Source organism: Streptomyces sp. NBC_00090, assembly GCF_045160815.1.
Taxonomy (GTDB): Bacteria; Actinomycetota; Actinomycetes; order Streptomycetales; family Streptomycetaceae; genus Streptomyces.
Window position 1 is genome coordinate 8049501 of record NZ_CP108224.1, and the last position, 461373, is coordinate 8510873.

A 461373-nucleotide genomic window follows, 5' to 3' on the forward strand; every position below is an offset into this window, starting at 1 on the left:
GGACGGACCGGACGGGCCGGGTGAGCCGGCGGGCGAGCCCTCCCGGCCGGCGGGTCGGCGGACGGGCCCTCCCGGCCGGGCGAACGCCGGTCAATTACCGGGTGATTCGCGGACAGTGGGCGGGAGTGACCGTCACCAGGACCGATTCCCGGGGCCCCCTGGGAACCTGTGACAGCATGCACGACGTGCCGATCTCAGGCCCGGAGCGTGCCAGTTGCCGGTTCTGGCGATCACGAGCGGGAACACGAGGGAGCGGGAATGGACATCGAGTGGCTCCGACGATTCGGTGCGGCGCAGGAGGACACGGGGCAGGGGGTCAGACTGGTCTGCTTCCCGCACGCGGGCGGCGCGGTCAGCGCCTACGTGCCGCTCTCGCGCGTCCTGAGCCCGGTGGTCGACGTGGTGGCCGTGCAGTACCCGGGGCGGCAGGACCGGTACCGCGAGACACCGGTCGAGTCCGTCACGCGCCTCGCCGAGCTTGTCGCCGACGCCCTGGAGCCGGAGGAGGGCCGCCCGTACGCCTTCTTCGGGCACAGCATGGGGGCGCTGGTCGCGTACGAGACGGCGCGCAGGCTCGCCGCGCGGTCCGCGCCCGGCCCGCTGCGGCTCTTCCTCTCCGGGCGGGGCGCGCCGGGCCTGCGCCCCGAGGCCGCCGACCGGATGACCTGTGACGCGGATGTGATCGCGGCGATCCGCAGGCTCGGGGGAACCGGCGTACGCGTCCTCGACGACCCCGATGTGATGGAGATGGCGATGCCGGCCCTCCGCGCCGACTACCGGGCGATCGGCTCGTACGGCTGGGAGCCCGGCCCGCCGCTCGACTGCCCCTTCACGGTGCTGGTCGGCGACGCGGACCCGGTCGTACCCGTCGCGCGGGCGGCGGAGTGGAGCGGCTTCACCAGTGCGGACACCGACGTGCGTGTCTTCCCCGGCGGCCACTTCTACCTCGACGGTTGCACGGAGGAGATAGGCGACGTCGTCACCGCGGCGCTCGGCGTGCGCGTCTGACGTTCTCGGCGGCGGGTCCGGCGTCCGCGTCGACGCCCGCTGCCCACCTCGGCGGGTCCGGTGTCACTCACGGCTCGTGTAGCGGAACCGGACCCAGAGCGGCAGGGCGAACCAGCAGAGCAGGTACCAGGCGAGGACCCCCGAGACCAGCCACGGCACGTAAGAGTCGTCCGTGGCCACCCGGAGGATGAGGAGGAGCGCCGAGGTCAGCGTCGCCAGGAGCAGGACGATGCCGAGAAAGGTGAGCCGCGCGGCCCAGACGACGGCCTGGGGCTTGATCCGCCGCCCCGCCACGATCCGGTGGAAGGCGACAGGTCCGATCAGCGCCCCCGTCGCCAGGGAGCCGAGGACGACCGTGACGATGTAGATCGTCTTGTCGGTCTGCTCAAGGCCCTGGAAGTGCGGGGTGAAGACCACCGTGAGGAGGAAGCCCAGGAGGATCTGGACGCCCGTCTGGGCCACGCGGATCTCCTGGATGAGGTCCTGCCAGCGCCGGTCCGCCCGCTCCTCCTCGGTCTCGTTCCGTCCGCTGCCCCGCTCGGTCGTGTCCTGGTCGCTCCTCCGGCCTGATGTCATGAACGCTCCTCGGCGTCGGGGAGAGGTCGGGCACGGACGCCCTGGGCCGGATCCTGGTGGCCGCCGGTGGCGAGGACGCGCACCTCACCCTGGTCGCTGATCTCCGCGCGGATGATGCCGGTCGGATCGGTGTAGACGGGATGGCCGCCGGGCCCGGTGGCAGAGGTGCGCTCCACGGTGACGACGTCCCCGGCCGATGATCCTGAGTCGGTGCCCTCGGAGAACACCAGCTCGTATCTGAGTGTGTCCATCCGCCTCATTTTACGCCGGGAGCGCGGAGGGCACCGCGTCGACCAGGGCTGCCAGGGCCTCGCCGAGATCCGCCGCCCCGGGTCCCGCCTGCCCGCCCGGCTCGCTCATGTAGAGATCGCGACGGATCTCGACCATCAGCGCGCTGACCCGGGGATCGAGGCGGTAGTACGCCAGCGGCACGTACGTCCCGGCGAACGGGCTGTCCGTGCCGACACCGCCGAAGCCGCCGAACGCCTCCCGTGCCGCGTCCCGCAGGGCGGGCGGCGTGTGGAAGGCGTCGGTGCCGAGACAGACCGGCGGGCGGGGTCCGTCGCCGTGCAGTTCGTACGGCAGCGGTGCGGCCGGGTACGAGTGGACATCGACGATCACCGCGCGCCCCGTCGCCGCCAGGCGCTCGGCCACGGCGTCGGTCATGCCCTGGGCGTACGGCGTGAAGTACCGGTCGATCAGGGGCTCGGTGTCGAATCCGGCCGGCCGCAGCGCGGCGCGGTGCGTCGTACGCGTGTACACCGCACCCATTCCGACGGCAAGCATCTCCTCCCGCTCGTCCGGGAAGCGCTCGGGGTCGACGACCAGGCGGGACAGCCGGTTGACGAACCGCCAGGGGGCCACGCCGGCCGCCGCGGCGGCCACGGCGGCGATCTCCGCCGTGTGGGAGTCGGTGATGTGGTCCAGCTCCCGGGCCAGTTCTCCGTCGTCGAGCAGGAGGTCGGCGCGGACGTCCGGGGGCAGCGCGCGGGAGGAGTGCGGCACGTGGAGGAGGACGGGGGAGTCCGGTGCGCCGGGGAGGAGGTGGAAGGAGGACGAGGCGTCGTTCATGTGGAGATCCTTGATTCCTTCGGCCCTGGAGGCAAGGCCGCGTGGTGGCGGGCGCTGGGTGCCGGGTGCTGGGTGCCGCGTGGCGTGTGTCCGGCGTTCTGTGTTTGGTGCCTGGCGTCCGGTGCTCGATGCCCGTCGCGGGTCGTCCGCCGCTTCCTGCTCCCTCTCCCTCTCCCGCCCCGTCCCCCCGCCCGTTCCGTCGCGAACCCGCTGGTTAGAGTGGTGAACGGATGCGCCGCCGCACCGGGCTCAGGCGCAGGACCGGGCCGACTGTCGATCACAGAGTCCCGTACGACCGTCACCCCCGACTCCCGCCCCGTCCGGCCAACGGCCGCCCGTCTCGGAAACGCGCATCACATGAGTACAGACGCCGCCCTGCAGCCCGAAACAGCCACCGCGCCCTCCGCTGTCGCCACCGCCAGGGGCCCGCGCCGGCCGAGGATCGCCGGGCGGGCTCCGGCCCGGCCGACGCCCGTGGCCGCCTTCCACAGCGTCAGCGCCGCGACGGCCGCCCTCCTCGGGCTCGTCGCGATCGGTGCCGTGATCCACGAGCCGGTACTGATACCTCCGCTGGCCGCCAGCGCGGCGCTCGTACACTGCGCTCCCGCGCTTCCCCTGGCCCAGCCCCGCAGCGTGGTCGTCGGACATCTGCTCGGGGCCGCCGCGGGGTACGCGGTGGCCGCCGCGGCGGGCGGCAGCGCCTGGGCCGCCGCCGTCGCCGCGGGCGTCACGCTGGCGCTGACGACAGTGGCCCGGACCCCGCACTCCCCGGCCTGCGCGACCGCCGTCGTCATCGTGCTCCAGATGCCCGCACCGGCCCGGTTCGTCCCGCTCCTGTTCGGGGCCACGGTCCTGCTCGTGCTGACCGCGTTCGCGGCCTCCCGGATCCGCCGCGGCGCACCGAGGTACCCCGCCTACTGGTGGTGAACCGCCCGACGAGGGGCGGGAGTACGTGTGCCGGGGGTCGCCGCCGACGGGGGCGATTCCCTGATGCGGGGTCAGGGTGCGTTCAGGGTTCGGCCGGGGAGATCCCGGTCGAAGCGGGCGGCCCGGGCGGACAGACTCGAAGGGACATGATCACCGCCTTTCGAGTGGAGTCGCCATGCAGCGTTGCGCGCCCCTGTACCTGACCGCTGAGGGCCGCGTCGGGCGATCCGGCGCACGCCGCGTCCCGGGGGAAGGCCGGCGCCGGGCGGGCGGGCGGACGGTCGGCGGAGTGTCGGGAAGAGCCACCGCAGCGGCCTCCGTTGCCGTGTCGGGGCCGTTGTCAGTGGGCGGGGATAGGTTCTCTCTTGTTCCGCCGATCCGGCGTGAACACCCCCTTTGACGTGCATGGGAGAAGTGCGTTGTCGGTCTGGGAGAGGTCGAGCGTGGCGCGGGTGGTACCGCCCGCGCGACCGAGGAAGCTTGCCAAGGTGCCGTTCGTCGAGCTGGGCGACGGGCGGTTGCAGGGCGTCGTGTCCAGCGGGTCCGACATAGGGCGCGTGTACGTGTCCTCGATCGCCGCCGGGACGTTCGCGTTCGCGTGCAGCACCAACAACAACCGCCCCTGCGGTGGCGCTCGCGGCACGTTCTGCAACCACATCCGCGCGCTCGTCGGCGAGGCCGTCCTGCAGTACGGGGCCGAGCGCGTCGCCCGCTACCTGAAGGCCGAGACGCCCGGCGCGGAGCCCGACGCCCAGGTGCTCGTCTCCGCGATGACGGCCACACGGCCCGCACAGGGCGACACCTCGGCCGCCGCCCCGGTGTTCAGCCGGTTCCTGCGGCACCTGGCCTATCTCGAGCGGGAGCCGGTCACCGTGCCGCTGCCCGAGATGCAGTGGTTCCCGCCGACGAGGGCGGTGGCCTGATGCGTACGGATCTGCTCTCCGACCCCGTCGAGGGGCTCGACGAGGCGCTCGCGGCCGTGGACGCCTTCGACCAGGTGCTCCTCGCCGGGCTGCTCCGCCCGCAGCCCGCTCAGGCCGAGGGCCTCGCCGCGATCGTGGACGCCCTCGCCGGCACGCCACTGGCGTCGCGGGTCGCCGAGGCCGCCGAGAAGGCCGAGGCCGGGGCCGCGGGCGAGGAGCACTTCATCGCCCTCGCCGCCGCCCGCACCGCCCTCATGGGCTCCGTGCACGACGCCCTGACGGCCCGTATCGGGGACGTCACCGGCCGGTCGCCCGCTGCGGATACGGCACCCGCCGCCGACGGGCAGGAGCCCGCGGCGAACGTGCTGGCAGCCGCCCGCGCCTGGCTGTGCGACCTCGCCCGCGCCGGCTGGCAGGGCATCGACCACGAGCTGGTCGCCGGCGCCGGACCGGTGGTCTCCGCGATGCTCCCGGACCCACTGCTGCGCAGGCAGGCCACGCTGCTCGACGGCTTCGCGGCCGAACTCGCCGCGTCCTGCCCCGGAGCCACCCTGGAGCGCGTCCCGGCGCGCCGCTGGGCCGACCTGTGGTCACGGGCGCTGCTGCTGACCCTGCCGGGAGCCACTCGCGCCCCTTCGACATCCACCGCGACCGGGCGTCTGCTGCCACTCGGCGTCGATGTGCAGGAGCACGCGACGGCCGTGCAGGCCCAGATCCACGCGGTCTTCGAGCCCGCTGACGGCACGGCCTCGCGTCTGGTGCGGGCCGCGGTGTCCGCACCGAAGCCGGACACCGTCGTCGGCGCCGGACTCTGGCAGCTGATCCGACCGAGGATGTCGCTGTTCGCCGCGGTGAGCGAGGGCCGCTCCATGGAGCTCGACGCCATGCCCGTCACCGCCGAGGGCGACCTCGTCTGGGACGACGCGCGGGCCCGCGCGGGTGAGCCCGCCGACCCGTTCGCCACGGCCCGGGTGATCCTGTCCACCGCGACCGACCCCGTGACCGCCCCGCTGGACCGCCACCCGGTCCGGATCGCCGTACCCGTCCTCATCGAGGGGTACGGGGTGGAGCGCGAGGACGAGGGTCCGCCGGTGTTCGCGGTCGCCGGGCACCGGCTGGCCGTCGACACCGACCGAATCCCGTCCGCGGGTCCGCTCACCCCGGAGACGGTCGCCGCGTCGGGCGCCTGCATCGGCCTGCTCCGCTGGGACGCCGGCGAGTTCGTCCTCCAGCCGCTCGCCGTCGAGACGACCGTGCGGAAGAAGGCCGTCGCCGTCCACGCGGGCGCGTGGGCCGGAGGCACCACCGACAAGGTCGGTGTCCGCGCGGAGAAGGCGGCCACGGACACCGTCGCCGTCCTGCGCGAACGAGCCGGAAGGCTGCTGCGGAAATGACCGACCGCCCAGCCCCCACCGACCCGGCCGCCCCCGGCGACGCCGACTCCGACGACAACCGCCGTCAGGTCCTCTACTGGCGTCTCCTCGCCCGGCTCTTCGACCACGAGGAGCAGGCCGCCCTGGAATCCGCGAGCCTCGCCGTCGTCGAGGACATCGGCCTGCCGTCGGCGCTGCTCGACCCGGGCGCCTCCGTCGACTCCGTCGTCCAGCGCCATCCGGAGCTGGCAGACGAGTTCGACGGCCTGATGACCCCCGAGCCCGATCCGGACGGGGAGCGTGACCGGGCCGCCGAGGTGCGGCGCGCGGCGCTCGCGTCGAAGGTACTGCTCAACGTCTTCGCCACCGGCGCCGGGACGGTCTCCGCCGGTCAGCTGGCACGCTGGCAGTCGGACGCCGGCTGGCTGGAGCGCGCTCTCGGCTGCCCGCCCGGCGGTCTGCGCGGCGGACGCGCCACCGGAGCGGGCATCACCGGCGGCGGTCTCGGAGCCGAACTCGGAGCCGTCGAGGCCGACCTCGTCCAGCGCATGCACCTGCGCGAAGTGCTCGCCGATCCCGCCCTGGCCGCCCGCCTCAACCCGAGCATGTCCCTCATCGAGCAGCTCCTGCGCGACAAGGGCAATCTCTCCGGCATCGCCCTGGCCAACGCCAAGTCCCTCATCCGGCGATACGTCGACGAGGTCGCCGAGGTGCTGCGTACGCAGGTGGAGAAGGCCACTGTCGGCGAGCTCGACCGCTCGGTCCCGCCCAAGCGGGTCTTCCGCAACCTCGACATCGACCGCACCATCTGGAAGAACCTCACCAACTGGAGTCCGGAGGAGGAGCGTCTCTACGTCGACCGCCTCTACTACCGGCACACCGTCCGCAGGACCACGCCCCAGCGGCTGATCGTCGTCGTGGACCAGTCCGGTTCGATGGTCGACTCGATGGTCAACTGCACCATCCTCGCCTCGATCTTCGCCGGGCTGCCGAAGGTGGACGTCCACCTCATCGCCTACGACACGCGGGCGATCGACCTCACCCCCTGGGTGCACGACCCGTTCGACGTGCTGCTCCGCACCAACCTCGGCGGCGGCAACGACGGTCCGGTGGCGATGGCCATGGCCCGGCCGAAGATCGCGGAGCCGAAGAACACCGTCATGGTGTGGATCTCCGACTTCTACGAGTTCGACCGCTCGCAACCGCTGTTCGAGGGCATCGAGGCCGTCCACCGGTCCGGGGTGCGGTTCATCCCCGTCGGCTCGGTGACCAGCTCCGGACGCCAGGAGGTCAACCCCTGGTTCCGTGAGCGGTTCAAGGCGCTCGGCACCCCGGTGGTCTCCGGCCACATCAACAAGCTCGTGCACGAACTCAAGACCTTCCTCACCTGAGACGCAGCCCTCACGACCTGCCCAGAAAGGCCCTTCGCATGTCCGACCTGCTCCGCGCTCCCGCCGAGATCAAGTACGCCGAGGAACTCGACTGGCTCGAGTCGATCGACGACAACCCCAAGCCCTTCTCCTGGCGCCTCTCCCCGAAGATGGTCCGCCTGTTCATCCTCGGCTCCGAGCGCGCCGACGGCCTGGACCGGGAGGTGGCGCAGAAGTGGTTCGGCGACCGCAGCCTCGTCGAGCGCTCCATCGTCACCCTCGCCTCCGACCGGGGCCTGCTGCTCATCGGCGACCCCGGCACCGGCAAGAGCTGGCTGGCCGAACTCCTCGCCGCCGCCATCAGCCGCAACTCCACCCTCGTGGTGCAGGGCACCGCGGGCACCACAGAGGACCACATCAAGTACTCCTGGAACGTGTCCATGGTCATCGCCAAGGGTCAGTCGCGGGAGTCGATGATCCCCTCGCCGATCATGACCGCGATGGAGACCGGCACCATCGGCCGCTTCGAGGAGCTGACCCGCTCCACCAGCGACGTACAGGACGCCCTGATCTCGATCCTCTCCGAGAAGTACGTCTCCGTCCCCGAACTCGACAGCGACGGCGGCGGTGACAACATCGTCTTCGCCAAGCCCGGCTTCTCGATCATCGCCACCGCCAACAGCCGCGACCGGGGCGTCAACGACCTCTCCTCCGCGTTGAAGCGACGCTTCAACTTCGTCCGCATCCCGGTCGTGACGAACAAGAAGAGCGAGGCGGAGATCGTCCGCTTCCGCACCGAGGAGCTGCTGCGCCGCCACCAGATCGAACTGGACGTGCCGCCCACCCTCCTCGACGTCCTCCTCCAGAGCTTCGCCGATCTGCGCGCCTCCTCCGCCGCGGCCGGCAGCGACGACGAGAAACTGGAGTCCGCGCTCTCCACCGCCGAGCAGATCGGTGTGCTGGAGGACGCCGTCCTGCACAGCAACTTCTTCGGCGAGCGGGCCCTGACCGCCCGTACCCTCGCCGCCTCGCTGGTCGGCTCCCTCGCCCGCCGCGAGCCCGAGGACCTGGCCATTCTCAACAAGTACCTGCACGGCGTCGTCGAGCCGCGCGGCAAGGAAGAGGGCGGCTCCTGGCCGGAGTTCCTGGAGGGCGGCCGCGACGCGATCGCCAAGCTGGCATGAGCGCGGCCCCCGAGCTCCGCGCCGCCCCAACCCCCTTCGCCGCGCTGCGAGGTCAACTCCACCAGGCGGCGGCGGAGTTCTCCGGCGGAGCGGACGCCCTGGAAGGCATCCTCCTCGGCATGGTCGACGACGTCGACCGGGCGGCGGGCGAACCGCTGGAGATCTTCCCCGTCTGCCACCACTCACCCGCCTCTGCGCTCGCCATGGCCCGACGACTGCGCGAGAAGCAGCCGAAGGTCGTCTACCTGGAGCTGTGCGAGGACATGGCGCCGCTCCTGACCGAGCTGCGCAACTGCCGGCTCCCGGTCGCCGTCCAGGCGTTCGCCGGCGACATCGACGGCTTCCCGCCCGACTGGGCCCCGCTGTCCGTCGTCGCGCCGATCACCGAGGCGTCCGCCGAGTACCAGGCCATCGCGTACGCCCTCGACACCCCCGGCGTCGAGCTGATCCTCGTCGACCGCTCCTCCGACCACGTCTTCCAGTGGGACACCCGGCACGACCCGGCCGCGGACCCCGACCGCGCGGGCGAGGACACCGACGGCACGGCGGCCACGGGGACGAAGCCCGCCGGGACCGAACCGGAGGCCGCGCTCCACGGCGAGGCCGTCGGCGTCGAGATCGGCGACCTGCGGCCCCGGTTCGCCGAGCTGGAGGAGCACCTGCTGCGCCACGGCAAGGTCCGGCACTGGTCGGAGTGGTGGCACCAGTACGTCGAGGTACCGCTCGGCGACAGCGACCACGACACGTACCGCCAGGTGATGTTCCTCATCGGCAGCCTCTTCCGCCGGCTCGCCCCGGGCGACGGGGACCGGGTGCGCGTCGACGAGGACCGCGAGCGGTACATGTGGACGCGGATGCGCGAGCACCTGGCCGCGACGGGCACCGACCCGGCGGACTGCCTCTACGTCTGTGGCGCCTTCCACGCGGCGAGCCGCGTCGACGAGTTCGGCGTGCACGGAGCCGACGGCTTCGAGATCTCCCCGCGCACCGCCACGAGCTGGCAGTACGGGCTGATCCCCTCCAGCCACACGGCGATCGAGGCCCAGTTCGGCCTCGCCTCCGGCTCGGTGTCGATCGCGGCGACCCAGTGGGCGAAGAACCTCAAGCGCACCGGCGTGAAGCCGTACCGACTGGAGGGCCAGGCCGGTACCAAGAAGCCCCGACCGAGGAAGACGGCGGCGGGGACCGCCGTCCCCGCCACGCCGGTGAGCGCGGACGACCGTCTCTCGGGCTTCCTGCGGCGGCCACCGGTCGTCGACACCCTGGACGAGGCCGAACTGCTCGGCTGGTCCGTGGACATCGTCCGAGCCGCCCGCCGCAGCGGTTACCTCGCCTCCACGGCGGACGCGATCGCCGTCTTCGAGACCTCGATCCTGCTGGCCGGCATGCGCGACCGGGCCAAGCCGACGCCGTACGACTTCCAGGACGCGGCGGTCACCTGCATCGAGAAGGACTCCGTGCCCGGGCGCCGGGACGTGCGCCGCCTCGTCGAGATCATGATGGGCGGCGACCGCATCGGCCAGGTCGGCTACGACGCGCTGCCGCCCCTCGCGCGCGACGTGTACGACCGGCTGGCGCCGCTGGAGCTGAACCTCCAGCAGCGCGGGGTGCGGCGGGCCCTCCTCGACATGGCGTCCCGGCCGGAGCTGGAGTCCTGCTCCGACGTGCTGTGGATGCTGCGCCGCCTGATGCCGCCCGGCGCCGCCCGCCCCATCATGGGAGAGCGGCGGCTCGGCGAGCGATCGATCCAGGAATCCTGGGACCTGTCGCTCGGCACCCACCAGCGGGCCCTGATCGAGCTCGGCTACGAGGGCGTGAGCCTCGGACAGGTCCTGGAGCAGCGCCTGCGCCGCACCGCGTACGGGCCGCAGGCGACGACCGCGGAAGTGCTGGAAGCGGTCGCGGACGCGACGCTGTACCTCGGCGGCCGGCGGCTCGCCGAGGAGCTGGGCACCCGGGCCCTGGAGGTCCTGGCGGCCGAGCGCACGGTGGACGGCGCGCCCGAGGTACTGCGCCGGGTGCGCGGACTCCTCGCGTACTACCGCACGAGCGAACCGGTCCTGCCACCGTGGATCGAGTCCTTCGTCAGAACCGGATACGCGCACTACTGCACGCTGCTGCCCACCGCGTTCGGGGACGAGGACGCGACGGTGGGGCAGGTGGCCGCGATGCTCGGTTTCCTCTTCAGCATGGAGAGCCTGGCCCTGTCGCTGGGCTGCGACAGGACACAGCTCGAACTGGCGGTGGCGCAGTCGCACCCGCGGGACCCGGCGAAGACGGCACTGCTCTGGGCGGCGCAGGTGCAGCTCGGCACCCTCTCCAGGGGAGAGCTGAGGGCGCGCTGCGACGAACTCCTCTCCAACCCCCTGGTGGTGCCCTCCTACCCGCGCTACCTCAGCGGTTTCGTCCATGCGCTCGAACCGGTTCCGGGGCTGGCGGACGTGGTGGTGGAGGCCGTCTCCAACGCCTTCGGGAGACTTCCCGACGACGTCCTGCTCCCGTGGCTGCCGGTCCTCATCACGACCCTGCGGTCGAACGCCGCGGAGCTGGCCCCGCTGCTCATCCGCGAGGCGGGACGGATCTTCCCGGCCCGACTCGCGGCGCTGGACGCCTGGGTCCCGCCGTGGCGACAGCGACCGCAGACGGCCCCGACCGCGCGCGCCCGCCCGCACTCACCGACCCCACGCGGTGCGGCGCTGCTCCCCGCCTACCCGGCGACCTGCGACGCGGTCGCGGATCTCCTTGGCTGCGTGGACGGATGGGCGCCGACGGACGGGCCGCCCCGGGGTGCGCCGGGCGTGGCACTGCTGCCCGCCCACCCGGCGACCTGCGACGCGCTGGCGGAGCTGCTTGGCTGCGACTCCCCGTGGGCACCGGCCGGCGCGGCACCCCGTACCCCGTCCCTGACGGCCCGCCACCCGGACACCGCCCGAGCGGTGGAGTCCCTGCTGACGGGCTCGTGACCCCGGCCCCGGAGGATGCCGTCGATGTGATGCGCATCACTGCCCGGGTGCTTCGGGTCGGGCATGCGCGATCATGATCGGATGGACGCTCGTTTCCTTGGCATCACCGAGCTGGTCGAAGCCCCATCCGTGGCGGTCGTCGTCGACGTCATGCGTGCTTTCACGGTGGCTGCCTGGGCCTTCGCCCAGGGGGCGGAAAAGATCGTTCTTGCCGAGTCGCTGGACGAAGCCCTGGCGCTCAAGGCTTCCCATCCGGACTGGGCGGCGCTCAAGGACGGTCCGCCCGCGCCCGGGTTCGACATGGTCAACTCGCCGGGCCTGCTGCGGTCTGTCGACCTTGGCGAACGGACCGTCGTACAGAAGACCACGGCAGGCACCGTCGGCGCCCTTGCGGTGAAGGATGCGTCGCTGGTGCTGTGCGCCGGCTTCGTGGTGGCGGAGGCGACGGCTCGGCTCCTGCGGACACGCGAGTGTGCCGATGTCACGTTCGTGGTCACCGGCGAGGACGGGCACGCCGATGAAGATCTGGCGTGCGCTCAGTACATCGCTCGGAGGGCCACCGAGGCCGGGACGGACGCGGCTGAGTTCCTCCGCCGCGCCGGCGAGTCGCGCGCCGCGGCCGAGCTGGCGGAGGGGGTGCGTCAAGGAGTCCATCCTGATGACGTCGCACTCTGTCTTGAGCTCGACCGGTTCCCCTTCGCCATGGTGGCGACCTTGGAGGACTCGCTCATGGTCCTCCGTCCGTGCGCCGTGCCTTCGCTGACCGACGAGGCTTGAGCCGCCGGCCAACGACGTCACGTTCGCCGGACGCGGAGGCGCGGGTGGCCGAGACGCCGAGGGCGGACCCGCCCTCGCCCGCCCGCCCTCGCACCGACTCCGATCAGGACCTTCAGCGCCCCCCGCTCCGGGCCTCCGCCCCGGGCTCCACATCGGTCTCCGCCGCCGGGTCCGAGCCCGGGTCCGGGTCCGTGTCCGACGCGGTCGAGCCCTCCGGTGCCCGGCCGAGCGCGCGGATGGCGGGGACGGCGAGCATCACCGCGATGAGGACGAGGCCCATCACGGAGGAGAAGAGCAGGACCCGGTCGGCTCCGTAGGATTCGGCCGCCGGGCCGGCCAGTGCCCGGCCGAGGGGGATGACCATGATGGATCCGGCGACGTCGTAGGCCGAGACGCGGCTCAGGACGGTCAGCGGGATGTGGGACTGCACGCTCGTCGCCCACATGACTCCCCAGAAGGCGAACCCGCAGCCGGCCACGACACCGGTGACCGCCGTGAGGGTGAACGACCAGCCGAGGGCGGGCGCCAGGGGGTTGAGGGAGAAGAAGAACATGGCGCAGGCCCCCGCCACGAGCGGGCGACGGGGCCGCACGCGCATGCCGAGCAGACCCCCGACGATCGTGCCGGCACCATCGGCGGAGGCGATCCAGCCGTAGCCGCTGGCCCCGTGCTGTTCGGTGAGGAGCGCAGCGCCCAGCGGCAGGGCCGGGCCGAAGACGAACAGGCCATAGACGGCCCAGACTGCGATGACCCCCCAGAGCCAGGACCGGGCCCGGAACTCGTGCCACCCGGTGGCGAGCCGCTGCCACAGAGGGTCGGCGCTGTCGTCCTTGGCGGTACTGAGCTTGCGCAGGGGCGCGAGGCCCAGCGCGCTGAGCGCGTACGCCGCCGCGATGAAAAGGAAGGAACCCGCCACGTCCCAGTAGGCCACGAGCAGGCCGGCGAGACCGGGACCGAGCAGGGTGCAGATCGACTCGGAGATCCGCAGCAGCGCGTTGGCCCGCTGAATGTCCTCGGCGACCTGCGGGACCATGCTCGCCAGGCCGGGCTGGAACATGGCGGTCGCGGCCCCGCTGAGCGCCAGCAGCGCCATGATGTGCCAGAGCTTCACACCGTCGGTGGCCAGCAGCGCGGCCAGCGCGAGCATCGCCACCATGCGCACCACATCGGCGCCGACCATCATCACCTGTGGGGTGAACCGGTCGGCGAGCACGCCGCCGATGAGCACCAGCAGCACGATCGGCGCCATCCACGCGGCGAGCGCGTAGCCCACGCCGCTGGCCCCGTACCCCGCGCCGAGCACGGCGGTCGTCAGCGACACCATCAGCATGCCGTCGGCGAGCAGCGAGGTGCTGCGGGCGGTGAAGAACAGCCGGAAGCGGCTCGACCGCCACGGGCTGGGGAGCGGGTCCGGCTTCTGCCGGACGGTCACGTCATCCATCGTCATGTCACATCCGCCGGTCCCGGCCGGTCCCTTCGCTGAGAATCTGCTGCCGGAGCCACGCGCCGCTCCGGTCGGCCTCCGCCGGCGGGTCCTGGACGATCACGTACCGGCGGGGAGCCAGCAGTCCGGGGTGGCCGGGGAGGGCGTCCATGAGTGCGGCGTGGGCGCGCGCCGGTGTGAGTGGGGAGTCCCCGGCGGCCACGAACGCGGTGAGGACAGGCTCGGCGTCCCCGCCGTCCCCCGCCTCCCTGGCGTCCCTGGCGTCCCCGGCGTCCCCGGCCTCCCCTTCGCCCGGTCCGACGGACGGTCCGGATGCCGGTCCGACGCCCGGTCCGTCGGCCGGCGGGAGCTCCGTCGTGACGTGTACGGGTACGCCGTCGAGGGCCCGGCTCAGGGCGTCCGCGATGGCGGGCGGCGAGATCCAGGAGCCGTCCACCCGCTGCCACTCGGGGCCGCGCTCGACCGGGCCGACCCCCGTCACCTCGGTGAGCTCCGTGAACGGCACGTCCCCAGTGGCGGCGGCTTCGAGGAGCCGTACCAGGCCGGTGAGCAGGCCTTCCGCCTGGTCCCGCGTGAACAGCGCGGGGTCGGCCCACATGCCGAGGCGGAGCAGGGGGTCCGTCTCGTGGACGAAGGTCAGGACACGGGTCGGCAGAACCTGCTCCGGTCCCCAGCTCAGCTCCAGTTCCGGCCCCGCGCCGTCGCCCGTGGGCGCGTCGGCGAGGGCGGAGGGGAGGGCGGTGGGGAGCGTGCTCACGTCGTTGAACACGATGTCGCGCGCGAACTGGCTGCCGCGCTCGAAGGTGGTCCTGCCGATCATCTCCCACAGGCTCACCGAGTCGAACCGGCTGTGCCGGTAGGCGTCGAGAGCCGCACCCCACGCCTTGCTGAGGAGCGCGTCGAAGGAAGGGACCCGTATGTCGAGCGAGAGCAGCGCGTCCTGGGAGAGCGTGTTCACCGAGCGGACCAGCCGGGGCGCGTGCCGGTTGGAGGTCGGCACGGCGGCGACGCACGAGCTCTGGCCCGTACGGTGGGCGAGGAGCGCGCACCAGGCCGTCAGCAGCACGGTCGCCGGCAGACCGCCGGTGCGTTCCGCCACGCGGGCCAGGGCCCGGGCGCCGCGCCGGGACCGCAGGGTGAGCTGGGGCGTGTGGATGTCGGTGCCTTCGGCGCCCGGCTCGGCGAACATGGCCTGCGGTCCGCTGCTGATGATCCGTTGCCAGTACCTCAGCGAGGCCTCGGACTTGCGACGGCCGGCCGGGGTCGCCTCTTCGGCGGCCAGGTCGAGCGGGGTGAGCGCCGTCGAGTCCGGGAGCGGCTCGCCGGAGAGCAGCGTGAGCCAGTCCTCCTTGAGGACGCCGAGCGCGCTGACGTCCGTGACGGCGTGGCTGGCCGCCAGGGCGACGAACGCCGGTGCGCCGTCGAGGGCGACGAGGGAGATCCGGAGGGGGAAGTCCCGGTCCAGGTGGAAGCGTTCGTCGCGGGCCCGCCGCGCCAACGACTCGGCGTACCCGGCGGGGTCGGGGGGAAGTTCCCGGTGGTCGAGGACGGTGACCGTGAAATCGCCCTTGGGGGCGACGACTTGCTCTCGGGGCGCGGTGCCCGGGTCGTGGGGGAACGTGGTGCGCAGGGCCTCGTGCCGTTCCGCCAGTTCGCGCAGGGCGTCGATCGCGGCTTCCATCCCGGTTCCGGCGGGAACCGGCCACACGTCGTGGATGTTGATGTGCGCGGGCTCGTCCCGCAGGATGCAGCGGATCATGTTGGCCTGCCCCATCGTGACGGGGCCCCGCCGCTCCACGCCGCGCTCGTAGGTGACGGTGACGGCGCGTCCGTCCTCGAGCCGCGAGAAGTCTCGCTCACTCACCATGTGATGCCTTTCACGGACTTCGTGGAGCGGGTCAGAGGTTCCCAGGCGTCGATCAGGAGGGCGAACTCCTCCATGTCGCCCCGGGCCTCGTCGAGGAGTCGCTCGCGGTCGGCGGCGAGGACGTCCGCGGCCTCCGCGTAGCGTCCGCCGAGCTTCCGATAGGAACGGTCGACGACGTCGAGCCGCTCGGCGTTCTCGACGCGGTCCAGCGCGGTGCTGTCCCTGACGAAGCCGGCGACGACGGAGGCGCGGACCTGGCCCTCGGTGTCGAGCAACTCCTCGGCGGCCGCCGCCATCCGGGCGTACACGGCGTTGAAGTACGGGGCCGAGAGGAGGAACTTCGCGAGCCGCACCTGGTAGGCGAGGAAGCCGGCGTCGGTACGGCGTTCGCCGGTGTGGAAGTTGACGATGTGGCGGTTGTGCAGGACGCCGGGCAGCCGGGCGTCGTGGACCACGTGGATGAGGAAGTAGTCGCTGCCGATGGTGTCGGTGGCGGGCGGAAGCGGCACGCGCCCGTAGACCTCGCGGGTGAAGCCGATGTTGCACATGTCCACACGCATCGGGTTCACGCTGGTGAGCGTGGTGCGGTCGCCGGTGAAGGCGGCGGTCCCGGCGCCGCGGAAGGACTCCTCGATCAGGTTCCTGCGCCAGATCTCGGGATAGCCGTCGGGGACCGACAGACCGACGACGTCGTGGTAGACGGAGGGGTCGAGCCGTCGGATCTCCTCGACGTCCACGGACATCTCGCCGACGAAGGAGCCGCCGACCATCGCCACCGGCCGGTGCGCGTACGCGGGGTCGAGTCTGCTCCTGGACACGAGGCCCGCCACGTCGGAGGCCCGGCGTCCCAGGGTCGTCAGCTCGTGGTGGAGGGGGAAGACGGGCCGGCCGTCCAGGGACTGGTAGCGGCTGTCGGAGTCCCGGCGGTGCACCGAGTCGCAGCCCAGGGCCTCCGCGATCAGGAAGGCCCGGTTGGTGCAGGCGCCGTAGGAGACGCGGGACGGAAGCACGAGGTCGAGCATCCGGTCGGGCGCGTCGACGCCGGACCGGGAGATCACCTTACTCAGGAAGGTCCGCTGCTCGGTCTCGTCGAGGTGGTGGACGACGACTCCGGGGGCCGGGGGCAGGGCGGCGACCGCCTGCCGGTGCTCGGCGATCACCGGGGCCTCGGAGGAGTCCAGGACGAGGAGGTGCACCTCGACGTCGAAGTGGCGGGCGCCGTGGGCGGCCTCCTCGGCGACCGCCCTGATGGTCTCGGCGCAGGACCGGTTGGTGGGGAGGGTCAGACAGACGCGGCGCACGACGGGTCTCCGCTCTGACCGCCGGCCGTCTCGCTCGTGCCGATGGCCGATGCGGTGGCCGTGCCGATGGCCGTGGCGGTGGCCGTGGCGATAGCCGCTTCGGTGTCGGCGTCGGTGTCGCTGTCGTGCCACGAGGTGAGCCCGAGGAGGCGGCTGCCGAGCTCGGTCAGCTCCGCCGTGGGGTAGCGCTTGGACTCGTGGAGCACCGGGTCGCCGACCAGGGTGCGGTTCCAGCGGGGGGTGCGCAGGTGCCGCCAGGACTCGACGCGGGACCGCCGCAGCCGCTCGTGTTCCTCGAGGGCCGGCATCATCGACAGGTACTGGACGGCCCGCACTCCGTTCTCCGAAGTGTTGCGGGCCACGCCGTGGGCGAGCAGACCGTTCCAGATGAGCAGGTCACCGGGGTGCAGTTCGGGTCGTACGACGGGGAGTTCCGTCCGGTCCACGTCGGGGCGGAGCGGGTCACGGCCGGCCGGCTGGTCGACCTTCCACTCCTCGAACTGCCGGAACAGCTCGGGGTCGCACTGGAATCCGCCGGTCTCCGGCCGGGTGTCGTTGAGCGCGATGATGCCCTGCACGCGCTGCGGCGGGACGCCGATCGTGGTGTCGATGTCCCAGTGCAGCTCGATGTCGAAGCCCCGGTCCGTGGGCTCGATCAGGGCGCGGTCGCGGTTCCCGACGTTGGGCGGATTGAGGTTGAGCCGGTCCAGGGTGACCCACAGCTCCTCGCAGTCCCAGACGTCGACGAAGGCGTCGTACACGCGCTGGGCCTGGCGGCTGTTCCAGAGCAGCTGGTGGTGGTACGCCTCGACGAATCCGTAGACGTGCAGCTGCTGGTCCAGCTCGGAGCGGAACGGCCGGTCCTCGTACCAGCTCTCCGGCCGGTCCGGGTCGAGGCCCTGGAAGTCCCAGGTGAAGTCGAGCAGTTGCCGGGCCGCCTCCGCCGGGATGGCCTCCCGGACGATGACGTACCCGTACGTCTGCCAGTGCGCGAAGTCCTCCTCGGACAGTACCCGCAGGGGGCGCGACTTCTTCAGCTCCCGCAGGGTGGTCTGTGCGAGGTAGGACTCGCCGTCCGCGCTGAAGTACGGAAGGTCGGACGCCGCTCGGTGGAGATAGGGGCGGCGCGGGCGACCGTGGGGGGCAGGTGTCGTCATGTGGTCCCTCCAAAGCGGGAGTCAGGGCCTAGGGGGTGTCCGGCGGATCAGGGCCGGACACCCCCTAAGACGGTCACCGCCGGTTACGCAGAAGCATTGGTTTAGACCATAGCTGCTGTCAAGTGGCGTCTCGATATGCACAGTTGTGTCGCTTTCAAGATCAAAAAGACCGTCGGTTGGTGTTCACCACTCAGTCAACTTTGGTCTAGACAATGTCCGAACAGCTGACCTAGGGTCTTCCCTGAGCAGCTCCGGTCACCGGCCCGACGGGCCATGGGTCGGCCATCGCTGCGCCCGGTCGACGGCGATCGCTCCACGGCCGTTCGCACCGTCGTGATCAGGCAGCGGCGACTCCGTCCTGCCCACCCGGCCTGCCGGTCCCGGCCGACGCCCCCGACTGTTCGCCCCACGCTGAGAGGGAGCGGTTCCATGAACACATCCAGCATCACCGCCTTGCCGGACGGCGGCCTGAAGAACCCCGGCCCGGGCCTGCTCACGCTGGACCCGGTGCACACCGCCCTGCTGCACGGCCTCGACGCGCTGCTGACCGGGCTGGCCGCACGGCTCTCCGCCCCCGAGGTGGTGGGGCCGCCGCTGCTCTCCGTGGAGGGCCTGGCGCGCCTGGACTACTTCCGTAACTTCCCCCATCTCGGCGTCTCCGCCGGACGGTTCACCCCCGAGGCGCTCGACGGCCTGGCGGCCGGTGAGGCGCCGGGCGAGCTGCCGCTGAGTCCGACCGGCCACCTGCTGCCCTCCGCCACCTGCTACGGGCTGCTGCTCTCCCTGGAAGGCCGGGACGTCGGCGAGGACGGGCTGCGGCTCTCCGCGACCGGCCGCTGCTTCCGCAACGAGACCCACTACGACGGACTGCGCCGCCTGTGGGGCTTCCACATGCGCGAGGTCCTGTACCTCGGCACCAAGCAGGGCTCGGTCGAACACCTGGAACGGGGCGCCGAGTTCATCCAGGAGCTCGCGGGACGCCTGGGCCTGGGGCTGACCCGCGCCACCGCCGACGACCCCTTCTACGACAGGGGTGGCTCCCGGGCCCGGCTCATGGCGCTCGACCCGGTCAAGCACGAGTTCAGCGCCCCGGACGGCACGGCCATCGCCTCCGTGAACCGGCACCGCAACTTCTTCGGCGAGCGGCTGGACATCCGGGCCGGCGCCCAAGGGCCCGCCTACAGCGCCTGCGTCGCCTTCGGCGTCGAGCGCTGGGTGCACGCGATGATCCTCACCCACGGCACGCCCGAGCAGGCGCTGGAACGACTCCAGGACGCCCGGGCCTGACCCCGCTTCCCTCGACCGTCGGAAACACCCGTACCAGCAAGGAGTGACCCCGCACCATGGAACGCATCGCCGCGTGGCTCCACGAGAAGAACCCCGGTCTCGACGGCCCGATCGACGTCGACGAGGACCTCATCGAGGCCCGTCTCATCGACTCGATGGACTTCCTGGAGTTCATCGACCTCCTGGAGGAGATCTCCGGCGACAGCATCGACCTCCAGGACGTCACCATCGACGACTTCCGCACGCTCGGCCGTGTGGAGCGGCGTTTCCTGACGGCCCCCGGAACGGCCGCCGCCCCGGCCGCCGCCGGGTGAGCACGCGCCCGTGACCACGGCGCTGGCCGCGGTCGCGACCACGGCGGAGGTCCTGGCCCACCCGGAGCTGCACGAGGCCCTGCTCGAACCGTGGGAGCTGCGGCGGCTTGCCGCGATACGGGTGCCGAGCCGCCGCGACGACGTGCTGGCGGCGCGGCTGCTCCTGCGTCTGTGCGTCGCCCGGTTCACCGGGCGGCCTCCGGGGGAGTCGGCCCCGGCCCAGTTCTGCGACGGGTGCGGCAAGTCGGGGCACGGGCGTCCGTACCTTCCCACCCACCCCGGGGTGGGAGTCAGCCTGAGCCACGCCGACGGGCTGGTCGCGGCGGCCGTCGGACCCGGCCCCGTCGGCATCGACGTGGAGCCCTCGACACGCCGGCCCGGCCCCCTGTCGGTACTGAAGCGGCTGCTGCCCGCCGCCGAACTGCGTGAGGCCGGCGCGCGGCCGGACCCCGGCCCTGCGCTGCTCCGGCTGTGGGTACGGGAGGAGGCCCTGCTGAAAGCGGGGGAGGGTGACTTCGGGCTGCTGGAGTGGACGGACCGCCGGCGGTCGGCCGTGGTCACGGTGGCCAGCGCCGCCCCCGCCACGATCCTCGAGGTCGGCCCGTGAGACCGGGAGCCCGGGAGAACTTGGACGGCACGAACGGCTCGGACGGCACGAACGGCCCGGACGCCGCAGACAGCCCGGACGCCGCTGACGGCTCGGACGCCGCTGACGGCTCGGACGCCGCAGACAGCTCGGGCGACCCGGACGGCCCGGGCGTAGCGGATGTCGCCGACGCGTGGAGTCGGCCGCCGTACGGAACCCGGCCGGTCAGGCCGCCGAGCCCCACGCCGTGGTCAGCCCGTCCAGCCACGCGGGCGGCAACTCAGCGGCGTCCCACTCCTCGTGCAGCGCCGACGGCGCCACGGCGAGCCGCTCCAGCACGGCGACGCTGGTGGGGGAGTGGACGAGGGAGTAGCGGCCGTGGATCGCGATGGCGCTGCCGGGTCCGTACTCCGCGTACAGCCGCTCCAGGCGCGCGCGATGGGCCGAGGCGAACTCCGTCAGCCTCCCCGCGTACCCCGCCCGCTGCCTGGGGCTCATCGTGCCGAGGACGGCGGTGAGCACCTGTTCGGTGGCGTCGGGGTCGAGGTCGGAGACGGCCGTGTACGAGAGGTAGAGCGGCGTCACCGCCACCTTCGCCCGCTCCACTTCGGCCCTCCCCACGGGAGAACGGTCGTCGGGAGAGGCGACCGTGGGATCGGGGGCGATGGCGTGGCGCAGCGTGCGTTCGGCGATGTCGGCGAGCTCGTCGGCGACGGCCCGCCTGCCGTCGAGGCGGCCGGACGCGTAGGCTTCGGCCTTCTCGGCCGGAACGGCCTGCCGGCCCTCGCCGACCACCGAGTTCTCGGCTCCCCGTGCGCCCGTGGTGCCCGCCGTGCCTGCCGCGTTCTCCGTACTCTCCGCGTTCTCCGTGATCTCCGTGCGCGCCGCGTTATCCGTGCTCTCCGTGATCTCCGTGATCTCCGTGTGCGCGAGAGCGAGCGCGCCGGCCTCGACGAGCCCGATCAGCTCCTCCGCGTCGCCGGACCAGACTCCTGCCCTGGCAAGCAGCTGGAGGAGCGTCCTCCTGGCGTTGAGGACGCTGACGGCGTCCAGCTGCTGCCGTCCCTCTTCGGCGGCGTTCATGGGCTCCTCCTCGCCTCTCGCACACACCCTGTCAGGGGACGCGCGCCCCGCCCCGGACACTAGCAGCGGCCGATCAACGGAACGTGGGACCCGAAGGGCGCGGCCTTCACATGATGGTGGTGTCGCCGAGGGAGACCAGCAGGCGGCGCAGCTTCCCCGCCAGCTCCTCGCACTCCTCCCGGTCGAACGGGCCGAGCATGCGGGCCTCGTTGGCGAGGTGGTCCGCCATGTAGGCGCGGGTGACCTCGTGGCCCCGCTCGGTGAGACGGATCCTCACCGAGCGCCGGTCCTCGGTGTCCCGGACCCGCTCGACCAGGCCCTTGGCCTCCATCCGGTCGATCCGGTTCGTGATCGCTCCGGAGGTCACCATGGCCGCCTTGCGGAAGGCCCCCGCGGTCAGTTCGTACGGGGGGCCCGAGCGCTGCAGCGTGCTCAGTACGTCGAACTCGCCGAGCTCGAGCCCGCGCTCGGCCGCGAAGGTCCGGAACTCCTTCTCCAGCGCGACGCCGAGGCGCTGGAGCCGGCCGAGTACCTCTACGGGCCACAGCGCGTCGACCAGATCGGGGCGCTCCTCCGCCCACTGCCCGACGATGCCGTCGACGGCGTCGGTGTGCCCGTCCTTCGAGTCGCTCATGCCGCTCTCCTCCGTACCTTCCCTCGTACCTTTCCTCCGCGTCGGACCAAGGTATCTCAACGTTGAATCACTTGACGTTGAACGAGCGGCGATGTTTTTATCTCAACGTTGAAATTATCAACCTTGAACGGATGGAGTTCGTGTGTCCGCCGCCGTCATCTCCACACCCGGTACCACCGCTTCCGCCGCACCCCGTCGGCCGTCCGCCCTCTGGCTGGCGTTCCTCGCCGCGCCGATCGCCACCGGAGCCAACGCACCCGTCCTGATCCTTCCCGACATGGCCCGGTCGCTGGGCGTCTCCACCACGGCGGCGACCTGGACGGTCACCGTCTTCGCCTGGGCCATGACCGTCGGAACGCCCTTGTTCGCCGCCCTCGTCCGACGCCGCGGTCTGCGGGCCGCCCTCCTCGCCGGCGCGGTCCTCGCACTGGTCGGTACCGCGCTCGTCGCGAGTGCGCAGTCGCTGCCGTTCGCCCTCCTCGGCAGGGCTGCGCAGGGGGCCGGCGGGGCGGGGCTGGTGGCCGTGGCCATGAACCTCGCCGGTTCGACGCGTCGGATGGGGGCGATCACCGCCGGATTCGGCGTACTGGGCGCAGTGGGGCCGCTCGTCGGATCGACTCTCGCCGACGCCGTCGACTGGCGCGCCTCACTCGCCCTCTCGGCCCTCGCCCTCCTCGCCGTGCCCGCGGTCCGGCGTCACACGGCGACCGCCGCGCCGGATCGTGCCGCGCGGAGCCCGCGCGCCGCACGAAGTGGGTACGCCCCACAGGGCCCGCACGCCGTTCCGTTCGACGCCGTCGGTGCCGGGCTCGTCGTGGCCGTGGTGTCCGCGCTGGTCCTTCTTCCGACGGCTCCGCTCGCCGGCGCGCTCGCCGCCGCGGTCGCGTCCGTACCGCTCGTCCTCCACGTACGGCGCCGTCCGGACGGTTTCGTACCCGCCGCCGTGCTCCGCTCGCGGGCCTTCCTCGGCTCGGCCCTCCTCGCGTGCGCCTTCTCCACCTCGTACTTCGTGCTCCTGTTCGCCCTTCCCGAGCTGGTGCGGCAGCGGACGGGATGGAGCACCGAGGTCATCGGCGCGGGCCAACTGGCCGCGCTCCTCACCGGCTCCGCGCTCTCCTGGCTCCTCGCCGCCACGGCGGCGCGGCTGGGCCACCGAAGGGCGCTCACCCTGCTCGTCACCCTCGGCGCGGCGGCACCCGTGACCGCCGCCCTCGCCCCCTGGGGGCCGGCGCTGCTCGTGGCCGCCGCGGCCGCCGTGTTCGTCGCGACCGGCAGCAACGCGGTCCTGTCGGTGCACGTCGCCCGGCACGCCTCGACCGACCGACGCCCCGCCGCGATCGGTCTCTTCGTCCTCTTCTACCAACTCGGCGGAGCGCTCGGCCCGGCCCTCGCCGCCCTGCTGGTCCTGGCCTGAGTCACCGGAACGGGCGGGCGGCGTCCACGCCGAGGAGCGGCAGGTTCTCCTCGACGGCCGTCTTCCAGTGGCCTTCGGCGACCATCCGCTCCAGCGCGGTCTGGATCCTCGCCTTGAGCGGGCTGTTCTTCGGAAGGCCGACGCCGTACGTCTCCTCGGTCGTGCGGAACTCGGCGAGCTTGAACTTGCTCCGGAACGCGTCCTGAGTGGCGTACCCCGCGAGGATGACGTCGTCGGTGGTGACGGCGTCGACCGCTCCGGAGGCCAGGTCGCCGACACAGCGCGCGTACGTCTCGTACTCCCGGAGCTGGGCCTGCGGGGCGAGATTCGCCCGGATGTTCTGGGAGGCGCTGGAACCGGTGACGGCGCAGACCTTCTTGCCGTTCAGGTCCGCCGGGCGGCTGACCGCGGTGTCGTCCGCCCGCAGCAGGACGTCCTGGTGGGCCACGAGGTAGGGGCCGGCGAAGTCGATCCGGCGCTTCCGGTCCTCGGTGACCACGTACGTGGCCACGACGAAGTCGACGTCACCGCCGGTGAGAAGGGGCTCGCGGGTCGCGCTGCTCACCTCCTTCCACGTGACGGCGGCCGGATCGTGACCGAGAGCGCGGGCGAGGTACCTCGCCACGTCCACGTCGAGTCCCGAGTAGGTGCCGTCCGTGTTCTTCCAGCCGAGCCCGGGCTGGTCGAACTTGATCCCGATGGTGATCCCGGAGGCTCCGGCAGGCGTGGAGGAGGAAGGCGACACGGAGGACGAGACGGAGGACGACACCGAGGACGGCGCCGGGCTCGCGCCCTTGTTGCCGTCTCGTTCTCCGTCTCCGTCTCCGTCACCGTCTCCGTTGGGGAGCAGACTCCAGACGAGTACGCCGATCAGTGCCGTCGCGGCGACGGCCGCGGCGTACACCGGACCGTACTTCCTCCTTGCCGGGCCGGGTGGAGCGACCCGGTACGAGGTGGGGTCGCCGGGCGGCACGCGCGGCGGCGGCGGAGGCACGGGCATCGGCGCGGAATGCGGCACGGGCGTCGGCGCGGATGCCGGCGCGGGGTCAGGCCCGGCGCTCGGTGTGGGGCTCGCGGTCCGGCTCTCCACCTCCGCGAGCAGGCGGTCCAACGCCTCGGCGTCCGGTCGCGCCGCCGGGTCCCGCACCAGGACGTCCGTCAGTGCCCGACTGAGCGGCCCCGCGTTCCGGGGCGGCGGCACGTCCTCGCCAAGGACGGCCGCGAGCGTGGCCAGCGTGTTGGCCCGCCGCAGCGGATGGTGGCCCTCCACCGCGACGTACAGCATCATCGCCAGCGACCAGAGGTCGGCGGCCGGGCCGCCCTCCTCGCCGCCCACCCGCTCGGGCGCCATGTAGTCGGGCGTGCCGATGATCGATCCGGCGGCGGTGAGGGCGGTAGCGCCGTGCATCGCCGCGATGCCGAAGTCGGTGAGGACCGGCCGGCCGTCCGGTCGCAGCAGCACGTTCGCGGGCTTGATGTCCCGGTGCTGGATGCCCGCGGCGTGTGCCGCCCGCAGGCCGGCCAGGACGCCGCGCCCCAGCGTGGCCGTCTCGGCTGGAGTGAGCGGGCCCCGGTCGAGCCGGTCCTGGAGGGAGCCGCCGGTGACCAGTTCCATGACGAGCCACGGGTACGTGGTCTCGCCGCCGTCCACGATGTGATGGATGGTCACCACGTGCGGGTGGGCGATCCGGGCGAGCGCCCTCGCCTCGCGCAGGACACGGGTGCGCAGCGCGCGGGCTCCCTCGGGGTCGTACTCGGCCAGCGCCGGGTCGGGCGGGCGCACCTCCTTGAGGGCGACCTCGCGGTGCAGCGCCGTGTCCCGCGCCCGCCACACCGTTCCCATGCCGCCACCGCCGAGCCGTGCCACCAGCTCGAACCGACCGTCGACCACCCGCGCCACACAGCCCCCTCGCCCCGACGCGGCCCCCGGCGGGACCCGGTCCCGCGGAGTCGGCCGCCACCCCGCCCCGACTCTGCCACATCCGGTCGGAGGGAGGGGAGTCGATCGATGGGGTCGTCGTCGAGGACCTTGAGGCATACATACGTGACCCGATCCGGCACCACGGCCGACCCCCGGCTGACCGGGCGAATGTCGGGCCGGGCGCGTGGACCGGAGCGCCTCCGGTGGTACGTCGTCGCCATGCAGCCAGGCACAGCACCGCCGGTGACCCCGTTCCTCCGTACGGCCGCCGCGTACGCGTGGCGACTGCTCGTCGTCGGTCTGCTCGTCTACAGCCTCTTCGCTTTGCTCGGCCGCTTCCACGAGATCGGCGTGGCCGTGTTCCTGGGCCTGGTGATCACCGCGCTGCTGCGCCCGATCGCCGACGTGGTCGCCCGGGGCCTGCCCCGGCCGGTGGCGGTCGCCCTCACCCTGATCGGCGGCATCGCGCTCGTCCTCGGTGTGCTCGCGCTGGTCGGAGAGGCGGTGGCGGGGGAGCGGACGACGCTGGTGCGCGAGTTCCGGGTGGGCATCGGCCGGATCGAGGACTGGCTGGGCCGACCGCCGTTCCGGCTCGCCCCGGAGGCGCTGTCCGACGTCCAGGCCAGGATCGGACAGTTCCTCGCCAGCCATCGTTCGGCCCTGGTCAGCACGGCGCTGAGCGGGGCGGGTCATCTGGTGGCCGTCCTCACGACACTGGCCCTGGCGCTGTTCTGCGCGGTGTTCTTCATCCAGTCGGGGGACCGGCAGTGGGGGTGGTTCCAGGAGCAGCTGCCCGCGTCGGTACGGGACCGGGTGGGGATCGCCGGGCGCGCGGCCTGGCGCACCTTCACCGGCTACACGCACGGGATCGTGCTGGTGGCCGCGGTCAATGCGGTCCTGGTCGGCATCGCCCTCTGGCTCCTCGGGGTGCCGCTGGCGGTCCCGCTGGCCCTCCTGGAGTTCGTCGCCGCCTTCGTCCCGCTGATCGGGTCGCCGATCGCCCTCGCGGTCGCCGCCGTCGTGGCGCTCGCCTCACAGGGCCCGCTGGTGGCGGCGATCGTGATCGCCCTGATCGTGGTGATCGGCCAGATCGAGGGGCACCTGCTCCACCCGCTCGTCATGAGCTGGGCCGTGCGGCTCCACCCCCTGGTCGTCGCCATCTCGGTCATCGCGGGCTCGATCGCGGCCGGCATCGTGGGTGCGGTGGTCGCCGTACCGATGGTGTCGGTGGTGTGGTCGGCGCACACGGCGCTGCGGGAGGCGCGCGCAGCGGCGCGCGAGCGACCGGCCGACGGTGAGAGTTAGGGTCGATCGGGGCTGCCGGTGCTGCCGGGGCTGGGGCGGGCGGCCATGGATCCGACGGGGGGAAGCTCAGGATGACGAGCGGCACCACGGGCGACCCGACAGGCGATACGACGGGCGGCGCGACACGCGGCGCGACGGCGAGTGGCACGGCGACGACCGACTCGATCACGACCGACTCGATGACGCGTGAGCGGGTCCTCGCGGTCTGCCGGAGCAACTGGGAGTACCGGGGGATCGACGACGCCTCCGTACGCGCGATGCTCGCCGAGCTCGCCGTACGCCTCGACGAGGCGGCGGCCACCGGGCGCACGCCACGGGAGGTCGTCGGCGCGGACATCAAGGCATTCGCCGCGTCCTCGGCCAGGGCGCGGACGCCGCTGCGCCGGCGCGTCCTGCGGATGGCGGCGCTGGTCCCCTTCGCGGCGGGCGTCGTGCTGCTCTTCTCGCATCTGATCGGGTGGACCGCGGTCCTGGAGATCACCCCGGGCAGGATCGCCTTCTGGGCGGCCCTCGGGGTGGCCACGGTCGCTCTGGAACTGCGCCGCGGGGCGCTCGGGCTCGGCAAGGAGTGGCTCGTCGGCTTCGCCGCCGGCCTGCCGGCCCTGATCCTCGCCGAGTGGCTGGCGGGCCCCGAGCCACTGTTCGGCATGCCGCTCTGGGGCACGGTGCTGCTGACGATGCCCGGGATCGCCTGCCTCGTGGCCGAGCGCCGGAGGGGGAAGTCCGTGCCCGGAGAGCCCCCGCAGGCCTAGGGGCCACCGGGTTCGGGGGCCCCGCGCGAGGGGCCCGCCGACCCGAGAATCGAGTTGGTTCCGTGTCAAAGCGACTGCCCGGCCATTCCGTGATAGAGTAGATACCAGTTGCAGTTGTGGTTCCCATAGACTTCAAGTGCTTAGGTGGGTTCTTTACCGCCAGGCACTTTTTGTATTTTCGGTGCATTTTCCGGACGGGGCAATCATCGCGGCGACGCCGGTATTCACGCAGTGTGAATGCCGGGTAATGCCTCGAAGGAGATATCGCATGGCTACCGGCACCGTTAAGTGGTTCAACTCGGAAAAGGGCTTCGGCTTCATCGAGCAGGAGGGTGGCGGCCCCGACGTCTTCGCCCACTACTCGAACATCGCGTCCTCCGGCTTCCGTGAGCTGCAGGAGGGCCAGAAGGTGAACTTCGACGTCACGCAGGGCCAGAAGGGCCCGCAGGCGGAGAACATCACCCCCGCCTAAGCTTGACGCGTTCGACGTAGCCGGTGCCCCCCACCCCCAGGGTGGGGGGCACCGGCCGTCGCCGTTTACCGGGCCTTCATCCCGCCGCAGCCAGCTGTTCGGCGGGTCCCCCGGCATTCCGAGAGCGGGATGCCGCGACGTACCGCATCGCACGGATGTGCCCGGATCCGTACAGGTACTGTTCCCGGCCCGTTCCTGCAATTCCGTCGGCTCATTTCCGCCGTGGATTCCTTGATACGCGCCGCATCGAGGAAGGCACTCATGAACCGCTCGGACCGTACGAACGACACCCGTCGCCCTGCCCCGACCAAGGGGGAGTTCGCGCTGCCGGTCACCGTCACCCCGGGACTGCCGGCCGCGGAGACCTTCGACGCCATGGAGCTCCCCGCCGAGGTGCTGCGGACGCTCACCGACCTCGGCGTCACCACCCCGTTCCCGATCCAGGCCGCGACCCTGCCGAACGCCCTCGCGGGCCGCGACGTCCTGGGCCGCGCGCGCACCGGATCCGGCAAGACGCTCACCTTCGGCCTCGCGCTCCTCGTGCGTACCGTCGGCCGGCGCGCCGACGCCAAGCGGCCGCTCGCCCTGGTCCTCGTTCCCACGCGCGAGCTCGCCCAGCAGGTCACCACCGCGCTCGAACCGTACGCCAAGGCGCTGAAGCTGCGGATGGCCACCGTCGTCGGCGGTATGTCCATCAGCAGGCAGGCCGCCGCGCTCAAGGAGGGCGCCGAAGTCGTCGTCGCCACGCCCGGCCGTCTCATGGACCTCGTCGAGCGCCGCGACTGCCGCCTCGACCGGGTGTGGATCACCGTCCTCGACGAGGCCGACCAGATGGCGGACATGGGATTCATGCCCCAGGTCACCACACTGCTCGACCAGGTGGGCCCCGGCGGACAGCACATGCTCTTCTCGGCCACGCTCGACCACCACGTCGACCTGCTGGTCCGCCAGTACCTCAGCGACCCGGTGGTCCACTCCGTCGACCCCTCGGCCGGCGCCGTCACCACGATGGAGCACCACGTGCTCCAGGTGCACGGAGCCGACAAGTACGCCACCGCCACGGAGATCGCCGCCCGTGACGGGCGCGTCCTCATGTTCCTGGACACCAGGGCCTCCGTCGACCGGTTCACCCGGCACCTCCTCGGCAGCGGCGTCCGCGCGGCTGCCCTCCACGGCGACAAGTCGCAGCCACAGCGGACCCACACGCTGGAGCGATTCAGGACCGGCGCCGTCACCGTCCTGGTGGCGACCAACGTCGCGGCCCGCGGCATCCACATCGACGGCCTCGACCTCGTCGTCAACGTCGACCCGCCCGCCGACCACAAGGACTACCTGCACCGCGGCGGCCGCACGGCACGGGCCGGCGAGTCCGGCAGCGTCGTCACCCTGGTCACCCCGGACCAGCGCAAGGACATGGCGCGCCTGATGGCCGACGCGGGCATCCGGCCGCGGATCACCCAGGTCCGCTCGGGCGAGGCCGAACTGAGCCGCATCACCGGAGCCAAGACCCCGTCCGGAGTCCCCATCGGCGGCAACGCCCCCGTCACCCCGGAGCGTTCCCAGCGCGGCGCGGCCTTCCGCGGCATCGGCACCGTCCCCGGGAAGCCCGGCCGCGCCAAGAACGAATCCCGACGCTCGGCCGAAGCCCGCAAGCAGGCCGAAGCCCGCCAGGCGGCCCGCATCCGGCGCGGCGCCTAGGGCTTGTTGTGAAAGTGCTGGTCACGAGCGGTCTGGCATACATGGACGGCGTCGTTGTCAGTGGTTTCGTGGATGATCGGCGCGTCAGTTCTACTAGTGATCTGGTTCGGAGATCCTGTCGCAGTAGCGGCAGATCCGGTCGAGGATCTGGTCGGCGGTCTTGGTCCACTTGAAGGGCCGGGCTTCGTCGTTCCAGACCTTGATCCAGTTTTCGAGTGCGGCCTTGAGGTCGTCGAGGGAACAGAACACGCCGCGTTCAAGGCAGCGCCGTTCCAACTCGGCGAACCACCGCTCGACCTGGTTGATCCACGACGAGTAGGTCGGGGTGAAGTGGAGCTGGAAGCGGGGATGCGCCAGGAGCCACTTGTGCACCACCGGCGCCTTGTGGGCGGAGAGGTTGTCGCAGATCACGTGGACCGCCAGGTGCTTGTCGGTCTGGCGGTCGATCTCGTCGAGGAAGTCACGGAAGTCCACCGCCCGGTGCTGCGCGGACAGTTTCGTGATCACCTTGCCCGTCGCCGTGTTCAGGGCGGCGAACAGGTCGACGGTGCCGTGCCGGACGTAGTCGAAACTCCGCCGCTCGGGCACTCCCGGGACCATCGGCAGGACCGGCGCGGTCCGCTGAAGGGCCTGGATCTGCGGCTTCTCGTCCACCGCGAAGACCACCGCGTTGGCCGGCGGAGCGAGGTAGAGGCCGACGACGTCACGGACCTTGTCGATCAGGAACGGGTCCGGGGAGATCTTGAAGGTCTCCGTGCGCCAGGGCTGGAGGCCGAAAGCGTGCCAGATCCTCAGCACGCTCGCCGGGGAGATTCCCACGACCTTGGCCAGCTCCCGCTTCGACCAGTGCGTCCCGCCCGGGGGAGTCTGCTCCAGGGTGCGGACCACGACCTCTTCCACCTGGGCGTCGGTAATGGTCCGCGGCACCCCGGGCCGCGGCTCGTCCGCGAGTCCGTCCAGGCGCTGGGCCACGAACCGTGTGCGCCAGCGGCGCACGGTGCCTCTGCCGACATCGAGTCGCGCGGCGACCACGGTGTTGTTCCAGCCGTTCGCGCACGCCAGCACGATCCGTGCGCGAACGGCCAGCCCCTGCGCGGTCGAGCGGCGCTTGGCCCAGTTCTCCAGCGTCAGCCGCTCGGCCTCCGACAGCACGACAGGTTCCAGCCGGGTATCACCCATGCCCACAGGACAGCGCGAACGCGCGACCTGCCGCAGGCGAACACCGCAATCTGAAACAGGGGACGCCTCACGTGGCGACCCACGACCTCAAAACCAGATCACTAGGGGATGGGGAGCGCCATGCCGATCACAAACCAGCAGGTAGCAGGGCACGCGTTTCTGCGGCAGATGTACGAGGACTCGTACTTCCCCGATCACGTCGTCGACCAGGGCAGGGCGATCCTGCTGCGGCTGTGCGAGCGGATTGAGGCCGAGCAGCCGTCGGATCTGGAGGCCCTGTATGCGCTCACCAAGGCCGCGACGGAGGAGTTCAACCTTCTAGAGGCGGAGTTCGAGGCAGCCGGGAGTGAGATCGAGACGGTTGCGCGTGAGTGGATCGCCGAGGACTTCTGGTTTGTCGCGTCGGCATATGGGTTCGCGGATGCGGATGCAGAGGAGCTGATCGCCGGCCGGGACTGGTGAGCGAAGACCGGAAGGCCATCTGCCACGCCGGGCTCAGCCCCAGGTCTGGCCGGCCGGTTCCTTGATGGTGCGGTTGAGCCGGTTGAAGAAGTTGGTCAGCGCGATCTCCAGGTTGAGCGCGCCGATCTCCTCCTCGGTGAAATGGGCGTTGGCCTCTTCCCAGATCTCGTCGGTGACGCCCTCCGCACCATCCTGCAGCCGGGTGGCGGCCTCGGCCAGCGCCAGCGCCGCGCGCTCCGCATCGGTGTAGAACGGCGCCTCACGCCACGCCGCCACGTTGTGCAGCCGCTCGTCGGTCTCACCGGCCTTCCTCCCCCCGGCGACGCTGGCGTAGACGCACGCCGAGCAGCTGTTGATCTGGCTGACGCGCAGGTGGACCAGCACAAGCAGCTTCGGGTCGACGCCCCCGGCCGCGATCGCCTTGTGGAGGTGCTGAATCGCGGTCCACACATCGGGGTTGTCCGTGTTCTTGTTCTTGAGCCTGTTCTCCATGTGCGAGTGCTCTCCTCCATCGGGGTTACCTTCCGGGGCTTGTGCCCGTCACCCCTATGACGGAGCAGTTTCGAGGAAGGTAACAACATGCCCGACGCCCATCCCACGGATCCGATCGTCGATGCCTTCGAGTCCCAGCGCGACCGGCTCCGAGCCGTCGCCCACCGTGTGCTCGGGTCGCACACCGACGCGGAGGACGTGGTCCAGGAGGCGTGGCTGCGTCTCTCCCGTCAGGACACCGGCACCATCGACAACCTCGGTGGCTGGCTGACCACCGTGGTCGGCCGCATCAGCCTCGATGTCCTTCGGGCGGGCCGGACCCGCCCGGAGGTCACCCTCGATGACCAGCCGCCCGAATTCACCGTGACGCTCGACGACGCGTCTGCTCCGGAAGACCTCGTGGCGCTCGGGGACTCCGTCGGCCTCGCGCTCCTCACGGTCCTCGACACGCTGCGCCCGGACGAACGACTGGCGTTCGTGCTGCACGACGTGTTCGCCGTGCCCCACGGGGAGGTAGGCACGATTCTCGGCAAGTCCGCCGACGCGACCAAAATGCTCACCAGCCGCGCCCGCAGGAAAGTACAGGCCGCCCAGCGGCCGGCAAGCACCGGACGACAGCAACGCGAGGTGGTCCAAGCCTTCCTGGCTGCCGCCGGCGACGGTCGGTTCGAGCAGCTGCTGCAACTTCTTCACCCCGAAGTGAAGTTCACCGTCCACACCCCGAACGGTCAGTTCGTCACGCTCGGAGCCACCGAAGTCGCCACTCGCGCGCGAGTGGCCGGCGGCGCGGCTCGAGGACATGCGGCGACCGTCAACGGCCGGCCCGGCGTCATCTCCTGGAGCGAAGACGGCACCCCCCTCTCCCTCCTCGCCTTCATCGTGGCCGACGGCCGTATTGCCGAGATCACCGCTGTGATCGATCCGGCCGAACTCGCGCTCATGGACCTGCCGGGCCCGGTGTGACGCACCGCAGGGCATCAAGCCGGGCCGTCCGCCGGTGTGGACACGTCGGCAGCTGATAGACGGGGCGCGACGCGTGTCTATGCCGTCAGGTCCGGCTTCCAGTCGTGGGCGAGGAGCCCGAGCAGCACCTCGTCCAGGAACTCGCCCATCACCCAGGCCGAGGAGCGCAGCACGCCCTCGCGGACGAAGCCGTTGCGCTCGGCGGAGCGCAGCATCGCGGCGTTGTCCGACAGTGTCTCGATCTGCAGCCGGTGCAGGCCGCGTACGACGAAACCATAGTGGCACAGCACCGCGACCACGTCGGTGCCGTAGCCCTTGCCGCGGCAGGACGGCAGTAGTCCAAGGCCGATGTGCGCGGACCGGCTGTGGGTGTCGATGCCCCACAGCGTCGCGGTACCGACCAGTGTGCCGCCGCCCAGCTCCACCACGGAGAACGGGACGTGCCCCTCCTCCTCGTCGTCCCCCACGAGCCGTGGGTCCTTCGAGCCAGGCCTGATCGGCCGCCACGGCCGGCCTTCGGCCCGCGAGGCGCCGACCACGTCGTCGTAGAGCTCGGTCCGCAGGATCGGGATGTCGTCCTCGTGCCGGGCCCTGAGCCCGACCTTGCTACCCCTCAGCATGCAAGCTTCCTATCCGACCGGGCCGACCGGCGGCAAACCAATAAGACATCGGCCACGGAGCCGACGCGGGTCTCGCGATCGGCCCGTGATCGACACCCCGAAGCACTGGCCCCGCCGGGCGGCGGCGGGCCCCGTTCGGTCTTGCATCCGCGCCGGAGTCGTGGTCATATGACCCGTCTGTTTCATGATCATGACCATGGGGGCAACGAATGAGCGGGAACATGGACCGTCGGTCCGTCATACGCGGGATGGCGACGGCCGGCGCCGGTGCGGCGGGCGCGCTGGCGCTCGGTGGGGGCACCGCGTACGCCGCCGGTTCCGGGGACGACCCGTACAGCGTCGACGTCATCAGCAAGGGCGCCGACCCGACCGGTGCCACCCCCAGTGACGCCGCCTTCCGCGCGGCCGCCGCCGAGGTCCTCGCCTCCTTCCAGCCCGGCCCGATCTCGGGGGCGATCCCGAAGAAGGTGCTGGTCATTCCGCCCGGCACCTACCTGCTGACCCAGCCCGACTCGCTGCTGCCCAACGTGGACGGCGAGGGCGGCGGCGGAATCGTCGACGGCCTCTCGATCACCGGCTACGGCAAGCGGCTGTCCCGGATCGTGTACGCGCCGACCGCCGACGACACCACGCTGTGGACCAACTACCAGCGCTACAAGAACATCCGGATCTCCGGGCTGACCTTCACCAGCAACAACGCCACGTCGAGCTTCTGCTACGCGTACTCCTCCGCCGCCTACGGCGTGCAGGACACCTGGTACACCGACGTGGAGTGGCGCGGCAGCTGGAAGCGCGGCATCGGCCTGGACGGCCCGGCCACCACCTCCAACCTGAACAGCGAGATGGGCTGGGACCGTTGCCAGGTCGGCGGCTCCTACTCCGACGCGTTCCTCGTCATGGGGATGACCCCGGCCGCGACCCAGCAGGACCAGTTCCTCAACTACTGGTTCCGTGACTGCAAGGTCGAGTACCAGTCCGGCGTGTTCGTGAAGAACAACCGGGGCGGCTCGATGAACTTCGTCGGCGGCTCCTACATCCTCACCGACGCCGCGTCGAACGGCACCTTCTTCCAGCTCACCTCGGACGCGCCCACCAGGTCCGACTCCACCATGCGCCTCTACGCCCAGGGCATCCGCTTCGAGCTGCGCGGCCTCGGCCACAAGGTGATCGACTCCCGCTGGTACAAGGGGAACATCAGCTTCGTCTCGTGCGACGACACCGCCCTGAGCTTCAAGTCGTGGGCGCCGGACGCCGTCACGCACACGTACGCCTTCAACGCGAACGGCGACCGGGGCCCGACGGTCCGCTACACCGACTGCGCCCTCATGGGCTCGCACGCGGTCGAGACCAGCGGCACCGCCACCACCGCCGGCAAGCTCATCTACGACGGCTGCCGATTCATCGACATGTCGGCCGCGACCGGTGCGACCGGATTCCTGCGGTGGACCGGTGCGGTCGCCCCCCGTTACGACATCCGTGACTGCCTCGGTGGTGCGAACTACGTCGCCGACGTGAAGAACCCGGCCTGACGTACCGCCCCTTGATCGCCCTGTCCAGGGAGGCAACACCGTGATCGGCGAACTCGTGCCCGGGTCGGTCGTCACCGAGTGGCGTCTCGACGACGCCGAACCGGTCGCCCTCTTCCCCGAGGAGGCCGCGGTCGTCGCGAACGCGGTCGCCCGGCGGCAGCGGGAGTTCGCCACCGTCCGGCTCTGCGCGCGTCTCGCGCTGGGCCGGCTCGGTGTGCCCGAGTCTCCCCTGACGCCGGGGGCGCGCGGGGAGCCCCGGTGGCCGGTGGGGACGGCCGGGAGCATGACCCACTGCGACGGCTACCGGGCCGCCGCCGTGGCCAGGGCCAGTGACGTCGTGTCGCTCGGCATCGACGCGGAACCGTCGGGACCCCTGCCGGACGGCGTCCTCGAGCGGGTGTCACTGCCCGAGGAGCGCCGTCACCTGGGCGCCCTGGCGGCCCGGGCGCCGGAAGTGTCCTGGGAGCGGCTCCTGTTCAGCGCCAAGGAGAGCGTGTTCAAGACCTGGTACCCGCTGACGGGGCGCGAGCTGGACTTCGACGAGGCGACCGTCGAGTTCTCCCGAGACTCGGCGACCGAAGCCGAGGACGGAACCGAAGACGGAGGCGAGAGCGGGGCCGGTGGCACCTTCACCGCCCGGCTGCTGGTGCCCGGTCCGGTGGTCGGGGGTACTCGGCGGGAAGGGTTCACCGGACGCTGGCTCGCCCGCGACGGACTCGTGCTCACCGCCATCGTGCTGACCCGTTAGCCAGTTGGTCGGTTGGCCGGTTGGCGGTTGACCGTCGGGTCGTTGTCCGACGGTCCCATCGGCAGTCCCTTCATCCGAAATTCATGGGCTTCGGGGATCGTTGCTCCCGGAACCTTTCGGACGAGGGGGAGCACCATGTCGTACGGGGAGACACCTGGGACCGGGACGGAGCCGCCGGGGGAGGCGGAGCGGAGGGTCGCCTCGCTACGGCGTGCCGCGGCCGACGATCCCGCCCGGTTCCTTCCCGAACTGGCCTACGCCCTCCTGGAATTGGGCTCGGGTCTCGCCGGTGACCCGGACCGGCACGGGGAGTCGATCGGCCTTCTGGGGGAGGCGGCCGAGGCGTACCGGGGACTCGCCGAGGAGGACTCGGAGCGGTATCTCCCGGGTCTGGCCGTCGCGTTGCACCGGCAGGCCCTCAGCCTCGGTGTCACGGGTCGACGTGTGGAAGCGCGTGCTGTGGCGGGAGAGGCCGTCGACATCTGGCGCCGGATCGTGGAGCGGGGGACGGAGGGCAGCCGCGCCGAACTGGCCGCCGCGCTGGTCAACCTCGGCAACCAGCTCGCCGAGACGGGACGCCACCACGAGGCCCTCGACCGGATCCACGAGGCCGTGGAGATACGTCGTTCCCTCGTCGACCGGACGACCGGAGCGGGCAGCGGTGAGCTCGCATCCGCCCTCGGCGATCTCGGCGTCAAACTGGGGGAGATGGGGCGCCAGGCAGAGGCCCTCGACGTCCTGCGCACGGCGGTCGCCACGTACCGCGACACGGCCGGACGGGGGCGCGCGGCCGGAGAACGGACGACGGGGGAGTTGGGCGAGCACGCGGCGGTCGCCTTCGCCGCCGCGCGCACGCTCACCGGGCTCGGACGTGCCGACGAGGCCCGCCCCTACTTCGCGGAAGTGGCCGCGCTCCGCGCCGAGATCGGCAGACGCGAACCCGCCGCCACCGCATTCCTCGACCATCTCATCGACGCGAACAGTCACGGAAACAGCCAAGGGGAGGGGCACGGGGGCGGGGGCGGGGCCGGGGCCGGGGGAGCCGACCCGCTCGATCAGGTCGAGCGGCTGAACGTGCGCGGCCTTGCCCTGGCGGACTCCGGCCAGGTGGACCTCGCCGTCGAGACCCTCGAAGAGGCCGCCGTCCTCAGCCGCGCGGCCGCCGCCGACCGTACCGCCAGAACCGTCGTCGCCCTGGCCCGCACCCTGCACAACCTCGGTCTCGCGCTGGCCTGGGCGGGCCGCCGGGCGGAGGCGCTCGAAGCCGTCGACGAGGCCGTCCACCACTGCCGGCGCCATCTCGCCGACGCCCCCGAGGTCCTCCGGCCCCTCCTCGCGGAGGCCGTGGACAGCCTGGGCAGCCGGCTCGCGGTGCTCGGCCGCCATCGTGACGCCGTCGCACCGGCCACGGAGGCGGTGGAGCTCTACCGGCAACTCGCGCACGCCGACCCGGCCGCGTACGAGGGCGAGCACGCCCGGGCGCTGAACAACCTCGGCATCCGGCTCACGGACAGCGACCGGCACGTCGAGTCGCTCGCCGTCACCGAGCGGGCGGTCGACCTCCACCGGCGCCTCCACCGTCGTGACCCCGATGGTCAACTGGCCGGCCTCGTACACGCGTTGTCCAACCTCGGTCTGCGGCTCGCCCGCGTCGAACGCCCCGCCGAGGCGGCGCGCGCCACGGCGGATGCCGTTCGGTTGCTGCGCTCCCTGGAGCGGATCCACCCGAGCAACGACGTCGCCGCACTCGCCGACTCCCTGGCCTGGCTCGCCTGGTACCTCGGGAAACAGGGCCACCGCGGCGCCGCCCGTGACACGGCGCGAGCGGCGGAGGCGCTGCGCCGCCGCGCCCCGAAGCCGGGAAGGTGACCCGTCCGCCTCCGGGGGGCGGACCAGGTGGGGAACCGTGCGGCGGGGTCCGGCGTCCGTACCCGACATGAGCGGTCGGGACCGGGCGGAGGGCGCCGAGGGCGATGAGGTCGACGTGAGCGATGTCGTGGACGAGGGCGATGAGGTCGACGAGAGCGCCGGAGACGACGAGAGGGTGCTGAACGGCGTCGGTTGTGTGCTCGCCCTCGCCGGAGTCCTGGTCGCCGCCGCCTTCGCGGTGCCCCGAGCCGCGTACAGCTACGACGGCGGCTTCGAGGGACAGGACACCGACTGGGGCGTGATCCTCGTCGAACTGCCGCTGATCCTCCTCGCCGGTTTCGCCGTCCCGCCCCTGACCTGGGCGGCGGCCGTACGACGGGTAGGCCCGTGGGCGGCGGCACTCGTCTGTCTGGCCGTCGTCGCGCTCGGGCTCTGGGGGCTGGACGCGGTCTGGCACCCGAAGCAGGGCCCCGATCCCGGGTACGGGCCGGGGATCTGACGTTCGCCCGTACAGCCCGCTGCCGGTGCGGGTACGGTCTTGATCATGGACGGGACCGAGGCTGTCCCCGCGGGAGAAGAGTGAGGACGAGCATGGCTCAGGAGCGGCACACCCCGGAGACGGTCGTCTCGCACCCGGTGGGTCATGTCGTCGGAGGGCGCGAAGAGGTGCGGGACGACGAGTGGGGCGACGTCGTGTCGGTCGTCCGGCTGGACGCGGAGGCCTTCGGCCCCGAGGCGCTCGCCGGTCTCGACGCCTTCTCGCACCTGGAGGTCGTCTACCACTTCGACCGGGTGCGGCCGGACGCCGTTCAGACCGGCGCCCGCCACCCGCGTGACAACACGGAGTGGCCGCTGGTCGGGATCTTCGCCCAGCGCGGCAAGAACCGGCCCAACCGGATCGGCGTCTCGCGCTGCCGTCTGCTCCGCACGGACGGTCTGGACATCCACGTGCGGGGGCTGGACGCGGTCGACGGCACGCCGGTGCTCGACATCAAGCCGTACATGGCCGAGTTCGGCCCCCAGGGGCCGACGACGCAGCCGGCGTGGGCCGACGAGATCATGCGCCGCTACTACTGAGCGCGGGCCATGGGGCGGGGCCGGGAGGCGACAGCCCGGTGGTGAAGAGGAGTACGGAAGTCGAACTAGGGTTCCTTCCGTGCGTGTACTGCTGGTGGAAGACGACGAGCCGGTCGCGGAGTCCCTGCGGCGCGGGCTGCTGCGCTACGGCTTCGAAGTGGAGTGGGTGACCACGGGGACCGCGGGGCTCGCCGTCACCGCCCCGTACGACCTCGTCCTGCTCGACCTCGGACTGCCCGACACCGACGGGCTCGACGTCTGCCGGGCGCTGCGGCGCCGCGGCGACGTGCCGATCATCGTGATCAGTGCGCGCAGCGACGAGACCGACCGGGTGGTCGGCCTGGAGATCGGGGCGGACGACTACGTGTCGAAGCCCTTCGGGGTGCGCGAGGTGATCGCCAGGATCCGGGCCGTCATGCGGCGTGCACGGCCCGAGACCCGGCCGTCGGGCCCACAGCGGTACGGCGCGCGGCTGAGCGTCGACCGCAAGGCGGCGCGGGTGCGGGTGGACGGCGCCGAGGTGGCGCTGACGCCCAAGGAGTACGACCTGCTGGCCTTCCTCACGGAGGAGCCGGGCGCGTTGATGTCCCGCGAGCAGATCATGGAGGCCGTCTGGGACGCCAACTGGTTCGGGCCGACGAAGACGCTCGACGTCCATGTGGCGGCGCTGCGGCGCAAGTTGGCGGGGGCGGTGGTGATCGAGGCGGTGCGCGGAGTGGGGTTCCGGCTGATCGCCGGACCGGACGTGACGGAGCCGGCGGAGACGCCGGATACGGCGGAAGCAGTGGATACGGCGGGTGCGGTGGACGCGCCCGGTGTCGCCGCGGCCGACTCGACGGACGCAGCGGGCCGCTCGTGATCAGGCGGCTCATCGCCAGCTATGTGGCGCTCGTCGGCGTCGCGCTCGCCGCCTTCACCGTTCCGGTCGCCTTCACGCTCACCGCCCAACTGCGCGGGGACACCGAGGAGTCCGTGCTGCGGGAGGCGACCACGATGGCGCTGCTGCTCGGTGACGGCGACGAGCCCGCCCGGCAGGCGTTCGCCCGGATGGCCGGTGCGTACGCGGACGAGACGCCGGGGACGGTGGAGGTGGTGGCCGCCGACGGCCGGAGCGGGGTGCCACCGCTGCCCCTGGCCGAGCACCCGGACGACCCGGCCTTCGGCGAGGCCCTGAGCCGCGGGGTGACCACCGTGGACTGGGGTTCGCGGCTCGTCTGGGGGCCGGAGCTGGTGATCACCGTACCCGTGTACGCGGGCCGGGACACGGCGCGGGGCCCGTCGGGGGAGGACCGGATCGTCGGCGCCGTGCGCATCCGGTACGCGACCGCCGACCTGACGGACCGGCTCTGGCGGATCTGGGGATTCCGGGCGATCCTCGCCATCGGCGTCCTCGCCGTCGCGGCCGGGATCGGGGCCATCGTGGCCCGTCTCCTGACCAAGCCGCTGCGCCAACTCAACGACATGGCGAGCCGGTTCGGCGACGGTGATCTCACGGCCCGGTCCCCCGTCACCGGTCCGCGGGAGACGCGGACCCTGGCACGGACGCTCAACCAGGGCGCCGAGCGCCTCGACACCCTCGTCGCCTCGCAGCGCATCTTCGTCGCGGACGCCTCGCACCAGCTGCGTACCCCGCTGACGGCGCTGCGCCTCTCCCTCGACAACATCGCGGACGGCGTCGACGACGAGTTCGTACGGGAGGACGTGGACCAGGCGACCGCCGAGGTCGTCCGCATGAGCCGCCTGGTCAGCGGGCTGCTGGTGCTCGCGCGCGCCGAGGCCAAGGTGTCCGCCCCCGAACCGCTGGCGCTGCGCGAGCTCGTGGAGGAGCGGCTGAACGTCTGGCGCCCCGCCGCCGACGAGCGCGGCGTGACGATCGTCCTCGCCGGGCACGCGGACGACCGGCCCCGGGTGCTCGCGGGCCCCGGCAACCTCGACCAGGTCCTCGACAACGTCCTCTCCAACGCCCTGGAGGTCTCCCCGGACCGGGGGACGATCACCGTACGGGTGGAGACGGGCGGCCCGGACGAGGCGGTCCTCGAGGTCCTCGACCAGGGACCCGGCATGTCCGCCGCCGAACAGGCCCGCGCCTTCGACCGGTTCTGGCGCGGCCAGGGCCTGACCGGCCGTACGGGATCGGGCCTGGGCCTCGCCATCGTCAAGCAGCTGGTGACCGATGACGGCGGCGGGGTGGCCCTGCGGGACGCGCCCGGCGGCGGCCTGTGCGTACGGATCGGCCTGCGGACGGTGGCGGCCGACGGCCCCCGGTGGATCAGCCCTCGGCCGGGACCACCGAGGAGTGGTGGTTGACGATCAGCCACCGGCCGTCGCGCTTCTCGTACTCGTAGGTGTAGCGGGCGTCGACCGCCTTCGTGGCACCGGTCTTCGGGTCGGTGAGGTGGAAGCGGTAGAGCCCGGCGTCGATCGCCGAGTTCTGGTCCAGGACGTGGATCACGGAGCGTACCTTCTCGCCCCGCGGCTTCTTCTGGAGGAAGTGCGCGAAGTAGTCGGCTATCTCCTCGTGGTTGGTGCGGATCCGCGGCGAGGCGGTCGGCAGCAGCACCGCGTCCTCGGCGTACCGGTCGGCGACCTTCTCCGGATCGCCGGTCCGCAGGGCCGCGTTCCACTGATCGAAGAGCGCGGCGATCTCCCGCTCACCGGCCCGGCCGTGCTGCTTGCCGCTCTTCTCGTCCGCCACACCCACGCCGGCGGCGACGGTACCGAGCGCCGCCGCGGCGAGCGCGGCGGCGAGGACGGCACGGATACGGGAATTGCGCATCATCGGGGCTCCTGCTTCGAGTCGACGTCCCTCGAACGCTGGTCCGTTCGAGTGCTGTCACTCTCGCGGTCGACGGTTAAGCACCCGTACAGCGGACGGCAAGAGCACGGACAAGACTCGGGCAAGACTCGGGCAAGACCGGGGTCGCACCACGAAGCCCGCTGGGGATCCATGCCGGGCCCGGGGCCCCCTCTGCATGGTGGCGGCTACGGAGCCCGATCAGCGGGGCATGCGCCCGCCGTTCACCCGATGGGAATCATGACGCGGGTCGGGCGGGCGGGAAGGGGATCCCGGAGAGCAGCGGCAGCAGGGCCTCCTCCTCGTAGTCCAGGTGCGCCGTGAGCTCCGTCGACATCCGTTCCAGTTCGGCGCGGAAGCCTTCGGGGTCGGCGCCCGCGATGTCGGCGAGGAGCGCGCTCAGCCGGCCCTGGACGTCGGCGACCGTGCGGTGCTCCGTACGGAGCCGCTCGAAGACCTCGCCGAGGTGCGGGTGGTGCTCCGCCATGGCGGGGAAGAGGTGGGAGTCCTCGCTGACGTGGTGGAACTCCAGCGACCGACAGAACGCCAGGCACCGCTGCCGGATCTGGAACCCGAGCCCCGGCGCGGGCGGCTCGCCCGGGCCCCGGTGTGCCGCCCGCGCGGCGAAGTGGGCGTCGACCTCGTCGCGTACGTGTCGCAACTGGCCGCGGAGCCAACGGTGGACCTCCATGATCTTGTCGGCGAGGTTCGTGACGGGTGCCGAGTCCCCGCCGTCGTTCTCGTCCTCGCCCCGGGAAGTCACGGCGGGCTCCAGGACCACGACCGGCAGCACGCGGCTGGTGTTCCGCTGGTACTCGCCGTAGCCGGGCTCGGCGCGCACCACCTGGGCGAACAGCCGTTCCCTGCGCTCCCCTTCGGTGGGGACCGCGATCGCCTGGAACTCCTCGGTGCCGATCTCCACCCGGACCAGGGGGTGTGCCAGGAGGTTGTGGTACCAGTCGGGGTGCCGGTCGGAACCGAGGTTCGATCCGACGATCATCAGCAGATCGCCGTGGCGCACGTAGCCGAGGGGTGCGGTGTGCTCCGCACCGGACTTCGCGCCGGTGGTGGTGAGGAGCAGCAGGTCGCCGCCCTCGAAGTAGCCGCCGACCTTGCCGCCGTTGGCGCGGAACTCGTCGATGACGGACTGGTTGAAGGATGTGGGCATGGTGGTTCGCATCTCCGTCGCAGGCGCCGGTTCCCGCACGGGGGTGTGCCGGCGGCCGGGGAGGCCCGTACGTGCGGGCCGAGTCTGGGATCAGCCGTGCGAGCGCGCGGAGGCGGTCGGTCACGGCGTGGGGACGTCGGGTGCCTCGCGTGGGAATGCCGCGCGCGAGCGCACCGGGGTCAGGCGTTGCCTGTGAGGATCGGAATCGGACTCATGAGAGGTCCTCCGATGAGCGGGTGGTCGCCCGACTGCCGGCCGGCCCACTGCTCTTTGGCCGGTGCCACGCGCCACGGCTCCGATTAAACCACGGCCCCAAGACGGGTCGCGGGGATGGTGAGTGCTCTCCGGGGTCAACGCCCTCGGTGGTCAGGTCTGCCGAGGACGGCGTCGAGCTCCACCCCGACGAGCCACTCGGGATCGATGAAGCGTGACACCTCGACGAAGGTGGTGACCGGACGGATCGACGCGAAGAGCTCCCGGCGGGTCGGACCGTGATCGCAGAGCGCTGCGCGTTCGAGAAGGGCCCTGTGTCTATGTGGCAGCCGGGCCGGGGACGATGCCCCGGATGACGCCGAGGTCGAGGAGGTCCTGCGGACGCAGCCGGAGCAGGTCGGCGGTGGCGGCGGACTCCTCCGGGGTGCGTTTGAGGATGGCGGTGGCGAGCTCGGGTGCGATGACGGAGAAGTAACTGTCCGGGGTCGCCCAGGTGTTGCCCGGGGCGGCCAGGGCGAGCGCGCCGCCCGAGCCGCCCTCGCCGACGAGGAGGGAGGTGAGCGGGACCCGCGCGGTGGCGACGGCTTCGAAGAGGTCGGCGATGGCCGGGCCCGCTCCGTCGCGTTCGGCCGCCGGGTCGTTGGCGGCTCCCGGGGTGTCGACGAGGGTGAGGACGGGGATCCCGAGGCGGTCGGCTAGGCGGACGAGCCGGGCCGCGGTGCGGAAGCCGGCGGGCCGGGTGGCGGTGCCGCACTGGGCGGCGTAGGCGACGGTACGGCCGTCCGGCCGCTGTCCGAACCCGCAGAGCATGCCGGGGTCGGTGCCTCCGCAGCGGTCGCCGGAGATCTCGGCGCGGTGGGTGAAGTGGGCGTCGAGATAGGCGGGGGCCCGGGGGCGGTCGGGGTGCCGGGCGCGGGCCACGGCGTCCCGGCCGGAGCCGGCGGGCGCGGTGGCCGTCAGCGCGACCGTGGCGCCGAGGGCGGGCGGGGGAGGGACGGGGCCCTCGGCCGGGCGCGTGAGGAGTGTGAGCCAGCGTCCGAGCGTCTCGCGCAGCTCCCCGGGCGGCACGACGGCGTCGATGTGGCCGTGGGCGAGCTGGGCCTCCGCCGTGTACGCGGCGGGGTCGGCGTCCGGCGGTCGTACCCGCGAGCCGGCGAAGCCGACCTGGGCGCCGGGGAGGGCGAGGACGACGTCGGAGCCGGCCCCGAGCGTGGCCCAGCCGCCGCCGGTCGTCGGATCGCGCACCACCGCGACCTGGGCCAGCCCGGCGGCCCGGGTGAGGGCCGACTCACGGGCCAGTTTCTGGAGCTGGAGGAGCGCGCGCATGCCCTCGTGCATCCGGCTCCCGCCGGTGGCGGGAAGGACGACCACGGGCAGCCGCCGGGCGCGGGCGAGCCGGTGGGCGGCGACGGCGCGCGCACCCGTCCGCTCGCCGATCGAGCCGCCGAGGAACCGGAACTCGAAGGAGAGGAGCACCGCCTGCACTCCGCCGATCGAGCCCGTGCCGCAGACCACCGACTCGGTCTCGCCGGTACGGGCGGTGGCGCGGCCGTGCGCGGCGGAGTAGCCCGGCCAGCCGATCGGGCCGTCCCCGTCCAAGGGCCCCTCAGAGGTGGGGAGCTCGGTGAAGTCGTCGGTGACGAGGGCGATCGCCTCGCGTGCCGTCATCGGGTCGGTCATGTGCGCGCCTCGCCGCTCGTCGCCGGGTCCGTCCGTACGGGTGGGTCGGTGGTGCGCCCTCACCGTACCGTCGGCCGGTGGAGGCGGGGAGGAGGGCTCCCGCACGTCCCGGTGTCCCGGTGTCCCGGTGTCGTCATCGTGCGGGGGAGGGGAGTGCGCCGGTTCGCCCCCGGGTGGGTGGGGCGAGGATCACGGGACGGACGCCGGGTCCCCTGAGGGCGGGGCGCCCCGTCCTCAGGGGTCCCCGGAACCCGGCGCCGGGCCGCGTACGGACGGGCCAGGCGCCGGGCTGCGGGTTCGCCGCGGGTGAGGCGCCGGGTCGTGGGTTCGCCGCGGGTGAGGCGCCGGGGTGCGGATCCGCCGTGGGTCAGGCGTCCGGTCGCGGTTCCGCCACGGGTCCGGCCGCCGCACCGGCCGCCGACGGTGTCCCGTGTCCGGACGTCCCGTGTCCGGCCGTCCCCCGTTCCCGGCGCCCACGGAGCCAGCGGCGCCGCCGTGGGCGGTCGGGCAGCCAGCCGAAGGCGAGCGAGCTGCCGACGAGCCCCAGCATCATCCCGACGAAGAACCCGCCCAGGTTGGACGTCACCCAGCTCCCCAGGGACGCCAGGACGCCGACGACCGAGTAGAAGAGCCGCTGGCCGGGATTGACGACGACGAGCAGTCCGCAGATCACCATCAGGACGGGGAGGACGTAGCCCACGAGGCTGTCCGCCCCCGCCGTGAGGATCACGGTGATGCTCGCCCGCTGGGTCAGCAGGATCTCGGCACCGCCCAGGGCGAGCGCGAGACCGGCGCCGAACGGACGGCGGTACCGCCAGAGCCGGAAGGCCCGCCAGAGGCGGCGGGGGCGGCCGGACGCCACGCTCAGCAGCCCTTCGAGCTGAAGCGCATGTGCAGGTCGGGCAGGGTGAACCGGACGGCTGTCGTGGCGTAGTTGGTCTGTCGCAGGTCCTTGATGCGGACGGTGTCGGCCTGCTGGCCGAACACGCCCAGGGGACCCTTGACCGGGGGTTTCTCGAAGGTGCTGGCGTCGCCGCCGATCTCGATGTTGTCGAAGTCGGCTACCTTGCCGGAGATTTCGGTGGAGTCGGTGGTGAGCCCCGAGGCCTTGACCGGGGTGCCCTTGGCGCCGGCCGTGATGTGCAGATAGGTGCCGCCGAGCTCCACGCTCTGGCAGAGGTTGGTGAGTTGGGCCTCGCGGATCGCGGTGACGATGACCAGGACCTGACCGCCGGTGTCGCCGGCGTTCGGGCTGCCCTCCGCCATGTTGTCGAGGCCTCCGAACTGCCCGAAGCCCCTGCCCTCCAGACTGTCGGCGGTCACCGTGAACGGCATCCCGGAGATGGCGAACTGGGCGGCGAGCGCTCCTTGGGCGGTCAGCACCACGAGAGCGGCCGCGGCGGCCAGGGCGGGCCCGCCCATCAGGGCCGCGCGGCGGAACCGGACCCGACCGCGTCTGCCGGAACCGTCGTCGGGTAAGGGGGAGTTCACGCTGTCGGGGGTGTGTTCGGACAGGGCCATGCGGTGCTCCTGACGTGAGTGAGGAAACAGACCTGCGCGGCGGCGTCCTGGCGCGGACCGTTCCCCGAGCTGCCCGGGTCTTCCTCGCGTGGTGCGGAGGCAGACGTGCCGCAGGGAACCTTTCGGACCGTAAGGCTTGCTGTTACCCGCGGTCAACTCCCTGGCGAATGCGGGCTTTTGAGCGTCCGGCGATCGATCATTCGCAGGTGAACGGGACCACGACGACATGCACGAGACTGTCGAGCAGATGGGGAAGATCGGCGAACCGGCCCTCGTCGACCGCGCGGTGGACCGCCGCGTGTACGGCACCCACCACGATGTCCACCAGCTCGCCCCGCGCCACCCACGGCGGCCCCGGCGGCGCGTCCTCGAAGAACCGTCGAAAACTGGCCAGAAGTTCTGCACGGGCCCGGCGCCCCGCGGGCCCCACCGACTCGATCTCGACGACCATCGTGGCGAAGGCCGGGGTCTGCGTGAGCAGGGTCAGGAGCACCCGCAGCCCGGCCCGTACGGAGGCCGGCCAGTCCGCCGCGCCGCCCGCCTCGTCGTACGCCCGCTGCATGGCGCGCACCACCTGCTGCGTACCGCTCCGGTAGGCGGCGATGACGGCGTCCTCCTTGCCGGAGAACAGCTCGTAGAAGACGGGGCGGGTCACTCCGGCCGAGCGGCAGATGTCGCTGATGCGCGCGCCGCCGTAGCCGTTCGCCGCGACCGTCCGGGCCACTCCGTCGAGCAGTCGCTCCCGCTGTCGGGAGGCCACCTGTTCGGGGCTGAGCCGGCGCGGGCCCGGGCGCAGTGAGCGCTCAGGTTCGCGTCCCGATCGGGCCCCCGGCAGGACGAGCCCCTCCTCGGCCTCGCGGGCACTCGTCATCGGCCACATCCTTCCGGGCTTGTTGACGTCACATACTCGGCAGGATTACAACCCTCGTGGGTTTTCCTCTCGGTTCGCCGAGTGTCATCGGGTGTTCCCACGTGTTCGGTGGAGCCGCTCCCCGAGGGACGGGACGCGTCCTCACCGCGCACGGCACCGAGTATCACGCTCCCGCACCGTTCAAGAACACCGCTGCCGGACATCCGTGGCGCCGGATCGTTCCCGGCAGCGGCCGCACGCCGCTCCGCACCTCTTCGTGCGACGCGTCGTACCGCTCGGTTCGCCGCTCGGTACCGCTCGGTTCGCCGCTCGGTACCGCTCCGCACTCCGTACTGCTCCGCACGTCGCTCCGTACCGCTCGGGGCGTCGTTCCGTGCGGCCATGTACCCCTCCCACCCGTTCGTACGACGCCCATGCCCGCGCCCATCCCCACGCCCATGGGCACCGCCGAGTTCAGTGCAGTTCAGCCGATTTCCGCACCCCCACCTCCGTACGGAAGGAAGCATCCCCATGCGCAAGCGCACTCTCCTCGCCACCGTCGGCCTCGCCGTCACCGCCACGCTGGCCGCGACCACCCAGGCCGGCGCCTTCGGCTCCGCCGCCGGCGAAGTCCTGACCACCGGCAGCGCCGGCGGCACGGCCGTCGCGGTCGGCGACGTCCTCTCCGCCTCGCTCCCCACGGGGACCAAGGCCCGGATCGCCACCACGCAGGGCGGCAGCACCGGCATCACCTGCAACACCTCCGCGTTCACCGCCACCGTCACCGGCAACCCCGCCGCGCCCGGCACCGCCACCGAGACCGTCACGGCCCACACGCTCAGCAGCTGCACCACCAACATCATCGGGGCGACGGGCGTGCAGAGCATCACCGTCAACAACCTGCCGTTCAGCACCGCGGTCGTCTCCGGCGGGGCGCTCACCGTCACCGCGGGCGCCGCGGGCCCGATCCAGACCACCCTGAAGATCAACAGCATCCTCGGCCTGATGACCTGCGTCTACCGGGCCGCCAGCCTCACCGCCACGCCCTCCAACACCGACAACTCGCTCACCTTCACCGACCAGCTGTTCACCAAGGCCAGCGGCCCCGGCACCTGTCCGGCCAACGGCTACTTCTCGGCGAAGTACGGACCCGTCCTGGACACCAGCCAGGCCGGCAGTCCCGCCGTCTTCGTGAACTGACCCCCGTCGTGGCCCCGCCCTCCCCGCGCGTACGGGGGAGGGCGGGTTTCACGCGAAGATCCCGCTCCCGTGCGGGGCGTACAGGTCGAGGAGCCGGACCCGGGTCACGTTCAGGCGGTGGGCCATGATCGACCCCACCCAGAACGTGACCGAGACGCCGAACTCCGCGTCCGAGCGGCACATCGACCGGACGGCCGGGGCGTTGAACTCGTACGCCCTCACCGGCGTCATCGCCTCTGCGCCCGACTGGCACAGGTAAGGGGGGAACAGCCAGGAGAGACCGACGAGCTCGCCGTGGCGCAGGGTCTCGATCACCGGCGACCCGCGGCCCGGCACCTTGGCGTCGAGCGTCACCGCTCCCGTCTTCACGATCCAGAACCGGTCGGCGTGCTGCTGCTCCTCGAACAGCCGGTGTCCCGAATCGAAGTACACGTCCTCGGCGAAGGCCATCAGGCGCTCCCGGTGCTCCGGCGGCAGCGTGCTGACCTTGGGCGCGGCACTGGTCATGGCGGACCCTCCTCGGACACTCGGCTCCCACCCCCGGGGCTCGTCTCCCACCCCCAGTGTCCGTCCATCCGTCCGCTCCCGCGCGCAGGATCCGGCCGGATGGCCGGACCGACGTGCGGGGTCACCGTCGCGCACATAGCGTGGCCGCGGGGAGACGGGGCGGGATCAGGGGCGGGATCAGGGGCGGGAACCATCCCTCGCGCAGATCGGTACGGAAACCCATGGCAGACAAGCCCACAATCGTCCTCGTGCATGGATTCTGGGGCGGCGCCGCCCACTGGTCGAAGGTCATCGTCGAGCTCCACCGGCGGGGCTACGACAAGCTGCACGCCGTCGAGAACCCGCTCACCTCGCTCGCCGACGACGCCGAGCGCACCAGGAAGATGGTGAAGCAGGTCGACGGACCCGTGGTGCTCGTCGGGCACTCCTACGGCGGCGCCGTCATCACCGAGGCCGGTGACCTGCCGAACGTGAAGGCCCTCGTCTACGTCGCCGCCTTCGCCCCGGACGCGGGGGAGAGCCCGGGACAGCTCAGCCAGGAGACGCCGCCGGCCGCCTTCGACAACATCGTCCCCGACTCGGACGGCTACCTCTGGATCAAGCAGGAGGCCTTCCACGACAGCTTCGACCAGGACCTGACGCAGGAGGAGGCCCTGGTCATGGCCGTCACCCAGAAGGCCCCGCTGGGCTCCGCCTTCGGCGATACGGTCACCACCCCGGCCTGGCGCGTCAAGCCGTGCTGGTACCAGGTCTCGACCCAGGACCGCATGATCCACCCCGACAACGAGCGCCGCATGGCGCAGCGCATGAACCCGCGCAAGATCATCGAGCTGGACGCGAGCCACGCCTCGCTCGCCTCCCGGCCGGTCGAGGTCTGCGACCTCATCGAGCTCGCCGTACGGGAGACCGCCGGCTGACGTTCCCGGCCCGCCCCGCCGCGAGCCCCGCGCCGGGAGCCCCCGGGAGCCCCCGCCGGGAGGCTTGCGCCGGGAGGCCCATCCGTCCCGCGCCCGCCCCGCCCGCCCCGCCCGTCCCCCGCCCGCCCCGCCCGTCCCTCGCCCGCGTCCGCCCCGCCCCGCCCGGTGTGCGCGGGCTCCGGCGTGCGCGGGCCGGGCGGAGGGCGGAGCATGAACGTGAGGAGGGAGCGGCAAGCGGGGGCGTGACCCTGGATGGAGGGTGCCATGCCCGTCCCGGAAGGCGGAGACGCGCTCGTCGTGCTGCGCGCGGTGGACAAGCACTTCGGCGCCCTGCACGTCCTTCAGTCCATCAACCTGACAGTGCACCGCGGCGAGGTGGTCGTCGTCATCGGGCCGTCCGGCGGGGGAAAGTCGACGCTCTGCCGGGCGATCAACCGCCTGGAGACCATCGACTCGGGCGAGATCGTCATCGACGGACGCCCCCTCCCGGCCGAGGGGCGCGAACTTGCGGCCCTGCGAGCCGACGTCGGCATGGTCTTCCAGTCCTTCAACCTCTTCGCGCACAAGACGGTGCTCGGCAACGTCACCCTGGGCCAGATCAAGGTCCGCAAGAAGGACCGGAAGAGCGCCGAGGAGCGCGCCCGCGCCCTGCTCGACCGGGTCGGGGTCGCCTCGCAGGCGGACAAGTACCCGGCTCAGCTCTCCGGTGGCCAGCAGCAGCGCGTGGCGATCGCCCGCGCCCTCGCCATGGATCCGAAGGTGATGCTCTTCGACGAGCCGACCTCCGCGCTCGACCCCGAGATGATCAACGAGGTGCTTGAGGTCATGCAGCAACTCGCCCGGGACGGCATGACGATGGTGGTCGTCACCCACGAGATGGGCTTCGCCCGCTCCGCCGCCAACCGTGTCGTCTTCATGTCGGACGGACGGATCGTCGAGGAGACGACCCCGGACGAGTTCTTCAACAATCCGCGCAGCGACCGGGCCAAGGACTTCCTGTCCAAGATCCTCCACCACTGAGCCGCGGCCGTCGCCCGACCAGCAGCCCCCAGGGGTGATCCACATGAACACGCTCAGGACCGGCAGGGCCACCGTCGCCGTCGCCGCGGCCGTCGTCCTCTCCTTCACCTCCGCAGGATTCGCGTCCGGTGCGACCGGAGACGTACCCCGCGACCACGGCGGTGACGAGATCACCGTCGGTATCAAGTACGACCAGCCCGGCATCGGCCTGAAGACCCCCGACGGCACCTACACGGGCTTCGACGTCGACGTGGCGACGTACATCGCCAAGGAGCTCGGCCACGACCCGTCCGACATCGTCTGGAAGGAGGCCAAGAGCGCCGACCGGGAGTCGCTGCTCCAGCGCGGTGACGTGGACTTCATCGCGGCCTCGTACTCGATCAACGACGAGCGGGCGAAGAAGGTCGACTTCGCCGGTCCCTACCTCCTGGCACACCAGGACGTCCTCATCCGCGCCGACGACGACTCCATCACCAAGCCGTCCGACCTGAACAACAAGAAGCTCTGCTCGGTCACCGGCTCGACGTCCGCGCAGAACGTGAAGGACGAGATCGCCCCCGACGCCCAGCTCCAGGAGTACGGCGGCTACTCCGAGTGCCTGACCGGTCTGGAGAACGGTGTCATCGACGCCGTCACCACCGACGACTCGATCCTCGCCGGGTACGCGTCGCAGGACGAGTTCAAGGACAAGTTCAAGCTCGGCGGCTTCAAGATGAGCAACGAGAACTACGGCATCGGCGTCCAGAAGGGCAGCGAGCTCAAGGCGAAGATCAACACCGCTCTGGAGAAGATGGTCGCCGACGGCTCCTGGGACGCGGCGGTAGAGAAGAACTTCGGCCCCGCCGGCTACCAGAACGAACCCGCCCCGAAGATCGGCGTCATCGTCAAGTGAGCAGGCCGTCGTGTTCGACTTCCTCCAGGGGTACGACCTGCTCGGAGCCTTCTGGGTGACGGTGCAGCTCACCGTCTACTCCGCGATCGGCTCCCTGATCTGGGGGACGCTGCTGGCCGCCATGCGCGTCAGCCCCGTCCCCCTCATGAGGGGATTCGGCACCGTCTACGTCAACATCGTCCGCAACATCCCCCTCACCGTCATCATCGTCTTCACCTCCCTCGGCCTCTTCCAGACCCTCGGAGTGAGCCTCGGCGCCGACAGGTTCACCGTCATCAACTTCCGGCTCGCCGTCCTCGGTCTCACCGCCTACACGAGCGCCTTCGTCTGCGAGGCGGTCCGCTCCGGCATCAACACCGTCCCCCTCGGGCAGGTCGAGGCGGCCCGCGCCATCGGGCTCAGCTTTCCGCAGGTCCTGCGCATCGTCGTGCTCCCGCAGGCCTTCCGCTCCGTCGTCGGCCCGCTCGCCAACGTCATGATCGCCCTCACCAAGAACACCACCGTGGCCGCCGCGATCGGCGTCGCCGAAGCGGCCCTGCTGATGCGCGAGATGATCGAGAACGAAGCCCAACTCATCCTCATCTCCGCGATCTTCGCGTTCGGGTTCATCTGCCTCACCCTGCCCACCGGCCTCTTCCTCGGCTGGGTGGCCAAGAAGGTGGCGGTGAAACGGTGAAGAAGGACAGACCTACGGTCCTCTACGACGTCCCCGGGCCGCGCGCCCGGCGGCGCAACGTCCTCTGGACGCTGCTGTTCCTGGTCGCCCTGGCCGCCGTGGTGTGGTGGGTCCTGGTGAGCCTCGCCGACAAGAACCAGCTCGAATGGTCCAAGTGGGCGCCCTTCTTCACCGACGCCCGCATCTGGGAGACGTACATCCTGCCAGCCCTGAAGAACACCGTGATCGCCGCCGCGCTCGCCATGGTGATCGCGCTGCCGCTCGGCGCCCTCCTCGGCATCTCCCGGCTCTCCGAACACCGCTTCGTGCGCGGCGCGGCCGGCACCGGCGTCGAGTTCTTCCGGGCCATCCCCGTCCTGATCCTCATGCTCTTCGCCAACGCCGCGTACTCCGAGTTCACCGACATCAGCCCGGACATCCGCCCGATGTACGCCGTCGTCACCGGTCTCGTCCTCTACAACGCCTCCGTACTCGCCGAGGTCGTCCGCGCCGGCATCCTCGCCCTGCCCACCGGCCAGACCGACGCGGCGAAGGCCATCGGCATGCGCAAGGGCCAGACCATGACGTACGTACTGCTCCCGCAGTCGGTCACCGCGATGCTGCCCGCGCTGGTCAGCCAGCTCGTCGTCATCGTCAAGGACACCGCGCTCGGCGGCGCGATGCTCGGCTTCTCCGAACTCCTCGCCTCCGTACGCCCGATGAGCGCCAACTACGGCGCCAACACCATCGCCTGCTTCACCGTCGTCGCCGTGATCTTCGTCATCCTCAACTTCGCGCTCACCACCTTCGCCTCCTGGCTCGAAGGCCGGCTGCGGCGCGGCAAGAAGTCCACGGGCGCGGTCGTCGGCGCGGCGGCGGTCGAGGAACTCGCGACCCCGGGCGAGCACCTGGACAAACCCTAGGATCCCCCGTCAGGTGTGTCGGGCTGCGCCGCCCGGGTGAAGGGACCCATCCGGGCGGCGCAGCGTGCCGAAGTACTCACCATGAACGCCACCAGGGCCGCGCGCGAGCCGGAGTACACACCCACCCGCACCGACCGGCTGCTCGCCGCGGTCGGCGGCCTCGTCGCCGCGTACGTCTCACTGGCCGTCGCCGATCTCGTCGCCTCCCGCGTACGGCCCGAGGCCGCCCCCGTCCCGGCCGTCGGCGGCGCCGTCGTCGACCGGACCCCGGCGGCCCTGAAGGACTGGGCGATCCGCACCTTCGGCGAGAGCGACAAGGCGGTCCTCCAGCTCGGCATCCTGGTCCTCCTCGGCCTGCTCGCGGCCGCGATCGGTGTGCTCGCGCTCCGACACCGCGCACTCGGCGCGGCGGCGGTCGGCGCCTTCGGTCTCCTCGGAGCGCTCGCCGCCGTGACCCGCCCCGACTCGGACTCGGCCCTGGACGCCGTGCCGTCCCTCGTCGGGGCCGTCGTCGGCGTGGTCCTGCTGTACGTCCTGACCGGCCGCCTCCTCACCCCGAGGCCCGGCACGGCCCGGGCCGACCGGCGCGGGTTCCTGATCGTCGCCGCCTCCGCCGGGCTCGCCGCGACGGGTGCGGCGGCCCTCGGCCGTGCCGTCGGCTCACCCGTGGAGACGAACGCGTCCGCCTCCCGGGCGGCGCTGCGCCTGCCCCGGCCGGCGTCCCCCGCCCCGCCCATGCCCGCGGGAGCCCAGCTCCGCGTCCCCGGCATCAGCCCGTTCCTCACCCCCAACCGCGACTTCTACCGCGTCGACACCGCGCTGGTGGTCCCCAAGGTCGACGCCGACCGCTGGCGGCTGCGGCTCCACGGCAGTGGGGTGCGCGAGGAACGCACCTTCACACTCCGTGAGTTGACGGCACGCAGAGTGGTGGAGCGGGACATCACCCTGGCCTGCGTCTCCAACGAGGTCGGCGGCCCCTACGTCGGCAACGCCCGCTGGCTCGGCATCCACCTCGCCGATCTGCTCCGCGAGGCCGGCGTCCGGCCGCCCTCCGAGGGCGGAACCGCCGACCAGCTCGTCGCCCGCTCCGTCGACGGCATGACCATCGGCACCCCCGTCGAGGAGGTCATGGACGGCCGCGACGCCCTCCTCGCCTTCGGGATGAACGGCGAACCCCTGCCCTTCACGCACGGCTTCCCCGTCCGCATGATCGTCCCCGGCCTGTTCGGCTACGTCTCCGCCTGCAAGTGGATCGAATCGATCGAGCTCACCACCTTCGACGCCTACGACGCCTACTGGGTCCCGCGCGGCTGGGCCGCCGAGGCCCCCGTCAAGACCCAGTCCCGCATCGACACCCCCCGCCCCCTCGGCCGCCCCGCCGCCGGCACCGTCATGATCGCCGGGGTCGCCTGGGCGCAGCACCGGGGCATCACCCGGGTCGAGGTACGGGTCGACGACGGCCCCTGGCGGGACGCCCGGCTCGCCGCCGAGGACAGCCGCGACACCTGGCGCCAGTGGGCGTACCCCTGGGAGGCCGCACCCGGCCGGCACACCCTCACCGTGCGCGCCACCGACGGCACCGGGGCCACCCAGCCCGAACAGCGCACCGACACGATGCCCGACGGGGCCCAGGGATGGCACTCGGTCGTCGTGACGGTGGAATGACGAGTGAGACGAGGGAGGAGAGGGTCCGGCGGAGGGGGCGAGGGAGGGGAGGGGAGTCATGAGGGGCGAGGATGCGTAACGAAGCGGTTCCGTGGGTCCGTTCCCGCCGTCCATGAGGGAGACTGCTCCCGTGCGTGGACATCTGCCGGACGAGAACCCGGGGTTCGTGGGGCGCCGCACGGAACTGGAGCGAATATCCGCCGCGTTGGCGGAGCACCGCCTCGTCACCGTGACCGGCGTCGGCGGCGTCGGCAAGACGCGGCTCGCGCTGCGCGCCGCCCACCGCGTCGCCGAACGGTTCCCGGACGGCGCCTGGTGGACCGACCTGACCCCCCTCGACGGCGACCGGCTCCTCGTCGCGCTCGTCGCCGACTCCGTCGACCTCGCCGACCACACCCCCGGCATGGCGAGCACCGCGCTCTGCCGCAGGCTCGCCGACGACCACCTGCTCCTCCTCCTCGACTCCTGCGAGCACCTGACCGAACCCTGCGCGAGGCTCGTCTCCGAACTCCTCGCCGCCGCCCCCGGACTCACCGTCCTCGCCACCAGCCGCCGTCCCCTCGGCGTCGCGGGGGAGCGGATCGTCGCCCTCGACCCGCTGCCGCCCGCCGGCCGGGACGCCCTGGAGCTGCTCCGCCGGGCCGCCGGGGAGGACTTCCCCGCGGCCGGGCCCGCCGGGGAGATCTGCGTACGCCTCGAAGGGATCCCCCTCGCCCTGGAACTGGCCGCCGCGCAGATCCGCCTCCAGGGCGCGGAGGCCGTCCGGGACCAGCTCGGGACCCGCCTCGACACCCCGCCGGGAGCCCGCTTCGACCTGCTCGCCCACACCGAGCGGGTGTGGCCGAGCCGCCACCAGACCCTGCGCGCCGCCATCGGCTGGAGCCACGAGCTGTGCGCGCCGCTCGAACGCCTCCTCTGGGCCCGTCTCTCCGTCTTCCGCGGCCCCTTCGACCTCGCGTCGGCGACCGCCGTCTGTGCCGGCGGCCCGCTGACCCGCGCGACCCTGCCGGACGCCCTCGACGGACTCGTCCGCTCCTCGGTGGTCCGCCCGCCCGACGCCCGTGGCCGGCACCGGATGCTCGACACGATCCGCGCGTACGGGGCGACGTGGCTGGAGCGGACCGGCGAGACCGGGACGGTCGCCGACCGGCACGCCGCCCACTTCCGGGGCCTCGCCCGCCGGGCGGACACCGAGTGGCTCGGCGCCCGCCAGCTGCGCTGGTACCGGAGCGTCGACGCCCACCACACCGACCTCCGCACCGCCCTCGACCGGCTGCTGCGCACCGACCCGGACGCGGCCCTCGACCTCGTCGGCTCCGTCGCCTTCGCCTGGTCCTGCCGCGGCCGCCTCCGCGAGGCCCGCGACGGCCTCGAACAGTCCCTGCTGCTCAGCGGTGCCCGCGGCCGCGCCCGGGCCCGCGCCCTGTGGGCGCTCGGCGTGACCCTCGTCCTCCAGGGCGAGTTCGGCCCCGCCCAGGACGTCAGTGAACGCTGCGCCCGTGAGGCCCGGTACACGGAGTACGAGGAGGCACTGGAGGAGCGCGCGGACGACCCCGGCCAGGGACCGTACGCGGAGGCCGGACGCCCCCGGCCCGGTGACCTCACGCTGGACGCCGCCGCCCTCGCCGGGCTTCTCGCCCTGACCACCGGCCGTCCCATGGCCGCCTTCGTCGTGGTGGACCACGTCCTCGACGCCGTACCGGGCGGACCCGCCGACTCCGCCGCCCGGCTCCGCTGCGGCCTCGTACGGGTCTTCGCCCTCACCGGTCTCGGCCGGCTCGCCGAGGCCCGCGAGCGGGCGCTCGCCCTGCGGGTCCTGTGCGAGGAGCTCGACGAACACTGGACCCGCACCGCCCTGCAGTACCAGCTCGCCCTGACCGGACTCCTGGAGGGCGATCCGGCGGCCGCCGCGGGGCACGCCCGCGGCATGCTCGAAGGGACCCGGCGGCTCGGCGCGAGCCTGGGCGTCGCGCTCGGCCTCGACGTCCTCGCCACCGCCCTCGCGGCCGCCGGTGACGGCGAGCGCGCGGCCGACGTCTCCGGCACGGGGGAGGCGTACTGGCGCTCCACCGGCCAGCCCCGGCGCGGGCTGCCGGGTCTGCGGGCCCTGCGCGAGAAGTACACGGACACCGCCCGCGCGACGATCGGGGAGCCCGCCTACGAGGAGATCTTCGTGCGCGCCCTCACGGGCCTCCCGCAGGACGGCCTCGACCGGGCGCTCCGCAGCTCCTCGCAGTCCTGACGAAGCCGACCCCGGGCGGGGCCCGGACCCACCACCGCCCGGCGCCGCGGAGGGGCCCGGGAGTGGCGTCCGGGAGCGGGGCCCGCCCCGACAGGACACCCCGGGGCGCCCGGCGCACCATGAGGGCATGGACCGATCCCTGAGCGAACTGGGCGACATCAGCGCGCCGGGACGGCTCGCCGGGCCGGAGGAGGGCATCTCCGCGCAGGAGCTGGCCCTCGCCGCCCGCAACCACGGGCTGCCCCTGGAAGCGCTGCGGTACGACGTGACCCCGCCCGGCCTCCACTACGTCCTTGTGCACTACGACATCCCCGCGACGGACGCGGACGGCTGGCGGCTCACCGTCGGCGGCCGGGTGCTCCGGCCGCTCGCCCTGGACGTCGACGGGCTGCGCGCCCGGCCCTCCGTCACCCGCCGCGTCACCCTGGAGTGCGCGGGGAACGGACGTGCCCGCCTCAAGCCCCGGCCCGTCAGCCAGCCCTGGCTCGTCGAGGCCGTCGGCACGGCCGACTGGACGGGCGTCCCCCTCGCCGCGCTGCTCGCGGAGGCCGGCGCCGCCGAGGACGCGGTCGAGGCCGTCTTCACCGGCGCCGACCACGGTGTGGAGCGGGGCGTCGAGCAGGACTACCGGCGATCCCTGCCCCTGTCGGTCGCCGCGGATCCGGCCCGGGACGTCCTCGTCGCGTACGAGATGAACGGGGCACCCCTGCCCCCGCAACACGGCTCCCCGCTCCGGCTCGTCGTCCCCGGCTGGTACGGCATGGCCCACGTGAAGTGGCTCCACGACATCACGCTCACCGCCACCCCGTACACCGGCTTCCAGCAGAGCGTGGCCTACCGCATCCGGGGCGCGGTGCCGGACGCCGCGGCCCGGTCCGGGATGCACGCGGCGGCCGAGGACCCCGACCCCGGGGAGCCCGTCACCCTCATCGCGCCCCGGGCCCTGATGATCCCGCCCGGCTTCCCGGACTTCATGTCCCGCACCCGTGTCGTCCGCCCCGGGCCCGTACCGCTCGCCGGACGCGCCTGGTCCGGCCACGGACCGGTCACCCGCGTCGAGATCAGCGAGGACGGCGGGGCCGTCTGGACCGACGCCGAACTCGACCACGACCCCGCCCATCCCTGGGCCTGGTCCTCCTGGCACACCACCTGGACCGCGACACCGGGGCTGCGCCACCTCACCGCGCGGGCCACCGACGCCGAGGGCCACGTCCAGCCGCTCACCGGGCCGTGGAACCGCGGCGGCTTCGCCAACAACCTCGTCCAGCGGGTCGAGGTGCTCTGCACCCCGGAGACGGGCACACCCTGACGCCCACGTCCACGTCCACGTCCGCTGGACGGACGCCCATGCCCACGCCCACGCCCACGTCCGCCGGACGGACGGCCACGCCCACGTCCACGTCCGCGGACTGACGCCCACGCCCTGACGCCCCCGCCCGCGCCCGGCCGGCGACAGCATGGGGCCGCGGGCCACCGGGGCCGGGCGACACCCTGCGGCCCCGGTGCGTAGAGTCGACCCCGGTACCGATCCGACCCCGGTACGCACCCGATCCCGACGAGGAGACCCCCGTGACCGACCCGGCGTCCACCGCCCTCCAGCAGCAGATCGCCCGGGACCTCGAGGTGTCCGACACCTTCGACCCGGCCGTGGAGATCGAGCGCCGGGTGGCCTTCCTCGCCGAGCGCCTCACCTCCACCGGGCTGCGCTCCCTCGTCCTCGGCATCAGCGGCGGCGTCGACTCGACGACCGCCGGCCGGCTCTGCCAGCTCGCCGTGGAGCGGGTCCGGGCCGCCGGCCACGACGCCACCTTCTACGCCATGCGCCTGCCGTACGGCGTCCAGGCCGACGAGAGCGACGCGCAGACCGCGCTCGGCTTCATCCGCGCCGACCGGGTCCTCACCGTGGACGTGAAGGCGGCCAGCGACGCGGCCCTGGAGGCCGGCCTCGCGGGCGGGGTCACCTTCCGTGACGCCCACCACCAGGACTTCGTGCAGGGCAACATCAAGGCCCGCCAGCGGATGATCGCCCAGTACGCGGTCGCCGGCGCCCACGACGGCCTCGTCGTGGGCACCGACCACGCCGCGGAGGCGGTCTCCGGCTTCTTCACCAAGTTCGGCGACGGCGCCGCCGACGTCGTCCCGCTCACGGGTCTCACCAAGCGGCGCGTCCGCGCGGTCGCCGCCGAGCTCGGCGCCCCGGCCGAGCTGGTGTGGAAGACCCCGACGGCCGACCTGGAGACGCTGGACCCGGGCAAGCCCGACGAGGACGCGCTCGGCGTCACGTACGACGACATCGACGACTTCCTGGAGGGCAAGCCGGTCGCGGAGGCCGCCTTCGCCTCGATCGTCCGCCGCTACGAGCTCACGGAGCACAAGCGGCGGCTGCCGATCGCCCCCTGAGCGGTTCGCGGCCCGTCGGCGGATCCTGGAAGGGGGCCTCGGAAGAGTCCCCCGGAAGGGAGTACGTCATGTTCGGCGAGACCTCGGCATTCAGCGGCTTCTCGGTCGACGACCTCGACGCCGCCCGGCGCTTCTACGGCGAGACCCTCGGCCTGAAGGTGGAGGAGGCGGGCGAGGGCGAGATGCGGATGCTCTTCCTCACCCTGGCGGGCGGGACCCGGGTCTTCGTCTACCCGAAGGAGGAGCACACCGCCGCCTCGTACACGATCCTCAACTTCCAGGTCGACGACGTCGACCGGGCCGTCGACGAGCTGGCGGCGCGCGGGGTGACCACGGAGCGCTACCCCGGCTTCGACGCCGACGAGAAGGGCATCCTGCGGGGCGGTGACGGCCGGCCGACGATCGCCTGGTTCACGGACCCGGCGGGGAACGTCCTGTCCGTCCTCCAGGAAGACGTGTGAAAGACGCCGGAAAGACGATCTGAGCCCGCCGGAACCCAGAGCTCGCCCCGGGGCTCCCCGAAGCTGCCCAGCAGGGGGTCCGGGGGCCGGTTCCGCACCCGAACGGCCCGGCCGGATCGACGTCGTACCGGAGTACGCGGCCACCTTCGCCGACTGGCTGAACGCCAAGGCCAACGGGCCGGACGCGCCGACCGTCGGCTCGCCCGACCTGGCCGCCACCATGACCGCCCTGCGCGCGCTCGCCACCCCGCGCGGGCTCACCGTCCTCCACCCCGGGCCCGCCGTCGACCAGAGCGCCTTCGCCGTCACCGCCGCCTACGCCGCCGAGCACCGTCTGAAGACGCTCAGCGACCTCGGGGCCGTCGGCCTCCCCCGTCAGGATCGCGGCCGGGGACGAATGCGTCCAGCGGCCGTACTGCGCCCCCGGTCTCGAGAAGGTCTACGGGATCGACCTCCAGAACGCCGACCACATCGTCCCGGTCGTCAATCGCGCCCGCGCCGGGAGCGCGGGGGTCACGGGGCTCCTCGACCGGCTCAACACCGTCCTGACCACGGCAGATCTGGCCGAACTCAACGAACAGGTCGACAGCTGGCGCCGCCTCCCCGAGGACGTGGCGCGGAACTACCTCACCGGCAAGGGCCTGATTCCGCGCTGCCGGGTGGGGGCTCTGTCGTCAGCCCGCTGAACAGCGTCTCTTGTCATGACCCTTGCGGGGTGTTCCAGACCCCTGCTATTCATCCGTTAGGAAAGTTTCCTTCCAGTCCAACTCTCCGTCCCCCACCCCTCGTTCGTCGTTCCGTGGAGACCCCCATGACTTCGGCACGATCCGTACGACCCCGCCTCCGGCCCCGCGTCCGGCACCTCGGCGTCGCCGGCACCGCCCTCGGCGCCCTGCTCCTCGGCCTCGCCGCCGCACCGCCCACCGCGAGCGCCGCCCCCGTCACCCACGAGGCGGAGACGGCCACCGTCTCGCAGGGCCTCGCCGAGTCCGACCACGCCGGATTCACCGGCACCGGCTTCGTCAACTACGACAACGTCAGCGGCAGTTACGTCCAGTGGAACGTCAACGCCGCCCAGGCGGGCACCGCCACCCTCACCCTGCGCTACGCCAACGGCACGACGACCGACCGCCCCATGAACATCACGGTCAACGGCGCGACCGCCGCCTCCGGCACGTCCTTCGCCGGCACCGGAGCCTGGACCAGCTGGGCGACCACCCGGGTCACCGCCACCCTCAAGGCCGGCGCCAACACCGTCCGCGCCACCGCCACCACCGCGAACGGCGGCCCCAACGTCGACCACCTCACGGTCGACACCGGCACCACCACCCCGCCGCCCACCGGCACCACGCCCGCCGCGGTCAACGGACAGCTCAAGGTCTGCGGCACCAAGCTCTGCAACCGGTACGGCCAGCCGATCCAGCTGCGCGGCATGTCGAGCCACGGCACCCAGTGGTACGCCCAGTGTCTGACGGGCGGCTCCCTCGACGCCCTCGCCAAGGACTGGAACGCCGACGTCCTGCGGGTCTCCACGTACGTCCAGGAGGACGGCTACGAGACCGACCCCCGCAAGTACACCGACCTGGCCCACTCGCTCATCGAGCAGGCCACCGCGCGCGGCATGTACGTGATCGTCGACTGGCACATGCTCGACCCCGGCGACCCGCACCACAACCTCGCCCGCGCCAAGACCTTCTTCACCGAGATCGCCCAGCGCCACGGCTCCAAGACCAACCTGCTCTACGAGATCGCCAACGAGCCCAGCGGCGTCGCCTGGTCCCGGATCAAGAGCTACGCCGAGGAGCTCATCCCCGTCATCCGCGCCAAGGACCCCGAGACCCCGGTCCTCGTCGGCACGCGCGCCTGGTCCTCGTTCGGCGTCTCCGAGGGCTCCGACGAGTCCGAGGTCGTGTCCAGCCCGGTGAACGCGAGCAACATCATGTACACGTTCCACTTCTACGCGTACTCCCACCGGGACGAGTACCTGAACACCCTCTCCCGCGCCGCCGACAAGCTGCCCGTCTTCGTCACCGAGTTCGGCACGCAGAACTACGCCGGCGAGGGCGCCAACGACTTCACCATGACGCAGAAGTACCTCGACCTGATGGCCACGAAGAAGATCAGCTGGGTCAACTGGAACTTCTCCGACGACAGCCGCAGCGGCGCCGTCTTCAAGCCCGGCACCTGCGCCGCCGGCGGAACCTGGACCGGCACCGGCTCCCTCAAGCCCGCCGGAGTCTGGATCCGTGACCGGATCAGGACGGCGGACTCCTTCCCCACCTCCTGACCCGCCCCGCCCCGTCCCCGGGTACGGCCCCCGCCATGTGATCCACTGTCCTGGCGGGGGCGTACGAACAGGAGCAGGAGCAGCCTTGACCACCTACCGCCAGCCGGGCCTCGTCCTCACCGACCACCGCTTCCCCGTCCCGCTCGACCACTCCCGCCCCGACGGCGAGCGGATCGAGATCTACGGCCGTGAGCTCGTCGCGAGCGGGCAGGCCGGGAAGGCCGGGAACGCCGACAAGGACCGGGAGCGGCTGCCCTGGCTGGTCTACCTGGAGGGCGGCCCCGGCTTCGGCGCCCGCCGTTTCGTCGGCCCGCAGGCCTGGCTCGGACGGGCCGTGCGCGAGTACCGCGTCCTCCTCCTCGACCAGCGCGGCACCGGCCGCTCCACCCCCGCCAACCGCCAGACCCTGCCGCTGCGCGGCACCCCGCGCGAGCAGGCCGACTACCTCACCCACTTCCGCGCCGACTCCATCGTCAAGGACTGCGAGGCCATCCGGCGGCGGCTCACCGGCGGCGCCCCCTGGACCGTCCTCGGCCAGAGCTTCGGCGGTTTCTGCGCCACCCACTACCTCTCCACCGCCCCCGAAGGCCTGGAGACCGTCCTCGTCACCGGGGGCCTGCCCTCCCTGTACGCCACGGCCGACGAGGTCTACCGCGCCGCCTACCCCCGCGTCCGGCGCCGCAACGAGGCCCATTACGCCCGCTACCCGCAGGACGCCGAGCGGGCCCGGGCCATCGCCGCGCACCTCCTCGAACACGAGGTCACCCTCCCCGGCGGCGGGCTCCTCACCGTCGAGGCCTTCCAGTCGCTCGGCATCCTCCTCGGCTCCGGCGACGGCACCCACCAGCTCCATCTGCTCCTGGAGCACGCCTTCGTCCCGACCCCGGGCGGGCCCGCGCTCTCCGACGCCTTCCTCGAACAGGTCCAGGCCCACCTGTCGTTCGCGGGACACCCGCTCTACGCGGTGCTCCACGAGGCCATCTACGCGCAGGGGCAGGGCCCCACCGACTGGGCCGCGGAGCGCGTCCGGGGCGAGTTCCCCGAGTTCGACGCGGCCTCGGCCCTCGCCGACGGCGGGCCCCTCCTCTTCACCGGCGAGACCGTCCACCCGTGGCACTTCACCACCGACCCGGCCCTGCGACCGCTCCGCGAGACGGCGGAGCTGCTCGCCCAGCGGGCCGACTGGGCCCCGCTCTACGACCCCGAGCGCCTCGCCGCCAACGAGGTTCCGGTGGCCGCCGCCGTCTACCACGACGACCTGTACGTGGACACCGCCCACTCCCTCGAAACGGCGAGAGCCGTGCGCGGCCTGCGGACCTGGGTGACCGACGAGTTCGAGCACGACGGGGTACGGGCCGGCGGCCCGCGCGTCCTCGACCGGCTCCTCTCGCTCGCCCGCGACGAGGTCTGACCTTCCGGCGCCGGTGCTGATCGCCCGGGCATAGGATTCGGCGCGCAATCGACGAGCAATGCGCGCCGCGCCCGGCGCGGCGAGAGCGAGGGGGCCCGGATGGCGGGACGTGAGACACCGGCGTCCGGCCGGGAGCTGAAGTTCCGGGCCCTCATGGCCGAGCTGCGGCGCGGCATCCTCGACGGCACCTGGCCGCCCGGCAGCAAACTCCCCACCGAACGCGCCCTCGCCACCGAGACGGGCCTGTCGGTGACGACCGTCCGCCGCGCCTACGAGGACCTCGTCGCCCTCGGCCTCGTCGAGCGGCGCCAGGGCGCGGGCACCTTCGCCGCCCACCGCCCCGAGCGGGACAGGACCGGCCGCCGGATCGTCGGGGTCCTCGTCCCCGACACCACGTTCTACTACCCGCGCGTCCTCCAGGGCATCGAGAAGGAGCTCGCGGCGGACGGCGCACGGCTCGTCCTCGCCTGCTCCCACTACGACCCCGACGAGGAGGACGCCGCCGTCGAACGCCTCCTCTCCGCGGGCGTCCACGGGCTCCTCCTCGTCCCGAGCCTGCACACCGCCACCGACCCCGGCCGGCGCGCCGAGGAACTCCTCGCCCTGCCCGTCCCCGCCGTCCTCGTCGAGCGCCGGCTCGCCGCCCACGGCCCCGGCGACTCCACCGAGCACGTCTGCACCGACCACGAGGGCGGCGCCTACGACGCCGTACGCCATCTGCGCGGCCTCGGCCACGAACGGCTCGGCCTCGTCGCCCGCACCGACGCGCCCACCACCGCGCCCATCGAGTCCGGCTTCGCCCGGGCGCTCGCCGATCTCGGACTGCCCGAAGCCCCGCCGTACGAACGGGACGTGATGGCCCGCTGGGACCCGGACCGCGCCGACCGGGCCCTCGCCGCCCTGCGCGCCGCCGGTGTCACCGCCGCGCTCTGCTTCGGCGACCGGGAGGCCGCGCTGATGCTCGGGGCGGCCCGCCGCGCCGGGCTCCGGGTGCCCGAGGACCTCGCCCTGATCAGCTACGACAACGAGTTCGCCGATGTCGCGGAGACCCCGCTGACGGCCGTGTCGCCGCCCAAGTACCAGCTCGGCCGGCTCGCCGCGCAGATCCTGCTCCGGCGCCTCGCCGAGGGGGACGCGGCCCCGCTCCACCAGGTGCAGCTGCGGCCCCGGCTCGTCGTCCGCGCCTCCTGCGGGGGCGGACGCGGGGGAGTGCGGGGAGCGGGGGACGAGGAAAAGTCCAAGCAGTGAGTGCGTATTGCTCATGGTGTGCTCTTGCCCGATACCGGTAGAACTCGGTCCGGACCCCATGTGGGAGCCTGCGAGGAGAGGACCCGGACCATGAGCACCCATGTCACCGCGGAGATCGCCAGTCAGCCCGACTGCTGGCGCCGCGCCGCCGAGACCGCCGAGGGCCATGCCGCCCGGCTGCCGCTCCGGGGCGAGCGCATCGCGGTCGTCGGCTGCGGCACCTCGTACTGCATCGCCCGCGCCTACGCCGCCCTGCGCGAGTCGCTCGGCGCGGGCGAGACCGACGCCTTTCCCGCCTCCGACAGGACCCCGCTCGGCCGCGGCTACGACCGGATCGTCGCCCTCACCCGCTCCGGCACCACCACGGAGGTGGTGGACCTGCTCGCCGCCGCGGCCGGCCGCGTCCCGACCCTTGTCCTGACCGGCGTCCCGGACAGCCCGGCCGGGCAGCTCGCGGACGAGGTCGTCGACCTCGGCTTCGCCGACGAACGCTCCGTCGTCCAGACCCGGTTCGCCACCACCGCACTCCAACTCCTGCGAGCGGGGCTCGGGGTGGACCTGGCGCCCGCGATCGCCGACGCGGAGCTCGTGCTGTACGAGCGGCTCCCCGCCGTCTGGGAGCGGTGCGCCCAGTTCACCTTCCTCGGCACCGGATGGACCGTGGGACTCGCCGACGAGGCGGCGCTGAAGCTCCGCGAAGTGGCCCGCGCCTGGACGGAGTCGTACGCGGCGATGGAGTACCGGCACGGCCCGATCTCCATCAGCGACCGGACCAGCCTCGTCTGCTGCCTCGGCCCCGCCCCCTCCGGCCTCCGGGACGAAGTGGATTCCACGGGCGCCGTGTTCGCCGCCGACGCCATCGACCCGGTCGCCGCGCTCGTCCGTGTCCAGCGCCTCGCGGTCGCCCTCGCGGAGCGGCGCGGCCTCAACCCCGACCGCCCGCGGCACATCTCGCGCTCGGTGATCCTCGCCGGTGCGTTCCGCCCGACGGTCGCGGAGGCGGCCCGTATCCTGCGCTCATGATCGAAACCGGAGTCACCGACCTCGCGGAGATGCCCGGCGACTGGCAGCGCGCCCTCGCCGTCGTCGCCCACCCCGACGATCTGGAGTACGGCTGCGCGGCGGCCGTCGCCGGCTGGACCGACGCCGGGAAAGAGGTCGTCTACGTCCTCGCCACCCGCGGCGAGGCGGGGATCGACACCCTCGCGCCGGACGTCTGCGGCCCGCTGCGCGAGCGGGAGCAGCGGGACAGCGCGGCCGTCGTCGGCGTCGACACCGTCGACTTCCTCGACCACCGCGACGGTGTGATCGAGTACGGGCTCGGGCTGCGCCGCGACATCGCGGCCGCGATCCGCCGCCACCGCCCCGAGCTCGTCGTCACCCTCAACCACCGCGACACGTGGGGCGGGGGGCCGGGCGCCCCCTGGAACACCCCCGACCACCTGGCCGTCGGCCGCGCCACACTGGACGCGGCGGCCGACGCCGGGAACCGCTGGATCTTCCCCGAGCTGACCGAGCAGGGCCTGGAGCCCTGGGACGGCGTGCGCTGGGTGGCGGTCGCGGCCTCCAGCACCCCGACCCACGCCGTCGACGCGGGCCCGGGCCTGGACCGGGCGATCCGTTCGCTGCTCTGCCACCGGGCCTACATCGAGGCGCTGACGGACGAGGACCCGGAGGAGTACGTCCGGTCCTTCCTCACCGCGACGACGAGCCGCGCCGCCGACCGCTTCGGCGGCCGTCAGGCGGTGACCTTCGAGCTCTTCGCCCGCTGACGGGGGCGCCGGGGGGTGCCATGAGGGGTCCTCCCGCTCATCCCATCGGCGCGGGCTTCAGCACGGCGAAGGGTGCGTCGAAGGGGTCGGCGAGCCAGGCGATGCGGCCGACGTCGGGGATGTCGGCCGCGGGCATGAGGACCGAGCCGCCGTTGCCCTGTGCCGTGCGGGCGATCGCGTCGACGTCCTCGACCGCGAAGTACGGGATCCAGTGGGGAGTCTCGCCCTGGAGCTCCGCGACACCGCCGAACGAGGCGTCCTCCTGGTTCCCCTCGGCCGTGGAGATCACCCGGTAGGTCATGCCGGGCGCGTCCATCGCCGCCCACCGCCAGCCGAACAGCTTCTGGTAGAAGGCGAGGACGGACTCCGGGTCGGCGACGTGGAGTTCGGCCCAGACGAGGGTGTTGGTCGAGGAGGTCCGCTCCAGGCCCTGGACGGAGCCCGGCTGCCAGACGGCGAACTGGGCGCCGCCCGGGTCGGTGAGCGCGGCCATGCGACCCGCCTCCATGACGTCCATGACCGGGACGCGGACGGTGCCGCCCGAGGACTCGGCGGTCTTCTGCGTGGCGTCCGCGTCCGGCGTCCGGAAGTACACCGTCCAGGCGCTGCGGGCGCCCTCCTCGGTGAGCGGTCCGAGCGCGGCGACCGTGCTGCCGTCCTGCTGGAAGAAGCCGTAGCCGCCGGCTTCCGGTCCCGCCGACCGGAACTCCCAGCCGAAGACGGCGCCGTAGAACGCCGCGGCGGCCTCCGTGTCGGGGCTGCCGAGATCGATCCAGCTGGGGGATCCCGTGGTGAACTGCGTACCGAGCATGGGGGTGTCCTGTCCTTCCGTCGTCCGTGACTGCCGGAGCTGCGCCGCCGGTCCCACCGGCTTCCGGCCACCATTGCCGATCCTCACCCCTGCGGCCCGGTGGCGCAGCCGCAGTACCCGGGGTTCATCCGCACGGCCGACCGGCCACCGCGTCCTCCAGGTCGGCGAAGCGCAGTTCGCCGTTGATAGCCGCGCCCGCCCGGTAGCCCCGGCTGACCGCGTTGACCACCTGCTCCTGCGGGCCCGTCACGTTCCCGGCCGCCCAGACGCCCGGCACGCTCGTCCGGCCCGTCTCGTCCACCGTGACGAACTCCCCGAACGGCGTCTCGCACAGCGCGGCTCCCAGCTGCCGCAGGACTCCGTCCCGGGGCGCGAGGCGATCGGCCCCGACGAAGACCACGGAGCGGGGGACCGTCCGGCCGTCGGCGAGCCGGACCCCGGTCAGCCGGTCGTCCTCGGTGACGAGCCCAGCCACCTCGCCGGCGACGACCTCGACGCCGGCCGCGTCGAGCAGCGCCGCGTCATGGGCGGAGAGCTCACCTGCGGTGTGCAGGAAGAGGGTCACGTCCGTGGACCAGTGGGAGACCATCAGCGCCTGGTGCGCGGGCATCCTCGGGTGCGCGATCACACCGAAGGCCCGGTCGCGCACCTCCCAGCCGTGGCAGTACGGGCAGTGCAGCACGTCGCGGCCCCACCGCTCGGCGACCCCGTCGATCCCCGGGAGCTCGTCGACGAGCCCGGTCGTGACGACGAGCCGCCGCGCGCGCACGGCCGCCCCGTCCGCGAGGGACACGGCGAACCCGTCCCGCCCGTCGGGCGCCGCGCCCGTCACCCGACCGGCCCGCCACTCCACCCCGTACGCGGTGAGCTCGCGCCGGCCGACCTCCAGGTACTCGGCGGGGCTCACCCCGTCCCGGGACAGGACGCCGTGCATGTGCGCCGCCGGGGCGTTCCTGGGCTCGCCCGCGTCGACCACCAGGGTGCGCCGCCGTGACCGGCCCAGGATCAGTGCGGCGCTGAGCCCGGCCGCACCCCCGCCGACCACCACGACGTCGTACCGCTCGTCCGTCTTCGTCATCTCCGTGCTCCTCATTCTGTGCCGGTCAGGTGCGCGATGTCTGTTCCGGTCGGGTTCGCGCTCATGGGGTGAGCGTCACTCCTGGCCGGATAAGGCGGCAAGAAATCTTGCCGTTCCTGCAACACTGGATCCATGACCGAAGACGACCGCATCGACGCCGTGCTGAACGAGGTGGGTCCCCGGCTCCGCCGGGTCCGCCGCGACCGCGGGGTGACCCTGGCCGAGCTCTCCGCCGCCACCGGCATCTCCGTGAGCACCCTCTCCCGGCTGGAGTCCGGGCAGCGCAAGCCCAGCCTCGAACTGCTCCTGCCGCTCGCCCGCGCCCATCAGGTCCCGCTGGACGAGCTGGTCGGCGCCCCCGCGGTGGGCGACCCCCGGGTCAAGGCCCGGCCGATCGTCCGCCACGGCCGCACGATGTACCCGCTGACCCGGCAGCCCGGTGGGCTCCAGGCGTACAAGGTGATCGAGGAGAAGCCGCACGAGCCCCCGGAGCCCCGCGTCCACGAGGGGTACGAGTGGCTGTACGTGCTCTCCGGGAAGCTGCGGCTCGTCCTCGGCGAGCACGACGTCGTCCTCGCCGCGGGCGAGGCGGCCGAGTTCGACACGCGCGTCCCGCACTGGTTCGGGCCGACGGCCGACGGCCCGGTGGAGTTCCTCAGCCTCTTCGGACCGCAGGGGGAGCGCATGCACGTCAGGGCCCGGCCGAAGAAGTCCGGCTGACCCGTTCCACGGGATGCAAGCGACCGCTTAGTATGCAACCGACCACTCGGTACGGAGGAGGCTCGCGGATGCAGGCATGGCGTGTGTACGAGAACGGCGAACCGGGCGCGGTGATGCGCCGCGAGGAGGTGGAGCCGCCCACGCCCGCGGACGGGCAGCTCCTCCTCAGGGTCCGCGCCGCCAACGTCAACTTCCCGGACGCGCTCCTCTGCCGCGGCCACTACCAGGTCCGGCCCCCGCTGCCCTTCACCCCCGGCGTGGAGCTCTGCGGCGAGACCGAGGACGGGCGCCGGGTGATCACCACGGCCGCCCTCCCGCACGGCGGATTCGCCACCTACGCGCTCGTCGACGCCGCCGGACTGCTCCCCGCCCCGGAGAGCCTGGACGACGCCGAGGCCGCCGCGCTGCACATCGGCTACCAGACCGGCTGGTTCGGCCTGCACCGCAGGGCCGCCCTCCAGGAGGGCGAGACCCTCCTCGTCCACGCGGCGGCGGGCGGCGTCGGCAGCGCCGCCGTCCAGCTCGGCAAGGCGGCCGGCGCCACCGTCATCGGGGTCGTCGGCGGACCGGAGAAGGCCGCCGTCGCCCGCGCCCTCGGCTGCGACCTCGTCGTCGACCGCCGCTCCGAGGACGTCGTCGCCGCCGTCAAGGCCGCGACCGGCGGCCGGGGCGCCGACGTGATCTACGACCCCGTCGGCGGCGAGGCCTACCAGCAGTCCGCCAAGTGCGTCGCCTTCGAGGGTCGGATCGTGATCGTCGGCTTCGCGAGCGGCACCGTCCCCACCCCGGCCCTCAACCACGCCCTCGTGAAGAACTACTCCGTCCTCGGCCTTCACTGGGGCCTCTACGCGGCGAAGGACCCGGCCGCGATCGCCCGCTGCCACGAGACCCTGACCGCCTACGCCGCCAAGGGCCTCATCAAGCCCCTCATCGGCGAGCGCGTCCCCTTCGCCGGCGCGGCGGACGCCGTCCAGCGCGTCGCCGACGGCACCACCACCGGCCGCCTGGTCGTCCTCCCGGAAGGAGCCCGCGCATGACCGACGCCGTACGCACGGCCGACGCCGAAGAACTCCGCTCCCTCACCCGGAAGCTGCTCGCCGACCACCCGCCCGCGACCACCGACCGCACCGACTTCCTGCGCGCCCGCTTCGACGCCGGACTCGCCTGGGTGCACTACCCGGTGGGCCTCGGCGGACTCGACGCGCCCCGCGCGCTCCAGGCCGTCGTCGACGCCGCACTCGCCGCCGCGGGCGCCCCCGACAACGACCCGCGCCGCATCGGCATCGGCCTCGGCATGGCCGCCCCCACCCTCCTCGCGTACGGCTCCGACGAGGTCAAGCGCCGCTTCCTCCGGCCGCTGTGGGTGGGCGAGGAGGTGTGGTGCCAGCTCTTCAGCGAGCCCGGCGCCGGGTCCGACCTCGCCGCGCTCGGCACCCGCGCCGTCCGGGACGACGGGGGAGACTGGGTGATCGACGGGCAGAAGGTGTGGACCTCCAGCGCCCACGTCGCCCGCTGGGCCATCCTCATCGCCCGCACCGACCCGGACGTGCCCAAGCACCGGGGCATCACCTACTTCGTCTGCGACATGACCGACCCCGGCGTGGAGGTCCGGCCGCTGCGCCAGATCACCGGCGAGGCCGAGTTCAACGAGGTCTTCCTCACCGGCGTCCGGATCCCCGACGCCCACCGCCTCGGGGAGACCGGCGACGGCTGGCGGGTCGCGCAGACCACGCTCATGAACGAGCGGGTCTCCATCGGCGGCGCCCGCATCCCGCGTGAGGGCGGCATGATCGGGAAGGCCGCCGCGACCTGGCGCGAGCGCCCCGAGCTCCGCACCCACGACCTGCACCGGCGCCTCCTCGACCTCTGGGTCGACGCCGAGGTCGCCCGGCTCACCGGCGAACGGCTCCGCCAGCAGCTCGTCGCGGGCCAGCCCGGCCCCGAGGGCAGCGCGATGAAGCTCGGCTTCGCCCGGCTCAACCAGGCCATCAGCGGCCTCGAAGTGGAACTCCTCGGCGAGGAGGGGCTGCTGTACGGGGAGTGGGAGATGCGCCGCCCCGAGCTCGTCGACTTCACCGGCCGGGACGCCGGCTACCGCTATCTGCGCTCCAAGGGCAACTCGATCGAGGGCGGTACGACCGAGGTCCTGCTCAACATCGTCGCCGAACGGGTCCTCGGCCTGCCGTCCGAGCCCCGCAACGACAAGGACGTCGCCTGGAAGGACCTCGCCCGATGACAGAGACGACAGAGCAGACGGAGAAGTACGACCTCCTCTACTCCGAGACCGAGGACGACCTGCGGACCGCCGTCCGCTCCCTCCTCGCCGACCGGGCCGGCCCCCAGGACCTGCTCGGCCGGATCGAGACGGACAGCCCGTACGTCCCCGGGCTCTGGAAGGCGCTCGCCGGCGACATGGGCGCCGCCGGACTCCTCGTACCCGAGAAGCTCGGCGGCCAGGGCGCGAGCCACCGCGAGGCCGCCGTCGTCCTGGAGGAGCTGGGCCGCGCGGTGACCCCGGCGCCGTACCTCACGAGCGCGGTCGTGGCCACCGAGACGTTGCTCGCCCTCGTGGGGGAGAGCGCCCCGGCGGCCGAGCTCCTCGCCGGGCTCGCGAGCGGGCGCACGGTCGCCGTGCTCGCCGTCCCGCTCTCCGCCGCCCCGGACGCGGAGTCGCCCACCGCGTCCACCGTCACCGGGGTCGCGGACGCCGGCGCCGCCGACGTCCTGCTCGTCCCGCGCGCCGACGGCCTGTACGCCGTGCCCGCCGGCGAGGCGACCGTCGAGCCGCAGACCCCGCTCGACCTCACCCGCCCGCTCGCCCGGGTCACCACCCCGGCCGGGAGCGGCACCCGGCTCGCCGGGCCGGACGCGGCCCGCGCCGCGATCCGCCGGGGGCTGCTGGTGGGCGCCGGACTGCTCGCCTCCGAGCAGCTCGGTCTCGCCGAGTGGTGCCTGGAGGAGACCGTCCGGCACACCAGGGAGCGCCACCAGTTCAACCGGCCGGTCGGCTCCTTCCAGGCGCTCAAGCACCGCATGGCCCAGCTCTGGCTGGACGTGGTCGGGGCCAGGGCGGCGGCCCGCGCCGCCGCCGACGCCCTCGCCGGCGGGAGCCCGGACGCCCCGCTCACGGTCGCCGTCGCCCAGGTCTACTGCTCCCGGGTGGCGGTCCGCGCCGCCGAGGAGTGCGTCCAGCTGCACGGCGGGATCGGGATGACCTGGGAGCACCCCGCGCACCTCGCGCTCAAGCGGGCCAAGTCCGACCAGATCGCGCTGGGTTCGGCGGGCCGGCACCAGGACGTGATCGCCGGCCTGGTGGGCCTCCCCGCCCCCGAGTAGGAGAGTGTCGTGGCCCGGTAAGGGGTCACCGTGTCCGCACCCCTTTACATACTGTTTAATTGCAAGCCGTTCGCAATAACAGTTGATCTCCAAAAAGGGGTGTGGACACGATGACCGCCCGATCCATCCGGGGCGCGGCCGCCGCGATACTCGCGGGGGCAGTGGCCCTCACGGCGGCGGCCTGCACGAACCCCGGCTCCACCGCCGGGGACTCCGGCGGCCCCAAGGATTCCGCGGTCGTCGGCATCGCCTACGAGCCCGAGACGCTCAGCCCGCTCCTCGGCTACGGCAAGGACGGCAACTCCAAGATCTTCGACGGGCTCCTCGCCTTCGACGCCGACATGAAGCTCCGGCCGGCCCTCGCCGCCGAGCTTCCCCACATCAGCGCCGACGGCCTCACCTACACGTACACCCTCCGCGAGGGCGTCACCTTCAGCGACGGAGCCCCCTTCACCTCGAAGGACGTCGTCTTCACGTACAGGACGATCCTCGACCCGAAGACGAACAACGCCTCCCGCACCGAGCTCGACGCCATCAGGAACGTCGAGGCCATCGGCGACGACACCGTCGTCTTCACCCTGAAGTACCCCTACGCGGCCTTCGCCGAGCGCACCGTCCTCGCCATCGCCCCCGAGCACGTCGTCTCGAAGCAGGACGTCAACACCGGTGCCTTCACCACCAGGCCGATCGGCACCGGACCGTACGTCCTCACCGGCTGGTCCAAGGGCGAGAAGCTCAGCTTCAAGGCCAACCCCACCTACTGGGACGGCGCGCCCCCGGTGAAGAAGTTCACCATGGCCGTCGTCAAGGACGACGACGTCCGCGCGACCCGGCTGCGCGCCGGCGACCTCGACGGCGCCATCCTGCCGCCCAACCTCGCCGAGGGATTCAAGGGCGACAAGGGGAGGAAGACGTACGCGGCGAAGACCTACGACTACCGCACCGTCACCCTCCCCACCCACCACGCGGTCACCGGCGACACCGCCGTCCGCCGCGCCCTCGACATCGCCGTCGACCGCCAGGCCATGGTCGACAAGATCCTCGAAGACGCCGGGAAGCCCGCCTACGGGCCCGTCCCGACCGACAGCCCCTGGTTCGCGAAGGGAACCGAGCGCCGCCACGACCTCGCCGGCGCCCGGAAGATCCTCGACGAGGCCGGCTGGAAGCCCGGCCCCGACGGCATCCGCGTCAGGAACGGCGTCCGCGCCGAGTTCCCGCTCTGGTACCTCTCCGGCGACAAACTCCGCCAGGACCACGCCCTCGCCTACGCCTCCGACGCCAAGAAGGCCGGCATCGAGATCAAGACCCAGGCCGGCACCTGGGAGGTCATCGAACCCCGCATGAAGACCGACGCCGTCCTCGCCGGCGGCGGCTCGCCCGGCGACCCCGACTTCGACCAGTACCTGCTCCTGAAGTCCTCCCTCGCGGGCGACGGCTTCAACAACATGGCCTGGTACGACAACAAGACCGTCGACCGCGCCCTGGAGGACGGCCGCCGGACCGACGACCCCGCCGAGCGCCGCGCCGCCTACGACACCGTCCAGCGCGAACTGGCCAAGAACCCCGGCTACACCTTCCTCACCCACATCGACCACCTGTACGTCGTCAACGACAGCTGGGACGGACTGAGCACCCAGATCGAGCCGCACGACCACGGCCTCGCCTCCGGCCCCTGGTGGAACGTCGAGGGCTGGAAGCCGAAGTCCACGGGGGACAAGGGCAAGTGAAGCGCCGCCTCCCCTGGGGGGCCATGGCGCGGATGACGGGACGGCGCGCCCTGGCCGCCGTCCCCGTCCTCCTCGCGGTCACCTTCGCGGTGTTCGCCGTCGCCGCGGCCTCCCCCTTCGACCCCGTGAAGGCCTACGCCGGCACCGCCGGACTGACCGCCTCGCAGGAGAACCTCGACCAGCTCCGCGCCAACCTCGGCGCCGACCGACCCCTCCTCACCCGCTGGTGGGAGTGGCTCACCGCCGCCGTCACCGGCGACCTCGGCGACTCCTCGGTCATGCGGCGCCCCGTCGCCGAGGTCATCACCGAGCGCCTCGGCTGGTCCGTCCTCCTCGCCGTCTCCGCCTTCCTGATCGCCATCCTCCTCGGCACGCTCCTCGGCGTCCTCGCGGGCCGCCGCCGCGGCGGCCTCGTCGACCGGGCCGTCAGCTCCGCCGCGTACACCCTGGAAGCCGCGCCCGCCTTCTGGCTCGGTCTCCTCGCGATCTGGTTCTTCGCCCTGGAACTGGGCGTCCTCCCGGCCGGCGGGCTCACCGACACGGCCAGCGACACCGTCACCGCCGACCAGGTCGCCCGCCACCTCGTGCTGCCCGCGCTCGTCCTCGGGACCTCCCAGCTGCCCTGGTTCTTCCTCTACGTCCGCCAGGGCGTCGGCGACGCCCTCGACGAGGACCCGGTGCGCGGCGCCCGCGCCCGCGGTCTCAGCCGCCGCACCGTCCTCACCGGCCACGCCTTGCGCTCCGGGATGCTGCCGATGCTCACCCTCGTCGGCTCCCGCGTCCCCGAGCTCATCACCGGCGCCCTGCTCGTGGAGACCGTCTTCAGCTGGCCCGGCATCGCCGCCGCCACCGTCCAGGCCGCGACCTCCGTCGACTTCCCGCTGCTCGCCGCGCTCACCGTCCTCGCCACCGGAGCCGTCCTCCTCGGCAACCTCCTCTCCGACCTCCTCTACGGACTCGCCGACCCGAGGGTGGGCTTCGATGGCTGACCCGCGCACCCACCGCCTCCGGCTGTGGAGCTCCGCCGCGACCGTCGGCGTCGTCCTCCTCGCCGTCCTCCTCGTGCCCCCGCTCGTCCACCTCGACGAGCAGGCCGTCGACCTCTCGCGCAAGCTCCTCCCGCCGTCCTGGGGCCACCCCTTCGGCACCGACGACCTCGGCCGGGACCTGCTCCTGCGCTGCGTCTACGGGCTGCGGATCTCGCTCCTCGTCGGGCTCGTCGCCGCGCTCGTCGCCACCGTCGTCGGCACCGCCGTCGGAGCGGCCGCCGGAGCGCTCGGCGGCTGGACCGACCGCTGCCTGATGCGGCTCGTCGACGCCTTCTCGTCCGTGCCGCACCTGCTGCTCGGCATCTTCGTCGTCGCGCTCTTCCGGCCCGGAGTCTGGCCGGTCATCGCCTCCGTCGCCGTCACCCACTGGCTCTCCACCGCCCGGATCGTCCGCTCCGAGGTCCTCTCGCTGCGCACCCGGCCCTTCGTGGACGCCGCCGTCTCCGGCGGCGCATCCCGGTGGCGCGTCGCCGTCCGGCACCTGCTGCCCGCCGTCCTGCCGCAGGCCGGACTCGCCGCCGTCCTCATGGTCCCGCACGCCATGTGGCACGAGTCGGCGCTCTCCTTCCTCGGCCTCGGCCTCCCCAGCCACCAGGCGAGCCTCGGCAACCTCGTGCAGAACGCCCGCTCCTCGCTCCTCGCCGGGGACTGGTGGCCGACCCTCTTCCCGGGCCTCCTCCTCATCGTGCCGACCCTCGCCATCGCGGGACTCGCGGGCGTGTGGCGGGACCGGCTCAACCCGCGCCGCCGATCGGAACTGATGCTGTGAACGCCGCCGACCGCACGGTCCTGCGCGCCCTGGAGGCCGTCACCGCCGAGCGGGCCGAGGACGCCCTCCTCAGCGTCCGCGACCTCACCGTCCGCTTCCGGCTGCGCGGCGGCCGGACCGTCGCCGCCGTCAGCGACGCCGACTTCGACCTCGCGGCGGGGGAGTGCCTCGCCCTCGTCGGCGAGAGCGGCTGCGGCAAGTCCGTCCTCGCCTCCGCCCTCCTCGGCCTGCTCCCGGGCAACGCCGAGACCAGCGGTACGGCGCTCCAGGACGACACCGACCTGCTCGCCGCCGACGAGAAGACCCTCGCCCGCACGGTACGGGGCCGGCGCGTCGGCCTCGTACCGCAGAGCCCCGCCGCCCACCTCACCCCCGTCCGCACCGTACGGTCCCAGCTGGAGGAGACCGTACGGGCCCTCACCGGCACCCCCCGCCGCGCCCGGCGGAAGGCCGCCGAGGACGCCGCCGAACGGGCCGCCTTCCCGGCCGGACACCTCGACCGGTACCCGCACGAACTCTCCGGCGGCCTCGCCCAGCGCGCCGCCACCGCCCTCGCCCTCATCGGCGACGCCCGCCTCCTGCTCGCCGACGAACCCACCACCGGCCTCGACCGCGACCTCGTCGACCGCACCGTCGACGAGCTGCGCCGCCACGTCGACCAGGGCCGCGGCCTGCTCCTCATCACCCACGACCTCGCCGCCGCCGCACGCATCGCCGACCGCGTCGCCGTGATGTACGCGGGCCGGATCGTCGAGATCGCCCCCGCCCACCGCTTCTTCGGCTCCGCCGGACCCCGTCACCCCTACGCGCGCGGGCTCCTCGACGCGCTCCCCGAACGGGCCTTCACCCCCATCCCCGGGATGCCCCCGGAGCTCTCCGCGCTGCCCGAGGGCTGCGCCTTCGCCCCACGCTGCCCCCTGGCCACCGACCTCTGCGCCACCCGCCCCGAGCCGCGCGCCGGGGTGGCCTGCCACCACCCGGAGCACCCCCGTGCTTGAACTCGACAGCATCACCGCCGGCTACGAGCGCCGCGCCCCCGTCTTCCGGGGCGCCTCGCTCACCGTCACCCCCGGCGAGTCCGTCGGCCTCCTCGGCCCCAGCGGCTGCGGCAAGTCCACCCTCGCCCGGGTCGCCGCCCTCCTCCACCGCCCCGAAGCGGGCCGCCTCGTCCTCGACGGCACCGAGATACGCGCCTGGCGCCACCGCGCCCCGCGCGACCTGCGCACCGCCGTCGGCGTCGTCTTCCAGCAGCCCCGCACCGCCGCCGACCCCCGGCTGACCCTCGCCGAGATCGTCGCCGAACCGCTCCGCGCCACCGGCCGCCGCGCCGAGGCCGAGAGCCGGGTCGCCGAACTCGCCCCGGCCGTCGGCCTCACCGCCGACCTGCTCACCCGACGGCCCCACGAGGTCAGCGACGGCCAGCTCCAACGCGCCTGTCTGGCCCGGGCCCTGACCCTGCGCCCCCGCTGGCTGATCTGCGACGAGATGACCGCCATGCTCGACGCCTCCACCACGGCCGCGCTCGTCGCCGCCGTCGAGACCTACCGCGCGGAGACCGGCGCGGGCCTGCTCGCCGTGGGCCACGACCGCGTCCTGCTGAACCGCTGGTGCGACCGTACGGTGGAGTGGAAGGACTGCCTGCCGCCCGAGGAGAGCCCGTGACCGGCCCCTGGACGCCGCTGACCGCCGAGGACCCGCTCGACGGGATGCGCGCCCGCCTGACGGAGGAAGCGGCGCTCCTCGGGTACGAGCCGCAGGACGGTTACGAGGACCGCTGCTGGGTCCTGCACACCGTGTACGAGGACGGGCGGCCGGTCCGCTGGAGCGAGCTGTTCGCCCGGACGGGCCACCGGATCGAGGAGTGGCGCTGGACCCTCTCGTACCTGATGTTCGAGTCCCTCGGCCTCCCGGACGAGCTGGACGGCCCCTCCGGCGGGGAGATCGACCGGGACTGTCTGGCCCGGCTCGTCGAGATCCTCGCCCTGTACAGCCCCCACGGCCCCGACGAGCCCGTCCGCGCGGCCCAGGCACCCATCGAGTCCACGCCCCGCCCGGCAGGGGCGTGGCAGGGGCGTCTCGGTGACGCGGTGGCCCACCTCGACGCCCGCCGGGAATCCGACATCGGCGAGAACTTCCCCGCCAACTGGTGGGCGGTGGAAGGCTCCTGGTTCGTCCTCACCGACTGGGACCTCAGCGCCACCGAGGTCTTCGGCAGCGCCGCACTCGTCGCCGCGCTCCTCGCGGACCCGGGGCTCGAAGCCGTACGGCATCCGCCCGTCTCCGCGCTGCCGTCGGGCACCCCGCGGTGGCCGCGGAGCTGACCGGAACGGGGCCGGGAGCGGGGCCGGGGCGGGACCCGAAGTGTGACCGGGGCGAATCTCACCCGTATGGCCGCCCCGCCATACGCCCGGACGGACCGCGCATTCCGCCACACTGTCCGCCGAACGCCGCAATTCCGGTGCGGCGACGGAGGGACGTGAAGGCGATGGCCGTTTCCATTTCTGTCGTGGTGCTGCTGCTGGTGCTGGCCGTGATCTTCCTGCGCAGCGGCGGACTCAAACTCACCCACGCGCTCGTCTGCGCCCTGCTCGGCTTCTTCCTCGCCGGCACCAGCATGGCGCCCACGATCCACAACGGGGTCGCCGCCACCGCCAACGTGGTCTCCAGCCTCAGGCCGTGATCATTGCGCGATCGTGAACTGCCTGTGAAACACAGGGCAGTTGCATGTACATCTCACAGACTCGGGCCTAGCGTCGGCGGCTGCGCGACAGATTGTCAGCAACCCGAGGAGCCGCAGTGACCACGCACCCGCCCCGAAGACGAGCACGCGCGCTCGCGCTGATCGCCGCGCTGAGCGCGACCCTCCTCGCGGGCGCCGCCCCCGTCGCACAGGCCGAGGAGATACCCCTCGCCATCGGCCACCGACTCGTCGACCACTACGACGGAGCCCCCGCCACCGCCCGGCCTGTACCCGGCAAGGCCCCCGCCCAGCACCCGTACCTCGCTCCCAACGGGCGCAGCGGTATGCACGCCGACGGGTCGGGCAGCGGCACCCACCCCTACTCCGGGCCCCTCGGCCGCGTGCCCGAGGTCGACAGCGAGCAGATCGCCCCCGTCGGCGGCGAGTGCGCCACCGTCACCTTCGACACCGGCGGCCGCCTCGTCACCGTCTGCGGGACCTTCAACGGCTTCCTGCTCAAGCTGCTCGACCCGCGCGGCCTGGACACCCTCGCCGAGTACAAGCTGCCGCAGCGCTCCTCCACCGTCGAGGCCATCACCCGCCTCGACTTCGAGAAGATCTTCAAGAAGTCCTCGCCCTCAACCCGCTGACCTGCACAGATGGCCGTGTGAGGCTTGCTGACCTGCGAGTTTACTCATTCCCGGAGCTTTCACTGTGACGTCATTTTGCGCGGTCGATTCTCCCCAGCCGCTCCCCAGCGACGTTGATTCTCCCCGGGTTCTCCCCAAGGAGTGCCGCATTATGAGGGCCGAGCCGCTGACAGTAGGGCCGTTCTGCCCTGCGAAGCCGACTACGTAATGTGGCCACCCTGGGGCTGGTGTTGGCGGAAGGTGGCCGGGTCCAGGAGAGGAACAGACCACCGAGACCTGGGGGATTCAAGGGGCGGACGGAGCTTCGTGGAATCCCACCGCACGCTCTGTTCCATCCGAGCCGCTCACGCCAGAATCAACGCGTCACGGACGGTCCCTCTACGATCATCAGGATCCACTGTCTCAGCGATCGCTGCGGTCTCCTCTGCTCAAACCGTTGGCCGCAGCGGCCGCGTCCTCCTGATCGTGCACGCGAAGGGATTCCGCACCAATCGCGGTGACGACCTCGGGGGCGAGACGGACCAGTGCCGGCAGGCAGATGCTCCAGTGACCGGCGCAGAGGGCCTGCGCCACCAGCGCTGTCGCATGGTCGGCATTGGAATCGAGCGCGATCGTCGTCAGGGCCCTGGAGCGCTCAGGCCTGGCGCTGGTGACACAGTCGACCGGCACGGCGGGCATCAGCCTCCGCAGGGGTGTTTGCGGCATCACGGAACCGTGATCCGGCAGTTGTCACCGGAATCGGGCCACCGGGACAGGTGTCGCACCTCCGCAGCGATCCGCGTGAGGGCTCGGACTTGCCCAGGCGGCACGGTAAGAAGGACTCTTCCGCCGACTTCGCCAGTTCACCGGCTCGGACTCGGACCTTGTTTAGGTCGCCGATGACGCGCAGGAGGAGAGCCAGCTGTCCTCGAACGAGGCTCCACGCCCGAGGGCGGTTCCCACGGAACCGCTGACGACCGGCCATTTCCCGGGCGGCGCGGGGGCCGTGTCCACCTGGGCCACCGCTGACCGCCCCTATGTTTCCGGAGCCGTGTGGGACCGCCTGGCGGTGTAGTTCTGCCGCCACTGCTCGGCGGCTTGGAGCATGGCGTGCCCGACGTGCTCGAAGAAGTCGCCGATGTCCCGCAGCCGGGCGCCCGCGGGGGTGGTGGCGCCGAGGGTTTCGGCTCCCGTACGGGCGAAGTCGGCCAGGGCGGTGTTCTGGCGGGCGCTGGCCATCCAGCCGCGGAACCAGGCTTCCGCGTCGATGACGTAGTGGTCGCGCCGCTGCCGCGGGTCGCGATCACGGCGGATCAGCTCGTGTTGTTCGAGCTCGCCGATGGCCTTGGAGACGGACGCGGGGCTGACACGCAGCCGTTGGACGAGCTCGGCGGCGGACAGGCTTCCGCTGTCGGTGAGGTAGAGACAGGTGAGTACGCGGGCGGTCATGCGCGGCAGCCCCGTACCGATCATGATCGCGGTGAACTGCTCCTCGAGCGCGTGGACTGCTTCACCGCCGGGTGTCTCCGGTGTCAGGTCCTTGGGGGTGGGGTCGGACGTGGGCCTGCGCCGGCGGGCGCGCTCCTCAGTGGCGCGTTGCGCTTGGTCGGCCCGGTAGTCGTCGGGGCCACCGTTGCGCGTGACCTCCCGGGTGATGGTGGACAGCGGTCGTTCCAGCCGGACCGCGATCTCGGTAGGGGTGAGCCCCGCGGCCAGTCCCTCGGCGATGTGCCGACGGTCCTGGTGGGTCAGCCTGCCTCCGGGCATGGGTGGGACCTCCTGTCATCGAGGGAGCCAGTCTGACGTTCAACTTCATCTCATTGCAAGTCTCGGAGGGGCGAACCTTGCATTCAGTGCCACTCTCATTGCAAGTGCGCGCGAAATCTGCCTGCAAATAAGCTTCTCCGGCTCTCATTTATTGTTGACGATTTTGTGAATGCAAGTTAGCTTTCGTGGAGACGTGAACGCTTACCGCCGCAGGGGGACCCCGTGATGTCGTTGCTCGATTCCGCACACTCCGCCCGGCTCGGCGCCTGGCGCACCTGGCACCGCCCGCTGGTGATCTGCGCGGCCCTGCTGGCGGCCCTCGTGGTCGTCTGCGGTGCCGGCACGGCCGTGGACGGCCGGACCCTGCTGGGTGAGTCGGTATGGGTCAAGCCGTTGAAGTTCGCCTTCGCCTTCGCCCTCTACGCCGGCACGCTGGCCTGGCTGCTGACCAAGCTGGACAAGGGCAGACGTCTGGCCTGGTGGGTCGGTACGGTCTTCGCTGTCGCCGTGGCGGCGGAGGTCGGGGCCATCACCCTTCAGGCGGCGCGTGGCACGTTCAGCCACTTCAATGCCGGCCAGAGTGACCCGGTCACCCTGGCCCTGGTGCCGATCCTCACCCTTGGTGTGATGATCATCGTCATTGCGCAACTGGTTGTCGCTGTGGTCGTGTTGATCCAGCGGACGGGCGGGCGGGACCTGAACCGGGCGATCCGCGCCGGGCTCGGCCTCGCGACCGCCGGCATGCTCATCCCGGTCTTCTGGATGGCCACCGAGATCCACCCGCGTACCGTTACCGATGCCAACGGCGCCGAGATCCCGATGTACCAGGGCCACGGCATCGGCGACCCCGACGGCCACGGCATGCCCCTGACCAACTGGAGCACGACCGGGGGCGACTTCCGGGTCCCGCACTTCTTCGCCCTGCACGGCATCCAGGTCCTCCTCGTGCTGACCGTCGCCCTGATCGCCCTCTCGGCCCGGCACGCCTGGCTGCGCGACGAGCGGGTCCGCGCCCGCCTGGTGGGCAGCGCGGCACTGGGCTACAGCGGCCTGGTCGCGGTCGTGACCTGGCAGGCTGGACGTGGCCAGTCGCTGATCCACCCGGACGGCGCGACCCTCGCCGCTCTCGCGGCTGTCCTCCTGCTCACTGCCGCGGCGACTGTACGCGTCGTCGTCACGGGCCGACGTGGCACCGCCGCCGCACACTGTCCGGCGACATGAACTCGCCATAGCCGACGACCAGTAGTACCCGGTGGCCGCGCCGAGGGAGACCCCGCCGACCGTGATCGGGTAGTGGTAGCGGAAGCCGGGGACCAGCCACCCGATGAGTGCGAATCCCCAGCTGAGTACCGTGGTTCAGGAGGTGTCCGGGCCCCCGCCCGCGTCCCGCCGTCCGCAGTCGGCGACGAGGACGACACCGCTCACCAGGGCGATCCGGTCCAGCTGGTAGGCCCGTACCAGTCTGGAAAGCATGCTTCCCGCAGTGCGTCTCAGAGCAGGCTCTTCACGGGCGTCCCACCGGCGAGGCCCTGAGGCATGGGGCGCCCGGGCAAGTCCCTGCCATGTCCTCGCCGGAGCCGTGCTCGCCTCAGCGCGTTGTCGCGGGATCGGGCCCGAGCCGCCCCTCCAAGGTCCATGCCGATCAGGCCCGCGATCGGCTGCGCGTAGGGGACCCGATCTGCACGCGAACGGGGCGGCGTACCCGACGAGGGATCTGAGTCCGCCGCCCTCGGGCGGGACGGGCTGCGGGAGGCAGCCCGCGCACTCATTCCGGGTCGCGGTTGAACTGTGCCGTCGACCAGCGGTAGCCGAGGGCGATCAGGCCGACGCACCAGGCGAGGGCGAGCCAGCCGTTGTGGCCGATCTCGGTGCCGAGCAGCAGGCCGCGGAGCGTCTCGATGGCGGGGGTGAAGGGCTGGTACTCGGCGATCGGCTGGAACCAGCCCGGCATCGTGTCGGCCGGGATGAAGGCGCTGGAGATGAGCGGGAGGAGGATCAGCGGCATGGCCATGTTGCTGGCCGCCTCCGGGTTCGGGCTGGCCATGCCCATGCCGACCGCGATCCAGGTGAGGGCCAGGGCGAACAGCGCGATCAGACCGAACGCCGCCAGCCATTCCAGGGCCGTGGCGTCCGTGGACCGGAAGCCGATGGCCACGCCGACGGCGCCGACGAGGACCACGCTGGCGATCGACTGCAGCACGCTGCCGACGACGTGTCCGACGATCACGGAGCCGCGGTAGACCGCCATCGTGCGGAAGCGGGCGATGAGGCCCTCGGTCATGTCCATGGAGACGTACACCGCGGCCCCGATCACGGTGCTGCCGACGGTCATCAGCAGGATGCCCGGGACGATGTAGGCGATGTAGTCGGAGCGGTCGGCGCCGCCGGCGATGCCGGCGCTCATCACGTCGCCGAAGATGTAGACGAAGAGCAGCAGCATCATGATCGGCGTGAGCAGCAGGTTCAGGGTCCCCGACGGGTAGCGCCACGCGTGCAGCAGATTGCGGCGCAGCATCGTGTTCGAGTCGCGGACGGCGAGGGAGAGGGAGTTCATGCTCATCGGGCGTCCTTCCTGGGCTGGCTGGGGACGTTGGTTCCGCTGGTGAGGGCGAAGAAGACGTCGTCGAGGTCGGGGGTGTGCACGGTCAGTTCGTCCGCCTCAACGCCGACCGAGTCCAGCCAGTCGAGGATGGAGCGGAGTTCGCGCTGGCTGCCGTCGCTGGGGATCTGCAGCGACAGTGCTTCGTCGTCCCGCGTGACCTCGCGCAGGGCGTCAGCGGCGGACTGGTACGCGACCGGGTCGGTGAAGCGGAGCCGGACGTGTCCGCCTGGGATGAGCCGCTTGAGCTCCTCGGCGGTGCCCTCGGCGGCGATCTTTCCGTCGTTCAACACAGCGATGCGGTCGGCGAGTTCGTCGGCCTCATCCAGGTACTGGGTGGTGAGGAAGACGGTGACGCCGTCGGAGACGAGGCCGCGGATGATGCCCCACATGTTGTGGCGGGAGCGTGGGTCGAGCCCTGTCGTCGGCTCGTCTAGGAAGATGATCCGCGGGCTGCCGACCAGCGTCATGGCGAGGTCGAGGCGGCGCTTCATGCCCCCGGAGTAGGTGGAGGCGGGCTTCTTCGCGGCCTCTACCAGGTCGAAACGCTCCAGGAGTTCGGCGGCGACCCGCCGCCCCTCGCTCTTGGAGAGGTGGTGCAGATCCGCCATGAGGAGCATGTTCTCCTCACCGGTGATCAGACCGTCGACGGCGGAGAACTGGCCGGTGACACCGATCGCGGCGCGGACCGCCTGCGGGTCGGCCGCCAGGTCGTGGCCTCCGACGCGCAGATCGCCGGCGTCGGCGGTGATCAGGGTGGAGAGGATCTTCACGGCGGTGGTCTTGCCGGCGCCGTTCGGGCCGAGCAGCGCGAAGACGGACCCGGCCGGGATGTGCAGATCGATGCCGTCGAGCACAGTCTTTTCGCCGTATGACTTGCGGAGCCCGACGGCGGAGACGGCGGTCGGCGACGGATGACCGTCACCTCGCCTGGATGTGGGCATGACAGATGAAGGCATGGCGGCTTCCTTTCGGAGGCTGAAGACGCAGGGGGAGTGGTAGCTGTTTCGGAACCCGGATCGAGTGACTGTCCGTACTGCACGTCAGTCGTGTCGTCCTGGGGATTGGTGTCGACCGGTCCGCCCCGGAGACCTGCCCGCCGGGTGCATGGGCAGGGCTGAGCCAGGTATCGCCAGCCTGCTCGACCACCTCGGTGGACAGGATCTGCGGCGGCTTCCGGTAGCAGTTCGGCTCGCGCCTGTACGCGCTGCGCCGAGGCGAACGAACCGCGCGTGCGGGCCGCTACGCCCGCTGGCATGAGGTGACGAGTGTTACTTCTCCGCGGTTCCGTGTTCCCCGCTGATGGACTCCTGGTAGACGTCCGCGTAGGTGGGCGAGTCCTTGACCAGCTCGTCGCAGAACGCGGCGACGTCGTTGCCGATGAGCTCCAGGACCCCGTTGCCCGCGGCGACGCCCTCCTCGAAGAAGTCGACGATCCCGGGGAGCAGGGGCCCGTCAGGCAGGTCGACCGGTCCGACCTTGAAGAAGTACTTCTGCATCTCCTTGTAGACGATCTGGTAGTCCGGCGGGAGCGCCTTGACCCGCGCCTTGTGCGCCCGCCACTGCTTCTTGCCCTCGATGATGTCCTGGATGCCCACGTCAGCCTCCCAGCCGGCTCAATTTCCTTGCGACGTTCCTGTTCAACTGCTCGCGCCACCGGTCGCGATAGGTCCGAGCCCCTTCTCCACCGGCCAGCGCCGCGCAGAAGCCCCGGACGTCGTCGCCGAGGACCTCGTGGACGCTCTGCCCGTCCGCCGCCGTCTCCTCGAGCAGCCCCAGGGCGGAGTCGAGAATCGGCATCAGGTTGCGGCCGGTGAAGTCACCATGGGGAAAGAGGTGACCCTTGATCTGTTCCCACGCCGCCCGGTAGTCGTCCGGCAGGGCCTGGGCCCGGGCTTCGAACGCCTTCCAATCCCTGGTGAGATCGCTGCCTGTGATGGTCTCCCAGAAGTTCATCTCCCGCCCTCCTTGAGCCTGTCGATGCGTGATGAGACGTACTGCCACCTCGCCCAGAACTTCGCGAGTTCCTCGCGTCCGGCGTCGTTGAGCGCGTAGAACTTGCGCGGCGGACCGACCCCGGACGGTCGTTTCGTCACCTGGACGAGTTTGTTCCTCTCCAGTCGCAGCAGGATGGTGTACACCGTCCCCTCGACGACGTCGGTGAAGCCGAGCTCGTTCAACTGACGAGTGATGGCGTACCCGTAGGTTTCCTCGCCGCCGATGATTTCGAGCACGCACCCTTCGAGCGTGCCCTTCAGCATCTCCGTCAGGTCGTCCATCGCGAGTCCTCCTCGGCCCTAGTGGTACTCCGTAGTACCGAGTACCACTGCACGGTAGCACTGAGTACCGCTATGCGGTATCACCGAGTAGTAGAGGGGGGCAGCGCGACAGTCTTGCCTCCTGCGGGCTTGGGGCTTCCTCTACCGCAACACGCTGAACTTGACAGAGAAGCCCTCGGTGACGAGCGATGTCAGCGAGGGTCCGGGGCGCCGCCGCAGAGTGCTGGTTGTTCCCTGGCCGCTTTCTGGGTCGGCATCTCGGTGGTGGGTGGTTGGTCAGCCGCCTCCGGCTGCTCGGCGTCCGGCCGCTAATGGCCCGCATGTCGCCCTGGTCGAACTGGCCTCCGAGCTGTCCGCGGTCGTCGTCAGCCGCCGTGCGGCATTCATCAGACCAACGCCGACGCCTGGCGGCGCCTCGTCGGTCATGGCCATACCTACGCCGCAGAGATCGCCCATCGACCATCCACGGTTATCTGAATTCAGGATTCGATGTACTGTCGTGGCGTGCTCACTCTTGCCGCTGACATCGAGGTGCTGGCGCGGTTCGGCCGTGCCCTCGCCGACCCCATCCGCTGCCGCATCCTGCTTACCCTGCGCGAGGCCCCGGCCTATCCGGCCGACCTCGCCGACGCCCTGGAGATCTCCCGGACCCGGCTGTCGAACCACCTGGCCTGCCTGCGCGACTGCGGCCTGGTCGTCACCGTGCCCGACGGTCGGCGCACCCGCTACGAACTCGCCGACGAACGCCTCGGCCACGCGCTCGACGACCTGCGGGCAGCCGTGGTCGCCGTCGAGGCCGACAAGACCTGCCCGGACACCGCGGAGAAGGGCTGCTGCTGAATGACCGCGATATCCCTCGGCCTCAGCCCAGCCCGCCGCGACACCCTCACCCGGCGCATACGCCTGCTCGTCGCCGCGACCATCACATACAACGTCATCGAAGCCGTCGTCGCGATCACCGCCGGCACCCTGGCCTCTTCCACCGCCCTCATCGGCTTCGGCCTCGACTCGATCACCGAGGTCTCCTCCGCCGCAGCCGTCGCCTGGCAGTTCTCCGCCAGAGACCACGCCGTCCGCGAAGCCCGCGAACAGCGCACCCTGCGGATCATCGCCGTCTCGTTCTTCGCGCTCGCGGCCTACGTGACAGTCGACTCCGTCCGGGCGCTGACCGGCGCGGGCGAAGCCGAGCACTCGATCCCCGGCATCGTCCTCGCCACCCTCTCCCTGGCGATCATGCCGTTCCTCTCCGCAGCCCAGCGCAAGGCCGGCCGCGAACTCGGCTCCGCTTCGGCCGTCGCCGACTCCAAGCAGACCCTGTTGTGTACCTACCTCTCCGCCGTACTCCTGGTCGGCCTGCTGGCCAACCTGCTGCTCGGTTGGTCCTGGGCAGACCCGATCGCCGCCCTCGTCATCGCCGTCATCGCCGTCAAGGAAGGCCGCGACGCCTGGCAGGGCAAGGGCTGCTGCGCACCCATCCCCACTCTCACCGTGAGCACCACGGAATCCTGTGGCTGTGCCAAGGGCTGCAGCTGCTGCTGACTGGCGCCGCCCACGGCGGCTCAGATCACTGTTTCCACGAGAACGAGCGCCACTTCGGTCGAGGTTCGGAAAGTGTTCGTCGACTCCGGTCCTCGTGAAACGTTCACAAGCTTCGACAGCACCGGGCGTGCCTGTGCCGTCGCGGAGAATGCCCGGGCGTCGAATCCAGTGCTCGGAGGTCTGAACAAGCCCCGAGCGGACGGCCGGTGCCTTTGCCTGAAGGTGGGGGCGCGCTGCGGTTGGCAGGGACGGCCACCAGCGAGGATGCCCGTCATGGCTACTGACCAGAACCTCGCCCTCTTGCGCTCGACACACTCCGCACCCGTGGTGTTCGGTGCGGGAGCGTCCATCGGCGTTCTGGGGGGAATGATCGGACTGGGCGGCGCGGAGTTCCGGCTGCCACTGTTGATCAGCCTCTTCGGATTCGCCGCGCTCTCCCCCGTCATCCTGAACAAGGCAATGAGCCTGGTCGTGGTCCTGGTCGCCTTGCCCGCCCGTCTGGCAGCCGTTCCGGCCGCCGAAGTGGCCGCTCGCTGGCCGGTAGCGGTCAACTTGCTCGCCGGCAACCTGCTCGGAGCCTGGGCCGGGGCGGCCTGGGCGGTACGCATGCGCGCCGCCACCCTCTACAAGGTGCTGGCCGCCCTGATGGTGCTCATGACAGCCGCCCTGGTCGTCACCCACACCACCACCCTCGACTCGCTCGCGCTGCCGTTGTGGGCTCAGGTGCCCTGCGGAGTCGCAGCCGGGTTCGGCATCGGAGTCGTTGCGGCCGTCATGGGCGTGGCCGGAGGGGAGCTGCTGATCCCGACGATCGTGCTGCTCTTCGGGGAAGACATCAAGACCGCAGGAAGCCTCTCCCTGTTGGTCTCCCTACCGACCATGCTCGTGGCCTTCGCCCGCTACAGCCGCGACGGCAGCTTCGCTGTCCTCGGCACCAACATTCGATTCACCACGATCATGGCGGCAGGCTCGATCGTCGGCGCGGTGCTGGGCGGACTGCTCATCGGCGTGTTCCCGGACCTGGCCCTCATCCCCGCGCTGGCCGTGATCCTTCTCGTTTCCGCGGTCAAGCTCGCCCGCCACAACTGACATCGCTCGATCGCCCTGCGGGACCCCATTGCACAACTCCTGCTAGCCAGAACTACCAGCAACGGCCAAGAAGGCTCCCAAGGAGGCGAGTGACGTGGATGGGAGCGAGGGGGCAGGCTGGGCCAGCTCAGCGAACAAGCGGTTGTTCGGCGCAGGGTGGACCGGCGCCGTCCGGTCAGCGGTCCCGGCCGCGGCCTGCTGTCGGTGAGAGGAGTGGGTCGGTCAGCGTGTGCTGCACGTCGTGCGCGGTCAAATGCACCGTTCCCGTTTCTCGTTCCGCGGTACGCCCCACCGGAATCGGCGGGGCGCGGTCGCGGATCGCGGGTGCAGCTGCACTGGACCTGGCGTTCTGCCGGATCTGGCTCTGGGGCTGGTTCCGGTGTCAGCCGACGTGGACGCGGGGGCGGCGGTCGCGGTCCGGCTCCGCCTCGCGCAGAACCTCGCGGGTGACGGGGGCGACCTCGCCCTGGCCGAGCAGGAAGAAGCGGAGGAAGTTCGCGAAGGGATTGCCCTCGGTCCACTCGAAGTAGACGTGGGGGCGCGTGCCGGTGGTGTCGCGAGCGTGGAGGAGGAGGGCCGCGAGGGCGTTGGGGACCGAGGAGGACTCGACCGTCAGGACGCGGTAGCGGTCGTGGAGCACTTCACCGCGGACGGTCAGGCCGGCTTCGAACTCGGAGGGGTCGGTGACGGTGACCTCGACGAAGACGAAGTCCTCGGTGGTCGGCAGATCGTTGTCGGCGCGGATCTGCTCGATCTTGTCGCGGTACTCGGCCACGTCCCGGTTGTCGGGTTCGTTGGCGATGAAGCGCGGCGTGCGGCGGGAGATGTCCTGGATGAAGCGCTCGGCCATCTCGTCGAGGTCGACGTGGGTGACGCGCAGTTCGAAGGCGCGGCCGAGGCGCGAGAGGAGGGAGATGAGGATGATGCCGGCGATGAAGCAGGCTCCGATCTTCACGCCGTCCGGGCGCTCGATGACGTTGACGACGGTGGTGTAGAGGAAGACGGCGGAGATGACGCCGAAGCCGATGGTCCAGCCGCGCTGGCCGGCCTTGCGGGCCGCGATGGTCACGGCGATGGCGGCCGAGCAGATCAGGACGAGGACACCGGTGGCGTACGCGCCGCCCTGGGCGTCGACGTCGGCGTCGAAGATCCAGGTGACCAGGAACGCCACGAGGGTGAAGACGATGACCATGGGGCGTACCGCACGGGCCCAGTGCGGGGCCATGCCGTACTTGGGCAGGTAGCGGGGCATGAGGTTGAGCAGGCCGGCCATGGCGGAGGCGCCGGCGAACCAGAGGATGGCGATGGTCGAGACGTCGTAGACCGTGCCGAAGGTGTTGCCGAGGTACGCGTGGGCGAGGTAGGCGAGGGCGCGGCCGTTGGCGTCGCCGCCGGACTCGAACTCCTCGTGGGGGATGAGGACGGTCGTGATGAAGCTCGTGGTGATCAGGAAGACGCTCATGATCAGCGCGGCCGTCGTCAGAAGCTTCTTCGTGTCCCGGATGCGGCCGGTGGGCTTCTCCTCCGTGTCCCCGGGGTCGCCCTGGACGTGCGGCATGACGGCGACGCCGGTCTCGAAGCCGGACAGACCGAGCGCGAGCTTGGGGAAGACGAGCAGGGCGACGCCGATCATGGCGAAGACGTTGCCGTGTTCCGCTGTCAGGGCGGCGGTCCAGTCGGTGACGACGTGGCCCTCGGTGAGGACGTGCCAGAGGCCGTTGACCACGACGACCGCGTTGAGCGCGAGGTAGATCCCGACGAGGACGACGGCGACGCCGATGGCTTCGAGGAAGCCCTTGAGGAACACCGCGCCGAGCAGTGCGATGAGCACCATGGTGATCACGACCTGCTTGTCGTGCAGGGCTTCGGCCAGGTGGGGGTTCTCCACCAAGTGGGTGGAGGCGTCGGCCGCGGACAGGGTGATGGTGATGAGGAAGTCGGTCGCGGCGAAGCCGAGGAGGGTGAGGACGAACAGCTTGCCCTTCCAGAAGGAGAGCAGCCGCGACAGCATCGCGATCGAGCCCTCGCCGCGCGGGCTCTCCTCTGCCACCCGCCGGTACACGGGCAGGGCGCCGGCCAGGGTGACGATCACGAGCACGATTGTCGCGATGGGCGAGAGGAGACCGGCGGCCAGGGCGGCGATGCCGGGCTGGTAGCCGAGGGTCGAGAAGTAGTCGACGCCCGTCAGGCACATGACCCGCCACCAGCGCTGGCCCTTGTGTCCGGCGTCCGGCGCCGCCTCCCTTGGCCGGGAGGGTTTGCCCTTCCCCATGTCGGAGAGGCCCTCCAGCATCCACGCGCGCAGTCGTCCGGTGCGCGCGTCCGGTGTGGTGGCCATGGGGGTGCTCCTGAGCTGTGCTGGATGAGGGGTTCCGCCCGTCGTGCTGACGGGCCGGGCCAGCGTAAACAACGCGCCAACGACCGATCGGGGCGGGCGCGTCAGGAATGCGTCAAGATGCACCGGTCGGGCTCATCCTTGGTTCCCACCCACCGAGGGCGCCGGCGCTCTGTGAGACCGGAAGGCGCTGACGCGTGCCTCTGGGGGACCGATTCTCGTCCTTGACGGCAGGGCCCCGACGTCTGGATCACGGTCGGTAGACGAGCTCGATCAGGATGGCCGCGATGAGGAACCAGGCTCCTACGCCGAGCAGCCACATGGTGCCGTAGACGACTCCGAGGACGCTGACGGGCAGAGCAGCCGAGGCGAGCGACAGCGACATGCGTCGCATGCGGCTGTCGGCGGACGTCCGCGCGCTGTTCCGGTTCATGTCATGACCGTAGCTCCGTGGGCGCCCATGGTTCCTGAGCGCTCGCGTCAAGAAGGTGTGAAGAGAGCACCGTCGGGCGGCAAGAACCCGACAGGAAGCGCGGGGAGCCTGCTGACCGGGGCGCACCCTGAGCGGACCTGAGTACGAAGGAGACCACCCGCATGTCCGCTCTGACCACCGAGAACGGTGCCACGCCCGTCGTCGAGGAGCCCCCGGATTCCGGCGCACGCCACAAGCTGACCGCCGTCACCGGGCTCGCCGCCCTCTCGCTCGACGCGATGGCCTCCGTGGCGTACGGCCCCGAAGCGATCGTCCTGGTCCTCGCGGCGGCCGGCGGATACGGGCTCGGCTTCACCCTCCCGGTCACTCTGGCCATCGCGGGCCTGCTGGCCGTCCTCGTGGCCTCGTACCGGCAGGTCATCGCCGCCTTCCCGGACGGCGGCGGATCGTACGCGGTGGCGAAGGCGCACCTGGGCCGTCGCACCAGTCTGGTCGCCGCCGGTTCGCTCGTCCTGGACTACGTCCTGAACGTCGCCGTGGCCGTGACGGCCGGTGTCGCCGCCCTGACATCCGCGTTCCCCGAGCTGTACGGCGACCGGCTGTGGATATGCCTGGCGGTTCTCGTGCTGATCACGGGGGTGAACCTGCGGGGCATCGTCGAGTCGGCCCGAATGTTCATCGCCCCGACCGCCGTCTTCATCGGCGCGATCCTGGTGCTGATCGTCGTCGGCCTCTTCCGTGACGCCCCGGTCTCCACGGCCGCGTCCGCTGGCCACGCCTCCGCCCTCGCCGACAACGCCACCACCGTCGGCGCGCTGCTCCTGCTGAAGGCGTTCGCCTCCGGCTGCTCCGCCCTCACGGGCGTCGAGGCCATCGCCAACGCCGTGCCGTCGTTCCGTGCCCCCGCCGCCAAGCGGGCGATGCGCGCGGAGGTCGCGCTCGGCGCGCTCCTCGGCGTGATGCTGATCGGTCTGTCCGTCCTGATCTCCCGTTTCGGTCTTCAGCCGGTCGAGGGAGTCACCGTCCTCGCCCAGCTCGCCGACGCCTCGCTCGGCCACAACTGGGCCTTCTACGTCATCCAGTTCGCCACCATGGTGCTCCTCGCGCTCTCCGCGAACACGTCCTTCGGCGGTCTGCCCGTCCTGCTGAAACTGCTCGCGCGAGACAACTACCTTCCGCACGTCTTCGGCCTGAAGGCCGACCGACAGGTCCACCGCCACGGCGTCGTCTGGCTGGCCGTCGTCTCGGCCGGCCTCCTGGTCTTCTCCGGCGGTGACACCAACACCCTCGTGCCGCTCTTCGCGATCGGCGTCTTCGTCGGCTTCACGATCGCCCAGACCGGGATGGTCCTGCACTGGCGCCGCGGACGAGGCCCCCGCTGGGCGGCGAAGGCCCTGCTCAATGGCCTCGGTGCCGTCCTCACCGGGGTCTCCGCGATCGTCGTCACCGCCACCAAGTTCCACGACGGCGCCTGGCTGATCGTGATCGCCCTGCCGGTCCTCGTCCTCGTCTTCGAGTCCGTGCACCGGGCGTACGGGCGGATCGGCGAGCGCCTCGGTGTCGGCCGGGTCCCCGAGCCTCCACATCGGGAACGCTCCCTGGTCCTCGTGCCCGTGTCCTCCCTGACCCGACTCACCAGCGAGGCCCTCACCGCCGCGGTCTCCCTCGGCGACGAGGTCCGCGCCCTCACGGTCTGCCACCCGGACCCCGAGGACCTGGCTGCCACCGAGGCGCTGGAACGCGACTGGGCCCTGTGGAACCCGGGCGTCACCCTGGTGCGGCTCCCCTCGGAGCGCCGCTCTCTCGGCCGGCCCATCACCGCCTACGTACGCGACCTGGGGACGACCGAACCGGGAACCCGCGTCACCGTCCTCATCCCGGAGGCCGAGCCCGAGCACCTGTGGCAACGCGCACTGCAGAACCAACGGGGCGCGGTCGTCGCCCATGCCGTCCGCCGCGACACGAACGCCGTCGTGTGCCGACTCCGTTTCCGCTGCTGACCGCTTCCCGCTCCCGACCGTCAGAGATCCATCAAAGACGCCTCCGCCCGGTGCCACCCACGCCGCACCGGGCGGAGGCTTGACATGACAGAGGGAGAGTGGGGGCCGGATCCTGCGAGGTGGGTCATGAAGGTTCCGCTTCGGGACGCAGCCGCGGTGGCGGCCGGAGCCCTGGCACCGTTTGCCGCGGCCCTTGTGTTGATGCCGCTGCGGACGTCCGTCACGCACACCAATGTCGCGCTGCTGCTCGTTGTCGTGGTCGTGGCTGTTTCGGCGTTCGGCAACTGGTTCGCCGGTGCGCTCGCCGCTCTGTCGGCCGCCGCGTGGTTCGACTTCTTCCACACCGAGCCGTACCAGAGCTTCCACATCGAGGACCGGGCCGAGATCGAGACCGCCGTCCTGCTCCTGGTCGTCGGCCTGATCGTGTCCCAGCTGGCCGCGCGCGGTCGGACCATGAAGCGGGTCGCGGTCACGGATGCCACACATCTGGAGCGGCTGCACGGCACGACCCGCCTGGCCCGATCGAGTACGTCCTCCGACGACGTCGTCCAGCAGGTGCGGCAAGAGCTGGTCGAGGTGCTGGAGCTGAGGGCGTGCCGTTTCGAGTACGGATCGCTGCTCGGGCGCCCGCCGCGTCTTGACCCGGACGGGACGGTGAAGGTGGACGGCTGGATCTGGGACCTGGAGCGGCAGGGCTGGCCCGAGGGTGAGATCGAACTGCGTGCCATCGTCCACGGGCGGCATCAGGGCCGCTTCCTGCTGACCCCCGAACCCGGCACCGTACCGCCGTCACTGGAGGCCCGGCTGGTCGCCGCCGACCTGGCGGCTCAGGCCGCCGCCGCGCTGGACGACGAGGTGGTCAATGTAGGCCCGAGATCGTGAAGACCGAGTGAGCCGTGTCCCGCTCGACGCGGCGCGCGAGCCGGTCGAGGTCCCGCACGCCTTCCTGGAGGGTGCCCTCCTCGTACGAGGTCCGTGCGTCGGTTTCCAGGAGCAGCCAGAGCGGCGGATTGGCGAGGAGGACGCGCACGTCGATCTGGGCCCTGCCACCCTCCGTGTCGGTCAGCACGAGGCGCTGTTCGATCCCGTCCGGCCAGCGGACGACGGCGAGCCGGTCCGTGCGTACGGTCGTCCGGGTCCACAGGCCCTGAACGGTCAGCCGGCCCGGTGCCGCGACGACCCTGGCGGGCAGCAGGACCACGAAGAGTGCGACGGAGAGGGAGATCCACAGCAGCGCGGTCGGCAGGGCCAGACCGCCGTCGCAGGCGTCCACGATCAGTGACAGAGCCAGCAGGAGGCCGGCGCAGCCGACGGCGGCGTAGGCCTCGTCGGCCCACTTGCTGTCGTGGACGGTGAGGTCACAGTGTTTTGGCTGCGGGACGAATCGGGGCTCCATGGAACGGACGCTAGATCCACGGCCGCCTGCTGTCGGTGTGCCTTGACGGGGTGTCTATGCCGCCTCGGCCAATTTTGACGCGTGGCTGACGGGTCCGGCGATGTGGTGGACGTATTCGTGGGCCAGCCGGAAGCCCGCGGTCCAGGCGAGGAGGCGGCTGGGGCGGTTGTCGCGGGAGCAGGACCAGCTGGCGAGGTGGCCGCGCGCCGCGATGTCGGCGGTCAGCCCGGAGACGCAGGCCAGGGCCAGGTGTTGACGGCGCTCGTCGGGCGCGGTGGCGCAGGCGACGTCCTCGTAGCGGCTGCCGACGTACCGGCTGCACGCCACGGCGAGGACCCGGCCCTTACGCACCGCGACCCAGCCGGCGCCCGATGCGGCGAGGGCGGTGGGTCCTTCCCAACTCCCGTGGATCCAGGACATGGACGGGTCGAGCGCGGCGAGCGCCGGGGCGTCCTCGGGGGTCAGGCGGCGGACGGTCACGCCTCGGGGGACGCGGGGCGCCATGGCTTCGGCGCGGTGGATGTAGAGCATCCGTTCCCACGGTACGAGCTGCTCGAAGGCGGCGCCCAGGGCGGGCAGGAAGCGGTCGGCCGTCTCGATGTAGTGCCCGGCGAGCGGGGCCAACTCCGTCGGAGTCACGGCGGTGGGATCGCCGGCCAGGAGGGCGTGATCGCCGCACGAGACCGCCACCACGCGCGGACGGTCGGCCCGGTCGGTCCACCACTGTCCGTGGCCGGTCGCGAGGACGTGCTCGGCGAGAGCCGCCGTACCGGGAGCACCGGTGAGGAACGCCCGGGCGTGGGACGGGTGCGGGATCACAGGACCTCCTGGTACGGGAAGTACGGAATGGGAAAGGGGGGCGGCCCGGATGCGGGGCCGCCCCCCCTTTGAGTCAGCGCTGTCCGGCCTTGCGGCCGTGGTTCGCCTTCTTCTTGCGACGATCCCGCCGCTTTCTTGCGCGCTTCGACATGAGGGGTTGTCCTTTCAGGTAGGTCAGGCGCTCTGACCGACGAGGAGGTCGGCGAGCTTGGTGAGGCGCTTGACGGTGCGGGCCTCGGAGGCGGCGGGCGCGGGAGCGACCCGGTGATCGCGGTCGTAGTAGGCGCCGTTGACGATCTCGACGGCCGGGTCGCAGAGCCGCACGACGTGGGCGGCACCCTCGGCCGGCGCGGCGCCCTCGTGGGCGTACAGGGGGAGGAGGCTGGTGGTGCAGATGCCGGGGTGGACGGAGACGGCGGTGACCCGCGGGTCGGCCGCGAAGACCGTCAGGGCGAGCTGCGACTGGGCGTAGGCGGCGAGGCGCGAGTAGCGGCGGACGCGGTTGGGGTCGTTCCACGCGATGGAGCCGGTGCGGTGCAGCGAGGACGAGACGTTGACGACCCGGCCGCCGGGGTCGGTGGTCAGCGCCGGTTCGAGAAGGTGGGTGAGCAGGTAGTGCGCGAGGAAGTTGACCTGGAACGCGATCTCGTTGCCGTCGGCGGTGACGGTGTGCCGCTCGGGCGCCGCCATGCCCGCGTTGTTGACGAGGACGTCGAGGTGCGGATGCTCGGCGAGAACGCGGGCGGCGAGCCGCTCGACCTCCTCCAGGCGGGTGAAGTCCGCGCCGAACGCGCACAGCCGGGACCCGTCGACGTCGGCGAGGGTGACGAGCCGGTCGGTGGCGGCGTGCGCCTCCTCGGCCGTGCGGCCGTGGACGAGCACTGTGGCGCCGCGTTCGGCGAGGAGCCGTGCGGTCTGGTAGCCGATGCCGGAGGTGGCGCCGGTCACCAGGACGGTGCGGGAGGAAAGGTCGGATACGGACATGACTGGTCAGTCCCTCGGGAGTGAAAGGTGTGTACGGGTACGAAGAAGGGGCGCCGGACAAGGGATGTCACGACGCCCCGGGGTGATGCGGAGGTACGTCAGCGGCGGGCGGACGTCTCCGGACAGCGGGGCTCACGACGGGGCGCCCGATGGGGCGGCCGGTCGGTCAGGAGCCACGCGCTGTTCATGGTTCCCATCGAACCCGCGCCGGAGGTCTCGGACAAGGCGAACGACGGTTCCCTGACGCCCTACTGATGAAGGTTCACCCGAGGCCGGGGACGGTGGAGACGAGCAGGTCGATGACCTTGATGCCGAGGAAGGGCAGGACGAGTCCGCCGAGGCCGTACACCAGGAGATTGCGGCGCAGCAGGTCGTGCGCGGAGGCGGGCCGGTAGCGGACGCCGCGCAGCGCGAGGGGGATCAGGGCCACGATGATCAGGGCGTTGAAGATGATGGCCGAGGTGATCGCCGAAGTGGGGCTGTGCAGCCCCATGATGTTCAATGCTTCGAGCCCCGGGTACGCCCCCGTGAACATGGCCGGGATGATGGCGAAGTACTTCGCCACGTCGTTCGTGATCGAGAAGGTCGTCAACGCGCCTCGTGTGATGAGGAGTTGCTTGCCGATCTCGACGATCTCGATGAGCTTGGTCGGGTTGGAGTCGAGGTCGACCATGTTGCCGGCCTCTTTCGCGGCCGACGTGCCCGTGTTCATGGCGACACCGACGTCCGCCTGGGCCAGCGCGGGTGCGTCGTTGGTGCCGTCGCCGGTCATCGCGACCAGCTTCCCTCCCTCCTGCTCCTTCTTGATGAGGACAAGCTTGTCCTCGGGGGTGGCCTCGGCGAGGAAGTCGTCGACGCCGGCCTCGTGGGCGATGGCGCGCGCGGTGAGCGGATTGTCGCCGGTGATCATCACCGTACGGATGCCCATCCGGCGCAGCTCCGCGAACCGCTCCTTGATGCCGTCCTTCACCACGTCCTTGAGGTGGACGATCCCGAGGACACGGGGCCCGTCCCAGTCGTTGACGGCCACCAGGAGCGGGGTGCCTCCGGCGCCCGAGATCTGGTCGCTCCAGGCGCGCGCCTCGCCCGGCACCTTGCCCCCGTACATCTCGACCCAGGCGATGACCTGCGCCGTCGCGCCCTTGCGGAGGTGGCAGGCGGCGCCGTTGTCCCAGCGCAGGTCGACGCCGCTTATCCGGGTCTGCGCGCTGAACTCCACGAACCGGGCATTCGCCAACTCGCCCTCGGCGGGAGCCCGCAGCCCGTACCGCACCTTGGCCAGGACCACCACGGACCGGCCCTCCGGGGTCTCGTCGGCGAGTGAGGCCAGCTGCGCGGCGTTCGCGAGCTGCGCCTCCTCGACCCCCGGCAGGGGCACGAAGTCGGCGGCCTCCCGGTTCCCCAGGGTGATGGTCCCCGTCTTGTCGAGGAGCAGGGTGGTGATGTCCCCCGCCGCCTCGACCGCGCGCCCCGACATGGCGAGGACGTTGCGCTGCACGAGCCGGTCCATACCCGCGATGCCGATCGCCGAGAGCAGCGCGCCGATCGTCGTCGGGATCAAGGTCACGAGCAGGGCCACGAGCACGGTGGTGGACGGGACGGCGCCCGCGTACGAGGCCATCGGCTGGATCGCCACGACCACCAGGACGAAGACGACGGTGAGCGCGGCGAGCAGGATGTTCAGCGCGATCTCGTTCGGCGTCTTCTGCCGGGACGCACCCTCGACGAGGGCGATCATCCGGTCCATGAAGGAGTGGCCCGGGCGGGAGGTGACCCGTACGACGATCCGGTCCGACAGGACCGTCGTCCCGCCCGTCACTCCCGTCCGGTCGCCGCCGGACTCATGGATGACGGGCGCGGACTCTCCGGTGACGGCTGACTCGTCGACCGCCGCGACCCCGTCGACGACGTCACCGTCTGCCGGGATCAGCTCGCCCGCCTCGACGAGCACGAAGTCGAAGAGCCTCAGGTCGGTGGCGGCGACGGCCTCCGTCTCCGCCCGGTCGAGGTCCGTCCCGTACCGCCAGTGGCGCAGCCGCAGCGCCACCGTGTCCGTACGCGCCCGGCGCAGCGACTCGGCCTGGGCCTTGCCGCGGCCCTCCGCCACCGCCTCGGCGAGGTTCGCGAAGATCACCGTCAGCCACAGCCAGACGCTGATCACCCAGGTGAACACGGACGGGTCGAAGAGTGCCGACAGCGTCGTGAGCACCGAACCGACCCCGACGACGAACAGCACGGGATTGCGCACCAGAGTCCGCGGATGCAGCTTGCGCACGGCCTCGGGGAAACACTTCACCAGTTGTACGGGATCGAGCAGGCCACTGCTCCGTGCGGAGCGCCGCCGCTTCGGCCCGGGGGCCGGGTTGCGCGGCGGAGCGGACGGCGGAGCCGACATGGGTGGAGCGGAAGGCGCCTGCTGGGGCGCGCGGGAATGCATCGCGGAAGACCTTCTGATGAAGCCCGGCAGCCCGATCGGCGCAGGCCGGGAGAGCACGGGCCGTCCTCGTCCGCGCCCCGTGGGCGCACGGGGAGTTCCCGGCACCCACAGGACGGCTGCGGACGGACAGCGACGCTCATGGTGCGGGGGCACGGCTGCCGGATGGGAGGGGCTGCCGTGCCCCCGCGGTCCGGGACGATCAGGCCACTGACGTCCGCGGCCCGGTGAGCGACCGAGAAGAAAGCTAGGCCCACCAGGAGACGGAAGTCGCATCAGAACACCCGAATTGACGCCTCTCTGACGGCTGTTGGCCGCCGCCGTCAAGGCCACATCAAATCGGACCGAAGGAGCGTCAGGGCCACGTCAACGCCGTCGGGCGGTGGCCGGAACCGACCGCAGACTCCTCACCACGGGGGATTGGACAGCCGTCCGAGGTGTGAGGTGGGAGGGATGCGTGGCCACCACTGCCGGTAGCGCACACGGTCCGGAAATGACGGCCCGGACCGTCACCACCACACCCACGACGGCTGGACGACCGGTGGGCCGTTCCGGTCCGCGACAACGCGGGGGTCGCGGACCGGACGGCCGTCCGTCAGCCCTGCCGGCAACGCGAGCAGGACGCCACCGACGAGGAATGACGCCCGGCGCCTGCCCCGGGCTCTTGTCTCTGACCCCAGCCGCGAGGTAGCGGTCGAGCTCGTTGTCAGTCGATGGCCTGGTAGAGCGTGGTCCAGAAGTCGTTCATGGCGCGCGGCGAGTCCGGGGTGGACAGTCCGACCTGGGTGAGCAGGACTCCGGTGAGCTGGTTGGTCCTGTCCGCGTAGGCGGTGGTGCCGGTGCCGCCGAACCAGCCGAACTGGCCGATGGGCGCGTAGTCGCCGCGATGTGTGCGGACCGCCATCCCGAAGCCCCAGCCGCCGTGCGACCCCTGGCCGGACGACAGGTGGGCGACGTTGCCGAACATGGCGTCCCGGGCGGCTAGTTGCTCGGACGAGAGACGGTTGGTGGTCATCAGCTCGACGGCGGCCCGGGACAAGATCCGTTCGCTCCCGTGCATTCCCTGGTTCAGCAGCATCTGGAAGTAGGCGTGGTAGTCGTCGGCGGTGGAGACCAGCCCGCCGCCGGCGCCCTGGAACGCGGGGGGCACGCTGGACCTTCCCCCTGCCGCCTCGTCCCACACGACGAACTCGCCGGTCTGCGGGTCGGGCCCGTACAGGGGCGGCAGTCGGTCGATCTTGTCGGCGGGCACGTGGAAGGCGGTGTCCTTCATCCCCAGCGGATCGAGGACGCGCTCGCGCAGGAACGCCTCCAACGACTGTCCTGTGACCCTGGAGACAAGCACGCCGACCACCTCGTTGCTGAGGTCGTACTGCCACCGCACTCCGGGCTGGTACTGCAGCGGCAGCTCACCGAGGCGGCGCATCCACTCGTCCGGCTCGGGCGCCGGCCCGGAGGCCACGCTGTAGTCGAGACGCTCGAAGGTCGCGGCCCTGATCGGGGAAGCCATCGACTCGAAGTCCACCCCGAGACCGAACGTGGAGGTCAGCAGGTCCCGTACGGTGATCGGGCGCTGTGCCGGCACGGTGTCGTCCAGCGGCCCGTCGGGCCGCTTCAACACCTGCCGGTCGGCGAGTTCGGGCAGCCACTGATCCACCGGGTCGTCCAGCCGCAGCCGGCACTCGTCGAGCAGGATCATCGCCGCCGCCATCGTGACCGGCTTGGACGTGGACGCCATCCGGAAGATCGTGTCCCGGCGCATCGGCGAGCCACCGTCATGACGCATCGTCCCGATCGCTTCGACGTGCGTCTGGCCGCCGCGGCTGACCAGGGCGACAAGGCCGGGAATCTTCTTGGACTCGACATGCCGTGCCAGCACCTCGCGCAGTCGGCGCAGCCCTGCGTCGGAGAAGCCGCTGTTGCTTGTTCCCATGATGAAGCTCCTGTTCACGGTGTGAGTTCTCACGGCGGCCCTGGTGGCTGCCTGGCCCTTCGACCGGCCATGTGAAGAGCCTGCAGCCTTGACCCACGGTCAAGGTCAACCCCCTGTCGCGATCAAGGGGTGACCAGTACCGACCGAGGGCGTCCCGGACCTCCTCGGCGGCAGGAGGGATGGGCTGGAACTGGTGCGCGCTATCCTCGCCCCTGTGATCGTCCGGACTTCCCGGCCGTCGCCGACGCGGTTCGCGAGACCGCGGCCGCCCACGACCTGGAGGTGTGCCGAGCCGATGGCAGACGGGCTCACGATCGGTCAGGCGGCGGCGTTCGTCGGTGTCACGATCAAGACCGTGCGGCACTATCACCGGCTCGGCCTGGTCGCCGAGCCGGAACGCGCCCGTTCCGGCTACCGCCGTTACGGATCGGGCGAACTGTTCCGGCTGGTCCAGGTCCGGACCCTGGCCGCGGCCGGCGTGCCACTGGCCGAGATCGGTGACCTGCTCGACGCTGATCCCCAGACGTTCGCCACCACCCTGGACGACGTCCATCACCAGCTCACCGAACGGATCGACGACCTGATCGCGCGCCGCGACAGGCTGCACCGTCTCGACCACGGCGACCGGGCCCTGCTTCCCGACCGGGCCTGCGCGGTCTTGGACCGACTCGCCGAACTCGGCTTCGGTCCCGACTATGTGGCCGGTCAACGGGAGGCTCTGGTCCTGACCCGGGCGCTGGTCCCGGAGATCTTCGACAGCTTCCTGAACCGGCTCGAACACTCGCTTGGCGATCCCCAGTCTGTCGAGCTGACCAAGCGCGGCTGGGACGCGAGGTCCTGGGACCCGGACGACCCGCGGATCGAGGAGCTGGCATCCACGCTGGCCGACAAGCTACTGGCCAACCGCGCGCTGCTGGCGATGCCGACCGAGTTCCGGAACCAGTCCGACGCCGCCTCCCGGTACGGAATGGTCAACCACCACCGGGAAGACCAGTCACCGTCCATCGCCCGGTTGAACACGCTGATCGAGGCGAAACTGCGCGCAGCCGGCATCGCCGTTCCGCGTCAGTGAAGGCCGCCCAGCGGGCCCGGCACTGCGGCGAGACGGGGAGCGCCTCGGCACACAAGCGGCCCTGCTCCTGGCCCTCGGCTTCACACTGCTTGCCGTACTCGTTCTGCTCCAGTGGTAGATAGCGCGCCGCTTTCAGCGCAGCCTCAACCCGGGCCTGGTCGCCGCCACCGCCTGCGCCCTCCGTGCCGTCTTCCTCGGCTCCCAGGCGCTCACTGCCACCTCTGGCGGGAGCTGTACAGAATCACCTTCCCCGGGGAGCGGCCGCCGCGGCGTTTGCGGGGTCCCAGCGGGACGACCGCACCGTCCGCTCCATGGTCGCCGCCGGTAGGCGGGAGGCCGTCTCGTTCGCATCAGCTGGGAACTGGAGAGGTTTAACGCCCACTTCGGCGCGTGGATGAAAGCCCTCGACGAGGTCACGGCCATCAGCAGCCGGGCCTTCGGCACGGCCGCCGACGACGGCAGCGCGCTCGCCGGGTGCCTGCCCTGGGCGGTCGCCTGCCCTCTCGCCGCCATCCTGGCCGTCCTGGGGCTGCGACCACGCATTGCCGAGTTCCGCTGATCGAGCGGCTCCGCGCAAGGGATCCGACAAGACGCCGTCAGCATCCGCCGGGACCGCGCAAGGGACCCGTCAAGGTGCTCGTACGCGCGCCGCGCGCCGGGTTTCCTCGCAGCAGGACACCCGTCGGGAATCACCAGGGAGTGAACCGCTCATGAGCGTGGAGAACGTGGTCGGACTGATCGTCGCCGTCTGCCTCGTCGGCTATCTGGTGGCAGCACTGATCCGACCGGAGAAGTTCTGAACCTTCCCGCACCGTCGGAGCCTGTCGACCCGGAGGTCCGTCCGGGGAGGCTCAAGGTCTTCGTCGGTGCCGCCACCGGGGTCGGCAAGACTTATCGCATGCTGGACGAGGGCAGACGCAGAGCCGCGCGCGGCGCCGACGTCGTCGTCGGCATCGCCGACTGCCGCCGTCGCCCTCACACCGAGGCGATGCTCGCGGGCCTGGAGACGTTGGAGCCTGCCCGCGCCGTCCACGGCAGCCGGGTTCGCCCAGAGCTCGACCTCGACCTCGACCGGGCCCTGCGTCGCGGACCGGCCCTGATCCTCGTCGACGACCTCGCCCACACCAACGCGCCGGGCCACCGCAACGCCCACCGCTGGCAGGACGTCGAGGAACTCCTCGCCGCCGGCATCGACGTCGTCACCACGGTCAACGTCCAGCACCTGGAGTCGCTCAGCGACGTCGTCGAGAAGATCACCGGGGTGCCGCAGGGAGAGACCGTGCCCGACGCGGTCGTCCGCCGTGCCGACCAGATCGAGCTCGTGGACATGGATCCGCAGGAACTGCGACGCCGGATGGCCCACGGCAACATCCACCCACCCGAGGACGTCGACGCGGCCCTCGCCAGTTACTTCCGTACGGGCAACCTCATCGCGTTGCGTGAACTGGCCCTCCTGTGGGTGGCCGACCGGGTCGACGAGGCCCTGCGGAAGTACCGCTCCGAGCGCGGGATAGGTGGCGTATGGGAGATACGCGAGCGGATCGTCGTCGCCCTCACCGGCGGCCCGGAGGGCGACACCCTGATCCGGCGCGCGAGCCGGATCGCCGCGCGGACCGCCCAGGGCCGGCTGCTCGCCGTGCACGTCGTCCGCAGCGACGGCCTCGCGGCCGGTACGTCTTCCGCGGCCCTCGCCCGCCAGCGGCAGCTGGCCGAGAGTCTCGGCGGCACCTTCCACACAATCGTTGGGGACGACGTCCCCACGGCCCTGGTGGAGTTCGCCCGGGCCGAGGACGCCACCCAGCTGATCCTCGGTACCAGTCGGCGCGGCCGTCTCGAACGCTTCCTGACGGGCCGGGGGATCGGCGAGACGACCGTCGCGCTCTCCGGCGACATCGACGTCCACACAGTCACCCACGAGCGCGCGGGGCACGGCCGGCTGCTGCCCTCCCGCCGTCGTACGCTGCCGGTCTCTCGCCGCGTCGCCGGGCCGCTCACAGGGCTCGTCCTTCCAGTCCTGCTCACCCTGCTGCTGGACCACACGCGGGGAGTGTTCAACCTGACCAGCGAGGCGCTCCTGTTCCTCGCCACCGTCGTCGGCGTCGCCTGCCTCGGTGGGGTCGTCTCGGCACTCGTCGCCGCGGTCACCGCGTCGCTGCTGCTCAACTACTGGTTCATCCCACCCGTGGGCGCCTTCACCTTCGCCGACGCGGACAACATGCTCGCCCTCGCGGTGTTCGTCCTCGTCGCCGCCGTCATGGCCGGTGCCGTCGACCGCTCCCTCCGCCTGTCCAGACGCGCGGCCCGGGCCACCGCCGAGGCCGAGACCCTCTCCTCGCTCGCCGGTTCGGTGGTACGCGGTGACCACACGGTGGCGGCTCTGCTCGCCCGTACCCGGGAGATCTTCGGCGCCGAGTCCGCCGAACTCGTACCGGCCGCACAGCTCCCCGCAGCCCATGCGGGCGAAGCCGCCGTCAGCCAAGTCACCGTCGGCGACGGCCACTTCCTCGTCCTGCGCGGCCGGACCCTGCCGTCCTCGGACCGCCGTGTCCTCGCCGCCTTCGCCGCCCACGTCACCGCGGCTGCCGAGCGCGCCCGGCTCGCCGAGGCCGCCGCCGAGGTGGAGCCCGTCCGGGCCGCCGATCGCATGCGCACAGCCCTGCTCGCCGCCGTCAGCCACGATCTGCGCACGCCTCTCGCCGCCGGATGGGCAGCCGTCGCCTCCCTGCGTAGTACCGACGTGGAGTTCACCCCGGACGAGCGCGACGAACTGCTCGCCACAGCCGACGAGTCCATGGCCCGACTGGCCCGGCTCATCGACAACCTCCTCGACATGAGCCGCCTCCAGGCAGGCGCCCTGAACCTCTCACTCCGCCCCACGGCTCTGGAAGAAGTCCTGGCCGCAGCCCTCGACACCCTGCCCGCCGACGCGCCCCGACCTGTCCTGCGCGGCTTTGAGCAGGCTCCGCAGGTCTTCGCCGATCCACCGCTGCTCGAACGCGTGATCGCCAACCTTGTGGGCAACGCCAGCCGCTACGCACCACCCGCCCACCCCGTCCTGCTCACCGTGAGCGCCCTTGCCGGCCGAGTGGAACTGAGGGTCGTCGACCGCGGCCCCGGACTGCCTCCCAGCGACCGGGAGCGGGTCTTCGAGCCGTTCCAGCGCATGGGTGACACGGACAACACCACGGGGGTCGGCCTCGGCTTGGCCCTCGCCCGCGGCCTCACCGAGGCAATGTCCGGCACGCTGACCCCGGAGGACACCCCGGGCGGCGGCCTGACGATGGTCGTCTCGCTGCCCTGCGCGGTCTGAGACGGCAGACGGTCGTGGAGCGGGTGATCGATGACACGCGGGCAAGGTTCGGCGGCACGGGATGGACGTGCAGCAAGAGTGGTCGCCTGAGGAGCTGTTGGTGAACTGGAAGCTGGTAGACGGCGATTGGGACCTGGTGGCGAACAAGAGCGGGGCGACCCGGCTCGGCCGGCTAAGTGGTCCAAGACCGGCAACTGAGCCGCTCACGGGGTGGGCTCGCGGTTGTAGAGCTTCTTGGCCCACAGGTAGCCGCCCAGGGTGATCAGGGCGCACCAGCCGATGGCGAGAAGAGCGTTGTTGCCGATCGGGGTACCCATCAGCAGTCCGCGCAGGGTCTCGATGAAGGGGGTGAACGGCTGGTAGTCGGCGAACCATTTGAGCCCAGCGGGCATCGAGTCGGTGGGGACGAATCCGCTGCCCATCATCGGCAGGATCATCAGTGGCGTCAGCATGTTGCTCGCGGCCGCGACGCTCTTGGCCATGATGGCCAGCGCGACCGACAGCCAGGTGAGCGCGAAGATGATGAGCACGAGCATGCCGATCACGCTGAGCCATTCGCCGAAGTCCGCGGTCGGCTCGAAGCCCACCAGAAGTGCGACGCCGGTGACGACGGCCATGCTCAGCAGGGTCTGGGTCAGGCTGCCCAGCACGTGGCCGGTGAGCACCGAGACCCGGGCGATGGCCATGGTGCGGAACCGGGCGACGATGCCCTCGGTCATGTCGATGGCCACCGAGATCGCGGTGCCCTGGGCCGCGGTGGCCGCGGTCATCAGGATGATGCCGGGGACGACGTAGTTCACGTAGGTGTCCCGGCCGCCCGACGGACCGCCGAGGCCGCTGCCGAGGATGCCGCCGAGGACGTAGACGAACAGCAGCAGGAAGATCACCGGGACCCCGGCGGCGGTGAGGGTGAGCGTCGGGTAGCGCAGCATGTGCCGCAACTGGCGGCGAAGCATGGTCGCCGAATCGGTGAAGGCGTGGGTGGCGGTGCTCATCGGGCGGGCTCCTGTTCCGCGACGCGGTTGTCCGTGAGCGCGAAGAAGACGTCGTTGAGATCGGGGGCGTGGACCTGGAGTTCGTCCACGGTGAGCGAGGCGCGGTCGAGCCAGTCGAGGAGTGCGCGCAACGACCGGACGTCGCCCTGGCTGGCGACCTGCAGAGTGAGTGCCTCATCGTCGCGGGACACCACGTCCAGGGTCCGGGCCGCATAGTCGTGGCCGCGTGCGTCGGCGAAACGCAGGGTGACGTGGCCGCCGCCGACCTGCCGCTTGAGCTCCTCCGGCGTGCCCTGGGCGACGATCTTCCCCTGGTGCAGCACCGCGACGCGGTCGGCAAGCTGGTCGGCCTCGTCGAGGTACTGGGTGGTGAGGAAGATCGTGACGCCCTCATCGGTCACCAGCCGGCGGATGATCTCCCACATGGTCTGCCTGCTGCGCGGGTCCAGCCCGGTGGTCGGCTCGTCGAGGAAGATCACCCGGGGTCGGCCGACCAGCGTCATCGCGAGGTCCAGGCGGCGGCGCATCCCGCCGGAGTACGTCATCGCGGGCTTGCGGGCCGCGTCCACCAGGTCGAAACGCTCCAGCAGGTCGGTGGCGCACTGCCGTCGTTCCCGGCGGGGCAGGTGGTGCAGGTCGGCCATCAGCAGCAGGTTCTCCTCGCCGGTGAGGAAGCCGTCGACCGCGGAGAACTGACCGGTGACACCGATCGTGGCACGGACCGCGTCCGGATCCCGCACCACGTCGTGGCCGGCGACCCGCATCTCCCCGGCGTCGGCGCGGATGAGCGTGGACAGGATCTGCACCATCGTGGTCTTGCCCGCGCCGTTCGGGCCGAGCAGCGCGAAGACCGATCCTGTGGGGATGTCGAAGTCGATGCCGCTCAGCACCACGTGGTCGCCGTACGCCTTGTGTACGGCGGTCGCCGTGAGCGCGGGGTGAACGAGGTCGGTAGGCATGGGATTCGCTTCCGTCGATGAGCTCCGGACCTTCACGTCTCTATGAAAATTACGTTGCATGCATCAAATCAGCAATCACGTTAACGTGAAGCAACGGAGTATTCCCAGGTAGATGAGGTAAATCGTTGCATGAGGCATGAGGACTAATGCAACGGATTGCGTTGCATTAAGCTGGCTCCGACGGCAACAGCGGAGGACACTCGATGCCTGGTGACAGACTCACCCTCCAGGACCGGCGGCAGATCGCCGCGGGACTGCGCGAGGGACTGACCTACGCCGCCATCGGCCGCCGCATCGGGCGGCCGACCTCGACCGTCACCCGCGAGGTGGTGCGCAACGGTGGGCCGCGCGGCTACCACGCCGAGGCGGCCCACCAAGCCGCCGCACGGCACGCGCGTCAGGACAGGACCACTGCGCCGACAACCTCACCGGGAAGAGTCGACCTCGGCGGGCGCGATCCACGGCTCGTGGACGAAGTGAGCGCGCAGAGCGTGGAACTGATGGTTCAGGCCGGGCTCCCGCAGATGATGGCCAAGGTGCTCGCCGCGCTCTTCACCACCGACAGCGGCAGCCTCACCTCGGCGGAACTCGTGCGACGCCTGCACGTCAGCCCCGCCTCCATCTCCAAGGCCATCGGCTACCTGGAAAACCAGGCACTCGTCACACGCGAACGCGACCCCCACAGTCGCGCCGAACGCTACGCCATCGAAGACGACGTGGTGTTCCAATCGATCATGGCCAGCGCGCGCAACCAAACCCAGATCGCCGAGGCTTGCACGACCGGAGCCCGGAAACTCGGCGCCACCACCCCCGCCGGCGCTCGACTGGACAACACGAGCCAGTTCCTCCTCCACGTCATGGATGACCTGGTCCGCTCGGCCGAGTACTGGCACAAGATCTACTCCACCCGCCCTCGAGAGACATCCGAAACCGACTGAGCGGGTCATGCCGCCCTGCGCATGCGCGACGACGAACGCCTCTCGCTGCGCGAGATCGCCTCCCGCCTCGTCATCCGAACCGGCAAGAAGGGCGGCCAGCACCCAGCCCCGGCCACCGTCATGCGCATGCTGCGCGAACACGACGAGCCCCGCGCGGCGAGAACCTCGACATCGCGATGGCCGCCCGGGAGATCAACCCGACGATCCGGTGGTCGTGCGGCTGTACGACGACGACTTCGCCGCCACGGTCTCCGCCACGATGCGCGCCTCGTATCCCGGCGCGCTCACCCGCAGCCGCAGCGTCTCCGCCCTCGCGGCGCCGGCGTTCGCCGCCGCGATGATGGGACGCCACGTGCTGGGCGTCATGCCGGTCGAGCGCGGTTCGCTGCTCTTCACGGCCGTCGACGTGGCCGGCCACCCCGAGCTGGAGGGCCGCTCGGTCCACGAAGCGTTCCGGGGGAACGAGTGGCGGGTACTCGCGGTAGGGGCGGGGGCCGTGCCCCGGCGCCAGCCGGGGACACCCTGGCAGGGTTCCGCCTCGACCGGATGCCCGGGTTCGACTGGCGGCCGGTGCACGGCAGGGTACTGCGTGCCGGGGACCGGGTCGTCATGGCGACGAGCCGCCAGGGGTTGGACGTGCTGATGTCCGGGGTACAGCCGCACCCTCCGGGGCGCCGGGGGGGGGGCGGGGGAGTGACCTGGTTCCGAGCCGGGAGCCATGAAGCCGTAGGGGACGCGTCAAGAGCACGCTGCGGGGCGTAAGAGGGACGTTAACGAGAGCCGTTCCTTGGCTGAAACGCGGTTTTCTCGTCTCGTCCGAGAATCCGTTCTTCCTTCTTCCTGCATCCGGGAGCTCACGATGGCCGACGTGGCCTTCGTCGTCATCACGGTCGCGATCTTCGCGCTGGTGGCCTTCATCGCCAAGGGGGTGGCCAAGCTGTGAGTGCCGAAAACATCATCGGTCTGCTGGTGGCCGCCGGTCTCCTCGGCTATCTCGTCCTCGCCCTCGTCAAGCCGGAGAGGTTCTGAGGCACGACCATGAGTCCTGTTCTTGCTGGGGTTCTCCAGCTCCTCGCGCTGATCGTCGCGCTCGGCCTCTCGTACCGCCCGCTGGGTGACTACATGGCGCGGGTCTACTTCTCGGAGAAGCACTACAAGGCCGAGAAGTGGATCTACAAGTCCATCGGCGCCAACCCGGACACGGAGATGCGCTGGCCTGCTTACCTGCGCGGTGTCCTCGCGTTCTCCGCTGTGAGCGTTCTCTTCCTCTACCTGCTTCAGCGGGTGCAGGGTTCGCTGCCCGGCTCGCTCGGCTTCGTCTCGATCGACCCGGACCAGGCCTTCAACACGGCCGCGTCCTTCGTCGCCAACACCAACTGGCAGTCGTACTACGGCGAGCAGGCCATGGGCCACGTCGTGCAGACCGGCGGCCTCGCGGTGCAGAACTTCGTGTCGGCGGCGGTGGGCATCGCCGTGGCGGTCGCCCTCGTACGGGGCTTCGCCCGGTCCCGCACCGGTGAGCTGGGCAACTTCTGGTCCGACCTGGTCCGTGGTGTCGTCCGCATCCTGCTGCCGATCTCGGTGATCGGTGCGCTGGTGCTCGTCGCCTGCGGCGCGATCCAGAACTTCGCCGGCATCCACGAGGTCGGCCAGTTCATGGGGGGCAGCCAGCAGTGGAACGGCGGGGCGGTGGCCTCGCAGGAGGTCATCAAGGAGCTGGGCACGAACGGCGGCGGTTACTTCAACGCCAACTCGGCCCACCCCTTCGAGAACCCCAACGGGCTCTCCAACCTCTTCGAGATCTACCTGATTCTCGTCATCCCCTTCGCGCTCACCCGCACCTTCGGCCGCATGGTCGGTTCGCTCAAGCAGGGTTACGCGATCCTCGGCACGATGGCGACGATCTGGCTCGTCTTCACCGGCCTGATGCTGTGGACCGAATTCGCGGGCAAGGGCCCGGCGTTCGAACTGGCCGGCGGCGCGATGGAGGGCAAGGAGACCCGCTTCGGCATCAGCGCGTCGGCGATCTTCTCGGTCGCCACCACGCTGACGTCGACCGGTGCGGTGAACTCCTTCCACTCCTCGAACACCGGCTTCGGCGGCGGGATCAACCTCCTGGGCATGCAGCTCGGCGAGATCGCGCCCGGCGGTGTCGGCTCCGGCCTCTACGGCATGCTGATCATGGCGGTCATCGCGGTGTTCATCGCCGGTCTGATGGTCGGCCGCACCCCCGAGTACCTGGGCAAGAAGATCGGCACCCGCGAGATCAAGTTCGCGGCCTGCTACATCCTGGTCACCCCGGCGCTCGTCCTCGGTTTCACCGCCGTCGCCATGGCGCTGGACACGCCGTCGAACTCGATGACGAACTCCGGCGCGCACGGATTCTCCGAGATCCTGTACGCCTACACCTCGGGCGCCAACAACAACGGTTCGGCCTTCGCCGGTCTGAACGCGGACACGCAGTGGTTCAACTCGACGATCGGCATAGCGATGCTGCTCGGCCGGTTCCTGCCCATGGTGTTCGTGCTCGCGCTGGCCGGTTCGCTGGCCGAGCAGACGCCCGTACCGGAGACGGCGGGCACCCTGCGGACCGAGAAGCCGCTGTTCACCGGCCTCCTCGTCGGCACGATCCTCATCATCACCGGTCTCACCTACTTCCCGGCCCTCGCGCTGGGACCGCTCGCCGAAGGGCTCGCGGCATGACCAACGACGTGAAGAACATCGACGTGAAGAAGCAAGAGGACAACGTGTCCACCACGACTCCGACCCCGACGAAGGCGCCCCACGGCGACCTGGCCGCCGGACGCGTCGGCGCGGGACTGTTCGATCCCAAGCAGCTGATCAAGTCCTTCCCCGACGCGATCAAGAAGCTCGACCCGCGGGTCATGGTCAAGTCCCCGGTCATGTTCGTGGTGCTGATCGGCTCGGTGGTCACCACCGTGCTCGCCGTAAAGAACCCGGGCGACTGGTTCGGCTGGGCGATCACCGCCTGGCTGTGGCTCACCACGATCTTCGCCAACCTGGCGGAGGCGGTCGCCGAGGGCCGCGGCAAGGCCCAGGCCGACACCCTGCGCAAGGCCAAGACCGACACCGTCGCCCGCCGGATCATCGGCACGAACGAGGAGCGGGTCCCCGGCACCGAGCTGCGCATCGGCGACCTGGTGGTCTGCGAGGCCGGCGACATCATCCCCGGCGACGGTGACGTCGTCGAGGGCGTGGCCTCCGTCGACGAGTCCGCCATCACCGGCGAGTCGGCCCCGGTCATCCGCGAGTCCGGCGGCGACCGCTGCGCGGTCACGGGCGGTACGAAGGTCCTCTCGGACCGGATCGTCGTCAAGATCACGACGAAGCCCGGCGAGACGTTCATCGACCGGATGATCAGCCTGGTCGAGGGCGCCGCCCGGCAGAAGACCCCCAACGAGATCGCCCTCAACATCCTGCTGGCGTCCCTCACGATCGTCTTCCTCCTCGCCGTCGTCACGCTGAAGCCGTTCGCGATCTACGCGGGCGCCGACAAGCAGACCTCGCTCATCGTCCTCACGGCGCTGCTGGTGTGTCTGATCCCGACGACGATCGGTGCGCTGCTCTCCGCGATCGGCATCGCGGGCATGGACCGGCTGGTGCAGCGCAACGTCCTCGCGATGTCGGGGCGTGCGGTCGAGGCCGCGGGCGACGTGTCGACCCTGCTGCTCGACAAGACGGGCACCATCACCCTCGGCAACCGGCAGGCTTCGGAGTTCGTCCCGGTCAAGGGCACGACGGAAGCAGAACTGGCCGACGCCGCCCAGCTCTCCTCCCTCGCGGACGAGACGCCCGAAGGCCGCTCGATCGTGGTCCTCGCCAAGCAGAAGTACGGCCTGCGCGAGCGCCACCAGGGCGAGCTCTCCCCCGCCACGTGGATCGAGTTCACCGCCCAGACCCGCATGTCGGGTGTCGACGTCGACGGCAGGCAGACCCGCAAGGGCGCGACCGGCTCGGTCGTCGCCTGGGTCCGCGAGCAGGGCGGCACGGTCGCCGCCGACGCCGAGACCCTGACCGACCGGATCGCGCAGGCCGGCGGTACGCCGCTGCTCGTCGCGGTCAAGGACGGCAAGGGTGCGCGGGTCCTGGGAGTCATCCACCTGAAGGACGTCGTCAAGGAGGGCATGCGGGAGCGGTTCGACGAGCTGCGCCGCATGGGCATCAAGACGGTCATGATCACGGGTGACAACCCGCTGACCGCGAAGGCCATCGCCGAGGAGGCGGGTGTCGACGACTTCCTCGCCGAGGCCACTCCCGAGGACAAGATGGCCCTCATCAAGCGGGAGCAGGCGGGCGGCAAGCTCGTCGCGATGACCGGCGACGGCACCAACGACGCCCCCGCGCTCGCGCAGGCCGACGTCGGTGTCGCGATGAACACGGGCACGTCGGCCGCGAAGGAGGCCGGCAACATGGTCGACCTCGACTCCAACCCGACCAAGCTCATCGAGATCGTCGAGATCGGCAAGCAACTCCTCATCACCCGGGGCGCGTTGACGACCTTCTCGATCGCCAACGACGTGGCGAAGTACTTCGCGATCATCCCCGCGATGTTCGCCGTCGCCTACCCGAGCCTCGACAAGCTCAACATCATGGGCCTGGCCTCGCCCGAGTCCGCGATCCTCTCGGCCGTCATCTTCAACGCGCTGATCATCATCGCCCTGGTGCCGCTCGCCCTCAAGGGCGTCCGCTACCGGCCGTCCAGCGCGGACTCGATGCTCCGGCGCAACCTCGGGATCTACGGACTCGGCGGCCTGATCGCCCCGTTCATCGGCATCAAGATCATCGACCTGCTCATCTCCCTCATCCCCGGAATCGGCTGACCACGATGAACAACTCAGCAGCGAACACCGGCCGCGTGCTCTGGGCGGGCCTGCGTGCCCTCCTCGTCCTGACCGTGATCACGGGTGTCCTCTACCCGCTGGCCGTCACCGGGATCGCCCAAGTGGCCTTCCCCGGCAAGGCGAACGGCTCCGAGGTGAAGGTGGACGGCAAGGTCGTCGGCTCCGAGCTCATCGGCCAGACCTACAACCTGCCCCTCAAGGAGGGTGAGGAGACCGCAGCCCCGGACCTGAAGTGGTTCCAGCCGCGCCCGTCGAACGGCCTGGGCTCCAACAGCGTCAACACCCAGTACTCGATCATCCTCTCCGGCGCCACCAACCGGTCCGGTGACAACGAGGACCTGATCACCTGGGTCAAGGACGCGAAGGCGGCCGTGATCAAGGACAACTTGGTGAACGGCTACACGGTGCAGCCGTCGGACGTGCCCGCCGACGCGGTCACCTCCTCCGGCTCCGGCCTGGACCCGCACATCTCCCCGGAGTACGCGAAGCTCCAGGTCCACCGGATCGCCGAGAAGAACAACCTCGACGTCAAGCAGGTGGAGAAGCTCGTCGCCGACCACACCGACGACCGGATCCTCGGCTTCATCGGTGAGCCGCGCGTCAACGTCCTCCAGCTCAACATCGCGCTCAAGGAATTGACCAAGGGCTGATGGCCTTATCGAAGCGGCATGGGAGCCGGTGGACCCGGGAGTGCCCCGGGTCCGCCGGCTCCCGCAGCACGACGAACGACACGAACCGCACGTACAAGAGGAAGGCAGCACGCCGATGACGCGGGTGCTGGTGGTCGAGGACGACGCGCAGCTCGCACGAGCGCTGGTGATCAACTTGCAGGCGCGCCGATACGTGGTGGATGCGGCACCGGACGGTGCCACGGCACTGTCCCTCGCCGCCGCCGAACCACCGGACGTGCTGATCGTCGACCTGGGGCTGCCGGACATGGACGGCATCGACGTCATCAAGGCGTTGCGGCGCTGGAGCCGTTCCCCCGTGCTCGTCCTTTCGGCGCGTAGCGGTTCCGAGGACAAGATCCGTGCCCTCGACGCCGGCGCGGACGACTACATGACCAAGCCGTTCAGCATGGACGAGCTGCTCGCCCGGCTGCGGGCCGCCACCCGGCGTACGGCCGAGGCGCCGGCGGAGTCACCGGCCACGGGTGGCGGCCGGGTCGTCACCGACGAGTTCACCGTCGACCTGGTGGCGAAGAAGGTGAAGCGTGTGGACCGGGACGTACGGCTCACCCCGACCGAATGGCATCTGCTGGAAATCCTGATCTGCAACCCGGGGCGGCTCATCAGCCAGCGCCGACTGCTCCAGGAGGTATGGGGCCCGAGTTACAGCACCAAGACGAACTACTTGCGGGTCTACATGGCCCAGCTGCGACGCAAACTGGAAGTGGACCCGTCGCACCCTCGCTATCTGATCACCGAACCCGGTATGGGCTACCGGTTCGAACCGTAGGAGAGACGCAGTACATGGGACGCGGAAAGCTGCGCATCTACCTGGGAGCGGCGCCGGGCGTCGGCAAGACGTACTCCATGCTCTCCGAGGGGCACCGGCGCGTCGAACGCGGTACGGACTGCGTCGTCGCCTTCGTGGAGCACCACAACCGGCCCCGGACCGAGGTCATGCTGCACGGCCTGGAGATGATTCCGCGCCGGACGATCGAGTACCGCGGCACCTCCTTCACGGAAATGGACGTGGACGCCGTCCTGGCCCGGCGGCCCGCCGTCGCGCTCGTCGACGAACTGCCGCACACGAACGTGCCGGGCTCGCGGAACGCCAAGCGCTGGCAGGACGTCGAGGAGCTGCTCGCGGCTGGTATCGACGTCGTGTCGACGGTCAACATCCAGCACCTGGAGTCCCTCGGGGACGTCGTCGAGGCCATCACGGGTATCCGGCAGAAGGAGACCGTCCCGGACGAGATCGTCCGGCGCGCCGACCAGATCGAGCTGGTCGACATGTCGCCCCAGGCGCTGCGCCGCCGCATGGCGCACGGCAACATCTACAAGTCGGACAAGGTCGACGCGGCCCTCTCCAACTACTTCCGCCCCGGCAACCTCACCGCCCTGCGTGAGCTGGCCCTGCTGTGGACGGCCGATCGGGTCGACGAGTACCTCCAGGAGTACCGGACCGAGCACCGCGTCTCCAAGATCTGGGGCTCCCGCGAGCGGATCGTCGTCGGCCTCACCGGCGGCCCGGAGGGACGGACCTTGATACGCCGCGCGGTGCGGCTGGCCGAGAAGGGCGCGGGTGGCGAGGTCCTCGCCGTCTACATTTCGCGCAGCGACGGTCTGACCTCGGCCTCCCCGAAGGAGCTGGCGGTCCAGCGGACCCTCGTCGAGGACCTGGGCGGCACCTTCCACCATGTCGTCGGCGACGACGTCTCCGCGGGGCTGCTCGAGTTCGCGCGCGGGGTGAACGCCACCCAGATCGTGCTCGGGGTGAGCCGGCGCCGTTCCTGGCAGTACCTTTTCGGCCCCGGTGTCAGCGCGACGGTCGCTCGCGAATCCGGACCCGACCTCGACGTCCACATCGTCACCCACGACGAGGCGGCGAAGGGCCGCCGGCTGCCCGGTCCCGGGGGCGCCAGGCTCGGCCGGTCCCGGACCATCTGGGGCTGGCTCGTGGGCCTGGCCGGTCCGGCGCTGCTCACTCTGCTGCTCAGCACCGCCGCCCCCGACGTTGGCCTGGCCAACGACGTCCTGCTCTACCTCACGCTTACTGTCGCGGCAGCGCTCCTGGGCGGGCTCAAGCCGGCCCTGGCCTCCGCGGCCTTCGGATCGCTGCTCCTGAACTGGTTCTTCACCCCGCCGATACACCAGCTCACCATCGCCGACCCGCGCAACATCGTCGCCCTGGCGATCTTCGTGGGGGTGGCGATCTCGGTGGCCTCGGTCGTGGACCTGGCCGCGCGCCGGACGCATCAGGCCGCCCGCCTGCGGGCCGAGTCGGAGACCCTGTCCTTCCTCGCCGGGAGCGTCCTGCGGGGCGAGACGACGCTCGAAGCGCTCCTCGAACGTGTCCGGGAGACCTTCTCCATGGAGTCGGTCGCGCTCCTGGAACGTCCCGAGGAGACGGAGCCGTGGTCCTGCGTGGCCGTCGTCGGCCACCGACCGGCTGATCGCCCGGAGGACGCGGATGTGGACATGCCCGTCGGTGACCACCTGGCCCTTGCCCTGTCCGGCCGGGTGTTGCCAGCCGAGGACCGGCGCGTGCTCGGCGCCTTCGCCGCCCAGGCCGCAGTCGTCCTCGATCGGCAGCGGCTCGTCGGCGAGGCGGAGGAGGCCCGGAAGCTCGCGGAGGGCAACAAGATCCGTACGTCGCTTCTCGCGGCCGTCAGTCACGACCTACGAACGCCGCTCGCCGGCATCAAGGCCTCGGTCTCGTCGCTGCGCTCCGACGACGTCGAGTGGTCGGACGACGACCGGGCCGAACTCCTCGAAGGCATCGAGGACGGCGCCGACCGCCTCGACCACCTCGTCGGCAACCTCCTCGACGTCTCCCGCCTGGAGACCGGGACCGTCACCGCCGTCATTCGGGAGACCGACCTCGACGAGGTTGTCCCGATGGCCCTGCTCGGAGTCCCCGAGGACAGCGTGGATCTCGACATTCCCGAGACGCTCCCGATGGTGGCGGTCGACCGCGGCCTGCTGGAACGGGCGGTCGCCAACGTCGTCGAGAACGCCGTCAAGTACAGCCCGCCCGGGCAGCCCGTCCTCGTCTCGGCGAGCGCCCTGGCCGACCGGGTCGAACTGCGAGTCGTCGACCGCGGCCCCGGTGTACCCGACGAGGCCAAGGACCGCATCTTCGGCGCCTTCCAGCGGTACGGCGACGCCCCGCGGGGTGAGGGCGTCGGTCTTGGCCTGGCGGTGGCGCGGGGCTTTGTGGAGGCGATGGGCGGCACGGTGACGGCGGAGGACACCCCCGGAGGCGGGCTGACCATGACGGTCACGCTGCGGATGGCCGACGGGGCCCCGCCGTCCGTTCCGGACCTGGCGGCCGGCGCGACCACCTGATGCCAGTGGACGGGCGGGGCCTGAGAACGCGGACGGGGCGGCGTACGCCGACGTGGTGTCGGGGGTACGCCGCCCTCGGGTGGGACGCGTTGCGAGTGGTGGCCCGCGTGTTCACGGCTCCTACTTGGGGTCGCGGTTGAACACCGCCTTGGACCAGAAGTAGCCGAGGGCGGCGAGGCCGAGGCACCAGGCGACGGCGAGCCAGCCGTTGTAGCCGATCTCGGTGCCCAGGAGCAGGCCGCGGAGGGTTTCGATGGCGGGGGTGAAGGGCTGGTACTGGGCGATGGGCTGGAACCAGCCGGGCATCTGGTCGACGGGGACGAAGGTGCTGGAGATCAGCGGGAGGAAGATCAGCGGCATCGCGTTGTTGCTGGCGGCCTCGGCGTTCGGGCTGACCATGCCCATGCCGACGGCGATCCAGGTGAGAGCCAGGGCGAAGAGGGTGAGGAGTCCGAAGGCGGCGAGCCATTCCAGGGCGGTGGCGTCGGTGGAGCGGAAGCCGATTGCGACGCCGACGGCGCCGACGAGGACGACGCTGATGACGGACTGGATCACGCTGCCGATGACGTGGCCGGTGATGACGGAGCCGCGGTGGATCGCCATGGTGCGGAAGCGGGCGATGATGCCCTCGCTCATGTCGGTGGAGACGGAGACCGCGGTGCCGATCGTGGTGGAGCCGATCGTCATCAACAGCAGGCCGGGGACGAGGTAGGCGATGTAGTCGGAGCGGTCGCCGCCGCCGATGCCGGCGCTCATCGTGTCGCCGAAGATGTAGACGAAGAGCAGGAGCAGCATGATCGGCGTGAGCAGGAGGTTCAGGGTGAGGGAGGGGTAGCGCCGGGCGTGCAGGAGGTTGCGGCGCAGCATCGTGGACGTGTCGCGGGCGGCGAGTGACAGAGAGCTCATCGGACGGACTCCTTCGACTGGGCGGGGACGTTGGTGGTGGCGGTGAGGGCGAAGAACACGTCGTCGAGGTCGGGGGTGTGGACAGTGAGCTCGTCGGCCTCGATGCCGGCGGAGTCGAGCCGGTCGAGGACGGCGCGCAGTTCGCGCTGGCTGCCGTCGCTGGGGAGCTGCAGCGCGAGGGCCTCGTCGTCGCTGGTGGCGTCGTGGAGGGTGGTGGCGGCGGTGCGATAGGCGTTCGGGTCGGTGAAGCGGAGGCGTACGTGCCCGCCGGGGATGAGCCGCTTGAGTTCGTCGGCGGTGCCTTCGGCGGCGATCTTTCCGTCGTTGAGGACGGCGATGCGGTCGGCGAGCTGATCGGCTTCTTCGAGGTACTGGGTGGTGAGGAAGACGGTGACCCCGCCGGTGACCAGCTCGCGGATGATCTGCCACATGTTGTGGCGGGAGCGGGGGTCCAGGCCGGTGGTGGGCTCGTCGAGGAAGATGATCCGCGGGCTGCCGACCAGGGTCATGGCGATGTCCAGACGGCGCTTCATGCCCCCGGAGTAGGTGGAGGCCGGCTTCGACGCGGCCTCCGTCAGGTCGAAGCGGGCCAGGAGTTCGGCGGTGACCCGGCGTCCCTCCTGCTTGGAGAGGTGGTGCAGATCCGCCATGAGGAGCATGTTCTCCTCGCCGGTGATCAGGCCGTCGACGGCGGAGAACTGCCCCGTCACACCGATTGCGGCGCGCACGGCCTGCGGTGTGGTGGCGAGGTCGTGGTCCGCGACCTGGGCCTGTCCGCCGTCGGCGGTGATGAGCGTGGACAGGATCTTCACGGCGGTCGTCTTGCCCGCGCCGTTCGGGCCCAGCAGGGCGAAGATCGTTCCCTCGGGGACGGTCAGGTCGATGCCGTCGAGGACGGTCTTGTCGCCGTAGGACTTGCGCAGCCCGTTCGCCGCGATGGCCGGGGTGGTCATGGTGAGGTCTCCTCAGAGGCTGACGGTCGGGGACTGCGGGTCAGGAGTTGCGGGTCAGAGGCTGCGGGCGGTGATGTCGCCGTACGCGGCGGTGGCCTGGATGCTCAGACCGGGGGTGCCGTCGTTCTTGAGGGCGTTGCTGATGTGGCCGTAGGCGGTGCCGGCGTCCAGGGAGGCGGAGACGTCGGCGGCGGCGCCGACCGAGATATCGCCCTTCTGGGTGCTCAGGGTGACCGTGCCACTCACTGCCTCGGCGATGCGGATGTCGCCCCGCGCGGTGCTGATCTCTGCGGAGCCGGCCAGCCGGCCGACCTCGACGTCGCCGTCGGTCGCGGTGAGGCGGAGGCTCGCGGCCTCGTCGATCTTGATCTGGCCGTAGGCGCCCTCGAAGCTCACGTCGCCGAGCCGTCCGACGCCGCGGAGTTCGGTGGCGGCGGCCTCGGCCTCGACGCGGGAGCCGGCGGGCAGCTGGACCGTCACCTCGATGGATCCGGTGTTTCCGAAGATCCCGTTCTTCGTCTTCGGGACTTCGATCCGCAGGACACCGTCGGCGTAGGCGACTTCGGTCTGCTCGGCCGTCTTCACGTCGCGGCTCTTGGACGGGTCGGCGGGCAGGATTTCGACGGTGGTGTCGGCCCGGTCGGCGGCGATGAGCCGGATGCGTCCTGCGGGGACGGCGAGGACGGTGACGATCGCGGCGGCGGTGTCGAACTTCTGCATGGTGCTTCTCCTTCGTCTGTAGCGGGCGCTTCTTCGCCTCGCTGTTTCCGATGAAGGAAAAGCTACGTTGCGTTCAATGAACCGGCAAGCCTCCAGTTGCGCAAAATAGCCATAATTGCAGGTCAGTTGCGAGATTTCATTGCAACGGTTCTGAATCTAACGCAACGACCCTCCCTCGTTTCGTTGCAATGAACTGCCGGTGAACGCTATGCTCGCGGCGCCACGGAGGCCGAAGGCGACCGTGATGCCGGGAGGCGGACTCACTCAGCCCGAACGTCACCAGATCGCGCTGGGACTGGCTGGCGGCCTCGCGTACGCGGAGATCGCCAGGCAGTCCTCGCTAACGCGGATTGACTGACGGCTTCCCGCCGTTCTTCCCATGCCTGGCAACCGCCTGGCACCGGCGCGCGGAGGCCAGCCCCGGTTTCGTCAGCCGACGCCCCCCTTCAACAGCCGCTCCAGCTCGTTTCCGGCCGATGCTCGCTTTCCAGCCCCGCAAGCGGTTCGCGAAAGGCACCGTACTCATCGTGGACGGCACCCTGGTCCCCGCCCGAGACCACTCCATCGCCGAGCGGTCGAAGAATTACCGGTACTCCACCAACCACCAGGTCGTCATCGACGCCGATACCCGCCTGGTCGTCGTGGTCGGCCGGCCGCTCGCCGGGAACCGCAACGACTGCAAGGCATGGGAAGAGTCCGGCGCCAAGGCTGCCGTCGGCAAGACCCTCACGATCGCCGACGGGGGCTACCCGGGCACCGGACTCGTCATCCCGCACCGCCGCGATCGCGGCCAGACCGAGCTCCCGGCTTGGAAGGAAGCCCACAACATCTCCCACCGCAAGGTCCGCGCCCGAGTCGCGCACGTCTTCGCCCGCATGAAGACCTGGAAGATCCTCCGCGACTGCCGCCTCAAGGGCGACGGCGTACACCACGCCATGCTCGGCATCGCCCGCATGTACAACCTCGCCCTCGTCGGATAGGCAAGCGGGCCGCACAGCGGGCCACCCCCGTGGCGGCTCGGAGATCATTTACGGGACAGCCCTTACGAGCTCGTGCATGGGTGGCGGTGCAACGCTGGTTCTTGATCCCTGATCATGTTCGTGTGGTGGGGAACGGGTCTCGTGCAGCGATCATCAGCGACCGGAGGATCACAGGGCTGTCGGCCGATGTGATCGTCGAACTCGTCGCCGAGGTCGGTCCGTTATGGCACGAGCGACACCAGGCGAGGCTGGAGTCCAGACCGCGGAAGCGGGCCGTCGGCGCTGGCGCAAAGCACCGGCTGGTCTTCATCGACCGGCTCCTGGCCACGCTTGTCCATCTCCGTCACGGTGCTACTCACGACGTGCTGGCCTGCTGGTTCGGTGTCGACCGCTCCACGATCACCCGGGCGAGCATGCTCCCGGAGGAGCCTCGCTGGTTAGTCGGCGAGGCTCCCTTTTCGTCCTTCATCGGCTCACCCGGGTGCGCAGATGAAGCATTGAGCTTCTTCGGCGCTGACGCTCTCGGGTGAGGGTGGCTGCAGTGATGGTGGTCATGCGGTTGGGTCGCAGCGGAGGACGGGAGTGCGGGAGCTGCTGGGGGTGCCGGACGGCCGCCCCCGTGCTCAGACTCGTCTGATGAGCTGCGCGCGGGACGGTGCGGTTCGGATGATCAGGCTGCCTTGGGCTGGGAGTCGGCGAGGTCGTTCAGGACCGCGTTGACCACGGGCCAGCACATGTCCAGGGTGTCGCGGTCCGGGGCGTGAGCCTCCCGGATCTCGGCGCGCGGATGGACGAAGTTGCGGTACTTGCGCAACTCGTGGCAGAAGCGTTCGACGTCGGCCCCGATCCAGCCGGCGTCGTGACAGGTCTTGATCAGGAAATCCAGGCTCACCCTGTCGGGGGAGGTGCGGCCGAGCAGGGAGGCGTCGCGCTCGTGAACGACGTGGACGAGGACGCCTTCGAGGAGGCTGCCGAGCATGATGATGGCGGCCACATGGGCGCCGTTGGCGTAGCAGGTGTGGGCCTCGTCCAGGCGGTGCTGGAGTAGGCCGGCCATGTTCTGGTCCGTGATGAGGTCGGTCATGGTGGCTCTGAGCTCGGCTGGGCCCTGGCTGCCCGGATGGGCGAGAGAGGGGTCGCAGGCGACGAGGCGTGGGCGGCCGCCGGGGTTCTCAAGGCGTACGCCCTCATGGATGAGGAAGGCGTTGACGGCGGAGATGACGGCGGGGAGCTGTTCGGGCTCGTCGAGGTACTCGCGCGGGTCGGCGAGCCGGTGCAGGACCTTCTCCAGCTCGGTGGGGTCCTCGCGGCGCTCGGTGAGCCGGGCGTGGGCCCACTCCCTGCGGTACTCGCCGTCGTACTCCGGCACGCGCTGCCAGCCTGCGTGTTCCAGGAACCGGGCGATCTCGTAACCCTTGCGGTAGTAGAGGTGTTCGTCGCCGCAGATGACGCGGGCCAGTTCCTCCAGGGTGTTGGCGTCCAGGATGCCGAGAGGGGAGTGCGGGGTCATGCCGAGCCTTCCGTGATGTCTTCGGGTTCCTCGTCCTCAGCCGGTTGCAGAACAGCGAGGGGATCTGCTGCGTCGGTGGTGTTCGCGGCTTCTGTCGTGTCCTCGGTCAGGTCCCCGTCGGAGGAGAGGTCGAGCGGGGTCCACCGCACAGCGGAGGGCGCGGTGGATGGCGTGGGGGAGTGGGCGTCGTCGAAGGTGGCCGGATGGATGCCCAGCCGGTGCAGCTCCGCCCACAGCCCGGTCAGTGATTCGTCGGGGTCAAAGCGGAACTCGCTCTCGCGGATACGCCAGAACGTCCAGCCCACCCGCTGGAGTTCACGGTCGCGCCGCTGGTCGCGCCGGATCTGCCCGGGCGTGGAGTGGAATCGGTCGCCGTCGCACTCCACCGCCAGACGGCTGCGGGCACCCACCACCACGAGGTCGATGCGTCTGTTCCCAGCAGGGAATTGCGGGACGACGTGATAGCCGCGTGCCTTCAGGCGCAGGTAGACCTGCTGCTCGAAGAGGGACTCGAACGGATCCTGCGGGATGTCCGCCGAGACGTCACCGATCTGGTCAGTGCTCGCCAGAACGGCGGGCGGGTTCTCCATGTAAGCGAGGAGATTGAACCGGAGGTCTTCCTTCTTCAGGCGGTCCGGCGGAATCGAGTAGAACAGCCGCATCTGGTCCTGTGCCCGGGAGGCGGCGACGTTGTACGCCTGCCGTTCGCTGCGTGCACCGCCCGCGATGCGTGGCGGGTTCGTCGCCACCATCGACAGCAGGATGACGTGCCGCTCGTCTCCCTGGAACGAGGCGGGATTGCCCACCCGAATCTGGTGGTGTTCGCGTACCGGCGCCGGAACCCTCTCGTTGATCAGCTGTTCCAGGAGCTTGACCTGCCCCACCGGGCCCTGCAGGGCAATGACGCCCATGGTCTTGTCCTGGTAGGCGGGATCCTCGACCAGCCGGGCCAGGCAGTCGGTGACGGCCTCGGCTTCCTTGGGGTTGCGAAGGCGACTGTCGCGGCCCTGGGTGACCGCTCCCTCGACGAAGTGCGTCACGAGCGGGTCGAGACGCTCGCCGCCGAACTGCCGAAGCGGCTGCAACTTGTCGTTGTAGAAGGTCCGGGAGGACCAGCCGATGATCTCGGGCATGCAGCGGAAGTGCTCTTCCAGCCGGATCACCTTCGGGAAGAACGTGGACAGGAGCTGGTAGAGATTGGTGGCAGGCGTGTAGAGCTGGCGCAGCATGGGCGGCATGTCCGGCAGATGTGAGAGGAGCCGGTCCTGGATCGCCTGGAGCCGGCCCATGCCGCTGATCGGAGGCGCGCACTGCTTGTCGTCGCCGACGACAATCACACGGGGAGCGAGCCACAGCAGGAACAGCGCGTCCATGCCTGCCTGGCTGGCTTCATCGACGATGACGACGTCGAAGGCGTCGCGCTTGGGCGCCACCATCTCCGCCACCTGAGAGATGGGCATCACCCATGCAGGCACCGCTCCCTGCGCCGTCCGCATCGCGTCGTGCGCTGCGGCACGATAACGGCCCGCGTTGCGGCCCTTGCCCTTGCCGTACGAAGCCATGTGATTGCGGTATGCCTGCAGCGCCGAACGCTGCTCCTGTGTCATGCGCTCCAGGCAGTGCAACCTCCCCCAGGTGGCGGCGAGATCACCGGTCAGTGCCTCCAGGCGGCGTTCGCACTCGGCTAGCTCGCCCTCCAACTTACGCTCTCGCCCAGGAGTGCGCCGGCGCTTCACGAACGCGGAGGCCGTTGCCCAGGCCCATGCCTCAGCCAGGGAGTCCAGCCGCTTCTCCCAGGCTGGATCGTTGGCCTCCTCCGTCAGCTGGTCCGCGAGCAGCGGGTGCGCCCGGCGCACGCTGTCCAGGAGTACGGCGCACCGTCGCCGGCGGTGCTCGCGCCGATGCGCCTCCCGCAACGCGTCAAGTTCCTTGGAATAGCGCTCGGTGTCCTGTTCCCGGATGGCATGTGCTGCGGCCAGTGCCTCAGGGGCGGGACGTGAACCCTCCGACGGTGTACGCAACTGCTCTTCCCACGTTGCCAGTCGGATCAGTGCCTCGTCCGCGGCCCGCCGATCCGAAAGCGCCGCAAGTGCATCGGCGAAGTCCTGCCAGGCCATGCGTGAGGTGAGATCGATGTGCAGGCCGTGGTGGATGAGGACATCGTCGATGCGCTCGCGGGCGGCACCGAAGGCGTCGACCTGCCTCAGGCGCGTGTACGCCTCCGTCAAGGACGCCAGTCGGAGTTCCAGGGGACCGTCGGAGAGGGGGGCACCTGCCTGCGCCCACCGGCGCGCGATTGCGTCCACGGTGGCGAGAGCCCGCAAGTGTGTGAGGACGACATCGAGTTCGTCCGGTGTACCGGGCGAATGACCGTCGACAGAGCAGACGTCTAGGAGGTCCTGGGCGTCCTTCTGCGCCTTCGAGGCCAGGAGGCTGCCCCGCTTGCGCAGCCTGCCGCCCCCGGCGAGATGGGCTCGCAGGGCGGCGCCGACGGTGCTGAACGCGTCGGCCTGCTGCCCCGTGAGCGCCTCGGGCAGGAGCACACGCCGTGTCACGACGGCTTCCAGCTGTTGTGACACCTCGGTGAGCTGGTCGTTGAGGGCGTACACCTGGCGCCACATGGCGGAGTCTTCGCGGGACAGGCGGGCGGTCAGAGCATTCGTGGTCCACTTGTTGGTGTCCCAGCGCCTGGAGTTCGGTGGCAGGCCGAGGTGGTGCAGGGCCGTACGGCAATCGCTCGCGAGTGAGACCAGTTCGTCGGTGACGGAGGTGTCGAGTTGCGCGAGACTGTCGCGGATATCGACCGCTTCGAGGGACAGGCCGTCGTCGGTGATCCCTCCCGCCTCAATCGCCTGACTCAGGTCCTCGGGGGAGGGGAGGGTGTCGGGATCCGGCAGAGTGCCTCCGGCCCGGGGTTCCGCGGCGCCCTCGCGCAGCAGGCTCAGCAGTTCGGCCGCCTGAGCGGGTGACAGCGGAGGGGAGGAGGGTGTCGGTCCGTCCTCCGGGACCAGGCCGATCCAGGAGTGGGGCTCGGCGTTGTCGCGGACGCGCTGCACGATGGCGGCGAGGACACCGCCGTACCCGGGAGCGATCTCCGGGTGCCGGTAAACCTCTGCCTCCCGCAGTGAGATCACCTCCTCGGTGAGCGTGGTAATCCGTTCACGTACCTCCTCGCGCTGTGCGGCAAGCTGGCGGATCTCGTCCCGCAGCTGCTCCGGGTCGCTGGCGGCGACCTGGTCGGTCAGGGCGTTGATCGTCCGCTCCAGTTCGTCCGCCCCGTCCTGGCGGGCGGAGCTGAGCAGGAGGACGCACAGGTCGCGTACGGCAGGAGGAAGTTTGTCCCGCAGGACGGTCAGGGCCTGGTCCCGGGCGCTGGTCACCAGGACCCTCTGCCCCTGGGCCAGCAATGCCGAGACAAGGTTGGCGATGGTGTGCGTCTTGCCGGTGCCTGGCGGACCCTGCACGACCACGCCGGTGTCGTGTTCCAGGCGCCGCAGCACACTGCGCTGGCGTTCGTTGGTCTTGCCCGGGAAGAGCGGGTCGTCCCCGAACAGGGGAGGGATCTCTCGCCCGTCCCAGTTCGCACGAGCCTCGGCGTCCAGGGGCAGCACCAGCTGTGCCAGTGCCAGCGGCGCGTGTGCCTCCGAGGCCACGCTGTCGGCGATCCGTTCGTAAAAATTCAGCAGGGCGTTTCGGTCCCGGGGGCGCAGCACCAGCGCCGGGGCGTACGTGAGGCGTGCCCCCGGCTCCGGCTCGCGGGGAGGCTGCCACTCGGCGCTGAACGTCACGGGACGCTGCAGCACGCGTTCCTGCCACTGGGCCAGGTGTTCCAAGGTTTCCGAGCCGAGGAGGTGCAGCGACTGGGCCGCGATCTCCTCGGCGAGCGCGGCCGACCGCTCGGGGACCCATCCGTCGTCGGTGTCGAGAAACGCCTGGTCCTCGAGCCGTACCGCCCCTTCGGCCGTCAGCCGGACAGTGAGCCGGGCGGTTTTGCGGTCCACCGAAGTCTCCACCCGGTGGGTGAGGATGTGGCGATGGACGGCGTCGCCGCGTGGGTCACTCCATGTCAACAGGCCCGTGACGAGGACGAGTTCGAGCTGGTCGTCCTGCTGGGTCAGTTTCTGGTGCCAGTGGTAGACCTGCTCGTACAGCTCCCGCAGGGCCCGCTCGGCCCGCTCCCGCTCGGCCCAGCGGCGCCACCGCGCCAACCACGGTCCGTAGGCCCGCAACACCTCGGCCGCGTCCTCGCGGCGGACACTGTGGTCGTCGGCCTCCTCCCGCCATTGGCGCCCGTCCTCGGCACGCACCAATCCCTTCCCCGGTCCCTCGCTCGCGAGCGGCGGATCCTCACCGTCCACGTCCCGGCACAATTCAGGGGACACCCAGCCGTCCAGCACCTCCGGCAGTGGCGGCGGGGCAGCCTGGGGCACGTGGTCGAGGGTGAACAGGATGCCGTCGGGCCGGTCGACGGGGCGTCGTACGGAGGCCGGCAGACTGGCGAGCCACAAACGCTCCCGCGAACGCCGGTCGTCCCGTAGACGCTGGTGGCTGCTTTGGACGACCTCTCGCAAGAAGCCGATCAGTCCGGTGGTCTGCCCGATGACATCAGGGCCGTTCGCGGCGTGTCGTGGCACCTTCACCTGTCTCCCCTCAGCTGGTGACGAACGTTCCAGAATCGGGTGGCCGAGGAGGCACGACAACGCAGTCCGGGAGAATGGCGCGATCTACACACTGTATAGGCTGGATTGACGCACTGTAGTTGGACGGCGAGGGGTTCCCTTCTGAGGGGCCCGTGCAGAGCGTGGGGCCGTTGCATAGCGATTCAGGTCCTTGCACCGCCCTCCCTTTGCGGCCCTTCTCGCGTTGTCGTCCGAGCACGCGTTGTAGAGAGCTGAGCTTGCAGGGGGGAGCCGCGCAGTGCCCGGCGGCACTGCGCGGCCAATGTCGGTGGCAACGTCTAGAGTCCGGCGCATGTCTGCTTCGTCAACTGAGCTCAAGGCTGAGGAACCCCTGGCGCCGGTGTACCCCTTCAATGCGCCAGGGGAGCCGATCACCCTCTACGACGGACCCATTGGACCGGCCGGGGCTGAGGTGCCCGGGGTTGTCCAGTACGGCTGCTCCCCGAAGCCCGGGATCTCTTGGCGGTTGCGTACCGAGGACTCTGACCCCACCTCTATGGACAGGACTGAGCTGAGTCTGCTCGACCTCGGTATCGAACTACCGGTGTCCGCCAGAGACGCTGTGAGCGGCTGGTCCAACGGCACTTCCTACGGAGACCCCACCGCCCCGCTCGACCGTGTCGTTGCCCACTGGTTCAATCTGCCCCGATGGCGTGGATCAGCCCACCTTGAGGCGCATGTCACTGATGGAGGGCCGCGATTGGTGTCGGCCGGGCGCAGTGTGTACGAGGCGGACGGATGGAGGATCACGCTCGACGTCCGCCCCGACCACGAGGCCGTCTTCTCTGATGTGCGCCAGGCCGACGTCTACGTCATGACCCATGTGATGGAGATCCGTCGGCTGGACGGAACCACGTTCACGTCCGCCGAGGTCACCCCGGTTCTCAGCGCTCTGCACGTGGGGCTGTCCTTCGCGCTCGGCCGGTGGGTCGCCCCCGCCCTGCCCGTCGGCCTGAACGACCAGGAGCATGCGGTGTGGGGCCAGTGGGGTCCGATGCTCTGTGACCCGGCGCGCCGCATCAGCTCCGGCTGGTGGTACCCCGAAGACCAGGAGTCCTTGGCAGATCTGCTGGCCTGCCTCCTGCCTGCCTTCCGCGATTCCGGCAAGGGGCAGGCGCTTCGCCTGCAGATGCAGTACGCGATCACCGCCCTCGCCGATCGAGGATTTGTCGAACAGCGGATCATGAGCGGAGCCGCCGGATTGGAGCATGTGATGTGGCAGGAACTCGTGCTCAGCGGCCGGCTCACGGAAGCCGAGTACACATCCCGCGCATGGCCTGCCCACAGGAAGCTGCGCATGCTCCTGACGGAGTCCAGGGTCGATCTGAGGGTGCACGTAGACCGTCTGCCAGCAGCCACCGCCTATGCGGCCCGGCAGCAAGTAGACGCAGCCCGGTCGGCGGACGGCGCCGACGTGGTCACACGAGTCCGTAACCGTCTCGTGCACCCCAAGGAGACACAAGAGCCCGTCTACGGAGTCAAAGGACTAGTCACCGACACCTGGCTCCTGACCCGCCACTACCTTGCTCTGCTGGTACTCCGCTCGATCGGCTACCGAGGTTCCTACCAGGACCTCTCCAGGACCAACAGATGGGTCGGCGAGACTGAACCCGTCCCATGGACGTGAGATCGAACAAGACCTCAGGAGCGGATGGCCGTCCTTCCGACTCGGGAGACCTTGCGGTCATACGAGGCGCTGGGCCACGTCGTTGCGGTTGATGTCCTGCGAATTCGAGGCTTGCGGATCGTGCGCTACGGCATCGTCTAATAGTCCTTCCTGGACGACGGCGGGCTCTCCTGCAGGCTCCCTGGGCGCAACCAAGCCCAGGGGGCTCTGCTGTACCTCGTCGACGGAGACGGAACAGCCCTCCTGGGGTCTGCCCCCAGCACGAACGGAAGTGCCCGCCGCTCCGGCACATTGGAACCACCGCACCGCGTGCCGCCAGGAGCGCTCTCACCCGTGAGCATCCACGGCGCCAGGCAGCCCGCCCTGTCGACTCGGTCAAAACCCCTTACCGACGGTGGGCGGGCCCCGGACTCCAGCTGCAGGATCTGCGCTACCGAGCGGCGCGGTTTGCTTTCCGGAGTCGGAAACGGCCCGCTGTCACTCACGGCGACTTGCCCTGACATCGATGAGCCGTCCAGGGGGCGGCGAACTATGGCGAACGGGCTTGATGGCGTAGGTGTCAGGTGCTGCTGACAGCCGCGTTCTCCCCAGATTCTCCCCAGCGCTTCCGGATCCCTAAAAAGGCCAGGTCAGAGGGCCTATGCAGGGAAGGGCGAGGAGATCGCCCGCATCACTTCTCCCCAGCGCCCCGCATGGGCGGTTCGCGCGGCGATGCATGCGCAGACAGTGCGCGGCGCGTGTTTGAGACAGGTGCCCGCTACAGCCAGCCTCTTCGCTTGAAAATAACGTACAAACTGCCCCATACCACCCCCATCGAGCCGATGGTGAACGGTGCCCGAGGCCCCAGCGCAGCTCCGGCATAGAGTCGAAGCTCATGCCATAAATAGTTCCCACCAGTGTGGGAGCAAAGGGAATCGCCGCCCACGAGAAGATCTTCAAGGACACCTCCGGCGGCGCCTACTTCTACCTGGACAACCAGGACCGGGTCGTCCTCGCCGACTCCCGCCAGCACGTCCTGCGCATCGCCCACCGCCAGAAGGCCGACGGCGCCTGGGAGTTCGTCGTCGAGGACGACTGGGACCTCACCTCCCTCGTCCCGCACGACTGCGTCTCCTGGACCAACCTCTTCCCCAGCGGCGTCTGCGACCCCGTCACCTCCGTCATGCCCGACTGGGACGGCCGCGTCTGGTGGGTCACCCGACTCGGCCGCGTCGGCACCATCGACCCCGCCACGGGCGCGCTCCGCGCGATCAGGCTCGACGGGGAGGAGATCCAGAACTCCTTCTCCGTCGCCGAGGACGGCGTCTCCATCGTCACCGACCACGCCCTGTACGCCTTCCGCGCCGACGCCGACGGCACTCCGCGCGTCCGGTGGCGCGAGGCGTACGACCGGGGGACCGGGACCAAGCCCGGCTCCGTGAACCAGGGTTCGGGCACCACCCCCGACCTGTTCGGCGACCGGGACCAGTACGTCGCCATCACCGACAACGCCGACGACCGGATGAACGTCCTCGTCTACCGCCGGGGCGCCGCCGTCCCCGCCGCCGAACGGCTCGTCTGCAAGGTGCCGGTCTTCCGCTCCGGGGCCTCCACCACCGACAACTCCCTGATCAGCTGGGGCAACAGCCTCGTCGTCGAGAACAACTACGGCTACGAGAACCCGAGTACCCTCGCCCTCGGCCGCAGCGTCGTCGGCGGCGCCACCCGGATCGACGTCCGCGCCGACGGCAGCGGCTGTGACACCGTCTGGGAGAGCGACGTCCGCTCGCCCTCCACCGTGCCGAAGCTCTCCACCGCCAACGGGCTGCTCTACTTCTACGAGAAGCGGCCCAACGGCCTCGGCATCGACGCCTGGTACCTGACGGCCGTCGACTTCCGCACCGGACAGCGGGCCTTCTCGCGCTTCACCGGCACCGGTCTCGCCTACGACAACAACTGGGCCCCGATCACCATCGGCCCCGACGGCACCGCGTACGTCGGCGTCTTCAACGGCATCGTCGCCGTCCGTGACACCGCCTGACCGGACGCACGGAACCGCCCCGCGACCTCGGAGGCGCGGGGCGGTTCGCCGTACGGTCAGACCATCTCGGGCATGTCGCCCACGGTGGTCTTCATATCGATCACCGCGAACGCCGCACCCTGCGGGTCCAGGATCGCCGCGAACCGGCCGTACGGGCTGTCCATGGGGCCGAAGACCTTCTTCCCCTTGAGGCGCTCGGCCGCCTCGACGGCCTTGTCGCAGTTGTCGACGGCGAAGTAGATCTGGACGTAGGACGGGATCTCCGGCGGGAAGTCCTCCTTCGTCATCAGCATCCGGCCCAGGACGGGCCGGTCCTCTCCTAGGTCGAAGACCCGGTAGTCGACGTGCTCGTCCTTCATCTTCTTGGAGTTGTAGCCGAAGACCTCGGTGAGGAAGGCGTCGGACTTCGCCGACTCCCGCGTGAAGACCTCGGCCCATGCGTACGCGCCGGTCTCACCCTCGAGTTCGAAGCCCTCGTGAGTGCCCGGCTGCCAGATGCCGAACGTCGCACCGGTCGGATCCTGCGCGATGCACATGGACCCGAACTCGCCGACCTGCATCGGCTCCATGAGGATCGTGCCGCCCGCCGACCGGATCTTCTCCGCCGTGGCGGCGACGTCCGGGGAGGCGAAGTACAGACACCAGGCCGACTGCGGCGACTCGCCCTGCCCTGGCATCGGGGGGACGACGGCCGCGACCGCCTTCCCGTTCTTGTACGCCTGCGTGTAGTTGCCGTATTCCGAAGAGGCCTCGCCGAAGGTCCAGCCGAGCACGTCTCCGTAGAACGTCTTGGCGCCCTCCACGTCGGTGAACATCGCGTCGGCCCAAACCGGCGTGCCTTCAGGTCGTGCGGCCATGACGGTGACTCTCTCTCTTGCGATCGATGTCGTGTTCCTGTGAGCCACGCTAACCACGCCCGCCCCACCTCGCTCGGCGACGCTCCGTGACGCGACCCCGGTGACGTGACCCCGGTGACGTGACCCCGTGCCGCGACACGCACGGATGGAGACCGGTGCGGAGGACAGGACGATCGCCGTCCGGCCGGGGGCCGGGCGGTGGGTGTCACCCGGGCAGGCGGCTCATCGCGTACCGGTGGAAGGGGCCGTCGGGCACCGGGAGTCCGGGCCGCCACATCCTCAGCACCTGGGCGGACGGCAGGAACAGCGCCGTCGGCAGGTGGTCCGGGTCCGTCCACTCCCAGCGCTCGATCCTGTCCGGCTCGGCGACGGCCGGCGTCCCCCGGGAACCGGCCACCACCGTGGCCGCGGTCATCCGGGTCAGCTCCGTGGAGGTGACCGAGTCCAGGATCAGCCCGAGGACCTCCACGTCGGCGGCCTCCGCGACGAGGGTGGTCTCCTCGGAGAGCTCGCGCACCGCCGCGCTCTCGATCGACTCGCCCGGCTCGACCTTGCCGCCCGGCAGCTCCCACACCCCGGAGCGGTGCAGCCCCAGGAGGACCCGGCCCGCCTCGTCGGTCACGACGACCCCGGCGCCGAGAGAGGCCTGGGCGGGGGGCGGCCGGACGTTGCGGAGGGCTGCGGCGGCCTGCTCGGAGGTGGACATGGTCCCCCTTGTACCAGCGGGCGACACGTACGACAAAGAGACCGGAACAAAAATCCTGAAACCCCTTGAATCGGGCGAAAAAAGGAGGAAACTCTTGTTTTACACCGGACAACCGGAAAGAGCCGCACCCGCCGACGGAGACGTCCGACGGCCCGCGTGACCCTTGACACGGCTCTGGCCAGGCCCCCGGCGGGGCCGGTCGGGCACGGAGCCGTCGGCGACGGCCGACGACCGCGCGAACCGACTCGGACCGCCGGGGACTGTCATGTCCCGGGGGCGTCCCCGGCCGGCGGGACCACCGAGACCGGACAGTGCGCGTGGTGCAGCACCGCGTGGGCGACCGAACCGATCAGCAGCGAGCCGATGCGATGCCGGTGGTGCCGACCCACGACCACCAGACCGGCGTCCCGCGAACCCTCCACGAGCCGCCCCGCCGCGTCCCCCGGCACCACCGAAGGGACCAGCTCGACATCCGGCCACCGCTCCGCGAAGGGCCGGAGCCGCTCCGCCTGCTCCCGCTCCGCCTCCCCGATGAGCTCCGCCGAGTCATCGGCCTCCGGCACCGGCGGCGGCACCTGGAGCGCCGGGGACGGGGCCGCGAGCAGCGTTTCCGGCTGCGGAGGAAACCGGAAGGCGGTCACGGCCTCCAGCGGCACACCGCGCCGGTGCGCCGCCTCGAACGCGAAGGCCACCACCTCGTCCGAGGTCTCCCCGGAATGCAGGCCCAGCAGGATCCGGCCCGCGTCCGGGTCGCCCGAAGCCCCGGCCGCGCGGGCCTCGTGCGGTACGACCACGAGCGGGCAGGGCGCGGTCATCGCCAGCGTGCGGCTGGTCGAGCCGAGCAGCAGGGTCATGAAGCCGCCGTGCCCCCGCGAGCCGGTCACCAGCAGCCGTCCGCCCCGCGCGGCCGCCCGCAGCGCATCGGTCACGCTTCCGTCCAGGGAGACGTACCGCACGGGAATCATGTGCCCGCGCTCCTCGACCACGGCCCGGGCGGCGTTCAGGACCGTGTCGGGCAGCTCCGGTTCCTTGCCCAGGGAGGCGATCCGCGCGGCGCCGAGCTGGAGCGCGTCGGAGCGGACGTGGGCCACCACCACGGGCGAGCCCAGGCTCTCCGCGGCGCTCAGGGCCCACTCCAGGGCGCGGAGGCTGTGCTCGGATCCGTCCACGCCGACGACGACCGGCGGCTCGGACGCGGTGCTCATGTCACTCATGGGGACATGACTCCCGCACCCGCCCGCACGCCACACCGGCCCGTACCGAATCGCTTCGGTACGGGCCGGTGGGAAAAGAAGGGGGGTGTGTCAGGCGCTCTGCTCGCGGCGCGCCCGCTCCGCGTCCCGCTCCTTGATGCGGACGGTCTCCGCGCGGGTCTCCGACTGGGTGGCCCGCTCCTTCCGCAGCCAGGCGGGGAGCTCCTCCTTGATCGCTTCGATCTGCTCGGTGGTGAGCGGCTCGGTGATCCCGCCGCGCGCGAGGCCGGCGATGGAGACGCCGAGCTTGTTGGCGACGACCGGGCGGGGGTGCGGACCGTTCTTGCGGAGCTCCTGGAGCCAGGCCGGCGGATTGGCCTGGAGCTCGGTCAGCTCGGCGCGCGAGACGACACCCTCCTGGAAGTCGGCGGGGGTGGCTTCGAGGTACACACCCAGCTTCTTCGCCGCGGTCGCGGGCTTCATCGTCTGGGTGTTCTGGTGCGACGTCATGGAGTCAAGGGTATCGAGCATGCGGGCGACCTCCGACCACGTCCGCTACCGGTAGCCTTGCGGGGTGACAGGCTCGGACGTTTCCCCCGCGGATTCCCCTTCGGTTTCCCCCTCCTCCACCCCCTCCTCCTCGGCTTCCCCGGCGTTCCGCCTCGCCTACGTGCCAGGAGTGACGCCCTCGAAGTGGGTCCGGATCTGGAACGAGCGGCTGCCCGACGTCCCCCTCACCCTCCTCGCCGTGAGCCCGGCCGAGGCCTTCGGCGCGCTCCGGGAAGGCACCGCGGACGCGGGGCTCGTCCGGCTGCCCGTCGACCGGGACGACCTGAGCGCCATCCCGCTCTACACCGAGACCACGGTCGTCGTCGTCCCCAAGGACCACCTGTTCGCCCAGGTCGAGGAGATCTTCGCGACGGACCTCGCCGACGAGCTCGTCCTGCACCCCCTCGACGACACCCTCGGCTGGGAGCAGCCGCCGGGCCGCCCGGCGATGGAGCGCCCCGAGACGACCGCCGACGCGATCGAGCTCGTCGCGGCGGGCGTCGGCCTGCTCGCACTCCCCCAGTCGCTCGCCCGGCTCCACCACCGCAAGGACCTCACGTACCGGACGCTCAACGACGTCCCGCAGTCGCGCGTGGCCCTGTCGTGGCCGGCGGCCGACGAGGCCCCCGATCTGGTGGAGGAGTTCATCGGGATCGTGCGCGGCCGGACGGTGAACAGCACCCGGGGCCGTCGCGCCGAGGAGCGTAAGGGCCAGAAGGAGCCGAAGAAGGACCCGAAGAAGTCCGGCAAGCCCGCCCGGTCCGCCAAGCCGGGCGGCGGCTCCCGCACCGGGGGCCGGCCCGCGGCGGCCCGCAAGGGCGGCGCCACCGGGGGCTCCGGCCGGGGCAAGAGCGGAAAGCCCCGCCGCCGTTCCTGAACGGACCGGCCCTCCCGGGGCCCCGTGTCCGCACGGCGGACGTCCCTCACCGGGCGCGGGGGCGCCTCGGCATACTGACCCCTCCTGATCATCGAGATCACACAGGAGGAGTTTTGGCCGCCAGTTTCAGGACCGTCGTCGAGGTGGGACCGGACCATCTCGAACAGGCCCGGTCCATCGACCGGGTGTTCCAGGAGGCGATCGCGCCCGCGACCGTCAACTTCGACTTCGAGGCGATACGGGAGGCGGCCGCCGCCGTCCCCGACAGCACCGTCGTGCGGATGGTCCGGGGCTGGGGGCTCCAGGAGCACGCCCCCGTCCTGGTCATGGTGCTCTCGCTCAAGGAGGCCGTCCGGCAGGCGCTGCCCCCGGAGTACGCGGACGCGGGGTTCTGGGGGACCGTCGAGCGGGAGCTCGTCCAGGCCTTCACCGGCCTCGCCGCGCAGGAGGGGCAGCCCGGACTCTCCTTCTACGAGGAGTCCGAGCACCGCACCCGCTTCTACCGGGACCTGTTCTTCGCCCTCCAGGACGAGGGGACGGGCGAGCACATCTACGCCCTGGCCTTCTGCGTCGACGTGACCGTCGAGCTGCCGAAGGCGGAGGCCACCGCCCTGGAGCTGACGGACGTCGTTCCCTTCGCCGTCCGGCTCAACGCGATCGTGGTCCGCCAGGAGACGGCGGGCGTCGCTGCCTGAGCCGTACCGGCCCGCCGTCCCGGGCCGGACACCGTAGACCTCGGTCCGCAGATATCAGTCCGCAGGCCTCAAAGCCCCAGACCTCAGAACCCCGGACCTCAGACCGGTCGGCGCCACCGGCCGCCGCGTGCCGCCGCGACGAGCTCCGGCACCGTCGCCAGCTTGACCCGGGGACGTCCCGCCTCCCTGCCACGTGCCCGCTCGGCACGGTCGATGGCCGCGAGACCGCGCGCGTCGACGAGACCCCGGCTGCGGCTCCGCAGCAGTTTCCGGAAGGCCTCCGGAGAGCCCGTGGGCGCCGGCAGCGCCCCCGCGACCGCGTCCGCGAGCAGTGTCCCGACCGTCTCCTCCGCGCAGGCCCTGTTGGCCCCGATACCGCCCGAGGGCCCCCGCTTGATCCAGCCGACGACATAGCCGCCGGGCAGCCCGGTGATCCGTCCGGCCTCGTGGGGCACGGTGCCGGCGGCCTCGTCGAAGGGCAGCCCCGCGAGCGGCACGCCCCGGTAGCCGATCGCCCGGACGAGCAGGCCCGCCCCGATCTCCGCACCGGCGGACGAGCCCTCCTCCGACACGCGGACCGCCCGTACGGCGCCGGTGCCGAGCGCCTCGACCGGGGCGGAGTGGAAGCGCAGGACGATCCTGCGCCGGTCCCGCGCGGGCTCCCGCGACCAGTCCACCGTCTCGCGGGTCACGTCCCGCAGGAGCGCGGCCTTCTCGCCGGACGCCGCGCTGTCGATGGCCTCGCCGGTGCGGGCGTCCCGGCCGTCGACGACCAGCTCCACCCCCGGGAGGTGCTTCAGGGCGAGCAGCTCGGACGCCGTGTACGCGGCGTGCTCGGGGCCCCGGCGGCCGAGCAGCACCACCTCGCGCACCCGCGTGCCGCGCAGGGCGGTGAGGGCGTGGTCGGCGATGTCGGTGCCGGCGAGGGAGTCGGGGTCCGTGACGAGGACGCGGGCGACGTCGAGGGCGACGTTGCCGTTGCCGACGACCACGATCCGCTCGGCGGAGACGTCGACCGCGTCCGCCCCGGTCTCCGGCTGGGCGTTGTACCAGGAGACGACCGAGGTCGCGGAGACGCTCCCCGGCAGCTCCTCGCCGGGGATGCCGAGCCGTCGGTCGGCGGGCGCGCCGACGGCGTAGATCACCGCGTCGTGGTGCGCGGCGAGCTCCTCGGCGGTGACGTCCCGGCCGATCTCCACGCCCAGCCGCAGCCGGACGCGGGGGTGGGAGTGGAAGCGGGCGAAGGCCTCCCCGGCGCCCTTGGTCGCCGGGTGGTCCGGTGCCACGCCGTACCGTACGAGTCCGCCGGCCACCGGCAGCCGGTCGATCAGCGTCACCTCGGCGTTGGTGTGCAGGAGCAGGTCCTCGGCGGCGTACATGCCCGCCGGGCCCGTGCCGACGACCGCGATCCGCAGCGGGGCGAAGTCGGCGGGCAGCGAGCGGTGGAAGGCGGGCGCGCCCCAGGTGTGGAAGGTGGGCGAGGCCACGGCCGGCGGGGGCGTGCGGTGGGCGTAGTACTCCGCGTTGATCGCCTCGTACTCCCGCAGGCGCCCGGTGAGACGGTCCGCCGGGAAGATCGCGTCGACCGGGCAGGCGTCGGCGCAGGCACCGCAGTCGATGCAGCTCTTCGGGTCGATGTAGAGCATCTCCGTCGTCCCGAAGTCCGGCTCCTCCGGCGTCGGGTGGATGCAGTTGACCGGGCAGACGGCGATGCACGTGGCGTCGTTGCAGCAGGTCTGGGTGATGGCGTAGGTCATGTCGTCGGCTCTGCTCTGCTCGGCTCGGAGGGGTCAGACGAGGTGGGCGCGCTGGTAGAAGAAGAGCGCGGGCCGGGTCAGCATCCCGACGTCGGCCAGGAACTCCATCAGTCCGGAGCAACTGGCGCGCAGCTGTGCCTTGTAGTGCTCGTTGGCGGCCGCCTCGCGGCGGGCCCGCTCGGGGTCGAGTCCGACCCGCACGTACACCTCCGGGTTCACCAGGCTGGTGATGATGTAGTACGCGGCGATGGCGACCACGAGGGCCTGGAGGTGACGGCGCGGCCTGCTCGCGCGGGCGAGGTGGCGGCGCGTCTCGTCCCGGGCGAACTTCATGTGCCGGGACTCCTCGACGACATGGATGTTGTTGATGGTGCGGACGAAGGGGACGACCCGCTCGTCGCGCATCCAGTCCCGCTGCATGACGTCGAGGACCTCCTCGGCGACGAGGATGCCGGCGTACGCGGCTTCGCCGAAGCCGACGGTCTTCATGAAGCGCCCGAGTTCCAGCACGGCCCGCCTGGGCCGGTACGCGGGCGCGCCGAGCTTCTGGGAGCCCCGGGCGAACATGATCGAGTGCCGGCACTCGTCGGCGATCTCGGTGAGGGCCCACTGGAACCGGGGATCGGTGTGGTCCATGAGGTAGATGTCGCGGAGCACCATCTGCTGGAGGATCATCTCGAACCAGATGCCGGTGCTGGCGACCGAGGCGGACTCCTGCCGGGTCAGCTCCTTGCGCTGCTCCTCGGTCATCTCGTTCCAGTACGCGGTGCCGTAGAGGGAGTTCCACTCGGGGCTCTGCCCGTGGAAGTCCTTGTCGAGGGGGGTGTCCCAGTCCACCTCGACGGCCGGGTCGTACGACAGCTTCGCGGCCGACCGGAGCAGTCGCTCCGCGACATCCTGATCCTCGTCGTCCGGGCGAACGGTGCTGCTTGCCATGGTTGCGGCTCCTCGGGTCGCGCGATCGGCTCGGGCACGCTTGTTAGACGTAGCGTCTAGCAAGCTTGTTAGACGGAACGTATAGCAAGGGGGCGGCGCAGGCCTACCCCCCGGTAAGGACTTGTTCTCCGAAGGCACTTCGGGCGGACACGCGAACGGGGCCGGAGCCGAGTCGGCTCCGGCCCCGTCATGGGGACGCGCGGTACGGGCGCCGGTGGGGGCGCCGTGACAGCGTTGTGAGGGTGCTGTCCTAGAAGGTCAGGTTCCAGGCGTCGATCTTGCCCGTGTCCTGGTTCGCGTTGTCGTTCACGCGGAGCTTCCAGACGCCGTTGGCGACCTCCGCCGAGGCGTTGACCGTGAACGTCTGGATGATGTTGTCCGTGCCGCTGCCGGTCCGGTTGTGGACCGTGTAGACGGTGCCGTCCGGGGCCACCAGATCGACCTTCAGGTCACCGATGTACGTGTGCTTGACGTCCACGCCCACCTTGAGGGTCGCCGGGGCGTTGCCCGTCACCCCGCTGACCGTGATCGGGCTCTCGACCGTCGCGTTGTCGGAGATCGCCACGTCGGTGAGGTTCTCGAAGTACGCGCCGGGCGGCGGGGTGGTGCCCCCGACGGCCTTCAGGGCGTCGACCGCGCCTTCGCCGAAGAAGCCGTTCTTGGTGGTGGTGCCGGTGCAGCGGGTGTCCGAGGGGCACGCCCGGTCCGTGGCCTGGACGCCGAGCTGGTCCCGGATCTGCGCCGGGGTGAACGCCGGGTTGGTGCTCGCGATCAGCGCCGCGACGCCGGCCACGTGCGGGGAGGCCATCGACGTGCCGTTCATGTTGCCGTACTTGCCGCCCGGGAGCGTCGAGTAGACACCGGAGCTGCCGTCGCCGCCGGGGGCCGCGATGTCGATGACGCCGTTGCCGAAGTTCGAGTACGAGGCCTTGGCGCCGCCGTTGCCCTGCGCGGCGACGGTCACGACGCCCGGGAGCTCCGTCGGGATGTCGATGCAGGCGTTGGTGATGGTGCGGGTGACCGGCGTCGAGTCGTTGGGGGACTCGGAGTCGGTCGTCTTGTTCGCCAGGTCGTAGTTGGAGTTGCCGGCGGCGGCCACCTGGAGCGAGCCCTTGCCCTCGGCGTACGCCTGGGCGCGGCGGACGCCCTCGATGATGGCGGCCTGGTCCACGTTGTCCGGGCAGTTGAACGCCCACGGGTCCGTGTAGTAGCTGTTGTTGGTGACCTTGAAGCCGTGGTCACCGGCCCACACGAAGCCGCAGATCGTGTTCTCCGCGAAGAACAGGCTGCTGGTCGGCTCCGCGATGCGGACCGAGGAGATCTTCACGCCCGGCGCGACGCCGATGACGCCCTTGCCGTTCTTCGCGGCCGCGATGGTGCCCGCGACGTGCGTGCCGTGGGTGCCGACGTCACGCCACGCGCCGGCGCGGGTGTCCGCCTTGCCGTAGGCGCAGGAGGCCGAGTCGGCCGCGTTGAAGTTGGGCGCGATGTCCTGGTGCTGGTCGTCCACGCCGGTGTCGAGGACGCCGACCTTCACCGAGGCCGAGCCGGTGGTGACGGCCCAGGCCTGGTCGGCCTTGATCTGCGTCATGTCCCAGCGGTTGGACTCCGTCAGCGTCGTCGCCGACTGCGACGGGTTCGCCGGGAGCGCCGGGTTGTAGGCGTCGGCGGGGACGTCGGACGTCCGGGTCGCGCCGACCTGCTGGACGCCGCCGACCGTGCGCATCGACGAGGCGAACGACGCGGACGTCGAGTGCGCCACGATCACGCCGATCGCGTCGTACGTGGCGAAGACCGAACCGCCGTTGCTCGCCACGGCGCCGCTGACGGCGGAGGTGCCGCCGGGTGCCGTGATCACCAGGTAGGCGCGGGTGCCCGCGGCCCAGGCCGCCGGTGCGGCGACGGCCGCGGTGGGAGCCTGCGCGGTGGTGGCCTGCGTCGCCCCCGCCGAACCGGCCGCGACGGGCGCGGTGTCCGACGGTGCTGCCTGGGCGAATCCGGCGGGAGCGGCGAGCGCCACGGTCGTACCGAGGGCCGCGACGGCGATGGCCGAGCTTCTCAACCGGGTGGATATGTGGGAAAACAATGCGTCCTCCGATGACCCGGTGGCGCGGGTGGCGCCCGCCGGGCCCTGTGATGTGTGGGGTGGACGCAAGATCCCAGACTCGCCCGACGGAGGGAAGCATTCTGTCCGAGAAGCCTGTTCGCGTTACGCACTGTTGACCTGTCGGCGCCGGGAAGGCGTACGAATCGGCCTTCCTGTCCCCTTCGTTCTCCGGAGGTGCGGCAGGACGAGAGGTCGCCCACCGCCGAGGACTTCGACCCCGCCGTGCAGCTGCTCCTGACGGAACGACCAGCCCTCTCCTGGACAGATGTCCATGTATCCTGGACGCCTGTCCAGGAAGTACACACCACGGTGGGAGAGCGCGATGGAGACGACGGCGAACGTTCTGGTGGGCCTGGTGGCCGCCTTGCACGCGTACATCCTGGTTCTGGAGATGTTCCTGTGGGAGCGGAAGCCCGGCCGCGCCCTGTCCGGCTTCGACGCCGACATGGCCCGCGCGACCGCGCCGCTCGCCGCGAACCAGGGCCTCTACAACGGCTTCCTGGCGGCCGGGCTCGTCTGGGGCCTCGTCGCCGAGGACCCGACGGGGTTCCGGGTCACGGTGTTCTTCCTGGGCTGCGTGGTCGTCGCGGGCCTGTACGGCGGCGCCACCGCCAACCGCCGCATCTTCGTCGCCCAGGCGCTCCCCGGCGCCCTGGCCCTCGCCGCCGTCCTGCTGAGCCGGTGACCCCGATGCCGGGAGACGCGATGCCGGGCGGTGCGATGAAGCGAGGTGCAATGCCGGGAGGTGCGATGCAGGGAGACGCGATGCCGGGAGACCCCCGGGCCGCCCGCACGCGGGCCAAGCTGCGGCAGGCCCTCCTCGACGAGTGCGCGGAGCGCCCGTTGGCGGAGGTCACCACCGCCGCACTGGTCCGCAGGGCCGGGGTCGGCCGCGCCACCTTCTACGTCCACTACGCCGATCTGGAGGCGCTGGCCGTCGACGCCTGCGCCGACGTGGTCCGCGACGCGGTGGACGCCCTGCACGCCTGGCGCGGTGTCCCCGATCCGGCGTCGCCGCCGCCCGCGCTCATCGCCTTCTTCGAGGGCCTCGCCCCGCACGCCCACCTCTACCGGGCCCTGCTCAGCCCGGGCGGCGGCGGCCCGCTCGGCCACGTCCTCCATCAGGACCTGCGCGCCCGCAGCCTCGCCGAACGCACCCTGGTCGGCGCCCCCGAACCCGAGCTGATCGCCTCCGCCGTGGCCGCCACCTTCGCGGGGGTGCTGGCCGACTGGCTGCACGGACTCGTCGAGGGCACCCCCGCCCGCGTCTCCGGGCGGATCTGGCTCCTCCTCGTCACCCTGCACCGCACACCCCTGCGTGAGCCGTGAAGCGGGTGTGACCGTACGGGGCGGGTGGGGCGGGTAGGTCCTGCTGGGGTGTCCGTGGGGAGGTGATTCCCGGTCAGGGGCGGGGCCAGGGGCGGCCCTCCAGGCGCTCGATGTCCCGGTTGAAGCGTTCGAGGAAGTCGGCGAAACGGGCCACGTCCTCGGGCGACCAGTGCTCCATCACCCGCTCCAGGCCCTCGATGTTCGAGGCGCGGTCGGCGTCGAGCCGGTGCTCGCCCTCCTCCGTGATGCGGAACTTGCGGGCGATGCCGCCGTCGGGGTCGGGGATGCGCTCGACGACCCCGGCGCGGAGCATGGCGGCGGTCTGCCGGTTGAGGGTGGAGGCGTCGAGGCCGAAGGCCTCGCTGAGCTGCCCGATGGACATCGGCCCGTGCATGCGGATGCGGCTCAGCAGGACGTACGCGCTGCGGTCGAGGTGGCCGCCGGCGGCCCGGGAGCGGGGCGCGTACAGGTGGGCGTGCCGGCCGAGCAGCATGGTCTCGAACTCGACCAGATGAGTGGGCTTGTCCACGGGCTTGTCCATGGGGGCATTCTCTCTCGCGGTGTGGCGCTGTGCATCATGCACGACTTGTGTATACCGCAAGAGATGTGCATGATGCACACGACTCACTGTGGAAGACCGAGGGAGAACCCGTGGACGGCTCCAAGCCCGAAGCCCGCACCGGAGGCGTCGTCGGCGTCCTCGCCCTGGCGGGCATCGTGGCCGCACTCATGCAGACCCTGGTGGTGCCGCTCATCGGCGACCTTCCCGAACTCCTCGACACCGCCCCCTCCAACGCCTCCTGGGTGATCACCGCCACCCTGCTCGCCGCCGCCGTCGCCACCCCCGTCGCCGGGCGCCTCGGCGACACCCTGGGCAAGCGCCGCGTCCTCCTCGCCTCCGTCGTCCCGCTGATCGCCGGATCCGTCGTCTGCGCGCTCGCCTCCTCCGTCGTCCCGATGATCGTCGGACGCGGCCTCCAGGGCCTCGGCATGGGCGTCGTCCCCGTCGGCATCAGCCTCCTCCGGGACGTCCTGCCGCCCGAGAAGCTCGGCGGCTCCATCGCCCTGATGAGCGCCTCCATGGGCGTCGGCGGCGCCCTCGGCCTCCCCTTCTCCGCCGCCGTCGCCGAGAACGCCAGCTGGCGCGTGCTCTTCTGGGTCGCCGCCGCCCTCAGCCTCCTCGTCGGCCTCCTCATCTGGCGCGTCGTGCCCGCAGGGCCGCGCAACCCCGCCCCCGGCCGCTTCGACCTGCCGGGCGCCCTCGGCCTCGGCGCGGGCCTCGTCGCCCTGCTGCTCGCCGTCTCCAAGGGCGCGACCTGGGGCTGGGGCAGCGGCACCACCCTCGGCCTCTTCGCCGGCGCCGCCGTCGTCCTGCTCGCCTGGGGCGTCTGGGAGCTGCGGACCCGCGACCCGCTCGTCGACCTGCGGGTCACCGCCCGCCCGGTCGTCCTCATGACCAACGCGGCCTCGGTCCTCGTCGGCTTCGCGATGTACGCGCAGTCCCTGGTCGTCCCGCAGCTGCTCCAGCTGCCCGAGGCCACCGGGTACGGCCTCGGCCAGTCGATGATGGCCATGGGCCTGTGGATGGCCCCGGCGGGCCTGATGATGATGGCCCTGGCCCCGCTCGGCGCCAAGCTCTCCGCGGCCCGCGGCCCCAAGGTCACCCTCTCCCTCGGCGCCCTCGTCATCGCCGTCGGGTACGCCTCCTCCCTCGCCCTCATGGGCACCACCTGGGGCCTGCTCGTCGTCACGCTCATCTGCAACACCGGAGTGGGGCTCGCCTACGGAGCTATGCCGGCGCTCATCATGGGCGCGGTGCCGCAGGCGGAGACCGCCTCCGCCAACAGCTTCAACACGCTGATGCGCTCCATCGGCACCTCGGTCTCGGCCGCCGTCATCGGCGTCGTCCTCGCCCAGATGACCACGACCCTCGGCGGGCACGTGCTGCCCTCCGAGGACGGCTTCCGCGCCGCCATGATGATCGGCGCCGGGGTGGGCCTCGTCGCCGCGGTCGTCGCCGCCCTCATCCCGGCCGGCGCCGCGACGACCGACTCGGACGGCGCGCCCGGGGCCGGTACCGACGCCGAGGGCGAGTCCGAGGGCGCCCCGCGGGCCGCCCTGCGGTAGCCCGTACACCGCACCCCCCGAGAAGAGAGCCACGCCGCGCCGACGGGTACGTGGGGACGGACCCGGCGACGGCGCCACCCGTCCGGCGGGCGGAACCCAGGGGCACGCCGACTCCCGGAGGGCCCCGGCGGTCGCTCAACCGCGACCTCCGGGGCCCTCCGGCATGTTCTCGGGAATCTCCTCCGGAGTGTTCTCGGGGACGTCCTCGGGGACGTCCTCATCCGTCGGCGCGTCGAGCGTGAACAGCGCGCCGTCCGGGTCCCTCACCACCACGCGCTGCTCGTCCGTGCCCTTCGGAGCGCGGACCCCGCCCCACTCGCCGCCCGGCACGACCGACCCGCCGTGCTTGACGACCGCGGCCGTCGCCGCCTCCAGATCGGGCACCCGGAACCGTACGAGCCAGCGCGGCCGCAGCTGCGGCCGCGCCGAGGCGGACTCGACCGGACCGCTGTTCAGCCGGGCGACGGCCTCGCCGTGCCACCGCAGCACCACCTGGTCCCGCTCGTACGAGACCTCGACGCCGCTCGGGCTCCCGTCCGCCCAGCCCAGCACCCCGCCGTAGAACACGGCCGCGTCGAACGCGTCCCGCGTATGGAGCTCCAGCCACGCGGGCGCCTGCCGCTCGCCCACGCGCCACCGCGAGATCAGCCGCCCCTCCCACACGGCGAACGCGGCGCCCTCCCGGTCCGTGGCGAGCGCCGCACGCCCCCGGGGCGGAAAGGCGACCGGCCCCACGCCGACGGTGCCGCCGCGCTCCCGGATCCGCGCCACCGCCGTGTCGGCGTCGTCCACGGCGAAGAACGGCGTCCAGGCCACCGGCACCGCCATCTCGGCGGCCACCGCCGCGATCCCGGCGACCGGGACCCCGTCCCGCTCGCCCACCGCGTACTCCTCGCCGAGAGCGCCCCGGCGGAACGTCCAGCCCAGCACCGCCCCGTAGAAGCGCTCCGCCGCGTCGAGATCGCGCGCGGCCAGACTCAGCCAGCACGGCGCGCCCACTGCCTCAGCGCTCACCGTCACCCTCACCATCTCCTCGGTTCACCGTCCTCAGCGGGTCGCGCGACGCCGCCACGCGCCCCTTCCCCGCCACGCCGCCCCGCATGCGCGCGTTCACCCATGTGCCACCGATCACCACGCACGCGAGTGCGCCGGCGCGCGGGATACGCGGTTCAGGGCGCCTCGCGGGTCCCCCGGGACGCGTAGGCGCGGACATCGGCGTCCGGGTCGTCGGCGACCCCGACGAGGGCGGCGCGGGCCGCCGGGTCGTCGCCGTGCCGGAGCAGCGAGAGCACGGCGGCCTTGCGGACGTCCGCGTTCGGGTCGGCCAGCGCCCCGGCGAGGGCGGGGACGGCCGGCGCGGGCGGCGCGGCGCGGAGAGCGGTCGCCGCGCCGGCCCGGACCTGCCAGGCCGGATCGGCGAGCGCCGCCACCGCCAGTGCCGCGTACTCCGGCGGGCAGCCGGTGCCGGCCAGGGCGGCCAGTGCGGCACCCCTGACCAGCGGGTCGGCGTCGTCGAGCAGCGGGTCCAGCGGCTCGGGGGCGGGGACGCGCACGGCGGCGAGACCGCGGGCCACCGCGACCCGCACCTCGCGGGCCGGATCGGCGGCGGCCCCCGCGAGTTCGCCGACCGCGTCCACCGACACCAGCGCCCGCACGGCCTGGATACGGACCTCGACCTCGGCGTCGCCGAGCGAGGCCGCGTACAGCGCGGCGTCACCGAGCCGCAGGGCCCGCAGGACGTCGAGCGCCGCGCCCCGCACCGCCGGATCGGGCACGCCCAGCGCCTCCCGCAGTCCCGCCCCGAGCCGGGGCTCGGCGGGCAGGACCTCGACCAGCTCGCGCAGGGCGGCCGAGGCGGCGGCCCGGACCTCCGGCGCCGCGTCCCGCAGATGCGCCGCGAGCGCCGGACCCGCCCCGTCCGGTGCGGTCTCCCCGAGCGCGGTGACGGCGGCCGCCCGGACCGCCGGATCGCCGTCGTCGAGGTACGGCCGGAGCGCGTCCAGGTCGGGGGACTCCTCGACGAGCGCCAGCAGGCGCAGCAGGGGGAGGCGGGGCGTCGGGGCGGCGGCGGCCCCTGCCGGGTCCTTCCGGTCCGGCGACGCGGTCGCGGCCGGGCGGGCCGCCGGGACCCCGTCCCGTGGACCGGCCGTGGCCACCGGCACGAGCGCGACCTCGCCGAGCAGCCGCTCGGGACCGGCCGGCGGCGCGAACTCCGCCACGGGCACCACGTACGGCTCGACCGGCCGCGCCGTGAACTCCATCGCCCCGGAAGGGGACTTGCGCAGGTCGAGGTGGTGCAGCCAGCCGGTGTCGTCCCGCTCCGGATGGTCGAGGCGCTCGTGGTAGAGACCCCACCGCGACTCGGTCCTGGCCAGCGAGGCCCGCGCCGCCATCTCGGCGCAGTCCCGGATGAAGCTCACCTCGGCGCACCGCATCAGCTCGTGCGCGGTGCGCGCGCCCATGCCCGCGATCTCGTCCGACATCCGGGTGAACGCCTCCACCGCCAGGGAGAGTTTCGCCCCGGTCTTGGGCGGAGCCACGTAGTCGTTGACGAACCGCCGCAGTTTGTACTCGACCTGGGGCTGCGGCGGACCGTCGGGATGCCGGAGCGGCCGGTAGACGAGCTCGTGGGCGGCGGCCAACTGCTCGGCGGGCAGCTCCCCTTCGTAGGCCCGGTACCGTGCCGCGTCCTCGCCCGCCAGGTCGCCGAAGACGAAGGCGCCGATCATGTAGTTGTGGGGTACGGAGGCCAGGTCGCCGGCCGCGTACAGCCGGGGCACCGTCGTGCGGGCGTGGTCGTCCACCCGTACCCCGGAGGCGGAGTGGCCGCCGCACAGGCCGATCTCCGAGATGTGCATCTCGACGTCGTGGGTCCGGTAGTCGTGCCCGCGCCCCTCGTGGAAGGTGCCCCGGGTGGGCCGTTCCGTGGTGTGGAGGATCGACTCCACCGCGCCGATGGTCTCCTCCGGCAGATGGCTCATCTTGAGGTACACGGGGCCTCGGTCGGAGGCGAGTTCGGTCGCGAACTCGGCCATCATCTGCCCCGACCAGTAGTCCGACTCCACGAACCGCTCGCCGTGCCGGTTCACCTGGTAGCCCCCGAAGGGGTTGGCGACGTAGGCGCAGGCGGGCCCGTTGTAGTCCTTGATCAGCGGGTTGATCTGGAAGCACTCGATCCCGGTGAGCGCGGCCCCCGCGTGGTACGCCATCGCGTATCCGTCGCCCGCGTTGGTCGGGTTCTCGTACGTCCCGTACAGGTACCCGGAGGCGGGCAGACCGAGCCGGCCGCACGGCCCGGTCGCCAGGATCACCGCCCCGGCCCGGACCGTGACGAACTCTCCCGTACGGGTGTGGAACCCGGCGACGCCGACGGCCCGCCCGTCCTCCGGGTGGGTGAGCACCCGGACCGGCATGACCCGGTTCTCGATCCGGATCCGCTCCCGCATCTCCCGGCGCCTCAACTGCCGGTAGAGCACCTTCTTGACGTCCTTGCCCTCCGGCATCGGCAGCACGTACGAGCCGGACCTGTGCACCTGGCGGACCGCGTACTCGCCGTGCTCGTCCTTCTCGAACTTCACCCCGTACGACTCCAGCCGCTGCACCATCGCGAAGCCGCGCGTCGCGGTCTGCCGGACGGTGGACTGGTCGACGAGACCGTCGTTGGCACGGGTGATCTCGGCGACGTAGTCGTCGGGTTCGGCCCGTCCGGGGACGACCGCGTTGTTGACCCCGTCCATGCCCATGGCGAGGGCGCCCGAGTGCCGCACGTGGGCCTTCTCCAGGAGCAGGACGTTCGCCCCGCGTTCGGCGGCGGTCAGCGCCGCCATGGTGCCGGCGGTCCCGCCGCCGACGACGAGCACATCGCAGGAGAGCTCGGTCGCGTCGGCGAGGGCGGGAACGGCAAGGAGGGTGCCGGCCGGACCGGTGGCGGCGAGGGGGGTACTCACGGGATGCCTTTCGCAGGGAACTGCCGGTGGGGTTTCAGAGGGAGTCGAGGACGCGGCGGCGCAGCGCGACCGTGGCCGGATTGGAGCGGGCCTCCCGCGACCGCGGGTGCGGCACGTCCAGGACCTCCCCGGACGCGAACAGGGCGACCCGGTCGCCCAGATGGAGGGCCTCGTCGACGTCGTGGGTGACGAAGACGACGGTCGCGCCCGTGCCGCGCAGGATCTCCACGAGAAGGTCCTGCATCCCGGCGCGCGTCTGCGCGTCCAGCGCGCCGAACGGCTCGTCCATCAGGACCGCGCGGGGGCGGCCGGCCAGGGCGCGGGCCAGCTGTACGCGCTGCCGCTGCCCGCCGGACAGCTGGTGCGGCAGCCTGTGCGCGTGCCCGGCGAGCCCGATCCGCTCCAGCCACTCCTCGGCGGAGCGCCGCCGCTCGGCCCGGGGGACCCGGCGGATCGCCAGCGGCAGCTCGACGTTGGCGCGGACCGACCGCCAGGGCAGCAGGGCGTCGTGCTGGAAGACCAGCGCCCGGTCGGCACCCGGCCGGACGACCGGCCGCCCGTCCTGGGTGACCCGCCCGGCGAGCGGGGGCAGCAGCCCGGCGAGGGTCCGCAGCAGCGTCGTCTTGCCGCAGCCGGAGGGACCGACCACGGTCAGCAGTTCGCCGGGCGGGATCCGCAGGTCGACGGGGCCGGACACGGCCGCGCCGCCCGGGTGGCCGAGCCGGACGCCGTCCAGGGCGAGTTCCGCGCCGGTCGACGTGGACGCGCCGGTCGACGTGGACGCGCCGGTCGACGTGGACGCGGTCGACGTGGACGCGGTGGGCGGGCTCACGGTGCTCATGACACCGGCTCCTTCTCGGCCAGGGGGGCGGGGGCGGGAACGGGGGTGCGGCGGAAGGCCGCGGCAGGGGCGCCGCCGGGCACACGGGCGGGGCCCGCGGCTCCGCGCGCGGCCGGGCGGGGGAGCCAGGCGGTGACGCGCCCGCCGAGCACCTCGACCGCGGTGGAGGTGAGCCAGCCGAGGGCGCCGATGGTGGCCATGCCGACGAACACTCCCGGGTAGTCGACGACCGTGTAGTCCTGCCAGGTGCGGTAGCCCACCCCGTACTCGCCGGAGATCATCTCCGCCGAGATCACACAGATCCACGAGACGCCGATGCCGACCGAGAGGCCGCCGAAGATCCCCGGCAGGGCCCCCGGCAGCACCACGGAGAACAGCACCCGGAGCCGGCCGCCGCCCATCGTGAGCACGGCCTCCTCCCACGCCGGAGCGAGCGCCCGCACCGCGTGACGGGTCGACACGAGCACGGGGAAGAAGGCCGCCGTGAAGGTGATGAAGACGATGCCCTGCTCGTTGGTGGGCAGCAGCAGGATCGCCACCGGTACCAGGGCGATGGCCGGCACCGGCCGCGCCACCTCCACCAGCGGGCCGAGCAGGTCGGCGGCCCACCGGGAACGGGCGACGGCCGTCCCGGCCGCCACGCCGAGCACCGCGGCGAGGACGAAGCCGACCGCGATCCGCCGCAGACTGTGGCCGAGGTCCTGCCAGTACGCGCCGGTGCCGAGCCGGTCGGCGAGCGCGGCGGCCACCTCCCCGACCGTGGGGAACTGCTCGAACCGCAGCCACAGGGTGACGTCGAGGGAGGTCAGCAGCTGCCACAGCCCGAGGGCGGCGGCGAGCGAGGCGACCCGCAGCAGCCGACGGCCCCAGCTCACGGCGCGACCCGAGCTCACCACGCGACCCGAGCTCACCACGCGGTCCGAGCTCACCACGCGGTCCGAGCTCACGGCGCGGCCCGCGCTCACGACGCGGCCCGCAGGGCGTCCGCGTACCCGACGATCCGGGCACCGGCGTGACCGGAGACGTACCGCTCGGCCCCCGCCCGGGTGACGAAGGCGCGCGGGCCCGAACCGTCCGTGACCCACACCGCCCGGTCGGCGAACCAGAGCGTCCCGGTCACCGCGTCCGGCACGTACGCGGCCCGCACCGTTCCCTCGCCCGCCTCTCCGACGGCCTTCAGAAGCTCTCCGGGCGTCGCGAACGTCAGGGTCGCGCTCCGGCCCTTCAGCCAGAGCTCGGACCTGGCCGCGCCCGCCTTCGGGTAGGCGGGGTCCTTGACCGCCCGGCGCAGCGGTGCCGGATCGACGAAGGCGTCCACGTCGACCTCCTTCACCAGGCCGGCGGCCTTCAGCACCGACACGTCGTCCTTCAGCGCGGCGATCAGCTCCGGGCGGAGGGCCGGGTCGAAGGTGGCGATGCCCTGGGCGCCGTTGTAGAGGTAGACCACCTCGGCGGGGAGTCCGGTCTCCTTCGCCACCGACTCGGCGGCGGCGACCGGTCGGGCGCGCAGCTGGTCGGTGGCCCGTCGCTGGGCCCGCAGGAAGTCGTCGAGGACCCCGGGCCGCCGCTTCGCGAAGCCCTCCCGGACGGTCACGCCGTGGAAGGTCGGCAGGTTCAGCTCGGCCCCGTCGTACAGGGCGGTGGCGCGGCCCTGGAAGGCGAGGAGGCCGGGCCAGGCCACGAACTGGGACAGCGCGTCGACACTGCCCGAGGCCAGCGCCGAAGCCCCCACGCTGGGCTGCTGGTTGAGCTTCCTGATGCCCTTGTCCGGGTCGATTCCCGCGCGTTGGAGGGCTCGTACGAGCGTTCCGTCGGCCGCCGATCCGACGCTGGTGGACACCTTCCTGCCGCGCAGGTCGGAGAGCGAGCGGAGGGGCGAACCGGGCGCTGTCACGACGGTGTTGAGCCCGCCGCGGGGGTTGTAGCCGGTGACCGAGACCAGCCGCGTCGGCTCCTTGAGCTGGACGCCGCGCGCCGCGTTGATCAGCAGCGGGAAGTCGCCCATCGAGCCGATGTCGATCTTCCCCGCGGTCATCTGCGCGGTGATGGGGGCCCCGGTCGCGTAGTCCTGCCACACCACCCGGTAGCTGACGCCGTCCTTCTTGCCGCGGGCCGCGAGCTCCTCCTCGAAGTAGCCGAGGGAGCGCAGCAGCGTGCCGGCGGTGACGGTGTTGATGGTCTTCGACTGGTAGCCGACGGTCACCGTGACCGTCTTCCCGCCGCCCTCGCCGTCGGCACCGGCCGCGCCGCCGCAGGCGGTGGCCAGCGGGATCAGGAGGGCGAGGGGGAGGGCGAGCGGGAGGCGGGGGCGGATTCTCTTGCTGTTCATGGGAGTCGGTCCTTTCACCGGAGCAGGTAGGGCATGTTGACGGTGACCGCACCGGTGGGACACCGGGCCGCGCACGGGCCGCAGTACCAGCACTCGTCCACGTGCATGTACGCCTTGCCGTTGTCCTCGCGGATCGCGAGCGAGTCGAGCGGGCACATGTCGACGCAGAGCGTGCAGCCGTCGATGCACTTCGACTCGTCGATGGTCACGGGCACGTCGGCGCGCTGGGGGACGAGAGGCACGGCTGTCTCCAGGAAGGGGGGTACGGGAAGGACGGAAGGGAGAGGGAGGGAGAAGGCGGGGAGGCGGGGCGGGGGTCAGAGGGAGCGGCGGAGCACGCCGCTCATCGTGATGCGGTCGCCACGGAACCGGATGAACTCCAGGTCCACCGGCCGTCCGTCGGGCAGGTGGGTGAGCCGCTCCAGCATCAGGACGGCGGACCCGCGCGGAGCCTGGAGCACCGCCGCCGAATGGGCGTCGGCGTTGACGGCTTCGAGGGTGATCTCGGCATGCCCCAACGGACCTCCGGTGAGCTGCTCCAGGAGCCGGAACACGTCCGTGTTCTCGAGGTCACAGCCGAGCAGCTCAGCGCCGATGTCCATGGGGAGGTACGACAGGTCCAGGGAGAGCGGCAGCCCGTTCAGGCGGCGCAGCCGCTCGACGCACAGTACGTCCGCGTGGTCGGGCAGCCCGAGACGGTGCGCCACCGGCCCGGGCGCCGCGACGGGCCCGACGGTGCGGACCTCGTTGGTGACCCGGCCGTGCTCGTGCAGCGTCTCGGCCAGACCCTGGAGGCGCTCCAGGCCGTGCGGGTACTTCTCGCAGACCACCACCGTGCCGACCCCGGGCTGCCGGGCGACGATCTGCTCGCCGCGCAGCAGGTCCAGGGCCTGCCGGACGGTGTTGCGGCTGGCCCGGAAGTCCACGGCGAGAGCGTCCTCCAGCGGCAGCACCCCGTCGGGGAAGCCGCCCGCCAGGATCTGGTGGCGCAGCAGGTCGGCGAGCTGCCGTGCCCGGTCCGCCCGCAGGCGCCGACGGCGGGCGGCGGCGAGCGGGAGGGCGACGGAGGCGGGTTCGGCTGGCATGGAACGGAACGTAGCGGGGGACGGGCCCGGGTGGTGTTGCCGCAGTATTGCGCCACCTGACGAACCCTCCGTACGCCTCTGACCTGCGACGACGGCGCGAGGGTGTCGAGATCCGCCACTTGCCGGCCCACTCCGTGGACGACCGGCGCCCACGATGCGGACGGGCGTCAGCCGGCCCGCGACCCTACCTGGGCGTGCAGGGCGACGGAGAGGTGGTGATGGAGGGCGCCGAGTACCGGCTCGCCCGGGGCGAAGAGACCGGCGGCGAGCTTCCAGTAGCGGTGGACCACGGGGCCGTCGCTCCGGGCGAGCAGACCGACGAGACGCCGCCGGAAGGCAGGGGTGTCCGCGGTGCCGAGGGCCGCCGCGTAGGCGGCGACGAAACAGTCGAGCGCCTCGCCCTCCCCGAGCGCCTCGTCCACCCCTCGCGCCGCCAGGGCGTACGCCTCGGCGAGACCCTCGTAGAGCACCGTCGGGCGGTACTCCCCGGCGGGCAGCGGAGGCGCGGGGCGGAACTCCCCGCTGTCGAGCCGGGGATCGGAGACGAGCCCGTGCAGCCGGGCGAAGGCCAGGACCTGCGGGGGCGTCGGATCCGCCGGAGGCGGCGGGACCACCGAGTCGAGGACCGTCGTCACGAGTCGGGCCGGCAGCCGTGCGGGAAGGACGCGTCGCCAGAACCGGACCAGGGCGCCGGAGTCCGGCGGCAGGGACACGGCGCCGAGCAGCCGGAGCCGCTCGGCGCGCTCCCCGGCCGCGCAGTCCTGGACGAGCCGCAGGGCGGCCTCCCGCCAGCGCAGCACGGCCAGTTGGGAGCCGACCTCCCGCAGCCGCGCCGCGAGCACCTCCTCCAGCGCCTCGTCCCGCTCGATGACCCGTCGCACCTCGGGCACGCCCAGATCGAGCGAGCGCAGCGAGCGGATCAGCCGGAGCCGGTCGAGCGCCTGCGGTCCGTAGCGGCGATGGCCGCCACCACTGCGGGCGGCCTCGGGCAGCAGTCCGCGATCGGAGTAGTGGCGCACCGTCTTGACGGTGACGCCCGCCCGCGCGGCGAGCTCCCCGATGCTCCACAGACCGTCGTCCGTCACGACTTGAACCTCCCCCAGAGGGAGCTCCTAGCGTAACGACGGGAGATCACCCCAGGAGTCGCGAGGAGACGATCATGACGGTGTTCGTGCTGGTGTCGGGCCCCTTCACCGGTGGCTGGGTGTGGGAGGAGACGGCCGGCCGGCTTCGGGAGGCGGGCGCGGAGCCGTACCCGGTGACGCTCACCGGCATGGGCGAGCGCGGCGGGGAGGGCGGGCCCGGCACCGACCTGGAGACGCACATCGAGGAGCTGGTGCGGCTCATCGACGGGACCGACGCCACCGAGCTGGTGCTCGTGGGGCACGGCTACGGGCTCCATCCGGTGTTCGGCGCCGCCGACCGGCGCCCGGAGCGGATCGCCCGGATCGTCGCCCTGGACACGGGCCTTCCCCGGGACGGCGAGGCGGCCGCGCGGTCGGTACCCGATCCGGAGACGAGGGCCCGCCTGGAGCGCGGCACCGGGACGGGGACGGGATCCGGCACCGGCACCGGCACCGGCACCGGGACGGGGGCCGGTTCCGTAGTCCACGGCGGACCGGTTCCGCCGCCGACGCGCGGCACCTGGCACCGCTGGGGAAGCACCGAAGGCATCCCCGCCGAGGCCCTGGAGCGGCTGGAGCGCCGCGCCGCGCCCCAGCCGTCGGCGACCCTGACGCAGCCGCTCCGGCTGACCGGCGCGGCCGACGCCCTGCCGACGACCGGCGTCCTGTGCACCGCCAACGGTTCGAGCGTCGATCTGGTCCGGATGCTGGTGGAATCGGGCCCGCCGCAGTTCCGGGCGCTCGCCGACGAGCGGATACGGTTCCTCGAACTCGCCACCGGGCACTGGCCGATGCTCTCCGCCCCGGCGGAGCTGTCCGGGGTACTGCTCCGCGCGGCGGCCGGAGAGGGCCATCGGCTGACCGCACCCGCGCGCGACCACGAGAACGGTCACGGACACGCGCCCGGACACGGACACGGACACGGACACGGACACGGACACGGACACGGTCACGACCGCGAGCAGCCGACGCATCTGCTGCCGTTCCTCATGGACGTACCCGAGGGTCCGCGCGAGCGGCTGGTCCGGGTCGACCTGCACCTGCCGGAGGCCGACGGGCCCGGAGAGCCCGCCGGACGTCCCCGGCCGGCCGTGGTCTTCGTACACGGCGGGCCGATCGCCCCCGACCAGCGGCCCACTCCACGGGACACGCCGTTCTTCCTCGGCTACGGCCGGTACGCGGCGAGCCTCGGAGCGGTCGGGGTGACCCTGGACCACCGGCTGTACGGTCTCGGCGACTATCCGCGGGCCGCCGACGACCTCGCGGAGGCCGTCGAGCTCGTCCGCGCCGACCCGCGCGTGGACGGTGACCGCATCGCCCTCTGGTTCTTCTCCACCGGTGGGCTGCTGGCGGCGGACTGGCTCGCCGCGCCCCCGCCATGGCTCCGGTGTGTGGCGGCGAGCTACCCCGCCCTCGCCCCGCTGCCCGGCTGGGGCGCGGTGGAGTCCCGGTTCCGCCCCGTCGACGCGGTGGGCTCGGCGGACGGGCCGCCGATCGTCCTCACCCGGGCCGGCCGGGAGCACCCGGCCTTCGCGGAGACGGTCCGGGAGTTCCTGGACGCCGCCGCGAGGAACGGAGCCGACGTCGAGGTCGTCGACGTGCCGCTCGGCCACCACGGCTTCGAACTGGTCGACCCCACCGACGAGTCCCGCGCCGCCGTGGAGCGGGCGATGCGGTCCGTCCTCGGGCACCTCGGCGACTGACACCGGGTCGCATCGGCAGCGGAACGCTCAGTGGGGGTCCGTCCCGGGACGGACCCCCACCGCGTCGCACGGATCACCGCCCCGCCGGGAACCCGCCGCGTCGGGGCACCGAGTTCAGGAGCAGCCGGGTGTACGCGTGCTGCGGGGTCTCCAGGACCCGCGAGGTCGGGCCCGACTCCACGACCTGACCGGACTTCAGCACCATCACCTCGTCCGCGATGTGCCGGACGACCGCCAGGTCGTGGGTGACGAAGAGGTAGCCGATCCCCGAGTCGCGGCGGATCGCGCCGAGGAGTTCGAGGATCTGCGCCTGGATCGACACGTCGAGCGCGGCGACCGCCTCGTCGAGGACCAGCACCCGGGGCTCCACGGCGAGGGCGCGGGCGATCGCCACGCGCTGCCGCTGCCCGCCGGAGAGACCGCGGGGGAGCGCGGCGGCCTCGCGGGCGCCGAGCCCGACCTGGTCCAGGAGTTCGGCGACCCGCGCGGCGCGGGCGGTCCCGTCGAGACCGGTGTGGAGGCGGAGCACCTCGTCCAGACAGCCGGACACGGTGATCCGGGGGTCGAGCGAGAGGTACGGATCCTGGAAGACCATCTGGATCTCCCGCGCCCTGGCCAGGCGTTCCGCCCGGCCGCGGGGCCGCGTCGAGCGGTCCCGGCCGTCGAGACGTACGGTGCCGCCGTCCGGGCGCTCCAGACCGACGAGCATCCGGACCGTGGTGGTCTTCCCGCTGCCGGACTCCCCGACGATCGCCAGGGAGGACCCGGGCGCCAGGGCGAAGGACACGCCGTCGACCGCCGTGTGGTCCCCGTACCGCTTGTACAGGCCTTCGACGACCAGCCCTTCGACGACCGGTGCCTTCGTTGCTGAGACGGTCACAGCGTGATCCCTTCGTCGGCTCGGTGGCAGGCGGCGAGTCCGTCGCCGTGCCGGGCGAGAGCGGGCTTCTCCGCGGAGCAGCGCGGCAGGGCGTGGGCGCAGCGCGCGGCGAAGGCGCACCCCGTCGGCGCCTCGGCGAGCGAGACGGGACGCCCCGGGATGGGCCGGGGCGCCGGGGCGCCCGGTTCGATGCCCGGGGTGCAGGCGATCAGCCCGGCCGTGTACGGGTGGCGCGGGCGGTCGAACAGCTCGTCGGTGGACCGTGCCTCCACGATCCGGCCCGCGTACATGACGTACACCCGGTCGCAGACCGTGGCGGCCAGTTCGAGGTCGTGGGTGACGAAGAGCATGCCCGTGCCGCGTTCGGCCCGCAGCCGGGTGAGGATCCCGACGATCTCGGCCTGGGTCGTCACGTCCAGAGCGGTGGTCGGTTCGTCGGCGACGAGCAGCGCGGGTTCGGAGGCGAGCGCGGCGGCGATGACCACCCGCTGGAGCATGCCGCCGGAGAACTCGTGCGGCCGGCGGCGCAGCGCGCCGCGCGGGTCGCGGATGCCGACCGCCTCGAGGAGCTCCAGGGCCCGCGCGGTCGCCGTGGCGGCCGGTGTCCCGGCCGCGCGCAGCCCCTCGGTGAGGAAGTCGCCGACGCGGCGCAGCGGGTTCACGGAGGCCCGCGGGTCCTGGAAGACCATCGCGACCTGCCGGGCCCGCAGCGCGGCCAGTTCCGTGCGGTTCATGGTGAGCACGTCCCGGCCGGCGACCCGGACCTCACCGCTGGTGCGCGCGCCCCCGGGCAGCAGTCCGAGGACGCTGCGGCAGGCCACGGACTTGCCGGAGCCGGACTCGCCGACCAGACCGACGCTCTCCCCGGGGCCGACCCGCAGGCTGACGCCGTCGAGGATCGGCCGCGCGGCCCGGTGGTCGGGGAGCCGGACCCCGAGGCCGTCGATCTCCAGGACCGGGGTCGTGTCCCGCTGTTCCCTCATGCCGTTCACCGCTCACGCTTCGCGATCCGGTCGGCGAGCCCCTCGCCGACGATGCCGAACGCCACCACGGCGAGCACGATGCACGCGGAGGGCGCGAGGGCGGGCAGCATCGCCCCCTGCTGTACGGCCGACTGGCCTTCGTTGATCATCGCGCCCCAGTCGGCGGTCGGCGGCTGCACGCCGAAGCCGAGGTAGGAGAGCGCCGCCAGGTCCATCAGCGCGTACCCGAAGTTCATCGCGGACTGGGCGAAGACCGTCGGGGCGATGTTCGGAAGCAGGTGGCGCAGGCAGACGGTCCACCCCGACCAGCCCTGCACCCGGTACGCCTCGATGTACGGACGGGCCTTCTCCTGGCGCGCGATCCCGCGCACGAGGCGGCCCACGTACGGGGTGTAGGCCACCGCCATGGCGATCACCGGCGCGGTCATCCCGGAGCCGACGACGGTCACGAGCAGGATGGCGAGCAGCAGACCGGGAATCGCGAAGACCATGTCCATCGAGCGGGACAGGATCGTGTCCGCCCAGCCGCCCCGCCAGGCCGCCACCACACCGATCAGGGTGCCGAGGAGGGTGGAGACGGCGACGACGAGCAGCGGTCCGAGGAGTCCGGTGCGGGCGCCGTGGAGCAGCCGGGACAGGATGTCCCGCCCGGACTGGTCGGTGCCGAGCACATGGTCGCCGCTCGTCCCGGCCAGGCTCGCCGAGAGGTCGAGGGCCTCGGGGTCGTACGGGGCGAGGACGGGGGCGAGCACGGCGACCAGGACGAGGACGGCGAGCACGGCGACCGAGACGGTGAAGAGGGGGCCCTGGCCGAAGAGGCGCAGCCGGCGGAAACCGGGCCTGCGGTACGGCACCGTGGAGGTGGTGGTGGTCATGAGGAGCCTTCCCCGTGGAGCGACAGCCGGGGGTCGATGAGGGGCGCGAGCAGGTCCACGGCGAGGTTCACGAGGACGAAGGCGGCCACGCTGAGCAGGGTGATCGCCTGGACGACGGCGAAGTCCTGGGCCGTCACCGACGACACGAGGAGGGAGCCGAGCCCGGGGACGTCGAAGGCGGTCTCGACGATCGAGGTGCTGATGAGGAGTCCGGCGAGCATCGTGCCGCCGACGGTGACGACCGGGCCGAGCGCGTTCCGCAGGACGTGCCGGCGGACCACGGTCCGTCCGGCGACGCCCCGGGCGCGCGCCACCTCGACGTGCTCGCGGCCCAGCTCGTCGAGCATCGCCGAGCGGGTCACCCGGGCGAGCAGTCCCGCGAAGGTCAGCGCCAGGGCGAAGGCCGGCAGGGTCAGGTGGTACAGCTGGTCGGAGAGGCCCGCCGGGGTGCCGCCGGGGCCCGGGAACCAGCCCAGCTGCACCGAGAACAGCGAGACGAGCGCGATGGCGGTGACGAACGACGGGGTCGCCGTGGCGATGCCGGTGCCGATGAGCACCGCCCGGTCCAGCGCACCGGGACGGAGGGCGGCGAGGATCCCGGAGCCCACGCCGATGAGGGCGACGAGCAGCGCCGCGTACCCGACGAGCAGGGCCGTGCCGGACAGCCGGGAGGCGATGAGGTCGGTGACGTCCTGGTGGAACTGGGCGGAGGTGCCGAAGTCGCCCGTGAGGACGCCGCCGAGCCACTTCGCGTACTGGACGGCCAGCGGGTCGTCCAGGTGGTACTGGGTGCGCAGGGCCGCCACGGCCTCGGGCGTCGCGGGGCGGCCGTGGAGCAGGAAGGTCACCGGGTCGCCGGGGGCCAGGTGGATGGCGCCGAAGACCACGAGCGAGGTCACGAACAGCACGGCCACCAGCCCGAGGAGCCGGCCGACGAGGTAGCGGGTCATTTCTGTGCGGCCCCGATCGTCGCGGCCCACGGGTAGTACAGCTGGGCGATGCCGGTGGGGGCACCGGTGATGCGCTTGCCGAGGAAGACGTTGTAGGGCGCCTCGTAGACGGGGATGCTCGGGAGTTCGCGCACCACGATCTTCTGCAGCTCGGCGGTCAGCTCGGCGCGCTTGGCCGCGTCGGGCTCGGAGTTGGCCCGGTCGAAGGCGACGTCGTACTCGGCGTTCGACCAGTTTCCGTAGTTGCCGAAGTCCCCGGTGCGGAAGTACTGGTAGAACTCCAGCGGGTCGGGCGTGTTGTCGTAGCCGTTGGTGATGACCAGGTCGAGGCCTTCGCGCGCGTTCGGGTCGACGAAGATGTTGCTGTACGCCTCGGGGGCGACGGACTTCAGCTTGACGTCGAGGCCGATCTGCCGGCCGGCGGCCTGCACCGCGTTGGCGACGACGCTGATCTCGGGTGCGAGCGTGCTGGTGGCCAGGGTGATGGTGCGGCCGGTGGCCCCGGCCTCCTGGACGAGCTTCTTCGCGGCCGCGACGTCGTACACGGGCTCGGGCAGGGTGTCGTAGAGCTCGGCGGTCTTCTCCGGGGCCAGCGCCCAGGCGCCGCGGGCGGCGGGGGCCTTCGCGGGGACGCCGACACCGCCGGCGGCGGCCTTGATGATGTTCTTCCGGTCGAGGGCCATGGAGAGGGCCTGGCGGACCTTGACGTTGCCGAGCGCGCCGTGGAGGTCGAGGACCGCGAGGTCCGCGGCGGCGGTGTTGGGGCCGAAGAGGACGGTGCCCTTGCCGCTGGTGCGCAGCTGCTGGATCGAGGACGTGGGCAGCATGTAGCCGCCGTCGGCGGTGCCGGACAGGAGGGCGCTGGTGCGGGCCGCCGGGTCCTCGATGAAGGTGAACTTGACGGACTCCGACTTGGGGGAGAGCTTCGGGTCCCAGTAGGCGGCGTGCTTCTTGAGCGTGATGCCGGAGCCCTGGTCCCAGGAGTCGAGGGCGAAGGGTCCGGTGCAGTTCACGCCGCCCTTGGAGGTGCCGTAGTCCTTGCCGGCCTTGGCCAGGTAGGCGGCGCTCTCGATGGTGCCGGGGGAGGCGGCCATCAGCTCGTGCAGCAGGACGTCGGCCTTGCCGAGGCGGAGCGTGACCTCCAGCGGGCCGGTCTTCTCGATCGCGTCGACGTTCTTGAAGGCCGAACCCCAGGGCGAGCCGGTCGCCGGGTCCATCTGGCGCTTGAGCGAGGCGACGACGTCGTCGGCGGTCATGGTCGTGCCGTCGTGGAACTTCACCCCGGAGCGCAGGGTGTAGACGAGCGTGCGCGGGTCGGGCTGCTTGTACGCGACCGCGAGACCGGGCTCGATCCTCATGTCGGGCGTGACGCGGAAGAGCTGCTCGCACACGTTGGCGAGCACCGTGTTCGGCGGGTAGTCGTACGCGAGGGCGTAGTCGAGCGTGTACGGCTCGGCGTACAGGGACCAGGTGAACGAGCTGAGGGTGCCCTTCGCCGGCGGCGAGGTCGGGGTGACCTGGTAGCCGGCGCCGCCGGGAGCGGCCTGGGGCTTCGTCGCGCCGGAGCAGGCGGCGGTCGTGGCCGCGAGGGCGGCGGTACAGGTGAGGAGCGCGATGGTTCTCGACATGCGCATGCAGACCCACCCCTTTACGGGTGTAGTGACGGGCGCTGGGGGGATGGAGCGAGTATTAATGCGGGAACGTTCCCGCACAAGGTCCTGCGGGAACGGTTTTGCAAAGGTCAGGAGGGTGGCACCATCGCTCCATGACCTCTGGATCACGGCACGGCGGGCAGCACTCGGAACCCACCCCGCGCGTCCGTCTCGTCGACGTCGCCCGCGAGGCGGGCCTGTCCAAGACCACCGTCTCGGCGGCCCTCAACGGCACCGGAAGGCTCTCTCCCGCCGTACGGGAGAAAGCCCGCGAGACCGCGCGCAGAATGGGCTACCGGCCCAATGCCACCGCGCGTCAACTACGCGCGGGTAGAGCGAAGTTGATCGGTTTCGTGGTCGGGGAGGCGGTCGACGCCGACTCGGTCTTCCTGGAGTCGCCGTACTTCGCCCGGCTGACCGGGGCCACGGCGGCCACCGCGCTGCGACGCGGCTACGCCATGGTCCTGCTGCCCACCGGGTCCTTGCAGAGCGAGTGGGCCGACCTGCCGCTCGACGCCGTCGTCGTCACCGACCCCGACGCCGACGACCGGATCGTCGACGACGTGCTCGCCGCCGGGATCCCGGTCTTCAGCGACCGTTCCGTGGAGGGGCGGCCCGGGGCGTACTGGGTGGACGTCGACACGAGCGAGGCCGTGCGCACCGCCCTGGACCACTTGCGGGAGCAGGGCGCCCGGAGGCCCGTCCTCGTCGTGCCCGACAGCACCACCCGCTTCCATGCCGAGGTCTTCGCCGCCCACCGGGAGTGGTGTGCGGAGCACGACCTGCCGGAGCGGGTCGTACGGGTCGGGGAACCCGGCAACGGACCGGTGGTGCGCGCCGTCGAGACCGCCCTGGCGGGCGGCCCGACGGCCGGGGGAGACCGGCCGGACAGCGGTGACCGGGCGGACAGCGGAGATCGGCCGGACAACGGAGACCGGTCTGACGCCGGAGGCCGGCAGCCTGACGCCGGAGACCGGCCGGACGCCCTCCTCGTCGTCGCCGAGGCGAGCCCGCCCCTGATCCTGGAGGCGGCACGCCGCCACGGATACGCGGTCCCCGACGACCTGCTCCTCGTCTGCGTGAGCGAGGACGTGACCGCCGAGCACACCGCACCACCCGTGACCACGCTGAGCCTGCGGCCCGAGGCGATCGCGGAGGCGGGCATCGAACACCTGGTGGCCGTCCTGGAACACGGCCTCCGGCAGCCGCTCGGGACGCTCGTCCCGACCCGACTGGACATCCGGGTCTCCTCTGTACGACGCGGTCGGCCGGCCCATCCCGGTCAGACCGAGTGCACGAGTCGGCCGCCGACGTAGGTCCGCTCCACCCGGGCCCGGCCGATCTCCTCCGGCGGGGCCGTGAGGATGTCGCGGTCCAGGACCACGAGGTCGGCGAGGTTGCCGGGGCGCAGGCTGCCCGCGTCGTCGTGACCGTTCACATGGGCGGTCCCGGCGGTGTAGGCGGCCAGCGCGGTCGGCAGGTCGAGGCGCTGCTCGGGGAAGAAGACCGGCGCGTCGGCGGAGTCCGGGTCCCGGCGGTTCACGGCGACGTGGATGCCGGCGATCGGGTCGGGGCTGCTCACGGGCCAGTCGCTGCCGGCCGCGAGCGTGGCCCCGGCGCGCAGCAGATCGCCGAAGGGGTACTGCCAGGCGGCGCGCTCCGGACCGAGGAAGGGGATGGTCAGCTCGTCCATCTGGGGCTCGTGGGCCGCCCAGAGGGGCTGGATGTTGGCGATGGCGCCGAGGGCGGCGAAGCGGGCGAGGTCGTCGGGGTGGACGACCTGGAGGTGGGCGAGGTGGTGACGGTTGCCGCGGCGCCCGTTGACCTCCATCGCGGCCTCGATCGCGTCGAGGGCCTCCCGGACGGCCCGGTCGCCCAGGGCGTGGAAGTGGACCTGGAAGCCCAGCGCGTCGAGCTCGGTCACGTACCCGCGCAGCGCCTGGGGGTCGACGAAGCTCAGACCGGAGTTGGCGGTGGCGCAGCCGCAGCCGTCCAGGTAAGGGGAGGTGAGGGCGGCGGTGAAGTTCTCCGCGACACCGTCCTGCATGATCTTCACCGAGGTCGCGCGGAACCGGCCGGCGTTCAGCTTCTCGCGCCGCGCCACCAGCTCGGGGATCTGCTCGGAGCCCCGCTCGCGGTCCCACCAGAGCGCCCCGGTCACCCGGGCGGTGAGCGAACCGTCGAGGGCGGCCGTCAGATAGGCGTCGGACGGGTCGGGCTGCCCGTGGAACTCGCCGAGCATCGCGTCCTGCCAGCCGGTGACGCCGAGGGAGTGCAGCAGCGACTGGGCGCGGTAGAGCCCGGCGAGGCGGTCCGCGTCCGTGCTCGGCGGCACCAGGTGGCCGACGAGGCCGGTGGCGCCCTCCTGGAGCATGCCGCTGGGGGTGCCGTCCGGCTCCCGCTCGATGCGGCCGTCCGCGGGGTCGGGAGTGGCGGCGGTGATCCCCGCCAGTTCGAGCGCGCGCGTGTTGGCCCAGGCGCCGTGGTGGTCGCGGTTCGACAGCAGGACCGGGCGGTCGGGGACGACCGAGTCGAGCAGCTGCCGGGTCGGCAGCCCGCCCTCGAAGCTCTCCATCGACCAGCCGCCGCCGGTGATCCACTCACGCTCCGGGTGCGCGTCCGCGTAGGCGCGGACCAGCTCCAGGTAGTCGCGGACGCTGACGGTCTCGGACAGGTCGCACTGGGCCAGCTCCGCCCCGGCGAACACGGCGTGCACGTGGGCGTCCTGGAAACCGGGGATCAGGAGCTTCCCGGTCAGGTCCACCACTTCGGTGTCCGGACCGATGAGCTCGCGCACCTCGTCGTGGCCGACGGCCGCGATCCGGTCGCCGACGACGGCGAGCGAGGTCGCCCGGGTGCGGGCCGGGTCCACCGTGAAGACGGGACCGCGGGTGAAGACCAGATCGGCCTTGGCCATGCGAATGCTCCAGAACGTGAGGCGGCGGGTGGTTGGGCGCTATGGAAGCGGCAAGGCTGTTTACACGTCAATGGCGTTGACGTAAGGTCCCGGCCATGTCCGAAAGAGTGGTTCCCGAAGGAAGGCGGCAGCGCCGCAGGCCCACCAAGCAGGGCGCCGTCCTCTCGGAGCAGCTGATCGTCGACACCGCGCTCCGCCTCGTCGCCCAGCACGGCGCCGAAGCGCTGTCGGTACGGCGCCTGGGCGCCGCGCTCGGCGCCGACCCGAGCGCGCTGTACCGCTACTTCCGCAACACCGACGCCCTCCTCCTCGCCCTCGCGGACGAGCTCATCGGCCGGGCGCAGGACGGCTGGACGGCGACCGGGGACTGGCGGACGGACCTCCGCTCGATGGGTCTGCGGGTCCACGCCTGCTACCTCTCCCACCCGCAGGCCGCCGTCCTTGCCGCGTACCGCACGACCGGCCGCCCGCACGAGACCCGGGCCGTCGAGAGGATCCTCGGCATCCTGCGCTCCGGGGGCTTCCCCGACGCCCTCGCGGTGCGGATCTACCACGCCTTCGTCGACCAGGCCCTGGCGTTCGCCGCCCAGGACGCTGCGGCGGCGGCCCTGCCGCCCGCCGCCCGGAAGGGGGACGAGGAGGTGTGGCAGGAGGTGTACGGCAGACTGTCGCCGGACACCCACCCGAACATCGCCGCGACCTATCCGCTCCTCGCCGCCGACATGCGGGACAGCGGCTACCCCTTCGCGCTGGAACTCATGCTCAGCGCGGTGGCGGCGCTCCGCCCTCCGGAGGCCCCGCTTGCGTAACGCCACTCTTCCCGCCGCCCTCGCCGGTCTCCTGCTGCTCACGGCCTGCGGCACGGAGCGGCCGGGCGACGCCTCGGCGAAGCCGTCCGGCTCTGCGTCCGGCGGCGGATGCGCGGCACGGCCGGGCGACGCGCCGGCCGAACACGGCGTCACCCTCACGGGATCGGGGACGAGTACGGGCGCCGGCAGCAGTACCGGCACCGGCACCGGTACGGGCATCGGTACGGGCTCGCCCACCGACGACCCCTCCGGCGGCACAGCCCGACCCTGCGCCGAGTACACGGTCACCAACAAGGAGACCGAACCCCTCACGTACACCATCACCTTCGAGTTCCTCTCGGAGTCCGGCCAGGCGATGACGAACGCCGAGGAGACGGTCGAGGCCCTCGCCCCCGGGAAGACCGTCCGGCGCACCGTCTCCGCCGCCGACGTCCCCCCGGACGCGGCCGGTTGGGGCCGCGTGCGGATCGTGACGGTGAGGAGCGTCCCGACCGCCGAAGCGCCCTCCGAGGCCGGCCCCTGCCCGGCCTCGGGCGTGCGTGTGTACGCCGACGACGGCGACGCCGCCATGGGGCTCCGGGTCGTGGGCCTCCATCTGGAGAACTGCGGGACCACGCCGTACCCGCTGCACGGGTACCCCCGGATCCAGCTCCGCGACGAGGACCGCGGGCCCGTCACCGGGGTGGAGCTGCTCCAGGGCGGCGAGACCATCGCCGGCGGCACCGGGGCCGAGGGCCCGGCGCGACCGCTCGTCCTGCGGCCGGGCGAGCGCGCCCACGCCGGCCTGGTCTGGCGCAACACCGTCGAAGGCGGTGTCGGCGATCCGGTGAACGCCCCCTACGCGCGCGTGTGGGCCAAGCCCGGCGCCGCCCCCGTCACGGTGACGCCGGAGCTCGACCTCGGCACGACGGGGAAGCTCGGCGTCGGCCCCTGGAAGAAGGACGGGACGGGCTGACACCATGAGCTGCTCCGCCGAGGGTCGGTGAGCCGCGAGAGGGCGTTCTTGTTCGCGTAGAAGCCGCTCTCCAGGAGCTTGTACGAGGTGCCGTCCTGGTACGCGTCGGCGCGGCCCGGCCGGGAGGGTCCCCGGACGCGCCCCGGCGGCGCGGCGACACGAGCCGCGGCTCGATCCCGGTCCCTTCCGGCCTCCGCTCAGTAGCCGACGCGAACCCCCGTCACCGTGTGACGGTCCGTCAAGCCGCCCGTCGCGCCGCCGAATCCGACCAGGACGTTCCGCGGCAGCGTCACCGCCACGTCGATGACCTGGACCCCGTCGACGAGGACGAGGAGCCGCCCGGCGGCGGTCACGTTCACGTCGATCACGTGACTGCCCGTCCGCAGCGCGGGGACCGCGGTCGAGGTCGCCGCGTACCGCAGGGTGGACGCCGAGCCGCTCGTGGCCACGCCGACGAAGTTCGACGAGGGCTCGCCGGGGTTGCGGTAGGTGTCCAGGGCGACGGCCACCCCCGGCAGCCCGCTGTAGCCGAGGCCGCCGCCTCCGGCGCCCAGCGACTTCGGTGTCGCCCGGGCCGCGTCGAGCAGCATCAGCGCGAGCCCGTCGGCGCCGGTGCCGCCCGAGAGCGTCGCGGTGAACCGGGCCCGCAGCCGGGCCGAGGGCACCGACGTGCCCTGGATCGCCGAGCCCCTGACGTAGGTCTGGGCGGGGTTGAGGACGAGGCTCGCGCCGGATCTGACGGCGGTGCCGTTGTAGGTCCAGCCGTTCGGGCCGGGCGGCGGCAGGGCGTACGAGGGCGAGGTGATGGCCGCGCCGCGCACGGCGTGGATGTCGGTCAGGCCGCCCGTCCCGCCGGTGAAGGCGAGCAGGGCCGCCGGCGGCAGCGAGGCCACTGTGGTCCGCAGCCGCTGGGTGCCGTCGACGGAGACGGTGACCGTCTTGCCGGTGACCGCCACGGAGACCGTGTGGGTGCCCGCGCGCAGGTTCGGGACGCTCGACGTCGTCGCCGCGTACGTGAGGGCGGAGCCGCTGCCGCCGGTCGCGACGCCGACGAAGTTGGCGGACGGGTCCCCGGGGTTGCGGTACGTGTCGAGGGCGACGGCCACGCCCGGCAGTCCGGCGTAGCCGAGGCCGCCGCCGACCCCGCCGAGCGCGGTGGGAGTGGCCCCGGCCGGGTCGAGCAGGGCGAAGGCGAGGCCGTCGGCGCCGGTGCCGCCGCCGATCACCGTGGTGAAGGAGGCCCGGAGGCCGTCGGTCAGCACGGGGACGGGCCAGACCGCCGAACCGCGCTGGGAGGGGCTCGCCTGGGTGAGCTGGAGGTCGTCGCCGGAGATCCCGGCGGCGCCGTTGAGCCGCCAGCCGCCCGCGCCGGGGGAGGGCACGGTGACGCCGGTGCCGGCCACCCCGGTACCGGTCAGCGTCTCGTTGCGCGGGCCCCGTCCGTCGTCCGAGGTCAGCTCGTACGCGGCCGTCACCGCCCCGATCGAGGTGGGCGAGAAGGTCACCGCCTGGTGGACCACGTCCTCGGGGCCGAGGACCTGGCCCTCGCTGATCGGATCGGTCACGTGGAAGGGAGCCGCGGGCGCCTTCGCCTTGGTGATGGTGAGCGGGATGTTGCCGGTGTTGCTGATGTCGAAGGTTCTGGTGACCGACTGACCGACCTTCACCTCGCCGAAGGCCGTCGAGGTCGGGGTGATCGTGAGCTCCGCGCGCCCGGTCACGGCCGTGCCGGTCAGGGCTGCGGACGCCGTCCCGCTGTCGCTGCCCACGGCGACCGTCCCCGTGTGCTCTCCGGCGACGGTCGGGGCGTACACCACCTGCACGGTGACGGACTGCCGGGGCGGCACGACCGTGCCGACGGCCGGCGGGTCGACCGCGCGGAACGGGGCGCCGGGGACCGAGACCGCCGAGATCGTCTCGTCGGCCGTCCCCGTGTTCGTGAACGTCACGCCGAGCGCCTTGCTCGTCGTCGTCGCCACCGTGCCGAAGTCGAGCGCGCCCGGCGAGACGAGGAGCCCGGGCCGGGTGCCGTAGCCGGTCAGGCCGAGCGCGCTGTCGCCGAGGTCGGTGGTGAAGGTCAGCGCCGAGGTGTCGGGGCCGGGGGCCGTCGGCGAGAAGGTCACCCGCGCGGTGTGGGTCTCGCCCGCCCGCAGCGTGCGCGGCAGACCGTCGGAGCTCGCGGAGAACGGGCCGCCCGCCGGTGTGCGCACCCCGGTGATCGTCACGTCCCGGGTCGCCGTGACCGTGGCCGTGACGGTTCCCGACGCCCCGACCGCCACCTCGCCGGCGTCCACCGGCGCACCGGTCAGGGCCGTGTTCGCCGGCCGCCCGAAGGCCAGCACGTGCCCGTCCCTGGTACCGACGTAGATCCGCCCGCCGTCGGTGGCCGGCACGGCGAACTTCGACGCCACGCCGATCGGCGCCGACCAGCGCAGCCGCAGCGACCCGTTCACCGGCACGGCGTCGTACGCGCGCAGCTGCCCGTTCGCGCCGCTCGCCCCGTCCGAGGCGACCGCCCACACGAGCGCGGACCCGGGATCGGTCCCCGTGGAGGTCACCACCGGGGAGCCCGAGGTGTAGCCGAACCGCTGCGCGCTGCTGCCCGTGTTGGTCAGCCCCGGCAGGCCCGAGCCGGTGAGCCCGTACGCGAAGGCCCGCAGCGGGCCGCCGCTGCCGATCGTGTAGACGTAGCCGCCCTGACCGCCGTACACGGCGGGATGCCCCCAGACGCCCTCGTACGGACCGAAGGAGCCGAGCACCTTGTCGGTGCCGCCCGGGCCCTGGCTCCGGCCGCCGAGGTCGTCCCGGTCGAGCAGGAACAGACGGCCGTCCTTGCCGATCTGGACGAGCAGCCGCGGATACCGGGCCGTGCCGAAGACCGGGCCCGGCAGGGCGACCGGGCCGCCCGAACCCAGGTCGGTGTCGTTCAGGTCGAGCTGGGAGGCGTTGGCGGGGCTGAAGAAGTCCTGCGCCGACATCGTGCCGTCGCTGTTCACCCCGAGCCTGACCACCGACTCCGCGAGCTGCCCCGGCGGCAGGCTGCCGGGACCGGGCGCGGGCGAGACGCCGTTGCCCGTCGAGAAGAGGATCCGGCCCGGCCCGTCGGAGACCAGACCGCCACCGCTCATCCAGATCCCCGCCATGCCGTTGGCGGAGGAGTCCTCGGTGGCCCACAGCGTCGTCCGGCGCGTCGTGGTGCTGACACCCATGACGTACCCGACGTACGGCCCGCGATCGCAGTGCGAGGCGAAGGCCGCGTAGACCGAGCCGCCCATCAGCAGCAGCCCCGGCCGTTGCCCCGCCGTGTACGGGTTGAACGCCCGCCCCGGGTCGTTCACCGGCGCCCCCGCCACCTTCACCGGCCAGCCCGCGCGCTCGGCGCCGGTCGCCGGGTCGAGGGCGTGCACGTACCAGTTGGGGTGCTGGAGGTCGGGCCCGTCGTTCACCTTGGCGGTGAAGTAGACGGCGTCGCTCGCCGGGTCGTAGACCGGTGTGGCCGTCACCCCGACGTTCGGCACCAGGTCCCCGCAGCTGATCGCCGAGGCGGGCCAGGGGGCGCCGAAGTCCTTGGTCCAGCCGATCCGCCCGGTGGCCGCGTCGATCCCGTACACCTTGTTGTTCTCGGTGGCCGCGACCAGCGTGCGCCCCACGACCAGCGGCTGCGCGTAGACCTGTCCGTCGACGGTGGTCGAGAACTGCAGCCCGAAGTCCGAGCTGGACACCTGATCCGGGGCGAGGCCGGGCTCGTCCCGGTCCCAGCCGGTCCGCAGGTCGTCGTAGGAGATCGTCGTCTGGTCGGCCGGGAGCGCGTCCCGCACCACCGGAGGCCGCGCCACCGCGGCGGAGGCCGGCGCCGTGGCACCGCCCGCGACCAGACACATCGTCAGCAGTCGGGCGATCGCCCTGCGTCGGCCGGCCATCTCTCCCCCTTCACCTGGTCGCGCGGGCGCGGAGCCCGAGGCGCTCCGCCGAGGCCATCGTGAACCGGGGCCCGGGGGAGGGACGCCGCCGACCTGACCCTCCCCCCGAGGTCCACCCGATCGGCCTCCGGAGCCGCCGCGTCAGGGGGAAGGGCGGCGACACCGAGGGGGCCTCAGTCCTTCGTGCCGAACTCCCTCGACAGTTCGCCGAGCAGCTTCCACGTACGGCGGCGGTCGGCCTCGCCGCCCAGGTCCGTCGCCGTGAACACCACCTCCGTCGCCCCCGCCTCGCGGTAGCGCCGCACCTCGGCGGCGACGACCTCCTCGTCGCCGATCACCGCCAGGTCGGCGGCCCGCGTGCCGCCGGAGCGCTCGATGACACGCTGGTAGGACGGGATCCGCTCGTAGAGCGCGAGGGCCTCGGTCGCCTTCTCCCGTACGGCCCCGGCGTCCGCCGTGACCACACCGGGGACGAGGGCCACGATCCGCGGTGCGGGCCTGCCCGCCGCCTCCGCCGCGGCGGTGACGGCGGGGACGATGTCCTCGGCGAGGGCGCGCGGACCGGCCAGGAACGGCAGGATGCCGTCGGCGAGTTCACCGCTGACCCGCAGGGCCTGCGGTCCCATGGCGGCGACGAGGAGCGGCACCGGCGGCTGGGCCCCGGGAACCGCCGCCGGCCAGGGCGTCGTGGCCGTGAGGAGCTCGCCGTGGAAGTCCGCGGCGCCCGTCTCCACCAGCTGGCGCAGGGCCGTGAGGAACTCCCGGAGCAACCCGACGGGCCGCTCGTAGGGGATGCCGAAGCCCTCCTCCGTCAGGTGCTTGGTGCCGAGGGCGAGCCCGAGGTGGTAGCGGCCGCCGGTGGCGGCCTGGGCGGTCTGGGCCTGGCTGGAGACGATCAGCGGATGGCGGCCGAAGACGGGTATCGCCGCGGTCCCGACCTGTAGTCCCGGCACCTCGCGCCCGACGATCGCGGCGAGCGAGGGCGAGTCGTACGCGAAGGACTGGCCGAACCACGCGGAGTGCAGTCCGGCGTCGCGGGCCTCCCGCGCGAGTCGCACCGTGTCGTCGATGGGCAGCTGGCGGGAGGTCGAGCTGAGGATTACTCCGAGAGTCATGTCAGGGCCAACGGGCCCGTTCGCGAACGGCATTCCCGCTCCCGTACGACAGTCGTGTGTCGGCCGCGTGAACGCCGCGGGGGAGCGGGAGGCCGTGGCGGGCCGGGTCGGCTACAGCGTGACCGGCTTGCCGCCGAGGGTCACGGCGAGCCGGCCGTCGGTGGCGAACGACCAGCTCAGGGCGCCGGAGTAGGAGGCGCACCGGGAGCCGTTCGTGCCGGACCAGAACTGGTTGGAGCCGTCGACGTCACCGATGGTCCGGTCGTTCGTACCGCTGCCGCTCCGGCACGAGGTGTTGTTCCGGAACACCGAGGTGCCGGCGTCGAAGGAGTAGTTGCGCTGGGCGTTGTCGACGCTGAGGTTGTTCGACACCGCCATCGAGCCCGGGTTGCTGTTGTACGTGAAGCCGTGCTTGCCGTTGCGGAAGGCGATGCTGCGCCGGACGACGTGGTCGACCGCGATGTCCTCACCGCCCAGCTTGTAGCCGTTGCGGTCGCCGCTCGCGTTCTGCGTGCCGTCGGAGAGGGTGCCGTTCTCGTAGGCGAGGGAGTCCTCGACGGTCACGGGGCCGATGGGGCCGGTGTCGGTCTTGGTGTAGAGGTCCCAGCCGTCGTCGATGTTGTGGTGGGCGACGGCGTAGCGGAAGACGTTCCCGGGGCCGACCGTGAGCTTCGCGGCGAAGCCGTCGGCGTCCTCGCCGTCGGAGTCGGCGTTGTCGTGCGACTCCGCGCTGAGGACGAGGTTGTGGGACGGCCACTGGCTCTGGGGCGTGGTGGAGGCGATCCGGGAGAGCTGGAGCCCCGAGTCGCGGTTGAAGCGCGTCACCGTGCGCTCGATGACGTTGTCACTGCCGCCGACGAAGATGCCGTTGTCGCCGGCCCGCTCGACGGTGATGCCGTTGACGTGCCAGTAGGAGCCGTTCACGGCGAGCCCGCGGTTGGCCGGGTCCTCGGTCATCGCCGAGAAGTTCAGCACCGGCTTCTCGCCGGGGTAGGCGGACAGCTTCGTGCGGGCGGCGGCCGTGCCGTTGTTCCCGGCCGGGATGGTGATCGTCTGGGAGTGGTTGTAGGTGCCGCCGCGGAGGTAGATCGTCCCGCCGGGGGCGATACGGGCGATGGCCGCGGTCAGGGTGGTCGGGGCCGACACGGTGCCGGCGGCGGAGTCCGTGCCGTTCGGCGCCACGTAGAGCGCGGTGCCCGAGGGCGGGGTGGTGGTGCCGGCGACCTCGGCGTCGAGACGGTCGATGTTGGGCAGGCCGACGGCTGCGGTCGGGTTGAACCGGACGGTGTTGGCGCCGGCGTTCACCGGAACCGTGAACGTCTTCGTCGCCCAGGTCGTCCACGCGCCCGTTCCCTCGTAGGAGGCCGAGGAGACGGCGGATCCGTTCACCGTGAGGGCGGCGGGCCGCGCGGTGGTGGTGCCGTTGGCGTAGCGGACCGTGAGCGTGGCGGTGCCCGCGGCCGGGGCGTTCACGGTGAACTGGGCGTAGGCGCCGACCGCGTTGGTGCCGTTGCAGAATCCGGTGCCGGAGAATCCGGCCCAGTCGGAGTCGATGGTGCCGGTGCAGACCGCGGGGGAGGTCTCCGCCTCGTAGGCGGTGGTAGCGGCCTGCGCCGTCGTACCGGCCAGGGTGACGAGCGTGCCGGCCAGCAGGCCGACGCACGCGATGACGGGTCCCGTTCGCATCGTTGATCTCCAGAGTGAGGGGGCTCATGCGGGTTCAGTGACATGAACGGGCCGGACGAGTGCCCGCATCCGGCCCGAGAAAGCGCTTTCTCCGGGACGCTAGAGCTCCGACGTGGACGCGTCAATAGACTCGTATTTGATTTCTGTTCATGTATGTGGACGATGGGCGAGCTCCTGGTGGCGCGGCCACCGCCTCCGCGTACGGTGTTCGGGTGATCAGGACACCAGAGGCCTTCGTGCGGACGACCGTCGACCGTGAGGGGGAGCCCGGGGCGAGATGGATCTCCGAACTCCCGTACATCGTCGACGAATTGATGGATCGATGGGGATGTGTTCCGGACGGTGACGTCATGCACGGAGGCGTCGGGGTCATCGTCCCGGTGCGGCGGAGCGACGGGAGTGCCGCCGCGCTGAAGGTGTCCTACCCGCACCCAGGCAACGTCCACGAGCCGGACGCCTTCGCCGCGTGGCGAGGGCGCGGCGCCGTCCTGCTCCACGAGCGGGACGACGAGCGCTTCGCGATGCTCCTCGAACGGGCCGGCGCCTCGTCGCCGACCTCGACCCTCGCGGAGGTCGAGGACGGCGACGAGATCCTGGCCGTCGCGGGACGGCTCGGCCGACGGCTCGCGGTCCCCGCCCCGCCCGGCCTGCCCCGGCTGCGGGACCGGGCCGGCGCCTGGGAGGAGGAGCTGCGGAAGGACGCCGCCGAGCTGGCGCACGCCCTGCCGCCCTCCGTGGTGGCCGCGGCGGCGGCGACCGTCCGCGAACTCGGCGCCGTCCAGCCGGACATCCTCATCCACGGCGACCTCCACCCCGGCAACATCCTGCGGGCCGACCGCGAACCGTGGCTCGCCGTCGACCCCAAGGGGTACGTGGGCGACCCGGCCTACGACGGCGGCACGCTGCTCAAGTCCCGCGCGCTCGCCCTCCTCGGGGCGGACGACCTGCGCGCGGCCGTCGACCGTGCGCTGGACGTCTTCGTCGAGGCCGCCGAACTCGACCGCGAGCGGGTCCGGCGCTGGGCTCAGCTCCACGCGGTCCAGGCCGCCTTCTGGGGGCGGCGCCATGGCTTCCGGGGGGCTCGGGGAGGCGCGGAGCTCGACTGGATCGTCGCCTTCGCGGACCACCTGGCGACCCTCCTCGCGGAACGGCCCTGAGCCACACCTCCCCCGTCTATGGTCTGGACCTATCGGTGAGGGAGCGTCAAGCTCTCCGTATGGACTTGGAGTTGAGGCACCTCAAGGCGATACGGGCCATCGCGGACGCAGGCAGTCTCACGCGAGCCGCCACCGCGCTCGGTCTCGCGCAGCCCGCGCTCAGCGCCCAGCTCAAGCGGATCGAACGGGCCCTGGGAGGCGCGCTGTTCGAGCGCGGGCGGGAGGGGGTGCGGACCACGGCCCTCGGGGACCTGGTGCTCGACCGGGCCCGTGTGGTGCTGCCCGCGGTCTGCGAGTTGCAGGAGGAGGCGGTGCGGTTCGCGCGGGAGGGCGCGGGCGGCTACCGGCTCGGCGGCACGCACGGCCCGCTGCTCGGCGGCCTCGTCGACCGGCTGGCCCGGACCGAACCCGGCTCGCCGGTGACCACGTACACCTCCTGGTCGGAGCGGGAGATCGCCCGCGGGGTCGCCGCCGGCCGGCTGGACTTCGCCCTCGTCGGCGTCTGCGGCGAGAGCGCGCCGCCCGAGGCGGGGCGGCTCGCGTGGACCGAGGTGGCCCGCGACCCGGTGTACGTGATGCTCGCCGCCGACCATCCGCTGGCCTCCCGCGCCGAACTCGACCTGGCCGAACTGGCGGTGGAGGCCTGGACCGACGTCCCGGGCGACGGCTGCTTCGGCGACTGCTTCGCCGCCGCCTGCGTGCGCGCGGGCTTCACCCCGGCCTGCGTGTACGAGACGGACACCGCCTCCTGTGTGCACCTGGTCCAGGTCGGGCGGGCCGTCGGCCTCTGCCGGGCCACCTTCCCCGTGACGCCGGGCATCGTGACCCGTCCGCTGGCCGGTGCCCCGCTGGTCTGGCGGCACCTCCTCGGCTGGCACCCCGAGGGGCGGGCGGCCGGCCGGGCGGCCGCGGTGCTCCACCACACCCGGGCGGCACACGCGGAGGCACTGGCCCACAGCGCGGGCCGAACGCCGGTCGCGGCGGTCGGGGCGGTCGCGGTTCCGGTGCCGACCCAGGTCGTGGCATCGACTCCGGTCGGGGCATCTACTTCGGTCGTGGTGCCGACTTCGGTCGTGGTGCCGCTCCCGGTCGTGGCACCGACCCCGGTCGTGGTGCCGCTCCCGACTCCGGAGCAGCCGTCGACCCCGGCGCGGCCCCCGACCCCGGCGCGGCCCCCGACCCCGGCGCGGCCCCCGACCCCGGCGCGGCCCCCGGCCTCGGCCACGGCGCAGCCCCCGGCCTCGGCTCAGCCCCCGGCCACGGTCGCGTCCTCGTTCCCCGCCCCGGAGCGCCCCGGGGCATAACGCGGTGGCAGGGGCCGACTGACAACTCCCGCCGCCCCCTTCGGGATCCCTACGGTTCGGGCAGATCCCCCACCGAGAACCGAGGAGACTCCCCATGCTCCGACGACACGCCCGCGCGGCCTGTACCGCGCTGGTCGCCGCCGGGATGGCGCTGGCCGGCCTCCAGGCCGGAACCGCCACCGCGGCCCCGGACCGGAACCCGACCGCGAAGACCGCCGCTCAGACCCTTGCCGCCACCGCCGCCCAGCCCGAACTCCTCTCCGCCATGCAGCGCGACCTGGGACTCACCCGCCCCCAGGCGCTGACCAGGCTCGCCAACGAGGCGGAGGCGGGCGCCACCGCCGCCCGCCTCCGCCAGGGGCTCGGCGCCGCCTTCGCCGGGGCCTGGGTGGACGGGGCCGAGTCCGGCACCCTGACCGTGGCCACGACCCGCGCCGCCGACGCGGCCGCGATACGTGCCACGGGCGCCGACGCCCGGCTCGTCCCGCACGGCCTGACGGCCCTGGAGCGGGCCAAGCGGGCGCTGGACCGGGCCGCCACCGCCGAGGCGCCCGTCCGGTACGTCGACGTACGCGCCAACGTCCTGGTCGTCGAGGAGGCCCGGGCCGGTGCCGGGGCGCGGCTCGTCGCCGCCGCCGGCGTCCCGCGCGAGCTGGTGCGGGTCGTCAGGACGGCCGAGGCACCCCGCCCGCTGTACGACATCCGGGGCGGCGACGCGTACTACATGGGGGGCGGGGGCCGTTGCTCCGTGGGCTTCGCGGTGACCCGCGGCACCACGCAGGGCTTCGCCACCGCGGGGCACTGCGGTCGCGCGGGCACCACGACCAGCGGCTTCAACCAGGTGGCCCAGGGCAGCTTCCAGGGCTCGATCTTCCCCGGCAACGACATGGCGTGGGTGGCCGCCAACACCAACTGGACAGCCACCCCGTACGTCAAGGGCTCCGGCGGGGCGAACGTGCAGGTGACCGGGTCGGTCCTGCAGCCCGTCGGCGCGTCCGTCTGCCGCTCCGGCTCGACCACGGGCTGGCACTGCGGCACGATCCAGCAGCACAACACCAGCGTCACCTACCCCGAGGGCACCATCTCCGGCGTGACCCGTACGACGGTCTGCGCCGAGCCCGGCGACTCCGGCGGCTCGTACATCTCCGGCAGCCAGGCCCAGGGCGTGACCTCGGGCGGCTCGGGCAACTGCTCCAGCGGCGGCACGACCTTCTTCCAGCCGCTGAACCCGCTGCTGCAGAACTACGGCCTGACCCTGAGGATCACCGGAAGCGACCCGGGCCCCGGGCCCGGTGAACCGCAGCCGGGCGGCACCTGGGCGGCCGGCAAGGTCTACGCGGCCGGGGCCACCGTCACGTACGGCGGCGCCACTTACCGGTGCCTCCAGGGCCATCAGGCCCAGACCGGCTGGGAGCCGCCGAACGTCCCGGCCCTGTGGCAGCGGGCGTGACCTCCTCGGCCTCCCCGACCTCCTCCGGGTGGTGACCGGGGGTGCCGCGGCGCCGAGGGGGGTGCCACGGCACCCCCCTCGGCGTCATCCGTCCGCCGGAGCCCCCCCGTATGATCACCGCGACCTTGATCATTTTCGGTACTTCTCGGGGGAGTCGGCACGTGAGCAGGTTTCGGACAGTGGTGGCCGCGGTGGTCCTGGCGTCCGCCGTGACGGGTTGCGGCTCCGCGGAGCCGTCGGGCGGGGGAGGGACCGCAGGGACGGGCACCTCCGCCGGGTCGAACGGGTCCAACGGGTCCGAAGAGTCGAACGGCTCCGCCGGGTCGGGCGGGTCCACCGGAGAGAAGCTCGCGGCGGACTCCGGCACCCGCTACACGGACATCGCCGTGCCGCAGATCGAAGGCCTCGTCTGCGACGAGGGCGACGGCGGGATCCGGTGGGGCAGCGGCCTCGACATGCGCGTACGGGGAGACGAGGGTCTCAAGGAGATCGAGGGCGTCGGCGACACCGACGAGATCTCCTGCTTCGGCAGCCCCAGGATCATCCTCCGCAAGGGCGCCATGTCGGTGTCGGCCCCGGTCTTCACCGCCCGGACCACCCTCTACGAGAAGGTGGCGGACCCCACCGCCTCGCTGAACACGATCTACGACGCGTCCATGGACACCGCGGTCGACAACGGCCGGAACGTCACCGGCGAGCCCCGGCTCGTGACCAGCCGCGACCTGGTGGTGAAGTGCGGGCAGAACGTCACCGACACCTTCCCCACGACCACCTGCTTCTGGGCCGACTACGGGGCCGTCGGAGTGCTCGACTTCAACCCGCCCGAGGGGCAGTACGTGCCCGTCGAGTCGGCCGTCAGGCTGACGACGGACTTCGTCCGCGGCGCACTGAAGGCCGGGACCGCCTCCTGAGCCCGACGGTCCGCCAGGCCTCGCCGCCCCTTCCTCAGGCGTCGAGGCCGCCCCGGGCGATCACCTCCGCGTACCAGCGGGCGCTGTCCTTGAGGGTCCGGCGCTGCGTGGCGAAGTCGACGTGCACGATGCCGAACCGCTTGCTGTAGCCGTACGCCCACTCGAAGTTGTCCAGGAGCGACCACAGGAAGTAGCCCCGCACGTCCGCCCCGTCCGCGAGCGCTCGGTGCACGGCCGTCAGGTGCGCGTGCAGATAGGCCACCCGCTCCGGGTCCTTCACGTTCCCCGACGGGTCGGCGTAGTCCTCGTACGCCGCCCCGTTCTCGGTCACCACCAGGGGGACGCCCGGCAGTTCGTCCCGCAGCCGGACCAGCAGCTCGTGCAGACCGGTGGCGTCCACCGGCCAGTCCATTGCGGTGCGCGGTCCCGGGGCCGGTTCGAACCGTACGTGCCGCTCCGCACCCGCCCACGGCGAGGGCGACTCGGAGGTGCCCGCCGCGACGACCGAGGGGGAGTAGTAGTTGATGCCCAGCGAGTCGATCGGCGCGGACGTCGTCGCCAGATCGCCGTCCTCGACGAAGGACCAGTCGGTGATCCCGGCCGTGTCGCGGACCAGGTCCTCGGGGAGCCGGCCGTGGAAGACCGGGTCGAGGAAGATGCGGTTGCCGACGGCGTCGATCCGGCGGGCCGCCTCCCTGTCCTCGGGGGCGTCGGAGAGCGGCCGTACCGCGTGCAGGTTGAGCGTCAGGGACACCTCGGCGGAGGCAGGCAGCGCACCGCGCAGTACGCGCGTGGCGAGCCCGTGCGCCAGGTTGAGGTGGTGGGCGGCGCGCAGCGAGTCGAGGGCGCTGGTCCGGCCGGGGGCATGCACGCCGTTGCCGTAGCCGAGGAAGGCGGCGCACCAGGGCTCGTTGAGTGTGGTCCAGGTCGCCACCCGGTCGCCGAGGGCGTCCGCCATGACGCCCGCGTACTCGGCGAACCGGTACGCGGTCTCCCGCCGCGGCCAGCCGCCGCCCGCGGCGGAGTCGCTGACGGACCCGGTCTCCAGCTCCTGCGGCAGGTCCCAGTGGTAGAGGGTCGCGACGGGCCGGATGCCCGCGTCGAGGAGCCCGTCGACGAGCCGCCGGTAGAAGTCGAGCCCCTTGGAGTTGACCTGGCCCCGCCCCGCGGGCAGCACCCGGGGCCAGGCGATCGAGAAGCGGTAGTCGGTGACGCCGAGTTGCCGCATCAGGGCGATGTCCTCGTCGAGCCGGTGGTAGTGGTCGGCGGCGATGTCACCGGTGTCGCCGTTGCGCACCTTGCCGGGGGTGCGGCTGAAGGTGTCCCAGACGGACGGCGTGCGGCCGTCCTCGGCGGCGGCACCCTCGATCTGGTACGCCGCCGTGGCGGTGCCCCAGCGGAAGCCCTGCGGGAAGCGGAGGGTGGTCGGGCTGTCGGGGCGTGCGTCGATCGCGGTCATGAGGTGGGAACTCCCGTGAGTGAGAAGTCTGTTGGGGAGGCGGAGGCGGAGGCGGAGGCGGAGGGGGAAGGGGAAGGGGAGGGCGGGGCGATGTGCTTCCGGGGCGGCTTCAGCCCTTGACCGCGCCCTGCATGATGCCGCCGACGATCTGCCGGCCGAGCAGGCCGAAGACCAGTAGCACCGGCAGGGTGCCGAGCAGGGCGCCCGCCATGATCACCGACTGGTCGTGGACGTAGCCGCCGCCCAGCTGGCGCAGGGCGACCTGGACGGTCGGCTCCGAGGAGGAGAGGGCGACGATGGGCCAGAAGAAGTCGTTCCACGCGGCCATGAAGGTCAGCAGGCCGAGGACCGCCATGCCGGGCCGGGCGATCGGCACCACGATGGACCAGAAGATCCGGGCGGTGGAGGCCCCGTCGACCCGGGCCGCCTCGATCAGCTCGTCCGGCAGCGTCTGCACCAGGTACTGCCGCATGAAGAACACGCCGAAGGCGGAGACCAGGCCCGGCAGGATCACCGACTGGAGCTGGTTCACCCATCCCAGCTCGGCGATCATCATGAACAGCGGGATCACACCGAGCTGGGGCGGGATCATCATGGTGCCCACGGTGATCGTGAGCAGCGCGCCCCTGCCCCGGAAGCGGAGCTTGGCGAAGGCGAAGCCGGCCAGGGTGCAGCACAGCACGGTGCCGAGCGTGATGGATCCGGAGACGATGAGGGAGTTGAGCAACGCCTTGCCGATGTCGGCCTCTTCGAGCACGGCCTCGAAGTTGCGGATCAGGTTCGGGCCGGGCAGCACGGACGGCGGGACCTGCGCGAGGTCGGCGTTGGAGCGGCTCGCCGCGACGAGGGTCCAGTAGAACGGAAACGCGGAGACCAGTACGGCGACGATCAGGATCGCGTAGGCGACGGGCCCCGCGTGCAGGGTGCGACCCGCCCGGGAGGGACGGCCGCGCCGGGACGGGCGGTCGAGCCGCGGCGGGCGGGCGTCCCGCGGCGGACGGTCGTCCGAGGACGGGCGGGGCGGGACCTCTGTGGTGCTCGGCGCGGTCATCGGCCGGCCTCCTTGCGCGAACGGCGGTGCGCGATCAGTGCGTTGACCCCGACGACCACCACGATGAGCAGGAACATGACCCAGGCGATCGCGGCGGCCCGGCCCAGGTGGAAGAAGCCCCAGCCCTGCTCGTACATGTAGAGGCCGAGCGTCTGGTACTGGTGCGAGATGCCGCCCGAGATCGAGCCTTCGAGCAGCAGCGGCTCCCCGAAGAGCTGGGTGGCGCCGATCGTGGAGACGATGACGGTGAAGACGATGGTGGGGCGCAGCCCGGGCAGGGTCACATGGAAGAACTGCCGCCAGCGCGACGCTCCGTCCATCGCGGCCGCCTCGTACAGCTCGTCGGGGATCGACTGCATGCCGGCCAGGTAGATCAGCGCGTTGTAGCCGGTCCAGCGCCAGATGACGACGGTCGAGACCGCGATCTGCGAGGCGACCGAGCCGGTCTGCCAGTCGACGGGACCGATGCCGACGACTCCGAGCACGTAGTTGATCAGCCCGAACTCCTGGCCGAAGAGCTGCGCGAAGACGAGGGTGGCGGCGGCGACCGAGGTCGCGTACGGCAGCAGGACCGCCGTCCGCAGGAAAGTGCGGCCGCGCATGCGGTAGTTGAGCAGATGGGCGAGCCCGAGGGCCATGACCAGCTGCGGCACGGTCGAGAGGAGACCGATGGTGAAGGTGTTGCGCAGCGAGTTCCAGAAGAAATCGTCACTCAGGAGCGCCGTGTAGTTGCCGAGGCCCCGCCACTCCATGTCGCCGGGCGTCTGGAGCTCGACCCGGTACAGCGAGACGTACGCCGTGTAGATCAGGGGGAAGACACCGAAGGCGGCGAAGAGAGTGAAGAACGGGGCGATGTAGGCGTACGGCGAGGCCTTCTGCCACGCCCGCCGGACGGACGGTCCCCGCCGGGGCGCGGGGCGGGACTTCGGCGGCTCCGATGCCGATGCCGGTGTCGGAACCGGCGGCGGTGTCGCGGGTGCGGTGAGGGTCACGGTGCGGCCCTTCGGGGAGGAATCGGGGGAGAGACGGGGTGTACGGCGCCGGTGCACGACGCCGTGCACCCGGGTGCGTCGGGGCCGGACGGGTGTGCGCCGGGAGTGGGCCACCCGTCCGGCCCCGGGATCAGCCGAGGGTGTTCGCGACGCCCTTCCGCGCGTTCTCCCACGCCTTCTCGGACGAGACGCCCTTGCGCTCGACCTCGCTCAGCGCGTTGGTGATCTGCTGGGAGATGTTCTGGTCGTGCACCCCGAGGACCTGGACCGGGGCGCCCTTCGCCGCGTCACCGAAGATCTTCCCGATCGGGGCGTTCGAGAAGTACGGGTCCTTGGCGGCGGCGACCTTCTCGATCGCGCCGGTGGAGGAGGGGAAGTTGCCCTGCTTCTCGAAGAGCCTGGTCTGCTGCTCGGGCGCCGTGAGCCACTTGATCAGCTCGTACGCCTCCTTCTTGTGCTGGGCGGCCTTCGGCACGGCGAGGTAGGAGCCGCCCCAGTTGCCGGCGCCGCCGGGGAGCGTGGCGATGTCCCACTTGCCCTTGCCGCCCTCGCCGGCCTGGCCCTTGATGTAGCCGAGCATCCAGGCGGGGCAGGGCATCGTGGCGAAGGATCCGGCGGCGAAGGCCTGGTTCCACTGCGGCGACCACTGGTCGAGCTCGGCGCTCAGCCCGTCCTCCGCCGCCCGGACGGAGTGGTCCCAGGCGGCACGCAGCGCCGGGTTCTGCTCCCAGATCAGCTTCCCGGAGGCGTCGTAGTACCGCTCCTTCTCCTGCCCGATCATGATCGAGTAGAGGCTGCCGACGCTGTCGAGCCAGGTGCTCTTGCCGGGGGTCTTCGCCTTGTACTGCTTCCCCAGCGCCAGGTAGCCGTCCCAGGTGGCCCAGCGCTTGGCCAGTTCCTCGCGGTCGGTCGGCAGCCCGGCCTTCTTGAAGAGGTCCGTGCGGTAGCACATCGCCTCGGGGCCGACGTCCGTGCCGAGTCCGAGGACCTCGCCGTTCTTCCCGGTGGCGGCGGCCCACTTCGCCTCGGCGAACTGCGCCTTGAGACCGTCCGCGCCGTACTTCTTCAGGTCCTCGAACTTGTCGGACTGCTGCTGGACGACGGAGGCGATCCGGCCCACCTCGACGCCCTGGACGTCCGCCAGGCCGCCGCCGCCGGCGAGCCGGGTCTGGAGGGACTTCCAGTAGTCGGCCTCGTCCTCGGTGTCCGTCTGCTTGATGGTGACGCCCGGGTGGAGCTTCTCGTACTCGGCGTAGAGCCCCGCCTCCTTGTAACCGAAGGAGCCGAAGAGGTCCACGGTGATGGTGACCTCTCCGCCCGCGCCGTCCGTGGCCGCCCCGTCCGAGGAAGCTCCGCAGGCGGCGAGCAGGGCACCGGTCAGGACGACCGCCCCGAGACGGACGGCTGCGGTGCCGACGGTCGACCTGGCGGTGGGCCTGGCGGCGGTTCCGGTGCTGGATCCGGCGGATCCTGCGGCTCGGGCGATGGGCATGGGAAGCCTCCCTTGGCTCCGGGGCGAGCGAGAGAGCTGATTGAGAGCGCTCTCAAGAATGCGGTTGGAGCGTGCCCGCGCTCCGGGTGTCCCGTCAAGACTTGAAGGCGTAACGGCTTGGACTCGGGGCCCAACTGCCTTCCCTGTCCCCTCTCTTGACACCCAGGTTTCGAGAGTTTTACGTTTTCGGCCATCCGGAGCGTTTGAGAGCGCTCTCGAAAGGCCCTTCCCGGCCCTCGGAACCCCTCCGCGACTCCGCACGCATGCCGCACCACCCCCATCCCCCGTCCGTACTCGATCCGTCGTGACGACATGAGGTGCCGTTCATGCCAGCCCCCCGCACCCGGCCCGCCGCCGCACTGGCCCTGGTCTCCGCCCTCGCCGCCCTGGGACTCGGCCCCGCCGCCGCACCCGCGGCCGCCGCCACCGTCCCCGTGGGCGCCGGAAGCTACTCCGACACCCGACCCGCCGGTACCTCCGGCCCCACCACCAACACCGGCGCACCGGTCACCCCCAAGGTCACCGCCGCCGCCCAGGGCAAGCCGGTGCCCACCAACGACTGGTGGTCCTCCCTCGCCTTCCAGCGGTACGGGGACAACCCGTACTCCACCCCCATGTACGGCCATCCGCTCACCTACCAGGCCGTCGCCGGCGGCCTGGACATCGGCTACCCGACCAGCGCGGCCGTCGTCGGCGACGGCCGCCAGTACGAGTACGCCCACAAGCGCGACCTCACGCTCGGCCTCACCGGACTCAACTCGCCCGACACCAAGGTCGACGCCTGGTCGGACTGGACCGTCACCCCGTACTGGTCGGACGGCGCGCGCACCCTGCGCACCACCATCGGCCACGGCATGCCCTTCGTGTACGCCAAGGGCACCGGCGGCGACGCCCGGATCACCACCGCCACCGCCCCCACCGTCTTCGCCGACCAGGGGAACGTCCTCGGCATCACCGTCGCGGGCCACCACTACGCGCTCTTCGCCCCCGGCGGCAGCGACTGGACCGTCTCCGGCTCGACCCTCACCGCCGGCCTCGGCGGCAAGGACTACTTCTCCGTCGCCGTCCTGCCCTCCACCGACGCGCTCGCGACCTACCGGAAGTACGCCTACAGCTTCGTCACCGGGTCCACGGTGAACTGGAGCTACGGCGCCGGCACCGTCCGCGCCACCTACGGTCTCACCACCGAGGCGAAGGAGGGCACCGAGCGCGGCACGCTCCAGGCGCTCTACCGGCACCAGTGGCTGCACACCACCGACGCGCTCACCCCGTACACGTACGTCTCGCCCCGCGGCACCATGAAGGTCCGGGAGTCGGCCTCCTTCACCACCACCCAGCGGGCGGCCGCCACCCTGCCCGGACTGCCGGGCGGCGGAGGTGTGGACACGGCCCGGCTGCGCGGCTACCTCAACGAGGTCGCGAACTCCTCCGACCCCTTCTCCGGCGCCGTCGACACGTACTGGACCGGCAAGGCGCTCGGCAAGCTCGCCCAACTGGTGCCGCTCGCCGACCAGATCGGCGAGGGCGCGATCCGCGACAAGCTCCTGGGGCTCATCAAGGGCCGCCTCCAGGACTGGTTCACGGCGGGCGGAGCGAGCGAGTTCTCCTACGACCAGGCGTGGAAGACCCTCACGGGCTACCCGGCCTCCTACGGCAGCGACACCGAGCTCAACGACCACCACTTCCACTACGGCTACTACGTCTACGCGGCCGCGATCGTCGCCCAGTACGACCAGGCCTGGGCCGCCGACTCCGCCTGGGGCTCCATGGTGAAGACCCTGGTCCGCGACACGGCCAACCCCAGCCGCACCGACGGCTCCTTCCCGTTCCTGCGCGGCTTCGACGTCTACGCCGGACACAGCTGGGCCAGCGGCCACCAGGGCTTCGCGGCGGGCAACAACCAGGAGTCGTCCTCGGAGTCGACCAACCTCAGCGCCGCGCTCGTCCTGTGGGGTTCGGCCACCGGTGACACCGCGCTGCGCGACCTCGGCACGTACCTCCTCACCACGGAGGGCGAGGCCATCGCCCAGTACTGGTTCGACGCCGACCAGCAGGTCTTCCCCGCCGGCTTCCAGCACGACACGGCCGGCATGGTGTGGGGCAGCGGCGCCGCCTACGCCACCTGGTGGACCGCCAACCCCGAGGAGATCCACGGCATCAACGTCCTTCCCGTGACCGGCGGTTCACTCCACCTCGGCGGACACAAGGAGGCCGTCCGGCGCAACATCGCCGAGCTGGAACGCGAGAACGGCGGCCCCGCCGTCGAATGGCGCGACATCCTCTGGGAGTTCCAGTCCTTCGCCGACCCGGGCGCCGCGAAGGCGAAGTGGGACGCGGGCCACGCCGGATACACCCCGGAGGCGGGGGAGTCCAAGGCCCACACCTACCACTGGCTCACCACTCTCGACGCGCTCGGCGCCCCCGACGCCTCCGTCACGGGGTCCATCCCCACCTCGGCGGTCTTCACCAAGGGCACCACGCGCACGTACGTGGCCCACAACCACGGCGCGACCGCCCGCACGGTCACCTTCTCCGACGGCAAGTCCCTGACCGTGCCCGCGCGTTCCACCGCCACGGGCAACGGCACGGGCGGCACCGACCCCGACCCGGGTCCGCAGCCCACCGGGAACACCTTCCAGCTCCGCTCCGGCGGCAGCCTCACCACGGCCACCGGCGCCGCCGAGGGCAGCGACACCGTTCCCTCGGCGCAGGGCGCCAACCACGACGGCACCCCGAGCCGACCGCTGGTGTACGAGATCAAGGGCGTCAACGGCACGCTCAGGCCGGGCGGCCTCACCGCCTTCCGCCTCCACGTCGACGCCGGCACCGCCGTCGGCCTCGGCCAGCAGGCCCGGATCAGCTACGACCTCACCGGCGACGGCACCTTCGACCGGACGGAGACCTACCACTACTTCGCCACCGACCCCGTCGTGGGCTGGGAGGAGTACGCCCAGGCCCGCGGCCTGAAGGCGGCCACCGGCACCCTCGGCGACCTGCGCGGCGGCACGGTCCGCCTGGAGGTCTGGAGCGCGATCGGGAACGCGGACGCACGCCTCCGGACGGGCACGGACAAGTCCGTGGTCGTCATCCCGTACGACTGACCCGACACCCCCACAGGAGCGGCGGGCCCGGAGACACCTCCGGGCCCGCCGCCTCGCGCTCTCCGTCAGGCCGACGCGCGGCGGACCAGCGACGTCGGGGTGATCACGGAGGCGGGGGCCTCGCCGTCCACCCCGTCGAGCAGCCGCATCAGCAGCTTGACCATCAGCCGTCCCATGCCCTCGATGTCCTGGCGCACCGTGGTCAGGGCCGGGGAGGTCCGGTCGACCACCGAGGCCATGTCGTCGAAGCCGACCACCGCCACGTCCTCCGGGACCCGCACCCCGCGCTCCCGCAGGGTGCGCAGCGCGCCCGTCGCCATCAGGTCGTTCGCGACGAACACGCCGTCGAGGTCCGGCCTCCGGTCGAGGAGCTCCGCCATGGCGCGGGCGCCGCTCTCCTCGGTGAAGGCGCCCTGGCACAGGAGGGAGGGGTCGGCGTCGGGCAGGACGTCGTGATAGCCGTGGAGCCGGTCGATCGCGGAGGTCTGGTCGCCGGGACCGGAGATGTGGGCGACGGTGCGACGGCCCAGACCGACCAGATGGCCCACCGCCTCCCGGGCGCCGCCGCGGTTGTCGCAGTCGACGAACGGCACGGCCGGGTCGATGCCCGGGGCGGGGCGCCCGCCGAACACCACGGGAATCCGGGCCCGGTCGATGAGGGCGGGCAGCTCGTCGTCACTGTGCAGCGAGAACGCCAGCGCCCCGTCCACGTGCCCGCCGCCCAGATAGCGGGCGATCCGCTCGTGGTCGCCCGGACCCTCCACCCACAGCAGCACCAGCTGGGAGTCGTGCGCCGTCAACTCCCGGCTGATGCCCCGCACCTGCTGCTCGAAGAACGGGTCGGAGAAGATCCGGAACTCGGGCTCCGCGATGATCACGGCCACCGCGCCGTTGCGCCGGGTGACCAGGGTGCGGGCCGCGTGATTGGGGACGTAGCCGAGCTCCGCGACCGCCCTGTTCACCTTCTCGACCAGCGGAGCGCGTACCCCCGCACCCCCGTTGACGACCCGCGAGGCCGTGGCGCGGGAGACTCCGGCGTGTGCGGCGACGGCTTCCAGAGTGGGGCGGGATCCCGTGGTCTGCTCGGGCAAGGCGGTCGCTCCTCGTCTGCGCTGCGGTCCGACGCTGACCAGGATATCCACAGCCCGCACCGCTTGAGAGCGCTCCCAGAGGGTCGATGTGGTGCACATGCAGTCCACACGGGCCCACACGCAGTCCACACGTGCCCCACGGTCCACGTACCGGGGTGGGGCGGGGGCGGGGGCGGTCACGGCGGGGCTCCGCCCGTACCCCGATCGACACTGTACGGACAGGCCGCCGGAACCGCCCCGGTCGGCTCAGGCGAGGAACTCGCCGTCGCGGGCCACCACGACTCCGCCGTGCACCACCATGTCCCGCTGAGGCATGTCCACGACGACCTGCGGCAGGCATTCGCCCCGCACGAGGACGAAGTCCGCCGGTGCGCCGGGCGCGAGGTCGGCGTGCGCGAGCCCCATGACGTCCGCACCGCCGTGGGCCGCGACGCGGTAGCAGTCCGCCAGATCCTCGTCGAGGCGTACGTCCCGCACCCAGCCGAGGAGCTGCGCGCGATGCAGCATGTCCGCGTTGCCGAAGGGGCTCCACGAGTCGCGCACGCCGTCCGAGCCGAGCCCGACCCGCACCCCGTGCTCGCGCAGCCGGGCGATCGGCAGCACCAGGGCGTCGGAGGGCGCCACGGTGGTGAGGGCGATGTCCTGGGCGCCCAGGTCGGCGGCGATGGAGCCGAGTTCGCGATCCGACAGTTCCGGCAGGCAGAAGACGTGGCTGACGGTGACGCGGCCGGCGAGGGAGAGGGCGCGTGTGCGGTCGATGATGCCGCGCATGGCCTTCATCCCCTTCTCGCCCCGGTCGTGCAGATGGATGTCGACGCCGACTCCGTGGCGGTCCGCGATGCCGAAGACGAGGTCGAGCTGCGCGTCGAGTGCCTGGTCGAAACCGATCGGGTCGATGCCGCCGATCATGTCGATGGTGCCCTCGCGGGCCGCCTCCTCAAGGAGCGCCGCCGTGCCCGGCGTACGGATGACGCCGTGCTGCGGGAAGGCCACGATCTGGACGTCGAGAGCGTGGCGCAGCCGCTCACGGGCCTCCGCGACGCCCTCGACACCGGCCAGGCCGTAGGCCGGGGCCACGTCGGCGTGGGCGCGCATCGCCCGGGTGCCGCGGGTGACGGCGTGCGCCATGAGTCCGTACGCGCGTTCCGCGACGGGGCGGCGCTGGGCGTGGAAGAGCTCCACGTCCTGGGCCACGTAGTCGGCGATGCCGCTCGCCGGCCGCCGCGAGACCCAGGAGCCGCCCCAGGTCGTCTTGTCGGGGTGGATGTGGGCGTCCACGAGGGACGGGAGCGCGATCCTTCCACCGCCCTCGACGACCTTCGCGCCCCGCGGCGCCGGGCCGTCCGAGACGCGGCCGTCGACGACCACGAGGTCCGTGGCCCTCGCCGCGCCGAACGGACGGACGTCGCGGAAGACCGTGGCCCTGGCACGGCGCCCGGCGGCGCCGGATGCGGCGGTCTCGGGGGCGGATCCGCCGGACGCGCCGGACGCGCCGGATGCGGCGGTCACGGCCCGGGATGCGGTCGTGGCGTGGGCGGAGGCCGCCGTGGCGGCCAGAGTGGCCGTCGTGCCGGCCAGGGCGGCGGCGCCGGCCAGCACGGTGCGGCGGGAGAGGGGACCGGGGACGGCGGACGGGGGCGGGGTGGCTTCGACGCGCATGGGAGCTCCTTGGGGAGGGGGCCGGTGGCTCCCCGTTTTTGTATACCAAGTCGCGGGCGCCGGACAAGGGTGATGATCGCGAGCCCCATAGATCTGGACTTCGCCATGATTTGGCCCGCGAGGGAGGCGTGATGGCTCGTTCTTGGTATACAAATACTCTCAGGCGTCGCCGAAGAGGGAACGCAGGGCGACGGCTCTGCTGTCCCGCACGTGCAGCAGCGTGCCGGCCGCCGCGGCCTCCGCGTCCCCGGCCGCGATGTGCCGGAACATCTCGGCGTGCTGCGCCCGCATGTGTGCGGGCTCCTCGCGCAGGCCGAACAGCAGCCGCAGCTGCCAGCTCAGCTGTTCCATCGTGCGGGCGAGCAGCGGGTTGCCCGCCATCGCCACGACGTTCTCGTGGAACGCCGTGTGGGCGGCCACCTCGCGCGCCCCCTCGCCCGCCGCGGCCGCCGACTCGGCCTGCCGAAGGCTCGCCTCCAGCGCGGCGAGCCCCTCGGCCCCGCCCGCGCCCTCGGGCACACCCGATCCCGCGCCCTCGGCCCCGGCAGCAGCCCTGCCCGCGCCCGCAGCCCCGCCGACAGCCCCGCCCGCGGCCACGGCCCGCGCCGCGAGCCGCGAGGCCTGGACGGCGAGCGGCTCCCACACCTCGTACAGATGCTCCACGTCGACGCGTTCGAGGCGCCGTACGCGGACGCCGCTGTGCGGAAGCAGTTCGAGGAGCCCTTCGGTGGCGAGCGCGCGCAGCGCCTCGCGCACCGGTACGCGGGACATGCCGAGCTCCTCGGCCACCTCCCGCTCCACCAGCCGGGCGCCCTGCGCGTACCGCCGGTCGACGATGCGCTGCAGCACGGCCTCGCGCGCCCGCGCACTGAGCGAGGCGGCTCCGGTCCTGCCGGTTTCCGTCACTGGCGTGTTCCTTTCCTGTCCGCGCCGGGCGTCCCCACCAGGCGTCCCCGTCGGGCGCCCCTGCCGTGCGCCCCGTCGGGCGTCCCTCCCGTGTGCCCCTCCCGTGCGTCCCTACCGGGCCGCGGGGCCCGTGGAGGCGCGGATGACGAGCTCCGGGTCGAAGAGGAGCTCGCCCGTGGGCACCTCGCGGTTGCTGACCAGGGCCAGGACGCTGCGGCCGACCTCCAGCGCCAGCCGGTCCGCGGGCTGGCGGACCGTCGTGAGGGCCGGGTCGGTGAACTCGGTGACCGCCGAGCCGTCGTAGCCCACCACGGAGACGTCGTCCGGGACGGACAGGCCCTGGCGGCGGATGCCGCGGACGGCGCCCAGGGCCATGAAGTCGCTCGCCGCGACGATCCCGGTGGCGCCGAGGCCCACCAGGGAGTTGGCCGCCGCCTGGCCGCCCTCCACGCTGTAGGACTGGCGGACGACCCAGCGCTCCGCGTCGTCGATGCCCCGTCGGACCATGGCATCGACGAAGCCCCGGACCCGCCGGTCGGCGGGCCGGTTCCCCGCCGGGCCCGAGGCCATGCCGATGCGCCGGTGGCCGAGGCGGTGGAGATGGTCCACGGCCAGTTCGGCCGCGAGCGCGTCGTCGGTGGAGAAGACCGGGGCAGGCACCCCGTCCGCGAACTCGCCGTTGATCCCGACGTACGGCACGCGGCGCTGGCGCAGCAGCTCGTAGCCGTCCGTGTCCGCGCCCTCCACAGTGTTCGACGCGGAGAGGAAGACGACGGCGGCGACGCCCTTGTCGACGAGGGAGGTGAGGAAGTCCAACTCCTGCACCCCACCGGGGAAGACGGGGCAGAGAACGGTCTTCAGGCCGTGCGGGGCGAGCGCCGACTCGATCCGCTCGGCCACGTCGGCGAAGAACGGGTTGGAGACGAACTCCGTCACGACGGCGACCAGTTGCCCCTGCGTGACCCGCTCGTAGCCGAGCTCGGCCATCGCCTGCTCGACCGCCTCGCGGGTCTTCTTCGACACGCCCTGCCGCCGGTTGATCACCCGGCTGACGGTGGCCTCGCTGACCTGTGCGTGGGCTGCGACGTCGGTGATGCCGACCTTCATCGCGGTCCTTCCGTGAGTACGAGCGAAACCAGACCGCCACGCGGGACGGCCAGGGGACGGGGCCCCTCCGGCAGGAGCGTCAGCGGATCATCCATCATACGGCCGTCCGGCCCGTGGACCCGGGCGGCCACCCGGCCGCCGCCCCCGGTGACCTCCACCATCAGCCGGTCCCGGTCCGAGCCGTTGACCAGGTGGAAGCTGCGGTACGCGGAGAAGTCGAGCTCCACCACCCGGTCGGCGTGCACGCTCACCAGGCACTCGTCGCCGCGCGCCGCCACCACCAGCGGATACAGCTCGTCCGGCCGGCCCGGCTCCACCCGCCCGTCGAGCAGCAACTCCCGGTGCCGGTGCCAGCGCCCGAGCCAGAACCGTACGGCCGACAGCTGCTCCGGCGGCGTCGCGTCCAGGCGTACGGAGATCTGCGGGACCGCGTGCAGCGCCCCGATCAGCTGGCGGGCGACCGCCTCGACCGGCGCGGAGCGGGACCACATCACCATGTCGGAGTGGACGGCCCCGCCCACGGCGAGCAGCGAGGTGTCGAGGGTCCGCACCCGGTTGGCGGTCGCGTCCGCCGGGCAGTCGAAGGAGCGCAGCATGTTCCCGAAGGGAGCCATGCCGGGCCCCACGTACGGCTGGCGCAGTTCGAGCAGCAGCCCGGGCCGTACGGATTCCAGTGCCCGGCGCACCTCGGTGAGCAGCTCCGTCATCGCCCGGCCGACGTCTCCGCCGCCGTCCGCCGCGTACACCGCCGCCTCGTCGAGGAAGTCCAGCTTGAGCCCGTCGACGCCGTACTCGCGCACGAGCGAGACACACAGTCCGACGACGTGCCGGCGTACCTCGGGGAGGCGCGGGTCCAGCACGTGGGCGCCCGGCACGGTGGCCGGGGCGGGTGCCGAGGACGCCCAGCGGTCGTGGCAGTCGGCCTCGGGGCCGAGCAGCAGCGGCGCCACCCAGAGCAGATAGCGCAGGCCCCGCTCGCGCACCCGGGCCACATGGCCGGCGAGGTCGGGGAACTTGGCGGGGTCGGGCCGCCAGTCCCCGCAGCCGGCGTACCCCCGGCCGTTGCCGAACAGCTGCCAGCCGTCGTCCAGGATGAGCACCCCGCAGCCCAGCTCGGCGGCCGGTCCCGCCTGTGCCTCGACGGCCTCGGCCGTGACGTCCTGGTTGAAGGCGTACCAGGTGGAGTACACCGGGAGCCGGGCCGTGTCCGGCACCGGCATCGGCGGGTGGGCGGCGGCGAACCAGGTGCGCAGCGGCCGCATGGCGGCGGCGACGGACGGGGCGCGCGGGACGAGCAGCAGACGGTGCGGCTCCGTCGAGGCCGGAAGGCTCAGATGGACGACGTGGATGTCGTTCTCCTCCGAGACCCCGAAGCGGACGGTGGTCTCGGGGACGGGGTCTGCGGCGGCGAAGGTGAGGAGGGTGGCGCCGGAGTGCTCGTACAGGCAGCCGGCGGCGGGCCCGTCGACCAGGCAGACCCGGCTGAGGCCCTCCCAGTCGGCCACCAGCGTGCGCCGCCAGCCGCCCTTCGGGTGCCAGTAGCCCGCCGCGTCACCGAGCGGCACCGAGAGACGGAGCTCGACGGGCACCCCGTCGGCCCGAACGGAGAGCATCCGCAGCCCGTCCGCGAGGGTCGCCAGCTCCCATCGGGGGCGTACGCCGGGGTGGCCGGGGGAGAGGACGGCGATCGACACGTCGTCGAGCAGCGGCTCGGCGGGGGCGGGGGCGGCGTGCGCGGTGGTCACCACCGCGGGGGCGTGGTCGGTCATCTGTTCTTTCATCGAACTGCTCATTCCTTCACCGCGCCCGCGAGGAGGCCGGAGACGAAGTGGCGCTGGAGCGCGAGGAACACGACCGCCATGGGTACGGCGGCGATGGCGGTGCCGGCCAGGATGGCTCCGTAGTCGGTCTCGTCCAGCCCCTGGAGGGAGGCGAGCGCCACCGGGATGGTGAACGTGCTGTCGTCGCGCAGCACGATCAGCGGCCAGATGAAGTCGTTCCACTGGTACAGGAAGAGGAACAGGGCGAGGGCCGCGAGGGCCGGGCGCATCGGGGGCAGCGCGACCCGCAGGAACAGCCGGAACTCCCCGCAGCCGTCCATCCGGCCCGAGTCGAGCAGCTCCTTCGGCAGCGCGGCCATCGACTGGCGCATCAGGAAGATGCCGAAGGGCAGGGCCAGGTTGGGGGCGATGACGGCCTGGTAGGTGTTGAGCCAGTGCAGCTCGGCCATCATCTTGAAGAGCGGCACGAGGGTGATCTGCGCCGGCACGACCAGGCCGAGCATGAGGAGCCCGAACAGCGCCTCGCGGCTGCGGAAGCGGTAGGTGGCGAAGCCGTATCCGGCGAGGGTGCAGACGACGCCGGCGAGGAGCGTGTACACGGCCGCGATGCCCAGGGAGTTGAGCACCACCCGGCCGAAGTCGGCGGTCTCGTGGAGCGTGGCGAGGTTCTCCGCGAGGTGCCCGCCGGGCAGCAGGGGCGGTGGACTGTCGAAGATCTCCTGCGAGCTGTGGGTGGCGCCGATGGCCAGCCAGTAGAAGGGGACCGCGACGGCGGCCAGGGCGATGGCGAGCCCGGAGGTGAGCATGATGCTGCGGCCGGGGCGGCGGGTGGTCACGACTTCTCCCCGAGGAGGCGGAACTGGATCAGGCCGAGCAGTCCGACGAGGACGGTGAGGGCGTAGGCGACGGCGGAGGCGTAGCCGAAGTCGAAGTACTTGAAGGCGTTCTGGTAGAGGTACACGCCGATGGTCAGGGTGGCGTTGTCCGGCCCGCCGCCGGTGAGGACGTACGGCTCGTCGAAGAGCTGGAGCGTGCCGATGGTGGAGAGGACCGTCGTGAGCAGCAGCGCGGGGCGCAGCCCCGGCAGCGTGACGTGACGGAAGGAGCCGAGTGCCCCGGCGCCGTCCACGGCCGCCGCGTCGTAGAGCTCGCGCGGGATCGTCTGCAGCCGGGCGAGCAGGATCACGGCGTTGTAGCCGGTGTAGTGCCAGGTCAGGGCCAGGCCCAGGGAGATGCGCGCCCACAGCCCCTCGGTCAGCCAGGGCACCGGGTCCACGCCGACGCGGCCGAGCAGCCAGTTGACGAGTCCGTACTCCTCGTTGAGGAGGACGGAGAAGACGATGCCGTACGCGACGAGGCCGGTGACCATCGGCAGGAAGAAGCCGAGGCGGAAGACGGGCCGGCCGCGCAGCAGGGTGGAGTCGAGGGCGACCGCGAGACCGGTGGCGAGCGCCAGCATCAGCGGAACCTGGACGACGAGGATCACCCCGGTGTTGCGCAGCGCGGTCCAGAACAGCGGGTCGTCGGCGAGGCGTACGTAGTTGTCGGCGCCCACGAAGGTCTCGGTGCCGCCCACCGTGCGGTGCAGGCTGAGCAGGAACGACCAGCCGATGGGGTAGAGCTTGAACGCGGTGAAGAGCAGCAGCGCGGGCAGCACGAAGAGGTACGGGGCGGCCCGGCCCGGCCGCCGTCGGCGGCGTGCGGAGGGCGGGGGCGCGGCCGCGGCCGGTCCGGCCCCGTTTCCGGTTGCCGCTGCGGTTCCGCCCCCCGGTCCGGCCCCCGTTCCGTCCGCGGTTCCGCCCCGGCCGTCGGCCGCGACGGGCCAGGGACGTCCGGCCGTCGGGGTCTCGCTCGGTGTCATCGCACGGTCTTCCTGCCGGTCTGGCGGGCCAGCTCGCTCGCGGCCTCGGCGAGCACCTTCGCCGGGTCGGCGCCCTTCAGCAGCACCTTCGACTGGGCGTCGGTGACGAGCTTCAGGGCGCGGGCGTAGTCGGCGGTGTAGTTCACGGCGGGGCTGGGAGCCTTGAGGGCGGAGAGGAAGATCTCCCCCTTGCGCTGCCCGCTGAAGAAGGCGGAGGGCTCGTGGAAGACGGAGTCGTCGTACGCCTTGAGGAGGGCGGGGGCGATCCCCTTGCCCCGGTAGATCCGCACCTGCGAGGCGGGGCGGGTCAGCGCGAACTCGACGAAGGACCAGGCCGCCGCCCGGTGCTTGCTGCTCCCGGCGACGGCGAGATGGGTGGAGTTCACCGTGGCCGCGGTCGGGCCGCCGCGACGGACGGCCGGGGGAAGGCGGACCTTCCACTTGCCGGCCTCGCCGGGCACCTGCTCCTCGATGATTCCGCCGAACCAGGTGGGCCAGGGCAGCACGGCCGCGGTGCCCCGCTTCAGGGAGCTCATCAGGGCGTTCCAGCCACCGGCCAGATTGCTGACGAGTCCGGCGTCGTTCATGGTCTTGATGAGCGTCATGGCCCGGACGGCCTCGGGGGAGTCCAGGGTGATGCGGCCCTCCAGGTCGAAGTAGAAGGCGCCCTGGAGCTGGAGCAGCATCTGGAAGAAGTTGGCGGCGTCGGGCTGTGAGGCCGGCTTGTCGATGCCGAGGAGGTGGGCGCCCGTGCGTGCCTTGAGCTGCTTGCCGGCCTCGATGGTCTCGTCCCAGGTCTGGAGCGCCCCGACATCGACCCCGGCTCGTTCGAAGAGGTCGGCCCGGTAGTAGAACCCCGCCGAGTTCGCCTCCCAGGGAAGGGCGTTGACCCGCTTGCCGTCGGGGGAGACGGTCTGCCAGAGGCCGGCGGCGAAGGCGTCCTTGTGGGCCGTGGCGCCCAGCGGGGCGAGGTCGGCGAGGCCGCCGGGGAAGCGCTCGACGTATCCCGGCAGGTAGTCGACACCGATGTGCAGGACGTCGGCGAGGCCCTGGCCGCCGGCGGCGAGACCGGCCGTGATCTTGTCCCAGATGGCCGGGTTGCCGATGTCCTCGACGGTCACCTGGATGTCCGGGTAGGTCTTGTTGAACTCCGGTATCAGCGCCTTGAGTTCGGCGGCCGGGCCCTGCCATGACCAGACGGTGATCCGGCCCTTGCGCGGGTCTCCCGTGGCGCCCGAACCGCCCGCGCCGGTGTCGCCGCTGCCCGAGCAGCCGGTGAGGGCGGCCAGGCCGGTGAGGCCGAGTCCGCCGAGCCCGGCCGTCGCCAGGGCGCCTCCCCCGCGCAGTACCTGCCGGCGTCCCGGCTGTCTCCCACTCTGCTGGTCCGTCATGTCGGATCCCTTCGCTCGCACCGTTGCGGAAGCTGACGGGGTCGGACATTACAAGGACGATCGGTCGACTTGCAATGTCTCGATGAAAACTTTCAGTTTGATGAGTCATCGATCTCTGACGGGATCATTGCAATCCTTCATCGGCTGTTGCTAGCGTGCCGCGATCCCGCCAGCCCCGACCTGATCCGAACCGAACCGAACCGACCTGATCCGACCTGATCCGACCTGATTCGGGAGAGACCCTCATGACGCGTTCCCGCTTGTCGCTGCTGTCCGCCGTCGCGCTGCTCGCCTCACTCGCCGCGGGCGGCGCCCCGGCGGCGGCCTCCCCGTCCGCCTCCCCGTCGGCCCCCGCGGCCGGCTCTGTCCCCGCCTCCGCCCCCGGTGCCCCCGCCGTGCTGGCCGTGGTCGACCCCGGCTTCGAACAGGGGGGATCCGGCTGGGAGTTCACCCCCGGCACCGGCGTCGCGACCAACTACCCCCACGCCGGAAAGCGCCTGGCCTACCTCGACGCCGGCAGCGGCATGAAGGTCTCCCAGACCGTGACGGCCACCGGACACGGCGGCTATCTCGTCTCCGCCTGGATCGCCACCGGCGGCCCCGGCGGCCGCTACGTCCTGCGGGTCAACGGCGCCACCGTCGCCGAGCGGACCCTGCCCGCCGCCGCCAACTACCGCCGCCACACGCTCGGCAGGATCACGCTCGCCCCCGGGGACCGGCTGGAGATCGCCTTCGAGTCGGGGGAGAGCTGGGTCAACGTCGACGACGTGATGGTCTCCCCGGCCTCCCCCGCCGACCCCCGGATCACCTCCAGCGACCCCGAGATCGTCGAGATGTTCGACTGGGCCAAGGGCAAGGCCAACAGCTGGGTGCACCTGCCCGGCACCCAGGGGCCGCTCGACGCCGACGAGCGCCAGACCGGCGGCACGGGCACCGGCGTCTACGCCCCCTCCTACTGGGCCGGTTACGCCAACCGCAGCGGCTACTACTCCCGCGACATGGCCCACCAGCTCGCCGGCGCCGGCGTGCTGGGCCTGCACGCCGAGAACAGGGAGATGCTGCGCTCCTTCGCCGCCTCCGCCACCGCCGAGCACGCCTACTACCCGGTGTGGGCCCTCAACTTCGACAACCGCTCCTACCTCTCCATCGACTACCGGGGCCCGAGTCTCTTCGTCCGGGAGGTGCCCGCCCCCTTCGAGCTGGTGCAGAAGGCCGAGGAGGCGTACCGCTGGAGCGGTGACCCCGCCTACCTCGACGACCCGGCCCTGTGGGAGTTCTACCGGCACGCCACCGAGGAGTTCGTCACCCTCCACGACGGCCAGAAGGACAACGGCGGAGTGAACGTGGCCGAGGGCACCGGCCGGGGCATCTTCCAGGGCGTCGCGAGCTACAACGAGCAGAGCGACGAGCCGCTCGCCGAGGCCGGCGACGCCATCGGCTCGCAGTACCAGGCCTACCGGGCGATGGCCTCCCTCGCCCGTGCCAAGGGCGACCACCCGCTAGCGGCCCGCTTCGAGCGCCGGGCCCGCGACCTCAAGACGTACTTCAACTCCACCTGGAGCGGCAGCGGTTCCGGCGCCGACATGGTGCGCGGCTACACCACCGACGGGCGCGCCCTGACCGGCTGGGGCAAGGAGAACAGCTGGTTCATGCCGATGAAGCAGATCATCGCGCCCGGCGCCCGCCGCGAGGCCTACCTCGACTACATCGACGCCCAGGCCGAGGGAGCCGGACGCCCCGACAACATCGAGGCCCTGACCTACCTCCCCGACACCTTCCTCACCAACAACCGCGCGGACACCGCCTGGAAGTGGATGCGCCACATCTACGCGCAGAAGGACGTCCAGCACGTCAACTCCCGCCAGGGCACCAACGGCGACTACCCGGAGGTGTCCTTCACCCTGGTCGGCCAGACCGTCCAGGGCCTCATGGGCGTCACTCCGAACGCCCCCGCCCGAGCCCTCACCACCCAGCCGCGGCTGCCTTCCGGCATGGAGTGGCTGGGCATCGAGGACCTGCGCGTCGGCGAGTCCGTCTTCACCCTGCGCCACGACACGGACCGCCGCTCGACCCTCACCCACACCTCGGGCACCGCCCCGTACACCTGGGAGGCGCGTTTCCCCGGCGCCCACACCGCGGTCGCCGTCGACGGAGTGCTCCGCCCGGCCCGTACCGAGGTGATCGACGGGGCGACCTACACCGTCGTCCGCACGCGCGTGGCCCCCGGCCGGACCGTCTCCGTCGAGGTCCGGTGACCACGTCCGCGGCGTACCCGGCCCGCGCTCCCTGCTGAGCCGCGGCTGAAGCAGGCCGAGGAAGGCGCGGGCGGTACGGCGGGCCGGGTGGCGTTCAGCGACTGGCTCGCCGTCGGGCGGCTCGCCGCCGGTTGGAGATGATCAGTCCGAGGGCGATGCCCACGAGGAGAGTGCCCGTGAGCACGACCCAGAGCGGCAGTGTGACGGTGGGGATCCACAACCGGATGCTGACCGAGCCGGTGTTGACCGCGATGAACCAGATCGCGAGACCCGCGAGCACGATGAATCCGAGGGTGCGGATCCGCATGTCCCGGCCCTTGACGGTCAGCGTCGAGGGGCCGGGCTGTGGAGGTGCGTTCTGTGCTGCCATGTATCCCATTGTCTGCCGATATGGGCGGATGCTCGACCGGAAGGCCCCTCACTCGCGGTACACGCGCAACTCCGCCACCTCGTAGGACATCGCCGACGTCCCGGCGTCCGGCGCCGGGTGGTAGCGGCCGGCGCAGACCGAGAGGTTCACGATGAGGTGCGCCCGCCAGGAGCGGCCCACCCCGCGCCGGTCGTCGAAGACGCGTGCGCCGTTGACCCACCAGACCACGGAGCGGGAGCCGAACTCGACCCGGAGATCGACCCAGGCCCCGGGTCGGACGGCCGGATCCCGGAAGTAGTGGTGGCGCCCCCGGATGCGGTTGGACAGCTCCAGCAGGTCCGGGTTGTCGGGGTGGTACTCGAAGACGTCGATCTCCTGCCCGCCGTCGAGCCAGGTCCAGATCGCCGGCCAGGCGCCCGTCTCCTCGGGCAGGCGCACCCGGGCCTCCAGGACGTCGCCGGCCCGCACCAGGAACCCCTCCGGGCTGCCCTCCGTCGTGAGCAGGCCGGCGTCCCAGTAGCCGTCCGTGCGCCGGGTCGCCCGGAAGACCCCGGTGCGGCTGTACGCGGGATCCTCCACCAGGTAATCGAGTTTGTTGTCGCCGGGATTGGTCGGTCCGCCGTCCGGATAGGCCCAGGAGCGGCCCGCGGCCCACTGTTCGGCGGAGGAGAAGTCCGCGTCCAGGACGAGGGTCCCCGGCGCGCGCGGCGGCCCGTGCGTACCCGCTCCCGCACCGGAACCGGTACGTCGGCGCAGCAGGCGGTCGAAGAGGTCGGACAGCACGGCGGACTCCTTTCGCGCCGGCGTCCACCGGCCCATGGGCGATCTGCCCCACCTTGCGCCGATCATTCGCGGAAAGTGACCACGTGGCGACAATTCGTCACCGGCGAGACTCTCGAACGATAGTTTCGGATACGCTGTATCCGTTAATTCTTGGCGGGTCCGACGAGGGGCAGCGGAAATGAACGAGACACCCGGCAGCGCGGTCGACACCGCCGTCATCGTCGTCGGCGCGGGACCGGTAGGGCTCGCCCTCACCCTCGACCTGGCCCGCCGCGGACTCGCGGTACGGCTCCTGGAGCGCGCCGAGAACGGCTTCGAAGGCTCGCGTGCCAAGGGCATCCAGCCGCGCACCCTCGAAGTGCTCGACGACTTCGGTCTGGCCGACGCGGCCCTCGCGGCAGGGGGCGCCTACCCGCCGATGGGCCTGCACGTCGGCCCGTTCACCAAGACCTGGCGGATGCACGCCACCGCCCCCGACAGCGCGGGAACCCCGTACCCCGATGTCCTCCTGCTCCCGCAGTACGCCACCACCGAGCTCCTCCGCACGGCCGTCGAACGCCTCGGGGTGACCATCGACTGCGGCGCCCGCGCCGTCGAGATCACCCAGGGCGACGAGTCCTGCGCGGTACGCCTGGAGGACGGCCGGCTGCTGACCGCCCGATACGTCGTCGGCGCCGACGGCGGGTCCAGCACCGTGCGCAGGGCCGCGGGCATCGCCTTCGAGGGCACCACCGACGAGGCGGACCGGATGCTCCTCGTCGACGCCACCGTCGACGGCCTCTCCCACGACCACTGGCACATCTGGCCCCGGACCCGGGGCCGAGCCATCGCGGCCTGCCCCCTCCCGGGCGGCGGCAACCGGTTCCAGATCATGATCAGGACGCGACCGGGCGACGCCCTCGGCGGACCCGGCGGCGGTGAGCTCACCGAGGCAGATCTCACCGCCCTCCTGCGCCGCCGCGCCGACCGCTCCCTCACACTGCGCGACACCACCTGGACCTCGGCCTTCCGCCCCAATGTCCGTCTCGCCGAGCGCTACCGCAACGGCCGGCTCCTGCTGTGCGGCGACGCCGCCCACGTCCACACCCCGGCCGGCGCGCAGGGCCTGAACACCGGCGTCCAGGACGCCCACAACCTCGGCTGGAAGCTCCAGCAGGTCCTCGCCGGCGCCGACGACTCGCTCCTCGACAGCTACGAGGACGAGCGGCGCCCCGTCGCCGCGCAGGTCCTGGGCCGCTCCACCGAACTGTACGAAGGCCTGCGCGGCACCCGTCCCGGCAAGCTGACCCGGGGCCAGGACGAACACCAGCTGGGCATCTCCTACTTCGGCGGCCCCCTCGCCCCCGTCGACGGACCCCGCACCGCGGCCCTGCGCCGCGGCGACCGGGCCCCCGACGCACCCCTGCCCCACCCCGCCGGGGAGGCGACCAGGCTCTTCGACCTCTACCGGGGCCCGCACTTCACCGCCCTCGCGTTCGGCGCCCGCGCCGCGGCCGCCGTGGACCGGCTGGCCTGGCCGTCCGGCGGTGTCCCGTTGCGCCGCCACACCGTGCTGACGCACACGAAGCCGCGGACGCCGGGCGAAGCGGCCCTGCTCACCACGTACGGCATCACCGAGGACACCGTCCTGCTCGTCCGCCCGGACGGCTACATCGGCGACATCGACGACCTGCCGATGACCGCCTGAGAGCCTGAGAGCCCAGCAAAGCACGAGCACGCGGCCGGGGTCGGAGCCGAGGCCGGACGGACCGGTACGGTGTCCACCGCACCACCGCACCACCGCACCACCAACGGTCGCCGGCAGCCGTACGCGTCTCCCGGCGACCTCGCGCAGCGGACCGCACAGCGAGAGGGAGCCCGACCGCATGGCCGCCACCCCGCCGCCCCCCGGCAGCCCCGCATGGTGGGCCGGACGCTCCACCCCCGCCCCCACGGCGGAGCCCCGGCGCGGCCGCCCCTCGCTCGACACCGGGCACATCGTCGACACGGCCCTGCGCCTCGTCGACGAGCACGGCAGCCAGGCCTTCTCCCTGCGCATGCTTGCCGAGGCCCTCAACTCCGGTACGGCCACCCTCTACCGCCATTTCGACGGCAAGGACGAGATCCTGGCGTACGTCGTCGACCGCGTCCTCGGCGAGACGGCCCTCGACGATCTCGCCGCCCGGGCCGACTGGCGGGAAGCCGTCACGGTCACCGCCCACAGGTTCCACGACACCCTGCGCCGCCACCCCCACACCCTGCCGCTGCTGACGGCCCAGGTACCCGTCGGCCCCCATGGACTCGCCCAGCGCGAGCGGGTCCTGAGCGCCCTCCTGGCCCACGGGCTGCCGGTGGACCTCGCCGCCCGCGCCTTCACCGCCGTCACGCACTACGTCATCGGCTTCACCGCCCAGCAGTACGGCCCCGCCGCGGCGCCCGACAACGGCCCCGAGCTCGCCGCCTTCTACCGAGGGCTCGACCCGGCCGCGTACCCCGCTCTCCTCCGGGCCGCCGGGACCCTCACCTCCGTCTCCCTCGACGAGGAGTTCGACTTCGGGCTCGGCCTCCTCGTCCACGGTCTCGCCCGCCTGCACTCCGCCCCCGCGGAGAACGGCTGACGCGGCAGGCCGCGGCGGGAGTCCGGCGGCGCAACGCTCGCCACCCCGACTCGTTGATCACTCCATGAAGAACCCCTTGAACCACGTCGCCGTCCGAGGGCGGTTCCGCCTCCTGACCGCCACCGTCGCCGCCCTGATGCTGACGATGTCGGGTGCGCAGAGCACGTCCGCGAGCTCCGGTGAGCAGGGCAGCCACGCGAGCTCCGGTGAGCGGAACACCCACGCGAGCTCCGGCGAGCAGACCACCTACGCGAGCTCCGGCGGGCAGGGCTGTCCGACGGCGGAGATCTTCGCCACCGACAACACCTCGATCATCACGGATCCGGACGACCCCCGGCTCGACACCCGCCTGAAGCGGTTCGGCCGCGAGGTGCGCGAGATCATCCGGGTCAACGGCGCCCGGCCCGGCGCCTCGCAGCTCCTGGACGGCGTCTTCTGGTCCGCCGATCTGGGGCAGGCCACGTACGAGCGCTCGCGCGAGTTCGACGTCGAAAGGGTCGGCCGCGAGGGGCTCCACCACATCGCGGGCCTCATCGCCAAGCGGTACGACCAGGAGTCCGTGCTCACCTTCCGCTGCCTGCCGCGGACGTCGCCGGAGACCGACGCCGTCGAGATCGAGGTACCGGGCGTCTCCGCGAGCGGCCTGCGCGAGGCGCTGCTCGCGGACGCCGAGGCCCGCGAGAAGCTCGGCGGCGGTTCGGTCACCCTCGACGGCCGGCTGGTGCTCATCGCCCCGGTCGCCGACCTGCCGCTGGCCCGTTCGTTCACGGCCGAGCTCGGCGCCGACTGGAGCGAAGCCCAGGTGCGTTACGGCGACCGGGAGTTCGTGAGCTGAACCGGGACGCTGCGCTGCCCGCCGGGCCGGGGGAACCCGGGCCCGGCGGGCAGTGAGGCGGCGCCGCTATCCGGCGTACGTCTCGAATTCGGCGACCTGCGGTGTGGCCGACGAGCCGGTGATCTCGAAGGTGATCTTGCTCAGGGTGGTCCGGGCGAAGGTGATGGTGCCCGCGCCACTGCCGGAGGAGAGGACGGCGCCGGAGTCGGCGTTGACGACCTTCCAGGCTCCGATCCGGCCCGCGGTACCGGCCGTCTCCTTGATCACGATCTTGGATACGGCGGTGGGGGAGCCCCACTTGATCGAGACGGAACCGGTCGTACCGGCCGGCGACCAGTAGGTGCTCGGGTTACCGTCCCGCACGTTGCCGTAGCTCGTTCCGTCGGCCTTGCTGGAGCCGTCGGAACCGGCCCCGATGCTCAGGTTGGTGCCGCTGGGCTGGGTCGGGGTGGGCGTAGGGGTGGTCGTGGTCGGGGTCGGGGTGGGGGTAGGGGTCGGGGTGGGAGTGGGGGTCGGCGACGGGTTCTGGGGGGAGCAGGAGCCGTTCGACACCTGCAGGCCCTTGTTGGCTCCCGCCGTCTGGCTCACGACGCCCGGCACGCAGCTCGCCGCGTCCAGGCTGTAGGAGTAGGGGATGGTGACCGTGGTGTTGGACTGCGGGTTCGGGCCGGCCGGGTTGTTGTCCGTGCCGGGGCTCGACCAGGTCACGTTGTCGAAGATGTTGCCGCTGACCTGCCAGTAGCCGGCCGCGTCGGTGTAGAAGGTGCCGAGGACGTCCTTGGAGTCCTCGAAGTAGTTGTTGTCCACCTTGGCGCGCGCCCCGGCCCGGGAGTTGATTCCGGACTCGTTGAGGCTCACGTAGTGGTTGTTGTAGATGTGGGCCGTGCCACCGCGCAGCAGGGGCGCGCGGGAGTCGATGTTCTCGTAGTAGTTGTGGTGGTAGGTGATGAAGCCGTTCGAGAGGTCGGTCTCGCTGGACCCGACGAGCCCGCCACGGCCCGAGTTGCGCAGGATGCTGTAGGACAGGGTCACGTACTGCGTGTTGTCCTTCATGTCGAAGAGGCCGTCGAACCCCTCCGACTCGCCGCCCGACGCCTCCAGAGTGACGTGGTCGACCCAGACGTTGCGGACGTCGCTCTCCATGCCGATGGCGTCGCCGCCGTTGGAGAGGGGCGAGCCCGACTTCTTGACGTTCCGAACGGTCACGTTCTGGATCACGATGTTGCTGGACTCGCGTATGTGGATGCCCAGCTGGTCGAAGACGGCTCCGGAGCCGACCCCGACGATCGTGACGTTGCTGATCTGCTTGAGCTCGATCACGGCGTCGGCGGTGCTGCAACTGCCGCCGGACACCTTGCTGGTGTTGCCGTGGTTGATGGTCCCTTCCACCTCGATGGTGATCGGGGTGCTGCTGGAGGCCCGGCCGCACAGGGCCGCGTGGATCGCGGTTCCCGTGGTGGCCCTTACCGTCTGTCCACCGGCGCCGCCGGTGGTCCCTCCGTTCTGCGTCGCGTAACCGGTGGCACTACCGGTCGCCGCGGATGCTTCGGGTATCGAGAGGACTGCGCCGGTCGCGGCCGCGAGGGCCACGGTGGCCAGCGCCGCCTGAAGTCGCCGTGCGAGTGGTTGCTTCATGATCGCCTTCCCTTTCCGTCGTCGAACGACGGGAGTTGCTCCTACGGGCTGTGCTCGTACGAAACGAGGAAAGCGCTTTCTGTCGGCGAGGATAGGGTTGCGCCGCGAGGCTGACAAGGTTCCGCGCAACGTCTTCGTTCATGTCGGACACCCGCGCCGAGCTCGAAGCGCTCGAAGCGCGCGAAGGGCCCTGATCGCGCCCGCGCGCCCGTGCGCCGGGGACACTGGCGGGGCCCGGCCGCCCGTGGGACGATTTGTATGAAGCGACAATGGGCTCACGCCGGGAAAGAGCGACCGGCGAGGTCTCCCGTCGGACGAAGAAGTCATCATGACTGCCATCAAGGAAACCATCGACATCTCCCGCAGCCCCGCGGAGGTCTTCGCCTACGTGACCGACCCGACGCACCTGCCCCAGTGGCAGGAGAGCGCGGTGGCGGTCCGCAGGATCGGCGACACCCCCATCGCGGTCGGCTCGAAGGTCGCCGTCACACGGCGGCTCGGCCGGCGGGAGTTCACATCGACCATGCAGGTCATCGAGTTGGACCCGCCGAAGCACTGGCACGTGCACGGCATAGACGGCCCCGTACGGGGCGACGTCCAGGGCACGATCGAACCGCTGGGCGGCGGTGAGCGGTCGCGGCTGACGCTCGCCGTCGACTTCGAGGGGCACGGCCTCGGCAAGGCCCTCGTTCCGCTCATGGTCCGCCCGCACGTGCGGAAGGAGATGCCGAGGGACGAGCGGACCCTCAAGGGCATTCTGGAGAGCGACGCGGCCCGCTGATCCGCTTCCGAAGTGGCGCTGACCGGTCGTTCCGGGGCCGGCCGGTAGGTGGAGGCCGGTCGCTCGAAGAAGGTCTCCATGGACAAGGCCGCCGGTGTGCCGCTCACTCCCTCGATCGCGTACAACCGCCTCAGTGCATCCTGGGGTTGGACCACGGTGGGTACCTGCCTGCCCGGCGGCAGCTGATCCGGAGCGACACACCCGACGACCGGGCGGGCATCGTGCGGGCCGGGAAGGCCTGTTGATCCATCGAGTTCGGCCTTGCCTGTGGTACTGCCTTACGGATACATCGTCACGTATCTCCGTAATGCCGTGAAAGGTGCCATCTGTGTCGCAGGAAGACGAGAGGCCGGACGGCCGCCGAACCGGCGCCGAACGGGGAGGCAGGGAGGGGCTGCCGGTGACGGCGGACCTCCCCGGCCGCCCCGACCACCACCACCGCGCCCGTACCGACCGGATCGTGTTCGGTGTCACCGCCGTCCTCACCCTGGCCTTCGTCGTCTGGGGAGCCACGGCCACGGACAGTCTGGAGAGCGTCTCCAGCAAGCTTCTCGACGGGCTGATCCGCGACGGCGGCTGGGCGTTCATGCTGGCCGCGTCCGGCTTCGTCGTCTTCGCGCTGTGGCTCGCCATCAGCCGGTACGGCCGGATCACCCTCGGGCAGGAGAGCGAGGGACCCGAGTTCCGCACCGTGTCGTGGATCGCCATGATGTTCAGCGCCGGCATGGGCATCGGCCTGATGTTCTACGGCGTGAGCGAGCCGCTCGCCCACTACGGCACCCCACCGCCCGGCACCCACCCCGTCGACTCGGCCGAGCGGATGCAGACCGCCATGGCCACCACGCTCTTCCACTGGACGCTCCACCCGTGGGCGATCTACGCCGTCGTCGGACTCGCCATCGCGTACTCGACGTTCCGCCGCAGGCGCCGCCAGACCATCAGCGCCGTCTTCGTCCCCTTGATCGGCGAGCGGCGGGCGTACGGCGGCCCCGGCCGGGTCATCGACATCCTGGCCATCTTCGCCACCCTCTTCGGCTCCGCCGCCTCGCTCGGCCTCGGCGCGCTCCAGATCGGCAGCGGCATCGAGGAGCTGGGCTGGATGGAGAAGACCGGCACCGGGCTGCTCGTCGCCATCATCGCCGTCCTCACCGTGGCCTTCGTCTTCTCCGCCGTCTCCGGCGTGGAGAAGGGCATCCAGTGGCTCTCCAACATCAACATGGTGCTCGCCGGGGTGCTCGCCCTCTTCGTCTTCGTGGCGGGCCCGACGATCATCGTGCTCGACCTGCTGCCCACCTCCCTCGCCGCCTACATCGACCAGCTCCCGCAGCTGGCCGGCCGCACCGAGGCGACCAGCGGTGCGAACATCCATGACTGGCTGGGCAGCTGGACCGTCTTCTACTGGGCCTGGTGGATCTCCTGGACGCCCTTCGTGGGCATGTTCATCGCCCGCATCAGCCGCGGCCGGACCATCCGCCAGTTCGTCGGCGGGGTCATCCTGGTGCCCAGCACCGTCAGCCTCGTCTGGTTCGCCGTCTTCGGCGGTACGGCGATGAAGCTCAGCGAACAGGGCGACCTGGTGGGGGAGACCACCCCCGAGGGGCAACTCTTCGGCGTGCTGCAGCAGTTCCCGATCGCCGGGGCCATGAGCCTGCTCGTGATGATCCTCGTCGGGATCTTCTTCGTGTCGGGCGCGGACGCCGCCTCGATCGTCATGGGCACGCTCTCGCAGCGCGGAGCCTTCGAACCCACCCGCCCCGTGGTGGTGTTCTGGGGCGTGGTGACCGGAGCGGTCGCGGCCATCATGCTCCTCATCGGCGACGGCCAGGGCGACGCGCTGGCCGGCCTCCAGAACCTCACCATCCTGGTGGCGGCACCGTTCGCGCTCGTGATGATCGGCATGTGCGTGGCCCTCATGCGGGACCTGCGCAAGGATCCGCTGATCGTTCGCGGAGAGGTGGGGCAGGAGGTCGTCGAGGTCGCCGTGATCGCGGGGCACGAGAAGTACGACGGGGACTTCGAGCTCAGGATCGGCCCGGGCTCGCCCGGTGCGGACGGGCCGTGAGACGGGGGCGGGGCGCGGACCGCTCGGGTCCGCGCCCCGCCCGCCACGACGTCCAGCCCTCGGGCCCGGGTCCGTCGAGGCCCCGCCCATTGGGGCCAGGGTCCGTCGCGGCCCCGCCCGTTCAGGCTCGGCCCGCGGCCTTCTGACTCCTGCGGGACAGCGAGTCGACCACCACGGCGGCCAGCAGCACCGAACCCGTGATCATGAACTGGACGGCGTTGCTGACGCCCATGATGTTCATCCCGGACTGGATCGACCCGATCACCAGCGCGCCGAGCAGGGCGGACCAGACCGAGCCGCGCCCGCCGAAGAGGCTCGTGCCGCCGATGACCGCCGCGGCGATGACGTTCATGAGCAGGTTCCCGCCGCCGGAGGTCTGGCTCGCCGACTGGATCTGCCCGGCCAGGAAGAGGCCGCCGACCGCCGCCATGGTCCCGGAGATCGAGAAGACGGACATCCGGACGAACGGCACGCTGATGCCGGCCCGGCGCGCGCCCTCGATGTTGCCGCCGACCGCGAAGATCCGCCGGCCGTACGTGGTGCGCCGCAGCACGAAGTCGAGGAGCACCAGCACGATCAGGAAGATCAGCAGCGCCAGGGGGAGGCCCTGGTACTGGTTGAGGATGTACGCGGTGACGAACGCGATCGCGGCGAGCACGGCCGTACGCAGGACGATCTCGGCGATCGGCCGGGACGGCACTCTGGCCACCCGCCGGCGCCGCGCGTCCAGGAGCTGGGCCGCCAGGAACAACCCGACCCCCACCGCCGCGGTCACGTAGGCGGCGGCCGGGCTGTGGTAGATCGTCGAGTAGAGCTTGGAGACGATGCTCTCGCTGGGGATGTTGACCGTGCCGCTGGTGCCGAGCACCTGGAGCATCAGTCCGTTCCAGGCGAGGTTTCCGGCGAGCGTGACGACGAATGCCGGTACGCCGACCTCGGCGAAGAAGAATCCCTGGATGAGCCCCACGGCGGCGCCGCCCCCGATGGCGATCAGCAGCGCGAGCCACTCGTTCATGCCGTTCAGGACGTTGAGCACGGCGAAGATGGCGGCGCACAGGCCGCTGACCGAGCCGACGGAGAGGTCGATCTCGCCGAGCAGCAGGACGAAGACGATGCCGACGGCGATCATGCCGGTGCCGACGATCTGCTGGCTGAGGTCGGAGAGGTTCTGGGCCGACAGGAAGGTGCTGTCGAGAGTGCCGAACACCGTCCAGATGATGATCACGGCCAGAATGACGGGCAGGGACCCGAGCTCCCCGCTGCGGAGCTTGCGCCGGAACTCCCCGACGTACCCCTTGACGCCCTCCTCGCGGACGAGGAGACGGGTGTCCACGGCCGGCATGGCACCCTGTGCCGGTTCCTGGCTGCCGGAGTCGGAGGCGCGGTCTCTTTCGCGGCTCATCGCTCCTCCTCCCGCTTGCGGGCCTGGCGACGGGTGACGGCGCTGTCGGTGGCCCCGGTGATGGCGGAGATGATCTCCTCGGTGGTGGTGGACCGCTTGTCGAAGAAACCGTTGTTGCGGCCGAGCCGCATCACGGCGATCCGGTCGGCGACCGCCATCACGTCCACCATGTTGTGGCTGATCAGGATCGTTCCGAGGCCGCGCTCGCGGAGCCGCTCGACCAGGTCGAGCACCTCGGCGGTCTGCTCCACGCCCAGGGCGGCCGTGGGTTCGTCGAGGATGACGACCTTCGGATCGCCGATCAGGGAGCGGGCGATCGCCACCGTCTGACGCTGGCCGCCGGAGAGCGAGGCGACCGGGATGCGGACGCTCGGGATGCGGATCGACAGGGTGTCGAGCAGCTCGCGCGAGCGCTGGTCCATGCGGACCTCGTCGAGCACGCCGAAGTGGCGCAGCTCGCGGCCGAGGAAGAGGTTGGCGACCACGTCGAGGTTGTCGCACAGGGCGAGGTCCTGGTAGACGGTGGCGATGCCGAGGTTCTGGGCGTCATGGGGCCGGTCGATGGAGACCGGGTTGCCCTGCCACTCGATGACGCCCTCGTCGGGCGGGTTCACCCCGGCGATGGCCTTGACGGCCGTGGACTTGCCGGCGCCGTTGTCGCCGACGAGGGCGACGACCTCGCCGGAGTGGACCTCCAGGTCGAAGCCCTTCAGGGCCTGGACCGCGCCGAACCGTTTGGAGATCCCCCGCAGTGTGAGCACGGGTGATTCCGGCAAAGGAACCGCCTCCTCCGCTGGCCCGCTCGTACGGGCCGTTCAGCCCCACCGGGATGAAACGCCTCATGGCTGCCCGGGACCGGCCGACTCTGGAGGCCGGCCGACTCCCGGAGATCGGCCGTCTACTGGAGACCGGCCTCCTTGCAGGCCGCGGCGTAGGTCGGGGTGCAGATCTCCTCGACCGTGTACAGCCCGTCCTTGACGACGGTGTCCTTGATGTTGGTCTTGTCGACGACGACCGGTGTCAGCAGGTTGGCCGGGACCTTCTCGCCACTGCCGCTGGTGACGGTGGTCGGGACCAGGTCGGCCGGGAGCTTCTTGCCCTCGGCGAGGTCGACGGCCATCGTGGCGGCGATGTCGGCCTCCGGCTTGTACGGCTTCATCACCGTGATCGTCTGGGTGCCGACGAGGATCCGCTGGATCGCGTCGAGCTGGGCGTCCTGGCCGGTCAGCGGCACGTTCATGCCGGCCGACTTGAGGGCGGTGGCGATGCCCGCGGCGAGTCCGTCGTTGGCCGAGTAGACCCCGACGATCTGGTCCTTGCCGAGGGCGCTGATGGCGCCGGACATCTGCTGGTTGGCGTTGTTCGGGTCCCAGTTCGGTGTGTCGTACTCCTTGCCGATCTTCACCTTGCCGTCGAGGACGGAGTGCGCTCCGGCCTTGAACTCGGCGGCGTTCGGGTCGGTCGGCGACCCGTTGTGCATCACGATCTGGCCGGTCCCGGCCTTGTCCCCGAGCGCGTCGAGGAGCGCCTGACCCTGGAGCTGGCCCACCTTGCGGTTGTCGTACGAGACGTAGGAGTCGACGGGGCCCTGCGCCAGGCGGTCGTACGCCACGACCTTGACGCCCGCGTCACGGGCCTTCTGTACGGAGGACTGGATCGACTTGGCGTCCACGGCGTCCAGGATGAGGACCTTGTCGCCCTTGGCGAGCGCGGTGTTGACCTGCTGTTGCTGCGTGGTCGCGCTCTCGGCGGCGTTGTAGTAGTCGATCTGCGCCCCTGGCGCCAGTTCCTTGATCTTGGCCTCGATGTAGGGCCGGTCGAACTTCTCGTACCGCGTGGTCTTGCTCTCCGGCAGCAGCAGGCCGATCTTCACCTCGTCCTGCGCCGCGGACCCCGCACCCGGCTGGGCGGCCCCACTGACGGACACCGCCCCGAGGGCAAACGCCGCGGCTCCGGCCAGGGCTATCGCGCTCCGCAATGTTCGGGTCATGGAAGGCTCCTCTCGTACGTCCCCTTCCCCTCGCCCGGTCGGCGCGGGAGCGGGATGCACTCATGGCCTATATATCGACATTAGCGTCAAGCCGGGGACCGGCAAGCGGGTGACTGAACCGGCCGGTAACCTGACGGCTGAGCGACCGGCTCCCGCGCGAAGCGTGATTGATCAGAAAGAGGTCAACGGTGACCAATCTGGCCCTCAACCTGTCCCGTACGGCGGCTGCGCAGCCGGGCAGCACCGCGATCCAGCTGGACGACCAGGCACTCGACTACCGGGCGCTGGACGAGCGCAGCGCCCGCGTCGCCGGCTGGCTGGCCGCCCAGGGCATCGGGGCGGGCGACCGGGTCGCGATCCTGCTGCCGAACATCCCGCACTTCGCCGTCGTCTACTACGGCGTCCTGCGGGCGGGTGCGGTCGCCGTGCCGATGAACCCGCTGCTCAAGTCCGGCGAGATCGGCTACAGCGCCGGCGACTGCGGAGCCCGGCTGATCCTGGCCTGGGGCGCGGCCATGGCCGAGGCCGGCGCGGCGGCGGCGGAGTTGGGCATCGAGTGCGCCGACGTGACCGACCCGGGCTTCGCCGCGGCACTGGCCGCCGCCGAACCGCTCGACGCGGTCGTGGACCGGGACGTCGACGACCTCGCGGTGCTGCTCTACACCTCCGGCACCACCGGCCGCCCCAAGGGCGCCCGGCTGACCCACGGGAACCTCGGGTCCAACACCGCCACCGTGGCCCGGGTCCTCGGCATGTCGGCTACGGACACGGTCTTCGGCGGGCTGCCCTTCTTCCATGTGTTCGGCCAGACCTGCGGCCTCAACGCGGCCGTCCTCACCGGCGCCCGCATCACCCTGCTGCCGCGCTTCGACGCGGCGAAGGCGCTGGAGATCCTCTCCCGTGACCGGGTCACGGTGATGGAGGGCGTGCCCACCATGTTCCTGGGCCTGCTCGCCGCCGCCGACGCGGCCGGCTCGACCGGCCTCGGCGACGCCCCGGCCCTCCGGCTCTCCGTGACCGGCGGCTCGGCGATGCCGGTCGAGGTCCTGCACCGCTTCGAGTCGGTCTTCGGCTGTCCCGTCGTCGAGGGCTACGGCCTGTCGGAGACCGCCCCGGTGGTCACGTTCGGCTCGCTCGACGGCCCCCGCAAGCCCGGCTCGATCGGCACCCCGATCGAGGGCGTGCGGGTCCGGCTGGTCGACGACGAGGGCAAGGACGTCCCGGAGGGCGAGGTCGGCGAGATCGCCGTGCAGGGCCCGAACGTCATGCCCGGCTACTGGAACCGGCCCGAGGCCGACGCGGCCGCGTTCACCGACGGCTGGTTCCGCACGGGCGACCTCGCGCGCCGCGACGAGGACGGCTTCTACTTCATCGTGGACCGCAAGAAGGACCTGGTGATCCGCGGCGGCTACAACGTCTACCCGCGCGAGATCGAGGAGGTCTTCTACGGGCACCCGGCCGTCGCCGAGGCCGCCGTCGTGGGCGTCCCGCACGAGGTGCACGGCGAGGAGATCGCGGCCGTCGTCACCCTGAAGCCGGGCGCCGAGGTCACGGCTGACGAGCTGCGCGAGTTCGTGAAGGCCCGTGTGGCGCCGTACAAGTACCCGCGGATCGTCCAGCTGGTGCCGGGCCTGCCCAAGGGGCCCACGGGCAAGATCCTCAAGCGCGAGATCGCGATCGAGGACTGACGCACGGGCTCACCGCCCGCCGCGCCGATCGCCGTCTTCCACCCGGGAGGCGCGGGCCGGGTCGAGCCCGGCTCGGCGAACCAGGTCTCCATGCCCGTCGGTTGGCGGCGGGCGGCCTCGGTGCGGTGGTGACCCCGGCAGTCGGCGAACGCCCGCGCACACTCCGCGCGCGCCCGCCCGCGTCATCGAGGAAGGGTCGTCACCAGCCGAAGCGCCGGTCGACCACGGCCGCGAACTCCTCGAACGACAGGACCTTGTCGCCGTTCTGGTCGGCCGCGTCGAACAGCGCCGCCGAGTCGTCGTCGCCTCCCACGCCCCAGACGGGGATGACCCCCTGGGCGGCGAGGGTGGGGCCCTTGGAGCGGAGGGCGTTGATGACCTCGGCCAGGGTCAGGGTGCCGTCCTGGTCGAGGTCGAGCGCGTCGAAGAGTATGCGGGCCTTGTCGCTCATCGCGTGTCCTGCTCCCTGTTCCCTGTGGCAGTGGGCGGTGGCGTCCTGCCGGCCGACGCCCTCCGTACGGAGGGACGCGGAATCCGCCCGCCGGGTTGCCTCCGCACGTGCGCCGCTCCAGGGCCGGTCCGAAGCTCCGACCTGCCAATCCCTACGATACGGTGGCCTTCCATGGCTATGAGTACCGTGCTGTGGTCCTTCGCCCTCGTCGTAGGGCTCCTCACTCTCACCCCCGGCCTCGACACGGCCCTCATCCTCCGCACCGCCGCCCTCGGCCGGCGCACCCGCGCGTGGGGAGTCGTCCTCGGCATCCAGACCGGCACCCTCGTCTGGGGCGCCCTCACCTCCCTCGGCGTGACCGCTCTCCTCACGGCCTCCCACCTCGCGTACGAGATCCTGCGCTGGGCCGGCGCCGCGTACCTGCTGTGGATGGCGGCCCGCATGGTGGGCGACACCTTCCGGGGACGGGGCACGCACCACGAGGAGGTAGCGGTCGGGGCCGCCGCCGACACGCTGTCCGGCGGCTGGCGGCAGGGAACCCTGACCAATCTCCTCAACCCCAAGGTGGGCGTCTTCTACGTCGCCGTCCTGCCCCAGTTCATCCCCGCCGACGCGCCCCACTTCACCACCGGCCTGCTCCTGACCGGCGTCCACATCACCCTCGGCATGATCTGGTCCACCGTCCTGATCGCCTCGGCCACCGCCCTGGGCGCGTGGCTGCGCAGGCCCCGCTCCCGTCGTGTGCTCGACCGGGTCACCGGCACGGTCATCGGCGTCTTCGCCGTCCGCCTTGCCGTCAGCGACTGATACGGGTTCAGGAGACGCGCAGCGGGGACCAGCGTCCGACCGCGGTGAGGTCGGCGCTGATCTCCGCCGCCGTGCCGAGGAGGTGGGGGAGGATCGTGGCCAGGCTCTCCTCCGGCGAGCGGCGGCCCGCGTGCAGAGCGACGTTGACGGCGGCGACCACCCGACCGCCGCTGTCCGTCACCGGTGCCGCGAGTGAGCGCAGGCCCTCCTCCAGCTCCTGCTCCACCCAGCCGTAGCCGCGCCGCGCGGTCTCGGCCACCGCCTCGGCGAGCGCCTCGGCCGTGGTCACGGTGTGGGGCGTGAGCGCCTCGGGCGTCACCTCGGAGAGGAGGGCCGTGCGCTCGTCCTCGGGCAGGGCGCCGAGCAGGACCCGGCCCATCGAGGTCGCGTAGGCGGGCAGCCGGGTGCCCACCCTGATGTCGATGTGCATGATCCGGGAGCTCGCGACGCGGGCGACGTAGCGGATGTCCTCCCCGTCGAGGACCGCGAGGGACGCCGACTCGTGGACCCTGCGCACCAGTTCGGCCAGGTGCGGGGTGGCGATGTCGACGAGCGTGAGCCCCGAGACACGGGCGTGGCCGAGCTCCAGGACGCGGGGGAGTACGCGGAACCCGTCCTCGTCCTCCCGGGCGTACCCGAGGTGGCGCAGGGTGATGAGGGACCGCCGGGCGGTGGCCCGGGGGAGTCCCGTCAGCCGGGCCAGCTCCGACAGCCTGACCGGACCCCGGACCGCCCCGAACGCGCACAGCACGTCCAGGCCCCGTGCGAGCGACTGCAGAAACCCGGAGCCCAGCTCCTCCTTGAGCGCCGCGACGCCCGGACCGGCGGGCGGATCGGCGGTCTCCGAGCCGATCCCCGCCCCGTTCGCCGCCCCGTTCGCCGACCCGTTCTCCGCGGCGGTCTTCGCGGCGGTCTTCGCGGCGAGAGCCGCCGCCAGGGCAGCCTCCATGGCGCCGACGGCCGCGCGCAGCGGCGGCAGCGCGAAGTCGGCCAGGGAACCGATGTCGTGACGGCTGGTGTGGCTGACCACGCTGACCGCGCAGACCACGGCGCCCTTCGGATCGCGCACGGGGAGGGCGACGGCGATCAGACCTGCCTCGATGAGCTGGTCGTCCACCGCCCACCCGTCTGTACGGCTCCGGCGCGCCCGGTCGCGGAAGTCGCTCTCCACGGCGTCCGGCGCCGATGGCGAGTCGGTAGCCGAGGTCGAGTCCGGGGTCGAGCCCACGGCCGAGGCCGGGCTCGCAGCCGAGGGCGTACGCGGAGGTACCGCGGGGAAAGCGGCGTCCAGTGGGTCCTTCAGGTGCCGTGCCCGCCACGCACCCCACTCCGCGTCGCCCCAGCCGGCGGCGAACAGCGCCCCGGGCGCGCAGCGTTCGGCCGGCAGGACGTCACCGGCGCGGAACGAGATCGCCATGGCCCGCCGGCGCGCCGCCTGGGCCACGAAGCGCACGCCGTCCCGGTCGGGGACGGCCACGGACACCGACTCGTCCAGCTCGTCGGCGAGGGCGACGGCATGCGGCCCGACGGCCTCGGGCAGTCCGGTGGAGGAGAGGTAGGCGTTGCCCAGCTCCGCCGCGCGCGGCGCGAGCAGCAGGTCCCGCTCCTCGGCCCGTACGTACCCGAGGCGCAGGAGTGTCGTGGCGACCCGGTCGACCGTCGACCGGGCGAGCCCCGTGGTGCGGGCGAGATCGCCGGGGCGGTGGCGGCCACCCGGCCCGGCGGCCATGGCACGCAGGACGGAGAGCCCGCGCTCCAGCGGCCCGACGAGCTCCTCGGGGGGCCCGACGGACTCCGCGGGTGGCCCGACCAGCTCCTCGGAGGGTTCGACCGACTCCTCGGGCGGCTCGACGAGCTCCTCGTTCGGCTCGGCGTGCTGCGCCATCGTCTGGGCTCCTCCGGCTGGTCGCGGACCGTGGTCGCGGGTCGATCACGATGCGGAAACCGTACCCGGCGCCGTTGACACGACCCGAAGCGCGGGCGGACACTCACCCCCGCGTTCGTTGATGAACATAAGTTCACCAGGCGAACGCATGGGTCGTCAATCCTCGGTGAAACGGGTCGTGACATGGACAAAGTGGTGGCATCCGCCGCGGACGCGGTGGCGGACATAGGAGACGGTGCCTCGCTCGCCGTCGGCGGTTTCGGGCTGAGCGGGGTGCCGGACGCGCTGATCCGAGCGCTGCACACCCAGGGCGCGGGCCGACTGAGCGTCGTGTCGAACAACTGCGGCGTCGACGGCGGCGGCCTCGGCATCCTGCTCGCCGAGGGCCGCATCGTCCGCGTGACGGGCTCCTACATCGGCGACAACAAGGAGTTCGCCCGCCGTTATCTCGGCGGCGAACTGGAGCTGGAACTCACCCCGCAGGGCACCCTCGCCGAACGGCTCCGGGCCGGCGGCTGCGGCATCCCCGCCTTCTTCACCCCCGCCGGCGTCGGCACCCAGGCCGCCGACGGCGGACTGCCCTGGCGGTACGCCCCCGACGGCGGCGTGGCGGTGGCCTCCCCGCCGAAGGAGGTCCGCGTGTACGACGGCCGTCCCCACGTCCTCGAACACGGCATCACCACCGACTTCGCCCTGGTCCGCGCCGCCCGTGGCGACCGCCACGGCAATCTCGTCTTCCGCCGCTCCGCCCGCAACTTCAACCCGCTCGCCGCGATGGCCGGCCGCGTCACGATCGCCGAGGTCGAGGAGCTCGTGGAGCCGGGCGAACTGGACCCCGACCGGATCCATCTGCCCGGGGTGTTCGTCCAGCGCGTCGTGGCGCTGACCCCCGAAGAGGCCGCCGCCAAGGGCATCGAGCGAAGGACGGTACGCACGCGATGAGCTGGACCAGGGACGAGATGGCGGCCCGCGCCGCCCGCGAGCTGACCGACGGCTCGTACGTCAATCTCGGGATCGGACTGCCGACCCGGGTGCCGGGCTTCCTCCCCGAGGGCGTCGACGTCGTCCTCCAGTCGGAGAACGGACTCCTCGGAGTCGGCCCGTACCCCTACGAGGACGAGGTCGACCCCGATCTGATCAACGCAGGCAAGGAGACGGTCACCGTTCTCCCCGGCGCCGCCTTCTTCGACTCAGCGCTCTCCTTCGGCATGATCCGCGGCGGCCACATCGACACCGCGATCCTCGGCGCCATGCAGGTCTCCGCCCGCGGCGACCTCGCCAACTGGGCCGTCCCCGGCCGGATGGTCAAGGGCATGGGCGGCGCGATGGACCTCGTCCACGGCGTCCGGCGGGTCGTCGTCCTCACCGAGCACACGGCCAAGGACGGCACGCCGAAGATCGTGGACACCTGCACGCTGCCGCTCACCGGCCGCGCCTGCGTCCACCGGATCATCACCGATCTCGGCGTCCTCGACGTCACCGAGGACGGACTGCTCCTCGTGGAGACCGCACCCGGAGTGAGCGTCGACGAGATCACGCGCCGCACCGGCGCACCGGTATCCGTGCCCCCGGCCGTCGTCACCGCGGCCGTCGCCGCCAACGTGGAGGGAACGTCGTGACCAAGGACGTCTATATCGTCGACGCCGTACGGACCCCGGTCGGCCGCTACGGCGGAGCGCTCTCGGGCGTCCGCCCGGACGACCTCGCCGCCCACGTCCTGCGCGCCCTGCTGGACCGTACGCCCGCACTCGACCCCGCCCGCGTCGACGACGTGGTCCTCGGCAACGCCAACGGCGCCGGTGAGGAGAACCGGGACGTCGCCCGGATGGCCGCGCTGCTCGCCGGAGTGCCGGTGACCGTCCCCGGCGTCACCGTGAACCGGCTGTGCGGCTCCGGTATGGAGGCCGTGATCCAGGCCTACCGCGCCGTCGCCGTCGGTGACGCCTCGGTCGTCCTCGCCGGCGGCGTCGAGTCGATGAGCCGCGCCCCCTGGGTCCTGCCCAAGCCCGACCGCGCCTTCCCCGCCGGCCACCAGGAGCTCCACTCCACCACCCTCGGCTGGCGCATGGTCAACCCGCGCATGCCCGCCGAGTGGACCGTGTCCCTCGGCGAGGGCGCCGAACTCGTCGCCGAGAAGCACGCCATCGGCCGCGAGGCGCAGGACGCCTACGCCCTCGCCAGCCACGCCAAGGCCGCCGAGGCATGGGCGACCGGCGCCTTCGACGCCGAGGTCGTCCCCGTCGACGGCACCGGCCTCGACCGCGACGAGTCCGTCCGCGAGGACACCTCCCTCGCGGCCCTCGCCCGCCTCAGGCCCGTCTTCCGCGAGGGCGGCACCGTCACGGCGGGCAACGCCTCCCCGCTCAACGACGGAGCCTCCGCCCTCCTGATCACCGACGAGGCCGGGCTGCGCGCCACCGGCCGCGAACCCCTGGCCCGGATCACCGCCTCCGGAGTCAGCGGCATCGAACCGCAGTACTTCGGCCTCGGCCCCGTCGAGGCCGCGCGGCGTGCGCTGACCCGCGCCGGCCGCACCTTCGCCGACCTCTCCACCCTGGAACTCAACGAGGCCTTCGCCGCCCAGGCCCTCGGCTGCCTCGCCGAGTGGCCGGAGCTCGACCCCGCCGTGGTCAACCCGTACGGCGGAGCGATCGCGCTCGGACACCCTCTCGGCTCCTCCGGGTCCCGGCTCGCCGGAACCGTGGCCCACCAGCTCGCCGCCCTCGGCTCCGGCACCGGCCTCGCCACGCTCTGCATCGGCGTCGGCCAGGGACTCGCCCTCGTACTGGAAAGGTGACGGAACGTCATGACGCTGACGCAGCAGGACATCTCGCGCGAGATCGAGGGTGAGCGGAAGGACTACCTCGCCGCCGGCGAGGTGCGTCACCACCCCGCCCGGGACTACGCCCCCTACCGCAGCAGCGCGCTGCGACACCCCCTCCACCCGCCGGTCACCGTCCACGACCCCGAGGCCGTCGAACTCTCCGGCCCGGTCTTCGGCGTCACCGACGTCACCGAGACCGACGGCGACCTGACCCTGGCCCACGCGGGGGAGCCGCTCGGCGAGCGGATCACCGTCACCGGCCGCGTGCTCGACCGTGCCGGGCGGCCCGTCCGGGGCCAGCTCGTCGAGCTGTGGCAGGCCAACGCGGCCGGCCGGTACGCCCATCTCCGCGACCAGCACCCGGCGCCGCTCGACCCGAACTTCACCGGCTTCGGCCGCTGCCTCACGGACGACCGGGGCGCGTACACGTTCATCACCATCAAGCCCGGGGCCTACCCCTGGCGCAACCACGACAACGCCTGGCGCCCCGCGCACATCCACTTCTCGCTCTTCGGCACCGCCTTCGCCCAGCGGCTCGTCACCCAGATGTACTTCCCCGGCGACCCGCTCTTCGCGTACGACCCGATCCTCCAGTCCGTCACCGACGACGCGGCGCGCGAGCGGCTCGTCGCCACCTACGACCACGACCTGTCCACCCCCGAGCGGTCGCTCGGCTACCGCTGGGACATCGTCCTCGACGGCCCCGCCGCGACCTGGATCGAGGAAGGCCGATGAGCCGCGACCCGATGCCCCTCCTCCCCACGCCCTCGCAGACCGTCGGCCCCTTCTACGGCTACGCCCTGCCCTTCCCCGGCGGACCCGACATCGCACCCGCCGGACACCCCGACGCCCTCACCGTCCACGGATACGTGTACGACGGCGGCGGCGCCCCGATCCCCGACGCGATCGTGGAGATCTGGCAGCCCGGCCCCGACGGCGACCGCTCCGGAGCCCCCGGCTCCCTGCGGCGCGACCCCGTCACCGGCGGGTACCTGGGCCGGGACGGCGTCACGTTCACCGGCTTCGGGCGGATCGCCACCGACGCCGACGGCCACTGGGCGGCCAGGACCCTCCCGCCGGGAGGCGTCCCGTACCTCTCCGTCTGCGTCTTCGCCCGCGGCCTGCTCCACCACCTGTACACCCGGATCTACCTGCCGGGCCCGGCCACCGACGCCGACCCGCTGCTCGCGGAGCTGGCGCCGGAGCGGCGCGCGACCCTGCTCGCCACGGAGGAGCGGCCGGGCGTCCACCGCTTCGACATCCGCCTCCAGGGGGCCGAAGAGACGGTGTTCCTTGACTTCCGCTGAGACCACGCGGAGTGACCCGTACGACTCCGACTCGTACGACTCCGACGCGTACGACACCGGCCTCCTCGCCCCCGTCAGCGCGGGCACCGCGGCCGAGCGCGCCACCGGCGACCGCGCCTTCCTCCAGGCGATGCTCGACGCCGAGGCCGCCCTCACCCGGGCGCAGGCCGCCCTCGGCCACGCCCCCGGCCCGGCGGCCGAGGCCGTCACGGAGGCGGCCCGCGCCGACCGCTTCGACGCGCGCGACCTCGCGCTGCGCGCCCGCGCGGGCGGCAACCCGGTCATCCCGCTCGTCGCCGCGCTGACCGCCGCCGTCCCGGTGGACACCGCCCCGTACGTACACCGGGGCGCGACCAGCCAGGACGTCCTGGACACCGCCGCGATGCTGGTCGCGGCCCGTACCGTCCCGCTGATCACCGCCGAACTGCACCGGGCGGCCGAGGCGTTCGGACGGCTCGCCGCCGCCCACCGGGACACCCCCATGGCCGGCCGCACTCTCGGCCAGCACGCCGTGCCCACCACCTTCGGGCTCAAGGCGGCGGGCTGGCGCCACCTCGTCCTCGACGCGGCCGAGCGGCTCGCCGCGCTCAGGCTCCCCACCCAACTGGGCGGAGCCGCAGGCACGTTGGCGGCATTCGAGTACCTGGCCGACAGCCCCGGCAGTGGCCCCGCGCTCACCGAGCGGTACGCGGCCGAACTCGGACTCGCCGCACCCGTCCTGCCCTGGCACACCCTGCGCACCCCGGTCGCCGACCTCGCGACGGCGCTCGCGTTCACCGCCGCCGCGCTCGGCAAGCCCGCCGCGGACGTCCTCCGGCTCGCCCGCACCGAGACCGCCGAACTCGCCGAGGGCAGCGGCGGCGGCTCCTCCGCCATGCCGCACAAGAGCAACCCCGTCCGCGCCACCCTCGTCGCCTCGGCCGCCCGCCAGGCCCCCGCGCTCGCCGCCGTACTCCTCGGCTCGCTCGCCGCGGAGGACGAACGTCCCGCCGGCGCCTGGCACGCCGAATGGCAGCCGCTGCGGGAGCTGCTCAGGCTGGCCGGGGCCGCCGCCCACCACACCGCCGAACTCGCCGAAGGGCTCAGCGTCCACCCGGACCGGATGCTGGAGAACCTGCACCGCACCCGCGGTCTCGTGACGAGCGAACGCCTCGCCGCCGCCCTGGCGGACGTCCTCGGCCGGGCCGAGGCCCGCGCCCTGCTCGACCGGGTCTCCCGGCGGGCAGCGGAGGAGGACAGGGAGCTCGCCGAGCTGCTCGTCGCCGCCCCCGAGCTGACCGGCCGGATCGACCCCGAGCGGCTGCGCGCCCTCGCCGACCCGACCACCGCCACCGGCGCCGCCCCCCAGCTCGTCGACCACGCCCTGCGGAGGCAGCCCTCCGCCGACCACGCCCTGCGGAGGCCGCCCTCCGCCGACCCGGAAGGCCGCCCGTGACCCGCGTTCTCCACCACCGGATCGACGGTCCCGCCGACGCGCCCGTCCTGATCCTCGGCCCGTCCCTCGGCACCTCGCTCGCCGTCTGGGACGCCCAGGTCCCCGCCCTGGCCCGCCGCCACCGGGTGATCCGCTTCGACCTGCCCGGCCACGGCGCCACCCCCAGCGGGGTGCTCGGCGACACGGCCCCCGGCACCACCACCACCATGACCGACCTGGCGGCCCTCGTCCTCGCCCTCGCCGACCACCTCGGCGTCGAACAGTTCGCCTACGCGGGGATCTCCCTCGGCGGTGCCATCGGCGCCCACCTCGCCGCGCGCCACCCGGAGCGGGTCACGCGCCTCGCCCTCGTCTGCTCATCGGCCCGCTTCGGCGAGCCCGCCGGATGGCGGGAGCGGGCCGCCCTCGTACGCGAGAAGGGGACCGACGCCGTGGCACCGGGGGCCCTCGGACGGTGGTTCACCCCCGACTTCGCGGGCACGCACACAGCCGACCGCCTCGTGGACGACCTGTGCGCCGCCGACGCCGAGGGGTACGCGGCCTGCTGCGACGCCCTCGCCGCGTACGACCTCCGCGACGAGCTGCCCCGCATCACCGTGCCCACCCTCGTCCTCGCCGGGCGCGCCGACACGGCCACACCCCCCGCGCACGCCCGCGAGCTCGCCGACGGCATCCCCGACGCGAGCCTGCTCGAACTCGCCGGCGCCGCCCACCTCGCCCCCGCCGAACGGCCCGAAGCGGTCCTCTCCGCACTCCTCGGCCACTTCGGCACCCCCGACTCCGACGACAGCCGGTACGCCGAGGGCATGGCGGTCCGCCGGGCCGTCCTCGGCGACGCCCACGTGGACCGGGCCGTCGCCCGCACCACCGACTTCACCGCCGACTTCCAGGACTACATCACCCGCTGCGCCTGGGGCGAGATCTGGACCCGTCCCGGCCTCGACCGGCGCACCCGCAGCTGCCTCACCCTCACCGCCCTGATCGCCCACGGGCACCAGGAGGAACTGGCGATGCACGTCCGCGCCGCGATCCGCAACGGGCTCACCCCCGAGGACATCAAGGAGGTGCTGCTGCACTCCGCCGTCTACTGCGGGGTGCCCGCGGCCAACTCCGCCTTCGCCACCGCGCAGCGCGTCCTCACCGAGGACGGCACCCCGCTCGACCTGTGACCCCTGCCCACCTCCATCACGCTCACGGAGACCACCTCATGCCCCGTACCACCGTCGGCATCATCGGAGCCGGACCGGCCGGCCTCCTCCTCTCGCACCTGCTGCACCGGCAGGGCGTCGACAACGTCGTCCTCGAACTCCGCGACCGGGCGTACGTCGAGCGGCGCCAGCGCGCCGGCATCCTCGAACAGGACACCGTCGACGTGCTGCGCGCCTCCGGCGCCGGCGCCCGCATGGACCGGCAGGGCCTGGAGCACCACGGCATCGAGCTCCGCTTCGACCGGCGCTCCCACCGGATCGACTTCCCGTCCCTCACGGGCGGCCGGTCGGTCATGGTCTACGCCCAGACCGAGGTGGTCAAGGACCTCATCGCCCTGCTCCAGGAGGCCGGCGGCACGATCCTCTTCGAGGCCGAGGCCCTGTCCGTCGACGGCATCGAGACCGACCGGCCCGGCATCCGCTACCGCCACGAGGGCGCCGAGCACATCCTCGACTGCGAGTTCGTCGTCGCCTGCGACGGCTTCCACGGCATCGGCCGGCGCTCCCTGCCCGAGGACGTCCTCACCGTCACCGAGCGCACCTACCCCTTCTCCTGGCTCGGCATCCTCGCCGACGTCGCACCCTCCTGCGACGAGCTGATCTACGCCCACCACGAGCGCGGCTTCGCCCTGCACAGCATGCGCTCGCCCGAGGTCAGCCGCCTCTACCTCCAGGTCGACCCGGACGACTCGACGGACAACTGGCCGGACGAGCGGATCTGGGACGAGCTGGAGGCCCGCTTCGCCGTCGACGGCGACTGGCAGCTGAAGCGCGGGCCCATCACCGAGAAGAGCATCACCCCGATGCGCAGCTTCGTCGCCGAGCCCCTGCGCCACGGGCGCCTCTTCCTCGCCGGGGACGCGGCCCACATCGTGCCGCCCACCGGGGCCAAGGGCCTCAACCTCGCCGTCGCCGACGTGACCCTGCTCGCCCAGGCCCTCACCCGCCACCACACCCGGCGGGACGAGTCGCTGCTCGACGCCTACTCGGAGACCGCGCTGCGCCGCGTGTGGCGGGCCGAGCACTTCTCGTACACGATGACGACCCTCCTCCACACCAGCCCGGACGACACCGCCTTCGACCGTGGTCTGCGCCTCTCTCACCTGCGCTACCTCGCGAACTCGGGGGCGGCCTCGGCCTCGCTCGCGGAGAACTACGTCGGTTTCGGCGACAACTGACGACCGGTGGCGTAAGGCGCGAGCGCCTTACGTCAACACCATTGACCTTGAAGTGCCGGGGAGGGTGTCATGGCGGCACTTCGGAGGCCCGCACCTCACCTCCGCGATTCCAAGGAGCCCGCCGTCATGGACCCCCTCGCCTCGCTCCGGGACGCCGAACCGATCCCGTTCTGGCTCGACAGTCCCGAGAAGCCGCAGTCCACCCCCGCGCTCGTCGGCGCGACCACCTGTGACCTCCTCGTGGTCGGCGGTGGCTACACCGGCCTCTGGACGGCCCTCGTCGCCAAGGAGCGGGACCCCTCGCTCGACGTGGTCCTCGTCGAGGGTGACGAAGCCGGTGGCGCCGCCTCCGGGCGCAACGGCGGTTTCTGCGAGGCCAGCCTCACCCACGGCCTGGACAACGGTCTCTCCCGCTGGCCCGACGAGATCGGGCTCCTGGAGCGCCTCGGCCGGGAGAACCTCCAGGCCATGGAGGACACCCTCGTACGCCACGGCATCGACTGCGACTGGGAGCGCACCGGCTCCCTCGCCGTCGCCACGGAGCCCTACCAGGTCGAAGGCCTCGAGGAAGAGGCCGAGACCGTCGCACGGTACGGCGGCGCATCCGTACTGCTCGACGCCGACGCCGTGCGCGCGGAGATCAACTCGCCGACCTTCCTCGCCGGTCTGTGGAACAAGGACGACGTGGCCATGGTCAACCCGGCCCGCCTCGCCTGGGGCCTCAAGCGGGCCTGCCTCGAGCTCGGTGTCCGCATGCACGAGCACACCCCCGCGCTGTCCCTCGACGAGCAGGGGCACACGATGGCCGTCCGCACCCCCTACGGGCGGATCATCGCCCACAAGGTCGCCCTCGCGACCAACGCGTACCCCTCCCTGCTGCGACGCCACCGCCCGTACACCGTGCCCGTCTACGACTACGCGCTCATGACGGAGCCGCTCAGCGCGGAGCAGCTGGCTTCCGTCGGGTGGCGGAACCGGCAGGGCTTCGCGGACATGACCAACCAGTTCCACTACGTCCGGCTGTCCGCCGACAACCGGATCCTGTGGGGCGGCTACGACGCCGTGTACCACTACAACGGGCGCGTGCGCCCGGAGCACAACCAGCGGCACGAGAGCTTCGCGACCCTCGCACGCCACTTCTTCCAGACCTTCCCCCAGCTGGACGGGGCGCGCTTCTCCCACGCCTGGGGCGGAGCCATCGACACGAGCACCCGCTTCTGCGTCTTCTTCGACACCAGCCACCGGGGGAAGGTCGCCTACGCCGCCGGCTTCACCGGCCTCGGCGTCGGGGCGACCCGCTTCGGGGCAGAGGTCATGCTCGACCTGCTCGACGGTGCCCGCACCGAGCGCACGTCGCTCGAACTCGTCCGCCGCAAGCCGCTCCCGTTCCCGCCCGAGCCGGTCCGCTCGGTGGGCATCGGCATCACCACGTGGTCCATGGCCCGTGCCGACCGCAACGAAGGCCGCCGCAACCTCTGGCTGCGCACGCTGGACCGTCTCGGTCTCGGATTCGGCAGCTGAACCCGCGGTCGGCCAGGGGACGGCCCGCTCACGTGTCGTCGGTGACCGTCGGATTGACCGCGTCGAAGACCATCGTCCCGGTGACGGGGTCCAGATGGAACGTCGCGGAGTACACGTCGCCGGTGACGGCCGAGGTGAACGCCTCACTCGACCGCCACGCGATGCGCTTGGACGCGGTGGACCCCGTGGGCGTCTTGGGCGCCTTGGAGGTCTCGGATTCCTCGGGCACTCCGGGAGCGATGATCGCCAGAACGTCCGGCGGTTCCGCGGCCGGCGTCCAGGCGTACTCCTTCAGCAGCCGCCGGACATCCGCCTTCGCGAGGGTCGCCACACCGGAGAGCCGGTAGTCGGTGGGCCCCGGCACCCGGGAATCGGCCTTGCCGAGGGGAGCCGAGGCCCACTCGACGCCGGTGACGGTCCCGAACTGCGGGAATCGCCTCAGGATCGGAGCGGTGTCGCGTCTGATCTCCGCCTGCGGGGTGCTCTGCTCCGTCGATCGGCTCGACGAGGCGGTGGCCGGGCGGCCGTCGGACGGTCCGTCCGCGCCGCCGCCGCACCCGCTGATCAGCGTGGTCGACAACAGGAACAGGACTCCGGCCGCCGTACGGCGGGGGTCGGTGAGGCTCATCGGTCACCACCGGTCGGCTCGGTGCCGGAGTCGACGTCCTTCGCCGCGGCGTCGAGATCGTACCGGTGCCGCGTGCCGCCGAGGAGTCGGGCCCTTGTCGCGCGAGCGGGGGCAGCCGGACGTAGGGTCCGAATATGGGTGACGTTCCCGCTGCCGACGGCGCCGACGACGTCTTCGGCGGCGGATGGATGGACGCGGCACTCACCGAGGTCATGCGCGCGACCGGGGCGTCGATCGGACTGGTGTACCTGCGGGTGCCGGGGGACCGGGTGCTCGGGCTCGCCCTCGTGTCGGGCGTCTCCCGGGAGATCGCCGCTCCCTGGGTCCGGGTCCCGGCCGACGCCCCGATCCCGGTGGCCGATGCCATGCGGGACCGGAGAACCGTGTGGCTGTCGGGCCGGGAGGAGATCGCCCACCGCTACCCCCGGCTGGGGATCGTGCTGCCGTACGACTTCATGCTGGCGGCCGCCCCGATCGCCGACACCACGACCATGTGGGGCGGCGTCGTCCTGCTGTGGCCGGTCTGGCACGCGCCCCAGCTCGACGAGCGCGAGCGCGCGACGCTCGACGCCTACTGCCACAGGTCGGCGGAGCTGCTTCGGTCGGCGGAGCTGCTTCGGTCGGCGGCCGGACAGGACCCGAAACCCTTCCCCCCGGAGCCGCGTGTCGTCCGTGCGGCGCGCACCTCCGAGGCCGATCCCGCCCGTGCCCTGGCCGCCGTCGACTTCACGGAGCGGCTGCCCGTCGGCTGCTGCGCCATGGACCTCGACGGGCGCATCACCTTCGTCAACACCGCCGCGGCCGAGCTGGTCGACGCCGGTGCGGCCGCCCTGCTCGGCAGACGGCCGTGGGAGGTGCTGCTGTGGCTGAACGACCCCGCCTTCGAGGACCGCTACCGCGCGGCGGTGGTCACCCGCCGGCCGGTGTCGTTCACCGTCCTGCGACGGCCGGGGATCCGGCTGCTGTTCGTGCTCTATCCGGACTCCACCGGCATCAGCGTCCACATCACCCGGGTGGCGGGGCCCGCCACGACGGACGAGGGCGCGGACGGGGAGCCGTCGGAGACCGCCGGAGCGGGAGCCGCGCGGGCGGTCGCCGACGGCTCCCCGTCCGCGTCACCCCCGCAGCACGTCGAGCCCGTCGGCGCCGCCGCCGTCTACCACCTCATGCACCTGGCGGCGACGCTCGCCGAGGCGGCCGGCGTCCATGACGTCGTCGAACTCGTCGCCGACCAGATCGTGCCCGCCTTCGGCCCGCAGGGCCTCGTCCTGATGAGCGCGGACGAGGGACGGCTGCGCATCATCGGCCACCGCGGCTACAGCCAGGAGTTCGTGGACCGCTACGACGGCACGCCCCTGACGGCGGAGGTCGCCGACGCCCAGGTGCTCGTCAGTGGCGTGCCCGTGTTCTTCCCCACGCCGGAAGAACTCTTCCGCGCCCACCCGCACGCCCCGCGCTACGAGGACCGCAGCGCCTGGGCCTTCCTGCCGCTCATCGCCTCCGGCCGCCCGGTGGGCTCCCTGATCCTCTCGTACGACCGGCCGCGGCCCTTCCCGGGGGCCGAACGCGCCCTGCTCACCTCCCTGGCCGGGCTGATCGCGCAGGCCCTCGCCAGGGCCCGTCTCTACGACGCCAAGCACTCCCTCGCGCGCAGCCTCCAGACCAGCCTGCTCCCGCACGGCCTGACCCCGCTCCCGGGAATCGTCGTCGCCGCCCGCTACCTGCCCGCCGGCCACGCCACGGAAATCGGCGGGGACTTCTACGACCTCATCCACGCCACGCGCGACACGGTCATCGCCGTCATCGGCGACGTCCAGGGGCACGACACGAACGCGGCGGCCCTCATGGGGCAGGTCCGCATCGCGGTCCACGCGCACGCGACCGCCGGCGCCTCCCCGGGCGACATCCTCGCCCGTACCAACCGGCTCCTGAACGACCTGGACCCGGACCGCTTCACCAGCTGTCTGATCGTCGAGCTCGACCTCGCGCACCACCGGCTCCGGCTGGCCACCGCGGGCCACTCCCCACCGTTGCTGTGTCACCCCGACGGCCGTACCCACCTCCTCGAGGTCCCGCCGGGGCTCCTCCTCGGGATCGACGCGGAGGTCGAGTACGCCACCGCGGAGGTCCCCTGGGAGCCGGGTTCCGTCCTCGCGCTCTTCACCGACGGGCTGGTCGAGGCCCACGGTGTCGACATCGGCACCGCTACGGCGGAGCTGGCCGACCGCCTCGCCCGCTCCCGGAACGAGGACCTCGACGTGCTCGCGGAGGGCCTCATCCGGCACGTCAAGGACCCCGCGCACCGCACCGACGACGTCGCCCTCCTGCTCGTCCGCCGACAGCTCCCCGACCCCTGACCCACTTGCCGCTTCTATCGAATATCGATAGCTTGTTATCGCTATTCGATAGTCGATCGCTGGAGGGGTCATGGGGAAGATGACGGTGCTCGCGCTACGGGCCGTACTCGCGACGCTGTTCGCCGGTTCGGTCTTCGTGGAAGCGGTGATGGTGCCCCTGCTCGCCGCCGACCTGGACGGTCTCGCGCCGGAGTACGCGTACCTGCGCACACCCCTGCTCGTCATCACCGTCCTGGGCGTCGTGGCGGCTCAGGTCGTCCTGGTCTCCGTCTGGCGGCTGGTCACGATGGTGCGGCGAGGGACGGTGTTCTCGCACGCGGCCTTCCGGTACGTGGACGTCATCACCGGCGCCTTCGCGGCGGGCACCGCCCTCGTGTTCGCGTTCGCCGTCGTCCTGGCACCCGGCGAGGCCGTCGCCCCGGGCGTCGTCCTCCTGATCTGCGGGGCGAGCCTGGCGGTGCTCGGCGTCGCGCTGATCGTGCTCGTCCTGCGGATGCTGCTCGCCCAGGCCGTCGAGCGCGACGTCGAGGCGACCCGGATGCGCGCCGAGCTCTCCGAGGTGATCTGATGCCGATCGTCGTGGACATCGACGTGATGCTGGCCAGGCGCAAGATGTCCGTCGGCGAGCTCGCGGAGCGCGTCGGCATCACCCCCGCCAACCTCGCGGTGCTCAAGAACGGCCGCGCCAAGGCGGTCCGCTTCACGACGCTCGCCGCGCTCTGCGAGGTGCTCGACTGCCAGCCGGGAGACCTGCTGCGCTGGGAGACGGACGGCGCGGCCGACTCGCTGGCGGCCGTCGGCGAGACCGCGTAACGACCCCCTCGGACACGCCCCCCAGGTACGGCAGCGCCGGGCCCGCGGAACCAGGGGGTGTCTAGCGCGGAGTCTCGCGGTCCGGCAGCAGGCCCTGGTCCAGGGCCACGACCACCGCGCGCGTACGGTCGCTCACGTCCAACTTCGCGAAGACACGCAGCAGATGGGTCTTGACCGTCGCCTCGGCGATCACGAGGCGCCTGCCGATCTCGGCGTTGGACAGCCCGTCGGCCACCGCACCCAGTACGTCCTGTTCGCGCGCGGTCAGGACGACCGGGGCGGGGCGGCGCATCCGGGCGACCAGGCGTTCGGCGACGCGCGGGGCGAGGACGGTCTCGCCGCGGGCGGCGCCGCGTACGGCCTCGGCGAGCTGCTCGGCGGTGGTGTCCTTGAGCAGGTAGCCGATGGCGCCGGCCTCCACCGCACGCTCGATCTCGACGTCGGTGTCGTACGTGGTGAGGATCAGCACCCGCGTCGGGGCGGGGCCCGCGGTGATCGCGGCGGTGGCCGCGACCCCGTCCATGACCGGCATGCGCAGGTCGACCAGGGCGACGTCGGGGGCCAGCCGCTCGACGAGTTCGAGGCCCGCGCGCCCGTCGTCGGCCTCCCCGACGACGGCGATGTCCGGGACGGGCGCCAGGAGCGAGATCACTCCTGCGCGCATCACGGTGTGGTCGTCGACGACCACGACCCGGATCGGGGCCCCGGCGGCGTGCGGTTCGTGTGCTGCGGGCATGTCAGGCCTGTCCGTTCGTGTGGAAGGTCGCGAGGACGCGGGTGCCGTCCCCGACCGAGCTCGTCACCGTCAGCTCGCCGTCGAGCTCGGCGAGCCGCTTGCGCATGCCGTCCAGACCGAAGCCGCGCGACTCCTCGACCGCGAACCCCCGTCCGTCGTCGGTGATCTCCAGCTCGATGGCGTGCGGATACTGGGCGAGGACCACGCCCACGGTGCTCGCGTCGGCGTGCTTGCGGACGTTGGCGAGGGACTCCTGGGTGCAGCGCAGCAGCGCGATCCGGGTCTGCTGGTCGCAGTCGACGTCCTCGGGGAGCTCCGCGTCCACCGTGACCCCCGTGTCCTGGGCGAACCGCTCCAGGGTGCGGCGCAGGGTCGGCACCACCGAGCCGGGGGTGAGGCCGCTGTGCGGGGCCGAACCCACCAGGACCCGGGCCTCGGCGAAGTTCTCCCGGGCGGTCCGCTCGATCGAGCGCAGTTGCCGGGCGGTGCGCTCCGGATCTCCGGCGAGGCCGGTCCGGGCGGCCTCGGCCAGCACGATGATGGAGGCGAAACCCTGGGCGAGGGTGTCGTGGATCTCGCGGGCCATGCGTTCCCTTTCGTCGGCCGCGCCCTGGCGGCGGTGGGCGTCCGCCAACTGCTCCTGGGTGAGGGACAGTTCCGCGGCGAGTGCGGTGGCGCGGGCCTCGCTGTCCGCGACCAGGCGGTGGAGCAGGACGCCCGCAAGGACCGACACCGCGTACCCGGTCAGGGCCGCGACCGCGTTCCCCGGCGAGTCGCGCAGCAGGCTCCCCGCGGCGGTGGCCGCGGCCGCGCAGCCGCTGAGCAGTACGGCCGCCCGGCGCCCGCGGGTCTGGAACCAGAACTGGGGGAGAGCGACGACGAGCAGGGCCGCGCCGCCGCCCGGGAGAGCCGCCATCACCCCCAACCCGGCGGCCAGGGCCACCAGATAGCCGGTCGGGTGGATCAGCGCGCGGTGGGTGGCCGTGTAGGCGAGGGCCAGTGCCACGAGGACCAGGGAGGCCCATTTCGCGGGCCCCGAGTCGTTGCCGACGGCGATGACCGAGGGGATCAGCCCCAGCAGCAGCCAGGCGGCGGTGTACCAGCGCCGGAGGGCCGTGAGCGCCGGCCGCTCGGCGGCGCCGTCGGCCGCCCGCTCGGCCATCCGCGTCCCTGTCCCGTCGGTCATCCGCGTCCCCATCCCGTCGGTCATCCGATCAGCCTACGGACATCGGCTGACGCTCCGTCCGCTCGGGCCTCCCGGTGGGGCGCGTTCCGCGCGCGGGCCACCAGTTCGCCTCGCCGAGCAGCAGCATCAGGGAGGGCAGCACCAGGATCCGGATCACGAAGGCGTCCAGCAGGACCGCGACCGCCAGGCTGAAACCGATCTGCTTCATCTCGATCAGGTGCAGCGCGGCGAAGCTCGCGAACACCGTCACCATCACCACGGCCGCACTGGTGACCACCCCGGCGGAGGAGGACAGGCCCCCCAGGACCGCCTGCCGGTTGGAGGCGCCGGCGAGGCGCGCCTCGCGGATCCGGCTGATCACGAACACCTGGTAGTCCATGGACAGCCCGAAGAGGATCACGAAGAGGAACAGCGGGACACGGGAGCCGATCGAGCCGGTGGAGGTGAAGTCGAGGATTCCCTCGGCCCATTCGTTCTGGAAGACCAGGACCAGCACGCCCAGCGAGGCGAACGCGGAGAGCAGGTTGAGGACGACGCCGACGAGTCCGAGGACCACGGACCGGAAGGCCCACACGGTCATCGCGAAGGTGACCAGGAGCAGCGCCCCCACGATGAGCGGCAGCTTGCGCTTCTGGTGGGCGGGGTAGTCGGCGTAGCGGGCGACCTCGCCGGTGACGGCCACCTCGGCGCCGGCCAGTGCGCCGACCGTCCCGGGTACGAGCTCGCCGCGGAGTCGTTCCAGCGACTCCCGGGCCTCCGGGCTGTTCACGGAGCGGATCACGGGCATCTCGAGGAGCGTGGTGCGGCCGTCGGCCGAGGCGCGCAGTACGGGTGTGCCGCTGATCGCCGGGTCCTCGGCGGCCGCGCGGTCGGCCAGGGCGCGCAGGGCGCCGGTGACCGACCCGGCCCGCTCGGCGTCCGCGCGGACGACGACCTGGTGCATGGACCGCAGCTCGGGGTAGGCGCCGAGGAGCCGGTCGTAGGTCTTCATCGCCGGGATGGCGCGGGAGTGCGTCTCGCGGCTCATCTCCGTGACGTTGATGTGCAGCACGGGCAGGGCGAGGGCGACGAGGGCGAGGCCGGACACGGCGAGGGTCACGGCGGGGTGCTCGGCGACGGGACGGAGGATCGCGGCGGTGATCCGCCCGCCCCCGGTGCGGCCCGCACCCGGGGTGCGGGAGGCGCGGCCCCGTACGGGCTTGCCGGCGGCGGCGCGCTCCGCGGCCACCCGGGCCTTGCGCGCCGCGCGGCGTTCGGCCCGCTCGCCCAGCAGGGCGAGGAGCGCGGGCAGGACGGTCAGCGAGCTCAGGACGGCGACCAGGGTGACGACGACCGCTCCGGTGGCGATCGAGGAGAAGATGACGTCGTCCGCGAGGTAGAGGGTGGCGCTGGAGACGGCGACGGCCAGCCCGGACACGACCACGGCCCGGCCCGAGGTCGCCGCGGCGAGCTCCACGATCGCCTGGGTGGTCAGGCGTCCGCCGTCGGCCCGGCCCCGCTCCTCCCGCTCCCGCTTGAGGTAGAAGAGGGTGTAGTCGACGCCGACGGCGAGACCGATCAGCAGGATGACGTTGGTGCCCACCCCGGCGTCGGGGAAGACGTGCGAGGCGATCATCGACAGGCCGACGGCGGCCACGATCGAGGAGATCGCGAGCAGCAGCGGTACGACGGCCATGACCACCGACCCGAAGACGATCAGCAGCGTGATCAGGGTCACGGGCAGGGCGATGATCTCGGTACGGGCGAGGTCCTCGCCGCGCAGCTCGTCGACCCCCTTGCCGATGGAGGGGCCGCCCACCTCCTCGACGATCAGCCGCGGGTGCGCGGCCCGGACCTCCGCGGTCTGCGCGAGCAGCGCGTCGACGTGCTGCTTCCCTTCGAACTCCGCACCCTTCATGGTGACGTCGACCCGCAGGGCGGTGCCCCCGGCGTCGGCGACCGGGGCGGACACGGACAGCACCTCGGGCAGCTGCCGCATCCGGGCGCCGATGTCCCGCGCGGCGGCCTCGGCCTCGGCCCGGTCGAAGGGGCCGGTGCCGGGCGCGGCCTGGATGAGGACCCGTTCGAGGGGCTTCTGCTGGAGACCGCCCTCGGCGGCGAGGGCCTCGGCACGGCCGGCCTCGCCGATGCGGAAGTCCTCGGTGGTCGCCGGGTTCGCCCCGAGGGCCAGGCCCGTACCCAGGCAGAGGGCCACGAAGAGAATCCAGCCGACCAGTGCGCGCCAGGGATGCCGGGCGCTGTGGCGGGCCATGCGTACGGTGGGGTTCGTCATGCGTCCCAGACTCGTCGTCGGGGCCGTCTCGCCGACAGGCTCGGCCGGTTGAACCTCGTGTCCACCGACCGGTGGACAAGGGGCCGCGCCGGCGGTCCGTGCCCAGGGTCGTGCCCACGCCGTGACCCCGTCCCTCCCCGCCCTCGCGCCACGGTAGATTTGCCGGGGTGGGGTCGGCGCGCGGCCGTCCCGCCCTTGCCGTGTCGGGGCCGACGCAGCCCCCGGCGAAGATCCATTCTCCCGTACGCCCCCCGCTGAATCGGGTGTGCCCGATCACGACAGGTTCCAGTTCCCTTGTCCTCTTCTGCTTCCGCCGTGAACCCGGTCGCGCGACTGCGCGCCCTGAAGCCGGACTGGCTGCGTGACCCGAGGGTCTGGCGCACCGAGGTGCTCGGCGGCCTCGTCGTCGCCCTCGCGCTGATCCCCGAGGCGATCTCGTTCTCGATCATCGCCGGGGTGGATCCGGCGATCGGCCTGTTCGCCTCCTTCACGATGGCCGTGGTGATCTCCGTCGTCGGCGGCCGGAGGGCGATGATCTCCGCCGCGACCGGCGCCGTCGCCCTCGTCATCGCGCCGCTGAACCGCGAGCACGGGTTCGGCTACCTGGTGGCCGCCGTGATCCTCGCCGGCGTCTTCCAGATCGCCCTCGGGGCGCTGGGCGTGGCGAAGCTCATGCGGTTCATCCCGCGCTCGGTGATGGTCGGCTTCGTCAACTCCCTCGCGATCCTGGTCTTCATGGCCCAGGTCAAGGAGGTGCGGGACGTCCCCTGGGCCGTCTATCCGCTGATCGCGGCGGGGCTCGCCCTGCTGGTGCTCTTCCCGAGGGTCTCCACGGTGGTCCCGGCCCCGCTGGTCTCGATCGTCATCCTCACGGTCATCACCGTGGCCGCCGGGATCGCGGTCCCGACCGTCGGCGACAAGGGCAGCCTGCCGTCCTCCCTGCCCACGCCCGGCCTGCCGGACGTGCCGTTCACGCTCGACACGCTGACGCTGATCGCCCCGTACGCCTTCGCGATGGCGCTCGTCGGGCTGATGGAGTCCCTGATGACGGCGAAACTGGTCGACGAGATCACCGACAGCCGCTCCAGCAAGACCCGCGAATCGATCGGCCAGGGCGTCGCCAACATCGTGACCGGCTTCTTCGGCGGCATGGGCGGCTGCGCGATGATCGGCCAGACGATGATCAACGTGAAGGTCTCCGGCGCCCGCACCCGCCTGTCGACCTTCCTCTCCGGTGTGTTCCTGATGGTGCTGTGCATCGTCGGCGGCCCGGTCGTCTCAGAGATCCCCATGGCGGCCCTGGTCGCCGTCATGGTCATGGTGTGCATCGCCACCTTCGACTGGCACTCCCTCGCCCCGAAGACCCTCAAGCGGATGCCCGCCGGGGAGATCGCCGTCATGGTGATCACCGTCGTGGCCGTGGTCGCCACGCACAACCTCGCCGTCGGTGTCGTCGGCGGCTCGATCACCGCCATGGTGATCTTCGCCAGGCGCGTCGCCCGCCTCGCCGACGTCACGGCCGTCATCGACCCGGACGGGTCCACGGTCGTCTACCGGGTCACCGGAGAGCTGTTCTTCGCCTCCTCGAACGACCTCGTGGGCCGCTTCCAGTACGCCACCGACCCCGACAGGGTCGTCGTCGACCTGTCCGCCGCCCACATCTGGGACGCCTCCTCCGTCGCCGCCCTCGACGCGATCGAGACCAAGTACGCGCAGCGCGGCAAGACCGTGGAGATCACCGGACTCAACGCGCCCAGCGCCGAGCTCCACCACAAGCTCAGCGGCGAGCTCACCGCCGGGCACTGACCCCCGACCGGGTGAGCCGGGTGCCGTCGCGGTGGTGCGGCGGCCACCCACAGGGTCTATCTCTTGTCGGAGACAACCGACTCATCGGGAGTAAGCCATGGGCCTCATCCACATCGAGCTGTTCGCGACCCTCGACCTCGTCGGGCAGGCGCCCGGCGGCCCCGACGAGGACCCGGTGGGATTCCCGTTCGGCGGCTGGCAGGCGCCCCTGCTCGACGAGGTCGCCGGGGCGCAGATCGGTGCCGCGTACGAGGGCACGGACGCCCTCCTGCTCGGCCGGCGGACGTACGACATCTTCGCCGCCTACTGGCCTCACCAGGAGGGCGGTGAGGACAACGAGATCGCCACGCTCTTCAACAGCGTCCCGAAGTACGTGGCCTCCCGCGGCAGGCCCGACCTCTCGTGGGCCGGGTCCACGCAGCTCGGCCCGGACCTCGCCGACGCCGTGCGTGAGATCCGTGACCGGCACGAGCACGTGAAGGTCGTCGGGAGTCTGAACCTCGTGCAGACCCTCCTGCGCGAGAAGCTCTTCGACCGTCTCGACCTCTGGCTGCACCCGATCGTGCTCGGCGTCGGGAAGAAGGTGTTCGACGACGGCGCGGTGCCCACCAACGTCACGCTCCTCGCGCCCCCGGTAGCCGGCCCGAAGGGCACCGTGTACCTCCGCTACGGGATCGCCGACGGCATTCCCGCAACGGGGGACATGAGCCTGCCCGACCGCGGTGCCGGAAGCGACGGCTGAGGCGCTCGCCCGGCTGCATTCGCATGCTCCATGTGTGGTGGCGGTGGTTGTCACATGTGCGGGCCCGGCGGTGTCTTCATGGCAACCAGCCGGACACACAAGGAGAAGCACCATGGCGCTACGCGTCCCGAAGGCCGAGCTCCCCACCGAGCTCAGCGAAAACATGATCAAGCAGCTCGGTGCCGTGCCCGAGCCGGTCGAGGCGGTGTGGCACAGCCCCGAGGTCGCCACCTCCAACCTGGAGTTCTCGGCCAGGCTCAGCGAGTGGGACGCGGCCGACGCGAGTCTCAAGTCGTTCGCGCACATGGCCGTCGCGGCACAGGTCGGCTGCGGCTGGTGCCTCGACGTCGGCTACTTCCAGGCGCAGAACGAGAACCTGGACCTGGCCAAGGCGAGCCAGGTGCCGCGCTGGCGGGAGTCGGAGGTGTTCACGCCGCTGGAGCGGGACGCGCTGGAGTACGCCGAGGCGATGACGAACACGCCGCCGACCGTCACCGACGAGTTGTACGCGAGCCTGCTCGAGCGCCTCGGTCCGGCGGCGATGGTCGAGCTCACCGCGTACATCGCCTTCGTCAACATGGCGACCAGGAACAACAACGCGAACGGGGTCACGTCGCAGGGCTTCTCCGATGCCTGCGAGATTCCCCTGGCCACGCCTTCTGGGACGGCCCGGGGAGAGTCGGCGGCATGACGGAGGACCCGTTCGTCGCCCATCGCGGTCTTCTGTTCACGGTTGCCTACGAGATGCTCGGGTCGGCGGTCGACGCGGAGGACGTGCTGCAGGAGTCCTGGCTGCGGTGGGCCGGCATCGACCGGTCGCAGGTGAGCGATCCGCGCGCGTACCTCGTTCGGGTCGTCACACGGCAGGGTCTCAACCGGCTGCGCACCCTGTCGCGCAGCCGCGAGGAGTACGTCGGCGAGTGGCTGCCGGAGCCACTGCTGACCAGCCCTGATGTTGCCGAGGACGTCGAACTCGCGGAGAGCGTCTCGATCGCGATGCTGACCGTCCTCGAAACCCTCGGGCCCACCGAGCGGGCGGTGTTCGTGCTCCGCGAGGTGTTCGAGATGCCGTACGGCGAGATCGCCGAGGCGGTAGGGAAGACCGCGGCCGCGGTGCGCCAGATCGCTCGGCGGGCCCGCGAGCACGTGGCGGCCCGACGGCCGAGGGTGCAGGTGGACCAGGCGGAACAGCAGGTGGTGGTGGAGCGTTTCCTGGCCGCGTTGCGCACCGGGCAGTTGCAGGAGCTGATGGAGGTCATGGCGCCCGACGTGGTCCTGATCACCGATGGCGGCGGGATCGTGCCCGCCGCTCTGGCTCCGATCCACGGTGCCGAACTGGTGGCGCCGTTGCTCGCGCGCGCGCATCGCGTGGTGGCCGCGCTCAGGACGACGACAGTTCCGCTCAACGGCGCGCCCGCGGGCCGGATCGAGTTCGACGGCGAGCCCACGGCCGTGAGCCTCGTGGTGGAGGACGGGCGGGTCACCCGGATCTACGTCGTGCGGAACCCGCAGAAGCTGACGCGTCTTGACGAACCGACCGAGCTCGCGAGGTAGGCCCGCCGCTGTTCGGGCGTCGTGAGTGTCCCGGGCGGTCGCAACCGCCCGGAACACTCACGGCCGTCCGCTGTCCAGTGGTCAGACCCCGATCCGTCCGGGCGGCACCCCAGGTGCGCCGCCCTTCGGCGTTCCCGGACACCGGCTTCGTTCCCGGAGGCCCGGACCGGGCCTCCCGTCAGGTCCGGTCAGCCCGCGTGGACCTTCAACGCCGTCCGGACCGCGGATTCGAGGGCGCCCTCGATCCAGGCCGGCTTGATCGACGTGTGGCAACCCGCGAAGTGGAGCGCACCCTCGGACGTGGGGACGTCGGGGAAGAGCTCCGTGTGCTGGCCGGGGGAGAGCACGGAGGCCTCCCCGTACGCGTAGTGGTCGCGCATCCAGGACTGGGTCTTGCACTTGTTCGTGAAGAAGACCTCACAGCGGCGGCCGAAGACGGCCTGCACCCCGGCGAGCGCGCGCAGGTACCGCTCCTCGTCGGCGAACGCGTCCCATTTGAGGGCGTCGTCGGCCCAGCTGTAGGAGGCGAGCATGATGCCTCCGTCGCTTCCCTCCAGCGGGTGCGCGTGCTCGAAGTACATGAACCGGTTGGCGTTGTCGCTCACGGTCCCGCCGCCTCGGACGTGCGAGGCCTCCGGCTCGGAGCCCCTGCCCGGCGGCCGGAAGACGGCGAAGCACTCCTTGAGGTCGTCGGGGATCGTCACCCCCAGGTCCTTCACGGACCGGTGCGCCCCGAGGTACTCGCCGTGCCCGACCCCGCCCGACCGGTACTTCTCGTAGAGCCCGGCCTCGATCGAGTCCAGCGCCTCCTTCCACTCCGCCTCGGTCATCTCCCACCAGCGGCGGGAGAACTCCAGCAGCACCTTGGTCGCGGCGTCGTAGTGCAGTTCGGTGATGGCCCGGCGCTTCCCGTAGGTGAGCGGAGGGTCGAAGGTCACGTGGCGCAGCCCGGAGAAGGGCACGGTGATGATCGCCTCGTCGCCCTCGAAGACCTCCGTGACCCCCCCTTCGCCGTTCTGGAAGCCCTCGGAGACGGTGTGCACCCTCACCTTGCCGTCGCCGTGGTCGACGCGTACGGCACGCCGGTCGAGCCGCACCTTCCCCTTCACCGGTGCGTAGAGCGCGTCGGCGAGGATGCCGGTGCCGCCCTTGAGCTCCCAGAACCTGGTACTGGGGTCGATCAGCGCGCTGGACAGGAAGCTGTGCATGAAGGAGAGGTGCAGCCGCGAGGTCAGGTTCTGGATGGTGCCGACGAGGTCGATGGTCCGCGTGTCGAGCCGGGCGACCTCGGTGAGGTACCGGTACATCGACCAGTGGCCGTACTTCTTCAGGATCTCGACCCATCCCTCGACGAGGGCCGTCCCCTCCTTGCCCCGGACGAGCCGGCGTGCGGGTTCGAGGGCCTCCGCGAGGATGGTGGCAGCGGTCTTCGTACGGTTGGGGCCCCTGACACCGAAGGTGTCGTTGATCGGGGCGGGGTTCCGCTCGTAGTCGGCCCTGCGCATGTGCGTGCCGTTGACGTGGATCCAGGTGCGGTTGGCCTTCTTCGTCGGGTCGTCGACGTCCACGTCCACCAGGTAGAACTCCTGGCGCGGCAGGTCGAACCTCTCGATCAGCGCCATCAGGAGCGGGTGGCTCTCGGGCAGCCGCATGGCCCCGCCCTCGGCGTACTGCAGGGGGTCGGCGAAGGGCTGCTCGCCGTTCTCGTGGCCGCCCTTGCGGAAGGTCTTGATGCGGCCGCCGACGCGGTTGCCGTTGGCCTCGATCACGACGACGTCGTGGCCCGCCCGGTTGAGCAGGTCGGCGGCGAGCAGGCCGGCCGGGCCGGCGCCGACGATCAGGACCCGCTTCGTCGACTTCGCCCGGCTGGCGGGCAGTCCGTTCTCGACGGCCCTCAGATAGGCCGGGACGAGGGACTCGTCGTGCTCGTCGTAGACGGCGATGGCGCGCGCGACCGTGGTGTACGAGCGGGGATCGGTGCCGGGCGGTGCGGCGGCCGGCACCGCCGAGGGGGCGGTCGCGGGGCTGAACGCGGTCGCGGGCGCGACGGTGGCGGCCGTGAGCCCGGCCGCTAACGCCGAGGCGCCGGTCACCGTGACCACGGAGCGCCGCGAGGGCAGCGCGCCGCTCGTGCTGTGGGAGGTGTTCGTGTCTGGTGTGGGGGTGTTCTGAGTAGTCATCGCGCCACACACTTGGCGTAACAGCATCGCGTGGCCAGCGACTTCACACGGACGAGGACGCTAAACCACTCGAACCGTTACTTGACGCGCATGCCGGTCCGCGTGGCCGCCGCCCCGACGTCCTGGCCGCCCAGCGCCGGGAACGCGCCCGCATCCGCACCGAGAAGGCATCCGCTGGGGCGGCCGCCCTCTCAACCCGGCGGTCTGACCGCCCGCCCTGTGATCGTCGGCGGTCAGCACGAGCGGCCTCACCCCGGGAACGAGCCCCGTCAGGGCCTTTCGGGCTTGCGGGCCAGGAGGCAGGCGCGTGGTCGGTTCACCCGTCCGCCGGGCTCCTGCTCCAATCTCGCGGTGAGGACGAGTCCGGCCTGGTCCAGCAGCTCCACGATGCGGTCCAGGGGCAGAAGGTACGACTCGTAGGACACCGGACGGCCATAGCCGTGGGTCGGCTGGAGTCGCTCATTGCCGACATAGTCCCCCCAGAGCAGGTAGCCGCCGGGCGCGAGCGTGCGGTGGAACTCGGCGAACACCGCCGGCAGCCACTGCGGGGGCGTGTGGTGGGTGGAGTACCAGGCCAGAATGCCGCCGAGGTCGTCGTCCCTCATCTCCAGCGCGGTCATCGAGCCCTCGGTGAACCGCAGGTTCGGATAGGCGTGCCGGGCCAGCCCGATCATCTTCGGCGACAGATCGACGCCGAAGGCGGACACCCCCAGCCCGGCCAGGTGCGCCGTCACGCGGCCGGGGCCGCACCCCAGGTCCGCGACCGGCCCCAGAGCGGCGGTCCGCACGAGTTCGGCGAACCCCGCCAGCATCGCGCGTGACAGCGGGTCCATGTCGGCTGGAGGCGGGACGCGTTCGAGGTAATCGGCGGCGACCGTGTCGTACGACTCGCGGACGGCGGTCAGGAAGGAGAGCTCAGCCATGCCGGCGACCCTAGAGCAGGCAACTGGCAGGCCGTGGCCCCACCTTGAGTTGACCTGCGCGGCGTCCACCGCTCGAGGCCGAGCTCCGGCGCTCCTGATCGGGAGCTTGTCCGGGGGCGGCGGGGGATGCAAGATCGATCCATGATCGACAAGGGTGGGGACGCGAGGGGAAGGGCGGGCGCGCCGTGGGGGCGATGATCAAGGGAGACAACGGCTTCGTGCCGTCCGTGCCGCTGCGGATCGCGGTCCGGGGTGGCGTGGACACCATGGCGTTGCTGCTCACGGAGGACGGTCGGGTGCGGGGGGACGGCGACGTCGTCTTCCACGGGGCGCCGACGCATCCGTCCGGCAGCGTGCGGCTCACGGAGACGGGCCACGGCACGTCGTGGCTGGAGCTCGGCCTCCCGGCCGTCGAGCCGCGGATCGCGCGCGTCCTCGTGGTCGGCTCGACCGAGCACGGTGCGATACGGGACGTCGTCGGGCTGTCCGTGGAGGCCTTCGCCCCCGACGGCACGTCGGTCGCGCGGTACGACGTGACGGACGGCGCGGGGGAGACGGCGATGGTGCTGGCCGAGCTGTACCGGCGGGCGGGGGGCTGGAAGTTCCGGGCGGTGGGTCAGGGGTACGCGAACGGCCTCGCGGGCCTGGCCACGGACCACGGCGTGGACGTGGCCGAGGAGGGAGCGGGCGCGGGCGCGGGGGCGCAGGCTCCCGCCCCTGCGGTGCCGTTCGCCGTCCCGTCGGCTTCCGCTCCCGCGGTGCCGCCCGCCATCCCGCCCGCGGTCCCGCCCGCCACGCTCCCGTTCCCGCGGTGCCGTTCGCGGTCCCGTCCGCGCCCGCTCCCGCGCCCGCACCCGCTCCGGCGGTGCCGTTCGGCGCCCCGCCCGTGGTCGCTCCCGCGCCCGCCGCCGCGGCCTTCTGGTCGTACGGGCCCGTCTTCGAGCCGTACACGCGGGCCGGGCGGGACAACGACGTGATCACCGTGAAGGGGCTCCCGCCCGGCCCGGCGGTCGTGGGGCTCGACGTGCGGGGCGACGGGTACACGGGTCTCTCGGTCCTCGACCGGCGCAACAAGGAGGGGGACACCCTCGTCAACAGCACCGAGGAGGACTTCCGTGGCCGGGTGCTCGCCACCGTCCCGGGGAACGGGACCCTGCGCCTGAAGCTGGAGGCGGAGGGCCCGTGGCGGGTGGAGGTGTCGCCGCTTGCGACGGCCCTGCGCCTGACGGCGGAAGAGGTGGAGTTCCGCGGCCCCGAGGTGCTGCTGCACCTGGGGGGCGTGGCCGACCTCGCCATTCACTACCGGGGTGACGACAACCTCATCGTCAACATCTACGAACTCGGAGGCCACGACGACCACACGGCTCTCCCCGAGGACGAGAACGTGGTCAACGAGATCGGCGAGCGGCGCGAGACCGTTCCGCTGCCCGAGGGGCCGCTCGTGGTGCAGTTCGAGATGGCGGACGGCCCGTGGCGGGCCCGGCTGGAGCATCTCTGAGCCGGTCCGGTCCGGCCGGCCACGCCCCGCGTCCGGTCCGGCCGGCTCCCCGGCGGTCATCCGCCCCCGAACTCCCCACGACCGCGCTCAAGGCGCGAGGGAATCCGCGCTGACCTCGGGCCCTTTCCGCCACCGCGTTCTCGGCATTCCGAATGTGGCTGAATCGCGGTAGCGGAAAACGGGAAATCACTCACCCGCTTCTCCTTCCATTCACAAATGGAAGGTGATCCACTCTCAATTCCCGTTTCGGCGAGGGAATGAGGCCATGTGGCGCTAATACCTCGTCTTCTCGCGGTGGATCCGGTCAATGCGGCGAGGCATCAAGCCATTGGGGGAGGGGTTGTTGTCGTCCGGGGTTTCGCGCGTGCAGGGTTCCTCTGAACAGCGCGACCGTCCCCGTTGGCACGGGGGAGCGGTGCTTCGGGGGGAGCTTCAGGAGACTTCGAAGAGCCGTGCCCCGAAGTCCCGAAAGGCTACGACGTGTTCACTGACGACATCCGCAGGCAGGTCGACACGGCGCTCGACGCGGTGCGAGAGCATTCCCTGGTACGGGCAGCGGCGGACGGCACGCTGCCGCTGGAGAACGCCACCCGCTGGATCTTCTGCGCGGGCCGGGAGAGCCGCAGTTTCCCCTGGATCCTCCAGGACCTGCTGAGCTGGACCAAGAACGAGAAGGTCCGCCGCATCCTGCGGGAGAACCTGGACGACGAGCTGGGCTCCGGCGACCCCTCCCACGCCCACTTCCTGCACTACCTGCATCTGCTCGACGACCTGGGCGTGCCGCGCCGGGCCTTCGACGACTACCGGGAACGCAGCGGAATCAAGCTCGCCCTGCAGCTCGCCTTCACCATCGCCCGCGGGGCCAACACCGGCCGCTCGATCGGGTACATGCTCGTCAACGAGGCCATGACGCCCGTCACCTACACGGCCGCCAAGCAGGCGCTCACCAAGTACCACCCCGACCTCGACACCAACTTCTTCGATCTGCACATCGAAGTCGACGACCAGCACGTGGCCGCCCTCTACGAAGCCGTCGACGCCCTGCCCGAGGAAGACCGCGCCGACCTTCAGTACGGCATCGCCCTGGGGCAGCGCGGCATGGAGATCCTCCTCGACGAGGCCTACGGGATCTTCGACAGCGTCGACGAGGACATCGACATCACCGCCGAGCGCTGGAACCCGCTCTCGGTCACCGCCACCCCGGACAACTGAGAGCCGACACCCCTCCATGCCCGACACAGCCGGCCCGGCGCCACACCGGGGCGCGATGACACGGGGGATACCCGCGCTGGGCGCGTACGCCGCGCTCAGCGCGGGCTTCGACGTGTACGCGGGGGAACGCGTCCAGCAGTACAGCCCGATGACCCTGGCCGCCGTGTCGTTCGGACTCGTCACCGCGGTGTTCCTCGGCTGGGACCTCGTGGTGCGAGGACCGTCCGAGGTACTGCGGCCGGTGCGCGCCCGCCGGGCGGACGTCCTCGCCCTCAACGCCACCACCGCGGTGGGCTGGCTGACCATGCTGTACGCGCTGGTCCGCCTGGAGCCCGCCGTCGTCAACGTGGTGGGCCTCGCCGTGGGGCCGGTCCTCACGGTCCTGCTGGAGCCGGTCCTGCGCCGCCGCGCGCGTCCGCTGCGTACCGAGGTCGTCGTCTCGGTCGCCATCACCGTCGTCCTCGCCGTCCTGGTGTGGGGCAGCCTCGCCGGGCGCAGCGCCGTCGGCGGACTGGGAACCGGGGACGCGGTGATCGGCCTGGCGCTGACCCTGGTCTCGGGCGTCGCGTCGACGGGCAACCTCATCTTCTCGAAGCGGCTCAGCGACGCCGGGTTCGGACCCCGCGCCGTCATGTCCGTCCGCTTCCCGGTGACGCTGGTGACCGCCTGGGCCGTGGTCCTCCTGAGCGGACGGTCGGGCGAGCTCGGTCCCGCACTGCCGTCGGCCGCGGTCCTGGCCGTGCTCGGCGTCGGCCTGCCCCTCTACCTGATCCAGGTGGGCCTCCGCCACACCGAACCCATCACCGCGTCGCTGTTCTCCGCGCTGTCACCGCCGCTGGCCTTCCTGCTCCAGCTGACCGACGCACGCCTGTCGGTCGCCCCGCTCACCCTGGTCTGCGTCGTCGCGATCACCCTGCTGATCGGCGTGGGCGTGCTGGCGCGCCACCGTCACGAGCAGCGGGCCCGGCCGAGGGAGCACGACCCCGGCGTGATCCCGCACCATCCACCCCCCATCCCCGATCCCGACCCAAACCCCAACCCCGAAGGGGCCCGACCACTGTGATCTGCGCCGTCGTCGACGCCTACGGCATCGCCCGCTACCTTCCCGAGACACTGCGCCGCTACGGCGTGGAGCCCGTCCACGTCCGTTCCCAGAGCCCGGACATCCACCTCGCCTACCGCCCCGAGGACTTCGGCACCGACATCGAGCACCTCGGTGACCCGGCCGCCACGGCGAGGGCGCTGCGTGACCTCGGCGTCGACGTGGTGATCGCCGGCGCCGAGTCGGGCGTCCTGCTGGCGGACGCCCTCTCCGCCGCGTTGGGCACCCGGGGCAACGGCATGACGCGGCCGACGGTGCGCCGCGACAAGTACCTGATGGCCGAGGCCGTGGCGGCTGCCGGTCTGGCCACCGCGCACACCCTGCGCACCGACGACCCGGAGAGGGCCGTGGCCTGGGCGCGCGGGCTGGGCCTGCGGCCCGTCGTCCTCAAGCCCGTGGCCAGCGCGGGCACGGACCGGGTGTTCTTCTGCGACACCGACGACGAGATCCGCCGCGCGCACGCGTTGATCATGTCCGGACACGACCGCTACCGCAGCCCTGACACCGCCGTGCTGGTCCAGGAGTGCCTGGTCGGCGCAGAGCACTTCGTGAACACGGTGAGCGTCGACGGCGTGCACCGTACGGTCGAGGTCTGGCGGTACAACAAGCGCCCGGCTCCCGGCGGCCGTTCCATCAACGACTTCGACCAGCCGCTGCCGCCCGGCAGCCCCGCCTACGAGGCCCTCTCCGCGTACACCGCACAGGTGTTGGACGCGCTGGAGGTGCGCAACGGCGCCGCCCACACCGAGGTGATGCTCACCGAGGCCGGTCCGGTCCTGGTCGAGTCCGCCGCCCGCCCGGGCGGCGCCCAGCTGCCGCACGTCGTACGTGCCTGCCTCGGTACCGACCAGCTCGACTGCCTGGCGCAGTCGATCGCCCATCCCCAGCGCGTCCTCGACGGCACCCTGCGCACCAGCCGCATCGAGCGGTACCTGCGTTACGTCAACCTGATCACGCCACGCGACGGCGTCGTTCCGGACCACGACGGGTGGGCCCCGGTCCGCGCCCTGGAGTCCTACACGGACATGGTGCTGACGATCCCCTCCGGTGACCCGGCGCCCGAGACGGTCGACCTGGTGACCTCCGCCGGATACGTGTACCTCACCTCGTCCGACCCGGCCCGGATCGAGAAGGACTATCTCCGGCTGCGTGCCCTGGAATCCACCGGCCTGTACGAGACACACGCGGCGGACCGGCCGGGTACGGCGGCCGAGGGAGTGCCGAGGTGATCATGGCGACCCTATGCTGGCCTCCGGCTTGCACGGTCGCCACTGACCCCGCGGACCCCGCGGGAGCCGGCCCGGCGCCCAGGCCCGATCCGAAAGGCACCACCATGACCCAGCAGGCCGTCACCCCCGTCGTCCGGAACGTGGACCCCCGGCACCGGTACGAGATCCTCGTCGCCGGGGAGCGCGCGGGTCTGACGGCCTACCGCGACCGCGGCGAGCAGCGGGTCTTCTTCCACACCGAGATCGACGACGCCTACGCGGGCCAGGGCCTGGCCTCCGTCCTCGTCGAGGAGGCCCTGACCGATGTGCGCGCCGCCGGCAAGCGCATCGTCCCGGTCTGCCCGTACGTCGCGAAGTTCCTGAAGAAGCACGAGGAGTTCGCCGACATCACCGACGAGGTGACGCCCGAGATCCGGCAGTGGCTGGACGCCGCACTGGCGCGCTGACCCCCGCCCCACCGCCCGGGGAGAGTGCTTCTCAGGGGGTGGGAACGCCGCCGGGACGCAGGCTCGGGCGCCCGAACTCCACCGGGACGCCGGGCGAGTACAGCACGCTCACGGGCGCCCCGACCGGTCGTGGCAGCCCGGCCGCGGCCACCAGGTCCTCCTCGCACGCGACCAGCTCCGCGCGGTGCAACGGCCAGCGCGGGTGCGAGTTCGGGAGGTAGAGCGACCGTCCGAAGAGGGCGGTGTGCATGCCCCAGCGGGCGGTCAGGAAGTGTTCGAGCTCGGTGGGCTCCTCGACGCGGTCCCCGACTCTCAGGACGATCCGGCTCCGCGCGCCGCGCGGTCCGGGCAGCCGCCGGCTGCTGGAGTACGTGACGGTGGCGCCGTCGTGCCGGACGGCCATCCGCGACCAGACGTACGGGAGCCGGAACAGGGCCCGCCCGAGGGCGACGGGGACGAGGCGGGAGGCGTCGAGCGAGCGGAACACCACGCCGCGTCGGCCCTGCGAGTCGACCGAGTAGAGACGGACGTTGGTCTCGGGGAAGCTGCCCAGGTAGGGGACGCCGGGCAGGCGGAACCATCCGACCCGGTGCATCCGGAAGGCGACGAGCCCGACGTACGTCACCCCGTCCAGGGTGTCCGGAACGGTCCCGGGCGGCAGCAGCGGGGCGACGTAGCCGGGGTCGACGGGCCAGTGGAGGAAGGCCAGGTCGAGCCAGGACTGCGTCAGCAGCGGGTTCGGTGTGCCGTGCGGTGGGTCCGGCGTCACGGGTTCCGGGGCGAGCGGCGCGAGCGTCACACCGACAGCATCCCAGAGCCCCGGTACCGGGGCGGCGAACGGGGTCCCCACACGGAAACGGGCCCCACGCGGAAACGGGCCCCCGCGCCGAACGGGTCCCTGCTCCGAGGGAGTCCCCGCTTCGAGCGGGTCCCCGCTCCGGGACGGCGTCACCAGGTGGGGCCGAGGCGGAGGAGATGGTCGCGGACCAGGGTGACGTGCGGGTTGCCGGGGGCCCCGGGGCGCTGGACGAGGTAGGCGGTGTTGATGGGCGGGTCGTCGGTCTCGTGCAGGGTGACCAGCGCGCCGGAGGTGAGTTCGTCGAGGCAGAGGTAGCGGGGCAGGACGGTGAAGCCGGCGCCCGCGGTGACCGTCGACAGGACACCGCGCAGATCGGGGACGGTGACGGCGGCGCGGCGGTTCAGGCGCTCGCCGAAGACGTGCCGCCAGTAGCGGCGGGCGATGGGCAGGTCCTCCGCGTACGAGACCAGCGGAACGCCGTGCAGGACGCCGGGCCCCTCGGTGGTCACCCGGCCGCCGAGGCGCTCGGCCCACTCGGGCGCGGCGACCAGGACGAACTCCTCGTCGAGCAGGGGTACGGCCGTCAGGGCCCGGCCGCGCGGGCGACCGGTGGCGACGACGAGATCGTGGCGGCCGGCCCGGAGCTCGTCGAGGAGGTGGTCGGTGAGACCCGTGGCGACCCGGAGCTGGACCCCGGCCGCCACGAGCGGCGCGAGGGAGGGGAGGACACGCGTACAGAGGAACTCGGCGGGTCCGGCCAGATGGACCGCGGCCGCGGTGCCCGCCGCCGGGCCGTGCCCGGTGGCCGCCAGCAGGGCATCGAGCGGCCCCATGACGCGCGCCGCCAGATCGTGCGCGTACTCCGTCGGGGTGACCCCCCTCGGCAGCCGCGCGAACAGTTCCCGGTCGGCCTGCCGCTCCAGCGCGCGGACCTGCGTGGTCACCGTGGGCTGCGAGATGCCGAGCAGCTGCCCGGCCGCCGTGAACGAGCCGGAGCGGTAGACGGCCAGGAACGTGCGTACGAGATTCAGGTCCAGCGGCGCCGAGTGCGCCGACGGAGGCGCGGCCGCTGCCTCTGACTCGTCGGAATCCCTGTGGCTCACGGATCGAACTCTCCTCGCGGGCGATGGCGGAGGCCGTCCTGCCCCAGGGCCCGGCGCCGTTCCCGGCCGCCGCACGACGGCGCGGGACCGCCGAGCCGGCGGAGGGCGTCGTCCTTGCCGTGTACGGACGGGCGGGCCACTGACCGGGACTCCTGGTCGAGCCGGTCGGCGGACACGGGTCAGGCCAGCTTCTTGAGGACCTCGGCCGCGAGAGGGGCGGAGGAGGCCGGGTTCTGGCCGGTGACCAGGTTGCGGTCGACGACGACGTTCGGTACCCACGGCTCGCCGACCTGAACATCGACTCCGGCCTCGACCAGACGGGTCTCCAGGAGCCACCTGGCCCTGCCGGCGAGCCCGGCCTGCGTCTCCTCGGCGTTGGTGAAGGCGGCGACCCGGTAGCCGGCGAAGGCGTTGGTGCCGTCGGCGTTCGTGGCGGCGAGCAGGGCGGCGGGGCCGTGGCAGACGACGGCGAGGGGCTTGCCCGAGTCGAGGGCGTCGATCAGGATCCGGCCCGAGGCCGGGTCGACGGCGAGGTCCTCCATGGGGCCGTGGCCGCCGGGGTAGAAGACGGCCGCGTACGCGTCGAGGTCCACGTCCTCCAGCGGGATCGGGTGCTGGAGCTCGGAGAGGGAGGCGAGTGCGGCGGCGACCTCGTCGGCACCTTCCTGGCCGCCGTTGACCTCGGGGGCGAGGCTGCCCCGGTCGACGGTGGGGACGACGCCGCCGGGGGTGGCGACGGTGATCTCGTGACCGGCGGCCTTGAACGCCGTGAACGGCGCCACGGCCTCCTCGGCCCAGAAGCCGGTGGGGTGCTTGGTTCCGTCGGCGAGCGTCCAGTGGTCGACGCCGGTCATCACGAAGAGGATCTTGGACATGTGAGTGACTCCGAGGGTGTGGACCGCTTCCGGCCCGGAGGGGATGGGACGCCGCACGGCGACGCCGCTGCGCGGACCGACGCTCCGGACGCGGATCGTCGGTGCGGCGATGTCCTCGAAGCTATGCCCGTTGCCGCCGGGTTTCCAATGAACAATCCAATGCCGGCCATGGGATCTCCGATGGGTTCCCGGGGAATATCCGGCCCACCGGTCCCGACCCGCGGAGCCGTTCACTCGTTCGGCGGTGGAAACCCCGTGGCGGCCGTGTCGGCGGCGCCGGTATCGTCCGGTCCCCCGGCCGGCCGCACCAGCGGCCCGCCCTGCCTCGGAGAACGATTCGCATGACCGCCCGACGAGCGACGACGACCCTGTGGCGCCCCACCGGCCCCGAGGAGCTGGAGCTGGTCCGCGAGCTGGAGTGGCGCGCGTGGCCGCCCCGCCTCCCCGAGCAGCCGATCTTCTACCCGGTCCTCGACGAGGAGTACGCGATCAGGATCGCGCGGGACTGGAACGTGAAGCACAGCGGCGCGGGCTTCGTCACCCGATTCGAGGTCGACGCGGAGTTCCTCCGCCGGTACCCGGTCCAGCAGGCCGGGGGACGGACCATCCTCGAACTGTGGGTGCCGGCCGAGGAGCTGGACGACTTCAACGCCCACATCGTCGGTGAGATCCAGGTCGTCCACGAGTTCCGCTGAGGGGCGCCCCGGCCGTGGCCGGGGCCCCGTTCGGCCGATGGGCGCGGGAGCCGACCGTGTCCGTTGGCACGGCGGTCCGTTGTGAGGGTATGACCTCAACACGACGCATTTCCTCGGTCCTCGCCGTCGCCGCCGCCTTCTCCTGCCTCGGCGCCTCCGCCGCGACCGCCGTCGCCGTCACCGGCCCGCTCGGCCCGCCGGTGAACCCCATCAGCGAGCTCGACGCCCTTGCGACGACCGGCATCCCCGAGGAGTCCCGCGCGCAGTTCCCCGGCATCGCCGAGCAGCTGGGCGGACTCAGCCGGGTGCACGAGCTGCACCAGCTGCACCAGCTCACCGACCAGGCGGCACCGGTCACGGGCCTGCTCCCCGAGATCTCCTGACCCATCCCACGCGTCTCCGGGACACCTGACGTGCCCCACGAGAGAACGGCCGGTGCCCGCAACAGCGGGCACCGGCCGTTCTTCTCTGCGGGACGACCCCGCTGAACCGATCGACGGTCGCCGACCGGCCCGGGGCGACCACGACGTGATCCGCCTCCTGGTCCAGGACCGCGGCTTCGCCCGGTGCCGCTCGTCGTCAGGGCGTCAAGGGCAGCCGTACCGCCTCGATCTCGGAGTCGTTCAGCAGCGCTTCGATCAGGGCCGGGTGTCCGGCGACCTTGGTGGCCCACAGGTCGTAGTCGGTGCACAGGGACCATGAGCGGTCCTCGGCCCAGAGGTTGGACGGGCTGAAGTCGGACTCGGGATTGTCGTACAGGATCGCGGCATCGCCGAGGCGACCCGCACGCACATGGAGGTTGTCGAAGTCGGTGGCCCCGAGCCCCAACGGGTTGTAGTAGGCCAGGCAGCGGGTGTCCGGGCCCGTGGGGCTGTGCTCGGTGAGAATGCCGATCAGCCGGTTCCAGGTCTCGCGGTCCAGGCTCCCCTCGGTGGGCGGGACGATGCCGAGCGGCCAGCTGCCCTCTTTCTTGGCCGAGGGGAAGCAGCGGTACGAGGGCAGCAGCCCGTCGGGCACGACAGGGTCGCCGGTCCGCCGGGCGAGTTCGGCCCAGCGCAGCCGCCGCCAGCCGGGGCCGGGGTGCTCGGCGCGGCCCAGCCCGCCGCCCGTGGCCACGCCCACTGCTTCGAGATCGATGCCCGCGAGGATGTGGGGCCGGCCGCTCCCATCCGCCAGACGCGCCTGCTCGTACTCGTGGTACGACACCTCGGTCGGGCCGTGCTCGTGCTCGTACATGGCGTTGAGCACCCAGGCCGCATCGGGCATCGCCGGCGGCATGAACCCGGTCAGTCCGTCGCCGCACAGCTCCAGCAACCAGTCGGTCACACCGGACCGCGCGAGCGGCCACAGGCCTGACAGCAGGTTCGACTCCTCGGGCATGTGTTCATGATCCCAGTCGCGACCGAGGCCCCGCCAGGGCCCCGGCCGAGGTCCCGGCAGACCGAGGACTCGACGGACGGCCCGCCCGGATCAGCAGGCGCCGCAGCGCGCCCGGATCTAGCGTGGACATGCGACCGATCCACTAGGAAGGATCACTGGCATGAGCAGCGCCATGGACAAAGCCAAGGGCAAGCTCAAGGAGGTGACCGGAAGGATCACCGGCAACAGGCGACTTGAGTCCGAAGGCAGGACCGATCAGGTGAAGACCAAGATCCGCGACACGGTGAAGAGCGCTCGCGAGCACGCCGAGGGCATCAAGGAATCGCTCAAGCGCGACCACAGGTGACTCGGGCGATCTGCCTGTCAGGCACCTCGTCGGCTGCGGCGCGCGAGCAGCAGGCGCTTCCCACCGCATCGCCACGACGAAGGCCGGTACCCCTGTGACCCCGCAGGGGTACCGGCAGGTTCGCGTCTCAGGTACTCGCCATCAGTGGGCGGGAGTGCTCGCGCTGCGTCGAACGGCCGAGATCCCGTCGGCCTGTGACCCATCGAGTCGATGTTTGAAGCGATCTTGGATTTGCGGGTAGTGAATGATGGTGGGCATCCATCCATGCGGTCGGGGGCTGAGGTAGCGGTGACGACTTTCGAGGAACGGACCACGGTGCACGCCTTCCGGGACGACGCCCTGGGGGAGTACGACGCCGTCGGTCTCGCCGCGGCGATCCGGCGGGGCGAGGTCGGGGCCGCCGAGGCCGCCCGGGACGCGGCCGAGCGGGTGAGGGCGGTCGAGGGCCGCCTCCACGCGGTCCAGGTGCACGCCGACCCGGCGGGGCGAGCGACCGGGACGGGGCGCGTCGCCGGAGCGGGAGACGTCGCCGGAGCGGGCGGTGCCTTCGCCGGGGTGCCGACCTTCGTCAAGGACAACACCGACTACCGCGGGCTGCCCACCGGGCACGGCAGCGCGGCCTTCACGCCCCGAGCCGCGCGGCGGGACGCGCCGTTCGCCCGGCAGTTCCTGAGCAGCGGCGTCACCGTGCTCGGCAAGACCCGGCTGCCCGAGTTCGGGTTCAGCCCGACCACGGAGTACGAGGGCGCCGAGCCCGTCCGCAACCCGTGGAACACGGACTACTCGGCGGGTGGTTCGTCGGGCGGCAGCGCGGCGCTCGTCGCGGCCGGCGCGGTCCCGATCGCGCACGCCAACGACGGCGGTGGCTCGATACGCATACCCGCGGCCTGCTGCGGACTCGTCGGCCTCAAGCCGACCCGCGGTCGCGTCGTCGCGAACGCCCAGAGCCGCCAACTGCCCCTGGACATCGTCTCCGACGGCATCGTGAGCCGCTCCGTACGGGACACCGCCGCGTTCCTCGCCGCCGCCGAGCGGTACTGGCGCAACCCGAAGCTGCCGGCCCTGGGGCTGGTCGAGGGCCCCTCGGAGCGACGCTTGCGCATCGGGTACCTGCTGGACTCGCCGAGCGGGGTCCACTCGGACACCGCCACCCGGGCGGCGGTCGCGGAGACCGCGGCGACGCTCGAACGGCTCGGCCACACCGTGGAGCCGGTGGAGATCGCCATCGACCCCCGCTTCACCGACGACTTCCTCACCTACTGGGGCATGCTGTCGTTCCTCGTCGGCGCCGCCGGCCGGACCCTCGGCCCGGACTTCGACCGGCGCCGCATGGACGGCCTCAGCCGGGGGCTGCGCGAGACGTACCGGGAGAACTGGCTGCGCACCCCGGGCGTGCTGCGGAGGCTGAAGCGGACGAGGGAGGCGTACGCGGCGGCGTTCCGCGGGCTCGACCTGGTCCTCTCCCCGGTGCTCGCCCACACGACGCCGCCGATCGGCCGCCTCGGTCCGGACGTTCCCTACGCGACACTGATCGAACGGATCCTCGCGTACGTCGCGTTCACGCCGGTGGACAACGTCGTCGGCACCCCGTCGATCTCGTTGCCCACCGCGACCGCCACGCGGGACGGCCTGCCCGTCGGCGTCATGTTCGCCGGCCGTCCGGGCAGTGAACGGACGCTGCTGGAGGTCGCGTTCGCGCTCGAGGCGGACCGTCCCTTCCGGCGGATCCAGGACGTGTGACGCCGGCCCGTCCGAGGGGGATCACGCGCCCTTCTGCTGAGGATCCATGGACTTCATGGCCTCCTCGGCGCGCTTCCCCATCTCCTCCTCGGGGACGTCCTCGATGTGCGAGGCGACGCTCCAGCGGTGGCCGAACGGGTCCTCGAGCTGACCGGTGCGGTCCCCGTAGAACTCGTCCTTGACCGGGGACAGTTCCTTCGCGCCCTGGGCGAGTGCCTTGGCGAAGACGGCGTCGACGTCCGCCACGTACACGTGCAGGGTGACCGGAGTGCCGCCGATCGCCTTCGGCGAGCGGAATTCCATGTCCGGGTACGGGTCCGCGAGCATCATCACCGAGTTGCCCAGGGCCAGCTCGGCGTGGCCGATCTTGCCGCCCGGGGCGGGCATCCTCATGCGCTCCTCCGCGCCGAGCACGGACACGTAGAAGTCGATCGCGGCCGCGGCTCCGTCGACACAGAGGTACGGCGTGACGCGAGGGTATCCCTCGGGGATGGGCTGGACGGTCACGGTCTCCCGCCTTTCCGGGCAGTGGCGGCCACCGCTGACCGCCGCCTCCGAGCACTGTTATCCCGAACCCCGGGCCGTGCGCCGACGCCGCGCGGCCGGGGGGCGACGGGATGCCCCGAAGGGCGGCGGGCGGCGGGGCCGTTGCCTACTTCGGGCAACCGCTCCAGACAGCTGCTGGGCGCGAGGCGCCGTACCGATGTCGTCCGAACCTCTTGTCGAGGTGACTTGATCTCTCTACTGTGAACCTTCAAATCCCAAGCACGCCACACAGAAGGCTCCTTGAGGGGCAAATTTTGAACGATCAAATTCATCCACGGGCACCCGAGACCGCCACTTGCGCGACTCCGGGTCCGGCCCTCGGTCCGGCTCACGCTCCGGCCCCCGGTCCGGCTCACGCTCCGGCCCTCGGTCCGGCTCACGCTCCGGCCCCCGGTCCGGCCCACGCCCATGGCCCGACGGCGGGCTACCTCGACCACGCGAGGGTCGGCCCGCTCTCCCGCCCGGTCACCACCGCGCTCGCCACCGCCACCGCGCTCGCCACCCGTGCGGCCCCCGCCGACATCGACCGGCTCTTCGCGCTCGGCGACGCGGCCCGGGTCTCGGCGGCCCGGCTCCTCGACGCCCGGCCGCACGAGATCGCGCTCGCCCCGTCCACCAGCAACGGCCTCTTCACCGTGGCCGCCGCGCTCCACGGTCCCGGGACCGTACTGGTGCCCCGGGTCGAGTTCCCCGCCAACCTCTACCCCTGGCTCCGCTTCGCCGGACGCGGCGGACCGGACGTCCGCCTCGTCGACCCGGTCGGGTGGCGCCACATCACCCCCGACCTCCTCCGCCGTCACCTCACGCCCGACGTCACCGCCCTCACGGTCAGCGCCGTCGACTCGCTCACCGGATACGTGGCACCGCTCGCCGCCCTCAAGGAAGTCCTCGGACCGGACCGGCTCCTGATCGTCGACGCCATCCAGGGACTCGGCGCCGTCCCGCTCGAAGCCGACGCCGCCGACGTCCTGGTCGGCGGTGGCCAGAAATGGCTCCGGGCCGGCTGGGGAGCCGCGCTGCTGCTGATCCGCGACCGGTGCGCCGGGCGACTGGCTCCCGGGCTCGGCGGCTGGGCCGGCGTCACGGACCCCTTCGCCGCGCGGCACCCCGCGCCCCCGCTGCCGGGAGCCGCCGCCCACCTCGCGACCAACCCGGACTTCCCGGCCGCGGCGGCCATCGGCGCGGCCGTCGACGACCTGCTCGACCGGGGTGGCCCGGCCGCGGTCGGTGCCCGCATCCGCGCCACCCTCGGCGAGCTGCTCGACCGCGCGCGGCAGGCCGGCGCCGACGTCCTCCTGGACGGGCTCGGCCACCACGAGCGTGCCGGCATCGGCACCTTCCGTCTGCCCGGCCACGACCCCGCCACCGTCCACGGCGCGCTCGAAGCGGCCGGCGTGATCGCCACGCGCCGCGGTGAGTGGATCCGACTCTCTCCCCACGCCTCCACCACGGCCGTGGCGGCGGAGCTGCTCGCCGACGCGCTGCACACGCTCACCCACCCCAACACGCTCACCCACCCCCACACCCTCACCCGCCCCAACGCCCAGTCCCGCCCCAACGCCCAGACCCAGGAGCCGATATGTCCCACCACCTGAGCCGCCGCCAGATGCTCCACCTCGCCACCGCCTCCGCCGCCGGGTTCGGCCTGGCCGCCTGCGGCAGCGGCGGATCGGGCGGCGACACCGCCGGCGCCGACGGCGACAGCGGTCGGATCACCGTCTGGAGCTGGACCACCGCCGCCGAGGCCCTGCGCGGAGTCGTCCCCTCCTTCGAGCGGGACAACCCCGGCATCAAGGTGGAGATCCAGGACGTTGGTGAACCGGCCATCTGGGACAAGATCACCGTCGGACTCGCCTCCGGCGGCAAGGGCCTCGCCGACGTCCTGCACATCGGCGTCGACTACCTGCCCGGCTACATGGAGAAGTTCCCCGAAGGCATCGCCGACCTGTCCAGACTCGGCGCCGACAAGCACAAGGACGCCTTCGTCCAGGGCCTGTGGCCGACCGTCATGGGCAAGGACGGAGCCGCCCACGCCCTCCCGTGGGAGGTCAACCCCCTCGGGCTGTTCTACCGTCACGACTACTTCGAGAAGGCCGATGTCGACCCCGCCTCCATCAGCAGCTGGGACGACCTGATCGCCGCCGGACCGAAGATCCGCGCCGCCACCGGCGCCCAGCTGCTCGGGCTGGACAAGCCCGGCACCACCCAGGACATGGACTTCTTCCAGAACCTGATGCAGCTCCAGGGCGCCTTCTACTTCGACGGCGACGGCAAGGTCACGCTCGCCTCCCCGGCCGCCGTCCAGGCCCTCACCGTCATCAAGCGGCTCAACGACGGCGGCCTCCTCGCCGACACCGCAGGCCAGGGCACCTGGAAGCGTCTGGTCGGCCAGGGGAAGCTCGCCACCGCCCCGGAAGCCGCCTGGGCCGTCGAGTACATGGCCGACAAGTTCTCCGCCCAGAGCGGCAAGTGGCGTGTCATGCAGCCGCCCGCCGCCGTCCCCGGGGGAGGGCGCAGCGCCATCGTCAACTCCACCTACCTGGCCGTCTCCGGCACCAGCAAGCGCCGCAAGGCCGCCTGGCGCTTCATCGAGTACGCGCTCACCAAGCCCGCCGAGATCAACCGGATGTTCAGCTCCGGCGGTGTCTTCCCCGCCCTCAAGGGGGCGTACGCCGACCCGATGTTCAGCGCGCCCCACCCCTTCTACGGCGGTCAGAGCGTGCTGAAGTCCCTCGTCGACTCGCTCGCCTCCGGATCCGGAACGACCAACTTCACCAGCGACTACAGCCGCGCACTGAAGCTCGCCAGCGACGCGCAGAGCCAGGTGCTGCTCAAGGGCGCCGACCCGGCCGAGGCGCTCAAGGCCGCGGCCGCGCAGCTCGCCCAGCAGACCGGCCGGCAGCAGGCGGCCTGATCATGTCCCTCGCCCCATCCGAACGCGCTCCCGCCACCGGGCCCGCGACCGACCTCGCGACCGCCCCCGCGACCGGAGGTCCCGCCGGCCGCGCCGGCCACCGGCGTGCCGGCCGCACCCGCCCGGGCCGGCGCCGGGTGCTGACCCGCGACTCCGTCCCGTACCTGCTGATCATGCCCGCCGTCCTGGGCTTCGCGATCTTCAAGGCGTACCCCATCGCCGCCTCGTTCTGGATCAGTCTCACCACCGGCAACGGCGACGCCTCGCGGTTCGCCGGACTCGCCAACTACCGGCGCCTCCTGAACGACCCGCTGTTCTGGACCGCGCTCAAGAACACCGCGCTCATCCTGGTCGTCCAGGTGCCGCTGATGCTCGGCCTCGCACTCCTCGTCGCCCTCGGCCTCAACTCCACCAAGGTCTGGCTGCGCCCGCTCTGGCGACTCGGCGTCTTCGTCCCGTCGCTGACCGGCCTGGTCGCCGCGGGCGTGATGTTCTCCGTCATCCTCAACCGCGACGCCGGACTGCTGAACTGGGTCCTCTCCCTGTTCGGCATCGACCGGGTGAACTGGCTCGGCAGCTCCTTCTGGGCCCGCGTCGGCGTCGTCCTCGTCATCACCTGGCACTACACCGGCTACAACGCGGTGATGTACCTCGCCGGACTGCAGGGCATCCCCAAGGAGCTGTACGAGGCGGCGATGGTCGACGGCGCCGGACCGGTCCGCCGCTTCCTCTCCATCACCCTTCCCCAGCTGCGGCCGATCCTCCTCCTCACCGTGGTGCTCTCCACCATCGGCACCCTGCAGCTCTTCGACGAGCCGTACGTCCTCACCGGCGGCGGCCCCGACAACGCCACCCTCACGGTCACCATGTACCTCTACAACAACGGCTTCAAGTACTTCGACTTCGGCTACGCCTCGGCCCTCGCCTACGCGCTGGCGCTGATCGTGTCCGTACTCGGCATCCTCCAGGTCCGCCTGATGGGAGAGCGCCGATGAAGCCCCGCGGCCTGTTCCTCACCCTGCTGCTCGCGGGCGCCTTCGGGCTCTGCGTCGGACCCTTCTACTGGCTCGCCATGGCCGCCACCCAGGACGACAAGGACGTGTTCTCCTGGCCGCCGAAGCTGCTGCCCGGCGGCCACCTCATGGAGAACCTCCAAGGTCTCCAGGAGTCCATAGGCCTCACCCGCGTCCTCTTCAACACCGTCCTGGTGGCGGGCGTCCAGACCGTCGGCGCGGTGGTCGTCTCCGTCCTGGCCGGTTACGCCTTCGCCAAGTTCGACTTCCGCGGGCGCAACCTGTTCTTCGTCCTGCTGCTCAGCACCCTGGTCATCCCCGACACGGTGATGCTGATCCCGATCTTCCAGATGATGATGGAACTGGGCCTGATCGACAGCTACCAGTCCGTGATCCTGCCCGGCCTCGTCACCCCGTTCGGCATCTTCCTGATGCGGCAGTCGCTGCGGTCCATGCCCGACGAGCTCCTGGACGCGGCCCGCGTCGACGGCGCCGGCGAACTGCGGGTGCTGTGGCGGATCGTCATTCCCGTCAACCGGCCGATCATCGCGGCGCTCGCGCTGTTCGTCTTCCTCGGCGGCTGGAACCAGTTCGTCTGGCCGCTGATCGCGCTGCGCAGCCCCGAGATGTACACGCTGCCCGTGGCCACCGCCACCCTCCAGGGCCTCGCGACCACCAACTACGCGCAGGTCCTGCTCGCCGGCGCCATCGCCGCGATCCCCGTGATGGCCCTCTTCCTCGTCCTGCAACGCCAGTTCATCTCCGGCCTGCTGGCCGGGGCCACCAAGGAGTGACCACCGTGACCACCGCACCGGACGCCTCCGCACCGGACGCCGCCGCACCGGAGCCCGCCCCCCAGCAGCCCGTCCCGGCCTGGCGTCCGAACGCGCCGACCGGGGAGACTCCCGGCACCGTCGTCCACCGGCAGCTCGCCACCGGCCTGCTCCACTCCACCGGAGCCCCGCTCACCGTCCACTTCACCGGCCTCGGCGGCGACCGGTGGGAGAGCGCCGTCACCCGAGTCGACGGCGGCGTGGCCCTGATCGAGGTCACCGCGGCGGAGCCGGTCACCGTCCGCGCCGAATGGCGGGTCCCGTGCGTCGGGGCCACCGCCTACTGGACCCCGGACACCAACGCCTCCCGCTGGCTGCCGCAGTCCTGGATCGTCCCCCGGACCGTGTCGCTGGCCCTGGGCGCCCCCGTCGCCAGCCTGGTCGGCACCCACGACCGCGCCCTGTGCACCGCCGCCGCGGGGGAGACGGCCGCGCCGGTACGCGTCGGCGCCGGCGTGGTGGAGGAGAGCGGCGAGTTCGCCTTCACCGTCGAGCAGGAGCTCACCCCGGACGGGCCGCCGATGCGCTTGCGCATCGACATCGGCGGCCGTCACTTCGCCGCCACCCTGCAGGCCGTCAGCGACTGGTGGGGCGAGGGGCAGCAGCATCCCGGCGTCGCCCCCGCCGCGCGGATGCCCGCGTACTCCACCTGGTACAGCCTCCATCAGAACGTCGATGCCACCGTCGTCGAACGCCAGGCCGCCCTCGCCGCCGGCCTCGGCATGGAGAGCATCATCGTCGACGACGGCTGGCAGACCGCCGACCGCACCCGCGGCTACGGCCACTGCGGCGACTGGGAGCCCAACACGGCGGCCTTCCCCGACCTCGCGGCGCACGTCGCCGAGGTCCACCGGCTCGGTCTCGCCTACCTCCTCTGGTACGCGGTGCCGTTCATCGGCCGGCACAACGACGCCTGGGACCGCTTCAAGGGCATGATCCTGCGCGAGGTGCCGCAGCTGGACGCGGCCGTGCTCGACCCCCGCCACCCCGAGGTCCGCTCCCACCTGATCGAGAAGATCTCCCGCGCCGTCGAGGAGTGGGACATGGACGGCGTGAAGCTCGACTTCATCGACCTCTTCGCCGTCGCCGACGTGCCGCCCGCGCCCGCCGGCGCGGACCACGACACCATCCACGAAGGCGTACGCCGACTCCTCGCCGACCTCGACGCCCGACTGCGCCGCACCCGGCCCGACGTGATCGTCGAGCACCGCCAGCCGTACGTCAGCCCCGGCCTCCGGCCGTACGCCACCATGGTCCGCACCGTCGACTGCCCGCTCAGCCCCGCCGAGAACCGCCAGCGCATCGTCGACTGCCGGCTCACCGCGGGCCCGCTCGCCGTCCACGCCGACATGATCATGTGGAACTCCGCCGAGACGCCCGAGTCCGTCGCCGTCCACCTCGTCAACGCGCTCTTCTCGGTGCCGCAGATCTCCGTCGACCTCGCCGCCCAGACCCCCGACCAGCTCGCCACCCTGCGCTTCTGGCTCGGCGTCTTCCGCAGGTACGCCGAAGTCCTCCAGCTCGGATCCCTGGAACCCGCGCGCCCGGACCTCGGCTACCCCCTGGTCCGCGCCGGCGACGACCGCACCACCGTGGTCGCCCGCTACGCGCCGCTGCCCGTCGCCCTCCCGGACCGGAACGCCACGGACGGCGCGCAGACCCTGCTCGTCGCCAACGCGGACGGCGACCCCGTCGTGTTGCTGACCACCACCCGGCCGGAACGGGCCCTCGCCCGCGTCCAGGACTGCCGTGGTGAGATCCTGTCCGAGACCGTGCTCGACCTCGTCGCCGGGGCGAACCCGGTGACCGTGCCGACCGGCGGCCTGCTCACCCTGACCCGCGAGCACTGACGACCGGGGGCTGTGGGCGGCCGCCCGCCGCCCACAGCCCGCCGCCGACAGCCGACAGAGGAACGATGACCGCTCGACAGGTGACCATCGAGGACGTCGCACGCACGGCGGGAGTGTCCCGCCAGACCGTCTCGAACGCCCTCAACGCCCCCCACCGGCTGCGCGCCAGCACCCTCGCCCGGGTCACGGCCGCCATCGACGAACTCGGCTACCAGCCCGACCAGTCCGCCCGCAGCCTGCGCACCGGCACCCGCAAGGTCATCGGCTACCCCGCCCCCGCCGACAACCCCGCCGACCCCAACCCCCTGATGGGCGGCTTCCTCCAGGCCCTGGTGACCGCCGCGGACGCGGTCGGCCACCGCATCCTGGTGTTCCGCTGCGATCCCCAGCAGGGTGCCGGCGCGGTCGCCAAGTCCTTCAACGGCCTGATCGCGGCCCGTCAGGTCGACGGATTCGTCCTCTCCGACGTCATCCACGACGACCCCCGCGTCGACGCGCTGACCGAGGCCGGGTTCCCGTTCGCCGCCTTCGGGCGGACCGCCCCCGGCCGCCCGCAGAACTGGGTGGACATCGACTCCGTCGCCGCCACCGCCGACCTGGTCGGACTCCTGCTCGACCAGGGCCACCGCCGGATCTGCTACGTCAACTCCGCAGCCTCCCTGCCCTGGCTCGCCGACCGCAGGTCCGGTTTCCTGCAGGCCGCCGCGGCCGCCCCCGACGGCGCCTTCGAGGTCGGCGTCCCCGACGACGACCCGGCCGCGCTCGCCCATGCCGTACAGCGGCTGCTCATCGGCCCCGACCGCCCCACCGCGCTGGTCTGCGCGAGCGACTGGCTCGCCCTGACCGCCTACCAGGCCGTTCGCGCGGCGGGCCTCACCGTCGGCGACGACGTCGCCGTCACCGGCTTCAACGACATACCGCTCTGTACGCTCCTCCAGCCCCCGCTCAGCAGCGTGCGTCTGCCCCTGGCCGGCATCGCCCACGCCCTCGTCACCCGGCTGATCGCCGCCGTCGAAGACCCCGCCACCATCCCGGCGGACGGGCTGCTGCTCCCCGCGGAGCGGGTCGTACGCGGCAGCACACCGGAACGGTAGCGGCCCGCCCATCGGGCACCCACCGGCCACCGCACCCGCACCAGGCACCGCCTCGGACGCCCTCCGGCCGGGCCCCGTCACGCCCGGGAGACGTGTCAGACCGTGGGAGCCCGGCCGAACCAGTGCGGTCCCGTGGTCCAGCCGAGGAAGCGGCGGCCGGTGCCCGAATCCGCCGAGCCACCCGCCGCGGCCTGCCGCAGGCCGGTCAGGGCCGGGGCGAGACGGGCCGCGACATGGGCGGGGTGCCGGGCCGCCTCCTCGTCGAGCCGGGCGATCGCCCGCGCCTGCTCCTCACCTCCACAGAGCGACAGGTGGAACACCATGTGGCGCCAGGCGTAGGCCGCGTCCTTGATGGTGGACAGCGGGCGGGGATGGTGGGGCAGCCGCTCGGCCAGCCGGCACACGGTGGCGAAGCTTCGCAGGGCCAGGTCGTCCCAGCCGGGCGCGGGGCTGATGCCGATCGGGCCGGCCAGGGTGGCCAGGTTGTGGGTCGTGAGGATCTGGGCCTGCTCGATCACCATGCCGTTGGCCGCCACCGACCAGCCCCCCGAGTCGCCGGCGCGCTCGGCGCACAGCTTCGCGAAACCGGGAGAGGTACGCGGCCGGTCGCCTCGGGCCCGCGCCGCGTCGGCCTCGACGATCGCGAGCTCGTGGACCGCGGCGTAGTCGACGGCGTAGTAGCGCTCGTACAGCGTGCCGCCGAGCAGCTCCCCGGCGACCTGGGCCGCCGTGAGGAACTTCGGCGAGAAGGCGCCCATGAAGATGTCCGCCGCCAGCTCCTCCACGAGCGGCGCCCCCACATCCGCCTGCCGTGCGAGCACGCCGAGTTCGCGGACGAGCGGGTTGGGCAGCAGCGTGCCGGGGAACGCCTGCACGGCCAGCTCACCGAGCCGGCGCAGCGCGGCGCCCGCGGGCTCCCGGCCGTCCTTGTCCGCGCGATGTCCCGAGACCGCTCGCACCCAGGGCAGCTCGTCGACGCGTACCTGCTGAGCGAGATCGAGCAGGAGCAGCGACCGGCGGTTGCGGAACGCCCGGTAGTGCGCGGACATCAGCGTCCGCAGTGCCTCGTCCGGGTAGGCCAGCGCACTCGTCGCGGCGACCAGCTGCGGCACCAGCTCGGCCAGGACCTCCGCCGAGGGCACCACCCCGCGCTCCACGAGCGTTTCGATCGGCGCGCTCAGCGCGGCCTCCACCACCTGCCGGACCGCCGCCGGGACCGCCGCGCCGACGGGCAGCCCCGACTCCGCCGCCTCGCGCGCCGAGACGTCCGCGACCAGCGGCGCCACGTCGGCCACCCCCACGTCCTGCGGAAGCCCGGACAACCGGCGCAGCACCACCTGCGCGAGCGCGTGGTACGAGGGCGCGGCCGCCTGAGCCGCCTGCCGGGTGCGCAGCTCCGTGTGCCGCCCCGAACCCGGCAGGCCCCGGCGCCGCACCATCGAATCCACCGCGTGCCGCAGCAGCCCGAGCCGGCGGGCGTCCAGCGGCCGACCGGCGACGGTCTCCTCCAGGGCGCCCCGCAGAATGCCCAGGTTCTCCTTCGGATCGCGGTGCTTGGTACAGCGCGGGTGGGCGGCGGCGAGGTCCCGGTACCGGAGCAGCAGGGCAGCGCCGCGCTCCCGCCAGGCGTCGTCCGGCCCGAGGGCCGTCACCCGGCCGTCTCCGAAGGCCTCCGGCGTCCGGCCGTCCCCGACGGTCTCCGGCACCCGGCCGTCGCCGGCCGTCTCCAGCCAGTGCGAGAGCAGTTCGTCGCCGAACGGCTGCCAGACGGTCAGCGCCTCGGTCTGGGCCTCCACCGCGGGGTTGGGCCTCCGCCGCGCCAGCGACGCACCGGCGTCGCCGACGGTCCGGCGGTGCACGGCGGGGGCGTCCGCGGTGGGCTGCGTGCCGGGCCGGGGCGTGAAGCGCAGTCGGCCGGCGAACGGTTCGAGTACGTCGACGAGCTCCACCGCCCGCTCGATGTCCCCGGCGCGGGCCAGCCACGCGACGGTGAGCAGGGCGCCCTCCTCGGGCACGGTGATCTCGTAGCGGCCGCTGTCGAGCAGGCCGTACAGCCGCTCCAGGCCCGCGTCGGTGAGGCAGTGCGCGAAGAGCGCCGCGCGCTCGGCGGGCACCCCCGCCCGGACCGCGAGCTCGCGCTCGTACGGCTGGAGCGGGCCCTCGGCGCTCGCGGCCGAGGTGGCGAAACCACCCCGGACGACCTCCGGGGTGACCCAGGCGGGGAGCCCGGCCACCGGGGTGCGGGAGCCGATCGCCAGCCGGCCCTCGGCCATTCCGGCGAGTACGGAACGCCAACGCCCGGCACGGCTCGCGGCCCGGCGCCGGGTCTCGGCGTCGCCGTGGGTGTACGAGGTCAGAAGGGCCCGGGCCAGCTGCCCCTGCGGGTAGGCCGTGGAGGTGCCGGATCCGGTCGAGTGCTGCTGCTCAGCGTCGTCATCCATAAGCCGACGTGGCAGGTTCCGCCCCTGCGCCCTCCGGGTCCAGAGCCCGGTGCTCTCCTGACTGAGCTACACGCCGATGGACGTGACACTAGGAGCCCCCCGGAGTGCGGACAACCGGTTTTCCCGGTCCCCGCTCCCCGGCCCAATACCGTTCCCTCCCGGCCACGCGCAAGGCGTAGCCGAGGATTTCGTTGTTGACGCACTAGACTGACGGGCTGTTTGGCGCCTGAGCGGAACAACCTGGGCAAACCCGGGCTCCGCGGGCGACCCGGACGTTCCCGGGAGCGAGACGCGAGGGCCGATGGCAGCCACACCTGAGCGCGGTGAAGACACTCTGCTGGACGAAAGGGAGTCGCCCGAGGAATCCGGCAAGTCCGCCCGGTTCACCGCCGGACCCGCCGCACCGATGCGCACCCTGGTCGACGTCTTCGAGGCATCCGTACGGGCGTACCCCGACGAACTCGCCCTGGACGACGGGACCGAGCAGCTGACCTACCGGGCGCTGGCCGCCGAGGTCGAGCGGCGCCGGCGCGCCCTCGCGGCCGCCGGGGTGGGACTCGGTGACCGGGTCGGCGTCCGTGTGCCGTCCGGGAGGAACGAGCTGTACGTTGCGGTCCTCGCCGTGCTCGCCGCGGGCGCCGCCTATGTGCCGGTCGACGCCGAGGACCCCGACGAGCGGGCCGAGCTGGTCTTCGGCGAGGCGGGGGTACGGGCCGTGCTGGGCGCCGAGGAGCGCATCGACGCCTTCCACGCCATCGATGCCACAGACGCCACAGAGGCCATCGACGCCATCGACGCCGAGCACCGCGACGGCGGCGCGCGGCCGGGCGCCGCGCGACCAGGCCCCGAGCACGACGCCTGGATCATCTTCACCTCCGGCTCCACCGGCAGGCCCAAGGGCGTCGCCGTCAGCCACCGCAGCGCCGCCGCCTTCGTGGACGCCGAGGCCGCGCTCTTCCTCACCGACGACCCCATCGGCCCCGGCGACCGGGTCATGGCCGGGCTGTCCGTCGCCTTCGACGCCTCCTGCGAGGAGATGTGGCTCGCCTGGCGCTACGGCGCCTGCCTCGTGCCCGTACCCCGCTCCCTGGTCCGCAGCGGCGCCGACCTCGGCCCCTGGCTGCTGGAGCAGGAGATCACGGTCGTCTCCACCGTGCCCACGCTGGCCGCGCTCTGGGAGCCCGAGACCCTCGACGAGGTCCGGCTGCTGATCTTCGGCGGCGAGGCCTGCCCGCCCGAGCTGACCCAGCGTCTGGTCACCGAGGGCCGCGAGGTGTGGAACACCTACGGTCCCACCGAGGCCACCGTCGTCAGCTGCGCCTCCCTCCTCACCGGCGAGGAGCCGATCCGGATCGGTCTCCCGCTCGACGGCTGGGAACTGGCCGTCGTCGACGAGTCCGACGAGCCGGTGCCCATGGGCGGCAGCGGCCAGCTCGTGATCGGCGGCGTCGGTCTCGCCCGCTACCTCGACGCCGAGAAGGACGCCGAGAAGTACGCCCCCCTGGAGTCCCTCGGCTGGCAGCGCGCCTACCGCAGCGGCGATCTCGTCCGCGCGGAGCCGGAGGGGCTGGTCTTCCTCGGCCGCGCCGACGAGCAGATCAAGCTCGGCGGCCGGCGGATCGAGTTGGGCGAGGTGGACGCCGCACTGCACGCCCTGCCCGGCGTCGCCGGCGCCGCCGCGGCCGTGCGTACGGCCCGCGGCGGGAACCAGCTGCTCGTCGGCTACCTGGTCACCCAGGAGGGCTGGGACCACGCGGCGGCGGTCGAGCGGCTGCGCGCCGAACTGCCCGCGGCCCTCGTGCCGCTGCTCGCACCGGTCGACGAACTGCCGACCCGCACCTCCGGCAAGGTGGACCGGAACGCCCTGCCCTGGCCGCTGCCCGAACTGGAGACCACCGGCCCCGCCGAGCAGCTGTACGGCACGGAGGCGTGGCTGGCCGAGCAGTGGAGCGAGATCCTCGGCGTGACCGTCACCGGCCCCGCCGACGACTTCTTCGCGATCGGCGGCAACAGCCTCGCCGCCGCCCAGCTCACCACCCGGCTGCGCACCCGCTACCCGAGCGCGGCCGTCTTCGACATCTACCAGCAGCCCACCCTGCGCAAGCTGGCCAGGAGGCTGGAGAAGTTCGTCCAGGACGACGGCGTCGCCCGGACGGTGGCGCCGGTTCCGCTGAGCTCCCAGGTGGTGCAGTCGCTCCTGCTCCTCCCGCTGTACACCCTCGTCGGTCTGCGCTGGACGGTGTCCCTGCTGGCCCTGGGCAACGTCCTGCACTGGTTCGGTCCCTACCCGTGGGCGCCGACCGCTTCGTGGTGGCTCGTCGCCGCCGGTGCGGCCGTGCTCCACAGCCCGCCCGGCCGCCTCGCGATCGCCGCGGGCGGCGCGCGCCTGCTGCTGCGCGGAGTGAAGGCGGGACGGTACCCGCGCGGCGGGAGCGTCCATCTGAGGCTGTGGACGGCCGAGCGGCTCGCCGAGTTCGCCGGCGCCACCTCGCTCACCGGATCCTGGCTCGAGCGGTACGCGCGCGCTCTCGGCGCCAGGATCGGCCCCGACGTGGACCTGCACTCCCTGCCCCCGGTCACCGGCATGCTCAAGCTCGGCCGAGGCTGTGCCGTGGAGTCCGAGGTGGACCTCTCCGGGCACTGGCTCGACGGCGACCGCCTGGAGATCGGCCCGGTCAAGGTCGGCGCGGGCGCCGTGGTCGGCACCCGCAGCATCCTCTTCCCCGGCGCGCGGGTCGGCAAGCGGGCCGAAGTGGCGCCCGGATCCGCGGTGGTCGGACAGATCCCGACCGGCCAGCGCTGGGCCGGAGCGCCCGCGGGCAAGCTCGGCAAGGCCAAGCGGAACTGGCCCAAGGAGCGCCCGCCGCGTGCCTTCCACTGGCGTGCCCTGTACGGAGCGGCCGGCTTCGGCCTCACCGCCCTGCCCGTGCTCGCCGCGCTGCCCGCCCTGCTCGTGGCGAGCCGGTTCGTACCGGCCGACGCCGGGCTCGCCGAGGCGCTGCGCGGTGCGCTGCTCGCCGTCGTGCCCGGGGCGCTCGCCTTCGGGTTCGCGTACGCGCTGCTCCTGCTGGTCTCCGTACGGCTGCTCAGCGTCGGGCTGCGGACCGGGATCCACCCGACGCACAGCCGGGTCGGCTGGCAGGCCTGGACGGTGACCCAGCTGATGGATCTCTCGCGGGAGACCCTCTTCCCGCTGTACGCCGGGCTGATCACCCCGGTGTGGCTGCGGCTGCTCGGGATGAGGATCGGGCGCGGCGCCGAGGTGTCCACGGTCCTCGCGCTGCCCAGCCTCACCACCGTGGGCGACGGCGCGTTCCTCGCCGACGACACCCTGACCGCACCGTACGAACTGGGCGGTGGCTGGGTGCGGATCGGGCACTCCGAGATCGGCCGGCGGGCGTTCCTCGGCAACTCGGGCATGACCGCGCCGGGGCGGACCGTGCCGGACGACGGGCTCGTCGGCGTCCTGTCCGCCACCCCGAAGAAGGCCAAGAAGGGCAGCTCGTACCTGGGCCTGCCACCGGTGCGGCTGCCGCGGTCCGCCGCCGACGCCGACCGGAGCCGGACGTACGACCCGCCCGCACGCCTGCTGTGGGCGCGGGGTCTGGTGGAGCTGTGCCGGCTCGTCCCCGTGTTCTGCTCGGCCGCGCTGGCCGTCCTGACCGTGGCGGCGCTCTGCGCGCTGGCCGCGGCGAGCGGTTCCGGCCTCTGGGGAGCCGCGCTGCTGTCCGGGGTGACCCTGCTCGCCGCCGGGGCGGCCGCGTGCCTGGTCTCCATGGCCGCGAAGTGGCTCCTGGTGGGCCGGCACAGGACGGGCGAGCACCCGCTGTGGAGCGGCTTCGTGTGGCGCAACGAACTGGCCGACACCTTCGTCGAGGTCCTGGCCGTGCCCTGGCTGGTCGGCTCGGTGCCCGGCACTCCGCTGCTGACCCTCTGGCTCCGCGGGCTCGGGGCCCGGATCGGCCGGGGCGCGTGGTGCGAGAGCTACTGGCTGCCGGAGACCGACCTGGTGGTGCTGGGTGATGCCGTCAGCGTGAACCGCGGTTGTGTCTTGCAGACGCACCTCTTCCACGACCGGATCTTGAGGACGGATACTGTGGTCCTCCGTGAGGGCGCCACCCTGGGTCCGGGCGGAATCGTCCTCCCGGGGAGCACGGTCGGGGCCCGCAGCACACTGGGTCCCGCCTCTCTCGTGATGGCCGGGGAATCCGTCCCCGCCGACTCCCGCTGGCTGGGCAATCCGATCGAGGCGTGGCGGTCCTGAAGGGGGCCACGGCGTACGAGCACAGCACAGCGCAGGGAGCGGAAGCGGCAGTGAGCGGCCAGCAGGCAGGGGCATCGGACCCGTACTTTCCGGCCAGCGGTGACTCCCGCTACCGGGTGCACCGGTACGAGATCGCCCTGGAGTACCGTCCCGGCCCCAACCGGCTGGCCGGGACGGCCCGGCTCAGCGTGATCGCCGGACGCGCGCCGCTCACCGAGTTCCACCTCAACCTGGCCGAGTTCAAGGTCGGCCGGGTCCTGGTGGACGGCCGGGCGCCGCTCTACTCCCACCGGGGCGGCAAGCTCCGCGTCCGGCCGGTCAAGCCGCTGCCGGCCGGCGCCGCCTTCACGGTGGAGGTGCACTGGGCGGGCAACCCCAAGCCGGTGCGCAGCCCCTGGGGAGGCCTCGGCTGGGAGGAGCTCACCGACGGCGCGCTGGTGGCCAGCCAGCCGGTCGGCGCGCCCTCCTGGTACCCCTGCAACGACCGCCCGGCGGACAAGGCCTCGTACCAGATCTCGGTCAACACACCGTCCGCCTACACCGTGGTGGCCGGTGGACGGCTCCTCACCCGCACGACGAAGGCCTCCACGACCACCTGGGTGTACGAGCAGCCCGCGCCGACCTCCAGCTATCTGGTCGGCCTCTCCATCGGCATGCACCACACGGTGCTGCTCGGCGACCCGGGGCTCGGCGGTGTGCCGCAGAGCGCCCACGTGCCGGCGCACCTCCTCGCGCGCTTCTCCCGCGACTTCGCCCGTCAGCCGGCCATGATGCAGCTGTTCGAGGAACTGTTCGGGCAGTATCCCTTCGGCGAGTACGCGGTGGTCGTGGCCGACGAGGAGCTGGACGTCCCGGTGGAGGCCCAGGGCCTCTCCCTGTTCGGCGTCAACCACGTGGACGGCGCTCGGGGTTCGGAGCGCCTGATCGCCCACGAGCTCGCGCACCAGTGGTTCGGCAACAGCGTGACCATCGCCGACTGGCGGCACATCTGGCTCAACGAGGGCTTCGCGAAGTACGCCGAATGGCTCTGGTCCGAGCGCTCCGGCGGCCGCACGGCGCACGCGCTGGCGGTCTCCGCCCACCGGATGCTGGCCTCGCAGCCGCAGGACCTGCGGCTCGCGGACCCGGGACGCAAGCTGATGTTCGACGACCGCCTCTACGAGCGCGGGGGACTGGCCGTGCACGCGATCCGCCGCGCCCTGGGTGACGGGGCCTTCTTCCGCATGCTGCGGGACTGGGCCACCGTGCACCGCCACGGAGTGGTGAGCACCCGCGACTTCACCACTCACGTGTCCCGTTACGCGGCGGAGCCCCTGGACGAGCTGTTCGCGGCCTGGTTGTACGAGCCGTCCCTCCCGCCGCTGCCCTCGCCGCCCTCGCTGGCGTAGCCGTCGGTCTCGTCGCAGGTGACGGTGTTGGGCAGGAGCCATCCGGCGAGCCGGCCGCCGTCGTTGCCGGCCCGTCGGAGCGGGCCGACGGCGTCGGCCGGGGGTCAGGCGCGGAGCCACACGGCCGTGTCCCCGGGCAGCCGGCCCTCCGCGTCGAGCGGACCGCTCGTCAGGAGCACCCGCTCGTGCGGGGGAAGGCCGGCGGGCGCGTCGGAGAGGTTGACGACGCACATCAGCCCCTGTGTGCGGGCGAAGGCGAGGACACCCTCCCCGGCGGGGAGCCAGGTCAGCGGGCCGTCGCCGAAGCCCGCACCGGTACGGCGCTGCCGGAGGGCCTCGCGGTAGAGCGCCAGCATCGAACCGGGGTCCGTACGCTGCCGGTCCACCGCGTACGGGGCCCAGTCCCGGGGCTGGGGCAGCCACGGCTCGGAGGCCGGGCCGAAGCCGTACCAGGGCGCCTCACCGGCCCACGGCAGCGGGACGCGGCAGCCGTCACGGCCGGGGTCGGTGCCGCCGGAGCGGGCGTGCATGGGGTCCTGGATGCGGGCGAGCGGGATCTCGGCCTCGGGCAGGCCCAGCTCCTCGCCCTGGTAGAGGTAGACCGACCCGGGCAGGGCGAGGGTCAGCAGCGCGGCGGCCCGGGCGCGCCGGGTGCCGAGGCCGAGGTCCGTGGGGGTGCCGAAGGTCTTCGTGGCGAAGTCGAAGCCGGTGTCCTCACGCCCGTACCGGGTCGCGGTGCGGGTCACGTCGTGGTTGCAGAGCACCCAGGTCGCGGGGGCGCCGACGGGGGCGTGCTCGGCGAGGGTGTCGTCGATGGTGCGGCGGAGCCGGTCCGCCTCCCAGGGGCAGGAGAGGAAGTTGAAGTTGAAGGCGGTGTGCAGCTCGTCGGGGCGCAGGTAGCGGGCGAAGCGCTCGGAGTCCGGCAGCCAGACCTCACCGACGAACACGCCGCCGTACTCGTCGGCTATCGCCCGCCAGGAGCGGTAGATGTCGTGGAGTTCGTCCTGGTCGATGTACGGGTGGGGGTCGACGCCCTCGACGAAGTCGGCGAGCGCCGGGTCCTTGGCGAGCAGCGCCGCCGAGTCGATCCGTACGCCGGCGACGCCCCGCTCGAACCAGAAGCGGAGCACGTCCTCGTGCTCGCGCCGGACGGCGGGGTGGGCCCAGTTGAGGTCGGGCTGCTCCGGGGTGAAGAGGTGGAGGTACCACTCGCCGTCCGGGACGCGGGTCCAGGTGCGCCCCGAGAACTGCGACGGCCAGTCGTTGGGCGGGAGTTCGCCGTTCTCGCCGCGGCCGGGACGGAAGTGGAAGAGCTCGCGCTCGGGGCTGCCGGGACCGGCGGCGACGGCGGCGCGGAACCACGCGTGCTGGTCGGAGACGTGGTTGGGGACGATGTCGACGATCACCCGGATGCCCAGTGCACGGGCTTCGGCGATCAGCTTCTCGGCCTCGGCGAGGGTGCCGAAGGCGGGGTCGATGGTGCGGTAGTCGGCGACGTCGTAGCCGCCGTCCACCAGCGGGGAGAGGTACCAGGGGGTGAACCAGACCGCGTCGACGCCCAGTTCGGCGAGGTAGGGCAGTCTCGCCCGGACGCCCGCGAGGTCCCCGGTGCCGTCGCCGTCGCCGTCGGCGAAACTGCGGGGGTACACCTGGTAGATGACGGCGTCGCGCCACCAGTCGTCGGTGCGATGCGAGTGAGGGGCTGCCACGTGACGGTCCTTTCGGGCAGGTCGGGTTTCCTCGTCGCCGGCCCGTTCGCTGCGGGGCGGGTGGTCGGGCCGGCGACGAGGGATTCGGGGTGCGGAGGCGGGTGCGGCCGGGGCGGGGTCCGCCCGGTCAGCCCTTGAGCCCGCCGGCGGTGAGGCCGCTCATGATGTTGCGCTGGAAGACCAGGAAGATGAGGAGGGTCGGTACGGACGCGATGGTCAGGGCGGCGATCAGCACGTTCACCGGGACGCCGTTGGAGAGCGAGTAGATGCCGACGTTGAGCGTCTGCACGGACGGGTCGGGCAGCGTCAGCATCGGCCAGAGGAAGTCCTTCCAGACCCCCACGACGGCGAAGATCGACACCACGCCCAGGATCGGCCGCGAGATGGGCAGCACGATCGACCAGAGGATCCGTACGGGGGAGGCGCCGTCCATGGACGCCGCGTCCAGGAGCTCCTTCGGGATGGAGTCGAAGAAGCGCTTGAGCAGGAAGATGTTGAAGGCGTTGGTGACGGACGGGAGCCAGATCGCCCAGGGGGTGTTGAGGAGGTTGCGCTCCACGATCGGGACGTCGAGCACGGTGAGGTACTGCGGCACGACGAGGACGGTGGCCGGGATCATCAGGGTGGCCAGCATCATGCCGAGGACGGCCTTGCCGAGCACGGGCCGCAGTTTGGAGAGCGAGTAGGCGGCCGCCACGTCCAGGACGAGCTGGAAGGCGAGGGCGCCGAACGCGTAGTAGAGGGTGTTGAAGAGCAGGGTGGCGAGGTCCATGACCTCCCAGGCCCGCGTGTAGTTCTCCGGGGTGAAGCTCCCGGGGACCAGGGTCGGCGGCGTCTGGATCACTTCCTGGGCGTCCTTGAAGCCGCTGGACACCAGCCAGTAGAGGGGGCCGAGGAAGGCCAGGGTGAACCCTCCGACGACCACGGCGAAGACGATCCGGTAGACGGCCCTCCCGCGGGGGCGGGCGAGCTGCGCGGGCGAGATGAGTGTGCGTGTGGACATGCTGGTCTCCCCGGTCCTACTCGTCCTCGGCACGGCTGAGCTTCACGTACGCCGCCGAGAATCCGGCCAGGAGTACGAGGAGGAGCAGGCCGAGCGCCGCCGCGGCACCGTAGTTGTTGAAGTTGAAGGCGTACTGGTAGATCAGGTAGACGACGGTCGTGGTCGATCCCTCGGGGCCGGCGCCGCCGGTGAGCAGGAACGGCTCGACGAACACCTGCATGGTCGCGATGACCTGCATGAGCAGCATCAGCGAGAGGATGAGCCGGGTCTGCGGGATGGTGACGTGCCAGACCTTGCGCAGCAGGCCGGCTCCGTCGAGTTCGGCCGCCTCGTACAGCTCCCCGGGGATGCTCTGGAGGGCCGCGAGGTAGATCAGCGTGGCGCCGCCCATGTTCATCCAGGTCGAGGCGATGACGACGGAGAGCATCGACAGGTCGGGATCCTGGAGCCACTGCTGTTCGGGTAGGTGGAGGACGGCGAACAGCTCGTTGAGCAGGCCGTAGCCCGGGTCGTAGAGGTACTTGAAGAGGAGGACCGAGGCGACCGGCGGGAGCATCACGGGCAGGTAGACGAGGAGCCGGAGGTAGCCCTGGCCGTGGTGGAACTCGTTGATGACCAGGGCGACGACGAAGGGGACGGCGAAGCCGAAGACCAGCGCCAGCGCGGTGAACAGCAGCGTGTTCCGCCAGGCCTGCCAGAAGGCGGGGTCGTTGACGACCGTGACCAGGTTGTCGAAGCCGACCCAGGAGGTCTGGCCGCTCTCGGTCTTCTGGAAGGCAAGGAAGAACTCCCGGACCATCGGGTACCAGGAGAACACCGCGAAACAGAGGACGGCGCCGATGAGGAAGCCGTGGGCGGTGAGGTTGCGCCGCAGGCTCTTGGCGAAGCGGCCACCGGGGGGTACGGGTCCCGCCGTCCGCGGCGGGGAGGGGCGGGGGGAACCCGCCTTGCTCGGGGTGAGGCTGGGGGCCGACATCGTCGCTCCTTGGTGCTGGTCTGCCGGGTTGTCGTCCTGTCGAGGGGTGGTTCCCGGCGGGGGCGGCGGGACGGTCCGCCCCCGCCGGGCTGCCGTCACTGGTTGGCGAGGACCTGGTTGACCTGCGCCTCGGCGGTGGAGAGGAGCTTGTCGATGTCGGCGTCCTTGTTGGTGAGGAGGCCCGACATGACGTTGTCGAGGACCTTGTAGACCTCCTGCGCCTTCGGCGGCTCGGCCTTGCCGGCGACCGGGGCGTCCATGAACGCCTTGAAGTTGGCGACCGGCATGGTGGCGTTCTGGATCCGCGAGGCGTCGTCCGTCGTCTTGGACGCGTTCAGCCAGAAGTTGGGCTGCGGGACGCCGACGGGCAGACCGTCCTGCTTGGTGCGGGCCCAGTCGAACTGTCCCTTGCCGACGGTGAGGTTCTTGAAGTTGAGCCAGGCGACCGCGGCCTTGATCCTGTCGCCGGAGATCCCCTTCTTGACCATGTAGTTGTTGCCGCCCGCGAGGGTGTTCTTCGCGCCGGGGATCGGGCCCATGCCGAAGTTCTCGTACTTCGCGCCGAGTTGCTGGACCATGTACGCGATGTCGTCGGGCGCGGCGAGGAACATGCCGAGCTTGTCGGTGGCTATCTGCTTCTGCAGGTCGCCCCACTTGAGCAGCTGGGTCTTGCCCATGCTGTCGTCCTCCCAGCGCATCGCGTGGAGGTTCTTGGCGACCTGCTTGCCGAGGTCGTTGTTGAACGCGGCCTTCCTGCCGCTCGCGTCGACGACGTCACCGCCGACGCTGTACATCTGCGCGGTGAAGTGCCAGCCGCCGGTGTTGCCGGCGCTGTACTCGCCGAAGCCGGAGATGCCCTCGCCGAGGCCCGCGATCTTCTTGGCGGCGGCCCGGACCTCCGCCCAGGTGCGCGGAGGGGCGTCGGGGTCGAGGCCCGCCTGCTGGAAGAGCTTGCGGTTGATGAGGAGGCCCATGGTGTAGTTGCTGGTGGGCAGACCGTAGAGCTTGCCGTCCTGCTTGAGGGAGCCGAGGACGTTCGGGTCGATGTCCTTGAGGAGCGGGACGCTCTTGTCGTTGACGTACGCGGTGATGTCCGCGGCCCCGTCCTCGGAGAGCACCTGCGCGAGGTCGGTGAAGTACGTGTAGAACACGTCCGGTTGCGACTTCGCCTTGAGCATCGCGGTGAAGCGGGGCGGCTCCAGACACTGGCCGGGGGTGGAGCGGCCCTCGATGGTGACGTTCGGGTACGTCTTGTTGAACTCGGCGACGTCCGCCTTCCACTCCTTGAGCTCGGCCGCCTTCGCCGCGGGGGGCATGCAGTCGATCGTCAGCGTCACCTTGGTCTTCGGGTCCAGCGGGGTGGTGGGGTCGGACGACCCACCGCCCTCGGAACCACCGCTGCCGTTGTCGCTGCTGCTCGTACCGCAGGCGGCGAGAGCGGTGAGCGTGAGCGCGGAGACGAGGGTGACCGCGCTGACGCGGCGGGTACGGCGGAACCGGGCACTTCTCATGAGTGGTCCCCTTCGGGCCATGAACGTGGAGGTCCCCACCGCCGGTGCGTTGTGGGGCGCGGCACACTCAACCACCCCCGACAAGTGAACGCAAGATATCGCGCACGTTTTGAAATTGTCTGACAGAAAGAAGCAGGACGGCGAGGAGTCCGCCTGCGTGGCGGACAGTTGACACGCGCGGCGGCCTTCCCCTGCGGCTCTCCCGGCGCCCCTGTGGGGCCGTCAGGAGCCCCCAGGAGGGGTGAACTCCCCTCCTGGGTGGAGGAAACGCGCGCAAGGCCGGTGCAGACGGCTGCAAGCCGCCTGCACCGGCCTCGCCGGCTCCCTCCGTGCGGTCCCGCGGATGGCCGCGGAAATCCCTTACGGGTTGATGTCGATCTTGAAGGTGGATGTCGTGTTACGGACGTCCACCGCGTTGTTGCTCAGCTCCAGGCCGTTGAACGTCACCTCCCCGACGGCGGGACCCTGCCCCGACTCGGGCATCTCGTTGGCCCAGAGACCGAAGCCCGACCTGGCGTCGAACGCGTCACCGCTCTTGCGCGCCCCCGTGATCGAGACGTCCGTGAAGACGGTGTCCTTGATCGGGAACTGCGGCTGGCCGCCCACGTAGTTCGTCTGGAACATCACGCCGCTGTACGTCGGATCCACGATGTCCACATGGTTCACCCGGATCCCCTGGAAGACCTTAGAGGCGGAGAACACCCAGATGCCGGGGAAGGTCTGCGAGCCCCAGAAGTGCCCGCCTGCCCGCACGATCGAGATGTTCTCGAACGTCGTGGGCGAGGTCCCGAAGCCGTTCATCGGGTAGCCGAAGTCCAGCGACGAGATGGTGATCCCCGAGTAGACGAGCGTGTCGGCGATGTGGATGTTGCGGAAGACGTTGTCGTAGCCGCCGTAGACCGCCACGCCCGCGGCCCGCCAGGTCAGCGTCGAGGTCAGGTTCTCGTAGACGTTGTTCTTCATGTCCGCGCCGCCGGCGTCGATCGCCGAGAACAGCGCGAAGCTGTCGTCGCCGGTCGCCCGGGCGTCGTTGTTGGTGACGAGGTTGTCCGTGGAGCCGTTGGTCATGTTGATGCCGTCGGCGAACAGGTTGCGGATCCGGGAGTTCTTGATCGTGATCCGGTCCGTGTTGGCTCCCCAGTACAGGCAGACCATGTGCTCGTTCCAGATGTCGTCGATCACGATGTCCGACACGTTGGCGAAGTCGAACACCTTGCCCGGACCGTCGATGCGCGAGGTGTAGTTGCCGAAGTACGCGAAGCCCTTGAAGAGCGAGCCCTTCGCCGCCGCCTCGGCCCGGAAGCCGACGTCGGTGTTGTCCTGCGTCGAAGGCGCGTGGAACTTCGTGTACCAGGGACCCGCGCCGACCACCTTGACGGGCTTGCCGTACACCTGGAACTTGCTCGCCGTCTGGTAGTCGCCCGGCGGCAGGTAGACACCGACCAGCGTGCCCGTGCTGTCCATCCGCACCCGGTCGAGCGCGTTCTGCACGTCCTGGTGGCCGAAGCCGGCCGGCACGGCGTACGTCGCCGGATCGGGGTTCGCCACCGGGGCGACCTGCTCCAGGTTCACGAAGTCGATCGCGTACGTGGAGGTGTTCGCGGAGTCCTTCTGCAGCCGGATCCTCGCGCCCGCCGGGATCGTCTCGCCGAGCAGCAGGTGCGCCTCGTCGTAGATGTGGCGCGGCCCGCCCGCCCCCGGCGAGTTGCCCGGCGCGGTCTCGGAGCCGTACAGCCAGGCGTACTTCGAGGTCAGCGGCATCGCCTTCTTCAGGACGCCGTCGACGTACACGTTGATCGTGGAGTCGAGGCCCCCGCCGCCCGGCGCGTCCGGTATCGAGAAACGGGTCACCAGGGTGTTGGTCGAGCGCCGGGCGGTGAACTCGACGTACTCGCCCGTCGCGTCCAGGCTCACGGCCTTGCGGCCGGAGGCCTCGCCCGCGATGTCGCCGACGGTCCGGTTCGGGCCCACGACCTGGGCACCGCCACCGGTGACGCCGTCCTCCGCCTCGTACATGTCGTACGGCATGTTCGCGCCGCGTCCGACGAAGAGCGGCTGGGCGGCGGCGTTGTTCTCCCGCTTCACCGGCAGCTCGTTGGCGTCGTCCGCGACGACCGTCCTCACCGTGTACGAGCCGTTGGCCGCGGTCCAGGGACCGAGGGTCACCTCCGCCGTGGCGCCGGCGGCGAGGACACCGGTGTGCGCGCCCGTCAGCGTCTTGACCGTGGTGCCCTGGGAGTTGACCAGCGAGAGCGTGACGCCGTGGCTCCCCGCGGCGCTCGCCTGGGTCCCCTGGTTCCTCACCGCCACCTTGAAGGTGACCGTGTCCCCGGCCGCCGGGGAGGACGGCGAGGTCGTCACGGACGCGGCGAGCAGGTCCGAGCTTGCGACCGGCTTCACCACCAGTGCGATGGCGCTGGTGAAGGTGTTGTCGGACTCGTTCTGCTCGATGACGGCGTTCGCCTCGTCGGCGACGGCGCTCAGCTGGTACGAGCCGGCGTCGCGGGCGCCGATGGAGGCGCTGACCGTGGTCTCCGCGCCGGCGGCCAGGGCGCCCACCGGGACGGTGGCGACCTTCGTACCACCGAGGCGCAGCGCGACGGCGCTCGCCGGTGCGGCCGCCGGGCCGCTGTTGCGGACGGTGGCGCTCACCGTGATCGGGTCGGACTCGACCGGCGCGGCGGGCGTGGTCGTGAGCCCGGTGACCTCCAGGTTCGGGTTGGGCGCGGCGACGCCGACGACCTGGAACTCGGCGAGCTGACCGGCCGCTGAACCGGAGTTGGCGGTGAACCGCAGCTGGACGTCGGCGACGCGGGCCGAGACGGGGATCGTGACGGTGTTGCCGTTCGCCGGGTCGAAGGTGTAGCTCTTCGCCGCGACCAGGCTGCCGAAGCCGGACGCGCTCTGCTCGCGCCCGAGGACCTCGACGGTCTGGCCGCGGGTGGCCCACGACGAGTCCGGGTTGAGCTTGAGGACGAGGCTGCCGACGTCGGCGTTGGAGCCCAGCTTGACGGTGAGCGTGTTCGGGTAGCTGCCGCCCGCGCCCTCCCAGTAGGTGCTCGTGCTGTTGTCGTTGGCGTTCGCCGCGACGAAGGTGTGGACCGTGGAGGAAGCGCTGATCTCCTTGCCGACGGCGAGGTTGGACCCCGTGCCGCCGGAGCCGTTCCGGGTCACCGTGTTGCTGTTGGCCGACCGGTTGCCCGCCGCGTCCTTGGCACGTACGTGGTACGTGACGGTGGCGGAGGCCGGCTGGGTGTCGGTGTACGTGGTGACGTCGCCGACCACGCTGCCCCGCAGGGTGTTGTCGGCGTAGACGTCGTAGCCGGTGACGCCGGTGTTGTCCGACGAGGCGTTCCAGACCAGCTTGACCTGGCCGGAGGCGGGCTCGGTGAACGCGAGGTCCGCCGGTGCGGTGGGCGCCTGGGTGTCCCCGGTGTCGCCGGTCCGGGTGACGGAGTTGCCGGCGGCGGACTGGTTGCCGGCCGCGTCCTTGGCACGGACGAGATAGGTCAGCGTCTGGTTCGCCGGCCGGGTGTCGGTGAAGGTGGTGACGTTACCGTCGACGCTGGTCAGCAGGGAGCCGTTGGCGTACACGTCGTAGCCGGTCACGCCGACGTTGTCGGTGGCGGCGTTCCAGACGAGCCTGACCTGGTCCGTGGCCGGCTGGGTGAGGGCCAGGTTCGAGGGCGCGGTCGGCGCCTGCGTGTCCCCGGTCTGCGGGCCGTAGACCTCCAGCTCGGACACCTGGGCGGCGGGCTGGACGCTGTTCGCCGTGACCAGGACGCGGACGTACCGGGTGGTGGCCGCGTCGAAGGTGATCGTCGCGGACCGGCCGCCGGCGGCGTCGAAGGTGTACGCCTGGGCGGCGGTCAGGTCGGTGAAGGCGGTGCCGTTCGTGCTGCCCTGGATCTTGAGGGTCTGGCTGCGGGCCCCCCAGCCGTCGGGCAGCCGCAGCACGACCCGGTCGACGCGGACGGCGGAGCCCAGGTCGGCCTGGATCCACTGGGGGAGGGCGTTGTTGGCGCTCTCCCAGTAGGTGGCCCGGTTGCCGTCGTTCCCGTTGGCCGCCACGTACACCTCGGTGTGGCTGCTCGCGGTCAGGGTGCGGCCGCTCGCGAGGTTGACGGAGGACCCGTCGGCGGCGTGCACCTCCAGCTCGGAGAGCTGGGCGGCCTGCCACCCGCTGTTGGCGGTGATGTCGACCCGTACGAACCGGGCCTGGGAGGCGGGGAAGCTCACCGTCACCGTGTTGGCCGCGCCCGGGCTGAAGGTGTAGGCGGCGGAGCTCTTCAGGGTGGTGAAGCTGGTGCCGTCGGCGCTGCCCTGGACGGAGAGCGTCTGGTTGCGGCTCTCCCAGCCGGCGGGCAGTTTCAGCACGACCTCGTCCACGCGGGTCGTGGTGCCGAGGTCGGCCTGGACCCACTGCGGCAGGGTGCTGCCGGAGCTCTGCCAGTACGAGCCTTGGTCGCCGTCGGTGATCCGGGCGGCGCCGTACTCGGCATGGGCGCTGCTGGCCGCGGCGGCGTCGCCCAGCGCGATGTTCGGGCCGCCCGCAGCCTCGGCGGTCATCAGCGGACCGCCGAGGGCCAGCAGGCTGGTCGCGATCGCGGCGCTCAGGCATCGTGATCTCCAGTTGGGGATGGTCATCTGTCCTCTATCTCGGCCTCGCGCCCGACGGCGGCGAGGCGCGGCTCAGGGGGACTGTGGGGAGGGGTGGACGCGCGGGGGCGCGTTCCTGCGACGGCGGTCCGCCGGAGCGGACCGCCGTGCCGGTGCGGTGGGGTGTGTCAGCCGGTCCCGTTGACCACGAACTGCGAACCGGGCTCGATGAGGACATTGCCCTCGGCCGAGTCGGTGATGGTCACGCCCGTCAGCGTCGCGCTGCCGCGGGCGCCGCTCATCGCGAGGATGCCGGAGCCGTTGACCGACTTGTCGATGCGGACGTTGGTGATCCTCACGTCCGGCATCTCGCCGCCACCCGTCTTGAACTGGATGCCGTCGTACGTCGAGTCGTGGATGTCGGTGTCCCGGATGGTGACGCCGGGGATGGGCTGGCCCTGCGCGAAGAGCGTGATGGCCCCGAACTCCTGGTCCTCGTTCCAGAACGCGCCACCGGTGCGGTGCAGGGCGTTGTTGGAGATGAGGGTCTGCCCGGAGAAGGGCAGCGGGTCGTGGTCGGTCGCCAGCATGATCCCCGGGTAGTTCATGGTGTCGGAGATGATGTTGTTCTCGATGGTGTTCCCGTAACCGCCGTACACCGCGATGCCGTTGGCGCGCCACGGCAGCTGGATGGTGTTGTTGCGGAAGTGGTTGTCGTGGCCGACGTCCACCGAGGTGTCCTTGACGTACTTGCTGGCCCAGACGGCCAGGGCGTCGTCACCCGTGTTGCGGAAGGAGGAGTTGAAGACGGTCGAGTTGCGGGTGCCGTTGGCGAAGTTGACGCCGTCGGCGTAGGTGTTGCGGACGCGCATGCCGCTGAACTCGAGGCCGTCGCCCGGACCCCAGAGCTCGGGGAGGTTCGAGTAGTCGCGGCCGGCCCAGACACCGACGTTGGCGTGCTCGATCCAGACGTTGCTGATCTTCGTGCCCTTGCCGAAGCGGCCGTTGAGGCCGACACCTCCCTCGGCGTTGCCGTCGCCGCCGCGGATCGTGCCCGACCCGAAGATGGCGATGTCCGAGATCTGCGTGTTGTGGTCGATGTCGAAGCCGAAGTTGCCCTCGTGCGGGTGGTTGATGCCGCCCGCCTCGTGCGGCGGGGTGAGGGTGTACAGCTGCGCGTGCCACATGCCCGCGCCCCGGATCGTGACGTCCCGGATGCCGACCTGGTTGAACTGCCCGCGGTTCAGCGGGTCGTCGGTGAGGATCTTCTGCTCCTGGCGCCACTGGCCGGCCGGGATCCACACACAGGCGATCTGGCCGTTCTGGTCGGCGGTGACGGCGCGCTGGATGGCGTCGGTGTCGTCGATGCCGTCGTTGGGCACGGCGCCGTACTCGGTGATGGAGGCGCAGTTCGCCGGCTTCGCGGCCGGGGGCGCCACCTGCTCCAGGTCGATCAGGTCGACGATGTAGAAGGAGGCCCGGTCGTCGGCGTCGCGCTGGAGCCGGAACTTCGTGCCGGCCGGGTACGACTGCGCCAGCAGGGCGTGGGACTCGTCGAACAGGCGCCGGGCGTCACCGCCGGGCCGGTTGGTGAGCCCCTCCGGGTCGTCGGTGCTGCCGTAGAGCCAGCCGTGCTTGGACGACAGGGCCAGCTTCCGGACGAAGACGCCGTTCGCGTAGAGGCTGATCGTCGCCTCCGCGCCGCCGCCGGCCGCGGCGTCCGGGATCGAGTTGCGCACGACGATGGAGTTGGACGGGTTGGTGGAGGTGAACTCGACGTACTCGCCGGTGGAGTTGAGGCGCACCGACTTGCGGCCGGAGGACTCGGTGGCGAAGTTGGTGTGACCGAAGGTCCGCTTCTGGTCGGCGGTGAGCAGGGTGCCCTGGTAGCGGGCGTCCTCCGCCTCGTACTCGGTGTAGGGCACGGCCGCGCCGCGGCCCACGACGAGCGAGCGGGCGAAGACGTTGTTGTTCTCGTCGGTCTCGGCGACGGCGCCGGTGGCGTCGGCGGTCGCGGTGAGCGTGGCGCCGCCGGTCGTGGCCGTCCAGCTGCCGGAGATCGCCACGTTCACGGTCTGTCCCGCCGCGATCGCCCCCGCGGTGCCGTTGAGGGTGGTGGTGCCGGCGGTCAGCCGGGTCACCGTCCCGGCGGCGACACCGGCGGTGCCGCGGTTCTCGACCGCCACGGTGAAGGAGACGGCGGAGCCGACGGCGGGGCTGCTCGGGTTGGTGGAGATCCCGGTGACCCGCAGGTCGGGGCCCGGGCTCTGGCCGACGACGAGCTTCGCGGAGGCCGTACGGCTGTTGTTGCCGTTGTCCTGCTCCGCGACGGTGTCGGTCGGGTCGACGACGGCCGAGACGGTGTACGAGCCCATGGGGCGCTTGCCCACGGTGACGGGTACGGTCGCCGAGGCGCCGGCGGCGAGGGCCGCGACCGGGGCGGAGCCGGCGACGGCGCCCTCCAGACTCACCTCGACGGTGGTCGCGGCGGCGGCGGCCGAACCGGCGTTGCGCACGGTGGCGTTGACCGTCACGGCGTCCGTCTCGGAGGGGGAGGACGGCGCCCAGGTCAGGTCGGTGACGGTGAGGTCGGGGTTGGGCGCGGCCGCGCCCACGACCTGGAACTCCGCCACCTGGGCGCCGGGGGCGCCGGTGTTGGAGAAGAAGGTCAGTCGCAGGTCCGCGTAGCGTCCGGTGACCGGGATCGTCACCGAGTTCTGCCCCGCGGACGGGCTGAACGCGTAGTCGGCCCGCGCCTTGAGCGAGGTGAATCCGGAGGCGGCCTGCTCACGCCCGAGGACCTGGACGGACTGGGTCCGGGGGCCCCACGCCTGGTCGGGGTTGAGCTTGACGACCACGGCCTCGACGTCGGCGTCGGCGCCCAGCTTCACCGTCAGGCTGGACGGGAAGCCTGCGGACTCCCAGTAGCTGGCGGTGCTGTCGTCGTTGGCGTTGGCGGCGACGTAGGTCTGTGTCGTGGACGTCGCCTCGATGGGCTTGTTGCGGGCCAGGTTGGTTCCCCGGGTCGGCGGGTCGACCGGGTCCTCGCCGCTCTCGCCGTAGACCTCCACCTCGGAGAACTGGGCCGCGTTCCAGCCGGAGTTCGCCGTCACCTGGATCCGGAGGTACCGGGTGGTGGCGGAGGTGACGCCGAGGGTGACGGCGTTCGCGGCGGAGGGGTCGAAGGCGCGGGCCTGGGGCGCGACGAGGGTGGTGAAGGCGCTGCCGTCGGTGCTGCCGAGCACGGCGACGGTCTGTGTACGCGCCTCCCACGTGGTCGGAAGCTTCAGTACGACGCTGTCGACGCGGGTTCCCGCGCCGAGGTCGATCTGCACCCACTGGGGGAACGAGCCGACCGGGCCCTCCCAGTAGGACTGCTGGCTCCCGTCGGTGACGTTGCCCGCCGGATACGCCCCGTGGGCGCCTCCGGAGGTCGCCGTTCTGCCGAGGGCGAGGTTCGGGCCGGCCGCCGCGTAGGCGGTGACCGGAAGGAGTCCGACGGCGATCAGTCCGGCTATCAGCATGCCGACCGTCAGCCGCCAGCTGAGGATTCTGCCTCTCATGTGGGCCTCTCCACGTGCTGGGACCCGGCTCCGTGTTCAGCGACTTGGCCAGGAACCCAGCAGGACTCTGACAATGAATGACGACGTCCTACCGACTTCTTGAGCATTTCAGTTAATCCTTTGCGTCGTCGGGGTGTCAGGTTTCTATCAGGTCACCGCTTTGTCAACAGCCGCGACAGAAACCGCACTTGGGGTGCACGGAAAACGGCTCCGGCTCCGGGAGGCCGTGGGGCCTCCCGGAGCCGGAGCCGGGAAGAAGGAGGGGAAGGGAGGTCAGTCGAGCGGCGGCGGAGCCGTCGACCCCCGCACGACGAGCTCGGGCTCGAAGAGGAGCTCACCGGGGTCCGCCTGTGAGCCCTGGATCTGGGCGCACAGCAGCTCGACCGCCGCGCGCCCCATGGCCTCGATGGGCTGGCGCACGGTGGAGAGCGGCGGCTCGGTGCAGTTCATGAAGGCGGAGTCGTCGAAACCGACGACCGACACCTGGGCCGGCACCGAGAGCCCGCGCCTGCGCGCCGCCCTTATGGCGCCGAGGGCGAGCGGGTCGCTGGCGCACAGGATGCCGGTGACCCCCCGCTCCAGCAGACGGTTCGCGGCGGCCTGGCCGCCTTCGAGCGAGAAGATCGACCGTACGACGTGCTCGTCCGGCAGCTCCGTGCCCGCCGCCTTCGCCACGGCCCGGGCCGCGTCGAGCTTGCGCCGCGACGGGACGTGGTCGCTGGGGCCGAGGACGAGACCGATCCGCTCGTGCCCGAGGGAGGCGAGGTGACGCCACGCCTGCTCGACGGCGACGGCGTCGTCGCAGGAGACGCAGGGGAAGTTGAGTCCCTCGATGGAGGCGTTGATGAGGACGACGGGGATGTTGCGCTCGGCCAGCTGGTGGTAGTGGTCGTGAGGCGCGTCCGCCTGCGCGAAGAGTCCGCCGGCGAAGACGACGCCGGACACCTGCTGCTGGAGGAGGAGGTCCACGTAATCGGCCTCGGAGACGCCCCCCTTGGTCTGCGTGCACAGCACGGGCGTGAGCCCCTGCTGCGCGAGCGCCCCGCCGATGACTTCGGCGAACGCGGGGAAGATGGGGTTCTGCAGCTCCGGCAGGACGAGGCCGACGAGGCGGGCGCGCTCCCCGCGCAACTGTGTGGGCCGCTCGTAGCCGAGCACGTCCAGCGCGGTGAGGACGGACTGCCGCGTCGCGTCGGAGACACCGGGCTTGCCGTTGAGGACACGGCTGACCGTGGCCTCGCTGACTCCCACCTTCTTGGCCACCAGAGCAAGTCGTCGCGTCATGAGCGCAAGAGTATCGCAAACTCCGCAAGAAAGTTGCGTCGATCCGCGATCCGCATGCAAGACCCTCCGTACCAGCCATCGGAGGCCGGACCCGCCGCGATACCGACCCCCCGACCGCCCGTCGCCCACCCCGCCGGCCGGCATCCGTGCGCAAGCGTTTGCTATTCGCCGAAGTCCTCGCCCAGGTCGCCGAGGTCGACCGGATCGTCCTGGACCCGCAGCCCCGCCACCCACAGCGGCATCATCCAGTGCGCGGCGAGCACGCCGACGAGGAGCGGGGTGACGGCCGCCTGGAGCGGCGCGTCGGTGAGGACGCTGTACGTGCCGGCGCCGAACGCCCCGGCCACGAGCAGCCACAGGGTGATGCGGTGGGCCAGGGCCCGCACCCGGTCGCGCTCGACGAGCTGCCGCTCGTCGAGCATCCGGCCGCGCAGCTCCAGCAGCCCGCGCGTGGAGCCGTTGAGCATGCCGGTGAGAAGGACCCACGGGAGCATCACCACGGCGATCGCGGCGGCCGGGCCGAGTCCGGGCCCGAAGACCGTACCGATCCAGGCGCCGACCCCGACGGCGGTGAGCGCGAAGTGGGTCCCCACCAGGAGTCGGCGCCGTCCCGCTGTCGCGTAGACGGCAGCCGCCCGGCGGTCGTTCATCACGGCGTACATCCGCCGGTCGTAGCGCGTCGCGGTCATCACTGCTTCCTCCCGTAGACCTCGTCGGTGAGCGGCTGGAACGGCTCCAGGGAGAACAGCGCCTCCACCGGGAGCTGGAAGAACCGGGCCACTTTCAGGGCCAGGTCGAGGCTGGGGTTGTACTGCCCGCGCTCGATGTAGCCGATGGTCTGGTAGTGGACACCCACTGCCTCGGCCAGTGCCTGTCGAGACACCTTCCGCTCGGCGCGGACTACCGCCAGCCTGTTGTGCACCTGCTCGCTCATGTATAAGAAGTACTACATCCGAGTGGAGGACTGCAACATGTACTCGAGTGTCTCCGGGCCGCTCGCGGCGCCACCGGAGGGTCGGGCGCGGTACGCGGCAACCGCCGGCCGCCAGGGGTTCGGGCCCGCGACCGGGCGCGAACCCGTGCGTGTTGCCGAGGCTTGGGAGCGATGCCCGGGCGTCAGAATGTGATCGGTTCATTGCACTTTCACTGCGGTGATTGGTCGTTTTATGGGCCCGGAGTGACCGGTGGCGGCTGTCCTTTCGGCAAAGTCACATGGCGAACCCGAACTGGCTATGCTCCCCGATGTGTTGCGACGCGCTCACAGCGAGTCATGACCGCTGGGTGCGCGCGGACGGAGCGCGGCTGCGGAGGGAAGCGACCATCGGCGCGATCCCGAAGCGGCCCGGCCGGGCCTCATCGGAACACACGTAGGTGCCCGAGTGAGGTCCGACTCGTTCCTCTCGGCGCATCACAGCACCTCAGTCCGCTCATTTCAGACTGTTTAGGGACCCTTGATGGTTGGTGCAGGTTCAGTTTCCAGACCCCGGCCAAGCGCGGCCGCGCGGGTATGGCTCCTCCCTCCCGGAGTTCTGGCCGGAGCATCCGCGATAGCGCTGCTCTTCTCCCCTGCACAGATACGGACACCGGTTGTCTGGTGCGGCCTTGCCGCGGTCGTCCTGACGGTCATCACCTCGGCCGGGACCGTGCGTCGGCTGCGATCGGCCGAAGCCGCCCGCCAGGCACGGGCGAGTGCCGAGGCGGAGGAGTACTACGCGCAGCGCGAGGCCGCCCTGATTGGGCGCCTGGCCGATCAGCGGGCCACCACCGTATGGCTCGCAGAGGAGCTCCTCCCCGCGGCCGTCGCCCGGCTGCAGAAGGGTGACCCCGCCTCGGAGATCCTGCAGGCCGTCAGCTTCGGGAAGCACCTCGACGGCGAGTTCACCGAAGCGCTCAAGGGGGCCCTGCAGACGCTCCTGGAAGCCGTCGAGGCCGAGGAGCACACACGGGACGCCTCCCAGCGGGCCCTGGTAGCGGTCGCGCGCCGGGTCCAGGCGATCGTGCACCAGCTCGCCAAGGACCTCCACGCCATGCAGATCCTCCACGGGACCGATGTCGTGGTCTCCCGCGGTCTGCAGAACATCGACCACCGGAACGCCCTGATCGGCCGCCTCGCGGCCAGCATCGCCGTCCTGGGCGACGCTCGCCCCGGGCGTCAGTGGTCGAAGGCGATCCCGCTCTACGACGTCCTGCGCGGGGCCATGTCCCGCATCGTGGACTTCCCCCGCGTCAAGCTGCAGTCGGTGACCGAGGTGGCGGTGATCGGCCCGGGTGCCGAGCCGCTGATCCACCTGCTCGCCGAGCTGCTCGACAACGCCACGACGTTCTCGCCGCCGCACGCCCCGGTGGAGGTGACCGCGAGCGAGGTGCCCTCCGGCATCGCGATCGAGATCGAGGACCGTGGCGTCGGACTCACCGAGGAGGTCCGGGAGCGTGTCGAACGCGTCATGGCGAACGCGCTGACGGGAATTCATCTGGCCAGCCTGGGCGAGGTGACACAGCTCGGCCTGCCCGTCGTCAGCAGGCTGGCCCGCGAGCACGGCTGCGAGGTCGACCTGCGCACCTCCGCCTATGGAGGCGTACGGGCCGTGGTGCTCGTCCCCCGGCGTCTGATCACCACGGTGCCGCCGTCCGTCATCCGGATCCCCCAGCCCGCCCGCAGGCGCGCGGGTGGCCCGACCCCGCCCAGGCCGGTGATGGTGCGCGATGCCGCGCCGGAGCCCGCCGAGGTCAGGAAGACCCCCAACGGACTTCCGCAACGACGACGGGAGTCACCCGTCCCGACGCCGATCGTCATGGCGACTCCCACGCCCCCGGCCGCTCCGGCCGCCTCCCGGGGTACCTCCGGCACACCCCGCCAGCCGGGTCTGATGTGGGAGGCGTTCAACGGCGACAAGAGATCGGTCGCCGAACCTTCCACTCCCCACAGCGAGCCGTCAGATGAGGTTGAGTAACATGCAGCCACTGCCCAACATGGACTGGATGCTCACGGAGCTCGTGGGCAGCGTCCCGTACGTGCGACACGTGGTCGTCCTCTCGTCCGACGGCCTGTGCATCGGGCAGGCGAACACGGCTCCCGACACCGCCGACGCGATCGCCGCCGCCTGCTCCGGCATCCAGAGCCTGGCGAGGGCCATCGCGCAGATGTTCCCGCTCGGGGACGGCTCGACGCGGATGGTCGGGATCGAGGCGGACGGTGGGTACTTCTCGCTGATGGCGGCCGGCCCCGGTGCCTATCTCGCGGTCCTCGCCGACCAGGAGGTGGACGCCGGACTCCTGGGCGACCGCATGCGCACGTTGGTGGTCCGCATCGGTCAGCACATGACCAGCCCGCCTCGTGAGGACGTCGGGCAGGCGATGTGACATCAGAGAACCAGGACCGTTGGGACGAGGGCAATCCCGTTCCGCTCTACGTCATCACCGGTGGCCCGGGTTCCTCGGCCAAGACCTTCAACCTGGTCACCCTGATCGCGACGAGGTCCGAACCCGAACCCGCGATGCAGCCCGAGCAGGCGGCCATTCTCACGATGTGCACGTACCCGCTCTCGGTGGCCGAGCTCTCGGCGTACCTCAGTCTTCCGTTCAGCGTCGTCACCGTACTGCTGTCCAAACTCGTCGAAGACGAGCGGGTCGAGGCCATCGCACCCGTGCCGGTGGCGGCATACCCCGAACGCGGCCTACTGGAGGCGGTGATCCATGGACTTCGCAAGCTCTGACGCACCTGATGTCGGCCCAGTTGGCACCGACATGCTGCTGCCCCACGGCGCCAGGGGAGTCAAGGTCGTGATCGTCGGCGGCTTCGGCGTCGGCAAGACGACCATGGTCGGGTCGGTGAGTGAGATCCCGCCCCTGACCACCGAAGAGACCATGACCCAGGCAGGCGTCGGGATCGACCACAACCCCGGCGCCGAAGGCAAGAACACCACGACCGTCGCGATGGACTTCGGTCGGATCAGCATCAACCGGGAGCTGATCCTCTATCTGTTCGGGACCCCGGGACAAGAGCGCTTCTGGTTCCTGTGGAACGGCATCTTCGAAGGCGCGCTCGGCGCCGTGGTCCTCGTCGACACCCGCAGGATCGAAGTCTGCTTCGAGGTCATCACCCGTCTCGAGGACCGCCGCGTCCCGTTCGTCGTGGCCGTCAACACCTTCCCGGAGGCCCCGCAGTACCCCGTACCCGATCTGCGCACTGCTCTGGCCCTCAGCGAATCCGTGCCCATCGTCGCCTGTGACGCACGGGACCGGGCGTCCTGCCGCGACGCCCTGCTCTCGCTGATGGTCTACCTGTGCACCCTCGCCGCCGCCCAGGAGACCGTATGACCGTCCCACCCGCCGAACACGCCACCGCGCAGCACGGGGCGGCCCCGCCCCCGGGCTGCCCGGCCCACACCGCCACGGGAACCGGTGGAGCGACCCGGCTCTACGGCCCCGCGGCGTCGACGGACCCCATGGGTCTGTACGAGGAACTGCGCGCCGCCCACGGTCCGGTGGCCCCCGTACTGCTCGACGGCGACGTACGCGCCTGGCTCGTCCTGGGGTACCTGGAGAACCGTGACGTGGCCAGCCGCCCGACCCAGTTCTCCCGCGACCCCCGCGTCTGGCACGGCTGGCGGAGCGGGGAGATCGACCCCGCCACCTCGCCGCTCGTACCGATGATCGGCTGGCGTCCCGACTGCGTCTGCGCGGACGGCGAGGAACACCAGCGGCTGCGCGGTGCCGTCACGGCCGGCCTCAGCCAGTTCGACCACCGGGGCATCCGTCGCCACATCACCCGCTTCGCCCATCAGATCATCGACACGTTCTGCGAGAGCGGCGAGGCGGAACTGGTCGGCCAGTTCACCGAGCACCTGCCCATGCTCACGCTCACCCACCTGCTCGGCATGTCGGAGGAGGCCGGCCCCGGGCTCGTGCACGCCGCCCGCGACCTCTTCAAGGCCACCGAGACGTCGCTCGCCAGCAACGCCTACGTGCTGGAGAGCCTCGAGAGGCTCGTCGTCGCCAAGCGCTCCCGCCCGGGGCACGACATCGCCTCCGCGCTGATGGCCCACCCCGCCAACCTCACGGACGAGGAGGTCCAGCACCACCTGCGCCTCATCCTGCTCGCGGGTTACGAGACGACGGCCAACCTGATGTCCAACGTCCTCCGCATGGTCGTCACCGACCCCCGGTTCCGCGGCTCGCTGGCCGGCGGCCAGATGACCCTGCCCGAGGCCGTGGAGCAGGTCCTGTGGGACGAACCGCCGCTGATGGTCTGCCCCGGCCGCTGGGCCAACGGTGACACCACCCTCGGCGGGCAGCAGATCAAGGCGGGGGACATGCTCCTGCTCGGCCTGGCCGCCGGCAACGTCGACAAGGCGATCCGCCCGGATTCCTCGACGCCCGTGCACCACAACCGCGCGCACCTCTCCTTCAGCGCCGGTACCCACGAATGCCCCGGCCAGGACATCGGCCGCATCATCGCCGACGCCGGTATCGACATCCTGCTCACCCGGCTTCCGGACATCGCCCTGGCCGTCCCCGAGGAGAGCCTCACCTGGCGTTCCTCCACCTGGGCCCGGCATCTCACGGCACTGCCCGTGAACTTCGCCCCCCGCGCTCCCAAGGCCCTCGACGTCCCGGCCCCGCTTCCGGCGCCGCCCGTCCAGAGCAACGGGATGCCGACGGCACCGCCGAGGACGGCGACCGGCCCCGGGACGGCGCGCGTTCCCGAGCCCCGGGTCTCGTGGCGTACCCGCATCGGACGCCTTCTGCGCAGGCGGTAGGAGTGAACGGCAGGGGGGTGCCGACCGGGCTCGGCCGGCACCCCCGGTGCCGAGGTCAGGCGTCATTCCTGGAACGAGACGTCCGAGGAGGCGTAGCGCGGCGCTCCCGTGTACCAGGCGTGAAGGCCGGAGAGGAAACCACAGGCTCCCCGGAGCCACGTCTCCAGCTCGGCCCGCTCGTCGTGGTGCAGCCCGGATCGCTGGACGAGCAGCGGCAGTTCGCTCTGCCGGAGGTGCTCGAAGTCGCGCAGCCGGGCGTTCACCAGGTGGAGGGCGGCGGGCACGGCGTCGCGAAGACTGATGCCCAGGGATGTTCCGACGACCAGCACGAGGTTGTTGACATCGCGCTCCTCGTGCACCTCCCTCTCGTACGAGGCGATGTCGTTCGCCAGTCCCATGAAGTCCATGAAGGCGTCGAGCAGGGCGCGCACGGTCCGGCAGTGCCGTATCTGCTCGGGTATTCGCGCTCCGGTGGCCAACTCGACGGAGTAGGGGGCGGTGTAGGCGGCGAAGCTCTCCCGTCGGAACGGGGCGTAGTCGATCAGGTGGGGGATACGGCCGCTGCGACTGTTGGCCAGTTCCTCGACCCCCGCGTCGATGTACCGCGCCAGGGCTCGGTTGAACTCGCGGCGCCAGTGCGCGAGTCGCGGAGGGAAGAGGCGCTGCTGCAGGTCGGCGATCCCCCTCTCGACGGCGTTCGTCGGTTCCGGCAACCGGGCGCCGTACTCCGGGCGGAGGAAGGCGTGCAGCCGATCGGTGAAGACCAGCGCGCCGGGGAGGTCACCCGTCTGCTTGAAGGCGGAGGCGAAGTAGTCGTCCCAGGCCAGGGCCCAGACGTTGAACCGGTGGTTGAGCCGGAGGTCGGCGAGCGAGGCGTCGGGAAGGGTCCAGGCGGTCAGCTGGTCGACGGTCATGGCGTGGAACGTGGACCGGGTCCATATCGCGCGGCGCGCCGACCGCCCGTTGTCGCCGCCCAGCATGCCCATCTCGCGCGCCCAGTCCTCGCTCTCCTCGTGCAGGGCCGACAGGTACGGATTCACACGCAGCGGATAGGGCATCCGCAGCTGGGGGAGCTCGACGGCGCGCACTGTCATGGGACCAACCTCCTTCTCGCTGCCGGGAGTTCGGGCAGGCATTCGGACGGCATGCCAGAGGGGGTGGGAATCACGCTGCCCGTCCTACGGCTCTCCAAACCTGCCCGCCACGGACGACCGGCAACCCCGCGACTGCTCCTGGCTGGATCAGAACAGGTTTACTTGCGGAACGGAACGATCCTTCGGGGGTGCTTTCCGTAAGCCCGAGTAAGCGTCACGAGGTGACGGCCACGACCGGGAGGCCTCGCCCTCCGGGGCGGGTGCAGCGGCCCGAGAACCGGAGTCCCGGACAAACGCCTGATTTCAGTGCCGACGGTGAACCCCGGAAGGCTCCGTCATCGCGCGTCGCGCATCCGGAGGAGGTACGCGGCGGTCAACGCGACGGCACGGTCCTCGTCGTGCGACAGATCCGCGAGGGCCCGTGACGCGGTCGCTCCCGGGATGTCCGCGAGGGCCTGGGTGAGTCGTCGGCGTGCGGACGCATGGGCTCTGCCGTGGGCGAGGCGCTCGACGAGCCCGGCGGCGATCCGGTCCGCCGACGCGGCACGGCTCGCCAGCACACCCAGCGCATCGGCCGCGTCGACGTCGTTCGCCGCCTCGACGATCATGTCGATGAGCGTCGGGACCGCGTCGGCCACCCCACGGGCCCCGAGCGTCAGAGCGGCCTGCCTGCGGACCACGGTGTCCGGGTTCGCGAGGGCGTCCCGCAACAGGGCGGTCGCCCCGTCGTCCGGGATCTCGGCGATGGACCGGACGGCACGCTCCCGCACCTCGGCCGAGGGCGAGCGCAGGCCCTCCGCCAGCAGGACCAATCCACCCTCGCCCAACCGCGCCAGCGCCCATCGAAGCGCACCGGCGACGATCGGGTCGGTCTCGCTCAGCACCGCCTCGACCAGCGCTTCCACCGGCACCGGAACCTCTTCCACCGCGGACAGCGCCGCGCGCTGGCGCGTCCCGGCGCTCTTCGACGCCAGGGCCTGGAGAAGAGCGACCGTCCGCAGGACGTCCTCCCAGTCGGCGGGCTCCGCGGCTCCGATCCGCTGGAGTCGCGTGAGCAGCTCCGTCTCGACCGCGATGCGCTCCCGCGTCCGGCCGACGAGGTCGTCGACGAGCTCCGAGGGCGCGAAGCCGGGATCGTCGAGCGCGCGCCCGACGTCGCGCAGCGACAGCCCCAGCGACCGCAGGCTCTCGATGTGGAAGATGCGCCGGATGTCCTGCCCGGAGTACTCGCGATACCCGCCGTCGGTACGACCCGTCGGCCTCACCAGGCCGAGCGCGTCGTAGTGCCTGAGCATGCGGGCGCTGACCCCGGACCGCCGAGCCACATCACCGATCAACACCGTCTGTCACCCCTCCTGGCCGTTCGTGCCCAGGGCTACGATGCGCTTCGCCTCCTCGATCGCGAAATCGAATCCGGCATCCGGGTCGCGCCACAGCCGTTCCGTGGCGATGGCGTGCTGACGCCGGCGAGGGTCGGGATCCGTCGTCGCGGCGCGCAGCGTCGGCTCGGCCACCTCACCGAGCGCGATCAGAGCCCGGCTGAGGCTCAACCGCATCTCACGCCCGCCGCGCCCGAGTTGCGTCGCCAGCACCCCGGCCAGCTCGGCTTCCCGCCCCTCGGGAACCAGTACCACCGCCGCCCGCCAGGCGCTCCTCGCCACCTCGTCGTCGGCGTCGGTCAGCAGCGCCCGCGTGATCGCCGGCCACGCTCGGCCGTCCCCGATCTTGGACAGGGTGTGCAACGCCTGGCTGCGTGCCTGCGCATGTTCCGAGCCGAGTTCGTCGACGAGCTTGGGGACCGTCGCCGACGGCGAGTGGCGCATCAGTGCCCAGGTGAGCATCTCCCGGACGGAGAAGTCGGGCTCGATCGCGCATCGTCCGATCAGCCGGTCGACGAACAGCGGGTCCGGGCCGGTGCCCACCGCCAGCGCCGCCCGCAGTCGCACCGACGGGCTGCCGTCCTCCAGCCCCTGAAGGGCACGCATGGTGTCCGTCGCCGTTTTCGGCATGGTCATCGGGACCACCTCCTCGGCCACAGTGAAGACGTTGTCACCGTGTCAAGGTCAAGCGCTCTCACCCGTCCGGCACCGGTGTGCCCGCGAGAGCGCGTATCGGTGGAATGACCGATGTGCGGGGTGCGGGGGCCTCGACATAGTCCTCGGGAGATCGTTCACGGGCGGCCGGCCCTGGTCCGCCCGACTCCCGAAAGGACTTCAGTGGACACGTATGCGGATCTGGTGTTTCTCGGCGGACAGGTGGTCACGGTCGACGCGGAGTTCTCCGTCGCCTCGGCCCTGGCCGTGACCGGCGGGGTCATCACCGCCGTCGGCGGGCGGGACGACGTGGCGCCGCTGGTCGGACCCGCCACCCGCGTCGTCGACCTGCGAGGGGCGACGCTGCTTCCCGGGATCAACGACTCCCATCTGCACGGGTGCGCCTTCGGCATGGCGACCCCGCCGCTCTCCCTCGACCTCGGCCACCCCGTCGTGACCTCCCTCGCGGATGTCGCCGCCGCGGTACGGGAGGCCGTCGGGCGGGTTCCGGACGGGCAGTGGATCACGGGGCACGGCTGGGACACCGGCTACCTCGACGAGTGCGTCTCCGATCCGGCCCGGCTGCCCTCGCGGAGTGACCTCGACGCCGTGAGCCCGGACCACCCCGTCGTCCTGTACTCCTTCTCCGGGCACGCCACCTGGGTCAACTCCCGGGCACTGGAGCTCATCGGGATCGACCGGGACACCGTCGCGCCGCCCGGCGGGGCCATCGTCGTGGACGAGGCGGGAGAGCCCACCGGACTGCTCCACGAGGGCGCCCAGGCCCTCGTACAGAACGCCCTGCCGCCGCTCGGCCGGCAGGAGCGGACCGACGCGATCCGGGCGACCCTCGCCACGCTCGCCCGGCTCGGCGTCACCAGCTACACCGAGCCCGGGCTCGGCCCCGGCGGCGACGGCATCATGCGGGGCGCACTCGGCGCGGAGACCCTCGACGTCTACCGGCGGCTGCTGGCCGACGGCGAACTGACCGCCCGCCTCGGCGTCCTGCTCCTGCCCACCGGAATGGCCGGCACCACCGAGGAGTTCGCCCGCACCCTCACCACCCTCGGTGATCCGGCCGATCGCGGCGACGCCGATCCGCGCCGCCTCGCGATCCACGGCGTCAAGATCTTCGCCGACGGCATCGTCCCCAACAAGACCTCCTGGATGCACGAGCCGTACATCGGCGGAGGCTGCGGCTCCCTGTGCGTCGGCGGCGAGACCGACGCCGAGCGGGTCGCCGAGATCGGCTCCATCATCCGGCACGCCCACGCCGCCGGGCATCAGGTGGGCGTCCACGTCACCGGCGACCGGGCCGCCGACACCGTCGCGGACGCCTTCGCCGCGGCCATGGCCGAGCACCCGAGGTCGGACGCCCGCCACTACGTCATCCACGGCGACTTCCTCACCCCGCACAGCATGAAGGTGCTGGCCGAGCACGGCTTCGGCGTCAACATGAACCCCACCATCAAGTGGACCGTCGCCGACATGGAGGAGGAGTTCGTCGGCGCCGGACGCGCCGCGTACGCATGGCCCTACCGCGATGCCATCGACGCGGGCGTGCGGGTCGCGAGCGGCTCCGACGCCCCCGTCACGTACCCGGACTGGCGCCAGGGAATCGCCACCATGATGCTGCGCGAGTCGAAGGCCGCCGGCCGGGTCAGCGGTCCCGAGCAGCGCATCGGCCTGGCCGAGGCGATTCGTACGTACACGATCGACGCGGCCTGGCAGGACTTCGCCGACGACTGGAAGGGCTCCCTGGAGCCGGGCAAGGTCGCCGACCTCTGCGTGCTCGACGGGGACCTGCTCACCGCCGACCCCCACGACATCCCGGAGATGCCCGTCGTCCTCACCGTCATGGACGGGCAGGTCGTGCACGACACCCTTCGCGATTGACGTATTCCGGGCACATGATCATCCTTGGGGGATGACAGCGCAGCGGAGCACGGCGGACATCCTGGACGCGGCCGTCCATGTCCGTGACGCCGCCAGGGGTGCCGTGAGCGGCGCGATCGGCGTCGACACGGTCCTGGCGGCGCTGTCGGAGGTGATGGAGTACGACCACGCCTCCCTGGCCCGGTGGGATCCGCTGCGCCGGCGCCACACGACCCTGGCCGGGAGCTACCCCGACGACGCCACGGCCTACATCGAGACCCGCCTCCACCACGACCCCGTGTTCCCCGTGCTCCGCAGCCCGGCCCGAGGCGGTCTCTGGATGAGGGACGTTCCCCGGCGGCTCCTGGCGGCATCCCCGGGCTTCCAGGAGGTGCTGTTCCCCCTCGGAATCGAGGACGGCGTGGCCCAGTGCCTGTTCGCCGGCGACGGCCGGTACGTCGGCATGCTGAACATCAGCACCCGTCGGCCGCGGCACACCCCCGACCCGGCGCGCGCCGTGGTCACCCTGCTCACCGAGGCCCTCGCCGCGGCCGTGGACTCCCGCGCGTGCCCGCCACCCGAAGCGGGCGCCCCGGCCGAACGCGCCTCGGTCGTCCGGGCCTCGGCCGAAGCGGGCGCCTCGGCCGAACGGGCCGCGGACGCCCGGGCCTCGGCCGAAGCGGGCGCCTCGGCCGAACGGGCCGCGGACGCCCGGCGACCGGACGCGCGCCGGTCGCCGGGCGGACTCTCGCCACGGGAGCTCCAGGTCCTGGCCGAGCTGACCGCGGGTCGTACCAACCGGGAGATCGCCGAGCGGCTGTACATCACGCCCCGCACCGTGGGCACCCACATCGAGCACATCCTCGCCAAGCTCGACCTCCCCAACCGCGCGGCAGCGGCCGCCCGAGCCGTCGCCTGGGGAATCGAACCCGCCGGCTGACGCGTGCCCCTACGCGGCCGCGGCCGCGGCCGCGGCCTCAGGCGGACCGGAGCGGACGGCGGCCGGACGGTCGGCCTCCTGCCTCGGCCGGCAGACCCGCTTCCTCGGCACCCTTAACCGGACCTGGGGCCAGGCCTGCCGCCGAGGGGCCTGCACCGACTCGGAGCCCCCGTCGTCAGGGCTGCCGCGGGGCGCAGGCGTTGTCGTACTCCTGCCCGTTCTCGATACGGGCGACCGGGGTGCCGACGAGTCGGCCCAGGAGCGTGCGCAGTGCCTGCTGGGCCGACGGATCCAGGTCGGAGAGCAGGCTGTCCTCGATCGCCCGGACGTCGTCGCGCGCGGCGTCGAGGACGCGGCGGCCGGTGTCGGTCGCCTCGACGATCCGGGCCCGCCGGTCCGCCGGGTCGGGCCGGCGCCGGACGAGCCCGGCCGCTTCCAGTTCGTCGAGGACGAGGACGAGCTTGCTCTTGTCGACCGAGACGGCCTGGGCGAGGGCGAGCTGGCTCCTCGTGGGCGCGTCGACGATCGCCATCAGAACCGTGTAGCCCCACAGGGACAGGCCGTGCTCACGTACGGCCGAGGTCTCCGCTGTCGCCAGGCCCTGCTTGAGCCTGGCGAAGAGCCAGTGCAGATCGCTGTGGAGCCGGCTGCCCGACGCCTGGTCGTCGGCGGGAGTGGTGAGGGACATGTCAGCAGAATAGCAAAGGATCAATATCGTCTTGACTTGAGATTATCTCGACCTACTCTGATCTAGATGTCGGATCGTCTTGCTTGGAAGGGATCGTTGTGCCGCAGCTGTTGCATCTCGACGCAAGTGCCCGAAGCGACTCGTTCTCCAGGGAGCTCGGCGTCGCCTTCGTCGACCACTGGAAGGCAGCCCACCCGGAGGGCGTGTACACCTACCGCGACCTGGTGGCGGACCCGGTGCAGCCCATCGACGAGGCCCGGGTGAAGCTGGCCACCCAGTCCTCCCTGAACGGGGTGAACGACCTCGCGGCCATGGACGAGGTGGCCACCGCGCCCGAGCTCGCCGGGGCGTGGGCCGCGACCCGCCCCCTCATCGAGGAGCTCCTCGCGGCGGACGTCCTGGTCATCGGGACGCCCATGTACAACTTCACCGTCCCGGGCGCCCTGAAGACCTGGATGGACCGGGTGACCCTGCCGTGGCTCCCGCTCGCGGGCAAGTCCGCCGTGATCCTGAGCGCCCGCGGCGGCGCCTACGGCCCCGGCACCCCCCGGGAGGAGTTCGACTTCCAGGAGCCCTTCCTCCGCGCCTACTTCTCGGTGCTCGGTCTGGAGGACCTGGAGTTCGTGCACACCGAGCTCACGCACGCAGCGGTGATGCCGTTCCTCGCGCGGTTCCGGGACGTTCACGAGGCGTCGAGTGGCACCGCGCTGGACCGGGTCAAGGCACTGGCCGCCCGCGTCCCCGCCGAGACCCCCGCCGTCTGAGACGCCGTGTCGGGCGGTGAGCCGCCCGTTGGCGTCACACCGCGCACTTCCGTAAGAGAGGACACCCCGCACGATGGACACCGCACTCAAGGACCGTGTGGTCCTGGTCACCGGCGCCTCGACCGGCATCGGCGCCGCGACCGCCCGCGCGTACGGTCAGGAGGGCGCACGGGTCGCCATCACGTACCGCAACAACCCGGAGAAGGCCGGGAAGGTCGTCTCCGAGATCGAGGCCGCCGGAGGGCGGGCGCTCGCGGTCCGGCTCGACCTCGAGGAGCTGAGCACCGTCGAGGAGGCCGTGAACACGGTCGTCGAGAAGTGGGGCGGGGTCGACGTCCTCGTCGCCAACGCCGTGCGCTGGGGCGGCGACGGCCCTCCGGACCCGAGCGTCCGCTTCGAGGACGTGCCGCTCGAGGAATGGCAGGCCATGATCAGCGCCAACCTGATCGGAGCCGCCGCCCAGGTGCGCGCCGTCCTGCCGGGCATGCGCTCGCGTGGCTGGGGCAGGATCGTGCTGATCTCCTCCAGCGTCGCCGAGGAGGGCCTGCCGGGCCCCGGCCCCTACGGGACGGCCAAGTCGGGACTGTACGGGCTGGCCCGCAGCCTCGCCTGGGAGGCGGGCCGGGACGGCGTCCTCGTCAACGTGGTGGCCCCCGGCTTCACGCTGACCGACAGCCGCCCGGCCATCCCCACGTTCATCACCGACAAGCTCGCCGCCGGCACGCCCACGCGCCGTCTCTCCGACCAGGACGACGTCGCCAAGCTGGTGCTGTTCCTCGGTTCGGGAGCCAACGGCAACCTCACGGGCGAAGTGGTCCGTGACGGCTCGTCGGCCGCCCGCGCCCCCCACGTCGGCCCCTGACGCGCCCCACCCCGGAACCACCCCTGACCGGGGTGACGGAGATTGCGAAGCCGGAGGAGTACCCGGCCCTGGAGGACTGCCTGGTCGCGCGGGAGGCCAGGGCCGTCACTTCGACATGATGAAGTCGAGGGCCGCGCCCGAAGCGGTCGTCCAGTAGGTGACGAGCTGACCGTCGTCCGCGTACAACGTGTTCACGGGCTTGGGGACGTCGATCGGCTCGCCCGCCTCGCTGCCGGGCTTCTTGCCCTGGAGGGTGAGGGAGATGCTCTTCGCCTCGTACTCGTCCCTGGCGCCACCGCTGACCAGCAGAGCGGCGTAGGCCTCCTCGCCCGGAGCGATGGTGACGGGGACCCCCGGGTCCATGTTGCTCTCCTCGATCACGGGAACCGTGGTCTGGGCATCGGCACCCAGCTGTACGTGGGGGGTAGTGGTAGAGGTTGCAGCGCGTACCACTCGGCTCCGCCGAACTCGTCGCGCTCGGCCGGTCCGAGGGCCTGGCCCCGTCCGGACCGCCGTCCGCGCCCGACTCGCACGCCGTGGACGAGAGCAGCGCGGCGACCACCGCGGCCCCGACGGCGTAGGACTTCCAGCCCCGTGGGCTCTTGTGGCTCCTGTCGGACATGCGGGCAGGACTGCTCATGTCGTTCCCCCGTGGTCGGCCGTTCACGACCGCTCTCGGTACTCGCCGGCAAGCAGAGGGTGACCCGGAACGGCCATCAACACGCTTGCGTCGGGCGTCTGTTACCGAGGAGGTACAGGGAGGGGACGATTCCGCGGACGGCGCGGGTCAGGGACCGGATCCCGGTGCGGCAAGCTCGGTCTCGGAGCCTACTCCTTCCGCTCCGCGTCGATCCCGGCGATGAGGCCCTCGACGAGGCTCTTGATCTCGTCGCGGATCGGGCGCCCTGGACGTGGCGGCGGAGAAGGCCGTACCGGTGTCGGATGACCCCGCCGTGGGCGCCAGGTGGATGGGGTTGCTCCAGGCTCGTCCGCCGGTGTCGTCCTCGACCGTGACCCGGCAGAATCCGCCGCGGAACATCGCCAGCGGCAGGGTGCAGTCCGTCAGGTCCCTGCCCTGTACGACCTGGGCCCCGGGGGCGCCGCCGGTGATCAGGACCTTGCGGACAGGGGAGCATCGGACGGTGATGTGCTCGTTCGCCAGGCTGATGTCGAGCAGCTCGGGACCGGTGGACGAGTAGTAGTGCCCGGCCTTGAGGGCGGTCAGCAGCTGGTCAGGGTCGAGGGACTCGGCGCGGACCTGGATCCAGGCGGCGCAGCCCGGCGGGTCCTGGGGCTGGAGGTGGGCGTCGTCAGCCGCGTAGGCGTGCAGCCGGTGGCCCCGGTTGAGGAGGACATCGGTCAAGTGCCAGCTGTCCCCACGGTCCTCGCGGGCGGCGAGTGCGTTGTAGACCTCCACGGCGTGCGCGGCGTCCAGGCTTTCGGCGTCCGCGATGCTCAAGAGGGAGGCGGCCGGGTGGGCCATGCCCACGTACGCGCCGGCGGCTCGTGCCCTGCGGGCCAGCTGGGGTCCGCTCTCCTCGGGCCCGGGCGGTGCGAAGCCGAGTGGGAGCCCGGCGGCGACGATGTGCCACGAAGGACCGGCCTCCGTACGGGGCGCGTGCAGCTCGGCGCCGAGCAGGGTGGTGAATCCCTCCGTGCGCAGGGGCGTGGTGTCCGTCAGTGGGAAGCCGTACTCGGATCGGAAGTGGTCCGTGACGGCCAGGAAGTCGTACCCGGCGTCCCGGTAGTACTGCACCGTCGCCGCAGGGGACAGGGCACCGTCGGACTGGTCGGAGTGCGTGTGGAGATTCCCTCGCCAGAAGCGGCCCAGTTGATCAAAAGGCAGGCTCTGCATCCAAGTCCTCCTGGGGTTGATCAGACAGGTGGTCTGTCGGCGGGCCGGCCGTGCGGGCCCACACCGGGGGAGGTACTGCTCCTCGTGACAGCTATCCGATCACGCGCAGCCGGCAGCACATGGGTCACAGGGCTGGGGGGCCGGCCCGGTGTCGTCAACGCCGACATGGAATACGCGCCGTCCGCCACATCGGTGGTAGCTGTAGCAGGGCGGATGGACTACTGAACGAAGTCCTGCCAGAAGGCGACGGTGGCCTGCGGGTTCCAGGTCTCGGGATGCTCGTGCCCCTCTTCGAACTCGTGGCTGATGTACTCGGCGAGGTCTTCACCGTAATAGATGATGTCCGTGCCCCAGATCGACAGGACCGGGTGCCCGGAGGTTCCGCCGCCTGCGGGAAGGAACCGATGTGCGTAGAGCGGCACCAGTCGGGGCACACCTGCCAGGTGCTCCTCTGCCGCCATCCGGGCGGCCTCTGGTTCGGCGGGGCGTGTGCCCCACGAGGTATGCCAGTAGCCGTGCTCGACGGCCGACACTACTCCCTCGGTCGGCCACGCGAGGTGGGAACGGAGATCGTCGGGGTTGCCGTTGCGCCAGTCGGGCCAGGGCTTGTCCCAGGTAGCGCCTTCCTGGGGCGGCGAGCAGACGGGCAGACCGACTGCCAGGAACGCGCGGTGGTCGTCGGAGAACCGAATGCCGTACTCGGCCTCGATGCGCTCGAACTCGTCGTCGCTGAGGCCGGGTTCAATGGTGCAGCAGTCGGCCTGCCGCAGGCGTCGGGCGGCTTCGGCCCCGAGGCGGGCTCCTTCGATGTCGATCACAGCCGAAGAGTAGTTCCCTTGTAGGCCCAGAGGTTCAGGTGGGGCCGGTCGGGCTGCGGCGGCAAGAAGGCAAGGACCCTGGTTACGCAGGACCCCCATCGGACCGCGACAGCAGATGAACTCCGATCACCAGAACACAGAGCCCCGGCCCTCCCTCGGAGGGGGAGGGGGACGGTGATGACCTTGCGGTCGAGGGGTGTCGACTTCGGCGTCCTCCGTCGCCCTGGAGCGAGGTCACCGGACCGGTCGCGGAGAGGCCCTTCCCCGAACTGTCCCACCCCGAGCCGGACGTCTACCTTGTCGGCATGAAGTCCTCCGGCCGCGCACCGTCGTTCCTCACGCTCACCGGTCACGAACAGGTTCGCTCGGTCGTCGCCGCGATCGCCGGCGACCGCGCGTCCGCCGAGCGAGTCGGGCTCGTCGTCCCCGAGACCGGGGTCTGCCGCGGCTCGGGCCTCTTCGACCAGCCCGACTCCGGCTCCGGGACCGACGCGGGCGGGTGCCGTGCCACCAGCCCGACCGTCGATCAGCTCGGCACCACCACCCCGGCACCCGCCTGCGGCTCGTGACCGACCTCCATCCCCGGACGGGCGGGGCCGCGACCGGGACCGGGGTCCGGTCGCGGCCGCGCGCCGCGCTGCCGGCGCTCTGCGCCACGCAGATCACGAGCTGGGGAGTCGTCTACTACGCCTTCCCCGTCCTGAACCCCCAGATCACGGCGGACACGGGCTGGTCCACCGGCGCCACCACGGCGGCGTTCTCCCTCGCCCTGGTCGTCTCCGGACTGACCGGCATCCGGGTCGGCCGGATCATCGACCGGCGCGGTCCGCGCACGGTCATGACCGCGGGCTCGGCCGTGGGCACGCTCAGCCTCGTCATCGTGGCAACGGCCCCCAACCTGCCGGTGTTCTTCCTCGGTTGGGCGCTCGCAGGGCCGGCCATGGCCACCACCTTCTACCAGCCCGCCTTCGCCGCCCTCACCCGCTGGTGGGCGCCCGACCACGTCCGCGCACTCACCGTCGTCACCCTTGCCGGCGGCCTCGCCTCCACCGTCTTCGCACCGCTCACCGCCGCCCTCGCCGACCACCTTTCCTGGCGCGCGACCTACCTCGTACTCGCCGCGATCCTCGCCGTGGTCACGATCCCCGCCCACGCCATCGCCCTCAAGGCCCCGTGGCCCCCGGCCCCGGACACGCCGACCGACACGGAGGAGACGCCCCGGGCGGTGGTGCGCAGTCGCCCGTTCCTGATGCTCGCGGCCGCCCTCACCCTCTCGGCCTTCGCGATGTACGCCGTCGTCATCACCCTCGTCCCGCTCCTGATCGAACGCGGCTACACCAGCGGCCAGGCCGCCTGGGCCCTCGGTCTCGGCGGCGCGGGCCAGACCCTCGGCCGCACCCTCTACGCCCCGCTCGCCCGCCGTACCCGACCCACGACCCGGGCGGTCGTCCTCATCACCCTCGGAGGTCTGACGACCGCCGCACTCGCCGTCACCCCCGGCCCGTACGCGCTCGTGGTCGCCGTGTCGATCGTGGCGGGGACGGTCCGCGGCAACCTCACCCTCCTCCAGGCCACCGCCGTCACCGACCGCTGGGGTGCGCGGCACTACGGCAGGCTCTCCGGGACCCTCGGCGCACCCGCCATGACCGCATCAGCCCTCGCGCCCTTCGCGGCAGCCGTGCTCGCCGTACCGCTGGGCGGTTACCCGGAGCTGTTCGGCGTACTCGCCGGTCTCGCGGCGATCGCAGCGGTGGCCGCCGCCGGGGGCGACCCACGGCCGGCCACCACGCGCGCGGATCCCTGACACTTCCCAGCGGCCGAAGGCCGCCCGGGTGCTGATGTGTGGTCAGGTCCCGCGCCGAACAGGGGAGGTTCAGGTGGGCTTGGCCGCGCCCGCGCCCGCGCCCGCGCCCGCGGCCACAGCCACGGTCTCGGCGCCTGCACGGTGTCGCCGGAGCCCGGGATGTCAGTGCCGGGCGAGAGGATGCGGGCATGATCGACACCAGCCTCATCGCCGACTACTGGGACGCCGCCGCGCCCTCCTTCGACCAGGAGCCCGACCACGGGCTGCGAGACGAGCACACCCACCGCGCGTGGGACCGGCTCCTGCGCGAGTGGCTGCCGCCCTCGCCGCAGGACGTCCTCGACGTCGGCTGCGGCACCGGCTCCCTCTCCGCCCTGCTCGCACGGGCCGGACACCGGGTGACCGGCGTGGACCTCGCACCGGCGATGGTCGATCGGGCGGAGGCGAAGCTGGCCGCCGAGGGGCTTCCCGGACGCTTCATCGTCGGCGACGCCGCCGCGCCTCCCACCGGCGACGAACGCTACGACGTGGTCCTCGCCCGCCACCTCCTGTGGACCCTGCCCGACCCCGAGGCCGCGCTGCGCGCGTGGGTCGCGAGACTCCGCCCCGGCGGCACCCTGCTCCTGGTCGAGGGGCGCTGGCGCGAGTCCGACGGGACCGGGCAGCCGTACGTGACGGGGGCGGAGTCGCTGCCCTGGAACGGCGGGGTCCTCCCCGACACCCTGGCCGCCGCGGTCGAACCCCTGGTCGGCGACGTGCGCGTCGAGCCGTTGTCCGAGCACGCGGATTTGTGGGGACGCCAGGTGGACGACGTCCGTTACGCGCTGATCGCCCGGCTCTGACGCTCCGGCCGGGCCTCGATGGAGCGGGCGTGCCGAGGCGGAAGGGCGTACTCGACACGGGAGCACAGGGCGGGGCGCCGACCTCGATACCGGCCCCGATGTCGGTCGAGACGGGTGCGCTGAACGGGGCGGCCACGAGCTGACCGCCCCGGGGGAGCGGTCAAAGCGGGTCCGGTGCCGGCAAACGGGGGAGTTGGCGGCACCGGACCCGTATCCACCACGGTACAAGGAGTGGGACGGGAAGGGGGCCGGAATCGACCAGGAGGCGTACCCGGTCCTGCGCGACCGCCTCGTCGCGCAGGCCGGGGTGTCGACCGGTGCGGTCGAAGCCCGGGTGAACGCGTGAGGTCCCGGTCCGCCGATCAGCGGCCGACCGGGACCTCGCGCTCAGGCGAGGTCGAACCGGTCGAGGTTCATCACCTTGTTCCACGCCGCGACGAAGTCACGGGCGAACTTCTCTCCCGCGTCCGCGGACGCGTAGACCTCCGAGACCGCCCGGAGCTGGGAGTTCGAACCGAAGACGAGGTCGACGGCGGTGGCCGTCCACTTGGCCTCGCCCGTGGTGCGGTCCCGACCTTCGAACACGTTCTCCTGCGAGGCCGACGGCTTCCACTCCGTGCCCATGTCGAGCAGGTTGACGAAGAAGTCGTTGGTCAGCGTCTCCGGCCGGTGGGTGAGGACGCCGTGCGGGGATCGCCCGAAGCCCGTGTTCAGCGCCCGCATGCCGCCGGTCAGGACCGTCATCTCGGGAGCGGTCAGAGTCAGCAGGCTGGCGCGGTCCAGCAGGAGGGTCTCCGGCGACAGCTTCTCTCCCGCCCGGAGATAGTTGCGGAAGGCGTCCGCCCTGGGTTCGAGGACGGCGAACGACTCCACGTCCGTCTGCTCCTGCGAGGCGTCCGTGCGCCCCGGCGCGAACGGGACCGTGACGTCGTGCCCGGCGTTCCGCGCGGCCTGCTCGACGGCCGCGCATCCGCCCAGGACGATCAGGTCGGCGAGTGAGACCTTCGTTGCGCCTGAGCGGTTGAAGTCCTGCTGGATCCGCTCGAGGCCCTGCACCACCTCGGCCACTTCCGGCAGGTCGTTGACCTCCCACTCCCTCTGCGGGGAGAGCCGGATTCGTGCCCCGTTGGCCCCGCCCCGCTTGTCGGTGCCGCGGAAGCTGGCCGCCGACGCCCAGGCGGTGGTGACCAGTTGGGGGACGGACAGCCCCGACTCGAGGATCCTGGCCTTGAGGGCCGCGACGTCCTCGTCCCCGACCAGCGGGTGATCGACCTCGGGGACGGGGTCCTGCCACAGCTGCGGCTCCGGGATCCACGGGCCGAGGTAGCGTGAGAGGGGGCCCATGTCGCGGTGCAACAGCTTGTACCACGCCCTGCCGAACGCGTCCGCGAGCTTCTCCGGGTTCTCGTGGAAGCTCTTCGCGATCGGCCCGTAGACCGGATCCAGCTTCAGCGAGAGGTCCGTCGTCAGCATCATCGGAGCGTGCCGCTTCGACGGATCGTGGGCATCGGGCACCGTGCCCTGCGCCGCGGGATCCGTGGGAGTCCACTGCTTCGCACCGGCCGGGCTCGTGGTCAGCTCCCAGTCGTACCGGAACAGGTTGTCCAGGTACCCGTTGTCCCAGGTCGTCGGCGCGGAGGTCCACGCGCCCTCCAGCCCGCTGGTGAGCGCGTCGACGCCGCTGCCGGTGCCGTACGTGTTCCGCCAGCCGAGACCCTGCTGTTCGACGGGACAGGCCTCGGGCTCCGGACCGATGTACTCGGGATCGACCGCCCCGTGGCACTTTCCGAAGGTGTGCCCGCCGACGATGAGCGCTGCCGTCTCCTCGTCGTTCATCGCCATACGCGCGAACGTCTCGCGAATGTCCTTCGCGGCCGCGATCGGATCGGGGGTGCCGTTGGGCCCCTCGGGATTGACGTAGATCAGGCCCATCTGTACGGCGCCGAAAGGACCGGAGAGATCTCTGTCGCCGCTGTAGCGCTCATCTCCGAGCCAGGTGTCCTCGGGCCCCCAGAAGATCTCCTCGGGTTCCCAGATGTCCTCTCGGCCGAAGCCGAATCCGAACGTCTTGAATCCCATCGATTCCATGGCGCAGTTACCGGCGAAAACCAGAAGATCGGCCCAGGAGATTTTCCGGCCGTATTTCTGCTTGACCGGCCAGAGCAGACGGCGCGCCTTGTCGAGACTCGCATTGTCCGGCCAACTGTTGAGGGGTGCGAAGCGCTGGGCGCCGGAGCCTCCACCACCTCGGCCGTCGGCGATGCGGTACGTCCCGGCGGCGTGCCAGCTCATCCGGATGAAGAGCGGCCCGTAGTGGCCGTAGTCGGCCGGCCACCAGGCCTGCGACGCCGTCATCAGCTCGATGACGTCGCGCTTCAGCGCGTCGACGTCGAGGGTCGCGAACTCTGCCGCGTAGTCGAAGTCCTCGTCCATCGGATCGGACTGGGGAGAGTGCTGGTGGAGAACCTGGAGGTCCAGTTGATCGGGCCACCAGTCCCGATTCGACCTCGGCCGGGTCGGCGTGGGCGTGGGGGCGGGGATTACCGGGTTCTCGCTTTCGCTGCCGGACACGTCCGTCCTTCTTCCTGTCTGGGGTTGTTCCACGGGGCGGCTCTGGGGTTGTTCCACGGGGCGGCGTCCGTATGGTCGCGCACGACGGACCGCACCGTCGCGAGAACACGCAGAGCACCTCCGCGTAACTGACAGTCGTATTCCGAATGTGTCGGGGAATCGCTCGAGGAATGACGGCTCTCCCGGCTCCTCGGTGGTAGGGCGGCCCCTGGAGTGGGACGCTGAGGGGTGAGGTCCCGGGCCGACGAGACGCGGGAGGGCCGAATGGGACGCGACGTCCCGGCGCTGGTTTTCACTCGTGACGACCGCCGCCAGTTCCGGAACAAGATGCACACGTGCCTCGACGTGTTCGCACGGATGCTGCGAGAGGCACGTTTCGATTTCGAGCGGCCGCAGGTCGGTCTGGAGATCGAACTGAACCTCGTGGACGCCACCGCCGAGCCGGCCATGCGCAGCGCCGACGTCCTGGAGGCGATCGCGGACCCCATCTGGTCGACCGAGCTCGGCCGGTTCAATCTGGAGATCAACATCGAGCCGCGACGGCTCACCGCGGGTGGACCCGACTCCTGGGAGCAGGAGATCCGCGACGCGCTCAACCATGCCGAGGAGAAGGCCGCGGCGATCGGCGCGCACCTGCTCATGATCGGGATCCTGCCGACGCTGGAGACCAAGGACGCGGGCGCGGCGGCGCTGTCCGAGAACCCGCGCTACCACCTGCTGAACGAGCAGATCTTCTCCGCGCGGGGCGAGGACCTGCTGATCGCGATCGACGGGGTGGAGAGACTGCGGACCTACGCCGACACGATCACGCCGGAGGCCGGCTGCACCAGCACCCAGTTCCACCTGCAGGTCTCGCCGGACGACTTCGCGGACCACTGGAACGCCGCGCAGGCCATCGCGGGCGTGCAGGTGGCCCTCGCCGCGAACTCTCCCTTCCTGTTCTCCAAGGAGCTGTGGCGCGAGACGCGCATCCCGCTGTTCGAGCAGGCCACGGACACCCGGCCGGACGAGATCAAGGTGCAGGGGGTCCGGCCCCGGGTGTGGTTCGGCGAACGGTGGATCACCTCCGTCTTCGACCTCTTCGAGGAGAACGCGCGGTACTTCCCCGCGCTGCTGCCGCTGTGCGACGACGAGGACCCGGAGGAGACGCTCGAGCGCGGGGGCATCCCCGAACTGGCCGAACTCACCCTGCACAACGGGACGGTGTACCGCTGGAACCGCCCCGTCTACGCCGTGGTCGACGGCGTACCGCACCTGCGCGTGGAGAACCGCGTGCTGCCCGCGGGTCCCACCGTGGCCGATACGCTGGCGAACGGCGCCTTCTACTACGGGCTGGTCCGTGCCCTCGTCGAAGAGGACCGGCCCGTCTGGTCACGGATGTCGTTCGCGGCCGCCGAGGACAACCTGCACGCCGCCGCCCGCCACGGGATCGACGCCCAGCTGTACTGGCCCGGAATGGGTGAGGTTCCGGCGACCGAGCTGGTCCTGCGGCGCCTGCTCCAGCTGGCGGACCGCGGGCTGGACCGGCTGGGCATGGACGCCGCCTGGCGGGAGCCGCTGCTGGGGATCATCGAGCAGCGGTGTGTGAGCGGCCGCAACGGCGCCGTGTGGCAGTCGGAGATGTTCCACCACATCCACGACATCGACCACTTGAACCGGCACCAGGCGCTGAGGCGGATGACCCAGCAGTACATCGAGTACATGCACCTGAACGCTCCGGCCCACACCTGGCCGGTCGACTGAGAGTAGGAGCGGCACCGTGGAGGGCCGACGACGTGACCCGCGCAGAGTGGCTACTGCTACCCGGTGAACGCGGCAACACCGCGACCCGCCTGGACGAGCGCCGCACGGACGGCATGACCTGGTCCGCGGGGAACCAGGCACAAGCCCTCGTCCACGGAGCCGCCTACTTCGCGGAACTCCTCGCGGCCGTCCGCGCGATGCGCTCCGGCGACCTGCTTCTCTTCACCGACTGGCGCGGCGATCGCGACGAGCGGCTCGGCGGCCCGGGAACCGAGGTCGGCTCGGTTCTGTGCCAAGCGGCCGGGCGCCACGTCATCGTCAAGGGGCTGCTCTGGCGCTCCCACCTGGACGGCCTCCGGTTCAGCGAGCAGGAGAACCGCCGCCTCGGCGCGGAGATCGCGGAGGCGGGTGGCGAGTGCCTGCTCGACCTGCGGGTGCGGCCCGGAGGCTCGCACCACCAGAAGATGGTGGTGCTGCGTCACCCTGGCCGCCCGGAGCTGGACGTGGCGTACGTCGGGGGAATCGACCTCTGCCGCAACCGGAACGACGACGTCACCCACCGCGGCGACCGCCAGTCCCTGCCCATGGCCGCCGCCTACGGTCCGCACCCGCCGTGGCACGACGTCCAGCTCGCCCTGCGCGGCCCGGTCGTCGGCGACGTCGAAGCGGTGTTCCGCGAACGATGGGAGGATCCCTCGCCGCTCAGCCGCAGCCCGGCCACCCGCCTGAGCGCCCTGCTGCACCGGGAGGACACCGACGTGGGCAGGCTGCCGCCGCAGGCCCCCGATCCCGTTCCGTGCGGCACGCACACCGTGCAGCTGCTGCGCACGTATCCGAACCGGCTGCTGAGCGGGTACCCCTTCGCTCCCGACGGAGAACGGAGCATCGCGCGCGGCTACCTCAAGGCGCTGGGACGGGCCCGGGCCCTGATCTACGTCGAGGACCAGTACCTGTGGTCCCCGAGGGTGGTGGCCTGCTTCGCCCGGGCTCTGACCAGGCACCCCGGACTCCGGATGATCGGAGTCGTCCCCAAGGTCCCGGAACAGGACGGCAGGCTCACGCTTCCCATGAACCTGGTCGGGCGGGTCAGGGCCCTGGAAGAGCTGCGTCGCGCCGGCGGCGATCGCGTCGCGGTCTACTGGCCGGAGAACCACGCCGGGACCCCCGTGTACGTGCACGCCAAGGTGTGCGTGATCGACGACGTATGGGCCTCCGTGGGCTCCGACAACATCAACCTCCGCTCGTGGACCCACGACTCCGAACTCAGCTGCGCTCTCGTCGACGAGAGCCCGGACCCGCGTCCGCCACGTGACCCCGGAGGCCTCGGGGACGGCGCGCGTGTCTTCGCCCGGGAGCTGCGCCTGGAGCTCATGCGCGAGCACCTGGACGCCCAAGAGACCGAGGGGCGGCAGGCGGCGGCGCGGACGGCGGCGCCGGACGCACTGTGCGACCCCGCGTTCGCCTTCGGCGCCTTCGAGGAGGCCGCCGCCGCACTCGACGCATGGCACGCGTCCGGCCGGCGTGGCCCACGGCCGGCGGGACGTCTGCGCCGGTACACGGCTCCGGAGATGTCCGCGGCGGAGCGGGCGGTGGCGACGCCCCTGCACCACGTACTGGTCGACCCGGACGGCCGGCCGTTCGGGATGCGGCGCCGCAACACCTTCTGATCGGACCGGCGAGCCGTCAGGTGCCGAGCGGTGTGTCTTCGGCCGTCGGGCGCCCCGGGTACCAGACCGGACCGGGGTCGGCCACCGCCGGACGCCCGGAGGAGTCGCCGCCCTCGTGGGCGGGTTCTGACACGGATGTCGGCGAGTCGGGCGCGGTCCGACGGCAGGTAACGGCGTATGAAAGGGTCGGTCGTCATCCGTGTCGCGTTGCCAGAATGGGAGCGCTCCCGGGTGGAGTTTCACCGAGCCGGGAGCCCCCCTGTCCCCGTCGCCCCCCGTAATTGTCGGGCTTGCGTGGTGTGGGACGGGCGTGCGCGGGAAACGCGATGGTCAGGGTGGGGAGAACGACAGTGGCGTGAGGGAGGTAGAGCGATGGGTGAGGTGATCACCAGGAGGGGCGCGGTGTGCGGTCCGTCGCTTTCGGCGAGCGTGACCTACGAAGGCGCCGACGCGGGGGAGCCGGGGGAGAACGTGATCGCGTCCGCCCGCGACTTCACCGCCGGATTCCTCGCCGCCGCACCGGCCGTGGGAGGGGGAGAGGTTTCCCGGGACCGCGTCGACCTGGCGCGTCTGGTGGTCAGCGAGCTGGTGACCAACGCGGTGCGGCACGCGCCGGGCCCCTGTCGGCTGCTTCTCGAACTCTTCGAGGACGCGCTGGACATCTCGGTGTTCGACGGGCTCGACGGCGCTCCCGTGGCCCGGCCCCACGATCCCCGGCGCATCGGACAGCACGGTGTCGAGATCGTCGTGGCGGTGTGCGAGAGCGTGAGCGTGGAGCCGCAGCGAACCGGGAAGCGCGTCCGGGCCCGTCTCTCGCTCACGGACGCCCCCTCCCCTTGAGCCCTTTCTGACATGCCCCGTGGAAGTCGGGGTAGGCGAGGTCTCCACGGGGGCAACGGCTGCCGACGGAAGAGAGAAGGTCATCAAAGTGCCGACTGCGGTGACGACGGAGACGAGGGCCGGACTCGAGACGGGTACGGGAGACCTTCCCGTACTCGATTCTCCCCGCGAGGTCGCTCCAAGGGACGCGCGCGAGCTGTCGAAGGTGTTCTTCGACAAGCTGGCGGTACTGGAGGAGGGCACCCAGGAGTACCAGTACGCACGTAACACCCTGATCGAGATGAACACCTCACTCGTGCGCTACGCCGCCGGCCGGTTCCGGGTGGCCCGCGGGGACGAGCGGGAGGACATCGTCCAGGTCGGCACCATCGGTCTGATCAAGGCCATCGACCGGTTCGACCTGTCCCGGCAGGTGGAGTTCACCACCTTCGCCGTCCCCTGCATCGTCGGCGAGATCAAGCGCTTCTTCCGTGACACCTCCTGGGCGGTCCACGTACCCCGCCGGTTACAGGAGGCCCGGGTGGAGCTGGCCAAGGCGACCGAGGAGCTCAGCTCCCGGCTCGGACGCGCACCGACCGTGGCGGAGCTGGCGACCCTGATGGACCTCTCCGAGGACGAGGTGATCGAGGCGCGGATCGCCTCCAACGGGTACAACTCCACGTCGCTCGACGCCGCCGTGATCGGCCCGGACGGCGACGAGGACGACGCGGCGCTCGCCGACTTCATCGGAGTCGAGGACCCGGCGCTCGAGCTCTTCGAGAACTTCCATACGCTCGCGCCGCTGCTCGACGAACTCGACGAGCGCAGCCGCCGGATCCTGCACTGGCGGTTCGTCGACGAGCTGACGCAGTCGGAGATCGGCAAGAAGCTGGGCATCTCCCAGATGCACGTGTCGCGACTGCTCTCCCGCAATCTGGAACGCCTGCGCGAGGGCATGCTGGACCAGGCGTAGGCGCCGAGCAGGCGTGGACACCGACCAGGCGTGGAACAGCAGTGCGGGCCCGGACTCCAGGAGTCCGGGCCCGCACACGACCCTCCGGCCCCTTCACCCCGGGACGGGGGACGCCGTGGTCAGGACGAAGGAGTGGCCGGCCGGGTCCGTGTAGCGGCGGAAGTCCGTGCGCCAGTCGGTCCGGGTCCCGTCGCGCTCGGCCGCGATGGGCCGTGCGCCGAGCGAGATCGCCTCGCGCTCCGCCTCGTCGAGGGAGTCGGGGGCCACGAGCACGTGCAGGTGGGCCTGTTGGGAGTCCTCCGTGCGGGGCCAGCTCGGCGGCGCCTGCCCGAGGTCGCGGCGGATCCCCAGCACCACACCGGAACGGCCGGAGACGAGCAGCAGGTCGCGGTCGCCTCCGGCCGGTTCCACGATGGCCCCCAGCAGGGTCGCGTAGAACCGCGCCAGGGGTTCCGGGTCGATGGAGTCGAGGACGAGGACACTGGTCTTGGGGACAGTCATACGTCCCCGTCTGCCCCGCGGCTCCGCAACCATGCCCGGAGCGGTCCGGTGAGGATGCCCCCGGGCGCTGCTACGGCCGGCCGTCGACCCAGCTCAGCTTGTGCCCGTAGAGCACGCGCTGGCAGTAGTCCGTCCCCGCCGGATCGGCGGTGTCCCGGTTCGACGTGCAGTCGGACGCCGCTCCGGGGCGGTGCTCGGAGAGGGACCACAACCGGCCCGTGCCGCGTTCGACGTAGAGGTCCTCGGCGCCCCGCGCGGTCTTGACGGCCTCGCCGTTCTGGACCAGCAGGCCGTTGCTCCAGCGGTAGCGCCAGAGGTTGCCCGGCTCGTCCGTGCCCTTCGACTCGTTCACGTACAGCGTGCCGTTGTGCGCCGCCGCGCCCTGGGCGCCGCCGTTGGACAACGGCAGGTAGTTGGCCCAGCCCTCCGCGGTCACGTCGGCGGAGCGGCCCTCCAGCGCCGCGACCGGGTACGAGGCGATGCGGCCGGTGGACGGATAGCCGCTCTCCGGACGGCAGTACTCACCCATGATCAGGCGGTCCGGGGTGGTGCTGCGGTCCAGCGAGACGTAGGAGGCCTTCGGGGCGCCGGTGGAGACACAGGCGTAGGAACCCTTGGGGTTGTTCTGCGTCGCCTTGAACTTCCACGCGGCGACCTGCGGCATCACGTAGCGGTAGCCGAAGCTGTACCAGACGTTGTCGTGCCGGCCGACCTTCGTCTTGTCCTCGACGTTCGCGGTGGTCTTCACGCCGTCGGTGTCGGTCCCCATCGCGTCGTGCGTGCCGGGGTCGCCGTCCGGGTCCAGGTCCATGATGGAGCGCATGTCGAAGACCCGCAGGCCGTTGCGGGTGTCCGCGACGTAGAGGTAGTTGCCGTACCAGACGATCCCGCCGGCGTGGACGCCCTTCTGGATCGGGTACTCGGCCGCGTGCAGCCCGTCGAAGGAGACGTGGTCCGCGGAGTTCACATAGGTCCAACCCAGCAGGACGTGGCGGTACTTGACCTCGGGGCTGCCGGTGGCCGGGTTGGTCCGGCTCTGTACGAAGGTGATCCGGACGCCCTTCTGGTTGCAGGCGTCGTCGGCCTCCAGCTCGGCCGCGGTGCAGTCGCCGGTCGCCGGGTTCGGGTCGGTCTCCCGGCCCGGGTCCCAGCCGTCGTAGGAGGCGAACAGCTGGATGTTCCCCGCCTCGCCCCACAGTTCGTCGTCCTTGGCGTCGGAGACGCCGGTGACGCCCTGGGGGACCCACTCGCGCGAGACGGAGTCGTCGTTCTGCAGGCAGTACTTGATGTCGGGGTCCGGGGCGGTGCCGAACGGGTCGCGGGAGCACCACGGCACGGCGGTGCGGTTCGCCCCGGCCAGCAGGTTCTGCACACCGGACTTGGGCAGCACCGCGTCCAGGCGGGCCACCCGCGCGGTGGTCTCGGCGTTCAGCGCGCCGGGCGACATCGTGAAGTCACCGGGCGAGGCCGCGCCGCCGGGCGCGGTCCAGGCGCGGGCCGTCAACGGCGAGGGGGTGGCTTCGGTGGTACGGGGTTCCTGGATCCAGCTGTCCGGAACGCCGGGCGGAAGGTTCTCCGCCTGGGCCGGTGCCGCGAGGCCGGTGAACGCGAGCGAGGCCGCGGCGGCCGCCGTGAGCCAGGCGCGACGTATTCGCCTTGTGGGCATGTGGGGTTGCCTCCGTTGATGACGCGTGGGGTACGTCGAATGGAGGGTTCCAGATCGCCCGAACGAAAGGCAAACTCGATCGTACTGTCGCCAATGAGGCCTGCAAAGCACACAGTTGAGACATCGCCAACACCGATGAAGCGTAAGGAAATTGACTGGACAGACGCCCACGCGAGAGGCCAGCGTGGGGAGGATGCAGGAGAACATCTGGGACACCGAAACCGCGCAGCGCTACGACACGCCCGGTTCGGGCATGTTCGCGCCGGAGGTCCTCGAACCGACCGTCGACCGCCTCGCTCTGCTCGCGGGGGAGGGAGCGGCACTCGAGTTCGCCATCGGCACCGGCCGGGTCGCGATCCCGCTCGCCGCCCGGGGCGTGCCCGTCACCGGCATCGAGCTGTCACCGCCGATGGTGCGGCAGCTGCGCACCAAGGCCGACGAGGCGACGATCCCGGTGGTCGTCGGCGACATGGCGACGACCACCGCCCCCGGGACGTACAGCCTCGTCTACCTCGTCTTCAACACGATCTCGAACCTGATGACCCAGCCCGAGCAGGTCGAGTGCTTCCGCAACGCCGCCCGCCACCTGGAGCCCGGCGGCCGGTTCGTGATCGAGCTGTGGGTACCCGAGCTGCGCAGCCTCCCACCGGGGCGGACGGCCACCGTCTGGCAGTCCGACCCCGGATACATCGGCCTGGACACGTACGACGTCCTGAACCAGCAGGTCGTGTCGCACCACTTCCACTTCGACGACGAGACGAGCCGGGCACGGCTCTTCCGAAGCCCGCACCGTTACATCTGGCCGGCCGAACTCGACCTCATGGCGCAGCTGGCAGGGTTTGAGCTGGAGACGAGGGACGCCGACTGGGCGGGCGCCGCCTTCACGGCCGATTCGAGGTCCCACGTCTCCGTCTACCGCCTTCGCCCGTGACGGGGCGCCCGGCCTGAGCCGTCGCCCGACGGGCGCCCCGTCACGGGCGAAGGCTCAGTACGGCAGGTCCGCCGATTCCCGGGGCCGACGATCGCGGATCGCCCCGGCACCAGCGGTGCGCAGGCGCGGTCCGTGCGACTTGACGGGTGATGTCCGTGCGGGTCGGACGGCCGCTGGGCCGCCGCACGGGCACGCGCGGCCGATACTCCCGCCATGCCAACAGCCCGTTCCACCGCGCGGTCGCGCCTTGCCGTTGTCACCGCGCTCACCGCACTCATCGCCCTCAGCCCATCGGTCACGGCCGCCGGCCCCGCGGCGGGTGACGGCGGCCACCGTCGGCCGTGCACCGGTTCCCGGCTGCCCGACCACGGCACGCCACGCGACGTCCTGCGGATCGCCGAGCGGGCCAAGGCCGACCTGGGCCTCAAATCCGTGATCCTTCGGGTCACCGTCGACGGCCGTGAGGTCGTCACCACGGCTCTGGGCGACTCGATGACGGGGGTGCCGGCCGACCCCGCCATGCACTTCCGCAACGGCAACGTGGCGATCAGCTACATGGGAACGGCCCTCCTGCGCCTCGTCGACCAGGGCAAGGTCGGTCTCGACGACCCCGTCGCGCGCTGGCTGCCCGACCTTCCGCACGGCGAGAAGATCACGCTGCGGATGCTGGCCGCGTCCACCACCGGTCTCGTCGACTACGTTCGCCTCCCCGCGTTCCAGCAGGCCGTCACCGCCGACCCGTTCCGCCAGTGGACGGCCGGGGAGGTGCTGGCCCTCTCGACCCGAGAGCCGCGGTGGTACGACCCGGGCACGAACTGGAACTACTCGCACGCCAACTTCGTCCTCCTGGGCGCCGCCCTGGAGAAGATCACCGGGACCCGGCTGGACGTCCTGCTCCGGCGGCAGGTCACGGGCCCGCTCGGGCTGCGCGAGACCCGCAACAGCTTCACACCCGACATCCCGGGGCCCGTCCTGCACGCCTTCACCGCCGACCGGGGGACGTACGAGGAGTCCACCTTCTGGAACCCCTCGTGGACCACCGCCCCCGGGGCGGTCCAGACCACTGACATCTGCGACCTGGCCCGCTCGGCCGCCGCCATCGGCTCGGGCGAGCTCCTGTCCCCGTCCTCCTACCAGCAGCTGCTGAACCCGGGGACGGTGGGCCTCGGTCACCCCACCGCCACGTGCCCGGCGACCGTCTGCCTCGCGAACACCGAAGCCACCCACTACGGGATGGGCGTCGTCGTGCTGGGCGACTGGATCTCCCAGCACCCCCTCTTCTTCGGCTACTCCGCCTCCATGGCCTACCTTCCGTCCGAGCGCCTGGCCATCGCGGTCTCGACCACGCAGGGCCCCACGACCCCGGACGGCCACACCGCCCACGTGATCGCCCAGCGCATCGCAGCCGCGCTCGCCCCCGGGCACCCCATCCCCGACTTCGGCTGACCCGCACGGCCGCACGCCCGCCCCGCACGTCCGCGGTGGCGGGCGCCGCCCCTCGATGCCGGAAGCTTCGGAGCGGCTAGTTCATCGCGGGTCCGGAGTCGTTCAGCCAGCCCCATTCCGACCAGGTGGTGAATCCGGTCTGCCACCGGTGATACACGCCGTCGCGGCTGGTACCGAAGACCTCGATGCGACCGTCGGCGTTGTTGCTCGCACCGATCTCGGTGCCACCCCCGCCGAAGGTCTCCCACTGCGAGAACGACGCGTTCGGGCCGGTCTGCCAGGCGTGGCTCGCGGTGTCGGCGTTGATCGCGAACACCTCGACCCGGCCGTCGACCGACCGCGAGGTGGTCAGCTCGGCGTTGGAGATCCCGCCGGTGCCCGTCCACTCCGACCACGAGGTCGGGCCGGTCTGCCAGCGGTGGAACACACCGTCGGCGTTGGAGGCGAACACCTCGATACGGCCGTCGGCGTTGTTGCCCGCAGCCAGCCGGTACCCTCCGGTGCCGAAGTTCGCCCAGCCGGACCAACCCGCACTGGGCGCCGTCTGCCACATGTGGTCGAACGTGCTGTCCGACAGCGCGAACAACTCCAACCGGCCGTCCGCGTTCGCCGCCACCGCCAGCTGCGCGTTGCGCGGGCCACCCTCGAACCGCCACTGCGACCAGGCGCCGTTCACCGAGGTCTGCCACGAGTGGTACACGCCGTCGGCGCCGGCGGCGAAGGCCTCCAACCGCCCGTCCGCGGACCGCCCCGACACCACCCGGCCCGAGGCGTACGGGTGCTTGGGGCCGGCGCTCGTACCGGACCACAGCGCGTTGGCGATGAGCGTCGCGTCGTCCGCCTCGATCGCGTACAGGCCGCGCAGGTCCTCCCTCGGTCGCTGAACGTGCCAGCACACCTCGCCGATCGCCTCGTTGTTCCACGAGCCGCCCGGATACTGCTGTTCCATCGCGTCGAGGAAGGCGTTGGTGGCATGGGCCGGATTCAGGCGTTCCTCCCGGGTACCCCACCAGTCCTGCTGCTGGAACAGCCCGAGGCTGGTGTAGTCGACGGCCTGGGAGTAGTTGTTCATGCTGCTCTCCACGATGATCGTGGCGATGGCGATCGCCGCGGCCCTCGGGTTGAGCCCCCGGTCCTTCACCGCCTGGGTGACCATCCGCGCGCAGGACACCTTGTAGGCGTTCAGGTAGCCGGCCATCTTCGCGCGCAGCTGTGGATTGAGCTGGCCGGCCATGATGCCGTCGGTGGCCGACGGGCCGGCCGGATCACAGGGCTCGGTCGGAACGGCGAACCCCTGGGGTCCGGTGAAGTACCGGGAGACGCCGGACCGGTCACCGCCCGCGCCGGGAACGGGAACGGGCTCGGGACGGGCGGTGGCGGCCGAGGTGGTCATCCCGATGACCAACGCCCAGACGCCGGCCATGACGGCCAGTCTGGTGAGCACGCGGTGCAAGCCGTTTCTTGCCATGGTGTGCCTTTCCGTCGCGAAGTGAAGTGCGCGGAACTCAGGGCCCGCATCCCCCGGGTTCCGGGCCGGTCGGGCCGGGTCGGAACGGCCCGACCGGCGGGCGCCGTCGACAAGGTAGTGGGGGGAGCGTGGGGCAGGGCATCCGGAACGATCGGGAGTGACACGCGCGGCCGGAACCCCTCGACACGCGCGGCCGGACCCCCTCGACGCTCGCACGTCGTACGCGCCGCGCAGCTCTACGCGAACGACGACAGCCGGCCCGGGTCTCGTCTTCGAGACCCGGGCCGGCTCCTTCTCCGTCACGCACTCACGCACTCACGCACTCACGCGCTCGTCACGCGAAACGCGTCACCGGGGCAAGGTCACTTGCCGTGCCACGCGTTGTGGATCGTCAGCGTCGACTTGTTGCCCTGCTTGTCCGCGACCTCGGCGCGGAGCGAGATGCCCGCGTCCTTGGCCGGGTTCTTCACGGAGATCCCGCCGTTCGCGACGTTCACGAGCTGCCAGGTCTTCCCGTCGTCGTAGCTCACGGACACCGCGAGCGACTTGAGGTTCTTTCCGGCCGCCGAGCCCTGCACGGTCACCGGGACCAGGACCGACGCGCCCGCCGGGGCACGCGAGGCGAGGTCGACGGGGGCCGCGAAGCGGACCGTGGACACCGGGAGCGCCGTGGTGGCCGCGACCTGCTTCGAGCGGAACGTGAAGTCGGCGTCGATACGGGTGGAGGCGGCGGCGACCTTCGCCGAGCGCTCCACGGAGGTCGTCAGCCGGTACTCGGCGTCGGAGGCGTCGACCGTGAAGGGCTGCTCGCCGGTCAGCGGGTCGTCGTTCTCGGCGACCTTGACGCCGTCGCGGTACAGCGTCGTCGTGGCCGAGGTGTGCTTCGTGCCACCCGCGTGGCCCTTGCCGTCGGCGAACAGCGGCAGGGAGCCGATGATCTGCTGCTCACCGGTGGCCGGGTCGGGCGCGGTGCGGAAGACGCCCTTGTTCTCGCCCAGAAGCGGGCCGAAGACGCCCGTGTTGAACGTCTCCCGGTACGTCTTGCCGGCCACGTAGCTCTTCGGCCGGACCATCTCGTAGGAGCCCTCGTAGGCCGGGTGGCCCCGCTCGTCGGGCTCGCCGAACTGGTGGAACCTGGTCAGCCAGGAGACACCGCCGGCGGTGGAGACGAGGAGGGTGCGGATCCCGGGCGCGGCCTGGTACGGGGAGAACGCGTTGCCCTCCGGAGCACCCGGCAGGCGGGGGCTGGGGAAGACGAGCGTGCTCTTCCCGGGTGCGGGCGCGCCGAGACCGACCTTGAGCGTGGCCAGCTCGTTCGCCTTCACGTGCTTGGTGTAGCCGGTCGCGACCTTGCTCGCCTTGGCGCCGAAGGCCACCGCGTACTGGGTGGTGGCGTCCTTGACGAAGTGCGCGTCCCAGGTCTGCAGGAGCGAGCCGTCGGTGACGGCCGGACCCAGGTGGGCGGTGCGGAAGCCGGTGAAGCCATCGAGGACCCAGCCGTTGCCGACGCGACCGGACTCGGTGGCGACCTCGTAGTACGTGCCGGCGGAGTCCGCCGTGTCGAGGCCGGGCACGGTCAGCTCCACCGGCTTGGTGGTGCGAGCGTCCGCGGTGAGCGTGGTGGGGCCGGAGATCTCCAGCTTCGGCTGGGCGATCCAGTCGGTGCCCTTGGTGTAGTCCGAGGGGTCCTGGTAGACGGCCGTGTTGAAGGTGTACGAGCCCTTGGGCACACGGATCGTCCGGACGCCCGGCTCGTCGTCGATACGGGCGTCGAACCCCTTGGCGCCGCCGCCGACGCCGGTCAGGGTGTTGGAGAAGTACGCGGCGTCCGTGCCGTCGCGGCCGATGGTCCTGAGCGTGATGTCGTAGGACTCCGCCTCGCGGACGGTGACCGCGGCCGTGCGGACGGACTGGCCCGCGCCGGTGGCGGTGACATGGCCCGAGTAGGTGCCGTCGGCGTCGCCGACCCTGGTGTCGGCGATCAGGTCGACCTCGGCCCTGCCGCCGGCCGGCACGGTCACCTTGGTGGCGCCGAGCGTGAAGAACCCGGCCGGGGCCGGCTTGCCCGTCGGGTCCAGCGTGGACACCGACAGGTCGAGGGTGACGTCACTGGTCCCGAGGTTGCGGTAGCCGACCTTCTTGGTGACGAGCTGGTCGTCGGCGTGAGGCCACTGCGCCTCGCCGAAGGTCAGCGAGACCGGATCGGCGATCACGCTCTGGGCCAGGGCCCTGTCGACCTGGACACGGCCCGAGCCCTGCTGGAAGGCGGTGTAGCCGCCGTCCTTGGTGGACGCGATCAGCGCGCCCTTGAGCTCGGTCGACTTCCACTCCGGATGCCGCTGCTTCAGGATCGCCGCCGCGCCGGCCACGTGCGGGGTGGCCATCGAGGTGCCGTCGATCTGCAGGTAGCCCGGGGCCGGGTGCGGTGTGCCGGGGCGCATGTCGATCGCGCTGCCGGGGGCGGCGGCCGCGGTGATGGCCACGCCGGGCGCGGTCACGTCCGGCTTGATCGCACCGTCGCCGAGGCGCGGGCCGATGCTGGAGAAGGCCGCCAGCTTGTCGTCCTTGTCGACCGCGCCGACGGTCAGCGCGGCGTCCGCACTGCCCGGCGAGCCCACGGTCGAGTCGCCGTACTCGCCGTCGTTGCCCGCCGCGACGGCGAACAGGATCCCCTTCTCGGAGGTCAGCGTGTTCACCGCCGATTCCACGGGGTCGACGCCGGGGCGGTCACCGCTGCCGAGGCTGAGGTTGACCACGTCCGCGCCTTCGGCGGCGGCCCACTCCATGCCCGCGATGACGGCGGAGTCGTCCCCGTAGCCCTCGTCGTCGAGGACCTTCCCGCTGATCACCTTGGCGCCGGGGGCGACGCCCTTGTACGCGCCGCCGGACCTGGCACCCGTACCGACGGCGATCGACGCGACGTGCGTGCCGTGTCCTACGCGGTCCACGGCGTCGGGGGAGGCGGAGAAGTTCTTCTCGCCGACGACCTGGGTCCTGAGGTCGTCGTGGGTCTTGTCGACACCGGTGTCGAGGACGGCGATCTTGATTCCGCTGCCGTCGTAACCGGACTCCCACGCCTTGTCGGCGCCGATCTGCTTGACGCTGCGGTCCAGGCTCGCCTTGCGAACCCCGTCCAGCCACACCTTGCCGATGCCGGAGGCGGTGGAACGCGCGCCGCTCTTCTGCTGGTTGGTCAGCGCCTCCCACACCCTGGCCACGTCGTCCTGCGACGTACGGAGGGCGTCGGCGTTGATGGTGGGGAAGGTGCGCCGCAGCTGGGTGTCACCGGCCGAACGCACCTCGGCCCGTGCGGCGCCGGCGCCCCCGTCGTACTGCACGATCAGTTTGAGCCCGTCGCGGTGGCTCTTGCGCAGCAGCGGATCGGTGAGCTCGTCGAGGTCGAAGAGCCGCTGGTCCAGCCTGCCCGTGGCGATCAGGCGCTGCGCGTCGCTGGGCACCACCAGTGTGTGGCCCTTGGTCCGCTGTATCTGTACGGGTATGTGCTCACGGCCCTCGGCGGGCTCGAAGCCCACCATCCGGCCCTTGGTGTCGACCGTCACGCGGTCGCCCGTGATGAGCTGGATCCGCTGGTCGCCGTTGAAGAGTGTGGTGCTCGGTGTGGCCGTCGTGTTCGCGATGATCGCTGTGGCGGGGCCGGTCATGCCTGCCACGAGGGCCACTGACGTGGCCGCTGCGATGGTGAAGGCGCGTGCTCGCTGCACTTTTGCGCGCAAGTCTCCCCCAGGAGCTTGGGATGAGGTCGAGTGGTCGATTCCAGTCGGGGCGCGATGGCGCCCGCCGCTGGTCAGCGCAGTATGTGAGGTGAGGAGGACGTGATCAACGGCGGTACGGGCGTGGGGGATCGATCCGCGTGACTTCAAGCCATCTTGAGGGCCGCGAGTTCGATGGGACGACGATGGCAGTGTGACCACCGTGTGACACCCGAGCGATGCTTGCGCGACAGCGGCTCGCGCCGATCCTCCGGATCGCGGTCCAGGGCTGGGCCCGCACGTCCTCGACGACCCGGCACCCCCAAGGACGGAGCCCGTTCTTCCCATTGGCCTTATCCGCACCCCTCATGGAACCGATCGCCGTGCGGGCCCCGGGAGCCGCGCTCGTCGTCCCGTCCTGGGTGTCTGAAGGAGCTTCCGCTGAGTACCTCGCCGTGAACGGCATGCGGTCCGTCAACTCGTCAGTCCTGTAGGAGGGTTGTCGAACCAGGGGTCATGACGGGTGCATGACATACAGGGTCGTGGGGGTATGACGTCGGAAGCCCCGGAAGGTCGGCAGTCCGACCATCCCGGTCGTCGACCGGGTGCCGGCGCCGCTCTTCCCGCACTCTCGGTTCCGCCGGGTTCCGAGCCCCCACGAGTGAAGGAGCAGCAATGCCGCTCAGTACATGGCTGAAGGCAGGCGTGACGGCCGCGGCGGCCGTCCTCGCCACGACCACCGCGGCGACCGCCGCGCCCACGTCGGAGTCGTCGGCGCCGAGCCCGTCCGCGGTGGTGACACTTCGTTACGACGACAGCCGGGCCGGCGGTTGGGAGGCCGCGATCGCGGCCGGAGTCGCCTCGTGGAACGCGAGCGTCGACAACGTCGAGCTGGTCGAGGCCGCGCCGGGCACCCGAGCCGAAATCGTCATCGTGGCCACCACAGGCTGGCCCCAGGCCACCCTCGGCCCCGTCCGTCCGGGAGGCAGGCAGGTACGCGTCGAACTCGGGAGTCAGGCGGTGGCCCAGGGGTACGACAAGACCCGCATAGCCGCCCACGAACTCGGCCACAGCCTGGGTCTCCCCGACACCAAGCCGGGCCCGTGCACACAACTGATGTCGGGTTCGAGCGCCGGTACGGCATGCGTGAACGCGGTCCCGAACGCGACCGAGCGGGCCCGGGTGGAGTCCGCCTACGCCAACGGCGCCGCAGCGAGCATTCCCGCCGACGGACGGATCCTGGTGGACATCCCCTGACCGAGCCCCCCGGCCACGGGACTCCCGTGGCCGGGGGCGCCGGGCTCGGGCGCCCAGGCACGACGAGGCGCCGGAACTCCTGCTTCCCGGCTGACCGTTCCCGCCGCCCGCGCTCACGCGCGCCGTTCCGCCTCCTTCGCGGGTCCCGGCGGTGCGACGGTGCCGAAGGCGCGGCGGTAGGCGGCGGGCGAGGTACCGAAGGCCGTACGCATGTGTGCGCGCAGGGAGTTGCCGGAGCCGAGGCCGGCACGGTGGGCGACGAGGTCGATGGGGAGTTCGGTCGTCTCCAGCAGCTGCTTGGCCAGTTCGAGACGCTGTGCCGTGAGCCACTGCACGGGGGTCATGCCGACCTCGTCGCGGAACCGGCGGGTGAAGGACCGCAGGCTCATCCGGGCGTGCTCGGCGAGCCGGGCGAGGGTGAGCGGTTCCGCGAGGTGCTCCAAGGCCCAGGCGCGGGTCGCGGTGGTGCTGGCCAGGGTGGGCTCCGGGACGGGCCGGTCGATGAACTGAGCCTGCCCGCCGTCCCGCCACGGAGGTACGACGCACATACGAGCGGCGCGGTTCGCGGCCGCGGCACCGTGGTCGCGGCGGATCATGTGCAGGCACAGGTCGATACCCGCGGCCACGCCCGCGGAGGTCAGCACATCGCCGTCGTCCACGAAGAGCACGTCCTCGTCGACCTTGACCTGGGGGTAGGCCCTGCGGAACTCCGGGGTCAGGTTCCAGTGGGTGGTGGCCGGCCGGCCGTCGAGAAGGCCGGCGGCGGCGAGCACGTAGGAGCCGGTGCAGATGGACACCAGACGGGTGCCGGGCCGGATGCCGGCGATGGCCGCGGCGACCTCCGGTGGCAGCGGGCCGCCGTGGCCCAGCTCGGGCATGGCGTGCGTGGGCGGGAGGACCACGGTGTCCGCGGCGGCGAGGGCCTCGGGACCGGCCGCGGGCTGCACGGTGAAACCGGCGTCGCTGAGCACCGGGGCGCCGTCGGCCGTACAGATCGTGACCTCGTACAGGGGGCGGCCCTCGGCGTCCTCGACGCTGCCGAAGACCCGGGAGGGGATGCCGAGCTCGAACGGAGGCACCCCGGGCAGCGCGAGCACGGCGATCCGGTGCGGTGTCGCCCGCGTCTCTTCCCGCTCGTTCCGCGTCATTCCGGTCGCAGTTTCGCTCATGGCCAGATCCTGACACATGCTGGCCGGACGGCCAACACCGCGCGAGACCGGAGTACCGGATCGTGGACTCGTCGCCGCCGGAACGGTTCCGGTGGCGCGGATCGAGACGGAAACGAGGCGGACAGCATGCGTGCGGTGGTCGTGGAGCAGTGGGGCGGACCCGAGAACCTGGTCGAGCGTGACGTGGAGCGCCCGGAGCCCGGCCTCAACGAGGTGCTGGTGCGGGTCCACGCGGCCGGAGTGAACCCCGTCGACTGGAAGACCCGCGCCGGCGGGGCCCTCATCGAGTGGGGCGCCGTCCCGGCCGTCGGCTGGGACGTGTCCGGCACGGTGGAGGCCGTGGGCCCCGGCGTGGGGATCTTCCGCCCCGGCGACGAGGTCTTCGGCATGCCGCTGTTCCCCCGGCAGGCGGGCGGTTACGCCGAGTACGTGGTGGCCCCGGCCCGGCACCTCGCTCCCAAGCCCGCCTCCCTGACCCACGTGGAGGCCGCGGCGCTGCCGCTGGCCGCGCTCACCGCCTGGCAGGCCCTCGTCGACGCCGCCGACGTCCGCCCCGGGGAGCGGGTGCTGGTGCACGCCGCGGCCGGAGGGGTGGGGCACTTCGCCGTGCAGATCGCCAAGGCGCGGGGGGCGTACGTCATCGGTACGGCGAGTGCCGCCAAGCACGACCTGGTGCGGGAGCTGGGTGCGGACGAGGTCGTCGACTACCGCGAGGCCCGTTTCGAGGACGTCGTCTCCGGAGTGGACGTCGTGCTGGACGCGCTCGGAGGGGAGACGGCCGAGCGCTCCCTGAAGGTGCTCCGTGACGGTGGCAGGCTGATCACCCTGCCGGGCCCGGACGACGTCCCCGCCGCCCCGGACGGTGTGCGGGCGGCCTGGGTCCTGGTCGAACCCGACCACCTGGGACTGCGTGAGATCGCGGCCCTGGTGGAGGCCGGGAAGCTGAGGCCGGTGGTCGACGTCGTCCTGCCGCTCGCCGAGGCGGCGAAGGCCCATGCGATCGGCGAACAGGGCCGCACCACGGGCAAGATCGTCCTGACGGTCGCCTGACCAGCGGTTCGCGGCACCGGCATCGCCCGGCATCGGGGTCCTCGGCATCGCGGGCCCGGTGCCACGAGCCCCGGCATCGCGGGCCCGGTCCTCCGGGTGCGCCCATGGAGCCGGGCCCTCAGGGAAGAAGCGGCCTGTGCAGAATGCCTGACGGTACGTACCCAACCGGAAGGCACCCTCATGAACCTGCCCGCATCAGGCCGTCGCGTCCTCGTCAGCGGTGCCTCCCGTGGTCTCGGCCGGGCGGTCGCCCAGGCGTTCGCGGCAAACGGCGACCGGGTCGCCGTCCACTTCGCCTCGCGCGCAGAGGAGGCCCGCGCGACCCTGGACTCCCTCGACGGCACGGGTCACACCCTGGTCGGAGGCGACCTCGCGGACCCGGAGGGGGCCGTGGCCGTGGTCGACGCGGCGGCCGAGGCGATCGGCGGGATCGACGTACTGGTCAACAACGCCGCTGTGAACCTCCGCCACCCCCTCGCCGAGACCTCGTACGAGGAGTGGGTGACGGTCTGGCAGCGCCACGTGTCCGTGAACCTGCTCGCCACCGCGAACCTGAGCCATCTCGCGGCTCGGCGGATGATCGACCAGGGTTCGGGCGGCCGGATCGTCAACATCGGCTCCCGGGGCGCCTTCCGCGGTGAACCCGACCACCCGGCATACGCCGCGACCAAGGCGGCCGTCCACGCGCTCGGTCAGTCGCTCGCGGTCTCCCTCGCCCCCCACCGGATCGCCGTCGCTTCGGTGGCGCCCGGCTTCTTCGCCACGGAGCGGGTCTCGCCCCGCCTGGAGGGCCCCGAGGGCGCCGCGATCCGTTCCCAGAGCCCCTTCGGCCGGGTGGCCGACCCCGCCGAGATCGCGGAGGCGGTCCTGTGGTTCGCCTCTCCTGCCGCGGAGTGGTCGTCCGGCGCGATCCTCGACCTCAACGGAGCCTCGTACCTACGGAGCTGACCCTTGCACGGCCGAGCGCTGACGGGGCCGAGCGCTGACCGGGCCGGGGCGCCGACCGGCGGGCTGCGGTGCCGGACTACGGCAGCGCGCGGTCGTCGTACGCCGAGAGGGGCGAGAGCGCGGCGGGACCTCCGTCCACTCCCTCCGGAGGCGTGGAACGGCTGCCCAGCATGACCGTGAGGATCAGCGCGAGCAAGGCGATGACGGCCAGCACCGCCGCCGTCACTACGCGGCGATGGCGCCCCCTGGCCCGGCTGTCGGCCGGCACGTCGGCCTCGGCGGGCACGCCGGGCGCGTGGGGCAACCGCTTGTCCAGCGGGAACTGCTGGTTCAGCGAATCCATCCTGCTGGCGAGGGAGGGGTCGTCGTGAGTGAGACGACGCTCGATCGCGTCGAGAATCCGCTGGTCATCGGTGGAGTAGCTCATATTGACCGCCCTGGCGGCGAAGACGGCGACGGACGCGCGGCTCGTGCGTCCCTGCTCCTCTCAGTCTGCCCGCCCGGCCCCGTGATCACAGCCCGGGTCCGGGCCGGCCCAGGAGACGGCCGTGTACGCCCTGCCCTCGGCGGACTCGTACGACTGCCGGCCGGCCGGCCCCGCCACCGGACAGGGCAGGTTCCGCTCGGCGCTTCCACCGGAGGGACCCGGGGTCAACCGAGCGCGGCGGTAGTGTGAGGCGGGTCACAGGGAACCTTTGGGCGGTTCAGCTCCTCCTTCGGGTGTCGGCGCCCGATGCCGGCCTCGACTCGGAGGGGGACCCATGGCGGTCATCGACATCCAGCGGCCTCGCACGGCCACGGCCACGGTCAACGGCGCGCGAGCCGTCTCGGCGCTGCTCGCCGTCCTCGCGCTGGTGCACGTCTACTGGGCCACCGGCCTGACGTGGCCGGCATCCGACGAGCGGGGGCTCTCGCTCGCGGTCCTCGGCAGTGCCGTCTCCTTCGGGCCGCAGGTCGTGCTGCCGCTCGCCGCGCTGGAGGGACTCGCCGCCCTGGCCGTGTTCGCCCGGGCGCGCCGTCGCGGCGGCAGGACGGCACGCCTGGTCACGGCTGCGGTCGCCGCCGGGATGTTGCTGCGGGCGGCGATCGGACTGGTGTGGATCGTGATCGGCCGTGACGGGTCCGGGGCGGCGTTTCCGTGGCTGAACGCGCTTCTGTACACGCCCCTTTGCCTGGTGTTCGGATGGGCGGCGCTGCGTGCCGCCCGCTGAGCCCGCCGACAGGAGCGCCGACCGGCGTGCCGACCAGGGCGTCGCGCTCGCCCGGGCCGCCCGGCGGGGCGACACGCTGGCCCTGCACGACCTGCTCGACCACCTCACCCCGTACATCGCCCGGATCTGCCGTTCGATCGCGCTGGACGACGGCCCGGACGCCACCCAGGAGGCGCTGGTGGCCGTGTTCACCTCGCTCAGGTCGCTGCGGGACCCCGAGGCGCTGTACGGGTGGGTGCGAGGCATCTCCGTACGCGAGGCGGTACGGGTCGCCAAGCGGGCGGCCCGGGCGCGGCCGGCCGAGCTGGCCGACGTACCGGAGCGGGGTGATCCGCAGCTGGCCGCCGACATCGACGACGTGCTCTCGCGGCTGTCCCCGCAGCATCGCGCCGTCCTCGTGCTGCGCGATGTCGAAGGGATGGACGAAGCGTCCGTGGCGGCCGTGCTCGGCGTTCCGGCCGGTACCGCGAAGTCGCGGCTGCACCGGGCCCGGCAGAGTTTCCGAAAGGCGTGGAACGGATGACACCGAGCAATGTGGGGCGGCTGCGCGTCATGGGGGCCGCGATCCGCGGGGCGCACATCGTCGAACGGGTGCTGCCCGCCGACTTCGACGAGGTGTGGGGCGTGATGGGGGATCTCGAAGGGGGCTTCGGGGACTTCCAGCCCGACATGCGGTCCGTACGGGTCCTCCGTGTCGACGGCGACCGCGTCGAGGCCCTGGCCCGCAGCCGGTACGGCCTGCGCGCCCACTTCCACGGTGTCCTGCGCCCCGGCTGGGGCTGGCTGCAGAGCCGGTTCCTGATCGTCGGGATGGCGGCCGACGCGACGGGCGACGGCCGGACGAGGGTCGCGCTCACGGGTGGCGTACGGGTGCCAGGGTGCGCCGCCCTCGTGCCGATCGGGGCGCGCGGGGAGCTGGAACGGGCCATGGCACGGCTCGGGGAGCACGTGTCCCAGGTTCGATGAGCTCGTGCTCGGCGACGAGGAGCGGTTCGTTCCGTCGCCGGCGGAGAGGTCGATCGCAGGTGCCCGCGTCGCCGTGGGCGTCACCGGGAACGCCTCGACGCCGCGGCCGCGTTCAGCGCGGGATCACCCAGTCCGGTGCCCAGGTCCCGGGGGCGTCGTGGCCGGCCGCCGCGGCGGCGAGGTGGGCACGGAGCGTGGCCAGCGCCGGGTGGCGGTTGTCGCGGTGCCAGAGGAGCGAGTGCGGGTAGACGGGTGTCGGGTCGGTCACCGGGATGCGGCGCAGGCCGTGGTCGGCGGGCCAGACGAGGCGGGTCTGCCCGCCCATGAACGTGGCCAGGGCCGGGGTGTCGGCGACCGTGTCGAGGAGCGCGTCGGAGCCGAAGTTGGGGCCGGTCGCCTCGATGGTGAGGCCGAACTCGGCGATGAGGTCGTCGTAATAGGCCGCCCACTCCGTACCGGGGACGATGCCGGGCATCCAGATCCGGTGCCCGGCGAGCTGGGCGAGGGACACCGACCGGGCACCCGCCAGCGCGTGGGCGGGGCCGGTGAGGAGCTGGAGCGGCTCGTCGAGCACCCGGACGCACTCGACGTCCTCGGGAAGGGCCCGGCCGGGCGCGGCGACGGCGCGGAAGGACGCGTCGATCGCACCGGACCGGATGGCGTCGACGGCCGTCTCGATGTCGAACAGCATCAGTACGTCGAGCTCGATGTCGGGGTGCGCGCGGTGGAATCCGCGCATCAGGCCCGACGCCGCGCTGCGTGAGGTGAGCACGTCGACGCGCAGGGGACGGCGGCCGGCACGCACGGACGCGACCGCGCGTTCGGCGACGCGCAGCAGCTCGCGTGCGTGGGGCAGGAACGCCTGCCCGTCGATGGTGAGCGCGGCACCGCGCGCGGTGCGGGTGAACAGCCGTACGCCGAGGTCGCGCTCCAGCGCGGCGATGCGCTTGGAGACGGCCTGCTGGGTGACCGCCAGCTCGGCGGCGGCCTCCTGGAACTGCCCCGCGTCGGCGGCGGCGACGAAGGTCCGGACGGTGTCGAGGTCCATGCCGGCACCCTACTCGTACAACTGTTGGTTGTGGCTGAGTGGCCCTGCGGTTGTTTGACCCCTGGTACGGCGCTCGCTTTGATGCTTCCGATCGCGGATCGGTTGTGCGAGTGAGTGGCGAGTGGTGTGGTGAGGGGCGGCGGGCATGGGCAGCGAGCACCGGCTCAAGCATGCGCTCGGGCACCTGCTCGGACCTCGGCTCGGGCGGCGGTTCGAGTGGCTCTGGGGAGCGTACGGGACCAGCGCGCTCGGCACCTGGCTCGCCTTCGGCGCGTTCCCGCTGATCGCCGTTCAGGTGCTGCACGCCGGACCGGCCGAGGTCGCCGCCCTCGCCTCGGTGGGGGCCGCGGTGGGCGCGGTCGTGGCCGTGCCGCTCGGCCCGTGGATGGAGTTCCGCCGCAAGCGGCCGGTGCTGATCACGATGGACCTGGTGCGGTTCGCGGCGCTGCTGACGATCCCCGCCGCGTTCGCGCTCGACCTGCTCACCTTCCTTCAGCTCCTGCTGGTCTCGGTGGTCGTCGCGGCGGCCGACATCACCTTTCGCGCCGCCTCCGGCGCGTACCTGAAGACGCTGCTGCCCGCCGAGGACCTGCTCGCCGCCAACGCCCGGTTCGAGTCCACGGCCTGGACGGCCACGATCGTCGGACCGCCGCTGGGCGGCGCCGCGGTCGGGCTCCTCGGCCCGGTGGCGACGGTGGCCGCCGACGCGGTCAGCTACCTGCTCTCCGCCCTGGGCATTCGCGCGGCAGGCGGGCCCGAGCCGCGGCCCGAGCGCCGGGAGGCCGCGCGGATGCGGGCCGGGGACCTGCTCGACGGTTGGCGGTACGTCCTCGCCGACGCGACGCTGCGTCCGCTCTTCTTCAACACCGCCGTGTTCAACGGCCTGGTGATGGCCGCCACTCCGCTGCTGGCCGTCCTGATGCTCGGCCGACTCGGGTTCGCGCCATGGCAGTACGGCCTCGCCTTCGCCGTGCCCTCGATCGGCGGCCTGCTCGGTTCGCGGCTGGCCCGGCCGCTCGTCACCCGGTTCGGGCAGCACCGGGTCCTGGTCGTGGCCGGGACGCTGCGCGCGATCTGGCCCGTCGGCCTGGCCTTCGTCGGACCGGGCGCCGGAGGGCTGCTGCTGGTGATGGGCGTCGAGTTCGGGCTCATCCTCTGCTGCGGGGTCTTCAACCCCGTCCACGCCACCTACCGCCTCCAGCGCACCGCGACCGACCGGGTCGCCCGCACGCTGTCCGCCTGGGCGGTGACGACCAAGGCCTCGACCGCACTCCTGACAGCGGTCTGGGGCGTACTGGGCGGTGTGCTCGGCCCGCGCACGGCCATCGGCCTGGCCGGCGCGCTCCTGCTGGCCACCCCGCTGCTGCTCCCCGGCCGCGCGGCGGCGCATCCGTCCGGGCCGAAGCCGGCACCGAGCCGCACCTGACCGGCTACCGCGATGACCACCGCTCCGGCTACCTCGCGCAACAGGGCCGCCTCCCGGTCGAGGTGGCACAGGCGCCACCAGGCAACGCTCGCATGGTGAGGGGTAGCGTGGGGGGCCAGGGGAGGGTGAGACGAACCGTCGTCGAACCGAAGGACGGACCTCGTGCCCTTCCCCGACCCCGATGATGCCGAGCGGCACGAGGTGCGAGGGCGCCGCACCCTGGGCGACACGCTGTGGAGCCGGTGCAGAGGGCCGATCGGCACCTGGCCGGCCGTGGGACTCACGGTGGCCGTCCTCATCGCCACCAACCTGGTCATGCACCGCTGGAGCGGCCTCGCCAACCTGGTGACGGCGGTCGTGGTCAGCGCGCTGCTCCTCGGTGTGCTCCGCTGGGCCGGCGGTACCTGGGAGGACGCGGGCCTCGGGTCCGGCACCCTGGCCCGCGGTGCCCGTTGGGCGCTGGCCCTGATCGGTCTGGTCGCCGTCGTCTACCTGGTCGGGGCTCTGCTGCCGGCCACTCGCACGCTGTTCGAGGACCGGCGGTACGACGGGATGGACGCGAGCGAGCTGATGACGCGCGTCTTCGTGCAGGTCCCGGTCGGCACCGTCCTGGTGGAGGAGATCGCCTTCCGCGGTGTGCTCTACGGTCTGGTGTGCCGCGCCCGCGGGGTGGTCTGGGCGACGACCGTGTCGAGCGTGCTGTTCGGCCTGTGGCACGTGCTGCCGTCACTGCACCTGTCGACGGCGAAACCCGCTCTGACGACGGTCTTCGGTGATTCCGCGTTCAGTGCCGCGCTGGCTGTCGTGGGGGCCGTCCTGTTCACGGCGTCGGCGGGCGTGCTGTTCTGCGAACTGCGTCGCCGCAGCGGCAGTCTGCTGGCGCCCATGGGCCTGCACTGGGCCGTCAACGCGCTCGGATACGTGGCCGGGTTCCTGCTGCGCTGACCGCACGGCACCGAGGACCCGGGGCCGTCGGGCGCTCAGCCCTTCGGCTGGATGATGTCCCGCAGCCCGTCGAGGTCCTGCGCCGTGAATCCGGTCGGCCGCATGACGGCGTTCCAGCCGTCGACGTACGCGGCCTTGTACGTGTGGCCGTGGCCGTCCGGCACGCCCGTGGAGAACGGAAGGTCGGCGGTGACCTGCCAGAAGGTCACGAAGGGAATCCAGAACATTCCCTCGAGCACGTCTCCGCCGGGCGCCTCACCGATCCAGTCCGGTTCGGACAGGGCCAGCTGGGGGCTCCACCAGACGATCGGATCGGAAGGGTGCATGAGGTAGAGCACCCTCGTGCCGTCCCACGGCCGGTCCGCCGGAGGCATCCCGGTGGCCGGGTCGTCGGTGAACCTGACGGTCCGCCCCTCCTTGAAGACGGGCTCGATCTCGGGACTTCCCGGGTCGCGCTGGTCGCTGAACTCGCGGAACAGGGTGTTGAAGTTGGGCGGGCCGGCGAACAGGGTGCCGGCGGTGCGGTTGCGCAGGTCGTACTCCCCGCTGAAGGCCGTCTCACCACCGAAGGACCCCAGGCTCTCACCGGCCACGAACAGCCGCGGACGCTTGTCCTGCGGCAGCTTGGACCAGACGTCGTAGACCGCGTCGAAGAGGTCGCGTCCGGCAGCGCGGGCCTTGGACTGATCGACGAGGTACGACAGCCACGACGGCAGGTACGAGTACTGCATCGCCACGGTCGCGGAGTCACCGTTTCCGAGGTACTCGAACGAGTCCACGGCGGCGGGATCGACCCAGCCGCTTCCCGTGGTGGTCATCACCAGGAGGTTCTCGCGCTCGAAGCCGCCGGCCCGTTCGAGATCCGCGACGGCTCGCAGCGCCCGGGCCTCCGTGTCGTCGGCGGTGGTCAGCCCGGCGTACGCCCGGACGGGCTCCTGCGCCGGGCGGTGGGTGAACGCGCCGATGTCCCCTGCCGACGGTCCGCTTCCGGTGAAGGCCCTGCCCTGCCTGCCGAGCGAGTCCCACGGCACCAGGGAGCCGGGCCCGCCCGAGCGCAGGGTGGAGGTGGGCTGGTGCACACCCTCCGGCGTCTCCGTGTCACGTACCGAGAACGCCTCGTTGGCCGCGTTCACGAAGCCGCCCAGCAGGACCCCGCTGACCACGGACCACGCCAGACCCGCCACCACGACCCAGCCGACCACCCGCGCCGCCCGCGGGCCGATCCAGCGCCCGAGCAGCCGGGCGGCCCAGTGGTACAGGCGCCGAAGCCCCCGCCCGGCCATCAGCAGGAGGTAGAAGACGACGAAGGCGATGACCGGACAGGCGACGGTGGCGAGGGCGTTGTAGTCGGTGACCTCCATGAGTACGCGGATCCGGTGCTGCCAGTACTGCCCGAGCCCGAACGCGAGCCCGAACAGCACGATCGCGCAGCCGAGCAGGACCAGCCACGACCTGCGCGAGGGGCTCCGCGCGTCCCGGTCTGCGAAAGCGCGCCACACGAAGGCCGCGACCACGCCGAGCCCGTACCCGATCGCCGCGCTGATGCCGCAGATCAGCCCTTGGAGTACGCCTCCGCGGGGGAGGAGCGAGGGTGTGAAGGACAGGCACGCCAGGAGGAGCGCTCCCCAGCAGCCGGGCAGCGTGGCGTGGGGCAGCCGACGGCGCTTCCCGGACCCGGAGGACGGATCCACCGGGCCGTCGTCATCGGAGCCGTCGCGCTCACGCGAAGGCGGCCCCTCCGACGGAGACGACGGAGACGACGGAGACGACGTGGATGACGGAGACGACGGAGACGACGGGGACGTGGGCGGATCATGAGTCATGGCTGTCCTCCTGGGCCATCGTCCCAAGCTCCGGCCGGCCGTGCCATCCGGACCGGCGTCATGTCCGAGGGATCACGGCTCTCGACGCGGGAGACGCCCGCCGATGCCCTGGTGGTCGGCCTGCTGCGCGATGGCTCGGCGGGCCGGGTCGGTGAACTCCCGCTCGACCGACTCCCGCAACAGGGTGATCTCCGCGAGAACCGAGGGGTGCTGCGGCTCCGGCAGGGTTTCGAGCAGACCCTCCAGCATGGCGCGGAGCCTTCGGCAGATCTGCACGGACGAACCCCCGTAGTCACGGATCTCGCACACGGCGAGCTGGAGGTAGTTCTCCCAGTCCCGCCCCGGGAGCACGAGTCGGGCCCGACCGTCGCGATCGGCCAGAACGTAATGACCGGGGAGGCGCTCCTGGCCGACCGTGTGCAGGAACCACTCGATGTAGTTGATCACCTGCACGGCGGTCGTGGGGTCGTTCACCGCCGGGGAGAGGGCTCTGATCGCGATGTCGACGAGGATCCTCAGAGCGAAGGCGGGGTCCTGTTCGATCGTGCGCTCGGCCCCGAGGGCGACGAGACCGTTCACCCGTGCGGGGTCCGGTTCGGAGGTGCCCCCGTGGACTTCGACGAGCACGGTGCCGGGCGGTACGAAGTCCCCGATCAGCCGGGTCACGACGAAGACGCAGTCGTGGCGCGCCGCCTCCGCGACCAGCCCGGTGACATTGAACGCCTGGATGGCTCCGCCGCGTACGGTACGGATGCGCGTCACCGGATCACGGGAGGGTACGGCTGCGTCTCCGCGTGGCGCGGCGCTCCGGATCGCGGTGGCTCCGGTCGTGAAGACGGTCTCTCCCATGCGCGCGACCAGCTCGGCGATCGCCACCGGCCGGAGGCTGTGGGTGAACCGGTTGAGGTAGACGAGCAGGAGTACCAGGCTGACGGCCACCGCCGCACCGGCCAGGGTGACCCCGAGGTCGGGGACGGAGTCGGATTCGACGCTGCGCAGCAGGGAGAAGGCGAAGGCGAACGTTCCTGTGAAGGTCGCCAGCACCGCCTTCTGCAAGCGGTCCCGGTACCACAGACGCATGTAGCGGGGGGAGAGGGTGCCCGTGGCCTGTTGTACGACCAGGACGCCGATGGTGACGACGAATCCGAGCAACGCGACCATCGCTCCCACGATGGCGGCGAGTACGCCGCTCGCCGTCGCGGCGGAGTAGTGCCAGCCGCTCGGTGGTCGGTTCGTCTCGTCCGCGAGGAGGGCGAGCTCGGCCAGCAGAGTGCCGAGGACGAGACCGAGCATCGGCACGATCCACAGGCTCGCCATGACGTACTGCCGCAACCTGAACCTGCCCGCCCACGACGTCAGCCCACCCACGTCACGCCCCCTTCACCCGGAGGAATCCGGTGCTCATGAGGCTCACGAGAAGGCGTGCTCCCTCGGTCGATCCGCCGTCGTCCCACGGTAAGGCGATTCGGGGACCGGCGCAGCGGCGGAGCTCCCACCGGCCGTTCGACCTCCGCCGTCCGCCGGCCCGTGTGGCCTCCCGCCGCGGTGCGGCCTCCCACCGGCCGTGCGGACTCCCGTCAGGACGAGCCCTCGTCATCGGCCTAAGCTGACCGGGTGGTACCTGGTCCGCCTCGTCCGCTGCGTGACGGTGTCCGAGTGCGGTCGAGCGGCACCGGAAGGGGCTCACGATGGACGACTACCCCCTCATCGAGAACCACGGTCTGATCGGTGATCTGCAGACAGCGGCTCTCGTGTCCACCGATGCGACGATCGACTGGTTCTGCTGTCCGCGTTTCGACTCGCCCAGCCTGTTCGGCGCACTGCTCGACCGGCGGAAGGGCGGCCACTTCACCGTCAGGCCGGCAGCGGACAGCTACACCACCAGACAGCTCTACCATCCCGACACCGCTGTTCTGGTGACGCGTTTCATGACCGAGGCCGGGGCGGGCGAGGTCGTCGACTTCATGCCCGTGACCGGCACGACCGCGACGGACCGGCACCGCCTGGTCCGCATGCTGCGCTGTGTCCGGGGCAGCATGACCTTCGAGGGGGAGATCGCTCCGCGCTTCGACTACGGGCGTGCACCGCACGAGCTGCACATCTCGGAGCACGGGGCCCTGTTCACCTCGGCCGGAATGAACCTCGCCGTCCACGTCGTCCGTGAGCCGCAGGACGAGCGGCTGCTGAACATCCTCTCGGGCGACAAGGACCTGCGCTTCTCACTGACGCTGCGGGCGGGGCAGCAGCGGGGCCTGGTCATGGAGTCGTCCCCGGACGGGCCGCCGCACGTGGTGCGCGTGGCGGAGTTCGAGCAGCTCTTCGACGAGACGGTCCAGTTCTGGCGCTCCTGGCTTGGCCAGTCCACCTACTCCGGCCGATGGCGGGAGGCGGTGGAGCGCTCGGCCGTGACGCTGAAGCTCATGACGTACGCGCCGACCGGCGCCCTGGTCGCCGCGCCCACGGCGGGGCTGCCCGAGCAACTGGGCGGTGAGCGCAACTGGGACTACCGCTTCACCTGGATCCGGGACGCGTCCTTCTCCGTGTACGCCCTGCTGGGACTGGGTTTCAAGGAGGAGGCGTCCGCGTTCATCAGGTGGCTGCACGACCGGGTGAAGGAAGAGGCGGGCGAGGACAACGGCACCGGGCCGCTGAACATCATGTACCGCGTCGACGGATCCTCCGATCTGGTCGAGGAAACCCTGGAGCACTGGGAGGGGTACCGCGGCTCCGCGCCGGTCCGGATCGGCAACGGAGCGGCGAGCCAGCTTCAGCTGGACATCTACGGCGAGGCGCTCGACAGCATCTACTTCGCGCACCAGCACGGCATGCATCTCGACCACGGGGGCTGGAAGGCGCTGCACACCTTGCTCGACTGGCTGGTCGACCACTGGGACCAACCAGGGGAAGGGCTGTGGGAGACCCGCGGTGGCCGGAAGGACTTCACCTACGGCCGGGTGATGTCCTGGGTCGCCTTCGACCGTGCCCTGCGGATCGCCTACGACGACGGCCGTCCCGCGGCCGGCGGGCGTTGGGTGGAGGCGCGTGACGCGATCTACGCGCAGGTGCTCGATCGGGGGTGGGACCCGAAGAAGCAGGCCTTCGTGCAGCACTACGGCGACGACGTGCTCGACTCGTCGCTGTTGCGCATGCCGACGGTCGGCTTCATCACGCCCGACGATCCGATGTGGAGATCCACCCTGGACGCGATGGAGCGTGAACTGGTCAGCGACAGCCTCGTCTACCGCTACAACCCCGAGGCGTCACCCGACGGACTGCGCGGCTCCGAGGGAACCTTCTCCCTGTGCACGTTCATGTACGTCGACGCCCTGGCCCGGGCCGGTCGCACCGACATGGCCAGGCTGGTGCTGGAGAAGATGCTGACCTATGCCAACCACCTGGGCCTGTACTCCGAGGAGATCGGCCTGACGGGCCGGCAACTGGGCAACTTCCCGCAGGCCTTCACCCACCTCGCCCTGATCGACGCGGCGATCACCTTGGACGCGATGCTCCAGGGGAAGCGAAGCGGTCGAGCGTAGTCGCCTCCACCGCCGGGCGAGGGTCGGTCATCGCCCGGCGGTGAACGGGACGGGCCCGAGGAAGACGACGGTGTCGCCCTCCTGCGGGACGATCCGGTGATCCTCCGTGACCGGGTCCAGCCGGTGGTCCGCACGCACCACGAAGAGCGCGTCGTGCTTCGGCGGCAGCGGGGCGGAGGCGGGCCGCACCACGAACCGGGCACCCCGCGTGTAGCGCTCCGCGAGGACGTGGCGGACGAGGGAACGGCCGAAGAGGATGGCGCCGCCGGTGTACGGAGCGACCACTCCATGGCTGTCGTGAGGTGGCCCGACCCGGTAGACGGGCCCTTCGACGTTGTCCTGCATCACGATCGAGGCGAGCGCGTTGAAGTCGTCGTCGTCGGTCGCCAGGAACACGGCGGTCACGCCCTCCAGCCGCGCCCCGGGGTTGATGGCCGTGGCGAGCAGATCGCCCTTGGCCAGTTCGATCCCCGCCTCCCTGATCCGTTCCCGCTCCTCGTCGAGTCCCGCCCACATCAGCACGTCGAGGCCGGCGGACCGCAGGGCACTGCCCAGGTCGACCACCCATGGTTCGCCCCCCACCAGGAGTACGCGCGTGCCCGCCGATTTGACGACGCCAAGCCGTCGGGCCACCGGTGCCGCCGTCAGCGAGTACAACAGGACCGTTCCCACGATCACCAGGAACGTGACCGGAAGGATCTTCGCCGCCCCGCTCACCCCTCGGTCGACCAGGCCGGCGGAGAAGGCCGACGCCGTGGCCGCGGCGACGATGCCGCGTGGTGCCATCCACCCGACGAAGGCACGCTCCCCCCGGGAGAGATCCGTGTGCGCCGAAGCGGTGAAGGCCACGATCGGGCGCACCACCAGGACGAGGATCGCGATGAGGCCGAGCGCGGGAAGCAGCACCGGCACCAGGGACGCGGGCGTGACGGTGGACGAGATGGAGATGAACAGCAGCCCGATGACGAGCTGCACCAGGGTCTCGAAGAAGGGGCGCCGAGCGGGCATGTCGAAGCCGCGGAGGTTGGCGACGGCGAGTCCCGTGACGATCGCGGCGATGAGGCCCGTGTCGTCCCGCACGATGTCGCAGCCCGCCGATACGGCGATCACGGTGGCGAGTTGAGCCAGCGTGCCCAGGGTCTCGCCGAGCCTCAGGACGCGCAGGGTGAACCACAGGAGCGCGGTGCCCACGGCGCCGCCGACCAGCCCGACGGCCAGACTCAGGGCGAACTGGCCCAACTGGTATCCCCGGCCGATGTCGACCTGGTGCGACGAGGCGACGGCATGGAACGTGAGCGCGCCGAGGATGCCGCCGATCGGGTCGGTCAGCGTCCCTTCCCAGATCAGGATGCGTCGCACCTTGTCGCTGGGCCGTACGAAGTCGAGCAGCGGGCCCACGACGGTGGGCCCCGAGACGACGAGGATCATGCCGAGCATCGCGGCCACGCGCAGCGGCATGTCGAACATCGCCGGTGCCACCGTCCCGGTGACGAGGAAGGTGAGAACCACTCCGTACGCCAGCAGCCTGCCCACGATCCCGCGGGTGTGGTGGGCGAGCTTGCGCAGATCGAGGCCGAGGCCGGCGTCGTAGAGGATCACCGCGACGGACAGCGACACCATGGCCGAGAAGCCCGGCCCCAGCAGGTTCTCCGGGTGAACGACGTCCGTGATCGCACCGGCGGCGAACCCGGCGGGCAGCAGGATGATCAGGGCCGGGACGCGCAGTCTGCTCGCCAGGATCTGCGAGCCGGTGGCGAGCACCACCGTCAGGGCGAGTCCGAGGAGGATCTCGTCGTCGGTCACTGCGGCTTCCTCCGTCGGAGTCCGGGCGGCGCGAAGGGGATGCCCGGCGTGGGCACGGGGTCATCCGCCGGTGGCGAAGCCCGGGAAGAGAGTCATGCCACCGTCGACGTACAGGGTGGTCCCGACCACGTAGTCCATGAGGTCGGAAGCGAGGACGACCACGGCGTGGGCGATGTCCTCGGGGTCGCCGATCCGGTCGTACGGAATCAGTCGCAGCAGGTCCTTCTGAGCCTCGGGCGTCTCCCAGGCACTGCGGTTGATCGGTGTCCTGATCGCTCCCGGGGCGACCGCGTTCACCCGGATCTTCTCGGGTGCGAGCTCCTGGGCCAGGGTCTGCATCATCATCTGCACACCGCCCTTGGAGGACGCGTAGTTGACGTGCCCCGCCCAGGGGATGACCTGGTGCACCGAACTCATGCAGACGATCTTCCCGGCGGCGCGGGACACCTCGGGGACCACGCCCCGGCGCCGGAACTCCTTGGTCGCCTCCCGGGCGCACAGGAACTGACCGGTGAGATTGACGTCGAGGACCTTCTGCCACTCGGCGAGGGTCATCTCGGTGAACCGGGCGTCACGCTGCAGTCCCGCGTTGGCGACCAGGATGTCGATGGTCCCGAACTCCTGCACCATCCGGTCCATCATGGCCGTCACCTGGTCCTCCTGGGACACGTCGGCCTCGTACGCCGCCGCACGCACCCCGAACGAGGTGATCTCCTCGACCACGGCCTCGGCGGCCTCACGGCCCGTCACGTAGTTCACGACCACGTCGGCGCCGGCCCGGCCCAAGCCGAGGGCCGTGGCCTTGCCGATGCCCGAGTTGGCGCCGGTGACCAGAGCCTTCTGACCCTGGAGCAGTCGAGCCGGGATCACACTCTGCGGTGCTCCCACGGTGGAATCCATGACGTTGTGCCTCCTCGCCGCGCATGCGCGCTCCGCCCGGCGGGTGCCCGGCCGGGCGCGGAGGTCACGCAATCACCGGCGGCGGCCGTCGGCATGTCCCCGGCGCCTCCGTTGGGCCGTTGGGCCGAGCATGTTCGTCCGATCGGGCCAACGGCCCGCCCTCGGTCGCGGTCCAGCCGGGCCGGCATGCGATCGCCGACCCGCAGGCCATGGGCCATGACCGTCAAGGAGGGGTTGACCGCGCCGGTGCCCGGGACGAGGTTCGGTGCCGAAGCGCACGGTGCCCGCCTGGTGCGCCGTCGCACCGAGCGGGCGGAGTCACGTCTCTCCCCATGGGGCCAGGCCCCACCGGAGCACATGCGTGGTGCCGGGCTCCAGGACGGTCAGATCCGTGCCGCTGCGGAAGGCGTCCGGCGGACAGGACATCGGCTCCACGGCGAGACCGCGCCGCCGCCGTTCGGGCTCGGCCAGGGTGTCGCCCGTGTACAGCTGTACCCAGCGAGTGCCCTCGCCGAGCCGCAGGTCGACACCGCCCAGCCCGGACGGTCGGGACAGCCGCACGACGGCAACGCCGTCCGAGGCGCGGTCGAGCCCGGTGAAAGCGGTGTCCAGCCGCAGATCCCCGATGGGGCGGGCCGTGCGGAAGTCGTACGGGGTGCCGTCGACGGACTCCTGCCCGATCGGCAGTCCCCGCGCGTCGGTACGCAGCAGGTACCGCGCGGGAACGGTCAGGAGCGCGCTGTCGACAAGGTCGGTGCCGACCGTGAGGTAGGGGTGCTGCCCCACTCCGTAAGGGGCGGGCGCGGTGCCGGTGTTGGTGGCGTGGACAGTGGTCTCGAGCCCGTCGGGCCCGAGCCGGTACTCGGCGCGGACCTCCAGGAGGAAGGGATACCCGGGCTGAGGACAGAGCGTCGTGCCGATCAGCACCGCGTCATCGGTGCGGGCGAGCAGCTTCCACAAGGTCCAGCGGAGCAGCCCGTGGATCGCGTTGCCCTCCTCCGGTTCCGTCAGGGAGAGCCGCAGGTCGCTGCCGCCGAACCGGTAGCGTCCCCCGCCCACCCGGTTCGGCCACGGGATGAGCAGTTGCCCCCGCCCGCCCGTGACGGCGGATCCGGCGGAGAACCCGTCGAGCAGCGGTCGCCCGTCCACGGCGTACGCGCGCAGGGCGCCGCCCATCTGGACGACCACCGCACTCTGCCCACCGTAGGTCAACCGCCACTGTGCGCCCGTCGGACTGGGGGGCGCCAGGGGAGCGGAGGCCGCCCGGCGGCCCCCGGAATCCCGGCGCATGAGCGAGAGCACCGCCGTGACGACGTCCTCCGGCGGTTGATCGATCTCCACCACCAAGGGATGCTCGTCGGGCTCCGGCTCCTGGAGGTCGGCGAGCTGGCTGTCCAACAGGTCCGCCGGGAAGAAGTGACCGTGCCGTGCGGCCAGCCGGGAGCGAATCAGGTCACGGGACCCGTGCAGGTACACGAGAAGGACGCTGGGGCGCCCTGTCAGCAGCTTGTCCCGGTAGTCCCGCTTGAGCGCGGAACAGGTCACGACGGCCGACCGACCGGCTGCGATCTCCTGGTCCATCCACGCCCCGATGGCTTCCAGCCATGGCCCCCGATCGCTGTCCGTGAGGGCGTGACCGGCGGCCATCTTGCTGCGATTGGCCTCGGAGTGGAAGTCGTCCGCGTCCCGGTACGGCCGGCCGAGCCGTTTGGCGAGGCGACGTGCCACCGTCGTCTTGCCCGAGCCGGAGACGCCGACGACGAGCACCAGCTGCGGCTGTTCTGTCGCTGTTTCGTGTGCCACGGGTGGGGGTCCCGTACGTCAGGCGGTCATCGACCGGGTGTACGCGCGTGGGCCGTCATGACAGGCTCCTCCGTTCGTCCGGCCCGCCCGCCCGGGCGGCTCCGTCCGATGTGGGTCCGGTGTGGGTCCGATACCTCCAATCTCACCCCAGGCGGCCCCCGGCGCATGTCGGCGGAGCCCGGAATCGCGCGGTTTACGGCTGACAAGTCCTTGCCATGGCGAGGACTTGCCGTCGCGAGGCCTTCACGACGGTGTTCACCGGTCGATAGACCCATGGCATGTACTCCCCATCTCGTTCTTCCGCCTTCCGGCGCAGGCGCCGGCAGCTGATCTCGGCGGCCACCGCGGTGCCCCTTCTGGCGGCGGGGTTCGCCGCTGCGCAGGCACCCGCACAAGCCGCTCCGAACAAGCCCACCGTCTCCGCCAAGCCCTCGGCGACCCACAAGGTCACCCTGGTCACCGGCGACGTCGTCACGGTCACCACGACGGCCGACGGCAAGCGGATCGCCGACGTCGACCGGCCGGACAGCGCCGTCGGCGGCGTGAAACTGCAGGAGGTCAAGGGCGACCTGTTCGTCATCCCGGACGAGGCCGTGCCGTTGCTGGGCGCGGACAGACTGGACCGACGGCTGTTCAACGTCACCGACCTGATCGAGATGGGGTACGACGACGCGAAGTCGGCGACGGTGCCGCTCATCGCGACGTACACCGAGTCGAAGTCCCGCGCGGCGGCCGAGCCGACGGCCCCCCGGGGCAGCAGGCTGACGCGCGTGCTCAAGGGCATCCGCGGTGCGGCGCTCACCACCGAGAAGCGGCAGACCCGCACCTTCTGGACCACCGTCGCGCCCCAGGGCAGCCCGTCGCTGAGCGCGGGCGTGGCGAAACTGTGGCTGGACGGTCGGGTGAAGGCCAGCCTGAAGGAGAGCGTGCCGCTGATCGGCGCGCCCGAGGCCTGGGCGGCCGGTTACGACGGCAAGGGCGTCAAGGTCGCGGTGCTCGACACCGGCATCGACGCCAACCACCCCGACTTCGCCGGACTCGTCGACGGCACGGCCAGCTTCGTGCCGGGGGAGACCGTCGCCGACGTCAACGGGCACGGCACGCACGTCGCCGGCACCATCGTCGGCTCGGGCGCCGCCTCCGCGGGAGACCACAAGGGCGTCGCCCCCGGCGCCGACCTCTACGTGGGCAAGGTGCTCGGCGGCGCGGAGGGCTCCGGCCAGGACTCCTGGGTCATGGCCGGCATGCAGTGGGCCGCCGAGTCCGGTGCGGACGTCGTCAACATGAGCCTCGGCGACTCCTACCCGACGGACGGCAGCGACCCGATGTCGCAGACGGTCGACGCGCTGTCCGCGCGGTACGGCACGCTGTTCGTCATAGCCGCCGGCAACGCCGGGCCGGAGAGCATCTCGGCCCCCGGCGCCGCCGCGTCGGCGCTGACCGTGGCCGCCACGGACAAGCAGGACCGGCTCGCCTCCTTCTCCAGCACCGGCCCGCTGGCCTCCTCCGGTGGCATGAAGCCGGACATCGCGGCGCCCGGCGTGGAGATCACCGCCGCCCGGTCGCAGCAGATGACCGACGGGGGCGACGGCCTCTACCGCACCATCAGCGGTACGTCGATGGCCACCCCGCACGTGGCCGGCGCGGCGGCGATCCTGGCCCAGCGGCACCCGGACTGGACCGGCGCACAGCTCAAGGAGCAGCTGACGAGCACCGCGAAGGGCCTGGACGGCGGGTACTCGCCGTACGAGGTCGGCACCGGCCGCCTCGACGTGGCCGCCGCCGTGCGCACCACGGTCCGCGCCACCGGATCGCTCTTCTTCGGCAACCACACGTGGCCGCACCAGCCGAGCGATGTCGCCGTCACGAAGGACCTGACCTTCACCAACACCGGTTCCGCCGACGTCACGCTGAACCTGGCGCTGACCGACGACGACGGGCCGTTCACGCTGGGAGCGACCAAGGTGACCGTCCCCGCGGGCGGTACCGCCGCGGTCCCCGTCACCGGTGACCCGCGGACCGCCTCGGCAGGTCGCCACGTCGGCCACGTGACGGCCACCGACGCGGCCACCGGCCAGTCGGTGACCCGCACGTCCGTGGCACTGCTCAAGGAGGAGGAGCGCTACGACCTGAACATCACGCTGGTCGGCAAGGACGGCGAGCCCGCCACCGGCTGGGTCGCCATCAACCTGGCGGGCGACCCCTGGCCGTGGTCGGTGTACGTCGACGGCTCGACCACCATGCGCATGGCACCCGGCCTGTACACCGTCGCGGGGTACATCGACGTGCCGGGCGAGAAGGCCGACCGCTCGGGCCTGGCCGTGCTCGTCGACCCGGAGACCGCGCTCGAGGACGGCTCCGCGGACGTCGTGCTCGACGCGAGCAAGGCACGCCTGCTGCAGACCGAGGCGCCGCAGCGCACCGAGGACCGCCAGCGCAAGGTCGACTTCAACGTCCACTACGAGGGCCTCGACCCGTACATGGACTACCGCAGCGCGTACCTGCTGCCGCCGACGTACGACGACGTCTACGTCGCGCCGACGGAGCCGATGAAGCAGGGCGAGTTCACGCTGATCACCCGCTGGCGCAAGGGCGAGCCGCAACTCGACCTGAGCACCTCGGGCGGCCGGCTCCGGTTCGAGACACGGGTGCAGGCGGGCAGCGCCCTGGGCACCGCCACGGACACGCTGCGCGCCGTCCACGCCGGCGACGGCGCGGCGGCCGCGTACGAGAAGGTCGACGCCAAGGGCAAGGTCGTCGTCGTCGAGCGCAGCGACGAGGTCTCGCCGCAGGAGCGCGCCGAGGCCGCGGTCGCGGCCGGAGCGAGGGCGCTGATCGTGGTCAACGACGGTGTCGGTGCCCTGATGGAGTACGTCGGCGAGTCGGCCATCCCGGTCGCCACCGTGCACCGTGACGCGGGCCGGGCCCTCCTCGCGATGGCCAGGGACGGCAGGGCCACGCTGACGGTGAAGCAGACCGAGTACACGCCGTTCGTCTACGACCTGACCCGGGACTACCCGGGCCGGGTACCGGACCGGGCCCTGGTCTACAAGCCCGCCAAGGGCGATCTCGCCCGCGTCGACGCCCGCTACTACGCGGCCGCCGGCAGCCGGCAGGCGGAGGGCTACCGGTCCGACTTCACCCTCAGCCCGTCCTTCAACTTCCCCGAGTCCGAGTGGCACCCGGGCACCCGCACCGAGTGGGTGACCCCGGGGCAGGTCTGGAGGGAGTTCCACACGCAGGGCGTCGACGGACCGCTGCCGTGGTCGATGGTGTCGGGCGACAACACGTACGCCAAGGGCAGCACCACCCGGCTGGACTGGTTCGCCCCGGCGACCCGGCCCGGCCAGAGCGAGTCCTTCGGCGTGTACAACTCCCGCTGGCAGAACTACATGACCTGGAACGTGCAGGCATGGGCCTCCGCCAGCGACACCATGCGGCTGGGCGGCTTCCTGCCCTGGGGTGAGACACCGTCCCACCTGCAGGTCTTCCAGGGCGACACGCTGATCCACGACAACCCGGTCAGCGGCGACATGCAGTGGGTGGAGGTGCCGGCCGGCAAGCTGCCCTACCGCGCCGTCCTCGACGTCGAGCGGCCCGGCGACGCCTTCCGGCTGTCGACGCGCACCCACACCGAGTGGACGTTCATGTCCGACACCGTCGACTCGGACTTCTTCGAGCCGTTCTCCGTGCTGAACCTGGACTACCGGCTGGAGACGGACCTGCACGGCGACATCAAGGCCAACGCGACCCAGCAGATCGCGCTCAAGCCGGTGTCCATGGACCTCGGCACCGTGCCGGGCACCGTGACCACGGTGACGCTGGACGTCTCGTACGACGACGGCTCCAGCTGGCAGAAGGTGACCCTGACCAAGGGCACCGGCGGCTCCTGGACGGGTTCGTTCAGGACGGCCAGGAAGCCCGGCGGCTTCGTCTCCCTCCGCGCGAGCGCGGGGACGGACAGCGGCTTCAGCGTCAGGAACGAGATCATCCGGGCGTACGGCCTGCGATGAACCGTCCTGTCGGGCCCCGGGGAGGCGACTCCCCGGGGCCCTTCCCCTCACACCCGCTCCCAGCAGGGACTTTTCAGGATCTGCCGCCGTGGCGCATACTCACCCCGCTGCGGAAAGTGGAAGAGAGTCGGTCGCCGATGCTGGATGTCCTGGGCCTCGGACCCGATGACGAGCGCGTCTACCGGGCGCTGCTCGGACGGCCCGGCTCCACCGCGACCCTGCTGGCCGACCAGCTCGACCTCGCGCACGCCCACGTCGACAGAGCCCTGTCCGAACTGGTCACGTGGGGACTGGTGACCAGGGCGGCGGACGATCGGTTCACCGCCGCGCCGCCGGCCATGGCGCTCGGCGCCCTCATCAGCCAGCGCCGGGACGGGCTGCGCATGGCCGAGCACGCCCTCGTGACCTTCGCGGAGGAACACCGGGCGGCGATGACCGGGAGCAGCATCAGCGATCTGATCGAGGTCGTCACGGGCGTCGACGCCATCCGGCATCGCTTCCTCCAGGTGCAGCAGGCGGCCCGCACACAGGTCCGCTCCTTCATCACCGCACCGTTCGTCGCCCTGCCGCCCGACGAGAACACGGCCGAACCGGTGGCCATCGGCCGCGGGGTGCACTTCCGCGCGGTCCTGGACCGGGCCGTGCTGACGGAACCGGGCATCATCGACGACGCGATCGATTCCCTGGGCAAGGGCGTGCACCTGCGCGTCGCCGACGAACTGCCGATGAAACTCGTCCTGGCCGACGCCGACCTCGGCCTCGTCCCGCTCGCGGTCACACCGGCCGGAGAACCCGGCGCCGTGCTGCTGCACCGCAGCGGCCTGCTGGACGCGTTGGACGCGCTCTTCGAGACGGTGTGGCGCACGGCCCACCCCCTCGAACTGTCGGGCACCGGCGGAGAGGACGACCCCGCCGTCGAGGTCGGTGCGACAGGCCCCACCGACCTCGACCGAAGGATCCTCGCGCTCCTCCTCGCCGGGCTGACGGACCTGGCCGCCGCGACGCAACTCGGTCTGTCACCCCGCACGCTGCACCGACGCCTGCGCCACCTCATGGACATGGCCGGAGTCCGGACCCGGATGCAGCTCGGCGCCCACGCCGTGCGAAACGGCTGGGTGGAGGCTCTCTGAACGGACCAGGGGGCCGCCATCGACGTGTTCCCGTGCCTACGGAACATCACCCGAACCGAGGCCGATGCTCGCCCAGAGCGTCTTGCCGTCCGCCGAGTACCGGACACCCCAGCCGTCCGTGAGGCTCGCGCAGATGTAGAGCCCGCGGCCGCCCTCGTCGCTCTCCCGGGCGTGACGGAGGTGCGGAGCCGTCTGCGCGGCGTCCGCCACCTCGCAGGTCAGGACGTGTGGTTCCCGGATCAGTCGGAGCGTGATCGGCGGAGCACCGTAGCGGATGGCGTTGGTGACGAGTTCGCTGACGACGAGCTCCACCGTGAACGGGTCGACGGGCGTCTCCCATCGGTCCAGGCAGCGCTCCACCTTGCGGCGGGCGTCCGCCACCGCCCTCGGATCGGCCGGCAGCTCCCAGGCGACCACCTGCTCCGCGGGGAGGCGTCGCGTGCGGGCCATCAGCAGGACGTCCTGCGGACGGAGGAGCCTCTCCAGGGCGTCCGCCATCGTCTCGGGGTGGTGCGAGGGGTGCGACAGGGCCTGCGCCAGGCTCTCCAGGGAGAGGCCGGGCGTGCCCGTCCCCAGCGAGGAGAGGCAGACCGTGCTGCCCGGCTCCAGCGTGTACGAAGCGCTCGGGAACGGCGGATGGCCGACGCCGAGCAGGGGACCGACCGGCGCGGGCGAGGGCTCCACGGACCCGTCGGGACGGACGAAGGCGAGCAGGCAGTCCCCGGCGCGAGCGATGTCCAGCCGCCCGCTCACCGGGTCGTACACCGCGATCGCGCAGTCGGCCGCGGGCTCCTCCACGTCGGAGATATCGCCCTGCTCCTGTGCCAGTCGACGCACGGTCAGATGCAGTCTGCCCAGCAGTTCGTGCGGCTCCACGTCCAGGTCGGTCAGGGTGTGGACGGCGGTGCGCAGCTGGCTCATCGTCGCCACGGAGCTCACCCCCGACTGCTCCACCCGCCCCGCCACCAGCGCCACCCGGGCGGACGGCAGGGCGATCACGTCGCACCACGTGCCGGCGCCGCTCGACTCGGACCGTTGTCGCTGGGCGACGTTCACGGCGTTCTGCGTCCCCTCCGGCTGTCTGCGCGGCCAGCCCTGAAGGGTGGTCATGACGATGTGCTCCCGTGAGAACAGGAGGGCGTTCTCCAGGCACGTCGCCGTTCGCGCCGCGACACCGGCGGCCAGTGCGAGGTCCTCCTCCTCGAACGGATCGCTGCTGGGGAGCCGGTGCAGGGCGACGGCACCCAGCAGTTTGCCCCGTACGGCGAAGGGCGCCACCAGGGCCTGGGAAGCCCGGCCGTCCTCCTGCGGCACGCTCAGCAGTGTCGGCCGCTCGGGGATCGGCTCGCCGAAGAGCCCGGGCAGCAGTACGGCACCGACGTCCGGCAGGTGCTCCGACCGGTCCGAACCGGCGGTGGCGGCGCAGCGCAGCACCGGAGCCACGGTCCGTACCGTGAGCGTGGGATCCTCGCCGCACAGCACGTCGTCCGTGAGCGCGACCACCGCCCAGTCCGCGAACTCCGGCACGGTCACGTCGGCGAGGTCGCGCGCGGTGCGCAGCAGGTCGAGACTCCGGCCCACGCGCTCGCGTACGGCGTGCAGCAGCCGCAGGCGTCTCTCGGCCCGGTCGTGCTCGGTGACGTCGATCGCCGTGACCACGAGGCCGATGGGCCGGCCGCGAGGATCCGCGAGCCGGAAGACGGAGGTCGAGAACACATGGTCGCGGTCCGGATCCGACGGCGGCCTGCCCCGGACGGTAACGTCCCGCCTCGGACGCCCCGTCGCGAGAACCTCCCGCAGGATCCCCTCGTCCAGGGACGCCGCGAACTGCGCGTACGCCTCGGCCGCGGGCCGCCCGACCAGCTGATCCTCGGGTACGCCCCGCATGCCGGTCGCCACCGTGTTCACCCGCACGACCCGCAGGTCCCGGTCCAGGACGTGAAGCCCGACGGACGACTGGGTGAATACGGCATCCAGAACGGCTTCGTCCAGCCCTTCCCGCCCGTCCGGCCAGATGCCCCACGCGGTGGGGCCCGGTCCTGCGACGGGGGCTATGCGCCAGGCGGTGCGGTGACGGGATGCCTTCAGCAGCGCCAGAGCGGACGTCCCCAGCACCCCGGGCCCCCGAAGGCCGAGGGTGTCCTCGGCCCTTTCGCTCCAGAGCCGCACCACCCCGTCCGAATCCATCACCAGAAGGGGAGCTTCACGGTCGTCGGACGGCTTGGGGGAGAACATGCCACGTGGCCTCTCCGGAGACTGTTCCTTCCGGGGATGCTTGCACGCCTGCCGCCGCCCCGCATCTCGGGCGCGACGCCGACACCCGCAGTGTGCCAGGCGGTGGGGGCGGCCGGCGATCGTCTCCGGACCGTGCTCCGGCCTGTCCACGCCATGCCTTGATGTACAAACCGTCCGTAGTCGCGCGGCCCGCCGCCGCGCGGCCGAAGCTCAGCCGCCGTTCCGGTCCTGGGCGGCGATGACGTCATCGCCGTGTTCGAAGGCCCAGGCGCCGAACGCGTCGATCGGGGCGAGCAAGGTCCGTCCCAGATCGGTGAGTTCGTACTCGACACGGGGCGGGGACTCGGCATAGGCGTGGCGTGCCACCAGGCCGTTGAACTCCAGCCGCCGCAGCGTCTCGGTCAGGACCTTGGGGCTGATCCCGCCGATGCGCTTGCGGAGTTCGCGCGGGCGCCCGGGGCCGTCCCGCAGGACCCAGAGCACCACGGGGTTCCAGGTGTTGGAGAGAAGGTCGAAGGCGAGGCGGGCGCGGCAGTCGGCGAGAAACGCGTCGGTCGTCACGTACCGAATGGTGCCCGACGGGCTCCCTAGTGTCGTCCCGTAAGCGAGTTGGAGCAGGTGTGGGGAAGGGACGGGATCGATGAGGATCGGTGTGCTGGGGACGGGGAACATGGCGGATGCGCTGGGCACGCACTGGGTGCGGGCCGGACACGAGGTGCTCTTCGGGGGCCGGGACGAGGGGAGGGCCCGCCGCCTCGCGGAGCGCATCGGGGACGGGGCCGGGCACGGCGGCCTGCGCGCGGCGGCGGCCTTCGGAGAGGTGGTGCTGGCCGCGCTGCCGTACGGGGCGGGCGCCGACGTCGCCGAGGAGCTCCAGCCGGAGCTGAGCGGAAAGGTCCTGCTCGACTGTGCCAATCCGGTCGGTCCCGGCTTCCTGCTGCTGACGGAGGGCGGACCCTCCGGAGCCCGCCGACTCGCCGCGGCGGCGGGGGGAGCGCGGGTCGTCAAGGCGTTCAACCTCTGCCACGAGGACGTGTGGCGGATGACTCCGCCGGCCTTCGACGGTCAGCCCCTCGTCGTCCCGGTCTGCGGCGACGACGAGGCGGCACTCGCGCTGGTGCACGGGCTCGTGCGGGACATGGGCTGCGAGCCGGCCGCCGGGGGCGGTCTGGACCGGGCCGGTCTGCTGGAGGCGACTGCCGCGCTGTTCATCGGACTGTGGGTGGGGGAGCAGGCGGACGTACGGGCGATCGCGCCGCCGTTGGCTTTCGCGGCAGGTCCTGGCGCCGGGAGCAGGTGAGGCGGACCCGGGCAGGCACGGCGCGTGTTCGACTGCGGGGAAGATGAATCTCGGGGTTGAAGTTGCCGTTGCGGCAGCTTCTACCGTCGTGACCAGGGCCGGAGAGACCGGCCCGGCGACACACATGTGCGGGAGTGGCGATGGACTGGCCGATCGCGGAGGTGGCCCGGATGTCGGGAGTGACCGCCCGGACCCTGCGCCACTACGACGAGACCGGCCTGCTGCCGCCGGCCCGGATCGGTGCGAACGGGCACCGCTACTACGAGGGGAAGCAGCTTCTGCTGCTGCAGCAGATCCTCGTGCTGAGGGCGTTGGGCGTCGGGCTGCCGGAGATCGGCCGGATCCTGTCCGAGCAGGTCGACGAGGTGGATGCCCTGCGGGAGCACCACCAGAAGCTCCTCGCGGAGCGCGACCGGCTCGACGCCCTGGCCGGCACCGTCTCCCGCACCATCGCCGCACTGGAGCAGTCCAGGAAGGACGGCCACCCCATGACCATCAATCGACCGGAGAACCTCTTCGAGGGCGTCCAGCCCTCCCAGTACGAGGAGAACATGCGCGACTTCCCCGAACTCGCCGAGGAGGTAGGGCGGCGCGCTGCCACGATGAGCCAGGCCGATGCCGACGCGGGGCACCGTGAGCGCACCGCGCAGATGATCCGGCTGGCCGAACTCATGGCAGCGGGCCACCCGGCCGCCGCCGAGGCGGTGCAGACCGAGATCGACGCCCAGTACCAGGCGCTGACCGGGCTGCGTGCCGTCTCCGCCGAGGAGTACCGGGCCATCGGACGCTCCTGCGTGGACAACGAGGCCTGGCGCGCCGCGTACGAGGCGATCGCTCCTGGGCTGGCGGCGTACCAGCGTGACGCCATCGAGGCCTACGCCACGACCCTGCCGAGCTGATCGGCGACGGCTGCTCCGAATTCCGGTGCTTGCGAATCCGCGGGAATGCGAAGGGGAGATCGGGGCATGCGGTTGAAGGAGGTTGATACGTATGGTCCCCCTGCTTCTCGTTCTTCTGCTGGTGCTGATTCTCTTCGGCGCGGGTTTCGCGCTGAAGGTTCTCTGGTGGATCGCGATAGCCCTGCTGGTCGTGTGGCTGCTCGGTTTCGTCGCCCGCCCCAGGAGCGGCAGTGGCCGCTGGTATCGCTGGTAGCGGACGCCACGGTCGGGTTCGCACCCGGACCGTCGCCCCGTACCGATCTCGCTTCGGAACGGCCTGAATGAGCGGCCGGATGAGGGGTAAGCGGATTCCGGGCGGAAGATGAGAATCCCGCTCACGGAATCGCGCACGAAGTACGGAAAAAGCAAGGGCGGCAGAACATTCCACGTCGCCTGCTATTTACCGGAGGAGTTGTTTTCGCGTGACTGAACATGTGTGGAGTTACAAGTCGACCTCGGGCCACCTGGCCGGTGCCGATCTCACCGGTTACAAGGTGGAGGCCACCGACGGGAGCATCGGCAAGGTCGACAAGCACTCCGACGAGGTCGGTGACGCCTACCTGGTCGTCGACACCGGTGTGTGGATCTTCGGGAAGGAGGTCCTCCTTCCGGCGAGCACGGTGACCCGGGTCGTCCCGGAGGACCAGAAGATCTTCGTCGACCGGACCAAGGAAGAGATCAAGAGCGCCCCCGAGTTCCACCGGGAGAAGCACCTCGGCGACCCGGGGTACCGCGAGGAGCTGGGCATGTACTACGGTCCGCCGTTCGGCGGCCGCCCGTTCTGACACGGGCCGGGCATGACCGCCGGGGCATGACGGGGGTGAGGGGTCGAACCTGCCGGGTTCGGCCCCTCACCCCTGTCGCGGGTTCGTTCCACGTCCCGTCACCGGTTGGCCCCTCACCTCAAGGGATGTCCGCGGAGAACGGGAAGTAGTCCGTGTCCGGACCGGAGGGGATCGCGGCGTAACTGGACTCGGGCAGTTCGTTCCACACGCCGGGCAGGTCGCCCAGGGGCTCGGAGACCACCATGCGGGTCTCGTCGGAGATCTCGCTGAGATAGTCCAGTTCAGGGTGAAGGCGCCGGACCGCCTCGGCCCTGCTGCTGTAGAAGAGCGAGCGGGATCGTCCCTGGCTGGAATAGCGGAAGGCCCATACGCGCTCCCCGTCGCTCACCGCCACCGTCATCTGCAGCGGATCGGGCACGCCGTGTCCCTTGCCGACGTGCTCCACCAGGCCCGCCATGCGGGCCACCGCTCCGGGGACGTCCTGGTCGAGGCCGAGGGTGACCGCCAGGTAGAACATCACCTCGGAGTCCGTCGATCCTTCGATGAAGGGGAAGAGCGCCGGGTCGACGGCCATGCAGAGATCGCGCTGAAGCCGGGGAAATTCCGCGATGGCACCGTTGTGCATCCACAACCACCGGCCGTGCCGGAACGGGTGGCAGTTGGTCTGCTGGACGGCGGAGCCCGTGGAGGCCCGGACGTGGGCGAAGAACAGGGGCGAACGGACATGTGCGGAGAGTTCGCGCAGGTTGCGGTTGTTCCAGGCCGGCGCGACATCGCGGAACACCGCCGGCGTTCCGTCGCCGTCCGTGCTGTACCAACCGATGCCGAATCCGTCGCCGTTGGTCGACTCGACACCCATCCGGGCGTGGAGGCTCTGGTTGATCAGAGAGTGCTCGGGGCGGTAGAGCACGGTGTCGAGCAGCATCGGCGTACCTGAGTAGGCGAGCCAGCGACACATGCGGACCATCCCCTCTCGGAGCCTCTTCCGAGCCTACGCCGGTGACGACTCACCTCTCCGCTTCGTCTCGGGCCGGCCCGCGCCCCGGGCTCCGCGCCAGTGACGTGACAGGACCCGGCCGGGGTGACTACGGGGCCCGGCCGGGTCCTGCGTGTGCGGTGTGCCGATCCGGACGAGTCAGGACCGCTCGACGTGCATGTCGTCCTCGCCGTGCTCGCGGCTCATTTCCTCACGGCGCCGCTTGAGCTCTTCCGGGCTCTTGCCCCGGGCTTCCTCCCGGCCGGCTCCGGGATGGGCCGGGTCCGCGGCGGGGCGGCGCATGCGCTCCTGCTCCTCGCGGCCCTTGCCCGGATTCTGGTGCTTGTCCTGCCTACCGCCCATGACGGCGACTCCTCTGTTGTGGTGTGGGGCTGAATGCCCTCACACCACGCTGACACATATCGTGACGCACCGCATTATTTGCGTCACAGGGTGTGATCCACGGCGAAGTGTGCGGCGTCCGGCAGCGGACCCCGGTGAATCTGCCCGTCCGCGGTAGGTGCCGGAGGATCAGGGATACCCGGCGATCGTTCCGGTGGCCGCACCTCAGACGATGACGGAGCCCCGTGACAAGAGCTGTGTGACCGCCAGTCCCGCCACCACGATCGCCGCCCGGAACGGCCATCGGCTGCCCTCGGGCCACCTCGGGACCGTACCCGTGACCGCCGCGCATCCCGCGGCGGTCGCACACGCCCAGCCCGGTACACCCGTCGCCCCCGGCGGGCACACGGTGACGACCGCGACCGCGGCCACCATCGTGACCAGCGCGAGCCGGCGGCAGGCCACGGGACCGAGGCGCTGCGGCAGACCACGTACGCCCGTCGCGAGATCGTCCGCGATGTCCGGCAGCGCGTTCACCCAGTGGGCGCCGACACCGAGCAGGGCACTCGTGACGACGGCCCACCAGGCAGGCCAGGCGTGCGCCGGCGGGCCGAGCGTCACGAAGGCGGGCAGGGACGCGAACCCGATGGCGTACGGCACGGGCGAGAGCGGGGTTCTCTTCAGGACCAGGTTGTACGCCCACCCGCCGGCGACCACGCCCGTGAGATGGACGGCCGCGGCGGCAAGACCGCTGAGCAAGGAGAGCGGCACGCAGACGACGAGCGCCACCCCGGCGGCCACGGCGGCCGTCCGTGGGTGCAGAGCGCCGGCCGCGATCGGTTTGTCGCGGCGGCCGCTGACGGTGTCCCGGCCCGCGTCCACCGCGTCGTTGCACCAACCGATCGAGAGCTGCCCGGCGAGCACCGCCGCTCCGACCGCCACGAGGCCCCCCAATCCCCGCCCCGACGTGGCGGCCAGAGCCGTGACGAAAGCCGTCACCGCGAGCGTCGGCTCCGGGTGGCACGAGTGGAGCAGCGCGGCGAGCCGGTGTGTCGCACGCACCGGAACACCAGGGAGGTATAGAGACACGGGTGCAAGGTAGTCGCGCCGCCGGTCGTGAGGAGACATCCCGGAATGCGTGTCCCCACAGTCGACGGGCTCGCCCCCGTCACGCCACCGGCCGCGCACGCCGGTGGCACCATCGGCGAGCCGGCCGATCCGGACGGGTGGAAGAGCGTCGTCGCCGCCGTCCGTACGGCCCTGCCGGAGCATCGGTACTCCCAGGACGAGCTCACCGAGCTGATCGGCGACCTCTGCCTCGCCCCGGGAGCGGACCGCACGGTGCTGCGCCGACTCCACGGGGCCGCCGGGGTGCGGACCCGCCACCTCGCCCTCCCGCTCGACCGGTACGCGGCTCTGGGGGACTTCGGCGAGACGAACGCGGCATGGATGGCCGCCGGTCTGGAACTCGGGGAACGGGCTCTGACGTGTGCGCTCGAAGCCGCCGGGCTGACGCCCTCGGACGTGGATCTGGTGGTGTGCACCTCCATCACCGGTATTGCCGCGCCGTCGCTCGACGCCCGGCTCGCCTCGCGCATGGGCATGCGGCCGGACGTGAAGAGGATTCCCGTGTTCGGGCTCGGCTGCGTGGCGGGAGCGGCCGGTCTCGCCCGGATCCACGACTACCTGCGCGGCCATCAGGGCGACGTGGCCGTACTGCTCAGCGTGGAGCTGTGCTCACTCACGCTGCAGCAGCGCGACGACTCACCGGCCAACCTCGTCGCCGGCGCGCTGTTCGGCGACGGCGCGGCGGCGGTCGTCGCGCATGCCGCGCGCGCCGACGACCACCGGTCCGGTCGCCCGGTGGTGGTGGCCACCCGCAGTCTCCTCTACCCGGACACCGAGCACCTGCTGGGCTGGACGATCGGCGCCGGGGGGTTCCGGCCGGTGGTGGACGCCGCCATCCCCGATGTCGTGGGGGCCCGGATCGGTCCGGACCTCCGGGACTTCCTGGCCGTCCACGGCCTGGCTCCGGACGACATCGGGACCTGGATCTGCCACCCCGGGGGACCGCGGATCCTCACGGCGGTGGCACACGCCCTGGACCTTCCCGACGGTGCCCTCGACTCGGCCCACCGGGCCCTGGCCGTGTCGGGGAACATGTCCTCCGCCTCGGTACTGCGGATCCTGGAGGACGTCACCACCAACGCCCCTCCGCCACCGGGCTCGTGGGGCCTGATGATGGCGATGGGCCCCGGTTTCTGCGTCGAGTTCGTCCTCCTGCGCTGGTGAGGGATCACAGATCATGGTTTGGTACACGCTGCTCCTGGCGGCCGTCGCCGCGGAACGCCTCGTCGAACTCGTCGTGGCACGACGCAACGCGGCCTGGACCCTGGCCCGTCTCGGGGTCGAGCACGGCCGCGGTCACTACCCGGTCATGGTGGCCCTGCACACGGCTCTGCTCGCGAGCTGTCTGATCGAGGCCTGGCTGGCCCACCGGCCGTTCCTGCCCGTACTCGGCTGGACCATGGTGGCCGTCGTCGTCCTGGCCCAGGCGCTGCGCTGGTGGTGTGTCACGACCCTCGGCCCGTACTGGAACACGCGCGTCATCGTGGTCCCCGGCGCCCGTCTCGTGCGGGCCGGACCGTACCGCTTCGCGCGCCACCCGAACTACGTCGCGGTCGTGGCCGAGATCGCGGCGCTGCCTCTGGTGCACTCCGCGTGGCTGACCGCCACCGCCTTCACCGTGGCCAACGCGGCACTGCTCGCCGTCCGCATCCGGTGTGAGGACACCGCCCTGGGGCGGGTGAGCGTGGCGTGAGCCGCACGCACGATCTGCTGATCGCGGGCGGCGGCCCCGCGGGGCTGGCCACCGCGCTGTACGCGGTGCGGGCGGGGTTGGACGTCGTTCTGGCGGAGCCGCGAGGCCTGCCCGTCGACAAGGCCTGCGGAGAGGGGCTGATGCCCGGGGCGGTCAGGGAACTGCGCGCGCTGGGACTGGACGTGCCCGGCCGGCCGATCGTCGGCATCCGCTACCGGCAGGGCCAGCACCACGCCCAGGCGGAGTTCCGGCACGGCCCCGGCCTCGGAGTGCGGCGCACCGTCCTGCACGCCGCCCTGCACGCGGCCGTCCTCGCCGCCGGAGTCCCCGTCCTGCCGGTACGCGTGCGGGACGTGCGCCAGGACGCCGCGGGCGTCTCCGACGGCGCCACGGGTGTGCGCGCCAGGTGGCTCGTCGCCGCCGACGGACTGCACTCGCCGGTGCGACGGGCGCTGGGGCTCGGGATGCCCGGCGCGGGTGTTCCGCGTTACGGGCTGCGCCGGCATTACGCCGTCGCGCCGCCCTCCTCGTACGTCGAGGTCCACTGGGGTCCCCACGGCGAGGCGTACGTGACCCCACTCGGGCCGCGGCTCCTGGGCGTCGCGCTCCTGACCTCACGTCGTGCCCCGTACGACGAGCAGCTGACCGGCTTCCCCGAACTCGCCGCCGCTCTGCCCCGGCAGGCCGCGGTCGGCGACGTGCGGGGTGCGGGCCCCCTCCGCCAGAGGGTCCGCGCGCGCGTCCACGGGCGGGTCCTGCTGGTGGGCGACGCCGCCGGCTACATCGACGCGCTGACCGGCGAGGGCGTCTCACTGGCTCTCGCCGGTGCCAGGGTTCTGGTCGATCAGCTGCGTCGGGGCTCACCCGGCGCGTACGAGGCCGCCTGGCAGCGGGCGACCCTCCGGCACCGGCTCCTGACCGACTGCCTGCTGCGGGCTCGGCAGCGGCCCCGACTGGCGGACAGGATCGTGCCGACCGCGGCCCGGCTTCCCCGCGCCTTCACCCTCGCGGTGAACGCCCTCGCCTGAACGCCGGCCACGGGGCCGGACGAATGCCGGCCCAGGGCCACGACCGCACCATCCGGCGGTCACACAGGTCGGGCAGTCGGCGCGGGCCTCCACCGGAAGCCGCCATCACTTGGGCGGCGGCACCCTCGCCGGACCGCTGATCGAGGCATCCGAACCCGCGGGCAGCCCCGTGCGGTCCGCCCCGCTCCCGGCGGCGGCCGCATGCAGCGCCCGCAGGGCGACCAGGAGTACGCCGATGTCGTCCAGGTAGACCGGGTCCGGGATCAGGTCGATCGGCGAGACCGTGTAGACCACCGCTGCCCAGAACAGGGCCTTGGACCGCAGCGGGACGCCGGAGTCGAGCAGCAGCCTGCGGGCCCGGAAGACACGTACGAGCAGAACGGCCGCGAATCCCGCCACCGCGAGCAGGAGAACCACGACCACGATGAGCCAGAGGGTACTGTCCATGCTGCTCTCCTACCCCGTGACGTCCCGGCCGCGCCGATCGTCCGCCGGCGGTTTCCAGGCTACGACGCCAGGCCCGCAGACCGGCCTCGTCGGCCGTGCCCGTCGGCGGTCCCTCCGCCCCCGCATTGCGGAGAATGTCGTGCTTCGGGTTTGACCGTCCGACGAGCGGCAAGCCGAATTGATGGGTGCCCGGCAAGCAGTGACGAACAGCCAGACAGCCAGGAGTCACGATCCAGGAAGGCAGTCATGTCGACCCTGACCGTAGTTCTCATTCTCGTGGCGTTGGTCGCCGTGATACTGGCGGCCGGTGTCGTTGGCCGGGCCCGCGTGGGTACGGGCAGCGGCACGCGTCTCCTCAAGCGACGCTTCGGCCCTGAGTACGACCGCACCCTCGAACGGCACGGCGGGGACGGCGAGTCCGCCCACCGGGACCTGCGCGAGCGGGTCGAGCGGTACGGCCGCATGCGCCTTCTGCCGCTGGAGCCGGCGGTCCGGGAGCACTACGTCGCTCAGTGGACCATGCTCCAGGAGCGCTTCGTCGACGCGCCGCGGCAGGCTGTCGCCGACGCGGAGGAGCTCCTCACGCGGATCGCCGCGGCCCGGGGCTTCCCGGATCCCGACCGGCGTGAGGAGCAGCTCGCCGCCCTGTCGGTGCACCATCCGCACCATGTGGAGGGCCTGCGCGCGGTACGCGGTGCGGTGCATTCGGGCTCCGTTTCCACGGAGGAGTTGCGGGAGGCGCTGGTTCACGCGCGTGCTCTGTTCGAGGACCTGACGAAGGCCGGGGGTTCGGCGGGCACCGACGCCGGTCGTCCTCGCCCGGTGTCCGGGCGAAACCGTGGGCATCTCCTCAAGCCGAAGGGAAGTGGTGCGTGATGGCACGCGAGGAACGGGATCAGCGGGCGGCAGACGGGGCCGGAGGACCGGCGCCCGACGGAAGCGGGGAAGTCCGGGAGGTCCGGGAGGTCCCTTCCCCGGCCGTGCCCGCCCAGCGCACCGGCCGTCCCGCGACACCACCCCCGGCACCTCCGGTCAGCGCGCCCCCGCCGCCCACCCCGCCGCCGGCGATGCCGCTGTCGCAGTCGCCGCAGTCCGCCGTCCCGTCCGAGGACCCCAGCGCCACGGGCCGGAGCGGCGGGAGCCGCGCGAACGCTCCCGCCGTGCCCCCCGCCGCGCCGCGCGGACGGGACACGACGGACCGGTCGGACGACAGCCACGCCCCCGGCGACGGCCACGGTCCGGGCGGGCAGCCCACCGGCGACGGCCACGGTCCGGGCGGGCAGCTGCTCGGCGAGGGCGAACGCGACCGTCTCGGACAGCGTCTGCACCACGCGCTCGCAGGGTTCGTCGACTCGCCCCACGACTCGGTCGCCGAGGCGGCCGAGGTCCTCGCCGAGGCGGAGCAACAGCTCATCGCCTCCCTGCGGGACCGCCGTACCGCGTTGCGGGCGGGCTGGCAGGAGAACGGAGATCCGGATGGCCCGGGCCCCGACACCGAGCAGCTCCGGCTCACCCTGCGGACCTACCGCGAGGTGACGGAACGGCTGCTCCGGGCATGACCCGGCCACCACCCACCGCAGAGGACGGAAGCCCCCTGGACCCCAGGGGGCTTCCGTCATGCCGGGCGTACGGAGGAGTCGCCGGTCCTCGTCCGTGTCACGATCGCCCCAGGAGTGCCAACCAGCCTCGGATCAAAGGCGGTTGGGAGTGACGAACCATTCGCGGGGCACCAGGAACACATGCGAGAACACGCAGAAGACAAGCCTACGCGGAGAACATCGCGACGCGAACGGGCCCCGCGCAGGTGGCCTGTCGTCGCCGTCGTGCTCGTCGTGCTCTCCCTGGTCCTCTTCCTCCTGGGGCGGTTCTTCCACCTGCCAGGCCTGGACGACGTGTTCGGCGTCGACACGCGGGACCGTTCCGGCCCGGCGGTGCTGAAGTCCGTCCAGGACATGCACCGTTACGAGGGCGCCGCCGGCAACTACCAGGTGGTGGTCGACCTGGAGAAGGACGCCCGGCTGCTGCCCGACTCGATCCGCGGGACTCGTACGCTCTTCGTCGCGAGCGGCAGCGTGGCCGCGTACGTCGACTTCGGCAGCATCGGCCAGGGCAGCGTGACCGTCGACGAGAAGCGCACCACTGCCACCCTCCGTCTGCCGCACGCGCAGCTCGCCGAGCCGGCCGTGGACCCCAAGCGCTCCTACACCGTCTCGAAGCAGCGCGGCCTGATCGACCGACTGGGCGACCTGTTCTCCGACAACCCGGCCGACGAGCACGCCGTCCACGTCCTCGCCGCCGACCGCATCGGCGACGCCGCCAAGGAGAGCGATCTGACGCTGCGTGCCGAGAAGAACACCACGTCGATGCTCCAAGGTCTGCTCCGCGCCCTCGGCTTCGAACAGATCACCGTCACGTACACCTGAGAAACCGGGGAGTTGGGGGACATGACGTCACGTATCGGATGGCGCCGCGTCACGACCGAGCGGCAGGAGAAGGACAAGGAGAAGGACAAGCAGAAGGTCAAGGAGAGGGAGAAGGAGAAGGCTCCAAGGGCGGGGCCCGGACCCGGACCCGGTCCCGGCCCCGGGCCCTGGCTTCGCGTCGGCTTCACCGTGTTGGCCCTCGCGGCGATGGTGGCCTTCGGCGTCGTCCTCGCCCGGCTGACCCTTCAGCCATCACCGGCCTCGGAGATGCTCACCCACGCCAACCTCCGGCCGGGGGACTCGATCCGCGCCTACCTCGGGCAGCCCGCCTTCCGGGACACCGTCAAGCAACTCGGCGGCAACGTTCTTCTGGGCGTGCCGTTCGGCCTGCTGCTGCCGGTCCTGTCCCCCCGTAGCCGTGGGTTCGTACGGATCGCCCTGCTGACGGTGGCGACGATGCTCCTGGTCGAACTCATCCAAGGGGCCCTGATCACGGGTCGCGCCTTCGACATCGACGACGTGCTGCTCAACACCACGGGCGCGCTGCTCGGTTATGTCCTGGTGGGCCGCCGCCTGGGCAGGGCGATGTATCCGCGGCGCCGACGCCGATGGTGGTCGCCGCGCCGCACCTGACCAGGGGCGGGGTGCGCGATGCCGCAGTCGCTCGTCACCCGGACGAGGTCTTCACGCATTCTCTCCGCGAGAGGGGCGTGAGAGCCCCGCCGCGACGGTCCGGCCCGGGGTGCGGGACGATGGCCGGATGAACGAACAACGGGGAAGTGACGTGCGGGAGTCCATCGGGGAGCTCGCCCAGCGGCTCGTCGCGGCAGACACCGACGGCTGGACGCCGGAGGGGATGAAGGCTGTCGCGGCCGAGCTGGGATGGGCTTGGAGCGACTCGTCGGACGCGCCTGTGTTGATCACCGGTCGGTCCTCGGGCCCTGCGCGCCTACGCCCTGTCGGGGAGTACGAGAAGCGCTACGTCGACGGCGAGTCGTACGTGGAGATCGCGGTCCCGGTGGCGGCCCCCGCGCCGGACGCCGCGGCGCAGGCGGCCGCCTTCCGCGCCGCCAAGGAGGAAGTGACCGCGGCGCTGGGCGAACCGTCCGTCATGGGCTCGCACGGCGACATGGGACCCTTCTACGACAGCGAACCGCACTGGGGCGCACCCTTCCTGCGCTGGCGCGGCAGGCCGAACACTCTCGAACTTCGCGCCGGGAAGTCGGGGCCGGAGCTGGTCCTGCAGCCCACCGGCCCGGCGGAGAACTGGTTCTGGCGTCAGGGTGTCGGTGAGGAGCACTCGATCAGCGGCTTCTTCGGCAGCAACCGCGACGAGGCCAACATCGGCCTCGGCTTCCCCGGCGGCTGGACCGCCCGGAGCTGGGAGACCGTCACGCGGTCGCTGGGGGACTTCCTGGGATCGCTGCCTGCCGAGACCACCGCCCTGGCCGTCCGGATCGGGATGCCGTTCTACGGGCGCAACAGCCGCAGCGCACCGCTCCTCTTCGACGTGGCCTGCGGCGACCGGCTCTCGATCGCCTGCTTCGCCCCGGACGACATCGACCCGGCCGCACTCGGCTGGGGCACGGTCGCCGAGCACCCGCACACGGCGTCGGTCTTCGGCGACGACGATCCGGTGTGGCGGGTGGACGCGGGTGGCCCCGGCGAGCCGAAGGGGCACGCACTCGCGGAGATGCTCGTGGCGACGGCCAGGGCGGCGGGGGTGAGCGATCCCACCGACCTGATCGTCGGCGGGGAGGCGGGGTACGTGGACGGCTACCACGTCACCTACTACGGGCTGGGTCTGCCGACCGGCTGACCTATCCCCCCTCGCCACCCCCAGCCCGCCGGCCGTGGTGAGGAGGCCGGACGGCGCCGGTTCCCAGCGGTACGGGAACCGGCGCCTCCCTCAGTGGCTACGGGTTGACGCAGGCGATCGACCCGACCGGAAAGTTGTTGCCGGTCGACGTCGCGGTGAACCCGAAGGTGACGCTGCCGTCCGGCGGGATGGTCCGGTTGTAGTCGAGGTTCCCGACGGTGAGCGTGCCGTCGGATCCGGTGCTCAGCCCACCGTTCCACAGACTGCTGATCCGGGTGCCCGCGCCGGGCGTCCACGCCACGGCCCAGCCGTCACGCGCTGTCGTGCCGTGGTTCATGACCTCGACGGAACCCTGGAAGCCGCCGCTCCAGGAGTTGGTGACGCTGTAGACGGCCATGCACCCGGTGTGCGGGTCGGTCGGCGTGGGTGTGGGTGTGGGCGTGGGTGTCGTCGGGTCCGGGGTCGGGGTCGGGGTCGGAGTTGGAGTCGGGGTCGGGGTGCTGCCCGAGCCGCGGATGCCGGTCACCTCGCCGTTGCCGCCGTCGAAGACGACGTCGGAGCACGAGAAGAAGTTCTCCTGGCTGTCCGAGCGCACCCACTGGATGAACAGCACCGCGTCACCGGAGCGGCCCGAGGGCAGGTTCAGATCCCAGTGGTAGTGGCCGCCGTCCGTGCCCGGCGAGCCCGTCTGCGGTGGGTCGGTGACGGTCTGGATCAGTTCCAGGTCGTCCCACCCCAGTTCGGAGCCGGGCGAGTAACCGGACTTGGACAGGTACACCCGGAAGGAGCCCGGGTGCGCGGCCCAGTTGCTGTGCCTGACCTGGATCGTCCTCCCGGACGTCAGGTGCGTTCGGGGCCAGTCCGGGCGGGCGGCGTTGTATCCGGTGAAGTTGTACGGCGACCGGTCACCGGCGCTGCACAGCTTGCCGTCCGGGACGTAACCGGGCCCGCGTCCGCCCGCGTTGGAGTCGAGCACGGCGAACCAGTTGTACAGCGCGTTCGCTCCGCTCTCGCTGAGCGCCGCCTTGCACGCCGGGTTGGTCGGGTCCAGGGCGCCGGTGCCGGTCTTGGCGTCCAGCGAGCAGAGGTAGGTGCGCGACCCGGGCATCATCGCGACGCCGTGCGCCTGCGCGCTGTCCTGGCCCAGCAAGGTCAGGCCGATGCCACCGAGCAGCGTCGCGAGTACCGCTACCAGGGAGGCAAGTCGTTTCCTGCGTCCAGCCATCGTGTCTCCTGTGCGTTGGTGGGAACTGTTCTCCGGTGGGTGTTCTCCTCTTGCGATGACGGTCTGGTCCGGAGCGCGTCCGGAGCTGGTACGGACTTCGTCCGGAGCCCCGCCCCTGCGCGAGCGGGGACGGGGGAGGGGTGCGCCCGGGACGACTCGGATCGGTCGCGGATCAGATCACGTGCAGGCGGCGCCGTTGAGGCTGAACCCGGACGGCGGGGCGAATGTGCCGCTGTAGGTGCCCTGGAAGCCGAACGTCTGGCCGGCACCGGCCGCGATCCGCGCGTTGTGTGCGAGGCCGGTCGCCGTCACGGCCCCGGAGGCCGTTGTGACGGCGGCGTTCCACGCGTGGGTGATGTGCTGCCCGGAGGGCAGGGTGAAGGACAGCGTCCAGGAGTCGACAGGGACCGAACCGGTGTTGGCGACGGTGACGTCGGCGGTGAAGCCGCCCGTCCAGACGTTGGTCGCGTACGTCACCTTGCAGGCCGTCGACGGGCCGGGTTCCCCGCTACCGGGGTCACCGAGGTTCACGGCCGAGGAGAAGGAGTCGACCGTGAGCCCGGCACCGTTCTGCCACGGCTCGAAGCCGGCCTGGACACTGGTCAGGTACCAGTTGTTCTGAGCCATGCCGCGGGAGACGGTCTCCCGGACGAAGTCCATGACGTCGAAGCTCCAGCCGGCGATGGTCGACGGGGCGACGAAGGAGATGACGTCGTTGGAGCCGTTGCTGCCCGTCCACACCTGCCAGGTGCGCCCGCCCACGGTGGCGGTCCCGATCGGTGAGCCGATCGGCTGAATGGGACCGACCTTGTTGAACCAGATCATGATCTCGGTCCGGTTCACTCCGTCGGTCCTGGGCGTGGGGTCCAGCCAGATGTCGTACGAGGCGTTGAACACGGCGTCGGCGACATAGCCGTAAGAGATGCTGCTGGGGGCACTGGCGATGCCGCTGACCTGCGCCGGGAGGTTGGTTCCGGGCGAACAGTTGGTGTAGTGGCAGCCGTTGAAGACCGAAGGATACGACTTCGGGGCGCCGTTCGTGGGCACGGCGCCGTCGGCGCGGGTCACCCGAAAACCGGTGTCGGTGGCGGTGACGCACTGGGCGGCACCGGTGCCCCAGCGGTTGTTCTGGACCACGTAGCGGCCCTGGATCGTGGTCGAACCGTACTGTTCGCAGATCAGGGTGTCGGCCTGGGCCGCCGGCGCGGCGGCAACGAGAGCCGCGACGGTGGCGAGGGCGGTGAGCAGCGCGCCGAGCATGCCGCGCGCGGTTCTGGGGCGGTGCGGTGACGCTCGCATGCGGGGGCCTCTCTGGATGGGGGGTGATCGAAGGGGTGATCGGGAACCGGAGCGTCCTTGACATCTGCCTTGGGAGCGCTCCCACTCGGTCGTGGGGGCACTGTAGGAGCCCATGGCGCCCCTGACAACCCATCGGGATCGGGTGCCCGAACGGCACCGGCCCCGGTGCGCCTGCGCGCCGCGACTCGTCGACCGCGGTTTCTGTCCGGGCCGTTGACGTTTCCGCGGTCCGACCGCGAATATGTCCACCGCCGCATGGGAGCGCTCCCAAATTCATCGGCAACCCGCTCCGCCGCCCCCTCCGAGGAGCCCAGAAGTGAACAGACGCAGAACCGCCCTGCTGTCCCTGACCGCCCTGCTGGCGACGGGTCTCACCGCGGTGCCCGCCGGCCCGGCGGGGGCGGACGAGTCCGAGCAGATCAGGAACGGCACCTTCGACGCGACCACCGACGCGTGGTGGTCGAACAACGTCACCCTCGGGCTGTCCGACGGCAGAGTCTGCGCCGACGTGCCGGGTGGCACGGCGAACCGCTGGGACGCCGCCGTCGGCCAGAACGACATCACGCTCGTCAAGGGGGAGTCGTACCGGTTCAGCTTCAGCGCGACGGGCGCCCCCGAAGGCAACTCCGTCCGCGCGGTCGTGGGCCTGCAGGTGTCGCCGTACGACACGTACCACGAGGTCACTCCGCAGGTGAGCGTCTCCGGCGACACGTACACCTACACCTTCGCCTCCCCCGTCGACACCGCCCAGGGCCAAGTCGCCTTCCAGCTCGGCGGCGGCGCCGACCCGTGGCGGTTCTGCCTCGACGACGTGTCCCTGCTGGGCGGGGTGCCGCCGGAGCGGTACGAGCCCGACACCGGCCCCCGGGTCCGGGTCAACCAGGTCGCCTACCTGCCCCGCGGGCCGAAGAACGCCACGCTCGTCACCGACGCGACCGAGCGACTGCCCTGGAAGCTGAAGAACGCCTCCGGTGCCGTCGTCGCGCGCGGCTGGACCGTGCCGCGCGGCGTGGACCCCTCCTCGGGGCAGAACGTCCACTCGATCCACTTCAGTGACCACCGCGGCGCCGGGACGGGCCTCACCCTGGTCGCCGACGGCGAGACCAGCCGGCCCTTCGACATCGGCACCGCCGCCTACGAGAAGCTCCGTCTGGACGCCGCGAAGTTCTACTACACCCAGCGCAGCGGGGTCGGGATCCGCGACGACCTGCGGCCCGGTTACGGCCGCGCGGCCGGTCACGTCGACGTCGCCCCCAACCAGGGGGACGGGAACGTGCCCTGCCGGCCCGGAGTCTGCGACTACACGCTCGATGTCACCGGCGGCTGGTACGACGCCGGTGACCACGGCAAGTACGTCGTCAACGGCGGCATCTCCGTCTGGCAACTCCTCAGCACCTACGAGCGCGCCCGGCTCGCCCGCACAGGACAGGCCGGGAAACTGGGCGACGGCACGCTGAACATCCCCGAGAGCGGCAACGGGGTCCCGGACATCCTCGACGAGGCCCGCTGGGAGCTGGAGTTCCTGCTCAAGATGCAGGTGCCGGACGGCGAGCCGCTCGCCGGCATGGTCCACCACAAGATCCACGACGAACAGTGGACCGGCCTGCCGCTGATGCCCTCAGACGACCCGCAGAAGCGCGAACTGCACCCGCCGACCACCGCGGCCACCCTGAACCTCGCGGCGACCGCCGCCCAGGCGGCCCGCCTGTACAAGCCGTACGACCCCCGGTTCGCCGCCGGCGCGCTCGCGGCGGCCCGCGAGGCCTGGGCCGCGGCCCTCGCCCACCCCGTCGTCCTGGCCTCCGAGAGCGACGGCATCGGCGGCGGCACCTACGCCGACAGCGACGTCACCGACGAGTTCTACTGGGCGGCCACCGAGCTGTACCTGACCACGGGCGGGAAGGAGTTCCAGGACCACATCCTGAACTCCCCGGTCCACAGCGCCGACATCTTCGGGCCGATCAGCTTCGACTGGGCACGCACGGCCGTCCCCGCCCGGCTCGACCTGGCCACCGTCCCGAACCGGCTGCCCGGCCGCGACCAGGTCCGTCAGTCCGTGCGCAAGGGAGCCGACCGCTACCTGGCCACGCTGGAAGCCCACCCGTACGGCATGCCGTACGCCCCGGAGGGCCACAGGTACGACTGGGGTTCCACCCACCAGATCCTCAACAACGCCGTCGTCCTGGCCACCGCCTACGACATCACAGGCGGCGCGAAGTACCGCGACGGGGCCGTCCAGGGCATGGACTCCATCCTGGGCCGCAACGCCCTGAACATCTCGTACGTCACGGGCTTCGGCGAGGTCAGCGCGCAGAACCAGCACAGCCGCTGGTACGCCCACCAGCTCGACCCGAAGCTGCCCCACCCGCCTGCCGGCTCGCTGTCCGGCGGTCCGAACTCGAGCATTCAGGACCCGCTCGCACAGAGCAAACTCCAGGGATGCACCGGTCAGTTCTGCTACATCGACGACATCCAGTCCTGGTCGACCAACGAGCTCACGATCAACTGGAACTCCGCCCTGACCTGGATGGCCTCCTTCGTGGCCGACCAGGGCTGACCCGGCGTAGCGGCACCGCGGCATCGCGATGGGAGGGACGGCCACCGAGTCTGCGGCGCAGTCGGCCGATGGTGAGGGTGTTGGTTAAGGGGTGAACGGGTGAGCGGGGCCGCCGCCAGGTGGTGGGAATCGTAGCTCGAACGGGTGAGGCGAGAGCAGTGCCGTCGGCGGTTCCCGCCCCGTGTGCCGGACCATCTCCGGGGGCGGCGAACTGACCCGCCCGGTGGCGACGGCTCCACGACCACCCGGAGGGGTTCCCTTGCGCATTCTGCTCATCGCCAGCGGCTACAACAGCCTCACCCAACGGGTTCGGGTCGAGCTGCAGGACCGAGGGCACGCCGTCCCCGTGGAGGTCACGCCCGACGGGGACGCGGTGCGGGACGCCGTCGTACGGCACGCGCCCGACCTGGTCGTCGCCCCCATGCTGAAGGCGGTCGTTCCCCGGGACGTGTGGTCGCGTCACCTCTGCCTGATCGTGCACCCGGGGCCGGTGGGCGATCGAGGGCCGTCCTCCCTGGACTGGGCGATCCACGACGGCGCCGCCGAGTGGGGGGTCACCGTCCTTCAGGCCGACGAGGAGATGGACGCGGGCGACGTCTGGGCGACCGCCGCCTTCCGCGTCCCGGACGTGGCCAAGAGCGACCTGTACCGGAACGAGCTGTCCGACGCCGCCGTGGCCGCCGTGCACCTCGCGGTCGAGCGCGTCGCCGCCGGGGCCACGCCGCGCCCGCAGACAGGGCCGGTCCGGGCGCGACCCGCCTTCCGCCAGCAACAGCGCCGGATCTCCTGGGACGAGGACGACACGGAGACGGTCCTGCGCGCCCTGCGGGCAGCCGACTCACAGCCGGGCCTCCGCGATGACCTGCTCGGCGCCGAGTGGTTCCTGCACGGAGGCCACGCGGAGGACGGCCTGCGCGGCCGGCCCGGCGACCTGCTGGCCACCCGGGCCGGCGCGGTCTGCCGCGCCACGGTGGACGGCGCCGTGTGGATCCCCGAGCTGCGCGCCCGTACCGGAACGGGGGAGGAGCGTGCCTGCAAGGTGCCCGCCACCCTGGCCCTCGCCCTCGCGGGGCGGCTGCCGGAGCTTCCCGAGTCACCCGCGCCCACCCACCCGTCGAAGGCCGGGCGGAGCTGGTCCGACATCCGGTACCGGGAGCAGGGTCCCGTCGGGGTGCTGTCCTTCGCCTTCCCCGGCGGAGCGATGAGCACCGACCACTGCCGCCGCCTGAGGGAGGCCTACGAGACCGCCCTCGGTCGCCCCACCTCGGTCCTGGTGCTCGGCGGACAGCGCGACTTCTTCTCCAACGGCATCCACCTCAACGTCATCGAGGCCGCGGCCGACCCTGCCGCCGAGTCCTGGGCCAACATCAACGCCATGAACGACCTGGTCGAGGCGGTTCTCACCACGACCGACCGGCTCGTCGTCAGCGCCATCGGCGGCAACGCCGCCGCCGGAGGAGTGATGCTGGCACTCGCCGCCGACGAGGTCTGGTGCCGCTCGGGCTCCGTCCTCAACCCCCACTACCGGCGCATGGGCCTGTACGGGTCGGAGTACTGGACCCACACACTGCCCCGCAAGGTGGGCCCGGCCATGGCCGAGCGCCTCATCCGGAACGCCCCGCCCGTCTCCGCGGCCGCCGCCCAGAGCATGGGGCTCATCGACCGGATCGTCGAGTGCGGGCCGGACGAGTTCTCGGCCGAGATCACCCGGTTGGCCGCACGGCTGGCTTCGCACCCCGGCGTCGCGTCCCGCGTGGCGGCGAAGAAGGCGGAGCACGAGCGCCGGGAGTCCACGACTCCCCTTGCCGCCCACCGCGAGCAGGAGCTCTCGCGCATGTGGGGGATCTTCACGGATCCCACCGCGCCCTACCACGCGCTGCGCAGGGCCTTCGTCCGTAAGGAGGGGCCGACCGCCGGTTCCCCGGACGCCCCGGGTGCGCGCGCGGCCGGTCCGACCGACCGTTGACACGTAGGGGGCCCGAAGACGGCCCGACGACGGCCTCTGTCTCACCCTCCCCAGGAGGCGACGCATGAACGCAACCCCGCAGACCTCGGTCGAGGACCCGGGTGCTGCCCCCGGCAGCGAAGAGAAGCCGATCCACATCCTCTGGATCAACGCGGGTCTGAGCTGCGACGGCGACTCGGTCGCCCTGACCGCCGCCATGCAGCCCAGCATCGAGGAGATCGCCCTTTCCGGGCTGCCGGGACTGCCCAGGATCGCGGTCCACTGGCCGCTCATCGACTTCGAGTGCGGCCCGGTCGGCGGCGCCGACACGTTCATCGAGTGGTTCTTCAAGGGGGAGCGGGGCGAGATCGACCCGTTCGTGCTGGTGGTCGAGGGCTCGATCCCCAACGAGGACATCAAGCAGGAGGGCTACTGGTGCGGCTTCGGTGACAATCCGGAGACCGGCCAGCCCATCACCACGAGCGAGTGGATCGACCGGCTGGCGCCCAAGGCGCTGGCCGTGGTCGCGATCGGCACCTGTGCCACGTACGGCGGCATCCACGCCATGGCCGGGAACCCGACCGGCGCGATGGGCCTGCCGGACTACCTCGGGTGGGACTGGAAGTCCGCCGCCGGCATCCCGATCGTCTGCGTGCCCGGCTGCCCCATCCAGCCGGACAACTTCGCGGAGACCCTGACGTACCTGCTCTACCAGGCCGTGGGCTCCGCCCCGATGATTCCGCTCGACGACAAGCTCCGCCCGACCTGGCTGTTCGGGGCGACGGTGCACGAGGGGTGCGACCGCGCCGGCTACTACGAGCAGGGCCAGTTCGCGGAGACGTACGACTCGCCCAAGTGCCTGGTCAAGCTGGGCTGCTGGGGCCCGGTCGTCAAGTGCAACGTCCCCAAGCGGGGCTGGATGAACGGCATCGGCGGCTGTCCGAACGTCGGTGGCATCTGCATCGCCTGCACGATGCCCGGCTTCCCGGACAAGTTCATGCCGTTCATGGACGAACCCCCCGGCAGCAAGGTCTCCAGCGCCGCCAGCGGCGTGTACGGCTCCGTCATCCGCCGGCTGCGGTCCATCACGGCCAGGACCGTGGACAAGGAGCCGAAGTGGCGGCACACCGGCGATCGCATCACCACCGGCTACCGGCCGCCGTGGTGACCGGGGGTCCCCTCGCGGGGATCCCCACCCACCCACTGTTCGTGAAGTCGAGGAACTGACGAAGGGCACCGACAGACAATGGCATCTCCGGCGAAGACGACGGGTGACGGCAGCGGCCTGGTGGAGATGGCCTGGGACCCCATCACCCGGATCGTGGGCAGTCTCGGCATCCACACCAAGATCGATTTCAAGCAGAAGAAGGTCGCCGAGTGCTACAGCACGTCCTCGGTCTTCCGCGGCTACAGCGTCTTCATGCGCGGCAAGGACCCGCGTGACGCGCACTTCATCACCAGTCGCATCTGCGGCATCTGCGGCGACAACCACGCCACCTGTTCCGTGTACGCGCAGAACATGGCGTACGGCGTGAAGCCCCCGCACCTGGGCGAGTGGATCATCAATCTCGGCGAGTCCGCCGAGTACATGTTCGACCACAACATCTTCCAGGAGAACCTGGTCGGCGTCGACTACTGCGAGAAGATGGTCCGCGAGACCAACCCCGGGGTCCTGGAACTCGCCGAGCGCACCGAGGCCCCGCACGCCGGGGAGCACGGCTACCGCACGATCGCCGACATCATGCGCTCCCTCAACCCCCTCGAGGGCGAGTTCTACCGCGAGGCGCTTCAGGTCAGCCGCTACACCCGGGAGATGTTCTGCCTGATGGAGGGGCGCCACGTGCACCCCTCCACGCTGTACCCCGGTGGCGTCGGCACCGTCGCGTCGGTCCAGCTCTTCACCGACTACATGAGCCGGCTCATGCGCTACGTGGAGTTCATGAAGCGTGTCGTCCCGCTCCACGACGACCTCTTCGACTTCTTCTACGAGGCACTGCCCGGCTACGAGGAGGTCGGCCGCCGCCGCGTCCTGCTCGGCTGCTGGGGCGCGCTCAACGACCCCGAGCACTGCGACTTCACCTACGCCAACATGACCGACTGGGGCCGGCGGATGTTCGTCACCCCCGGCGTCGTGGTCGACGGCAAGCTCGTGACCAACGACCTCACCGAGATCAACCTCGGCATCCGCATCCTGCTCGGCAGCTCGTACTACGAGGACTGGCAGGGGCAGGAGCAGTTCGTCACCCACGACCCGCTCGGCAACCCCGTCGACCCGCGTCACCCGTGGAACCAGCACACCATCCCGGCCCCGCAGAAGCGGAACTTCGACGACAAGTACAGCTGGGTGATGTCCCCGCGGTGGTTCGACGGCAAGGACCACCTGGCGCTCGACACCGGCGGCGGCCCCATCGCCCGGCTGTGGTCCACCGCCCTGTCCGGCCTCGTCGACATCGGCTACGTCAAGGCCACCGGCCACAGCGTCGTCATCAACCTGCCCCGCACCATGACCAAGCCGGAGACCACCTTCGAGTGGAAGATCCCGCAGTGGAGCAACGCCCTGGAGCGCAACCGCGCCCGGACCTACTTCCAGGCGTACGCGGCGGCCGTCGCCCTGCACTGCGCGGAGAAGGGCCTGGAGGAGGTCCGCGCCGGACGCACCCAGACCTGGGAGAAGTTCGAGGTGCCGGACGAGTCCATCGGCGTCGGCTTCACCGAGGCCGTCCGGGGCGTCCTGTCCCACCACATGGTCATCCGGGACGGCAAGATCGCCAACTACCACCCGTATCCGCCGACCCCGTGGAACGCCTCCACCCGGGACACCTTCGGCACCCCCGGCCCCTACGAGGACGCCGTGCAGAACACCCCGATCTTCGAGGAGAACACGCCCGAGAACTTCAAGGGCATCGACATCATGCGCGCCGTGCGCAGCTTCGACCCCTGCCTGCCGTGCGGCGTCCACATGTACACGGGCAACGGCAGGACCGTGAAGCAGATGCACGTGCCCACCGGCCTGAGCGGGCTGGCCGGATGAGCGCCGTCACCGCCGAAACGGCGGGCCGACGGGTCGAGGAGGTGCTCGACCGGCTCGCGGAGAAGGGCGACGCCGACGCCTGCGCCGCGGCCGAGGACGTCGTACGCGTCCTCATGGAGTTCTACGGAAGCGGCCTCGCCCGCGCCGTCGACCTCCTCGGACGCCCGGGCGCCCGCCCGGCCACCGACCCGTGGGGCGCCCTCCTCGCGGACGACCTCGTCGCGAGCCTGCTCAACCTCCACGGGCTCCACCCGGAAGACCTGCCCACCCGCGTCGAACGCGCCCTGTCCGGCCTGCCACAGCCCGTCGAACAGACCGGCTTCGACCCGGCCGACGGGGTGCTGCGCCTGCGGGTCACCGGCTCGTCCGGCTGCGGCTGCGCCGGTACGCAGGAGTCCGTCCGGCAGGCGGCGGCCGACGCGCTTGCCTGCCACGCCCCCGAGGTGACGCGCGTCGAGCTGGAACCGGCGGGCGCACGGGAGCCGGCACTGCTCCAGATCGGCACCGGCCCGCCGCACACCGGAACCGCCCACCTCACCCCGGCCGATGCCTCGTGAACGGGCTCCCGACGCGCGCGGGGCGCGCTCCGGGGCCCACCGGACTGCGCCGGTTCACCACCCCGCGGCCGCCGCGGGAGGAGCTGTGCGAACTGTGCGGGGCACAGCTCGCCGGTGAGCGCCACAGGCACCTCGCCGACACCGACCGGCGGACCCTGGCCTGCGCCTGCGGCCCGTGCGCACAGCTCATGGACCGCGGCGGCGGACCGGGGGGCCGCTTCCGGACGGTGCCCGGGCGCTTCCTGAGCGATCCGGCACACCGCGTCGACGACCGGGTGTGGGAGTCGCTGCGGATCCCCGTCTCGGTCGCGTACCTCTTCCGCAACTCCGCCCTCGACCGAGCGGTGGCGCTCTACCCGAGCCCCGCCGGTGCCACCGAGAGCGAGCTGGAGGAACCCTCCTGGAGGTGCGTGCTCGACGCCACACGGCTCGCCTCCCTGCTCGAACCCGACGTGGAGGCCCTGCTGTTGCGCCGGCACGAGGGGCGCACCGAGTGCCACCTGGTGCCGATCGACCTCTGCTACGAACTGGTGGGCCGCATGCGACTGCACTGGCAGGGCTTCGACGGAGGCGCGGAGGCGCGGGCCGACCTCGACGCCCTCTTCGCCCACGTACGCGACCAGGCACGCGAGGCACCGGGGAGCCGGCCGTGACCGAGTTCTCGTTCGCCTGCACCGACGTCCGCGCCGACGGCTACGCGGCGGGACCGACGCTCGTCTTCCGGCTGCGGATCACGGCGACCCCGGGCACCCGGGTGCACGCCATGGCCCTGCGCTGCCAGATGCGCATCGAACCCGCCCGGCGCGGCTACGACGACGACGAGGCGGAGGCCCTGGGCGACCTGTTCGGCGAACGCTCCCGGTGGGGCAGCAGCCTCAACCCGGTGCAGTTCGCCCAGGTCTCGGCCATGGTCCCCGGCTTCACCGACGAGATCGAGACCGAACTCGTCGTGCCCTGCACCTACGACACCGACATCGCGGCGTCCCGCTACCTCCGCTCGCTCTCCGGCGGCGAGGTACCGCTCCTCCTGCTGTTCTCCGGCACCGCCTTCACGGGGGCCGGCGGCTTCCACGTCGAGCCCGTGCCCTGGGACAGGGAGGTCGTCCACCGGATGCCCGTCAAGGTCTGGCACGAGATGATCGACCAGCACTTCCCGGGCTGCGGATGGATCCGGCTCCCCGCCGACGCGATGGACGCCCTGCTCGCCTACCGGTCCCGCCGGGCCCTCCCGTCCTGGCAGGCCACCGTCGAGACCCTGCTCGCAGAGGCGGGGGAGAGGCCACGATGACCACCGCAGTCTTCACCTCCGGCACCGAGGCGAGGCTCGCCGTCGCCCGGCAGGTCGCCGACGCCGTCCTCTTCGAGGGGTACGTGCTCTACCCGTACCGCGCGTCGGCCGCCAAGAACAGGTTCCGCTGGCAGTTCGGCGTCCTCGTGCCGCCGTCCTGGAGCGATGCCTCCGGGGAGCACCACGTCCAGCGCACCGAATGCCTGATGGAGCCCCGGCCCGGCGCCGACCTCGCGCTCGAACTCCGCTTCCTGCACGTCCAGCGGCGGACCGTCGAGAAACGCGCCGCGGACGGCACCTTCGTACCGGTCGGCGAACTGCGCCTGGAGGACCGGATCCTGACGACATGGGACGAGGGCGTCGAGGAGACCGTCACCCTTGTCCTCCCCGTCGCGACACTGGACGCGGACGGCACCACGCTGCCCTTCACCCGCCCCGCCACCGAAGAGGTGGAACAGATCACCGCGGCCGACGGACGGATCCTCGGCCGGCTGGTCCGACGCCGAGAGGCCATCAGCGGCACCCTCCGGGTCGCGGCGGCCGAACTCGACGGACCGTACCGGACCGAGCGGCTGACCGTCACGGTGGAGAACACCAGCGACTGGACCGCCCGTCCAGGAGGCGACCGGCACGCCGCGCTGCCGTACTCCCTGGTCGCCACGCACACCCTGCTCCACCTCGACGCCGGGTCGTTCCTGTCGATGACCGACCCGCCGGAGTGGGCCGGAGGGGCCGTCGCCGCCTGCGAGAACCTGCGCACCTGGCCCGTGCTGGCCGGCGAACCCGGCCGCGCCGACCTGGTGCTCTCCTCGCCGATCATCCTCGACGACCATCCGGCCATCGCCCCCGAGAGCCCGGGAGCCCTCTACGACGCCACCGAGATCGACGAGATCCTCGCCCTGCGCACCGCGGCCCTCACCGACGAGGAGAAACGCGAGGCCAGAGGGACCGACGCACGCGCCGCGGCCGTGATCGACCTGGCCGACACCATGCCGCCGGAAGTGCTGGAGCGCCTGCACGGAGCGGTCCGCAGCCTGCGGGAGGTCACAGGACCCAAGGAGCCCTCGGGCGCCGACCTGCTCTCACCGGACACCCCGTGGTGGGACCCGGCCGGCGACACGTCCGTCGACCCGGCCCGGGACCACGTCCTCGTCGACGGACACCCGGTGCGCGCCGGCAGCAGAGTGCTCCTGCGCCCGCGGCTGCGCCGTACCGACGCCCAGGACCTGTTCGTCGACGGCCGCAGCGCCCTGGTCGAGGCGGTGCTGCACGACGTCGACGGCGGCGTGCACATCGCCGTCACCGTCGAGGACGACCCGGGCGCCGACATCCGCCGCGAACAGGGCCGGTTCCTCTACTTCCAGCCCGACGAGGTCGAAGTCCTGGAGGAGAGGTGAACGCTCCCGCACCCGGCACCGCCCGCACCCTCGTGGCCGGCGTCGGCAACGTCTTCCTCGGGGACGACGGGTTCGGCGTCGAGACCGTGCGCAGACTCCCCAGGGAACAGCTGCCGCCCGACGTCGACGTCGTCGACGTCGGAATCCGCGGGGTGCACCTCGCCTACCAGCTGCTCGACGGCTGGGACACCCTCGTCCTCGTCGACGTCACCGCGCGCGGCGGCGAACCGGGGACGCTGTACCTGATCGACGCCTCGGAGCCCGCCGACCGGGCCACCACCGAGCGGCCCCCGCCGCTCGACGGCCACCGGATGACACCCGACGCCGTCCTCGCCCTGCTCGACACCCTGTGCGCGGGCACGGGCGCCGCGCCGCCGCGCCGGATCCTGCTCGTCGGCTGCGAACCCGCCTGCCTCGACGAGGGCATCGGGCTCAGCCCGCAGGTCGCCGCCGCGGTCCCCGAGGCCGTCCGCACGGTGATCGACCTGGTCCGCCAAGAAGCCGTCGTACGAAGCCCGACACGGAGAGCACCATGAAGAAGAACGCCATCGGCGCCACCGTCGCCGTCACCGCCGCCGCCCTGACCGCCGTCGCCCTCCTCAGGAGCGTCTTCCCCGACGTCCGGCGCTACCTCCGCATCAGCCGGATGTGACCCGCCGCCGCCCCGGCTGCACCGAACGGACGACACCACCGCCCGGTCACGGCGCGCCGGGCGGCGAACCACCGACCGCCCGTCCTGTAATGGCGGCCCAGACACACCGCCGGGCCCAGGACGGAGACCGATGCACGAGATGTCCGTGGCCATGGCCGTCGTCGACCAGGTCGAGACGGCCGCACGGTCCCGTGGGGCGACCGGAGTCACCAGCATCCGCCTGGACGTCGGCGAGCTGGCGGGCGTCGTCGCCGACTCGCTCGCCTTCTGCTTCGAACTCGCCTGCGCCGGAACCGTCCTCGAGGGCGCCGAACTGATCACCCGCACCGTCCCGGGCACCGCCCGCTGCGAGCCCTGCGCCGAGGTCTGGAACGTCGGCATGCCGCCCCGGCTGCTCTGTCCCGGCTGCGGCGGGGCCGCCGTCGAACTCGTCTCCGGGCGCGAACTCCACATCCGGGAGGTCCGCTGGGCCGAACCCGCCGAGAACCACGCACCACGCAGCGAACCCACCACCGAGGAGAGCCGAGCATGTGCCGAGTAGTCGACCTCCAGCGGGCGGTCCTCGCAAGGAACGACGCAGCGGCGGGCATCCTGCGTACCGAACTGACCGCCCGCGGCACCACGGTCGTCAACCTGCTCTCCAGCCCCGGCAGCGGGAAGACCGCACTGCTGGAGCGCGAGCTGCGGCTGTGCGCCGAACGGGGCGTCGCCGCCGCCGCGCTCACCGCCGACCTCGCCACCGAGAACGACGCCGAACGCCTGGCCCGGGCCGGCGTCCCCGTCAAGCAGGTGCACACCGACGGCCTGTGCCACCTGGAGGCCGACATGGTCGCCCGGCACCTGCACGACTGGCTGCCCGAGGCCACCCGGCTGCTGTTCGTGGAGAACGTCGGCAACCTCGTCTGTCCCGCCGGTTACGACCTCGGCGAAACCCTCCGGGTCGTGCTCGCCTCGGTCACCGAAGGCGAGGACAAGCCCCTCAAGTACCCCACCGCCTTCGGCCTCGCCCAGCTGGTGGTCGTCACCAAGACCGACATGGCCGACGCGGCGCAGTTCGACGAGGCGACCTTCCGCCGCAACGTGCAGCAGGTCAACCCCGGCGTCGAGGTCGTCCTCACCTCGGTACGCGACGGCCGGGGAACCGGAGTGCTGCTGGACCGCGCCCTGGCCGCGACCGAGGGCGACCCGGTCCACACCCCGGTGATGGCCCGGGCCGGCGCGTGACCGCGGAGCCGTCCGGCCACGCCCTCGCCACGGCCCCCACGCGCAGCCGCGTGCTCGTCACGGGCGTGGTCCAGGGCGTGGGCTTCCGGCCCCACGTCTACGCCCTCGCCACCACGCTGCGCCTGTCCGGACACGTCACCAACACGGCCGACGGCGTCGTGGCCGAGGTCGAGGGGAACCCCGCGGACGTGGCGGCCTTCTGCGCCCGCGTCGCCCCCGAGGCACCGCCCCTGGCCCGGGTGGAATCCGTCGAGGCGGCAGAGCTGGCAACGAGCGGAGGCAGCGGCTTCACGATCGTGCCCTCCCGCCAGGGCGGCGACGTCCGCACCCTCGTCCCGCCCGACACGGCCACCTGCGACGACTGCCTCGCGGAACTCGCCGACCCCACCGACCGGCGGCACCTGCACCCCTTCATCACCTGCACCCACTGCGGCCCCCGCTTCACCATCGTCACCGGTGTGCCCTACGACCGCGGCCACACGACCATGGCCGGCTTCCCGATGTGCCCGGACTGCGCCCGGGAGTACGAGGACCCGGCCGACCGGCGGTTCCACGCCCAGCCCGTCGCCTGCCCGGCGTGCGGCCCCCGGCTGCGCCTCGTCACCGCGCCGGGCGGACCACCACCGCCCGACCCGGGCACCGACCCGGTGACGGCCGCCCGCCGGATGCTCGCGGCCGGCGCGATCATCGCCGTCAAGGGCCTGGGCGGCTACCACCTGGCGTGCGACGCCACCGACCCCACGGCCGTCGCCGAACTGCGCCGCCGCAAGGCGCGCGGGGACAAGCCGTTCGCGATCATGGCGGCCCACCCCGACGGCATCGAGCCCCTGGTCCACCTCGGCCCCCTGGAGCGCGAACTCCTCGGCGGCCGCGTCCGGCCCGTCGTACTCCTGCGGCGCCGCGAGAACTCCCGGCCGCGCCCCGGGGCCGCCCCGGCGCCCGGGGTGGCTCCCGGCAGTCCCGACCTCGGCGTCATGCTCCCCTACACCCCGGTGCACCACCTGCTCCTCGGGCTGGGCGCCCCGGACCGGCACACGCCCCGGCTCCTGGTCATGACCAGCGGAAACCTCTCGGGCGAGCCCATCGTCACCGACGACGCGGACGCGCTGACCAGACTCGCCGGCCTGGCGGACGCCTGGCTCCTGCACGACCGTCCCATCCACGTGCCCTGCGACGACTCCGTCGTCCGCGTCTGCGACGGCGAACCGATCGTCCTGCGCCGCTCCCGCGGCTACGCCCCCCTGCCGCTCACCCTGCCCGTCGAGGTCGTCCCCGCCCTCGCCGTCGGCGGGGACCTGAAGAACGCCTTCTGCCTCGGGAAGGGCGACAAGGCCTGGCTCTCGGCCCACATCGGCGACATGGACGACCTCGCGACGCAACTGGCCTTCACCTCCGCCGAGCGGCAGCTGGAATCCGTCACGGGCGTGCGGCCCGGCCTGCTGGCGGCGGACCGTCACCCCGCCTACCGGTCCACACGCTGGGCCACCCGACACGCGGCGGGACGCCCGGTCGTGCCCGTGCAGCACCACCACGCCCACGTCGCCGCCGCCATGGCGGAGAACGGCCTCGACGGCTCCCACCCCGTCCTGGGCGTCGCCTTCGACGGCACCGGCTACGGCCTCGACGGCGCCGTGTGGGGCGGCGAGTTCCTCCTCGCGGACTACGCCGGATTCTCGCGGTTCGCGCACCTGGCCTACGTACCGCTGCCCGGCGGCGACGCGGCCGTACGACGCCCCTACCGCATGGCCCTGGCCCACCTGCACGCCGCCGGCCTCGCCGCCGACCCCGACCTGCCGTGCGTACGCGCCTGCCCGCCCGAAGAACTGCGGGTGCTCCGACAGCAGTTGGCGAGCGGACTGAACTGCGTGCCCACCTCCAGCATGGGCCGGCTCTTCGACGCCGTCGCCTCCCTCACGGGAATCTGCCACCACGCGGGATACGAGGCCCAGGCGGCGATCGAACTGGAGGCCGCGGCACTCCGCGCGCCGGCGGCGGAGGGCGACGGGCGCTACACCTTCCGCCTCGGTACGCCGGCGACCGGCGGCCCGCTCACCGCCGACCCGGCCCCGCTGCTCGCCGCGGTCGTCGACGACATGCGCCACGGAACCCCGGCGGCCGTCGTCGCCGCCCGATTCCACCGGGCCGTGGCGCACCTGGTGCAGACGGTCTGCGCCGCCGCGCGCGGGGAACTCGGCGTGGAGACCGTAGCGCTGACCGGGGGAGTGTTCGCCAACACCCTGCTCTCCTCCGACTCCGCCCGCGCCCTGGGGCGGGACGGCTTCACCGTCCTCCGCCACCGCATGGTCCCGCCCAACGACGGAGGGCTGGCGCTCGGCCAGCTCGTCGTGGCCGCCCGTGTCACCGCCGAGACGGCTCCCGGCGCGGGACCACGACGGCGACAGTGACGCGGGACCCCCGGCAGCGACAGCGACGCGGGACACCGACAGCGACAGCGAGGAGACGCACATGTGCTTGGCGGTACCCGGAAGGGTGCTCGACGTCGAGGACCGGGACGGCACCCGGATGGCCACGGTCGACTTCGGCGGCGTGGTCAAGGAGGTCTGCCTGGAGTATCTGCCGGACCTGAAGGTCGGCGAGTACGCCATCGTCCACGTCGGGTTCGCCCTGCAACGCCTGGACGAGGAGTCGGCCAGGAGGACGCTGGAGCTGTTCGAGACCCTCGGCATGCTCCAGGAGGAGTTCGGCGACCCGTGGGAGTCGGCCGCCGAGGTGACGGGAAGCGAACGGCCGGCGGACGAGGACGTCGCGGGAGAGGTGCAGCGGTGAAGTACATCGACGAGTTCCAGGACCCCGAGCTGGCCCGGCGCCTGCTCGACGAGATCCACGCGACCGTGACCCGGCCCTGGGCGCTGATGGAGGTCTGCGGTGGGCAGACCCACAGCATCATCCGGCACGGTATCGACCAACTCCTGCCGTCCGAGGTGGAGTTGATCCACGGGCCCGGCTGCCCCGTGTGCGTGACCCCGTTGGAGGTCATCGACAAGGCCCTGGAGATCGCCTCCCGCCCCGGCGTGATCTTCTGTTCCTTCGGGGACATGCTGAGGGTTCCCGGCACCGGCCGGGACCTCTTCCAGGTACGCGGACACGGAGGCGACGTCAGGGTCGTCTACTCACCGCTCGACGCGCTGCGGATCGCCGAGCAGAACCCGGACCGCGAGGTGGTGTTCTTCGGCATCGGCTTCGAGACCACGGCGCCGCCCAACGCGATGACGGTCCACCAGGCGCGCAAGCTCGGCATCCGCAACTTCAGCCTGCTGGTCTCCCACGTCCGCGTGCCCCCCGCGATCGAGGCGATCATGCGCTCCCCGGACTGCCGCGTCCAGGGCTTCCTCGCCGCCGGCCATGTGTGCAGCGTCATGGGCACCGAGGAGTACCCCGCACTCGCGGCACGCCATCGGGTGCCGATCGTGGTCACCGGGTTCGAGCCCCTGGACATCCTCGAAGGCGTACGGAGGACCGTACTCCAGCTGGAACGGGGGGAGCACACCGTCGAGAACGCCTATCAGCGTGCCGTGCTCGACGAAGGCAACGCGGCCGCCCGGGCGATGCTGGACGACGTCTTCGAAGTCACCGACCGGGCATGGCGCGGCATCGGTGTCATCCCGAACAGCGGCTGGCGGCTGTCGGAACGCTACCGCGACTACGACGCCGAGATCCGCTTCTCCGTCGAGGGCATCGACACCCGCGAACCGGCCGAATGCCGCAGCGGCGAGGTCCTGCAGGGGCTGCTGAAACCCCACGAGTGCGAGGCCTTCGGCACGACGTGCACCCCCCGCTCTCCGCTGGGCGCCACGATGGTCTCGAGCGAGGGCGCCTGCGCCGCCTACTACCTCTACCGCCGGCTCGACCTCGGCACGGCGAGGGGAAAGCCGCGGGCGGATGGCACGGCGGTACGGTCCGCGACCGCCGATCCCTCGAACGCCTCGTCCCTGGAGGGGAGTTCCGTTGCCTGACACCACCACCGCGTCGGAACAGACGCCGGACATGGCCGCCTGGACCTGCCCCGCACCCCTGCGCGACCAGTCCCGGATCGTGATGGGCCACGGCGGAGGCGGCGCGCTCTCCGCCGAACTGGTGGAGCAGATCTTCGCTCCCGCCTTCGGCGGACCGGCGCTCTCGGACACGACGGACGCGGCCGCGGTCGAACTCGGCGGCGCCCGACTGGCCTTCTCCACCGACTCCTTCGTGGTGCGCCCGCTGTTCTTCCCCGGCGGAAGCATCGGCGACCTGGCCGTCAACGGAACCGTGAACGACCTCGCGATGAGCGGAGCCCGGGCCTCGTACCTCTCCTGCGGCTTCATCCTCGAGGAAGGCGTGGAGACCGACGTCGTCGCCCGAGTGGCGAACGCACTCGGCGCCGCCGCACGGGCGGCCGGCGTCCAGGTGGTCACCGGCGACACCAAGGTCGTGGAGACCGGCCACGGGGACGGCGTCTACATCAACACCTCGGGGATCGGCCTGATCCCCGACGGCGTGGACCTGCGCCCGCAGCGGGTCGTTCCCGGCGACGTCGTGATCGTCAGCGGACCGATCGGCCTCCACGGAGTCGCGATCATGAGCGTGCGCGAAGGCCTGGAGTTCGGCGTCGAGATCGAAAGCGACTGCGCGGCACTCGGCGGACTGGTCGGGGCCATGCTCGAGGTGACGCCCGACCTGCACGTGCTGCGCGACCCCACCCGGGGAGGCCTGGCCGCCTCGCTCAACGAGATCGCCACCGCGTCCGGCACGGGCGTCGTCATCCAGGAGCGGGCGGTCCCCGTGCCCGACCCCGTGGCGAGCGCCTGCGCGCTGCTGGGCCTCGATCCGATGTACGTGGCGAACGAGGGCAAGCTGGTCGCCTTTGTCCCCCGTGAGCGGGCCGACGCCGTGGTCGCCGCCATGCGCGCGCACCCGCTGGGTGCCGGGGCGACGGTGATCGGGGAGACGGTCGAGGCGCATCCGGGCCTGGTCGTCGCCCGTACCGGGCTCGGCGGCACGCGGGTGGTGGACATGCCGATCGGCGAGCAGCTGCCGCGGATCTGCTGAGCCGAGCCGCGGGGACGCGGTCCGCGGGCGGTGCCGAGGCCGGGCCGCGCGTGGACCGCCGCCGCGGACGGTCCCGAGCCTCAGTCGCGGGTGCTGCGGCTGCGGGTGGTGTCGAGGGTCCAGGTGTGCGTGCAGTTCGGGCACTGCAGGTGCACCCGGGGTCCCTTGTTGGCGATCAGGTAGCGCCAGTGCTCCGGACAGTTGCGGCGCTGCTCGCAGGTCGCACAGCCGCGTGCGTCGTCGCACCCGGGGCAGGCGACCCAGGCCCGGCGGGACCGGTCGGCCTGGGGATCAATGGGCAGTCGCACGACCGGGCTCCTCACCGGGCAGCACACCTGCCGCCACCAGCATCGCGTGGATCCGCTGCTGCTCGGCGTCCAGGCCCGAGTACAGCAGCGCGTGCGCGGCCTCCTCGGCACGCAGGACCGCTAGGGGATCCCACTCGGGACCGAGCGCCGCCATGACCTCGGCACGCCGCCTGGCTTCCTCGGCGGTGAGGTCGATGGTGAAGCTGAGGTGGTCGGGATCGGAGTCCAGGTTCATGGGGGGGGTGCCTTCGAGGAAGCAAATGGTTTCAGCCACCTGTACCAGAGGCGTCGTGGGGCGGGGAAGGGGGGCGACGAATTCTGGGACCTGGAGCTCCCGTGGTCTGACGAACATCTAGATATAGGGAGAAAAAGGGCGGCGAAACTCTGCTGAAACGCCTCATACTGGCCGTCCCTGATCTCCTGGATCACATGGAGAGGATCATCGGCGGGGTGCCGGTTGTGACGCATGCCATGCGAGGGGAAGGGTGGCTGAAACCTGCCGCGGCGACCGAGGCCTCGCCGTGCTCGCCTCGGCTTCGACGACGGAAGTCCGCGGGTCGCCGCTACCCGGGGAGGCGGAAGCCGTTGAAGAGGTCGTCCATGCCGCGCAGGGCCAGGCGCGCGGGGGTGGCACGGACCGCGAGGTCGCGGGTGGCCGCCGTGAGCGGGTGACGCAGTGCGCCCAAGCGGCCGACCCGGCGGGCGCGGACGCGTACGGCGTCGGTGCGGTCGGCGGGCCGCGGTGTAGGCGGTGAGGGCGGCCGGGACGGAGTCGGTGCTGTCCGCGCCGTCTCCGGCGGGAAGCAGGTGGGCGAGGACCACCGCGTCCTCGATGGCCTGACAGCCACCCTGGCCGAGGTTCGGGGCCATGGCGTGGGCGGCGTCGCCGAGCCAGGCGATCCGGCCGTGGTGCAGCCGGGGGAGCGGGGCGGCCAGGTCGTAGAGGTCGTTCTGGAGGAGGTCGGCGCGGTCGAGGCGGCGGACGCGGTCCAGCAGGGCCGGAATCGGGTCGTGCCACGAGCCGAAGCGGTGGTGGAGTTCGGCGCGGGGGTCGGCCGACCGGGTGCCGGCCGGGGCGACCGCGGTGGCGTAGAGGTAGAACCGGCCGTCGGAGAGCGGGGTCACACCGAACCGCTCGCCACGGCCCCAGGTCTCACTCATGGCCGGTATCCGAAGGTCCGGGGCGTCCACGATGGTGCGCCAGGCGGTCTCGCCGAGGTAGTGCAGCCCCGGGTGGGCGGGGAAGTGGGCCCGGCGCAGAGGGCTGTGGATTCCGTCGGCGGCGACGACCAGATCCGCGGGCAGGTCCAGTCCCACTGCCGTACGGACGGTCGGGCGGCCCCCGTCGTCGTCGACACCGGTGACGGCGGTGCCGTAGCGAACGGCCTCCGGCGGCAGGGCGGCGGCCAGGGCCGCGGTGAAGGCCGGGCGGGGAACGGCGATCGGGGGCACCCCGTAGCGGGCCGCCATGTCCGCGGTGTCGACCCGGGTGAGCCACTGGCCGTCGGAGCGGCGTACGCCCATCGTCGCGGGCACGGCGCTGCCGACGGCGTGGGCTGCGTCGGAGCCGATGGCGTCGAGCGCGCGCAGGGCGTTGGGGGCGAGGCCGATCCCGGCGCCGGTGGTGGGAGGTTCGGGGGCGCGTTCGCAGACAGTGACCTGCCAGCCGCGACGGTGCAGTGCGAGGGCGGCCGTGAGGCCGCCGATTCCGGCCCCGGCCACCACCGCGTGACGCTTCGGCATGGAACACCACTTCCCCTCGGTCCGAGCGCCCTGCGCAGCCGCAGAGCCCTGACTCCGCAACTGTAGGGAGGGCGTGTCCGGCCCGGACCGCCGCATCCGCGGCGAGACCACCCCTGGTGACGCGCCGCCGAGGCGAACGTCGGCGGCCCGGTGGCACGCCGGGATCAGCCGCGGCTCGCCGACTGGGCCCAGAGGTCGTTGAGGATCTTGTCGGCGAGGTCCTGGTGCGGGGGTGGGGAGCTGACGTCCAGCCAGAGGAGCACCTCGATCGGCAGGGGCTTGTTCTTGCCCTGCTGGTACGTCGCCCTGACGGTCCAGTAGAGGTGGACGGAGCCCGGGGAGCGGTCATGGGCGACGGTGCCGCGGTGCTCCCAGTCGGCGAGGGGTCTCCCTGGGCGCGGCTCGGCGAAGGCCCGCCGTTCGGAGGCCGAGCAGGAGGCGCCACAGTTGCTGAAGAGGAGGTCCATGCGGAAGCCGGCCGCGGGGCCGTGGTCCGCCGTGCAGGTGAGCCCTCCGTCGGCACCGGCGTTCCGTGTACCGTCCGGGGCGTCGCACTCCGCTTCGCGTGGCACTCTCATCGCCGCCAGCCCGCCGAGCGTCTCGACACGTGCGGGTTCGCTCTTCTCCCAGACCGCGCCCGCGAGCCGCGCCGTGCGCTTCTCGTCGAAGACCCCGAAGCGCGAGTCGTCGGAGATCCGGCTGTGCGGGACGCGAGTGAGGGGTTGCCCCTCAGGGACCGGCCCGGCGGGGAGGTCGTAGGTGCGTCGGATGCGATCGAGGACCTCGCGTACGAGCGTCTCCGCGGCCCGCAGGGCCTGCGGCTCGGTGCCGAACTCCAGCGCCACGTCCACGGCCACCAGCGCGTTCGCGATGCGACCGCGGGCCCAGCCGACGGGGATGTGCCGGTCGGCGCGGAGCGATCGGGAGTCGGGGGACGACGCCCGCTCCGTACCGGCGGTGAGAGACCAGTCGTTACCCGAACTCCGCACCTGGGTTTCGAGGAGCCCCGGGTGGTCCACCTCGTACCGTCCGCGCTCCGCGCTGTCGACCGTTCCCGCGCCGGCGGCGAGGGCCACGGTCAACGTGACTTCGCTGTCCGGCCGTAGCGCGGACTGTTCCGTCATCACGCAGGAGCTGCGCGCGTGCGCACGGGGATCGGCGCGGCGCGGTTGACGGAAGCCTTTCTTCAGGAAGCCCAGGGCGTCGGAGAAGATGTCGATGCGCGGCGGCCCGCCCACCGCCGGGTGCTCCATGAGGGGGCGTACGGACCGCAGCGGGAGCAGGTCACAGGCCGGGGCGAGGGTGTGCAGCGGTCCCATGGCCCCGGGCGCGGTGAAGATCGAGCCGGCCAGGGTGACCACGGCGGTCACGCCCGCCAGGAGGGGAAGTGCTCCGGCGCGCAGGCGCTGTGCCCGGCCCGTACGGCGTCCGCGACCCGGGTTCTCCGGGTTCTCCGGGCCCGCTCCCGCGGCGAGGCAGCGCTGCAGTTCGATGTGCCGGAACCGGTGGACGCCGCCGGTCTGCCGCAGTACGCCGCGCCGGTGCGCGTCCGCGAGGAACCCGGTGAGCCGGAGGGGAAGGCGTCCTGTCGAGGCGAGCCACCAGCGCGCCACCGTGTAGCGGCCCCATGCCGACATGGCGCAGTTCCACAGACCCCACCACAGGGCCAGCGCACAGCACACGGCCGTCCAGCGCCAGGGGGTGACGGCGTCCTCTCCGCGTCCCCAGGCCCAGATCAGGATGGTGCCGACGACCGGGACGAGCACCACCTTGTGCGCGAGCAGGAAGGAGGGCGCGGGCGGAAGCGCGAAGGGGACCAGGGCCAGTGCCGCGCGACGGTCCTCGCGCAGCAGGGTGACGGGGTCGCTCGCCCGGAGGTCGGCCGGCCGGCGGACGATCGCGAGTGTCCGGTTGATCGTCGCGAGCGGGATGGGCAGCAGGAAGGCGGCGAAGAGTATGGCGACGCCGTTGCCGGAGAGGACGGCCCAGGTCCAGACGGCGAGCGCACCCGCCGGAAGCAGGACGGAGACCACGGCCTCCACCGGCCGGCGTCGCAGGGCGTGGAGCACGGCGTCGCGGGGTGAGTGCAGGCGCTGCGGGGGACGGGCGAGGCTCTGGTGCGCGGCGATCCAGTCGAGCGCGCCGGCGCACACCGCCCCGATCAAGGCGAGGAGGCCCGTCCGGAGTCCGAGGCCGGGGACGGTCGGCTGTCCGGGCGCGGGCAGGGACGTCACGGCGACCGCCGCCCCGACGAGCAGTGCCAGGGGGAGGGAGACGAGCAGCGTGCGGAACGCCCAGGGCACCTGTACTTCGAGGCGCCACCAGGCGATGTCCTGGCCCGGCTCGCGGGCGAGCCAGGCGAGGTACCGGCGGGCGCGGTCGGACGTCCACCCGTCGCGACGACCCGGTATCCCTGCCGGGTCCGACTGGTAGGCGGCATCGACGAAGGAGTTCAGCAGATGCCGCTCCACCGCGTCCCGGGTGGTGAGATCGCGCCGATTGAGCAGGTCGTCGGGGTGGGCGGTGGTGTCGCTGTACACGGCGCGGGCCAGGGAGACCATCAGCGGGGTGCGCAGGACATCGCGCAGGTTCTCAGCCGCGACGCCGTCACCCTCTCCCTCTCCCGCACCCTCACCGAGACGGTCACGGTCACCGGCAGGGCCCGGGCGGCCGGGGGGCGTGTCGAGGGCTGCCAGTCGGTCCAGGAGCCGGTCCCACTTCGTGGTGGCGTCGTCCTGTTCACGACTGGTGCGTGGCAGGTAGGCGCGCAGGTCGGCCACTTCCAGTGGCTGAAGTCGGACGGCCGCCGTCCTGGGCAGGCGGAGATCCGCGGCCTCCATCGCATCGGTGAACGCGGCGGTGCGGCTGGTCAGGACGAAGCGGCCGTCGGGCAGCAGGCTGCCGCACAGCTCGGCGAGGGCCTTCGCGCGCGTGGCGACGGGGAGTTCGTCGAAGCCGTCCAGGATGGGGAGGACACGCCCGGACGTGATGAGGCGGTGGGCCGTACTCCGGGCCGAGGCGCCGGCGCCGTCCCCGGCCAGGATCCCGGAGTGCGCCTCGGCCAGCCGGCCCGCCGCCCACCACCACAGCGGCGTTCCGCCCCGGGGGTCCCAGGACGAGATCGGGATCACGACAGGCACCGGATCGCCGTCCGAACGCCGTGTCAGCAGACCGTTGGCCAGGTGGAGGACGAGTACCGACTTTCCGGCACCCGCCTCACCGAGGATCACGAGACGGCCGTGCCGCAGGCCCTCGTACGTCTGGACGATGCCGGAGAAGGAGCCGTCGAGTCGGGGCGGAGCCTCCCCGGCGCCCGCGAGGTTCACGGCGTGGTCGCCGACGCCGCGCGGGGCGGCCGACCAGCGGACCGGCAGCGGGCCGGGGTCGTGCAGTCGGGCGCCGGACTCCTCCCGTGCGTACTGTTCGGCGAGGGCGCGCGCCAGCGACGAGGTCGCCCTGCGCAGCGCTCTGGCCGACAGGGGCTGGGGTCGGCGCCGTCCGCGGCCCGGCCTGAGGACGACGCCGACCACGGCACCCAGGACGAGACATGCGGCGGCAGCCCACCGGTCCGCGGTCTGCGAGCCCAGCTGCACGCCCTCCCAGGCCAGGCCGACGGCGAGCGCGACGCCCATGAGGACGGCGATCGCGGGCGCGGCCCGCTCCGAGAGGGGCGGGCGGGCCTGCTGATAGATGATGTCGCCGGTCCGGTAGGCGTGCACCACGAGGTCGGGTCCGTCCCCGTCCGCCTGAGGCACGTGGAGGTTCACCCGCTCGGCGATGCCGAAGGCCACGCTGCCGTGGTCGGCACGGACGGTGACGCCCTGGCGGCCCGCGTCGCGGTCGGCGGCGCGGGACGGGATGGCGCCGCCGTCGCCGGTGTCGTCACCGTGGCCGGTGTCACCGTCGCCGGGGTCTCCGCGGCCGCTGGTGACACCGTGGTCGGCAGCGCGCGGTGGGCTTGTGTCAGCCGGTCCGTTCAGCCCTGGGTCGGATCCGGCGTCGGAGGGCCGGAGATGGTCACATCCCCGTGAGCGACGCCGAACGCGACCGATCCCCGGTCCGCCTGGATCCGGAGATCCCCCTGTACGGCGATCCCGCCCGTGCCCCCGGCGACGCCGCCGCTCGGAGCGTGCCGCCGCAGCAGGTCGCGCAGCGCGTCTGCCGCATCGTTCCGCTCTTCCTCCGACAGCCCCCCGAGCCGGTCCTCGATGCGGGACTGCCACACCGCGTCGTGCCGGGCGCGCGCGAGTTCCGCGTTCGCCTCGCCGTCGTCCTGCGCGGCCGCGAGCTCCGCGGCGGTACGGTCCAGCCGTTCCAGTTCTGCCTGCTCGAGTTGTTCGTCACCTCGGCCGAACCACTGCGCCACCGCCTGCCGCAGTCCGGCCCACGCATCCGTGCCGGCGGCCTGCACCACAGCGACCCCGCCCGCACCGGCAAGTGCCATCAATGCCTGCTCCAACATCCCCGTTCGCCCTCCCCGTGCGGCCGTCCCGACCCGTACCGTAACGCGTAACTCAGCGCACCCGCAGGCCGTATGGCGTCACTTGCGGCCCTCGGCGGGCACGCGACGACGACCGGCCGGGCCGCTCCGGGCGTCACCGCCCCGAGCCGGTGGCCCCGTGACCGGGCGTTGCCGCCCGTATCCGTGGGCACCCCGTTACCGGGCGTCACCGCCCCGAGTACGGCGGGCACCCAGTGCTGCCCCGGGCGTCTCCGCAGCATCAGCACCTGTGCCCCACCTCCGCGACATGTTCTATATCTGCCTGTTTGTCATGCCTGTGCGCGTGAGGCGGAACACTCTCCGCCAGGCATTGCGCATGGATCCCGGGACCCAGGGCAGGCGGCCGAACCGCCGGTACTGCCGGCAGGGGGACTCAAAGGAACGAAGGGCCGTGCACGACGTGACCGCAGTACAACAGACCATCCATGTCGGCGGAGAGTGGCGCGCAGCCCTCTCCGGCGCCACGCGCGAGATCATCGATCCCGTCGACGCGACCGCCTTCGCGGTCGTGGCGGAGGGCGGTGTCCGGGACACCGACGAGGCCGTGGCCGCGGCGCGAGCCGCGTTCGACGACGGCGCCTGGCCGCGAACACCGGTCGCCGAGCGGGCCGCCCTGCTGCGACGGGTCGCCGCCCTGCTGGAGCGTGACCGCGAGCGGATCGGTGCCCTGGAGAGCCAGGACGCGGGAAAGACGCTGGAGGAGGGCCGCGTCGACGTCGACTGCGTCCGCGACGCCTTCCTCTACTTCGCCGACCTCGTGGAGAAGGAGAGCGGCGAACGGGCCGTCGACGCCGGTTCGGAGGAGATCCGCAGTGTCGTCGTCCACGAGCCGGTCGGCGTCTGCGCCCTGATCACCCCGTGGAACTATCCGCTGCTCCAGGCGAGTTGGAAGATCGCGCCCGCCCTCGCCGCCGGCAACACCTTCGTGGTCAAGCCCAGCGAGATCACCCCGCTGACCACCGTCGTCCTGGTCGAACTGCTCATGGAGGCCGGGCTGCCGCTCGGCGCGGCCAACATCGTCACCGGCCCCGGCGACACCGTCGGCGCCCGGCTCGCCGAGCACCCCGACATCGACCTCGTCTCGTTCACGGGCGGTCTCGTCAGCGGCACGAAGGTCGCCAGGGCGGCTGCCGACAGCGTGAAGAAGGTCGCCCTCGAACTGGGCGGCAAGAACCCCAACGTCGTCTTCGCCGACGCCTGTTCGACGCCCGAGGGGTTCGACACCGCCGTCGACCAGGCACTCAACGCCGCCTTCATCCACAGCGGCCAGGTCTGCTCCGCAGGATCCCGCCTCATCGTCGAGGAGTCGCTGAGCGAGCGTTTCGTCGCCGAACTCGCCCGCCGGGCCGCACTGATCCGGCTGGGACGCGGCACCGACGAGGGCGTCGAGTGCGGCCCGCTCGTCTCCGCGGCCCAGCTCGCACGGACCGAGGAGTACGTGGCCTCCGCCCTCGGCGAGGGCGCGGTCCTGCGCGCGGGCGGCGAGAAGCCGGCAGGCCCCGGCTACTTCTACCGGCCCACGGTCCTGGACCGGTGCCACCGCCGCATGCGGGTCGTCCGCGAAGAGATCTTCGGCCCCGTCCTCACCGTGGAGACCTTCCGCACCGAGGAGCAGGCCGTCACCCTCGCCAACGACACCGAGTACGGCCTCGCCGGAGCGGTGTGGACCTCCGACGAGGACCGTGCCCGGCGGGTCGCGGCCCGGCTGCGTCACGGCACCGTCTGGATCAACGACTTCCACCCCTACCTGCCGCAGGCGGAGTGGGGCGGCTTCGGAAAGTCCGGCATCGGCCGCGAACTGGGCCCCACCGGTCTCGCCGAGTACCGCGAGGCCAAGCACGTCTACCAGAACCTCGCTCCGCGCCCCGTGCGCTGGTTCGCGGGCAGCACGGAGAAGGACAAGGCATGAACGACCGGCACGTGTACGACTACGTCGTGGTCGGCGGCGGCACCGCGGGTTCGGTGATCGCCTCCCGGCTGACCGAGGACCCGGACGTCAGCGTCGCCGTCATCGAGGGCGGCCCCAGTGACGTCGGCCGCGACGACGTCCTCACCCTGCGCCGCTGGATGGGCCTCCTCGGCGGTGAACTGGACTACGACTACCCCACCACCGAGCAGCCCCGGGGCAACTCGCACATCCGCCACAGCCGGGCCCGGGTGCTGGGCGGCTGTTCCTCGCACAACACCCTCATCGCGTTCAAGCCCCTTCCCTCCGACTGGGACGAGTGGGCCGAAGCCGGTGCCGAGGGCTGGGACGCGGCAGCCATGGACCCCTACTTCGCCCGGCTGCGCAACAACATCGTCCCCGTCGGCGAGGCCGACCGGAACGCGATCGCCCGCGACTTCGTCGACGCGGCGCAGACCGCGCTCGGCGTGCCACGCGTCGAGGGCTTCAACAGAAGCCCCTTCCACGAAGGCGTCGGGTTCTTCGACCTCGCCTACCACCCGGAGAACAACAAGCGGTCGTCCGCCTCCGTCGCCTATCTGCACCCGTTCCTGGACCGGCCGAACCTGCACATCGCCCTGGAGACCTGGGCGTTCCGCCTGGACCTTGAGGGCACCCGCGCCACCGGCGTGCACATCCGTACCAAGGAGGGCACGGAGCACGTCGTACGCGCCCGCCGCGAGGTCCTGGTGTGCGCCGGAGCGGTCGACACCCCGCGACTGCTGCTGCACTCCGGCATCGGGCCGCGTGCCGACCTGGAGAAGCTCGGCATCCCCGTCGTGCACGACCTGCCGGGAGTCGGGGAGAACCTGCTCGACCATCCCGAGTCGGTCATCGTGTGGGAGACGCACGGCCCGATCCCGGAGAACTCGGCGATGGACTCCGACGCCGGGCTGTTCGTCCGCCGGGACCCGGAGGCCGAGGGGCCGGACCTGATGCTCCACTTCTACCAGATCCCCTTCACCGACAACCCCGAGCGCCTGGGCTACGAACGGCCCGCGCACGGCGTGTCGATGACCCCGAACATCCCCAAGCCGCGCAGCCGCGGCCGGCTCTACCTGACGAGCGCCGACCCCGAGGTCAAGCCCGCGCTCGACTTCCGGTACTTCACCGACGAGGACGACTACGACGGCCGGACCCTCGTCGACGGGATCCGCATCGCCCGGCGGATAGCGGCGAGCGAACCACTGGCCGGCTGGCTGAAGCGCGAAGTGTGCCCGGGGCCGGAGGTCACCTCCGACGAGGAGCTCAGCGCGTACGCCCGCCACGTCGCGCACACCGTCTACCACCCGGCCGGGACCTGCCGGATGGGGGCCGTCGACGACGAACTCGCCGTCGTCGCGCCCGATCTGAGGATCCGGGGCCTCGACGGCATCCGGATCGCCGACGCGTCCGTCTTCCCGACCATGACCGCCGTCAACCCGATGATCGGCGTGCTCATGGTCGGCGAGAAATGCGTGGACCTGCTGGGAGGCACCCGACGATGAACGAACTGCTGCAGGACACCGCCGAATCCGTCTTCTCCGTACGCGAGCTCTGGAAGGTCTTCGGCCCGAAGGCCGAGCGCGTGCCCGCCGACCCGGAGCTCGGAACCCTCGACGCCGCCGAACTGCGCGAGCGCACCGGCTGCACCGCGGCCGTCCGTGACGTCTCCTTCGACGTCCGCAAGGGCGAGGTCTTCGTCGTCATGGGCCTGTCCGGCTCGGGAAAGTCGACGCTCGTACGCTGCCTCACCCGGCTCATCGAGCCGACCTCGGGCACGATCACCATCGACGGCGAGGACGTGCTGTCCATGGACACCGGCCGGCTCCGCGAGCTGCGCCGGCACCGGGCGGCGATGGTCTTCCAGCACTTCGGGCTGCTGCCGCACCGGACCGTGCTCGACAACATCGCCTACGGTCTGGAGATCCAGGGCGTGGGGCGTGGCGAACGGCGTGAGCGGGCGGGGGAGTTCGTCACCAAAGTCGGCCTCGACGGCATGGAACACCGCAGGCCGGCCCAGTTGTCCGGCGGCCAGCAGCAGCGGGTCGGACTGGCCCGAGCGCTCGCCGTGGACCCCGAAGTCCTGCTGTTCGACGAGCCGTTCAGCGCGCTGGACCCGCTCATCCGCCGGGACATGCAGGAGGAGGTCGTCCGCCTGCACCGGGAGGAGGGACGCACCATGGTCTTCATCACGCACGACCTGAGCGAGGCGCTGAAGCTCGGCGACAGGATCGCGCTCATGCGCGACGGCCGCATCGTGCAGCTCGGCACGCCCGAGGAGATCGTGGGCGCCCCCGCCGACGAATACGTCCGGGACTTCGTCCGGGACGTGCCGCGCGAACAGGTACTGACCGTCCGCTCGGCGATGCGCCCCGCGCTCGCCGACGAGCACGCGGCAGGCCCCGCGCTCGCCCCGAGCGCCACCGTCCACGAGGCCATCGACGCGGTCGCCCGTACCGGCGAGAACGTGCGGGTCGTCGAGGACGGCCGGTGCCTCGGCGTGGTCGACCACGCGGGACTCCTCGGTGTCGTCGCCGGCCTCCCGGCCGTCCCGTCCGCGACGGGGAAGGCGGTGGCCTGATGTACTCCCATACGACCTGGCCGCCGCCGGGCGGCACGACCGGCGCCGCAGCCCCGGGGCGGTGGGGCCGATGACCGCCACGATCACCCCTGCTCCTCCCGGCCGTACGACCGCCGCCGGCACCGACACCGGCACCGGGCCCGGTGCGCGGCGTGCGCTCGCACGCCACCGCGGCCGGCTGATCGGCGCCGGCACGGCCGCCGCGCTCGTCCTCGGTGCCTTGTTCCTGGGCGGCGGCAGCTGGCCGGCGTCGCTCGCCGTCGATCTGTCCGGTCCGCTCGACCGCACCAGCGACTGGATCATCGACAACCGCGACGGCCACCCGCTGTTCCTCCACTTCCTCGGGCACGTCAGCAACGTCGTGGTCGTCTCCGTCCGCGCGGTCTACCTCGTGCTCCTCGCCGTCGGCTGGGCCGGTGTCACAGCGGCCGCCGGCCTCGTGGCCTGGCGTGTCGCGGGCGTCCGGCTCGCGCTGACCTCCGCCGCCGCCTTCGCCGTGTGCGGACTGCTCGGCATGTGGGTGCCCACCATGCAGACGCTCGCCCTGATGGTGATCGCCGTCGCGGCGTCCGTGCTGCTCGGTGGTCTTCTCGGGCTGGCAGCCGGCCTGTCCGACCGGATGCACCGGGTCCTGCGCCCGGTCCTGGACACCATGCAGGTGCTGCCGGCCTTCGCGTACCTCCTGCCCGTCGTCCTGGTCTTCGGCATCGGCGTGCCCGCGGCCGTGCTCGCGACCGTCGTCTACGCCGCCCCGCCCATGGCCCGTCTCACCGCGCTCGGGCTGCGCGGCGCGGACGCCGGCGTCATGGAGGCCGTCGCCTCCCTCGGCGCCACCGGCAGGCAGCGGCTGCTGACGGCCCGGCTGCCGCTGGCCCGCAAGGAGCTCCTGCTCGGCGTCAACCAGTCGATCATGATGGCGCTCGGCATGGCCGTGATCGCGTCCGTCATCGGCGCGGGCGGCCTCGGCGACCGCGTCTACCAGGCGCTGGCCTCCGTCGACGTCGGTGCCGCGCTCGCCGCCGGTGTGCCGATCGTGCTGCTCGCCGTCGTCCTGGACCGGGTCACCGCCGCGGCGGGGGAGCGGATCGGCGCGGCCCCGGCCCGCCGGGCCGGACTCGGCTGGGCCGTCGCCCTCGGGGTGACCGCCGCCGTCGCCGTGGCGGGCCGGCTGTCCGACCGGCTCTCCTGGCCCGACGGGTGGACGGTGGACATCGCCGAACCCGTCAACGGGGCGGTCGACTGGATGACCGCCCACCTCTACTCCGGAGTGCCCCTCGTCGGCGGCACCGCCGACTGGGCGGCGCGGTTCACCACATGGGTCCTCAACCCCCTGCGCGACGGCCTGCAGTGGCTGCCCTGGTGGGCCGTCCTCCTGACCGTCGGCGCGCTCGCCCTGCTCATCGGAACCTGGCGCACCGCCACGACCGCCGTCCTCGCGATGGCCGCGATCGGCGTGCTCGGCGTCTGGGACCCGGCGCTCGACACGCTCTCCCAGGTGCTGGCCGCCGTCGCCGTGACGCTGTCGCTCGGCTTCGCCCTCGGGGTCGCATCGGCCCGCAGCGCCCGCCTCGGGCGCGCGCTGCGTCCGGTGCTCGACGTCTTCCAGACGATGCCGCAGTTCGTGTACCTGATCCCCGTGGTCGCCCTGTTCGGCGTGGGCCGCGCCCCGGCCGTCGCGGCCGCCGTGGTCTACGCGCTGCCCGCGGTGGTACGGATCACGGCCCAGGGGGTGCGCGCGGTGGACCCGGCGGCTCTGGAGTCCTCACGCTCCCTCGGCGCGACAGGGCGGCAGCAGCTCTTCCAGGTCCAGCTGCCGCTGGCATGGCCCGCGCTGTTGCTGGCCGTCAACCAGGGTGTGGTGCTCGTCCTCGCCGTCGTCGTCATCGGCGGCCTCGTGGGCGGCGGCGCGCTCGGTTACGACGCGGTCTTCGGCCTCGCCCAGGGCGACCTGGCGACCGGTCTGGTCGCCGGTGCCGCGATCGTATGCCTCGGCCTGACGCTCGACCGCGTCACCCAGCCGACGGAACGCCGCGTCCTCGCCGGAAAGGGGGCCTGAGATGGCTCGCACACGCTTCGCACTCAGCGGCTCCGCACTCGCGGCCACCGTCGCACTAACGGCCCTCACCGGCTGCGGCGCCGCCGACATGACCCGCCAGGCCTCCCCGTACGCCGACGCGAAGGGCTCCCGCACGGTGACCCTGTCCGTACAGTCGTGGGTGGGCGCGCAGGCCAACGTCGCCGTCGCGCAGTACCTCCTCGAGCACGAGCTCGACTACCGGGTGGACACCGTCCAGATCGACGAGATCCCGGCCTGGGACGCGCTCAGCCAGGGCCGGGTGGACGCCATCCTGGAGGACTGGGGCCACCCGGAGCAGGAGAAGCGGTACATCGACGACAAGGGGACGATCGAGCGGGGCGGCGACCTCGGGGTGACCGGCCACATCGGCTGGTACGTGCCGACGTACTTCGCCGAGAAGCACCCGGACGTCACCGACTGGAAGAACCTGAACAAGTACGCCGACGAGTTCCGTACCGCGGAGAGCGGCGGCAAGGGCCAGTTGCTGGACGGCTCCCCGTCCTACGTCACGAACGACAAGGCGCTCGTGAACAACCTGGACCTCGACTACCAGGTCGTGTTCGCGGGTTCGGAGGCGGCGCAGATCACCCAGATCGAGCAGTTCGCCAAGGAGGAGAAGCCGTTCCTGAGCTACTGGTACAAGCCCCAGTGGCTGTTCGAGAAGGTCCCGATGACGGAGGTGAAGCTGCCCGCCTACAAGGAGGGCTGCGACGCCGACCCGGAGAAGGTGGCATGCGCGTACCCGCACACGCCCCTGCAGAAGTTCCTCAACGCCCGCTTCGCGGACGGCGGAGGTGACGCCGCCGCCTTCCTGAAGAAGTTCCGGTGGACGACCGGGATGCAGAACGACGTCGCCCTGATGATCGCGGAGCAGAAGCTGTCGCCCCAGGAGGCGGCCGGCCGCTGGGTGAAGGAGAACGAAGCCACCTGGCGGGCGTGGCTCCCGTCCTGACGCGTGTGCGGCGGACTCGGCGTGAGCGCCGGTCCGCCGCACCTCACCCCCCACCCTTGCCCGAGGGCTCAGGCGAAGTGCGCCGACGGCGGGCGTAGAGGCGGCCGACGGGCTCGGCACTCAGGCCGTGCAGCACGATGCTGACCATGACGGTGACCACCATCACCCGGGAGATGAAGTCACCGCCGGCGGCGGCGGGCAGCTCGATCGCGGCGAGGAGGCCGAAGACCACCGACGTCACTCCTCTGGGCCCCATCCACCCCAGGAACAGCCTGTCGGACAGGGACAGATCCGTACCGATCAGCGCGAGCATCACGGGCACCAGGCGCACCAGGGTGACGGCGAGGAGGGCGTACAGGACGACGGAGAGGTGGAAGCCGTCCCAGAACTCGTCATTGACCAACTGGCCGAAGAGGAACCACAGGCCGAGTGTCAGCAAGGTGACCAGGTCGTCGGTCATCTTCACGGTGCCCTCCGGCAGATGCCGCAACGCCGGCGCGATGCAGACGCCGGCGACGAAGGAGGCGACGAAGCCGTTGCCGCCCAGGGCCACGGACAGGGTGTACGCGGCGACGGGCACGCTCAGCACCGCGAGCCTCGTCGCGGCGGGCAGCATCCAGCCCCTCGCCCAGGACCGGCGCAGCAGCCCCCCGGCCACGTAGCCGACGAGCGACCCGGCCCCGACGGCCCAGCCCGCCGCTCCGACGGCGTCGAGGAGGGCCTCGGCGTAGTCGTCGCCTGCCGTAGGGCGGGACTCGGCCGCGGCGGCGACGCAGAGCAGGAACACCGGCGAGACGATCCCGTCGCTCAGGCCGCCCTCGACGGTGAGCACTTCCCGGAGGCGCGCCGGGATGCGCTCGTCCCGCACGACGGCCGCGGCGGGCGAAAGATCGAGGGGGACCACGACGGTCGCAAGCGCCGCCAGAACCCAACCGGGCCGGTCGGGGAAGAAGGCGAGCGCCGCCAGAAAGGCGGCGCCCAGGGTCAACGGCAGCGCGGCGCCCAGGAGACGGGCGACGACGCGCCTCTCCCGTCGGATGACTCCTGTCGGAACCTCGGTCGCGTCGACGAAGAGCAGCAGGGCGAGGACGACCTCCACCACTTGCTCAAAGCCGGCCATGTCGCCGAAGTCGAAGACGAGCGGCGGATCCGAGCCGCTGGTGAGGGCGATGCCCGCCACCATCATGGCGATCGGTGCGGTGACGCTCCACAGCGCGAGCCGGCGCGACAGGACGCACCAGGTGAACAGAATGCCCGCGATGACGGTGACGGCAAACAAGACCATCCGCGCTTTCGGAAGGGTTCTCGGAGAGACGCAGCGTAAGGCGAACCCCGCGCCGACTCGTGCCAGCACGCCGACAGCAGCCCCTCACGGCCATCGTGCTGCCCCGCGACCTCGACATCGAGCACGGCGAGCTCACCCCGAGCCTCAAGGTCAAACGGCCCGTCGTGGAGCGCGAATACGCCGAGGTCATCGAGACCGTGTACGAGGGTGCCCGCGAAGCGTGACGCCTTCCGTCCCTCCCCGCCGTCAGGGGCTGATGGCCGCACGCCGGATCGCGTCGAGCGTGCGCCTCACGTCGTCGTCGGTGGTCGACCAGTTGCTCACCGAGATCCGCATGACGCGTCTGCCGTGCCAGGTGGAGCCGCTGATCCACGCCGTGCCGTCGTCGAGCAGCCGGGTGAGTACCCGGTCCGTGCGTTCGTCGCTGCCGAACTCGGCGCAGACCTGTGTGAACACCACGTCGTTGAGGACCGTAGCGCCGTCGATCCCGGCGATGCCTGAGGCGAACGCGGAGGCATGACGGCACAGCCGCTCGACGAGCTCGGCGACCCCTGACCGGCCGAGGGACCTGAGTGCGGCCCACACGGTGAAGGCCCTGCCGCGCCGCGAGAGTTCGGGAACCTTGTCGATGGGGTCGCCGTGTTCGTGCTGGATGAGGTAGTCGCCACGCTCGCCCATCGCCGCCCGGACCGCGGACGGATCACGCACGATCGCGAGGCCGCAGTCGTAGGGGACGTTCAGGGTCTTGTGGGCGTCCGTCGCCCAGGAGTCCGCGTCCGCGCAGCCCGCCGTCAGATGGGCGTAGCGCGGTGAGGCGGCCGCCCACAGGCCGAACGCGCCGTCGACATGGACCCAGGCGCCTGCCTCGCGCGCGGCACGGATGCACTCGGCGAAGGGATCGAAGGCGCCGGAATGGATGTCGCCGGCCTGGAGGATCACGATCGTGGGGCTCTGCCCCCCGGCCGACAGCGCGTCCCGTAGGGCCACGGGCTCGATGCGTCCCTGATCATCCGCCTTCACCAGTCCGGGCCTGCCGAGCCCGAGGTAGCGCAGCGCCAGGTCGATGGCCATGTGCCGGGCCTCGCCGGCGACGACACGCACGGGCGGGCCACCGGTGAGGCCGTCGCGCGCGACGTTCCAGCCGCTGCGCCGCAGCACCGCGTCCCGTCCGGCGGCGAGGCACGTGAAGTTCGCCATCGTCGCACCCGTGGTGAAGCCGACGGAGCTGTCGCTCGGCAGCCCGAGCAGATCGAGCAACCAGGCGCCGGCGATCTCCTCCGCCGCCGTGTACGCGGGCGAGACGGCGCTCATCACGCAGTTCTGGTCCCAGGCGCTGACCAGCCAGTCGGCAGCCAGCGCGGCCGGTTCGGTGCCTCCGACCACGAAGCCGTAGAAGCGGCCACTGGGGAACGCGGTGAGTCCCGGCTCGCAGGCCGTGGCCAGCAGGTCGACGACGTCGGCGGGCGTGCCGGGGCCGGCAGGCAATTCGACACCGAGCGCGCGCATGGTCTCGTCGACCGAAGCCCGGGCGGGAACCCGGCGGTCGGACAGACTCGCCAGCCACCGGACAGCATGGCCGTACGCCTGCCGGAGCGCCTCTTCACGCGCGTCCATACCTTGGACTATCCGACCTTCGCCACCACCACGCAAGCGATGGCATGCACGCGCCGACAGCCCGCGACTCCTCCGCGCCGCGGCCATCGCGCAGCAGAGGGTCCCGGGACAGGACCGAGCGCCTCCCGGAGGCTCAACCGCTCGTCCTCGTTCGGTGACCCGCGTCACACCCGGCTCCTGTCAGCAATCGGGGCGCCGTCTCGTTCAGAGGGCACGCGAACGAGACAGGAGCAACGTCATGAAGCACCGCATCGTCGTACTCGGCGCCGGATACGCCGGGGCCTTCGCCGCCGGAAACCTGGCCCGTCGGCTCTCTCCCGCCGACATCGAGATCACCGTCGTCAACGCCGTGCCCGACTTCGTCGAGCGGATGCGCCTCCACCAGCTCGCGAGCGGCCAGGACCTCGCGTTCCGCAAGCTCGCCGACGTCTTCGCGGGCACCGGCGTGCGGCTGCGCCTGGCGCGCGTCACCGGCGTCGACCCCGAGCGCAGGACCGTCGCCGTGACCGGCGAGGACGGCGACGGCGAGCTCGCGTACGACACGCTTCTCTACGCGCTCGGCAGCTCCGTGGCCCACCATGGCGTCCCCGGCGTGGCCGAGTACGCCTTCGATGTGACCGGCCGGTCCTCGGCGCTGCGGCTGCGCGAGCGCCTGGCCGGCCTGGGCGAGGGCGGCACCGTGCTGGTCGTCGGTGAGGGGCTGACCGGCATCGAGACCGCCACCGAGGTCGCCGAGTCCCGGCCCGACCTCTCGGTGGCGCTCGCCGCCCGCGGCGAGCTGGGCGCCTGGCTCTCCCCGAAGGCCCGCCGCCATCTGCGCCAGGCCTTCGACCGGCTCGGCGTCACCGTCCACGAGTACACCGGCATCGAAGCCGTCGAGCCGACACGGGCGATCGCCGCCGACGGTACGTCCGTCCCGGCCGACGTGACCGTGTGGTCGGCCGGGTTCGCCGTGCACCCCATCGCGGCCGCCGGCGGCCTGGAGGTCGCCGAGACCGGCCAGATCGTCGTCGACCGCACCATGCGCTCGGTCTCGCACCCGGACGTCTACGCCGCCGGTGACTGCGCCTACGCGATCGGCGAGAACGGCAGGCCGCTGCCGATGTCCTGCGCCTCGGCCGGCTTCACCAACATGCAGGCGACCGCCGCGATCATCGCGCGCCTGACGGGCGGCGAGGTCCCGACCACCGGGCTGAAGTACTACGGCAACCACATCAGCCTCGGGCGGCGGGACGCGATCTTCCAGATGGTGGACGGGGACGTCCGGTCGAAGCCCTGGTACCTGGGCGGCCGGACCGCCGCGCGGCTCAAGGCGAGTGTGCTCAAGGGGGCCGAGTGGGGCATCGCCCACCCGACCTTCGGCATGCCGAAGCGCAGGCACCGCCTCGCCACCGCGCCCGACCGGGCCGGTGCAAGGGCCGCCGCCTAGCGTGCGTGCCGGGCGCCGCCGGGCAGGCGGGGCTTTCGACACACGCCCTAGGGTGTTCCGCATGGACAGCGCAGCCATCGACCGGTTCGAGGCCAGCCGGGGCCGGCTGGCCTCGCTCGCGTACCGTCTGCTCGGCTCGGCCGCCGACGCAGAGGACGCCGTGCAGGACACGTTCCTGCGCTGGCAGGCCGCGGACCGCGAACGGGTCGAGGTGCCGGAAGCGTGGCTGACCAAGGTCGCCACCAATCTCTGCCTCGACCGGCTGCGCTCGGCACAGGCGCGCCACGAGCGAGCGGCCGGTGCCTGGCTGCCCGAGCCGCTCCTCGAGGGCGACCCTATGCTCGGCCCCGCCGACACCTTCGAGCAGCGCGAATCGGTGTCCTTGGCCGTACTGACCCTCCTGGAGCGCCTTTCGCCGGTCGAGCGGGCCGTCTACGTCCTGCGTGAGGCCTTCTCGTACAGCCATGCCGAGATCGCCGGGATCCTCGACATCACCGAGTCCGCGAGCCAGCAGCATGTCCACCGGGCCCGACGCCGGGTCGCCGCCGAGCGCCGCGGCGGCGGCGAGGTCGACCCGGCGTCCGCGCGCCGGGTCGTCGAGGAGTTCCTCGCCGCCGCGACGTCAGGGCGCACCGAACGGCTGGTGGCGCTGCTCACCGACGACGTGACGGCGGTCTCGGACGGCGCCGGGCTGGCCAGGCGGCTGTTGCGGTACACGACGCCCGAGCGGGTCGCCTCCTACGTGCGGGCCGGCTTCAAGCCCACGCCGGCGAAGCGGCGGCTGGCCGGCGGCTCGCCCGCGATGCACATCGCGCTGGTCAACGGCTCGCCGGCCATCCTCGCCGTGGTCGACGACCGGGTCGTGGGCGTCGTGGCGTTCGACGTCAGCGACGGCAGGGTCGCGGCCCTGCGCGGCATCGCCGCCGCGGGCCGGCTCGCTCGCCTCGACGAGGCCTGGCGGCAGCACGAACCCGACGCGCCGGTCATCAGCGCATGGTGACCGGAGCCACCGGAATCCAGCGACCTGAGCCGGAGCGCATCCGCGCCCTGTAGGTCCCCGGATCCGCGGGTGCCGCATGACCGGAGGGCCGGGCAGGCCGCGATCGGGGCCGAAAGGCCCATGCCCAGGAGGCCCGGTGCGGTGCCAGTGTGGGAGGTGTCGGCCCCCGGGGCCGTGTTCCCCGAGCCCGGGGACGTACTCCGGAGGAGGAACCATGAACAGGCAGATCCCCACCCGTCCGGAGCTCGGCGCCATCGTCGTGGGAGTCGACGGGTCCCCCTCCGCCAGGCGGGCCGCGCTCTGGGCCGCCGCCGAGGCGGATCACCGGGCCCGCCCCCTGCACCTCGTGCACGCCGCCGACACGGACCGGCGTGCCCTCTGGGCCACCGCCGAGACGATCCAGGCAGTGCGGGAAGCGGGCCGTGACCTGCTGATCGAGACGGAGCGCGCGGTCCACGAGCGCCTTCCGGACCTCGCCGTCACCAAAGAACTCAGCCGCCAGGAGCCGGTCTCCGGCCTCCGGACCGCGGCCGGGCGCCGAGGCACCGTCGTCGTGGGCAGCAGGGGGCTCGGCGGGTTCGCCGCCCTCATGCTCGGCTCGGTCGGTCTGGGTGTGGCAGCCCGCGCCGAGGTGCCCGTGATCGTCGTACGCGAAGGGGACGAGCGCCCGGAGACGGGCTCGGTGACCGCCGCCGTGCACGATGCCGCAGACCTCGACTGGCTGTTCCTGGCGGCGGCCGAGGCCGATGCCCGCAAGGCGGCTCTGCGACTGGTGAGCGTCTGGAACGTGTTCACCCACGTGGGCAGTGTCGCGACGATGCTCGACGACCTCGAAGAGATCGCGCATCAGCGGGTGCATCAGGTCAAGGGGCTCGCCGACCGCGTCCGCGAGGCCTACCCCCACCTGATCGTCGCGCACCACGTCGAGACGGGCACGAGCACGGCCGGAATCCTCGTCGAGGCGAGCGCCCACACCGATCTGCTCGTGATGGGCAGGAAGCATCGGGCACTGGGCGTCGGACCGTCCCTGGGACGTGTCGCGCACACCCTGCTCCACCACGCCCGGTGCCCCGTGCAGATCGTCCCATCCGCCTTCGTCACCCCGGAAGTGGAGCGATGAGCGACGTACTGGTCGGCGTCGATCCCGGTGAGCTGTCCGTCCCCGCCCTGGCCTGGGCCGCCGCCGAGGCGGTCCGGCGAGGAGTGCGGTTGCGACTGGTCGTCGCGGTGCGACCCGCTCACGACCGGCTCCCGTTCGACGCGTTCGCTCACCAGGGCACCCTGCGGATCCGTGCCGAGGCGGCTCTCGTCACCGCGGAGGAGCTGGTGCGGGCGTTGCACGACGGCCTGAGGACGGCGACGGAACTCGTCGACGGGGTGCCGGCCACGGTGCTGTGCGACAGGGCGGCGGACGCCGCGCTCGTCGTCGTGGGATCGCGCCGTCCCGGCCGGGCGGCCGAGATCCTCAGCGAGGGGGCGGTGGTCGTCCCGCTGACGGCCCGCGCCGACCGCCCCATAGCCGTGGTGCGGGTTCCGGAACACGCCCCGGTCCCTCATCCGACCGTCGTCGTCGGAGTGGACGGCAGCGAGTCCTCCCGGGCGGCCGTCGCGTTCGCCGTCGAGGAGGCGAGCCTGCGCGAGGCACGGCTGCGTGCGGTCTGGGTCTGGCCGCAGGAGGTCCTCTCGCACGACGCCGGTGACGCGGGACTGGCCGAGCGACATCGGCTGCTGGCCGAGTCCGTGGCGGGCTGGGCGGAGCGGTACCCGGACGTGCCCGTCGCCGAGGAGGTGCTCAGGGGACATCCGGTCGAGCAACTTGCCCTGGCATCACAGGAATCCCTCGGCCTGGTGGTCGGTCGCAGGGGACGGGGCGGTTACCCGGGCCTGCGGCTGGGCTCGACGGTCCACGGTCTGCTGCACCACGCCGACTGCCCGGTGATCACCGTTCCGTCCCCGAACGACCGGGACGGAGCGACGCCCCGGCTCCGGCGGGACGTTCCCGCATCCTCGCGGACCGACCGGTTCCCGGCAGCTTGACGGCCAGGGAGGACGGCACGGCGGCTTCGGGCCACCTCGTGGGAGGCACTCCGCAGGGCGGCACGTGCTTCCGGAGCGGAAGGCGGGTGGCCGAGTGGCGGGACAGACTGGTCGTATGGGCGAGACCGGCGCCATCGAGCTGAGTCGGCTCTCGAAGCGCTACGGATCGGTCCTCGGGGTCGAGACGCTGTCCCTGACGGTGAGGACCGGGGAGGTCTTCGGCTTCCTCGGCCCCAACGGGGCCGGCAAGACGACGACCCTTCGCTGCCTGGCCGGGCTGCTCACACCCACGTCGGGCCGGGTACGGGTGCTCGGTCTCGACCCGGTCGCGGACCACTCACGGCTCGCGCCCGAACTCGGATATCTCCCCGGTGAGCTGCGGTTCTACCCCGAACTCACCGGCGATCAGACACTCGACCTGCTCACCGCCCTGCAGCACGCTCCCTCACCCCGCCGCAAGGAACTCTGCTCACGCCTCGGCCTCTCCGACGGAGACCTGCGACGCCCCGTCCTCGGCTACTCCCGGGGCATGAAGCAGAAGCTCGGGCTCGTCCAGGCCCTGCAGCACGATCCCCGCATCGTCGTCCTCGACGAACCGACGGAAGGCCTCGACCCACTCGTGCAGGAGACGTTCTACGCGCTGATGGCCGAGGCGGCCGAGGCCAGGCACACGGTGCTGCTCTCCAGCCACGTCCTGCCGGAGGTGCAGCGGGCCTGCGGCAGGGTCGCCATCATCCGGGAGGGCCGGCTCGTCACCGTCGAGCGGGTCGACGCGCTGCGGGAGGCCCGGGCCCGCAGGATCCGTGTCTCACTCGCCGGCGACTCCACAGACGGTCCCCGGCGACTGGGGAGGGCCGATCGCTGGAACCCGCGCTGGCAGGGCGACCGTGCCGAGCTGCTGGTCCCGCCGAGCGAGGTCACGGAGACGCTGCGTGGCCTCCTCGCGCTCCCCGTCACCGACATCACGGTGGAGGAGGCCGGCCTCGACGAGGCGTTCCTCGATCTCTACCGTGACCACGCGCCCTACCGTGACCACGCGCCTTACGGCGACCGCGCGTCCGAGGAACCGCCGTGAACACGCGCCTGCCGTTGCTGTGGCTCGCGCTGCACCGCAGACGGCGCATGCTCATCGCCGTCCTGATCGGCATCGTGGTGTTCGAGACGCTCATCGTCGTCGTGACGAACACGATCCCGCCCGGGCAGCTCTTCTCCGGTGGCAAGGGGCCTCCGGCGGCGTACCGGGCGTTCAGCGGCTCCAGCGGTGACGTCTCGATCGCCAGTTACCCGGGGCTGCTCGGCGCGGGCCTGGTCCACCCCTTCTGGATCGCGCTCCAGCTGACCGTGATCGGCTCCCTGGCGGCCGCCGCCGTCGCCGCGGACGTGGAATCCGGCACGATCGAGCTCGTCATGGTCCGCCCCGTGACCCGCACCCGACTCCTTGCCGAACGTACCGCCGCCCTCCTCATCGCCACCGGCGCCCTGACCGCCGCCGCCACGCTGACCGTCGCCGTCGGTGTGGCGCTCTCCCCGGCGATCCACGCGGACGTCGGCCTCGGCGGGGTGTTCGCGGCCGGACTCATGGGGTACGCCTTCGCCCTGTGTCTCGTCGGACCGGCTCTCGCCGTGTCCGCGGCCGGGCGAAGACGGTCCCAGGTCCTCGGTACCGTCATCGGAATCGGCGCCGTGGGCTTCGCCGTCAACTTCATCGCCCTCGCCTGGGAACCCGCCGCACCGCTGCGGTACGCCAGTCCCTTCCACTACTACAGCCCGGGAGACGCCCTCGCGCGGGGCGCCGTCCTCTGGCCGCAGCTCATGGTCCTGGTGGGGGTCGGAACGGTCGGCTTCCTCGTCGCCCACGCACTGCTCCGCCGCCGTGACCTGGCCCCCTGAACAGCGGAACCATGTCAGCTGCCGTCGGCGGCCCGCCCGGACGCGGTCGGTTCCGCACCGCCCTGGTCGAGGCGGAAGGGCGGGTAGGCGTCCGTCATGAGGCTCGCGTAGGCGGCGACGCGCAGGACCCAGCGGTTCAGGCCGACGATCAGGGCGAACAGGTCACGCGGGTACCGTTCGGTGAAGGCCACGGCGAAGCCCGCGATGAGCGTGAGCAGGGTGATCAGGCCGCTGCTCCACCATCCCGCGTGCATGCCGCTGGTGAAGAAGGCGACCACGAGGTACTGGGGGATGGCGAGCAGCCACCACTTGACCAGGACCATCGAGCGGGAGAGCCGCTCCGGGTAGGCGATGTAGAGCCGGGCCGGGTAGTCGGGCTCGGGGCCCAGGCTGAAGGGCGGGTAGCGGTCGGTGCCCAGGGCTCCGTACGAGTAGTACGAGACGCGCCAGGACCAGCGGAGCACGCCGAGATTGAAGTCGAACAGGCCCCGTGGGAAGCGCTCGGTGAAGAGGATGGCGAAGAACGCGATCACCGTCACCACGAAGAAGGCGATCCACAGGAAGATCAGCACGATCCAGTGCGGGATCACCAGGATCCATTTGACCAGCCACAGCCAGCGGGACAGCGGCTTGTCGAGCTCGGCCGTCACCACCACCGGAGGGTAGGAGCCGCGCTGGGTTTCCATGATCGTCACTTCCTCGCCGGGTCGTCCTGCGCGTACGTGAGCCGTCGATGCCTTCCACTTCTCAGGATCGCCCGTCCTCGCCGTCCCGGCCCTCCGGAACCCGGGAGCGTCCGTGGTCGTCGGCGTAGGCCGCGAAGACCCGCTCGGGGGCCTCACCCGTGCGCAGGAACCGCTCGTCGAGGACGGTGGCCAGGTCCTCCAGCGCCGTTTTCAGCACCGACGCGGAGAGCCGGACGTCCGGATGGCGGGCCCTGGCGGCCCGGTCCGCGAGGCCGGCGGTGTGACCGAGCTGTCCGGCGAGGGAGATGTTCTCGTCCCCGTCGGAGAAGTAGTACGACTCGGCGTACTGCAGGAAGTCCACCGTCACCGTCGAGAGCGCCGAGGCGAGGCCGTCGAGGAGGGCGGCGCCGCCGTCGGAGTCGAGGGCCTGGTCCGTCGCCCGGCTGCGGCGCACGTGGGACAGCCGCAGGGCGAGCGCCCTGCGGCGGGCGAGGGCCGGGTAGATGCCGACGGTCCACGCCACGGTGGCCGACAGCAGAGCGAAGCCCACCAGGGCCTCCACGGGAGCGAGTACGCGCAGCCAGCCCGAGGTCGGCGCGATGTCGCCGAGGCCGAGAGTGGCGAGGGTGACCAGGGAGACGTACAGCGCGTCGACCGGACCCGCGTGCTCGGCAGGGGTGAGCTCCGAGGCGTACGTGAAGTCGTCCGGCATGCGCGGCCAGTAGATGAGCCCCCATCCGACGGCGACGGTGAGCGCCCAGACGGCGACGACCGCCATCATGCCGATCGGACCCGCGAGTCCGGCCGGCCGCCACCGCGCCCCTCGATGGGTGGACAGCCGCCACACCCCCCTCATCACCAGCCTGCTCAGCCCGCCGTGACGGGTGGGGTGCCAGAGCGTGTGGAAGACGTCCCTCAGGACCAGGAGGACCAGGGCCGTTCCCGCGAGTACCGGGATCCATGTCATCCCGGCACCGTCCTCCCCGCGCCCGTCCGCCCCTCGACGCGGTGCCGGACGACGGTCGTCAGCACCGAGAGCCGCGTCGACACCTCCGGCACAGGCGGCACGGGCACCTCGATGCGCCGGGCCTCGTCCGGCAGTGCGGCGAGATCGGCCTCGAAGCGGGCCCGGGCGGCGTCCAGGGTCTCGGGCGGCTCGGTGCGGAGTCCGCCGCGCATGACGGTCCGCAGCAGGGGCTCCGTGCCCTCGGGCGGTTCCTCGTTCGCCAGGCCGATGACGTCGCGCAGGCCGGGGCCACGGAAGACCTGCTTGGGGCCCGGCGACGTCACCTTCGCCGAAGACAGCTTCATGACGGGCCGGCCGTCGTACTCGACCAGCTTGTACGCCGCGTCCAGGTAGGGGGCGTCGGCGGCCGTGCCGACCTTCGACCCCACGGCGTAGGCATCGATCGGTGCTCCCTCCCGTACGAGCCGGTCGACGCCGTACTCGTCCAGTCCGCCGCTCGCGATGATCCGCACGTCCCCCAGCCCCGCCGCGTCGAGGGCCGTACGGGCCCGGCGGGCCAGCGCGCCCAGGTCACCGCTGTCGAGGCGGATTCCGCACCCCGGACCGAGCCCCAGGTCCTTGAGCACGCGCGCGGCCGTCGCGACGCCGCGGTCGGTGTCGTAGGTGTCGACCAGGAAGGCCACCGGGCCCGGATGGGTGCGGGCGAAGGCCCGGAACGCCCGCTCCTCGGAGCTGAAGGCCTCGATGTACGAGTGGGCCATCGTGCCCGCAGCCGGGATGCCGTAACGGCGCGCGGCGGCGACGTTGCTCGTGCCGGCGAAGCCCACCAGGGCGCACAGGCGGGCCGCCTGGATGCCCGCCTCCGGCCCGTGGGCGCGGCGCAGCGAGAAGTCCACCAGGGGCCGCCCGGCTCCGGCGAGTACGCACCGGGCCGCCTTGGACGCGACCGCCGACTGATGACAGAGGAGCGACAGCAGGTACGTCTCCACCAGCTGCGCCTGCGGCAGCGGCGCCGTCACCTCCAGGAGCGGCTCACCGGCGAGGACGAGCCGCCCTTCGGGTACGGCGCGGACCTGACCGTCGAAGGACAGGCCGTGGAGCGGTTCGAGGTCCTCCACGGGCCGCCGCAGCGCCTCGGCGAACTCCTGGACGTCCGAGCGGCCGACGCGGAAGCGGGCGAGGTAGTCGAGGGCCGGTTCCAGCCCGGCGGCGACGAGGAACCCGCGGCCCGGTGGCAGGTCGCGCACGAAGAGGCTGAAGGTGGCCGGCGCCCGCATGTCCTCCCGCAGGTACGAGAGCGCCATCGTGACCTCGTACAGATCGGTGGTCGTCACCTGGGACATGCTTCGAGCATGCGCGGACGGCGGGTGCTCCGCACGGGGACGGCGCGGAAGGCTACGCCTCGGCTCCGCCGGCGAGCTCGCAGCGAACGTCCACGGTCCAGGTGGGCATGGGTGGCGACCACGGCGTCCACGCCCGCGGCGTCGCGGGCGAACCGCTCCCGGTTGCGGTGCCGCAGCTTCGCGAAACCCTGGAAGAGACCGCGGTCGAGGAGGACCCGGGGCATGGTCGCACTCGACGCACTCGACGCACTCGACGCACTCGACCAGGTGCGTGCTGCCGGTGACCGTCCCCGGGGTGGACGGGGAGCGCGGTGACGCGCGACAGGAAGGCGAGAAGGAAGTGGGTGGGCGCCATCAGCCGGGAACACCACCCCCACCCGGTACGGAGCGCCCCGGTGGACGCCCGGAACCCCGGCTCCCGTCCGCCCCGTGCCCTCGTCCTGGACACGGACGGTGTGCTCCTCGACTCGGCCGGCCTCCACGCGGCTGCCTGGAAGACCGCGCTGGACGCCTGCCTGGAGGCCGTGGCGGGCGAGCGGCAGCCGCCCTTCGACGCCGAAGGCGAGTACCGCCGGTTCGTCGACGGAAGATCCCGCTACGACGGGGCCGCGGCCTTCCTCGCGGCCCGTGGCCTCGAACTCCCGGCGGGAACGCCCCGCGACCCGCCCGGCCGCGCGACGATCCGGGCGGTCGCGGCCCGCAAGGAACAGGCCTTCGTCGATCTGCTGCGTACCGAAGGCGCCACGGCCTTCGACGACGCCCGGCCGGCGCTCGCCGCCCTGGGCGAGGCGGACGTGTCATGCGCTGCCGTGTCGGCCTCCCGGCACGCCCGGGCGCTGATCCGTGCCGCGGGCCTCGCAGGTCTCCTCACGGCGATCGTGGACGGCGAGGACGCCGCCCGGCTCGGTCTCGCCGGCAAGCCGGACCCCGCGCTCTTCCTCCACGCGGCCGCCCTCCTGGGCCACAGCCCGCGGGAGACCGCGGTCGCCGAGGACGCACTCGCCGGGATCGAGGCGGCGCGTCGCGGCGGCTTCGGTCTCGTCGTCGGCGTCGACCGCACCCCGTCGCGGAGCTCCACCGCCCCCTTGCGGGACCAGGGGGCCGACCTGGTGGTTCCCGATCTCCTCACGCTCGTACGAAGCGTGTGGGGTGAGCGCGGATGACCGGCGTCTGGACGTGGAGGTACGACGGATACGACCCGGAACGCGAGCCACTGGTCGAGGCGCTCTGCACCCTCGGCAACGGCCGGTTCGCCACCCGCGGCTCCGCTCCCGAGTGCACGGCCGGGACCACGCACTACCCCGGTACCTATCTGGCCGGCTGCTACGACCGGCTCCCCTCGATCGTCGCAGGCGAGCGCGTCGAGAACGAGGACCTCGTCAACCTCCCGAACTGGACCCTGCTGCGCTATCGCTGCCTGCCGGACGACGGGCCGCCCGGCGACTGGCTGACGCCCGACGCCGAGGAACTGCGCCACTGCGAGGTCCACCTCGACCTGCGGGCGGGCGTGCTCACCCGACGCCTCCTCTTCGAGGACGCCCGGGGGAGGGGGCTGAGCGTCCACCACATCCGCGTCGTGCACATGGCAGATCCGGGGCTGGCGGCCCAGCGCACCCTGTTCCGCGCCTTCGGCTGGAGCGGTTCCGTCGAGGTGCGGTCGGTTCTCGACGGCGCCGTCACCAACGCCGGAGTCGAGCGCTACCGGCACCTGGACGGGCGGCACCTCAGGGACCACCGGAGCGGATTCGAGCCCGGCGGCGTCGCCTGGCTCTCCTGTCGTACGGTCGACCCGGGCATCAGGATCGCCCTCGCCGTCCGCACGGTCACCCGCCCCGCGCGACGCGCGCGGGAGGCGACCACGTCGCAGGGCACCGTGCAGACGTACCGCCTCCCGATCGTGCCCGGCCGCTCGACGACGGTCGTGAAGACACTGGCACTGCACACGTCGACCGACCTGCCCGCCGCCGACCCGCTCCCCGCGGCCGTCCACGAGATCGCCGGTGCACCGGCCTTCCCTCGGCTGCTCGATGCCCACAAGGCGGCCTGGGAGCGAGTCTGGGAACAGGGGAAGCTGCACGTGCCCGGTGAGGCGGGCCGCATCCTGCGCCTGCACGTGTTCCATCTGCTGCAGACGCTGTCCCCGCACACGGCGGACCTCGATGTGGGCGTGCCCGCGCGGGGACTGCACGGTGAGGCGTACCGGGGGCACGTCTTCTGGGACGAGCTCTTCGTCCTGCCCTACCTCGACCTCCACTTTCCCGAGGTGGCCCGGGCGCTGCTCATGTACCGGCACCGGCGCCTGCCGGCCGCCCGCGAGGCCGCCCGCCTCGCCGGTCAGCAGGGGGTCATGTACCCCTGGCAGAGCGCGAGTTCGGGCCGGGAGGAGACACAGGTCCTGCACCTCAACCCGCGCTCGGGGCGATGGTTGGCCGACGGCTCCCGGCTCCAGCGCCATGTGGGGTCGGCTGTCGCGTACAACGTCTGGAAGTATGCGCAGGCCACCGGCGACCGGGGATTCCTCCACTCGGCCTGTGCGGAGATTCTCCTCGAGGTCGGCCGCCACTGGTCGGGGGCCGCCACCTTCGACCCGGCGCTCGGCCGCTACCGCATCCGCGGGGTCGTGGGACCGGACGAGTACCACGACGCCTATCCCGACGCCACGACACCCGGAATCGACGACAACGCCTACACGAACGCGACCGCCGCCTGGGTGCTGGCCCGTGGCCTCGATCTGCTCGGTGAACTGCCCAGGGCCCGCCGCTCGGAGCTCGTGGAGCGGCTTTCACTCGACGACGAGGAGCTCTCCCGCTGGGAGCACGTCTCGCGCCGCCTGTACGTGCCGTTCCATCAGGGCGTGGTGGGCCAGTTCGAGGGGTACTGCGAGCTGGCGGAGCTCGACTGGGAGGCCTACCGGGCCCGGTACGGCGACATCCGTCGGCTCGACCGGATCCTTGAGGCCGAGGGCGACACGGTCAACCGCTACCAGGCGTCGAAGCAGGCCGACACCCTCATGCTCGGCTACCTCTTCCGGCCCGAGGAGCTGTACCGCCTGTTCGACCGGCTCGGCTACCGGCTGGACGACGACGTGTGGCGTGCGACCGTCTCGTACTACCTGCGGCGCACCAGCCACGGCTCGACGCTGAGCAGTCTCGTCCACGGGTGGGTGCTGGCCCGGCAGAAGGGCGCCGACGCCTGGCGGTACTGCGAGGAGGCCCTGCTCGCCGACGTGGCCGACGTCCAGGGGGGAACGACCGGAGAGGGCATCCACCTCGGGGCGATGGCGGGCACGATCGACCTCGTCGAGCGCGGGATCACCGGCCTGGAAGCGGGACCGGAGGGACTACGGGTGGCTCCGGTGCTGCTCGCGGAGATCCCACGGTTCACCTTCACCCTGTGCTGCGGCCGTCATCGAGGGGTACGCCTGCGGATGCTTACCGGGCGGCTGGCCATCAGGGTTCCCGCCTCGCACGAGAGCCCGCTCGCCGTCGAACTTCCTGACAACCGTCGGTACACCGTCCGAGCCGGACAGGAGCGTTGGTTCCGTCTGTGAGCGGAGGTCCGGCCGGGGGCTGTGAGCGGAGGTCCGGTCGGGGACGGCCGTCTCGGCGGAGGTTCAGTCGAAGGTGAGCACCTCCGAGACGGGCCGGCGCGGCGTGGCCCGCCCCTGGGGGCCGTAGCCCAGGCGGAGCACCATGTGGACGAAGCCCGTCGTCGAAGCCGGATCGCGCACGACGGAGCGGAGTTCGGACCACTCCAGGGGCTGGGACATGAGGGAGGTCGACAGACCGTCGAGGGTTGCCCGGAGCAGTACCCGCTGCAGCGCCTGCCCCGCCTTCAGCCAGTCCTCCGGGCCGTCCTCGGCTGTTCCGAGAAGAGCGATCTGGGGCCGCTTCTCGAACGGGGCCGAGACACGGGCCGTCACGCGTCGGGAGGAGTCGAAGTCCCGGACGGGAGACGTCACGTCGTACTGCCGCGGGCCGAAGGCGTACGAAGGGATGCCCTCGGTCCCGGGGCCCTCGTCGGACGCACCCGTGCGTGTCCAGGCGGCGATCTCCGCGCGAACCGCCGCGTCCGCGGCCTCGAACCTCTCGGAGTCGTGGACGAGTCCGAGGACGGCTTCGGTGTGCCACGCTCCGGGAAGGACCAGTCGGCAGCCTTCCAGAATGGCCGCGGAGCAGAGCGCGTCGGTCAGCTCGGAGGGGATCCGTTCCTCGGTGAAGGGGAAACGGCTGGTGTGCCGGAGCGGCAGAGCGGCATGGAGCGCGACGAGATCGCGGTCGATGTCGTCCGGTCCGTGCAGTTCCACGTCGGCGAAGTGCCAGCGGTCTTCGGGGCGGGGCAGCAACCTGACCGCGGCGTGCCGGCCCCGGTGCGCGGCGGCGGCCCGCAGCCCGAGCAGGGCGGCGCCGCAGCCGAGGTGGAGCGCGCGGTGGTCGGGGTCCTCGTGCGGCATGCCACGCAGCGGATCGCCGTGCAGCTCGATGATGCCCGCGCCCGCCCTGCAGACGAACTTCCAGGGCTGTGCGTTGTGCATCGAGGGGGCCGTGACGGCGTCCTTCACCAGCGACGTCACAAGGGGTCGGGTCAGATCGGTGGGGGACACGGTCGGTCCTGTCTGTGAGGAGTCACCTTCATGTGCTTCATCACCGCACCTCCTGTTCGAGCGTTCGGCCGGTGCCCCGTCGCGCGTCACCACCTTCCCCCGCCCGCTCGGGGGCGGCGAGGGCCGAACGGTCCACCGTCAGGACCGGTCGGACCGTCAGGGCCGGTCGGATCGGTCGGATCGGTCGCTGTCAGGCTGGTCGCTGTCGGGCTGGTACGCCTCCCCGTCCGGGTGGGGACCTTTGGCCCCGCCCTTGCCCCCAGCGGCCCTCCGGCCGCTCGGGACGATCTGCCATGGTGGAAGCGAGTCCCGGTCCGTGTCAGGAGGAGCCATGGAGCGAACCGCGGCCCGTCTCGACCTCGGCGGTGTCGTCGTCGGCGTCGACGGATCGCCGCCCGCACGCACGGCCATGATGTGGGCGGCGGCGGAAGCGGCCCTGCGGGGCGGCACCCTCTGTCTCGTCCACGCTACGGATACGAACGCACAGGCTCCACTCCTGTCGCAGGCGGAGATCCGCCGGAGTCGGCAAGCGGGGCGGGACACGCTCGACCGTGCCACCCAGGAGATCAAGGACCGCTACCCCGAACTGACGCTCATCGAGGAACTCACCGAGGGCGCAGCCCCCGAAAGCCTGCGGCGAGCCGCCGCCCTGAGCGGCACCGTCGTCGTGGGACACCGCGGCCTCGGCGGGTTCTCGTCGCTGTTGCTCGGATCGGTGGGTCTCGAGGTCGCGGCGGCCGCCACCACGCCCGTGGTCGTGGTGCGCGGGACCGGGGAGCCGATCGAGGCCGGCGTGGTTCTCGCGGCGGTGCGAGACGACAACGACATGGGCTGTGCCCGTGTGGCGGCACGCGAGGCCGTGCTGCGCAAGGTGCCGCTGCGGCTCCTGCACGTATGGAGCATCGGGCTGTCCATCGGCTCACCGGCAGTGCGGCGGCGCGACTGCGGCGAGGAGAGCGCCCGCGAGCACGTTCACGCGCTGACCTCGGTCTCGGACCAGGTCCGGGAGGAGTTTCCGCACCTCATCGTGCACGCCGACGGCCAGAAGAGCCACAGCGTGCCCGGAGCTCTCGTCGACGCGTCGCACCACGCCGACCTCCTCGTCATCGGCGGTCGACGCTCGCCCGGATACCTCGGACCCACCCTCGGCCGGATCACCCTCAGCCTGCTGCAGCACGCCCACTGCCCGGTGGAACTCATCCCCCGGCAGGGGCCCGGTCACGGGAGCACGTCATGACACGCGCCCAGGGCGTGTGTCGAAAGTCCCGCCTGCCCGGCGCGCCCGGCACGCACGCTCGCGGAGCGACGGGCCGTCGCGGTCTGTATGCGACCGGGTCGGGAACGGGCACTCGTATCCGGCTGGAGCGCCCGGGACACCGGAACTACCGTGAAGGAGTGCCCATCGAGCGCGGACCGCGCCCTCGACGTGGCCGGAGGTGGCGATGGTCCGGGAAAGCCCGGAGCCGGCGGACAGCAGGCTCCCGCGGCTGCGGCTCGACCAGCTGCTCGACGAGCTCCAGGTGCGCATCGACGAGGTGCGGGGCACCAGGGACCGGCTCAACGGGCTGCTGGAAGCCGTCATGGCCGTGGGCAGGGAACTCGACCTGCCACAGGTGCTCAAGGACATCGTGGAGGCGGCTGTCACCGTCGTGGACGCCGAGTACGGCGCTCTGGGCGTGATCGGCGACGGCAGTAAGCTCTCCGAATTCATCCCCGTCGGCATCGGGGACGACCTGCGGGCGCAGATCGGAGACCTTCCCTCCGGCCACGGCCTGCTCGGCGAGCTGATCCGCAACCCCCGACCACTGCGGTTGCCGGAGCTGTCCGAGCACCCCGCCTCGTACGGGTTCCCACCGCACCACCCGCCGATGCACTCGTTCCTGGGTGTGCCCATCCGCGTGCGCGGCGAGGTGTTCGGCAACCTCTACCTCACCGAGAAGCGCGGAGCGGCCGACTTCGACGCCGAGGACGAGGCCGTGGTGACCACCCTGGCCGTCGCCGCGGGCATCGCCATCGACAACGCCCGCCTCTACGAGGAGGGCAGGCTCAAGCAACGGTGGCTCGCCGCCAGCTCCGATCTCACCAGCGCCCTCTTGTCGGGCGCGGAGGAGACAGAGGTTCTCGACGGGATGCTGGAGCATGCCGTGGACATCGCGGGCGCCGACATGGGGGTCTTCTACCTCGTCGGTGCCGGCGGTGAGCTGCGGGGCTCGCTCGCCCGCGGCGAGGGAGCCGAAGCACACCAGGGCGTGGTGCTGCCGACCAGCGAAGGAACCCTGGCCGAGGCCGCGCTCGCGCAGGAGGGCCTGGTCACGGTCGTCGATGTCGAGAACGAGCCGCGTATCACTGTGCAACCCGAACGGTGGAAGGGCTTCGGGCCGGTGGTAGCCGTCACGGTCGGCACCAAGGAACGACTCAGCGGGGTGCTGATCCTCGCGAGGCGTCACAAGCGGCCCCCGTTCTCGGGCGCGGAGATCACCGCTCTCCCGGGATTCGCGGGGCAGGCGGCCCTGGCCCTCGAACTTGCCGACCGGCGCCGCGACGCCGAGCAGGTGATCCTCCTGGAGGACCGCGACCGGATCGCCCGTGACCTGCACGACCTGGCGATCCAGCGCCTGTTCGCCACGGGGATGACCCTGCAGAGCGCCCGGAGATTCGTCGAGCACCCCGAGGCCGTGGACCGGCTGAACCGGGCGATCGACGACCTGGACTCCACCATCAAGATCATCAGGTCGACCATCTTCGGTCTTCGGGAACACGACCCCCAGGGCATCGCCCCGAAGCTGCGGTCACGCGTGGTCAAGGCGGTGGACGAGGCCGCGGGCACGCTCGGGTTCGCTCCCGCCCTGCGCATGGAGGGCCTCCTCGACACGGACGTGCCCTCCGAGGCGGCGGAAGAGGTGATCGCGGTCATCGGCGAAGCCCTCACCAACGTGGCGCGGCACGCACGGGCCGGCCGGGCCGAGGTGTCCGTGGTCGTCGAGGACGGAGTCCTGGCCGTGACGGTGAGTGACGACGGGATCGGCATGTCGCCGGGCGGTGGCCCCCACAGCGGAGTGCGGAACCTCTCCGAAAGGGCCGAGCGGCTCGGCGGCACCCTGACGGTCCACGCGAGGCCGCGACCGGGCAGCGGCACGGTACTGCAATGGCGGATCCCGCTGCCGAACGAGCGGAACTGAGACCCGCTACCACGCCTAGGCGTGGTGCTCGGGCGTCTGCGCGGCGATGACGGCCGCCTGTACGCGGCGTTCCACGCCGAGCTTGCCGAGCAGCCGTGAGATGTGGTTCTTGACCGTCTTCTCCGACAGAAAGAGCCGCTCGGCGATCTGCCGGTTGGTGAGCCCCTCGCCGATGAGGTCGAGCACGGACCGCTCCCGCTCGGACAGCACCGCCAGCCGTTCGTCCTCCGGGGGCTGCGCCGGCTCGGGGTCCCGGAGCGAGTGCATCAGCCGGGCCGTGGTCGCGGGATCCAGCATCGACTGGCCCGTGGCCACGGTCCGTACCGCCGAGACGAGGTCGGACCCTTTGATCTGCTTGAGGACGTACCCGGCCGCCCCGGCCATGATCGCGTCGAGCAGTGCGTCCTCGTCGTCGAACGACGTCAGCATCAGGCACGCCAGCTCGGGCATCCGGGAGCGGAGTTCCCGGCAGACGGAGATCCCGTCACCGTCCGGAAGCCGCACGTCGAGGACCGCGACATCCGGCCGCAGCGCCGGCCCCCTGGCCAGGGCATGCTCCGCCGTCGACGCCTCCCCGACCACGTCCAGATCGGGCTCGTCGTCGAGCAGGTCACGAAGGCCGCGGCGGACGACCTCGTGATCGTCGACGAGGAAGACCCTCGTCGGTGCGGCGGCTGTCGGAAGATCGGACATGGCGATCCCCTGCGGTCGGTGGGTCGATACCCGCCCCCACAAGGATTGTCCGTCAAGAAGCGTCCGCATGGGCATCGAGATCCCTGCGTACGTCGACGACGCCCCCAGCGGCCACGACGTCAGCGCCTGCCACAGCAACGGCTGGTCCTGCCGGCACGCCTGGCACCAGACGGGCAACATCGTCGCCTTCTGTCAGATCCCTTTACGCGCGCGCTGTCCGGCGGTAACTTCCCGCCGACGCAAGAAGTTTCTGAAAGTTTCCGACAGTGTTTCCAGCGGACGTCGTTCCCAGAGCCCGGGAGCGAGGTCCGGCCGGTGACGCCGTCCCTCCCTGGAGATTCAGATGACACGCACCCGCAGACGGCTGCCGACCCGCCCGGTCGCCGCCCTGGCGGCCGCCGCCGGCATCCTCGGCCTGGTGGTCGCCGCGCCCCCCGGCGACACCTCCCCCCGCACCGCCCCGGTCGCGGCCGCCGCCGACAGCACGGCCACCGTCTTCTACTGGACCAAGACCAAGAACTGGTCGGCGTACAAGCTTCATTGGGCCCCCGACGGCGGTTCCTGGACCACCGTCCCGGGCGTGGCCATGGAGGCCGCCTGTACGGACTGGGTGAAGAAGACCGTCACCCTCGGGGCGGCCACCGGGCTGCAGGCCACCTTCAACAACGGCTCCGGCACCTGGGACAACAACGGCGGCAAGAACTACGCCCTGGGCACCGGGAACATCACGGTCAAGGACGGGGTGATCGCCCACTCCGACCCCTGCGCCGGGACCGAGCCGACGCCGACCCCCACCCCCACGCCGTCCGCCTCGGCCAAGGCCACGGTGTACTACTCCGCCGAGGCCCTCGGCTGGTCCACCGTCAACCTCCACTACCAGCCCGCGGGCGGCGCCTGGACCGCCGTCCCCGGCGTCGGCATGCAGACCGCGTGCACCGGCTGGTGGAAGCGGGAGGTCGACCTCGGGACGGCCACCTCCCTCAAGGCCGCCTTCAACAACGGCAACGGCATCTGGGACAACAACGGGGGCTCCGACTACGCGATCGGCACGGGCGTCAGCACCGTACGGAACAACGTGGTGACGGCGAACGCGGCCGACCCGTGCGCCGCCGCCGTGCCCGACACCCAGGCCCCGACGGCTCCGACGCGGGTGACCGCCGCCGCCGACGGGGTCTCCGTCCTGCTCACCTGGGACCCGGCCACCGACGACCGCGGGGTGACGAAGTACCAGGTGACCCGTACCGGCGGCACCTCCGGCACGGTGGTGACCGACGTCGGCTCCACGGTGTTCTCCGATACGAACCTGGCAGAACGGACCACGTACGGCTACACGGTGAAGGCCGTGGACGCGGCCGGGAACGTCTCCGTCGCCTCCGCCGCCGCGTCCGCCACCACCGGGGACAAGCCGGCGACCCCGGCGACCGGGAAGCCGCTGGGCACCGACCCGCGCAAGGACCCGATCTACTTCGTCCTGACCGCCCGCTTCAACGACGGCGACCCGTCGAACAACCGCGGCGGCAGCCAGCACACCAAGTCCGGCAACGCGGCCAACGACGACCCCATGTTCCGGGGCGACTTCAAGGGCCTCGTCCAGAAGCTGGACTACGTCAAGGGCCTCGGCTTCTCGGCGATATGGGTCACCCCGGTGGTCCTCAACCGCTCGGACTACGACTACCACGGCTACCACGGCTACGACTTCTACAAGGTCGACCCGCGCCTGGAGTCCGCCGGCGCCTCCTACCAGGACCTCATCGACGCCGCCCACGCCAAGGGCATGAAGATCTACCAGGACGTCGTCTACAACCACTCCTCCCGCTGGGGCGCCAAGGGGCTGTTCACGCCCACCGTGTACGGCGTCCGGGACAGCCAGTGGAGCTGGTACTACGACGAGAAGCAGCCCGGCTTCGAGTACGACGGCCTCACCATCGACTCCAAGACCGGCAAGTCGTACTACAACGGCGACATGTGGTCGACGGCCGAGCCGGCCGGCAACACCTGCGTCAACTGGGGCACGCCCACCCAGTACACCTCCCCCGAGGGCTACCGCATCTACAACTGCCAGTGGCCGAGCCCCACCTCGGGCATGTTCCCCAAGGCCCTCTACCACCAGTGCTGGATCGGCAACTGGGAGGGTGAGGACTCGCGTTCCTGCTGGCTGCACGACGACCTCGCCGACTTCAACACCGAGAACCCCACGGTCCAGAACCACCTCATCGGCGCCTACAACAAGTACATCGACATGGGCGTCGACGGATTCCGCGTCGACACGGCCGTGCACATCCCCCGCACCACCTGGAACCGCCGCTTCCTCCCTGCCATCCAGGAGCGTGTGACGCAGCGTCACGGCGCCGAGGCCGCCAAGAACTTCTTCGTCTTCGGCGAGGTCGCCGCCTTCGTCAACGACAAGTGGAACCGCGGCTCGGTCAACCACTCCGCGCAGTTCTACACCTGGAAGGAGCGCAAGGAGTACGACGCCGACGACACCAAGGCCGCCCTGGAGATGTACGACTACGAGCAGCAGCAGGGCACCGGCAGCCAGCCCACCTCCACCAACGCCTTCCTGAACGGCAACAGCTACCACACCCCCGACCACAGCCGCTTCTCCGGCATGAACGTCATCGACATGCGCATGCACATGAACTTCGGTGACGCCCCCAACGCCTTCCACAACGGCAAGGACTCCGACGACAGTTACAACGACGCCACCTACAACGTCGTCTACGTCGACAGCCACGACTACGGCCCCAACAAGTCCAGCGAGCGGTACGCGGGCGGCACCGACGCCTGGGCCGAGAACATGTCCCTGATGTGGACCTTCCGCGGCATCCCCACGCTGTACTACGGCTCGGAGATCGAGTTCCAGAAGGGCAAGAAGATCGACTGCGGGCCCACCTGCCCGCTCGCCACCACCGGCCGCGCCTACTTCGGCGACCACGTCGCCGGCTCCGTCACGGCCTCCGACTTCTCCCAGGTCTCCGCCGCCTCCGGCACCGTCGCCACCACCCTCCAGCAGCCCCTGGTCAAGCACGTCCAGCGGCTCAACCAGATCCGCCGCGCCATCCCGGCGCTCCAGATGGGCCAGTACTCCACCGAGGGCATCTCGGGCGACATGGCCTTCAAGCGCCGCTACACCAGCGGCACGACGGACAGCTTCGCCCTCGTCGCGATCTCGGGCGGCGCCACCTACACGGGCATCCCCAACGGCACGTACACCGATGCCGTCACGGGTGACGTGAAGACCGTCACCAACGGCACCCTCACGGTCGCCGCACCCGGCAAGGGCAACCTGCGGGTGTACGTCCTCAACGGCACCGGCAGGATCGGAGCCGCGGGCCCGTACCTGAAGTAGGTCGGCAGCCCACCGTGTGCGGGGTGTGGGGACGGCCCACCGTCCCCACACCCCGCACTCTCATGCCGGCGTATGGGTGCGGGCGGTCAGTCCCTGGCGCGCGCCGCACCTGTCCGGTGTTCGCTCGGGCTGATGCCTCGGACCTTGCGAGGACTTCCTGCGCGACAGGATCCTGATCGGCGACGCTGGCCATCGGCCAGTACGCCGACGTCCGCTCCGGCGCCCTGAGCTCACTCACCAGCGACGTGGAGAAGGTCCCTGCGCACGGCGCGTACTGGCCTTCAGAGCCGGTGCGTCTCTTCTCCCTCCCGATGTGACGGCCTCTTCGACGGCCGCGACGCTGCCCACCGTGTCAGGTGGGCAGCGTCGCAGTCAGCGGGTGCGATCGGTGTCACCGGTCGGCGGGCCGGTGGTCGCCGTGGATCAGAAGGTCAGCTTCCAGCTGTTGATGTAGCCGGCGTCGAAGCTGAACATGTCCTGGACCTTGAGTTTCCAGGTGCCGTTGGCGACCTCGCTGGAGGCGTTCACCGTGTAGGTGGCGATCACGTTGTCGGCCGAGTCGTTGAGGTCGGAGTTCTTCAGGCGGTACAGCGTGCCGTCGGGGGCGACCAGGTCGATGACCAGGTCACCGCGCCAGGGGTGGACGATGTTGACGTCGACCTTGAGGGCGTTCGGCGCGTTGCCGCTCAGGCCCGTGACGTTGATGTTGGAGAACACCGCGGCGCCCGCGTCCGGGATGGCTACGTCGGTGGTGTTCTCGAAGCTGGTGATCGCCGTGACGACGTTCCAGGTGAAGGTGGCGGTGCCGGTGGCGTTGGTGGAGTCCTTCGCCGTGACCGTCACGTTGCCGGCGCCCACCGTGGTCGCTGTGCCGGAGATCAGGCCGGTGGTGGCGTTGATCGACAGGCCGGCCGGCAGGCCGGTGGCGGTGTAGGTCAGCGGGCCGGGGTTGGTGCTGCCGGCCTGGATCTGCAGGCTGGTGGCGACGTTGATCGCCGTGAGCTGACTGCCCGGGTTGGTGACCGTCACGCCCAGCACGACGCGGGGGCCGACGTTGATGCCCGCCCAGGCGTTGGCGGCGTTGACGTAGGTGGGGCTGTACATGCCGTACAGGTCGGCGGCGGCCTGGAGGGTCGCGGTGCGGGCACCGGCGTAGTTGGTGGAGGAGGTCATGTAGGTCGACAGCGCCCGGTACCAGATCTTGGCGGCGGCGTCGCGGCCGATCGCGGTGACCGGCAGGCCGTCGGAGGTCGGGGAGTCGTAGCTGACGCCGTTGACGACCTTGGCGCCGCTGCCTTCGGAGGCCAGGTAGAACCAGTGGTTGGCCGGGCCGGAGGAGTAGTGGACGTCGATGCCGCCGATGCCGGAGTACCAGGCGTCCTTGGAGGCGCCGTCCTTGCTCGGCTTGTCCATGTAGCGCAGCGGGGTGCCGTCGCCGAAGATGTCGATCTTCTCGCCGACCAGGTAGTCGCCGGCGTCGTTGGCGTTGTTCGCCCAGAACTCCACCGCGGCGGCGAAGATGTCGGAGGTGGCCTCGTTCAGGCCGCCGGACTCGCCGCTGTAGACGAGTTTGGCGGTGTTGGCGGTCAGGCCGTGCGTCATCTCGTGGGCGCCGACGTCGATCGAGGTCAGCGGCTTGGCGTTGTTCTCGCCGTCGCCGTAGGTCATGCAGAAGCAGGAGTCCTGCCAGAACGCGTTGACGTAGGCGTTGCCGTAGTGGACCCGGGAGTAGGCGGCCACGCCGTCGTTCTTGATGCCGTTGCGGGCGTGCACGTTCTTGTAGTAGTCCCAGGTCAGTTGGGCGCCGTAGTGCGCGTCCACGCCGGCGGTCTGGGTGTTGGAGGGCAGGCCGTTGCCCCAGACGTCGTCGGCGTCGGTGAACAGCGTGCCGGTGCCCGAGGTGCCGCCGCCGAGGTTGTAGGTCTTGTTGCCGCCGCGGCTGGGGTCGTTCAGTTGGTAGGTCGAGCCGGACAGCGAGGTGCCGATGTTCACCGTGCCGCTGTACATGCTGTTGCCGGTGCCGGTGTGCACCCCCTGGTACTCGTAGAGCTTGGCACCGGTGGTGGCGTCGGTGATGACGTGCAGCTCGGAGGGGGTGCCGTCGTGCTGCACGCCGCCGACCACGGACTCCCAGGCCAGGGTGGGCTTGCCGGAGCCGGCCCAGACGACCTTGCGGACCGACTCGGCCGTCGGGGCCTTGACGCCCTCGGCTCTGGCCCGGCCCAGCGCGACGGCCTTCGCCGACTCGGCGCTCTTGGTTGCGGCGGTGGAGGCGACGGTGATGGCGGCCTTGGTGGCCTTGGTGACGCTCTTGACCGTGCCGTTGGCGGCGGTGTGGACCACCAGGTCACCGGCGAGGACCGGCAGGCCGGCGAAGGTGCGCTCGTAGCGGGTGTGCACGCTGCCGTCGGCGTCCTTGGTCACCGAGCGGGGCAGCAGCGCCTCCTGCCCGCCCAGGCCCAGGGCCTTGGCGGTGGCGGCGCGGGTGGCGTGGGCGTCGGCCAGCAGCGCGGCGCGCTCGGCCGGGCTGAGCTGGAGCGGCAGGGCGCCGGAACGGGCCTGCGCCGAGGGCGCCGGGGCCTGTGGCGGCGTGCCGGCGCTGGCGGGGAGGGCGACAGCGACCATTGCGGCGCCGGCGAGTAACGCGCCTGCGGCGAGGGCCCTGCGGGGGAGAAGACTCAACGGAACTCCTTCTGCGGCGGCCGAGGGTCTCGGCCGGTGACAGCCGGCTGCGTGGGGTGGTGACCCAGCCGGGAGAGCTGTGGAGCGGATAACCTCCGGGATTTCCGGAGGGGTTGGCGCCGTTGCGGGTGCACGTTTCGTGCACGAGAACAGACGCAAGATTGGCAGAGTTGACCTGTACATGTCACTAGTGCGCACAGGAAGTTAACAAACGCGCAGCTCCGGAAGGGTCTCGACGGACCCCGGGGGTGCGGTCGTTCGCCTCAACCCCCAGGCCCTCGCCTCCGGCGCCACCTCCGCCAGGTCGGGGATCTCTCCTGGCATCGGCAGTCTCAAGCCGCGGGCATGTAAGCGCAGCCTTCTATGATTACGTAAACATGAGCTTGGCGGAAGGGTGGGTGACGAGATTTTTCCTGCTGTACATCGAACTCGCGACGAGCGTTGCGCGTGACGAAGCTACGTCCGGGTAGGACTTGACGTTCTGACTCCTGCACTGCCACGGTTCGTTCGAAGTTGATCAGCAGCACGTCCGATTTCGCATGACCACGCACCTTCAGTGTTCTCGGCTGCATTTCTCATGTCGTCCCCGCACCCCCTGACGGGATGCGGCATGCCCAGCCGTGCTCGCTGCCGTGCGTCCCCCCTCTCCACCGTAAGGAGTCCCCCTTGCGCTCTTCGCGCCCTCGGGGCAGAAGCTTCGCCGCTCTCGCCGTTCTCACCCTCGCTCTGGCCGTGCCTCTGCCGGCGACGGCCACGGCGGTCGAGCCCGCCCCGGCCATCGTGCCCCAGCCCGTCTCCCAGACGAGCCTGACCGGCAGTGGCTTCACTCTCACCGCGCAGACGCCGGTGAACGTCATCTCCTCCAGCGATCCCGACGCGGCGGGCGTGGGCTCGTACCTCGCGGGGCTGCTGGCCCCGGCGACCGGTTACACGCTTCCGGTCACCACCACCTCCCAGCCCGCGAGCCAGGCCATCGTCCTGAACCCCAACGGTGCTTCCAGCCTGGGCGCCGAGGGCTACACCCTGAATTCGACCAGCACCGGTGTGACGGTGACCGCGTACGGGGCGCAGGGCCTGTTCCGCGGGGTGCAGACCCTGCGTCAGCTGCTGCCGGCCGCGATCGAGTCCACTTCGGTCAAGCCGGGTCCCTGGACCGTCGCCCCCGTGCAGATCTCGGACTCGCCCCGGTACTCCTACCGTGGCGTCATGGTCGACGTGGCCCGCCGTTACTTCCCGATGTCCCAGCTCAAGCGGTACATCGACCAGGCCGCCACGTACAAGATCAACACCCTGCACCTGCACCTGACGGACGACCAGGGCTGGCGTATCGCGATCGGCGCGATACCGAGCCTGACGACGGTCGGCGCGAGCACGCAGAGCGGCTTCACCGGCGGCACGAACTGGTACTACACCGCGGCGGAGTACCAGGAGATCGTCGCCTACGCCAAGTCCCGCTTCATGACCGTCGTCCCGGAGATCGACGGTCCGGGTCACACCAGCGCCGCTCTCGCGTCGGTCGCCAACCTCAACTGCAACAACACCGCGATCAGCCCGTACTCGGGCTTCGACGTGGGCATCAGCCTCTACTGTCTGAGCGACGCCCAGCACGTCTCCAACGTCAGCGGCTTCCTCACCACCGTGATCGACACCGTGGCGGCGATGACGCCCGGACCGTACGTCCACCTCGGCGGTGACGAGACCCCGCAGGCCACCTCGACCCAGTACAACGCCTACGTCTCCGCCGCGACCGCGGCCACGACCGCGCGGGGCAAGACGGTGATGGGCTGGCACCAGCTCGGCCAGTCCACGATCCCCGCGAACAGCATCATGCAGTGGTGGGGCGACGCCGACGACCGGGCCAGCATCGGTACCTCCAGCGAGACCGAGGACGTCCAGTTCGTCCGCAACGCCGTCCAGCAGAACGCCAAGTTCGTCATGTCCCCCTCGGACCACGCGTACCTGGACCTGAAGTACGACTCCTCGACGCCGTACGGCCTGACCTGGCAGGGCTACGTCCCGCTGAGCAAGGCGTATGACTGGGACCCCACCACCTCGACGGCCAAGCTCAACGGCACCGGCTCACTCGTCCCGGCCGACAAGATCGCCGGCGTCGAGGCCGCCCTGTGGGCCGACCGCGCGTACGCCGGCAGCAACCAGCTGCCCACGTCCACGAGCCAGTTCCCCGAGCCGTACGTCTACGCCGAGCACATGACCTTCCCGCGCCTGCCCGCCATCGCCGAGATCGGCTGGTCGCCGCAGTCCACCCACAACTACACCGACTTCAGCAACCGTCTGGGCACCCACGGCCCGCGCTGGACCGCGGCAGGAATCAACTACTACGCCGCCCCGGACGTCCCCTGGTCCAGCGGCGGCGGCTCCGGCGCCTTCAGCGGCGTCCACACCCTCGCCACCGGCAGCCAGGCCCTGGACGTTCCCGGCAGCTCCACCACGCCGGGCACGCAGCTCGACACCTGGGCCCTGCACGGCGGCAACAACCAGAAGTGGACCTTCACCCAGCAGCCGGACGGCTCCTACACCCTGGTCAACCTTGCCTCCGGGCTCTGTGCCGACGTCAGTGGCGGTTCCATGTCCGCCGGCGCCTCCATCGTCCAGTGGACGTGCAGCGGCGGCACCAACCAGCGGTGGACGGTCACGCCGGTCACCGGCGGCCACACCCTGACCTCGGTCAAGAGCGGCCTCCTGCTGACCACCGCCTCGACGACGAACGGCGCCCTCGTCACCCAGCAGGCCGGCAACGGATCGGCGCTGCAGCGCTGGACCATCGGATGACCCACCGGGTCTGACGGCCCGGCGGTGCGGTAGAGCGGGACGGCCCCGGCCCGAGGGCCAGGTCGTCCCGCCTCTCGGTCAGCAGTCGCAGGATCGTGGTCCGGTCTTCACGGACCGCGGGCCGCAGGTCATGGCGGAAGAGTGCGACCACGCGACGGCGCCGGCGGGCGCCGCGAGGAGAGAACCGCACCACGGAGAGGAGGGCCCGGCTGCGACCGCAGCCGGGCCCTCCTCGCGTCACCCCTCGGGTCAGCGGCCGGCGAGGACACACAGCAGCCGTGCCACCTCCACCGCCACCGCCTCGCGCGCCGGGCCCAGGTACCTGCGCGGGTCGGCCACCGCCGGGGCGGCTTCGAGCCGCTCCCTGATCGTGCGGGTGAAGAGCTGGTTGAGGTGGGTGGAGATGTTCACCTTCGTCATGCCGGCGGCGACGGCCTTCGCGAGGTGCGCGTCGGCGACGCCGGAGGAGCCGTGCAGGACGAGGGGGACGTCGAGAGAGTCCCTCAGGCGTGCGATGAGGCCGAGGTCGAGCTCGGCGTCCCGGGTGAGCATGGCGTGCGAGCTGCCCACGGCGACGGCGAGCGCGTCCACCGCCGTCGCCGCGGTGAACTCGCGGGCCTCGTCCGGGTCCGTACGAACACCGGGGGCGTGGGCGCCGTCCTTGCCACCGACCTCGCCGAGTTCCGCCTCGACCCAGACGTCGGCCCGGTGACAGTGGTCGGTGATCATGCGGGTGGCGGCGACGTTCGCTCCGTACGGCAGCTTCGAGGCGTCGAACATGACCGAGGTGAAGCCGAGTTCCACGGCTTCCTGGACGAGCTCCGCGGACTCGGCGTGGTCCAGGTGGACCGCCACCGGGACGGCGGCGGCACGGGCGATCGCAAGCGTGGCGAGGGCGATGGGGGCGAGGGAGCCGTGGTAGCGGGCGGTGTTCTCGCTGATCTGCAGGATGACCGGTAGGCCGGCCTGCTCGGCCCCGGTGACGATCGCCTCGGCGTGCTCGATCTGGACGACGTTGAACGCGCCGACACCGGTGTTCGCGGCGCGGGCGGGCCCGATGATGTCGTCGGTCGGGGTGAGGGGCATGGGAGTTCTCCACGAAGCGGTGACGGCGAGCTGACAGCGGGGGCGGCAGAGGAAACGGCCGGTGAGGTGGACGGGGGCGTCCACCTCACCGGCCGGACAGGGGCGGCAACGGTGGGATTCAGGCTCCGGAGCCGTCGAGGATCACGGAGCGGGTCAGGTTGCGAGGACGGTCCGGGTCGTAGCCGCGGGCCTCGGCGAGATGGACGGCGAGGCGCTGGGCCCGGATGAGGTCGGCGAGCGGGTCGAGGGTGCCGGCGCCCTCGCCGGACCCGGCGGAGTACAGACCGCCGACTCGGGCGATGTCGTCGGCGAGGCCCTGCGGTGCGGTGCCGAAGAGCCAGGCGACCCGGCCGGGGCCGGTGATGCTGATCGGGCCGTGGCGGTACTCCATGGCCGGGTACGCCTCGGTCCAGGCCCCCGCGGCCTCGCGCATCTTGAGCCCCGCTTCGAGGGCGAGGCCGTAGGTCCAGCCGCTGCCGAGGAAGGTGAACTGCTCGGCGCCGCAGACGGCCGGGTCGAGGGGTTCGATGACGGCGCGCTCGGCGTCCTGGACCGCCTGGGCCAGCGGACGTACACCTGCCGGCAGAGCGTTCTCGGCTTCGAGGTGGGCCCGCAGGAGGGCGAGAACCGTGGTGGCGAACCTGGTCTGGACGACGGACTGTTCGTCCGCGAAGTCGAGGACGGCGACGGCGTCGGCGGCCGTCATCACGGGGGTCGTGGGGTCGGCGGTGATGGCGCCGGTGGCGAGGGTGCCCTTGACCCGGTTCAGCAGGTCGAGGACCTCGGTGGTGGTGCCGGAGCGGGTGATCGCGAGGATGCGGTCGTAGCTCCGGCCGTGCGGGAACTCGGAGGCGGCGAAGGCGTCAGTCTCGCCGTGTCCGCCCGATTCGCGCAGCTCCGCGTACGCATGGGCCATGAACCAGGACGTGCCGCAGCCGACGACGGCGACGCGCTCACCCCGACGCGGCAGGGCGTCCGAGAAGGAGGCGACCGACTCGGCCGCACGGCGCCAGGTTTCCGGCTGGGAGTCGATCTCGACGGAAGTGCGGGAAATCTCGAAGGTGGTCACGCGATTCCTTGGGGCTCGTAGGGTCGGATGTCCCTGCTCGGCGACACGATGAAGGTGTCAATAGCTGCTTGAATATCAGCACCTACACACAACTTCAAGCATATGACTGAGTTGGTTGTGGCGGCGTGAGCTCGCCCATCCGGACCTCGCGCCGGAATCGTGAGGGGGCTGTGGCGTCGATCTCGCCCGCGATCGCGGCGACGCAAGCCCCTCCCGCGCCCCTCGGATTGCCCGAGAGCGGCTCGGGAGCCGCTCGAGAGGAGCGGCCCCCGCCAGGAACTCCTTCGGAGTGATGGCCCGCAGACTCTCCGGCCCCGCCGAGGCCGCGACCGTCCGCGCGCCCCGGCGGCGGAGCGCGACATCGAGAGCAGGCGCGCAGGGGGAGGGGTTGCCGCGGGTAACCTGCTTGAGGTGCCGACGTCCACGGCTGACGACCATCTAAAGTGATTGATTGTGATCGATGAAAGCGTCTAGCGGACACATTAACTCAGATTGAGTGATCGTAAGAGCCGTCGCGCTAGCCCGTCCGAGGGGCGGCAAACGGAACAGCGGGCTCCCCGCGTGCGGAAACTGCCGGACTACGGCGATGCTCGATGTTGTCGCGCTACGATCAACTTCGCGCATGCTCCCCCGTCCGACGGTCCTCTGCCCGGCAGTGGGCCCCGAGGACCCGGGCGTGCGGTTCGGACGTCTCAGGGGTAGGGAAGGTTGCGGCACATGTCCAAGCAGGAGCGGTGGAGCAGGTTGCTCGAGTTGCTGGCGGTCGAGGGCAAGTTGGACGTGGATGGGGCCGCTGCCGCCGTCGATGTGTCGCCCGCCACCATTCGCCGGGACCTCGATGAGCTCGCGGAGCAGCGGCTCCTCGTCCGTACGCGCGGAGGGGCGATCGCGCACGGTGTGTCGTACGAGCTCCCCTTGCGCTACAAGTCCTCCCGCCGGGCCTCCGAGAAGCAACGGATCGCCGGGGCGGTGGCGGACCTGCTGACCGTGGGGGACGTCGTCGGTCTCAACGGAGGTACGACGACCACTGAGGTGGCCCGCGCGCTGGCCTTGCGGACGGGCGGAGGCGTGGGTGAGCCTGGTGAGGGGCAGTCCGGCCCCCTGTACACCGTCGTGACCAACGCGCTGAACATCGCCGGTGAGCTGGCGGTTCGCCCGCAGTTCAAGATCGTGGTGACCGGTGGTGTGGCCCGGCCGCAGACCTACGAGCTGGTGGGGCCGCTGACGGCGGGAGTGCTGAACGAGGTGGTGCTGGACGTCGCCGTCCTGGGTGTCGACGGCGTGGACCCGCAGCTCGGGGTCATGACGCACCAGGAGGACGAGGCCGGTATCAGTCGGCTCTTCGCGGAGCGCGCCCGCAAGGTCATCCTGGTGACCGACTCCTCCAAGATGGGCAAGCGCGCCTTCGCCAGGATCTGTGGCCTCGACCGTATCGACTCCATCGTCACCGACTCCGATATCGCCCCGGACATGGTGGACAGGCTCACCGAGGCCGGCATCGAAGTGATCACCGTCTGAGAGCACTGACCGCAGCACACCGCCCCCGAGCGCTCTACGGCGCTCGGGGGCGGTGTGCTGTCCGGCCGCACGACTCTACTGCGACCTGCTTCGTCAGGGCGGCGAGTGCCCAACATCCGGGCGATTCGGCATCGTTCGCGTAACGGCGCTTGGTGCTGAAGCCCGTCATCGTGTTTACTTTGGCCACGGCAAATGCTCGTTACTGAGCGAAGACCTGGAGCGGTACCCAGGTTCATTCACGCTCCGAGACTGCTGCCGTTCCTGAACCCCACCAGCCGTATCGTCCGACGGTCGGCAGAACAAAGGCGGTACTGACGATGAACAAGCGGATGATCGTGGCGGCCTGCACCATCGGCGTGCTCACCCTCACGGCCTGCGGTGCCGGCAAGGACGGCGGCGACTCGGCGAACGGTGAGGTGACCCTGAAGCTCGTCGCCGCCGACTACGGCGACAAGGCGTCGAACAGTTCGACGGCGTACTGGAAGGACGTCGCGCAGCGCTTCACCGCCGCCAACCCGAAGATCAAGGTCGATGTCCAGGTGATCAACTGGAACGACATCGATTCTCAGGTCAAGACGATGATCCAGAGCGGTAACGTGCCGGACGTCCTGCAGACGGGTGGGTACGCGGACAAGGTCGCGGACGATCTGCTGTACAAGGCGGACGAGGTGCTGTCGGAGAAGACGCGTGCCAATCTGATCGGCAGCTTCGCCAAGGCCGGTGAGGTCGAGGGCACGCAGTACGGCATCCCGTTCGTGTCCTCGGCGCGGGCGTTCTTCTACAACAAGGCGATCTTCGCCAAGGCGGGTGTCACCGAGGCGCCGAAGAGCTGGGACGAGCTGAAGGCGGCGGCGGAGAAGGTCAAGGCGAAGGTGCCGGGCGTGACCCCGTACGCGCTGCCGCTGGGTCCGGAGGAGGCCCAGGGCGAGTCGCTGATCTGGGAGCTGGGCAACGGTGGTGGTTTCACGGATGCCAAGGGCGCGTACACGCTGAACAGCCAGGCCAACGTCGAGTCGTTCGCGTGGCTGAAGGCGAACCTCGTCGGTCCGAAGCTGACCTATGCCAACCCGGCGACGACGGACCGCAAGACCGCGTTCGCGGACTTCGCGGCCGGCAAGACCGCGATGCTCAACGGTCACCCGTCGCTGATCCAGATGTCCAAGGACGGCAAGGTCGACTACGGGGTCGCGCCGATCCCCGGCAAGAGCGGGGCGCTGACCTCGACGCTGGGTGTGGCCGACTGGATGATGGCGTTCAAGGACAACGGGCACAAGGAAGAGGTCCGTGCGTTCCTCGACTTCGCGTACTCCAAGGAGAACACGCTGAAGTTCGACGAGATGTACAACCTGATGCCGGTCACCAAGGACACGCTGAAGGAGATGACCACCAACGGCAAGCACAAGGACCTCGAGCCCTTCTTCTCTCTGCTGCCGAACGCGGTCTTCTACCCGCTGGGTGACACCACCTGGGACGCCGTCTCCGCCGAGATCAAGAAGAGCGGCGGCACGGCCGTGAACGACCCCGCGAAGGTGCTGGGCGAGCTGCAGAAGAAGGCGGAGGCAGCGGCCGCCGACCAGTAGGCCCCGCGCACCGCACCGTCACGGAAGGCACCCTCGTGTCCACCACCTCTTCCGCCACCCGTCCCGGCCGCAAGGGCCGGGGCGGCCTGGCCCGCCTGGGTCCGCTGCCCTGGATCGGACCCGCGGTCCTGCTCATCGTCCTGGTCGTCCTGTGGCCCGTCTACGAGATGGTCCGCACCTCGTTTCTGAAGATCAGCAGCAGCGGTTTCGTCCGCGGCTCGGCCGGCTTCGACAAGTACACGCAGCTGTTCGAGGAACCCTCGCTGCCCTCGGTCATCGTCTCCACCGTGGTGTGGACGGTGGTCGTGGTCACCGCCACCATGGTGATCTCCCTGGCCCTGGCCCAGCTGTTCAACCAGAAGTTCCCCGGCCGCCGGCTCACCCGCTGGGCACTCATCGCACCCTGGGCCGCGTCGGTCGTGATGACCGCCATCGGCTTCAAGTGGATGCTCAACCAGACCGCCGGCGTCCTCAACACCCTGATGACCGACCTCGGCCTCATCGACGGCCCCCAGGACTGGCTCGGCGACCCGTCCACCGCCTGGCCGTGGATGATGTTCGTCGCGGTCTTCGTCTCCCTGCCGTTCACCACGTACACCCTGCTCGCCGGACTGCAGACCGTCCCCGAGGAGATCTACGAGGCGGCCAAGGTCGACGGAACCACCACCTGGCAGACGTATCTGAAGATCACCCTCCCGCTGCTGCGGCCGGCGCTGCTCGTCGGCATGGTGATCAACCTGATCAACGTCTTCAACTCGTTCCCCATCATCTGGAGCATGACCCACGGCGGCCCGGACAGCGACACCGCCACCACCACCGTGTTCATGTACCAGCTCAAGAACTCCGACATCGGCCAGTCCGCGGCGATGTCCGTCGTCAACTTCGCCCTCGTCGTGGTCATGGTCGTCGTCTTCCTCAAGGCCAGCCGCTGGAACCAGGAGGAGAACTGATGACTCAGCGCACCCTCGCTCCCGTACGCTCCGCGGCCCCCGCCGTCGACCCGGAGGCCGCCCCCACGGCTCCGCAGGCCCGGCGCCCGCGGACCCTCACCCCCCGTGCGCTGCTGACCGCGGCGGTCGCCTGGCTTCTGGCTGCGGTATTCCTGATGCCGTACCTGGAGATGATCGTCACCGCGCTCCGGCCGGCGCACGAGCTGCGTGACGCGACCTACCTGCCGAGCGCGTTCGAGTGGGCGAACTTCGTCGACGTCTGGCGCGAGTCCCACCTCGCCGACAACCTCCGGGTCACCCTGCTCGTCTCCGCCGGATCCACCCTGCTCGTCCTGGTGGTGGCCATCCCCGCCGCGTACTACACCGCGCGCATGAAGTTCCGCGGCCGCAAGCTGTTCCTGCTGCTGGTGCTCATCACCCAGATGTTCCAGCCGACCTCGCTGCTTGTCGGTCTCTACCGCGAGTTCTACCAGCTGGACATGCTCAACTCGGTCTGGACCCTGATCCTCTGCAACGCGGCCTTCAACCTGGCCTTCGCGATCTGGATCCTCACCGCGTACTTCTCCTCGATCCCCGAAGCCCTCGAGGAAGCCGCCATGATCGACGGCCTCGGCCGGGGAGGCGCGCTCCTGCGGATCACCCTGCCACTCGCGATGCCCGGCGTCGTCACCGCGATGATCTTCACCTTCATCGCCGCCTGGAACGAGTTCGTCATGGGCCTGACCCTCTCCACCATTCCGGAAAGCCAGCCGCTGACGGTCGGCATCAACAGCTTCATCGGCAACTACACCGTCCAGTGGAACTACCTGTTCGCCGGCTCGGTCATCGCCATCGTGCCCGTCGTCATCCTCTTCGCACTCATCGAGCGCAAGGTCGTCTCCGGCCTCACCGCCGGCTCCGTCAAGTAACCCGTCACGCGCCTTCTGCTCCCTGCCGTACGCCGACCGGGCAGGGGGCGGTCTTTCTGTGGCGCACAGCAAAGGGGAGAACCCGTGCCCAGGCACCTGCATGCCCGCCATGCCCTGACCGCCGCCGCTTCCGCTCTCGTGCTGTGTGTGTCGTCGGCAGGCTGCGCGGCCACCTCTGGAGAGGACGGAGTCACCCTGCGGCTGGTGGCCGCCGACTACGAGGTGGCCGGCGACCGGTCCGACAGCACCGAGCGGTACTGGGCGGACCTCATCGATGCCTTCGAGTCCGCCCATCCCGGCATCAACGTCGAGGTGGAGATCGTGTCCTGGGACACCATCGACCGCCAGGTGGCGGACATGGTCAAGGACGGCAAGGCTCCCGACATGGCCCAGATCGCCTCGTACGCGGAGTTCGCCGAGCGGGGCGAACTCTACCCCGCCGAGAGCCTGCTCTCGATCCCCGTGCAGGCGAACTTCCTGCCACCGCTCGCCGAGGCCGGGGAGCACCAGAGGACGCAGTACGGCATGCCGTTCACGGCCTCGGCGAGGCTCCTCTTCTACAACGAGAAGGTGTTCGCCGATGCGGGCATCGACAAGCCTCCGGCCACGTGGGGCGAACTGAAGGCCGCAGCGCAGCAGCTGAAGAGCCGTACCGAGGTCAAGTACCCCGTGGCGGTGCCGCTGGGCCCCGAAGAGGCGCAGATCGAGGCGATGGCCTGGATGCTCGGGGGCGGCGGTGGCTACACCGCAATGAACGGCTCCTACGAGATCGACTCACAGGCGAACATCAACAGCCTGAACTGGGTGAAGGAGAACCTCGTGAAGGCGGGGCTCACGGGGCCCGTTCCGCCCGAGCGACTCAACCGCAAGGACGCCTACGCGGCGTTCGTGCGCGGCGAGGTGGGCATGGTCAACGGGCATCCCTCCCTGCTCCAGCTGGCGCGGGACGCCGGGGTCAAGGTCGGCAAGGTGCCTGTGCCCGGGCGAGGCGGCGAGGCCCGCTCCGCGCCCGCGATGGTCGACTGGATCATGGCGTTCAGGCGCAACGGGCACCGTGAGGAGACCGGAAAGTTCCTCGACTTCCTCTTCAACGACAAGAACGTGCGGGAGTTCGCGGCACGCAACAACCTGCTGCCGGTGACCGTGTCGGTCACCCAGCAGATGGAGGCGGACAACCAGTACCGGGAGCTCCACGAGTTCCTGCACGAGCTGCCGACCTCGGTCCTGCCTCCCGTGGGCAAGACCTCGTGGGCTGTGGTGGGCGACAGCACCAAGAGGACCATCGGTGGCGCGATGACCGCCGGGGGAAGCCCTGCCCAGGCCCTGCGCCGGATCGCCGACGACGCCTTCGCGGCGGAGCAGGCGCCCTGAGGACAGGGGGGCGGAGGAAGCCACCCCTCGTCGGCGACGGAGTGCCGCGCCGAGCGGCATGACGCGAGAAGAGACAGGGCATCCGACCGGTACTCGGCTCGACGGCGTCGGTGTGACTGATGCCGTGGCCGAGGAGGCGGGCGATGTCGGTGACGGCGCTCTCGATCGCGCCGGCCTGCTCCGTCCGAGCCGCCCCGAGCCCTGACGGGCTCGGGGCGGCTCACCTGCGACTCGCGTGAGATTCATGGACGGATACGGAAGCAGCACAGGCCGGTCCGAGGGCGGATCGGCCCCCAGCCCTCTCCTTGAGGTCGGCCTCCACGAATGCGGGCAGGACAAGCCTCAGGCCGCCGGGCCACCCCTCAGCCTCCGCCGTTGTCGCCGCGCGGCAGCATGTCGGCCCAGGGCTTCCAACACCTCGGCCCGAGTCGTCTCCATCTGGCGCAGCAGCCCGGCCGGTGGGTCCTGCATGTCCTGCGGAACAAGCGGGCGAAGCCCGGCGATGGCCTTGTCGACGTCGGTGAGGGCCCGGTCGAGTTCGGATCCGGCCGCTGCGCGGGCCATGGCACCCAGCCACTGGGCCATGGCGGTTCCGAGGGCGTGCCGTGGCTCCGGCTCCGCCTCGTACAGCCATCGGTTCACGGTGGTGGACTCGTCGGCGACTGCCACCGCTTCCTGCCATCGCTCCGCCTTGTGCAGGGCGAAGAACAGCGGGGACAGAAGCAGGGCCAGGAGCCGGGCGTCAGCGGTCGGTCCTTCCTCAGAGGGCTTGCGCGCCTCGGCCGCGAAGTCCGTCCACGCGTCGGCTGCCTCGTCCGCGCTCCCGCGATCCTGCAGGATCTCGGCCCGCCTGCGCACGGCGGAGAAGAGGGTCGAACTCCGTTTCCCGGCCGCGGGTATGGACCGGCGATGCACCTCGACCAGCTCCGTCGCCGCTTCCAGTTCCGCGTCCTCGTCACCGGTCCGGCTCAGGCACGCGTGCGTGAGGTGCAGTGCCTGGACCAGCCGAGGGGCGTGGCGGCGTGGCTCTTCGGCGTACAGGAGCCGCCACACGGGGAGCACCTCCGCCAGAGCGGCGAGGGCCGTCTGCCAACGCCCGGCGTCCACTTCGTGCTCGATCACGGTCATGACGGCCACGGCCTCCGCTGCGGCCTGCCCGCCCGTTCCGACCGATGCCGCCTGCCGCTCCAGGGCGAGTGCCTCCCCCGCCATGCGCCTGCCCTCGTCCTGACGACCGGAGCGGCGAAGGAGGTCGGACAGGTTGCGTAGGGCCAGGATCAGGGCCGACGACGCGGCGGACGCCGCCGCGCCGCTCTGCGACCGCAACAGACCGACGGCCTCTTCGGTGATGGTCAGGGCCTCGTCGAGCCGATTCGTCCGAGCGAGGATCGCGCCCAGCCCGACCAGGTGGCGCCCCAGGGCGAGCGTGGCTCCTCCGGGCTGGGCGGCTGCCCTGCGGCGGTGGATCGCCTCCGCTTCCCGCGCCGCCGCGACGGCCTCCGCCCCCTGTGACAGCTCTACGTGTGCATTGGCCAGGTGCTGGAGGGACTGTGTCAGGAGTGTCTCGTACACATCGGGCAGCCGGTCGGCCCAACGCCGACGGATCTCGACCGCCTCCTTCGAGGCCTCCAGTGCGCCCTGATGGTCGTGGTTCTCGTTTAGTACCGAGCTGAGATTGGAGAGAACCATGGCCAGCATCGGCTCGTGTCGCTCCGGCCAACGCGCGGTGAGTCTGCGATGGGATTCGACCGTCGACCAGGCAGTGTCCAGGGCCTCGCTGTGCCTGCCCAGCTCGCTGTAGACCACGGCCAGATTGGCCAGGGCCATGGCAAGCGCGGGTTCGCTCTTCAAGGGGTTGACCTCGGCCAACGTGGTGCGGATGGCGACCGCTTCCACGGCCGGTGAGAGTGCGTCCGCCACTCGCCCGATCTCGAAGAGCGTCGCGCTCTCGTTCGTCAGCGCCTGGGCGAGCGCGTCCTGGTAGGCATGTGAATCGATCCGGGACAGACCGCGCCACAACACGACGGCGTCGCGGGCGGATCCAGCGGCTTCCTCGAAGCGTTCCAGCTCGATGAGCGCCTTGGCCCTGTTCGTCAGGAGCATGGCGAGTTCCTCGTCGCCCTGGCTGGGTTCGACGGGTCCCCGGGCCTGGAGCAACGCGATGGCCCGGGTCGCCGGTTCCAAGGACTCCGCCATGCGGCCGACCCCCATGAGAGCCGTGGCGAGTTGGGCGAAGACGGCGGCGCGAGTCGTGTCCTCGACGTCGATGCCGGCCTCTGCCAGCTGATCGCTGATCCCCTGTGCGTCCTGTGCGGCCTGGAGGCAGTCGAGTGGACGGCCCGCCGCTGTGAGCGCCCCGCTGAGGGCGGACATCGCCCACGCCAGCCTGGGTCCGTACATCCGTGGGTCGGCGTTGGCCAGGCGCAGCCACGCAGCCGCGGACACCTCCGCCGCGCGCACCGACTCCTCCACGCGGCCGGCTCGTCCCATGCGTACGCTCAGATGCTCGGCCACGTCGCCGTCCCGCACGGGATCGTCGACGCGAGGATCGAGAGCCCCCACCCAGCGGGCGGCGAGCTCGGCTGCTGCGGTGTCCAGGTCGCTGTGGCCGACCAGGGGGATGGCCATGTCGACGCGTCGCAGGACCTCGGGGTCGATGCCGGGTGTCCGGGCCAGCGCGATCAGTGTGCCGGCGCCCGCCTCCACCGCCTGCTCGGGATCCTGTTCGAGGAGAGCGTTGAGCACGCCCGCCACATGGGGCCAGCGGCCCTCTCCGGCCGCCGCGACAAGGAAGGCCATCGCCCGGGGCAGTTCCGTGGGCGCGGAGCCGTCGGTCGCTCGGGCGAGGATGCGGGCGACCGTCTCCTCGGCCCAGGGCGCCGACGGGTGGTCCGCGGTCCGGTGCCCGGGTAGTGCCAGGGCAATCAGGTCTTCGGCCAGCCGGTCCGGTGTGAGCGGCTCCAGCGCGGTGCGGGGATCCTCCGGCGGGTAGCAGACGGCGTGGTCCGCGGCCAGCCTCTCGGCGGCCTGCCCGAGGCCCACCCGTCCCAGCAGTGCCACTGCCTCTCCGTAAGGGCGGGCCCCGGACAGAGCCGCTGTGAACACGGCCCGCCGCATCTCGCGCGGTGTTGTCCGGAAGTCGACGCCGTGGGAGGCACCCTCGTAGAGTCGGGTCCAGTGCTTGTGCTCCCGATCGAGCAGGTACGCCGAGAAGGCGGTCGGCTCCTGGGGCGCGGGCACGTCGCGCACATGGGCGTCCACAGCGGTCAGGGCCGCCATCTGAAGGGCCAGCACCAGGCCGAAGGACTCCGCCGCGAGCGTCGCGGGCGGGCGGATCACCGCCGGGTCGGTCACCCCGTAGTACCCCGCGAAGCAGTCACGCGCCGCAGCGAACATACGCTCCCGCTCGTGGAGTCCGGAGCTGCCCAAGGACGGAAGCGCGACGGCGCCCCCTTCCCCGGCCGCTTCGTCGACGATCGACCGGACGGCCGGCCAGATGTGGCCGGACCGGGCGAGGAACAGAACCCGCGTGGGCACGTCCGTGTACAGGAGCCGGTTACTCAACAACCAGGCCAGATGGGACAGGGGCCACCGGTCTGCGTAGTCCACGACCAGCAGCAGCCCCCGGGCACCGGCCGTGCGTAAGTCCTGGGAGGCAGCGGGCGGGAGCAGGGCTCCCGGACCGTGCAGGGCGGAGACGCATTTCCACCCGGTGGCGGCGCTGTGCAGTGCCAGCTCGTCCGCGAGGCGCGTCTTGCCCTGGCCGCCGGGACCGTGCACCCAACGGCAGGCCAACCGGCTGCCGGGATCGTCTCTCCAGCGGACGAGCTCGGCCATTTCCTGCTCGCGGCCGGTGAATTCGACGAGCGCGAGACGGGCTGCCAGCAACCTGCTGGGCTGGGCCAGCAGCCAGTCCCGGCTCGGGAGCGTCGGTGCTCGATGCTCGGCCAGCAGGTAGACGGGACCCTGGTCCTGGAAGACGTGGAGGTCGGCTCCGACGACCCCGTACCCGTAACCGCTTTCGACCCGAATCGACTGGAACGAGCTCATCCCTCGGCATCCCCCCGGCCGGGAGCGCTGTCGCCGGGACCTGAGCGGTGGACGATGACGTTGCCGCCCTGCGCTGCGAAGACCTGGCCGTGGTCTCGTGCGGAGTTGATCTGCACGGAGCTCCGCCCCGCCGTGCCCAGCGAGAACTCGATGTCGTCGACGAGCCGGCGGATCTCCTCCGCCGCCTCGGGCCGGCCTTCGAGCAACAGCCGCAGCCGGAGCTCCCAACCGGGCAGCAGCCGTGCTCTGGCCTCCTCCCGATCCTCCATCGCGACGACCAGCTGATTGTCCCGTTCCAGAAGCTCGCCCTCGAGAGGCTCCCCCTCCTCCGCCGGATCACTGTCACTGCGCCGGAACAGGTGCGCGGCGCGTATCCGCGCGGAGTTCCAGGCATCGGTGGCCATGGCCGCCACGACGGCGCCGGCACCGGCTTGGGCCAGAACGAGCAGTGCGTCATCCATCGAACGATCCCCTCGAACGAGACAGCAGCAAAAGGCAGGACGATCGAAGACCCGCCACAGTTCCTGTCGTGTCTTGCCCGAACCCCCCGGCGCGCTTCCCGCTGAGTCTTTTCTGACATGCCCCGCGAAAGTGGGGGTAGGCGAGGTTCCCACGGGGGCAACGACTGCCGATGGACGAGAGAAGGTCATCAGAGTGCCGACTGCGGTGACGACGGAGACGAGGGCTGGAGTCGAGATGGGTACGGAGGGCCTTCCCGTACTCGAATCTCCTCGCAAGGTCGCCCCGAAGGACGCCCGCGAGCTGTCGAAGGTGTTCTTCGACAGGCTGGCGGTGATGGAGGAGGGGACACACGAGTACCAGTACGCGCGGAACACACTGATCGAGATGAACATGTCGCTCGTCCGCTACGCGGCCGGCCGGTTCCGGGCGGCCCGCGGCGACGAGATGGAGGACATCGTCCAGGTCGGCACCATCGGTCTGATCAAGGCCATCGACCGGTTCGACCTCTCACGGGAGGTGGAGTTCACCAGCTTCGCCATCCCCTACATCGTCGGAGAGATCAAGCGCTTCTTCCGTGACACCTCCTGGGCGGTCCACGTACCGCGCCGGTTGCAGGAGGCCCGGGTGGAGCTGGCCAAGGCGACCGAGGAGCTGAGCTCCCGGCTCGGACGCGCACCGAGCGTGGCGGAGCTGGCGACCCTGATGGACCTCTCCGAGGACGAGGTGATCGAGGCGCGGATCGCCTCCAACGGGTACAACTCCGCGTCGCTCGACGCCGCCGTCGGGTCGGACGGCGAGGACGACGGTGAGGCGCTCGCCGACTTCATCGGGGTCGAGGACCCGGCGCTGGAGCTCTTCGAGGACTTCCATACGCTCGCGCCGCTGCTCGTCGAACTCGACGACCGCAGCCGCCGGATCCTGCATCTGCGTTTCGTCGAGGAGCTGACGCAGACGCAGATCGGCAATGAGCTCGGCATCTCCCAGATGCACGTCTCGCGACTGCTCTCCCGCAATCTGGAACGCCTGCGCAAGGGCATGCTCGCCCAGGCGTAGGCACGGAGCGTAGGCACGGATCGACGTCGACGGGGTACCTCCAGTGGTCCAGTGGAACGGCCTCACCAACTGCCTTCTGGTGAGGCCGTTCCGTGCTGCGCGCGGGTGTGGTCCTGCGGGCCGCCGTGGAACTCGTTCGGCAGTTCGGCAGCGGGCAAGGTGCCGTCGTATAGGCACGGCACGGCACGGCAGGGCAGGGCACGGAAGGGCACGGCATTCCACACTCCGCCACGTCGTTCCCCGTGCGTCACATGCCGCGCTTTGCGCAAGGGCTCATTGAGCCTTGTTCGCCCGGCGGCGGGACCGTCGCTTCAGCGACTGCCGCTCGTCATCGCGCAGGCCTCCCCACACGCCCGTCACCTGGCGGGAGTCGTCCATGGCCCAGCGCAGGCATTCCTCACGCACGGGGCAGCCCCGGCAGATCTCCTTGGCCTCCTCCGACTGGACCAGCGCCGGTGCGCCTGTCCCCACCGGGAAGAAAAGGTCGGGGTCGACATCCTGGCAGGCCGCATGTGTACGCCAGCTGTCCAACATCAGTTCCTCCTTTCACCTGGTCGTCTGTCCGTCCTCGTAACCCCGGGCGAGGATTTCACGCCTCCATTCCTGGGATTGGGGTGTGAAAGCCCTCCCTCATAGGGCGTCGAGGCCTACGGCGCGGGGTCGATCCAGGGCTACCTGGTGATCCAGCAGCCCGAGTACAAGGGCGCCGAACCGGCGTCCCCGTACGGGGGCATGCTCCTGGAGACGGTCAACGCGGAGGATGCCTGGGCGCGGGAGAAGAAGTCCCCGAGCTCGTAGGCGCGGACCCCGTGCTGATCGCCTGGGGGGCACCGCGAGCTCGGACCTGCTGTGCTGGGACGCGTCCGGCGGCGTCCCCGCCACGTGGCCGGTCCTGGTGAGCAACCGGGACGACGGCGTGTGGCGGCGCTACGACTGCGGCATGGTCGCGTTCCTCGTGCGTGTGCTGCGCGGGGAGTCCGACGAGTGCCCGCTCGGTGACGTCGCCCTGTTTGCGGTCATCAGGACGAGGCGCGGGCTCCGCGGGGAATCGCCAGGTCCGTCAGGAGCGCCTCACCCGGGCGGAGGTCCGTCCAGGTGCCGTACCACGTCAGGACGGCGATCGCGGAGGTCGGGAACTTGGTCCGTACACGGTCCAGGGCGTCCCCGGCCGCCCTGGCCGCGAGCAGCAGGATCAGGTCCTCGAGGCCCGGGTTGTGCCCGACCAGGACCAAGGTCGCGACCTCGTCGGGTACGCCGTGGAGGACATCGAGCAGTTCCGGGCCGTCCGCCCCGTACAGCCGCGGGTCGTGGCGGGTCGGCACAGGGCCGTCCAGCTCCGCGGCGGCCAGCTCCCAGGTGTGGCGGGCGCGCCGGGCCGGGGAGCACAGGACGAGGTCGGGCAGCCCGCCGGTCTTCGCCAGGAAGCGCCCGGCGGCCGGGGCGTCGCGCAGCCCGCGCGGGCCGAGGGGACGGTCCTGGTCGGGAACGCCCTCCGGCCAGGCGCTCTTGGCGTGCCGCAGGACGAACAGCCGGCGCGGTCGGCCGTCGGCGGATCCGACGCGCTCAGGAGTCTCGGTGGAGGGAGGCACATCCTTGAGCGTAGGGGGTGGGTCGCCGATCGGCCATGGACGCTACGGGTACGTCCATCGCTGCACGGCCATGGACGCTACGGGTACGTCCGCACGTCGTCGTCGTAGTCGCGGGCCCGGTCCCGTACGACCTCGGGCAGTGTGCCCGTCGCCAGGTCCGCGAGGGTCGTGCTCTCCAGGACCTGGCGCAGGCTCGTCCGCACGGCACGCCACACATCCGGCATGGGAGCCGCCGCACCCTGGTACTCCAGGCCCGTCAGCTTCAGGTCCCGCACACTGACGAGTGGTCCGTCCATCGCGCGGATGACGTCGGCGAGGGTGATCTCCGCGGGCGGCCGGGTGAGGGTGTAACCACCGTCGGGGCCGCGCACGCTGCTCACCAGACGCGCCTGCCGCAAGTCGCTGAGCACGACGAAGAGAAAGCGGACGGGGATGTCCTGGCGTCCGGCGATGTCCTCGGCCTTGAGGGGCCGGTCCGGGGAGCAGGCCAACTCGGCCGTGGCCCGGATGGCGTAATCCGTTCGTGCTGAGATCCTCACGGACCCAATGTCTCACGAGTGGCGGGAAGCTGACCTGCGGCAGCGTGTTCCTGACTCGTCAACGCCGCTCCGGCGCGGCGTTGTTGTCCGGAAGCGGCGTTGCCAGTGCACTTTGTTCATCGACATAGTGAACATTGGCCGTTGCAGTACCCCCTGGTTCGGAGGTCTCCGTGGTGTCCGTGGTACCTGTCGTGTCCTCGCCGTCCGCCGAGTCCGACCGTCCTCGATCAACCGTGGCAGTCGTCGGCGCGGGCGCGGCCGGTGCGCTCGTCGCCGTCCAGCTGTGCGAAGCGGCGGCCCGACGCCGTATCCCGCTCGATCTGGTCCTCGTCGACCCCGCGCCGGAGGCGGGCCGGGGCACCGCGTACGCCACCGAGGTACCCGAGCACCGGCTCAACGTGCCCGTCGGCGGCATGAGCTGCTACCCGGACGACCCGGGTCACTTCCGGCGCTGGCTCTGCCGGCACGGCGAATCCACCGTCACCGCGGCGGACTTCGCCTCCCGGTACCGCTACGGCTCGTATCTCGCCGACACGCTCGGCCGGGCCGTCATCACGGCGCACGGCACGGTCTCCGTACGGCGGCTGCGCACCAGGGCGACGGGATGCGCCGACGCGGCCGGGGGGCGGCTGGAACTCCGGCTCGCCGACGGCGGCACGGTGACGGCGGACAGTGTGGTCCTCGCCACCGGGCCCGCGACGGGCCTGGCCGGCTGGGCCCCGGCCGAGCTGGTCGCCTCCGACCGGTTCGTCCCCCGCCCCTGGACGCCGGGCGCGCTCGACGCCATCGGCGAGTCGGACGACGTCCTCCTCGTCGGCACCGGTCTCACCGCCGTCGATCTCGCGCTCGTCCTCGACCGTCCCGGCCGCACGGTGCACGCCGTCTCCCGTGGCGGGCTGCTCCCGCAGCCGCACGCGGTCGCCCCGCTGCCCCCCGTACCGCCGCCGCCGGGCCTCGCCGCCCTCCCGTTCCACCGCCTCCGCAGGGAGTTGACGCGGCACTTCGCCGCCACGCGCCGCGCCCACGGCGACTGGCGGCCCGCACTCGACGGGCTGCGGCCCGAGATCGTACGGCTCTGGCAGGGCCTCAGCGACGACGAGCGGGCGGAGTTCCTCGGCCGTGACGCCACCCTGTGGAACGTGCACCGGCATCGCATGGCACCCTCCACCGCCGAGACCATCGCCCGGGCGCGCGCCGCCCGCAGGCTCCGCGTCCACGCCGGCCGGGTCTCCTCCGCGGCACCGAGGAAGGACGGTGGCCTGATCGTCTCCCTCGCCGACGGCCGTGAGTTGCCCGTGGCATGGGTGGTGGACTGTACGGGGCCGGGGCTGCGGGCCGACGCCGGCGGCGACCCGCTGTGGAGCGGGCTGCTGTCCGACGGCCTCGCCGCACCCGGACCGCTGGGCATCGGTGTGTCCACCGACGGCGGCAGGCTGCTCGACGCCCAGGGGCACCTGGAGCGGCCGCTGTTCACGCTGGGCGCGTCCCGCAGAGGTGAGCTGTGGGAGACGACCGCGATCCCCGAGATCCGTACCCAGGCCAAGGAGATCGCCGAGGCCGTACTCGCCCCGCTCACCAGCGCCCCCCGGCCGGTACGACGCCGGCCCACCGACCAGTTCGGGCTGCCGCTTTCCACCCATGCCGCAGCCGCGGCGTCCTTCCGCTGCGGGCTCGCCCGGGTGATCACGGTACGGGCGAAGGCGGCCGAGTCGTTCGCGCGCGCCACCGAACTGGACCCCGGGTTCGCGCTCGGGCACGCCGCACTCGCCCTGCTCGGTCACGAGTGCGGAGCGGACGTCGACGTCGCCCGGGAGCTGGCGGACGCCCAGCGCAGCGTGCGGGAACGCGGCGACGAGCGGGAGCGGTCGTTCGTCGACGTGGTCACGCGCCGCATCAGGGAGCACGAAGCCCATTCAGGAGCCGCGGGCGACGGAACGGGCGACGGCGACACGGCGCTCGTCGACCACCTCGGCCGGTTCCCCGCCGACGCGTTCGCGCTCGGCATCGCCGTCCCCACCATCGCCTTCTCCGGCGTCGCGGATCTCGACGGCACACTGGCCCTCGGTCTGGTGGAGCGGACCGCGCCCGCCTACGAAGGGCACTGGTTCCACACCTCGCTCCTCTCCTTCGTCCGGCAGGAGCAAGGAAGGATCGAGGAGGCCGGCGAGCTCGCCCGCGCAGCACTCGCCGCACAACCCGCCTCCGGCCACGCCGTGCACGCCCTCGCCCACGTCCACTACGAGTCCGGTGAGCACCGCGCCGGCCGGGACTGAGCTCTTTCCAACCTGCGGCAGGAGCTTGGCGGTTGGGCTGACAGCGTGGTGAAGCCCCTGGTAGATGGGTTTTCGACCAAGAGAACCGTCTCCACCAGAGGCTTCGCATGCTTGTCTACCCGTCGGGTGTCGACGTGTCCAGTTCTGCCCTGCGTTTCCTGTCCACCCGTCTGCGGCAGCACCGTCGTGCGATCGGCTCCCGTTGGCGGCGTCTGAGCGTCGGCCGTCAGGCCCTGCTCGCGCTCGCCCATCTGCGGGTGGGGCACACATACGCCCAGCTCGCAGCCGGATTCGGCATCGGAACCACGACCGCCTACCGGTACGTCACCGAAGCCGTCGACCTCTTGGCCGACCTTGCCCCCACCCTGGCCGACGCCGTGCGAACGGCATCGACGAAAGCGTTCGTGATCCTGGACGGCACGCTCCTGCCGATCGACCGCATCGCCGCGGACCGGCCCTTCTACTCCGGGAAACATAAGAAGCACGGGATGAACGTGCAGGTCCTCACCGACCCCTTCGGTCGGCTGCTGTGGGCCTCGCCGGCCCTGCCCGGCGCCGTCCACGATGTCCGCGCGGCCCGCGAACACGGCATCGTCGACGCCCTTGCCGAGGTCGGCGTCACCTGCTGGGCGGACAAGGCCTATCGGGGTGCCGGTGGAACGGTCCGCACCCCCTACTGGGGCCGCTGGGAAACCCTTTCCACCGGTCAGAAGGCCGTCAACCGCTCGCACGCGAAGATCCGCGCACTCGTCGAGCAGGCCATGGCCACCCTCAAAGCCTGGCGACTTCTCCGCAAGATCCGATGCTCGACCACCCGCATCACCGCACTCGTCCAGGCCGTCCTCGCCCTGCATCTGGCCAGCTCAGAGCGATGATGGAAAAGACTCACTGGCTCGACGGCTGGATCGGCGGCCAGGGGAGGGGCGCCGTGCACCGGGCGCATTTCTCCTGGCACGTGGCGCTCCACGAACTGGCCCTCGACGACTCCGCAGCGGTACGCCGCCGCTGGTTCGCCCAGCTCGCCCCGGGCCAGGTGAACGGGGTGCGGGCCCTCGTCGACTCCGGATCCCTGCTGTGGCGGGCACGCATGTCCCGGAACTGGACCGGCCGCGTCCCCGTCGACGGTGTGCTCGACGCGGTCGCCCGCGATCTGGTCGAACGTCCCGCGACCGCGTTCACGGCCCTGCACAGCGCCGTCGCCCTCACCGCCGCCGGCGACCTCCCCGCACTCCGCCGCCTGCGCGCACACGCGGCCGGCGCGGACCCGGTGCAGCGGGAGGTCGTCGTCCCGCTGTGCAGCGCGCTGGAAGCGGTCCTGGAGGAGGAGTGGGCCACCGCGGTGCGGGAACTGCGCGGACTGCTGCCCTCGCTGCGCCGCGTGGGCGGCAGCGCGGCACAGCGCGAGGTCGTCGAGGAGACCCTGCTGTACGCGCTGGTGGAGGCGGGCCACAGCGACACCGCCCGCCACCTCCTCGAACAACGCCTCGATCGTCGCGCGTCCCCGCTCGACCGGCGCAGGCTGGCCGGTCTGAGCCTCTGACGGACCGGAAGGGCAGTGGACGTCGCACTCCCCACATTCCCCAGTCGGTTCACGCCGTGAACCGACTGGGGCGGAGGGGGGACCATCAGGGCGGAAGCGCTCGATCACCTAGAGCGTGTCTCCTTGATCCGCTTGCCGGTTGATCGGATATGTCCGTCCGATGAGTGATCACTGATGCGATGCGGGACCGGATCAAGCCGTTGATGCCGGCCGATCCGGTCCGCGGTCGGCGATGGGCCGATCACCGCAGAACCCTGGAGGCCCATCGCGTGGAAGTACCGCACCGGTTCGCCCTGGCGGGACCTGCCGGACGAGCTCGGCTCATTCCAGACCGCTCACAAACGACTGCTCAGGTGGGCCGTGGACGGCACCTGGGAACGGATCCTCGCCGCGCTCCTGGCAGCAGCCGACGGTGCTGACGGCATCGGCTGGACCGTGCCGGTGGCACTCCACCGTCCGCCGGGCCCACCAGCACGCCGCTGGAGCCACGACCCGCCCGGACACTGTCTTGGCGGACCACGCGTATTCGTCCCGTGCAATCCGGATGCATCTTCGCGTCGCGGGATCCGTGCTGTCATTCCTCAGGCGTCCGACCAGGTCGGCAACCGTCGGCGCCGAGGCCCCTCGGGTGGCAGGCCACCTGCCTTCGATGCCGAGACATACAAGCAGCGCAATAGCGCCGGTCACGCCGCGGCCCCCGGCGTCGGCGGCCGGCGAAACCGCACGCGGACAAGGGCTACGACTACGACCCCCTGCGCCGGTGGCTCCGTCAGCGGGGCATCCGCCACCGCATCGCCCGCAAGGGCCTCGAGTCCTCACAACGGGCCGGCATCGCTGGGTGGTCGAGCGAACGCACTGGCTTGTCACACCCATCCGCCATGCTCTCCGGCATGAACGAAAACGCCTTCTGGCAGCTCATCGAAACGTGCAGCTCCTCGATCCCCGACCCCGAGGGGGATGAGCTTGCCACCGCCCTGACAGTCCACCTGGCGAACGGCCCAGTATCCGACGTGGTCGGCTTCGCCGAGCAGCTCTCCTGGGCCCTGTACAGGCTCGACCGCAAGGAATACGGCGCTGATCTGTCGAGCGATCAGTTCCTCTACACCCGAGCGGCGGTTGTCGCAGCCGGCCGTGAGGAGTACCAGAGCATACTTCGCAACCCACAGCGGTTCACGCCATATGCCAACGACCTCATCTGGGCCGAGGCGCTGCTCTACGCACCCGACAACGCATACAAGCACCTCACCGGCGACGACTGGGACCGCAGCACCCGATACAGCTACGAGTCGTACTCCAACACTGCCGGGTGGACCGACGTATAGGCACCGACGATCGCTCCCACCGCACCATTTGAAAGGACATCTTAGTCATGCACGAACGCACAGTGGACGGGATCCTGGGCGAGAGCTGGGAGAGCTACGCGCAGGAGGAGATTGCAAATGCTAGCGAGCACTACCCCGGCCGGGACAATGTCGTCGACCTTTTCGGCGAACCCGCTTCGTTCGACGATGTGGTCGCTCCTTTCGGCGCTCAGTGGCCCGGACTGGCAGCCACGCCGTCTGAACCCTGGCCGGACGTCGAGCAGGTAGCGGCGCAGGTGCTGGCCGATCTCACGGGGGATGGCGACGATACTTGGGAGCCGTACATCCTGGACAGGGCCTACTGCAGCACGGAGTTGTCTGCCCTGGCGGAAGAACGCGGCCTGGCAGGCGCAGGCTGCTGGCCCTATGACATGTCAGAGATGCGCATAGTCCTGCGGTCTTGGGAAGAGCGTTTCGGTGCCCGGCTGGTGGGGCTGGGGTACGACCGTCTGATTCTCTCGGTCGCGGCACCCGTCAGGACGATGAGTGAAGCAGAAGCCATCTCCGCCGAACACTTCGCGTTCTCATCCGACAACATCACCCAAGGCGACGACGAGACCCTCCGCGCCTACGCGGCCAACCACATCATGGGCAAACAGATGTGGTCCTTCTGGTGGGACTGAGTCCTTCTTGGATTGACCTGGACCAAGAGAAACAGCCACATAGCGACCCGCCGGACTCAAGCGGCCATCCTCCCGATGCCGGGCCCGTCACCACCGAGCCAGGACCTGGCATCACGCCTGCAACCTCAGTAACTGGGGCCTGCGCATTGTGTGCAGGCCCAGATGTACGGACCAGGCTCGGCGCTGCTAGTGAGGCACCAATCGCTGGAACACCCTGTCCTCTACCTCCCAGTTTGCCCGTTGGTGGCCATGGCACTGTTCCTCGCTGCTACCCCTGAGGACTCCTTCCCAGTCGCGGTGAGAAAAAGGCTCGACCAGGCGGCCCCAGTAGCGTCCCGTGTGCCCATCGGACCAATTGATGGTGAAATCAACACTTTCCCCGTTTGCTGTTCCCTCGAGGTTTGTGCTGGTTACATTGCGGAACTTGGCGAATCCGCTTAGTCGGGGGCCGTCTTGCTCCATGTGGACGTTCACCTTGGTGGCGTTGCTTTGAGTGATCACGTAGTCGCCGGAGATGTTGATGTGTGCCATGTTCCGACACCTTCATCTGTTCTCTCGGATTCGGTGTGTTCTAATTCCAGGCTAGGCATCGACGAGCCGTCCGGCATCTCTTGAGCGCGGAGCTGGAGGCGCCTCGATTGGGGTGACTGCCGGGTCGCTGAAGTAGGGGACGCTGCCGGAGTCTGCGGCGACTGTTCAGCCCTCATGGGCAGCCGCATCCGACTAACCTCGATCTTGCATGACGGCTCGTCAGCTTGGCTGCCGGGCCGTTTCTGCTGATCTGGCCTGGGTGTTTTGTCGGCAGGGATGGCGATGGCCCGGCAGTCGCGTCGGGTGTGCGCCGGGTTCCACGGCTCCGGAAGTGATCGGGTGCTCGTTGGGATTGGACGTTATCGCTGGTCAGCCGGGGTTCGGCAGCGCCTGCAGGCGCTCGAATGCGCTGGTGATCACGTCGGTCCAGGGCCAGTGGCGGGCGAGGCGGAGCACGCGGAGGCGTCCGGTGGTAACGAGTTGGGCGGCGGCGGAGAGCAGCCTCAGCCGCAGGCGCTTGGGCTCCCAGCGGCGAGCGGGTCCGGTCAGGGCGAGCATGGGCATCCAGGCGACCAGGTCGAGTGCGAGCTGGACTATCTCCAGCCAGACCTGGTTCTGCGCGGCCTGGTGCAGGGGGAGGTTGCGCAGGCCGGTGTCGCGGGCGGCGCGGATGCGGTCCTCGGCGCGGGCCCGCTGGCGGTGCCGCAACTCCAGCTGGGCGATCGGGGTCCCGGTGGTGTTGGTGGCGGAGCAGGTCAGCCGCATACCGTCGGCGTCCGTGAAGCGCAACTGCGCGCCGGGGTGGAGCCGTTCCTTGCGAACGATCAGCCGCATCCCCTTCGGCCAACCCTTCAGCACGTCACCAGAGAGTTCGGCGACCCAGGCACCGTCGCGGACCTTGCCGTCCGGCTCGACGGCCAGGGTCCAGGCCGAGGCCGGGACCAGGAACACGGCCTGGTGGATCGCGTCGGTGATGGTCATCCCCACCGAGTAGGACAGCCATCGGCCGCGTGCGGTCATCCAGTTGAGGAACTTATGGGTGCCCCCGCCGGAGTCCGTGCGGATCAGCGTGCGCCGCCCGCACCGGTACTTCCTCGGCAGCTGGGCCAGGGCCAGGCGCGCGGCCTCGATGTGGTCGGCGGCGGTGTTGCTGCCCGCATTGCCCGGCCGCAGCAGGCCAGCGACCGGTTCCCCGGACCCGGCTGGGCCGTGGTCGACGAACGCGAACAGTGGATGGTGGCCGAAGGTCTTCTTCCAGGTCTTGGCGGCGTGCTCCTTCTCGGAGTGCGCCAGGACCAGCACGCCGTCGATATCCACGATCACCTCACCGGCCGCGTCCGGGGCCGCGGCGCCAGCCAACCGCCATGTCTGTTCACGGACTTCGGCCCGTGCGCGCCGGATAGCCGCGAGCGCCCGCGGTCCGGCCGTGGCCAGGGTGTCGACCAGACGGGAGACGGTCGGGTCGGAGGCCACCGGGCCGAACACGCTGGGCTCGGCCCGCAGCATCGCGACATCGGCCAGGCAGTCCCCGCCCAGGGCAACGGCGAGCGCGACATCCAGCAGGACTTTGCCGGGATCGTGTACCGCTCTGGGCTTGCGCCACGAGGTGAGCGCCGCCGACAGCGCGTCGGCCAGCCCTGTCCGGCGGGCTGTCTCCACGAGTAGCACTGCGACGGCCTGCGAGACCACCCCGCGGCCGCCTCCCGATATCCGCACACGCGGGTACGACCCGATACGCTTACTCACCTGGGAAGTGCCTCCGACGGGTGCGGGAACAAGGGCCTAGACAATCCTCATTCTGGCTGGTCAGAGGCACTTTTTGCTTAGCTGATCACCTGTCGGACGGTGAGCGCGAGGCTAAGGCGTCACGGGTTCCAGCCGCAGCCGCCGGGTCGGCCAGGGTGATGGCTCGGCCGGGCCGAACCAGACCCGGGCGTCCTCCCCGGTGCGGACGGGCAGACGGGGAAAATCGTTCTCGGCGTGCTCGGTGCGGTGCAGCGCATGGCCCGGACCCAGGTGCCGGGCGGCGTACGCATCGAAGGCGGCCGGGACGGTGGGGTGGCAGACGGTCGCGAACACTTCACCGGCGCCGGGCGGAGGTGTGAAGCCCGGGCCGCGCAGCAGCAGGACGTTGTCGCTGTCGACCATGGTGGCGTTGGCCGCGTCGCGGTGCTCCCGCCAGACCGGGCCGGTGTAGAACGCCTCCAGCGCGCGCCGGCGGTGCGCCATGTCGGGGAAGGCGCGCAGCCAGACGAAGCGGTCCGGGTCGTCCAGGTCGCGGAAACGGCCTCCGACGGTGATGCCGACCGCCTGCTGACCGATCACGAACTCGCGCTCGAACAGCTCGATCAGTGTCTCCCGGGCACCAGGATGCAGGGTGTACTGCCGGAGTTCGACGATGCTCATCCGCCGACCCGCCCCGTGCGGGTGAGATCCATGGTCCAGTTGAGCTCCCAGGAGCGGCCGTCGTCGACGGAGAACTCCTGCTCCCAGCGGGGGGCAGCGTCCGGGCCGCGGCGGTACCAGGCGAAGTGCACTCGGATCGGCCGGCCGTTGTAGGTGTCCTCTCCGTGGAAATCGCCGCGGTCACCGGTGAAGCCGCCGACCACCGGCGGATCCAGTCGGCCCGTCCGGCTGTCGGACCAGCGGATCGACCAGCGCTCCGTCTGCCGGTCGAACAGCCGCAGGGTCACGCCCTGACGGCCGAGGGTGGGAAAGGTGATCTCGTCAATGTTGCCAGCACCCCCGAAAAGCGGCCGGACCACCGCGTGACCGGGGAACTCCACCCAGGTGCCGGGGCCCGAGCCGAGTGGTGCGGTGAGACGGCGGTTGGCCACGTCCCAGGAGCCGTGCAGGAAGTCGAAGTCGTCCATGCGCCGCAGGTTAGGGCCGATCTGCTGACACCCCCTGTCAGTGGATACTGAGCGGCATGCGTGCGAGTCGGCTGGTCACCCTGCTTCTGCTGCTCCAGAACCGGGGCCGGATGACGGCCCGGCAGCTGGCCGAGGAATTGGAGGTCTCCGTCCGGACCGTCTACCGGGACGTCGAGGCGCTCGGCGCCGCCGGTATTCCGCTGTACGGTGACGCCGGACACGCGGGCGGCTACCAACTAGTCGACGGCTACCGGACCCGGCTCACCGGACTGACCGCGGACGAGGCGCAGGCCGCGTTCCTTGCCGCACTCCCCGGCGCCGCCGCCGAGCTCGGCCTCGGCGAGGCGCTCGCCACCGCCCAGCTCAAGCTGCGGGCCGCCCTTCCGGCGGAGCTGCGCGAGCACGCCGAGCGGATCCAGGAGCGCTTCCTGCTCGACGCCCCCGGCTGGTACGGCGACGCCGACTGTACGCCTCACCTGACCGCGGCCGCCGCCGCGGTGTGGGCCCGGCGGGCGGTGGTACTGCGGTACCGGCGCTGGCGGGCGCCGGAGGAGATCGAGCGGCGGGTGGAGCCGTACGGGCTCGTGCTCAAGGCCGGCCGCTGGTACCTGGTCGCCGACGGGCCATCCGGGATCCGCACCTACCGGGTCGACCAGATCCTCGAACTCCGGCCATTGGAAGACGAGTTCGCCATCCCGGACGGGTTCGACCTGATTAGGCATTGGAACAGCTATCTGGCCGACTTCCGAGCGCGACTACACACCGGGGAGGCCCTGGTACGGCTCACCCCGGAGGGCGCCCGCCGCCTCGGCGTCACATCCACCGGTGACGGATGGACGGAGGCCCGGGTGCCCATCGAGTCGATCGATCACGCCCACGGCGAGTTCCTGCGGCTGGGCACCGACGTCGAGGTCATGGCACCGGCTGAACTCCGCGACCGCATCGCCGAGACGGTACGGACCCTGGCCACCCGCTACGAAGGGTGGCCCTGGGCAGAGGCTTCTCCCGGCCGGGGCACCGACCACCCGCTCCCTCCGCCCTGCACCCGCACATGCGTGTAGGACCCTGTACGCATCTTCACCTGAGGAGTGCAGCTTTCTTGACGACGACAAGACTCTAGACCCGTCCCATCGACCCAGGTCAGCGGCACTCCTCACTTCTTTGATCACACGTCAGACGGCCACGCTCGTGAAAGCGCGAGGCTAACTGGCCGTCCCGTCAAAGAGGCAGGCTCCAGTCCGCGGTGAGCGGCCGGCCCAACTCCGCGCCGAGCGCGACCTGGAGGCGTACAGCGAAGCGTTCGCTGTCGAGCAGGACACCGCCGCAGTCGAATATCACGAGCTCAATCGGCTTGATCGTTTCCACAGCGCAGGTGGCGGGGTCCTACGAGGTCACGGCTGCTCGGCGATCAGTGGGGAGAGCGGTCGCTCGAAGAAGGTCTCCAGGACCACCGTGGCCTGGGTCCCGCTGACCCCGTCGATGGCGTAGATCCGCCGCAGCACGTCCTGCAGCTGCTCGGTGGTCGCGGTCCTGACCTTCACCAGTACCGAGGCGCTGCCGGCGATGACGTGGGCCTCCAGGATCTCGGGGAGGGCGGCGAAGGCCTCCGCGGAATCGCCCATCCAGGAGGTCGAGTCGACCATCACGTAGGCCAGGACGGCGCTGCCCACCGCCGCCGGGTCCACATCGACCGCGGTGCGCCGGATGACGCCGCGCTCCCGCAGCTTCCGTACGCGCTCGTGGGCGGCGCCGGCGGACAGGCCGACGGCCTGGCCCAGCGCGGCGTAGGACTGGGTGGCGTCCTGCTGGAGTTGAGCCAGCAGGACGCGATCGATGTGATCCACAATTCCCCATTCGCGATCTTCTTGCGCTGACCGTATCCCATCCTGCAATGTTCACCTCAAGCCGGATCAGGTTCGGCGCATGAGGGCTTCAGGAAGGGACGGACACGATGGCGAACGAGGGCCCCGGGCTGTACGAGATGTTCGACGAGCGGTTCCGCACCGGACGGTGCATGAACGGCGACGACGCACTGGAGCTCCTGTACACCGGCTGCCGCTGGGCCGAGGGGCCGATCTACCTGCCGGCCTGGCGGCAGCTGATCTGGAGCGACATCCCCAACGACCGGATGCTTCGCTGGGACGAGGAGACGGGCGCCGTCACCGTCTTCCGTCGCTCCGCCGGGCACACCAACGGCAACACCCTCGACCGCCAGGGCCGGCTGATCACCTGTGAGCAGGGCAACCGTCGGGTGACCCGCACCGAACACGACGGCACCATCACCGTGTTGGCGGACCGGTGGAACGGCAAGCGACTGAACAGCCCGAACGACGCGGCCGTGAAGTCCGACGGTTCGATCTGGTTCTCCGATCCGGACTTCGGCATCACCAGCGACTACGAGGGGTACCGCGCGGAGAGCGAGATCGGCGCCAACAACGTCTACCGCATCGATCCCGCCACCGGTGAAGTGCGGCTGGTCGCCGACTGCTTCGCCGCGCCGAACGGGCTGGTCTTCTCGGACGACGAGCGGCAGCTGTTCGTCTCCGACACCCGAGCGGGCTTCATCCGGGTCTTCGACGTACGCGACGACGGCACCCTGTCCGAGGGCAAGGTCTTCGCCGACGCGGCGGGCCGCGAGAAGGCCCGCTTCGACAACCTCCGCTTCGACGACGGCGGCCGGCTCTGGGTCGCCGCGATGGACGACGGGGTGCACTGCTACGACCCCGACGGCACCCTGATCGGGCGGCTCAACGTCCCGGAGGCGGTGGCCAACATCTCCTGGGGCGGCGCCAAGCGCAACCGCCTCTTCCTCACCGCGGAGACCAGCCTCTACTCGGTGGTCATGGGCGCCACGGGCACCCACCCGACCGGACCGGGGCGTCGGCCCTGGCTGGACTCGGCGGCCCGCTGACCACAGGCCGCGGTACGTCCACGGCAGGGATCTCCGGACGGGCCGGCGGGCCTGGTGCGCGGGTCACTTGACGGCTCCGGCGGTCATGCCCGCGCGCCAGAAGCGCTGCAGGGCCAGGAAGGCGATGACCAGCGGGACCACCGAGACGAGCGAGCCGATGACCACGAGCGGTGCCGGGACGGCGACCCCGTGGCTGGCGTTCCAGCCGACGAGGCCGACGGTGACGGGCTGCAGGTGGTCGTCGCTGAGCACCATCGCCGGCAGCAGGTAGTTGTTCCAGATGTCGACGAACTGGAACAGGAAGACGGTCACGAGCGCGGGCAGCATCATCGGCATCGCGACGGTGCGGAAGATGCGGAACTCCCCGGCCCCGTCGAGGCGTCCGGCCTCGATCACCTCGTCAGGTATCGACTGGACCGCGAAGACACGCGCCAGGTAGACACCGAACGGGCTGACGATGCTCGGCAGCAGGACGGCGAGCGGATTGTCGATCAGACCGATCCCGGAGAACATCAGATACAGCGGCAGGGTGAAGAGGATCTTCGGGACGAGCACGGCGGCGAGTACCGCGCCGAAGAGCATTCCGCGGCCACGGAACTCGTACTTCGCCAGCAGGTAGCCGGCCATGGCGGACAACAGGGTTCCGGCGAGCGCGCCGATGCCGCAGTAGAGGACGCTGTTGAGCATCCAGCGCCAGAAGATCCCGTCGTTCTGGGCAGTGAGCCTGGCGACGTTGTCGACGAGGCCGAAGCCGTCGAACCAGAGGCCGTTGCCGCTGAACTGGCGGCCGAAGGGCTTCGTGACGGCGACGAAGAGCCACCACAGCGGGAAGAGGAAGTACACGGTGGAGATCAGCAGGGGCGCGAGGACGGCGGTTCGGCCCGCCGCGGTCGTCGCCCGCCTGCTTCCGGACGGTCCGGAGCCTCGGGTCGGGCCGCTCATGCCTTGTCCCCTCTGTCGGTCAGCTTGAAGAACACGAAGGACAGGACGCCCACGGAGAGGGCGAGGACCACGGACTGCGCCGCGGCGTACGGGTAGTTGCCCGCGGCCACCGCGGCCTGGGCGGACATGATCGGGGTGAAGGCCGAGGTGATCGCGCCGCTGGATATCGGCTGGAGCACGGCCGGCTCGTTGTACAGCTGCGCCGAGCCGATGATGGAGAACACCGCGGTGAGGACGAGCGAGCTGCGCACGGCCGGGATCTTGATGCTCCACGCGGTCCGCAGCGCGGACGCGCCGTCCACTCTGGCGGCCTCCAGGACCTCGGCGGGGATGGTCTGGAGCGCGCTGTAGATGATGATCATGTTGTAGCCGGTCCAGCTCCACGTGACGATGTTCGCCACCGACCAGAGTGCGATGCCCCCGTCGAAGAAGGGGATGCGGATGCCCAGGGGCTCCAGGAGGTGGTTGAGCGGGCTGGACTCCGAGGAGTACATGAACGACCAGACCAGAGCCGCGCTCACCCCCGGGATCGCGTAGGGCAGGAACGCGCCGAGACGGAAGAACCCCTTGCCGCGAGCCGACTTCGCGTCGATGAGCAGCGCGAGGCCGAGCGCGAGCCCGAGCATGACCGGCACCTGGACGACGGCGAAGAGACCGACCCGCCCCAGCCCCGCGAGGAAGTCCTCGTCCGCGAACGCCGTGGCGAAGTTGTGGAAGGGGTCGAACTCCCTCGTGGGCGGCGTCAGTCCGAGCCCCGAGCGCCTGACGACGTAGAGGCTGCTCACCGTCGCGTAGACGATGGGGGCCACGTACATCGCCAGGAAGAGGAGGACGAACGGTCCGCCGAACAGCAACAGCGTGCGTCTGCTCAACGCGGTCTCCCGCGCTCGCCGCCGCGGCAGCGACCTGACCCTTCGTGACGGTGCGGCGGTCCGCGCCGCGCGTGTCCCCGGCGGGGACACGCTGTGTTGTGTGCTCACTGGTTCTCTTCCGGTTCTCGTCCAGTCCGACGCCGAGTGCGGGGAGGGGCGGCCGGCCATGGGGGAAGCCGGCCGCCGGTCTGCGGGCACGGCTACTTCGCCACCTGCAGGCCCTGGTTCCGGAGCTCGGCGACCGTCTTGTCCTGGGTGGTGGTCAGCGCGTCCTTGAACGTGCCCTTGCCGGCCCATGCCTTGCCGAGTGCGTCGTCGAGGTCCGCCGTGGTCTTGGTCATGACCGGGCCCCAGGTCCAATCGGTCGAGACGTTCCTGGACGCCCGGGCGAAGACGTCGTAGATCGGCTGGCCGCCGAAGTACGGGTCCTTGGCCTTGAGCTGCGGAAGGTCCTTCAGCCCGTACGAGGCCGGGTAGAGCGACGCCTTCGTGACCAGCTCGCCGTAGGTGGTGCGGTCGGTGCTGAGCCAGTGGGCGAACGTCCAGGCCGCCTTGGTGGTCTCGCAGCCCTTGAGGACGGCGGTGGCCGAGCCGCCCGCGTTGCCCACGGCGGTGTCGCCGGCCTTCCACTGGGGCATCGGTGCCACGGCCCAGTCGCCCGCGCCGTCCTTGGCGCCGCCCTTGATCACACCGGCCTGCCAGACGGCCCCGACGACCGTGGCGATCTTGCCGTTGCCGAGACCCGTGTACCACGCCTGGTCGTACATGGGTGCGGGGCTGATGAGCCCGTCGTGGACCAGGCCCTGCCAGTAGGAGGCGACCTTCTGGTTGGCCTCCGAGGCGACGCCGACCTTCCAGGCGTCGCCCTCGACGCCGAACCAGCTCGCGCCGGCCTGCCAGGCGAGGCCGGCGTAGTCGTAGTTCAGGTACGGGGACGAGATGTACCGGCCCGGGCCGGAGGCGTGGATCTTCTTCGCCTGCTCCTTGTACTCGGCCCAGGTCGCCGGGGGCTTCAGACCGAGGGAGTCGTAGAGCTTCTTGTTGTAGAACAGCGCCATCGGAGCCGTGTCCACAGGAGCTCCGTACAGCGCGTCACCCAGGGAGACCGCGTGCAGGGCCGCCGGAAGGAAGTCCGCCGTGTCCTGCCGGGCCACCTTCGAGACGTCCTGGAGGGCGCCCTGGGCGGCGAAGCTCGGCAGCGTCTCGAAACCGACCTGGGCCAGACAGGGCGCGTTTCCGGCCTGGACCGCGTTCAGCATCTTCTGGTAGCCGCCCTTGGCGCCGGGCTGCACCTCCTGGTAGGTGACCTTGATCCCGGGGTGCGTCTTGTTGAACGCCTTGACGGCGTCCGCGTAGCCGGGGGCCCAGCCCCAGAACGTCAGCTCCGCGGACTCGCCGCCGTCCGATCCGCCGTCCGATCCGCCGCGCGATCCGCCGTCCGATCCGCTGTCCGCCGAGCATCCGGCGAGCACCAGTGCGAGAGCGGTGGCCACGGTTGTGCCGACGACGCGGGAGCGGGATGCCTTCACGGCCCCTCCTTGGATGGGCAAGGTCGGACCCGCGCATGAGAGGCGGGCCCGCTGTGGGTTGGGTTTGGCAGCGAGGCCGGCACGGGGGCACGCTCCTTGCGCTGATGGCCGGAACTATGGCACCGAATGTTATCGATGCCAATACCTGTCTCATGTATTGCTCTTCACCATGTGTCACAGGCATGGTGTCGATATCAATCGATCGTCAGGGGAGGGGTAATCGACCGGGCTGCTGCCCACAGTGACCGTCGACGGATCCCGCACGCCGGCGTCGAAGGTGGTGGCGGTCGACGATCAGTCGCAGGCCGCCCGGTCGGCGACGAGGCATCTGCTCGGCCTCGGCCACGAGGCGGTCCGGCATGTCTCCGGCCCGGGCGGAGTGGCTCGACGCGGCCGGCGGACTGCAGGGCCGGCGCGAGCCGCTCAAGGCGGAGGGGCGCGCCGTTCCGCCCGTCCTGGAGGGCGACTGGCCCCCCCTCGTCCGGCTACCGCAACGGACTGATCCTGGGCCGGATCCCGGAGGTGACGGCCGTGTTCGCCGGGAAGTCGGCGGCGGTCGTTCTACGGCCGGGCGGAAGCGGCCGAGGTGCCGGACTGCGTCCCAGGGGCGGTGTCGCCGTTCGTCCCCACGGGGCGGGTGCTCGCGCGGACGACGAGCTTCGGTTCCACGGGCACGGTGTCGGGAGCGCAGTCCGGGTCGGCGATGTGCCGCAGGAGGCCGGCCACGGCGAGCGCCCCCATCTGCTCGAACGGCTGGGCGACCGTGGTCAGTGACGGTGAGCAGTACTCGGCGAGTTCGATGTCGTCGACGCCGACCACCGAGACGTCCTCGGGTACGCGCCGACCTGCCTCGTGCAGGGCTCGGACGACTCCGAAGGCCATCTCGTCGCTGGCGACGAAGACCGCCGTGACGTCCGGGATGTGCGCGAGGACGAGACCGTTGCGGTATCCGGAGCCGGGGGACCAGTCGCCCTCCAGCGGCGGGGGTACGGAGCGGCCGGCGGTTTCCAGGGCTGCCTGCCACCCCTCGCGCCGGCGGGCCGCCTCCAGCCATTCCCGAGGACCGGAGACGTGCCAGACGGTCTCGTGGCCGAGGTCGAGAAGGTGCTGCGTGGCCAGCTTCGCGACCATGAACTGGTCCACGGCCACCACGTCGGTGGCGGCGGTGCGTGAACCGTCGATGGTGATGGTGGGGGTGGCGCGGGTGAGCTGTTCGATCCGCTCGCTGGTGTGGATCAAGGGCACCGACAGGATGATGCCTTCGACGTCCTGGTCGGCCAGCCGGGACAGGGCCCCTTCGATCGCGGACGTGTCCAGCGAGGCGGTGGTGGCCGTGCTGACCGCGTAGCCGGCGTCGCGGGCGGCGTTCTCGATGCCGGAGGTCACGGCCGCACGCGAGTAGAAGTTCGTCTGCAGTGTCACCACGCCGATGGTGCGGCTGCGGCCCGACGAGAGCATGCGGGCTGCGTTGTTACGGCGGTAACCCAGCTCCTCCACGGCCGCCATGACCTTGGCGCGGGTGCTCGGTGTCACGTTGGGGTGGCCTGCGAGGGCTCGCGACACCGTCTGCGCCGAGACGCCGGCGACCCGCGCCACGTCCGCCATGCCGGGTGCCCGCCCGTTGCCGGGACTCTCCGTTGCCACCGGTCGCTCCTCCTTGTCCACCCTCGATGGTATCGACCACACGCGTTTGCCACACTGGTCCAACCAGTATGTTACCCGCCCGTGCCTTTCGATCACCCCCTGTGCTGGCATCGATAACAGTCCCTGACATGGTTCCGACCAGTGGCCCACCATTCACCCCCCCCAGGCGTGAGGATGAGTGATCGCCGCGTTCGGCGAGAGCGTCGGAAGATGAACGACCCCGTCCCGAAGCCGGACGGCCGGTGCCGCCGTGGACCGGCTAGCCCAGCACGACGCGATCCTGTACGGCCGGGCCGCTGCTGTCCCGTACGGCCAGTTCCGGCGGCATCGTCCGGCGTCGGGACGACGGTTCCCGGCCGGCCACCGCGTCGAGGAGGAGCCCCACCGCCTGGCGCGCCATCTGGCGCCTCGGCAGGACCACGCTGGTGAGTGCGGGCCGGGAGGACGGTCCGGCCGGGCAGTCGTCGTACGCGACCACGGACAGGTCGTCCGGCACGGAGCGGCCCGCCACGAAGGCCGCCTCCAGTGCGCCGGCGGCGAGGACGTCATGGGTGGCGAAGAGCGCGGTCACGCCGGTGGCCGAGGCCAGGGCGGCCCTGGCCGCGTCGAATCCTCCTCGGAAGGAGGGTTCGTGGGCGATGTGGACGGCGTCGTCGCGTATCGCCACGCCCGTCTCCGCGAACGCCCTCCGGAAGCCCGCCACCCGGCGGGTGTGCGCGGGACTCGCGAGGACCGCGACGTGCCGGTGTCCCAGCTCGCGGAGGTGGCGGCCCGCCAGATGACCGCCTTGTTCGTAGTCGACGGTGACCATGGGGAACTGCTCGGGTGCGTCGGTCTCCCAGGCGCACAGGGCCACCGGAAAGCGGGCGTCGGACAGCAGCGGCAGATGGTCGGGCAGATCCTGGTCGCCGGCGATGAGCAGGGCGTCCACCGAGCGGCTCGTCAGTCCTGCCAAGTGTCGGCGTGCCCTCTCCCCGCTCTGGCGGGTGGTGCACAGCAGCAGGTGGTGACCGTGCTCGTCCAGCGCGTCCTCGGCCTCCTCGACCAGGTCGGCGTAGAACGCCGTGCCCACCGTGGGGACGAACAGGCCCACCGTGCGCGTGCTGCCGGTGGCCAGGGACCGGGCCACCAGGTTCGGCACGTATCCGAGCTCGTCGATCGCGGCCCGCACCCGCGCCGCGGTGACCGGGCGGACACCGACCCGTCCCGTGACGACGTTGGAAACCGTTTGCTTTGTGACGCCGGCTCGTCGTGCCACGTCTTGCATCGTCACCATGGGAAACCTCATCCGACCGATCGAAGTCGAGGTCAGCAACGTATCCCTGCCCTGGGCTCCGGTCAACGCCGCCCTGACAGAGGACTCCTGACGCCGAGTCGGCGGCGTCCGGATCCGTTCGATTCTGTCGAGGAATTTTGGCGCGACCCTTGTTTTACCGGTCAAAGGAGCCGTACGTTCCCATCTGTCGGCAGGCCCGCGACCCGGACCTGTCGACGACCCGAGGCTTCCCCTCGATGTTCACCGCCTTGCCGCTCGCGCCGACTCGGTCCAGGACCTTCGGAGACCTGGTCGCGGTTCGGACGCGACGACCAGGAGGCTCTCAACCGGCCGTCGAGCGTGCGCTCGTACTCCCGGCCGACGGTCGGCGCGTCGCCCCTCCCGGCGAACGACCCGGCATGACCGCACCACGCACCACGCACCACCGCACCACGCACCACCGCTTGGCCCCTCGGCCGGCACCGACTCCGGCGACTGCCGGCCCTGTTCACCCGGAAACACCTTCGTGTCCCCACGCCCGGCCTCGCCGGCCAGGGCGAGGACCACCGTGCTCCGCCGGTCACCCCTGGCCGGTCCTGCCGGTGAGCTCCCCCGCAGACGCTGTCGCCGTTCGCGCAGCATCCAAGGAGTACCCGTGTCAGCTCCCAGACGAAGGCTGGTCGGCGCACTCGTCGCCCTGACCGTCGCCGCGGCCGGCGGCAGCGCCCTGCCCTCCGCATCGGCGTCGGCGGCGGCCGAGGCCACCACCTACAGCATCACCGTCGGGTCCAAGGGGTCGTGGACCCATCCGACCGACACCCCGGCCGCGCCGTACATCGACAAGGACGGCACGTTCTACTTCCAGCAGGCGCACGCCCTCTACGGAGCGAACGACACGCGGAAGTGGGACTTCTTCACCGGTACGAACTTCGACACCGCGACCCGCTCCAGCACGATCAGCGACGCGGTGAATCCGGCGAACTCCAACGACAGGAACAACGACACCACCTGGCGGTGCAACAACAGCCCCACCGGCCTGGAGTCCACGTACGCGCCCGCCGGTTCGGGCTACGCCCACCGCAACTACTGCGACCTGGCCGGTGTGTGGGTCGACCCGGACACCGGGGACTGGTACGGCCTCGTCCACAACGAGTTCACCCCGGAGCCCTTCGGTGACAGCCTCCACTTCGACGCCATCGACTACGCGGTCTCGAAGGACCAGGGCCGCACGTGGTCGATCAAGGACCACGTCATCACCTCCCCGTACAGCACCACCCGGGGTGACACCGCCGCGTTCCCGCAGCAGACCTACGACTACGGCGATGGCGACCAGCGACTCTTCGTCGACACCGCGTCGGGCTACTTCTACGCCTTCTACGGCTCGCGCATCGTGAACAAGGGAGGTGGCTGGGGGGCCTTCTACAGCCACGTGGCCCGCGCGCCGATCGCCGGCAAGATGGCACCCGCCTCATGGCAGAAGTGGTACAACGGCGGCTGGTCGCAGCCCGGGAAGGGGGGCAAGGAAAGCAACATGGTTCCCGTCGGCGCTTCCAGCACCACCGGGTACACCCCTCCCGCCAAGGAGTACAGTCCGTTCAACTCCGGCACCATCAACCAGCAGGTCGCCGCGGGCACCATGCCGTCGACGTCGCCCCTGTTCGTCATGGACATCACCTACAACGCGTACCTCGGGCTCTACATCGGCGAGCCGCAGAACGTCGACCAGAGCGGCAACGCGTCCCAGGAGATCTACGCCACCGACAACCTGACCACGCAGAAGTGGTTCCGGCTCGGAGACACGGGAACCTACAAGAACGCCTCGTGGTACCGCTGGTTCCTCGACAGCGCGAACAGGACCAGCTCCGGCATCATCGGCAAGAACTTCCGCTCCTACTGCTCCTTCGGGTGCTCGGGCGGCTCCTCCGCCGAGTACGTCAACCTCTCGATCGAATCATCCGCCCCCGCCGCTCCGATCGACACCAGCAAGACCTACCGGATCGCCAACGCCGACGGCCGGGTCCTGGCCCAGCTCTCGGGCGGGAACACCACCACCTCCGTCCCCACCGCCACCGGCGCCTCCCTGGAGTCGTGGAGCTTCACCGCCAACGGTGACGGATCCCACCGCATAGCCAACGCCTCCACCGGCCAGCTCCTGGGGGTGGACTCCTCCTCCACCACGGGCCGTGCCTGGGGCGCCAAGCCCACGGTCACCACCATGCCCGCGGGCGGCCCCACCGTCGGCCAGCAGTGGTTCGTGATCCCCGGCGCCTCCGCCGCCGATGACGCTCCCACGGGGACCTACCGCCTGGTCAACCGCTACAGCGGCCTGGTGATCGGCCTGTCCGGCACGTCGGGCCGACTCGCCGAGACCACCCCCACCCGTACCTGGACCAACACCACCGGCAACACCGTGGGAGGTGCGCGCACCGCGAACGAGCAGACCCTGAGTCTCACCGTGACCGGGACGGCCGCCCCGACGCTCAACGGCAACCGGACGCTCGTCACCGGTGGCAAGGCCCTGGACAACCCCGACCACAGCACCACGGCCGGCACCCAGTTCGTCACCTGGACCCCGAGCGGCGGTGCCAACCAGACCTGGAGGTTCACCCAGCAGGCCGACGGCTCCTACGAGATCGTCAACTCGGAGTCCGGCCTCTGCGCGGACGTCGAGGGCGCCTCGACCGCCGCCGGCGCCAAGGTGATCCAGTGGACCTGCACCGGTGGCAGCAACCAGCGCTGGAACGTCACCCCTCAGGCGAACGGAACGTACAAGGTGGCCTCGGTGAGGAGCGGGCTGCTCCTCACCACCGCCTCCACCACCAACGGCGCTCTCGTCACCCAGCAGACGGACAGCGGAACGACGCTCCAGCAGTGGTCGATCAACTGACCCGCCCACTCGGGTGACACGACCAGGCCGGGTACCGGCGCATGCGAGGCCCGGTACCCGGCCTGACCGAGAGCAGCCTGGGCGTCGTGGGAGCGTCCACGGCCAACAGCGCCAAGGTCGAGCTCCAGGCCTGCAACGGAGGTACGAGCCGGCAGTGGGCCCGCGGCTGACATCAGCACCCTCGCCCGGACCGCGGTGACTCCTCGGCTCCTGCCTCACGAACACGGGGCAGGAGCCGATCACCGCACACAGTCCTTCGTCCGTCAGACCCCGGGCGTCGTCCCCCCGCCACGCAGCGGAAGGGCCGTCGTGCAGGGGCTGTGCGCGTCGTCCCCTTCGTACGCGACGACGATCCCCTGATCGCCTGCGGGCGGGATCGTGGTGCGCAGGGTCGCGAGGCCCATGTCGTCCAGGCGGACCGTGCCGAGGGACAGCCCGTTCGCCGTGAAGGTCACGCTGCCCCGGGGCGGAGGCCCGCCGGGGGTGGCCTGGGCGACGCGGACCGTCAGGGTCGTGAGTCCGTCGGCCGCGGTCGCGGGGGTGTCCGTCGTGATCGGGGCGTAGGAGCGGATGCCCGCCGGGGCGACGGAGAGGGTGCCGTCGCGGGCGAGGCGGAAGCCGCTGCAGACGCCGTGCGCCGTCCGAGGCTGGTAGCCGGCGGGAGCGAGGACGGCGATCAGTTCGCGAGGGGTACGAGGCGCCCCGTCGAGAGCCGCGAGGCCGAGGAGGTCGCTGTCCGCACCGGCCGCGGACAATGCCACCGGGAAGCCGCCCACGACGAGCTTGTGCGTGCCGCGTCCCGTCAGGAACCTGTCGCAGGAGGCGTCGTAGTCGATGGTCCCGTCGGCGCTGACCGTGTACGAGAAGTCGGCGGTCGTGCCGGGGGCCGCGTGGAAGACGTACCCGGCGGCCGGCAGCAGCGTGAGCCGATGCACGGTGCTCGGGGACAGGAAGGTGCCCCCGCCGGCGTCCGGCACACCGACCGGTAGCAGGCCGTGGGAGAGGGAGCGGCCGTCGACGGTGACGGTGCGTCCCTGGACCGTCAGGGTGTTCCCCGTGGCGTCGGCGACACCGGCGGCCTCCGCCTCCAGGGCGAGCTCGACCTGCCCGTCCGGAGTGACGGAGAAGTCGAGGCTCCCGTCGGCGGTGCCCGCCTCGACCCGCAGTCGGTACGTAGCGGCGGGCAGCAGCCGCAATTCGTGGACCCGGTCGGGAGCCAGGGGAGCGGCGCCCGGCAGGTCCGGGGTGAGCGGATGGTCCAGGGCCCGGGCGTCGACGGTGATCGGCACGCCCCGTACGGTCAGGCGATGCCCGCCGCGGCCGCCGAGGAAGGCGTCGTGCTCGGGCGCGAAGTCGAGGGTTCCGTCCTCGCGTACGTCGAAGGCGACGCCGGCCGTCGTGCCGTCGCCCAGGCGCAGCCGGTAGCCCGTACCAGCGGGCAGCGGGACCTCCGGCGGCGGTACGGCCGCCCCGTCGACGAGGCCGTCCCCTGCCCTCTGCCCGTCCCGGCAGACCGCGACGACGGGGAATGTCAGCTGTGAGGTGTCGAGGGTGATGGACGGCATCGGCTCTCCCGAACAGGGGCGGACAGGGCATCAGGAAGCGGCTCAGAAGGGAGTGGTGCCGTGGATCTCCAGGCGCGGCACGAGTTCGATCCGGGTCCGCGTACGGGCCGGCCGAAGCGGCACCCCGGTGAGCCGCTCCCACCGCAGGAGCTGCCCGTCCCAGCCGGCCGAGAGGAGTTCCGACTCGTCCCGCGTCGC

General features: G+C 71.6%; 390 protein-coding genes, 1 tRNA gene and 14 pseudogenes (1 of these 405 cut by a window edge). 230 read left to right on the forward strand and 175 right to left on the reverse strand.

The window, feature by feature from the left end:
• Positions 1-258 precede the first annotated feature (258 nt).
• Positions 259-1008 carry a thioesterase II family protein gene (locus tag OG361_RS35770; RefSeq protein WP_405860292.1) on the forward strand — a complete coding sequence of 250 codons (750 nt, stop codon included), beginning with the start codon at positions 259-261 and terminating at the stop codon, positions 1006-1008.
• 63 nt (positions 1009-1071) lie between these two features.
• Here OG361_RS35770 and OG361_RS35775 read toward each other — a convergent pair whose 3' ends face one another.
• The 3 genes from OG361_RS35775 to OG361_RS35785 are packed head-to-tail and all read right to left on the reverse strand — an operon-like array spanning position 1072 to position 2655.
• Positions 1072-1584: a DUF6328 family protein gene (locus tag OG361_RS35775; protein WP_405860294.1), complete on the reverse strand. Its 513-nt coding sequence runs from the start codon at positions 1582-1584 to the stop codon at positions 1072-1074.
• Positions 1581-1835 (reverse strand): DUF6296 family protein, encoded by a 255-nt coding sequence (locus OG361_RS35780; RefSeq protein WP_405860296.1) that lies wholly within the window; start codon positions 1833-1835, stop codon positions 1581-1583. Before OG361_RS35780 ends, OG361_RS35775 begins: the two co-directional genes overlap by 4 nt.
• Before the next feature lie 10 nt (positions 1836-1845).
• Entirely contained in the window at positions 1846-2655 is an 810-nt protein-coding gene (locus OG361_RS35785) for an N-formylglutamate amidohydrolase (protein WP_405860298.1), read from the reverse strand.
• Positions 2656-3012: 357 nt separating this feature from the next.
• On the opposite strand from OG361_RS35785, the gene OG361_RS35790 reads away from it, so the two are divergent.
• From OG361_RS35790 to OG361_RS35820, 7 genes are all read left to right on the forward strand, one after another.
• Positions 3013-3582 (forward strand): HPP family protein, encoded by a 570-nt coding sequence (locus tag OG361_RS35790; protein ID WP_405860300.1) that lies wholly within the window; start codon positions 3013-3015, stop codon positions 3580-3582.
• Positions 3583-4001: 419 nt separating this feature from the next.
• Positions 4002-4505, forward strand: a complete 504-nt coding sequence (locus tag OG361_RS35795) for a hypothetical protein (RefSeq protein WP_405860302.1) — start codon at positions 4002-4004, stop codon at positions 4503-4505.
• Positions 4475-5899 carry a hypothetical protein gene (locus OG361_RS35800; RefSeq protein ID WP_405860304.1) on the forward strand — a complete coding sequence of 475 codons (1425 nt, stop codon included), beginning with the start codon at positions 4475-4477 and terminating at the stop codon, positions 5897-5899. Before OG361_RS35795 ends, OG361_RS35800 begins: the two co-directional genes overlap by 31 nt.
• Complete coding sequence (locus tag OG361_RS35805; RefSeq protein ID WP_384562657.1) at positions 5896-7269, forward strand: VWA domain-containing protein; 1374 nt, start codon at positions 5896-5898, stop codon at positions 7267-7269. The genes OG361_RS35800 and OG361_RS35805 overlap by 4 nt, the downstream gene beginning before the upstream one ends.
• A 38-nt stretch (positions 7270-7307) precedes the next feature.
• Positions 7308-8432, forward strand: coding sequence for an AAA family ATPase (locus tag OG361_RS35810; protein WP_384562655.1), 1125 nt, complete (start codon positions 7308-7310; stop codon positions 8430-8432).
• Positions 8429-11395: a DUF5682 family protein gene (locus tag OG361_RS35815; RefSeq protein ID WP_405860306.1), complete on the forward strand. Its 2967-nt coding sequence runs from the start codon at positions 8429-8431 to the stop codon at positions 11393-11395. Before OG361_RS35810 ends, OG361_RS35815 begins: the two co-directional genes overlap by 4 nt.
• A gap of 81 nt (positions 11396-11476) precedes the next feature.
• The gene (locus tag OG361_RS35820) at positions 11477-12172 is read left to right on the forward strand and encodes a 2-phosphosulfolactate phosphatase (RefSeq protein WP_405860308.1); all 696 of its coding nucleotides are present in this window, start codon (positions 11477-11479) and stop codon (positions 12170-12172) included.
• Between the two features lie 112 nt (positions 12173-12284).
• Here OG361_RS35820 and OG361_RS35825 read toward each other — a convergent pair whose 3' ends face one another.
• From OG361_RS35825 to OG361_RS35840, 4 genes are read right to left on the reverse strand one after another with little or no spacing between them, the layout of a single operon-like run.
• A complete protein-coding gene (locus tag OG361_RS35825) occupies positions 12285-13619 on the reverse strand; it encodes an MFS transporter (protein ID WP_405860310.1) in 1335 nt (444 codons plus the stop codon).
• 1 nt (position 13620) lies between these two features.
• Positions 13621-15483, reverse strand: a complete 1863-nt coding sequence (locus OG361_RS35830) for a condensation domain-containing protein (protein WP_405860312.1) — start codon at positions 15481-15483, stop codon at positions 13621-13623.
• Positions 15477-16784 (reverse strand): DUF6271 family protein, encoded by a 1308-nt coding sequence (locus tag OG361_RS35835; RefSeq protein WP_405860314.1) that lies wholly within the window; start codon positions 16782-16784, stop codon positions 15477-15479. Before OG361_RS35835 ends, OG361_RS35830 begins: the two co-directional genes overlap by 7 nt.
• Complete coding sequence (locus OG361_RS35840) at positions 16766-17941, reverse strand: phytanoyl-CoA dioxygenase family protein (protein WP_405860316.1); 1176 nt, start codon at positions 17939-17941, stop codon at positions 16766-16768. The genes OG361_RS35835 and OG361_RS35840 overlap by 19 nt, the downstream gene beginning before the upstream one ends.
• Positions 17942-18370: 429 nt before the next feature.
• On the opposite strand from OG361_RS35840, the gene OG361_RS35845 reads away from it, so the two are divergent.
• Genes OG361_RS35845 through OG361_RS35855 form a run of 3 tightly spaced genes read left to right on the forward strand, consistent with a single transcriptional unit; the run spans position 18371 to position 20149 of the window.
• The gene (locus OG361_RS35845) at positions 18371-19228 is read left to right on the forward strand and encodes a hypothetical protein (RefSeq protein ID WP_405860318.1); all 858 of its coding nucleotides are present in this window, start codon (positions 18371-18373) and stop codon (positions 19226-19228) included.
• A gap of 56 nt (positions 19229-19284) precedes the next feature.
• Entirely contained in the window at positions 19285-19542 is a 258-nt protein-coding gene (locus OG361_RS35850) for an acyl carrier protein (RefSeq protein WP_405860320.1), read from the forward strand.
• Positions 19543-19552: 10 nt separating this feature from the next.
• Entirely contained in the window at positions 19553-20149 is a 597-nt protein-coding gene (locus tag OG361_RS35855) for a 4'-phosphopantetheinyl transferase family protein (RefSeq protein ID WP_405860322.1), read from the forward strand.
• A gap of 204 nt (positions 20150-20353) precedes the next feature.
• On the opposite strand, the gene OG361_RS35860 is transcribed toward OG361_RS35855, so the two are convergent.
• Both OG361_RS35860 and OG361_RS35865 read right to left on the reverse strand, forming a co-directional pair.
• On the reverse strand, positions 20354-21211 hold the full coding sequence (locus OG361_RS35860; protein WP_405860324.1) for a hypothetical protein: 858 nt from the start codon (positions 21209-21211) through the stop codon (positions 20354-20356).
• A 106-nt stretch (positions 21212-21317) separates the two neighbouring features.
• Entirely contained in the window at positions 21318-21845 is a 528-nt protein-coding gene (locus tag OG361_RS35865; protein ID WP_405860325.1) for a MarR family winged helix-turn-helix transcriptional regulator, read from the reverse strand.
• Between the two features lie 142 nt (positions 21846-21987).
• On the opposite strand from OG361_RS35865, the gene OG361_RS35870 reads away from it, so the two are divergent.
• On the forward strand, positions 21988-23259 hold the full coding sequence (locus OG361_RS35870) for an MFS transporter (protein ID WP_405860327.1): 1272 nt from the start codon (positions 21988-21990) through the stop codon (positions 23257-23259).
• Position 23260: 1 nt separating this feature from the next.
• On the opposite strand, the gene OG361_RS35875 is transcribed toward OG361_RS35870, so the two are convergent.
• A complete protein-coding gene (locus OG361_RS35875) occupies positions 23261-25150 on the reverse strand; it encodes a bifunctional serine/threonine-protein kinase/glutamate ABC transporter substrate-binding protein (protein WP_405862628.1) in 1890 nt (629 codons plus the stop codon).
• Between the two features lie 249 nt (positions 25151-25399).
• Here OG361_RS35875 and OG361_RS35880 point away from each other — a divergent pair, with 249 nt between their 5' ends.
• From OG361_RS35880 to OG361_RS35895, 4 genes are all read left to right on the forward strand, one after another.
• Entirely contained in the window at positions 25400-26485 is a 1086-nt protein-coding gene (locus OG361_RS35880; protein WP_405860329.1) for an AI-2E family transporter, read from the forward strand.
• Between the two features lie 71 nt (positions 26486-26556).
• Positions 26557-27237: a hypothetical protein gene (locus tag OG361_RS35885; RefSeq protein ID WP_405860331.1), complete on the forward strand. Its 681-nt coding sequence runs from the start codon at positions 26557-26559 to the stop codon at positions 27235-27237.
• 268 nt (positions 27238-27505) lie between these two features.
• Positions 27506-27709, forward strand: coding sequence for a cold-shock protein (locus tag OG361_RS35890; RefSeq protein WP_024760785.1), 204 nt, complete (start codon positions 27506-27508; stop codon positions 27707-27709).
• A gap of 261 nt (positions 27710-27970) precedes the next feature.
• Positions 27971-29407: a DEAD/DEAH box helicase gene (locus OG361_RS35895; RefSeq protein WP_405860334.1), complete on the forward strand. Its 1437-nt coding sequence runs from the start codon at positions 27971-27973 to the stop codon at positions 29405-29407.
• A gap of 93 nt (positions 29408-29500) precedes the next feature.
• On the opposite strand, the gene OG361_RS35900 is transcribed toward OG361_RS35895, so the two are convergent.
• Complete coding sequence (locus OG361_RS35900; RefSeq protein WP_405851442.1) at positions 29501-30586, reverse strand: IS630 family transposase; 1086 nt, start codon at positions 30584-30586, stop codon at positions 29501-29503.
• A gap of 120 nt (positions 30587-30706) precedes the next feature.
• Between OG361_RS35900 and OG361_RS35905 the strand changes: the two genes are divergently transcribed.
• The gene (locus OG361_RS35905) at positions 30707-31048 is read left to right on the forward strand and encodes a DUF5713 family protein (RefSeq protein WP_405860336.1); all 342 of its coding nucleotides are present in this window, start codon (positions 30707-30709) and stop codon (positions 31046-31048) included.
• A 33-nt stretch (positions 31049-31081) separates the two neighbouring features.
• Here OG361_RS35905 and OG361_RS35910 read toward each other — a convergent pair whose 3' ends face one another.
• Complete coding sequence (locus OG361_RS35910) at positions 31082-31540, reverse strand: carboxymuconolactone decarboxylase family protein (RefSeq protein ID WP_405860338.1); 459 nt, start codon at positions 31538-31540, stop codon at positions 31082-31084.
• A gap of 87 nt (positions 31541-31627) precedes the next feature.
• Between OG361_RS35910 and OG361_RS35915 the strand changes: the two genes are divergently transcribed.
• Positions 31628-32503, forward strand: coding sequence for a sigma-70 family RNA polymerase sigma factor (locus OG361_RS35915; RefSeq protein ID WP_405860340.1), 876 nt, complete (start codon positions 31628-31630; stop codon positions 32501-32503).
• Positions 32504-32580: 77 nt separating this feature from the next.
• Here OG361_RS35915 and OG361_RS35920 read toward each other — a convergent pair whose 3' ends face one another.
• Positions 32581-33123 carry a GNAT family N-acetyltransferase gene (locus OG361_RS35920; protein WP_384562598.1) on the reverse strand — a complete coding sequence of 181 codons (543 nt, stop codon included), beginning with the start codon at positions 33121-33123 and terminating at the stop codon, positions 32581-32583.
• A 221-nt stretch (positions 33124-33344) separates the two neighbouring features.
• On the opposite strand from OG361_RS35920, the gene OG361_RS35925 reads away from it, so the two are divergent.
• The 7 genes from OG361_RS35925 to OG361_RS35955 all read left to right on the forward strand — a co-directional run bounded on the left by OG361_RS35925 (position 33345) and on the right by OG361_RS35955 (position 40653).
• Positions 33345-34652, forward strand: a complete 1308-nt coding sequence (locus OG361_RS35925) for a hypothetical protein (RefSeq protein ID WP_405860342.1) — start codon at positions 33345-33347, stop codon at positions 34650-34652.
• A 40-nt stretch (positions 34653-34692) separates the two neighbouring features.
• Positions 34693-35400, forward strand: coding sequence for a 4'-phosphopantetheinyl transferase (locus tag OG361_RS35930; protein WP_405860344.1), 708 nt, complete (start codon positions 34693-34695; stop codon positions 35398-35400).
• A 135-nt stretch (positions 35401-35535) separates the two neighbouring features.
• Positions 35536-37269, forward strand: coding sequence for a tetratricopeptide repeat protein (locus tag OG361_RS35935; RefSeq protein WP_405860345.1), 1734 nt, complete (start codon positions 35536-35538; stop codon positions 37267-37269).
• 67 nt (positions 37270-37336) lie between these two features.
• Positions 37337-37768 (forward strand): hypothetical protein, encoded by a 432-nt coding sequence (locus OG361_RS35940; RefSeq protein ID WP_405860347.1) that lies wholly within the window; start codon positions 37337-37339, stop codon positions 37766-37768.
• 92 nt (positions 37769-37860) lie between these two features.
• Positions 37861-38346, forward strand: coding sequence for an SAM-dependent methyltransferase (locus OG361_RS35945; RefSeq protein WP_405860349.1), 486 nt, complete (start codon positions 37861-37863; stop codon positions 38344-38346).
• 79 nt (positions 38347-38425) lie between these two features.
• Entirely contained in the window at positions 38426-39205 is a 780-nt protein-coding gene (locus OG361_RS35950) for a response regulator transcription factor (protein ID WP_405860351.1), read from the forward strand.
• A complete protein-coding gene (locus tag OG361_RS35955; protein WP_405860353.1) occupies positions 39202-40653 on the forward strand; it encodes a sensor histidine kinase in 1452 nt (483 codons plus the stop codon). Before OG361_RS35950 ends, OG361_RS35955 begins: the two co-directional genes overlap by 4 nt.
• Here the strand turns inward: OG361_RS35955 and OG361_RS35960 are convergent.
• From OG361_RS35960 to OG361_RS35985, 6 genes are all read right to left on the reverse strand, one after another.
• On the reverse strand, positions 40616-41125 hold the full coding sequence (locus tag OG361_RS35960) for an SgcJ/EcaC family oxidoreductase (protein WP_405860354.1): 510 nt from the start codon (positions 41123-41125) through the stop codon (positions 40616-40618). The genes OG361_RS35955 and OG361_RS35960 overlap by 38 nt on opposite strands.
• Before the next feature lie 253 nt (positions 41126-41378).
• Positions 41379-42308, reverse strand: a complete 930-nt coding sequence (locus tag OG361_RS35965; RefSeq protein WP_405860356.1) for a nitroreductase/quinone reductase family protein — start codon at positions 42306-42308, stop codon at positions 41379-41381.
• Positions 42309-42839: 531 nt separating this feature from the next.
• A complete protein-coding gene (locus OG361_RS35970; RefSeq protein ID WP_405860358.1) occupies positions 42840-44201 on the reverse strand; it encodes a carboxyl transferase domain-containing protein in 1362 nt (453 codons plus the stop codon).
• 367 nt (positions 44202-44568) lie between these two features.
• A complete protein-coding gene (locus OG361_RS35975; protein ID WP_405860360.1) occupies positions 44569-45063 on the reverse strand; it encodes a DUF6114 domain-containing protein in 495 nt (164 codons plus the stop codon).
• 2 nt (positions 45064-45065) lie between these two features.
• Entirely contained in the window at positions 45066-45722 is a 657-nt protein-coding gene (locus tag OG361_RS35980) for a DUF6230 family protein (RefSeq protein ID WP_405860362.1), read from the reverse strand.
• Positions 45723-45918: 196 nt separating this feature from the next.
• Entirely contained in the window at positions 45919-46593 is a 675-nt protein-coding gene (locus OG361_RS35985; protein WP_405860364.1) for a TetR/AcrR family transcriptional regulator, read from the reverse strand.
• Between the two features lie 510 nt (positions 46594-47103).
• Between OG361_RS35985 and OG361_RS35990 the strand changes: the two genes are divergently transcribed.
• Positions 47104-47772, forward strand: coding sequence for a Tat pathway signal sequence domain protein (locus OG361_RS35990; protein ID WP_405860366.1), 669 nt, complete (start codon positions 47104-47106; stop codon positions 47770-47772).
• A 48-nt stretch (positions 47773-47820) separates the two neighbouring features.
• Here OG361_RS35990 and OG361_RS35995 read toward each other — a convergent pair whose 3' ends face one another.
• Positions 47821-48279: a Crp/Fnr family transcriptional regulator gene (locus OG361_RS35995; protein ID WP_405860368.1), complete on the reverse strand. Its 459-nt coding sequence runs from the start codon at positions 48277-48279 to the stop codon at positions 47821-47823.
• 221 nt (positions 48280-48500) lie between these two features.
• Here OG361_RS35995 and OG361_RS36000 point away from each other — a divergent pair, with 221 nt between their 5' ends.
• The 16 genes and pseudogenes from OG361_RS36000 to OG361_RS36075 all read left to right on the forward strand — a co-directional run bounded on the left by OG361_RS36000 (position 48501) and on the right by OG361_RS36075 (position 66172).
• Positions 48501-49196 (forward strand): alpha/beta hydrolase, encoded by a 696-nt coding sequence (locus tag OG361_RS36000; RefSeq protein WP_405860370.1) that lies wholly within the window; start codon positions 48501-48503, stop codon positions 49194-49196.
• Positions 49197-49460: 264 nt separating this feature from the next.
• Complete coding sequence (locus OG361_RS36005) at positions 49461-50216, forward strand: amino acid ABC transporter ATP-binding protein (protein WP_405860372.1); 756 nt, start codon at positions 49461-49463, stop codon at positions 50214-50216.
• Between the two features lie 43 nt (positions 50217-50259).
• The gene (locus OG361_RS36010; RefSeq protein ID WP_405860373.1) at positions 50260-51108 is read left to right on the forward strand and encodes a glutamate ABC transporter substrate-binding protein; all 849 of its coding nucleotides are present in this window, start codon (positions 50260-50262) and stop codon (positions 51106-51108) included.
• Positions 51109-51118: 10 nt separating this feature from the next.
• Positions 51119-51784, forward strand: a complete 666-nt coding sequence (locus OG361_RS36015) for an amino acid ABC transporter permease (protein WP_384562549.1) — start codon at positions 51119-51121, stop codon at positions 51782-51784.
• Positions 51781-52686, forward strand: a complete 906-nt coding sequence (locus tag OG361_RS36020) for an amino acid ABC transporter permease (RefSeq protein WP_405860375.1) — start codon at positions 51781-51783, stop codon at positions 52684-52686. The genes OG361_RS36015 and OG361_RS36020 overlap by 4 nt, the downstream gene beginning before the upstream one ends.
• Before the next feature lie 81 nt (positions 52687-52767).
• Positions 52768-54351, forward strand: coding sequence for a molybdopterin-dependent oxidoreductase (locus OG361_RS36025; protein WP_405860377.1), 1584 nt, complete (start codon positions 52768-52770; stop codon positions 54349-54351).
• A gap of 112 nt (positions 54352-54463) precedes the next feature.
• Positions 54464-56593: an ATP-binding protein gene (locus OG361_RS36030; RefSeq protein ID WP_405860379.1), complete on the forward strand. Its 2130-nt coding sequence runs from the start codon at positions 54464-54466 to the stop codon at positions 56591-56593.
• A 127-nt stretch (positions 56594-56720) separates the two neighbouring features.
• Complete coding sequence (locus tag OG361_RS36035; RefSeq protein ID WP_405860381.1) at positions 56721-57902, forward strand: sulfite oxidase; 1182 nt, start codon at positions 56721-56723, stop codon at positions 57900-57902.
• Between the two features lie 260 nt (positions 57903-58162).
• Complete coding sequence (gene nadE, locus OG361_RS36040) at positions 58163-58993, forward strand: ammonia-dependent NAD(+) synthetase (RefSeq protein WP_405860383.1); 831 nt, start codon at positions 58163-58165, stop codon at positions 58991-58993.
• 68 nt (positions 58994-59061) lie between these two features.
• The gene (locus tag OG361_RS36045; protein WP_405860385.1) at positions 59062-59454 is read left to right on the forward strand and encodes a VOC family protein; all 393 of its coding nucleotides are present in this window, start codon (positions 59062-59064) and stop codon (positions 59452-59454) included.
• 109 nt (positions 59455-59563) lie between these two features.
• Positions 59564-60140: pseudogene (locus tag OG361_RS36050) on the forward strand (glycine betaine ABC transporter substrate-binding protein); the annotation flags it as partial.
• Positions 60141-60265: 125 nt separating this feature from the next.
• Positions 60266-61741, forward strand: coding sequence for a cellulase family glycosylhydrolase (locus tag OG361_RS36055; protein ID WP_405860387.1), 1476 nt, complete (start codon positions 60266-60268; stop codon positions 61739-61741).
• A gap of 85 nt (positions 61742-61826) precedes the next feature.
• Positions 61827-63152: an alpha/beta fold hydrolase gene (locus OG361_RS36060; protein ID WP_405860389.1), complete on the forward strand. Its 1326-nt coding sequence runs from the start codon at positions 61827-61829 to the stop codon at positions 63150-63152.
• A 99-nt stretch (positions 63153-63251) separates the two neighbouring features.
• On the forward strand, positions 63252-64400 hold the full coding sequence (locus OG361_RS36065) for a GntR family transcriptional regulator (RefSeq protein ID WP_405860391.1): 1149 nt from the start codon (positions 63252-63254) through the stop codon (positions 64398-64400).
• Positions 64401-64490: 90 nt separating this feature from the next.
• Complete coding sequence (locus OG361_RS36070; protein WP_405860393.1) at positions 64491-65423, forward strand: SIS domain-containing protein; 933 nt, start codon at positions 64491-64493, stop codon at positions 65421-65423.
• Positions 65420-66172 (forward strand): PIG-L deacetylase family protein, encoded by a 753-nt coding sequence (locus OG361_RS36075; RefSeq protein ID WP_405860395.1) that lies wholly within the window; start codon positions 65420-65422, stop codon positions 66170-66172. Before OG361_RS36070 ends, OG361_RS36075 begins: the two co-directional genes overlap by 4 nt.
• Positions 66173-66209: 37 nt before the next feature.
• On the opposite strand, the gene OG361_RS36080 is transcribed toward OG361_RS36075, so the two are convergent.
• Together OG361_RS36080 and OG361_RS36085 are read right to left on the reverse strand one after the other, a co-directional pair.
• Complete coding sequence (locus tag OG361_RS36080) at positions 66210-66983, reverse strand: VOC family protein (protein WP_405860397.1); 774 nt, start codon at positions 66981-66983, stop codon at positions 66210-66212.
• 124 nt (positions 66984-67107) lie between these two features.
• Positions 67108-68061: an NAD(P)/FAD-dependent oxidoreductase gene (locus OG361_RS36085; protein WP_405860399.1), complete on the reverse strand. Its 954-nt coding sequence runs from the start codon at positions 68059-68061 to the stop codon at positions 67108-67110.
• Positions 68062-68193: 132 nt separating this feature from the next.
• Here OG361_RS36085 and OG361_RS36090 point away from each other — a divergent pair, with 132 nt between their 5' ends.
• The 12 genes and pseudogenes from OG361_RS36090 to OG361_RS36145 form a co-directional block, all read left to right on the forward strand.
• Positions 68194-68781, forward strand: a complete 588-nt coding sequence (locus OG361_RS36090; protein WP_405860401.1) for a helix-turn-helix domain-containing protein — start codon at positions 68194-68196, stop codon at positions 68779-68781.
• A 68-nt stretch (positions 68782-68849) separates the two neighbouring features.
• On the forward strand, positions 68850-69818 hold the full coding sequence (locus OG361_RS36095; protein WP_405860403.1) for an NADPH:quinone oxidoreductase family protein: 969 nt from the start codon (positions 68850-68852) through the stop codon (positions 69816-69818).
• Positions 69815-71017, forward strand: coding sequence for an acyl-CoA dehydrogenase family protein (locus OG361_RS36100; RefSeq protein WP_405860405.1), 1203 nt, complete (start codon positions 69815-69817; stop codon positions 71015-71017). The genes OG361_RS36095 and OG361_RS36100 overlap by 4 nt, the downstream gene beginning before the upstream one ends.
• The gene (locus OG361_RS36105) at positions 71014-72117 is read left to right on the forward strand and encodes an acyl-CoA dehydrogenase family protein (protein WP_405860407.1); all 1104 of its coding nucleotides are present in this window, start codon (positions 71014-71016) and stop codon (positions 72115-72117) included. The genes OG361_RS36100 and OG361_RS36105 overlap by 4 nt, the downstream gene beginning before the upstream one ends.
• 110 nt (positions 72118-72227) lie before the next feature.
• Positions 72228-73844, forward strand: coding sequence for an ABC transporter substrate-binding protein (locus tag OG361_RS36110; protein ID WP_405860409.1), 1617 nt, complete (start codon positions 72228-72230; stop codon positions 73842-73844).
• Positions 73841-74833: an ABC transporter permease gene (locus OG361_RS36115; RefSeq protein ID WP_405860411.1), complete on the forward strand. Its 993-nt coding sequence runs from the start codon at positions 73841-73843 to the stop codon at positions 74831-74833. Before OG361_RS36110 ends, OG361_RS36115 begins: the two co-directional genes overlap by 4 nt.
• On the forward strand, positions 74826-75662 hold the full coding sequence (locus tag OG361_RS36120; RefSeq protein ID WP_405860413.1) for an ABC transporter permease: 837 nt from the start codon (positions 74826-74828) through the stop codon (positions 75660-75662). Before OG361_RS36115 ends, OG361_RS36120 begins: the two co-directional genes overlap by 8 nt.
• Complete coding sequence (locus OG361_RS36125; RefSeq protein ID WP_405860415.1) at positions 75659-76660, forward strand: ABC transporter ATP-binding protein; 1002 nt, start codon at positions 75659-75661, stop codon at positions 76658-76660. The genes OG361_RS36120 and OG361_RS36125 overlap by 4 nt, the downstream gene beginning before the upstream one ends.
• Positions 76653-77324 (forward strand): ABC transporter ATP-binding protein, encoded by a 672-nt coding sequence (locus tag OG361_RS36130; protein ID WP_405860417.1) that lies wholly within the window; start codon positions 76653-76655, stop codon positions 77322-77324. The genes OG361_RS36125 and OG361_RS36130 overlap by 8 nt, the downstream gene beginning before the upstream one ends.
• Complete coding sequence (locus OG361_RS36135) at positions 77321-77983, forward strand: hypothetical protein (protein WP_405860419.1); 663 nt, start codon at positions 77321-77323, stop codon at positions 77981-77983. Before OG361_RS36130 ends, OG361_RS36135 begins: the two co-directional genes overlap by 4 nt.
• Before the next feature lie 164 nt (positions 77984-78147).
• Complete coding sequence (locus tag OG361_RS36140; RefSeq protein WP_384562485.1) at positions 78148-78342, forward strand: hypothetical protein; 195 nt, start codon at positions 78148-78150, stop codon at positions 78340-78342.
• A 116-nt stretch (positions 78343-78458) separates the two neighbouring features.
• Positions 78459-78977 (forward strand): annotated as a pseudogene (locus tag OG361_RS36145) (hypothetical protein); the annotation flags it as partial.
• Positions 78978-79394: 417 nt separating this feature from the next.
• On the opposite strand, the gene OG361_RS36150 reads toward OG361_RS36145, so the two are convergent.
• Positions 79395-79697: a hypothetical protein gene (locus tag OG361_RS36150; protein ID WP_405860421.1), complete on the reverse strand. Its 303-nt coding sequence runs from the start codon at positions 79695-79697 to the stop codon at positions 79395-79397.
• 309 nt (positions 79698-80006) lie between these two features.
• The gene (locus OG361_RS36155) at positions 80007-80738 is read right to left on the reverse strand and encodes a MarR family transcriptional regulator (protein WP_405860423.1); all 732 of its coding nucleotides are present in this window, start codon (positions 80736-80738) and stop codon (positions 80007-80009) included.
• Positions 80739-80963: 225 nt separating this feature from the next.
• Between OG361_RS36155 and OG361_RS36160 the strand changes: the two genes are divergently transcribed.
• The gene (locus tag OG361_RS36160) at positions 80964-81959 is read left to right on the forward strand and encodes a hypothetical protein (RefSeq protein WP_405860425.1); all 996 of its coding nucleotides are present in this window, start codon (positions 80964-80966) and stop codon (positions 81957-81959) included.
• 544 nt (positions 81960-82503) lie between these two features.
• On the opposite strand, the gene OG361_RS36165 is transcribed toward OG361_RS36160, so the two are convergent.
• The 5 genes from OG361_RS36165 to OG361_RS36185 all read right to left on the reverse strand — a co-directional run bounded on the left by OG361_RS36165 (position 82504) and on the right by OG361_RS36185 (position 85616).
• A complete protein-coding gene (locus OG361_RS36165) occupies positions 82504-83292 on the reverse strand; it encodes an ABC transporter permease (RefSeq protein WP_405862630.1) in 789 nt (262 codons plus the stop codon).
• Positions 83293-83294: 2 nt separating this feature from the next.
• Entirely contained in the window at positions 83295-84296 is a 1002-nt protein-coding gene (locus tag OG361_RS36170; RefSeq protein WP_405860426.1) for an ATP-binding cassette domain-containing protein, read from the reverse strand.
• A gap of 312 nt (positions 84297-84608) precedes the next feature.
• On the reverse strand, positions 84609-84935 hold the full coding sequence (locus tag OG361_RS36175) for a DUF1048 domain-containing protein (RefSeq protein WP_405860428.1): 327 nt from the start codon (positions 84933-84935) through the stop codon (positions 84609-84611).
• A 1-nt stretch (position 84936) separates the two neighbouring features.
• Positions 84937-85293 carry a DUF1048 domain-containing protein gene (locus OG361_RS36180; RefSeq protein ID WP_405860430.1) on the reverse strand — a complete coding sequence of 119 codons (357 nt, stop codon included), beginning with the start codon at positions 85291-85293 and terminating at the stop codon, positions 84937-84939.
• Complete coding sequence (locus OG361_RS36185; protein WP_405860432.1) at positions 85290-85616, reverse strand: PadR family transcriptional regulator; 327 nt, start codon at positions 85614-85616, stop codon at positions 85290-85292. Before OG361_RS36185 ends, OG361_RS36180 begins: the two co-directional genes overlap by 4 nt.
• A gap of 504 nt (positions 85617-86120) precedes the next feature.
• On the opposite strand from OG361_RS36185, the gene OG361_RS36190 reads away from it, so the two are divergent.
• The 3 genes from OG361_RS36190 (at position 86121) to OG361_RS36200 (ending at position 88244) form a co-directional block, all read left to right on the forward strand.
• Positions 86121-86456 carry an ArsR/SmtB family transcription factor gene (locus tag OG361_RS36190; RefSeq protein ID WP_405860433.1) on the forward strand — a complete coding sequence of 112 codons (336 nt, stop codon included), beginning with the start codon at positions 86121-86123 and terminating at the stop codon, positions 86454-86456.
• Positions 86457-87155, forward strand: coding sequence for a cation transporter (locus OG361_RS36195; RefSeq protein ID WP_405860435.1), 699 nt, complete (start codon positions 86457-86459; stop codon positions 87153-87155). It abuts the gene before it with no gap.
• A 273-nt stretch (positions 87156-87428) separates the two neighbouring features.
• Positions 87429-88244 carry a sulfite exporter TauE/SafE family protein gene (locus OG361_RS36200; RefSeq protein WP_405860437.1) on the forward strand — a complete coding sequence of 272 codons (816 nt, stop codon included), beginning with the start codon at positions 87429-87431 and terminating at the stop codon, positions 88242-88244.
• Positions 88245-88626: 382 nt separating this feature from the next.
• Here the strand turns inward: OG361_RS36200 and OG361_RS36205 are convergent, their stop codons facing one another.
• Both OG361_RS36205 and OG361_RS36210 read right to left on the reverse strand, forming a co-directional pair.
• A complete protein-coding gene (locus OG361_RS36205; protein WP_405860439.1) occupies positions 88627-90582 on the reverse strand; it encodes an APC family permease in 1956 nt (651 codons plus the stop codon).
• Between the two features lie 247 nt (positions 90583-90829).
• Entirely contained in the window at positions 90830-91012 is a 183-nt protein-coding gene (locus OG361_RS36210) for a hypothetical protein (RefSeq protein WP_231076020.1), read from the reverse strand.
• 161 nt (positions 91013-91173) lie between these two features.
• Between OG361_RS36210 and OG361_RS36215 the strand changes: the two genes are divergently transcribed.
• Together OG361_RS36215 and OG361_RS36220 are read left to right on the forward strand one after the other, a co-directional pair.
• On the forward strand, positions 91174-93012 hold the full coding sequence (locus tag OG361_RS36215) for an APC family permease (protein WP_405860442.1): 1839 nt from the start codon (positions 91174-91176) through the stop codon (positions 93010-93012).
• Between the two features lie 126 nt (positions 93013-93138).
• Positions 93139-93894 carry a DUF4118 domain-containing protein gene (locus tag OG361_RS36220; protein WP_405860444.1) on the forward strand — a complete coding sequence of 252 codons (756 nt, stop codon included), beginning with the start codon at positions 93139-93141 and terminating at the stop codon, positions 93892-93894.
• Here the strand turns inward: OG361_RS36220 and OG361_RS36225 are convergent.
• From OG361_RS36225 to OG361_RS36250, 6 genes are all read right to left on the reverse strand, one after another.
• Positions 93872-94408: a hypothetical protein gene (locus tag OG361_RS36225; protein ID WP_405860446.1), complete on the reverse strand. Its 537-nt coding sequence runs from the start codon at positions 94406-94408 to the stop codon at positions 93872-93874. The two genes, OG361_RS36220 and OG361_RS36225, sit on opposite strands and share 23 nt — an antisense overlap.
• A 54-nt stretch (positions 94409-94462) precedes the next feature.
• Positions 94463-95227, reverse strand: coding sequence for a GNAT family N-acetyltransferase (locus tag OG361_RS36230; protein ID WP_405860448.1), 765 nt, complete (start codon positions 95225-95227; stop codon positions 94463-94465).
• Between the two features lie 73 nt (positions 95228-95300).
• Complete coding sequence (locus OG361_RS36235; RefSeq protein WP_374119830.1) at positions 95301-95378, reverse strand: 50S ribosomal protein bL37; 78 nt, start codon at positions 95376-95378, stop codon at positions 95301-95303.
• A gap of 23 nt (positions 95379-95401) precedes the next feature.
• The gene (locus OG361_RS36240) at positions 95402-96211 is read right to left on the reverse strand and encodes an SDR family NAD(P)-dependent oxidoreductase (protein WP_405860450.1); all 810 of its coding nucleotides are present in this window, start codon (positions 96209-96211) and stop codon (positions 95402-95404) included.
• A 262-nt stretch (positions 96212-96473) separates the two neighbouring features.
• On the reverse strand, positions 96474-98606 hold the full coding sequence (gene kdpB / locus OG361_RS36245; protein ID WP_405860452.1) for a potassium-transporting ATPase subunit KdpB: 2133 nt from the start codon (positions 98604-98606) through the stop codon (positions 96474-96476).
• A 745-nt stretch (positions 98607-99351) separates the two neighbouring features.
• On the reverse strand, positions 99352-100578 hold the full coding sequence (locus OG361_RS36250) for a serine hydrolase domain-containing protein (RefSeq protein ID WP_405860453.1): 1227 nt from the start codon (positions 100576-100578) through the stop codon (positions 99352-99354).
• Between the two features lie 295 nt (positions 100579-100873).
• Between OG361_RS36250 and OG361_RS36255 the strand changes: the two genes are divergently transcribed.
• The 4 genes from OG361_RS36255 to OG361_RS36270 all read left to right on the forward strand — a co-directional run bounded on the left by OG361_RS36255 (position 100874) and on the right by OG361_RS36270 (position 104960).
• The gene (locus OG361_RS36255) at positions 100874-101650 is read left to right on the forward strand and encodes a MerR family transcriptional regulator (RefSeq protein ID WP_405860455.1); all 777 of its coding nucleotides are present in this window, start codon (positions 100874-100876) and stop codon (positions 101648-101650) included.
• A 394-nt stretch (positions 101651-102044) separates the two neighbouring features.
• Positions 102045-102209 (forward strand): hypothetical protein, encoded by a 165-nt coding sequence (locus tag OG361_RS36260; RefSeq protein WP_405860457.1) that lies wholly within the window; start codon positions 102045-102047, stop codon positions 102207-102209.
• Positions 102210-102360: 151 nt separating this feature from the next.
• Positions 102361-102450 carry a K(+)-transporting ATPase subunit F gene (gene kdpF, locus OG361_RS36265; RefSeq protein ID WP_231076030.1) on the forward strand — a complete coding sequence of 30 codons (90 nt, stop codon included), beginning with the start codon at positions 102361-102363 and terminating at the stop codon, positions 102448-102450.
• 98 nt (positions 102451-102548) lie between these two features.
• Complete coding sequence (locus OG361_RS36270) at positions 102549-104960, forward strand: ATP-binding protein (RefSeq protein ID WP_405860460.1); 2412 nt, start codon at positions 102549-102551, stop codon at positions 104958-104960.
• Positions 104961-105163: 203 nt separating this feature from the next.
• On the opposite strand, the gene OG361_RS36275 is transcribed toward OG361_RS36270, so the two are convergent.
• On the reverse strand, positions 105164-105955 hold the full coding sequence (locus OG361_RS36275) for an ABC transporter permease (protein WP_405860462.1): 792 nt from the start codon (positions 105953-105955) through the stop codon (positions 105164-105166).
• The gene (locus OG361_RS36280; RefSeq protein WP_405860463.1) at positions 105952-106914 is read right to left on the reverse strand and encodes an ATP-binding cassette domain-containing protein; all 963 of its coding nucleotides are present in this window, start codon (positions 106912-106914) and stop codon (positions 105952-105954) included. The genes OG361_RS36275 and OG361_RS36280 overlap by 4 nt, the downstream gene beginning before the upstream one ends.
• Before the next feature lie 203 nt (positions 106915-107117).
• On the opposite strand from OG361_RS36280, the gene OG361_RS36285 reads away from it, so the two are divergent.
• The 9 genes from OG361_RS36285 to OG361_RS36325 all read left to right on the forward strand — a co-directional run bounded on the left by OG361_RS36285 (position 107118) and on the right by OG361_RS36325 (position 116730).
• Positions 107118-107852 (forward strand): helix-turn-helix domain-containing protein, encoded by a 735-nt coding sequence (locus OG361_RS36285; RefSeq protein WP_405860465.1) that lies wholly within the window; start codon positions 107118-107120, stop codon positions 107850-107852.
• A gap of 214 nt (positions 107853-108066) precedes the next feature.
• On the forward strand, positions 108067-108495 hold the full coding sequence (locus tag OG361_RS36290; protein ID WP_399221932.1) for a hypothetical protein: 429 nt from the start codon (positions 108067-108069) through the stop codon (positions 108493-108495).
• Between the two features lie 144 nt (positions 108496-108639).
• Positions 108640-108795, forward strand: coding sequence for a hypothetical protein (locus tag OG361_RS36295; protein ID WP_231076036.1), 156 nt, complete (start codon positions 108640-108642; stop codon positions 108793-108795).
• The gene (gene kdpF / locus OG361_RS36300; protein ID WP_056647661.1) at positions 108792-108881 is read left to right on the forward strand and encodes a K(+)-transporting ATPase subunit F; all 90 of its coding nucleotides are present in this window, start codon (positions 108792-108794) and stop codon (positions 108879-108881) included. The genes OG361_RS36295 and kdpF (OG361_RS36300) overlap by 4 nt, the downstream gene beginning before the upstream one ends.
• A gap of 9 nt (positions 108882-108890) precedes the next feature.
• Complete coding sequence (gene kdpA / locus OG361_RS36305) at positions 108891-110555, forward strand: potassium-transporting ATPase subunit KdpA (RefSeq protein ID WP_405860468.1); 1665 nt, start codon at positions 108891-108893, stop codon at positions 110553-110555.
• Positions 110552-112693: a potassium-transporting ATPase subunit KdpB gene (gene kdpB, locus OG361_RS36310; RefSeq protein WP_405860470.1), complete on the forward strand. Its 2142-nt coding sequence runs from the start codon at positions 110552-110554 to the stop codon at positions 112691-112693. The genes kdpA and kdpB (OG361_RS36310) overlap by 4 nt, the downstream gene beginning before the upstream one ends.
• A gap of 5 nt (positions 112694-112698) precedes the next feature.
• Complete coding sequence (locus tag OG361_RS36315; RefSeq protein WP_405860472.1) at positions 112699-113364, forward strand: potassium-transporting ATPase subunit C; 666 nt, start codon at positions 112699-112701, stop codon at positions 113362-113364.
• A gap of 115 nt (positions 113365-113479) precedes the next feature.
• A complete protein-coding gene (locus OG361_RS36320) occupies positions 113480-114172 on the forward strand; it encodes a response regulator (protein WP_405860474.1) in 693 nt (230 codons plus the stop codon).
• 14 nt (positions 114173-114186) lie between these two features.
• A complete protein-coding gene (locus OG361_RS36325; protein ID WP_405860476.1) occupies positions 114187-116730 on the forward strand; it encodes an ATP-binding protein in 2544 nt (847 codons plus the stop codon).
• 120 nt (positions 116731-116850) lie between these two features.
• Here OG361_RS36325 and OG361_RS36330 read toward each other — a convergent pair whose 3' ends face one another.
• Genes OG361_RS36330 through OG361_RS36340 form a run of 3 tightly spaced genes read right to left on the reverse strand, consistent with a single transcriptional unit; the run spans position 116851 to position 119309 of the window.
• Complete coding sequence (locus tag OG361_RS36330) at positions 116851-117636, reverse strand: ABC transporter permease (protein WP_405860478.1); 786 nt, start codon at positions 117634-117636, stop codon at positions 116851-116853.
• The gene (locus OG361_RS36335; protein ID WP_405860480.1) at positions 117633-118589 is read right to left on the reverse strand and encodes an ATP-binding cassette domain-containing protein; all 957 of its coding nucleotides are present in this window, start codon (positions 118587-118589) and stop codon (positions 117633-117635) included. The genes OG361_RS36330 and OG361_RS36335 overlap by 4 nt, the downstream gene beginning before the upstream one ends.
• A 54-nt stretch (positions 118590-118643) precedes the next feature.
• Positions 118644-119309, reverse strand: a complete 666-nt coding sequence (locus OG361_RS36340; RefSeq protein WP_231076044.1) for a DUF4097 family beta strand repeat-containing protein — start codon at positions 119307-119309, stop codon at positions 118644-118646.
• A 244-nt stretch (positions 119310-119553) separates the two neighbouring features.
• On the opposite strand from OG361_RS36340, the pseudogene OG361_RS36345 reads away from it, so the two are divergent.
• The 3 genes and pseudogenes from OG361_RS36345 to OG361_RS36355 all read left to right on the forward strand — a co-directional run.
• Positions 119554-119658 (forward strand): annotated as a pseudogene (locus OG361_RS36345) (MarR family transcriptional regulator); the annotation flags it as partial.
• A 124-nt stretch (positions 119659-119782) separates the two neighbouring features.
• A pseudogene (locus tag OG361_RS36350) lies at positions 119783-120289 on the forward strand (transposase); the annotation flags it as partial.
• Positions 120290-120411: 122 nt separating this feature from the next.
• Positions 120412-120819: a transposase family protein gene (locus OG361_RS36355; RefSeq protein WP_405860482.1), complete on the forward strand. Its 408-nt coding sequence runs from the start codon at positions 120412-120414 to the stop codon at positions 120817-120819.
• 140 nt (positions 120820-120959) lie between these two features.
• Here OG361_RS36355 and OG361_RS36360 read toward each other — a convergent pair whose 3' ends face one another.
• Positions 120960-121799 carry a hypothetical protein gene (locus tag OG361_RS36360; RefSeq protein ID WP_405860484.1) on the reverse strand — a complete coding sequence of 280 codons (840 nt, stop codon included), beginning with the start codon at positions 121797-121799 and terminating at the stop codon, positions 120960-120962.
• The gene (locus tag OG361_RS36365) at positions 121796-126439 is read right to left on the reverse strand and encodes an AAA domain-containing protein (RefSeq protein WP_405860486.1); all 4644 of its coding nucleotides are present in this window, start codon (positions 126437-126439) and stop codon (positions 121796-121798) included. Before OG361_RS36365 ends, OG361_RS36360 begins: the two co-directional genes overlap by 4 nt.
• A gap of 535 nt (positions 126440-126974) precedes the next feature.
• Here OG361_RS36365 and OG361_RS36370 point away from each other — a divergent pair.
• Positions 126975-128105, forward strand: a complete 1131-nt coding sequence (locus tag OG361_RS36370) for a hypothetical protein (RefSeq protein ID WP_405860488.1) — start codon at positions 126975-126977, stop codon at positions 128103-128105.
• A gap of 757 nt (positions 128106-128862) precedes the next feature.
• Here the strand turns inward: OG361_RS36370 and OG361_RS36375 are convergent.
• Positions 128863-129041: pseudogene (locus OG361_RS36375) on the reverse strand (CorA family divalent cation transporter); the annotation flags it as partial.
• On the opposite strand from OG361_RS36375, the pseudogene OG361_RS36380 reads away from it, so the two are divergent.
• Positions 129034-130125 (forward strand): annotated as a pseudogene (locus OG361_RS36380) (hypothetical protein); the annotation flags it as partial. The pseudogenes OG361_RS36375 and OG361_RS36380 overlap by 8 nt on opposite strands.
• A gap of 56 nt (positions 130126-130181) precedes the next feature.
• Here the strand turns inward: OG361_RS36380 and OG361_RS36385 are convergent.
• The 4 genes from OG361_RS36385 to OG361_RS36400 all read right to left on the reverse strand — a co-directional run bounded on the left by OG361_RS36385 (position 130182) and on the right by OG361_RS36400 (position 133391).
• On the reverse strand, positions 130182-130982 hold the full coding sequence (locus OG361_RS36385; RefSeq protein ID WP_405860490.1) for a VOC family protein: 801 nt from the start codon (positions 130980-130982) through the stop codon (positions 130182-130184).
• A 205-nt stretch (positions 130983-131187) separates the two neighbouring features.
• The gene (locus tag OG361_RS36390) at positions 131188-131688 is read right to left on the reverse strand and encodes an NUDIX hydrolase (protein WP_405860492.1); all 501 of its coding nucleotides are present in this window, start codon (positions 131686-131688) and stop codon (positions 131188-131190) included.
• A gap of 263 nt (positions 131689-131951) precedes the next feature.
• Positions 131952-132902, reverse strand: a complete 951-nt coding sequence (locus tag OG361_RS36395; RefSeq protein WP_405860494.1) for a universal stress protein — start codon at positions 132900-132902, stop codon at positions 131952-131954.
• A gap of 90 nt (positions 132903-132992) precedes the next feature.
• Positions 132993-133391: a DUF5997 family protein gene (locus tag OG361_RS36400; RefSeq protein WP_384562474.1), complete on the reverse strand. Its 399-nt coding sequence runs from the start codon at positions 133389-133391 to the stop codon at positions 132993-132995.
• Positions 133392-133560: 169 nt separating this feature from the next.
• Here OG361_RS36400 and OG361_RS36405 point away from each other — a divergent pair, with 169 nt between their 5' ends.
• The gene (locus tag OG361_RS36405) at positions 133561-134307 is read left to right on the forward strand and encodes a LysR family transcriptional regulator substrate-binding protein (protein ID WP_405860496.1); all 747 of its coding nucleotides are present in this window, start codon (positions 133561-133563) and stop codon (positions 134305-134307) included.
• Positions 134308-134420: 113 nt separating this feature from the next.
• On the forward strand, positions 134421-135002 hold the full coding sequence (locus OG361_RS36410; protein WP_405860498.1) for a Type-2Aa cytolytic delta-endotoxin: 582 nt from the start codon (positions 134421-134423) through the stop codon (positions 135000-135002).
• Positions 135003-135100: 98 nt separating this feature from the next.
• Here OG361_RS36410 and OG361_RS36415 read toward each other — a convergent pair whose 3' ends face one another.
• From OG361_RS36415 to OG361_RS36425, 3 genes are all read right to left on the reverse strand, one after another.
• Positions 135101-136759 carry an FAD-dependent oxidoreductase gene (locus OG361_RS36415; RefSeq protein ID WP_405860500.1) on the reverse strand — a complete coding sequence of 553 codons (1659 nt, stop codon included), beginning with the start codon at positions 136757-136759 and terminating at the stop codon, positions 135101-135103.
• Positions 136760-136792: 33 nt separating this feature from the next.
• Entirely contained in the window at positions 136793-137695 is a 903-nt protein-coding gene (locus tag OG361_RS36420; RefSeq protein WP_405860501.1) for a diiron oxygenase, read from the reverse strand.
• A 250-nt stretch (positions 137696-137945) separates the two neighbouring features.
• Positions 137946-139742, reverse strand: coding sequence for a S8 family serine peptidase (locus tag OG361_RS36425; protein ID WP_405862632.1), 1797 nt, complete (start codon positions 139740-139742; stop codon positions 137946-137948).
• A gap of 382 nt (positions 139743-140124) precedes the next feature.
• On the opposite strand from OG361_RS36425, the gene OG361_RS36430 reads away from it, so the two are divergent.
• Both OG361_RS36430 and OG361_RS36435 read left to right on the forward strand, forming a co-directional pair.
• Positions 140125-140487, forward strand: a complete 363-nt coding sequence (locus OG361_RS36430; RefSeq protein ID WP_384562462.1) for a DUF1304 domain-containing protein — start codon at positions 140125-140127, stop codon at positions 140485-140487.
• 80 nt (positions 140488-140567) lie between these two features.
• A complete protein-coding gene (locus tag OG361_RS36435; protein WP_405860503.1) occupies positions 140568-141131 on the forward strand; it encodes a TetR/AcrR family transcriptional regulator in 564 nt (187 codons plus the stop codon).
• Positions 141132-141204: 73 nt separating this feature from the next.
• Here OG361_RS36435 and OG361_RS36440 read toward each other — a convergent pair whose 3' ends face one another.
• On the reverse strand, positions 141205-141672 hold the full coding sequence (locus OG361_RS36440) for a MarR family winged helix-turn-helix transcriptional regulator (RefSeq protein WP_405860505.1): 468 nt from the start codon (positions 141670-141672) through the stop codon (positions 141205-141207).
• A gap of 110 nt (positions 141673-141782) precedes the next feature.
• Between OG361_RS36440 and OG361_RS36445 the strand changes: the two genes are divergently transcribed.
• Positions 141783-143258 carry an MFS transporter gene (locus OG361_RS36445; protein ID WP_405860506.1) on the forward strand — a complete coding sequence of 492 codons (1476 nt, stop codon included), beginning with the start codon at positions 141783-141785 and terminating at the stop codon, positions 143256-143258.
• A 135-nt stretch (positions 143259-143393) separates the two neighbouring features.
• Here OG361_RS36445 and OG361_RS36450 read toward each other — a convergent pair whose 3' ends face one another.
• The 8 genes from OG361_RS36450 to OG361_RS36485 form a co-directional block, all read right to left on the reverse strand.
• A complete protein-coding gene (locus OG361_RS36450) occupies positions 143394-144287 on the reverse strand; it encodes a VOC family protein (RefSeq protein ID WP_405860508.1) in 894 nt (297 codons plus the stop codon).
• Between the two features lie 140 nt (positions 144288-144427).
• Complete coding sequence (locus OG361_RS36455) at positions 144428-147205, reverse strand: fumarate reductase/succinate dehydrogenase flavoprotein subunit (protein WP_405860510.1); 2778 nt, start codon at positions 147203-147205, stop codon at positions 144428-144430.
• 34 nt (positions 147206-147239) lie between these two features.
• Positions 147240-148046 (reverse strand): ABC transporter ATP-binding protein, encoded by an 807-nt coding sequence (locus tag OG361_RS36460; protein WP_405860512.1) that lies wholly within the window; start codon positions 148044-148046, stop codon positions 147240-147242.
• Positions 148043-148921: an ABC transporter permease gene (locus tag OG361_RS36465; RefSeq protein ID WP_405860514.1), complete on the reverse strand. Its 879-nt coding sequence runs from the start codon at positions 148919-148921 to the stop codon at positions 148043-148045. The genes OG361_RS36460 and OG361_RS36465 overlap by 4 nt, the downstream gene beginning before the upstream one ends.
• Positions 148922-149007: 86 nt before the next feature.
• Positions 149008-150375 (reverse strand): ABC transporter substrate-binding protein, encoded by a 1368-nt coding sequence (locus tag OG361_RS36470; protein ID WP_405860516.1) that lies wholly within the window; start codon positions 150373-150375, stop codon positions 149008-149010.
• A gap of 14 nt (positions 150376-150389) precedes the next feature.
• A complete protein-coding gene (locus OG361_RS36475; protein ID WP_125741086.1) occupies positions 150390-150617 on the reverse strand; it encodes a ferredoxin family protein in 228 nt (75 codons plus the stop codon).
• 75 nt (positions 150618-150692) lie between these two features.
• Positions 150693-151460 carry a GntR family transcriptional regulator gene (locus OG361_RS36480; RefSeq protein ID WP_405860518.1) on the reverse strand — a complete coding sequence of 256 codons (768 nt, stop codon included), beginning with the start codon at positions 151458-151460 and terminating at the stop codon, positions 150693-150695.
• A 167-nt stretch (positions 151461-151627) separates the two neighbouring features.
• The gene (locus OG361_RS36485) at positions 151628-152545 is read right to left on the reverse strand and encodes a MerR family transcriptional regulator (RefSeq protein WP_405860520.1); all 918 of its coding nucleotides are present in this window, start codon (positions 152543-152545) and stop codon (positions 151628-151630) included.
• Positions 152546-152619: 74 nt separating this feature from the next.
• On the opposite strand from OG361_RS36485, the gene OG361_RS36490 reads away from it, so the two are divergent.
• Positions 152620-154287 carry a dienelactone hydrolase family protein gene (locus OG361_RS36490; RefSeq protein ID WP_405860522.1) on the forward strand — a complete coding sequence of 556 codons (1668 nt, stop codon included), beginning with the start codon at positions 152620-152622 and terminating at the stop codon, positions 154285-154287.
• Between the two features lie 73 nt (positions 154288-154360).
• Here OG361_RS36490 and OG361_RS36495 read toward each other — a convergent pair whose 3' ends face one another.
• From OG361_RS36495 to OG361_RS36515, 5 genes are read right to left on the reverse strand one after another with little or no spacing between them, the layout of a single operon-like run.
• Positions 154361-155167: an ABC transporter ATP-binding protein gene (locus OG361_RS36495; protein ID WP_405860524.1), complete on the reverse strand. Its 807-nt coding sequence runs from the start codon at positions 155165-155167 to the stop codon at positions 154361-154363.
• Positions 155164-156150 carry an ABC transporter ATP-binding protein gene (locus OG361_RS36500; RefSeq protein ID WP_405860526.1) on the reverse strand — a complete coding sequence of 329 codons (987 nt, stop codon included), beginning with the start codon at positions 156148-156150 and terminating at the stop codon, positions 155164-155166. Before OG361_RS36500 ends, OG361_RS36495 begins: the two co-directional genes overlap by 4 nt.
• Before the next feature lie 5 nt (positions 156151-156155).
• On the reverse strand, positions 156156-157025 hold the full coding sequence (locus tag OG361_RS36505) for an ABC transporter permease (protein ID WP_405860528.1): 870 nt from the start codon (positions 157023-157025) through the stop codon (positions 156156-156158).
• Positions 157022-157975 (reverse strand): ABC transporter permease, encoded by a 954-nt coding sequence (locus tag OG361_RS36510; protein ID WP_405860530.1) that lies wholly within the window; start codon positions 157973-157975, stop codon positions 157022-157024. Before OG361_RS36510 ends, OG361_RS36505 begins: the two co-directional genes overlap by 4 nt.
• On the reverse strand, positions 157972-159609 hold the full coding sequence (locus tag OG361_RS36515; RefSeq protein ID WP_405860532.1) for an ABC transporter substrate-binding protein: 1638 nt from the start codon (positions 159607-159609) through the stop codon (positions 157972-157974). The genes OG361_RS36510 and OG361_RS36515 overlap by 4 nt, the downstream gene beginning before the upstream one ends.
• Before the next feature lie 131 nt (positions 159610-159740).
• Between OG361_RS36515 and OG361_RS36520 the strand changes: the two genes are divergently transcribed.
• A complete protein-coding gene (locus tag OG361_RS36520) occupies positions 159741-160943 on the forward strand; it encodes a LacI family DNA-binding transcriptional regulator (protein ID WP_405860534.1) in 1203 nt (400 codons plus the stop codon).
• Here OG361_RS36520 and OG361_RS36525 read toward each other — a convergent pair.
• Positions 160910-162544, reverse strand: a complete 1635-nt coding sequence (locus OG361_RS36525) for an amidohydrolase (RefSeq protein WP_405860536.1) — start codon at positions 162542-162544, stop codon at positions 160910-160912. The genes OG361_RS36520 and OG361_RS36525 overlap by 34 nt on opposite strands.
• A 95-nt stretch (positions 162545-162639) precedes the next feature.
• Between OG361_RS36525 and OG361_RS36530 the strand changes: the two genes are divergently transcribed.
• Complete coding sequence (locus tag OG361_RS36530) at positions 162640-163353, forward strand: TetR/AcrR family transcriptional regulator (protein WP_405860538.1); 714 nt, start codon at positions 162640-162642, stop codon at positions 163351-163353.
• Positions 163346-164308, forward strand: a complete 963-nt coding sequence (locus OG361_RS36535) for a DUF4232 domain-containing protein (RefSeq protein WP_405860540.1) — start codon at positions 163346-163348, stop codon at positions 164306-164308. The genes OG361_RS36530 and OG361_RS36535 overlap by 8 nt, the downstream gene beginning before the upstream one ends.
• A gap of 197 nt (positions 164309-164505) precedes the next feature.
• Here the strand turns inward: OG361_RS36535 and OG361_RS36540 are convergent, their stop codons facing one another.
• The 3 genes from OG361_RS36540 to OG361_RS36550 form a co-directional block, all read right to left on the reverse strand.
• A complete protein-coding gene (locus tag OG361_RS36540) occupies positions 164506-168228 on the reverse strand; it encodes a choice-of-anchor D domain-containing protein (RefSeq protein WP_405860542.1) in 3723 nt (1240 codons plus the stop codon).
• A gap of 173 nt (positions 168229-168401) precedes the next feature.
• Positions 168402-169343 carry an LLM class F420-dependent oxidoreductase gene (locus OG361_RS36545; RefSeq protein WP_405860544.1) on the reverse strand — a complete coding sequence of 314 codons (942 nt, stop codon included), beginning with the start codon at positions 169341-169343 and terminating at the stop codon, positions 168402-168404.
• Between the two features lie 111 nt (positions 169344-169454).
• A complete protein-coding gene (locus tag OG361_RS36550; protein ID WP_405860546.1) occupies positions 169455-171029 on the reverse strand; it encodes a carbohydrate-binding protein in 1575 nt (524 codons plus the stop codon).
• Between the two features lie 212 nt (positions 171030-171241).
• On the opposite strand from OG361_RS36550, the gene OG361_RS36555 reads away from it, so the two are divergent.
• From OG361_RS36555 to OG361_RS36570, 4 genes and pseudogenes are all read left to right on the forward strand, one after another.
• Positions 171242-172186: an aminoglycoside phosphotransferase family protein gene (locus tag OG361_RS36555; protein WP_405860548.1), complete on the forward strand. Its 945-nt coding sequence runs from the start codon at positions 171242-171244 to the stop codon at positions 172184-172186.
• A gap of 59 nt (positions 172187-172245) precedes the next feature.
• Positions 172246-173154 (forward strand): annotated as a pseudogene (locus OG361_RS36560) (LysR family transcriptional regulator); the annotation flags it as partial.
• A 430-nt stretch (positions 173155-173584) separates the two neighbouring features.
• Positions 173585-174940, forward strand: a complete 1356-nt coding sequence (locus OG361_RS36565) for a carbohydrate-binding protein (protein ID WP_405860550.1) — start codon at positions 173585-173587, stop codon at positions 174938-174940.
• Positions 174941-175101: 161 nt separating this feature from the next.
• Positions 175102-175851, forward strand: a complete 750-nt coding sequence (locus tag OG361_RS36570) for a hypothetical protein (RefSeq protein ID WP_405860552.1) — start codon at positions 175102-175104, stop codon at positions 175849-175851.
• A gap of 34 nt (positions 175852-175885) precedes the next feature.
• On the opposite strand, the gene OG361_RS36575 is transcribed toward OG361_RS36570, so the two are convergent.
• From OG361_RS36575 to OG361_RS36590, 4 genes are all read right to left on the reverse strand, one after another.
• The gene (locus OG361_RS36575) at positions 175886-177310 is read right to left on the reverse strand and encodes a GH1 family beta-glucosidase (RefSeq protein ID WP_405860554.1); all 1425 of its coding nucleotides are present in this window, start codon (positions 177308-177310) and stop codon (positions 175886-175888) included.
• 109 nt (positions 177311-177419) lie between these two features.
• Positions 177420-178361 (reverse strand): carbohydrate ABC transporter permease, encoded by a 942-nt coding sequence (locus OG361_RS36580; protein ID WP_405860556.1) that lies wholly within the window; start codon positions 178359-178361, stop codon positions 177420-177422.
• Positions 178358-179215: a carbohydrate ABC transporter permease gene (locus OG361_RS36585; RefSeq protein WP_405862634.1), complete on the reverse strand. Its 858-nt coding sequence runs from the start codon at positions 179213-179215 to the stop codon at positions 178358-178360. The genes OG361_RS36580 and OG361_RS36585 overlap by 4 nt, the downstream gene beginning before the upstream one ends.
• A 268-nt stretch (positions 179216-179483) precedes the next feature.
• Positions 179484-180845 carry an extracellular solute-binding protein gene (locus OG361_RS36590; RefSeq protein ID WP_405860558.1) on the reverse strand — a complete coding sequence of 454 codons (1362 nt, stop codon included), beginning with the start codon at positions 180843-180845 and terminating at the stop codon, positions 179484-179486.
• Between the two features lie 326 nt (positions 180846-181171).
• Here OG361_RS36590 and OG361_RS36595 point away from each other — a divergent pair, with 326 nt between their 5' ends.
• On the forward strand, positions 181172-183946 hold the full coding sequence (locus OG361_RS36595; protein ID WP_405860560.1) for a glycosyl hydrolase: 2775 nt from the start codon (positions 181172-181174) through the stop codon (positions 183944-183946).
• A 65-nt stretch (positions 183947-184011) separates the two neighbouring features.
• Here the strand turns inward: OG361_RS36595 and OG361_RS36600 are convergent, their stop codons facing one another.
• From OG361_RS36600 to OG361_RS36635, 8 genes are all read right to left on the reverse strand, one after another.
• Complete coding sequence (locus tag OG361_RS36600; protein ID WP_405860562.1) at positions 184012-185037, reverse strand: LacI family DNA-binding transcriptional regulator; 1026 nt, start codon at positions 185035-185037, stop codon at positions 184012-184014.
• 246 nt (positions 185038-185283) lie between these two features.
• Positions 185284-186696 carry an amidohydrolase family protein gene (locus OG361_RS36605; protein WP_405860564.1) on the reverse strand — a complete coding sequence of 471 codons (1413 nt, stop codon included), beginning with the start codon at positions 186694-186696 and terminating at the stop codon, positions 185284-185286.
• Positions 186697-186855: 159 nt separating this feature from the next.
• Positions 186856-187602 carry a GntR family transcriptional regulator gene (locus OG361_RS36610; RefSeq protein ID WP_405860566.1) on the reverse strand — a complete coding sequence of 249 codons (747 nt, stop codon included), beginning with the start codon at positions 187600-187602 and terminating at the stop codon, positions 186856-186858.
• A gap of 111 nt (positions 187603-187713) precedes the next feature.
• Entirely contained in the window at positions 187714-188709 is a 996-nt protein-coding gene (locus OG361_RS36615) for a LacI family DNA-binding transcriptional regulator (RefSeq protein ID WP_405860568.1), read from the reverse strand.
• Positions 188706-190490, reverse strand: coding sequence for a glycoside hydrolase family 36 protein (locus OG361_RS36620; protein WP_405860570.1), 1785 nt, complete (start codon positions 190488-190490; stop codon positions 188706-188708). The genes OG361_RS36615 and OG361_RS36620 overlap by 4 nt, the downstream gene beginning before the upstream one ends.
• 8 nt (positions 190491-190498) lie before the next feature.
• Complete coding sequence (locus tag OG361_RS36625) at positions 190499-191326, reverse strand: carbohydrate ABC transporter permease (RefSeq protein ID WP_405860572.1); 828 nt, start codon at positions 191324-191326, stop codon at positions 190499-190501.
• A complete protein-coding gene (locus OG361_RS36630; protein WP_405860574.1) occupies positions 191323-192351 on the reverse strand; it encodes a carbohydrate ABC transporter permease in 1029 nt (342 codons plus the stop codon). The genes OG361_RS36625 and OG361_RS36630 overlap by 4 nt, the downstream gene beginning before the upstream one ends.
• Positions 192348-193742 carry an ABC transporter substrate-binding protein gene (locus OG361_RS36635; protein WP_405860576.1) on the reverse strand — a complete coding sequence of 465 codons (1395 nt, stop codon included), beginning with the start codon at positions 193740-193742 and terminating at the stop codon, positions 192348-192350. The genes OG361_RS36630 and OG361_RS36635 overlap by 4 nt, the downstream gene beginning before the upstream one ends.
• A 245-nt stretch (positions 193743-193987) precedes the next feature.
• On the opposite strand from OG361_RS36635, the gene OG361_RS36640 reads away from it, so the two are divergent.
• Entirely contained in the window at positions 193988-195997 is a 2010-nt protein-coding gene (locus OG361_RS36640; RefSeq protein ID WP_405860578.1) for a hypothetical protein, read from the forward strand.
• 94 nt (positions 195998-196091) lie between these two features.
• Here OG361_RS36640 and OG361_RS36645 read toward each other — a convergent pair whose 3' ends face one another.
• Positions 196092-196367 carry a LapA family protein gene (locus OG361_RS36645; RefSeq protein WP_405860580.1) on the reverse strand — a complete coding sequence of 92 codons (276 nt, stop codon included), beginning with the start codon at positions 196365-196367 and terminating at the stop codon, positions 196092-196094.
• A gap of 48 nt (positions 196368-196415) precedes the next feature.
• Positions 196416-197150, reverse strand: a complete 735-nt coding sequence (locus tag OG361_RS36650; RefSeq protein WP_405860582.1) for a beta-glucanase — start codon at positions 197148-197150, stop codon at positions 196416-196418.
• Between the two features lie 178 nt (positions 197151-197328).
• On the opposite strand from OG361_RS36650, the gene OG361_RS36655 reads away from it, so the two are divergent.
• The 3 genes from OG361_RS36655 (at position 197329) to OG361_RS36665 (ending at position 200582) form a co-directional block, all read left to right on the forward strand.
• Complete coding sequence (locus OG361_RS36655; protein ID WP_405860584.1) at positions 197329-198837, forward strand: FAD-dependent monooxygenase; 1509 nt, start codon at positions 197329-197331, stop codon at positions 198835-198837.
• A 178-nt stretch (positions 198838-199015) separates the two neighbouring features.
• Entirely contained in the window at positions 199016-199747 is a 732-nt protein-coding gene (locus OG361_RS36660) for a TetR/AcrR family transcriptional regulator (RefSeq protein ID WP_405860586.1), read from the forward strand.
• Between the two features lie 64 nt (positions 199748-199811).
• Positions 199812-200582: a hypothetical protein gene (locus OG361_RS36665; RefSeq protein WP_405860588.1), complete on the forward strand. Its 771-nt coding sequence runs from the start codon at positions 199812-199814 to the stop codon at positions 200580-200582.
• Positions 200583-200648: 66 nt separating this feature from the next.
• On the opposite strand, the gene OG361_RS36670 is transcribed toward OG361_RS36665, so the two are convergent.
• On the reverse strand, positions 200649-202217 hold the full coding sequence (locus OG361_RS36670) for a polysaccharide lyase family 1 protein (RefSeq protein ID WP_405860590.1): 1569 nt from the start codon (positions 202215-202217) through the stop codon (positions 200649-200651).
• 328 nt (positions 202218-202545) lie between these two features.
• Here OG361_RS36670 and OG361_RS36675 point away from each other — a divergent pair, with 328 nt between their 5' ends.
• Complete coding sequence (locus tag OG361_RS36675; protein ID WP_405860591.1) at positions 202546-202998, forward strand: SRPBCC family protein; 453 nt, start codon at positions 202546-202548, stop codon at positions 202996-202998.
• A gap of 56 nt (positions 202999-203054) precedes the next feature.
• On the opposite strand, the pseudogene OG361_RS36680 reads toward OG361_RS36675, so the two are convergent.
• Positions 203055-203156: pseudogene (locus tag OG361_RS36680) on the reverse strand (Lrp/AsnC family transcriptional regulator); the annotation flags it as partial.
• Between the two features lie 236 nt (positions 203157-203392).
• Between OG361_RS36680 and OG361_RS36685 the strand changes: the two are divergent.
• Positions 203393-205060 carry a BCCT family transporter gene (locus tag OG361_RS36685; RefSeq protein WP_405862636.1) on the forward strand — a complete coding sequence of 556 codons (1668 nt, stop codon included), beginning with the start codon at positions 203393-203395 and terminating at the stop codon, positions 205058-205060.
• Between the two features lie 121 nt (positions 205061-205181).
• Here OG361_RS36685 and OG361_RS36690 read toward each other — a convergent pair whose 3' ends face one another.
• The 3 genes from OG361_RS36690 to OG361_RS36700 all read right to left on the reverse strand — a co-directional run bounded on the left by OG361_RS36690 (position 205182) and on the right by OG361_RS36700 (position 208452).
• Positions 205182-206462 carry a sugar ABC transporter permease gene (locus OG361_RS36690; protein WP_405860593.1) on the reverse strand — a complete coding sequence of 427 codons (1281 nt, stop codon included), beginning with the start codon at positions 206460-206462 and terminating at the stop codon, positions 205182-205184.
• Positions 206459-207238 (reverse strand): ATP-binding cassette domain-containing protein, encoded by a 780-nt coding sequence (locus OG361_RS36695; RefSeq protein ID WP_384562348.1) that lies wholly within the window; start codon positions 207236-207238, stop codon positions 206459-206461. Before OG361_RS36695 ends, OG361_RS36690 begins: the two co-directional genes overlap by 4 nt.
• A 122-nt stretch (positions 207239-207360) precedes the next feature.
• Positions 207361-208452: a sugar ABC transporter substrate-binding protein gene (locus tag OG361_RS36700; RefSeq protein WP_384562345.1), complete on the reverse strand. Its 1092-nt coding sequence runs from the start codon at positions 208450-208452 to the stop codon at positions 207361-207363.
• Positions 208453-208640: 188 nt separating this feature from the next.
• Between OG361_RS36700 and OG361_RS36705 the strand changes: the two genes are divergently transcribed.
• A complete protein-coding gene (locus tag OG361_RS36705) occupies positions 208641-210140 on the forward strand; it encodes a long-chain-fatty-acid--CoA ligase (protein ID WP_405860596.1) in 1500 nt (499 codons plus the stop codon).
• Positions 210141-210339: 199 nt separating this feature from the next.
• Here OG361_RS36705 and OG361_RS36710 read toward each other — a convergent pair whose 3' ends face one another.
• The gene (locus OG361_RS36710) at positions 210340-210591 is read right to left on the reverse strand and encodes an EF-hand domain-containing protein (RefSeq protein WP_384562339.1); all 252 of its coding nucleotides are present in this window, start codon (positions 210589-210591) and stop codon (positions 210340-210342) included.
• Positions 210592-210762: 171 nt separating this feature from the next.
• Between OG361_RS36710 and OG361_RS36715 the strand changes: the two genes are divergently transcribed.
• Positions 210763-211398, forward strand: coding sequence for a LysE family translocator (locus OG361_RS36715; protein WP_405860598.1), 636 nt, complete (start codon positions 210763-210765; stop codon positions 211396-211398).
• Positions 211399-211405: 7 nt separating this feature from the next.
• Here OG361_RS36715 and OG361_RS36720 read toward each other — a convergent pair whose 3' ends face one another.
• Positions 211406-213283 carry an IclR family transcriptional regulator C-terminal domain-containing protein gene (locus OG361_RS36720; protein WP_405860600.1) on the reverse strand — a complete coding sequence of 626 codons (1878 nt, stop codon included), beginning with the start codon at positions 213281-213283 and terminating at the stop codon, positions 211406-211408.
• Positions 213284-213466: 183 nt separating this feature from the next.
• On the opposite strand from OG361_RS36720, the gene OG361_RS36725 reads away from it, so the two are divergent.
• The 9 genes from OG361_RS36725 to OG361_RS36765 all read left to right on the forward strand — a co-directional run bounded on the left by OG361_RS36725 (position 213467) and on the right by OG361_RS36765 (position 222756).
• Positions 213467-214225: a CoA transferase subunit A gene (locus OG361_RS36725; RefSeq protein ID WP_405860601.1), complete on the forward strand. Its 759-nt coding sequence runs from the start codon at positions 213467-213469 to the stop codon at positions 214223-214225.
• Positions 214222-214902, forward strand: coding sequence for a CoA transferase subunit B (locus OG361_RS36730; protein ID WP_405860603.1), 681 nt, complete (start codon positions 214222-214224; stop codon positions 214900-214902). Before OG361_RS36725 ends, OG361_RS36730 begins: the two co-directional genes overlap by 4 nt.
• Complete coding sequence (locus OG361_RS36735) at positions 214899-216080, forward strand: thiolase family protein (protein ID WP_405860605.1); 1182 nt, start codon at positions 214899-214901, stop codon at positions 216078-216080. The genes OG361_RS36730 and OG361_RS36735 overlap by 4 nt, the downstream gene beginning before the upstream one ends.
• A 9-nt stretch (positions 216081-216089) precedes the next feature.
• A complete protein-coding gene (gene pcaH, locus OG361_RS36740) occupies positions 216090-216842 on the forward strand; it encodes a protocatechuate 3,4-dioxygenase subunit beta (protein WP_405860607.1) in 753 nt (250 codons plus the stop codon).
• Positions 216839-217414, forward strand: coding sequence for a protocatechuate 3,4-dioxygenase subunit alpha (gene pcaG, locus OG361_RS36745; protein ID WP_405860609.1), 576 nt, complete (start codon positions 216839-216841; stop codon positions 217412-217414). The genes pcaH and pcaG overlap by 4 nt, the downstream gene beginning before the upstream one ends.
• A complete protein-coding gene (gene pcaB / locus OG361_RS36750) occupies positions 217401-218849 on the forward strand; it encodes a 3-carboxy-cis,cis-muconate cycloisomerase (RefSeq protein WP_405860611.1) in 1449 nt (482 codons plus the stop codon). Before pcaG ends, pcaB begins: the two co-directional genes overlap by 14 nt.
• Complete coding sequence (gene pcaD, locus OG361_RS36755) at positions 218846-220018, forward strand: 3-oxoadipate enol-lactonase (protein WP_405860613.1); 1173 nt, start codon at positions 218846-218848, stop codon at positions 220016-220018. The genes pcaB and pcaD overlap by 4 nt, the downstream gene beginning before the upstream one ends.
• A 38-nt stretch (positions 220019-220056) precedes the next feature.
• Positions 220057-221235 (forward strand): 4-hydroxybenzoate 3-monooxygenase, encoded by a 1179-nt coding sequence (locus OG361_RS36760; protein WP_405860614.1) that lies wholly within the window; start codon positions 220057-220059, stop codon positions 221233-221235.
• Positions 221236-221361: 126 nt separating this feature from the next.
• On the forward strand, positions 221362-222756 hold the full coding sequence (locus OG361_RS36765; protein ID WP_405860616.1) for an NAD(P)/FAD-dependent oxidoreductase: 1395 nt from the start codon (positions 221362-221364) through the stop codon (positions 222754-222756).
• A gap of 28 nt (positions 222757-222784) precedes the next feature.
• Here OG361_RS36765 and OG361_RS36770 read toward each other — a convergent pair whose 3' ends face one another.
• Entirely contained in the window at positions 222785-223384 is a 600-nt protein-coding gene (locus OG361_RS36770; protein ID WP_405860618.1) for a hypothetical protein, read from the reverse strand.
• A 134-nt stretch (positions 223385-223518) separates the two neighbouring features.
• Between OG361_RS36770 and OG361_RS36775 the strand changes: the two genes are divergently transcribed.
• The 3 genes from OG361_RS36775 (at position 223519) to OG361_RS36785 (ending at position 226554) form a co-directional block, all read left to right on the forward strand.
• Entirely contained in the window at positions 223519-225741 is a 2223-nt protein-coding gene (locus OG361_RS36775; protein WP_405860620.1) for a SpoIIE family protein phosphatase, read from the forward strand.
• Positions 225742-225811: 70 nt separating this feature from the next.
• A complete protein-coding gene (locus OG361_RS36780) occupies positions 225812-226309 on the forward strand; it encodes a DUF2975 domain-containing protein (RefSeq protein WP_405860622.1) in 498 nt (165 codons plus the stop codon).
• Positions 226309-226554, forward strand: a complete 246-nt coding sequence (locus OG361_RS36785; protein WP_405860624.1) for a helix-turn-helix domain-containing protein — start codon at positions 226309-226311, stop codon at positions 226552-226554. Before OG361_RS36780 ends, OG361_RS36785 begins: the two co-directional genes overlap by 1 nt.
• Before the next feature lie 61 nt (positions 226555-226615).
• Here OG361_RS36785 and OG361_RS36790 read toward each other — a convergent pair whose 3' ends face one another.
• Genes OG361_RS36790 through OG361_RS36800 form a run of 3 tightly spaced genes read right to left on the reverse strand, consistent with a single transcriptional unit; the run spans position 226616 to position 230748 of the window.
• The gene (locus OG361_RS36790) at positions 226616-227290 is read right to left on the reverse strand and encodes a response regulator (RefSeq protein ID WP_405860625.1); all 675 of its coding nucleotides are present in this window, start codon (positions 227288-227290) and stop codon (positions 226616-226618) included.
• 1 nt (position 227291) lies between these two features.
• A complete protein-coding gene (locus tag OG361_RS36795; protein WP_405862638.1) occupies positions 227292-228452 on the reverse strand; it encodes a sensor histidine kinase in 1161 nt (386 codons plus the stop codon).
• A 52-nt stretch (positions 228453-228504) separates the two neighbouring features.
• Positions 228505-230748 (reverse strand): MMPL family transporter, encoded by a 2244-nt coding sequence (locus OG361_RS36800; RefSeq protein WP_405860627.1) that lies wholly within the window; start codon positions 230746-230748, stop codon positions 228505-228507.
• A gap of 315 nt (positions 230749-231063) precedes the next feature.
• Between OG361_RS36800 and OG361_RS36805 the strand changes: the two genes are divergently transcribed.
• The 4 genes from OG361_RS36805 (at position 231064) to OG361_RS36820 (ending at position 234850) form a co-directional block, all read left to right on the forward strand.
• The gene (locus OG361_RS36805; RefSeq protein ID WP_405860629.1) at positions 231064-232554 is read left to right on the forward strand and encodes a SulP family inorganic anion transporter; all 1491 of its coding nucleotides are present in this window, start codon (positions 231064-231066) and stop codon (positions 232552-232554) included.
• 97 nt (positions 232555-232651) lie between these two features.
• Positions 232652-233296: a dihydrofolate reductase family protein gene (locus OG361_RS36810; RefSeq protein WP_405860631.1), complete on the forward strand. Its 645-nt coding sequence runs from the start codon at positions 232652-232654 to the stop codon at positions 233294-233296.
• A 112-nt stretch (positions 233297-233408) separates the two neighbouring features.
• Positions 233409-233987: a carboxymuconolactone decarboxylase family protein gene (locus OG361_RS36815; RefSeq protein WP_405860633.1), complete on the forward strand. Its 579-nt coding sequence runs from the start codon at positions 233409-233411 to the stop codon at positions 233985-233987.
• Positions 233984-234850: an RNA polymerase sigma-70 factor gene (locus tag OG361_RS36820; RefSeq protein WP_405860635.1), complete on the forward strand. Its 867-nt coding sequence runs from the start codon at positions 233984-233986 to the stop codon at positions 234848-234850. The genes OG361_RS36815 and OG361_RS36820 overlap by 4 nt, the downstream gene beginning before the upstream one ends.
• 188 nt (positions 234851-235038) lie before the next feature.
• Here the strand turns inward: OG361_RS36820 and OG361_RS36825 are convergent, their stop codons facing one another.
• Both OG361_RS36825 and OG361_RS36830 read right to left on the reverse strand, forming a co-directional pair.
• Positions 235039-237030 (reverse strand): flavin monoamine oxidase family protein, encoded by a 1992-nt coding sequence (locus tag OG361_RS36825; protein WP_405860637.1) that lies wholly within the window; start codon positions 237028-237030, stop codon positions 235039-235041.
• Between the two features lie 269 nt (positions 237031-237299).
• Complete coding sequence (locus tag OG361_RS36830; RefSeq protein WP_405860639.1) at positions 237300-237953, reverse strand: class I SAM-dependent methyltransferase; 654 nt, start codon at positions 237951-237953, stop codon at positions 237300-237302.
• Positions 237954-238147: 194 nt separating this feature from the next.
• Between OG361_RS36830 and OG361_RS36835 the strand changes: the two genes are divergently transcribed.
• From OG361_RS36835 to OG361_RS36860, 6 genes are all read left to right on the forward strand, one after another.
• On the forward strand, positions 238148-238930 hold the full coding sequence (locus OG361_RS36835; protein ID WP_405860641.1) for a TerD family protein: 783 nt from the start codon (positions 238148-238150) through the stop codon (positions 238928-238930).
• The gene (locus OG361_RS36840) at positions 238927-239451 is read left to right on the forward strand and encodes a hypothetical protein (RefSeq protein WP_405860643.1); all 525 of its coding nucleotides are present in this window, start codon (positions 238927-238929) and stop codon (positions 239449-239451) included. Before OG361_RS36835 ends, OG361_RS36840 begins: the two co-directional genes overlap by 4 nt.
• Before the next feature lie 480 nt (positions 239452-239931).
• A complete protein-coding gene (locus OG361_RS36845) occupies positions 239932-240663 on the forward strand; it encodes an iron-containing redox enzyme family protein (RefSeq protein ID WP_405860645.1) in 732 nt (243 codons plus the stop codon).
• A gap of 55 nt (positions 240664-240718) precedes the next feature.
• Positions 240719-241726, forward strand: a complete 1008-nt coding sequence (locus OG361_RS36850; protein WP_405860647.1) for an EamA family transporter — start codon at positions 240719-240721, stop codon at positions 241724-241726.
• Positions 241723-242994, forward strand: a complete 1272-nt coding sequence (locus tag OG361_RS36855; RefSeq protein ID WP_405860648.1) for a hypothetical protein — start codon at positions 241723-241725, stop codon at positions 242992-242994. The genes OG361_RS36850 and OG361_RS36855 overlap by 4 nt, the downstream gene beginning before the upstream one ends.
• Before the next feature lie 104 nt (positions 242995-243098).
• Positions 243099-243440 carry a GNAT family N-acetyltransferase gene (locus OG361_RS36860; protein WP_405860650.1) on the forward strand — a complete coding sequence of 114 codons (342 nt, stop codon included), beginning with the start codon at positions 243099-243101 and terminating at the stop codon, positions 243438-243440.
• Positions 243441-243471: 31 nt separating this feature from the next.
• Here OG361_RS36860 and OG361_RS36865 read toward each other — a convergent pair whose 3' ends face one another.
• The 3 genes from OG361_RS36865 to OG361_RS36875 all read right to left on the reverse strand — a co-directional run bounded on the left by OG361_RS36865 (position 243472) and on the right by OG361_RS36875 (position 246217).
• The gene (locus OG361_RS36865) at positions 243472-244239 is read right to left on the reverse strand and encodes a YqjF family protein (protein ID WP_405860652.1); all 768 of its coding nucleotides are present in this window, start codon (positions 244237-244239) and stop codon (positions 243472-243474) included.
• 149 nt (positions 244240-244388) lie between these two features.
• The gene (locus OG361_RS36870; protein ID WP_405860654.1) at positions 244389-245342 is read right to left on the reverse strand and encodes a LysR family transcriptional regulator; all 954 of its coding nucleotides are present in this window, start codon (positions 245340-245342) and stop codon (positions 244389-244391) included.
• Positions 245343-245521: 179 nt separating this feature from the next.
• Positions 245522-246217, reverse strand: a complete 696-nt coding sequence (locus OG361_RS36875) for a type 1 glutamine amidotransferase domain-containing protein (RefSeq protein WP_405860656.1) — start codon at positions 246215-246217, stop codon at positions 245522-245524.
• A gap of 341 nt (positions 246218-246558) precedes the next feature.
• On the opposite strand from OG361_RS36875, the gene OG361_RS36880 reads away from it, so the two are divergent.
• Both OG361_RS36880 and OG361_RS36885 read left to right on the forward strand, forming a co-directional pair.
• A complete protein-coding gene (locus OG361_RS36880; RefSeq protein ID WP_405860658.1) occupies positions 246559-246912 on the forward strand; it encodes a hypothetical protein in 354 nt (117 codons plus the stop codon).
• Positions 246913-247001: 89 nt separating this feature from the next.
• Positions 247002-247295, forward strand: a complete 294-nt coding sequence (locus tag OG361_RS36885) for a hypothetical protein (protein WP_405860660.1) — start codon at positions 247002-247004, stop codon at positions 247293-247295.
• A gap of 196 nt (positions 247296-247491) precedes the next feature.
• Here the strand turns inward: OG361_RS36885 and OG361_RS36890 are convergent, their stop codons facing one another.
• On the reverse strand, positions 247492-248292 hold the full coding sequence (locus tag OG361_RS36890) for a hypothetical protein (protein ID WP_405860662.1): 801 nt from the start codon (positions 248290-248292) through the stop codon (positions 247492-247494).
• A 160-nt stretch (positions 248293-248452) separates the two neighbouring features.
• On the opposite strand from OG361_RS36890, the gene OG361_RS36895 reads away from it, so the two are divergent.
• Together OG361_RS36895 and OG361_RS36900 are read left to right on the forward strand one after the other, a co-directional pair.
• Positions 248453-248638, forward strand: coding sequence for a CsbD family protein (locus OG361_RS36895; RefSeq protein ID WP_405860664.1), 186 nt, complete (start codon positions 248453-248455; stop codon positions 248636-248638).
• A 288-nt stretch (positions 248639-248926) separates the two neighbouring features.
• The gene (locus OG361_RS36900; RefSeq protein ID WP_405860666.1) at positions 248927-250378 is read left to right on the forward strand and encodes an amidase; all 1452 of its coding nucleotides are present in this window, start codon (positions 248927-248929) and stop codon (positions 250376-250378) included.
• A gap of 21 nt (positions 250379-250399) precedes the next feature.
• Here the strand turns inward: OG361_RS36900 and OG361_RS36905 are convergent, their stop codons facing one another.
• Positions 250400-250885 (reverse strand): VOC family protein, encoded by a 486-nt coding sequence (locus OG361_RS36905; RefSeq protein WP_405860668.1) that lies wholly within the window; start codon positions 250883-250885, stop codon positions 250400-250402.
• Between the two features lie 293 nt (positions 250886-251178).
• Here OG361_RS36905 and OG361_RS36910 point away from each other — a divergent pair, with 293 nt between their 5' ends.
• The 6 genes from OG361_RS36910 to OG361_RS36935 all read left to right on the forward strand — a co-directional run bounded on the left by OG361_RS36910 (position 251179) and on the right by OG361_RS36935 (position 258628).
• Positions 251179-252519 carry an aminotransferase class V-fold PLP-dependent enzyme gene (locus OG361_RS36910; protein ID WP_405860670.1) on the forward strand — a complete coding sequence of 447 codons (1341 nt, stop codon included), beginning with the start codon at positions 251179-251181 and terminating at the stop codon, positions 252517-252519.
• Entirely contained in the window at positions 252504-253838 is a 1335-nt protein-coding gene (locus OG361_RS36915; RefSeq protein WP_405860672.1) for an ABC transporter substrate-binding protein, read from the forward strand. The genes OG361_RS36910 and OG361_RS36915 overlap by 16 nt, the downstream gene beginning before the upstream one ends.
• 2 nt (positions 253839-253840) lie before the next feature.
• Positions 253841-254833 carry a carbohydrate ABC transporter permease gene (locus tag OG361_RS36920; protein ID WP_405860674.1) on the forward strand — a complete coding sequence of 331 codons (993 nt, stop codon included), beginning with the start codon at positions 253841-253843 and terminating at the stop codon, positions 254831-254833.
• Positions 254830-255645 (forward strand): carbohydrate ABC transporter permease, encoded by an 816-nt coding sequence (locus OG361_RS36925; protein WP_405860676.1) that lies wholly within the window; start codon positions 254830-254832, stop codon positions 255643-255645. The genes OG361_RS36920 and OG361_RS36925 overlap by 4 nt, the downstream gene beginning before the upstream one ends.
• A gap of 5 nt (positions 255646-255650) precedes the next feature.
• Positions 255651-257534 (forward strand): glycoside hydrolase family 36 protein, encoded by a 1884-nt coding sequence (locus OG361_RS36930; RefSeq protein ID WP_405860678.1) that lies wholly within the window; start codon positions 255651-255653, stop codon positions 257532-257534.
• Between the two features lie 65 nt (positions 257535-257599).
• Positions 257600-258628 (forward strand): LacI family DNA-binding transcriptional regulator, encoded by a 1029-nt coding sequence (locus OG361_RS36935; protein WP_405860680.1) that lies wholly within the window; start codon positions 257600-257602, stop codon positions 258626-258628.
• A 95-nt stretch (positions 258629-258723) separates the two neighbouring features.
• On the opposite strand, the gene OG361_RS36940 is transcribed toward OG361_RS36935, so the two are convergent.
• Complete coding sequence (locus tag OG361_RS36940) at positions 258724-261069, reverse strand: hypothetical protein (RefSeq protein ID WP_405860682.1); 2346 nt, start codon at positions 261067-261069, stop codon at positions 258724-258726.
• Positions 261070-261072: 3 nt separating this feature from the next.
• Positions 261073-261145 (reverse strand) — tRNA-Gln (locus OG361_RS36945).
• Between the two features lie 225 nt (positions 261146-261370).
• On the opposite strand from OG361_RS36945, the gene OG361_RS36950 reads away from it, so the two are divergent.
• Both OG361_RS36950 and OG361_RS36955 read left to right on the forward strand, forming a co-directional pair.
• The gene (locus OG361_RS36950; RefSeq protein ID WP_405860684.1) at positions 261371-265333 is read left to right on the forward strand and encodes a Pls/PosA family non-ribosomal peptide synthetase; all 3963 of its coding nucleotides are present in this window, start codon (positions 261371-261373) and stop codon (positions 265331-265333) included.
• A 50-nt stretch (positions 265334-265383) separates the two neighbouring features.
• Positions 265384-266721 (forward strand): M1 family metallopeptidase, encoded by a 1338-nt coding sequence (locus tag OG361_RS36955; protein WP_405862640.1) that lies wholly within the window; start codon positions 265384-265386, stop codon positions 266719-266721.
• Between the two features lie 104 nt (positions 266722-266825).
• On the opposite strand, the gene OG361_RS36960 is transcribed toward OG361_RS36955, so the two are convergent.
• From OG361_RS36960 to OG361_RS37000, 9 genes are all read right to left on the reverse strand, one after another.
• On the reverse strand, positions 266826-268430 hold the full coding sequence (locus OG361_RS36960) for a glycoside hydrolase family 13 protein (RefSeq protein WP_405860686.1): 1605 nt from the start codon (positions 268428-268430) through the stop codon (positions 266826-266828).
• Between the two features lie 127 nt (positions 268431-268557).
• On the reverse strand, positions 268558-269433 hold the full coding sequence (locus OG361_RS36965; protein ID WP_405860688.1) for a carbohydrate ABC transporter permease: 876 nt from the start codon (positions 269431-269433) through the stop codon (positions 268558-268560).
• Positions 269434-269449: 16 nt separating this feature from the next.
• Entirely contained in the window at positions 269450-270409 is a 960-nt protein-coding gene (locus OG361_RS36970) for a carbohydrate ABC transporter permease (protein ID WP_405860690.1), read from the reverse strand.
• Positions 270410-270504: 95 nt separating this feature from the next.
• Entirely contained in the window at positions 270505-271920 is a 1416-nt protein-coding gene (locus OG361_RS36975) for an extracellular solute-binding protein (protein WP_405860691.1), read from the reverse strand.
• A gap of 360 nt (positions 271921-272280) precedes the next feature.
• Positions 272281-276567, reverse strand: a complete 4287-nt coding sequence (locus tag OG361_RS36980) for a discoidin domain-containing protein (protein WP_405860693.1) — start codon at positions 276565-276567, stop codon at positions 272281-272283.
• A 140-nt stretch (positions 276568-276707) separates the two neighbouring features.
• The gene (locus tag OG361_RS36985) at positions 276708-280082 is read right to left on the reverse strand and encodes a CARDB domain-containing protein (RefSeq protein WP_405860695.1); all 3375 of its coding nucleotides are present in this window, start codon (positions 280080-280082) and stop codon (positions 276708-276710) included.
• Positions 280083-280355: 273 nt separating this feature from the next.
• On the reverse strand, positions 280356-281366 hold the full coding sequence (locus tag OG361_RS36990; RefSeq protein ID WP_405860697.1) for a LacI family DNA-binding transcriptional regulator: 1011 nt from the start codon (positions 281364-281366) through the stop codon (positions 280356-280358).
• Between the two features lie 161 nt (positions 281367-281527).
• Positions 281528-282055 carry a hypothetical protein gene (locus OG361_RS36995; protein WP_405860699.1) on the reverse strand — a complete coding sequence of 176 codons (528 nt, stop codon included), beginning with the start codon at positions 282053-282055 and terminating at the stop codon, positions 281528-281530.
• A complete protein-coding gene (locus OG361_RS37000; RefSeq protein WP_384576484.1) occupies positions 282055-282300 on the reverse strand; it encodes a helix-turn-helix transcriptional regulator in 246 nt (81 codons plus the stop codon). Before OG361_RS37000 ends, OG361_RS36995 begins: the two co-directional genes overlap by 1 nt.
• Positions 282301-283009: 709 nt before the next feature.
• Here OG361_RS37000 and OG361_RS37005 point away from each other — a divergent pair.
• Genes OG361_RS37005 through OG361_RS37025 form a run of 5 tightly spaced genes read left to right on the forward strand, consistent with a single transcriptional unit; the run spans position 283010 to position 287125 of the window.
• Positions 283010-284317, forward strand: coding sequence for an ATP-binding protein (locus OG361_RS37005; RefSeq protein WP_405860702.1), 1308 nt, complete (start codon positions 283010-283012; stop codon positions 284315-284317).
• Position 284318: 1 nt separating this feature from the next.
• Positions 284319-284726: a roadblock/LC7 domain-containing protein gene (locus OG361_RS37010; protein WP_384576478.1), complete on the forward strand. Its 408-nt coding sequence runs from the start codon at positions 284319-284321 to the stop codon at positions 284724-284726.
• Entirely contained in the window at positions 284723-285079 is a 357-nt protein-coding gene (locus OG361_RS37015) for a DUF742 domain-containing protein (protein ID WP_384576475.1), read from the forward strand. The genes OG361_RS37010 and OG361_RS37015 overlap by 4 nt, the downstream gene beginning before the upstream one ends.
• Entirely contained in the window at positions 285060-285683 is a 624-nt protein-coding gene (locus OG361_RS37020) for a GTP-binding protein (protein ID WP_405860704.1), read from the forward strand. Before OG361_RS37015 ends, OG361_RS37020 begins: the two co-directional genes overlap by 20 nt.
• The gene (locus OG361_RS37025; RefSeq protein ID WP_405860706.1) at positions 285680-287125 is read left to right on the forward strand and encodes a cytochrome P450; all 1446 of its coding nucleotides are present in this window, start codon (positions 285680-285682) and stop codon (positions 287123-287125) included. The genes OG361_RS37020 and OG361_RS37025 overlap by 4 nt, the downstream gene beginning before the upstream one ends.
• 62 nt (positions 287126-287187) lie before the next feature.
• Here the strand turns inward: OG361_RS37025 and OG361_RS37030 are convergent, their stop codons facing one another.
• The 3 genes from OG361_RS37030 to OG361_RS37040 form a co-directional block, all read right to left on the reverse strand.
• Positions 287188-288219, reverse strand: a complete 1032-nt coding sequence (locus OG361_RS37030; protein ID WP_405860708.1) for a hypothetical protein — start codon at positions 288217-288219, stop codon at positions 287188-287190.
• A gap of 335 nt (positions 288220-288554) precedes the next feature.
• The gene (locus OG361_RS37035) at positions 288555-289559 is read right to left on the reverse strand and encodes a HEAT repeat domain-containing protein (protein ID WP_405860710.1); all 1005 of its coding nucleotides are present in this window, start codon (positions 289557-289559) and stop codon (positions 288555-288557) included.
• A 6-nt stretch (positions 289560-289565) separates the two neighbouring features.
• A complete protein-coding gene (locus OG361_RS37040) occupies positions 289566-290234 on the reverse strand; it encodes a HEAT repeat domain-containing protein (protein WP_405860712.1) in 669 nt (222 codons plus the stop codon).
• A 201-nt stretch (positions 290235-290435) separates the two neighbouring features.
• Between OG361_RS37040 and OG361_RS37045 the strand changes: the two genes are divergently transcribed.
• A complete protein-coding gene (locus OG361_RS37045; RefSeq protein ID WP_405860714.1) occupies positions 290436-292148 on the forward strand; it encodes an amidohydrolase in 1713 nt (570 codons plus the stop codon).
• 31 nt (positions 292149-292179) lie between these two features.
• Entirely contained in the window at positions 292180-293067 is an 888-nt protein-coding gene (locus tag OG361_RS37050; RefSeq protein ID WP_405860716.1) for a LuxR C-terminal-related transcriptional regulator, read from the forward strand.
• 175 nt (positions 293068-293242) lie between these two features.
• Here the strand turns inward: OG361_RS37050 and OG361_RS37055 are convergent, their stop codons facing one another.
• Positions 293243-293755, reverse strand: a complete 513-nt coding sequence (locus OG361_RS37055; RefSeq protein ID WP_384576450.1) for a MarR family winged helix-turn-helix transcriptional regulator — start codon at positions 293753-293755, stop codon at positions 293243-293245.
• Positions 293756-293853: 98 nt separating this feature from the next.
• On the opposite strand from OG361_RS37055, the gene OG361_RS37060 reads away from it, so the two are divergent.
• Both OG361_RS37060 and OG361_RS37065 read left to right on the forward strand, forming a co-directional pair.
• Positions 293854-294519, forward strand: a complete 666-nt coding sequence (locus OG361_RS37060; RefSeq protein WP_405860718.1) for an FMN-dependent NADH-azoreductase — start codon at positions 293854-293856, stop codon at positions 294517-294519.
• Positions 294520-294592: 73 nt separating this feature from the next.
• The gene (locus OG361_RS37065) at positions 294593-295381 is read left to right on the forward strand and encodes an SDR family NAD(P)-dependent oxidoreductase (RefSeq protein ID WP_405860720.1); all 789 of its coding nucleotides are present in this window, start codon (positions 294593-294595) and stop codon (positions 295379-295381) included.
• A 105-nt stretch (positions 295382-295486) separates the two neighbouring features.
• Here OG361_RS37065 and OG361_RS37070 read toward each other — a convergent pair whose 3' ends face one another.
• On the reverse strand, positions 295487-295834 hold the full coding sequence (locus OG361_RS37070; protein ID WP_405860722.1) for a DUF4232 domain-containing protein: 348 nt from the start codon (positions 295832-295834) through the stop codon (positions 295487-295489).
• Here OG361_RS37070 and OG361_RS37075 point away from each other — a divergent pair.
• Positions 295819-295962 carry a hypothetical protein gene (locus OG361_RS37075; protein WP_405860724.1) on the forward strand — a complete coding sequence of 48 codons (144 nt, stop codon included), beginning with the start codon at positions 295819-295821 and terminating at the stop codon, positions 295960-295962. The genes OG361_RS37070 and OG361_RS37075 overlap by 16 nt on opposite strands.
• Positions 295963-296168: 206 nt before the next feature.
• Here the strand turns inward: OG361_RS37075 and OG361_RS37080 are convergent, their stop codons facing one another.
• Both OG361_RS37080 and OG361_RS37085 read right to left on the reverse strand, forming a co-directional pair.
• The gene (locus tag OG361_RS37080) at positions 296169-297236 is read right to left on the reverse strand and encodes a CehA/McbA family metallohydrolase (protein ID WP_405860726.1); all 1068 of its coding nucleotides are present in this window, start codon (positions 297234-297236) and stop codon (positions 296169-296171) included.
• 218 nt (positions 297237-297454) lie between these two features.
• Positions 297455-298054, reverse strand: coding sequence for a hypothetical protein (locus tag OG361_RS37085; protein WP_405860728.1), 600 nt, complete (start codon positions 298052-298054; stop codon positions 297455-297457).
• A gap of 239 nt (positions 298055-298293) precedes the next feature.
• Here OG361_RS37085 and OG361_RS37090 point away from each other — a divergent pair.
• The 4 genes and pseudogenes from OG361_RS37090 to OG361_RS37105 all read left to right on the forward strand — a co-directional run.
• Positions 298294-298623, forward strand: a pseudogene (locus OG361_RS37090) (flavoprotein); the annotation flags it as partial.
• A complete protein-coding gene (locus OG361_RS37095) occupies positions 298620-299858 on the forward strand; it encodes an MFS transporter (RefSeq protein WP_405860730.1) in 1239 nt (412 codons plus the stop codon). The pseudogene OG361_RS37090 and the gene OG361_RS37095, both read left to right, overlap by 4 nt.
• Before the next feature lie 188 nt (positions 299859-300046).
• On the forward strand, positions 300047-300700 hold the full coding sequence (locus OG361_RS37100) for a class I SAM-dependent methyltransferase (RefSeq protein ID WP_405860732.1): 654 nt from the start codon (positions 300047-300049) through the stop codon (positions 300698-300700).
• 193 nt (positions 300701-300893) lie between these two features.
• The gene (locus OG361_RS37105) at positions 300894-301046 is read left to right on the forward strand and encodes a hypothetical protein (RefSeq protein ID WP_405860734.1); all 153 of its coding nucleotides are present in this window, start codon (positions 300894-300896) and stop codon (positions 301044-301046) included.
• A 41-nt stretch (positions 301047-301087) separates the two neighbouring features.
• On the opposite strand, the gene katG is transcribed toward OG361_RS37105, so the two are convergent.
• Positions 301088-303271 carry a catalase/peroxidase HPI gene (gene katG / locus OG361_RS37110; protein WP_405860736.1) on the reverse strand — a complete coding sequence of 728 codons (2184 nt, stop codon included), beginning with the start codon at positions 303269-303271 and terminating at the stop codon, positions 301088-301090.
• Positions 303272-303535: 264 nt separating this feature from the next.
• Between katG and OG361_RS37115 the strand changes: the two genes are divergently transcribed.
• The 4 genes from OG361_RS37115 (at position 303536) to OG361_RS37130 (ending at position 308473) form a co-directional block, all read left to right on the forward strand.
• Positions 303536-305014, forward strand: a complete 1479-nt coding sequence (locus OG361_RS37115) for a glutamate--cysteine ligase (protein ID WP_405860738.1) — start codon at positions 303536-303538, stop codon at positions 305012-305014.
• Between the two features lie 32 nt (positions 305015-305046).
• A complete protein-coding gene (locus OG361_RS37120; RefSeq protein WP_405860740.1) occupies positions 305047-306681 on the forward strand; it encodes a phospholipase D family protein in 1635 nt (544 codons plus the stop codon).
• Between the two features lie 372 nt (positions 306682-307053).
• Positions 307054-307521 (forward strand): ATP-binding protein, encoded by a 468-nt coding sequence (locus OG361_RS37125; protein WP_384576418.1) that lies wholly within the window; start codon positions 307054-307056, stop codon positions 307519-307521.
• 100 nt (positions 307522-307621) lie between these two features.
• Complete coding sequence (locus OG361_RS37130) at positions 307622-308473, forward strand: RNA polymerase sigma factor SigF (protein WP_405862642.1); 852 nt, start codon at positions 307622-307624, stop codon at positions 308471-308473.
• 93 nt (positions 308474-308566) lie between these two features.
• On the opposite strand, the gene OG361_RS37135 is transcribed toward OG361_RS37130, so the two are convergent.
• Positions 308567-308974 (reverse strand): VOC family protein, encoded by a 408-nt coding sequence (locus tag OG361_RS37135; protein WP_384576415.1) that lies wholly within the window; start codon positions 308972-308974, stop codon positions 308567-308569.
• 70 nt (positions 308975-309044) lie between these two features.
• A complete protein-coding gene (locus OG361_RS37140) occupies positions 309045-310640 on the reverse strand; it encodes a hypothetical protein (protein ID WP_405860742.1) in 1596 nt (531 codons plus the stop codon).
• A gap of 193 nt (positions 310641-310833) precedes the next feature.
• On the opposite strand from OG361_RS37140, the gene OG361_RS37145 reads away from it, so the two are divergent.
• A complete protein-coding gene (locus OG361_RS37145) occupies positions 310834-311571 on the forward strand; it encodes a class I SAM-dependent DNA methyltransferase (RefSeq protein ID WP_405860744.1) in 738 nt (245 codons plus the stop codon).
• Between the two features lie 213 nt (positions 311572-311784).
• The gene (locus OG361_RS37150) at positions 311785-313017 is read left to right on the forward strand and encodes a serine hydrolase domain-containing protein (RefSeq protein ID WP_405860746.1); all 1233 of its coding nucleotides are present in this window, start codon (positions 311785-311787) and stop codon (positions 313015-313017) included.
• 76 nt (positions 313018-313093) lie between these two features.
• Here the strand turns inward: OG361_RS37150 and OG361_RS37155 are convergent, their stop codons facing one another.
• Entirely contained in the window at positions 313094-314485 is a 1392-nt protein-coding gene (locus OG361_RS37155) for a peptidase M23 (protein ID WP_405860748.1), read from the reverse strand.
• 362 nt (positions 314486-314847) lie between these two features.
• Positions 314848-318147: a S8 family peptidase gene (locus OG361_RS37160; protein ID WP_405860750.1), complete on the reverse strand. Its 3300-nt coding sequence runs from the start codon at positions 318145-318147 to the stop codon at positions 314848-314850.
• A gap of 723 nt (positions 318148-318870) precedes the next feature.
• Between OG361_RS37160 and OG361_RS37165 the strand changes: the two genes are divergently transcribed.
• Positions 318871-319452, forward strand: coding sequence for a snapalysin family zinc-dependent metalloprotease (locus tag OG361_RS37165; RefSeq protein WP_405860752.1), 582 nt, complete (start codon positions 318871-318873; stop codon positions 319450-319452).
• Positions 319453-319565: 113 nt separating this feature from the next.
• Here the strand turns inward: OG361_RS37165 and OG361_RS37170 are convergent, their stop codons facing one another.
• Entirely contained in the window at positions 319566-320621 is a 1056-nt protein-coding gene (locus tag OG361_RS37170; protein ID WP_405860754.1) for a GlxA family transcriptional regulator, read from the reverse strand.
• Positions 320622-320747: 126 nt separating this feature from the next.
• Here OG361_RS37170 and OG361_RS37175 point away from each other — a divergent pair, with 126 nt between their 5' ends.
• Both OG361_RS37175 and OG361_RS37180 read left to right on the forward strand, forming a co-directional pair.
• Positions 320748-321671, forward strand: a complete 924-nt coding sequence (locus OG361_RS37175) for an NADP-dependent oxidoreductase (protein WP_405860756.1) — start codon at positions 320748-320750, stop codon at positions 321669-321671.
• 180 nt (positions 321672-321851) lie between these two features.
• Positions 321852-322619 (forward strand): SDR family NAD(P)-dependent oxidoreductase, encoded by a 768-nt coding sequence (locus OG361_RS37180; RefSeq protein WP_405860758.1) that lies wholly within the window; start codon positions 321852-321854, stop codon positions 322617-322619.
• Between the two features lie 76 nt (positions 322620-322695).
• Here OG361_RS37180 and OG361_RS37185 read toward each other — a convergent pair whose 3' ends face one another.
• Complete coding sequence (locus tag OG361_RS37185; protein ID WP_384577030.1) at positions 322696-323046, reverse strand: DUF3040 domain-containing protein; 351 nt, start codon at positions 323044-323046, stop codon at positions 322696-322698.
• A 334-nt stretch (positions 323047-323380) separates the two neighbouring features.
• On the opposite strand from OG361_RS37185, the gene OG361_RS37190 reads away from it, so the two are divergent.
• The 3 genes from OG361_RS37190 to OG361_RS37200 are packed head-to-tail and all read left to right on the forward strand — an operon-like array spanning position 323381 to position 324796.
• On the forward strand, positions 323381-323830 hold the full coding sequence (locus tag OG361_RS37190; protein ID WP_405860760.1) for a DUF3995 domain-containing protein: 450 nt from the start codon (positions 323381-323383) through the stop codon (positions 323828-323830).
• Entirely contained in the window at positions 323817-324353 is a 537-nt protein-coding gene (locus OG361_RS37195) for an RNA polymerase sigma factor (protein ID WP_384577024.1), read from the forward strand. The genes OG361_RS37190 and OG361_RS37195 overlap by 14 nt, the downstream gene beginning before the upstream one ends.
• Positions 324350-324796 (forward strand): hypothetical protein, encoded by a 447-nt coding sequence (locus tag OG361_RS37200; protein ID WP_405860762.1) that lies wholly within the window; start codon positions 324350-324352, stop codon positions 324794-324796. The genes OG361_RS37195 and OG361_RS37200 overlap by 4 nt, the downstream gene beginning before the upstream one ends.
• A gap of 112 nt (positions 324797-324908) precedes the next feature.
• On the opposite strand, the gene OG361_RS37205 is transcribed toward OG361_RS37200, so the two are convergent.
• A complete protein-coding gene (locus OG361_RS37205) occupies positions 324909-325844 on the reverse strand; it encodes a LysR family transcriptional regulator (protein WP_405860764.1) in 936 nt (311 codons plus the stop codon).
• A gap of 145 nt (positions 325845-325989) precedes the next feature.
• Here OG361_RS37205 and OG361_RS37210 point away from each other — a divergent pair, with 145 nt between their 5' ends.
• Together OG361_RS37210 and OG361_RS37215 are read left to right on the forward strand one after the other, a co-directional pair.
• Positions 325990-327270, forward strand: a complete 1281-nt coding sequence (locus tag OG361_RS37210; RefSeq protein WP_405860766.1) for an MFS transporter — start codon at positions 325990-325992, stop codon at positions 327268-327270.
• A 162-nt stretch (positions 327271-327432) separates the two neighbouring features.
• Positions 327433-328215, forward strand: coding sequence for a CPBP family intramembrane glutamic endopeptidase (locus tag OG361_RS37215; protein ID WP_405860768.1), 783 nt, complete (start codon positions 327433-327435; stop codon positions 328213-328215).
• 35 nt (positions 328216-328250) lie between these two features.
• Here OG361_RS37215 and OG361_RS37220 read toward each other — a convergent pair whose 3' ends face one another.
• Positions 328251-329906 (reverse strand): alpha/beta hydrolase, encoded by a 1656-nt coding sequence (locus OG361_RS37220; protein ID WP_405860770.1) that lies wholly within the window; start codon positions 329904-329906, stop codon positions 328251-328253.
• Between the two features lie 204 nt (positions 329907-330110).
• Entirely contained in the window at positions 330111-331406 is a 1296-nt protein-coding gene (locus tag OG361_RS37225) for a DUF2254 domain-containing protein (RefSeq protein WP_405860772.1), read from the reverse strand.
• A gap of 311 nt (positions 331407-331717) precedes the next feature.
• Here OG361_RS37225 and OG361_RS37230 point away from each other — a divergent pair.
• A pseudogene (locus OG361_RS37230) lies at positions 331718-333574 on the forward strand (glycoside hydrolase family 15 protein); the annotation flags it as partial.
• Positions 333575-333601: 27 nt separating this feature from the next.
• On the opposite strand, the gene OG361_RS37235 reads toward OG361_RS37230, so the two are convergent.
• The 3 genes from OG361_RS37235 to OG361_RS37245 form a co-directional block, all read right to left on the reverse strand.
• Entirely contained in the window at positions 333602-335377 is a 1776-nt protein-coding gene (locus tag OG361_RS37235; protein ID WP_405860774.1) for a cation:proton antiporter, read from the reverse strand.
• A 60-nt stretch (positions 335378-335437) separates the two neighbouring features.
• Positions 335438-336277 carry an SDR family oxidoreductase gene (locus OG361_RS37240; RefSeq protein WP_405860776.1) on the reverse strand — a complete coding sequence of 280 codons (840 nt, stop codon included), beginning with the start codon at positions 336275-336277 and terminating at the stop codon, positions 335438-335440.
• Between the two features lie 318 nt (positions 336278-336595).
• Positions 336596-338080 carry a gluconokinase, GntK/IdnK-type gene (locus OG361_RS37245; protein WP_405860778.1) on the reverse strand — a complete coding sequence of 495 codons (1485 nt, stop codon included), beginning with the start codon at positions 338078-338080 and terminating at the stop codon, positions 336596-336598.
• Between the two features lie 278 nt (positions 338081-338358).
• On the opposite strand from OG361_RS37245, the gene OG361_RS37250 reads away from it, so the two are divergent.
• Both OG361_RS37250 and OG361_RS37255 read left to right on the forward strand, forming a co-directional pair.
• Positions 338359-342093, forward strand: coding sequence for a S8 family peptidase (locus OG361_RS37250; protein WP_405860780.1), 3735 nt, complete (start codon positions 338359-338361; stop codon positions 342091-342093).
• Positions 342094-342230: 137 nt separating this feature from the next.
• Positions 342231-343223 (forward strand): helix-turn-helix domain-containing protein, encoded by a 993-nt coding sequence (locus OG361_RS37255; RefSeq protein ID WP_405860782.1) that lies wholly within the window; start codon positions 342231-342233, stop codon positions 343221-343223.
• Positions 343224-343259: 36 nt separating this feature from the next.
• Here the strand turns inward: OG361_RS37255 and OG361_RS37260 are convergent, their stop codons facing one another.
• Together OG361_RS37260 and OG361_RS37265 are read right to left on the reverse strand one after the other, a co-directional pair.
• Positions 343260-345410: a SpoIIE family protein phosphatase gene (locus tag OG361_RS37260; RefSeq protein WP_405860784.1), complete on the reverse strand. Its 2151-nt coding sequence runs from the start codon at positions 345408-345410 to the stop codon at positions 343260-343262.
• 258 nt (positions 345411-345668) lie between these two features.
• Complete coding sequence (locus OG361_RS37265) at positions 345669-346019, reverse strand: winged helix-turn-helix transcriptional regulator (RefSeq protein ID WP_405860786.1); 351 nt, start codon at positions 346017-346019, stop codon at positions 345669-345671.
• A 79-nt stretch (positions 346020-346098) separates the two neighbouring features.
• Here OG361_RS37265 and OG361_RS37270 point away from each other — a divergent pair, with 79 nt between their 5' ends.
• The 4 genes from OG361_RS37270 to OG361_RS37285 all read left to right on the forward strand — a co-directional run bounded on the left by OG361_RS37270 (position 346099) and on the right by OG361_RS37285 (position 348481).
• Positions 346099-346758, forward strand: a complete 660-nt coding sequence (locus OG361_RS37270) for an NADPH-dependent F420 reductase (RefSeq protein ID WP_405860788.1) — start codon at positions 346099-346101, stop codon at positions 346756-346758.
• A gap of 140 nt (positions 346759-346898) precedes the next feature.
• Positions 346899-347657 (forward strand): MerR family transcriptional regulator, encoded by a 759-nt coding sequence (locus tag OG361_RS37275; RefSeq protein WP_405860790.1) that lies wholly within the window; start codon positions 346899-346901, stop codon positions 347655-347657.
• A gap of 91 nt (positions 347658-347748) precedes the next feature.
• Positions 347749-347910, forward strand: coding sequence for a hydrophobic protein (locus OG361_RS37280; protein WP_384576991.1), 162 nt, complete (start codon positions 347749-347751; stop codon positions 347908-347910).
• A gap of 208 nt (positions 347911-348118) precedes the next feature.
• A complete protein-coding gene (locus OG361_RS37285) occupies positions 348119-348481 on the forward strand; it encodes a PRC-barrel domain-containing protein (protein WP_405860792.1) in 363 nt (120 codons plus the stop codon).
• Positions 348482-348599: 118 nt separating this feature from the next.
• On the opposite strand, the gene OG361_RS37290 is transcribed toward OG361_RS37285, so the two are convergent.
• From OG361_RS37290 to OG361_RS37300, 3 genes are all read right to left on the reverse strand, one after another.
• A complete protein-coding gene (locus tag OG361_RS37290; RefSeq protein WP_405860794.1) occupies positions 348600-349439 on the reverse strand; it encodes a class II glutamine amidotransferase in 840 nt (279 codons plus the stop codon).
• Between the two features lie 177 nt (positions 349440-349616).
• Positions 349617-349820 (reverse strand): hypothetical protein, encoded by a 204-nt coding sequence (locus OG361_RS37295; protein ID WP_405860796.1) that lies wholly within the window; start codon positions 349818-349820, stop codon positions 349617-349619.
• Between the two features lie 204 nt (positions 349821-350024).
• A complete protein-coding gene (locus tag OG361_RS37300) occupies positions 350025-350927 on the reverse strand; it encodes a UbiA family prenyltransferase (protein ID WP_405860798.1) in 903 nt (300 codons plus the stop codon).
• Positions 350928-350933: 6 nt separating this feature from the next.
• On the opposite strand from OG361_RS37300, the gene OG361_RS37305 reads away from it, so the two are divergent.
• The 3 genes from OG361_RS37305 to OG361_RS37315 are packed head-to-tail and all read left to right on the forward strand — an operon-like array spanning position 350934 to position 353648.
• Positions 350934-352091: a type III polyketide synthase gene (locus OG361_RS37305; RefSeq protein ID WP_405860800.1), complete on the forward strand. Its 1158-nt coding sequence runs from the start codon at positions 350934-350936 to the stop codon at positions 352089-352091.
• 13 nt (positions 352092-352104) lie between these two features.
• A complete protein-coding gene (locus OG361_RS37310; RefSeq protein ID WP_405860802.1) occupies positions 352105-352620 on the forward strand; it encodes an isoprenylcysteine carboxyl methyltransferase family protein in 516 nt (171 codons plus the stop codon).
• Positions 352617-353648 carry an NAD(P)/FAD-dependent oxidoreductase gene (locus OG361_RS37315; protein ID WP_405860804.1) on the forward strand — a complete coding sequence of 344 codons (1032 nt, stop codon included), beginning with the start codon at positions 352617-352619 and terminating at the stop codon, positions 353646-353648. The genes OG361_RS37310 and OG361_RS37315 overlap by 4 nt, the downstream gene beginning before the upstream one ends.
• 105 nt (positions 353649-353753) lie before the next feature.
• On the opposite strand, the gene OG361_RS37320 is transcribed toward OG361_RS37315, so the two are convergent.
• Positions 353754-354095: a YkvA family protein gene (locus tag OG361_RS37320; protein WP_405860806.1), complete on the reverse strand. Its 342-nt coding sequence runs from the start codon at positions 354093-354095 to the stop codon at positions 353754-353756.
• Positions 354096-354341: 246 nt separating this feature from the next.
• Between OG361_RS37320 and OG361_RS37325 the strand changes: the two genes are divergently transcribed.
• The 5 genes from OG361_RS37325 (at position 354342) to OG361_RS37345 (ending at position 358337) form a co-directional block, all read left to right on the forward strand.
• The gene (locus OG361_RS37325) at positions 354342-354971 is read left to right on the forward strand and encodes a hypothetical protein (RefSeq protein ID WP_405860808.1); all 630 of its coding nucleotides are present in this window, start codon (positions 354342-354344) and stop codon (positions 354969-354971) included.
• 104 nt (positions 354972-355075) lie between these two features.
• Positions 355076-355654: a hypothetical protein gene (locus tag OG361_RS37330; protein WP_405860810.1), complete on the forward strand. Its 579-nt coding sequence runs from the start codon at positions 355076-355078 to the stop codon at positions 355652-355654.
• A gap of 180 nt (positions 355655-355834) precedes the next feature.
• Positions 355835-356518, forward strand: coding sequence for a DUF4230 domain-containing protein (locus OG361_RS37335; RefSeq protein WP_405860812.1), 684 nt, complete (start codon positions 355835-355837; stop codon positions 356516-356518).
• A gap of 21 nt (positions 356519-356539) precedes the next feature.
• Positions 356540-357151, forward strand: a complete 612-nt coding sequence (locus OG361_RS37340; protein WP_405860814.1) for a VanZ family protein — start codon at positions 356540-356542, stop codon at positions 357149-357151.
• 127 nt (positions 357152-357278) lie between these two features.
• On the forward strand, positions 357279-358337 hold the full coding sequence (locus OG361_RS37345; protein ID WP_405860816.1) for a hypothetical protein: 1059 nt from the start codon (positions 357279-357281) through the stop codon (positions 358335-358337).
• Positions 358338-358434: 97 nt separating this feature from the next.
• Here the strand turns inward: OG361_RS37345 and OG361_RS37350 are convergent, their stop codons facing one another.
• A complete protein-coding gene (locus tag OG361_RS37350; protein ID WP_405860818.1) occupies positions 358435-359562 on the reverse strand; it encodes a lytic polysaccharide monooxygenase in 1128 nt (375 codons plus the stop codon).
• 177 nt (positions 359563-359739) lie between these two features.
• On the reverse strand, positions 359740-360861 hold the full coding sequence (locus OG361_RS37355; RefSeq protein WP_405860820.1) for a GH12 family glycosyl hydrolase domain-containing protein: 1122 nt from the start codon (positions 360859-360861) through the stop codon (positions 359740-359742).
• 316 nt (positions 360862-361177) lie between these two features.
• Between OG361_RS37355 and OG361_RS37360 the strand changes: the two genes are divergently transcribed.
• From OG361_RS37360 to hypE, 16 genes are all read left to right on the forward strand, one after another.
• The gene (locus tag OG361_RS37360) at positions 361178-363418 is read left to right on the forward strand and encodes a glycoside hydrolase family 9 protein (protein WP_405860822.1); all 2241 of its coding nucleotides are present in this window, start codon (positions 361178-361180) and stop codon (positions 363416-363418) included.
• Between the two features lie 259 nt (positions 363419-363677).
• On the forward strand, positions 363678-365384 hold the full coding sequence (locus OG361_RS37365; protein ID WP_405860824.1) for a hydrogenase maturation protein: 1707 nt from the start codon (positions 363678-363680) through the stop codon (positions 365382-365384).
• A 64-nt stretch (positions 365385-365448) separates the two neighbouring features.
• Positions 365449-366531, forward strand: a complete 1083-nt coding sequence (locus OG361_RS37370) for a hydrogenase expression protein HypE (protein WP_405860826.1) — start codon at positions 365449-365451, stop codon at positions 366529-366531.
• Between the two features lie 78 nt (positions 366532-366609).
• On the forward strand, positions 366610-368394 hold the full coding sequence (locus OG361_RS37375) for a nickel-dependent hydrogenase large subunit (protein ID WP_384573302.1): 1785 nt from the start codon (positions 366610-366612) through the stop codon (positions 368392-368394).
• On the forward strand, positions 368391-368951 hold the full coding sequence (locus OG361_RS37380) for a hypothetical protein (RefSeq protein WP_405860828.1): 561 nt from the start codon (positions 368391-368393) through the stop codon (positions 368949-368951). The genes OG361_RS37375 and OG361_RS37380 overlap by 4 nt, the downstream gene beginning before the upstream one ends.
• A complete protein-coding gene (locus tag OG361_RS37385; protein WP_405860830.1) occupies positions 368948-369604 on the forward strand; it encodes a DUF5947 family protein in 657 nt (218 codons plus the stop codon). The genes OG361_RS37380 and OG361_RS37385 overlap by 4 nt, the downstream gene beginning before the upstream one ends.
• Positions 369601-370239: a DUF6084 family protein gene (locus OG361_RS37390; protein WP_384573311.1), complete on the forward strand. Its 639-nt coding sequence runs from the start codon at positions 369601-369603 to the stop codon at positions 370237-370239. The genes OG361_RS37385 and OG361_RS37390 overlap by 4 nt, the downstream gene beginning before the upstream one ends.
• The gene (locus tag OG361_RS37395; protein ID WP_405860832.1) at positions 370236-371636 is read left to right on the forward strand and encodes a hypothetical protein; all 1401 of its coding nucleotides are present in this window, start codon (positions 370236-370238) and stop codon (positions 371634-371636) included. Before OG361_RS37390 ends, OG361_RS37395 begins: the two co-directional genes overlap by 4 nt.
• A complete protein-coding gene (locus OG361_RS37400) occupies positions 371633-372172 on the forward strand; it encodes a hydrogenase maturation protease (RefSeq protein WP_405860834.1) in 540 nt (179 codons plus the stop codon). Before OG361_RS37395 ends, OG361_RS37400 begins: the two co-directional genes overlap by 4 nt.
• Positions 372169-372288, forward strand: a complete 120-nt coding sequence (locus tag OG361_RS37405; protein ID WP_384573320.1) for a DUF6893 family small protein — start codon at positions 372169-372171, stop codon at positions 372286-372288. Before OG361_RS37400 ends, OG361_RS37405 begins: the two co-directional genes overlap by 4 nt.
• Positions 372289-372418: 130 nt before the next feature.
• Positions 372419-372829, forward strand: a complete 411-nt coding sequence (gene hypA / locus OG361_RS37410) for a hydrogenase maturation nickel metallochaperone HypA (RefSeq protein WP_405860836.1) — start codon at positions 372419-372421, stop codon at positions 372827-372829.
• A complete protein-coding gene (gene hypB, locus OG361_RS37415) occupies positions 372817-373512 on the forward strand; it encodes a hydrogenase nickel incorporation protein HypB (RefSeq protein ID WP_384573327.1) in 696 nt (231 codons plus the stop codon). The genes hypA and hypB overlap by 13 nt, the downstream gene beginning before the upstream one ends.
• Complete coding sequence (hypF, locus tag OG361_RS37420) at positions 373509-375917, forward strand: carbamoyltransferase HypF (RefSeq protein WP_405860838.1); 2409 nt, start codon at positions 373509-373511, stop codon at positions 375915-375917. The genes hypB and hypF overlap by 4 nt, the downstream gene beginning before the upstream one ends.
• A gap of 61 nt (positions 375918-375978) precedes the next feature.
• Positions 375979-376299 (forward strand): HypC/HybG/HupF family hydrogenase formation chaperone, encoded by a 321-nt coding sequence (locus OG361_RS37425; protein ID WP_405860840.1) that lies wholly within the window; start codon positions 375979-375981, stop codon positions 376297-376299.
• Positions 376296-377486: a hydrogenase formation protein HypD gene (gene hypD / locus OG361_RS37430; protein ID WP_405860842.1), complete on the forward strand. Its 1191-nt coding sequence runs from the start codon at positions 376296-376298 to the stop codon at positions 377484-377486. Before OG361_RS37425 ends, hypD begins: the two co-directional genes overlap by 4 nt.
• 31 nt (positions 377487-377517) lie before the next feature.
• Positions 377518-378558: a hydrogenase expression/formation protein HypE gene (gene hypE / locus OG361_RS37435; RefSeq protein ID WP_405862644.1), complete on the forward strand. Its 1041-nt coding sequence runs from the start codon at positions 377518-377520 to the stop codon at positions 378556-378558.
• 80 nt (positions 378559-378638) lie between these two features.
• Here hypE and OG361_RS37440 read toward each other — a convergent pair whose 3' ends face one another.
• The 5 genes from OG361_RS37440 to OG361_RS37460 form a co-directional block, all read right to left on the reverse strand.
• Complete coding sequence (locus OG361_RS37440; protein ID WP_405860843.1) at positions 378639-378866, reverse strand: hypothetical protein; 228 nt, start codon at positions 378864-378866, stop codon at positions 378639-378641.
• Positions 378850-379101 (reverse strand): DUF6400 family protein, encoded by a 252-nt coding sequence (locus OG361_RS37445; protein WP_384573341.1) that lies wholly within the window; start codon positions 379099-379101, stop codon positions 378850-378852. The genes OG361_RS37440 and OG361_RS37445 overlap by 17 nt, the downstream gene beginning before the upstream one ends.
• Complete coding sequence (locus tag OG361_RS37450) at positions 379098-380609, reverse strand: FAD-dependent oxidoreductase (RefSeq protein WP_405860845.1); 1512 nt, start codon at positions 380607-380609, stop codon at positions 379098-379100. The genes OG361_RS37445 and OG361_RS37450 overlap by 4 nt, the downstream gene beginning before the upstream one ends.
• Positions 380610-380773: 164 nt before the next feature.
• Positions 380774-384400, reverse strand: coding sequence for an NACHT domain-containing protein (locus OG361_RS37455; RefSeq protein WP_405860847.1), 3627 nt, complete (start codon positions 384398-384400; stop codon positions 380774-380776).
• Positions 384401-384585: 185 nt separating this feature from the next.
• Positions 384586-385071, reverse strand: coding sequence for a hypothetical protein (locus tag OG361_RS37460; RefSeq protein ID WP_405860849.1), 486 nt, complete (start codon positions 385069-385071; stop codon positions 384586-384588).
• A gap of 439 nt (positions 385072-385510) precedes the next feature.
• Here OG361_RS37460 and OG361_RS37465 point away from each other — a divergent pair, with 439 nt between their 5' ends.
• The 5 genes from OG361_RS37465 (at position 385511) to OG361_RS37485 (ending at position 392647) form a co-directional block, all read left to right on the forward strand.
• Entirely contained in the window at positions 385511-387019 is a 1509-nt protein-coding gene (locus tag OG361_RS37465; RefSeq protein WP_405860851.1) for an aldehyde dehydrogenase family protein, read from the forward strand.
• Entirely contained in the window at positions 387016-388542 is a 1527-nt protein-coding gene (locus OG361_RS37470; protein WP_405860853.1) for a GMC family oxidoreductase, read from the forward strand. Before OG361_RS37465 ends, OG361_RS37470 begins: the two co-directional genes overlap by 4 nt.
• Positions 388539-389618, forward strand: coding sequence for a glycine betaine/L-proline ABC transporter ATP-binding protein (locus tag OG361_RS37475; RefSeq protein WP_405860855.1), 1080 nt, complete (start codon positions 388539-388541; stop codon positions 389616-389618). The genes OG361_RS37470 and OG361_RS37475 overlap by 4 nt, the downstream gene beginning before the upstream one ends.
• 70 nt (positions 389619-389688) lie before the next feature.
• A complete protein-coding gene (locus tag OG361_RS37480) occupies positions 389689-391674 on the forward strand; it encodes an ABC transporter permease (RefSeq protein ID WP_405860857.1) in 1986 nt (661 codons plus the stop codon).
• A gap of 1 nt (position 391675) precedes the next feature.
• Complete coding sequence (locus OG361_RS37485; RefSeq protein WP_405860859.1) at positions 391676-392647, forward strand: ABC transporter substrate-binding protein; 972 nt, start codon at positions 391676-391678, stop codon at positions 392645-392647.
• 43 nt (positions 392648-392690) lie between these two features.
• Here OG361_RS37485 and OG361_RS37490 read toward each other — a convergent pair whose 3' ends face one another.
• Positions 392691-393932: a cation:proton antiporter gene (locus tag OG361_RS37490; RefSeq protein WP_405860861.1), complete on the reverse strand. Its 1242-nt coding sequence runs from the start codon at positions 393930-393932 to the stop codon at positions 392691-392693.
• A 59-nt stretch (positions 393933-393991) separates the two neighbouring features.
• Between OG361_RS37490 and OG361_RS37495 the strand changes: the two genes are divergently transcribed.
• Entirely contained in the window at positions 393992-394156 is a 165-nt protein-coding gene (locus tag OG361_RS37495) for a hypothetical protein (RefSeq protein WP_405862748.1), read from the forward strand.
• A gap of 22 nt (positions 394157-394178) precedes the next feature.
• Here OG361_RS37495 and OG361_RS37500 read toward each other — a convergent pair whose 3' ends face one another.
• Positions 394179-395546 carry a pyridoxal phosphate-dependent decarboxylase family protein gene (locus tag OG361_RS37500; RefSeq protein WP_405860863.1) on the reverse strand — a complete coding sequence of 456 codons (1368 nt, stop codon included), beginning with the start codon at positions 395544-395546 and terminating at the stop codon, positions 394179-394181.
• Between the two features lie 238 nt (positions 395547-395784).
• Here OG361_RS37500 and OG361_RS37505 point away from each other — a divergent pair, with 238 nt between their 5' ends.
• The 6 genes from OG361_RS37505 to OG361_RS37530 all read left to right on the forward strand — a co-directional run bounded on the left by OG361_RS37505 (position 395785) and on the right by OG361_RS37530 (position 401902).
• Positions 395785-396975 carry an NAD(P)/FAD-dependent oxidoreductase gene (locus OG361_RS37505; RefSeq protein WP_405860864.1) on the forward strand — a complete coding sequence of 397 codons (1191 nt, stop codon included), beginning with the start codon at positions 395785-395787 and terminating at the stop codon, positions 396973-396975.
• A 61-nt stretch (positions 396976-397036) separates the two neighbouring features.
• A complete protein-coding gene (locus OG361_RS37510; protein ID WP_405860866.1) occupies positions 397037-397975 on the forward strand; it encodes a sigma-70 family RNA polymerase sigma factor in 939 nt (312 codons plus the stop codon).
• 214 nt (positions 397976-398189) lie between these two features.
• The gene (locus tag OG361_RS37515) at positions 398190-399095 is read left to right on the forward strand and encodes a universal stress protein (RefSeq protein ID WP_405860868.1); all 906 of its coding nucleotides are present in this window, start codon (positions 398190-398192) and stop codon (positions 399093-399095) included.
• Positions 399092-400012 carry a universal stress protein gene (locus OG361_RS37520; protein ID WP_405860870.1) on the forward strand — a complete coding sequence of 307 codons (921 nt, stop codon included), beginning with the start codon at positions 399092-399094 and terminating at the stop codon, positions 400010-400012. The genes OG361_RS37515 and OG361_RS37520 overlap by 4 nt, the downstream gene beginning before the upstream one ends.
• 115 nt (positions 400013-400127) lie before the next feature.
• Positions 400128-401087, forward strand: a complete 960-nt coding sequence (locus OG361_RS37525) for an ABC transporter ATP-binding protein (protein WP_405860872.1) — start codon at positions 400128-400130, stop codon at positions 401085-401087.
• Positions 401084-401902, forward strand: a complete 819-nt coding sequence (locus tag OG361_RS37530; RefSeq protein WP_405860874.1) for an ABC transporter permease subunit — start codon at positions 401084-401086, stop codon at positions 401900-401902. The genes OG361_RS37525 and OG361_RS37530 overlap by 4 nt, the downstream gene beginning before the upstream one ends.
• A 14-nt stretch (positions 401903-401916) precedes the next feature.
• Here the strand turns inward: OG361_RS37530 and OG361_RS37535 are convergent, their stop codons facing one another.
• The 4 genes from OG361_RS37535 to OG361_RS37550 all read right to left on the reverse strand — a co-directional run bounded on the left by OG361_RS37535 (position 401917) and on the right by OG361_RS37550 (position 405122).
• Positions 401917-402588 carry a DUF4389 domain-containing protein gene (locus OG361_RS37535; RefSeq protein ID WP_405860876.1) on the reverse strand — a complete coding sequence of 224 codons (672 nt, stop codon included), beginning with the start codon at positions 402586-402588 and terminating at the stop codon, positions 401917-401919.
• Between the two features lie 61 nt (positions 402589-402649).
• Positions 402650-403555: a potassium channel family protein gene (locus OG361_RS37540; protein ID WP_405860878.1), complete on the reverse strand. Its 906-nt coding sequence runs from the start codon at positions 403553-403555 to the stop codon at positions 402650-402652.
• A complete protein-coding gene (locus tag OG361_RS37545) occupies positions 403552-404898 on the reverse strand; it encodes a nicotinate phosphoribosyltransferase (protein WP_405860880.1) in 1347 nt (448 codons plus the stop codon). The genes OG361_RS37540 and OG361_RS37545 overlap by 4 nt, the downstream gene beginning before the upstream one ends.
• On the reverse strand, positions 404886-405122 hold the full coding sequence (locus OG361_RS37550; RefSeq protein WP_405860882.1) for a hypothetical protein: 237 nt from the start codon (positions 405120-405122) through the stop codon (positions 404886-404888). The genes OG361_RS37545 and OG361_RS37550 overlap by 13 nt, the downstream gene beginning before the upstream one ends.
• 171 nt (positions 405123-405293) lie before the next feature.
• On the opposite strand from OG361_RS37550, the gene OG361_RS37555 reads away from it, so the two are divergent.
• Both OG361_RS37555 and OG361_RS37560 read left to right on the forward strand, forming a co-directional pair.
• The gene (locus OG361_RS37555; RefSeq protein WP_405862646.1) at positions 405294-406061 is read left to right on the forward strand and encodes an HAD family hydrolase; all 768 of its coding nucleotides are present in this window, start codon (positions 405294-405296) and stop codon (positions 406059-406061) included.
• The gene (locus tag OG361_RS37560; protein ID WP_405860884.1) at positions 406058-408448 is read left to right on the forward strand and encodes a glycoside hydrolase family 65 protein; all 2391 of its coding nucleotides are present in this window, start codon (positions 406058-406060) and stop codon (positions 408446-408448) included. The genes OG361_RS37555 and OG361_RS37560 overlap by 4 nt, the downstream gene beginning before the upstream one ends.
• 63 nt (positions 408449-408511) lie before the next feature.
• Here the strand turns inward: OG361_RS37560 and OG361_RS37565 are convergent, their stop codons facing one another.
• A complete protein-coding gene (locus OG361_RS37565) occupies positions 408512-409501 on the reverse strand; it encodes an Acg family FMN-binding oxidoreductase (RefSeq protein ID WP_405860886.1) in 990 nt (329 codons plus the stop codon).
• A 331-nt stretch (positions 409502-409832) separates the two neighbouring features.
• Between OG361_RS37565 and OG361_RS37570 the strand changes: the two genes are divergently transcribed.
• Together OG361_RS37570 and OG361_RS37575 are read left to right on the forward strand one after the other, a co-directional pair.
• Positions 409833-410738 (forward strand): universal stress protein, encoded by a 906-nt coding sequence (locus OG361_RS37570; protein ID WP_405860888.1) that lies wholly within the window; start codon positions 409833-409835, stop codon positions 410736-410738.
• A gap of 205 nt (positions 410739-410943) precedes the next feature.
• Positions 410944-412680, forward strand: coding sequence for a GAF domain-containing protein (locus OG361_RS37575; protein WP_405860890.1), 1737 nt, complete (start codon positions 410944-410946; stop codon positions 412678-412680).
• Positions 412681-412695: 15 nt separating this feature from the next.
• Here the strand turns inward: OG361_RS37575 and OG361_RS37580 are convergent, their stop codons facing one another.
• Positions 412696-413373, reverse strand: coding sequence for a response regulator (locus OG361_RS37580; RefSeq protein ID WP_405860891.1), 678 nt, complete (start codon positions 413371-413373; stop codon positions 412696-412698).
• A gap of 67 nt (positions 413374-413440) precedes the next feature.
• Here OG361_RS37580 and OG361_RS37585 point away from each other — a divergent pair, with 67 nt between their 5' ends.
• Positions 413441-413692 carry a hypothetical protein gene (locus OG361_RS37585; RefSeq protein ID WP_405860893.1) on the forward strand — a complete coding sequence of 84 codons (252 nt, stop codon included), beginning with the start codon at positions 413441-413443 and terminating at the stop codon, positions 413690-413692.
• Between the two features lie 24 nt (positions 413693-413716).
• Entirely contained in the window at positions 413717-416722 is a 3006-nt protein-coding gene (locus tag OG361_RS37590; RefSeq protein ID WP_405860895.1) for a carbohydrate binding domain-containing protein, read from the forward strand.
• Between the two features lie 423 nt (positions 416723-417145).
• On the opposite strand, the gene OG361_RS37595 is transcribed toward OG361_RS37590, so the two are convergent.
• Positions 417146-419347 (reverse strand): M4 family metallopeptidase, encoded by a 2202-nt coding sequence (locus OG361_RS37595; RefSeq protein ID WP_405862648.1) that lies wholly within the window; start codon positions 419345-419347, stop codon positions 417146-417148.
• Positions 419348-420070: 723 nt separating this feature from the next.
• Here OG361_RS37595 and OG361_RS37600 point away from each other — a divergent pair.
• Positions 420071-422194 carry a family 20 glycosylhydrolase gene (locus tag OG361_RS37600; protein WP_405860897.1) on the forward strand — a complete coding sequence of 708 codons (2124 nt, stop codon included), beginning with the start codon at positions 420071-420073 and terminating at the stop codon, positions 422192-422194.
• 249 nt (positions 422195-422443) lie between these two features.
• Here the strand turns inward: OG361_RS37600 and OG361_RS37605 are convergent, their stop codons facing one another.
• Together OG361_RS37605 and OG361_RS37610 are read right to left on the reverse strand one after the other, a co-directional pair.
• On the reverse strand, positions 422444-423280 hold the full coding sequence (locus tag OG361_RS37605; protein WP_405860899.1) for a ketose-bisphosphate aldolase: 837 nt from the start codon (positions 423278-423280) through the stop codon (positions 422444-422446).
• 118 nt (positions 423281-423398) lie between these two features.
• Entirely contained in the window at positions 423399-424349 is a 951-nt protein-coding gene (locus tag OG361_RS37610) for an SIS domain-containing protein (RefSeq protein WP_405860901.1), read from the reverse strand.
• 717 nt (positions 424350-425066) lie between these two features.
• On the opposite strand from OG361_RS37610, the gene OG361_RS37615 reads away from it, so the two are divergent.
• From OG361_RS37615 to OG361_RS37635, 5 genes are all read left to right on the forward strand, one after another.
• On the forward strand, positions 425067-425867 hold the full coding sequence (locus OG361_RS37615) for a DeoR/GlpR family DNA-binding transcription regulator (protein WP_405860903.1): 801 nt from the start codon (positions 425067-425069) through the stop codon (positions 425865-425867).
• 317 nt (positions 425868-426184) lie between these two features.
• A complete protein-coding gene (locus tag OG361_RS37620; protein WP_405860905.1) occupies positions 426185-427447 on the forward strand; it encodes an extracellular solute-binding protein in 1263 nt (420 codons plus the stop codon).
• 35 nt (positions 427448-427482) lie between these two features.
• On the forward strand, positions 427483-428397 hold the full coding sequence (locus tag OG361_RS37625; protein WP_405851240.1) for a carbohydrate ABC transporter permease: 915 nt from the start codon (positions 427483-427485) through the stop codon (positions 428395-428397).
• A complete protein-coding gene (locus tag OG361_RS37630) occupies positions 428397-429305 on the forward strand; it encodes a carbohydrate ABC transporter permease (RefSeq protein WP_405860907.1) in 909 nt (302 codons plus the stop codon). The genes OG361_RS37625 and OG361_RS37630 overlap by 1 nt, the downstream gene beginning before the upstream one ends.
• An 84-nt stretch (positions 429306-429389) precedes the next feature.
• The gene (locus OG361_RS37635) at positions 429390-430676 is read left to right on the forward strand and encodes an extracellular solute-binding protein (protein ID WP_405860909.1); all 1287 of its coding nucleotides are present in this window, start codon (positions 429390-429392) and stop codon (positions 430674-430676) included.
• A 342-nt stretch (positions 430677-431018) separates the two neighbouring features.
• On the opposite strand, the gene OG361_RS37640 is transcribed toward OG361_RS37635, so the two are convergent.
• Complete coding sequence (locus OG361_RS37640; RefSeq protein WP_405860911.1) at positions 431019-434726, reverse strand: tetratricopeptide repeat protein; 3708 nt, start codon at positions 434724-434726, stop codon at positions 431019-431021.
• Positions 434723-435187 carry a hypothetical protein gene (locus tag OG361_RS37645; RefSeq protein WP_405860913.1) on the reverse strand — a complete coding sequence of 155 codons (465 nt, stop codon included), beginning with the start codon at positions 435185-435187 and terminating at the stop codon, positions 434723-434725. The genes OG361_RS37640 and OG361_RS37645 overlap by 4 nt, the downstream gene beginning before the upstream one ends.
• A 235-nt stretch (positions 435188-435422) precedes the next feature.
• Between OG361_RS37645 and OG361_RS37650 the strand changes: the two genes are divergently transcribed.
• Positions 435423-436241 carry an RNA polymerase sigma factor SigF gene (locus OG361_RS37650; protein WP_405860915.1) on the forward strand — a complete coding sequence of 273 codons (819 nt, stop codon included), beginning with the start codon at positions 435423-435425 and terminating at the stop codon, positions 436239-436241.
• A gap of 273 nt (positions 436242-436514) precedes the next feature.
• On the opposite strand, the gene OG361_RS37655 is transcribed toward OG361_RS37650, so the two are convergent.
• The 3 genes from OG361_RS37655 to OG361_RS37665 form a co-directional block, all read right to left on the reverse strand.
• Entirely contained in the window at positions 436515-436772 is a 258-nt protein-coding gene (locus OG361_RS37655; protein WP_405862650.1) for a WhiB family transcriptional regulator, read from the reverse strand.
• A 488-nt stretch (positions 436773-437260) separates the two neighbouring features.
• Positions 437261-437830, reverse strand: coding sequence for a SixA phosphatase family protein (locus OG361_RS37660; protein ID WP_405860917.1), 570 nt, complete (start codon positions 437828-437830; stop codon positions 437261-437263).
• Positions 437831-437907: 77 nt separating this feature from the next.
• The gene (locus OG361_RS37665) at positions 437908-438369 is read right to left on the reverse strand and encodes an RrF2 family transcriptional regulator (RefSeq protein ID WP_384575820.1); all 462 of its coding nucleotides are present in this window, start codon (positions 438367-438369) and stop codon (positions 437908-437910) included.
• Between the two features lie 233 nt (positions 438370-438602).
• Here OG361_RS37665 and OG361_RS37670 point away from each other — a divergent pair, with 233 nt between their 5' ends.
• The 7 genes and pseudogenes from OG361_RS37670 (at position 438603) to OG361_RS37700 (ending at position 444166) form a co-directional block, all read left to right on the forward strand.
• On the forward strand, positions 438603-440642 hold the full coding sequence (locus tag OG361_RS37670) for an FAD/NAD(P)-binding protein (protein ID WP_405860919.1): 2040 nt from the start codon (positions 438603-438605) through the stop codon (positions 440640-440642).
• A 107-nt stretch (positions 440643-440749) separates the two neighbouring features.
• Complete coding sequence (locus OG361_RS37675) at positions 440750-441517, forward strand: IS5 family transposase (RefSeq protein WP_405852224.1); 768 nt, start codon at positions 440750-440752, stop codon at positions 441515-441517.
• An 11-nt stretch (positions 441518-441528) separates the two neighbouring features.
• Positions 441529-442182 (forward strand): annotated as a pseudogene (locus tag OG361_RS37680) (lycopene cyclase); the annotation flags it as partial.
• 179 nt (positions 442183-442361) lie between these two features.
• A pseudogene (locus OG361_RS37685) lies at positions 442362-442860 on the forward strand (transposase); the annotation flags it as partial.
• Between the two features lie 2 nt (positions 442861-442862).
• Positions 442863-443083 (forward strand): annotated as a pseudogene (locus tag OG361_RS37690) (IS5/IS1182 family transposase); the annotation flags it as partial.
• The gene (locus OG361_RS37695) at positions 443073-443504 is read left to right on the forward strand and encodes a DUF4240 domain-containing protein (RefSeq protein ID WP_405862652.1); all 432 of its coding nucleotides are present in this window, start codon (positions 443073-443075) and stop codon (positions 443502-443504) included. The pseudogene OG361_RS37690 and the gene OG361_RS37695, both read left to right, overlap by 11 nt.
• Positions 443505-443551: 47 nt before the next feature.
• Positions 443552-444166: a DUF4253 domain-containing protein gene (locus OG361_RS37700; RefSeq protein WP_405860921.1), complete on the forward strand. Its 615-nt coding sequence runs from the start codon at positions 443552-443554 to the stop codon at positions 444164-444166.
• Between the two features lie 186 nt (positions 444167-444352).
• Here OG361_RS37700 and OG361_RS37705 read toward each other — a convergent pair whose 3' ends face one another.
• The 4 genes from OG361_RS37705 to OG361_RS37720 form a co-directional block, all read right to left on the reverse strand.
• Positions 444353-444697: a hypothetical protein gene (locus OG361_RS37705; protein WP_405860923.1), complete on the reverse strand. Its 345-nt coding sequence runs from the start codon at positions 444695-444697 to the stop codon at positions 444353-444355.
• A gap of 369 nt (positions 444698-445066) precedes the next feature.
• Positions 445067-446443, reverse strand: a complete 1377-nt coding sequence (locus OG361_RS37710; protein WP_405860924.1) for an IS1380 family transposase — start codon at positions 446441-446443, stop codon at positions 445067-445069.
• A 111-nt stretch (positions 446444-446554) separates the two neighbouring features.
• Positions 446555-447103, reverse strand: a complete 549-nt coding sequence (locus OG361_RS37715) for an NIPSNAP family protein (protein ID WP_388784500.1) — start codon at positions 447101-447103, stop codon at positions 446555-446557.
• A complete protein-coding gene (locus OG361_RS37720; protein ID WP_405860927.1) occupies positions 447100-447570 on the reverse strand; it encodes a hypothetical protein in 471 nt (156 codons plus the stop codon). The genes OG361_RS37715 and OG361_RS37720 overlap by 4 nt, the downstream gene beginning before the upstream one ends.
• A 56-nt stretch (positions 447571-447626) precedes the next feature.
• On the opposite strand from OG361_RS37720, the gene OG361_RS37725 reads away from it, so the two are divergent.
• On the forward strand, positions 447627-448631 hold the full coding sequence (locus OG361_RS37725) for a helix-turn-helix transcriptional regulator (RefSeq protein WP_405860928.1): 1005 nt from the start codon (positions 447627-447629) through the stop codon (positions 448629-448631).
• Between the two features lie 157 nt (positions 448632-448788).
• Here the strand turns inward: OG361_RS37725 and OG361_RS37730 are convergent, their stop codons facing one another.
• The gene (locus OG361_RS37730) at positions 448789-448935 is read right to left on the reverse strand and encodes a hypothetical protein (protein ID WP_405860930.1); all 147 of its coding nucleotides are present in this window, start codon (positions 448933-448935) and stop codon (positions 448789-448791) included.
• A gap of 26 nt (positions 448936-448961) precedes the next feature.
• Positions 448962-449414, reverse strand: coding sequence for an Lrp/AsnC family transcriptional regulator (locus tag OG361_RS37735; protein WP_405860932.1), 453 nt, complete (start codon positions 449412-449414; stop codon positions 448962-448964).
• A 107-nt stretch (positions 449415-449521) separates the two neighbouring features.
• Here OG361_RS37735 and OG361_RS37740 point away from each other — a divergent pair, with 107 nt between their 5' ends.
• Positions 449522-450481, forward strand: coding sequence for an SMP-30/gluconolactonase/LRE family protein (locus OG361_RS37740; RefSeq protein ID WP_405860934.1), 960 nt, complete (start codon positions 449522-449524; stop codon positions 450479-450481).
• Between the two features lie 63 nt (positions 450482-450544).
• Here the strand turns inward: OG361_RS37740 and OG361_RS37745 are convergent, their stop codons facing one another.
• The 3 genes from OG361_RS37745 to OG361_RS37755 all read right to left on the reverse strand — a co-directional run bounded on the left by OG361_RS37745 (position 450545) and on the right by OG361_RS37755 (position 453824).
• Positions 450545-451423 carry a carbohydrate ABC transporter permease gene (locus tag OG361_RS37745; protein ID WP_405860936.1) on the reverse strand — a complete coding sequence of 293 codons (879 nt, stop codon included), beginning with the start codon at positions 451421-451423 and terminating at the stop codon, positions 450545-450547.
• Entirely contained in the window at positions 451420-452295 is an 876-nt protein-coding gene (locus OG361_RS37750; protein ID WP_405860938.1) for a carbohydrate ABC transporter permease, read from the reverse strand. Before OG361_RS37750 ends, OG361_RS37745 begins: the two co-directional genes overlap by 4 nt.
• Positions 452296-452495: 200 nt before the next feature.
• Positions 452496-453824: an ABC transporter substrate-binding protein gene (locus tag OG361_RS37755; RefSeq protein ID WP_405860940.1), complete on the reverse strand. Its 1329-nt coding sequence runs from the start codon at positions 453822-453824 to the stop codon at positions 452496-452498.
• A gap of 223 nt (positions 453825-454047) precedes the next feature.
• Here OG361_RS37755 and OG361_RS37760 point away from each other — a divergent pair.
• Positions 454048-454361 (forward strand): annotated as a pseudogene (locus tag OG361_RS37760) (LacI family transcriptional regulator); the annotation flags it as partial.
• A gap of 24 nt (positions 454362-454385) precedes the next feature.
• Here the strand turns inward: OG361_RS37760 and OG361_RS37765 are convergent.
• Together OG361_RS37765 and OG361_RS37770 are read right to left on the reverse strand one after the other, a co-directional pair.
• Positions 454386-455429: a LacI family DNA-binding transcriptional regulator gene (locus OG361_RS37765; RefSeq protein WP_405862654.1), complete on the reverse strand. Its 1044-nt coding sequence runs from the start codon at positions 455427-455429 to the stop codon at positions 454386-454388.
• A 298-nt stretch (positions 455430-455727) separates the two neighbouring features.
• A complete protein-coding gene (locus OG361_RS37770; RefSeq protein ID WP_405862656.1) occupies positions 455728-456735 on the reverse strand; it encodes a LacI family DNA-binding transcriptional regulator in 1008 nt (335 codons plus the stop codon).
• Between the two features lie 643 nt (positions 456736-457378).
• Here OG361_RS37770 and OG361_RS37775 point away from each other — a divergent pair.
• Complete coding sequence (locus tag OG361_RS37775; RefSeq protein ID WP_405860942.1) at positions 457379-459610, forward strand: RICIN domain-containing protein; 2232 nt, start codon at positions 457379-457381, stop codon at positions 459608-459610.
• A 41-nt stretch (positions 459611-459651) separates the two neighbouring features.
• On the forward strand, positions 459652-459780 hold the full coding sequence (locus OG361_RS37780) for an RICIN domain-containing protein (protein ID WP_405860944.1): 129 nt from the start codon (positions 459652-459654) through the stop codon (positions 459778-459780).
• Positions 459781-459873: 93 nt separating this feature from the next.
• Here the strand turns inward: OG361_RS37780 and OG361_RS37785 are convergent, their stop codons facing one another.
• Together OG361_RS37785 and OG361_RS37790 are read right to left on the reverse strand one after the other, a co-directional pair.
• Positions 459874-461175 carry an Ig-like domain-containing protein gene (locus tag OG361_RS37785; protein ID WP_405860946.1) on the reverse strand — a complete coding sequence of 434 codons (1302 nt, stop codon included), beginning with the start codon at positions 461173-461175 and terminating at the stop codon, positions 459874-459876.
• 42 nt (positions 461176-461217) lie between these two features.
• Positions 461218-461373, reverse strand: partial view of a WD40 repeat domain-containing protein gene (locus OG361_RS37790; protein WP_405860948.1) — the 3' portion only. The gene runs 798 nt beyond the window's last position; only the last 156 of its 954 coding nucleotides appear in the window; its start codon lies off the right edge, out of view; its stop codon occupies positions 461218-461220.

What these genes read in the sequence shown, in the direction of transcription:
- OG361_RS37780 (WP_405860944.1), top strand. Translation starts at nt 459,652, where the DNA reads ATGCGAGGCCCGGTACCCGGCCTGACCGAGAGCAGCCTGGGCGTCGTG.
- OG361_RS37150 (WP_405860746.1), top strand. Translation starts at nt 311,785, where the DNA reads ATGCCAACAGCCCGTTCCACCGCGCGGTCGCGCCTTGCCGTTGTCACC.
- OG361_RS36975 (WP_405860691.1), bottom strand. Translation starts at nt 271,920, where the DNA reads ATGAGAAGTGCCCGGTTCCGCCGTACCCGCCGCGTCAGCGCGGTCACC.
- OG361_RS36765 (WP_405860616.1), top strand. Translation starts at nt 221,362, where the DNA reads ATGGACCCCCTCGCCTCGCTCCGGGACGCCGAACCGATCCCGTTCTGG.
- OG361_RS36950 (WP_405860684.1), top strand. Translation starts at nt 261,371, where the DNA reads ATGGCAGCCACACCTGAGCGCGGTGAAGACACTCTGCTGGACGAAAGG.
- OG361_RS37205 (WP_405860764.1), bottom strand. Translation starts at nt 325,844, where the DNA reads ATGGACCTCGACACCGTCCGGACCTTCGTCGCCGCCGCCGACGCGGGG.
- OG361_RS37155 (WP_405860748.1), bottom strand. Translation starts at nt 314,485, where the DNA reads ATGGCAAGAAACGGCTTGCACCGCGTGCTCACCAGACTGGCCGTCATG.
- OG361_RS35880 (WP_405860329.1), top strand. Translation starts at nt 25,400, where the DNA reads ATGCAGCCAGGCACAGCACCGCCGGTGACCCCGTTCCTCCGTACGGCC.
- OG361_RS36200 (WP_405860437.1), top strand. Translation starts at nt 87,429, where the DNA reads ATGGCTACTGACCAGAACCTCGCCCTCTTGCGCTCGACACACTCCGCA.
- OG361_RS35910 (WP_405860338.1), bottom strand. Translation starts at nt 31,540, where the DNA reads ATGGAGAACAGGCTCAAGAACAAGAACACGGACAACCCCGATGTGTGG.
- OG361_RS36675 (WP_405860591.1), top strand. Translation starts at nt 202,546, where the DNA reads ATGACTGCCATCAAGGAAACCATCGACATCTCCCGCAGCCCCGCGGAG.
- OG361_RS36150 (WP_405860421.1), bottom strand. Translation starts at nt 79,697, where the DNA reads ATGCCGCAAACACCCCTGCGGAGGCTGATGCCCGCCGTGCCGGTCGAC.
- OG361_RS37300 (WP_405860798.1), bottom strand. Translation starts at nt 350,927, where the DNA reads ATGTCTCCTCACGACCGGCGGCGCGACTACCTTGCACCCGTGTCTCTA.
- OG361_RS37030 (WP_405860708.1), bottom strand. Translation starts at nt 288,219, where the DNA reads ATGACAGTGCGCGCCGTCGAGCTCCCCCAGCTGCGGATGCCCTATCCG.
- OG361_RS37175 (WP_405860756.1), top strand. Translation starts at nt 320,748, where the DNA reads ATGCGTGCGGTGGTCGTGGAGCAGTGGGGCGGACCCGAGAACCTGGTC.
- OG361_RS36075 (WP_405860395.1), top strand. Translation starts at nt 65,420, where the DNA reads ATGATCGAAACCGGAGTCACCGACCTCGCGGAGATGCCCGGCGACTGG.
- OG361_RS36085 (WP_405860399.1), bottom strand. Translation starts at nt 68,061, where the DNA reads ATGACGAAGACGGACGAGCGGTACGACGTCGTGGTGGTCGGCGGGGGT.
- OG361_RS37595 (WP_405862648.1), bottom strand. Translation starts at nt 419,347, where the DNA reads ATGGTCGCTGTCGCCCTCCCCGCCAGCGCCGGCACGCCGCCACAGGCC.
- OG361_RS36760 (WP_405860614.1), top strand. Translation starts at nt 220,057, where the DNA reads ATGCCCCGTACCACCGTCGGCATCATCGGAGCCGGACCGGCCGGCCTC.
- OG361_RS37255 (WP_405860782.1), top strand. Translation starts at nt 342,231, where the DNA reads ATGCTGGATGTCCTGGGCCTCGGACCCGATGACGAGCGCGTCTACCGG.
- OG361_RS36005 (WP_405860372.1), top strand. Translation starts at nt 49,461, where the DNA reads ATGCCCGTCCCGGAAGGCGGAGACGCGCTCGTCGTGCTGCGCGCGGTG.
- OG361_RS36715 (WP_405860598.1), top strand. Translation starts at nt 210,763, where the DNA reads ATGGCTATGAGTACCGTGCTGTGGTCCTTCGCCCTCGTCGTAGGGCTC.
- OG361_RS36525 (WP_405860536.1), bottom strand. Translation starts at nt 162,544, where the DNA reads ATGGCCAAGGCCGATCTGGTCTTCACCCGCGGTCCCGTCTTCACGGTG.
- hypA (WP_405860836.1), top strand. Translation starts at nt 372,419, where the DNA reads ATGCACGAGATGTCCGTGGCCATGGCCGTCGTCGACCAGGTCGAGACG.
- OG361_RS37580 (WP_405860891.1), bottom strand. Translation starts at nt 413,373, where the DNA reads ATGTCCGATCTTCCGACAGCCGCCGCACCGACGAGGGTCTTCCTCGTC.
- OG361_RS35845 (WP_405860318.1), top strand. Translation starts at nt 18,371, where the DNA reads ATGAACACATCCAGCATCACCGCCTTGCCGGACGGCGGCCTGAAGAAC.
- OG361_RS36470 (WP_405860516.1), bottom strand. Translation starts at nt 150,375, where the DNA reads ATGAACAGCAAGAGAATCCGCCCCCGCCTCCCGCTCGCCCTCCCCCTC.
- OG361_RS35805 (WP_384562657.1), top strand. Translation starts at nt 5,896, where the DNA reads ATGACCGACCGCCCAGCCCCCACCGACCCGGCCGCCCCCGGCGACGCC.
- OG361_RS37345 (WP_405860816.1), top strand. Translation starts at nt 357,279, where the DNA reads ATGAACGAACAACGGGGAAGTGACGTGCGGGAGTCCATCGGGGAGCTC.
- OG361_RS36080 (WP_405860397.1), bottom strand. Translation starts at nt 66,983, where the DNA reads ATGCTCGGTACGCAGTTCACCACGGGATCCCCCAGCTGGATCGATCTC.
- OG361_RS37715 (WP_388784500.1), bottom strand. Translation starts at nt 447,103, where the DNA reads ATGAGCATCGTCGAACTCCGGCAGTACACCCTGCATCCTGGTGCCCGG.
- OG361_RS35895 (WP_405860334.1), top strand. Translation starts at nt 27,971, where the DNA reads ATGAACCGCTCGGACCGTACGAACGACACCCGTCGCCCTGCCCCGACC.
- OG361_RS36880 (WP_405860658.1), top strand. Translation starts at nt 246,559, where the DNA reads ATGACCGCCCGACGAGCGACGACGACCCTGTGGCGCCCCACCGGCCCC.
- OG361_RS36160 (WP_405860425.1), top strand. Translation starts at nt 80,964, where the DNA reads ATGTCGTTGCTCGATTCCGCACACTCCGCCCGGCTCGGCGCCTGGCGC.
- OG361_RS36435 (WP_405860503.1), top strand. Translation starts at nt 140,568, where the DNA reads ATGCCGGGAGACCCCCGGGCCGCCCGCACGCGGGCCAAGCTGCGGCAG.
- OG361_RS37180 (WP_405860758.1), top strand. Translation starts at nt 321,852, where the DNA reads ATGAACCTGCCCGCATCAGGCCGTCGCGTCCTCGTCAGCGGTGCCTCC.
- OG361_RS37475 (WP_405860855.1), top strand. Translation starts at nt 388,539, where the DNA reads ATGAACGAACTGCTGCAGGACACCGCCGAATCCGTCTTCTCCGTACGC.
- OG361_RS37445 (WP_384573341.1), bottom strand. Translation starts at nt 379,101, where the DNA reads ATGAACCTGGACTCCGATCCCGACCACCTCAGCTTCACCATCGACCTC.
- OG361_RS36285 (WP_405860465.1), top strand. Translation starts at nt 107,118, where the DNA reads ATGCCTGGTGACAGACTCACCCTCCAGGACCGGCGGCAGATCGCCGCG.
- hypB (WP_384573327.1), top strand. Translation starts at nt 372,817, where the DNA reads ATGTGCCGAGTAGTCGACCTCCAGCGGGCGGTCCTCGCAAGGAACGAC.
- OG361_RS37480 (WP_405860857.1), top strand. Translation starts at nt 389,689, where the DNA reads ATGACCGCCACGATCACCCCTGCTCCTCCCGGCCGTACGACCGCCGCC.
- OG361_RS35945 (WP_405860349.1), top strand. Translation starts at nt 37,861, where the DNA reads ATGGCTCAGGAGCGGCACACCCCGGAGACGGTCGTCTCGCACCCGGTG.
- OG361_RS37700 (WP_405860921.1), top strand. Translation starts at nt 443,552, where the DNA reads ATGCACGAACGCACAGTGGACGGGATCCTGGGCGAGAGCTGGGAGAGC.
- OG361_RS36030 (WP_405860379.1), top strand. Translation starts at nt 54,464, where the DNA reads ATGAGGGAGACTGCTCCCGTGCGTGGACATCTGCCGGACGAGAACCCG.
- OG361_RS36795 (WP_405862638.1), bottom strand. Translation starts at nt 228,452, where the DNA reads ATGGCCGAGCGGGCGGCCGACGGCGCCGCCGAGCGGCCGGCGCTCACG.
- OG361_RS36710 (WP_384562339.1), bottom strand. Translation starts at nt 210,591, where the DNA reads ATGAGCGACAAGGCCCGCATACTCTTCGACGCGCTCGACCTCGACCAG.
- OG361_RS36090 (WP_405860401.1), top strand. Translation starts at nt 68,194, where the DNA reads ATGACCGAAGACGACCGCATCGACGCCGTGCTGAACGAGGTGGGTCCC.
- OG361_RS36260 (WP_405860457.1), top strand. Translation starts at nt 102,045, where the DNA reads ATGAAAGCCCTCGACGAGGTCACGGCCATCAGCAGCCGGGCCTTCGGC.
- OG361_RS36700 (WP_384562345.1), bottom strand. Translation starts at nt 208,452, where the DNA reads ATGACCCGAACATTGCGGAGCGCGATAGCCCTGGCCGGAGCCGCGGCG.
- OG361_RS37725 (WP_405860928.1), top strand. Translation starts at nt 447,627, where the DNA reads ATGCGTGCGAGTCGGCTGGTCACCCTGCTTCTGCTGCTCCAGAACCGG.
- OG361_RS36780 (WP_405860622.1), top strand. Translation starts at nt 225,812, where the DNA reads ATGGGGAAGATGACGGTGCTCGCGCTACGGGCCGTACTCGCGACGCTG.
- OG361_RS37485 (WP_405860859.1), top strand. Translation starts at nt 391,676, where the DNA reads ATGGCTCGCACACGCTTCGCACTCAGCGGCTCCGCACTCGCGGCCACC.
- OG361_RS36340 (WP_231076044.1), bottom strand. Translation starts at nt 119,309, where the DNA reads ATGCAGAAGTTCGACACCGCCGCCGCGATCGTCACCGTCCTCGCCGTC.
- OG361_RS35995 (WP_405860368.1), bottom strand. Translation starts at nt 48,279, where the DNA reads ATGACCAGTGCCGCGCCCAAGGTCAGCACGCTGCCGCCGGAGCACCGG.
- OG361_RS37745 (WP_405860936.1), bottom strand. Translation starts at nt 451,423, where the DNA reads ATGAGCGGCCCGACCCGAGGCTCCGGACCGTCCGGAAGCAGGCGGGCG.
- OG361_RS37080 (WP_405860726.1), bottom strand. Translation starts at nt 297,236, where the DNA reads ATGCAGAGCCTGCCTTTTGATCAACTGGGCCGCTTCTGGCGAGGGAAT.
- OG361_RS36965 (WP_405860688.1), bottom strand. Translation starts at nt 269,433, where the DNA reads ATGTCCACACGCACACTCATCTCGCCCGCGCAGCTCGCCCGCCCCCGC.
- OG361_RS36940 (WP_405860682.1), bottom strand. Translation starts at nt 261,069, where the DNA reads ATGGATGACGACGCTGAGCAGCAGCACTCGACCGGATCCGGCACCTCC.
- OG361_RS37575 (WP_405860890.1), top strand. Translation starts at nt 410,944, where the DNA reads ATGGTCCGGGAAAGCCCGGAGCCGGCGGACAGCAGGCTCCCGCGGCTG.
- OG361_RS37650 (WP_405860915.1), top strand. Translation starts at nt 435,423, where the DNA reads ATGGGTACGGAGGGCCTTCCCGTACTCGAATCTCCTCGCAAGGTCGCC.
- OG361_RS37280 (WP_384576991.1), top strand. Translation starts at nt 347,749, where the DNA reads ATGGTCCCCCTGCTTCTCGTTCTTCTGCTGGTGCTGATTCTCTTCGGC.
- OG361_RS37720 (WP_405860927.1), bottom strand. Translation starts at nt 447,570, where the DNA reads ATGGACGACTTCGACTTCCTGCACGGCTCCTGGGACGTGGCCAACCGC.
- OG361_RS36180 (WP_405860430.1), bottom strand. Translation starts at nt 85,293, where the DNA reads ATGAACTTCTGGGAGACCATCACAGGCAGCGATCTCACCAGGGATTGG.
- OG361_RS37275 (WP_405860790.1), top strand. Translation starts at nt 346,899, where the DNA reads ATGGACTGGCCGATCGCGGAGGTGGCCCGGATGTCGGGAGTGACCGCC.
- OG361_RS36985 (WP_405860695.1), bottom strand. Translation starts at nt 280,082, where the DNA reads ATGAGAGGCAGAATCCTCAGCTGGCGGCTGACGGTCGGCATGCTGATA.
- OG361_RS37560 (WP_405860884.1), top strand. Translation starts at nt 406,058, where the DNA reads ATGACCGGCGTCTGGACGTGGAGGTACGACGGATACGACCCGGAACGC.
- OG361_RS37020 (WP_405860704.1), top strand. Translation starts at nt 285,060, where the DNA reads ATGGACTTCGCAAGCTCTGACGCACCTGATGTCGGCCCAGTTGGCACC.
- OG361_RS36515 (WP_405860532.1), bottom strand. Translation starts at nt 159,609, where the DNA reads ATGCGCATGTCGAGAACCATCGCGCTCCTCACCTGTACCGCCGCCCTC.
- OG361_RS35790 (WP_405860300.1), top strand. Translation starts at nt 3,013, where the DNA reads ATGAGTACAGACGCCGCCCTGCAGCCCGAAACAGCCACCGCGCCCTCC.
- OG361_RS36730 (WP_405860603.1), top strand. Translation starts at nt 214,222, where the DNA reads ATGAGCTGGACCAGGGACGAGATGGCGGCCCGCGCCGCCCGCGAGCTG.
- OG361_RS36460 (WP_405860512.1), bottom strand. Translation starts at nt 148,046, where the DNA reads ATGAGCACCGTGAGCCCGCCCACCGCGTCCACGTCGACCGCGTCCACG.
- OG361_RS36850 (WP_405860647.1), top strand. Translation starts at nt 240,719, where the DNA reads ATGACACGGGGGATACCCGCGCTGGGCGCGTACGCCGCGCTCAGCGCG.
- OG361_RS36575 (WP_405860554.1), bottom strand. Translation starts at nt 177,310, where the DNA reads ATGACCGCGATCGACGCACGCCCCGACAGCCCGACCACCCTCCGCTTC.
- OG361_RS36325 (WP_405860476.1), top strand. Translation starts at nt 114,187, where the DNA reads ATGGGACGCGGAAAGCTGCGCATCTACCTGGGAGCGGCGCCGGGCGTC.
- OG361_RS37395 (WP_405860832.1), top strand. Translation starts at nt 370,236, where the DNA reads ATGACCACCGCAGTCTTCACCTCCGGCACCGAGGCGAGGCTCGCCGTC.
- OG361_RS36925 (WP_405860676.1), top strand. Translation starts at nt 254,830, where the DNA reads ATGAAGCCCCGCGGCCTGTTCCTCACCCTGCTGCTCGCGGGCGCCTTC.
- OG361_RS37010 (WP_384576478.1), top strand. Translation starts at nt 284,319, where the DNA reads ATGCAGCCACTGCCCAACATGGACTGGATGCTCACGGAGCTCGTGGGC.
- OG361_RS37470 (WP_405860853.1), top strand. Translation starts at nt 387,016, where the DNA reads ATGAACGACCGGCACGTGTACGACTACGTCGTGGTCGGCGGCGGCACC.
- OG361_RS36035 (WP_405860381.1), top strand. Translation starts at nt 56,721, where the DNA reads ATGGACCGATCCCTGAGCGAACTGGGCGACATCAGCGCGCCGGGACGG.
- OG361_RS36580 (WP_405860556.1), bottom strand. Translation starts at nt 178,361, where the DNA reads ATGACCGCGCCGAGCACCACAGAGGTCCCGCCCCGCCCGTCCTCGGAC.
- OG361_RS36025 (WP_405860377.1), top strand. Translation starts at nt 52,768, where the DNA reads ATGAACGCCACCAGGGCCGCGCGCGAGCCGGAGTACACACCCACCCGC.
- OG361_RS37295 (WP_405860796.1), bottom strand. Translation starts at nt 349,820, where the DNA reads ATGGGCGGTAGGCAGGACAAGCACCAGAATCCGGGCAAGGGCCGCGAG.
- OG361_RS36970 (WP_405860690.1), bottom strand. Translation starts at nt 270,409, where the DNA reads ATGTCGGCCCCCAGCCTCACCCCGAGCAAGGCGGGTTCCCCCCGCCCC.
- OG361_RS35820 (WP_405860308.1), top strand. Translation starts at nt 11,477, where the DNA reads ATGGACGCTCGTTTCCTTGGCATCACCGAGCTGGTCGAAGCCCCATCC.
- OG361_RS37250 (WP_405860780.1), top strand. Translation starts at nt 338,359, where the DNA reads ATGTACTCCCCATCTCGTTCTTCCGCCTTCCGGCGCAGGCGCCGGCAG.
- OG361_RS37545 (WP_405860880.1), bottom strand. Translation starts at nt 404,898, where the DNA reads ATGTCCCAGGTGACGACCACCGATCTGTACGAGGTCACGATGGCGCTC.
- OG361_RS35830 (WP_405860312.1), bottom strand. Translation starts at nt 15,483, where the DNA reads ATGGTGAGTGAGCGAGACTTCTCGCGGCTCGAGGACGGACGCGCCGTC.
- OG361_RS36830 (WP_405860639.1), bottom strand. Translation starts at nt 237,953, where the DNA reads ATGGCTGAGCTCTCCTTCCTGACCGCCGTCCGCGAGTCGTACGACACG.
- OG361_RS37320 (WP_405860806.1), bottom strand. Translation starts at nt 354,095, where the DNA reads ATGGACAGTACCCTCTGGCTCATCGTGGTCGTGGTTCTCCTGCTCGCG.
- kdpB (WP_405860470.1), top strand. Translation starts at nt 110,552, where the DNA reads ATGACCAACGACGTGAAGAACATCGACGTGAAGAAGCAAGAGGACAAC.
- OG361_RS37135 (WP_384576415.1), bottom strand. Translation starts at nt 308,974, where the DNA reads ATGACTGTCCCCAAGACCAGTGTCCTCGTCCTCGACTCCATCGACCCG.
- OG361_RS36155 (WP_405860423.1), bottom strand. Translation starts at nt 80,738, where the DNA reads ATGCCCGGAGGCAGGCTGACCCACCAGGACCGTCGGCACATCGCCGAG.
- OG361_RS37740 (WP_405860934.1), top strand. Translation starts at nt 449,522, where the DNA reads ATGGCGAACGAGGGCCCCGGGCTGTACGAGATGTTCGACGAGCGGTTC.
- OG361_RS36240 (WP_405860450.1), bottom strand. Translation starts at nt 96,211, where the DNA reads ATGTCCGTATCCGACCTTTCCTCCCGCACCGTCCTGGTGACCGGCGCC.
- OG361_RS36185 (WP_405860432.1), bottom strand. Translation starts at nt 85,616, where the DNA reads ATGGACGACCTGACGGAGATGCTGAAGGGCACGCTCGAAGGGTGCGTG.
- OG361_RS36195 (WP_405860435.1), top strand. Translation starts at nt 86,457, where the DNA reads ATGACCGCGATATCCCTCGGCCTCAGCCCAGCCCGCCGCGACACCCTC.
- OG361_RS36110 (WP_405860409.1), top strand. Translation starts at nt 72,228, where the DNA reads ATGACCGCCCGATCCATCCGGGGCGCGGCCGCCGCGATACTCGCGGGG.
- OG361_RS37050 (WP_405860716.1), top strand. Translation starts at nt 292,180, where the DNA reads ATGACAGCGCAGCGGAGCACGGCGGACATCCTGGACGCGGCCGTCCAT.
- OG361_RS36790 (WP_405860625.1), bottom strand. Translation starts at nt 227,290, where the DNA reads ATGCCCGCAGCACACGAACCGCACGCCGCCGGGGCCCCGATCCGGGTC.
- OG361_RS36510 (WP_405860530.1), bottom strand. Translation starts at nt 157,975, where the DNA reads ATGACCCGCTACCTCGTCGGCCGGCTCCTCGGGCTGGTGGCCGTGCTG.
- OG361_RS36890 (WP_405860662.1), bottom strand. Translation starts at nt 248,292, where the DNA reads ATGCCCGAGGAGTCGAACCTGCTGTCAGGCCTGTGGCCGCTCGCGCGG.
- OG361_RS37190 (WP_405860760.1), top strand. Translation starts at nt 323,381, where the DNA reads ATGGCGGTCATCGACATCCAGCGGCCTCGCACGGCCACGGCCACGGTC.
- OG361_RS37160 (WP_405860750.1), bottom strand. Translation starts at nt 318,147, where the DNA reads ATGACCGGCCCCGCCACAGCGATCATCGCGAACACGACGGCCACACCG.
- OG361_RS36335 (WP_405860480.1), bottom strand. Translation starts at nt 118,589, where the DNA reads ATGACCACCCCGGCCATCGCGGCGAACGGGCTGCGCAAGTCCTACGGC.
- kdpB (WP_405860452.1), bottom strand. Translation starts at nt 98,606, where the DNA reads ATGTCGGCTCCGCCGTCCGCTCCGCCGCGCAACCCGGCCCCCGGGCCG.
- OG361_RS36095 (WP_405860403.1), top strand. Translation starts at nt 68,850, where the DNA reads ATGCAGGCATGGCGTGTGTACGAGAACGGCGAACCGGGCGCGGTGATG.
- OG361_RS36540 (WP_405860542.1), bottom strand. Translation starts at nt 168,228, where the DNA reads ATGGCCGGCCGACGCAGGGCGATCGCCCGACTGCTGACGATGTGTCTG.
- OG361_RS36100 (WP_405860405.1), top strand. Translation starts at nt 69,815, where the DNA reads ATGACCGACGCCGTACGCACGGCCGACGCCGAAGAACTCCGCTCCCTC.
- OG361_RS35925 (WP_405860342.1), top strand. Translation starts at nt 33,345, where the DNA reads ATGGACCGTCGGTCCGTCATACGCGGGATGGCGACGGCCGGCGCCGGT.
- OG361_RS36810 (WP_405860631.1), top strand. Translation starts at nt 232,652, where the DNA reads ATGGGCCTCATCCACATCGAGCTGTTCGCGACCCTCGACCTCGTCGGG.
- OG361_RS36565 (WP_405860550.1), top strand. Translation starts at nt 173,585, where the DNA reads ATGCTCCGACGACACGCCCGCGCGGCCTGTACCGCGCTGGTCGCCGCC.
- OG361_RS36360 (WP_405860484.1), bottom strand. Translation starts at nt 121,799, where the DNA reads ATGACCCCGCACTCCCCTCTCGGCATCCTGGACGCCAACACCCTGGAG.
- OG361_RS36995 (WP_405860699.1), bottom strand. Translation starts at nt 282,055, where the DNA reads ATGACCGCGACGCGCTACGACCGGCGGATGTACGCCGTGATGAACGAC.
- OG361_RS36620 (WP_405860570.1), bottom strand. Translation starts at nt 190,490, where the DNA reads ATGAAAGAACAGATGACCGACCACGCCCCCGCGGTGGTGACCACCGCG.
- OG361_RS36450 (WP_405860508.1), bottom strand. Translation starts at nt 144,287, where the DNA reads ATGGTGAGGGTGACGGTGAGCGCTGAGGCAGTGGGCGCGCCGTGCTGG.
- OG361_RS37185 (WP_384577030.1), bottom strand. Translation starts at nt 323,046, where the DNA reads ATGAGCTACTCCACCGATGACCAGCGGATTCTCGACGCGATCGAGCGT.
- OG361_RS37375 (WP_384573302.1), top strand. Translation starts at nt 366,610, where the DNA reads ATGGCATCTCCGGCGAAGACGACGGGTGACGGCAGCGGCCTGGTGGAG.
- OG361_RS36165 (WP_405862630.1), bottom strand. Translation starts at nt 83,292, where the DNA reads ATGAACTCCCTCTCCCTCGCCGTCCGCGACTCGAACACGATGCTGCGC.
- OG361_RS36825 (WP_405860637.1), bottom strand. Translation starts at nt 237,030, where the DNA reads ATGACTACTCAGAACACCCCCACACCAGACACGAACACCTCCCACAGC.
- OG361_RS36415 (WP_405860500.1), bottom strand. Translation starts at nt 136,759, where the DNA reads ATGACCTACGCCATCACCCAGACCTGCTGCAACGACGCCACGTGCATC.
- OG361_RS36205 (WP_405860439.1), bottom strand. Translation starts at nt 90,582, where the DNA reads ATGGCCACCACACCGGACGCGCGCACCGGACGACTGCGCGCGTGGATG.
- OG361_RS35940 (WP_405860347.1), top strand. Translation starts at nt 37,337, where the DNA reads ATGAGCGGTCGGGACCGGGCGGAGGGCGCCGAGGGCGATGAGGTCGAC.
- OG361_RS36215 (WP_405860442.1), top strand. Translation starts at nt 91,174, where the DNA reads ATGTCCGCTCTGACCACCGAGAACGGTGCCACGCCCGTCGTCGAGGAG.
- OG361_RS37640 (WP_405860911.1), bottom strand. Translation starts at nt 434,726, where the DNA reads ATGAGCTCGTTCCAGTCGATTCGGGTCGAAAGCGGTTACGGGTACGGG.
- OG361_RS37270 (WP_405860788.1), top strand. Translation starts at nt 346,099, where the DNA reads ATGAGGATCGGTGTGCTGGGGACGGGGAACATGGCGGATGCGCTGGGC.
- OG361_RS36800 (WP_405860627.1), bottom strand. Translation starts at nt 230,748, where the DNA reads ATGACGAACCCCACCGTACGCATGGCCCGCCACAGCGCCCGGCATCCC.
- OG361_RS35980 (WP_405860362.1), bottom strand. Translation starts at nt 45,722, where the DNA reads ATGGCCCTGTCCGAACACACCCCCGACAGCGTGAACTCCCCCTTACCC.
- OG361_RS35960 (WP_405860354.1), bottom strand. Translation starts at nt 41,125, where the DNA reads ATGATGCGCAATTCCCGTATCCGTGCCGTCCTCGCCGCCGCGCTCGCC.
- OG361_RS35970 (WP_405860358.1), bottom strand. Translation starts at nt 44,201, where the DNA reads ATGACCGACCCGATGACGGCACGCGAGGCGATCGCCCTCGTCACCGAC.
- OG361_RS37355 (WP_405860820.1), bottom strand. Translation starts at nt 360,861, where the DNA reads ATGCGAGCGTCACCGCACCGCCCCAGAACCGCGCGCGGCATGCTCGGC.
- kdpF (WP_231076030.1), top strand. Translation starts at nt 102,361, where the DNA reads ATGAGCGTGGAGAACGTGGTCGGACTGATCGTCGCCGTCTGCCTCGTC.
- OG361_RS36430 (WP_384562462.1), top strand. Translation starts at nt 140,125, where the DNA reads ATGGAGACGACGGCGAACGTTCTGGTGGGCCTGGTGGCCGCCTTGCAC.
- OG361_RS36785 (WP_405860624.1), top strand. Translation starts at nt 226,309, where the DNA reads ATGCCGATCGTCGTGGACATCGACGTGATGCTGGCCAGGCGCAAGATG.
- OG361_RS36655 (WP_405860584.1), top strand. Translation starts at nt 197,329, where the DNA reads ATGAACGAGACACCCGGCAGCGCGGTCGACACCGCCGTCATCGTCGTC.
- OG361_RS36315 (WP_405860472.1), top strand. Translation starts at nt 112,699, where the DNA reads ATGAACAACTCAGCAGCGAACACCGGCCGCGTGCTCTGGGCGGGCCTG.
- OG361_RS37380 (WP_405860828.1), top strand. Translation starts at nt 368,391, where the DNA reads ATGAGCGCCGTCACCGCCGAAACGGCGGGCCGACGGGTCGAGGAGGTG.
- OG361_RS36615 (WP_405860568.1), bottom strand. Translation starts at nt 188,709, where the DNA reads ATGAAGGTCGGCATCACCGACGTCGCAGCCCACGCACAGGTCAGCGAG.
- OG361_RS37540 (WP_405860878.1), bottom strand. Translation starts at nt 403,555, where the DNA reads ATGACATGGATCCCGGTACTCGCGGGAACGGCCCTGGTCCTCCTGGTC.
- OG361_RS37785 (WP_405860946.1), bottom strand. Translation starts at nt 461,175, where the DNA reads ATGCCGTCCATCACCCTCGACACCTCACAGCTGACATTCCCCGTCGTC.
- OG361_RS36225 (WP_405860446.1), bottom strand. Translation starts at nt 94,408, where the DNA reads ATGGAGCCCCGATTCGTCCCGCAGCCAAAACACTGTGACCTCACCGTC.
- OG361_RS36775 (WP_405860620.1), top strand. Translation starts at nt 223,519, where the DNA reads ATGGGTGACGTTCCCGCTGCCGACGGCGCCGACGACGTCTTCGGCGGC.
- OG361_RS37515 (WP_405860868.1), top strand. Translation starts at nt 398,190, where the DNA reads ATGAACAGGCAGATCCCCACCCGTCCGGAGCTCGGCGCCATCGTCGTG.
- OG361_RS36640 (WP_405860578.1), top strand. Translation starts at nt 193,988, where the DNA reads ATGACGCGTTCCCGCTTGTCGCTGCTGTCCGCCGTCGCGCTGCTCGCC.
- OG361_RS36250 (WP_405860453.1), bottom strand. Translation starts at nt 100,578, where the DNA reads ATGGGAACAAGCAACAGCGGCTTCTCCGACGCAGGGCTGCGCCGACTG.
- OG361_RS36720 (WP_405860600.1), bottom strand. Translation starts at nt 213,283, where the DNA reads ATGGCGCAGCACGCCGAGCCGAACGAGGAGCTCGTCGAGCCGCCCGAG.
- OG361_RS36725 (WP_405860601.1), top strand. Translation starts at nt 213,467, where the DNA reads ATGGACAAAGTGGTGGCATCCGCCGCGGACGCGGTGGCGGACATAGGA.
- OG361_RS36270 (WP_405860460.1), top strand. Translation starts at nt 102,549, where the DNA reads ATGCTGGACGAGGGCAGACGCAGAGCCGCGCGCGGCGCCGACGTCGTC.
- OG361_RS36070 (WP_405860393.1), top strand. Translation starts at nt 64,491, where the DNA reads ATGAGCACCCATGTCACCGCGGAGATCGCCAGTCAGCCCGACTGCTGG.
- OG361_RS37000 (WP_384576484.1), bottom strand. Translation starts at nt 282,300, where the DNA reads ATGAGCGAGCAGGTGCACAACAGGCTGGCGGTAGTCCGCGCCGAGCGG.
- OG361_RS37500 (WP_405860863.1), bottom strand. Translation starts at nt 395,546, where the DNA reads ATGGACGCGCGTGAAGAGGCGCTCCGGCAGGCGTACGGCCATGCTGTC.
- OG361_RS36275 (WP_405860462.1), bottom strand. Translation starts at nt 105,955, where the DNA reads ATGAGCACCGCCACCCACGCCTTCACCGATTCGGCGACCATGCTTCGC.
- OG361_RS36915 (WP_405860672.1), top strand. Translation starts at nt 252,504, where the DNA reads ATGTCCCACCACCTGAGCCGCCGCCAGATGCTCCACCTCGCCACCGCC.
- OG361_RS36665 (WP_405860588.1), top strand. Translation starts at nt 199,812, where the DNA reads ATGAAGAACCCCTTGAACCACGTCGCCGTCCGAGGGCGGTTCCGCCTC.
- OG361_RS36550 (WP_405860546.1), bottom strand. Translation starts at nt 171,029, where the DNA reads ATGCGAACGGGACCCGTCATCGCGTGCGTCGGCCTGCTGGCCGGCACG.
- OG361_RS37450 (WP_405860845.1), bottom strand. Translation starts at nt 380,609, where the DNA reads ATGCCGAAGCGTCACGCGGTGGTGGCCGGGGCCGGAATCGGCGGCCTC.
- pcaH (WP_405860607.1), top strand. Translation starts at nt 216,090, where the DNA reads ATGACGCTGACGCAGCAGGACATCTCGCGCGAGATCGAGGGTGAGCGG.
- OG361_RS36210 (WP_231076020.1), bottom strand. Translation starts at nt 91,012, where the DNA reads ATGAACCGGAACAGCGCGCGGACGTCCGCCGACAGCCGCATGCGACGC.
- OG361_RS35775 (WP_405860294.1), bottom strand. Translation starts at nt 1,584, where the DNA reads ATGACATCAGGCCGGAGGAGCGACCAGGACACGACCGAGCGGGGCAGC.
- OG361_RS37040 (WP_405860712.1), bottom strand. Translation starts at nt 290,234, where the DNA reads ATGACCATGCCGAAAACGGCGACGGACACCATGCGTGCCCTTCAGGGG.
- OG361_RS35890 (WP_024760785.1), top strand. Translation starts at nt 27,506, where the DNA reads ATGGCTACCGGCACCGTTAAGTGGTTCAACTCGGAAAAGGGCTTCGGC.
- OG361_RS37200 (WP_405860762.1), top strand. Translation starts at nt 324,350, where the DNA reads ATGACACCGAGCAATGTGGGGCGGCTGCGCGTCATGGGGGCCGCGATC.
- OG361_RS35915 (WP_405860340.1), top strand. Translation starts at nt 31,628, where the DNA reads ATGCCCGACGCCCATCCCACGGATCCGATCGTCGATGCCTTCGAGTCC.
- OG361_RS37340 (WP_405860814.1), top strand. Translation starts at nt 356,540, where the DNA reads ATGACGTCACGTATCGGATGGCGCCGCGTCACGACCGAGCGGCAGGAG.
- OG361_RS35840 (WP_405860316.1), bottom strand. Translation starts at nt 17,941, where the DNA reads ATGACGACACCTGCCCCCCACGGTCGCCCGCGCCGCCCCTATCTCCAC.
- OG361_RS37240 (WP_405860776.1), bottom strand. Translation starts at nt 336,277, where the DNA reads ATGGATTCCACCGTGGGAGCACCGCAGAGTGTGATCCCGGCTCGACTG.
- OG361_RS36590 (WP_405860558.1), bottom strand. Translation starts at nt 180,845, where the DNA reads ATGCCCATCGCCCGAGCCGCAGGATCCGCCGGATCCAGCACCGGAACC.
- OG361_RS36105 (WP_405860407.1), top strand. Translation starts at nt 71,014, where the DNA reads ATGACAGAGACGACAGAGCAGACGGAGAAGTACGACCTCCTCTACTCC.
- OG361_RS37115 (WP_405860738.1), top strand. Translation starts at nt 303,536, where the DNA reads ATGGGACGCGACGTCCCGGCGCTGGTTTTCACTCGTGACGACCGCCGC.
- OG361_RS36440 (WP_405860505.1), bottom strand. Translation starts at nt 141,672, where the DNA reads ATGGACAAGCCCGTGGACAAGCCCACTCATCTGGTCGAGTTCGAGACC.
- OG361_RS37645 (WP_405860913.1), bottom strand. Translation starts at nt 435,187, where the DNA reads ATGGATGACGCACTGCTCGTTCTGGCCCAAGCCGGTGCCGGCGCCGTC.
- OG361_RS36000 (WP_405860370.1), top strand. Translation starts at nt 48,501, where the DNA reads ATGGCAGACAAGCCCACAATCGTCCTCGTGCATGGATTCTGGGGCGGC.
- OG361_RS35990 (WP_405860366.1), top strand. Translation starts at nt 47,104, where the DNA reads ATGCGCAAGCGCACTCTCCTCGCCACCGTCGGCCTCGCCGTCACCGCC.
- OG361_RS35985 (WP_405860364.1), bottom strand. Translation starts at nt 46,593, where the DNA reads ATGACGAGTGCCCGCGAGGCCGAGGAGGGGCTCGTCCTGCCGGGGGCC.
- OG361_RS37305 (WP_405860800.1), top strand. Translation starts at nt 350,934, where the DNA reads ATGCGTGTCCCCACAGTCGACGGGCTCGCCCCCGTCACGCCACCGGCC.
- OG361_RS35825 (WP_405860310.1), bottom strand. Translation starts at nt 13,619, where the DNA reads ATGACGATGGATGACGTGACCGTCCGGCAGAAGCCGGACCCGCTCCCC.
- OG361_RS36170 (WP_405860426.1), bottom strand. Translation starts at nt 84,296, where the DNA reads ATGCCTTCATCTGTCATGCCCACATCCAGGCGAGGTGACGGTCATCCG.
- OG361_RS36835 (WP_405860641.1), top strand. Translation starts at nt 238,148, where the DNA reads ATGATCAAGGGAGACAACGGCTTCGTGCCGTCCGTGCCGCTGCGGATC.
- OG361_RS36630 (WP_405860574.1), bottom strand. Translation starts at nt 192,351, where the DNA reads ATGACACCGAGCGAGACCCCGACGGCCGGACGTCCCTGGCCCGTCGCG.
- OG361_RS37325 (WP_405860808.1), top strand. Translation starts at nt 354,342, where the DNA reads ATGTCGACCCTGACCGTAGTTCTCATTCTCGTGGCGTTGGTCGCCGTG.
- OG361_RS36490 (WP_405860522.1), top strand. Translation starts at nt 152,620, where the DNA reads ATGACGGTGTTCGTGCTGGTGTCGGGCCCCTTCACCGGTGGCTGGGTG.
- OG361_RS36400 (WP_384562474.1), bottom strand. Translation starts at nt 133,391, where the DNA reads ATGACGTCGCACCAGAACACCCAGACGATGAAGCCCGCGACCGCGGCG.
- OG361_RS36595 (WP_405860560.1), top strand. Translation starts at nt 181,172, where the DNA reads ATGCCAGCCCCCCGCACCCGGCCCGCCGCCGCACTGGCCCTGGTCTCC.
- OG361_RS35770 (WP_405860292.1), top strand. Translation starts at nt 259, where the DNA reads ATGGACATCGAGTGGCTCCGACGATTCGGTGCGGCGCAGGAGGACACG.
- OG361_RS37055 (WP_384576450.1), bottom strand. Translation starts at nt 293,755, where the DNA reads ATGTCCCTCACCACTCCCGCCGACGACCAGGCGTCGGGCAGCCGGCTC.
- OG361_RS37510 (WP_405860866.1), top strand. Translation starts at nt 397,037, where the DNA reads ATGGACAGCGCAGCCATCGACCGGTTCGAGGCCAGCCGGGGCCGGCTG.
- OG361_RS37675 (WP_405852224.1), top strand. Translation starts at nt 440,750, where the DNA reads ATGCTTGTCTACCCGTCGGGTGTCGACGTGTCCAGTTCTGCCCTGCGT.
- hypE (WP_405862644.1), top strand. Translation starts at nt 377,518, where the DNA reads ATGGCCGCCTGGACCTGCCCCGCACCCCTGCGCGACCAGTCCCGGATC.
- OG361_RS36395 (WP_405860494.1), bottom strand. Translation starts at nt 132,902, where the DNA reads ATGAGTGACATGAGCACCGCGTCCGAGCCGCCGGTCGTCGTCGGCGTG.
- OG361_RS37590 (WP_405860895.1), top strand. Translation starts at nt 413,717, where the DNA reads ATGACACGCACCCGCAGACGGCTGCCGACCCGCCCGGTCGCCGCCCTG.
- OG361_RS37405 (WP_384573320.1), top strand. Translation starts at nt 372,169, where the DNA reads ATGAAGAAGAACGCCATCGGCGCCACCGTCGCCGTCACCGCCGCCGCC.
- OG361_RS37615 (WP_405860903.1), top strand. Translation starts at nt 425,067, where the DNA reads ATGTCCAAGCAGGAGCGGTGGAGCAGGTTGCTCGAGTTGCTGGCGGTC.
- OG361_RS36820 (WP_405860635.1), top strand. Translation starts at nt 233,984, where the DNA reads ATGACGGAGGACCCGTTCGTCGCCCATCGCGGTCTTCTGTTCACGGTT.
- OG361_RS36990 (WP_405860697.1), bottom strand. Translation starts at nt 281,366, where the DNA reads ATGACGCGACGACTTGCTCTGGTGGCCAAGAAGGTGGGAGTCAGCGAG.
- OG361_RS36235 (WP_374119830.1), bottom strand. Translation starts at nt 95,378, where the DNA reads ATGTCGAAGCGCGCAAGAAAGCGGCGGGATCGTCGCAAGAAGAAGGCG.
- OG361_RS35810 (WP_384562655.1), top strand. Translation starts at nt 7,308, where the DNA reads ATGTCCGACCTGCTCCGCGCTCCCGCCGAGATCAAGTACGCCGAGGAA.
- OG361_RS36815 (WP_405860633.1), top strand. Translation starts at nt 233,409, where the DNA reads ATGGCGCTACGCGTCCCGAAGGCCGAGCTCCCCACCGAGCTCAGCGAA.
- OG361_RS36385 (WP_405860490.1), bottom strand. Translation starts at nt 130,982, where the DNA reads ATGGCCGCACGACCTGAAGGCACGCCGGTTTGGGCCGACGCGATGTTC.
- OG361_RS37605 (WP_405860899.1), bottom strand. Translation starts at nt 423,280, where the DNA reads ATGCCCCTCACCCCGACCGACGACATCATCGGGCCCGCCCGCGCCGCG.
- OG361_RS35965 (WP_405860356.1), bottom strand. Translation starts at nt 42,308, where the DNA reads ATGCCCACATCCTTCAACCAGTCCGTCATCGACGAGTTCCGCGCCAAC.
- OG361_RS36660 (WP_405860586.1), top strand. Translation starts at nt 199,016, where the DNA reads ATGGCCGCCACCCCGCCGCCCCCCGGCAGCCCCGCATGGTGGGCCGGA.
- OG361_RS36420 (WP_405860501.1), bottom strand. Translation starts at nt 137,695, where the DNA reads ATGGCAAGCAGCACCGTTCGCCCGGACGACGAGGATCAGGATGTCGCG.
- OG361_RS37770 (WP_405862656.1), bottom strand. Translation starts at nt 456,735, where the DNA reads ATGCAAGACGTGGCACGACGAGCCGGCGTCACAAAGCAAACGGTTTCC.
- OG361_RS36635 (WP_405860576.1), bottom strand. Translation starts at nt 193,742, where the DNA reads ATGACGGACCAGCAGAGTGGGAGACAGCCGGGACGCCGGCAGGTACTG.
- OG361_RS37520 (WP_405860870.1), top strand. Translation starts at nt 399,092, where the DNA reads ATGAGCGACGTACTGGTCGGCGTCGATCCCGGTGAGCTGTCCGTCCCC.
- OG361_RS35815 (WP_405860306.1), top strand. Translation starts at nt 8,429, where the DNA reads ATGAGCGCGGCCCCCGAGCTCCGCGCCGCCCCAACCCCCTTCGCCGCG.
- OG361_RS37310 (WP_405860802.1), top strand. Translation starts at nt 352,105, where the DNA reads ATGGTTTGGTACACGCTGCTCCTGGCGGCCGTCGCCGCGGAACGCCTC.
- OG361_RS37425 (WP_405860840.1), top strand. Translation starts at nt 375,979, where the DNA reads ATGTGCTTGGCGGTACCCGGAAGGGTGCTCGACGTCGAGGACCGGGAC.
- OG361_RS37550 (WP_405860882.1), bottom strand. Translation starts at nt 405,122, where the DNA reads ATGCCCCGGGTCCTCCTCGACCGCGGTCTCTTCCAGGGTTTCGCGAAG.
- OG361_RS36895 (WP_405860664.1), top strand. Translation starts at nt 248,453, where the DNA reads ATGAGCAGCGCCATGGACAAAGCCAAGGGCAAGCTCAAGGAGGTGACC.
- OG361_RS37145 (WP_405860744.1), top strand. Translation starts at nt 310,834, where the DNA reads ATGCAGGAGAACATCTGGGACACCGAAACCGCGCAGCGCTACGACACG.
- OG361_RS37505 (WP_405860864.1), top strand. Translation starts at nt 395,785, where the DNA reads ATGAAGCACCGCATCGTCGTACTCGGCGCCGGATACGCCGGGGCCTTC.
- OG361_RS37165 (WP_405860752.1), top strand. Translation starts at nt 318,871, where the DNA reads ATGCCGCTCAGTACATGGCTGAAGGCAGGCGTGACGGCCGCGGCGGCC.
- OG361_RS36500 (WP_405860526.1), bottom strand. Translation starts at nt 156,150, where the DNA reads ATGAGGGAACAGCGGGACACGACCCCGGTCCTGGAGATCGACGGCCTC.
- OG361_RS35865 (WP_405860325.1), bottom strand. Translation starts at nt 21,845, where the DNA reads ATGAGCGACTCGAAGGACGGGCACACCGACGCCGTCGACGGCATCGTC.
- OG361_RS36120 (WP_405860413.1), top strand. Translation starts at nt 74,826, where the DNA reads ATGGCTGACCCGCGCACCCACCGCCTCCGGCTGTGGAGCTCCGCCGCG.
- OG361_RS36280 (WP_405860463.1), bottom strand. Translation starts at nt 106,914, where the DNA reads ATGCCTACCGACCTCGTTCACCCCGCGCTCACGGCGACCGCCGTACAC.
- OG361_RS37535 (WP_405860876.1), bottom strand. Translation starts at nt 402,588, where the DNA reads ATGGAAACCCAGCGCGGCTCCTACCCTCCGGTGGTGGTGACGGCCGAG.
- OG361_RS37460 (WP_405860849.1), bottom strand. Translation starts at nt 385,071, where the DNA reads ATGTTGGAGCAGGCATTGATGGCACTTGCCGGTGCGGGCGGGGTCGCT.
- kdpA (WP_405860468.1), top strand. Translation starts at nt 108,891, where the DNA reads ATGAGTCCTGTTCTTGCTGGGGTTCTCCAGCTCCTCGCGCTGATCGTC.
- OG361_RS37370 (WP_405860826.1), top strand. Translation starts at nt 365,449, where the DNA reads ATGAACGCAACCCCGCAGACCTCGGTCGAGGACCCGGGTGCTGCCCCC.
- OG361_RS37620 (WP_405860905.1), top strand. Translation starts at nt 426,185, where the DNA reads ATGAACAAGCGGATGATCGTGGCGGCCTGCACCATCGGCGTGCTCACC.
- OG361_RS36055 (WP_405860387.1), top strand. Translation starts at nt 60,266, where the DNA reads ATGACTTCGGCACGATCCGTACGACCCCGCCTCCGGCCCCGCGTCCGG.
- OG361_RS36605 (WP_405860564.1), bottom strand. Translation starts at nt 186,696, where the DNA reads ATGCGCGTCGAAGCCACCCCGCCCCCGTCCGCCGTCCCCGGTCCCCTC.
- OG361_RS37705 (WP_405860923.1), bottom strand. Translation starts at nt 444,697, where the DNA reads ATGGCACACATCAACATCTCCGGCGACTACGTGATCACTCAAAGCAAC.
- OG361_RS36645 (WP_405860580.1), bottom strand. Translation starts at nt 196,367, where the DNA reads ATGGCAGCACAGAACGCACCTCCACAGCCCGGCCCCTCGACGCTGACC.
- OG361_RS36045 (WP_405860385.1), top strand. Translation starts at nt 59,062, where the DNA reads ATGTTCGGCGAGACCTCGGCATTCAGCGGCTTCTCGGTCGACGACCTC.
- OG361_RS36690 (WP_405860593.1), bottom strand. Translation starts at nt 206,462, where the DNA reads ATGAGCCGCGAAAGAGACCGCGCCTCCGACTCCGGCAGCCAGGAACCG.
- OG361_RS36935 (WP_405860680.1), top strand. Translation starts at nt 257,600, where the DNA reads ATGACCGCTCGACAGGTGACCATCGAGGACGTCGCACGCACGGCGGGA.
- OG361_RS36330 (WP_405860478.1), bottom strand. Translation starts at nt 117,636, where the DNA reads ATGAGCTCTCTGTCACTCGCCGCCCGCGACACGTCCACGATGCTGCGC.
- OG361_RS36520 (WP_405860534.1), top strand. Translation starts at nt 159,741, where the DNA reads ATGACCTCTGGATCACGGCACGGCGGGCAGCACTCGGAACCCACCCCG.
- OG361_RS37065 (WP_405860720.1), top strand. Translation starts at nt 294,593, where the DNA reads ATGGACACCGCACTCAAGGACCGTGTGGTCCTGGTCACCGGCGCCTCG.
- OG361_RS35920 (WP_384562598.1), bottom strand. Translation starts at nt 33,123, where the DNA reads ATGCTGAGGGGTAGCAAGGTCGGGCTCAGGGCCCGGCACGAGGACGAC.
- OG361_RS35850 (WP_405860320.1), top strand. Translation starts at nt 19,285, where the DNA reads ATGGAACGCATCGCCGCGTGGCTCCACGAGAAGAACCCCGGTCTCGAC.
- OG361_RS36860 (WP_405860650.1), top strand. Translation starts at nt 243,099, where the DNA reads ATGACCCAGCAGGCCGTCACCCCCGTCGTCCGGAACGTGGACCCCCGG.
- OG361_RS36140 (WP_384562485.1), top strand. Translation starts at nt 78,148, where the DNA reads ATGGCCGTTTCCATTTCTGTCGTGGTGCTGCTGCTGGTGCTGGCCGTG.
- OG361_RS37335 (WP_405860812.1), top strand. Translation starts at nt 355,835, where the DNA reads ATGCGAGAACACGCAGAAGACAAGCCTACGCGGAGAACATCGCGACGC.
- OG361_RS37350 (WP_405860818.1), bottom strand. Translation starts at nt 359,562, where the DNA reads ATGGCTGGACGCAGGAAACGACTTGCCTCCCTGGTAGCGGTACTCGCG.
- OG361_RS36505 (WP_405860528.1), bottom strand. Translation starts at nt 157,025, where the DNA reads ATGACCACCACCACCTCCACGGTGCCGTACCGCAGGCCCGGTTTCCGC.
- OG361_RS35900 (WP_405851442.1), bottom strand. Translation starts at nt 30,586, where the DNA reads ATGGGTGATACCCGGCTGGAACCTGTCGTGCTGTCGGAGGCCGAGCGG.
- OG361_RS36875 (WP_405860656.1), bottom strand. Translation starts at nt 246,217, where the DNA reads ATGTCCAAGATCCTCTTCGTGATGACCGGCGTCGACCACTGGACGCTC.
- OG361_RS36670 (WP_405860590.1), bottom strand. Translation starts at nt 202,217, where the DNA reads ATGAAGCAACCACTCGCACGGCGACTTCAGGCGGCGCTGGCCACCGTG.
- OG361_RS37170 (WP_405860754.1), bottom strand. Translation starts at nt 320,621, where the DNA reads ATGAGCGAAACTGCGACCGGAATGACGCGGAACGAGCGGGAAGAGACG.
- OG361_RS37765 (WP_405862654.1), bottom strand. Translation starts at nt 455,429, where the DNA reads ATGGCGGACGTGGCGCGGGTCGCCGGCGTCTCGGCGCAGACGGTGTCG.
- OG361_RS35780 (WP_405860296.1), bottom strand. Translation starts at nt 1,835, where the DNA reads ATGGACACACTCAGATACGAGCTGGTGTTCTCCGAGGGCACCGACTCA.
- OG361_RS37630 (WP_405860907.1), top strand. Translation starts at nt 428,397, where the DNA reads ATGACTCAGCGCACCCTCGCTCCCGTACGCTCCGCGGCCCCCGCCGTC.
- OG361_RS37525 (WP_405860872.1), top strand. Translation starts at nt 400,128, where the DNA reads ATGGGCGAGACCGGCGCCATCGAGCTGAGTCGGCTCTCGAAGCGCTAC.
- OG361_RS37140 (WP_405860742.1), bottom strand. Translation starts at nt 310,640, where the DNA reads ATGCCCACAAGGCGAATACGTCGCGCCTGGCTCACGGCGGCCGCCGCG.
- OG361_RS36545 (WP_405860544.1), bottom strand. Translation starts at nt 169,343, where the DNA reads ATGACTCTCGGAGTAATCCTCAGCTCGACCTCCCGCCAGCTGCCCATC.
- OG361_RS37100 (WP_405860732.1), top strand. Translation starts at nt 300,047, where the DNA reads ATGATCGACACCAGCCTCATCGCCGACTACTGGGACGCCGCCGCGCCC.
- OG361_RS36770 (WP_405860618.1), bottom strand. Translation starts at nt 223,384, where the DNA reads ATGAGCCTCACCGACCCCCGCCGTACGGCGGCCGGAGTCCTGTTCCTG.
- OG361_RS35905 (WP_405860336.1), top strand. Translation starts at nt 30,707, where the DNA reads ATGCCGATCACAAACCAGCAGGTAGCAGGGCACGCGTTTCTGCGGCAG.
- OG361_RS36885 (WP_405860660.1), top strand. Translation starts at nt 247,002, where the DNA reads ATGACCTCAACACGACGCATTTCCTCGGTCCTCGCCGTCGCCGCCGCC.
- pcaG (WP_405860609.1), top strand. Translation starts at nt 216,839, where the DNA reads ATGAGCCGCGACCCGATGCCCCTCCTCCCCACGCCCTCGCAGACCGTC.
- OG361_RS36255 (WP_405860455.1), top strand. Translation starts at nt 100,874, where the DNA reads ATGGCAGACGGGCTCACGATCGGTCAGGCGGCGGCGTTCGTCGGTGTC.
- OG361_RS36530 (WP_405860538.1), top strand. Translation starts at nt 162,640, where the DNA reads ATGTCCGAAAGAGTGGTTCCCGAAGGAAGGCGGCAGCGCCGCAGGCCC.
- OG361_RS35860 (WP_405860324.1), bottom strand. Translation starts at nt 21,211, where the DNA reads ATGAACGCCGCCGAAGAGGGACGGCAGCAGCTGGACGCCGTCAGCGTC.
- OG361_RS37125 (WP_384576418.1), top strand. Translation starts at nt 307,054, where the DNA reads ATGGGTGAGGTGATCACCAGGAGGGGCGCGGTGTGCGGTCCGTCGCTT.
- OG361_RS37585 (WP_405860893.1), top strand. Translation starts at nt 413,441, where the DNA reads ATGGGCATCGAGATCCCTGCGTACGTCGACGACGCCCCCAGCGGCCAC.
- OG361_RS36370 (WP_405860488.1), top strand. Translation starts at nt 126,975, where the DNA reads ATGGACAGGACTGAGCTGAGTCTGCTCGACCTCGGTATCGAACTACCG.
- OG361_RS36920 (WP_405860674.1), top strand. Translation starts at nt 253,841, where the DNA reads ATGTCCCTCGCCCCATCCGAACGCGCTCCCGCCACCGGGCCCGCGACC.
- OG361_RS35935 (WP_405860345.1), top strand. Translation starts at nt 35,536, where the DNA reads ATGTCGTACGGGGAGACACCTGGGACCGGGACGGAGCCGCCGGGGGAG.
- OG361_RS35885 (WP_405860331.1), top strand. Translation starts at nt 26,557, where the DNA reads ATGACGAGCGGCACCACGGGCGACCCGACAGGCGATACGACGGGCGGC.
- OG361_RS37025 (WP_405860706.1), top strand. Translation starts at nt 285,680, where the DNA reads ATGACCGTCCCACCCGCCGAACACGCCACCGCGCAGCACGGGGCGGCC.
- OG361_RS36065 (WP_405860391.1), top strand. Translation starts at nt 63,252, where the DNA reads ATGGCGGGACGTGAGACACCGGCGTCCGGCCGGGAGCTGAAGTTCCGG.
- OG361_RS37210 (WP_405860766.1), top strand. Translation starts at nt 325,990, where the DNA reads ATGGGCAGCGAGCACCGGCTCAAGCATGCGCTCGGGCACCTGCTCGGA.
- OG361_RS35785 (WP_405860298.1), bottom strand. Translation starts at nt 2,655, where the DNA reads ATGAACGACGCCTCGTCCTCCTTCCACCTCCTCCCCGGCGCACCGGAC.
- OG361_RS37290 (WP_405860794.1), bottom strand. Translation starts at nt 349,439, where the DNA reads ATGTGTCGCTGGCTCGCCTACTCAGGTACGCCGATGCTGCTCGACACC.
- OG361_RS36320 (WP_405860474.1), top strand. Translation starts at nt 113,480, where the DNA reads ATGACGCGGGTGCTGGTGGTCGAGGACGACGCGCAGCTCGCACGAGCG.
- OG361_RS37490 (WP_405860861.1), bottom strand. Translation starts at nt 393,932, where the DNA reads ATGGTCTTGTTTGCCGTCACCGTCATCGCGGGCATTCTGTTCACCTGG.
- OG361_RS36480 (WP_405860518.1), bottom strand. Translation starts at nt 151,460, where the DNA reads ATGCCAGCCGAACCCGCCTCCGTCGCCCTCCCGCTCGCCGCCGCCCGC.
- OG361_RS37695 (WP_405862652.1), top strand. Translation starts at nt 443,073, where the DNA reads ATGAACGAAAACGCCTTCTGGCAGCTCATCGAAACGTGCAGCTCCTCG.
- OG361_RS36980 (WP_405860693.1), bottom strand. Translation starts at nt 276,567, where the DNA reads ATGACCATCCCCAACTGGAGATCACGATGCCTGAGCGCCGCGATCGCG.
- OG361_RS36390 (WP_405860492.1), bottom strand. Translation starts at nt 131,688, where the DNA reads ATGTCCACCTCCGAGCAGGCCGCCGCAGCCCTCCGCAACGTCCGGCCG.
- OG361_RS37260 (WP_405860784.1), bottom strand. Translation starts at nt 345,410, where the DNA reads ATGGATTCGGACGGGGTGGTGCGGCTCTGGAGCGAAAGGGCCGAGGAC.
- OG361_RS37570 (WP_405860888.1), top strand. Translation starts at nt 409,833, where the DNA reads ATGGAGCGAACCGCGGCCCGTCTCGACCTCGGCGGTGTCGTCGTCGGC.
- OG361_RS36010 (WP_405860373.1), top strand. Translation starts at nt 50,260, where the DNA reads ATGAACACGCTCAGGACCGGCAGGGCCACCGTCGCCGTCGCCGCGGCC.
- OG361_RS36220 (WP_405860444.1), top strand. Translation starts at nt 93,139, where the DNA reads ATGAAGGTTCCGCTTCGGGACGCAGCCGCGGTGGCGGCCGGAGCCCTG.